Origin of the sequence: Citrifermentans bremense R1 (genome assembly GCF_000426865.1) — a bacterium.
In the GTDB taxonomy this organism is placed as follows: Bacteria; Desulfobacterota; Desulfuromonadia; order Geobacterales; family Geobacteraceae; genus Geomonas; species Geomonas bremensis.
Genome location: NZ_AUGE01000001.1, coordinates 169,917 through 537,155 on the forward strand (window position 1 = coordinate 169,917; position 367,239 = coordinate 537,155).

324 protein-coding genes, 4 tRNA genes, 1 pseudogene and 1 riboswitch (1 of these 330 cut by a window edge) are annotated in these 367,239 nt (G+C 61.6%); of the genes and pseudogenes, 72 read left to right on the top strand and 257 right to left on the bottom strand.

Annotated features, from left to right (window positions below):
- From K419_RS23400 to secA, 27 genes are all read right to left on the bottom strand, one after another.
- Positions 1-1,531, bottom strand: partial view of an Ig-like domain-containing protein gene (locus tag K419_RS23400; protein WP_156912162.1) — the 5' portion only. It extends 386 nt beyond the left edge of the window; 1,531 of the gene's 1,917 nt are visible here — the first part of the coding sequence; the start codon lies at positions 1,529-1,531; its stop codon lies beyond the left edge, outside the window.
- A 13-nt stretch (positions 1,532-1,544) separates the two neighbouring features.
- Positions 1,545-1,943, bottom strand: coding sequence for a hypothetical protein (locus K419_RS0100815; RefSeq protein WP_026839885.1), 399 nt, complete (start codon positions 1,941-1,943; stop codon positions 1,545-1,547).
- A gap of 10 nt (positions 1,944-1,953) precedes the next feature.
- Positions 1,954-4,767, bottom strand: a complete 2,814-nt coding sequence (gene pilQ / locus K419_RS0100820) for a type IV pilus secretin family protein (RefSeq protein WP_026839886.1) — start codon at positions 4,765-4,767, stop codon at positions 1,954-1,956.
- Positions 4,768-4,779: 12 nt separating this feature from the next.
- Entirely contained in the window at positions 4,780-5,334 is a 555-nt protein-coding gene (locus K419_RS0100825) for a pilus assembly protein PilP (protein ID WP_026839887.1), read from the bottom strand.
- A complete protein-coding gene (locus K419_RS0100830) occupies positions 5,318-5,914 on the bottom strand; it encodes a type IV pilus inner membrane component PilO (protein ID WP_026839888.1) in 597 nt (198 codons plus the stop codon). Before K419_RS0100830 ends, K419_RS0100825 begins: the two co-directional genes overlap by 17 nt.
- A gap of 15 nt (positions 5,915-5,929) precedes the next feature.
- Positions 5,930-6,538, bottom strand: a complete 609-nt coding sequence (locus K419_RS0100835) for a PilN domain-containing protein (protein WP_026839889.1) — start codon at positions 6,536-6,538, stop codon at positions 5,930-5,932.
- The gene (pilM, locus tag K419_RS0100840) at positions 6,535-7,587 is read right to left on the bottom strand and encodes a type IV pilus assembly protein PilM (protein WP_026839890.1); all 1,053 of its coding nucleotides are present in this window, start codon (positions 7,585-7,587) and stop codon (positions 6,535-6,537) included. The genes K419_RS0100835 and pilM (K419_RS0100840) overlap by 4 nt, the downstream gene beginning before the upstream one ends.
- An 18-nt stretch (positions 7,588-7,605) precedes the next feature.
- Positions 7,606-7,803 (bottom strand): helix-turn-helix transcriptional regulator, encoded by a 198-nt coding sequence (locus tag K419_RS0100845; protein ID WP_012529979.1) that lies wholly within the window; start codon positions 7,801-7,803, stop codon positions 7,606-7,608.
- Between the two features lie 271 nt (positions 7,804-8,074).
- On the bottom strand, positions 8,075-8,692 hold the full coding sequence (locus K419_RS0100850) for a hypothetical protein (RefSeq protein ID WP_026839891.1): 618 nt from the start codon (positions 8,690-8,692) through the stop codon (positions 8,075-8,077).
- A gap of 14 nt (positions 8,693-8,706) precedes the next feature.
- Positions 8,707-9,960 (bottom strand): PulJ/GspJ family protein, encoded by a 1,254-nt coding sequence (locus tag K419_RS0100855; RefSeq protein ID WP_026839892.1) that lies wholly within the window; start codon positions 9,958-9,960, stop codon positions 8,707-8,709.
- The gene (locus K419_RS0100860) at positions 9,953-10,375 is read right to left on the bottom strand and encodes a prepilin-type N-terminal cleavage/methylation domain-containing protein (RefSeq protein WP_026839893.1); all 423 of its coding nucleotides are present in this window, start codon (positions 10,373-10,375) and stop codon (positions 9,953-9,955) included. The genes K419_RS0100855 and K419_RS0100860 overlap by 8 nt, the downstream gene beginning before the upstream one ends.
- Positions 10,341-10,853, bottom strand: a complete 513-nt coding sequence (locus K419_RS0100865; RefSeq protein ID WP_226377603.1) for a pilus assembly FimT family protein — start codon at positions 10,851-10,853, stop codon at positions 10,341-10,343. Before K419_RS0100865 ends, K419_RS0100860 begins: the two co-directional genes overlap by 35 nt.
- Before the next feature lie 205 nt (positions 10,854-11,058).
- Entirely contained in the window at positions 11,059-11,679 is a 621-nt protein-coding gene (locus K419_RS0100870) for a pilus assembly PilX N-terminal domain-containing protein (RefSeq protein WP_026839895.1), read from the bottom strand.
- 14 nt (positions 11,680-11,693) lie between these two features.
- Positions 11,694-12,899: a PilW family protein gene (locus K419_RS0100875; RefSeq protein WP_226377604.1), complete on the bottom strand. Its 1,206-nt coding sequence runs from the start codon at positions 12,897-12,899 to the stop codon at positions 11,694-11,696.
- Positions 12,896-13,309, bottom strand: coding sequence for a type IV pilus modification PilV family protein (locus K419_RS0100880; protein WP_026839897.1), 414 nt, complete (start codon positions 13,307-13,309; stop codon positions 12,896-12,898). Before K419_RS0100880 ends, K419_RS0100875 begins: the two co-directional genes overlap by 4 nt.
- Positions 13,281-13,766: a pilus assembly FimT family protein gene (locus tag K419_RS0100885; RefSeq protein WP_026839898.1), complete on the bottom strand. Its 486-nt coding sequence runs from the start codon at positions 13,764-13,766 to the stop codon at positions 13,281-13,283. The genes K419_RS0100880 and K419_RS0100885 overlap by 29 nt, the downstream gene beginning before the upstream one ends.
- A complete protein-coding gene (locus K419_RS0100890; RefSeq protein WP_026839899.1) occupies positions 13,766-18,472 on the bottom strand; it encodes a pilus assembly protein in 4,707 nt (1,568 codons plus the stop codon). Before K419_RS0100890 ends, K419_RS0100885 begins: the two co-directional genes overlap by 1 nt.
- Before the next feature lie 68 nt (positions 18,473-18,540).
- Positions 18,541-19,335 (bottom strand): DsbC family protein, encoded by a 795-nt coding sequence (locus K419_RS0100895; protein ID WP_026839900.1) that lies wholly within the window; start codon positions 19,333-19,335, stop codon positions 18,541-18,543.
- A gap of 225 nt (positions 19,336-19,560) precedes the next feature.
- Positions 19,561-20,931: a sigma-54-dependent transcriptional regulator gene (locus K419_RS0100900; RefSeq protein ID WP_026839901.1), complete on the bottom strand. Its 1,371-nt coding sequence runs from the start codon at positions 20,929-20,931 to the stop codon at positions 19,561-19,563.
- Between the two features lie 70 nt (positions 20,932-21,001).
- Positions 21,002-22,468, bottom strand: a complete 1,467-nt coding sequence (locus tag K419_RS0100905) for a sensor histidine kinase (protein ID WP_026839902.1) — start codon at positions 22,466-22,468, stop codon at positions 21,002-21,004.
- Positions 22,469-22,478: 10 nt separating this feature from the next.
- Positions 22,479-23,303: a prepilin peptidase gene (locus tag K419_RS0100910; protein WP_026839903.1), complete on the bottom strand. Its 825-nt coding sequence runs from the start codon at positions 23,301-23,303 to the stop codon at positions 22,479-22,481.
- A gap of 154 nt (positions 23,304-23,457) precedes the next feature.
- Positions 23,458-26,124 (bottom strand): valine--tRNA ligase, encoded by a 2,667-nt coding sequence (locus K419_RS0100915; protein ID WP_026839904.1) that lies wholly within the window; start codon positions 26,122-26,124, stop codon positions 23,458-23,460.
- An 86-nt stretch (positions 26,125-26,210) separates the two neighbouring features.
- The gene (locus K419_RS0100920; protein ID WP_026839905.1) at positions 26,211-27,431 is read right to left on the bottom strand and encodes a response regulator; all 1,221 of its coding nucleotides are present in this window, start codon (positions 27,429-27,431) and stop codon (positions 26,211-26,213) included.
- A gap of 240 nt (positions 27,432-27,671) precedes the next feature.
- Positions 27,672-28,817 (bottom strand): serine hydrolase domain-containing protein, encoded by a 1,146-nt coding sequence (locus K419_RS0100925; protein WP_026839906.1) that lies wholly within the window; start codon positions 28,815-28,817, stop codon positions 27,672-27,674.
- A gap of 56 nt (positions 28,818-28,873) precedes the next feature.
- On the bottom strand, positions 28,874-29,281 hold the full coding sequence (locus tag K419_RS0100930; protein WP_026839907.1) for a DUF2914 domain-containing protein: 408 nt from the start codon (positions 29,279-29,281) through the stop codon (positions 28,874-28,876).
- Positions 29,282-29,364: 83 nt separating this feature from the next.
- Positions 29,365-30,540, bottom strand: a complete 1,176-nt coding sequence (gene argJ / locus K419_RS0100935; protein ID WP_026839908.1) for a bifunctional glutamate N-acetyltransferase/amino-acid acetyltransferase ArgJ — start codon at positions 30,538-30,540, stop codon at positions 29,365-29,367.
- Between the two features lie 47 nt (positions 30,541-30,587).
- Entirely contained in the window at positions 30,588-33,464 is a 2,877-nt protein-coding gene (gene secA, locus K419_RS0100940) for a preprotein translocase subunit SecA (protein WP_026839909.1), read from the bottom strand.
- A 303-nt stretch (positions 33,465-33,767) separates the two neighbouring features.
- On the opposite strand from secA, the gene mnmH reads away from it, so the two are divergent.
- Positions 33,768-34,808 carry a tRNA 2-selenouridine(34) synthase MnmH gene (mnmH, locus tag K419_RS0100950; protein ID WP_026839910.1) on the top strand — a complete coding sequence of 347 codons (1,041 nt, stop codon included), beginning with the start codon at positions 33,768-33,770 and terminating at the stop codon, positions 34,806-34,808.
- Here mnmH and K419_RS0100955 read toward each other — a convergent pair.
- Positions 34,783-35,676, bottom strand: coding sequence for a DUF2156 domain-containing protein (locus K419_RS0100955; RefSeq protein ID WP_026839911.1), 894 nt, complete (start codon positions 35,674-35,676; stop codon positions 34,783-34,785). The genes mnmH and K419_RS0100955 overlap by 26 nt on opposite strands.
- Before the next feature lie 180 nt (positions 35,677-35,856).
- Between K419_RS0100955 and K419_RS0100960 the strand changes: the two genes are divergently transcribed.
- The 12 genes from K419_RS0100960 to K419_RS0101015 all read left to right on the top strand — a co-directional run bounded on the left by K419_RS0100960 (position 35,857) and on the right by K419_RS0101015 (position 49,858).
- The gene (locus tag K419_RS0100960) at positions 35,857-37,827 is read left to right on the top strand and encodes a cache domain-containing protein (protein ID WP_026839912.1); all 1,971 of its coding nucleotides are present in this window, start codon (positions 35,857-35,859) and stop codon (positions 37,825-37,827) included.
- Positions 37,828-37,871: 44 nt separating this feature from the next.
- A complete protein-coding gene (locus tag K419_RS0100965) occupies positions 37,872-39,257 on the top strand; it encodes a sigma-54-dependent transcriptional regulator (protein WP_026839913.1) in 1,386 nt (461 codons plus the stop codon).
- A gap of 398 nt (positions 39,258-39,655) precedes the next feature.
- On the top strand, positions 39,656-39,853 hold the full coding sequence (locus tag K419_RS0100970) for a hypothetical protein (RefSeq protein ID WP_026839914.1): 198 nt from the start codon (positions 39,656-39,658) through the stop codon (positions 39,851-39,853).
- A gap of 79 nt (positions 39,854-39,932) precedes the next feature.
- The gene (locus tag K419_RS0100975) at positions 39,933-40,184 is read left to right on the top strand and encodes a hypothetical protein (RefSeq protein WP_012529954.1); all 252 of its coding nucleotides are present in this window, start codon (positions 39,933-39,935) and stop codon (positions 40,182-40,184) included.
- A 12-nt stretch (positions 40,185-40,196) separates the two neighbouring features.
- Entirely contained in the window at positions 40,197-41,246 is a 1,050-nt protein-coding gene (locus K419_RS0100980; RefSeq protein WP_026839915.1) for a hypothetical protein, read from the top strand.
- An 875-nt stretch (positions 41,247-42,121) separates the two neighbouring features.
- Positions 42,122-42,433 (top strand): DUF485 domain-containing protein, encoded by a 312-nt coding sequence (locus K419_RS0100985; protein WP_026839916.1) that lies wholly within the window; start codon positions 42,122-42,124, stop codon positions 42,431-42,433.
- Between the two features lie 22 nt (positions 42,434-42,455).
- Positions 42,456-44,444 (top strand): solute symporter family protein, encoded by a 1,989-nt coding sequence (locus tag K419_RS0100990; RefSeq protein ID WP_026839917.1) that lies wholly within the window; start codon positions 42,456-42,458, stop codon positions 44,442-44,444.
- A 203-nt stretch (positions 44,445-44,647) separates the two neighbouring features.
- The gene (locus K419_RS0100995) at positions 44,648-45,865 is read left to right on the top strand and encodes a putative nucleotidyltransferase substrate binding domain-containing protein (RefSeq protein ID WP_026839918.1); all 1,218 of its coding nucleotides are present in this window, start codon (positions 44,648-44,650) and stop codon (positions 45,863-45,865) included.
- Positions 45,866-45,919: 54 nt separating this feature from the next.
- Positions 45,920-46,243 carry a DUF4212 domain-containing protein gene (locus K419_RS0101000; RefSeq protein WP_026839919.1) on the top strand — a complete coding sequence of 108 codons (324 nt, stop codon included), beginning with the start codon at positions 45,920-45,922 and terminating at the stop codon, positions 46,241-46,243.
- Positions 46,236-47,756, top strand: a complete 1,521-nt coding sequence (locus K419_RS0101005; protein ID WP_026839920.1) for a VC_2705 family sodium/solute symporter — start codon at positions 46,236-46,238, stop codon at positions 47,754-47,756. The genes K419_RS0101000 and K419_RS0101005 overlap by 8 nt, the downstream gene beginning before the upstream one ends.
- A 26-nt stretch (positions 47,757-47,782) precedes the next feature.
- A complete protein-coding gene (locus tag K419_RS0101010; protein WP_026839921.1) occupies positions 47,783-49,057 on the top strand; it encodes a putative nucleotidyltransferase substrate binding domain-containing protein in 1,275 nt (424 codons plus the stop codon).
- 9 nt (positions 49,058-49,066) lie between these two features.
- A complete protein-coding gene (locus K419_RS0101015) occupies positions 49,067-49,858 on the top strand; it encodes a sugar phosphate isomerase/epimerase family protein (protein WP_012529945.1) in 792 nt (263 codons plus the stop codon).
- Here K419_RS0101015 and K419_RS0101020 read toward each other — a convergent pair.
- From K419_RS0101020 to K419_RS0101075, 12 genes are all read right to left on the bottom strand, one after another.
- The gene (locus tag K419_RS0101020; RefSeq protein ID WP_012529944.1) at positions 49,848-50,303 is read right to left on the bottom strand and encodes a universal stress protein; all 456 of its coding nucleotides are present in this window, start codon (positions 50,301-50,303) and stop codon (positions 49,848-49,850) included. The two genes, K419_RS0101015 and K419_RS0101020, sit on opposite strands and share 11 nt — an antisense overlap.
- Before the next feature lie 226 nt (positions 50,304-50,529).
- Entirely contained in the window at positions 50,530-51,330 is an 801-nt protein-coding gene (locus K419_RS0101025; protein WP_026839922.1) for an inositol monophosphatase family protein, read from the bottom strand.
- Positions 51,320-51,787 carry a ferritin family protein gene (locus tag K419_RS0101030; protein ID WP_026839923.1) on the bottom strand — a complete coding sequence of 156 codons (468 nt, stop codon included), beginning with the start codon at positions 51,785-51,787 and terminating at the stop codon, positions 51,320-51,322. Before K419_RS0101030 ends, K419_RS0101025 begins: the two co-directional genes overlap by 11 nt.
- 145 nt (positions 51,788-51,932) lie before the next feature.
- A complete protein-coding gene (locus K419_RS0101035) occupies positions 51,933-53,477 on the bottom strand; it encodes an ammonium transporter (RefSeq protein ID WP_026839924.1) in 1,545 nt (514 codons plus the stop codon).
- A gap of 40 nt (positions 53,478-53,517) precedes the next feature.
- Entirely contained in the window at positions 53,518-53,856 is a 339-nt protein-coding gene (locus tag K419_RS0101040; RefSeq protein ID WP_012529940.1) for a P-II family nitrogen regulator, read from the bottom strand.
- Between the two features lie 439 nt (positions 53,857-54,295).
- Positions 54,296-56,410 (bottom strand): putative bifunctional diguanylate cyclase/phosphodiesterase, encoded by a 2,115-nt coding sequence (locus tag K419_RS0101045; protein ID WP_026839925.1) that lies wholly within the window; start codon positions 56,408-56,410, stop codon positions 54,296-54,298.
- Complete coding sequence (locus K419_RS0101050) at positions 56,404-58,860, bottom strand: response regulator (RefSeq protein WP_026839926.1); 2,457 nt, start codon at positions 58,858-58,860, stop codon at positions 56,404-56,406. The genes K419_RS0101045 and K419_RS0101050 overlap by 7 nt, the downstream gene beginning before the upstream one ends.
- Positions 58,861-58,975: 115 nt before the next feature.
- On the bottom strand, positions 58,976-59,662 hold the full coding sequence (locus K419_RS0101055; protein ID WP_026839927.1) for a type 1 glutamine amidotransferase: 687 nt from the start codon (positions 59,660-59,662) through the stop codon (positions 58,976-58,978).
- 106 nt (positions 59,663-59,768) lie between these two features.
- Positions 59,769-60,734: a CapA family protein gene (locus K419_RS0101060; RefSeq protein WP_026839928.1), complete on the bottom strand. Its 966-nt coding sequence runs from the start codon at positions 60,732-60,734 to the stop codon at positions 59,769-59,771.
- 204 nt (positions 60,735-60,938) lie between these two features.
- Positions 60,939-62,933 carry a (Fe-S)-binding protein gene (locus K419_RS0101065; protein WP_026839929.1) on the bottom strand — a complete coding sequence of 665 codons (1,995 nt, stop codon included), beginning with the start codon at positions 62,931-62,933 and terminating at the stop codon, positions 60,939-60,941.
- A 52-nt stretch (positions 62,934-62,985) separates the two neighbouring features.
- Complete coding sequence (locus tag K419_RS0101070) at positions 62,986-64,314, bottom strand: electron transfer flavoprotein subunit alpha (protein ID WP_026839930.1); 1,329 nt, start codon at positions 64,312-64,314, stop codon at positions 62,986-62,988.
- A gap of 66 nt (positions 64,315-64,380) precedes the next feature.
- Positions 64,381-65,193 (bottom strand): electron transfer flavoprotein subunit beta/FixA family protein, encoded by an 813-nt coding sequence (locus tag K419_RS0101075; protein ID WP_026839931.1) that lies wholly within the window; start codon positions 65,191-65,193, stop codon positions 64,381-64,383.
- Positions 65,194-65,448: 255 nt separating this feature from the next.
- Here K419_RS0101075 and K419_RS0101080 point away from each other — a divergent pair, with 255 nt between their 5' ends.
- Positions 65,449-66,294, top strand: coding sequence for a TonB family protein (locus K419_RS0101080; RefSeq protein WP_026839932.1), 846 nt, complete (start codon positions 65,449-65,451; stop codon positions 66,292-66,294).
- Here K419_RS0101080 and galU read toward each other — a convergent pair.
- The 7 genes from galU to K419_RS0101115 form a co-directional block, all read right to left on the bottom strand.
- On the bottom strand, positions 66,291-67,157 hold the full coding sequence (gene galU, locus K419_RS0101085) for a UTP--glucose-1-phosphate uridylyltransferase GalU (RefSeq protein ID WP_012529931.1): 867 nt from the start codon (positions 67,155-67,157) through the stop codon (positions 66,291-66,293). The genes K419_RS0101080 and galU overlap by 4 nt on opposite strands.
- Before the next feature lie 103 nt (positions 67,158-67,260).
- On the bottom strand, positions 67,261-68,106 hold the full coding sequence (folD, locus tag K419_RS0101090; RefSeq protein WP_026839933.1) for a bifunctional methylenetetrahydrofolate dehydrogenase/methenyltetrahydrofolate cyclohydrolase FolD: 846 nt from the start codon (positions 68,104-68,106) through the stop codon (positions 67,261-67,263).
- A 173-nt stretch (positions 68,107-68,279) separates the two neighbouring features.
- Positions 68,280-68,519 carry an FmdB family zinc ribbon protein gene (locus tag K419_RS0101095; protein ID WP_026839934.1) on the bottom strand — a complete coding sequence of 80 codons (240 nt, stop codon included), beginning with the start codon at positions 68,517-68,519 and terminating at the stop codon, positions 68,280-68,282.
- Positions 68,520-68,603: 84 nt separating this feature from the next.
- Positions 68,604-69,065 (bottom strand): CBS domain-containing protein, encoded by a 462-nt coding sequence (locus K419_RS0101100; RefSeq protein ID WP_026839935.1) that lies wholly within the window; start codon positions 69,063-69,065, stop codon positions 68,604-68,606.
- A 9-nt stretch (positions 69,066-69,074) separates the two neighbouring features.
- Entirely contained in the window at positions 69,075-69,374 is a 300-nt protein-coding gene (locus tag K419_RS0101105; protein WP_026839936.1) for a DUF167 domain-containing protein, read from the bottom strand.
- Positions 69,371-69,817, bottom strand: a complete 447-nt coding sequence (locus K419_RS0101110; protein ID WP_026839937.1) for a DivIVA domain-containing protein — start codon at positions 69,815-69,817, stop codon at positions 69,371-69,373. Before K419_RS0101110 ends, K419_RS0101105 begins: the two co-directional genes overlap by 4 nt.
- Complete coding sequence (locus K419_RS0101115; protein WP_012529925.1) at positions 69,814-70,143, bottom strand: YggT family protein; 330 nt, start codon at positions 70,141-70,143, stop codon at positions 69,814-69,816. Before K419_RS0101115 ends, K419_RS0101110 begins: the two co-directional genes overlap by 4 nt.
- A gap of 299 nt (positions 70,144-70,442) precedes the next feature.
- On the opposite strand from K419_RS0101115, the gene K419_RS0101120 reads away from it, so the two are divergent.
- Positions 70,443-70,540: transfer RNA gene (locus K419_RS0101120), tRNA-Sec, on the top strand.
- Positions 70,541-70,833: 293 nt separating this feature from the next.
- Positions 70,834-71,601, top strand: a complete 768-nt coding sequence (locus K419_RS0101125) for a substrate-binding domain-containing protein (protein ID WP_084154076.1) — start codon at positions 70,834-70,836, stop codon at positions 71,599-71,601.
- A gap of 183 nt (positions 71,602-71,784) precedes the next feature.
- On the opposite strand, the gene K419_RS0101130 is transcribed toward K419_RS0101125, so the two are convergent.
- The gene (locus tag K419_RS0101130) at positions 71,785-72,249 is read right to left on the bottom strand and encodes an NADAR family protein (protein WP_026839939.1); all 465 of its coding nucleotides are present in this window, start codon (positions 72,247-72,249) and stop codon (positions 71,785-71,787) included.
- Between the two features lie 421 nt (positions 72,250-72,670).
- Here K419_RS0101130 and K419_RS0101135 point away from each other — a divergent pair, with 421 nt between their 5' ends.
- Complete coding sequence (locus K419_RS0101135; protein ID WP_012529916.1) at positions 72,671-72,928, top strand: hypothetical protein; 258 nt, start codon at positions 72,671-72,673, stop codon at positions 72,926-72,928.
- 727 nt (positions 72,929-73,655) lie between these two features.
- Here the strand turns inward: K419_RS0101135 and K419_RS0101140 are convergent.
- Both K419_RS0101140 and K419_RS0101145 read right to left on the bottom strand, forming a co-directional pair.
- Complete coding sequence (locus K419_RS0101140) at positions 73,656-74,054, bottom strand: DUF302 domain-containing protein (protein WP_026839940.1); 399 nt, start codon at positions 74,052-74,054, stop codon at positions 73,656-73,658.
- Between the two features lie 243 nt (positions 74,055-74,297).
- Positions 74,298-74,558, bottom strand: coding sequence for a GlsB/YeaQ/YmgE family stress response membrane protein (locus K419_RS0101145; protein ID WP_026839941.1), 261 nt, complete (start codon positions 74,556-74,558; stop codon positions 74,298-74,300).
- A 312-nt stretch (positions 74,559-74,870) separates the two neighbouring features.
- Here K419_RS0101145 and K419_RS23405 point away from each other — a divergent pair, with 312 nt between their 5' ends.
- Positions 74,871-75,287 carry a hypothetical protein gene (locus K419_RS23405; RefSeq protein WP_156912163.1) on the top strand — a complete coding sequence of 139 codons (417 nt, stop codon included), beginning with the start codon at positions 74,871-74,873 and terminating at the stop codon, positions 75,285-75,287.
- Between the two features lie 722 nt (positions 75,288-76,009).
- On the opposite strand, the gene K419_RS0101150 is transcribed toward K419_RS23405, so the two are convergent.
- Positions 76,010-76,666, bottom strand: a complete 657-nt coding sequence (locus K419_RS0101150; protein ID WP_026839942.1) for an RES family NAD+ phosphorylase — start codon at positions 76,664-76,666, stop codon at positions 76,010-76,012.
- A gap of 31 nt (positions 76,667-76,697) precedes the next feature.
- A complete protein-coding gene (locus tag K419_RS0101155) occupies positions 76,698-77,108 on the bottom strand; it encodes an antitoxin Xre/MbcA/ParS toxin-binding domain-containing protein (protein WP_026839943.1) in 411 nt (136 codons plus the stop codon).
- A 171-nt stretch (positions 77,109-77,279) separates the two neighbouring features.
- On the opposite strand from K419_RS0101155, the gene K419_RS0101160 reads away from it, so the two are divergent.
- Complete coding sequence (locus tag K419_RS0101160; protein WP_026839944.1) at positions 77,280-78,140, top strand: AraC family transcriptional regulator; 861 nt, start codon at positions 77,280-77,282, stop codon at positions 78,138-78,140.
- A 600-nt stretch (positions 78,141-78,740) separates the two neighbouring features.
- Here the strand turns inward: K419_RS0101160 and K419_RS0101165 are convergent.
- From K419_RS0101165 to K419_RS0101315, 31 genes are all read right to left on the bottom strand, one after another.
- Positions 78,741-79,151, bottom strand: coding sequence for a hypothetical protein (locus K419_RS0101165; RefSeq protein ID WP_026839945.1), 411 nt, complete (start codon positions 79,149-79,151; stop codon positions 78,741-78,743).
- A gap of 243 nt (positions 79,152-79,394) precedes the next feature.
- Entirely contained in the window at positions 79,395-79,619 is a 225-nt protein-coding gene (locus K419_RS0101170; protein WP_226377605.1) for a DUF6290 family protein, read from the bottom strand.
- A gap of 17 nt (positions 79,620-79,636) precedes the next feature.
- Positions 79,637-80,839 carry a bifunctional 3,4-dihydroxy-2-butanone-4-phosphate synthase/GTP cyclohydrolase II gene (locus K419_RS0101175; RefSeq protein WP_026839947.1) on the bottom strand — a complete coding sequence of 401 codons (1,203 nt, stop codon included), beginning with the start codon at positions 80,837-80,839 and terminating at the stop codon, positions 79,637-79,639.
- Positions 80,840-81,077: 238 nt separating this feature from the next.
- Positions 81,078-81,986, bottom strand: a complete 909-nt coding sequence (locus K419_RS0101180) for an electron transfer flavoprotein subunit alpha/FixB family protein (protein WP_026839948.1) — start codon at positions 81,984-81,986, stop codon at positions 81,078-81,080.
- Positions 81,987-81,996: 10 nt separating this feature from the next.
- Positions 81,997-82,773: an electron transfer flavoprotein subunit beta/FixA family protein gene (locus K419_RS0101185; RefSeq protein WP_026839949.1), complete on the bottom strand. Its 777-nt coding sequence runs from the start codon at positions 82,771-82,773 to the stop codon at positions 81,997-81,999.
- A 13-nt stretch (positions 82,774-82,786) separates the two neighbouring features.
- Positions 82,787-84,757: a (Fe-S)-binding protein gene (locus tag K419_RS0101190; RefSeq protein WP_026839950.1), complete on the bottom strand. Its 1,971-nt coding sequence runs from the start codon at positions 84,755-84,757 to the stop codon at positions 82,787-82,789.
- Positions 84,758-85,019: 262 nt separating this feature from the next.
- The gene (locus tag K419_RS0101195; protein ID WP_026839951.1) at positions 85,020-86,363 is read right to left on the bottom strand and encodes an FAD-binding protein; all 1,344 of its coding nucleotides are present in this window, start codon (positions 86,361-86,363) and stop codon (positions 85,020-85,022) included.
- An 18-nt stretch (positions 86,364-86,381) separates the two neighbouring features.
- The gene (locus tag K419_RS0101200; RefSeq protein ID WP_026839952.1) at positions 86,382-87,194 is read right to left on the bottom strand and encodes an electron transfer flavoprotein subunit beta/FixA family protein; all 813 of its coding nucleotides are present in this window, start codon (positions 87,192-87,194) and stop codon (positions 86,382-86,384) included.
- Between the two features lie 148 nt (positions 87,195-87,342).
- Positions 87,343-88,269 carry a succinate--CoA ligase subunit alpha gene (sucD, locus tag K419_RS0101205; protein WP_026839953.1) on the bottom strand — a complete coding sequence of 309 codons (927 nt, stop codon included), beginning with the start codon at positions 88,267-88,269 and terminating at the stop codon, positions 87,343-87,345.
- Entirely contained in the window at positions 88,266-89,444 is a 1,179-nt protein-coding gene (gene sucC / locus K419_RS0101210; RefSeq protein WP_026839954.1) for an ADP-forming succinate--CoA ligase subunit beta, read from the bottom strand. Before sucC ends, sucD begins: the two co-directional genes overlap by 4 nt.
- Before the next feature lie 351 nt (positions 89,445-89,795).
- On the bottom strand, positions 89,796-91,784 hold the full coding sequence (locus K419_RS0101215; protein WP_026839955.1) for a heterodisulfide reductase-related iron-sulfur binding cluster: 1,989 nt from the start codon (positions 91,782-91,784) through the stop codon (positions 89,796-89,798).
- 40 nt (positions 91,785-91,824) lie between these two features.
- Positions 91,825-92,604 (bottom strand): enoyl-CoA hydratase/isomerase family protein, encoded by a 780-nt coding sequence (locus tag K419_RS0101220; protein ID WP_026839956.1) that lies wholly within the window; start codon positions 92,602-92,604, stop codon positions 91,825-91,827.
- 12 nt (positions 92,605-92,616) lie between these two features.
- Positions 92,617-93,465 (bottom strand): 3-hydroxybutyryl-CoA dehydrogenase, encoded by an 849-nt coding sequence (locus tag K419_RS0101225; RefSeq protein ID WP_026839957.1) that lies wholly within the window; start codon positions 93,463-93,465, stop codon positions 92,617-92,619.
- An 8-nt stretch (positions 93,466-93,473) separates the two neighbouring features.
- The gene (locus K419_RS0101230; protein ID WP_026839958.1) at positions 93,474-94,649 is read right to left on the bottom strand and encodes a thiolase family protein; all 1,176 of its coding nucleotides are present in this window, start codon (positions 94,647-94,649) and stop codon (positions 93,474-93,476) included.
- 187 nt (positions 94,650-94,836) lie between these two features.
- Complete coding sequence (locus tag K419_RS0101235) at positions 94,837-95,745, bottom strand: amidohydrolase family protein (RefSeq protein WP_035496734.1); 909 nt, start codon at positions 95,743-95,745, stop codon at positions 94,837-94,839.
- Complete coding sequence (locus K419_RS0101240; RefSeq protein WP_455423166.1) at positions 95,742-96,548, bottom strand: enoyl-CoA hydratase-related protein; 807 nt, start codon at positions 96,546-96,548, stop codon at positions 95,742-95,744. Before K419_RS0101240 ends, K419_RS0101235 begins: the two co-directional genes overlap by 4 nt.
- A 316-nt stretch (positions 96,549-96,864) precedes the next feature.
- Positions 96,865-97,719: a class I SAM-dependent methyltransferase gene (locus tag K419_RS0101245; RefSeq protein ID WP_026839961.1), complete on the bottom strand. Its 855-nt coding sequence runs from the start codon at positions 97,717-97,719 to the stop codon at positions 96,865-96,867.
- Between the two features lie 10 nt (positions 97,720-97,729).
- Positions 97,730-100,069, bottom strand: a complete 2,340-nt coding sequence (locus K419_RS0101250; RefSeq protein WP_026839962.1) for an NADP-dependent malic enzyme — start codon at positions 100,067-100,069, stop codon at positions 97,730-97,732.
- Between the two features lie 121 nt (positions 100,070-100,190).
- A complete protein-coding gene (oadA, locus tag K419_RS0101255) occupies positions 100,191-102,266 on the bottom strand; it encodes a sodium-extruding oxaloacetate decarboxylase subunit alpha (protein ID WP_026839963.1) in 2,076 nt (691 codons plus the stop codon).
- Positions 102,267-102,432: 166 nt separating this feature from the next.
- Complete coding sequence (locus K419_RS0101260) at positions 102,433-104,190, bottom strand: acyl-CoA carboxylase subunit beta (RefSeq protein ID WP_026839964.1); 1,758 nt, start codon at positions 104,188-104,190, stop codon at positions 102,433-102,435.
- Positions 104,191-104,385: 195 nt separating this feature from the next.
- Entirely contained in the window at positions 104,386-105,543 is a 1,158-nt protein-coding gene (locus K419_RS0101265; protein ID WP_026839965.1) for an acyl-CoA dehydrogenase family protein, read from the bottom strand.
- Between the two features lie 328 nt (positions 105,544-105,871).
- Entirely contained in the window at positions 105,872-106,510 is a 639-nt protein-coding gene (locus tag K419_RS0101270; RefSeq protein ID WP_026839966.1) for a 2Fe-2S iron-sulfur cluster-binding protein, read from the bottom strand.
- 99 nt (positions 106,511-106,609) lie between these two features.
- The gene (nuoF, locus tag K419_RS0101275; RefSeq protein ID WP_026839967.1) at positions 106,610-108,520 is read right to left on the bottom strand and encodes an NADH-quinone oxidoreductase subunit NuoF; all 1,911 of its coding nucleotides are present in this window, start codon (positions 108,518-108,520) and stop codon (positions 106,610-106,612) included.
- A gap of 10 nt (positions 108,521-108,530) precedes the next feature.
- On the bottom strand, positions 108,531-108,989 hold the full coding sequence (locus K419_RS0101280; RefSeq protein WP_198013084.1) for a complex I 24 kDa subunit family protein: 459 nt from the start codon (positions 108,987-108,989) through the stop codon (positions 108,531-108,533).
- Between the two features lie 130 nt (positions 108,990-109,119).
- Positions 109,120-109,887, bottom strand: coding sequence for a hydrogenase iron-sulfur subunit (locus K419_RS0101285; RefSeq protein ID WP_084154080.1), 768 nt, complete (start codon positions 109,885-109,887; stop codon positions 109,120-109,122).
- Between the two features lie 37 nt (positions 109,888-109,924).
- A complete protein-coding gene (locus tag K419_RS0101290) occupies positions 109,925-112,963 on the bottom strand; it encodes a CoB--CoM heterodisulfide reductase iron-sulfur subunit A family protein (RefSeq protein WP_026839970.1) in 3,039 nt (1,012 codons plus the stop codon).
- Positions 112,964-113,009: 46 nt separating this feature from the next.
- Positions 113,010-114,161 carry a (Fe-S)-binding protein gene (locus K419_RS0101295; protein ID WP_026839971.1) on the bottom strand — a complete coding sequence of 384 codons (1,152 nt, stop codon included), beginning with the start codon at positions 114,159-114,161 and terminating at the stop codon, positions 113,010-113,012.
- 30 nt (positions 114,162-114,191) lie between these two features.
- Positions 114,192-114,725 carry a 4Fe-4S dicluster domain-containing protein gene (locus tag K419_RS0101300; protein ID WP_012529876.1) on the bottom strand — a complete coding sequence of 178 codons (534 nt, stop codon included), beginning with the start codon at positions 114,723-114,725 and terminating at the stop codon, positions 114,192-114,194.
- Positions 114,722-116,740, bottom strand: coding sequence for an aldehyde ferredoxin oxidoreductase family protein (locus K419_RS0101305; RefSeq protein WP_026839972.1), 2,019 nt, complete (start codon positions 116,738-116,740; stop codon positions 114,722-114,724). The genes K419_RS0101300 and K419_RS0101305 overlap by 4 nt, the downstream gene beginning before the upstream one ends.
- Positions 116,741-116,888: 148 nt before the next feature.
- Complete coding sequence (oah, locus tag K419_RS0101310; RefSeq protein WP_026839973.1) at positions 116,889-118,034, bottom strand: 6-oxocyclohex-1-ene-1-carbonyl-CoA hydratase; 1,146 nt, start codon at positions 118,032-118,034, stop codon at positions 116,889-116,891.
- Positions 118,035-118,142: 108 nt separating this feature from the next.
- Complete coding sequence (locus K419_RS0101315) at positions 118,143-118,601, bottom strand: acyl-CoA thioesterase (RefSeq protein ID WP_026839974.1); 459 nt, start codon at positions 118,599-118,601, stop codon at positions 118,143-118,145.
- Between the two features lie 292 nt (positions 118,602-118,893).
- Between K419_RS0101315 and K419_RS0101320 the strand changes: the two genes are divergently transcribed.
- Together K419_RS0101320 and K419_RS0101325 are read left to right on the top strand one after the other, a co-directional pair.
- Positions 118,894-119,334, top strand: a complete 441-nt coding sequence (locus tag K419_RS0101320; RefSeq protein ID WP_026839975.1) for a GNAT family N-acetyltransferase — start codon at positions 118,894-118,896, stop codon at positions 119,332-119,334.
- A gap of 36 nt (positions 119,335-119,370) precedes the next feature.
- The gene (locus K419_RS0101325; RefSeq protein WP_026839976.1) at positions 119,371-119,835 is read left to right on the top strand and encodes an Rrf2 family transcriptional regulator; all 465 of its coding nucleotides are present in this window, start codon (positions 119,371-119,373) and stop codon (positions 119,833-119,835) included.
- A gap of 203 nt (positions 119,836-120,038) precedes the next feature.
- On the opposite strand, the gene K419_RS0101330 is transcribed toward K419_RS0101325, so the two are convergent.
- The 10 genes from K419_RS0101330 to K419_RS0101375 all read right to left on the bottom strand — a co-directional run bounded on the left by K419_RS0101330 (position 120,039) and on the right by K419_RS0101375 (position 132,917).
- Complete coding sequence (locus K419_RS0101330; protein ID WP_026839977.1) at positions 120,039-121,352, bottom strand: acetyl-CoA hydrolase/transferase family protein; 1,314 nt, start codon at positions 121,350-121,352, stop codon at positions 120,039-120,041.
- A gap of 762 nt (positions 121,353-122,114) precedes the next feature.
- Positions 122,115-123,893 (bottom strand): sigma-54-dependent Fis family transcriptional regulator, encoded by a 1,779-nt coding sequence (locus tag K419_RS0101335; RefSeq protein WP_026839978.1) that lies wholly within the window; start codon positions 123,891-123,893, stop codon positions 122,115-122,117.
- A gap of 226 nt (positions 123,894-124,119) precedes the next feature.
- Positions 124,120-124,887 (bottom strand): formate dehydrogenase accessory sulfurtransferase FdhD, encoded by a 768-nt coding sequence (fdhD, locus tag K419_RS0101340; RefSeq protein WP_026839979.1) that lies wholly within the window; start codon positions 124,885-124,887, stop codon positions 124,120-124,122.
- A 1-nt stretch (position 124,888) separates the two neighbouring features.
- A complete protein-coding gene (gene moaA, locus K419_RS0101345) occupies positions 124,889-125,869 on the bottom strand; it encodes a GTP 3',8-cyclase MoaA (protein ID WP_026839980.1) in 981 nt (326 codons plus the stop codon).
- A 27-nt stretch (positions 125,870-125,896) separates the two neighbouring features.
- Complete coding sequence (locus K419_RS0101350) at positions 125,897-126,745, bottom strand: amidohydrolase family protein (protein WP_026839981.1); 849 nt, start codon at positions 126,743-126,745, stop codon at positions 125,897-125,899.
- Between the two features lie 23 nt (positions 126,746-126,768).
- Complete coding sequence (locus K419_RS0101355; RefSeq protein ID WP_026839982.1) at positions 126,769-127,965, bottom strand: thiolase family protein; 1,197 nt, start codon at positions 127,963-127,965, stop codon at positions 126,769-126,771.
- A 54-nt stretch (positions 127,966-128,019) separates the two neighbouring features.
- Positions 128,020-128,733, bottom strand: a complete 714-nt coding sequence (gene fabG, locus K419_RS0101360) for a 3-oxoacyl-ACP reductase FabG (protein ID WP_026839983.1) — start codon at positions 128,731-128,733, stop codon at positions 128,020-128,022.
- Between the two features lie 104 nt (positions 128,734-128,837).
- Positions 128,838-129,644 carry a cyclohexa-1,5-dienecarbonyl-CoA hydratase gene (locus tag K419_RS0101365; protein WP_051292817.1) on the bottom strand — a complete coding sequence of 269 codons (807 nt, stop codon included), beginning with the start codon at positions 129,642-129,644 and terminating at the stop codon, positions 128,838-128,840.
- Positions 129,645-129,653: 9 nt separating this feature from the next.
- Positions 129,654-130,727: a 6-hydroxycyclohex-1-ene-1-carbonyl-CoA dehydrogenase gene (gene had, locus K419_RS0101370; protein ID WP_026839985.1), complete on the bottom strand. Its 1,074-nt coding sequence runs from the start codon at positions 130,725-130,727 to the stop codon at positions 129,654-129,656.
- A gap of 339 nt (positions 130,728-131,066) precedes the next feature.
- Positions 131,067-132,917, bottom strand: coding sequence for a bifunctional acetyl-CoA hydrolase/transferase family protein/GNAT family N-acetyltransferase (locus K419_RS0101375; protein WP_026839986.1), 1,851 nt, complete (start codon positions 132,915-132,917; stop codon positions 131,067-131,069).
- 269 nt (positions 132,918-133,186) lie between these two features.
- Here K419_RS0101375 and K419_RS0101380 point away from each other — a divergent pair, with 269 nt between their 5' ends.
- The 3 genes from K419_RS0101380 (at position 133,187) to K419_RS0101390 (ending at position 137,487) form a co-directional block, all read left to right on the top strand.
- On the top strand, positions 133,187-134,746 hold the full coding sequence (locus K419_RS0101380; RefSeq protein WP_026839987.1) for a benzoate-CoA ligase family protein: 1,560 nt from the start codon (positions 133,187-133,189) through the stop codon (positions 134,744-134,746).
- Positions 134,747-134,790: 44 nt separating this feature from the next.
- A complete protein-coding gene (locus tag K419_RS0101385; protein ID WP_026839988.1) occupies positions 134,791-136,116 on the top strand; it encodes a DcaP family trimeric outer membrane transporter in 1,326 nt (441 codons plus the stop codon).
- Between the two features lie 84 nt (positions 136,117-136,200).
- Positions 136,201-137,487: a hypothetical protein gene (locus tag K419_RS0101390; protein WP_026839989.1), complete on the top strand. Its 1,287-nt coding sequence runs from the start codon at positions 136,201-136,203 to the stop codon at positions 137,485-137,487.
- An 83-nt stretch (positions 137,488-137,570) separates the two neighbouring features.
- Here K419_RS0101390 and K419_RS0101395 read toward each other — a convergent pair whose 3' ends face one another.
- The 28 genes from K419_RS0101395 to K419_RS0101530 all read right to left on the bottom strand — a co-directional run bounded on the left by K419_RS0101395 (position 137,571) and on the right by K419_RS0101530 (position 165,836).
- Positions 137,571-138,905 carry a sigma-54-dependent transcriptional regulator gene (locus tag K419_RS0101395; RefSeq protein WP_026839990.1) on the bottom strand — a complete coding sequence of 445 codons (1,335 nt, stop codon included), beginning with the start codon at positions 138,903-138,905 and terminating at the stop codon, positions 137,571-137,573.
- A complete protein-coding gene (locus tag K419_RS0101400) occupies positions 138,902-140,713 on the bottom strand; it encodes a sensor histidine kinase (protein WP_026839991.1) in 1,812 nt (603 codons plus the stop codon). The genes K419_RS0101395 and K419_RS0101400 overlap by 4 nt, the downstream gene beginning before the upstream one ends.
- Positions 140,714-140,960: 247 nt before the next feature.
- Positions 140,961-141,698, bottom strand: coding sequence for a sulfite exporter TauE/SafE family protein (locus K419_RS0101405; RefSeq protein ID WP_026839992.1), 738 nt, complete (start codon positions 141,696-141,698; stop codon positions 140,961-140,963).
- A complete protein-coding gene (gene mocA, locus K419_RS0101410; protein WP_026839993.1) occupies positions 141,695-142,348 on the bottom strand; it encodes a molybdenum cofactor cytidylyltransferase in 654 nt (217 codons plus the stop codon). Before mocA ends, K419_RS0101405 begins: the two co-directional genes overlap by 4 nt.
- Entirely contained in the window at positions 142,345-143,160 is an 816-nt protein-coding gene (gene yqeC / locus K419_RS0101415; protein WP_026839994.1) for a selenium cofactor biosynthesis protein YqeC, read from the bottom strand. Before yqeC ends, mocA begins: the two co-directional genes overlap by 4 nt.
- Positions 143,161-143,413: 253 nt before the next feature.
- Positions 143,414-144,241: a selenium-dependent molybdenum cofactor biosynthesis protein YqeB gene (yqeB, locus tag K419_RS0101420; protein WP_051292819.1), complete on the bottom strand. Its 828-nt coding sequence runs from the start codon at positions 144,239-144,241 to the stop codon at positions 143,414-143,416.
- Positions 144,228-144,989, bottom strand: coding sequence for an XdhC family protein (locus K419_RS0101425; protein WP_026839996.1), 762 nt, complete (start codon positions 144,987-144,989; stop codon positions 144,228-144,230). Before K419_RS0101425 ends, yqeB begins: the two co-directional genes overlap by 14 nt.
- A 13-nt stretch (positions 144,990-145,002) precedes the next feature.
- A complete protein-coding gene (gene hcrA / locus K419_RS0101430; protein WP_026839997.1) occupies positions 145,003-147,402 on the bottom strand; it encodes a 4-hydroxybenzoyl-CoA reductase subunit alpha in 2,400 nt (799 codons plus the stop codon).
- A gap of 10 nt (positions 147,403-147,412) precedes the next feature.
- Positions 147,413-147,928 (bottom strand): (2Fe-2S)-binding protein, encoded by a 516-nt coding sequence (locus K419_RS0101435; protein WP_035496740.1) that lies wholly within the window; start codon positions 147,926-147,928, stop codon positions 147,413-147,415.
- Positions 147,929-147,942: 14 nt separating this feature from the next.
- Positions 147,943-148,809, bottom strand: coding sequence for an FAD binding domain-containing protein (locus K419_RS0101440; RefSeq protein ID WP_026839999.1), 867 nt, complete (start codon positions 148,807-148,809; stop codon positions 147,943-147,945).
- Positions 148,810-149,033: 224 nt separating this feature from the next.
- Positions 149,034-149,456, bottom strand: coding sequence for a MarR family winged helix-turn-helix transcriptional regulator (locus tag K419_RS0101445; protein ID WP_026840000.1), 423 nt, complete (start codon positions 149,454-149,456; stop codon positions 149,034-149,036).
- Positions 149,449-149,646, bottom strand: a complete 198-nt coding sequence (locus K419_RS0101450) for a twin-arginine translocase TatA/TatE family subunit (RefSeq protein WP_026840001.1) — start codon at positions 149,644-149,646, stop codon at positions 149,449-149,451. The genes K419_RS0101445 and K419_RS0101450 overlap by 8 nt, the downstream gene beginning before the upstream one ends.
- A 30-nt stretch (positions 149,647-149,676) precedes the next feature.
- Complete coding sequence (locus K419_RS0101455; protein ID WP_026840002.1) at positions 149,677-150,573, bottom strand: bifunctional enoyl-CoA hydratase/phosphate acetyltransferase; 897 nt, start codon at positions 150,571-150,573, stop codon at positions 149,677-149,679.
- A gap of 150 nt (positions 150,574-150,723) precedes the next feature.
- Positions 150,724-150,951 carry a MoaD/ThiS family protein gene (locus K419_RS0101460; RefSeq protein WP_051292823.1) on the bottom strand — a complete coding sequence of 76 codons (228 nt, stop codon included), beginning with the start codon at positions 150,949-150,951 and terminating at the stop codon, positions 150,724-150,726.
- Positions 150,952-150,964: 13 nt separating this feature from the next.
- Positions 150,965-152,692 (bottom strand): aldehyde ferredoxin oxidoreductase C-terminal domain-containing protein, encoded by a 1,728-nt coding sequence (locus K419_RS0101465; RefSeq protein ID WP_026840004.1) that lies wholly within the window; start codon positions 152,690-152,692, stop codon positions 150,965-150,967.
- A 202-nt stretch (positions 152,693-152,894) separates the two neighbouring features.
- A complete protein-coding gene (locus tag K419_RS0101470; RefSeq protein ID WP_026840005.1) occupies positions 152,895-153,662 on the bottom strand; it encodes an SDR family NAD(P)-dependent oxidoreductase in 768 nt (255 codons plus the stop codon).
- A gap of 176 nt (positions 153,663-153,838) precedes the next feature.
- Positions 153,839-154,915 (bottom strand): butyrate kinase, encoded by a 1,077-nt coding sequence (gene buk / locus K419_RS0101475; RefSeq protein WP_026840006.1) that lies wholly within the window; start codon positions 154,913-154,915, stop codon positions 153,839-153,841.
- A 14-nt stretch (positions 154,916-154,929) separates the two neighbouring features.
- On the bottom strand, positions 154,930-155,850 hold the full coding sequence (locus K419_RS0101480) for a SphA family protein (RefSeq protein WP_026840007.1): 921 nt from the start codon (positions 155,848-155,850) through the stop codon (positions 154,930-154,932).
- Between the two features lie 31 nt (positions 155,851-155,881).
- Positions 155,882-157,438 carry an FAD-binding oxidoreductase gene (locus K419_RS0101485; RefSeq protein ID WP_026840008.1) on the bottom strand — a complete coding sequence of 519 codons (1,557 nt, stop codon included), beginning with the start codon at positions 157,436-157,438 and terminating at the stop codon, positions 155,882-155,884.
- Positions 157,439-157,488: 50 nt separating this feature from the next.
- Positions 157,489-159,072: an FAD-binding oxidoreductase gene (locus K419_RS0101490; protein ID WP_026840009.1), complete on the bottom strand. Its 1,584-nt coding sequence runs from the start codon at positions 159,070-159,072 to the stop codon at positions 157,489-157,491.
- Positions 159,073-159,099: 27 nt separating this feature from the next.
- Positions 159,100-159,519: a hypothetical protein gene (locus K419_RS0101495; protein ID WP_026840010.1), complete on the bottom strand. Its 420-nt coding sequence runs from the start codon at positions 159,517-159,519 to the stop codon at positions 159,100-159,102.
- The gene (locus K419_RS0101500) at positions 159,516-159,893 is read right to left on the bottom strand and encodes a c-type cytochrome (RefSeq protein ID WP_026840011.1); all 378 of its coding nucleotides are present in this window, start codon (positions 159,891-159,893) and stop codon (positions 159,516-159,518) included. The genes K419_RS0101495 and K419_RS0101500 overlap by 4 nt, the downstream gene beginning before the upstream one ends.
- A 22-nt stretch (positions 159,894-159,915) precedes the next feature.
- Entirely contained in the window at positions 159,916-160,854 is a 939-nt protein-coding gene (locus K419_RS0101505; RefSeq protein WP_026840012.1) for a c-type cytochrome, read from the bottom strand.
- Positions 160,855-160,866: 12 nt separating this feature from the next.
- On the bottom strand, positions 160,867-161,370 hold the full coding sequence (locus K419_RS0101510; protein ID WP_026840013.1) for a QcrA and Rieske domain-containing protein: 504 nt from the start codon (positions 161,368-161,370) through the stop codon (positions 160,867-160,869).
- Positions 161,371-161,427: 57 nt separating this feature from the next.
- Positions 161,428-161,949, bottom strand: a complete 522-nt coding sequence (locus K419_RS23780) for a cytochrome b family protein (RefSeq protein WP_026840014.1) — start codon at positions 161,947-161,949, stop codon at positions 161,428-161,430.
- Between the two features lie 81 nt (positions 161,950-162,030).
- Positions 162,031-162,774 (bottom strand): cytochrome b N-terminal domain-containing protein, encoded by a 744-nt coding sequence (locus K419_RS23785; RefSeq protein WP_026840015.1) that lies wholly within the window; start codon positions 162,772-162,774, stop codon positions 162,031-162,033.
- Positions 162,775-162,787: 13 nt separating this feature from the next.
- Positions 162,788-164,632, bottom strand: a complete 1,845-nt coding sequence (locus K419_RS0101525; RefSeq protein WP_026840016.1) for an FAD-dependent oxidoreductase — start codon at positions 164,630-164,632, stop codon at positions 162,788-162,790.
- Between the two features lie 61 nt (positions 164,633-164,693).
- Complete coding sequence (locus tag K419_RS0101530; RefSeq protein WP_026840017.1) at positions 164,694-165,836, bottom strand: hypothetical protein; 1,143 nt, start codon at positions 165,834-165,836, stop codon at positions 164,694-164,696.
- Positions 165,837-166,838: 1,002 nt separating this feature from the next.
- On the opposite strand from K419_RS0101530, the gene K419_RS0101535 reads away from it, so the two are divergent.
- Positions 166,839-168,587 carry a sigma-54-dependent Fis family transcriptional regulator gene (locus tag K419_RS0101535; RefSeq protein WP_026840018.1) on the top strand — a complete coding sequence of 583 codons (1,749 nt, stop codon included), beginning with the start codon at positions 166,839-166,841 and terminating at the stop codon, positions 168,585-168,587.
- A 184-nt stretch (positions 168,588-168,771) separates the two neighbouring features.
- On the opposite strand, the gene K419_RS0101540 is transcribed toward K419_RS0101535, so the two are convergent.
- The 18 genes from K419_RS0101540 to K419_RS0101630 form a co-directional block, all read right to left on the bottom strand.
- On the bottom strand, positions 168,772-170,745 hold the full coding sequence (locus tag K419_RS0101540) for a solute symporter family protein (protein WP_026840019.1): 1,974 nt from the start codon (positions 170,743-170,745) through the stop codon (positions 168,772-168,774).
- Positions 170,742-171,065, bottom strand: a complete 324-nt coding sequence (locus tag K419_RS0101545; protein WP_026840020.1) for a DUF485 domain-containing protein — start codon at positions 171,063-171,065, stop codon at positions 170,742-170,744. The genes K419_RS0101540 and K419_RS0101545 overlap by 4 nt, the downstream gene beginning before the upstream one ends.
- Positions 171,066-171,316: 251 nt before the next feature.
- Positions 171,317-172,285 carry a ketopantoate reductase family protein gene (locus tag K419_RS0101555; RefSeq protein WP_026840021.1) on the bottom strand — a complete coding sequence of 323 codons (969 nt, stop codon included), beginning with the start codon at positions 172,283-172,285 and terminating at the stop codon, positions 171,317-171,319.
- Between the two features lie 190 nt (positions 172,286-172,475).
- The gene (locus K419_RS0101560) at positions 172,476-172,931 is read right to left on the bottom strand and encodes an amino acid-binding protein (protein WP_026840022.1); all 456 of its coding nucleotides are present in this window, start codon (positions 172,929-172,931) and stop codon (positions 172,476-172,478) included.
- A 96-nt stretch (positions 172,932-173,027) separates the two neighbouring features.
- A complete protein-coding gene (locus K419_RS0101565; protein WP_026840023.1) occupies positions 173,028-173,603 on the bottom strand; it encodes an indolepyruvate oxidoreductase subunit beta in 576 nt (191 codons plus the stop codon).
- Complete coding sequence (gene iorA / locus K419_RS0101570; RefSeq protein WP_026840024.1) at positions 173,590-175,359, bottom strand: indolepyruvate ferredoxin oxidoreductase subunit alpha; 1,770 nt, start codon at positions 175,357-175,359, stop codon at positions 173,590-173,592. Before iorA ends, K419_RS0101565 begins: the two co-directional genes overlap by 14 nt.
- Positions 175,360-175,443: 84 nt before the next feature.
- Positions 175,444-176,781, bottom strand: coding sequence for an acetyl-CoA hydrolase/transferase family protein (locus K419_RS0101575; RefSeq protein WP_051292825.1), 1,338 nt, complete (start codon positions 176,779-176,781; stop codon positions 175,444-175,446).
- Between the two features lie 121 nt (positions 176,782-176,902).
- Positions 176,903-177,769: a 3-hydroxyacyl-CoA dehydrogenase family protein gene (locus tag K419_RS0101580; RefSeq protein ID WP_026840026.1), complete on the bottom strand. Its 867-nt coding sequence runs from the start codon at positions 177,767-177,769 to the stop codon at positions 176,903-176,905.
- 59 nt (positions 177,770-177,828) lie between these two features.
- Positions 177,829-178,611 (bottom strand): enoyl-CoA hydratase/isomerase family protein, encoded by a 783-nt coding sequence (locus K419_RS0101585; protein WP_026840027.1) that lies wholly within the window; start codon positions 178,609-178,611, stop codon positions 177,829-177,831.
- A 217-nt stretch (positions 178,612-178,828) separates the two neighbouring features.
- Positions 178,829-180,019 carry a thiolase family protein gene (locus K419_RS0101590; protein WP_026840028.1) on the bottom strand — a complete coding sequence of 397 codons (1,191 nt, stop codon included), beginning with the start codon at positions 180,017-180,019 and terminating at the stop codon, positions 178,829-178,831.
- Between the two features lie 42 nt (positions 180,020-180,061).
- Entirely contained in the window at positions 180,062-182,155 is a 2,094-nt protein-coding gene (locus K419_RS0101595; RefSeq protein WP_026840029.1) for an acetate--CoA ligase family protein, read from the bottom strand.
- Positions 182,152-183,399 carry a 2-hydroxyacyl-CoA dehydratase subunit D gene (locus K419_RS0101600; protein ID WP_026840030.1) on the bottom strand — a complete coding sequence of 416 codons (1,248 nt, stop codon included), beginning with the start codon at positions 183,397-183,399 and terminating at the stop codon, positions 182,152-182,154. The genes K419_RS0101595 and K419_RS0101600 overlap by 4 nt, the downstream gene beginning before the upstream one ends.
- Positions 183,396-184,214 carry an acyl-CoA dehydratase activase gene (locus K419_RS0101605; protein ID WP_026840031.1) on the bottom strand — a complete coding sequence of 273 codons (819 nt, stop codon included), beginning with the start codon at positions 184,212-184,214 and terminating at the stop codon, positions 183,396-183,398. Before K419_RS0101605 ends, K419_RS0101600 begins: the two co-directional genes overlap by 4 nt.
- Positions 184,215-184,622: 408 nt before the next feature.
- Positions 184,623-186,617, bottom strand: coding sequence for a sigma 54-interacting transcriptional regulator (locus K419_RS0101610; RefSeq protein WP_026840032.1), 1,995 nt, complete (start codon positions 186,615-186,617; stop codon positions 184,623-184,625).
- A gap of 133 nt (positions 186,618-186,750) precedes the next feature.
- Complete coding sequence (locus tag K419_RS0101615; protein ID WP_026840033.1) at positions 186,751-187,872, bottom strand: radical SAM protein; 1,122 nt, start codon at positions 187,870-187,872, stop codon at positions 186,751-186,753.
- Positions 187,873-187,894: 22 nt separating this feature from the next.
- Positions 187,895-189,073 carry a vWA domain-containing protein gene (locus K419_RS0101620; RefSeq protein ID WP_026840034.1) on the bottom strand — a complete coding sequence of 393 codons (1,179 nt, stop codon included), beginning with the start codon at positions 189,071-189,073 and terminating at the stop codon, positions 187,895-187,897.
- A 4-nt stretch (positions 189,074-189,077) separates the two neighbouring features.
- Positions 189,078-189,926, bottom strand: coding sequence for an AAA family ATPase (locus tag K419_RS0101625; protein ID WP_026840035.1), 849 nt, complete (start codon positions 189,924-189,926; stop codon positions 189,078-189,080).
- 78 nt (positions 189,927-190,004) lie between these two features.
- Positions 190,005-190,778, bottom strand: coding sequence for an IclR family transcriptional regulator (locus tag K419_RS0101630; RefSeq protein WP_026840036.1), 774 nt, complete (start codon positions 190,776-190,778; stop codon positions 190,005-190,007).
- Between the two features lie 678 nt (positions 190,779-191,456).
- Here K419_RS0101630 and K419_RS0101635 point away from each other — a divergent pair.
- A complete protein-coding gene (locus K419_RS0101635) occupies positions 191,457-191,891 on the top strand; it encodes a transcriptional regulator (RefSeq protein ID WP_026840037.1) in 435 nt (144 codons plus the stop codon).
- A gap of 728 nt (positions 191,892-192,619) precedes the next feature.
- On the opposite strand, the gene K419_RS0101640 is transcribed toward K419_RS0101635, so the two are convergent.
- From K419_RS0101640 to K419_RS0101660, 5 genes are all read right to left on the bottom strand, one after another.
- A complete protein-coding gene (locus tag K419_RS0101640; protein WP_026840038.1) occupies positions 192,620-194,701 on the bottom strand; it encodes a heavy metal translocating P-type ATPase in 2,082 nt (693 codons plus the stop codon).
- Positions 194,698-195,177: a heavy-metal-associated domain-containing protein gene (locus tag K419_RS22685; RefSeq protein ID WP_051292827.1), complete on the bottom strand. Its 480-nt coding sequence runs from the start codon at positions 195,175-195,177 to the stop codon at positions 194,698-194,700. The genes K419_RS0101640 and K419_RS22685 overlap by 4 nt, the downstream gene beginning before the upstream one ends.
- A 13-nt stretch (positions 195,178-195,190) precedes the next feature.
- Positions 195,191-195,415: a hypothetical protein gene (locus K419_RS0101650; protein WP_026840039.1), complete on the bottom strand. Its 225-nt coding sequence runs from the start codon at positions 195,413-195,415 to the stop codon at positions 195,191-195,193.
- Between the two features lies 1 nt (position 195,416).
- Positions 195,417-195,758 carry a hypothetical protein gene (locus K419_RS0101655; protein ID WP_226377606.1) on the bottom strand — a complete coding sequence of 114 codons (342 nt, stop codon included), beginning with the start codon at positions 195,756-195,758 and terminating at the stop codon, positions 195,417-195,419.
- 358 nt (positions 195,759-196,116) lie between these two features.
- Positions 196,117-196,503: an HMA2 domain-containing protein gene (locus K419_RS0101660; RefSeq protein WP_026840041.1), complete on the bottom strand. Its 387-nt coding sequence runs from the start codon at positions 196,501-196,503 to the stop codon at positions 196,117-196,119.
- A 263-nt stretch (positions 196,504-196,766) separates the two neighbouring features.
- Here K419_RS0101660 and K419_RS0101665 point away from each other — a divergent pair, with 263 nt between their 5' ends.
- From K419_RS0101665 to K419_RS0101680, 4 genes are all read left to right on the top strand, one after another.
- Positions 196,767-197,630: a hypothetical protein gene (locus tag K419_RS0101665; RefSeq protein WP_026840042.1), complete on the top strand. Its 864-nt coding sequence runs from the start codon at positions 196,767-196,769 to the stop codon at positions 197,628-197,630.
- Between the two features lie 107 nt (positions 197,631-197,737).
- A complete protein-coding gene (cmoA, locus tag K419_RS0101670; protein WP_026840043.1) occupies positions 197,738-198,472 on the top strand; it encodes a carboxy-S-adenosyl-L-methionine synthase CmoA in 735 nt (244 codons plus the stop codon).
- Positions 198,469-199,440 carry a tRNA 5-methoxyuridine(34)/uridine 5-oxyacetic acid(34) synthase CmoB gene (gene cmoB, locus K419_RS0101675; protein WP_026840044.1) on the top strand — a complete coding sequence of 324 codons (972 nt, stop codon included), beginning with the start codon at positions 198,469-198,471 and terminating at the stop codon, positions 199,438-199,440. The genes cmoA and cmoB overlap by 4 nt, the downstream gene beginning before the upstream one ends.
- A gap of 135 nt (positions 199,441-199,575) precedes the next feature.
- Positions 199,576-200,319 (top strand): DUF4197 domain-containing protein, encoded by a 744-nt coding sequence (locus K419_RS0101680; protein WP_026840045.1) that lies wholly within the window; start codon positions 199,576-199,578, stop codon positions 200,317-200,319.
- A 25-nt stretch (positions 200,320-200,344) separates the two neighbouring features.
- Here K419_RS0101680 and K419_RS0101685 read toward each other — a convergent pair whose 3' ends face one another.
- Positions 200,345-200,800 carry a DUF2318 domain-containing protein gene (locus K419_RS0101685; RefSeq protein ID WP_026840046.1) on the bottom strand — a complete coding sequence of 152 codons (456 nt, stop codon included), beginning with the start codon at positions 200,798-200,800 and terminating at the stop codon, positions 200,345-200,347.
- Between the two features lie 453 nt (positions 200,801-201,253).
- Between K419_RS0101685 and K419_RS0101690 the strand changes: the two genes are divergently transcribed.
- Positions 201,254-202,351, top strand: a complete 1,098-nt coding sequence (locus K419_RS0101690; protein WP_026840047.1) for a GTP pyrophosphokinase — start codon at positions 201,254-201,256, stop codon at positions 202,349-202,351.
- A gap of 21 nt (positions 202,352-202,372) precedes the next feature.
- On the opposite strand, the gene K419_RS0101695 is transcribed toward K419_RS0101690, so the two are convergent.
- From K419_RS0101695 to K419_RS0101730, 8 genes are all read right to left on the bottom strand, one after another.
- Entirely contained in the window at positions 202,373-203,566 is a 1,194-nt protein-coding gene (locus K419_RS0101695) for an ABC transporter permease (protein ID WP_026840048.1), read from the bottom strand.
- 1 nt (position 203,567) lies between these two features.
- Positions 203,568-205,052, bottom strand: a complete 1,485-nt coding sequence (locus K419_RS21455) for an efflux transporter outer membrane subunit (protein ID WP_035496743.1) — start codon at positions 205,050-205,052, stop codon at positions 203,568-203,570.
- Positions 205,013-205,945, bottom strand: coding sequence for an efflux RND transporter periplasmic adaptor subunit (locus K419_RS0101705; protein ID WP_026840049.1), 933 nt, complete (start codon positions 205,943-205,945; stop codon positions 205,013-205,015). The genes K419_RS21455 and K419_RS0101705 overlap by 40 nt, the downstream gene beginning before the upstream one ends.
- Positions 205,942-206,658 carry an ABC transporter ATP-binding protein gene (locus K419_RS0101710; RefSeq protein ID WP_026840050.1) on the bottom strand — a complete coding sequence of 239 codons (717 nt, stop codon included), beginning with the start codon at positions 206,656-206,658 and terminating at the stop codon, positions 205,942-205,944. The genes K419_RS0101705 and K419_RS0101710 overlap by 4 nt, the downstream gene beginning before the upstream one ends.
- A 185-nt stretch (positions 206,659-206,843) precedes the next feature.
- The gene (locus K419_RS0101715; RefSeq protein WP_012529825.1) at positions 206,844-206,978 is read right to left on the bottom strand and encodes an entericidin A/B family lipoprotein; all 135 of its coding nucleotides are present in this window, start codon (positions 206,976-206,978) and stop codon (positions 206,844-206,846) included.
- Positions 206,979-207,504: 526 nt separating this feature from the next.
- Entirely contained in the window at positions 207,505-208,119 is a 615-nt protein-coding gene (locus K419_RS0101720; RefSeq protein WP_026840051.1) for a hypothetical protein, read from the bottom strand.
- Between the two features lie 223 nt (positions 208,120-208,342).
- Positions 208,343-208,612, bottom strand: coding sequence for a DUF3553 domain-containing protein (locus tag K419_RS0101725; RefSeq protein ID WP_012529822.1), 270 nt, complete (start codon positions 208,610-208,612; stop codon positions 208,343-208,345).
- Between the two features lie 292 nt (positions 208,613-208,904).
- Positions 208,905-209,105: a cold-shock protein gene (locus K419_RS0101730; protein ID WP_012529821.1), complete on the bottom strand. Its 201-nt coding sequence runs from the start codon at positions 209,103-209,105 to the stop codon at positions 208,905-208,907.
- 327 nt (positions 209,106-209,432) lie between these two features.
- Between K419_RS0101730 and K419_RS0101735 the strand changes: the two genes are divergently transcribed.
- The 3 genes from K419_RS0101735 to K419_RS0101745 all read left to right on the top strand — a co-directional run bounded on the left by K419_RS0101735 (position 209,433) and on the right by K419_RS0101745 (position 210,909).
- Positions 209,433-209,612 (top strand): hypothetical protein, encoded by a 180-nt coding sequence (locus K419_RS0101735; RefSeq protein WP_026840052.1) that lies wholly within the window; start codon positions 209,433-209,435, stop codon positions 209,610-209,612.
- Positions 209,613-209,903: 291 nt separating this feature from the next.
- On the top strand, positions 209,904-210,614 hold the full coding sequence (locus K419_RS0101740; RefSeq protein WP_026840053.1) for an AzlC family ABC transporter permease: 711 nt from the start codon (positions 209,904-209,906) through the stop codon (positions 210,612-210,614).
- Entirely contained in the window at positions 210,598-210,909 is a 312-nt protein-coding gene (locus tag K419_RS0101745) for an AzlD family protein (protein WP_026840054.1), read from the top strand. The genes K419_RS0101740 and K419_RS0101745 overlap by 17 nt, the downstream gene beginning before the upstream one ends.
- A gap of 111 nt (positions 210,910-211,020) precedes the next feature.
- Here K419_RS0101745 and K419_RS0101750 read toward each other — a convergent pair whose 3' ends face one another.
- From K419_RS0101750 to K419_RS0101760, 3 genes are read right to left on the bottom strand one after another with little or no spacing between them, the layout of a single operon-like run.
- Complete coding sequence (locus K419_RS0101750; protein ID WP_026840055.1) at positions 211,021-211,293, bottom strand: YtxH domain-containing protein; 273 nt, start codon at positions 211,291-211,293, stop codon at positions 211,021-211,023.
- A 50-nt stretch (positions 211,294-211,343) separates the two neighbouring features.
- A complete protein-coding gene (locus tag K419_RS0101755; RefSeq protein ID WP_026840056.1) occupies positions 211,344-211,931 on the bottom strand; it encodes a hypothetical protein in 588 nt (195 codons plus the stop codon).
- The gene (locus tag K419_RS0101760) at positions 211,850-212,296 is read right to left on the bottom strand and encodes a phage holin family protein (RefSeq protein WP_026840057.1); all 447 of its coding nucleotides are present in this window, start codon (positions 212,294-212,296) and stop codon (positions 211,850-211,852) included. The genes K419_RS0101755 and K419_RS0101760 overlap by 82 nt, the downstream gene beginning before the upstream one ends.
- Positions 212,297-212,563: 267 nt before the next feature.
- Here K419_RS0101760 and K419_RS0101765 point away from each other — a divergent pair, with 267 nt between their 5' ends.
- The 3 genes from K419_RS0101765 to K419_RS0101780 all read left to right on the top strand — a co-directional run bounded on the left by K419_RS0101765 (position 212,564) and on the right by K419_RS0101780 (position 217,318).
- Positions 212,564-215,110, top strand: coding sequence for a hybrid sensor histidine kinase/response regulator (locus tag K419_RS0101765; protein ID WP_026840058.1), 2,547 nt, complete (start codon positions 212,564-212,566; stop codon positions 215,108-215,110).
- 50 nt (positions 215,111-215,160) lie between these two features.
- Positions 215,161-215,757: a chemotaxis protein CheD gene (locus K419_RS0101770; protein ID WP_026840059.1), complete on the top strand. Its 597-nt coding sequence runs from the start codon at positions 215,161-215,163 to the stop codon at positions 215,755-215,757.
- Positions 215,758-216,460: 703 nt separating this feature from the next.
- The gene (locus K419_RS0101780) at positions 216,461-217,318 is read left to right on the top strand and encodes a hypothetical protein (RefSeq protein WP_026840061.1); all 858 of its coding nucleotides are present in this window, start codon (positions 216,461-216,463) and stop codon (positions 217,316-217,318) included.
- A 14-nt stretch (positions 217,319-217,332) separates the two neighbouring features.
- Here the strand turns inward: K419_RS0101780 and K419_RS0101785 are convergent, their stop codons facing one another.
- The 6 genes from K419_RS0101785 to K419_RS0101810 form a co-directional block, all read right to left on the bottom strand.
- Positions 217,333-218,457, bottom strand: coding sequence for a transaldolase family protein (locus tag K419_RS0101785; protein ID WP_026840062.1), 1,125 nt, complete (start codon positions 218,455-218,457; stop codon positions 217,333-217,335).
- A 9-nt stretch (positions 218,458-218,466) separates the two neighbouring features.
- Entirely contained in the window at positions 218,467-220,602 is a 2,136-nt protein-coding gene (gene tkt, locus K419_RS0101790) for a transketolase (protein WP_026840063.1), read from the bottom strand.
- 114 nt (positions 220,603-220,716) lie between these two features.
- Positions 220,717-221,712, bottom strand: coding sequence for an aldo/keto reductase (locus tag K419_RS0101795; RefSeq protein ID WP_026840064.1), 996 nt, complete (start codon positions 221,710-221,712; stop codon positions 220,717-220,719).
- Between the two features lie 18 nt (positions 221,713-221,730).
- Positions 221,731-221,928, bottom strand: a complete 198-nt coding sequence (locus K419_RS0101800; protein WP_026840065.1) for a hypothetical protein — start codon at positions 221,926-221,928, stop codon at positions 221,731-221,733.
- A gap of 136 nt (positions 221,929-222,064) precedes the next feature.
- The gene (locus K419_RS0101805) at positions 222,065-223,471 is read right to left on the bottom strand and encodes an OmpA family protein (protein WP_026840066.1); all 1,407 of its coding nucleotides are present in this window, start codon (positions 223,469-223,471) and stop codon (positions 222,065-222,067) included.
- A gap of 239 nt (positions 223,472-223,710) precedes the next feature.
- Positions 223,711-224,079: a rhodanese-like domain-containing protein gene (locus K419_RS0101810; RefSeq protein ID WP_026840067.1), complete on the bottom strand. Its 369-nt coding sequence runs from the start codon at positions 224,077-224,079 to the stop codon at positions 223,711-223,713.
- Between the two features lie 719 nt (positions 224,080-224,798).
- Here K419_RS0101810 and flgM point away from each other — a divergent pair.
- The gene (gene flgM / locus K419_RS0101825) at positions 224,799-225,077 is read left to right on the top strand and encodes a flagellar biosynthesis anti-sigma factor FlgM (protein ID WP_026840070.1); all 279 of its coding nucleotides are present in this window, start codon (positions 224,799-224,801) and stop codon (positions 225,075-225,077) included.
- A gap of 116 nt (positions 225,078-225,193) precedes the next feature.
- On the opposite strand, the gene K419_RS0101830 is transcribed toward flgM, so the two are convergent.
- Positions 225,194-229,960 (bottom strand): MBG domain-containing protein, encoded by a 4,767-nt coding sequence (locus K419_RS0101830; RefSeq protein ID WP_026840071.1) that lies wholly within the window; start codon positions 229,958-229,960, stop codon positions 225,194-225,196.
- A gap of 23 nt (positions 229,961-229,983) precedes the next feature.
- Positions 229,984-234,423, bottom strand: coding sequence for a pilus assembly protein (locus tag K419_RS0101835; protein ID WP_026840072.1), 4,440 nt, complete (start codon positions 234,421-234,423; stop codon positions 229,984-229,986).
- Between the two features lie 263 nt (positions 234,424-234,686).
- Here K419_RS0101835 and K419_RS0101840 point away from each other — a divergent pair, with 263 nt between their 5' ends.
- The 4 genes from K419_RS0101840 to K419_RS0101855 are packed head-to-tail and all read left to right on the top strand — an operon-like array spanning position 234,687 to position 239,623.
- Positions 234,687-235,862, top strand: coding sequence for a hydrogenase small subunit (locus tag K419_RS0101840; RefSeq protein ID WP_026840073.1), 1,176 nt, complete (start codon positions 234,687-234,689; stop codon positions 235,860-235,862).
- Positions 235,863-235,890: 28 nt separating this feature from the next.
- A complete protein-coding gene (locus K419_RS0101845; RefSeq protein WP_026840074.1) occupies positions 235,891-237,606 on the top strand; it encodes a nickel-dependent hydrogenase large subunit in 1,716 nt (571 codons plus the stop codon).
- On the top strand, positions 237,603-238,775 hold the full coding sequence (locus K419_RS0101850) for a cytochrome b/b6 domain-containing protein (RefSeq protein WP_026840075.1): 1,173 nt from the start codon (positions 237,603-237,605) through the stop codon (positions 238,773-238,775). Before K419_RS0101845 ends, K419_RS0101850 begins: the two co-directional genes overlap by 4 nt.
- Before the next feature lie 2 nt (positions 238,776-238,777).
- On the top strand, positions 238,778-239,623 hold the full coding sequence (locus tag K419_RS0101855; RefSeq protein ID WP_026840076.1) for a L,D-transpeptidase: 846 nt from the start codon (positions 238,778-238,780) through the stop codon (positions 239,621-239,623).
- 127 nt (positions 239,624-239,750) lie between these two features.
- Here K419_RS0101855 and K419_RS0101860 read toward each other — a convergent pair whose 3' ends face one another.
- Positions 239,751-239,942: a ferredoxin gene (locus K419_RS0101860; RefSeq protein WP_012529795.1), complete on the bottom strand. Its 192-nt coding sequence runs from the start codon at positions 239,940-239,942 to the stop codon at positions 239,751-239,753.
- 41 nt (positions 239,943-239,983) lie between these two features.
- A complete protein-coding gene (locus K419_RS0101865; protein WP_026840077.1) occupies positions 239,984-240,328 on the bottom strand; it encodes a YtxH domain-containing protein in 345 nt (114 codons plus the stop codon).
- Between the two features lie 283 nt (positions 240,329-240,611).
- Here K419_RS0101865 and K419_RS0101870 point away from each other — a divergent pair, with 283 nt between their 5' ends.
- The 3 genes from K419_RS0101870 to K419_RS0101880 are packed head-to-tail and all read left to right on the top strand — an operon-like array spanning position 240,612 to position 243,260.
- Positions 240,612-241,673 (top strand): hypothetical protein, encoded by a 1,062-nt coding sequence (locus K419_RS0101870; RefSeq protein WP_026840078.1) that lies wholly within the window; start codon positions 240,612-240,614, stop codon positions 241,671-241,673.
- The gene (locus K419_RS0101875; protein ID WP_404813189.1) at positions 241,670-242,848 is read left to right on the top strand and encodes a vWA domain-containing protein; all 1,179 of its coding nucleotides are present in this window, start codon (positions 241,670-241,672) and stop codon (positions 242,846-242,848) included. Before K419_RS0101870 ends, K419_RS0101875 begins: the two co-directional genes overlap by 4 nt.
- A 4-nt stretch (positions 242,849-242,852) precedes the next feature.
- Positions 242,853-243,260 carry a hypothetical protein gene (locus K419_RS0101880; protein ID WP_026840080.1) on the top strand — a complete coding sequence of 136 codons (408 nt, stop codon included), beginning with the start codon at positions 242,853-242,855 and terminating at the stop codon, positions 243,258-243,260.
- 62 nt (positions 243,261-243,322) lie between these two features.
- Here K419_RS0101880 and K419_RS0101885 read toward each other — a convergent pair whose 3' ends face one another.
- The 7 genes from K419_RS0101885 to moaA (K419_RS0101915) all read right to left on the bottom strand — a co-directional run bounded on the left by K419_RS0101885 (position 243,323) and on the right by moaA (K419_RS0101915) (position 250,838).
- Entirely contained in the window at positions 243,323-244,660 is a 1,338-nt protein-coding gene (locus K419_RS0101885) for a radical SAM/SPASM family putative metalloenzyme maturase (protein WP_026840081.1), read from the bottom strand.
- 33 nt (positions 244,661-244,693) lie between these two features.
- Positions 244,694-246,670 (bottom strand): (Fe-S)-binding protein, encoded by a 1,977-nt coding sequence (locus tag K419_RS0101890; RefSeq protein ID WP_026840082.1) that lies wholly within the window; start codon positions 246,668-246,670, stop codon positions 244,694-244,696.
- 85 nt (positions 246,671-246,755) lie between these two features.
- A complete protein-coding gene (locus K419_RS0101895; RefSeq protein ID WP_026840083.1) occupies positions 246,756-248,114 on the bottom strand; it encodes an electron transfer flavoprotein subunit alpha in 1,359 nt (452 codons plus the stop codon).
- A 79-nt stretch (positions 248,115-248,193) separates the two neighbouring features.
- A complete protein-coding gene (locus K419_RS0101900) occupies positions 248,194-249,006 on the bottom strand; it encodes an electron transfer flavoprotein subunit beta/FixA family protein (RefSeq protein ID WP_026840084.1) in 813 nt (270 codons plus the stop codon).
- A gap of 107 nt (positions 249,007-249,113) precedes the next feature.
- Entirely contained in the window at positions 249,114-249,302 is a 189-nt protein-coding gene (locus K419_RS0101905) for a hypothetical protein (protein WP_026840085.1), read from the bottom strand.
- Between the two features lie 42 nt (positions 249,303-249,344).
- Positions 249,345-249,776 (bottom strand): MOSC domain-containing protein, encoded by a 432-nt coding sequence (locus K419_RS0101910; RefSeq protein WP_012529785.1) that lies wholly within the window; start codon positions 249,774-249,776, stop codon positions 249,345-249,347.
- Positions 249,777-249,857: 81 nt separating this feature from the next.
- The gene (gene moaA, locus K419_RS0101915) at positions 249,858-250,838 is read right to left on the bottom strand and encodes a GTP 3',8-cyclase MoaA (protein WP_026840086.1); all 981 of its coding nucleotides are present in this window, start codon (positions 250,836-250,838) and stop codon (positions 249,858-249,860) included.
- Between the two features lie 554 nt (positions 250,839-251,392).
- On the opposite strand from moaA (K419_RS0101915), the gene K419_RS0101920 reads away from it, so the two are divergent.
- The 6 genes from K419_RS0101920 (at position 251,393) to moaC (ending at position 257,443) form a co-directional block, all read left to right on the top strand.
- Positions 251,393-252,556 (top strand): iron-containing alcohol dehydrogenase, encoded by a 1,164-nt coding sequence (locus K419_RS0101920; protein WP_026840087.1) that lies wholly within the window; start codon positions 251,393-251,395, stop codon positions 252,554-252,556.
- Between the two features lie 48 nt (positions 252,557-252,604).
- Positions 252,605-252,726: riboswitch (molybdenum cofactor riboswitch) on the top strand.
- Positions 252,727-252,756: 30 nt separating this feature from the next.
- Complete coding sequence (locus K419_RS0101925; RefSeq protein ID WP_026840088.1) at positions 252,757-254,487, top strand: aldehyde ferredoxin oxidoreductase family protein; 1,731 nt, start codon at positions 252,757-252,759, stop codon at positions 254,485-254,487.
- Between the two features lie 76 nt (positions 254,488-254,563).
- Positions 254,564-254,788 carry a MoaD/ThiS family protein gene (locus K419_RS0101930; protein WP_012529781.1) on the top strand — a complete coding sequence of 75 codons (225 nt, stop codon included), beginning with the start codon at positions 254,564-254,566 and terminating at the stop codon, positions 254,786-254,788.
- A 1-nt stretch (position 254,789) separates the two neighbouring features.
- A complete protein-coding gene (locus K419_RS0101935) occupies positions 254,790-255,644 on the top strand; it encodes a HesA/MoeB/ThiF family protein (protein ID WP_026840089.1) in 855 nt (284 codons plus the stop codon).
- Between the two features lie 78 nt (positions 255,645-255,722).
- Positions 255,723-256,946, top strand: a complete 1,224-nt coding sequence (locus K419_RS0101940; RefSeq protein WP_026840090.1) for a molybdopterin molybdotransferase MoeA — start codon at positions 255,723-255,725, stop codon at positions 256,944-256,946.
- A 20-nt stretch (positions 256,947-256,966) separates the two neighbouring features.
- A complete protein-coding gene (gene moaC / locus K419_RS0101945) occupies positions 256,967-257,443 on the top strand; it encodes a cyclic pyranopterin monophosphate synthase MoaC (protein ID WP_026840091.1) in 477 nt (158 codons plus the stop codon).
- A 366-nt stretch (positions 257,444-257,809) separates the two neighbouring features.
- On the opposite strand, the gene ahcY is transcribed toward moaC, so the two are convergent.
- The 3 genes from ahcY to K419_RS0101965 all read right to left on the bottom strand — a co-directional run bounded on the left by ahcY (position 257,810) and on the right by K419_RS0101965 (position 261,608).
- Positions 257,810-259,207, bottom strand: a complete 1,398-nt coding sequence (gene ahcY / locus K419_RS0101955; RefSeq protein WP_026840092.1) for an adenosylhomocysteinase — start codon at positions 259,205-259,207, stop codon at positions 257,810-257,812.
- A 93-nt stretch (positions 259,208-259,300) separates the two neighbouring features.
- On the bottom strand, positions 259,301-260,218 hold the full coding sequence (locus K419_RS0101960; protein ID WP_026840093.1) for an ArsR/SmtB family transcription factor: 918 nt from the start codon (positions 260,216-260,218) through the stop codon (positions 259,301-259,303).
- 298 nt (positions 260,219-260,516) lie between these two features.
- Positions 260,517-261,608 (bottom strand): NAD(P)H-dependent flavin oxidoreductase, encoded by a 1,092-nt coding sequence (locus K419_RS0101965; protein WP_026840094.1) that lies wholly within the window; start codon positions 261,606-261,608, stop codon positions 260,517-260,519.
- Between the two features lie 144 nt (positions 261,609-261,752).
- On the opposite strand from K419_RS0101965, the gene K419_RS0101970 reads away from it, so the two are divergent.
- Entirely contained in the window at positions 261,753-262,709 is a 957-nt protein-coding gene (locus tag K419_RS0101970) for a sensor histidine kinase (RefSeq protein ID WP_026840095.1), read from the top strand.
- Between the two features lie 4 nt (positions 262,710-262,713).
- Positions 262,714-263,418, top strand: a complete 705-nt coding sequence (locus tag K419_RS0101975) for a response regulator transcription factor (RefSeq protein ID WP_012529773.1) — start codon at positions 262,714-262,716, stop codon at positions 263,416-263,418.
- 223 nt (positions 263,419-263,641) lie between these two features.
- On the opposite strand, the gene metK is transcribed toward K419_RS0101975, so the two are convergent.
- Complete coding sequence (gene metK / locus K419_RS0101980) at positions 263,642-264,811, bottom strand: methionine adenosyltransferase (RefSeq protein ID WP_026840096.1); 1,170 nt, start codon at positions 264,809-264,811, stop codon at positions 263,642-263,644.
- A gap of 295 nt (positions 264,812-265,106) precedes the next feature.
- On the opposite strand from metK, the gene K419_RS0101985 reads away from it, so the two are divergent.
- Complete coding sequence (locus K419_RS0101985) at positions 265,107-265,613, top strand: hypothetical protein (RefSeq protein ID WP_026840097.1); 507 nt, start codon at positions 265,107-265,109, stop codon at positions 265,611-265,613.
- A 62-nt stretch (positions 265,614-265,675) separates the two neighbouring features.
- Here the strand turns inward: K419_RS0101985 and K419_RS0101990 are convergent, their stop codons facing one another.
- Positions 265,676-266,194: a peptidylprolyl isomerase gene (locus K419_RS0101990; protein ID WP_012529770.1), complete on the bottom strand. Its 519-nt coding sequence runs from the start codon at positions 266,192-266,194 to the stop codon at positions 265,676-265,678.
- Positions 266,195-266,389: 195 nt separating this feature from the next.
- Between K419_RS0101990 and K419_RS0101995 the strand changes: the two genes are divergently transcribed.
- Positions 266,390-267,022 (top strand): peroxiredoxin, encoded by a 633-nt coding sequence (locus K419_RS0101995; RefSeq protein ID WP_026840098.1) that lies wholly within the window; start codon positions 266,390-266,392, stop codon positions 267,020-267,022.
- Between the two features lie 211 nt (positions 267,023-267,233).
- Here K419_RS0101995 and K419_RS0102000 read toward each other — a convergent pair whose 3' ends face one another.
- Complete coding sequence (locus K419_RS0102000; RefSeq protein ID WP_026840099.1) at positions 267,234-269,270, bottom strand: ATP-dependent helicase; 2,037 nt, start codon at positions 269,268-269,270, stop codon at positions 267,234-267,236.
- 290 nt (positions 269,271-269,560) lie between these two features.
- Between K419_RS0102000 and ligA the strand changes: the two genes are divergently transcribed.
- On the top strand, positions 269,561-271,567 hold the full coding sequence (gene ligA, locus K419_RS0102005; RefSeq protein WP_026840100.1) for an NAD-dependent DNA ligase LigA: 2,007 nt from the start codon (positions 269,561-269,563) through the stop codon (positions 271,565-271,567).
- 4 nt (positions 271,568-271,571) lie between these two features.
- Here the strand turns inward: ligA and K419_RS0102010 are convergent, their stop codons facing one another.
- The 5 genes from K419_RS0102010 to K419_RS0102030 form a co-directional block, all read right to left on the bottom strand.
- The gene (locus K419_RS0102010) at positions 271,572-272,237 is read right to left on the bottom strand and encodes a four helix bundle suffix domain-containing protein (protein ID WP_026840101.1); all 666 of its coding nucleotides are present in this window, start codon (positions 272,235-272,237) and stop codon (positions 271,572-271,574) included.
- 22 nt (positions 272,238-272,259) lie between these two features.
- Positions 272,260-273,177 carry an electron transfer flavoprotein subunit alpha/FixB family protein gene (locus K419_RS0102015; protein WP_026840102.1) on the bottom strand — a complete coding sequence of 306 codons (918 nt, stop codon included), beginning with the start codon at positions 273,175-273,177 and terminating at the stop codon, positions 272,260-272,262.
- A gap of 8 nt (positions 273,178-273,185) precedes the next feature.
- Positions 273,186-273,962 carry an electron transfer flavoprotein subunit beta/FixA family protein gene (locus tag K419_RS0102020; protein ID WP_026840103.1) on the bottom strand — a complete coding sequence of 259 codons (777 nt, stop codon included), beginning with the start codon at positions 273,960-273,962 and terminating at the stop codon, positions 273,186-273,188.
- Between the two features lie 469 nt (positions 273,963-274,431).
- Positions 274,432-274,707, bottom strand: coding sequence for a hypothetical protein (locus K419_RS0102025; RefSeq protein WP_026840104.1), 276 nt, complete (start codon positions 274,705-274,707; stop codon positions 274,432-274,434).
- Between the two features lie 57 nt (positions 274,708-274,764).
- Positions 274,765-275,646, bottom strand: a complete 882-nt coding sequence (locus K419_RS0102030) for a pseudouridine synthase (RefSeq protein WP_026840105.1) — start codon at positions 275,644-275,646, stop codon at positions 274,765-274,767.
- A 252-nt stretch (positions 275,647-275,898) separates the two neighbouring features.
- On the opposite strand from K419_RS0102030, the gene K419_RS23415 reads away from it, so the two are divergent.
- The 3 genes from K419_RS23415 to K419_RS0102040 all read left to right on the top strand — a co-directional run bounded on the left by K419_RS23415 (position 275,899) and on the right by K419_RS0102040 (position 278,067).
- Positions 275,899-276,249 carry a hypothetical protein gene (locus tag K419_RS23415; protein ID WP_156912164.1) on the top strand — a complete coding sequence of 117 codons (351 nt, stop codon included), beginning with the start codon at positions 275,899-275,901 and terminating at the stop codon, positions 276,247-276,249.
- A gap of 33 nt (positions 276,250-276,282) precedes the next feature.
- Positions 276,283-276,711 carry a MerR family transcriptional regulator gene (locus tag K419_RS0102035; RefSeq protein ID WP_012529759.1) on the top strand — a complete coding sequence of 143 codons (429 nt, stop codon included), beginning with the start codon at positions 276,283-276,285 and terminating at the stop codon, positions 276,709-276,711.
- A gap of 120 nt (positions 276,712-276,831) precedes the next feature.
- Complete coding sequence (locus K419_RS0102040) at positions 276,832-278,067, top strand: endonuclease Q family protein (protein ID WP_026840106.1); 1,236 nt, start codon at positions 276,832-276,834, stop codon at positions 278,065-278,067.
- Between the two features lie 6 nt (positions 278,068-278,073).
- Here K419_RS0102040 and K419_RS0102045 read toward each other — a convergent pair whose 3' ends face one another.
- The 3 genes from K419_RS0102045 to K419_RS0102055 form a co-directional block, all read right to left on the bottom strand.
- Positions 278,074-278,802, bottom strand: coding sequence for a DsbC family protein (locus K419_RS0102045; RefSeq protein WP_026840107.1), 729 nt, complete (start codon positions 278,800-278,802; stop codon positions 278,074-278,076).
- A 62-nt stretch (positions 278,803-278,864) separates the two neighbouring features.
- The gene (locus K419_RS0102050) at positions 278,865-279,785 is read right to left on the bottom strand and encodes an ROK family protein (RefSeq protein WP_026840108.1); all 921 of its coding nucleotides are present in this window, start codon (positions 279,783-279,785) and stop codon (positions 278,865-278,867) included.
- Entirely contained in the window at positions 279,785-280,267 is a 483-nt protein-coding gene (locus K419_RS0102055) for an HIT family protein (RefSeq protein ID WP_026840109.1), read from the bottom strand. Before K419_RS0102055 ends, K419_RS0102050 begins: the two co-directional genes overlap by 1 nt.
- Positions 280,268-280,589: 322 nt before the next feature.
- Here K419_RS0102055 and K419_RS0102060 point away from each other — a divergent pair, with 322 nt between their 5' ends.
- Positions 280,590-282,839, top strand: a complete 2,250-nt coding sequence (locus K419_RS0102060) for an NADP-dependent malic enzyme (protein ID WP_026840110.1) — start codon at positions 280,590-280,592, stop codon at positions 282,837-282,839.
- A gap of 318 nt (positions 282,840-283,157) precedes the next feature.
- Positions 283,158-283,895: an energy transducer TonB gene (locus tag K419_RS0102065; RefSeq protein WP_026840111.1), complete on the top strand. Its 738-nt coding sequence runs from the start codon at positions 283,158-283,160 to the stop codon at positions 283,893-283,895.
- A 6-nt stretch (positions 283,896-283,901) separates the two neighbouring features.
- Here the strand turns inward: K419_RS0102065 and K419_RS0102070 are convergent, their stop codons facing one another.
- The 22 genes from K419_RS0102070 to rimP all read right to left on the bottom strand — a co-directional run bounded on the left by K419_RS0102070 (position 283,902) and on the right by rimP (position 307,077).
- Complete coding sequence (locus K419_RS0102070; RefSeq protein WP_026840112.1) at positions 283,902-285,785, bottom strand: tetratricopeptide repeat protein; 1,884 nt, start codon at positions 285,783-285,785, stop codon at positions 283,902-283,904.
- Between the two features lie 61 nt (positions 285,786-285,846).
- The gene (locus K419_RS0102075; protein ID WP_026840113.1) at positions 285,847-287,745 is read right to left on the bottom strand and encodes a transglutaminase family protein; all 1,899 of its coding nucleotides are present in this window, start codon (positions 287,743-287,745) and stop codon (positions 285,847-285,849) included.
- Entirely contained in the window at positions 287,726-288,553 is an 828-nt protein-coding gene (locus tag K419_RS0102080) for a DUF58 domain-containing protein (RefSeq protein ID WP_084154083.1), read from the bottom strand. Before K419_RS0102080 ends, K419_RS0102075 begins: the two co-directional genes overlap by 20 nt.
- A 44-nt stretch (positions 288,554-288,597) precedes the next feature.
- Positions 288,598-289,515, bottom strand: a complete 918-nt coding sequence (locus tag K419_RS0102085; RefSeq protein ID WP_035496751.1) for an AAA family ATPase — start codon at positions 289,513-289,515, stop codon at positions 288,598-288,600.
- A 148-nt stretch (positions 289,516-289,663) separates the two neighbouring features.
- Positions 289,664-290,419: a 7-carboxy-7-deazaguanine synthase QueE gene (locus K419_RS0102090; RefSeq protein WP_026840116.1), complete on the bottom strand. Its 756-nt coding sequence runs from the start codon at positions 290,417-290,419 to the stop codon at positions 289,664-289,666.
- A complete protein-coding gene (queD, locus tag K419_RS0102095; RefSeq protein ID WP_012529747.1) occupies positions 290,412-290,780 on the bottom strand; it encodes a 6-carboxytetrahydropterin synthase QueD in 369 nt (122 codons plus the stop codon). Before queD ends, K419_RS0102090 begins: the two co-directional genes overlap by 8 nt.
- Positions 290,781-290,929: 149 nt before the next feature.
- Positions 290,930-291,283 (bottom strand): hypothetical protein, encoded by a 354-nt coding sequence (locus K419_RS0102100; RefSeq protein WP_026840117.1) that lies wholly within the window; start codon positions 291,281-291,283, stop codon positions 290,930-290,932.
- Positions 291,284-291,313: 30 nt separating this feature from the next.
- Positions 291,314-291,922 carry an L-threonylcarbamoyladenylate synthase gene (locus tag K419_RS0102105; RefSeq protein ID WP_012529745.1) on the bottom strand — a complete coding sequence of 203 codons (609 nt, stop codon included), beginning with the start codon at positions 291,920-291,922 and terminating at the stop codon, positions 291,314-291,316.
- Positions 291,923-292,207: 285 nt separating this feature from the next.
- Entirely contained in the window at positions 292,208-292,639 is a 432-nt protein-coding gene (gene rnk, locus K419_RS0102110; RefSeq protein WP_026840118.1) for a nucleoside diphosphate kinase regulator, read from the bottom strand.
- A 47-nt stretch (positions 292,640-292,686) separates the two neighbouring features.
- The gene (locus K419_RS0102115; protein WP_026840119.1) at positions 292,687-293,544 is read right to left on the bottom strand and encodes a rod shape-determining protein; all 858 of its coding nucleotides are present in this window, start codon (positions 293,542-293,544) and stop codon (positions 292,687-292,689) included.
- A 299-nt stretch (positions 293,545-293,843) separates the two neighbouring features.
- Positions 293,844-294,941, bottom strand: a complete 1,098-nt coding sequence (locus tag K419_RS0102125) for an aminopeptidase (protein WP_026840120.1) — start codon at positions 294,939-294,941, stop codon at positions 293,844-293,846.
- A gap of 182 nt (positions 294,942-295,123) precedes the next feature.
- On the bottom strand, positions 295,124-295,564 hold the full coding sequence (gene dut / locus K419_RS0102130) for a dUTP diphosphatase (protein WP_026840121.1): 441 nt from the start codon (positions 295,562-295,564) through the stop codon (positions 295,124-295,126).
- Between the two features lies 1 nt (position 295,565).
- The gene (locus K419_RS0102135) at positions 295,566-296,822 is read right to left on the bottom strand and encodes a M16 family metallopeptidase (protein WP_026840122.1); all 1,257 of its coding nucleotides are present in this window, start codon (positions 296,820-296,822) and stop codon (positions 295,566-295,568) included.
- A 53-nt stretch (positions 296,823-296,875) separates the two neighbouring features.
- Entirely contained in the window at positions 296,876-298,966 is a 2,091-nt protein-coding gene (gene pnp / locus K419_RS0102140) for a polyribonucleotide nucleotidyltransferase (protein ID WP_026840123.1), read from the bottom strand.
- Between the two features lie 186 nt (positions 298,967-299,152).
- Entirely contained in the window at positions 299,153-299,419 is a 267-nt protein-coding gene (gene rpsO, locus K419_RS0102145) for a 30S ribosomal protein S15 (RefSeq protein ID WP_035496754.1), read from the bottom strand.
- Between the two features lie 117 nt (positions 299,420-299,536).
- Positions 299,537-300,421 (bottom strand): tRNA pseudouridine(55) synthase TruB, encoded by an 885-nt coding sequence (gene truB, locus K419_RS0102150; RefSeq protein WP_226377610.1) that lies wholly within the window; start codon positions 300,419-300,421, stop codon positions 299,537-299,539.
- Positions 300,422-300,423: 2 nt separating this feature from the next.
- Positions 300,424-301,392, bottom strand: a complete 969-nt coding sequence (locus K419_RS0102155) for a DHH family phosphoesterase (RefSeq protein WP_026840126.1) — start codon at positions 301,390-301,392, stop codon at positions 300,424-300,426.
- Positions 301,373-301,732, bottom strand: coding sequence for a ribosome-binding factor A (locus K419_RS0102160; protein ID WP_012529734.1), 360 nt, complete (start codon positions 301,730-301,732; stop codon positions 301,373-301,375). The genes K419_RS0102155 and K419_RS0102160 overlap by 20 nt, the downstream gene beginning before the upstream one ends.
- A gap of 118 nt (positions 301,733-301,850) precedes the next feature.
- Positions 301,851-304,808 (bottom strand): translation initiation factor IF-2, encoded by a 2,958-nt coding sequence (infB, locus tag K419_RS0102165; RefSeq protein WP_026840127.1) that lies wholly within the window; start codon positions 304,806-304,808, stop codon positions 301,851-301,853.
- The gene (locus K419_RS0102170; RefSeq protein WP_012529732.1) at positions 304,809-305,402 is read right to left on the bottom strand and encodes a DUF448 domain-containing protein; all 594 of its coding nucleotides are present in this window, start codon (positions 305,400-305,402) and stop codon (positions 304,809-304,811) included.
- A 6-nt stretch (positions 305,403-305,408) separates the two neighbouring features.
- Positions 305,409-306,557 (bottom strand): transcription termination factor NusA, encoded by a 1,149-nt coding sequence (gene nusA / locus K419_RS0102175; RefSeq protein WP_026840128.1) that lies wholly within the window; start codon positions 306,555-306,557, stop codon positions 305,409-305,411.
- Between the two features lie 37 nt (positions 306,558-306,594).
- Positions 306,595-307,077, bottom strand: a complete 483-nt coding sequence (rimP, locus tag K419_RS0102180; RefSeq protein ID WP_026840129.1) for a ribosome maturation factor RimP — start codon at positions 307,075-307,077, stop codon at positions 306,595-306,597.
- Positions 307,078-307,535: 458 nt separating this feature from the next.
- Here rimP and thrC point away from each other — a divergent pair, with 458 nt between their 5' ends.
- Positions 307,536-308,912 carry a threonine synthase gene (gene thrC / locus K419_RS0102190; protein WP_026840130.1) on the top strand — a complete coding sequence of 459 codons (1,377 nt, stop codon included), beginning with the start codon at positions 307,536-307,538 and terminating at the stop codon, positions 308,910-308,912.
- A 56-nt stretch (positions 308,913-308,968) separates the two neighbouring features.
- Positions 308,969-309,661 (top strand): HAD family hydrolase, encoded by a 693-nt coding sequence (locus tag K419_RS0102195; RefSeq protein WP_084154085.1) that lies wholly within the window; start codon positions 308,969-308,971, stop codon positions 309,659-309,661.
- On the opposite strand, the gene K419_RS0102200 is transcribed toward K419_RS0102195, so the two are convergent.
- Positions 309,651-310,433 carry a helix-turn-helix domain-containing protein gene (locus K419_RS0102200; protein WP_026840132.1) on the bottom strand — a complete coding sequence of 261 codons (783 nt, stop codon included), beginning with the start codon at positions 310,431-310,433 and terminating at the stop codon, positions 309,651-309,653. The two genes, K419_RS0102195 and K419_RS0102200, sit on opposite strands and share 11 nt — an antisense overlap.
- Before the next feature lie 312 nt (positions 310,434-310,745).
- On the opposite strand from K419_RS0102200, the gene K419_RS0102205 reads away from it, so the two are divergent.
- Complete coding sequence (locus K419_RS0102205; RefSeq protein WP_026840133.1) at positions 310,746-312,512, top strand: M3 family oligoendopeptidase; 1,767 nt, start codon at positions 310,746-310,748, stop codon at positions 312,510-312,512.
- 93 nt (positions 312,513-312,605) lie between these two features.
- On the opposite strand, the gene acnB is transcribed toward K419_RS0102205, so the two are convergent.
- From acnB to xseA, 43 genes are all read right to left on the bottom strand, one after another.
- Positions 312,606-315,125, bottom strand: coding sequence for a bifunctional aconitate hydratase 2/2-methylisocitrate dehydratase (gene acnB / locus K419_RS21460; protein ID WP_035496796.1), 2,520 nt, complete (start codon positions 315,123-315,125; stop codon positions 312,606-312,608).
- 250 nt (positions 315,126-315,375) lie between these two features.
- Positions 315,376-316,143 carry a formate dehydrogenase accessory sulfurtransferase FdhD gene (fdhD, locus tag K419_RS0102215; protein WP_026840134.1) on the bottom strand — a complete coding sequence of 256 codons (768 nt, stop codon included), beginning with the start codon at positions 316,141-316,143 and terminating at the stop codon, positions 315,376-315,378.
- A gap of 103 nt (positions 316,144-316,246) precedes the next feature.
- Positions 316,247-317,704: an NADP-dependent succinate-semialdehyde dehydrogenase gene (gene gabD / locus K419_RS0102220; protein ID WP_026840135.1), complete on the bottom strand. Its 1,458-nt coding sequence runs from the start codon at positions 317,702-317,704 to the stop codon at positions 316,247-316,249.
- A 239-nt stretch (positions 317,705-317,943) separates the two neighbouring features.
- Complete coding sequence (locus K419_RS0102225) at positions 317,944-319,176, bottom strand: cohesin domain-containing protein (protein WP_026840136.1); 1,233 nt, start codon at positions 319,174-319,176, stop codon at positions 317,944-317,946.
- 166 nt (positions 319,177-319,342) lie between these two features.
- Complete coding sequence (locus K419_RS0102230) at positions 319,343-320,677, bottom strand: S41 family peptidase (protein WP_026840137.1); 1,335 nt, start codon at positions 320,675-320,677, stop codon at positions 319,343-319,345.
- Between the two features lie 34 nt (positions 320,678-320,711).
- Positions 320,712-321,905, bottom strand: coding sequence for a murein hydrolase activator EnvC family protein (locus K419_RS0102235; protein ID WP_026840138.1), 1,194 nt, complete (start codon positions 321,903-321,905; stop codon positions 320,712-320,714).
- Position 321,906: 1 nt separating this feature from the next.
- Positions 321,907-322,851, bottom strand: coding sequence for a permease-like cell division protein FtsX (gene ftsX, locus K419_RS0102240; RefSeq protein WP_026840139.1), 945 nt, complete (start codon positions 322,849-322,851; stop codon positions 321,907-321,909).
- A complete protein-coding gene (ftsE, locus tag K419_RS0102245) occupies positions 322,838-323,509 on the bottom strand; it encodes a cell division ATP-binding protein FtsE (protein ID WP_026840140.1) in 672 nt (223 codons plus the stop codon). The genes ftsX and ftsE overlap by 14 nt, the downstream gene beginning before the upstream one ends.
- 31 nt (positions 323,510-323,540) lie before the next feature.
- Complete coding sequence (locus K419_RS0102250) at positions 323,541-323,948, bottom strand: type IV pilin protein (RefSeq protein ID WP_012529717.1); 408 nt, start codon at positions 323,946-323,948, stop codon at positions 323,541-323,543.
- Positions 323,949-323,952: 4 nt separating this feature from the next.
- Positions 323,953-324,447 (bottom strand): type II secretion system protein, encoded by a 495-nt coding sequence (locus K419_RS0102255; RefSeq protein ID WP_026840141.1) that lies wholly within the window; start codon positions 324,445-324,447, stop codon positions 323,953-323,955.
- A gap of 20 nt (positions 324,448-324,467) precedes the next feature.
- Positions 324,468-327,062, bottom strand: a complete 2,595-nt coding sequence (locus tag K419_RS0102260) for a secretin N-terminal domain-containing protein (protein WP_026840142.1) — start codon at positions 327,060-327,062, stop codon at positions 324,468-324,470.
- A gap of 19 nt (positions 327,063-327,081) precedes the next feature.
- Positions 327,082-327,714, bottom strand: a complete 633-nt coding sequence (locus K419_RS0102265) for a hypothetical protein (RefSeq protein ID WP_026840143.1) — start codon at positions 327,712-327,714, stop codon at positions 327,082-327,084.
- The gene (pilO, locus tag K419_RS0102270) at positions 327,711-328,265 is read right to left on the bottom strand and encodes a type 4a pilus biogenesis protein PilO (RefSeq protein WP_026840144.1); all 555 of its coding nucleotides are present in this window, start codon (positions 328,263-328,265) and stop codon (positions 327,711-327,713) included. Before pilO ends, K419_RS0102265 begins: the two co-directional genes overlap by 4 nt.
- The gene (locus K419_RS0102275; RefSeq protein WP_026840145.1) at positions 328,262-328,798 is read right to left on the bottom strand and encodes a PilN domain-containing protein; all 537 of its coding nucleotides are present in this window, start codon (positions 328,796-328,798) and stop codon (positions 328,262-328,264) included. The genes pilO and K419_RS0102275 overlap by 4 nt, the downstream gene beginning before the upstream one ends.
- The gene (pilM, locus tag K419_RS0102280; protein WP_026840146.1) at positions 328,795-329,712 is read right to left on the bottom strand and encodes a type IV pilus biogenesis protein PilM; all 918 of its coding nucleotides are present in this window, start codon (positions 329,710-329,712) and stop codon (positions 328,795-328,797) included. The genes K419_RS0102275 and pilM (K419_RS0102280) overlap by 4 nt, the downstream gene beginning before the upstream one ends.
- 9 nt (positions 329,713-329,721) lie before the next feature.
- A complete protein-coding gene (locus K419_RS0102285; protein WP_026840147.1) occupies positions 329,722-331,443 on the bottom strand; it encodes a GspE/PulE family protein in 1,722 nt (573 codons plus the stop codon).
- 7 nt (positions 331,444-331,450) lie between these two features.
- A complete protein-coding gene (locus K419_RS0102290; protein ID WP_026840148.1) occupies positions 331,451-332,656 on the bottom strand; it encodes a type II secretion system F family protein in 1,206 nt (401 codons plus the stop codon).
- A 73-nt stretch (positions 332,657-332,729) separates the two neighbouring features.
- On the bottom strand, positions 332,730-332,915 hold the full coding sequence (locus tag K419_RS0102295) for a hypothetical protein (RefSeq protein WP_026840149.1): 186 nt from the start codon (positions 332,913-332,915) through the stop codon (positions 332,730-332,732).
- Positions 332,915-333,655 (bottom strand): polyprenol monophosphomannose synthase, encoded by a 741-nt coding sequence (locus K419_RS0102300; protein WP_156912165.1) that lies wholly within the window; start codon positions 333,653-333,655, stop codon positions 332,915-332,917. The genes K419_RS0102295 and K419_RS0102300 overlap by 1 nt, the downstream gene beginning before the upstream one ends.
- 258 nt (positions 333,656-333,913) lie before the next feature.
- Positions 333,914-333,990 (bottom strand) — tRNA-Asp (locus K419_RS0102305).
- Positions 333,991-334,090: 100 nt separating this feature from the next.
- Positions 334,091-334,166, bottom strand: a tRNA-Val gene (locus K419_RS0102310).
- A gap of 12 nt (positions 334,167-334,178) precedes the next feature.
- Positions 334,179-334,255: transfer RNA gene (locus K419_RS0102315), tRNA-Asp, on the bottom strand.
- A gap of 32 nt (positions 334,256-334,287) precedes the next feature.
- Positions 334,288-334,587 carry an HU family DNA-binding protein gene (locus K419_RS0102320; RefSeq protein ID WP_226373936.1) on the bottom strand — a complete coding sequence of 100 codons (300 nt, stop codon included), beginning with the start codon at positions 334,585-334,587 and terminating at the stop codon, positions 334,288-334,290.
- A 63-nt stretch (positions 334,588-334,650) separates the two neighbouring features.
- The gene (gene lon / locus K419_RS0102325) at positions 334,651-337,071 is read right to left on the bottom strand and encodes an endopeptidase La (RefSeq protein ID WP_026840151.1); all 2,421 of its coding nucleotides are present in this window, start codon (positions 337,069-337,071) and stop codon (positions 334,651-334,653) included.
- 14 nt (positions 337,072-337,085) lie between these two features.
- Positions 337,086-338,339: an ATP-dependent Clp protease ATP-binding subunit ClpX gene (gene clpX / locus K419_RS0102330; protein ID WP_012529704.1), complete on the bottom strand. Its 1,254-nt coding sequence runs from the start codon at positions 338,337-338,339 to the stop codon at positions 337,086-337,088.
- Positions 338,336-338,935 (bottom strand): ATP-dependent Clp endopeptidase proteolytic subunit ClpP, encoded by a 600-nt coding sequence (clpP, locus tag K419_RS0102335; RefSeq protein WP_012529703.1) that lies wholly within the window; start codon positions 338,933-338,935, stop codon positions 338,336-338,338. The genes clpX and clpP overlap by 4 nt, the downstream gene beginning before the upstream one ends.
- Before the next feature lie 8 nt (positions 338,936-338,943).
- Entirely contained in the window at positions 338,944-340,251 is a 1,308-nt protein-coding gene (gene tig, locus K419_RS0102340) for a trigger factor (RefSeq protein WP_026840152.1), read from the bottom strand.
- A gap of 338 nt (positions 340,252-340,589) precedes the next feature.
- The gene (cydB, locus tag K419_RS0102345; protein WP_026840153.1) at positions 340,590-341,618 is read right to left on the bottom strand and encodes a cytochrome d ubiquinol oxidase subunit II; all 1,029 of its coding nucleotides are present in this window, start codon (positions 341,616-341,618) and stop codon (positions 340,590-340,592) included.
- A 9-nt stretch (positions 341,619-341,627) separates the two neighbouring features.
- A complete protein-coding gene (locus K419_RS0102350; protein WP_026840154.1) occupies positions 341,628-342,971 on the bottom strand; it encodes a cytochrome ubiquinol oxidase subunit I in 1,344 nt (447 codons plus the stop codon).
- A gap of 146 nt (positions 342,972-343,117) precedes the next feature.
- Entirely contained in the window at positions 343,118-343,531 is a 414-nt protein-coding gene (locus K419_RS0102355; protein WP_012529699.1) for an RrF2 family transcriptional regulator, read from the bottom strand.
- 208 nt (positions 343,532-343,739) lie between these two features.
- Positions 343,740-343,895, bottom strand: a complete 156-nt coding sequence (locus K419_RS23420; RefSeq protein WP_012529698.1) for a hypothetical protein — start codon at positions 343,893-343,895, stop codon at positions 343,740-343,742.
- Between the two features lie 153 nt (positions 343,896-344,048).
- Positions 344,049-344,603 carry a ComEA family DNA-binding protein gene (locus K419_RS0102365; RefSeq protein ID WP_026840155.1) on the bottom strand — a complete coding sequence of 185 codons (555 nt, stop codon included), beginning with the start codon at positions 344,601-344,603 and terminating at the stop codon, positions 344,049-344,051.
- A complete protein-coding gene (cimA, locus tag K419_RS0102370; protein WP_026840156.1) occupies positions 344,603-346,189 on the bottom strand; it encodes a citramalate synthase in 1,587 nt (528 codons plus the stop codon). Before cimA ends, K419_RS0102365 begins: the two co-directional genes overlap by 1 nt.
- A 208-nt stretch (positions 346,190-346,397) precedes the next feature.
- Entirely contained in the window at positions 346,398-347,612 is a 1,215-nt protein-coding gene (locus tag K419_RS0102375) for an aspartate kinase (protein WP_026840157.1), read from the bottom strand.
- Between the two features lie 278 nt (positions 347,613-347,890).
- Positions 347,891-348,352, bottom strand: a complete 462-nt coding sequence (tsaE, locus tag K419_RS0102380) for a tRNA (adenosine(37)-N6)-threonylcarbamoyltransferase complex ATPase subunit type 1 TsaE (RefSeq protein ID WP_026840158.1) — start codon at positions 348,350-348,352, stop codon at positions 347,891-347,893.
- 3 nt (positions 348,353-348,355) lie between these two features.
- The gene (locus K419_RS0102385; protein WP_026840159.1) at positions 348,356-348,805 is read right to left on the bottom strand and encodes a CBS domain-containing protein; all 450 of its coding nucleotides are present in this window, start codon (positions 348,803-348,805) and stop codon (positions 348,356-348,358) included.
- 24 nt (positions 348,806-348,829) lie between these two features.
- Positions 348,830-350,401 carry an NAD(P)H-hydrate dehydratase gene (locus tag K419_RS0102390; protein WP_026840160.1) on the bottom strand — a complete coding sequence of 524 codons (1,572 nt, stop codon included), beginning with the start codon at positions 350,399-350,401 and terminating at the stop codon, positions 348,830-348,832.
- On the bottom strand, positions 350,402-350,779 hold the full coding sequence (locus K419_RS0102395) for a holo-[acyl-carrier-protein] synthase (protein ID WP_012529691.1): 378 nt from the start codon (positions 350,777-350,779) through the stop codon (positions 350,402-350,404).
- Positions 350,780-350,873: 94 nt separating this feature from the next.
- Positions 350,874-352,112 (bottom strand): peptidase MA family metallohydrolase, encoded by a 1,239-nt coding sequence (locus K419_RS0102400; protein ID WP_026840161.1) that lies wholly within the window; start codon positions 352,110-352,112, stop codon positions 350,874-350,876.
- Positions 352,109-354,049: a 1-deoxy-D-xylulose-5-phosphate synthase gene (gene dxs, locus K419_RS0102405; protein ID WP_026840162.1), complete on the bottom strand. Its 1,941-nt coding sequence runs from the start codon at positions 354,047-354,049 to the stop codon at positions 352,109-352,111. The genes K419_RS0102400 and dxs overlap by 4 nt, the downstream gene beginning before the upstream one ends.
- Positions 354,050-354,937: a polyprenyl synthetase family protein gene (locus K419_RS0102410; protein ID WP_026840163.1), complete on the bottom strand. Its 888-nt coding sequence runs from the start codon at positions 354,935-354,937 to the stop codon at positions 354,050-354,052. It abuts the gene before it with no gap.
- A gap of 191 nt (positions 354,938-355,128) precedes the next feature.
- Positions 355,129-355,356: an exodeoxyribonuclease VII small subunit gene (locus K419_RS0102415; protein WP_026840164.1), complete on the bottom strand. Its 228-nt coding sequence runs from the start codon at positions 355,354-355,356 to the stop codon at positions 355,129-355,131.
- Between the two features lie 83 nt (positions 355,357-355,439).
- Positions 355,440-356,816 carry an exodeoxyribonuclease VII large subunit gene (gene xseA, locus K419_RS0102420; protein WP_026840165.1) on the bottom strand — a complete coding sequence of 459 codons (1,377 nt, stop codon included), beginning with the start codon at positions 356,814-356,816 and terminating at the stop codon, positions 355,440-355,442.
- Between the two features lie 311 nt (positions 356,817-357,127).
- Here xseA and K419_RS0102425 point away from each other — a divergent pair, with 311 nt between their 5' ends.
- Entirely contained in the window at positions 357,128-358,501 is a 1,374-nt protein-coding gene (locus tag K419_RS0102425) for a ParA family protein (RefSeq protein ID WP_026840166.1), read from the top strand.
- A gap of 98 nt (positions 358,502-358,599) precedes the next feature.
- Here the strand turns inward: K419_RS0102425 and K419_RS0102430 are convergent, their stop codons facing one another.
- The gene (locus K419_RS0102430) at positions 358,600-359,490 is read right to left on the bottom strand and encodes a divergent polysaccharide deacetylase family protein (RefSeq protein ID WP_318842525.1); all 891 of its coding nucleotides are present in this window, start codon (positions 359,488-359,490) and stop codon (positions 358,600-358,602) included.
- A gap of 254 nt (positions 359,491-359,744) precedes the next feature.
- Between K419_RS0102430 and K419_RS0102435 the strand changes: the two genes are divergently transcribed.
- The 6 genes from K419_RS0102435 to K419_RS0102465 all read left to right on the top strand — a co-directional run bounded on the left by K419_RS0102435 (position 359,745) and on the right by K419_RS0102465 (position 364,379).
- Entirely contained in the window at positions 359,745-360,167 is a 423-nt protein-coding gene (locus tag K419_RS0102435) for a bacteriohemerythrin (RefSeq protein ID WP_026840168.1), read from the top strand.
- A gap of 303 nt (positions 360,168-360,470) precedes the next feature.
- Complete coding sequence (gene ric, locus K419_RS0102440) at positions 360,471-361,202, top strand: iron-sulfur cluster repair di-iron protein (RefSeq protein WP_026840169.1); 732 nt, start codon at positions 360,471-360,473, stop codon at positions 361,200-361,202.
- A 397-nt stretch (positions 361,203-361,599) separates the two neighbouring features.
- The gene (locus K419_RS0102450) at positions 361,600-362,316 is read left to right on the top strand and encodes a c-type cytochrome (protein WP_012529681.1); all 717 of its coding nucleotides are present in this window, start codon (positions 361,600-361,602) and stop codon (positions 362,314-362,316) included.
- The gene (locus K419_RS0102455) at positions 362,313-363,686 is read left to right on the top strand and encodes a cbb3-type cytochrome c oxidase subunit I (protein ID WP_026840170.1); all 1,374 of its coding nucleotides are present in this window, start codon (positions 362,313-362,315) and stop codon (positions 363,684-363,686) included. The genes K419_RS0102450 and K419_RS0102455 overlap by 4 nt, the downstream gene beginning before the upstream one ends.
- Before the next feature lie 125 nt (positions 363,687-363,811).
- Complete coding sequence (locus tag K419_RS0102460; protein ID WP_035496760.1) at positions 363,812-364,069, top strand: type II toxin-antitoxin system prevent-host-death family antitoxin; 258 nt, start codon at positions 363,812-363,814, stop codon at positions 364,067-364,069.
- Positions 364,056-364,379: a type II toxin-antitoxin system RelE family toxin gene (locus tag K419_RS0102465; protein ID WP_035496761.1), complete on the top strand. Its 324-nt coding sequence runs from the start codon at positions 364,056-364,058 to the stop codon at positions 364,377-364,379. Before K419_RS0102460 ends, K419_RS0102465 begins: the two co-directional genes overlap by 14 nt.
- A 78-nt stretch (positions 364,380-364,457) precedes the next feature.
- Here K419_RS0102465 and K419_RS21465 read toward each other — a convergent pair whose 3' ends face one another.
- From K419_RS21465 to K419_RS23425, 3 genes are all read right to left on the bottom strand, one after another.
- The gene (locus K419_RS21465) at positions 364,458-364,991 is read right to left on the bottom strand and encodes a GNAT family N-acetyltransferase (protein WP_084154086.1); all 534 of its coding nucleotides are present in this window, start codon (positions 364,989-364,991) and stop codon (positions 364,458-364,460) included.
- A gap of 172 nt (positions 364,992-365,163) precedes the next feature.
- Positions 365,164-365,931, bottom strand: a complete 768-nt coding sequence (locus tag K419_RS0102475) for a hypothetical protein (protein WP_026840173.1) — start codon at positions 365,929-365,931, stop codon at positions 365,164-365,166.
- A 689-nt stretch (positions 365,932-366,620) separates the two neighbouring features.
- Positions 366,621-366,851 carry a hypothetical protein gene (locus K419_RS23425; RefSeq protein WP_156912166.1) on the bottom strand — a complete coding sequence of 77 codons (231 nt, stop codon included), beginning with the start codon at positions 366,849-366,851 and terminating at the stop codon, positions 366,621-366,623.
- 195 nt (positions 366,852-367,046) lie between these two features.
- Here K419_RS23425 and K419_RS0102480 point away from each other — a divergent pair.
- Positions 367,047-367,239: pseudogene (locus K419_RS0102480) on the top strand (IS5/IS1182 family transposase); the annotation flags it as partial.

Here is a 367,239-nt window from a genome sequence, read left to right on the forward strand (position 1 = left end):
CGCCGTTGTATTTGCCGTCACCAGCGCTGTAAAGCCGGTCCCCATTAAAATCTATAAAGGTTTCAGTGGCGTCATGTACGCCGTTTTCGTTGTCATCACGGAAGGCCTCGGGATCGTCCTGTATAGTATCGACACCCACATCGGCCAAACCGTTGCCGTTAAGATCAAGGAAATATTCCTCACCTAGCGCATAGGCAAGAACTACTGCGCGTCCATTAGCCAAGGCGCCACCTGCTATGGTGGGACGTGGGTTTTGGCTGGTCCAGTTGACCGTACAGGTCCCCTTAACGGTGACGCAGGACGGGTCGATCATTCCGCCGGACGTGGTGAAAGAGACAGCAGTTCCGTCAGGAACCGGGTTGTGAAAATGATCGGATAAACGCGCGGTAACGCTGGAAGTAACGCCGTCGTAGTTGTATGCCTCAGGATTCATATTACCAAGCGATACGGAGAAACCATCTTGCGAAGGTACGCCAGTAGATACAGTAAGCTGATCAGATTGGGTGGTAAGCGTGGTGCTTCCGACCACAGTTGAGGCGGTGACTCGGACCGGCGTTGCTATAACACCGGATTGCACTCGGGTGCTGACCAAACCGTTCGAATCGGTGCTACCGGTCGCTGTGGACAGAGTCAATCCACCGACGTTGGTGTTTAGTGCGAACGTTACGGCTTGATTCGCCTTGGGATTACCGACGGTGTCGACAACCTTGAAGTTGACAAGAGAGCTGTCTTGAACCCCTACTCCCCCCATTCCTTTGAGACCGATAGTAACGGGAGATGCTGAAACGAATGAAATGGACGCTGCAGTCAGAGGGATAACAGTAAGGGTAATAGGTTTGGAAGAACCTGCGATTGAAGCTGTAATGGTGTCATCTCCGGATGCCGTGACCGCAGTGTAAGTGGTCGAAGCAGTGCCGTTGACTGTAGAGACCGGAGAGTTAATAGTAGCCTTACTTTGTCCTGACATAGTCGAAGTGAAAACTACGTCCACGGACTGAGCGATATAAAGATTGCCGTTCGCATCTAGGACATCAACGGCGACACCTTGACTGCTACCGTAATTTATACGGCCACTAGCATTATCAACAAGCCGCAGGTTCGAGAGCGTCAGTGGCGGCAGATTAACGCTGAAAAGTCCAGTGGAGGTAATTAGCCTGTTGTCGACAGTCGCAGAAGCAGTTAGCTGTCCCTGGCCTGAAGTGGAGCCGGCAGTCAAAGTGACTGTCGCGACACCGTTTCCGTCGGTACGGATACCACTTGCAGGAGTCAGAGTTCCCATAGTGGTGGAAAACGTTACAGCCACCCCGGCTGCGGGCGTGCCGTCTACTTTCCTAAAAGTCGCAGTGGCGGTTGTGGTCCCGGCGATGTTCAAGGAGGTATTGACGATGCTGAGGGCAACGTTCGATGAGCCGATAGTGATTGTAGGGCCTGCAGCGCCGGAATTGCCGCCACCAGAGCAACCGACAATGAACAGCATTAGGCAGGCTAAGGCAGCTGCAGAAAACATCTTAAACGGTTTGTATGTTCTCATTTATTTCTTTCCTTTAAAGAGCAGAAAGTTCGAGCTGTTTAGACTGCCTCAGACCACCTGTAGTAGCAGTTACAGTGACGAGAATTGCCTCGTTAATCTGTGTGTATTTAACGTCAACAGGAGGTGTCTTGCCGCTACTGTCAGTAAAAACCTCAGTAGAGAACGGGGTGCCGATGGTACCGGAGGCGGTACGGGCGGTGAAGCTGAGAACGATCGGCACGCCAGATACGGAGGATGCGGTGCCATTGGTATAAGTAGCGGTAGCAGTGACTACATGCTGCCCCGCGAGCAACTCCGAGGAGGCATTAAGGGTCAACACCCCGTTGGTATTACTGTCCCCACCGCTTCCGCACCCGGAAAGTGCTAGTAGGCCGAGTGCCAGTAGGAAAAGGCTTCTGAAACGACTGAACATAGTTATCTCCTTACAGAACAATTTTCGGCGTTATGAAAATCAGCAGTTCCGTCTTGGTCTTCTGCTTCGAGTTGGACTTGAAGAGCCAACCCAAAAGCGGGATGTCAGAGAGGAACGGGACGCCGGTGTCGGACTCGGTGTCGCTGTCGACGTAGATGCCGCCGATGACCGTGGTGTCGCCGTTGGAGACCACGAGCTCCGTGGTCGCCTCCTTCTTGTTGATGGGAGGGGGCGACCCGGTGCCGGGCGAGTTGTTGCTGGCCTTGATCTTCATGCTGACTGAGCCGTCTGCGGTTATGTGCGGGGTCACCTCAAGGGTCAAGGCGGCTTCCACGAACTCCGTCTTGGTACCTTCGGCGGAGGTCGTCTGGTACGGTATGGACTGCCCCTGGGAGATCTTCGCGGCCTTGTTGTTCAGAGTGACCACTTTCGGGGTGGAGATGATCTTCACCTGCCCGATGGTCGCGGCCGCGGCGAGCCTCATGTCGAGTTTGATGTTGCTGGTCAGCTTGCCAAAGGACATGCCGAGGCCCAGCCCCCCCGAACCGGAGGAGCCCGGCCCGGCCGCGGAGACCACGCCGCCGAAACCGGTGTCGACTGAGTTGATGCCTGCCACGGAAGCGGAGCCGTCTCGGTAGCTGAGCCCCCACTGCACGCCCAGATCGCGGGTGAAAGTCGAGGTGGCCTCGACGATGCGGGCCTCGATCATCACCTGCTTCTCGGGCGCGTCTAACGTTTTCAGGAGCGCCTTCATGTCGTTGAGAGCGGACTGGATGTCCTTTACGATCACGCGACTGGTGCGCTCGTCCTTGGTGATTACGCCGCGATCGCTCTTGAGCATGGCGAACTGGCTCGCCACGTCGTTCACCGAGGCGTAGTTCACCTCGTACACCATGGTCTTCAGTTCCATCAGGCGCTCGGCCGCTTTCTTCGCCGCGAGTTCCTCGTCGGCCTGGTTCTGCATCTTGGACCTGGGCTTGATCTGAACGATGTTCCCCTCGCGCACCATGGCAAGCCCCTTGGCATCGAGGATCACGTCGAGGGCCTGGTCCCAGGGTACGTTCACCAGCTTAATGCTGATGGTCCCGGTGACGTCATCGGCGATGAGGAAGTTCAGGTTGCTCACTTCGGCGATCAACTGGAAGATCTTCCTCACATCGGCGTCGGAGAATTCGAGGGTCACCCTCCTCCCCGTGTAGGCCTTTTTGGCCGGGCGATCACTGGGAAGCTGAACCGCCATGTCGTCGCTGGTACGTGCCGGCGCCGGGGTCAGTTCCTCGGCGACCTTGGGCTCGGCAGGAGCCTTGGCCCTGGCCTTGGAAACAGGCGGTGCGGCAGGGAGCTTGGGAGCTGCTACCGGACCCGGGTTCACAAAGTCCCAAAGGAGCAGATCGCCCTTGCGGCTGGTGCTGAATTCGGGGTTGCCGCGCAACTTGACCAGCACCTTGGTAACGGTGCTCCCCTTGACCTTCACCTGGTAAGGCGTTACCGAGAGCACCGGTGTGCCGAACTGGGTGGTGTCGAGTGCGCGCTGCAGTTGCTTGGGGACCTGGCAGTTGGCTATGCTGAGCGTTAAACCATGGGGCCCACGCGACGGCTGTCCGGGCTCGCAGGTCCCGAAGAGTTTCATGGAGACGCGGGAGACGCCGTCAACCACCTTGAACTCGATCCCTTCCAGCGCCCCCTTGGTCTGGCGGGAGTGGGGAACCTCGGATTTCAGCTTCGCTGCGGGAGGCGCCGGGACGGCGCGAGGCGCTGTCGGCGCAGGAGCCGGGGCAGGTGCCGCTGCCGGGGCCTCAACAGCCGGAGCCTTGGCGATGGCCGGGGCCTTTCCCTTGAGCCTGATCTTCACCCCGAGGTCGCTTTTGACCACCTCGTACGGAGGGAGGCTCTCCCCCGCTGCATCCAGCACCACGCGCACCTTGTCGGGGGTCGATCCCACCCGGGCGTTGGCGATACCAAAGGCGTTGATGGGCACCACGTTCTGGTGCAGCGAGTTCTTGACCTTGAAGAGGTCGAGGACGATACGGTCAGGTTTGGTCAACTTGAAGGAATTGAAGGTCTGTACCCCGCCCTGAATGGAGAGATCCACACCGTCCGCTCCGGTGATGACCGCGTTGAGACCGGTCCCACCCTCTGCACCGGCAGCCTTTCGGGGGGCGGCATCCGCTTTCGCTTCGGCGGCAGTTGCGGTAGTTGCCTTCGATTCCGCAGCAGGCATGGCGGGCGCTGCCGGCATGGCCTCTGCTTTTTTGGGAACAGCGCTGGCCTCGGCGGTGGGCGCCGCTGCGGCCGGCGATAGAGTCTTCTCGTCGATCCTGCTCTCGGCAAGCGCGGCTTCCTTGACTTCGGCCGGCTCGGCCTTCGCCTCGGGCTCCACTACCGGGAGATATATCTTGAGCCTGCTCTTGTCCGAGGGGTCGGTGGCGACCGCGAAGTCGACGTCCTTAGTCAGGACGAGCCTTAGATGCGTCAGCACGCTCCCGCCCAAAGGTTGGCGCTCGACCTCGATCCGCTTGATGTTGCCGCGGTTCACCTCGATGGGAGAAGTCACAGCCCCCGGCTCGGTTTGGGAGATGTCGATGATGATCTGGGTCGGATCGCCCCCCTTGTAGGAGGTATAGGTGATCGGCTTGTCGCTGACCAGCTCCACGCTGGTGGCGTCGGCCGACACCGTGACCGATTTGAGTGTCGCAAAGGCGGAGGCCTCTGCCTGGGCAGGCTCGTTCGCAGCCGTCATCCGTTTCACGCATCCGGCGGAAACGGTCAACAAAACGATGAGTGCCACGGCATGACATAGAATTCTGCACTGGTACCTTGTCATCTGAAACGCTCCTTACCTTTTCTTGGGCAGCGTGAGCACGATAGTCCTGCTCTTAGGGCGGCCACCGCCACCGCGGTAACGCTCCACCACCTCCACGCTTGAGGAGGTGATCCTGGAAATGCGGCCGTTGGCGTTGCCGATCTGCATGCCGGCCTTCACTACATAACCCTTGCCGTTGGGGTCGATGACCAGCGCCTGGTTCTCCCTGAGGCCGGCGATAATCCCTGCCACCTTGAACTTCGACACCTCGAAGCTCTGGATCGGGAGCAGGTCGGCAGCAGGGGTCGCCACGGCGCCGGCTCCGGCGCCACCCGGAGATCCCGGCGGCGGTTTCACCACGGGCGCCTGCGACTTGAAGGGATCCGTCTTCTTGCTGAAATCCAGTGAGACGCCGGTGCTGCTCACCGAGGAGCGCTGCGCCTGCACCGGTGCCGCGGGCTTGGGTGCGGCGGGCTTGGGTGCGGCGGGCGGAGGCGAAGGCGGAGGCGGGGCCTCTTCCTTCTTGCAACCTGCGCCGCAAAGAGCCAGCAGCAGCAACATGGGCACGATGTTATTTAGGCTTTTCATTTTTTTTCTCTTTGGGGTCGAGGAAGCGGAAGGTGGTGGCCAGGCAGCTGACCTTCAGAGTGGTCCGACCGTTGCTCTCCTTGATATCAGAGACGTTTACGTTGGTGATGTTGACGATGCGCGGCAGTTTTCCGACCGAGACGAAGAAATCGGCGACCTGGTAGTAGGTCCCCGCCACCGCGATGTCCACCGGCACTTCCGCGTAGAAGTCCTTGGGAACCTCCGGCTTGGGCCTGAAGAGCAGAAAGTCGAGCCCCGCCCCTTTCCCCTGGTTGGAGATGCTGGTCAGAAGCGACGGGATCTCCTTCTGGTTGGGAAGCTCGGTGAGCGCGTTGTCCAGGTCCTTCTTGAGCTGCTCGTACTCGGCCTTGAAGCGCGGCAGGTTGTTGGCGATGCTGCGGCTTTCCTGGATCTGCTTCTGGAGTTCTTCCTGCTTCGCCTTGAGCTCCGTCAGCTCGTTCATCTTCGGGCGGTGCAGCCCGTAGAAAAGGGCGGCTCCCTCCACTATCAGCACCAAAGCCAACAGGGCGACCTTCTCCTTGGTCGGGAGCTTGAGCAATTTTTCTATCTGTGGATCCATGGCAAGGCCTCTGCGTCAGGGAGTTGGTTTGGGTGGAGGATTCTTCCCGGCCGACGGGGAAGCCTCCGCTTCAGTTGCGGACAGCTGCTGCGCGATCTGGACCTGCAGTTCGAAACGTTTAGCCTTCACACCGGCGGTCTCGTTCTGTTCTGAAACCACCAGCTCGACGTTGCCGAAGGCGCCGGAGGCCTGCAGGCTCTTCATGAAAATTGCGATCAGCTCCTCGCTCGTGGCGACGCCGGCGATAGAGACGCTGTTGCCGTTCTCGGCATACTTGGTGAGCCACAGCTTCGGCGGCAGCGCATCGGAGAGGGCCGCAAGCCTTGAGGCTGGACCGGTCTTGGCACGGCGCAACTGGTTCAGGACGTCGAGCTTCTTCTTGACCTCCTGCTGCAGCTTTTTGATATTGTCGATGGTGCCGATCTTCGTCTTGAGCGATGCCAACTCGGATTCGGAGTTGGCGATCTCTGCCGTGGTCGCAGCGATCCTGCCACGCAGCACGCCGTAGAAGCTGAGCCCCACCACCAGGACGCCTACCACGCAGAAGATCAGTATCGAGACCTGCTGCCGGATGGTCTCTTTCTTCTTGGATGCCCGCAAGGGGAGGAGGTTTATCTTGATCATTTGTCCCCGACCCTCCTCGTCGCCAGCCCCACCGCTACCGTTATCAGCGGTGCGATCTCCTCAAGGTGCTCGCGGTCGAATTCCTTCTCGTTCACCGCGACCTTCAAGAGCGGGTTGAGGATCTCCACCGGCAACGCCAGCCTTTGCTGGACTGCCTCCATGAGAAATGCCGTCTTCGCGGCGCCGCCGGAGAGATACACCTTGGTGATCCTCCCCTCGCCCGCGGTGGAATTGTAGAAGTCCAGGGAGCGGCGCATCTCCAGGGCGATGGTCTCGTTCACCCGTTGCAGCGTCTCGGCCAGCCTCGGGTTTTCGTTACCGGCGACGGAGAGCTTCATTTGCTCCGCCTGCTCGCTGTTGATACCGAACTGCTTCTGGATCTCCTCTGTGTATAGGTTCCCCCCCATCTGCACGTCGCGGGTGAACAGCGAAACCCCGTCCCGTATGACGTTGAGGTTGAAGATGCTGGCGCCGATGTTGACCAGGGCCACCACCTCGTCCGGGTCCGCCGGGTAGTTTGCCTCGTAAGCGTTTTGGACGGCGAAGGAGTCGACGTCCACTACCACCAGCTTGAGCCCGGCCTCAGCGAACACCGAAAGGTAGTCGTTGATGATGTCCTTCTTGCTGGCGACCAGAAGGACGTTCATCTTCGAGGGGTCCTGCTCGTCGGGGGACAGTATCTGGAAATCCACGTTGACGTCGTTGATGTCGAAGGGGATGTACTGCTCAGCCTCCCAGTGAATCTGGTCCTCCAGCTCTTCCACCGGCATCACCGGGAGGGAGATCTTCCTGATGATCACCGAGTTGCCGGAGATGGAACACGCCACTTCCTTGGCCTTCACTCCCAGGCCGGAAACAAGCTGTTTCACCGTCTCCACGATCGAGGAGCTGTCCATGAGGGTGTTGTCGACGATGGCCTCGGCGGGAAGCGGCGAGATGCCGATCTTCACCAGCTGGTACCCCCCCTTCACCGAGCGCAGCTGCACGAGCTTCACCGCGCTGGATCCGATGTCGACCCCTACTATGTCCTTCTTCTTTGAGAAAAGCATCGCGTGGTCCTATTTCCGCTAATCCTGAAATACCTTCTGTTTGTCGGAGAGTGAAAAGCCAAGGGCAAGCAGGATCTTGCGCTTGGTTTCCATCCTGCAATCCTCTCCCCGCTCGATGCGGTCGATGGTGATAGGCGACACTCCGGCAAGGCGCGCCAGCTCTGCCTTGCTCATCAGTCGCTCTTCCCGCAGTTTTTTGACGCTATTCATGATCATGGTAGGCACCGGTTTAAAACAGACATAACAAAATTTGCTTAAGATCTACACTATACAAATCAAAAGTCAAGCAATTAGTGCAAATTACATGTAATTATATGGCAAAGTGGCCTAAAGACGGTCTGTCGAAGCCGGGATCCGCGCCTGGCTGCGCCGCACCTGCAGAAACAAGGGGTTTAGTAAAGAAGGGTTAGACAGAGATAGGAATGCAATCCGCAACGCCAAGAAGAGAAAGGGGACCCTGCCAAAAGTACGAACAAAAAGACGGCGATCAATAGGCGTAAAGCACAGACAGCCGCGCCTTTTCGCGGCTTCCTGCCTCTTCCCGGACCCCCTGCACGGAAAGGTTGTACATGGCGGGGACGTGTCGCGGACGAACCGTGTCGTCCCCGCTTGAGACCGCGCCGCCCGGATCGAGCAGGTCGTTGCCGCTGGCATCGGAGTTGCCGGGGATAGTATCGACTAACTTAGAGGTGACCAGAAAACCCTTCGCCGGTGGTTCCCCCGCAAGGCGGAAAGAAACGTCCGGGGCCTGCGCGGGGTCGACGGAGGTCTGGGCCGAGTTGCACTTGCTCCAGCCTGCTACCGGTTGCTCCAGCTTCTGCTTCAGGCAGGCCGGATCAGTCAGCTGCAGGTTGATCAGCGCATAGTCCTGCTCCAGTTTGTCAAGGTTCGCAGCCTGGAACAGCCTCGGCACGATCTCCGCTGCCAGAAGCTCCGCCCCTCCCTGGGCGGCCGCGAGAGAACTGCGGTAACGTTTTTGGCTGCCGGAAACCTTGGTGCCGGTGGTGATTATGGTCAGCAGGGTCAGCGCGATCACCAGCGTCAGCAGGGTCAGCATCAGTGCCGTTATCAGCGCCGCCCCACCTTCAGAGCGAAGGATTGCCATGCTCCCCTCCCCTGCTACAGGTTTTTGGGCTGCACCACGATGGTGTAGAGCCTCCAGCGGTAGTTGCGCCAGTTGCTGCCGAAGCTGTCGGCCATTTTGCTCGAACTCCAGATGCGTCCCAGGGCGCTTTCCTCCGGGCTGTCTTTCAGCGCCGGATCGCCGACGAGGATAGCCTGCTTCGGTTCCGCCACGGGGTAGCGGTAGGCATCGTCCCTTCTTCCCTGCTGAGCCAGGACGTAGACCCGGATTTCCTTTAGCTGTTTGCGCGTTTTCACTGCGTCCTGTGCGTCCAGTTCCTCGCTGTCCGGGTGATAATCGACCACGCCGTCCCCATTTGAGTCGGTGTAGAGCACCACCTGCATGTCGGCTACGCAGTCGAGGATGGGACATTCCTCTGGTTTCTTGCCGCTTTGGTTGATCACGGACTTATATAGGACGCCGGTCCCGGGAGCGCAGTTTCGGGATATGTCGCCGGGACGGTCGATGTAGTAGTCGGCCCTGTTGAAGGGAAAGCTAAGCTTCGCGCCCGAGGGATCAGCCTTGTCGACGCCGTAAACAAGAAAGTTGTCGCCAGGGACGGTTGGCCTGAATTCCTCTGGGAAGGAAGAGGCATAGGAGGCGGAGAAATCCTTGTGGGCGTCGCCATCCTTGTCGATGTTTTCCAGAACTAGCTCCCGAACCTCGCTCCCAGCAAAGATCCCGCTTCTCAGAACGATGGTCCGATCCTTGGCGCGGAGATTTTCGCCCGGTGCATCCCGGGGCGGGGTAACCACCCCTCCACCGCTGTAGTTCAAATAGCCCCAGGCACGTGACACCTTGTTCGTCCCAAGCGTGGTCCCTTTGAGCACCAGGTAGTCTGAGCCGTTGTAGCCGACGTTGTTGCCGACCCGATAGGCCCGCGGGATGTACCGGTCGGTGCCATAGGTACGGTCGTCGAATAACGACGGCTTGGCGTTGGGGCAGCCGTCGGGGCAGTTGTTCACCAGCACCAGGTCGTCACGGGCTTCCATGTAGCTGATGGCGGAGGTGCTGCCATTGGGACCGCTCCAGTAAAGTCCATAACCGGCGGACTCCATATCGCTGCGCATCAGTTCCAAGCCGATTAGTCCTCCGATGTCGGTTTCGGCGCTTTTAAGCAACTGCCCGGAACCGCGAACCATTCCGGAGAATGAGACGCTGATCAGGGTCATCACGACCGAGAAGATCAGCATCACCACCATCAACTCGATCATGGTGTAACCGTGCGCGGAATTGCGACTTTTACTCATCGGATCTCCTGGTCCTCACTGTGAAAATCTCGTGGTTAAAGCGCTCCCCGTGGACAGTCCACGAAACCGTCACCCTCAGCTTCTTGGCGGGGCGCGCCGTGGAACCGGTGGAACCGATATCATCTACCATTCCCGCCACCTCGAACGGCATCTCCCGACCTCCGATCTTTTTCGCGATATCCCGCTTGAAACCGACGATCTTTTCGAAAGTGTCCCTGCGCAGATCGTGCATCTGCTCCTCGGCGACCAGGACAGCCTCATTCCGTATCCGGTCGCGCAGGTTTTGCCGGTAGCCCAGCTGCAGCGACTGCAATAACCCAAGGAGCCCGACAGTGAGCACCAGCATCGCCATCAGCACCTCTGTCAAGGTGAAGCCGAGGCTATTTGACCGTGATATTGGCGCTCCTGCAGTCATTTCCCTGCCCCTTTTTACCTATGCTGATCCTGGTGGAGAAGATCTTGATGCTGTCCACGGCTGCCGAGGCGGCATTGTCGTCGATGCAAATGGAGCCCCCGGAACTTGCGGCGGTATCTATGATCCCCCGCGGTTCGAAATCGATCATGTAGCGTTCGCCGTTAGCGCTAGTAGCTTCCCAGACCACCGGGAAGGTGAGCGGATGGCTCTGCAGCGGCTTGACCCCGCTGGTGTCGTCTTGGTAGGTGGAGTAACGCTCGAAACGGTCGCGGTAGACCTTGATCCTGGCCCCCCTCCTCTGACAGATGGCGTCTGCGCGTGCCTGCTGTATCTCGGAGAAGAGCAATCTGGTCTGGGCCTCGGCCCGGTAGCGTTTCTGGTAGGTGTTAAAGCTCAGGGTCCCGATGGCGTACAGGATGGAGAGGATGCCCATTATCATGAGCAGCTCAATCAGTGAAAAGCCGCGTGACTGCATCATCCCTCCGCCTCTATGCTGCCCACGGCGCATGGCGCACCCGGCAGATCAAATTTGAACTTTCCAATAGTAGCAGCAAGGTAAAAAAAAAAAAGGTAGGCGGGGCAATTCTGGAAAGCGCAGGAGGCGACTGCGGCAAAAAAACCCTCCCGGCAAGGGGAGGGTTTCGTTGAAGGGGTGTGAGAAAAATGTAGGAGTCAGGCTGCCGTTAGTAGGCGTAGAGCACCGAAAGGAGTGCCTTCTCCTTCGGGTTGTTGGCGCGCTCGCCGCGCACCTCCAGAGTGTAGATCACGGGGTTGTGCTTTGGAGATATCCCCGCCCCAGTCCCCGCCACCCCTGCCCCGCTGTCCAGATAGTCGATCCCGGTGGTGTCGGAGTTCCCCGGGACGGTATCGACGATCTTGGCGTAGACCTTGAAGTTGCCGGCGGTGTCGAGCGACTTCAGGGTGAACTGAAGGTCTGGAGCGTCCTTGGCATCGAGGGTCTTGGAGAGAGTGCCCCAACCGTCGGTGGGGGTATTGAGTTTCACCTTTAGCGAACTGCTCGCCACCAAACCGATATCACCGATCCCGCTCGTGTTGTAAGCGGTAATCAGCGGCCCGATCCCGCTCGAATAGTTGCTGAACAGCTTGGGGATAAATTCGCGGGTGAGCAGTTCGGTGCCGCCATAGGAGGCCTCCAGGGCGTTGCGGTAGTTCTTCTGGCTCCCGGAGAGCTTGGTCTGGAGCAGCAGCATCTGCATCAGCGCCGCCACGATCCCCAGGCAGATGAGCGTGAACATCAGTGCCGTCACCAGCGCGATACCATCTTCGTTGCCTAACTTTTTCATAAAAGTACCCAGCTCTATTGTATGAGGTTCTGCGGTCGCACGACTATGGTGTACAGCTTCCAGCGGTAGTTCTGCCACCCGGTACCGATCACGTTCTGCAGGTCGAAGCTCCTTCCCACCACCCCTCCGCCGAAGTCCTCTCCCACCACGACCTGCCTGCTTGGATGGGTGTAGCCGCTGTCCTTCCTACCGGTATGCGCCAGGATGTAGAGCCGTATCTCCTTTACCTGTTCGCGGATGTCCTTGGCGGTGGCAGGTGGTGCCGCCTGGTGCAGGTTCACCTCGGTCGATCCCGCCGGGCCCAGTCCATAGACCACCTGCATATCCGCCACGCAATCGAGAAGCGGCAGTTCGGTGAACCCGCTCGTCTGGTTCAGGTACGCCTTGTACAGCACCCCGGTGTTGGGGGCGCAGGCCGGAGGGGGCGTGGTTGGGGTGCGCACGTAGTAGTCGGCGCGGTTGAAGGGCATCCTGAGCGAACTGGCCTTGGCAACTCCGTAGACCTCGAAGACGTCGCCGGAGCTGTGTGGCAGCGTCAAGGTGGTGTATGTGCTGAATGGGCTCGAGAAGACGCCGCTGCTGCTCACCTGCATCTGCTTGGTCGGTATCCCGTCCACGAAGACGTTCCTGATCACCATGACCCGCTCCGGCGGGGTGCCCGTGGTGGCGAAGGAACGGATGGGATCGTTCCAGTTCGACTCGTTCTTTGATGTATTGCTGTAGGTGACGGTGGTCCATTTCTTGGGCGTCGCCTCCGGCAGCAGGGTCAGCGATTTCAGCACCAGGTATTTGGAGCCCACGCTTCCCACCTTGTTGAAGGCGGTGTCCTCGCTCTGCACGGCGCGCGGCACCTTGTCGGGAGCATCGTTGTAGCTGCGCGGGCTTTTCACGCCTTCCCAGAAAGGTGCCGCGAACGGCATGGCGGAGGTGTCCTCGCTGGCGCTCACCTCGGTGTAATCGGCGACGGGCGTATTCTGGAAGGTCCAGGGGAGCCCGTAGCCTGCGCTCTGCAGGTCGGAGCGGAGCACCTCGAGCCCGACCACGTTGCCGATATCCGTCTCCAGGAGTTTGGACTGCGACCCCACCTGGGTCAGCACCGTCTTGAATCCGTTCGAGGTGACCACCAGCACGGCAACGAAGATCGCCATCACCACGATCAGTTCGACCAGCGAATAACCACGGCTGTTCCTCAGCATTTCGATTCCCCCGCGTCCGTTCATGGCCTGGCCACCACCGAGACCACGCGGTTTTGCGAAGTCATGTTTCTATAGGCCCATTTGACCGTCACGGTGAGCTGCTTACTCGATGCAGTCCCCGGGGTGCTTTCAGCCATGGTGGCCGCGGAGCGCTCGACGACATAGGTTTTCTTCGCTCCGCGGACGCTGGTGGTCACGTTTACGAAGGCGTAGGGACCGACGATGCTATCGAAGGGGGTTCCCCTGAACTGAGCCATGTATTTCTCACCCAGCTTCACCCCCTCGTTGCGCAGTTCGTTCTTGTTTGTTTGCTGCAGGGAGACGTTGATGGTCTCCAACACACCGAACATCCCGACCATGGCGATCAGCAGGGCGACCATCAGCTCGACCAGCGTGAACCCGCTGTTATTTGACAACGATTTGATCTGGGGCACAGGCTCCTCCCGAGTTTCTTTTTCCCATATAGGCCTTGGCCGCCGTCACCACGACACTGTCGATATTTCCCGGATTCTCCGCCACCCCGTCGGGTTCCACGCAGATGGCGCGGTCTGCCCCTGTCATCAGGCCGCTGGCCTCGAAGCTGACGCGGTCGTCGGCGCCCATGGTGGCTGCGAACGGAAATTGCTGCACCTGGATCGCAGGACCGCTGCCGTCGGAACTGGCGTAGACTGTCAGCTTCCGGTCTCCGAGCACCAAGGTCCGCGCCTGCTTGGTGTAGAGGGCCTCGACCCGCATCTCGGTCAACTTGGCGTAGGTGGTCCTGGTCTGCTGCTCAATGCTCGACTTTTTCTGCATGCGGCCGAACTGCATGCTCCCAATGCCGAGCAAGGTGCCGATGATGGCCAGCACCACCACCAGTTCGATCAGCGAAAAACCTCGCTCTCCCCTCATTACCGCTCCTGTATGTGCATGATCCGCTTGACCGGCTTATTGCCGCTCTTGGTCACAATGGGGAAGGCGTCAGCCGGAGGCTTCCCGGTCATCGGGATTCCCGTTACCCGCCCCAGTCGAGCTGAACCGGCGCCGAAGGCCTCGGCGAGATCCACCTCCTTGAACTCGCCGGTGGAGAGCTGGATCAGCGCCTTGCCGACCAGCGCCGCATCATCGGGTCTTCCGCCTGTGCCGTAATCAAGCCCCCAGAGGTACGAGTTCCCCCCGAAGCCGCAGGCGTCTGCCGTCGGCGCGAAGGAGGTGAAGAACACGGTCCCGTTGGTCAGCGCCACCGCGTCGGTCACCACCCGCTCGGCACCGTTGGCGGTCGTGGAGTTGGCCAGGTCGATCTTCCAGCCGCCGGCGCCAACGGCGGTTACAGAATCGGACTGGTTGGTAACCCCGCTGGTTATGGTCGCCGAGCAGTCTTTGTCGAGGTAGTTCCCCGGACGTGCGTTGGTGTTGTAGCAAGGCTCCTTGATGCCGTAGATGGCACGCCTGGAACTGAAATCATCGACGGTGCTGCCGTAGCGGTAGAAGTACCTGCCGGTGCCGAAGTAGAGCCAGAGGTTCTTGTTTTTGCGGTCCTGCAGCCTGGAAATGGCCGTGACAACCGGGCCGGTGTTTTCGATCACCGAGCTCCACCCCCACGTGGAGGGGGTGGAGCTCTCCTTGGTCATGATCCTGATCACGCCGCCGTTGGTCCAGGTGTCGGGGGTGCCGGAGACCTTCTTGGTGTACCCGACGTAGATGGCGTCGTCCTGATAATTGCCGGTGATGCCTTGATTCCACCGGTCTGCATCTATGGCCGACCCGATCATCGAGCCGGCAAAGGCGTCCGTTATACCGGTGTCGATGGTGTGTTCCAGATTCCCGGTCAAAAGGTCGACTATGAAGAACTTGAGGGTCTGGTTGGACCGCCCCATAAACTGGTTGTTCGCGGTGTCGACCGGGCCGGTGGGGCCGGAGCCGAAGACGGCATACCAGTGCCCATTGGTGTTGCTCGGTCCTACCCGGATGATTGCCGGGCCGGAGGTGGCAAACCCGAGATCGGCATGGTTGAACTCCCAAAGCAGCTTGGGAGAGGCCGGGGTGGTGACGTCCAAGGCGAAGTAGGACGAGTAGCCGAACCCGAGACTGACGTTGGCGGGATCTGTGATCGGTGTCTGTACGCAGTTGGACCCGCTGGCGCAGGTCTTGGTCGAGGCGCCGCCCAACCCCATCCCGCCGATCAGGATGCTTCTCCAGGTGTTGCCGCTGTTCAGGTTGTTGCTGCTGTCGACCACCGAGGAGAGCTTCGTGCACTCCCAGTAGTTGGCGGCTGTGCACCCGCCCGACGCGGCGGTACGTGTGCCTATGCTGGCGTCGAAAAGAAGGCTCGCCCCATCCACGTAGTAGAGGTGATGGTAGTTGGAGGCCGGGTAGTAGTTGAGATAGGGGAGCACGTTCTTCGGGATGTAGGCCCACATCTCCTTGCCGAGGTCCGGGTCGGGGTCGATGCTTGCCTTTTCGAAGCCGCTGGCGTTCACCCGCAAGACCCCCAGTTTGAAGGCGTGCATCATGCCGTCGTTGGCCCCCACGTAGACCATGCCGCGCCCTTTGTACTCGTTGGAGCCGATGTACGAGCTGTAAGAACTGTCGCTGTAGCCGCCGGGTGCGGGGAGGTTGTAGTTGTTCAGCTTGCTGACCGACTGGATGCGCGGGGTCGAGGAGATGATATCCCCCAGCTTCCACACGCCGAGCCCCCTCAACCTGGCGTCGTCGAGGTAGGTCGAGCTCCCCACCGTGCCTGCGGGAATACCCCACTTCTTGACGGTCCGGCTGCGCATGGTGGCGTTATCGAAACCCTGGACGTACTTCATGATGTCGCGGGCGTTGGCCGCGGAGCTCGCCTGCAGGTAAGGGGTCAAAAGCGTGGAGTGGTCCGGCCGCACCGGGTCCCCCTCGCCGTAGCTGAAACGCATCAGCCCGGTGCTGCCCAGCTCCGTCCCGCCGCTGATGAGCGGGGTGTAGAGGTTCCTGGGATCGCTGAGCACGTTGCGGGCGTGGAGGATCTTGCCGGCGCGCCAGAGGCTGTTGACGTCGTCCGCGTCCACCTTCGTCTCGGCCGTGTCCGCTATGCCGTCACCGTCTGTGTCCTGGGACAGGTAGCCGTAGGTGGTGTTGTCGGCGGTGCTGAAGCGGAAGCTCACCACCTTGTCGTGCTGGAGGTTGAGCTTCAGCAGGTCGCCCGGGGGGGTGTCTTCCCTGATGGTGCTATGGCTGATCTGGGGGTCGACGAAGTACCACAGGTTCTGTATCTCTCCGATCCAGTCGACGCTGGTCTGGCTCTCGAAAACCTTCTTCGGGAAGAACACCGCCTGCAGGATGTTGGCCCCGCTTCCCTCGCTGTTGCTGAGGATGGAGGCGGCAGTACCGGAGGAGGCGCCGGCGGCGACCTTCTCCAGGGCCGTTTTCAGTGCGGTGCGCAAGTCGGCCGGGTCGGCGGCGCTGTTCACGGTGGTGCCGCCGTTTAGCGCCGTCAACCTCATCTGGTTATAGGAGTCGCACACGTCGGTGGTGTTGCTACTGGGTGGGGCGTTGAAGACCACGTGCGTCTTGATGGTCTGCGCCGCCTCGCACAGATCGGTACCGACCGGATCGCAGACCTGGCTCGGGTTGAAGATGTTGCGGTGCTTGGCGAAGTAGCTCAGGTCGTGGAGGAAAGGACTGCCGGAGTAGCTCCCGCAAGTGGTCGCCTCAGCCGTGGTGCTGGGATCGCGGAAGACGCCGTCGGTCCCCCCCTCCAGCACCTTGCCCTTCACGGTGGCGTTCTGGTCTGCCGTCGAGGAGCCGTCGGTGATGATCAGGATGTTGTTCTGCTGGCAGCGAAACTGAATCGGGTTTCTGTTGGCGTCGAAGTCGGTGCTGTTGACCGGCGCCGCGATCGAAGCGGGCGCCGTGGTCCGCGCCGTGAACTTGGTGGAGCTAAGCGTCGGTGTGGTAGCGGTGGCGTCCTTGACGAAGTAGGCGATAGCGTTGTAGTACCCCTCGGCGAAGGGAGTCCAGGTCTTGGCCACAACGTCGTCTATGTCCTTGACGATTCCGGAGCTGTGGTCGCCGATGGACGAACCTATGTAGGAGTTCGTCATCATCATGCTGGCGTCCTTGTTGGTCACGCCGCTTGCGGGGCAAGGAAGCGCGGTGCTGCCGCACTCCGTGGTCGAGCCGAAGTCGTTGAACTTCATGGCGCCGAAGCGTATATCCTCGGAGAACTGCTGCACCAACCCGCTGGGCGCTGAAGTGACGGCGACCTTGGCATCGAACACCCCGACCGGCGCCCCGATGGCTCGCACGCCAGCGTCCATGATGACGGCGGGGATATTGCCGGTAGTGGGGATGATGCTGGTGGGGTCGGTTACCTCGGCGAAGTTCGTCCCCATGCAGTAGTGCAGGATCTCACGCTTGATGCAGGAGTCGGATCCGGCCCCCGAGCCGAATTTGTCGGCGGAGCCGTTCCAGCACTTCCCCACGAACCCCGTGGTGTCTGAGCCCGGACCTATGTAGCGTCCGGTGGGAATCCCGTGCACCGCCGCGCTGGTGCAGATGTAGTTGCCGTTCGATTCGTCGGTCAAGGCCGCGGGCGCGATGGGGTTCTTGCTGTCCATGTAGACGTTGTTGCAGGCAACCTTGACGTCGTTGAAGTTGAGCCCAGTGGTGGGCCAGCCGTCCGAGTCGTAGCTGGTGGTGGGATCGGCGAACTTCGCCTTCAGCACGTAACAGGTCTGCTGGGTATGGTTCAGGGTCGCCAGCGCGTTGTCCGAAGGCGTCGTCCCCAGGCAACTCTTGGTGTCCGTGGAGGCCTGCCCGTAACTGCCGTTGCTCCAGTTGTAGACGGCGCACTGGCAGGCGGTGGCGTTGTAGGTCCCCTCGAAGATCTCGATGGCGCTCTGCCCCCCCTGGGTGCGCGGGTCGAAGTTCGGCTCGACCGATGTGGGCCCCCTGACGGCAAAGGAGAGCTTGGGAATGGCCGGGAGCACCTTCACGAACCTCCTGCCCACGCATCCCCTCGACTCCCCCGTGAGCGTGCTCGTAGTCGGGTCGAACTTCCCGCCGGTGAGGATCTTCTTTTCGATGTCGAACTTGGAGGCGGAAAGCCAGTTGAGAAACTTGCCGCTGGCGACGAAGGTGGAGACGGTCCTGGTGGAGGGGGTGGCGCTGGCGTCGCCGGAAAGCCCCACGTAGACGTAGCTGGTCTTGAAGATGTTGACGTTGTCCGCCGCTGTGGCGGGAAGCCCTGCGACCACGGAGAATTTTCCGCCGGAGTACTGGTAGAACGGGTAGTTGCTGCTGTTGGCTATGGGGTCGAAGGTCGAGAAGTACCCTTCGTACTCCTTGGTGTCGTCGTAGGTGTTGTCGAAGCAGTAGGCCGAACTGACGAGGTTGCTGCCGCAGCTATAGGTAGGTACGGTCCCGTTGGATCCGGCGATGTACCCCATGTCATACATACTGGAGGAATTGTCGATAAGCATCAGCAGGTTCGGCTTGATTCCCCCGGAGATGAACGGCGGCGCCATGCAGTAAGGGTTGCCGGCATCCTCCGCGCAGGCCACGGCGGGAATGAGCATTGCGGCCAGCGCGATCAGGCAGGCGATCTTTATCAAGAGCTTCTCGATTCGGTTTCCCATGTGCATACCTCGTCCTTTTGAAAAACGCGCCTGCCTAGGTTCCACCCGAGCCGGTCGCGGCGGATGCCTCAGTTTGTCCCCGTGAGCAACTTTCGCATTGTGGCTGCATCCTTGAAGCCGGGAAGCACCCGGCCGTCCGGCAGTACCAAGGTCGGGGTGGAGTTGATCCCCGCCGCGGCGGCGAAACGGATGGTCTCGTCCACTGGTTTCTTCGGCGTCGCCTCGGTGGCGGCAGGAAGCGCCTTGCCTGCGAAGGAGTTCTCAAGCAGTTCGAGCGACTTCGCAGCCAGGATCACCCTTGACTTGTCGTAGGCGTTCGGGTGCATCTTCAGTGGAAAGAGTTTGATGTAGATGGCAAGATCCGGTTCCAGGGCCGCGAGCTTCTTCAACTCGCCATGCGCCTTGGCGCAGTAGGGGCACTCGGGGTCGGTGAAGACAAAGAGCTTCTTCTTCCCCTTTGGGTTTCCCATCACCAGCGCGTCGTTGCTGGAAAGTGTCTTGGGGTCGAGGCGTTCCTGCTGCTTGGCTGCTGGAGCATTCGCCCCCACCGGCTGTCTGGATGCGATGTCGAACGCCTGGCCGGCGATGATGTACTTCTTGCTGTAATCGACATAGGCGACTCCGGAGTTTCCTTGCTGCTCGAAGGTCACCTCGTACAACCCGCGCACTTCCGCTGGCTTCACATCCTTTACCACTCCGATCCCCTTCAGGAGCGAGCCGGCCTCCTGCAAGGTGATGCTGTGGCACGAGGCGCACTCTCCGCCGCACCCGCCGGACATGGCGAAGACGGGGACGACAAGCGCCAGGGGCGCGAGGGCAGAAGCTGCGGCGACCAGATATTTGAGACCTTTGAACCAAGACATGTATCTACCTCGTTTGACGTTTTGGGCTTTCAGAGTGCAGCAACTATCATGCCGCCAACCAACGGAGTGAGGAGGCCCAGCCATTGGCTGCAATTCTCAGGAGTTCGGGGTTCCACGCCGGGAGGTCCCGGCGAAAACTATGCAATTTTTTCATAGCAAAAGCAAGAGGTATGCAAAAAGTGCCTTCTCTTTCGCGTGAGCCTGGTCGGCGCGGCGTGGCATCGATCACCCCAGCTCGTACTCCTTCAGCTTGTACAAAAGCGCCCGGTGGCTTATTTCCAGGAGCTTGGCGGCGCGAGTCCTGTTGCCTGCGGTCTGTTCCAGGGCGCGCACGATAAGCGCGCGCTCCAGGGCCTCCCCCCCCTTTTTTATCGACAGCGACTCGGGGATGTCGGTCGCCCTTCTCTCGATCCCCACCCCGCGGCGCACGCTCTCCGGCAGGCACGACAGCCCAAGCGTGCCCGCTTCGCACAAAACAAGCCCTCGCTCGATGCAGTTTTCCAGCTCCCTCACGTTCCCCGGCCAGTGGTAGCGCACCAGGGCCTGCAGCGTTTCGGGGCTCGGGCGCACGCCGGTTATCCCCATCCTCTCACCATGCTTTTCCAGGAAGTGGTCCACCAGGAGAGGGACGTCCTCGATCCTGTCCCGCAGGGCCGGCAGCGAGATGGGAAAGACGTTGAGCCTGAAGTAGAGGTCCTCGCGAAACCTCCCTGCCGCTACTTCCTGCGCCAGGTCGCGCGAGGTGGCCGAGACAACGCGGACGTTAACGGCCTGGGAGGTTGCAGCACCGACCCGGCGGATCTCCTCCTCCTGCAGCACGCGCAAAAGCTTTACCTGAAGCGGCAAGGAGAGATCGGAGATCTCGTCGAGGAACAAAGTGCCGCCGTCGGCTTCCTCAAAGAGCCCCGTCTTGTCTTGGCTCGCGTCGGTGAAGGCGCCCTTCACGTGCCCGAAGAGTTCGCTTTCCAGCAGCGATTCCGGGATGGCGCCGCAGTTGACCGCCACAAAGGGGCCAGCCCGGCGCACCCCGCAGTAGTGCAGCGCCCGGGCGACGAGTTCCTTGCCGGTCCCCGACTCCCCCAGGATGAGCACCGAAGTCTTGTGCTCCGAGAGTTTCAGCACCAGCCGACCGATCTCGGCCATGCGTTCGCTTCTGCTGATGATGTCGCCCAATGGGCGGCGGCGCACCACTTCCTCGCGCAGCCTCCGGTTTTCATCCTTCAGCCTTTCGCGCTCCTCCGCCTTCTTCAGCACCAGCGAGATCTCGTCGCTGTTGAAGGGTTTGGAGATGTAGTCGTAGGCGCCGAGCTTCATGCAGCCCACGGCATCCTCAAGCGTGCCGTAGGCGGACATCATGATCACGGTGCTGTTTATGCCCGCCGTGGTGCAGGCGGCCAGGAAAGCCCTGCCGTCCAGGACCGGCATGCGGATGTCGCAGAGGATGAAGGCGTAGCTCCCCTGTCGCGCCTTCTCCAGGGCCTGCTCGCCGTTCGCCGCCTGCTCCACCTGGTATCCCTGCTTTTTCAGCATGACCTGGAGCATGTGGCGCAGGTTTTCCTCGTCATCCACCACCAGTATTTTCTTTTTCTCGGTCACACTTTCTCCTAAACGCCCAGCCTGTCTGACCTGTCTGACCTGTCTGACCTTGCGGCCGCGGCCCCAGCCCCTAGCCCCTGCCTCCCGCCGGCAGCGTCAGCCTGAACCTGCTCCCCTCTCCCAGCTCGCTTTGCACGGTGAGGGTCCCGCCGCACGACTCGGCTATCCTGGCCGCGATGGCTAGCCCCAGACCGGTTCCCTTACCGGGCTCCTTGGTGGTGAAGAAGGGGTCGAATACCAGCGGCAGGTGCTCGGGCGGCATACCTTCACCGGTGTCGGCAACCTCGATGGCGACGCCCCCTCCCACCTTCATCCCCTTTAGCTGCAGCTTGCCCCCCTTGGGCATGGCATCCTTGGCATTCATGATGAGGTTGATGAGCAGCTGCTCCAACTGGTGCGGGTCGGCATACAGTCGCGGCAGGGACGGTTCCGCCTCGACCGTGACCTCCAAGAGCTTCAACGCCCCCTGTGCCTCCAGAAGCTCCACCACCTTCTCCAACAGCTGCAGCACTTCTATTTCCTCACGCTGGCTACCCTTGGGCCGGGCATAGTCCAAGAGCCCCCTGACGATCCTGTCGATCCGCTTCGACTCTTCGGTGATCCTGCGCAGGTAATCTGACTTCTCCGGGTCGCCGGCAACCTCCTCGGAGAGAATCCCGCTGTACCCCATGATGGCCGCAAGCGGAGTCCCGATTTCGTGTGCCATCCCGGCCGCCAAAAGCCCAACGGACGCCATCTTCTCGGAACGTATCGTCTCGTTGCGCGCCTCGATGATCTCCCGGTTGGCGCGGTTCAAGGAGGCTACGTTTGCCTCGACCTCCTCCCTCTTCTCCCTGAGCGCCACCACCATCGTATTGAAGGCGTCGCCCAGTTCCGCCACTTCCTGGCTTCCGGGGATGTCCACGGTGCCGCTCAAATCCCCCGCCGCGATTCTGCGGGTCGCCGCCAACAGTCTTCTTATCGGCACAACTACGCTTGAGGAAAGAAGATATGAGCCGACCACCAGGAGCAGCAGGAAATCGAGGATGAAGTAGGAAAGAAAAAGGTTCCGGGAACCTCTGAGCTTTTCTCGCTCGGGAAGCAGCGACAGGGTGAGCCGAGCCGCCCCGATCGCCCTCCCCTGCTCCATGACCGGAAGGTAGCACCACGCAAGCCGGCCGTCCGGCGACACCTGGAAGGTCCCGCGCCCACTGCGCAATACACCGAGCAAAGCGGCATTGGCCCCGCCCGGATCGGAGAGGGTGTAGAGGTCTCGCCCCGCGGAATCGATCACCAGCAGCCCCACGAAGGCACGGTCCTTCCTAAGGTGCTCCAGGTACTTGGCCGCGGCCGAACCTGGTTCGGGCGGGGCCAAAGGACGCGGCAGCAGAAGGACGATGCTGGAAAGCAGCAGCTTTCCTTCTTCCCCCTTTTGGTTCAGCAGGTCTTTTTCGGCGGTGTTGAAGGAGATAACGGAAAGAAGCACCCAGGTGAGCACCAGCATGATGCTCAGGGCGGAGAGTGTATAGAAGGTGAGGCTGAACCGGGTAGGTTTCATACGGGGCGCTTTAGCTTCCCATGCTCAGGTACCAGTGAATGATCCTGCTGCCGTAGAAGATGTAGAGCACGGCGCCGCTTGCCAGGAAGGGGCCGAATGGGATGGCGAGGCTGGAATTCTCCTTACGGGCCAGCATCAGGCTCACCCCTATCACGGAGCCGATCAGGGAGGCCGTGAAGATGATGAAGAGGATTGCCTTCCAGCCGAGGAAAGCGCCCATCATGGCGAGAAGTTTGATGTCTCCTCCCCCCATGCCGTCCTTCTTGGCGATGGCCTGGTAGATATAGGCGACAAGAAAGAGGCTCCCGCCGCCTGCCAATATGCCGATCAGCGAGTTGAGCCACCCCAGTTGCGGAATGAAAAAAGACGCTGCAAGACCTGCGACGATGCCGGGGAGCGTGATGGCGTCGGGAATGATCTGGTGTTCCAGGTCTATGAAGGTGACCACGACGAGCGCGCTGCAGAATACGAACAGGATGCCGAAGATCAATCCCTGTCTCAGCACGATCTGCAACGGTGCCTCTTCGATGAGCCGCACAGGGAAAAGCCTGATGAAAAGCGCCAGGGTGAGGAAAGCGTTCAAAAGCTCCACCAGCGGGTACTGCGCCGAGATGGGAGCGCCGCAGCCGCGGCATTTCCCCTTCAACAGGAGATAGCTCAAAACCGGGATGTTGTCGTACCAGCGGATGCGGTAGTCGCACTTGGGGCAGTGCGAAGGGGGGGAGACCACCGATTCCCCTTGGGGCATGCGGCAGATGCAGACGTTGAGGAAGGAGCCGACCACGCCCCCCAGGATGAAGGCGAAGCAGGAATAGATGATGTAGGGGATGCTCAATGCGAACCTCGTACGCCCCTCATGAGCGGGCTGCAGAGCAGTATACTGGAAAGCACCGAAAAACTACAAGGAAAAGCGGGACTTGGAACTGCGGAGCTGGAAAAGGGGACAGGCTACTTTTTGATTTCAAAAAGTAGCCTGTCCCCCAATTTTTTTACCTGAGCCTCTGGATCTTCTCCAGGCTCTCTTCCAGGAGCTTCTTCTTGTTGGCGAACTCGCCTATCTTCTCGCGCTCCTTCTCGACCACGTCGGCCGGGGCGCGCTCGACAAAGCTCGGGTTCTCAAGCTTCTTGGAGAGGAACTCGATGTCCTTCTCGATCTTGGCGATCTCTTTGCCCAGACGCTTCTCCTCTTCCTCGACGTTAACGAGCCCCCGAAGCGGCACGATGATCTCGACGTCGCCCGCGACCTGCAGGCTCGCTTCCGCGGGACGCTCGATCCCCTGGCCGATGCCCAGGTCGGAGAGGCGCGCAAGGCTCATGACGTAGGCCTCGTTGCGCTTCAGAAGGGCCAGGCTTGCCTCGGACTTGCAGTCGAGGATGGCGGCGATCTGCTTGCTCGGGGCCACTTCCATCTCGCCGCGGATGTTCCTGATCCCCTTGATCACTTCCATGACCAGATCCATCTCGGTGGCGGCAGCGGCGTAACCTTCCCACTCTGCGCAAGGGGTCGGGAAGCTGGAGATCATGATCGACTCGGCGGCGCCATCCCTTTTCGGGAGCGCCTGCCAGATCTCCTCGGTGATGAACGGCATGAACGGGTGCAGAAGGCGCAAAAGGTTCTCCAGCACCAGCCAGAGCACGTACTTCGCCGAAGCCTGCCTGTCGGCGTCCCCCTTGTAGAGGTCGTCCTTGGCAAGCTCGATGTACCAGTCGCAGAACTCGCTCCAGGTGAAGCGGTACAAATCGTTGGCCGCCTCGTTGAAGCGGAAGGATGCCAGTGCTGCGTCGACCGAGACGGCGGTCTGGTTCAGCCGGTACAGGATCCAGCGGTCGGCGTTGGAGAGCTTGAGGGAAGCCGGCTCCACCACGTTCGGGTCGAAACCCTCCAGGTTCATCATGGCGAAGCGGGAGGCGTTCCAGATCTTGTTGGCGAAGTTGCGGTAGCCGGCGATCCTCTCCTCGGCGAGCTTGATGTCGCGCCCCTGCGCTGCGAAGGCGGCTAAAGTGAAGCGGAAGGCGTCGGTGCCGTAGGCGTCGATGACGGTCAGCGGATCGATCACGTTCCCCTTGGATTTGGACATCTTCTGCCCCTGCGCGTCGCGCACCAGGGCATGGATGTAGACGTCGGTGAAGGGGACCTCGTCCATGAAGTGAAGCCCCATCATCATCATGCGCGCCACCCAGAAGAAGAGGATGTCGAAGCCGGTGACGAGGCACGAGGTCGGGTAGAAGGAGGCGAGCTCGGGTGTCTTCTCCGGCCACCCCATGGTGGAGAAGGGCCAAAGCGCCGAGGAGAACCAGGTGTCGAGGACGTCGGTTTCCTGGCGGATCTCGTCGGAGCCGCACTCGTCGCAGCAAGACGGATCCTCCTTGGCGACCGTGATGTGGCCGCAGTGGTCGCAGTACCAGGCGGGAATGCGGTGCCCCCACCAGATCTGGCGCGAGATGCACCAGTCACGGATGTTCTCCATCCAGTCGTAGTAGGTGTTCTCCCACTGTTGCGGGACGATCTTCGTGCGCCCGTCCTTGACGGCGCCCAAGGCGCGCTCGGCCAGCGGTGCAACCTTCACGTACCACTGCAGCGACATGTACGGCTCGACCACGGTCTTGCAGCGGTAGCAACCGCCGACGGAAAGCGCGTGGTCCTGGATCTTATCCAGAAGCCCCGCGGCTTCGAGGTCGGCTACCACCTGCTTCCTGGCGGCGAAGCGCTCCATCCCCTCGTACTGCTTGCCGGCTGCGTTCACGACGCCCGACTCGTCGAAGACGTTGATGCGGTCCAGGTTGTGCCTCACCCCCATCTCGAAGTCGTTGAAGTCGTGGGCCGGGGTGATCTTCACCACGCCGGTGCCGAACTCGCGGTCGACGTAGTCGTCGGCGATGATCGGGATCTCGCGGTTGACCAGGGGGAGCAGCACCATCTTGCCGATCAGGTGCGCGTAGCGCTCGTCCTCGGGGTGCACCGCCACCGCGGTGTCCCCCAGCATGGTTTCCGGGCGGGTGGTGGCGACCACCAGGAAGTCATTCGTCCCGACCACCGGGTAGCGCAGGTGCCACAGGTGCCCCGCCTTCTCCTCGTGCTCGACCTCGATGTCGGAGAGCGCGGTATGGCAGCGCGGGCACCAGTTGATCAGGCGGTTGTCGCGGTAGATCAGCTTCTCCTGGTACAGGCGCACGAACACCTCGCGCACCGCCTTGGAGAGGCCCGCGTCCATGGTGAAGCGCTCGCGCTCCCAGTCGCAGGAGGCGCCCAGGCGCTTCAACTGGCCGATGATCTGCCCGCCGGATTCGCCCTTCCACTGCCAGACCCGCTCGATGAACGCCTCGCGTCCCAGCTCGAAACGGTCCTTCCCTTCGGCCGCCAGCTGGCGCTCAACCACGTTTTGCGTGGCGATGCCGGCATGGTCGGTCCCCGGCATCCAGAGGACGTTGTAGCCGGCCATACGTTTCCAGCGGCACAGGATATCCTGCAGCGTATTGTTGAGCGCGTGCCCCATGTGCAGCACGCCGGTGATGTTCGGGGGGGGGATCACGATGCTGTAGCCGGGCTTGTCGGAGGGGACATTCGCGTGGAAGTAACCCTTCTGCTCCCACTGCTGGTACCAACGCTCCTCAACGCTTTTCGGCTCGTAAACCTTTTCCAGCTCTTTGTTTGCCATCTAATCGACCTCTTCGGTATCTAAAGTATGAAAAAAGGGGATCGTGAAATCCCCTGATTCGTAAGCGGATGCCGGGACGGGCTGGATCAGCCGCGCTCGCCCGACCTCAATTTCCTGATCTCTTCCTTGATGAGCACCTCGGCCAGGTCGGGAACCACCTCCCAGACGATCCTCTCGATGACCTCTCTGGAAACCTTGGAGAGAGCGGCCACCAACTGCTCCTCGCTCAGTTCCACAGGAGCAGCCGGAGCGGCTGCAGCGGCAGCGGCGGGAGCTGCACTCTGCGGTACTTTGGCGGGCTCGGCTACCGGAGCGGCTACGGCCGGGGCTTCCCGCTCCAACACCGCCTCGGCCACGGTCGCAAAGGGATCGTACTCCGGGAACTGGAACGCCTCGGCCTCGGCTGCCGCGGCAGGAGCAGCTTCAGCTGCCGCAGCCGGCTCCTCGGCGAGGGCGAAGAACTCCTCCTCGCTGATGCCGACCGGCAATTCCTCTACCTGCGCTTCGGGCTCCAGGTCCAGGGCGGGGCCCGTTTCTTCGATGTCTTCGGCGTCCTCGTCGAAGCTGAAGACCTCCTCGGCCTCGAACTCTCCTTCCGGCTCCACTACCCCGAAAAGCTGGGCAGGAGGTGCTACCGGAGCGGCCTGAACCTCCTCCAGCTCGAAGGCCCCCCAGAGATCATCCTCCTGCGTCGCTTCCACCAGTTCCTCTTGCACCGCAGCGGCGACCACGGATACCGCGGGTGCTGCCGCGACGGGCTCCGGCCCGGCCTCTGCCGCCACGTTTCCCCAGACCGCCTCGGCATCGGGGAAAGATGCGGCCCCGGGAGCCTCCACGGGAGGCATGTTGTCGAAAGAGGAAAGGTCGCCCCAAAGCTCCTCGGCGGCGGCGTCGGCGGCAGGCGCCGCGGCGGGCATAGGCGCGCTTTTGCGGGACTTGCCCACGGCCAGCATCTCCTTCACCCGGTCGATCAACTGCTGGGACTCGAACGGCTTAGATATGGAAGCGTCGGCGCCGCAGTCGCGCGCCTTCTCCTCGTCCAGCGGCTCGAAAGCGCCGATCAGGAGCAGGATCGGTACGGAGTTGAGCTTGGGATCGCGGCGGATCTCGGCGCAGACCTCGTACCCGGTCTTGCCGGGCATCAGGGCGTCGACCAGCATCACGTCCGGGTTTACCTCCCGCGCCTTCTCAAGGGCAGCCGTGCCGTTGTCGACTACGGTTAGCTCGAACTCCTCGTTGGCAAAGATAATTGCCACAACCTTTTGGATGGTGATGCTGTCATCGGCGAGGAGCAGTCTATTGCCCATCTATCCCTCCGCTACTTTGAAAGCTTATTGTCAGGAGTTAATTTGGCACAGAAAAGTCGAATAGTCCGGCTAAGACAGGCAATGCAATCCAGATACTGATACAAAGGATTTGTCTTTTGACAGGACGGAAAGAAATGACAGTTCGCAACTGAGCGCAAAGTGATCCAGTTTCATGCAAAACGGTAGAAAAAACTAGCATAAAGGGTACAACGTGTCAAGGTATTTGCCCTTTTCTATTAATTACTCGTCATTGAATCTGGCCATCTCTCCAAGCTCGGGCGGAATGCCGAATAGCTGCGATGCGACGGTGGAAAGATCGCCTCTGAGCTTGCTGAACTCGTGGGTGTTCTTGTAGTCCAGCCGGGCGGTCAGAAGTATCACGAAGGTGTCTGACGCCGGGTCGATCCAGATCGAGGTTCCCGAATAGCCGGTGTGGCCGAAGGAGATCCTGGAAAAGCCGTTGCCGCGCGGAGAAGAAAACGGGGAGGAGATGTCCCACCCCAGCCCCCGCACCACGCCGCCGCCGCGCGAGAAGTAGGGGGCGGTCATCTGGTCCACGGTCCTCGCCGCCAGCACCCGCCTGCCGTCGAGGGTCCCTCCCCCCAACATCATGCGGCAAAGCCTTCCCAGGTCGCGCGCCGTGGAGAAGAGCCCTGCGTGCCCCGCCACTCCCCCCAACTGCCTGCAGAGCGGGTCCTGCACCTCTCCCATGAGGATGCGCCCCTCGGTCAGGGTAGCGCAAAAGCGCCCTTCCCTCTTGGGATTGAAGCAGGTATCGGTCATGCCGAGCGGGCGGTAGAAGGAGGCCTGGGTGTAGACGTCCAGGGGAGCGCCGGTCGCCCTGCGCACCAGTTCCGCCAGGAGGATGAAGTTCAAGTCGGCGTACCGGAAGCGGCTACCCACCTCCCCCTTGAGCTTCTGGGTGGCGGCGCCCTCTATGGCGGAGCGGATCGGGCTGTCCCCGTAAAGCTGCACGTCGTCGAGCCCTGAGGTGTGGGTGAGCAGGTGCAGCACCAGGATGGAATCCTTGCCATGGCCGGCCATCTCCGGAAACCATTTCACCACGGGATCGATCAGCGAGATCCTCCCCTCTTCGGCGAGTTTCAGTACCGACGGGGTGGTGGCTGCGACCTTGGTTAGGGAAGCGATGTCGAAGATGGTGTCTACCGCCATGAGGGGGGCGTCGGGGAGGGGTGAGGTCCGGCCATAGGCCTTCTCGAAGAGGATTCTGTCCCGGCTCCCGACCAGCACCACGCCGCCGGCGATGAGGTTGCGGCCGATGGCGTCGCCGATCAGCGCGTCGATCCTGGCGAGGTCGGCGGCATAGCCGCTGGTGGCGCAGAGGACGAGGAGGAGGCTGCAGATGATTTTTCTGAAAAAAGGCATGGCTCGCCGAGAAACGGGGTTGAAGGCTCTGATTGCGCGATAGCTCCCGCGGGGGGCTAGTTCATCCTGAAGTTGACCGATTTAAGCACCTTTCCCTCGCTGTCAACCGCGTCGCAGCGCCACTCCCCCGAAAGCCCCTTCTCCACCACCTTGCGGCTGTAGGTGCGCCAGTGCGCCCCTTTGACCGGGAGCTCGTACTCGGCCACCACCTCGTCGTTCAGGTACCAGAGCTGCTTGATCGTGGTATTGGTGTCCTCGGGGGCCGAAAAGCGGGTGAAGCAATAGAGCGCTTTCACCGAAGCAGAAGAGATGCGCCGCACCGAGTCGATGGGGTTTCCCTTGACGATCTTGGTGGTTACCGCCATTTCGGTTATCTTCAGGTCGGCGGCATGCGACTGGCTGAAGCCTGCGAGAAGCAGAAAAAGGATAGCGGCGACTGTGGTGAAAAGCGTGGTGCGATTCATGGTGCCTCCAGCAGCGATTCCCGAATTAAATGCCGGCAGTTGCGATCGGTGCCGGTACCCCCAAAAGGGGATTTTTCCAGCCTCTAGGTTCTGTAATCGGCGTTGATGCGCACGTAGTCGTAGGAGAGATCGCTGGTGTAGACCGCGGCTTCCCCGTTTCCCAGCTTCAGGTCGATGGTGACCTTGAACTCCTTTTGCTGCAGCACGCGGGTGCCGGCCGCCTCCGCGTCGCCGCCAGCAAAGATCCCGCCGGAAGCCATCACCACGTCGTCGAAGCGGATCTCCACCTGCTGCTGCTCCACGCGGGCGCCGGAGTAGCCGACCGCGGCGATGATTCTCCCCCAGTTGGCGTCCTGGCCGAAAAAGGCGGTCTTCACCAGCAGGGAGTTGGCGACGGCGAGTGCGGCGGTCTTCGCGTCGGCGTTGGTGGCCGCCCCCTTGACCCTGATCTCGACGAACTTGGTGGCACCCTCGCCGTCTTTTACGATCAGCTTGGCAAGCGACAAGAGGAGGTCGTGCAAAAGGGCGCGGAAGGCGTCCCCTTCCTTGGTCCCCCCCTTGATCACCGGGTTTGCCGCCGCGCCGTTGGCGATGACGAGCGCCGTGTCGTTGGTGGAGGTGTCGCCGTCCACCGTGATGGCGTTATAAGAGCCGTCCACCGCCTCGGCGAAGGCGCTCTTCAAGAAAGCGCCGTCAACGGCAGCGTCGGTCACCAGGAACGAGAGCATGGTGGCCATGTTGGGCTGGATCATCCCGGCACCCTTGGCTATGCCCCAGATGCTGTATGGCGTTCCACCCGCCTCCCCCTCGCGCCGCTCGATCTTCGCGAAGGTGTCGGTGGTCATGATGGCGCTCGCCACGTCCTCCAGGGTACCGTGGTCGAGCCTGTCGACCAGGGGCTGGATCCCCTTGCGGAAGCGGTCCATGGGGAGCTGCTGCCCGATCACCCCGGTCGAGGCGATCAGCAACTCCTCGTCCGGAAGCCCGAGGGCCTCCGCCGTTTTGCGTCCGCATTCCAGCGCGTCCAGCATCCCCTGCTCGCCGGTGCAGGCGTTGGCGTTGCCGGAATTGACCAAAAGAGCGCGGCAGGAGCCGTTTTCGGAGCGCTCGCGCGAAATGATGACCGGAGCCGCCTGCACCTTATTGGTAGTGTAGACCGCGGCGACCTTGGCCGGCAGGTCGGAGAATATAAGCGCCAGATCGAGGCGCCCCGGCTTCTTGATAGCCGCCTCAACGGCGGAAAAGCGAAAACCTTTCATGCGAACTCCTAAAAGCAGACCTCTCAATCTGCTTCATCTCTGTTTCATCATTTGCCGCAGCACTTCTTGTACTTCTGGCCGGAACCGCAGGGGCAGGGATCGTTTCTCCCCGCGCTCCTCTTGCTCTTGGACGGCATCTGCGCGGGCGCCGACGCGGCCTCCTCGTCCACCAGGTTGAAGACCATCCGCTGCTGGGGCTGCTCCAGCTCGAACTGCTCCATCTCCTCTTCGCTTCCCACCTGCACCCAGAAGATCTTCTCCACCACCTCTTCCCTGATGCGCAGCATCATGTCCATGAAGAGCTTGTAGGCTTCCCTCTTGTACTCCTGCTTCGGATCCTTCTGGCCGTAGCCGCGCAGCCCGATCCCTTCTTTCAGGTGGTCGATGGAAAGGAGGTGGTCCTTCCACTGTGCGTCGATGACCTGGAGCATGATCACCTTGATCAGGTGGTCCATCAGGTCGTCGCCGAACTCGGTAAGCCGCTGCTGGAAACGCTCGCGGGCAGTGGTCCTCAAGGTCTCCTCGAAGTTCACCGGCGTGATCCGGTCCATCAGGTCCGGGGTAAGGTCCAGGTGGAAACCGAACACCTTCTGCACGCTGTCGGCGATCCCCTGCCAATCCCACTCGCGGGCGGGGGTCCGGTCGATGACGTAGGCGGCCACGATGTCGCCGACGGTCTCCTCCATCATCCCGGTGAAGCTGTCGCGGATCTCGTTCCCAGCGAGGATCTCTTTCCTCTGGGTGTAGATCACCTCGCGCTGCTTGTTCATGACGTCGTCGTACTCGATCAGGTGCTTCCTGATCTCGAAGTTGTGCGCCTCGACCTTTTTCTGCGCGTTCTCGATGGCGCGGGTGATGAGGCCGTGGGTGATGGCCTCACCCTCCTCGATTCCCAGCTTGTCCATGATCATGGAGACGCGCTCGGAGCCGAAGATGCGCAAAAGGTCGTCCTGCAGCGAAAGGTAGAACCTGGAGGAACCGGGGTCACCCTGACGGCCGGAACGGCCGCGGAGCTGGTTGTCAATACGGCGCGATTCGTGGCGCTCGGTGCCGAGGATGTGCAGGCCGCCCAGGGCGACCACCTCGTCATGCTCGACGGCGCAGACCGGCTTGTTCTTTTCCACCAGGAGGTTGAACTGCTTCTGGTTTTCGGCGAGCACCTGCTGCTCCAGCTCCTCCAGGTCGATCTCGCCCTCCTGTTTCAGGCATGAGGCGACGACGGGCATGATCCCGGGGTACTCGCGCTCCAGGGACTGCAAGAGCTCCTTCTCCGGGAGATCCTTGGAGAGGGTCTCCATGAAGGCGGACATGAACTCTTCGGTCCTTGCCTCGGGCGTTCCCTTGAACTCCTGCCGGGCGAGGCCGTCGGGGTTCCCGCCCAAAAGGATGTCGGTACCGCGGCCTGCCATGTTGGTGGCGATGGTGACCATCCCCTTGCGGCCCGCCTGGGCTACGATCTCCGCCTCTTTCTCGTGCTGCTTCGCGTTCAGGACGAAGTGCGGGATATTCTGGCGCTTCAACAGCTCGGAGAGCTCCTCGCTCTTTTCGATGGAGATGGTGCCGACCAGGATCGGCTGCCCCTTCTCGTGCAGCTCCTTGATCTCGCTTATGACCGCGTTGAACTTCTCGCCCTCGGTCTTGTAGATCACGTCGGGGAAGTCCGGGCGCAAAAGCGGGCGGTTGGTCGGGATCACCACCACGTCCAGCTTGTAGATCTTGTGGAACTCCTCCGCCTCGGTGTCGGCGGTACCGGTCATGCCGGAGAGCCTTTCGTACATGCGGAAGTAGTTCTGGAAGGTGATGGTGGCGAGGGTCTGGTTCTCGTTCTCGATCTTCGCCCCTTCCTTCGCCTCGATCGCCTGGTGCAGCCCGTCGGACCAGCGGCGCCCCGGCATGAGGCGCCCGGTGAACTCGTCGACGATGATGACCTCGTTGTCCCGGACCACGTAGTCGACGTCCCTCTTGAATAGGGCGTGTGCCCTCAGGGCCTGCTGGGTGTGGTGCAGGATCTCCATGTTGCGGGGATCGTAGAGGTTCTCGATCTTGAGGAGCTTCTCCACCTTGAGCACGCCTTCCTCGGTGAGGGTGGCGCTTTTGGCCTTCTCGTCCACGGTGAAGTCGCCGGTGTAGGTCTTCCTCTTGCCGGAGAGGGTGTTCGCCTCGACCTCGATCACCTCACCCTTCTTAAGGAGCGGGATGATGCGGTCGATGATGTAGTACTTGTCGGTCGAGTCCTCGGTGGGGCCGGAGATGATGAGCGGGGTCCTCGCCTCGTCGATCAGGATAGAGTCCACCTCGTCGACGACAGCGAAGTTGAAGGGGCGCTGCACGTACTCGTCCAGGTCGAACTTCATGTTGTCCCTGAGGTAGTCGAAACCGAACTCGTTGTTGGTGCCGTAGGTGATGTCGGCGGCATAGGCCTCGCGCCGCTCGTGGTCTTCGAGCCCGTGCACGATGACGCCGACGGAAAGCCCCAGGAACTTATGGATGCGCCCCATCCAGTCGGAGTCGCGCTTGGCCAAGTAGTCGTTCACCGTGACCACGTGCACGCCCTTGCCGGAAATGCCGTTCAAGTAGGAGGGGAGCGTCGCCACCAGGGTCTTACCTTCGCCGGTCTTCATCTCGGCGATCTTGCCGGAGTGGAGCACCATGCCGCCGATCAGCTGCACGTCGAAGTGGCGCATGCCGAGGACCCGCTTTCCCGCTTCACGGCAGACGGCGAACGCCTCGGGGAGCATCGAGTCGAGGCTTTCGCCGCGGCTGTAGCGTTCCTTGAACTGGGCGGTTTTGCCGCGCAGCGCCTCGTCGGAGAGCTTGATCAATTCGGGCTCCAGCTGGTTTATCCGCTCGACGATGGGCCACATCCGCTTCAATTCCCGCTCGTTTTTGCTCCCGACTAACTTCTTTATCAGCGCTCCAAACATCTATCGATTCTCCTTGGCCGTAGAAACAGTGATGAAAAAACAAGGTACGCTACCATAAAAGTGAGAAAGCCTCAACTGAAAAGGCTTCAGCGGCGGGCACCTGACAGCACTGTTCCATTCAGCCCCCTTCGCGGCGCCGCAAGCCTCTCATCCCCCCTCCCGACCTCCCCCTCCGGCGGGAGGAGAGCCCGGGGACCGCGCCTGTGCCGCCGGTGCCGGTTCCCTTTCCCTTCCCCAAACCTCCTCCTTGCAATCCGCCGGGGCTCTCTTTATAATGAGCCCGCCAAAAAGGAGCCCTGCAACTTGGAAACAGCACCGTTTAACGAAGAACTCATCGACACCCATCTCGTAGTCGACGTACGCACCCCCCTGGAATACGAGGAGGATCACCTCCCCGGCGCCATCAACGTTCCGCTTCTCACCAACGAAGAGCGGGTGGAGATCGGCATCCTGCACAAAGAGATCGGCCCGCATGCCGCAAGGAGAAGGGGGCTCGAACTCACCGCGCACCGCTTCCCGCAGATGGTGGAGGAGATAGCGACAGCAGCGGCGGGAAGGCCGATCCTCGTCTACTGCTGGCGGGGGGGGCTCAGGAGCAAGACGGTCACCGTGATCCTGGATCTCGCCGGCTTCAAGGCGGTGCAGTTGCAGGGAGGGTACAAGAGCTTCCGCCACGAGGTGAGCGAGTACTTCACCCCCTTCACCCCGAAGGCACCGCTCGTCGTCTTGCACGGCATGACCGGCATCGGCAAGACCACGCTCTTGCAGCGCCTGAAAGAGCGCGGCAACTCGGTGCTCGACCTCGAAGGGCTCGCCTGCCACCGCGGTTCGGCCTTCGGCCAGCTGGGGCTGAACCAGACCCTCACCCAGAAGCGCTTCGAGACCCTTTTGTGGGACGAGATCAGGAAGGCCCCTTTGGACCGCCCGCTCATCCTGGAAGGGGAGAGCGAGCGCATCGGGCGGGTATCGCTTCCCGGGGACTTCTACCAGAAGATGGCGGCCGGCGTCAGGGTCTGGTGCTTTGCCTCGCTTGAGACCCGGGTGCAGCGGCTCATCGACGAGTACGGCCTTCCCGGCTACAAGGAAGAGATGGCGGTAGCGCTGCAGAGGATCAGGAAGAAGCTGGGCGGGAAAAGGTGCGAGGAGCTGGCGGAAAACCTGGAGAAATGGGAGCTGGAGCCCTTCATGGCGGGACTTGTGAACGACTACTACGACAAGGTCTACTACAAAAACCGCAGCTGGGAGGCGGACACGGAGCTTGGTATGGAGGATTTCGACCAGGCGGCCGTCGAGCTGGAGCGCTACCTCTCACTTCACTTCAAAACGGGTGGCGCGAGCGCCTGACCCTGTATTTCGCCAGCAGCTCCACCGGGTGGTAGGAGAGCTTCGCCTGCCTCAAGGCGGGCTCCCCCAGGTCCTGCTCCCGGTTCAGATAGCGGCACTCGGGGAAGAGGAGCCGGGAGAACTCTCGGTCCAGCAACTGGTACAGCCCCTCCAGGAACAGGTCCCCCTTCTCGAAATGGCAGACAGCCGTCTCCCGGTTCAGCCGCTCGCCTAGCGCGAACCCCCTCACCGCCCCATCGACCAGCACCACCACCCCCGACAACCCGAGCGCTTCCCTAAGCCTCAGCGCCTCGGTCGCCCCCTCCACCTCCTGGGCGAGCGACGACTCCTCACCGAATTCGGCGCGCACCCGGCGCCACTGCTCCAATAGTTCCAGCGCCCCCTCAAGGTGCCCCTCGTTGAAGAGCTCCACCTGGTGGCGGTGCCGCAGCTGGAAGTAATTCACCCGATTCTTTTTCTTGTGGTACTTTTTGCCGGGAAGCTCCGCCATCTCCTGTTTCAGATGCAGATAGTCGAAGTTGTCGCGGTCGGGGATTATTTCTAACCCGGAGCCGGGGAGGCAGCACGAGAGCAAGCTGTCGTCGGCGCCGTAGAGGGTGAGTCCTTCATCGAGAAGCCTGCGGGTCGCGGCGGCGATATCGCCGCAAAAAGGGGGAAGGAAATAGGGGGAGCCGTCGTAGCCGCGCCCAAGCGCCAGCACCGCGTCCCCCAACCGGGTAAGCCTGTAGTCGTGCGCCTTCCTGAATAGATAGAGGTTCGCGAAGGTGAGCTCGGAGACCCGCGGCTGCAGCGCATCGAAAAGCGGGTCCAGCTGGGACTTGTCGTCCAGGGCGATTCCCCTGGAGCTCGGATACTGCGGGATTTCCATGGCGGCTCCGGAAAAAAATTTTCCACAGTATACCGACATATTTGCAAAAATGCGAAAAAACGCTGGCAATTGCCGCGCCGTATACGATAGTATTGCGAACGTTGTTTTACACTGGCCGAAAAGTACCTATCCGGCCACAGCGAAAGGGCCTACGCCTAAACCGAGTCAGCCGGGGGAGCCGTGCAGAAGTACCTCTTCGCCTTCATAAACAAACTGAAACTGCGCTGGAAGATGGTGGTGCTGGTGTTGCCGCTGGTGATCATACCGATCTTCCTCGTGGGCGGGGTCATCGGCTACATCTCCACCAAGCAGGCCTATCTGGGGATCACCCAGACCAGCAAGGACGACCTGCAGCACATGGCCGGCTTCACCGTCGACCTTTTGAACTCCCACTACCAGCAGTTCCAGGTCTACAAGCAGGACAAGGAGAAGACCTTCCACGAAGAGTTGAGGACGGTGAGCGAGCTCGCCTTCAACGTGGTGAAGTCGCAGCAGAGCCTGCAGCAAAAAGGGCGCATGGACATGGCGGCGGCGCAGCGCGAGGCGCGTAACGCCCTGGCCAAGGTAAACGTGGGGAAGACCGGCTACATCTACGCCATGAACAGCCGCGGGGAACTGAAGGTCCACGTGGCGCAGGAAGGGGTCAACGTCTTTGACAGCCGTGACGAGACCGGGCGCTACTTCATCCGCGAGATGATAGAGAAGGCGCGCCGCTCGAAGCCCGGCGAAGTGCTCTACATCGTCTACCCCTGGCGCAACGCGGCCTTAGGCGACAAGTCGCTCAGGAAAAAGGTGGTGGCCTACCGCTACTTCAAGGAGTGGGACTGGATCATCGCGGCAGGGGGTTACCTGGAGGAGACCTACGAGGACGTGGCCTTCGAGCGCCGCTCCTTCCAGGAGTTGAAGGAAAAGATCAAGGGTAAGAAGGTGGGCAAGACCGGCTACATCTTCGCCATGGACACCTCGGGCAACTTCATGATCCATCCGACCGGGGAAGGGAAGAACTTCCTCAATGCGGTCGATTTCAGCGGGCAGCATTTCATCAAGGAGATGTGCGAGAGGAAAACCGGCTGGATCCGCTACCCCTGGAAGAACAAGGGGGACAGCGGCCCCCGGATGAAGATCGTCCGCTACGAGTACTTCCAGCCCTGGAACTGGATCGTCGCGGTAGGCTCCTACGAGGAGGAGTTCTACCAGGAGGCGAACGTGATCAAGGGGCGCATCATGGAGAGCATGGTGGTGCTCACCATCCTGGTGAGCGTGATGGCCGTGTTCCTGGTGCTCCTGGCCTCCCGGGTGATGACCGAGCCGATCTCCAGGATGATCGAGGTGATCAGGAGGGTGAAGCAGGGGCGCCTGGAAGAGACCATGAAGGTGGAGACCCAGGACGAATTGGGGGAACTCGCCACCGCCTTCAACCGGATGACCAAGATCATCAAGCACAACAAGGAGCTGGAGGCGAACCTGGCCCAGCAGGGGAAGATGGCCTCCTTAGGCGTCCTCTCCTCAGGCGTCGCCCACGAGATCAACAACCCGCTCGGGGTGATACTGGGGTACGCCGCATATATAGAGAAGAAGCTCTCCCCGGACGACCCCAACTACCGGTTCATCCACGAGATCAAGCGCGAGAGCAAGCGCTGCAAGAAGATCGTGCAGGACCTCCTCTCCTACGCCCGCACCCCGCAGCCGGTGCTGGAGCCGACCGACCTGAACGCGCTTTTGGAGCAGATCGTGGACTTCGCCGCGAACCACACCGACATGCACCACGTCTCGGTGGAAAAAAGCTTCGACCCTACGCTTCCGGAGATCATGGTGGACGGCGACCAGCTGCGCCAGGTGGCGATCAACCTGATCCTGAACGCCGGCGCCGCCATGCAGAAGGGGGGAAAGCTCGTGGTCAGCACCCAAAACGGGGAAGACAACTGCGTGAGCCTCAAGTTCTCCGACAACGGCGCGGGAATCGCGGCCGAGCACATGGAGCGGATCTTCGAGCCGTTTTTCACCACAAAGGTCAAGGGGACGGGGCTGGGGCTCGCCATCACCAGGCAGATCGTCGAGCAGCACCACGGCAAGATCGGCATCGAGAGCGAGATCGGCGCCGGGACCACGGTCGAGGTGCGGCTGCCGATCAACCGGGACGACTACTGTTAAGATAAGTGCCGCCCCGCTGCGGGGAGAGGTACGGAGGGCAAAGCGTGACTGGGAAGAAAAGGATCATGTTGGTGGACAACGAGGAGGGGCTTTGCCGCATGATGGAGGCGGTCCTCTCCGACAACGGCTATGCGGTCACCGCGCACACCAGGAGCTTCGAGGCCGCCGAGAGCTTCCAGGCGGGCCAATGGGACCTCCTGGTGACCGACATCAAGATGCCTGGGATGGACGGGCTGGAACTTTTGCAGAAGGTAAAGCAGAAGGACCCGGCGCTCCCGGTCATCATGGTCACCGCCTACGCCACCGTGGAGATGTCGATCCAGGCGCTCAGAAAGGGTGCCTACGACATGCTCACCAAGCCCTTCGAGCCAGAGGAGCTCCTGTACCGGGTGAAGAACGCCCTGCAGCACACCCGCCTCATGGAGGAGAACCGCGAACTCCGGGAGGAGCTCGTGGGGAGGTTCAACTTCGGCAACATCATCGGAGCCTCGACCGCGCTCAAGGAGGTCCTGGAGCGTGTGGAAAAGCTCGCCGTGCGCGACACCTCGGTCTTGATCACCGGCGAATCCGGCACCGGAAAGGAGCTGATCGCGCAGGCGATCCACTACAACTCCCCCAGAAAGGAAAAGAAGTTCGTCGCCATCAACTGCGGCGCCCTCCCCGCCTCCCTTTTGGAGAGCGAACTCTTCGGCTACCGCAAGGGGGCCTTCACCGGGGCTGCGGAGAACCGCCGCGGGCTTTTGGAGACCGCCGACGGCGGCACCCTCTTTCTCGACGAGGTGGGAAACCTCCCCATGACGGTGCAAAAGACGCTTTTGCGCTTTCTGCAGGAACAGGAGTTCAACCGGCTGGGGGACCCGACCCCCACCAAGGTGGACGTCCGGGTCCTTTCCGCCACCAACTCCGACATGAAGCAGGCGGTCAAGGCGGGGGATTTCCGCGAGGACCTCTATTACCGCCTGAACGTGGTCAACATCCACCTCCCCCCCCTAAGGGAGAGAAAGGACGACATAGCGCTTTTGGCGGCGCATTTCATCTCGCTTCAGAACTCCAAGTTCGGGACCCAGATCAAGGGGCTCGACCACGAGGCGCTGGAGGCGGCGGTGGAGTTTCCCTGGCCCGGCAACATCCGGCAGCTTAGAAACGTGATGGAGGCGTGCATCGCCATGGAGAACAACGACTACATCACCTTCCCGGTCCTGTCCCAGTTCATCGAGGTGGCCCCGCTGGAGGCGGGGGGCGAGGCGCCGGCCGAAGAAGGGGAATACGCCAAGGCGCTGATGCGTTTCGAAACGGAGTACCTGCGGGGGCTTTTGCGCAAAAACCAGGGGAACGTCGAGGCCGCAGCGAAAGAGGCCGGCACCAACATGGCGACCATCTACCGCAAGATCAAGAAGTACGGCATCAGGAAGGAAGAGTACAACATGTAATCCGCAGCTCCCCCGCAAGGCAGCGGAACTATTTGCAGCATTGCAAAAACAGCGTTTTTCGTAGTTGCAAGGCTGCAAATGTCCCCTCTTTGCGCCGCTCCAGGCGGCTAACCCGCCTGAAATGCAGCAGTTTCCCGCCCAACCTCTCCTTCCCCCGGCAAAACCGATAGAGAGACATCGCGAACCGCCCCTGTAATTTCAATTTGCGTTTGTGCAAAACCTCCCCCGGTGCGCAGTGCGCCGCCGCGTCTTCACCCCACGCTAAGGCCCCGGTATCACAGGAGTTAGCCTACACTACGGCCGTAAACCGCAAATTGGTACGGTGGTTGCTAACGGTGTAGACGTCACTCTTTCTTGCTTGAGTATCGTCTGCTTTGATTAAAAGGTATTGGGGTCTTATGCGGAAAGCTACGGTCTGCCCTTTCTACGGCAAAAACGATGATTACTGCGACGTCGGCTGCGGCTACATCTCGCCGCACGACGTGAAGCAGATCATAAGTTTCTGCAGCTGCCGTTACGGGGAATGCCTGAAGTACCAGGAGCTTTCCGACCGCGTCCCGCTAGGGGCACTCGATCACAAGCTTTGCCCGGCGTGAGCCGACGGGCCTCCGGGCGAAGCGACGGTATGAAAGGCAAGCAGCAAACCATGTTTTTGAATGCAAAAGGAGAACGGCGATGAGTGAGAAAGAACTTGAACTGCTCTCAAGACTCGAAGAATTGGAGCGGCACACCTGGCGCAACAGCGCCATCCTGCGCGCTGTCGCCATGGTAGCCTTCACCGCAATGATCGGCATAGTGATCGCCTCAGGGGTAGTCGGCGGCGGGCGCGGCAGCCACTGGTCGGGACCGGCCTGGAACACCATGTGGCTCTACGGCCTCTTCGCAGCCAACGCGGTCTCTATGTTCTGGACCACCCACAAGGAGTAGGAGGACGTCGTCATGCCCATGAAAATGTCCAACATCTTGCTGCTTTTGCTGGTAGTCGTGATCTGCGCGACCTTCTCGCTGCGCATCTTCCAGGGACTGGACGAGATGATGGGTGAGCAGTACTGGGTGGTCGACACGGCCCAGGGGGACCACGGCTGGTACGGCATGGGACTCCTCCCCCACGTCAAGAAGGTCCCCAAGGAAGTGGTCCAGGCGGCGAACACCGACGCGGACGACAAGAACAACTACATCATCTACGCCCAAAACGGCGACTTCGCCGGGAACTCCGTCTACGGCATCTGCCTCGGCATCCCTCTCATCATGTACCTGATCTGGTTTGCCTTCATCCTCGGCTTCCCGGACCGCATCGACCCGTACCTTTTGCCGCGGCGCATCTTCACCCTGACCGTGATCATCATGTGCTCCATCATCGTGAACCTGTTCCTGATGAGAATCGCCGCCGACTTCGCCCGCGACCCCATGTCCCGCATCGCCAACGTGGCGGGGAACCACGCCTCGCTTTTGTTCCATAACGCCGGCATCTGGTTCGCCATCTTCTTCTCGGCCTTGGGCACCCCGAACCACTCCGCCCGCGAGACCGCCGCCCCCGACAGCCGCAACTGGCAGACCCAGGCCAACGAGAAGTTCAACTGGATGTTCGTCCTCCTCTTCGCGGTGACGGTGCTGGAGGTGGCGCTGGTCAAGAACAAGCTCGCGCTTCCGGACGCAGCGGTGGACTATTCGGTCTGGATCATCCTGGTGGTCATCTTCATGCGCATGTTCGGCTTCTCCCCCAAGTACTGGGTGAAGCGCGGACGCGGCATCGGCATCATGATCGCGGGCACCCTGGTCACCCTCCCCATCTTCTACCTCCTGGAGCGCGCCACCGGCACCCTGGGGGCCGGGTTCGCCTCTCCCATCCTTTCCAAGGCGCTAGGACCCGAAAACGCTAACATAGGATTGTCGCTGATGGTGTCGATCTACCTTATCTTCTGGATGGAGTTCGCCGCAGCGATACGAATGAACGGACCCTCCAAATCATTGTCTCTGGGGAAACACTGACAGCATCTGTTTTTAAAACTAATTATTTTCAAAGGGAAAGCCGCCCTCGGCTTTCCCTTTTTAATTTTCAGCTCACGCATTCACACATCAGCAATAAAACATTGTAACTACTTTCGACCAACATCAAAGAATAAGGCTGAATGGCTCTTCTGTTGCTGCAAAAGCCCCTGATCTATCTTGTAGTCAGAGGCCGCTTCTCTCTCACAAGCTCATCCCCGGAGTTACCCTGCAGCGACTGTCGCCTTGCCGTTTCGCTCCCCGCCTTTGCCGTTAAGTCCTGAAGACCAGAAGCCTTTGCAGTACTCTTTTAGCGAAAGTCCTAAAGTTTTCTTCAGCTATGCCGACAACAAACAGTTGCAGCATTTTCCCACCACACAATGCGACAGCGTTTGAGTCAGCCACAAATCTCCGCCACAAAATCGCCAAGGCAACCCCTTCCGCGCCAGACCTCTCAGAATAATAAAAAATAATTTAGTCGCCCATTTCCATTTTTATCAGGTAATTTCAGACAGTTATAGCTTACCAGATCTGCAATTTCCGGTCTCGGCGATTATTTTTTGCTTTAGAACGCTGTTTATTTTTATTGTACATTTGCAAATCATGTGGTAAAACAATTTCACGTATACGCTGGAACGCTCCTATAAGCGGGAGGCGGCGCAAACAGGGGCGCAATGAACTTCTCTTAAAAAGCCCGGAAACAGAGCAAGTTACGGCCGCCGGAAAGGCCAGAGCCGTTTAACAAACCAAGTTTCAGAAGCTGCAGAATCCGCATCGAAAACTAAAGGAAATCGGAAAGGGGGATTTATCGGAACTTGACCACGGGGGCGGGACGCCGCCACCACAACAGAGCAGCTTACAAGAAAGGAGTGACTACCATGGCAGAAAGACAGTACGACTGGAAAGCAATCGCAAAAAATCCAAAATTCGTGGAACTGCACCACAAGAAGACGGCCTTCCTTTTCGGATGGTGGATCTTCTCCTGCGTGTACTACTTCCTGCTCCCCATCGGAGCGGCGTACACACCGGGGATCTTCAAGGTCAAGATGCTCGGCGTCATCAACTTCGGGTACATTTTCGCTCTCTCCCAGTTCTTCGTCTCCTGGGGGATCGCGCTTTACTACTCGCATGTCGCCAACAAGGACTTTGACCGGTTGACCAGGGAACTGATCGACGAACTGCATCTCTAGGAAAGGAGGAACGACAATGACGATGAAAAAGATCTTTATAGCAGCCACACTGGCCCTCTCCGTTGCCGCTGCCGCCTTTGCCGAAGAGCAAAAGGCCGCCCCTGCCGCAGCCCCCGCGGTGAGCGCACCCGCAGCACAGGGCGCGGCTCCCGCTGTCGCAGCCCCCGCAGCGCAACTGAACCAGTCCCAGGCGGTGGCAACGCCCGCCCCGGCCAAGCCCGCTCCGGCCAAAAGGGAGTTAAAAACCAACAGGACCATCACCATCGGCATGTTCATGGTGATCATCGCCATCACCATGGGTGTGGTAGTCTGGGCTGCCAAGCAGACCAAGACCGCTTCCGACTTCTACGCCGCAGGCGGCGGGATCACGGGGACCCAGAACGGCTGGGCCATCGCCGGCGACTACATGTCGGCAGCCTCCTTCCTGGGGATTTCCGGCCTCATCTCGCTCTACGGCTATGACGGGTTCATGTACTCGGTCGGCTGGCTGGTCGCCTACATCACGGTGCTCCTGATCGTCGCCGAGCCGTGCCGCAACGCGGGCAAGTACACCCTGGGGGACATCCTCTCCTTCCGTACCTCCCCGAAACCGGTGCGCGCCTTCGCCGCCCTCTCCACCGTCGCGGTCTCCACCTTTTACCTCACCGCCCAGATGGTCGGTGCAGGCAAGCTGATGGCCCTTCTGGTCGGCATCCCCTACAAGATGTCCATCATCGGCGTCGGCATCCTCATGGTCGGCTACGTCGTCTTCGGCGGCATGGTCGCCACCACCTGGGTACAGATCATCAAGGCGGGCCTCCTCATGTCGGGCGCCTTCCTGCTCTCCTTCCTGGTCATGATCAAGGCAGGCTTCAACCCGATCGGCTTCTTCTCCACCATCGTCAACAGCCCCGACATCCAGGACCACGTCTCCAAGCTGGTGCTTAAAGACGGCGTCATCCTTGCCGGCGCGGACGCAGGACAGCGCTTCCTCGAGCCTGGCCTCTACATGAAGAACCCGCTGGACCAGATCTCCCTGGGGATGGCCCTCGTGCTCGGCACCGCCGGCATGCCGCACATCCTGATGCGCTTTTTCACCGTCCCGACCGCACAGGCGGCGCGTAAATCGGTCATCATCGCGATGTTCATCATCGGCGGCTTCTACGTCCTGACCACCCTGCTCGGCTTCGGCGCAGCCATCCACCTCACCCCGCAGGGGATCACCCAGGTCGACCCGGGCGGCAACATGGCTACCCTGATGCTGGCTCAGCAGATGGGCGCCGACATCGCCCCCGTCTTCGGCGACCTCTTCCTCGCTTTCCTCTGCGCCGTCGCCTTCGCCACCATCCTCGCCGTCGTCTCCGGCCTGGTCTTGGCGGCCTCCGCGGCCATCGCACACGACATCTACGTCAACGTGATCAAGGACGGCCACGCCGACCAGCACGAGCAGGTCTTCGCGGCACGCGCCACCTCCTTCGTGGTAGGCGCCTGCGGCATCATGATCGGCCTCGCGGCCGAGAAGCAGAACGTCGCTCACCTGGTGGCACTCGCCTTCGCGGTCGCCGCTTCCGGCAACCTGCCGGTCGTCATCCTCTCGCTCTTCTGGAGGAAGTTCAACACCGCCGGCGTCATCTCCGGCCTTTTGGTCGGCACCATCGCCTCCATCGCGCTGGTGATGGTATCCCCGAACATGACCTACCCGAAAGTAGTGGCCGAAGGCGCCAAGAAGGTGGTCGTCGCCATGGAGAAGAAGCAGGCCGCTCTGCCGGCAGGCGAGACCCTCTCCGAGAAAGACGCCAAGGCGCTCGCCAAGGCGAAGGTGGACGCACAGCAGACCGGCACCTCCATGGTCGGCCTGGAGAAGCCGCTCTTCACTCTGAAGAACCCGGGCATCGTCTCCATCCCGCTGGGCTTCATGGCCGCCATCCTCGGTTGCCTCGCCTTCCCGAACAGGCGTTCCGAAGAGATGTTCGACGAAGTCTACGTACGCCAGAACACCGGTTTGGGTATGGCCAAGGCAGTCGAGCACTAGCAGCAAACGTATAGGGTTGAAACGACTGGGGGAGGGAAACCTTCCCCAGTTTTTTTGTTTCTGAGGCGGCAAAAAAGGACCGTAACGAGGCCCGAAACCCCTTTTTTTATACCTAGCCATCCGATCCGCTGCAAAACAGTTTTACATCATCTTTTTTTTCTGTAGAATCAACGCCACAACTCATTTGAAAGCAGGCGGAGAGCATGCCACACCGGGTCTACCTACCAGAGCCAAGCGATGCGGAACTCCTCAAGGAACTCCTGGGGGAGGTGCACGCCTATCTGCCGCTTTTGGACCGGGGGGAGATGCGCCGCTTTCTCAAGGGGCTTAAGCTCGAAGTCGAAGAGGAGTTGGGAGAGTTGCGCAACGCTTCCGGCGAGGAGGAGCAGCTTCTCGAGCGGGTGCGCCGCGAGTCCGACTACGGCCGGCTCTTCCAGATCCACGAGGAGCTGAACCGGATCGAGATGGAGCGTTTCCTCTCCTTCTATTCGGTCACCGCGCTGCACGAGAACTGTACCAGTTACCGCGATGCCCTGGCCGACCGCGCCCTTCAACTGGTAATGGAGGAGATGGGCACCCCCCCGCCGGTCCCCTTCGCCCTGATCAGCATGGGGAGCGACGGGCGGGAAGAGCAGACCCTCATCACCGACCAGGACTATCTCATCGTCTACGGCGACGATGGAGGGGAAGAGGCGGACGCCTGGTTCAGGCAATACTCCGAGATCCTCGTGGGGCGGCTGGCGGAGATTGGTTTCAAGAAATGCACCGGCGGCATCATGCCCTGCAACGACAATTGGCGCGGTTCACTGTCGCAGTGGCAGCGGCGGCTTCTGGGGATAGTCCGCTACGAGACCGAGGACTACGGCAAGAACCTGATGGACCTGATCGTTCTCTCCGACGCCCGCTTCGTCGCCGGAGACGGCGAACTCGCCGGCATCCTGGTAACCCGGATCCGCTCCCTTTTGCAGGACTACTTCATGGCGCTTTGGGGCATGGCCAAGGCGGCCACCGAGATGCGGCTGGCACTAGGGTTTTTGAAGCGCTTCTGGACCGAGGGAAGCGGCGAGCACAAGGGGTGCTTCAACCTGAAGCTACTCGCCTGGGCGCCGCTGGTGATGAACGTGAGGATTCTCGCCATCAACCAGGGGATCCCCGCCACCTCCACGGTGCGGCGCATAGAGCTTTTGGAGCGCGAGCACAGCTTTTCCGCGGAGAGTGCACGCGGGCTTATCGAGGCGTACCGGACCCTCACCAAGCACCGCATCCTGCTCCAGGTCAAGGTGATCAAGGGGATCCAGGACGACGCCTACTACCTGAACCCCTACTCGCTCCCGGCCGACGAGCGGGAGCGGATCAGGCAGGCGCTCCTGATGATAGAGGACCTGCAGAAGACCATCCACACCAACTTCTCCATAGTTTAAATCCTTGCCCCAGCCCTCCGCCCGGGGCGGCGCGCGGCAAGGAACGGAGGCGCCATGAGCCAGCCGGAAAAAAGCTACCAGGTCAACCTGTTGCGCCCGAAGAAAGGGCACATGCGGGACGAAGTGCTCATCATCCTCGCCATCCTCTTCGGCTGGGGGGTCTGCACCTTCGGCTTTCAGCTTTTGGTCTACCTCTGCCAGGGAACCGGGGCGGGGAGCCTTTTGACCCGGCTCACCCTGTTCAACCTGCCGCTGCATTTCTGGTTCACCGGCCAGTTCCTGCCGCTTTGGTTCATCGTCCTTTGCGTCGTCTTCAACCTGTACGTGGACCGCATCACCGAATACCACAGCCGCAGGCGGGACAAAAGCTATGAATGATTCCTCCTGGTCCATCTTCGTGGTGCTTTTGGTGCTGGCTTCCTTCATCGTGGTGGGGCTGAGGCAGAAGTCGCGCGAGAGCCAGGAGTACGGCTTCGGCGGCCGCTACACCGGGAGGATCGGGGGAGGCGCTGCCATCGCCAGCAACTGGATGAGTGCCGCAAGCCTCATGGGGCTTGCCGGGATCATCTACCTGCAGGGGTACCAGGGGCTCGCCTACGTTATCGGCTGGACCGGGGGGTACGTGCTGCTCCTCGTGCTCCTGGCGAGCCAGATCCGCCGCTTCGGCAAGTTCACCGCCCCCGAGTTCGTGGGGGAGCGCTACGGCTCCCAGGCCGCACGCGCCATAGCCGCCGCCATCTCCATCGCCATCTCCATCATCTACTGCGTGGCCCAGTTCAAGGGGATAGGGCTCATCTTCTCCTTCATGTTCGGCATCGATTACCAGCAGGGGGTGACCTACGGGGCCCTTGCCGTGGTCTCCTACCTGGTCATCTCGGGGATGCTGGGGGTCCCCAGAAACCAGCAGCTGCAATACCTGGTGATCAGCGTCTCCTTCATCGTGCCGCTCATGTGGCTCGCCCGAAAGCTCGGCTACTTCTGGCTCCTCCCCCAGTTCGGCTACGGCCGCGCTCTTACCGACCTGTCGCGCCAGTTCAACATCGACTTCACCCTCCCCTTCGCAGGCGGCTCCCTCTACCAGTGGTGCGCGCTCTGCTTCACGCTCATGGTCGGGACCGCCGGGCTTCCCCACGTGCTGTCGCGGTTCTACACGGTACCCAACGTGCGCGACGCGCGCTGGAGCGTGGTCTGGGGTCTCTTCTTCATCGCCCTCATCTACTGGTCCGCTCCCGCCTTCTCCGTCTTCGGAAGGCTTTTGGAGGCGAGAAGCGGCCTCATCCCCGACCCCGCCGCGGCCCGCGCCGCAGCCGACGTGATCGCGCTTAAGACCGCGGTCTGGGCGGGGCTTCCGGGGTGGCTGGTGGGGGTTCTCGCCGCAGGGGCCCTCTCGGCCGCCTTCTTCACCGTGGCGGGCCTTTTAATGACCGGCGCCGCCTCGATCTCCCACGACATCTACTATTCCATGGTCAACCGCAGCGCCAGCGAAACGGCGCGGATGCAGGTGGCCAAAGGGGGGACCCTGGTGCTCGCCGCCATCGTGCTCCTTTTGGCGCTCGACCCGCCGGGGCTGATCGCGGAGATCACCGCGGTCGCCTTCGCTTTAGCCGGCAACACCATCTTCCCGCTCTTTCTTCTGGGGATCTGGTGGGGGCGCGCCAACCGCTACGGCGCCATCGCGGGGATGCTGACCGGCATCGTCTGTACCGCCATCGCCCCTCTTTGCGGCGGTATCTTCCCGCAGCTGGCCCTCCTCTTCCCGGTCACCTCGTCGGCGCTTCTGGGAGCCCCCCTGGTGATAGCGGTGATGATTGCGGTTTCGCTTTTGACCCCCGCCCCACCGGAGGAGATGGGGCACTTTCTGGAAAAAGAGGTGCACGGACACCTCGACTGACAACGTCTTTGTACTGGGAGCCGTAAATGGCGATGCTGCTGGGAACCAAAGGAGACGACATCCTCAAGTGGCGCGAGAGCGCCCGGCTGGTGGAGGGGCTGAAGACGCGGCTTACCCGCAAGTGGGGGCGGAGCTCCGCGCAGCAGGCGCAGTCCTTCCTGGAAGGGATGACCGAGGCGCTGGAGGCGGAGCTCGACTACGAGTCGCAGCTGGACGCGGAGCTTGCGGCCTTGCACCAGGCACTCAGCGAAACCGTCGCCCCGGCCGGGCTCTGCGCGCTTGCCGCGCGCCACGGCGAACTTCTCTCCGCCCACTTCAGCAGGCGGGGTTCGGTCCTCGCGCTGACCGGCGCAGGCAACGCCTGGCACGACCTCCTGGTGGCGCGGACGACCCTCCTTGCGGAGGAGCGGATGCTCTCCCTGGGCCAGGGTCCCCCCCCCGTCTATGCACTGCTGGTGACCGGGGACCGGGGGCGCGAGGAGCAGACCCTCTACGGCAAAAACCGCTATCTCCTTTTGCATCAGCTCGATTCGGAACGCTTTTTCCTCTTCACCCGCCAGCTCGCCACTGCCCTCAAGGAGGCTGGGGTGATCGCGGAGGAGGAGGGGCTTTGGCACGGGTCGCTGGCAGACTGGCGGGCGCTTTTGAAAGGTGCGGGTGCTGCCCGCAAGAGGGACCCGCGCGAGGAGATGGAAAACCCCCTCCCCCCCTTCGCCGCTCCGATGAAGGGGGGAAGCCCGTCGATGCCCGAAGGGCAGTGGCGCCTGGAGGCGATGGCCGACCTTTGCTTCGTCACCGGGTACGAACCGTTGGCCGACGAGGTGATAAACGCCGCTGCGTCATCGCTCAAAGAGCAGAGAAGCCGCGAGGCGTTTTTCCAGCTGGCGCGCAAGGCCATCCACCTCCCGCTGGCCCTCGGGCACTTCGGGCGCTGGAGGATCGAGAAAAGCGGAGAGCACAAGGGGGAGATCGACGTGGAAGGGCTCGGCCTCACCCCGCTGGTGAGCGCGGTCCGCGTGCTGGCCATCCACATGGGGGTGCAGGGGGGAGGGACGCTGCACCGGGTGAGGGAGCTTCTCTACCGCGGCCTTTTCAGCGTGGAGCTGGCCGAGAGGGTGCTCGAGGCCCTGCAGTGCCTGATGCAGTTGCGGATACTGAGCGAGATACGCGGCGAGGCCGCAGGGGCGTACGCGAACCCCGAGGAGTTCACCCAGGAGCAGGACGAGAGGATCAGGGCAGCCTTCGAGGCGGTGCTCGACCTGCAGAAGATGGCCTACCAGCGCATGGTGGGACAGGGATAGGGCGGCTCTATGCGAATTTCCATCTCGGCAGGAACCCTCTTCACCTTCCCGCTCCCCAAGGCGTTCGCCATGGCGGCCGAAGCAGGGTTCGACGGCGTGGAGCTGGTGATAAACCAGGAGTTCCAGAAGGTAAGTTCGCGCCGGTTGATCAAGGAGCTCTCCCGGGATATCCCGATCCTCTCCATACACGCCCCCTTCATGCCGCTGGACGGCTGGGGGGGGCCGGTCGACGCGCTCAAGCGCTGCGTGGAGATCGCCACCGACTGCGGCATAGGCCTGGTGAACTTCCACCCTCCCTCATGGATCGGGCTCGAGTTCGCCTACTGGCGCTGGCTGTACCGGATGCAGGATTTCCAGAAGGAGATCGGGGGGGAGGTGGCTGTGACCCTGGAGAACATGCCCTGGACCGGCAAGTACCGGATCAACGGCTACATACTCTCAGACACGCAGAAGATGATCGAGTTCCTCCACGAGAAGAACCTCTTCCTCACCTTCGACTGCACCCACATGGGAAGCGGGCGGGCCAACTTCATCAACGATTTCTACCTTTGCTACAACTCCGGGCGGATTAGGAACATCCATTTCTCCGACTACGGGCACGGCCGTCAGCATCTTTTACCCGGCCACGGCATCCTGCCGCTCACCCGTTTTTTAAACCACCTGAGAAACACCGCCTACAACGACATCCTCACGCTCGAATTGTCGCCCCACGAGTTCCCCAAGGGGGAGCAGATCATCGTAGAGAGCCTGAAGGAGATCCTCGCCTACCTGCGGCGAGAGACCGAGAAGGCTACCCCCTGACCACGTAGACCGAGCACTTGGCGTCTTTCACCACCTTATGGGAGACGCTCCCCAGAAGCTTCCTTTTCAAAAACCCCTTCCCCGTCGAGCCGATCACGATGACGTCGATCTCCTCCTTCTGGGCAAATCTAAGCAGCTCCTCGGCCGGGTCGCCGTAGACCACAGCCGTCTCCAACTGCACGTCGAGCTCTCCCGCGTTTTTTTCCACCACGTAGAAGATCCGCTCCTTCAGTTCGGCCCACTGTGCCTGTTCCGTGATGGGGCGCGCCGGGACGAAGTCGGTGAAGGTGTTGCGCGGGGCGTTGGGAAGGACCAAAAGGCCGTAGACCTTGCTCTTGAACTGGCTGGGGTTCCCGGCGGCCATGCGCACCGCCTCTTCCGCCGCCTTGTCGGAGAGGGGCGAGCCGTCGATGGCCACCAGGATCTTCTTGCGCAGGTTGAGCATCAGCTTCCTCCGGTAGGTGGGATGAAACAAAAGGAAGCTGGATTATAAAACAATGTCACCTGTAATGAAACAACTTTGACGCGGGAGGCACCCGGGGCTAGCCGCTCAACGCTCCCCTCTCCCTTTGGGAGAGGGTCAGGGTGAGGGGATTTTCTGGTTGCAGCAGAACGAAAAAAAGGCGCCCCTAAGGACGCCCTTTTAAACCCTGCCTTCACCGACCATGCCTCTATCGCGCCGCCCCCCGCCCCAGTATCGAGAGCATCTCCTCGTGAATCGCACCGTTGGAGGCCAGGATGCGGTGGTCGTAGACCGAGTAGGGAGCGCCTGCGTGGTTCGTCACCTTCCCCCCCGCCTCCTGCACCAGCAGGGTCCCGGCAGCGACGTCCCAAGGTTTCAGCTTGCACTCCCAGTAGCCGTCGAGCCTCCCGGCCGCTACGCAGGCGAGGTCCAGCGCAGCAGCACCGGCGCGGCGCACACCGCGCGCGGCCAGCTGCAGTTCGATGAAATTCTCGAAATTGTTCTCGTTGTCGCGGGTGACGTCGTAGGGAAAACCGGTGGCGATCAGCGACTGCCGAAGCGGCGCACGCTGCGAAACAGAGATCCTGCGCCCGTTCAGAAACGCCCCCTCTCCCTTCGCCGCGCTGAAGAGCTCGTCCATCATGCAGTGGTAGATCACCCCCGCCAGGATCTCCCCACCTTTCTCGAAGGCGATGGAGACGCAAAACCAGGGGAAGCCGTGGGCGTAGTTGGTGGTGCCGTCCAAGGGATCGACGATCCAGCGCAGCCCCAGGTCCCCCTCCGGGTACTGGTTCTCCTCGGCTAAGAAGCTGTGGCCGGGGAACACCCCACTGATCCGGTTCACGATCAGTTCCTCGCAGGCGCGGTCCACCTCGGTCACCAGGTCCACCTCACCCTTATAGGAGAGGGTGTGCTCGCTCCAAAGCCGCTCCTTCTGCAGGGAGCCCGCCTCGCGAGCGGCTGCCATAGCGGTATCCAGCACCTTATTTAGGTCGAACTCAACCGGCATCGCACATGCCTCCGGGTTCCTCGCCGCATACCTGCAGCAGCTCGTGCATCTCCTCCAGCAGGGTGAAATGGATCTCGTCGTCAGCCGCTATTCTCAAAAAGAGTTCCCGCTCCCAGCCGCTGGCCTCTTCGGCCAGTTTGCCGCAGGCGCGTGCGCTCACCGCCTCGAACTGCATGGCGCTTTTGTAGCACCCCAGGTCCCCGGTGAAGGAGAGGTCGCCCTCCTGCACCGCGAGCCGGCGCAGTATCCTCCTCGCGCCGTCCAGGGTTGCGGACGCAGGCAGCTCTACCCGCGCGCCGTCTTGCAGCGCACGCAGGGCGTCGGCGTGCCTCGTCTCGTCCTCGGTGAACATCCTGAAGATAGAGGTGAAGCCGGCGATCCCGGCCTCGGCGCCGCAGCGCTCGTAATAACCCCTTGCGTCCCCATCCTTTCTGAGTGCCATGTCGCGCGAGTCCATATCACCCTCCCCCAAAGAGATCATTTACGGCTGGAAAACAGTAACAGGAAAAAACGGCATTTCAAAAGGTTGGGGTTTTTTTTGGCCCAAAAAAACGGGGGGACCAGTTGGTCCCCCCGCGGGTTTTCCGTTGGCAAAACGGGTTCTAGTTGTAGGCGCTTTCCGAATGCTGCGTCTGGTCGAGCCCCATGATCTCGTCTTCCTTCTCCACCCTGAAGCCGATGGTCTTGTCCAGCACGAAGGAGATGACGAAGGTGACCGCGACGGCATAGAGGGCGGCGGCCCCGACGGCGACCAACTGGGTCACGAACTGCTTCATGTTGCCGGAGCTAAGACCGGTGGCGCCGACGGTGGCGAACACGCCGGTCAGGATGGCGCCGGTAGTGCCGCCGATGCCGTGCACGCCGAAGGCGTCGAGGGAGTCGTCGTACTTAAGCTTCGCCTTCAAGAGCACGCCGCCGTAGCAGACCAGGCCTCCGGCAACACCCATCAGGAGGGCGGCACCCGGCTGCACGAAGCCGGCTGCTGGGGTGATCACGACGAGCCCCGCCACGACGCCGGAACCAAAGCCCAACGCCGAAGGCTTCCCTGCATGGATCCACTCGGCGATCATCCAGGTAAGGCCCGCCGCCGCAGGAGCGATGGTGGTGGTCATGAAGGCGAGGCCGGCCAGGCCGCCCGCGGCATCCGAGCAGTTGACGCCGACCACGGCGGAACCGGCGTTGAAGCCGAACCAGCCGAACCAGAGCACGCCGACGCCCAAAAGGGTCAGCGGCAGGCTGTGCGGAGCCATGCGCTCGGTCGGGAAGCCGTGGCGCTTGCCTAGGAAGTAGAGCACCACCAGGGACGAGATACCTGAGGAAAGGTGAACGACGGTGCCGCCTGCGAAGTCGAGCGCGCCGAGCTTGAAGAGCCAGCCATCCACCATCCAGACCCAGTGGGCCAGCGGGTCGTAAACCAGGGTGGTCCAAAGGAGCACGAAGAGGCAGTAGGCGGAGAACTTGATCCTCTCGGCCAGGGCACCCGAGATGAGGGCCACGGTGATCATGGCGAACATCCCCTGGAACATGGCGAAGACGTATTCGGGAATGGCGCCGGGCTCGGTGGCCACATTCTGGAACAGCGCGTAGACGGGGTTGCCGTCCTTAAAGCTGATGAGGCCGTTCAAAAGCGCCTTCGAGAAGTTGCCGATAAGACCGTGCCCCAGGTCGGGGCCGAAGGAAAGGGAGTAGCCGATCAGGGCCCACTGCACCCCGACGATCCCCATCGCCACCAGGGAATGCATCATGGTGGAGAGGACGTTCTTGGAGCGGACCATGCCGCCGTAAAAAAGGGCGAGGCCGGGGATCATGAAGAGAACCAGTGCGGCGGAGATCAGCATCCAGGCGGTATCGCCGGTGTTCAGCACCGGGTCGACGTTCTTGGGGGCGGGGGCGGCGGCTGCAGCGACAGGAGCCGCTGCCGTTGCTGCGGGTGCTGCGGCAGTGGCTGCCACCGGCGCGGCAACGCTCGCAGCAACTGCGGGGGAGGCCGCCTCACCGGCTTTTTCTTCGGCACCGGCCATTGCCGGGAGCAGCAGCAGGGAGGCCAGCAGCATGAGTTTGGTGAAATTAACGGTGAGGCAGCTGGAAACGACAGAGAAACCGGCGTTGCGAGCTGCGTTCTTAGCCTTCATATCGTCACGAATCATAACACTCTCCATTGGTCGGTATGGTTGTCGGTGCGGTGGCTTAGATGGCCTCGCCGCCCTTCTCTCCGGTCCTGATCCTGACCGCGTCTTCCAGCGGCAGGATAAAGATCTTGCCGTCGCCGATCCTTCCGGTCCTGGCGATCTCCTCGATGGTCCCCACAGCCTTGGCCACCAGTTCGTCGGCGACCGCGATCTCCAGCTTCACCTTCGGGATGAAATCCACCACGTACTCCGCACCACGGTATAGCTCCGTATGGCCCTTTTGACGGCCGTAACCTTTTACCTCGCTCACCGTGATCCCCTCGATGCCGATTTCATTCAGGGCATCCTTCACTTCATCGAGCTTGAACGGCTTGATGATTGCTTCGATAAGCTTCATCGCTTGCCTCCTTTTGTGACGGCGGTGATGTTCTGTTAACTCTTTAGAGACATTCGCACCCGGCCGGCCCATCCGGCCCGGCTGCTGTTTAGCATCCACTTCCTGTTTTCAGGCCCGTGAAGGCTTCAATGCCCTGGCTTTTTTTCCTCGTCGAAAGCACAGCTTTTGGTCCAGCCTTGAAATCAGTTCCCCCTTTCCCGATAGTTGGCGCCTTCCACCACGACCTGCGCCATTGCCTACGGGCGGGAAAGCTATCTGGGCACCTCGCTGTGCCGTTTGACAGCTGGATAGCACAGGCTGTGCCACGCTCTGCGCCCAAAGCCTAAGCGGTTGAAATAGCAAGATTAATATTCCAACGGGGTCCACGGCAAAGGGAGTTGCCGTCTCTAAAGCGGCAGGGCTGATTATTTTTTAAGCAAGATGGGAAAAGGAAGTGCGGCTACTGCCGGCAGTTGAAAAGGCGGGGAAGCTCCTTAGAGGGGACCGGTTTGCTGAAGAGATAACCCTGGTACATGTCGCAGCCGTTTTTTGTGAGGAAGTCCAGCTGGGGCTTGGTCTCGACTCCCTCCGCTATCACCTTCAGCTTCAGCGTGTGCGCCATCTCGATGGTGGCGAGGGTTATGGCGGCGTCGTCGGGGTCGGTGGTGATGTCGTTGATGAAGGTCCGGTCGATCTTGAGGACGTCAAGCGGGAAGCGCTTTAAATAGGAGAGCGAGGAGAAGCCGGTCCCGAAGTCGTCGATGGCGAGCCTCACCCCCATCCCTTTCAGGGCCTGCAGCGTCTTCACGGTCCTCTCGGTGTGCGCCATGAGCACCCCCTCGGTCAGTTCCAGCTCCAAAAGCCCCGGGTCGAGCCCGCTCTCTTTCAGGACCGAGGTCACCGTCTCCAAAAGCTCGTTTTTCACGAATTGCTGGCCTGAGATGTTGATGGCAAGCGTCACCGGCGGGAGTCCCGAGTCCAGCCAGAGCTTGTGCTGCCGGCAGGCTTCCCGCATCACCCACTGGTCGATCTGGATCACCAGCCCGTTCTCCTCGGCCAGCGGCAGGAAACGCCCAGGCTCGACGAGGCCCAGTTCCTTGGAGTTCCAGCGCACCAGCGCCTCGATCCCCACCACGCGTCCGCTTTGGTTTGAGACCTGCGGCTGGTAGTAGACGGTGAATTCCTCCTCCTTGAGCGCCTTGTGCAGCTGGCTTTCCAGTATGATCCGCTCCAGCGCCTTGGCGTTCATGGACTCGTCGTAGATCTGGTAGCCGTTTCTCCCCTGTTCCTTGGCCTGGTACATGGCGCCGTCCGCGTTCCGGATCAGGTCGCTCGCCGTAGTGGCGTCGAAGGGGTAGAGGCTGATGCCGATGCTGGTGGAGACGAAAACCTCCTGCCCTTCCAGCGAGTAGGGAACTGAAACTGCCTCAAGGATGCGGCGGGCGATCTTGGCCACGTCCTGGAAGTGCTCTATGTCGGAGAGCATGATGGTGAACTCGTCCCCTCCCAGGCGCGAGACCAGGGACGGCGGGCACTCCTCGTCGGCGCGGGCGAGACAGTCCCCTCTGCGGACGCAGCGCAGCAGCCGGTCGGCCACGTCCTGCAGCAGGCGGTCCCCTACCCCGTGCCCGAGGGTGTCGTTGACGAGCTTGAAGCGGTCGAGATCGAGGAAGAGGACCGCGAGCATCCGATCGTAGCGGTTGGCGAATACCAGGGCCTGCTCCAACTGCTGCAGGAAGAAGCGGCGGTTGGGAAGGCCGGTCAGCGCGTCGTAGTAAGCCAGGAGCCGGATCTGCTCCTCGGCGTGCTTTCTCTCGGTGATGTCCTGGATGGTACCGGTTAAGCAGACAGCCTCGCCCTGCTCGTCCAGCACCGTCACCAGTTCGGCGTGCAGGGTGCGCTCTCCCACCCCCAGCGTGACCCGGTAGTCGAAGGAGAGCGGTGCGCGCCTGCCGATCGCCTCCTCGATGGATCCCTGCACGAAACCGCGGTCCAGGGGGTGCACCGGGTCGAGGATGGGGTTTCCCCCTTTGGAAGAGCGGTCGATGCTGCAGATGCTGTAGACCTCCTCGGAGCACCGGATCTCGCCGGTGACTAGGTCCCACTCCCAACTCCCGATATGGGCGAGGCTCTGGGCGTGGGCTAAGCCCGCCCTGCTCTCCCTCAACTGCTCCAGGGCGCCGCTCGCCCTCAGCATGTAGCTCACCCGGTACCCGAGCACGTGCCAGTTGATCGGTTTGGTGATGAAATCGGTGGCCCCCGCCTCGTAGGCGCAGTCGATTGACTCCAGATCGTCCAGGCCGGTCATCATCAAAACCGGCGTGTCCCGCCCGGAGGCGGTGCGCCGAATGGCGCTGCAGACGGAGAAGCCGTCGATGCCCGGCATCATCACGTCCAGGAGCACGATGTCTGGCGCGTGCACATCGAACTCCTCCAGCGCCTGCTCGCCGTTTTCCACGTCGCGCACGGTGAAGCCGGAGTTCTCCAGGGTCTCCCGGGCCAGAAGGCGCACCGCCTGGTCGTCGTCCACGACCATGACGAGCGGTGTGCTGCGCTTTGCTTTCCTAGTCAGCATGAAGGTCCTCCCAAAAGGGCGTCCCTGACCAGCCGGTATTCCTCCTCAACCTGCACGAGCAGCGCCCCCGCCCCCTCGGTCGACCCCGCGCGCCCCAGGCTCTCCAGCTCCAGGCAGACCCCGGCGAGCCTTACGGCGCCTAGATTCGCGCTGCTCGACTTGAAGCTGTGCGCCGCCGCCTTAAGCTTCTCGGCGTCGCCGCCGGACTCAGCCTCGCGCAAGGTCTGCAAAAGCGTCGGCGTGCTGGCGAGGTAGAGGTCTACCACCTTGCGCAGGATCTCGACGCCGCGGTTGCCCGGCAGGGCGCGTATCAGCTCCAGCACGCCCCCCGCCCTTCCCGGGCAGATGGTCTCCGCCGGGATCCCAGCCGGCCGCGCTTGCGTGGCACTCGCCTCGCCGCAGCCAAGGTGCCTTTCGATCGACTTGGAGAGCTGCTCCCGGCTGAAGGGCTTGGAAAGGTAGTCATCGGCACCGGCGGCGAGACAGGCCTCGCGGTCCCCCTTCATGGCGTAGGCGGTGAGGGCGATGATGGGGACGCGCGCGGAGGAACCTTCTTCCCGCTGCCGGATGCGCCGGGTCGCCTCCAGGCCGTCCAGCACCGGCATCTGGCAGTCCATGAAGATGAGGTCGAATTCCCCCCGCTGCACCTCCCTAAGGGCCGCGAGCCCGTTCTCCGCCACATTCACCCGGCAACCCAGGCTCTCCAGCATCCCTCTCCCCACCTCCTGGTTCACCACGTTGTCCTCGACGAGGAGCACCTGGCGTTGCCGCCGCAGGCTGGGCGCTTCCTCCCCTCCCCCTTGCTCCTCTTCCATGCCGAGTGCGCAGACAAGTGCGGCATAGAGCCCTTCCTGGGTCAGGTTGCGTCTGGATAAAAGCGCTACCTCGATCTCGCGCACCCGCTCGGCCGGAGCCGCCTCAGGCTCCTCGGCCAGGAGCACCAGCCGCACTGAGTGCCCCACCGCGACGCTGCGGATGGTCGCCGCAAGCGCCAGACCGTCGGTCCCGGCCACGCAGTGGTCCATGAGGACCAGGTCGAAAGGGGCGGCCACCAGCCTGCAGAGCGCGCCAGGCGCGTCTCCGACGCTGTCAAGGTCCATCCCCAGCCCCCCCAGGAGTTCCAGGAGGGTCACCTGCAGCTCCGGGTCGTCTGTCGCGACGAGGGCACGCTTGCTGCGCAACGCGCTGTAGGAGCGCTCGGGGCGCGGGGCCTTCTGGTGCGGCTCCAAAGCCACGGTGAAGCTGAAGCTCGACCCTTTACACGGCTCGCTGGAAAGCTCCATCACCCCCCCCATGAGCTCGGTCAGCTGCTTCGCGATGGCGAGCCCCAAGCCGGTGCCGCCGTACTTGCGGGTCATCGACTCGTCCCCCTGAGCGAAGTGGTCGAAGATCCGCTCCTGGGCCTCGCTGGAGATGCCGATACCGGTGTCATCGACGGTCACCCGCACCAGGGCGGGCCTGCGCGCCAGGGAGACCGAAAGGGTGACGGCACCCTCGGGGGTGAACTTCACCGCGTTCCCCAAGAGGTTCACCATCACCTGGCGCAGGCGCCCCGGATCCCCCTGGAACATCCCGGGGAGCCCCGGCTCGATCCGGCAGCTCAAAGCTATACCCTTCCTGGCCGCGTCCTCGGCGAACATCGCCACCGCGTCCGCCGTCAACTGATGCAGGTCGAAGGGGATCATCTCCAGCTCCATCCGCCCCGCCTCGATCTTGGAGAAGTCGAGTATGTTGTTTATGATCCCCAAAAGCGCCTCGCCCGAGCGGCGCACCGACTCCACGAAGCGGGCCTGCTCCTTGGAGAGGACGGTGTTCAAGAGCAGCTCGGTCATCCCGAGGACGCCGTACATCGGAGTCCTGATCTCGTGGCTCATCTGCGCCAGAAAATGGGATTTGGCGCGGTTGGCGGACTGGGCCGACTCCATGGCCCGCCGCACCTCTTCCAGGCTCTCCTCCAACTGCCGGTTCACGCTGGAGAGTTCGGCGGTCCGCTCGGCCACCTCCAGCTTCAGTTCCTCCGAGTGAAGCGCGAGCCGCTCGTCGCGGATGGAGATCTCCTCCAGCATCTCGTTGAAGCAGTCGAAGAGAAGCCCCAATTCGTCGTTGCTGCCGTCCTCCACGCGAACCTGGTAGTCCTGGCTGTGGGAGACGATTTCCATTTTCTTGCTGAGCCGGTGGATGGGGTCCGAGATGAACCGTTTGATGCGCAGCGACAGGAGTTGGGCCAAGACGCCCAGCCCCAGCGAGGCGAGCGCCGCGGCGCCGGAGAGAAACAAGAAGAGCGAGCGGAAAGAGTCAGACGGCACCCCCTGCCAAAGGAGCGCCGGATAGCGGAGCTGGTAGCAGGCGAACGCGGCCACGAGCGCCAGCAGCAACAGCGCGTTGCACGCGACTAGCGGCGCCATGAGCTTTGCCTTCAGGCAGCTTTTTACGGTCCGATAGCCGTCCACGTCCCCCCCCGTCGTGCGCTCGGGAGGATTACACCGCCTCCCCCATGCGTGGAGGCGCCAACGCCGCCCCCCCGGAGCGCAAAACGTTAAAACTGTACAATAATGTTTTTTAATTTCAAGAAATTCGGGAGGCGGCGGCGAGGGAGATGAAATTTCCGATCAGCCGCTGCGAAACCTTGTTGAATGCGGCCTCGGCGGCGAGGAAGGAGCTCAGATGGTCGGTCTTGGGGAGGGGGAGGAGGTCCCAGGCGGCGACTATGGATGGGTCGACCTCCGGATGGAACTGCACGCCGTAGGCGGCTGGCCCCAGCCTGAAGGCCTGCGCCGGGCAGGCGGCCGAAGCGGCGAGGAGCGTGGCGCCAGGAGGGACGGTAAAGCTGTCGTTGTGCAGCTGGAAGGCGAGGAAGGGGTCGGGAAGCCCTCGGAACAGCGGGTCCAACTCTCCTTCGCGGGTGAGGTCCACCTGGCAGACACCGTGCTCGCCGTTGGGGGAACGGGAGATGACCTCGCCGCCGGCGGCAAAGGACAAGAGCTGCCCGCCGAGGCAGATCCCCAGAAGGGGCGTCCCGGCCTTAAGCGCCTCCCTCAGGAAGGAGAGCACCCGGGTCAGGTAGGGATGCTTCGCCGTATCGTGCACCCCCATCTCCCCTCCCAGCACCACGATGCCAGTGGCTTCAGCGGGGTCGGGAAGCACCTCGCCGCTGTAGGGGGTCACTGTGGTAACGGTCTCCCCCGCGGCGGCCAAGAGCCGGCTGCAGCTTCCGGCAGGGCACTGCGGGTCATTCTGCACGATCAGGAACATGTCGTCTCCATTACCAAAACCATTGGCAACGAGGAAATCTAAGGACTTCCGAGAAAAGCGAATCTTTAACGGTTAGACCCTCTCGAGTCTTTGTGCTCAGATTTCCTCAGAAGTTCTCCCTGTTAGAGGTTTTGAGTTCCCCCCGGCTGCCAAAGCTTAAGGGTGAGCCGGGGAAGTCCTCGGCGGAGAGCCTCCGCATCAGGGAAAGCGCGCGCCGCTTGGGATCGGGAGCGGGTGCCGTAAGATACGCCTGCCGGAAGGAGTCGAGGCTCCCCTCCAGGAAGGAGCCGTCTTTATCCAGGCGGACCGTGAGCAGCGGAGCATAGCCGCTTTCGCCGGCGACGCTCACCCCGCCGAAGGTGGCGAAGTTCCCGAGGCTGTAGGCGATCAGCCGGCCGCGGTAAAGCTCCAGCGCCCGCGGCACATGGGGGCCGTGAGCCAGCACCAGGTCCGCCCCCGCCGCCACCGCCTGGTGCGCAAAGGTGAGGAGGTCGCCGCGCGGCTCATCCAGGTAGCGCTCCATCCCCGGGGTCACATGCTGCGCGTCGCGCCCCTCCGCTCCGGCATGGATCGAGAGGATCAGGATGTCGTAGTTCGCCGCTTCCCGGGCGATCTCCTGCAGGGCCTGTGCCGGAAAGGTGATGGAACGAGGCGGTGGGCCGAAGGAGAGCGAGATGATGCCGACCCGGGTGCCGCGCACCGTGAACTCGGCGACCTCCCCCTTCTTGCTGGAATAGAGGACCCCGGCCTGGGACAGCGCCTTCTTCGTGGAGGCAAGCCCTTCCCTGCCGAAATCCTGGGCGTGGTTGTTGGCAAGCGACACCATGGAGATCCCGGCACCGCTTAAGTTCCTGGCGAAGGCGGGGGGGGTGCGGAACAGGTAGCGCCTGCCGGGAAGGGGTTCTTTGACGGGGTTTCCCCCCTCGCAGAGAGGGCCTTCGAGGTTGGCCATGGCGATGTCTGCGCGCTTTAAAAAGGGTGCGGCGGCGGCGAAGAGCGAGCGCCCGCCGTCTTTGGGGAGTCTGGCTGCGGGGAAGTCGCTCCCCATCATGACGTCGCCCACGGCTGCCACGGTGACGCCGCGTTCGGCAAAGGCCGCGAGGGGGGGACAGAGGAGGGTAAAAAAAGTCAGCAGCAGGAAAAACCGTGCCGTATCAAGGGTCGCTTTGATCAGATGGATCCTTTCCCGTGCCTTTTGAAAAAGCAGATCTCCCGCCGGCAGCCCATTTTTCAGGCAAGGCGCAGGCGGGAGATCGATGCATATATTATGTGCAGCTTAAGCCTTACGGTGCAAAAGCCCCTCAGCCACCACCTCGACCACGTCCTTCACCCGCACCTGTCCGGCCCCCTTGTCCTTCAGGCCGTCCTCGATCATGGTCATGCAGTAGGGGCAGGCGACGCAGATGGTGTCGGGGGAGCCTTCCAGCGCCTCGGCCACGCGGGCATGATTCACCCTCTCGCCGGTGAACTCCTCCATCCACATGCGCCCGCCGCCGGCGCCGCAGCAAAACGAGTTCCTGCCGTTTCTCTCCATCTCCTGCGGAGCGCTTCCGGTAGCCGCTTGAATCACGCCGCGCGGCGCGTCGAACACGCCGTTGTGGCGCCCGAGATAGCAGGGGTCGTGGTAGGTGATCTTGCCGAGGCTCTTCTCCGAGCCGTCCAGCTTGATGCGCCCGGACGCGAGAAGCTCCGCGATCAGCTGGGACTGGTGCAGTACCTCCAGCTCCAGCCCGTACTGGCGGTAGTCGTTTTTAAGCGTGGTCAGGCAGTGCGGGCAGAGGGTGATCACCTTGGTGACACCCTTCTCGCGGAAGAGCTCCACGTTCTCCAGTGCCATCTTCTCGAAGACGTACTCGTTGCCGAGCCTTCTCAGCGAATCGCCGCAGCACTTCTCCTCTTTCCCCAGGATGCCGTACGAAACCCCGGCCGCGTTCAGCACGCTGGCAAGCGCCACGGTCACCTGCTTCGCGCGCGAATCGAAGGAGCCGGCGCAGCCGACGTAAAGGAGATACTCGGTCTCCCCTGCCACAAACGGCTTCACCTCCAGGGTGGAAACCCACTTGCTCCGCTCGCTGGGGGCGATGCCCCAGGGGTTGGAGCGCTGCTCCATGTTCTCGAACAGGTTCAGGAGTTCCTCCGGGAAGCGGGACTCGTCCTGCACCAGGTGCCTTCTCATCTTGACGATCTTCGGCATCTGCTCGATCAGCACCGGGCAGGCCTCCATGCAGGCGCCGCAGGTGGTGCAGTCCCAGATCGCCTCCTCGGTGTTGGTCCCCTCCCCTTCGTTGCCTATGAGCGGGAGCGTCCCTTTCCTCCCCTCCCTGAGCGCAAGGCTGTTCTCCAGGAGGTTGGTCTTGATGGCGTGCACGATCTGGCGCGGGTTCAAGGCCTTGCCGGTGCTGGCGGCAGGGCAGGCGGCCTGGCAGCGGCCGCACTCGGTGCAGGAGAAGGAGTCGAAGAGGTCCTTCCAGGTGAAGCGCTCCACGCTCCCCGCCCCGTACTCGGCCCCCTTCTCGAACTTCTCGCGCGGCTGGGTAGCCGGCCAGTCGAGGCTCCCCAGGTAGCAGTTGGGGATGGCGGTCAAGATGTGCATGTGTTTGGAATGCGGCAAAAAGCAGATGAAGGCCAGCAGCACCAGGGCGTGCAGCCACCAGGAGACGACCTCTACCGTCCCCAGAAGCCCCGGATAAGGGGATAAAAACGACCCCACGAAGCTCGATACCGGCATGGCAGCAGAAGCGGCCTCCTTCCCCTGCGCGATCTGCGCCCCGTGCATGCCGAAGTAGGCGAGCATGAGGAGCGCGATGAAGGAGAGGATGACGAAGGCCTCGGGGCTTCTCCCCTTCACGTAGAGGGAGTCGAGATAGGGAGGCTTCACGATGAGGCGCCTCCCGAAGGAGAGCGCTATCGCTATCAGAGTCAGAAGCGAAACCAGGTCGAACAAGAGCAGCAGAGCGTGGTGCAACCCCTGCGGCAGCACGGCGAGGCTCGCCGACGGGAACACCCCGTTCAAAAGGAACTCCCCGTTGGCGATGGCCAGGATCAGGAAGGACCAGAAGATGACGAAGTGGTTCAGGCCGAACGGTTTTTTCACCACGCGCAGCTGGCCGAAGGCGTACAAAAGCATCTCCTGCAGGCGGCGCCCGGGGTGGTCGAGCCTTTCCTCGGGCTGCCCGAAGCAGACCAGTGAAAAGCGGCGGTACACGCTCCAGCAGAAAAAGGCGAGCGAGGCGACCAGTAGCGTCGTGAAGAGTGCGGTTTGCGGCATCATGAATGTTTCCTCTTTGAAAAATGCGGCCTTAAGCCGCGGGAAGTATGACGAATCAGGCCCCTGACCTTGCTCCCTTGAGCGCTTTGAGCTTCGCGGTCAGCGAAGGGATCACCTGGAACAGGTCGCCGACGATCCCGTAGCTTGCCACCTCGAAGATGGGGGCCTCCGGGTCGCGGTTGATGGCGATCACCACGTCGGAATCCTGCATTCCCACCAGGTGCTGGATGGCGCCGGAGATGCCGCAGGCGATGTAGACCTTGGGGCGCACCGTCTTCCCGGTCTGCCCCACCTGGCGGTCCTGGGGCATCCACCCCGCGTCGACCGCGCTTCTGGACGCGCCCACCACCCCGCCCAGGACCTCGGCCAGCTCCTCGAGCAGGCCGAAGTTTTCCTTGGCCATCATCCCCCTGCCGCCGGAGATGATGAACTCGGCTCCGGCGATGTCCACCTTGGAGCCCCCTTTGTCCATCAGGATGTCGAGCACCTTCACCTGGACTTCGTCCTCGGCTACCGGGACCGGCTCGCGCACGATCTCACCTTTGAGGCTCGGGTCGAATTCCGGCATCGGCATCACGTGCGGCCTTACCGTGGACATCTGGGGGCGGAACTTGTCGCAGACGATGGTGGCCATGATGTTGCCGCCGAAAGCGGGGCGGGTCTGCATCAGGTTCCCCTTGTCGATGGAAAGGCCGGTGCAGTCGGCGGTGAGACCCGTGGCGAGCACGGTGGCCACCACGCCAGCCAGGTCACGCCCAAGCCCGGTGGCGCCCATCAGGATCACCTCCGGCTTGTACTTCTCGACCAGCGCGCAAAGGCTCTTCTGGTACGCCTCGGTACGGTAGTGGCGCAAGACCGGAGCGTCCATGAGGTAGACCGTCTCGGCACCGTACCCCATCGCCTGGCGGCAGAGGTGCTCCACCTGATCCCCCATCACCACCGCACAGAGCGGGCAGTTGCGGGCGGCCGCGAGCTCCTTCCCCTTCCCCAGGAGTTCCCAGGAGACCTTGGCGGCCTCCCCCTCGGTCTGCTCGATGAAGACCCAGACGCCGCGATAGGCGGCGAGCTTCTCCTTTAAAGCGGCCTCCTCCGGGTCGAGTTCCTCCTCGACGGGGGCTCCGGCGGCAGCCGCCGCCAGCTCGTCCAGGATCCGCTTCTCCTCCGGGGTGAAGGCCATCTCTATGGCCTGCGCGGGGCAGACCTTGACACATTTGACGCAGCCGATGCACTTGGACGCGTCTATGATCGGCTCTCCCGCCTCGTTCATCTGGATGGCGTCGACCGGGCAGGCGCTCTGGCAGCGGGCGCCGCAGGCGATGCAGCGCCCTTCCAGCAACGCCGCTTTTCCGCGCGGCTTCTTCGGTTTCTTCACAGCTTCAGTCATGAACTTTTCCTGTTTGGGTATTTGTTCCACGGCGCGGCCTTTGAGGACCCCGACCGTGGTGTCAAGCTAGAGCGCGAGAAGGTCCTTCTCCATCATCTTGTCTATCAAAAGCTGCGCCGCGCCGTCCGGGTCGCGGGCGCCGTCGCCAAGCATCTCCCCCTTGGCGCGCTCCGGCGAGAAGATCCGGCTCACCCAGGTCGGGGAACCTTTAAGACCAATGGTGTTGACGTCGAGGCCGAGCACCGAGTTGTCCCAGAGCTCCACCTTGGCGTCGGCAGAATCGAGCCGCATGGCGACCGTCGGGTAGCGCGGGCGGTTCAGCTCTCTAACCACGGTGAGGAGCACCGGAAGCGGCGCCTCGACGTGCTCGTGCCTTCCTTCGAGCTTCCTTGAGACCTTGATCTTCTTCGCGGCAGGCTCCAGTTCGTCGACCCGATCCACCAGGGTGAGCTGGGCCAACTTAAGCCTCGTGGCGATGCCGGGGCCGACCTGGGCAGTATCGCCGTCGATGGTCTGCTTACCGCAGATGACCACCCCGACCTCTTCCTCCTCGCCAAGCTTCTCGATGGCAGCCGCCAAAACCTTGCTGGTCGCCAGCGTATCGGCGCCGCCAAAGACGCGATCGGAGAGGAGCACGGCGCGGTCGACGCCCAGCGCCAACGCCTTTCTCAGGGTCGCCTCGGCATTCGGAGGGCCCATGGATATGGCCACCACGTTGAAGCCGAAGCGGTCCTTGAAGCGCAGGCCCTCTTCTACGGCATGGGTATCGTAGGGATTTACGATGAAGGGAACACCCTCGCGGATCAGGGTGTTGGTGACGGGGTCGATCTGTACCTGCGTTGTATCGGGGACTTGCTTCACACAGACAACTACCAGCATGGACACCTCGGTTCTATTTGATGCTTCAGGCTACGATACTTCAGCCGAAAAAAAATTGATCCAGGTCAAGCGGGGGGGAAATGGTCAACGGTTCGAAGGCGTTAGACAGCGGAGAGTATGCCTGCAGCCTTGATTCCCCTTGCATTTTACCGGCCTATCTTCTACCATCACAAAGCCTGCGGGGGGGCTCCCCGCGTGAGGCCAGCCGGCCGACATCTGCACAAAAAATAAACACCCGGCCATGGGTGGAGCTACATGTCAGATAGATACGTCGAGAAAAATTTCCTCTATTTGCTGCTTTTTTCGGCACTACTCCACGTAGGTGCCTTTTTAATTATCACGACCCTGCCCCAAGAACAACCCAAAACAGCTCCGGAGCCAACTTTCGTCGACCTGACCGATCTCCCCGACCTGCAGCCCCAGCCAACCCTGCCGAAAAAAGCGGCACCCAAGCCGGAGATCAAGAGGTATGCGGAGACGCCGCAACGGGTGGCGAAGGAGATGGCGCCCAAAGCAAAGGGCGCGTTCGACAGGCTGACCCCGTCGCTGCCGCGCCTGCCCAACTTGCGCCCTGCCCCCCCGGGACCCGCCGTGCCTGCGCCGCAGCCGGAGGAGACGGCCAAAGCGCCGGTTTCGCGCGGCGAGGGGATACTGAAGCCGCGCGCCCAGCAGCTGCCCGACCGCTCCCGCCTCTTCCCCAGCGCCAACAGGCTCGCCCGGCTGGAGGAGAACTACCGGGAGAAGTACAGGAGCGAGGTCGAGGAGGGAGAGACCCGCTTCCTCAACACCGAGGACATCCAGTTCGGCTCCTTCCTGCGCCGCCTGGAGACCGCGGTCTACGGCGTCTGGCACTACCCGCAGGCGGCGCTTTTGCGCGGCATCGAGGGGACCACGCCGGTCAAGATCACCTTCAACAGGAAAGGAGAGATCGTCAACATCGACCTCCTGGAGAGTTCCGGGAGCAAGATCCTCGACGACGAGGTGTTCAGGGCCCTGAACGCGCTGGGCCCCATCGGCTCCTTCCCCAAGGGGTACCGCGGCGAAACCTTCAAGCTGATCGCCTTCTTCCACTACGGCAACGGCGGCGGCAGGCTCCGTTAGCAGCCAAGCCTCTTCCTGAGAAATGCAAGAAACTCCCCGTTGAACTCGTCCCTTTTCAGCGCCATATCCACAGTCGCCTTCAAAAAGCCCAGCTTGTCCCCGCAGTCGTGGCGTATGCCGTCGAAACGGCAACCGTAGATCGACTCCTCGCGCGAGAGCGTCTTGATGGCGTCGGTGAGCTGGATCTCCCCCCCCTTCCCAGGCTCCTGGTTCTCCAGGATCGGGAAGATCCCCGGGGTGAGTATGTAGCGGCCGATGATGGCGAGATCCGACGGGGCCTCGGCGACCGGCGGCTTCTCCACCAGGTCGAGCACCTCGAAGGCGCGGTTGGCCAGGTGGTTCGCGCGTACGCAGCCGTAGGAGGAGATGGTCTCGATGGGGACCTGCTCCAGGGCCAGTACGGGGGAGCGGTAGCTCTCGTAGGTCTCCAGGAGCTGGGACAGGCAGGGTTGTTGCGCGTCGATGATGTCGTCGCCCAATAGGACGGCGAAAGGCTCGTCGCCGATGAATTCCTTCGCGCAGAGGATGGCGTGGCCAAGTCCCAACGCCTCCTTCTGGCGCACGAAGAAGATGTTGGCCATCTCCGCGATCTTGCGCACCTGGTGCAGTTCCTGGTCCTTCCCCTTCTCGTAGAGAAGCGATTCCAGCTCGAAAGAGATATCGAAGTGATCCTCGATCGCCCTCTTGCCGCGCCCGGTGACGAAGAGGATCTGCTCGATGCCGGACGCGACCGCCTCCTCCACCACGTACTGGACCAGCGGCTTGTCTATGAGCGGCAGCATCTCCTTGGGAGTCGATTTGGTCGCGGGCAAAAACCTGGTGCCGAGACCGGCGACGGGAAAAACGGCCTTTTTAACGCGCATGGCCTACTCCTTTAACTAAATTGCATAGAAAGGAACGCTCCCCTTCTGAAGGCTTTTCCGGGATCCGGAAGTCCCCCCTCCCCTGGCGGGAGGGGGTTCCTCCTTAGAGACCCCTCTTGGCGGACTCAAGCGTGTTCTGCAGCAGCATGGTGATGGTCATGGGGCCGACGCCGCCGGGGACCGGCGTGATGGCCGAGGCGCGCTCGCTGGCCGCGGCGTATTCCACGTCCCCCACGAGCTTCTTCTCGCCCACCCGGTTCACGCCGACGTCGATCACCACGGCGCCCTCCTTGATCCAGGCCCCCTTGATCATCTCCGGCACCCCGACCGCGGCGATGACCACGTCGGCCTGGGACACCTTCGCGGCCAGGTCGCGGGTCTTCGAATGGCACAGGGTCACGGTGGCGTTTTGCTGCAGGCACATGAAGGCCACGGGCTTGCCGACGATGTTGGAGCGGCCGACCACGACCACTTCCTTCCCTGAAAGCTCGACCCCCGCCTCCTTCAGCATCACCATCACGCCGTAGGGGGTGCAGGGCTGGAAGAGCGGCTTGCCGATCACCAGGCGCCCGACGTTATAGGGGTGGAAGCCGTCGGCATCCTTGTCCGGGGAGATCGCCTCCAGCACGCGCTCGGTGTTGATCTGCTTGGGAAGCGGGAGCTGCACCAGGATGCCGTGGATCTTCGGGTCGTGGTTCAGCTTGTCGATCAGCGCCAGAAGCTCCGCCTCGCCGGTGTCGGCGGAAAGCTTATATTCGTCGGAAAAGATCCCCACGTCGGCGCATGCCTTTTCTTTCATGGAGACATAGACCTTGCTGGCGGGATCCTCCCCGACCAGCACCACGGCGAGACCGGGAACGATCCCCTTTTGTTTCAGCAGAGCCGCTTCCGCACTGATTTCAGCACGGATCTTCGCCGCGATGGCCTTGCCGTCGATGATTTTTGCCATTACATCCACCCCTTTTGTTTCATTAATAATATAAGGCGCACAGGTAATAGGGACCGGCGCCTGAGACAGTTTTTTAAAAGGGTGATAATAAGGAACCGGGAGGGTTTTGTAAAGCAGTTTGCAGGGATTCAGGGCAAAAAAAACCCCCGTGGAACGGGGGCGTTTCGGTTTTTTTAGGAAGCCGAAGGGCAACCGGCGCAGTTGCCACCGGAAGGACAAGCGGGGGCGGCTTTGGAACTGCCGTAGCCGTCGCCGTACCAGCCCCCCCCCTTGAGGGAGAACCCGGACTGTGAGATGAGTTTTTCCACCGAACCGCCGCAGGCGGGGCACTCGGAAGCGGGCGCGTCGGAGAACTTCTGGCGCAGCTCAAAGGTTTGATCGCAGCTTTTGCAGTGATACTCGTAAAGTGGCATCGCTTTTACTACCTCCTCTTTAACTAAACGCTACCGTAAGACGGCAACCGGCAGACCTAATATAAGTATCTGCATTCCCCTTTGTCAAGGGGCATCCGACTCAAGGCCCTTGGTCATGGCGAAGAGCAGGCGTGAGCGGTAGATGATTCCCACCACCTTTTTGCCGTCCACCACCGGGACCCTCTGGAAGCGGTGCGTGAGGAAAAGGTGCGCCACGTCACTCACCCGGGCGTCCTGGGTCACCGAGATCGGCTGGTGCTCCATGATGTCCGAGATGGGGAGGTCCTTGATCCTGTCGCACAGGGAGGCGAAGAAGGCGGGATCGGATTTGTCCTCCGAGGCGCCGTCCATGAGGGCGGTGATGATGCTGAGCGGGGTGAGGATGCCGGCAAGCCCGCCGCGGTCGTTCAGCACGATAAGCCCGGGCGCGGCGTTCATGAAGCTCTCGTCTCCGAAGTTGCTTTTCATGATCCGGACCGCCTCGCCCACCGTCGTCCTGACCGAAATCGACGGCACGTCCGTCACCATAATGTCTCTTGCCTTCATCGCTGCTCCTTACTGTATTTTAAGTAGTGAGAGGAGCGCGTCCTGGTCGACCCCTTCCACTTTGACCACCTTGTGCCTGGACTTCGCCCCGGACTTGATGCTCACCTTCGACTTCGCCACACCGAGGGTCTTGGCGATCAGCTCGACGCACTGCTTGTTGGCGGCGTCCTCGACGGGGGGGGAGGTGAGCCTGAGCCTCAGTTCCCCCTCCTTGGGGCCGCAGATCTCACTGCGCGAGGCCCTGGGCTGCACGTGCACGGTAAAAAGGAGCCCCTCCGGCGTCGCGGTTACCCTTAGCTCCTCGCTCATTGATCGAGTGCGAGGAGCTTGTAGTAGTTGTCCAAGAGGGCCTTGAAGCCGCTTTCGAACTGAACCTTCTCCCTTTTGAGTTCCTGGATCTGGTTGTTGAGCTGAAGCAGCCTGTTTTCCGCTTCCGCCACGATCCGCTCCCCCTTAAGCTCCGCCTCGGAAACGATCAGTTGCGCCTCCTTCTGGGCGTTCGCCTTCATCTCCTCGGTGATGCGCTGGGCGGCCAGCATGGTCTCGCGCAACTGCACCTCGCGCGCCTCCATCTCGGCCATGGCCTGGGCGTTGCGATTCAGGCGCTCCTTCAGGTCGTTGTTCTCCCTGATGAGCTCCTCCATTTCGCCGGCCACCGACTGCAGGAAGGCATCCACGTCCTCAGGGTCGAGCCCTCCCAGCATCTTTCCCTTGAACTGCTGCTGCTGGATGTCCATGGGCGATATTTTCATAGAGCCTGTCCCTTGAGTTGGTTGCTGAAGAGCATCAGGTAAGTGTAAGCGGTGTCGAAGACGATGATCTGCACCAGGTAGATGAGGACGAAGAGCACCAACGGCGACAGGTCGAGCATTCCGGTGTTGGGCATGTAGCGGCGAATCCGCTGCAAGGCCGGTTCCGTGACGCGGTAGATGAAGTTTACGATGGGGTTGTAGGGGTCCGCGTTGATCCAGGAGATGATGACGCTTGCCAGCAGTATGTATTTGTAGATGGTGAGAACACCGCTTGCCAGCTCTACTATCTTTGCAAGGGCCAAGAGAATGTTGGCTAGCAGTATCATTTATCCCCCTCAAAGCTTGGTTTTCGGCTTGCAAAGCTATACAGAAATTGGCTTTGTTTGTCAAGGGTGGCTGCCCGGCGCAGGCACTGCTATTGCGGCAAAATTACAGCGGTAGTTTGATGAATAAACCTCCCCTTTGACAAGGAGAACATCCGGGGCCTTCTGGTAATTTGTCTTTCTGAGACTTGCGCTGGGACTCCCTGCCAAAGGTTATGAGCTGCAACGGTGAGCAGTAACAGAGTCGGACATTATATATTGACATGCAACAGAAGATGATTTAGAAACTCTTAGGCAAACGAGGAAGCACCACCGTCGCTGGTGGGCGGCCCGGTCTTCAAAACCGGTGTGGGGGGTGAGAAACTTCCCAGGTGGGTTCGATTCCCATGTGCTTCCGCCAATTACCGTTTCAGGACACTTCAACGCTATCCTAAACCCGCTAATTCAGCGGGTTTTTTGTTTCCAGGGTTCCCACTCTCCCTTGGTGCCCCCCCTTATCCGTTAATAACGAATCTCCTTATTTACGTTTGCCCGGTTATCTGTCGACAGCAGACTGCCGAGCCCCTCCTCACATCCTATTTCTTTCAATAATTGCTTGATCAGGAGCACGCTTTAACTTAAAGTGCGCACGTTGTCGATCAGTCTCACACACGACGAACCCTGAACGTGGGGCTGTCGCGGAGGTCGCAGTACATGAAACACTCATTTCCATTCCGCATGATGATCATCGGTTTCTGCTTTCTCGCGGGATGCGCTACCGCTCAGAAGAACTCCAATGACACGGATACCATTCGCATCGGCGGCGACGCCGCATTGACCGAGGTGATCGCTCCGGTGGCGGAGACCTTCGAGGAGGAGAACCCGTCGCTGCGCCTGATTACGCTGCAGAGCAAGCCGGGAACGGAACTCGCCGCTTTGCAAAACGACTCCCTCGATGCCGTCGTGTCCACCGTCAGCCTGGAAAGACTGCTAAAGCGCGCAGCTGAAACCGGACCGGCGCCGGCGGGAGCACTCTTTCGGGAAGTTCCCATCGGCAGCAACCAGACCGTCGTCTTTCTCAACGACATCAAGATCAAGAAACTCACCAAGAAGCAGCTCAAGGCAATCTTCACCGGCAAGATCACCAACTGGAAGAAAGTGGGCGGCCCCAACCGGCGCATCGTCGTGGTCTGGTCGCCTGCAGCCGACGCGGAGAACGAGCTCTTCATCCGGGAGATTCTGCAGCGCGAGCGCGTCGTAGCCAACTATGTTCCGGTGGCCAACGCCGAGGAGATGCGAAAGATAGTGCTGGAGACACCCGGCGCCATCGGCATAGGTCCGGACGCGCTGGTTTCTTACGGGGTGCGCGTCCCCGGCAGCCCGAAGATCGCCTCCTCCGTGGTACTGATCACCAAAGGGGAGCCTGCACCCAAAGTGCAGAAGCTTCTCGATCTCATCAAGGACGTTGCATTTCTCCCCTGACCGATCCCCGCCTGGTTAAACTCGGAGAAGTCATCAGGAACATAAAGTGACCTCTATGTTGACCGCGGAAAACGCAGTCCGCCAACCTCCCCAGCTCGCGCATTCTGGAAATGACAAACGACCTGCGCTTATCGTTGCGCGACGCAACGGCCGTATTGCCAGCTTTCTCATGACAAGCAGTCGCTACGTCTCTCTTGCCTTTTTAGCTTTGGAGCGATTGGCCATGAGACGGCTGCAAAACTCTTCCTCGGTTAAAACTGTTTTCCTGGGGTCATGCTCCCCAATGCTGTGAGTCAGAACTTCCTCGCCGGTAGCTAAAAGATCGTCGGCGAAATCAGCTGACAACAAGGCAGCCTCATACAACCTGTCGAGTAGTTGCTGATATTCCGGCGAGAGACGATCATAAGACCTGCCTTGCCACCAAAGTGTTTGACTGCTCTGCCATGCTTCATTTCTGGTTTGCCCAATAGTCTTGGCTTCTTTGCCGGACATCATGCAGATCCGCTTTTGCATCTCCGGATCATCGAACTTAAATGCCTGAAGCGCTCCCTCCAGGCATGCACATTGAAAACCATCCAGGACAAACACACGTGGAATGAAATTCGACAGTCTTCCGGCAATGCCCGTCGTATAGCCACCGACATCCATAACTCACCTCATACTTGCTGGAATATGAAATTGACAGAAAACATGGAGCATCTGCCAGTTGGTCGATCCGGCGCATAACATGCCTTAGCAACAGCGCGCAGCAGTATTGCAAAAAACAGGCATTTTCTCAAATCGATTCCTTCAACAATCTGCCAAGCCATCTGCGTCTCCCACCTTTCCCCTCGTTACCCCCCTCACCTACCCACCTCCAATGCCCGCCATCTACACCCCCCTGAAGTATCTCCGCCTAAAGCCCGCTTAAATACAGCAAAACTCTTACCTGATCTCAGAGAACTCCTGCGTTTCACAAATGAAATCTTCGGTTAAATTAGATATAGCCAATATTTAACGTTTGTGGTGTTGCCTGGGAGTGAGAAAGGCAACAGTCCAGGGGGCGGGAAGTGATCGAGGGAGGAGACCTGTGAGCATAACCGATACCTTGCTTCTAGGTCCTGAAGAACTCGTTGAGCTTTGCAAACGTTACTCCACTTGCCAAGTGGAGAAGCTTACTACTTCAAAAAACCTGTTTCAGCAGTACCGGGTGCATATAGAAGGAGAAGACGAAGAAGGTTACTATAATTTCTTGCTTGATAAAGGCCTAGCGATGTCGTCTGATAGTTTCTATACCAAAATGAAAAGTGACAAGACCTTTGCTCGCCGGATTAAGCGAAGGACCTAACTATTCTGACCGCACAACCATCCCTCCCTCCCCCGCAGCGCCCGCCATTTGACATCCCGCCACGCTACGACGCTTCTCCCACGCGCTCCCCAGTTACAGAACCCGCCACAGTCTTAAGCGGACCACCAGCACTCGACAAAAATTAGCTTGATCGAAAAATCTCTTTAATTTAAATTGGCACAGCATCTGCGTTTACAGTAGATTGCTGCGGAACCGATGGATTCCCTCTTGGACACATTTTGACCCTTAATGGGAATTCGGTACGCTACTTTTTCCGAGGACAAAGTAAAGAAGCTCATATCGGATCTAACAAGTTCACCGCAGGTCCGGGTTTGGTACGATCCGAAGCACCCCGAATTCTCGGTCATTGTAGAACCCAAACTTGGTATTGAGTGGATGTGGTTAGGTTCACTAGTTCTTTTAGCTCTGCTCAGTTTTAAATATTTAGACAGAGCCGTTATCAGGATGCAAAGCCTAAATAAAGCAGCCGGTCAACCATGACGGTGCGAGTTGGAGCAACGTTTTACTCTTGCCTCTCAGTTGGGAAGTGCAACCAAAGAACGCGATAGGAATGCTAAGAAGCAAGACTTGCCCCCCAGGACCGGACCCTCAGGACCGAGACAAGTGAAGCTTTAACCAAATACTGCTTTTGCAATCAAAGAGGCCACATCCTTACCCGGTGTGGCCTCTTTCGTTTGGGAAAAGAGGGGGGCGTGGGTAGCTGCCATTACAGCGCGGCAAGCACCCGCTCGAGCTTTTGGGCGACGATTTTTGCGAATTCGGTGATCTCAGGGTTGCCGATCAGGGAAAGAGCCGAAACCGGGTCCATGACCATGACTGCGGTCTTCCCGTCATCCCTGGTATAGATCACGACGTTGCAAGGAAGCAGCGTACCGAGGTCGATTTCCCGGTTCAGGGCCTCGTAGGCAAGAGGCGGATTGCAGGCGCCGAGGATGATGTAGTCGCGGAATTCTTTCTGGAGCTTCTCGGAAAATTTCTTCCTGACGTTGATCTCGGTGAGTATGCCGAACCCTTCCTTGGCCAGTTCCTCCCGCACCTTCGTTTCTGCTTCGGCATAAGACAGATCGACTGTTTTTCCAAATGCATACGTTTTTTTCAGTTCCATTGTGCGCCCTCCTTATGTATGGAGCGGATGCGTCCGCAAAGAGCCCGCATATGCCCAACCCCGTCGCGTCCCAGGAGGGTGAGCAGCTTGTCGAGGATCTGGTTTATGTTCATCGTTAAAGTAAAATTAGATCTTACAAATTTAGTTTTTTATGTCAAAAGTCAAATTGAATAAAACAAAGCAGGCTACTTTACCCGCGTGGAACACAACTGGAAAAGTAGCCTGCATTTCAAGCCAGAGTTTTTAGCCGCGGTGCGGTCTCCTGATGACTCGATAGAGAACCAGGAGAATAATCGCGCCCACGATGGCCAACACGATGCTCAACATGTTGAACCCTGTTATCGATCCTATCCCGAGCGTAGTGCCTATCATCCCGCCCAGGAATGCCCCAGCGATACCAAGCAGGATCGTTATGAAGATCCCTCCCGGATCATCGCCGGGCATCAACAACTTCGCGAGTGCACCAACCACCAGACCTAATATTATCCAAGTTAAAATTCCCATTGTTAACCTCCCGCGCGCTTCGCGCTACCTGGGGAACCTCTCTTCTCCATCTCCTACTTTCGCCGCGATCATCTCTTCACGTCTCTATACGTGCATAAGGACATTGTAATACTCGCGCCGACAGAAAAGAAGAGCAAAGACAACTTCGCCTGGAAGGCGTGCGGGACGTAGATCTTTGCTGCCGATCTGGACCGTGTACCTCTTCCCCTCAAAAATTGATTTTGGTGCGGCTGGCGATATATTAATGCGGGCTTATTTTTGAGCAAGAACAGAAGCCGCAACATAGTCGGCACATCCATGGGAGGCATCATAATGAGAAAGAGGATAACGATTTTAGCTGGTCTGGTGGTTGCGACATCAATGATCAGCGGGGTACAACTCGTACATGCTGCAAATCCTAATGACCTGCTGATAGTTACCGGGGCTTACCGCTGTCCTGGGGACGTTCCAGGCTTTTATCATTCAATAACCTGCACTACGAGCGACCTGGGAGAGCTGAAAGTTGAAACGGAATTCGGCAATCTCGATAACGGTGACTGCACCCCAAGAGGCCAGAATGTCGTAGACCTGGCAACACGGTTAGGCTGTACGACCGGTCCGGTATATCAGTACAGGCGGGGCGGGGGAATTGGGGCGGCTTTCGGGTTCGTTTGCAAAGGACAAAGGGCAGATGTGCTTCAAGCAATAGGAGCGCTAAGCGAGGAGGTGCTCAGACCCACAGGGCATTAGCCACCTCAACTCAAGAAACGCAGATAATAGCGGTGCCTTTTCTTGCTTTGCCCACTTGCTTGCCGATTCACATATGCCGGTCGTTTTGAAAAGCGAAGCCCCTGCGCCACGTGCCGCAGGGGCTTATTTAGTTCGGTGAGGTTAGCGGGGTCAGGCTAGACATCCGGACATTTGAGATGACAGAACGGAGGCAGAAGGAGATAGGAGGTACAGTAGGAAGGTGTAAGTTGTTGCTGGGCCTAATGACCGTGCGTTGCACACTCTGACAAGAACTCGACTATCCAGGCATTGATCGGAGCCTGGGGGTTGAGTCTTGAATGTGACGATGCCGTGAATCAAACGGTAGTCGGAATTCAGGAAACATGTTTCAACTCAGCTTTTGCTTTATCCGCAACCCGGCGGACATCGGGAAGACATCACCGCCCTTCGGGGTGCTTTGCTGCGCACTGGCAAGCACCCTTCTGCTTCTCTGTGATTATTTCCTCTAGGATACGCGACCGTCCATTATTCTGCTGAACATCCTTCTCAATGTCAGCCTCTGAATAATTGAAACAATAGCAAATTAGCTTACTCATTTTCTCCCCCAATGGCACAGTACGGTTGGGACGTCCGGCTCCCCAAACCCGGGTGGCGCACCTCTCCAAGTTCCACTTCCACAGGCAATTCTCGCTCTACACGCGGATCGGGGCCTTCGCCTAGATTCGGCGGCTGCGGCTTCACATTCACGCCGATGCACAAGCCGCCGTCGCAAACGAGAAGGTTTCATCCCCCTGCCGCATCCAAATCGCCTCCTCACCCGACACTGCCAGCACCCAGGTTTGTGTTGCACTGTCCGGTTTCTTTGCGGCGAATGCTCGCGGGGTCAATACGGCGATGCAAAAGTGGGGCTCGGGGTCACGCACGGATCTATACAGTAATGCCCCGATTCCCGCTTCCCTGGCAACCTTGCCGACGGCTTGGGTTCCTGAATAATCGGCGGGATGGGTCCATACGGTGGAATGGGCGTCGAAGGGGGGCTGGCGCAAGTCTATGCAGGGGGTCTTCACCGGAATGCGAAAGGCGGTGAAGGTGCAGGGCTGGAGACGGGTTAAGCCGGAGGTGTCCTGCAGGAATTTCCAACGCCAGTAAGCAACCTCGGCTGCGGCAGTACGCACAGTCTCCGCACCGTAAAAGACGCCGGGGTCGTTGATGGCGCGGAATCTTGAACCTGATGGTGGGCGGGTGTCGTAACGGAACGGGCTGAACATGAGGTAGTCTAGTCCCTTCGCCTCAGGCGGGACAGGCGGCTTGTGCTCTTCGAGAATTTCTTCCAGCAGCTCCTGCTCGGCCCGGGTATCGACGAGCTTCAAGGTGGAGACGATGTGCTGGGCCTCGACCATGCGCCAAGCCTTGCAGGCGATATCAGCCGAACTAGACGACAGCTCGGCAGGCGTCCAGGTAGGTAACGACACGTACAATCCCCTCCGTGGTGTCAATCAGATCAGCAGGCTTCTTCCCGCCCAAAGCTGCATTCTCGCTTGCGAGCCACTTGCGCGCATCGTCCCTGGATCCGCCGACAATGGAGTCGAGGGAACGGAACAGCCGAACCAGAAGGACGGCGAAGTCCCACTCCTTCTTTTCCGGGGAAAGCCGGTAAGCGTCCGTGTAAAGCCGCGTGACAGTGGCTCCGGAGACGCCGAGAATCTGGGCCAGTTTGTTCTTGGGGATTTCGAGGCAGGTGGCGGTGTTGATGAGGGCCTTGGTGAGAACCTGCGACTTGCTTAAAGCCTCTTGTGCAGAGGCGGTAGGTGCAGAATGTGTTGGGCCTGCAGCACGTGGCATAACCCCTCCCCTCAACCTTTCCTGATGAAACCATACCACACATTATTTTCTGTGGGAAATAAAAATGACCTTATCATCGAGATAAAATTCGGCTATCATCTGAGCAATTTCGGTCAGGATTCTCTCTTTAAGTTCGGGTAGGATGGCCATCGGATAGAGAGGGGCGAGGACATGGACAAGGCACAGGCATACGCAGAAAGGTTCGACAGGGTGCTGCGCTACATCGAGCGGCATCTGGACGAACCGTTGACGGTGGAGCGGTTGAGCCGGGTGGCGCATTTCTCCAAGTTCCACTTCCACAGGCAATTCTCGCTCTACACCGGCATCGGGGTCTTCGCCTACATCCGAATGCTGCGGCTCAAGCACGCTTCCTACCGGCTTGCCTACCGCCGGGAGGAACGCATCATCGACATTGCCTTAGACGCCGGATTCGACAGCCCTGAAGCGTTTGCCCGCGCCTTCAAGCAGATGTTCGGTCATTCCCCCTCTCAATTCAGAAAATCACCCATATGGCAGCCCTGGAGGGAGCGCTTCCGGCTGCCGACCATCGAAAGGAGAGGAGACATGGACGTGAAAATTGTGGAGTTCGCCGAGACGCGGGTCGCGGTTCTGGAGCACCGGGGCGCGCCGGAAAAGGTGGACGATTCGGCGCTTAAGTTCATCGAGTGGCGCAAGCAAAGCGGGTTGTCGCCGGTGAAGCAGTCCCGCAGCTTCGGCATCGTCTACGATGACCCCGCGGCGGTGGAACCGGAAGAGTTCCGCTTCGACATCTGCGGCGAAGTGTCGCAGGAAGTGCCGCAAAACCCTCAGGGGGTGTTCAACAGCGTGATACAGGGCGGCCGGTGCGCGGTGGTGCGGCACCTAGGCTCACATGACCGGATCGGCGACAGCATTTACCCGCTCTACCGCGACTGGTTCCCGAAAAGCGGCGAAGAGCTGCGGGACTTCCCCCTCTTCTTCCACTACCTGAACCTGATGCCCGACGTGGCCGAGCACGAGCTCGTCACCGACATTTACCTACCGCTCAAGTAGTTACGCCCTTTTCGCAGGCCTCAAGTTGTCCGCCGCGATCTGTAACTTACACATCGCGGTATGTAAGTCATGCATCGCAACGAGTAACTCATGCACCGTGGTATGTAATTCACACATCGCGTTATGCTACTCGCACAGTGCAGTGTGATACCCACATACCGCGGTCTGTAATTCGTACACCGCAGCATGTAACGTTTGCATCGCTCTCTGTAAATTACTTGGCGCGATGTGTAATTCGCACATCGCAATATGTATTGCATACACCGTGGTATGTAACCAGCACATTGCAACAAGTAATTCATGCACCGCGGTATGTAACTCATGCACTGCTGTATGTAACTCATGCACTGCGGTATGTAAATTACACATCGCGGTATGTAATTCGCACATCGCGGTATGTAATTCGTATATTGCGGTGGGTAACAGGCATACAACAAGGGGATGAATTAGAAGGCAGGGAAAATGGAAGGTTACGCGCAGGCGTCTGCTTCAGAGACGTGTGGCTGCAAAGGGAGGCAGGTGTGGAGGTGAGGAGGTTGAGGGGGGGCCTGACGGCACCCCCAGTTCGACCTTCAAGTCCGGGTGTGGCTGTTGCGGGCATTAATCTTCTTTTTCGACCTGGGCTGCTTCAGGGGCAGTTGGAACTGTCTTGGCCCTCGGGTGCCCCCTTCTTTCTTTGCTGCAATCGAACCCGGAGGCGACGAGGATGCCGGGATTGCGGACAGCGGCCATCTCCATGACGAGCGCGACCTCATCCAATTTAATGACGAGTTGTGCCTGGAGTACCTCTCGTTCGTTAATCACCAGTTTGCTCCCCAACATCGACTCGTGATACACGGCATCGTGCTTCGCCGATGCGGCAAGGTACGATTCGAGCAACCCCGGGTTCCCAGCCCAGACGGAATCTGGAATCCTGGTTTTGTCAGCCAAAGCAGTTGCCACCCGCTGGTTGAACGCATGAAACGCCGTTGGCCCGATTTGCCGATAGTTCCGCAGTAATTGCTGACCCATCTCGTACCTCCCTTCCGCCGCCATGGCGAAGCGTAGGACTTCAATTGATTAGAATTTGTCAATCTCAAAACTCCGTTGAGCATACAACGCAGCGCTAGCAATGCAAGCTCAGTGGTGACAAAAACGAATCAACCTGAAGAGGCGGGAGGCCACGGAGGAAATCTGAGAGGTTCTACCCTCACCCCTCTCCCTCTCCCAGAGGGAGAGGGAGGATGGACGGAGGTTAGGCTGGGTTGCGGCTGATCAGGGCGCGCGCTGAGAGTGGCGGCGCCTCGTCGGCCTGACGCGGCGCAACAAGGCGGGCGAGCCTAGAGCATCCCGCATCAGCTCGGACATGGTGGTGTTGTGAAGCTCTAACAGACGGGTAAGATACTCCAGTTCCTCGTCGCTTACCCGGACCGAAATTATGTGCCGCCGCTGGCGGCCGTCATTGGTTTCCATGTAGTCCATCTGCTCTCCTACTGGCACGCTCTACCGTCCCGGCGTCAGATGAAACGCAACAAATGCCCCATCTTCTCCCGCTTGGTCTTTAAATACCTCGCGTTGTCACTCCCGGGGAGGAGCTCCAACGGCACCCGTTCTTCGATGCCGATCCCGTATCCTGCAAGCCCTACCAGCTTCTTCGGGTTGTTGGTCATGAGGCGGATCTTCTTTATACCCAGGTTCGAGAGGATCTGGGCGCCTATGCCGTAATCCCTCATGTCGGCCTTGAAACCCAGGGCGACGTTTGCCTCGACGGTGTCCTTTCCCTGATCCTGCAGCGCATAGGCTTTCAACTTGTTGGTCAGGCCTATGCCGCGCCCTTCCTGCCGCATGTAAAGGATTACCCCCCTACCCTCGGCCTGTACTTGCTGCATGGCCAGGTGCAGCTGGTCGGCGCAGTCGCACCTGACACTACCGAAGACGTCGCCGGTCAGGCACTCGGAGTGCACCCGCACCAGGACCGGTTCGTCTCCGCTTATGTCGCCCTTCACCAGGGCGATGTGCTCCAGTCCGTCGACGTCGTTTTCGAAGCCGACCGCGCGGAAGTCGCCGAACTGGGTGGGGAGATTCACCTCGACGCAGCGGCGGACCAACGACTCGTGCTGCATCCTGTAGGCGACGAGGTCGGCTATGGTGCAGATCTTGATCCTGTGGCGCAGGGCGAACTTCTTCAGATCAGGCATGCGGGACATGGTGCCGTCGTCGTTCATGATCTCGCAGATGACGCCGGCGGGCTCCAACCCGGCCAGGCGCGCCAGGTCGACGGAACCTTCGGTCTGCCCGGAGCGCACCAGGACGCCTCCTTCTCTTGCGCGCAGCGGGAATATGTGTCCCGACCGCGCCAGGTCCTCGGCGCAGGCATCGGGGGCTACGGCGGTGAGAATGGTGTGGGCGCGGTCGGCGGCGGAGATGCCGGTGGTGACTCCGCGGCGCGCCTCGATGGAGACGGTGAAGGCGGTGCCGAAGGAGGAGGTGTTGTCGCGCACCATGGAGGGGAGCGCCAGCCTGTCGCAGCGCTCTCCTGTCATGGTCAAGCAGATCAACCCCCGCCCGTGCATGGCCATGAAGTTGATTATCTCAGGGGTCACGCACTGGGCTGCGATGGTGAGATCGCCTTCGTTCTCGCGATCTTCGTCATCGACAAGGATGACCATCTTTCCGGCCCGGATGTCTTCGATTGCCTCGGCTATGCTGGCGACTGACATGGCTTTATCCCCCTTTTTTTAAATTCCTCGCACGCGGAGGACGCGGATTGAAAGCGATTACCGCGATCAAGCAAAGGCTTGTTGTTTCAAGATCGATCCGATTTCATCCGCGTCATCCGTTAAATCCGTGTGCGATGCAGTTGGTCTTTGTCTAAGCAAGCCGTGCGGCGGAGGGCTGAGCACTCGCTCCGCCGCACGGCGCTGGTCCCAGGCATTGTCCCGAGCCAATATCTTCCGGCTACGCCGCGCGCAGCTTCTCCATCAGTACCGGGGCCAGTTGCAGTACGTCGGCGACTACCATTACGTCTGCTGCCTCGCTGATGGGGGCATCCTTATCCTTATTGATGGCGACGATGAAGTCGGATTTCTTCATGCCGGCCAGATGCTGTATCGCGCCGGAGATGCCGCAGGCGACGTACAGCTTGGGGGACACGGTCTGGCCGGTGGTGCCGACCTGATGGCTGTGGGCAACCCAGCCGGCGTCGACGACGGGACGGCTCGCACCCAGCTCGCCGCCGAATGCCTTGGCCAGCTCGGCGATGATGGCGACGTTCTCTTTCTTGCCGACGCCGCGACCGGCGCTGACGATGATCTCGGCGCGACCCAGATCGACGTCTTTTTTCTCGGCGGGCTCGTAGCCTACGAACTGCAGCTGGGAGCTGCCGGCTACTTCAATTGCTTCGACCTGCGCGCTTCCCGATGCCTCGACGGCGTTGAAGGCGCCTGCCTGGACGGTGAGTACGGCGCGCGCCCCCTTGGGGGAAACGGTGCGACGCAGTTTCGCGTTGCAAAGCGCCAGCTCGAACTTGCCGTCGACGATGTTGACGACCTCGGAAACCTGCCCTACCTTGAGCGCGGCAGCTACCCTGGGAGCCAGGTCCCAACCGTAGGAGGAATGGACGAAGACGACGTAGTCGGGATTTTCCTTCTGGATCGCCTCCAGTACGACCTGCTTGTGCAGGTCCGGGTTGTACTCGCCGAACTTGTCGACGTCCGCAAGATATACCTTACCGTCGACCTTGGGCGCCTCTTTACCGACGAGAACCATTACCTTCTCGGCCCCCAGGCGATCGGCGAACGCCACCAGCTCATAACTGGTGTCGAGGATCTTTCCTTCCCTTTGTTCACAGACAAGCAGTGCTTTCATGGCTCACCTCCTATTTCACGACCGTAGTCTTTTCCTTGAGAATCCCCAGCAGACGATCGGCAACCTGCGCCAGATCCCCTTCCAGCACGACGGCGGAGCCGCTTTTCACCGGCGGGTAGAGCTTTTCGGTGGCGACCGCCGGCTGTTCGGTGAGGAGCTCGGCAGCCGGGACGGTCACGAACTCCTTCTTCTTCGCCTTCATGATGTTGGGAAGGGTCGGGTAGCGCGGCACGTTCAGGCCGAGCTGGCAGGTGACCAAGGCCGGAAGCGGAACCTTGACGACGCTCTTCAGCCCGCCTTCGAGTTCCCTCTTGGCGGTGATGACGCCGTCGGCGAAGCCGAAGCCGACCAGGGTGGTGGTGCAGTTGTGCCCCAAACGCTCAGCGACGGTGACCCCAACCTGGGCCGAGCCCCTGTCCTGGGACTGCATGCCGGTGAAGATGACGTCGAAGTCTTTCCCCTTGGCGAAGGAGGCGATGATGTCGGCGATCTGCCAGGGATCCTTGCGGCAGCTGTCCGGGTCCTGGACGTGGACGGCGCGGTCGCACCCCATGGCCAGCGCCTTCTTGAGCGCATCACCCACCCGATCCGGCCCGATGGAGAGGACGGTGACGTCGGGCGCGTCGCCCAACTGCTCTTTCAGCTGTACCGCCTGTTCCACCGCGTACTCGTCGTACTCGTTCATCCGGTAGGCGAGATCGGCTTCGTCATACCAATCTCCGCTCCCGTTGACCTTGAAACGGGATTCCATATCCGGTACCTGTTTGATGCAGACTAGAACTTTCATTTTTGCCTCCTATCTAGTTGATTGCCTCGGCCATTACCTCTGCGATGTCTTTTACCCTCACCTTTTCCGCGCCCTGGTCCTTGAGTCCGTCCTCCAGCATGGTCATGCAGTAGGGACAGCTGACGCAGATGGTGTCGGGCTGCTGCTTCAGGGCCTCGTTGACGCGGTCGTGGTTGATTCTCGTGCCGATCTGCTCTTCCATCCACATGCGCCCGCCGCCGGCACCGCAGCAGAACCCGTTCTCTTTCTGGCGCTCGAACTCACCGGGTGCGGCGCCGGTCGCGGCCTCGATCACCTGGCGGGGTGCGGCGAAGGTGTCGTTGTGGCGCCCCAGGTAGCAGGAGTCGTGGAATAGGGTCTTGCCCAAGTTGACTCCTTTCGCGGCGGGGAGTTTCCCCTCCTGCACGAGCCTTGCGATCAGCTCGCTGTGGTGCAGCACCTCCAGTTCCAGGCCGTACTGCCGGTAGTCGTTCTTGAGCGTGCTGAAGCAGTGCGGGCACTGGGTGACGATCTTGGTGACCCCTTTCTCCTTGAACTTGGCCACGTTCTCCCGCGCCATGCGGTCGAAGACGAATTCGTTACCCAGGCGCCTCACGCTGTCGCCGCAGCAGAGCTCTTCCCTCCCCAGGATGCCCCAGGTGACGCCGGCCTTGTCGAGGACGGTGGCGAGGGCCACGGTGGTCTGCTTGGCGCGGCTGTCGAACGAACCGGCGCACCCTACGAAGAAGAGATATTCAGTCTTGCCGGCCACGAACTCCTTATCCCCCAGGAGGTTCGCCCATTTGCCGCGCTCGGAGGGGGCGATGCCCCAGGGGTTGGAACGCTGCTCCATGTTCTCGAAGAGGTTCAAAAGCTCTTCGGGGAACCGGGCCTTTTCCTGGACCAGGTGGCGGCGCATCTTGACGATCTTGGGCATGTGCTCGATGAGGACCGGGCAGACCGACAGGCAGGCGCCGCAGGTGGTGCAGGACCAAAGGGCGTCCTCGCAACTGGTTCCCTCAGCCTTCTCGCCGATGAGCGGGAGCTGCTTCTTTCCGGCGTTGGCGACGCCGTTCTCCAAAAGGTTCACCTTGATGTCGTGGATGATCCGGCGCGGGTTCAGGGGCTTCCCGGTGTTGTGGGCCGGGCAGAGGTCCTGGCAGCGCCCGCATTCGGTGCAGGAGAAGGAATCCAGCAGGTCCTTCCAGGAGAACTGCGCCACCTCGCTCACCCCGAAGCGCTTGCCGAGCTCGAAGCTCTCGCGCGGCTGCACGTTGGGCTTCTCGAGGTTCCGGAAATAGCAGTTGGGGATGGCGGTGAGTATGTGCATGTGCTTGCTGCGGGGCAAAAGATTCATGAACAGAAGGAGCACCACGGCATGCACCCACCAGGAGGCGGAGGCTACAAGCTCAAGCGAGGCTTGCGGCATCCCCTGCAAAAGCGTCGCTAGCGCGCCGGAGACGGGCCTCAAGGTCTGCTCCGCGCCGAGAGCGATTTGCGCCGCGTTCAGCAGGAAGAAGGCGACCATCAGGGTGGCGATCAGGGCGAGGATCAGGAGCGCTTCGCCGCTGCAGGCCTTGGTGTAATCGTTACCGAGGTATGACGGCGCGAAGAAGAGCCGGCGCGCAAGCGCCACCGCGACGCTGACGAGTGCAACCACCGAGACCAGGTCGAAGGCAAGTCCCAGGACGTGGTGCAGAGGGGCCGGGAGCGCCGAGAGGGTGAAGCCCGAGAAGAGCCCTTCCGCCAGGAAGGAGACGTTCGCGACGAGGAGCAGCATGAAGGCCCAGAAGAGCGCGAAGTGGTTCAGGCCGTAGGGCCTGGCGAGGACCCTCTCTTGACCGAAGGCGTACCGAAACATGCCGGCCAGCCGCTCGCCGGGCCTGTCGAAGCGGTCCTCGGAGGTGCCGACGGCGACCAGTTGCAGGCGCTGATAGCAGCTGAAGCAAAAGGCCACGAGGGCGATGACGAAAAGCGGCAGAAAATAGATTTGAGTGCTTGGCATGACTACCTCGGAATCTCATGGTTCAAAAATAAGTATCCTGATTAGCTGTGACCTTCCGCTAACTGCGGGACTTCGTTAAATCCCCCCCGGCCCCCCTTCGCAAAGGGGGGAGAGTGAAAAGCTTCAAAGAGGGGGTTACAAGTCCCCCTTTGCGAAGGGGGATTTAGGGGGATTTGCTGTTGCTCGATCTTTCCCCGTGCCACCTGAGGCTAGGGGGACAGGCACCTGGCGGAGCCAGTCCCCCGGGAGAGTCCCCCTTCACCTAAACTGCGATGCGGTCGGGGACCGACCCGCCGCGCGCACCTTTCATTTCGCGGACCCCGCGCGTCAGCGCCGGGATCACCTGGAACAGGTCCCCTACTATCCCGTATGTGGCCACCTGGAAGATGGGGGCCTCGGCGTCCCTGTTGATGGCTATGACGACGTCGGAGTCCTGCATCCCGACCAGGTGCTGGATGGCGCCGGAGATGCCGCAGGCTATGTAGATCTTGGGACGGACGGTCTTGCCGGTCTGCCCTACCTGGCGGCTGTGCGGCATCCATCCTGCGTCGACGGCGCTTCTTGAGGCGCCGACCACTCCGCCCAGTTCGACTGCCAGTTCGTGCAGGAGGGCGAAGTTGTCCTTGTTCATCAGACCGCGGCCGCCGGAGACGATGATCTCGGCGCCGGCGATGTCGATGTCCGCGCCGCCTTTGTCGCTGATGGTCTCGATCACCTTGGCGAGGATGTCCTGCTCACGCAGGTAGAACTGCTCGAGGATCACTACGCCTTTGCTGCCGTCTTTGCGCTCCGGCATGGCCATGACGTGGGGCCTGACCGTCGCCATCTGGGGACGGAAACGGTCGCACATGATGGTGGCCATGATGTTGCCGCCGAAGGCGGGACGGGTCTGCATCAGGTTCCGCTTGTCGTCGATGCCGAGGCCGGTGCAGTCGGCGGTGAGGCCGGTCTTGACAATAGTGGCTACGGCGCCCGCCAGGTCGCGCCCCTGGCCGGTGGCCCCCATGAGGATCACCTCCGGCTTGTGCTTTTCGACCAGGTGGCAGACGGCGTCGGTGAAGGGTTTGGTGCGGTAGTCCTTGAAGACGCTCTCGTCCAGGACGACGGCCTGATCGGCGCCGTAGGCGAAGGCCTCGTCGCAGAGATGTGCTACCTCGTGGCCGATGATGAGGGCGGAGAGCTTCACTCCGAGCGTCGCGGCGAGTTCCTTGCCCGCGCCCAAAAGCTCCCAGGAAACCTTGGCGGCCTCGCCCTGGTACTGTTCGATGAAGACCCATACGCCACGGTACTGCGCGAGCTTGGCGCGAAGCTCCTTCTCGGCCGGGTCGAGTTCCTCCTCGACGGCGCCGTGCTGGGCTTCCCACTGTTTCAAGAGCTCCAGCTCCTCGGGGGTGTAGAACATCTCCAGGGCGCCGGCGGCACAGACCTTGACGCACTTGGCGCAGCCGATGCATTTCCCGTCGACGATAGAGGGCTCACCGGCCTCGCTCATCAGGATGCCGCTTACCGGGCAGGAACTTTCGCACCGGGCTCCGCAGGCTATGCACTTGCCGGCTACCAGCCGTGCTACGCCGCGTGGTTTCTTGATCTTCTTCTCGTTTTGCATCACGAACTCCTTGGCGAACTAGAGAGCTAAGAGGTCTTTGGCCAGCATCTTGTCAAGCAGCAGGTGCGCGGTTCCTTCCGGATCGTTCACGCCGTCCCCGATGATCTCCCCCTGGTCCCGCTCGGGTGAGAAGATCTTGCTGACCCAGGTGGCGGACCCCTTGAGGCCTACCGTCTCCACGTCGAGCTGCAGCACCTGGTTATCCCAGAGCGCGACGGGCGTTTCCTGGGCGGAAAGGCGCATCGGGACTGTTGGGTAGCGGGGGCGGTTCAGCTCGCGCACCGCGGTGATCACCACGGGAAGCGGCGCCTCCACGATCTCGTGCCTTCCTTCCAGCTTGCGCCTGACCCGTATACGCTTGTTGGGAACATCCAGCCACTCGATGCGGTCAACCAGGGTGAGCTGGGTGAAGCCAAGCCTGGTGGCGATGCCGGGGCCGACCTGGGCGGTGTCGCCGTCGATGGTCTGCTTGCCGCAAAAAACGATGCCGACCTCTTCCTCTTTCCCCAGGCGATCGATGGCCGAGGCCAGGACCTGGCTCGTGGCCAGCGTGTCGGCGCCGCCAAAGGCCCGGTCGGAGAGGAGTATGGCCTGGTCCACGCCCAGCGCGCACGCCTTTTTAAGCGTCGCCTCGGTGTTGGGGGGACCCATGGAGATGGCAATGGCCAGGAGGCCGTAGCGATCTTTGAGCGCCAGCCCCTCTTCGAGGGCGTGGGTGTCGTAGGGGTTGACGATGAAGGGGATCCCTTCCCTCACGAGGGTGTTGGTGACCGGGTCGATCTTCACCTGGGTGGTGTCCGGCACTTGTTTGATGCAGGAGATTACAAGCATGACCTTCTCCTTCAGTTGGACTTCGAATCTTCATCTGGCTAGGGGGGACAGGCACCTGGCGGAGCCAGTCCCCTTCTGCTTTTGCTCCTCAACCGTGGGGGCCAGGGGGACAGGCGCCTGCGGAGCCAGTCCCCCTTCCCGCTATCTCCTACGATGCCGCGGCTGCGGCGGGTGCATTGACGTAGTGGTGACTAACTTTCGAATCCGGGCGGTACACCTTCATCAGAGCCTGGGCCATCTCGGCGGGGGTGGCCGCTACGCTGATGCCGCAGGATTCCAAGATGGCTACTTTCTCGGCCGCGGTCCCCTTGCCGCCGGAGATGATGGCGCCGGCGTGGCCCATCCTTTTTCCCGGAGGGGCGGTGCGACCGGCGATGTAGCCTGCCACCGGCTTGGTCATGTGCTCTTTGACGAAGTAGGCGGCTTCTTCTTCGGCGCTGCCGCCGATCTCGCCGATCATGATGACGGCTTCGGTGTTGGGGTCTTCTTCGAACATCTTCAGGCAGTCGAGGTGGCTGGTGCCGTTGACGGGGTCGCCGCCGATGCCGACGCAGGTGGATTGCCCCAGGCCGTAGCCGGTCAGCTGCCAGACCGCTTCGTAGGTGAGGGTGCCGCTGCGGGAGACGACGCCGACCTTGCCCGGACGGTGGATGTAGCCGGGCATGATGCCTATCTTGCACTGGCCGGGGGTGATCACGCCGGGGCAGTTGGGGCCGATCAGGCGGGTCTTCTTGCCCTGCATGTATTGCTTCACCTTGACCATGTCGAGGACCGGAATCCCCTCGGTGATGCAGCAGACGAGATCGAGGCCGGCATCGATCGCCTCCATGATGGAGTCTGCGGCAAACGGCGGCGGCACGTAGATGACGGATGCGTTGGCGCCGGTCTGCTCTACCGCCTCGGCGACGGTGTTGAAGACGGGGAAGCCGTCGACGTTGGTCCCTCCCTTGCCGGGGGTGACCCCCCCTACCATCTGGGTGCCGTACTCGCGGGCGCCCTGCGCGTGGAAGAGACCGGTGGCCCCGGTGATGCCCTGGGTGATGACCTTGGTGTTCTTGTCGACTAAGATGCTCATGCTCTCCCCCCTTTGGCAGAAACGGCCATGACGATTTTCTGGGCGGCGTCGGCCATCCCGTCGGCGGCGACTATGTCGAGCCCGCTTTGGGCCAGAAGCTCTTTGCCTTTCTCCACGTTGGTCCCTTCCAGCCGGACCACCAGGGGTACCTTGAGGGCGACCTGTCTTGCCGCCTGGATGACGCCGGTGGCGATGACGTCGCACTTCATGATGCCGCCGAAGATGTTGACCAGGATCCCTTCCACGTTACGGTCGGAGAGGATGATCTTGAAGGCCTCGGTGACGCGCTCGATGGTGGCCCCGCCCCCGACATCCAGGAAGTTGGCGGGATCGCCGCCGTAGTGCTTGATGATGTCCATGGTTGCCATGGCGAGACCGGCGCCGTTAACCAGGCAGCCGATGTTGCCGGTAAGGGAGATGTAGGAGAGGTCGTGCTGCGACGCCTCGATCTCGTTGGGGTCTTCCTCGTCGAAGTCGCGCATGTCGCCTATCTGCAGGTGGCGGAAGAGCGCGTTGTCGTCGAAGCCGAACTTTGCGTCGAGCGCGAGGAGCTCCCCCTCAGCGGTGACTACCAGCGGGTTCACTTCCAGCATGGCGCAGTCGCAGGCGACGAAGGTGGTGTAGAGGTTCTCGAACATCTTGACCGCTTTGCCCACCTGCTTTCCTTCGAGCCCCAGGCTGAAGGCGATCTTGCGGCACTGGAACTGGGTCAGCCCGACCAGCGGATCGATGGTTTCGGTGAAGATCTTCTCCGGGGTCTTGGCAGCCACTTCCTCGATGTCCATCCCCCCTTCGGTGGATGCCATGACCGCGACTTTGGAGCTGTTGCGGTCGACGACGAGGCTTATGTAGAGCTCGCGGGCGATGTTGCAGCCGTTCTCGACCAGGACCCGGTGCACGACCTTTCCTTCCGGGCCGGTCTGGTGGGTCCTCAAGGTCATCCCCAGCATGTCGCGGGCAATGAGCTGCACTTCGCTGGCGCTCTTGGCGAGCTTCACGCCGCCGCCTTTGCCGCGGCCGCCGGCGTGGATCTGGGCCTTCACCACCCAGGGACCTTCGCCCAGCCTCTTCGCCCATTCGCGGGCGCTGGCGCCGTTATAGCAGACATGCCCGTCCGGGACCGGCACGCCGAATTTTCTCAATATCGCTTTTGCCTGATACTCGTGAATGTTCATCGGTATCCTCCAAGGCCAGGTGATCCTGCGGTGCGCTCTTTCTTACCGTTGCGCTAACATGCGGGATGGACCGGCCATTCTCTGAAGTGCATTAAAGTACTTTTTTACCATTATCAGGCCGACAAAAAAGGCGTCCGTCTTCTCATGGAGGATTAAGCAGATGGTTGTTTCTCCGGATACGCGTCGTCATCGGTACCATCCCTCCTTTCCCCGCAGAGGCGTCGCACGCGGATGACGCGGATCTAAAAAACGGATAACTTCGGATCAAACAAAAACCATCTTCTTTCAGGGATTTAATCTGATTTTATCCGTATTTTCCGCTACATCCGTGTGCAATGCCGTTAGCTTTTGCTACGAAACCACCTTTTCGATCAGGATCTCCGCGATGTCTCTGGGGACCAGCAGCCCTTCCAGCTCGGCTCCCTTGATGCCGTCCTCGAACATGGTGAGGCAGAAGGGGCAGTTGGAGACCAGCATGCCGGCGCCGGTTGCCGAGGCCATTTGGGAGCGCTTCACGCTGATGCGGCTTCCGAGCTTTTCCTCGGCCATGATGCGGCCGCCGCCGGCTCCGCAGCAGAAGCTTTCCGCCTGGCTTCTATCCATCTCGCGGATGGTGCCTCCGGCCGCCTGAACCAGCTCGCGGGGAGCCTCGTAGGTGTCGTTGTAGCGCCCCAGATAGCAGGAGTCGTGGTAGGTGCAGTCGAACGCGCCCGGGGCCACCTTGAGGCTTCCTTCCTTGAGGAGACGGTTCAAGAAGGTGGTGTAGTGCTCGGTCTCGACGTCGAAGCCCAGGTCACGGTAGTCCTTGGCTAGCGTGTTGAAGCAGTGCGGGCAGGCGGTGACGACCTTCTTCACGCCGTACTCCTTGATCATGGCGATGTTCTCGGCTGCGAGCGTCTGGTAGAGGTACTCGTTACCCATCTTGCGCATCGGCTCGCCGCAGCACTTCTCTTCCTTGCCCAGGATGCCGACCTTGATGCCTGCGGCGGCGCAGAGCTTGACGAAGGCAGTGGCAACCTTGATGTTCCTTTTGTCGAAGGAGGCATAGCAGCCGACGAAATAGAGTATGTCGACGTCGGCGCAGTCGGACATGAGCGTGACCGGCAGGTCCTTTGCCCAGTCGCCGCGGGAGGCGAAGGCGAGGCCTAAGGGATTGCCGTTGACCTCGACGTTGCCCATGGCAGTGGTCACCTCTTCACCGGGGAATTCACCTTCCATGAGGACCAGGTTGCGCCGGACGTCGACCACCTTGTTGACATGCTCCACCGCGGCCGGACAGATCTCCTGGCATGCGCGGCAGGTGGTGCAGGACCAGACGGCGTCTTTCCCGAGCGTCTCGACCAGGTTGTCCTCGGCTTGTCCGCGTGCGATCTCACCCACCTGGTCGATGACCTTCATCGGCGAGAGCGGCTTGTCGGTGCCGTGGGCGGGGCAGCGGTCCTGGCAGCGCTTGCATTTGGTGCAGGCGTCGGTGTCGAAGATGTCTTTCCAGGTGAGGTCCCCGAGCTTGGCGGCGCCGAAGCTCTCCGCGTCCCCTTCCATGTCCAGCGTCACCAGCGCACCCTTGGGGCCGAGCGGCGCCAGGAAGTAATTGGCCGAGGTGGTGAAGATGTGGCGGAACTTGGTAAAGGGGATGGAACAGATGAAGCCGGCGACGAGGGCGAAGTGCAGCCACCAAAGCCCCGCGTGCAGGGAGCGGAGCCCTTGATCGCCCAGCCCGGAAAGCAGGTTCGCAACCAACAGCCCCACCGGGGACCAGTAGGCGAGCTCGGGCTGGTGGACCAGCTCGGTTGCCGCCATACGCGCACCCTCGATGAGAAAGCCGGTGATCAGGATGGCGAAGAGGAGGCCGTGCATGATGGCGTCGTCACGGCTGCTCTCAAGGCCTGCGGGGCGTACCAGGTAGCGGCGCACCGCGAACCCGGCCAGCATCAAGGTGGCGGCAAGGCCGGCCAGGTCGAGCGCCAGCGAGAATATCTTGTAGAAGCTGCCGGTTAAGAAGCGGACGTGGAAGAGAAGATCGGTCCCGTCGGCCTGAAGCGCCACGAGTGCCGTCCCGACGAAGAGAATGGCGAAGGACCAGAAGAAGAAGCCGTGGGCGAAGCCGGGGGCCTTGACCTTGAGCACCCGGGACTGCAGCAGGACGTTTTGCAGGAGCATCTTCACGCGCTCTGCGCGGTTGTCGGTCCTGTTCACGGGCTTGCCCTGCCGGTAGATGGCGAGCCGCTGGTAGCCGTAGTAGGCGAGCAGCCCCAGGGCCGCGAAGGTGACCACGTACATCGGGACCAGCACCGTCGCCCCGTGGCCTATGTTCCAATAAAGTTCGCGCGTAGCTTCCATGATCTACTCCTTGAGTGTCTGGGCAAGGTCAGCCCCGGTGTCATGCTCCCACGAAGGCGGGTTTTCTCTTTTCGATGAAGGCGGTCATCCCTTCTTTCTGGTCTAAAGTGGCGAAGAGAGAGGCGAAGTGTAAAGCCTCGTACCCCATCCCCTCGGCGACGTTCATGTCGAGCCCGCTCTTCACCGCGTCCTTGGCATGAGCCACACCCAGGCGCGAGTTGCCGGCGATCTGGGCGGCGGTCGCCATGACCTCGGTCATGAGGTTTTCAGCCGGGAACACGGCGCAGAAAAGTCCCCAGTTCTTCGCTTCGGCGGCGGCGATCAACCTGCCGGAGAAGATCAGCTCGTTGGCCCGGCTGCGGCCTATCAGGCGCGCCATGCTTTGGGTGCCGCCGAAACCCGGGATGATACCCAGGGTGACCTCGGGGAGGCCGATCTTCGCTTTCTCCGAGGCGTAGGCGAAATCGCAGGCCATCGCCAGCTCAAGCCCCCCGCCGAGCGCGAAGCCGTTCACGGCGGCGATCACCGGCTTGGAGACCTTCCCGATCAGCTGCACCAGCTGCTGTCCCTTGCGGGAGAAGGCGAGAGCCTGCTCCACGTTGAGGCTCTTCATCTCGGCGATGTCGGCCCCGGCGACGAAGGCCTTCTCGCCCGCACCGGTCAAGACCACCACCCGCACCTCGCGGTCCAGGGCGAGCACCTCGAAGGCGTGCAGCAACTGGTCCAGCACGGCGTCGTTCAGGCTGTTCATCGCCTTGGGACGGTTGATCTGAAGCAGCGCGATTCCGTCCTTTTTCTCCAGCAGCAGATCTTCGTACATGGCACACCTCTTTTACGCGTAGTTGTAGAACCCTCTGCCGCTCTTTTTGCCCAGGTAGCCGGCCTCGACCATCTTGGCCAGCAGCGGGCAGGGACGGTACTTGGGATCCTTGAACCCCTGGTAGAGCACCTCCATGATGGCAAGGCAGGTGTCGAGGCCGATGAAGTCGGCCAGGGTGAGCGGCCCCATGGGCTGGTTGGTCCCGAGTTTCATGGCCTTGTCGATGTCTTCCGCGGTGGCGATCCCCTCGAAGAGGGCAAAGGCCGCCTCGTTGATCATCGGGATGAGGATGCGGTTGACGATGAAGCCGGGGTAGTCGGCGGAGACGGCCATCTCCTTGTCGAGCCGCGTCACAAGCTGCGAGATCGCCTGGAAGGTCTCCTCGCTGGTGGCGAGCCCCCGGATCACCTCGACCAGCTTCATCACCGGCACCGGGTTCATGAAGTGCATGCCGATGACTCGGTCCGGTCTCCCGGTCACCGCCGCTATGCGGGTGATGGGGATGGACGAGGTGTTGGAGGCTAGGATGGCCTCCGGCTTCAGCGTCTCGTCGAGCTTTTTGAAGATCTCCAGTTTGAGGGCTTCCTTCTCAGTGACCGCCTCGATGGCCAGATCGCAGCCGGCCAGGTCGTTCAGCGAGCGGGTGGTGCGGATCATTCCCATCACCTGGCTCACCGAGGCCGCGTCCAACTGCCCCTTCTGCACCTGGCGCTCCAGGTTCTTGGCGATACCGGCATGGGCCTTGGAAAGCTGGGCCTCCGCTATGTCGTAGAGGTAGACTTCCGTTTCGCGCTGGGCCAAAACCTGTGCGATACCGCTTCCCATCTGCCCCGCGCCGAGTACTCCGACCTTCTTGATCATGACCCCTCCTAAACCCGTTCCAGGATGACCGCGACCGCTTCGCCGCCGCCGATGCAGAGCGTGGCGAGACCGTAGCGTTGTTTGCGTTTGTGAAGTTCCCGCACCAAGGTGGCGGTGATGCGCGCGCCGCTTGCGCCTAGCGGGTGACCGAGCGCCACCGCGCCGCCGTTCACGTTGACGCGCTCCGGATCGAGGCGCAGCCTTTGGCAGGCGATGAGCGGGACCGCTGCGAAGGCCTCATTGATCTCGAAGAGGTCGATGTCGTCGGTAGTGAGCCCGGCCTTGGCGCAGACCTTGGCGATGGCGCCTACCGGGGCTTCGGTGAACTGGTCGGGATGGACGCTGTTGGTGGCGTAGGCGACCAGGCGGGCTTTGGGCTTCAGCCCGTATTTCGCCACGGCCTCGCCGCTCGCCAGAAGCGCTATGGCGGCGCCGTCGTTGATGGTAGAGGCGTTACCCGCGGTGATGGTGCCGTCCTTTTGGAACGCCGCACGGAGTTCCGGGAGTTTCTTGAAGTCGACTTTGTGGGGCTCTTCGTCCTCGCGGACGACCACCTCACCCTGGCGCGTCTTCTTCACTACCGGGACGATCTCGTCGTTGAAGATGCCGTCTTTCAGGGCGGTCTGCGCCTTCTGGTAGGAGGCGAGCGCGAAGTTGTCCTGGAGGGTGCGGTCCAGCTTGTTGTCGCTGGCGCTTTGCTCCGCTATCACCCCCATGTGCTTGCCGCTGTAGGGGTCGGTCAGGCCGTCGTGGACCAGCAGGTCCAGCATCTCGCCGTTCCCCATGCGGTAGCCGTAGCGACCTTTGCTGAGCGCGTAGGGGGCAAGCGACATGTTCTCCATGCCGCCCGCGAGCACCAGTTGGGCGTCGCCAAGCTTGATGGAACCGGCGCCGAGCATGATGGCTTTAAGGCCCGAGCCGCAGACCTTGTTGATGGTGAGGGCGGGGACCGTGTCGGGGAGCCCCGCAAAGCGCATGGCCTGACGCGCGGGAGCCTGCCCCGAGCCGCCGGAGAGAACTTGGCCGACAATCACCTCGTCTATGGCTTCAGCGGGAAGCCCGGTGCGTTCCATGATGCCGGTGATGACGGTGGCGGCAAGACGCGGCGCTTCTACGTCGCTCAGCGCTCCGCCGAAGGAGCCCAACGGGGTACGCAGTGATTCGATGACATAGACATCTGACATTTCGTTCTCCTCTTAATCCAGCCGCTTCGGCCGGGTCTGATCAGGCGCGGCGTCCACCTTTTGGTAAATAAGTACTACAATACCATTTTGCTGTCAACAGAAAAAAAACGGTTTTATATTTTGCGTCAAAAGTGGACATGGTGGAGTTCGCGAGGCTAGCGGGGTTGGTGGGACTGGATGGAACCGGTCAGAGGGTTGCTTGTGGCAGCGCTTTGCCCAGAAAGGCCCTGGGGTTGACGCTGCAGACCTTGTGCAGCACTTCTTCGGATAAGCCGAGCCCGCGCAGGGCTTCCAGGTACTGGAGAATGGCGCCCATGTCATACAGGAAGGTGTCGCTCCCAAGGCAGACTTGATCCTGGTAGTGGATGATGAAGTCCCGGTAGCTTTCCGGGTTCTTCTTCAGGTGGGGAAGCAGGTTCGCCATGTCGGTGTAGACCCCCGGGTGGTCGTCGAGGATCTTTGCGAACGGCTTTCGGCCGATGCCGAAATGCGGGAAGTTCACCCGCACCCGGGGGAAGTCTTGCACCATCGCGGCCATGGTGTCGGCATGCTCGCGGGCGTCCATGTGGTAGAGCAGCGGCAGGTCGTTTTCCTGCGCGTAGGAGAAGATCTCCCACTCGCGCCGCCGGTATTCCTTGAGCGTGATGCCGAAGGTGTTCGGGACCCCCTTCACCCCGATGTCGTTTACGTCGGTGAGCCAGATCCCCTTGATGCCGCGCACCCCCTGCTCGATATAGCCGCTGAGGGTGCCGGCAACGTCGCCCCAAAGGGCACGGGTGTCGACCAACGGAATGATGAAGCCGTCGGAGCGGCGGGCGTGCTCCAAAAGCTCGTCCAGCTCGTGGTACAGGGGGTTGCCCCGGTTTTCGACCCAGTCGGGAATCAGGTTCCTGATTTCCTCATGACTCAGGCGGGTGTTGACCATGCCGATGGCGACGATGTGGGAGAAGCCGCTCCGGCGCAGCTCTCCGCTTTGCTCCAGCACCTGCTGCGCCCAGGCGCTGCCGGTGAAGCAGTGCGTGTGCACGTCGATGAAACCGGCCGCCTGGGCCGGAGCGCTCCCTTGTTCGACTCCCGGTCTGGTCAACAAGATCATTCCCCCTTGTAGTGCGGATCTCTCTTGTCCAAAAAGGCGTTCACCGCCTCGATGTGGTCGTCGGTGTGGTGCGCAAGGGACTGGAAACAGGCGCAGAGGTCGAGGAAGTCGGGAAGGTCGCTTCTCTGGGCCAGCTTCATCATCCGCTTGGTGAGCCTCAGGGTAACCGGGGGCTTGGAGGCGATCTGGCGCGCAAGCTCCATGGTGCGCGGCATCAGCTCTTCCGGCTCCAAAACCTCCAGGAAGATGCCGAGAGCGAGCGCCTCGGCGGCCTCGACGACGCGGCCGGTGAAGGTGAGTTCCGCGGCCCTTTGGTACCCCATCAGCCGCTGCATGAACCAGGCGCCGCCGTCGCCGGGGGTGATGCCCAGGTTGATGAAGGTCTCCCCCACCTTGGCCCGGGTGGAGGCGAGGCGGATGTCGCACATGTTGGCGAGGTCGAATCCAGCGCCTATCGCCGGGCCGTTGACCGCGGCGATGACCGGGATCTCGGCCTTGTGCAGCACGAGGGGGATCTGCTGGATGCCACGGCGGTACTTGTCCTGGACCTGCACCGGCGACCCCTCGAAGGTGCCGCTTTGGGACTGCATCTCCTTGACGTTGCCGCCGGAGGAGAAGGCGGACCCAGCGCCGGTCAGGACCAGCACGGAGATGCGGTCCTCGCTGTTGACCCAGTTGACGGTGGTGATGATGTCTTCGGTGAGGGCGGTTCCGGTCAGGGCGTTGCGGACGTCGTCACGCTGGAAGGTGAGTACGGCGACCCTATCCTCAAGGGTCAGGGTGCAATCTTTGAGCTTTGGCATGACCGGACCCTCCTTGGGATTCGGTATCAACGACAGATTCCTCGCGCTACTTTTCATGGTGAACCTCCTGACCTGCGGTTGAACCTAAAAGGCATCGCACGCGGATGACGCGGATTAAAAACGATCTACGCGGATCAAGCAGAACCCATGCTATTTCAAGATTGATCCGACTTTATCCGCGTTATCCGTTAAATCCGTGTGCTATGCCGTTAGTCCTGGTTAGATCTCGTTCCCAAGGCCCACCTTGGGAACGCAATGCCTGCTGAGCGCTAAGGGGGACAGGCACCTGCGGAGCCAGTCCCCCGGCACTGTAATCTCAGTTATCCGGCGGCACTTGGAACACCGCCTCGACCAAGGTGATCCTACCTTCTTCCAGGTTGCGAAGCTGGTTCCCGGCCATTGCCGAAAATCCCTCGCCAAGTAGCAGGTGCAATCCTAAGGGGTTCGCCCCACCTTCCCTATTCTTCTGCTGCCTGCGGCGAAACCACTCCAACCCGTCTCTGGTCACGTCCTGCCAGAAGAGAGACTGGAACCCTTCCTCGGCGAGGAACCGCCGCAGCTCATCCTGGCTTGCCAGAAAACTCGCCGATGGGTCCCTTGCCCACGGCACCGGAAAATGTACTTCTCCTCCGGGCCCTGCGAGTATCTCGTAGAAGGCGAGCCTGCCGCCCGGTTTCAGTACCCGCCGGATCTCTCGGTAGAGCCCCGGCTTGTCCTCGATGTTCATGGACAGGTGCTGGATCCAGACCAGGTCGAAGGCGGCCTCGCCAAAGGGGAGCTCCAGCGCGTCGGCCTGGAGGTAGGCGACCCTGTCGCTCATCCCGAGCCGCTCGGAGAGCATCCTCGCCACGTGGCAGTAGTCGGAGTTTTGGTCGACTCCGATGACGTGGCAGTCCAATAGACGCGCGAGGTAGCGCGAAGCCCCTCCCAGCCCGCAGCCGACGTCCAAAACCAGCAGTCCCGGAGCGGGCTCCAGCGCCGCGGCGAGCTCCTGCGTGGCCGCCGCCCCGCGCACATGGAATTCATCGATCGCGGTGAGGTCTTCGGGCCTCAGCTGGTCGGGGTTCTTTCCCGCCGCGACCAGCGCCGCCAGCACCCGCTCTTCCAGATCCGGGGAGCGGTAGTGGCCGGCGACGGCGGCAGGTCTCATCGGCTCGTGCGCGGGCATCATGGACGCCTCCTCAGGCTCCGGCGTAGGCGCCCGTGAACTGCGCCGGGCGCGGCGCCTTCTTTTCCGGCGCGGCGGCTACGGTGGCCGACTTGCCGCAGTTCTGCGCGTCCACCACGGCGATGGCCGCCATGTTGACGATGTCCATGACGTCGTCCCCCTGCTGCAGGATGTGCACCGGCTTGTTCATCCCCATGAGGATGGGGCCGATGGCGTCGGCGCCGCCCAACTGCCGCAGGAGCTTATAGCAGATGTTCCCCGAGGTGAGGTCCGGAAAGACCAGGACATTAGCAGCTTTTTTCAGTGTCGTGAAGGGGAAATTCGCCTGCAGCATCTCGGTGACCACGGCGGTATCCGCCTGCATCTCTCCGTCGATGTCGAGCCCGGGCGCCCTCTTTTTCACCATCTCCACGGCGCTTCTCACCCGGTCGGCCTGCGGATGCCGCACGGAGCCGAAGTTGGACATGGAGAGCATGGCGACGCTCGGGTCGATGCCGAGCATGGCCGCCTTGTCCGCCGCGAGGATCGCGGTCTCGGCCAGCTCCGCAGCGTCGGGATCGATGCAGACCGTGGTGTCGGCCAAAAAGAAGATGTCCTTCTTGAAGACCATCATGTAGAGGCCGTGCACGCTGGAGAGCCCTTCCTGCTTGCCGATCACCTGCAGCGCGGGGCGGATGGTGTCGGCGTAGTTGGCGTCGACCCCGGCCAAAAGTGCGTCTGCGTCGCCGCGGCGCACCATCATGCAGCCGAAGTGGGTGCGGGACTTGCGGCTGATGAGCCTGCGGGCCTCGGAGAGGGTGAGCCCCTTTCTCTGTCTGAGCAGGAAGAGTTCGCTGGCGTAGGACTCGGAATGTTCCGAGTTTGCGGGGTCGATGATGGTGACGCCGCCGTTCAGGTCGATGTCGAGCGATTTCAGGGTGCAGCGGATCTTGTCTTCGTTCCCCAGGAGGATCGGCCGCGCGATCCCCTGCTCGACCAGCATCTGGGCTGCGCGCAGCACCTTGTCGTTCTCACCCTCGGGGAAGACCACTGTCTTCGGGTCGCACTTTGCCTTGTTGATGATCTGGCGCAGCGTCTCCTTGGATTTGCCCTGCAGCGACTCCAGGTGCTCCACGTACTTGTTCATGTCCGCGATGGGCTGGCGCGCCACGCCCGTCTCCATTGCCGCCTTGGCTATCGCCGGGGCGACCCGCAACAGCGCCCGGGGGTCGAAAGGTTTGGGGATGATGTAGTCGCGGCCGAAGCTGAACTTGACGTCGCCGTAGGCGCGGCAGACGGAGTCGGGGCATTCCTCGCGGGCGAGTTCCGCCAGGGCGAAGACCGCCGCCTTTTTCATCTCTTCGTTGATGGTGGTGGCCCGGACGTCCAGCGCGCCGCGGAAGATGAAGGGGAAGCCCAGGACGTTGTTGACCTGGTTCGGGTAGTCCGAGCGCCCGGTGGCGATGAGCACGTCGCCGCGGACCGCGTGCGCCTCTTCCGGGGTGATCTCCGGGTCGGGGTTCGCCATGGCGAAGATGATCGGGTTGGCCGCCATGGTGCGCACCATGTCCTGGGTGATGGCCCCTTTGGAGGATAGGCCGTACATGACGTCGGCGCCTACCGCCGCCTCTTCCAGGGTGCGCAGGGGGGTGTCAGCGGCGAAGCGCTCCTTGTACTTGTTCATCCCCTCCACTCTCCCCTTGTAGATGACCCCCTTGGTGTCGCACATGATGAGGTTTTCCAGCTTGATGCCCAGGGAGATGGCGAGGTTGGCGCAGGCGTTGGCCGAGGCGCCGGCACCGTTCACCACTATCTTCACGTCCTCTATCTTCTTGCCGACCAGTTCGAGCGCGTTGATGAGGCCGGCTGCCGAGATGATCGCCGTGCCGTGCTGGTCGTCGTGGAAGACCGGGATGTTCATGGTCTTCTTCAGTTCCTCTTCGATGTAGAAGCACTCCGGCGCCTTGATGTCCTCCAGGTTGATGCCGCCGAAGGTGGGCTCCAGGAGCTGGCACGCCTTGATGATCTCGTCCGGGTCCTCGCTGTTCAACTCGATGTCGAAGACGTCGACGTCGGCGAAGCGCTTGAAGAGAACCCCCTTCCCTTCCATGACCGGCTTGCCCGCGAGGGCGCCGATGTTGCCGAGGCCAAGGACGGCGGTGCCGTTGGATACCACGGCCACCAGGTTCCCCTTGGCGGTGTACTGGTAGGCGTCCTCAGGGTTCTGCTCGATGGCGAGGCAGGGCTCGGCGACTCCCGGCGAATAGGCCAGCGACAGGTCCTGCGCGGTCTGGCACGGCTTGGTGGCGATTACCTCGATCTTCCCCTTGCGGCCAGTGGCATGGTATTCCAATGCATCGGACATCTTCTTCATATCGGCGAACCCTCCAAAGGCAATTGACAATTGATAACCAACGGCAATTGACAATTGATAATTGACAATTGACAACGATCTCCGCTACTCCTCCCCCCGGAGGGGGAGGGAGCGGTAAGGATTACTCCACAGTCAGCAGCAGCTGGCCGATGTCTACGGCGTTTCCTTCCTGGATCGCGATCCGGCCAATTACTCCGTCCTTTTCGGCGAAGATCTCGTTCTCCATCTTCATCGCTTCGAGGATGAGAAGCAGATCGCCTGCCTGTACCGCCTGCCCCTGCTCTACCTCGATCTTCCAGACGTTGCCGGCCAAGGGCGCCATGACCCCGCCATTGACTGCGCCGGCAGCAGCGCCCGTAGCGGCCGGAGCGCAAGCGCAGGCAGCGGCATCGCCTTCGCCGGCGATGGTCACCAGCGCGGCGCCGATGTCGACGGCGGTCCCTTCTTCGATGTGGATGGCGCTCACCACGCCGTCACGGTCGGCGAAGATCTCGTTCTCCATCTTCATCGCTTCGAGGATGAGGAGCAGATCGCCTTCCTGCACCTGCTGACCCGGCTCGCACTCGATCTTCCAGACGTTGCCGGCCAAGGGAGAAACGATGGTCTTGCCGACTGCCGCTGCGGAAGCCTGCGCCGGTGCGCCGCCGCCGACTGCAGAGGCTGCGGCAGCCGCGGCTGCTGCGGCTCCGGTCGCCTTTGCCACCTGCACCACGAAGGTCTGGCCGCCGCCGGTGACGGTATAGGTGTCGCCGCCGGAAAGCTCCGGCGTCGCTGCCGCTTTCTTAGGCGCCACGTCTTCGGCGGTGGGTACCGGCTCGAACACATCGGGGTTGTCGCGGTGCTCCAGGAACTTGAGACCGACCTGCTGGAACAGCGCGTAGGTGAGGACGTCCTCCACTTCGTGGTCGCCGAACTTCAGGTGCTTCTCCTTGGAGATCTCGCGCAGCTCCGCGGTGAGCTTGTCCATCTCCGCGTTGAGGAGATCGGCCGGGCGGCAGGTGATCGGCTCCGCTCCCGCCAGGACCTTCTGCTGCAGCTCCTTGTTGACCGGGGCGGAGGTCGCGCCGTATTCCCCTTTGAGGACGGCGGCGGTCTCCTTGGTCATCGACTTGTAGCGCTCGCCGGTCAGGACGTTGATGACCGCCTGGGTGCCGACGATCTGCGAGGTCGGGGTGACCAGCGGGATCATCCCCAGGTCCTCGCGGACTTTCGGGATCTCGGCCAAGACCAGATCCATTTTGTGCCCGGCGTTTTGCTCCTTGAGCTGGCTCTCCATGTTGGTGAGCATGCCGCCGGGGACCTGCGCCGTGATGATGCGGGCGTCGACACCTTTGAGGGAGCCTTCGAATTTAGCGTATTTCTTGCGCACCTCGGTGAAGTAATCGGCGATCTCCTGCAAAAGAACCGTGTCGAGGCCGGTCGCCTTGTCGGTGTCCGCGAAGATGGCGGCGAGCGTCTCGGTGGGCGAATGGCCGTAGGTCATGCTCATGGAGGAGATGGAGGTGTCGACGTTCTCGACCCCCGCTTCGATCGCCTTGACGTAGGCAGCGGTGGACATGCCGGTGGTGGCGTGGCACTGCATGTGGATCGGGATGGAGATCCCTTTTTTCAGCGCCTTGACCAGGTCGTAGGCGGCGTAGGGGGCCATGAGACCCGCCATGTCCTTGATGCAGAGCGAGTGCGCCCCCATGTCCTCGATGCGCTTGGCGAGCGCCACCCATTTGGGGATGGTGTCGACCGGGCTCACCGTGTAGGAGAGCGTCCCCTGCGCGTGTTTCCCCTGCTTGATGACGGCCTTGATGGCGGTGTCCAGGTTGCGCGGGTCGTTCATGGCGTCGAAGACGCGGAAGACGTCTATGCCGTTCACCGCGGAGCGCTCCACGAACTTCTCGACCACGTCGTCCGCGTAGTGGCGGTAGCCTAAGATGTTCTGGCCACGGAAAAGCATCTGCTGCGGCGTGTTGGGCATCGCCTTCTTCAGCTCGCGCAGGCGCTCCCACGGGTCTTCGCCCAGGAAGCGGATGCAGGAGTCGAAGGTAGCCCCACCCCACATCTCGATGGACCAGTAGCCGACCTGGTCCAGCTTGGCGGCGATGGGAAGCATGTCGTCCAGGCGCAGGCGGGTCGCGAACAAGGACTGGTGGGCGTCCCTGAGGACGACTTCGGTGATGCCTAAAGGTTTGACGGTCTTGGCCATTTTTAAACCTCGCGATTGTGAGTATATTTGTGTTTTTGCTCCTCCCCCTGGAGGGGGGAGGTTGGGAGGGGGGAACATGTAGCCTGCCCCCTCCCTAACCCTCCCCCTCCGGGGGAGGGGACTTGTACGCTACTCTCTCCCGATGATCCTGGGAGGGACTGGGACGCTACCCCCTGATGATCCTCGGGAGGAGCATCTGGTGCACCGGGGTGATCGACTTCGGGTTCTGGTAGTTGGCGCCGGCGAAGGCCTGGACGTACTTGCGCAGGTCGAGAAGCGGGACGATCTCGTCCACGAATCCGCTCATGGCGCAGTAGGCCGGGCGCGACTTATCCTGGTAGTCCTGGATCATCTGGTTCATCTTGCCGATGACCGGCGCCAGGTCGTTGCCGGAATCCTGCTCTTTAACCAGGCGGCGGGCGTAGGAGGCCGCGGCCGCGGTCTCGCCGTGCATGACGTAGATCTCGGTGAGCGGGGTCCCCAGGGTGAAGGCGTTGTTGTTGTTCGCCTGCGGGCCGCACATGATGTAATGGGCCGCGGCGGTCCCCTTCCTGAGCACGACGCACATCATGGAGAGATCGGTCTGCTCGATGGAGTAGACGAGCGACTGACCCAGGGCAAGAAGTTCGGCTTCCTCGGCGAGGTCGCCGACGTCGATGCCGGTTGTGTCCTGCATCCAGACGATGGGGAGGTTGTCGCGACCGCAAAGCGTCACGAACTCGGCCTGCTTGATGAGCCCCTCGCGGTAGTGCTTGCCGCCGACCGCCGGGTAGGCGCCCTTGGCGTACTCCGGGTAACCGGGGAAGACACCCTGGCGGTTGCCGATGAAGGCGACCGGGAAGCCGTCGACCTTGGCGATGCCGGTGTAGACCTCGCGGCCGTAGTCGGGGCGGTATTCCATGAATTCGCTGTTGTCGGTGAGGCGCGCGAGGATCTGGATGGCGTCGTAGGGGCGCTTCTGGTTCGCCGGGAGGATCATGTTGAGATCCTCGACCGGGAAGCGCGGGGGAGCGGGGGTGGCGACGCGGAACATGGCAGGGTCGTAGGCGGGCATCATGCGCATGTAGTCCTTGATCCCGTCGAGAACGCCGGTCTCCGTGTCGTGAACCTCGCGGAAGTAGGCGGTCTGGTCGAAATGGGTCTCGACGCGGCCGGGGTCTTTCGCCTTGAAGTTGCGGGTGGCGTCGATGAGCGCCTGCGCGGCCTCGACGTCGATGTGCCCCTTGGGGTTCATGCCGCCTACGATGCCGGCTCCGCCTACCGCGATGTTGGCGCCGTCGTGGGCCAGGAGGATGGTCGGGCTGATCCCCTGGTAGCCGCCGCCGGCGGGGTTGGTGCCGTAGATGCCGTTCAGGATGGGGATGCCGAGATGGTTCAGGTCGGCGTGGCGGTAGAAGGGAGCGCCGCTGGAGCGGCGGCCGGCGTAGACGGTTTCCTGCTCCATGAGCTTCACGCCGGAACAGTTGGTGAGCCAGACCAGCGGGACGTTCAAGCGCTTGGCCATGTCGGTGACCATCAGGATGTTCTCCGACTGCCCGGCGATCCAGGCGCCCGCCATGACCTTGTTGTCGAAGCCGATGACGACCGCCCATCTACCCTCGATGCGCCCGATGCCGTTGACGACGCCGGTGCAACCTTCCTCGTTCTCCTTGGGGTTGTAGAGCGTGTGCAGGGGTGCCCAGGTCCCGGCGTCGACCAGGTAATCGAGGCGGTCGTAGATGGTCATCCCGCCGCGCTCGTGGACCTTCTTGGCGGGGATGCCGGCGTTTTTCACCCGCTCGGTCTCCTTTTCGATCAGCTGCACCTGCTCCTTGACGAGTTCGACGTTTTCCTGCGAGCGTTTCACTTCCGCATCGCTCAGCGCCTTGCCGATGTCCGCCATCTTCTCGAAATACGGGCGCAGCGGTGTTTGCTTTCGTGCCATGGTGGGTTCCTTTTCATTGAATGGGATTAGACACTCGACAGCCAAGGCTTCGCATATGGCTTCACACGCTGCACCAGGCAGTCACTTCGGTCACGGCTCCTCCCCAGGAGGGGGGAGGTTGGGAGGGGGGGATCTGGCTGGTATTCCCCCTCCCTACCCCTCCCCTTCCAGGGGAGGGGACTTTGCACTTCTTGTCTAGCGGTTCACCGCGTCGCCCAGGGCGAAGCCGGCGATGATGGTCTTCTGGATGTTGCTGGTCCCTTCGACGGTCCTAAGCGACATGGAGTCGCGCAGCCAACGCTCGGCCGGGTACTCGGTGGAGAAGCCGTAGCTCCCGAAGATCTTCATGGTTTCGGTGGCAGCGTGAACCGCCGCCTCGGAGGCGAACAGCTTCGCCATGGAGGTCTGGTACTGGTTGGGAAGCCCCTGGTCCTTGAGCCACGCCGCCTGGTAGACCAGAAGCCGCGCCGCTTCGTGCTCGGCCACCATCTCGGCGATGGATGCCTGGATCATCTGGTAGGAGCCGATCTTCTTGCCGAACTGGGTCCTCTCGTTGGCGTAGCCGATGGCGGCCTCGATGGCGCCGGCGCCGATGCCGAGGGCGCCCGCAGCACAGCTGATGCGGGTGTTGTTCAGCTGCCACATGCAGATCTGGAAGCCCTGCCCCACCTCGCCCAGGACCGAGTCCTTGGGGATCTTCGCCTGGTTGAAGGAGATCTCGCCGGTAGGTGCGCAGTGAAGCCCCACCTTGGACTCGATGGCGGCGGTGATGATCCCCTCGTTACCCTTCAGGTTGATGACGAAGCAGGTCATCCCCTTGTGCTTCGCGGCGCGGTCGGTGACGGCGTAGAGAAGGCCCCAGTCGCCTACGTGGGCGTTGGAGATCCACATCTTCTGGCCGTTGATCTCCCAGTGGTCGCCGCGGTCGGTGGCGGTGGTCCCCATGCTCACCACGTCGGAGCCGGAGTTGGGCTCGGTGATGGCGAAGAAGCCGAAGGATTCGGCGCTCACCCAGTCCGGGATGAAGCGCTCTTTCTGCTCCTTGCTGCCAAACTTGTTGACCGTGAGGGAGGGGCCTATGTTCTGCATGTTGAGCGGCAGCCTGGAGGAGCCGCTCACGGTGGCGAGCTGCTCGGCCAGGATGACCGACTCCAGGAAGCCGCAGCCGTTGCCGCCGTATTCCTCAGGAAGGGCGCAGCCGAAAAAGCCCAGACCGGCCATCTTCTTGACCAGTTCGGGGCGGAAGGTGTGGTTTATCTCATCTTCCTTGAGCGTGGGCAGGATCTCTTTCTGCGCGAAATCCCTCGCCATATCCTGCATCATCTTTTGTTCATCCGTCAGCCCGAACCTCATTGGTCACCTCCTGAGTAATAGTGTTTCGCAAATGCCGTTTTGTAATTTAGTACTAGAATACCAATTTGCTGTCAAGCACTAAATGGTAGCGGAGTACCGATTTATGGAACTTGGTTCTAATCGTGATGGAAATGGTGTCGACGACAGGAGAAAAGGCCCAGGGATAGCCCCCGGGCCTTTTACTGCAGGTCTAGCCGCCGCAGCACCCCCCTACCCCGCTTTTCTCGTTCCCTCCCCCTCCGGGGGGAGGAGAATGGACACAGGTTTGCGGAGCTAAGGGAGCTAAGGGGGACTGGCACCTGGCGGAGCCAGTCCCCGGCGAGCTTCTCTAGCCGCCGCAGCAGCCGGAGGCGGAGCAGGAGCATCCTCCCTCTTCTTCCGGCTGCGCGGGTAAGAGCGCCTCGGTCAGCACGTAGGCCGCCTGGAGCGCGGAGGTGGGGCAAAGCGGGAAACATTCCTTGCAGTCCCAGCACTCCTTGGCCGCTACCTCGGGGATGAAGCTGATCTCGCGCCTGGGGCCACGATCCATGTACCCTATGGCATGCTTTTGCTTCACCTCGGCGCAGTACCTGACGCAAAGCCCGCACAGGATGCAGAAGCTCGGGTCCTTGTCGAAACGGTCCTTGTCGGCACCGTACTCCTTGGCCAGCTCGATAAGCTGCGGGGCGTCGGGGGCGTGGGCCATCATCTGCTCCACCAGCACCTTGCGTATCGCGTAGAGTTTCTCGGTGCTGGTCTGTACCACCATGCCGTTTTCCACCGGGTACAGGCAGCCGGCCACGAGTGTTTTCCTGCCGTTGCTCTCCGCCTCGACGGTACAGATGCGGCAGGCGCCGTACGGCTCGAGCTTCTCGTGGTGGCATAGGGTGGGGATGTGGATCCCTACCGTGTTTGCCGCCTCAACTATGGTCATCCCCTCCTGGGCCTTGACCTCTTTTCCATCTATCTGCAGGACGATTTCGCTCATGGTCTGTTCCTTTTAGCGCTGCCACAGATTCCCTCACCCCGGCCCTCTCCCAGAGGGAGAGGGAGAGTCGGGAAAGAGTGAGAGACTCTATCGTTGTCGTTAAGCTATGGCCCTTGCCGATTGAGGGGGCGGTTCCGGCACCGGCACGCCGGAGAGCTTGCTTATCGCGTGGAACGCCGCCGGGCAGGCCTCGATGCAGGTGCCGCACTTGGTGCACTTCTCCTGGTCGATGACGTGGATGGTCTTCTTGCCACCCTCGATGGCGTTGGCGGGGCACTTCCTGAGACAGCTGCCGCACCCTTTGCACTTCTCCGGCTCGATGTGGAAGGCGATCAGTTCCTTGCAGGAAAGCGCCGGGCATCTCTTCTCCTTGATGTGGGCCTCGTACTCGTGACGGAAGTACTTGAGGGTGGAAAGGACCGGGTTGGGAGCGGTCTTGCCCAGGGCGCAAAGCGCCGCGCCCTGGGTCGCCATGGCCATGTTCTCCAGAAGTTCGATGTCCCCTTCCTTACCCTTCCCTTGCGTGATGGCGGTCATCACCTTGAGCATCTGGCGGATACCCTCACGGCAGGGTACGCACTTGCCGCAGGACTCGTCGCTCAAAAACTCCAGGAAGTACCGGGCGATGTCGACGAGACAGGTGTCCTCGTCCATGACGATCATGCCGCCGGAACCCATCATGGCGCCCATCTTCATCAGCTCGTCGAAGTCGACCTTGACGTCCAGGTATTCCTCGGGAATGCAGCCGCCGGAAGGGCCGCCGGTCTGCACCGCCTTGAACTTCTTGCCGTTGGGGACCCCGCCGCCGATCTTGAAGATGATGTCCCTGAGCGGCATCCCCATGGGGACCTCGACGAGGCCGGTGTTGTTGACCTTCCCTACCAGGGAGAAGATCTTGGTCCCCTTGCTGCTCTCGGTCCCGATGGAGCTGAAGTACTCGGCACCCTTGTTGATGATCACCGGGATGTTGGCCCAGGTCTCCACGTTGTTGATGTTGGTCGGCTTGCCCCAGAGGCCGCGGACTGCCGGGAAAGGGGGCCTCGGCTTGGGCTCGCCGGGCTTTCCTTCCAGCGACTGGAGAAGCGAGGTCTCCTCGCCGCAGATGAACGCCCCGGCGCCCCGGTGCACCTTGACGGTGAAGTCGAAACCGGAGCCGAGGATGTTTTTCCCCAGGAAGCCGTGCTCCTCCGCTTTTTTGATGGCGACGGTCAGGTTGTCTACGGCGAGCGGGTACTCCTGCCGGACGTAGATGTAACCTTCGCTGGCGCCGATGGCGTAGGCGCCGATCAGGAGCCCTTCCAGGACGGTGAAGGGGTTACCCTCCATGAGTGAGCGGTCCATGTAGGCCCCCGGGTCCCCCTCGTCGCAGTTGACCACGACGTACTTCTGGTCCCCCGGCGCGTTGCGGGCGAACTCCCACTTGGTCCCCGAGGGGAAGCCGGCACCGCCGCGCCCTCTGAGCTTCGCCCCCTTGACCTCGCCGATCACCTCTTCCGGGGTCATCTGCAGCAGCGCCTTGGCCATGGCCTGATAGCCGCCGACGGCCAGGTAATCCTCCAGGGACTTCGGGTCGATCTTGGTGTTGAGGCCGAGGATGAGGCGCTGCTGGTTCTTGTAGAAGGGGATGTCGTGCTCGTGGCTCGACTTGTCACCGGTGTTCGGATCCACGTAGAGCAGGCGCTCGACCAGCTTCTTCTCCTTGAAGGTATGTGAGACGATCTCGCATACGTCCTCCGGCTTGACCTTCAGGTAGCTGATCCCTTCCGGGTAGACCACCACGATGGGGCCCTGCTCGCAGAAGCCGTGGCAGCCGGTCCTCCTGATATCGACCTGATCCTTGAGTCCGTGGCTCTCCAACTCGGCGAGGATCGCGTCGGCGACCTTCTCGCTCCCCGTGGCATGACAGGCGCTGCCGGAGCAGAGCGTGATGCAGGGCTTCTTGTCATCCCGTTTGGCCAGGATGGCTTTCCTGAATGCTTCCAATTCTGCGGGCGATTTTATCCTTGGCATAAGAGATCCCTTACTCGTAGTTTTTCAGCACTTCCGCCGACTGCGCAGGCGCCACGTTGCCGTGATACTCGCCGTCGATCACCATGACCGGTCCCAGCGCGCAGCATCCCAGGCAGTTCACGGTTTCGAGGCTGAACTTGAGTTCCGCGTCGGTCTCGCCGGCCTTGATCCCGATCGCGTCGGAGATGGTGTCCAGGACCCTCTGCGCGCCACGGACGTGGCAGGCGGTGCCCATGCAGACATGGATCTGGTGGCGCCCCTTGGGGACCTGGCTGAAGGCCTTGTAGAAGGTGGTGATGTGCTGGATCCGGCTCATCGGCACGTCCAGCCTCTCGCCGACGCGGTCCAGGGCCTGCTTGGGGAGCCAGTTGTGCTCGCTCTGGATGTCCAAAAGGATCTGGATCAGCGAGCTCTGCTCGGCGTTATGCTTGTCTATGATGTTGTCTATCTTCGAGATATCCATGCACATGGTGGCCGTCCTTCTTATAGGGGTTAGCTTTTCCTCTACCAAAATCCTTCAGCTATCGGGGTTGGGTTGCAGGGAGGGGCAGGGAAGGGGACAGGCACCTTCGGAGCCAGTCCTCCTCCCCCTTTCTCGTTTAAGCCAGCGCGTACGCGTTCAACCCCTCGTCGTACTTGACCAGCCCTTTCCTGCTCGATGTCTTGATGTGCCTGTTGACGTCGGCCGCGGAGAGGTTCAGCGCCGAGGCGATCTCGGCTGTTGAAAGCGGCTTCTCCTTTAAAAGGAGCGTCATCTGGCTCACCGCCAGGTTGTCCGTCACCAGGTTGTCGAAGAGCGACTCCAGCTCCGCGCTTGCGAAATAGGCGTCGTACTCCTCCTCGGTCTTGAAGCGCTCCCTGATCCTCTCCCTCTCCACCAGCTTCACGAAGGGGACCAGGTTGTAGGCCGCTTCCATCCTGAGCTTCAGGGAGCGCTCGTCTATCCCCTCCCCCTTGCCCAGCGCGCCCAGCTCTTTCAGCCTCTTGCCGAACTCGTTCATCACCTCGGCGTAGCGCATCCCCTCGGAGGCCGAGATCCATTCAAGCCTCAGGCGGTCGGGGTTGATGCCGATTCTTTGCAGCATCTTCTTTGCGATATGCACGTTCTTCAGTACGTCGTAGTTACCCTCGGTGACGTAGTGGCATTCGCCGGGCCAGCATCCCCCGATGAACACCCCGTCGGCGCCTTGTTTGAATGCCCGGAGGATGAAAGCCAGGTCCACCCTGCCGGTGCACATTACCCTTATGATCTTCGTCTCTGTCGTATATTGCAGTCTGGAAACTCCAGCCAGGTCGGCAGCGCCGTACGCTCACCAAGTGCACAGGAAACCGACGACCCTGGGCTTATGTTCTATTCCGGTTGTCATTGTCTACCTCCTTTCCAGGCATCTCTCCTGGCTTTGTTTAGTGAAGCGCTGCGTCGATCTGGGCGAATATGGCGTCGTCGGTGTAGTGCTTCAGGTAGATCGCCTGGGTCGGGCACTTGGCGTTGCACAGGCCGTCCCCTTTGCAAAGGATCGGTTCCACATGGGCCTTTTTCCCCTTAGGGGTGTCCACGAAGCTGATCGCCCCGTACTTGCAGGCGGTGATGCAGGCCCCGCAGGATACGCAGTTATTCTCGTTCACGTCGCAGACCGAACCGGATGCGGTGACCGTCTCCCTTGAGAGGATCCCCACGGCGCGCCCGGCGGCCCCGTAGGCCTGGCTGATGGTCTCGGTCAGGTGCTTCGGGTAGTGGGCCGTGCCGCAGAGGAAGACGCCGTCCGCGCTGAAGTCCACCGGCCGCAGTTTCACGTGGGCCTCCTGGAAGAAGCCGTCCGGGTTGTTGGAGACCTTGAAGAGTTTCCCCGCCTCCTGGCTCGCCTCGGACGGTATCACCGCCGCGGCGAGCACCACGAGGTCCGCCTCAAGCTCCATCACCTGCCCCAGGACCGGGTCGGGCACGGTGACCTTGAAGCCCGCCCCTTGCGCCTCGACCACCGGCTTCTTGTCAGCCTCGTAGCGGATGAACTTCACGTTCTGGTTCGCCGCCTCCCGGTAGTAGACCTCTTTCAGGCCGTAGGTGCGCATGTCGCGGAAGATCACCTGGACCTCGATCTCGGGGTTGATTTTTTTCAGCTTCAGCGCGTTCTTGATGGCCTGGCTGCAGCAGACCCGGCTGCAGTAGTTTCGGTCGGTCTGCCGGCAACCCACGCACTGGATCATCACCACGCTCTGGGCCGCCTTCACCCTTTCACTCTCCGCGACGATCTCCCCTTCCAGCTCCAGCTGGGTCAGCACGTTCTCGTTTTCGCCGTAGAGGTACTCGGTCGGCTTGTACTCGGCGGCGCCGGTGGCGAGAAGCGATACCCCGTGCTTCACCTCGCGCACCCTCCCCTGGCTCTCGACCTGGGTGGTGAAGTTACCCACGTACCCGGAGACGTCCAGGATGGTGGAGTCGGTCCAGACGTGGATCGACGGGTGGCGGTACACCTTCTTGACCAGGTCCTCCAGGAAGGGCTGGATCTCGGTCCCCTCCAGGGTGTAGTGGAGCCTTCTCGCCAAACCGCCCAGGTCGTTGTCCTTCTCGACGAGGTAGATCTCGAAACCCTGCTCCGCCATGTTGAGCGCCGCGGTCATGCCGGCGACGCCCCCGCCCACGACGAGCGCGGTGTGGTCCACCGGTAGCTGGAATTCCTGCAGGGGCTCCAGGTGCGCGGCGCGGGCCACCGCCATCCTGACGATCTCCTTCGCCTTCTCGGTCGCGTTCTCCTTCTCGCGGGAGTGGACCCAGGAGCAGTGCTCGCGGATGTTGGCGAACTCGAAGAAGTACTGGTTCAACCCGGCCTCGCGGCAGGTGTCCCTGAAGAGCGGTTCGTGGGTCCTCGGTGTGCAGGCCGCCAGCACCACGCGGTTCAGGCCCTTTGCCACGATGGCGTCCGAGATCTGCTTCGCGTTTTCGGTGGAGCAGGCAAAGAGGTTCTCGCCGGCCCAGGAGACGTTCGGGAGCGTTGCCGCGTACTCGATCACCTCGGGGATGTTGACCACGCGGCCGATGTTGGCGCCGCAGTAGCAGACCACCACCCCGATCTTCAGCTCCTCCTTGGAGACGTCCTTCTCGTCGGGGTAGACCCTCTCCCGCTCCAGCTTGTGGCGGCGGTGGGAGAGAAGCTGCCCCACCAGGGCGTCGGCGCCGCTGGCGGTGAGGACCGATTCGGGGATGTCCAGCGGGCCCTGGAAGGCGCCGGAGACGAAGATCCCTTTCCTGGAGGTCTCGATCGGGTTGTAGGGGTTGTTCTTGCAGAACTTCTGGTCGGTCAGCTCGATGCCGAACTTGGAGGCCAGCGCCTCCACGTCCTTCGGGGGGTTGAGGCCCACCGAGAGGACCACCATGTCGAATTCCTCCTCCTTGACCCCCTGGTCGACGGTGGAGTAGCGGATGGTGACGTTCTTGGAGCTCTCGATCTCCCTACCCACCGTGACGTAGCTTCGGATGAAGCGGACGTCCGGGAGCTTCTCGGCTCTCTGGTGGAACCTCTCGAAGTCTTTGCCGTAGGCGCGGACGTCGTTGTGGAAGATGGTCGCCTCAAGGGTCGGGCTGTGGTCCTTGGCGAGGATCACCTGCTTTTGCGAATAGGCGCAGCAGACGGCCGAGCAGTAGTTGTTGCCGCCGGGGGTCACCTGGCGGGAGCCGACGCACTGGATCCAGGCGATCTTGTGCGGGTGCTTCTTGTCCGAGGGGCGGAGCACCTCACCCTCGTAGGGGCCGGTGGCGCAGAGGATGCGCTCGAAGTCGAGGCTCGTCACCACGTTCTGCATCTTGCCGTAGCCGAAATCGGTCCTGAGCTTCGGGTCGAAGGTGGAGTAGCCGGGGGAGAGGAGGATGGCGCCCACCTCGATCTGGAAGGTCTCCGGCTTCTGGTGCAGGTCTATCGCGTTGGTCTTGCAGGCGCCGACGCAGATCTGGCACTTCCCTTCCTTGAGATACAGGCAGGTCTCCGGGTCGACGTAGGTGACCAGCGGCACCGCCTGGGAGAAGTAGATGTGGACCGCCTTGTTCTCGGAGAGGTTCTGGTTGAACGGGTCCGGGATCTTGACCGGACAGTAGTCTACGCAGATGTTGCACCCGGTGCACTTCTCCTCCGAGATGTACCTCGGTTTCTTGGTGAGGGTCACCTTGAAGTCGCCGGCCTCCCCTTCCACCCGATCCACCTCGGTGTAGGTGATGATCTCGATGTTTGGGTTTCGGGAGCACTCGATGAACTTCGGGCTCTCGATGCACATGGAGCAGTCGTTGGTGGGGAAGGTCTTGTCCAGCTGGGACATCTTCCCTCCCAGGGCGGGAGACTTGTCCACCAGGAAGACCCTGAACCCGGAATTGGCGAGATCCAGCGCGGCCTGAATACCGCTGATCCCTCCACCGACAATGAGTACGTCACCAATATTTCTCTCTGCGGTATTCATAGAAGTTTTCCTTCGACTAGAGTTCGTTGCGTGCAAGTGACGGTGGTCAGATCACCTCGGCGATGATCTCGGTCAGGTCCTTCACCTCCACCTTCTCGTGATCGGCCAGGTCGAGGCTCGAGTCGGTGAAGTTGGTGATGCAGTAGGGGCAGGAGGTGGCCAGCACCTCGGCCCCGGCGTTTACCGCCTGCCTGAGCCTCAGGTCGGCGAAGCGCTCCTCCTTCGGGGTCTCCATCCAGATCCTGCCGCCGCCACCGCCGCAGCAAAGGGCAGATTCGCGGTTGTCGGCCATCTCGGTGAATTCGAGGCCGGGGACCTTCTTGAGCACGTTCCTCGGTTCGTCGTAGACGCCGTTGTGGCGCCCGAGATAGCAGGGGTCGTGATAGGTGACCTTCTTGGCGAACTCCCCCTTGATGGTGAGCCTCCCCTCGTCGATGAGTTGCTCGATCAGCTGGGAGATGAAGACCACCTCGAAGTTCACCATGAACTCGGGGTACTCGTTCTTGAAGGTGTGGTAGCAATGGGGCGAGGAGACGATCACCTTCTTCACGCCGTGGTCGATGAAGTTCCTGATGTTCTCCTTGGCGAGTTTCCTGAAGAGCTCCTCGTTGCCGGTTTTTCTGATGCTTTCCCCGCAGCAGGTTTCCTTGTTGCCGAGGATGCCGAACTTCACCCCCGCCTTGTTGAGGATGGTCGCGGTGGCCTGAGCCACCCTCCTCATCCTGGGGTCGTAGCTTAAGTAGCAGCCGGTGAAGTAGAGGGCTTCCATCCCCTCCTCGTACTGCTTCACCGGGAGCTCCTTGGCCCAGTCGCCCCTTTTGGCGCGCTCGCCGCCGATGGAGTTACCCTCGCTGGTCAGGCTCGCCACCACGTTCCTGATGGTGCTTACGTGGCCGGGGTAGACGTCGTATTCCGCCCCCATGGTCCTCAGGGCGATCCCCGCCTCTATCTGGTTCACACCCCTGGGGCAGCGGCTGGGACAGGTGCCGCAGGTGCTGCAGCGCCAGATCTCTTCCTGCTCGATCTCGGTGAGGCCGAAGACCCCCTGCCTGACCACCTTGCGCATGCTGAACTGACGTACCCGGTTCCAGGGGCAGACCGAGTCGCAAAGACCGCACTGGTAGCAGTATTTGAGCGAATCGCCCCCCTTTTCCTTGATGACATCGATTATCTCTTTGAATGGAGTCACGGTTTCCACGATAGCACCCGTCCTTTGTTGTTAGCGTCGTTAGCCTTTGGTGATCTGGCCCACCGTATCGAGGAGCTTCTCGGTCCCGAACCTCTTCATCAGGGACTGGAGACCGATCTCCAGCTCCTGGTTCTTCATGTCGTCGGCCGGCTCCTCGATCTCGCGCTCGGTAACCGACAGGGCTCCGACCAGGCACCACTTGACGCAGAGCGGTTCCGGCTCGCCGTCGCAGAGGTCGCACTTAAGCGGCAAGCCCGAGTCCGGCTCACGGAAGAGGTCGCGCGAGGGGCAGGAGGTGCGGCAGAAACCGCACTCGTCATACTCCTTGCCGTCGATGATGAACTTGTCGCGCCCCATGCACTCGCTTTCGGTGTAGTCGCCGGCGTAGAGCGGGATGTAGATGTCGCGAAGCGGGTCGCGCACCACGCGGACCCTGGAGCGGGCCGGGTTATTGCTGCTGTAGGGGGGCATGGCGTGGAAGGAGGAGCAGATGACCTCGCAGGCCCGGCAGCCGTTGCACTTGTCGGCGTCGATATTTATCGTTTTGATGGTTCTTTTCTTGGTTTCGCTCACGGCTGTACCCCTCCACTTAAAAGTGTCTCCTGCGTGGCCGCGGCGGTTACGGCCGGCTTGCCGTCATAGACGCCGGTCTTCTCGAACTCCCTCGCCACGTAGCCAAGCCCCAGCTCCTCCAGGGTCTCCTTGGTCGGGATGCCGTCGTCGTTCCACCCCTTCAACTTGTAGTAGGAATCCAGGAGATCCTTCTCCAGGTCCGGGAACCGGTTCTTCCAGTGGTTCGCCGGCGGCTGCTCGTCGACCCTTCTCATGCCGCGGCGGATGTTGATGGCCCGCACCAGGGTGCGGTAGCGCTTGGCGGCCTTCATGAGCTTGTCCTTGTCCATCTCGATGCCGGCGCCGGCGGAGATGAATTTCGGGTAGTTGTGGATGTGGTACGGCGGCTTCAGCGGGAAGGAGGAAAGCCCCGCGCACTGCCCCAGCGCGTCGTCGATGTAGTGCATCATCTCCTGCCAGTCCACGATGTCGCAGCACATGTCGACCGTCGGGAAGTTGGGCATCGACTTCTCGCCGCGCGGCTCCCACTGCAGGAAGATGTCCTTGAACTTGTCGTCGGGAACCTGGACCCAGTCCTTTACGAACTCCTCGCGCTGCTCCACCTTCGGGTACGGCGCCTGCGGGAACTGCCCCTCGATCTGGGTGATGTTGATCTTCTCCCCGGTGCAGTACATCAGGTAGTAGATGGGGTTCAGCATGGAGAGCTTCAAGGGGAGCTGCTCGTGCTTCTTGATGTTGTTGTGGGCGTACTCCTCGGCGCCGTTGCCGATCTTCTTCGCGGCCCAGTAGGTCCCCTCGGCGAGGATGTCGCCGATCCCCTGGCGGTTCACGATCAGGTCCAGGAGGTAGAAGAACTTCGCGTCGTTCTCCTCGGGCAAGCCGGGGAAGTCGCTTGGTTTCAGGATCCCCTTCTCCAAAAGCTCCATCGCGAAGGCCATCACCTGCGGGGTCGAGAAGCCGTCCAGGCCGTACTCGGTCGCCTTCTGCGCCATACGGAGGCCGAAGTCGAGGTCGGAGAAGGCCGCCATGGTGTAGGTGAGCTTGGTGAAGCACTTCATCATGTAGGTGGGGAGCCCCTCCATGGAGATGGTGGCGCCGCACTTCATGGGACAGTTGAAGCAGCTGATGAGGCGGGTCCTCGCCTTATCCATGGTCTCTTCCCAGGCGTGGCTCACCTCGTCGGTCCAGAAGTCCTTGCGGCGGGTGCGGGCGTTGCCCCAGTTGAAGTTCTCGGTGTGCCACTTCTCGTCGTGAACCTTCATCTCCTGCGGGCTGCCGAGCCCGGCCAGGATGGGCATCACGTCGGGGATGGGGTTGTCCTCGCGGTGCTTGATGTAGTCGAGCACCTCGCCGCAGAGGTTGTTGAACTCCTCGGGCTTGGCGACGCAGAGGTCCTTGGTGCCGCGCACGACCACCGCCTTCACACCCTTGTCCCCCATGACGGCGCCGATGCCGCCGCGGGAGGCGGAGGATCTCCCCTGCTCGATGGAGGCGTAGAAGACCCGGTTCTCGCCGGCAAGGCCGATGGCGGCCACCTGGGCTCTCGGCTCGTTCAGCTCCTTCTTGATGATCTCCGCGGTCTCGATGGCCCCCTTCCCTTTCAGGTGCGAGGCGTCGCGGATCTCGACCTTGTCGTTGTTGATGTAGAGATAGACGAGCTTCGGCGACTTGCCGCGCAGGACCACCTTGTCGTACCCCGCGTACTTCAGTTCCGGCGCCCAGAACCCCCCCATCATCGAGAAGGCCATGAGCTTCGTCTGCGGAGAGATGGTGGAGACTATGGTGCGGTTGCACCCGGTGGCCGGCGTTCCGCACAGAAGGCCGGCGGCGAAAATGAGAAGGTTTTCCGGAGAAAAGGCGTCGACGTCAGCCGGGACCCGGTCCCACAGAAGCTTGGCGTTGGTTCCCAGGCCGCCCAGGTAAAGCTCGGTCTCCTTGGGATCGGTCGCCACCCTCTCGATGTTCCCCTTGGTCAGGTCGACTTCCAGCACGTATCCTGTCTCTGCATACCTCATATAGTTACCCCTTGGTTGCTAACCTTGAGTTCCGGCTCCGACGATCGGGACCGATGCCAGTTCTGGCATAAAAGTACTTTTTTACCATTTTAAGGCATGCCGCGGAGTTGTCGGAGACCCCGCCGCGGCACATCTTGATCCGCCTACCCTACCCCTGCGCCCCCGGCATCAGGCTGTCCACGAGCTCCTCGGTCCAGGGTGTTCCGACGGCGAGCCCCTGGCGCAGCTTCACGAATTCGATCTCGCGGCCGGTCTCCTTGGTCCCCTCGTTGAAGGCCCTGAAGCCGGTGCGCGCCTCGTTCATCATGTTGAGCGCAAGCCATGCCCTGGAGTTTTCCTTGTTGGCGTTCCAGGCATCCAGCTTCGGCTTCCTCAGTTCCTCGAGGCTCTTGGTCATGCACTCGGGGAAGGTGTCGATCAGCTTCGCGCAGAGTTCATCCACCTTCTGGTCCAGCATGGAGAGGTCGATCTCCCCTTCCTTGATGAGGGCCTGCCCTTCCTTGAACTGGGCGCCGGTCCTGAACTCGCCGTGGATGACGCGGCCGTACTCGTCCAGGAACTTGTCGGTGACGACCGTCGGGTTGGGGACGAACTTCCCGTCGATTTTAAGCGCCGGAACCACGTCGGCGATGATGCCCAGACGCGCCGCCTTGTGCGCCGAGAAGGGCTCGCAAAGCGTGCCGGAGACCATGGCCTGCTCGCAGCCGATCATGACCGGGAGAAAGTCGGTGGCGCCGCCGATGGCCGCGGAGCCGTGCTTGGGGCCCGCCTGGCCGAAGTTGGCCAAGTCGTGCGCGACGCTGAAGTCGCAGGCCATGCCGATCTCCTGGCCGCCGCCGATCCTCATCCCGTTCACCCTGCAGACGACCGGCTTGTCGCAGCCGAGGATCGCGGAAACCATGTCGTTGAAGAGCCGCATGTACTGGCGGTACTCCTGCGGGTTCCCCGCGTAGTACTCCGCGTACTCCTTGGTGTTGCCGCCGGTGCAAAAAGCCTTCTCCCCCACGCCGGTGAAGACCACGGCGTTGACCTCGCGGTCGACGGAAGCGCGGCGGAAGGCCAGGATGGTCGCCTTCACCATGTCGGTGGTATAGGAGTTGAACTGCTTGGGGTTGTTGAAGACGATCCAGGCGTTGTACAGCCCCTGCACCACGCTGCCGTCCTTCCTCTTCGCGGGACGCTTCTCGTACTTCACCATCCCGTCGCAAAGGCTCTCCACCTCGCGGTCGATCAGGTTGTGATCGATCAGATGGGACGGTGCGGTTCTTTTGATGATCTCGTCGGTAGTTGCCACGGCTTCCCCCTTGACTTCTTTTTATGGTTTGAGTTGCAGGTCGAAATTTCTATTTGAGTAAATAAGTACCTTAATACCACTTTCATGTCAAGAAAAAAAACTGCTGTTTTAAGAAAATACAAAATCGTCCAGCTGCAGGTATCCCGCGTGGTCCACCACCGTACCGGGGCCGCCCTGCTCCAGGGCGCTGCGCAGCCCGGCCGGGATCTCCGTTTTTTGCAGGGTCTTGGCGTCGACCAGAACCCTTACCGTTTCGGCCGAGGCGATCACCGCCTCGTTTCCGGCGCGGCGGAAGTCGGTGACGATGGTGATGGAGCTCTTCCCCATCTCCTTCACCGCAACCGATATCTCCAGGACCTCGTCGAAACGCGCCGGTGCCCTCCATTCCATGTTCTGGCTCACCACCATGAAGTCGAGGTCCCCCTGCAAAAGGTCCGGCCCCGCGAGCGCCCTCAGGAATTCGATGGTAGCCACGCCTGCGTAGTTGGCGTAGTTGGCGTTGTAGACCACCTTCTGCATGTCGCACTCGTAGTAGCGAACCCTGAGATAGTATCGAAACCGTTCCATGACCACCCCGCCTTCCCCCGACCCTGGCTCAACCGGCAACCGCCCGGCTTTATATCAGAACAATGTTTCAATTATGCTAAATTAGTATCATTATGCCGAATTGGGGTCAAGGAATAAATAATGTATACGCGATATTTCCCAGCTAACGCTTGCCAACATCTTGCCTTCATGGTACTAGATTACCAATTTCCGTCCCCAACAGGTCGGACCAATCCCAAAAGGGGTCGAGCCGCCTCCCTTCCAGGGGAGGAGCGCCTTGCGGCGCGCGGCGAAACCGCGAGCGAGTCGAGACATGAGCAAGATAACCATCAGGGACGCCATCCCGAGCGACTTGGAAGCCATCATCGCCTTGGACCGGACGCCCAACGAGGACAAGACGGGGTACTGGCAGGGCATCTTCCAGCATTACGTGGTGACTGGACGTCCGGACCGGGTCTTTCTGGTCGCGCAGGAAGGGAAGTCCCTGCTCGGCTTCATCATCGGCGAGGTCCGCGCCTGGGAGTTCGGCTCCCCCCCCTGCGGCTGGGTATTCGCCCTCAGGGTGTCCCATACCACCCGTGAAGGGGGGATCGGCACCAGGATGTTCACCGAGATCTGCGAGCGCCTGAAAAAGGCCGGCGTCGACACGGTGCGCACCATGGTGGACATCGACAACAAGCTCACCCTTTCCTTCTTCCGCGGCATGGGGTTGCGGACCGGGCGCTACGTCGAGCTGGAAAAACGAATCGACTGACGGCGCCACGGGCGCCTTTATTGGAGCGAGACGATCATGAAGCTAAACAAGGCAAGCCTTTTCGCGCTTATCTCCGTCCTGGAACTGGCCAGAGACCCGGAGCGGCAGCTTTCCACCTCGGACATCGCCGACAAGTACGGCATTTCCTCGCACCACCTGGCCAAGGTGATGCGCAACCTCGTGCACCAGGGAGTAGTCCAGGCGATGCGCGGCGTAGGGGGCGGCTACCGCTTCGCCGGCAACGTCAACCGCACCACCTTGCTGGACATCATCCAGCTCTTCGAAACGCTGGAGAGCGAACTCGACCTCCCCCACTGGAACAAAGCGGCGGAGCCGGTGGTCTCTGAGCTGCACAGCGTGACCAGCGAGATCGACACCGTTACCCGCGCCATCCTCGACACCGTCACCCTGGCCACGGTGCTGAAGAACACCAGGGCCACAGGCGAAGGTGCGGCGGAGGAAAGTCCCCCCGGCAGGGCCGCAAAAACCGCTGCAGGTTGAGAGGGGGCTCTCTGCCCCCTCAACCGCTCTCATCTCCTCCTCAGTTCCCCCTCCCTTGACGGGAGGGGGCTAGGGGGTGGGTGACGCTGCCACGAAGAACCATCCAACCAAAAAGACGCCCTCCCCCACCCCCTGCCCCCCTCCCGCAGGTGGAGGGGGAACTGAAAGGCGCCTGCTTCCCTACAAAACCTCCCTTTCCCCAGCTAAATCCTATTCATCCTACGCGCGGCTTCCATCAGCTCGCCGCGGAAGTCGGGGTGCGCCACGTTGATCAGGTTCATGGCGCGCTGCTTCGCCGTCTGCCCCCTGAGCTTGGCCACGCCGAACTCGGTCACCACGTGGTCGACATCGTTCTTGCTGGTGGTGATCGACGCACCCGGGGTGAGCGTCGGCACGATGCAGGAGATGGTGCCGTTTTTCGCGGTGGAGGCGGTGGTGATGAAGGCCTTGCCGCCGCGCGACCTGTTGGCGCCTCGGGCGAAGTCCGCCTGCCCGCCGGTCCCGCTCCACTGCAGGTGCCCGAAGGATTCGGAACAGCACTGCCCCAAGAGGTCGACCTGGATGGTGGCGTTGATGGCGACCACGTTGTCGATGCTCCCGATGACGGCCGGATCGTTCACGTAGTCGACCGGGTGCATCTCGATCATCGGGTTCTCGTGCATGAAGTCGAAAAGGCGCTTGGTCCCGAGCGCAAAGGTCGCCAACGCCTTGCCGCGGTGGATGGTCTTCCTGGAGTTGTTGACGGCGCCGGACAGCATCAGGTCCACGATCCCGTCGGACATGAGTTCGGTGTGGACGCCGAGGTCCTTCTTCGTCATGAGCGCGCGGGTGACCGCGTTGGGGATGCCGCCCCAGCCAAGCTGCAGGCAGGAGCCGTCGGGAACCATCTCGGCCAGGTAAGCGCCGATGGCCTCCTCGATAGGGGAGATCTTGGGGATTTCCAGTTCCTTCAGCGGCTCATGGCATTCGATGATGTGGTCCACCTCGGAGATGTGGATGTGACAGTTGCCGTGGGTGCGCGGCGCGTGGGGATTGACCTGCACCACCACCTTCTCCGCCTTCTTCACCGCCTCCATGGTGTAGCCGACCGAAAGGCTGCAGGTGAAGTAGCCGTACTCGTCCATCGGGGAGACGACGGTCCCGGCGACGTCGACCGGCCAGTACTCGCGCAGCAACTTGGGCACTTCGTGGAAGTGGTTGGGGACGAAGTCCGCCCAACCCTTCTGCACCGCCTCGCGCGAGACGTGGCTTGTGAACCACGCGTTGACCTTGATGTGCGGGGTGGAGTCCTCGGTGAAGTAGTCGGGGCAGAGATGATGCTGCTGGTTCACCACCACGCCTTCGAGCTCACGCTTTCGTGCCGCGAGCGCCTTGACGAACAAGGTCGGCTCGCCTACGCCCAGTGGAAAGCAGAGGTGATCTCCCGATCTGACAATGGTGGCAGCTTCGGCAGCCGAGCAGAGTTTTTGCCGGTATTCCTGTTCGAAGTTGCTTTTTGCAAGGGCGATAGTATTCACGGGTGCTTCCTCCTGTTTGTGGTTGTTGTGCGCGGCCTGGCCTGCAGGCTGCTTCTGGGGGAGGTTAATAGCAACTTGGATACCAAATTCCCGTTTTCCCAAATTAAACAAAAATAAAACTGGCAAAGGCGCGTAAATTCAGCAAAACAATGTTCGACGAAACAACAAAACACCCGAGCCACAGGCGGCCCCTCCTGTAAACGATTGTTGACACCAACAGGCGACACCTGTTTTACCGTCACGTAATTTCGCATACTTGCAATTGTAAACAGCACCTTGCTCCTGTATTCGATTTGTTTACAGCGAAGAAAATGTGTTATTGCGAGTGGGAAATGGCGCTTCGCCAAAGGGGGGGATTAAATCGGAAGATCTGCAATATCTGCAAAGAGAAATAACGGGGTTTGTACAGCCACAGCATCCCTCTCCCCCCGTCCCCTCTCCCAAAGGGCGAGGGGAGACAAGCCCCACCCCCACAGCAACTTCCTAAGGGCAAGGGGAGGATTCGTCAAGGGTTACATGTGTTCGGGGACATGGGTTACAGTTTCAGTGAAATTGCTTCAAGTTCTGATGGCAGAAGGCTGCGTCCATGCCCCCTCTCCTTCGGGGAGAGGGTTGGGGTGAGGGCGCCGTTCTAGCTTGAGAGGGGAGCTTCAAGGGGACTGGCTCCGCCAGGTGCCTGTCCCCTTTGAGTGAGGCAGAGCCTGGGAGATGCCGCGAAGGTAAGTTCTGGGAGTGGAGCCATAAGGCGAATGAAGCCGGGACTCAGTGGCCGGAAGAGTCGTCGTTATGCTTCTTTTGCAGCTTCTTGTAGAGCCACTGACGGGAGATGCCGAGCAGATCGGCGGCCTGCAGCTTGTTGCCGTTGCAAAACTCGATGGCGGCCTGCACCAGCAGCTTTTCGAACTCCTCGACGATGGCCGGAAGGGACTTGCTCCCAAGCCTCGCGCGCAGGTAGGGGCCGATGTCATGCGGGATGCCGGAGCTGCCGTCACGGAGCATCCTGGAGAGTTGGTCCGGGAGGTGCTCCTTGAGGATGAGCGGACCGCTCACCACGTTGAAGGCGCTCTCGATCACGTTGCGCAGCTCCCTCACGTTCCCCGGCCAGTCGTAGTGCATGACCACGTCGCGGGCCTCCAGGCTCAGCCCCTGGACCTCCAGCCCGAACTCCTCGTTGAACTGCTGGATGAAATTTATGCTGAGGGCGCGGATGTCCTCCTTGCGCTCCCTGAGCGCAGGGATGCAGAGCGTCACCACCTTGAGGCGATAGTAGAGGTCCTGCCGGAACTTCCCCTCCCGCACCAGGGCCTCGAGGTTGCTGTTGGTGGCGGCGACCACCCTCACGTCGACCGTCTTGGGCGCGTTGCTCCCCAGAGGTGTCAGCTCCCTCTCCTGCAGAACCCGCAGCATCTTCGCCTGCATGTACAGCGGCATGTCGCCTATCTCGTCCAGGAAGATGGTCCCCAGATGCGCCTGCTCGAATTTCCCCAGCTGTCCCCCTTTCCTCGCACCGGTGAAGGCCCCCTCGGCATAGCCGAAGAGCTCGCTTTCCAGCAGATGTTCCGGAATGGCGGCGCAGTTGACCTTGACGAACTGGGCGTAGCGGCGGTTGCTGGCGGCGTGGATGGCGTGGGCGAAAAGCTCCTTCCCGGTCCCGCTCTCCCCCAGGAGGAGGATGTTCGAGTTCTTGGAAGCCACCCGCAGCAGGGACTCTTTCAGGTCCTGCATCTGCTTGCTCTGCCCGACGATGCTGTTCACGTCGTAGCGCGACATCGATTCCTTGCGCGCCACGTTTCCGGCCGCCGCGCGCGTCTCGGAGGCGCCCTGCAGCCGGTTGGCGATCAGCGTGATCTCGCGGATGTCCTTGAACAGGATCTTGCCTGCCCCCCCGATCACCTGGCCGTCCTTGATGATGGGATAGAGCGAGGCATAGACCTGCTTGCCGTTCAGATAGTGGGTGATGCCGATCTGGGGGGTGGCGGTTTCCATGACCGCCGGCAGCTTCGAGGACTGGGAATTGGGGTAGGCGTCGCTGACGTGCTTGCCGATGATGGCGTTGGGGGTGGTGTCGAGGATGTCGGCGAAGGCCTGATTCACCATGACCACCAGCCCTTCCCGGTCCACAATGACGATGCCGTCGTAGTTGAGATCGAGGGAGGCGCTTCCCGACTGCAACAGGGCTCTCAAATCGATGGAGGGATCGGGGAGTTGTTCCGGAAGGAGCCGCAGGACGGACAAAATCCCCCCCACCAGCTGGTCCGACTCCATGGTCGGGAGAAAGTCGCAGACCAGGCGCCTCTTCCCCACCTGCAGCACCTGGTTGTTGAAGACGGTGCCGCTTCTCATCAGGGTGCTGAGCTCGGAGAGATCCGCCACCTCGTCGAGCCCGCGCCCCAAAAGGCTCTCCGCAGGGATCCCTATCAGGTCAGCGGCGGCCGCGTCGAGGTAGGTGATGCCGAGATCGGCGTCCAGCCTCACGATGCCCGAAGCGTCACCGCAGCCGGTAGTCCCTTCCATCCCCGTTATGTCAGCGAACTGCACCATAAGCGCCTTCTCTTTCTTCCTTCCCTGACCCAGGGGACTGGCTCCGCAAGGTGCCTGTCCCCGTACACTCCCCTGCCCCTCACTCCTTCGCGGAACGAAGCGCTACGGCGCGCGGGCCCGTCGACGGAGGGGGAGCGCTGGAAACGATCTGACCTTGATGCCATTAAGAGCCTTTTGTATACACGAGTTCCACTGTTTCCGTCAACACGTTACGACACCGGCGGGGTCAGCTACCTGCGCCGGCAAGTTCGAGCCGTTCCGGATGGCTGTAGACATCGAAGCGGTCCGCCCGCACGTAGCCGATCATGGTGATCCCCGCTTCCTCGGCCATTTTCACGGCGGTCCCGGTGGGTGAAGTGCGCGAGGCTACCACCGCGATCCCCAAAAGAGCCGCCTTGGCGACCAGTTCGGTGGAGACGCGACCAGAGGTGACCAGCATCATCCCGGAGAGGTCGATCCCCTTTAAAAGCGCTTCTCCGGCGATGCGGTCGATGGTGTTGTGGCGCCCGAGATCCTCCGAATAGAGCAGGACGTCGCCATCGCCTACCGCGGCCGAGTGCATGCCGCCGTGGGTCTGGTACCCCTGCGCCTTCCGGGCCAGCCCGTCCATCATGGAGAAGACGGCGGCGGGGGTGTAGGTTTTACCGGATTCTGCGGCGCTCTGCGCGGCATCGACCCTGGGGATGGAGAAACTGATGCCGGTGCCGCAGCCGGAGGTAAGGACGGGCTTCAGCTTTTCCGGGAGCTCCTTCTTGACCTGGGCGCTGGCGATGCCGTGATCGTCGCAGACCGAGAGTGCGTTGAAATCCTCGACCCGGTCCACGAGCCCCTGCAGCCTGAGAAACCCGGCAACCAGGAAACGGAGCTCGTGGGGGGAGGCGATCAGGGTGGCAAGCTCCCTGCCGTTCACATGCAGGACCACGGGGACCTCGGCCACCACCTCCCGCTCGGCTGCGGTAACAGCCCCTTTTTCGTAGCGATAAACAGAAGCCATCCTATCCCCCTACCCCCGCCATGACGAAGGGCGCTACGGAGCCGGCTTCCTCGTCGAACCGGTGCCGGCCTGGCTTGTCGTGGACGATGCGGCGGATCCCGTCACGCAGCGAGGCGTCGTCGCCCGAGGCCAGAAGCGGTCTCAGATCCACCCCTTTCCCGGACAACAGGCACCCCTTGGCCACGCCGGTGGCGGTCACCCTGAGCCGGTTGCAGGCGTCGCAGAAGTGGCCGGTCATCGGGGTGATGACCCCGAGCGAGCCGACAGCACCCTGGACCCTGAAGTTCTTGGCCGGTCCCGAGCGCTCGTTTTGCTCCAGCTTCTCGATCAGGAAACGCTCCGCGATCCGCTCCAGCACCTCGCTCCCCGAAATGCAGAGAGAGCGCCAGTCGGCCGCCTGGCAGGTGGGCATGTACTCGATGAACCTCACCGCGTAGGGGCGCTCCAGGGTGAGCCGCACGAAATCGAGGATCTCGTGGTCGTTCACCCCGCGCATCAGCACCACGTTTATCTTGTGCGGCGGGAAACCGGCCCGCTCTGCCGCCTCAATCCCCCCGAGCGCCGCCTTCAGGTCGCCGCCGCGGGTGATCCGGGCGAAGGTCTCCGGATTGAGGGAGTCGAGGCTGATGTTCAGCCGCTGCACGCCGGCATTCTTCAGCTCCCGGGCCATTCCCTGCAGGAGCGTGCCGTTGGTGGTCAAAACCAGCTCTTCAAGCCCCGGTATCAGCGCCAGCCGCTTAAGGAAGGGGATGATCCCCTTTCTCACCAGGGGCTCGCCGCCGGTCACCCGGATCTTCTCGATCCCGACGGCGACCGCTTGCTTCGCGACCCGCAGGAGCTCCTCGTAGGAGAGCACTCGGCCCTGGGGAAGGAGCTTCACCCCCTGGGCCGGCATGCAGTAGCTGCAGCGGAGGTTGCAACGGTCGGTCACGGAGAGCCGGAGGTAATTGATGCGTCTGCCGTAAGCGTCGATGAGTGACACGATCTCCTCCTTTGCCGCGAGGCGGCGTCACCCCAGGTTCAAAAGCCTTGCCGCGTTGCCGCCCAGTATCGCCGCAACACCTTCCGGCGGCAGGGGCAGCCCTGCTATGGCGTCCATGTTTTGCCGGATGCGCGGCATGCCGGGCCAGTCGCTGCCGAAAATGGTTTTTTCCGTGTTGCGCGCCAGTTCGGGGAAGTAGGTCATGAGCTTCGCGGGGGGAAGCCCCGAAAGCTCCATGTAGACGTTTGGATGCAGCTTGGATAAGAAGAAGGCGCGGTCATACCAGAAACCGCGCCCCGAATGGGCCATGACCAGGTTCAACGAGGGGAAGTCGACGGCCACGTCATCCAGGTGCAGGGGGTTGGCGTATTTCAGCCTGGTTCCCTTGAAGACCGAGGAACCGGTATGGATCAGTACGGGGATGCCGAGTTCCTCAGCAGCCCGGTACAGGGGGTACATCCTCGGGTCGTTCAGGTAGTAGTGCTGGTAGCTTGGGTAGAGCTTTATGCCCCTGAACCCTTCGCTTTCGACCTTGCGGCGCAGCTCCGCGGCAAGGTCGGTATGCAGATAGGGGTTTATGTCGCAAAAAGGGATCAGACTCCTCCTGCCGCGGCAGAAATCGCGCACCGAGTCGTTGCTGCAGATGCCGGTGGTGACGGGGGTCAGCTCGGCGAGGATGCAGGCGTAGTCGACCCCTTCCTCTTGAAGCAGCGCCTCGAAGGCGCCCGGATCGCTGTAGCGGGCCACGTACTCCTCGTACCCCACGGGGTGGGCAATCCGCATCCAATCCACCACCCACGGGTGCAGGAAACCGTCGTACGTGGCGAGGTGCACGTGGAAATCGATCCTGAGGGGTTTCTCTTCGGTGGCCGGCATGGTTTCTCCCCCTTACATCCGTTTCAGACCCGTTCCACCACGGTGGCGATCCCCTGCCCAAGGCCTATGCAGAGCGAGATCACGCCGTAGCGGGCGTTGCGCCGCCGCATCTCGTGCACGAGCGTCGCGGTGATGCGTGCGCCGGTCGAGCCGAGAGGATGGCCGATGGCGATGGAGCCCCCGTTCACGTTCACCTTGGCCGGGTCGATCCCCAGCTCGCTCATGCAGGGTATGGCCTGCGCCGCGAAGGCCTCGTTCAGTTCGAAGAGGTCGATGTCGCCGATGGTCAGCCCCGCCCGTTCCAGGGCCTTCCTGATGGCCGGAACCGGGCCAAGCCCCATGAACGAGGGGTCGCAGCCGGCGACGGCGCTGGAGAGAACGCGCGCGAGCGGCCGGTAGCCGAGCTCTCTGGCAAGCTCCCCTTCCATGAGGAGCACGGCGGCGGCGCCGTCGTTGATGCCGCTGGAATTACCCGCGGTGACGCTGCCGTCCTTCTTGAAGGCGGGGGAAAGTTTGGCGAGCTGCTCCAGCGTCACGTCCGGGCGCGGGAACTCGTCCCGGTCCACGACCTTCGGGTCCCCCTTCTTCTGCGGGATGACGACCGGAACCAGCTCGTCCTCGAACTTCCCCGCGGCCTGGGCCTCGCCCCATTTCCTCTGGGTCGCCAGCGCGAACTCGTCCTGCTGCTCGCGGGTGATGCCGTAGCTGCGCGCCACGTTCTCGGCGGTGTCCCCCATCCCCTCCTTGGCGTAGGGCTCGGTCATCCGGGGGTTGGTGAAGCGCCACCCGATGGTGGAATCGAACACCTTGATGTCACGCGAGAAGGGGGAATCGGCCTTGGCGAAGACGAAGGGTGCACGGGTCATGGACTCGGTCCCCCCGGCGATGAAGATCTTTCCCTCCCCCACCTTGATGGCCTGGACCGCGCTGTTGATGGCGTTCAACCCCGAGCCGCAGAGGCGGTTGATGGTGTGCCCCGCCACCGAGTGCGGGAGTCCCGCCAGGAGCGCCGCCATGCGCGCCACGTTGCGGTTGTCCTCCCCTGCCTGGTTGGTGCAGCCAAGCACCACGTCCTCGATGAGCCCGGGGTCGAGCTTGTTCCGCTGCACCAGCTCCGTGATGCATAGTGCCGCCAGGTCGTCCGGGCGGACGTCCTTCAGCGCGCCTCCGAATTTCCCCACCGGCGTCCGCACCGCATCGACGATAACCGCTTCTCGCATTGCAACCTCCATATTTCGGCCGTGCCCCGTAAAGGGGGACAGGCTACTTTTTCGTCAGATGTACTGGCCGGAATCGACCCGGATCACCTCGCCGGTGATCTTCCCCGCCGCATCGGAGAGAAGGAAGGTGACCGCGTTGGCGATGTCCTCGGGTTTGGCGAGCTCCGGGAGCAGGCACTCGTTTCTGGCCCGGTCCAGGATCTCCTCTGGAAGCGCCAGCGCCATCTCGGTCAGGACCATACCCGGCGCCACCGCATTCACCGTTACCCCTTTGGGTCCCAGCTCGCGGGCGAGCGTCTTGGTGAGCCCGATCAACCCGGCCTTGGAGGCGGAGTAGTTGGCCTGGCCGAACTTGCCGCGGATGCCGTTTATCGAGGTGATGTTGACGATGCGACCGTAGCCTGCGTCCCTCATCCCGGGGGCGAGAGCCCGCGCCATGTTGAAGGCGCCGGTGAGGTTCACGCCCAAGACGGAGCTCCACTCGTCGTCGGACATCTTGAAGACGCTGCGGTCGCGGGTGATCCCCGCGTTGTTCACCAGGAGGGTCACCGGCTCAGGAATGGCGGCGACCGCGGCAGCCACGCTCGCCGGGTCGGTGATGTCCACCTTGTGGAACTGGTAGTCCTCCGCCCCCTCGCCCGGCGCCACGTCGAAGACGTGCACGCGGGCCCCGTGCCTTAAAAGCGCGCGGGTGATGGCAAGGCCCAGGCCGCGCGCGCCGCCGGTGACCACCGCGGTGCGTCCGTTGAAGTTGAGAAAGCTGCTCATGTGTCCCCCTGTTTAATCTAAAGGTTGGACTCTGGGGGGCTGCCGCGCAGGTGACAAAACGGCAGCCCCCCTTACTCCCGGGGTCGGGAGACGAGTTCGTGAGACTAGCGGTCCTGCCAGGTGGGCTGCCGCTTTTCGATGAAGGCGGTGAGACCTTCCACCGAGTCGTGAGTCTTCATCATCTCGTCGAGGTAGAGCTTCTCGACGAAGGAGATCTTGGCCCTGATACGAAGAGCCGTGTCCTGCCGGGCCGCGCGCACCGCGTAACGCAGGGTGCTGGCGGAGACCGGGGCGAGGTGCTTGTCGAAGTACTCCAGTGCCGCCTGGTCCGGGTCCTCGGCGATCACCGATACGAGCCCCATGAGATGCGCCTCCTCCGCGCTCACGCTGCGTCCCGAGAAGAGGAGGTCCTCCGCCTGGGCCTGTCCGATCCGCTCAGGTAAGAGGCACGAGGCGGCCGGGGCGAAGACGGCCAGCTTTATCTCAGGCTGCCCCAGCTGCGCGTTGGGTGCTGCGAAGATCAGGTTGCAGGCGGCAACGACCTCGAGGCCGCCACCGAGGCATTGGCCGCGCACCGCGACCAGCACCGGGACCGGGCTTTCGACGAGCTTCAGCACCAGCGCGTGCAGCGACTTCAGCATCTGGGCGCAGGAGTCGGGCATATGCTCGTCCACGCTGGCGCCGAAGCTGAAATGCGGCCCCTCCGCGGTGAGGAGCACCCCCCTCAGGTGGGGTTCTTTCAGGTGCTGGTCCAGCGCCTGCAGGAGCGCCCCGATCATGGCCGCGTCGACGATGTTGGCCTTGGGACGGGCCAGGGTCAGTTTCAAAAGGCGGCCGTCGCGCTCAAGCGACACCTTGAGCGGCGAATCAGCTGCGGCGGTTTGCTGGGCTTGGGTAGCTGCTTGGCTCATTGCGTCCTCCTAGGAAAGGCCCGGCACTAAGATGGCGCGCCTGGTGAGCTTGTGAGCATGTGCGGAGGCAAACACCTGGTTGATGCTGTCCAGGGGGTGCTTCTCGATGAACGGCGTCAGGGCGACCTTGCCGTCGAGCACTAGGTCGAGTGCCGCCGGATATAGTTCGGTCAGGCAGCCCCAGTTACCAAGGGCCCTGGCGTGGAACGCCATCAGGTTGGAGAGGCGCAGCTCGATCTTGTCCATGGTGAAGCCGACGACGGAGAGGGTGGCCCCGTAGGTAAGGAGGCTGAAGGCGGTCTCCTGGCCGGGGGTGCTGCCGGAGCACTCAAATATCTTCCAGCAGGTCTGCTTCAACCCCTTTGTCTTCACGAAATCGTTGATCGCCTTCTTCAGTTCCTTGCCGGCGATCTCGCGGGAGTTGAGGGTGAGGGCCGCGCCGTGCTTGCCGACGTTTTCAAGCTTCACCGGGTCCACGTCGATGGCGATGACGGTGGCGCCGAGAGCATTGGCCACCTGCACCGCGTAGCCGCCTACCCCGCCCACGCCGATCACGATGGCGACGTCGCCCGGCTGGACCTCGGCCTGTACCGCCGCCTGGTAAGGTGTGGTCACCGCGTCGGCCACGACCGAGATGTCGGCAAGCTCAAGCCCTGCCGCGGCGAGGCGCTTCTCGTCGACCGGGCAAAGGGTCTTAGCCGGAACGACGATGTGCGAGGCGAAGCCGCCATGGATGTCGTTGCCCGGCATCTGCTGCGCGCGGCAGATGGTGCCGTGGCTGGAAAGGCAGAGGTCGCACTCGCCGCAGGGGATGACCGCCGGAATCAGCACCGCCTTGCCGACCCACTGGCCGGCCCCCTCGCCTGCAGCGACTACGCGGCCGCTGATCTCGTGCCCGAGGGTGAGCGGGGCCGGGTGGTTGAAGCGGACGCCGCTGTAATAGAAACCAAGGTCGGTGTGGCAGACGCCGCAGCCGGCGACCTCGACGACGACTTCTCCCGCGCCCGGCGTAGGGGCGAATTCACCCTTTTGCATCGGTTCACCGACGGCGGTCATGGACCAGCGATACGCTGACTTGGACATAAAGCTTCCTCCTTGCTTAAAGTGGTTTTTTATCGAATCGTTTCCGGTGGCAAATCCTGTTATGGTAAATAAGTACCACAATGCTTATTTAGCTGTCAAGGGGATATCTTTTCAGGAAAGGAAAAATAAAACAGTTTTTGTGAGGAATGAAAACCGGGGGAGAGGAGGGGAAAAGCGTGGGCAAGCGGCCTGTGAGGGGGCCAGGAGGGGAAAAGCGAGGGGGTAAGCGGCGTGTGGAAGCGCCGACGCAGGATGAAGCGGGCAAATTCCTGGTTCCCAAGCTCCAGTTTGGGAACCCAATGCGTGCAAAGCTCCAGCTTTGCATCCTAAAAGGAAGCTTCAGAAACGATATTCCACATGATAGGTCTCGGTCTCCGGGGAATGCACCAGGGTGTGCCCAAGGCCTCTGTGGTAACGCAGCATCGCGGCGTTCTCGGGGAGGATCTCGGCGCAGAAACCCTCGATCCCCTGCTCTTTGGCGTGGCGCTCCATCTGGCGCAGCAGGTAGCCGGCGAGCCCTTTCCTGCGGTAATCCTGGTGCACCACCACCGCCGTCTCCGCCATGTTAGTGCGCGGGTTCACCTCGTAGCGCGCCACCGCCACCATGCATTCGGCCTGGTCCTCGTGCCGGAAGGCTGCCAGCGCCATGCGGCCGCTATAGTCGACGCAGACCTGCTTTGCCGCTTCCAGGTGCGCCATCTGGAGCTTCGGCCCAAAGAAGCGGTGGTAGACCGTCTCCGCGTCGAGGCTGTAGAAGAACTCCTGCAGCGTCCGCTCGTCGGTCGCCTTCAGGGGCCTCACCTGCATCGTCATTCCTCCGAAGGACCTATCCTCCTCCAGATTTCTCGGGTACTTGTCCAGCGCCTGCCGCCACACCTGCTCGTCCTCGTAGACGTAATGCTTCTTCTTGACGAAATCGAGCAACTCCCGGCGGTACTCCGGGTGGGCGATGGAGATAAGCGCCAAGGCGCGCTCCCTTATGGTCTTGCCGTGCAGGTAGGCGATGCCGTACTCGGAGACCACGTAATGGGCGTCGCCGCGGCTCGTGACCACGCCGGCGCCGTCGTCGATCCGGTGCACGATGCGGCTGATGCTCCCGTCCCGGGCCGTGCTGCGAACGGCGATGATCGGTTTTCCGCCCCGGCTCATGGCCGCGCCGCGCGCGAAGTCAACCTGGCCGCCGATGCCGCTGTAGAACTGGTATCCGATGCTGTCGGCGCAGATCTGCCCGGTAAGGTCGACCTGCAGCGCCGAGTTTATCGCCACCACCTTGTCGTTCATGGAGATGACCCTGGGGTCGTTGACGAAATCGGAGGGGTGGAACTCGACGCCGACGTTGCCGTCGACGAAGTCGTACAGCTTGCGGCTGCCGATGACGAAGCTCGCCACCGTCTTCCCCGGATGCACCCGCTTCAGCCGGTTGGTGACGTTCCCCCCCTCGATCAAAGGGATCAAGGCGTCGCTGAACATCTCGCTGTGGATCCCCAGATCGCGCTTGTCCGCTATGAATTGCAGCACGGTGCTCGGTATGGTGCCGATCCCCATCTGCAGGCAGCTCCCGTTTTCCACCAGCCGCGAGATGTGGTACCCGATCTGCTGCTCCACCTCGTCGGGGGCCTTCGCCTCGGAGACGAGAATCGGATGGTCCGTCTCCACCAGCAGATCCAGGCGGCTTAGGTGCACGTAGCTGTCACCGCAGGTGCGCGGCATCCGCGGGTTCACCTCGGCGATCACCAGCTTTGCCCGGTCGAGCGCCGCCCGCTGGATGTCCACGTTGACCCCCATGCTGCAGTAACCGTGTCGGTCCGGGGGCGACACCTGCAACAGCGCCGCCTGGTTCCCCCTCTGGCCCGACCGGATCAGTTCCGGGATCTCGCTCAGGAAGATGGGGGTGTAGTCGGCGCGGCCGTCGCACACCGCCTGGCGGATATTTTCACTGATGAAAAAGGAGTTGTGCCGCAGCCTTCCGGCATCCTTGCCGTCCAGGTACTGCCCGGTACCGAAGGTGAGGAGCTGGATCAGTTCCACGTCGTGGAACCGGTCGGCCTGCCGGGCCAGCGCGGCGACGAGCTCCCCCGGTACCGCGCACCCCGACCCGAGGAAGACGCGCCACCCCGACTGGAGATGACGTACCGCCTCGTCCGCGGTGGTCAGCCGGTCCCGATACAACTGCATAAGTTCTTCGTTCATCGCCTGCCCCCTCTCCCGCCGTTTCCAGCGTCCCGCCACACCTTCAGATTTTTACACGGCCCCTCAAAACGTTACACGAAGCTTCCCCAATAACATCAGATTTCAACGGTGTTACAAACTTCAGCCAAAACCATGATTACATATTTTCAGCAGCTTACAAGCTAAATTTCATTTTATTAAACCATTACACCTCTTTGGCCTGCGACATGCAAAACATTATTTTACTTTTTCAAAATAATTCCCACGCAGCCATAACAAGGAGGTTTCCCATGCCCTACAACCTGAATCTGCCCGAGACATTCAACGCCGCGGATTTCTTTGTGGACCGCAACATCCGCGAGGGGCGCGGCGAAAAGATCGCCGTCTTCTGCGAGGAGCGCTCCTTAACCTACAGCCAGATGCAGTCTGGGATGAACCGCATAGGGAACCTGCTCAAAGGGCTGGAGGTCCGGATGGAGGAGCGGGTAGCGCTCCTTTTGCACGACACAGAGGTGTACCCGCAGGCGTTCTTCGGCGCCATCAAGATCGGCGCGGTCCCGGTCTGCCTCAACACCATGAACCGCTCCCAGGACTTCCAGTTCTACCTGAACGATTCGCGCGCCCGGGTCTTGGTGGTCGAGTGGCCGCTCTTGGAGCAGATCATCCCCATCAGCGAGAACCTGCAGTTTCTAAAGCACATCGTGGTCGCCAACGGCCCCGCCGCCGGGAGCTGCCTGAGCCTCGCGGAGCTTATGGCAGCCCAAAGCGACCAGCTGGAGACCGCCCCCACCTGCCGCGACGACGCCTGCTTCTGGCTCTACAGCTCCGGCTCCACCGGCTCCCCCAAGGGGACCGTGCACCTGCAGCACGACATGGTGTACGCGGCGAAGACCTACGGGCAGAAGGTGCTCGACATCAAAGAGGACGACGTCTTCTTCTCGGCGGCGAAACTCTTCTTCGCCTACGGCCTCGGCAACGGGATCTACTTCCCCTTCTGCGTGGGCGCAACCGCCGTCTACCTCCCTTCGCGGCCGACCCCGGCGGACGTCTACGCCACGGTGCGCCGCCACCGCCCCACCCTCTTCTTCGGCGTGCCGACCCTCTACGGGCAGATGCTTGAAGAAGAAGGCGCCATGGGCGGAGTGCGACTCTGCGTCTCGGCCGGGGAAGCGCTTCCCCCCGCCTACCTGCACCGCTTCAAGGCGCGTTTCCAGCTGGACATCCTCGACGGCATCGGCTCCACGGAGATGGCGCACATCTTCATCTCCAACAGGCCGGGCGAAATCGCCCCCGGCAGTTCGGGAAAGGTGGTGCCGGGGTACGAGGCGCGCATCGTCGGCGAGGACATGCACGACCTCCCCGCCGGAGAGATCGGCACGCTGCTGGTCAAGGGGGACAGCGCCGCCGCCTTCTACTGGAACAAGCACGGCAAGAGCACCGAGACCATGATGGGGCAGTGGCTCAACACCGGCGACAAGTACGTCTGCGACGAGAAGGGCTTTTTCCACTGCGCCGGCCGCTCCGACGACATGCTGAAGGTGGGGGGCATCTGGGTCTCCCCCAACGAGGTCGAGGCCTGCCTGATCGAGCATCCCGCCGTACTGGAATGCGCGGTCATCGGGGCGCCCGACGAGGACAACCTGATCAAGCCGATGGCGTTCGTGGTACTGAACCAACCCCAACCCACGGAGTCCATGGAGGAGGAGCTGAAGCAATACGTGAAAAAATCCCTGGCGCTCTACAAGTACCCCCGCTGGATAAAGTTCATGGACGAGCTGCCCAAGACCGCCACCGGCAAGATCAAACGCTTCGAGCTGCGCAACATGCTTGTGCAGCAGCAGGCCGCCTGATTCCGGCTCCCACCCACTGCATTGCAATAAAAAGGAGGGTTTCAATGCTCAAAAAGGTATCTCTCATTCTCGCCGCCTCGCTGCTCGCAACCACCGCGTCGGCCCAGGAAGTCGCCCCCAACGCTCCCGAACCCTACAACTGCGACTTTGACCCGGCGTGCGAAGTGGCCCCTGGCCTCTACGGGAAGATGTCCTCGCCGGTCACCAGCAAGTTCAAGCTCTCCCTGGGCGGTTTCGTCAAGCTGGACTACGTCTACAACTCGGTGAACCTCGGCAGTAACGGCGCCCTCGCGACCCTGCAGCCGAACGGCATTCCCAAGAAAGGGTCTGTTGCGGACCAGCAGGACCAGTCTATCTTCACCGCGCGCCAGTCGCGCCTGTGGTTCAAGGTCGCCGGCCCCACCTTCAAGGGGGCTAAGACCGGCGCGGTGATCGAGACCGACTTTTACGGCTCCGGCGGCAGCAACGAGTCCGCCAACATGAGGATGCGCCATGCCTACGGCACCATGGACTGGGAGAACACACAACTCCTCTTCGGCCAGTACTGGGACAACTTCGGGATGGCCAACTCCTCGACGCTCGACTTCGGCCTGGGCGCCACGGCCGGGAATCCGCAACAGCCGCGCGTGGCCCAGATAAGGGTCACCCAGAAGGTGCCGCTGACAAAAGACGAGACCATGAAACTGAGCCTCTCGCTCCAGAACCCGGTTCAGGACACGAACCAGCAGAACGGCTCGGCCACCGACACCTGGGGGAGCGCGGTCAATGTCGCCGGGCAGGCGGTGCTGGTATCCAAGGCGCTGGGTGTCGCCCCCGGTTTGTGGGGACTGTCCATGAACTCGCTGCAGGCCGGCTTCTTCGGCCTGTACGGTACCGAAAGCGCGGGGCCGACCGGCAAGGAGCTCGCTTCCTGGGGCTACGGTTTCTACACCTTCGTTCCCGTCCTCGCCTCCAAGGACGGCAAGAGCCGCGCCATGACGGCGAGCTTCGAGGGGCAGGCCTATCAGGCCAGCAACATGTCCTTCAACTACGCGACCGCCACCTCCCTCGTCGGGCCGAGCAACGACCGGACCGGCGCCAAGGGGTACGGCCTCTTCGCCCAGGGGATGTTCTACCCGACCCAGAATCTGGGGCTCACCGCAGGCTACGGCAAGAGAGCCGCGTACGACCAGGCGAGCTACGCCGGGGTAGCGAATTACCAGCAGTCGAGCTCGCAGGTGTTCGCCAACGTAAGCTACGACATCAACGCCGCCATAAGACTCGCGGCCGAGTACCAGAAGCTTGAGACCAAGTACGGCAACAACACCCCCGGCAGCTCCGACCAGGGCGCGGCGGACGTGTACCGGTTCTCGGCTTTCTACTTCTTCTAGAAAAGTCCCCTCCCCCTCCGGGGGGAGGAGAGCTGGGAGAAGAAAATTTCTTATCCCCTTCATCCGAATAATAGGAGGTTCAACATGGAGCAGGAGACCACCAAGAGGTTGTTCAAAGGGCAGCTGGCTACCGGCTGCGCAGCCCTGGCTCTCAGTTTTGCCGTCGCCGCCGTCATCTGGCCCGCCTGGTCGCTGACCGTCAAGTCCCTCTATACGGCCCTGGCAGGCCCGGGTCTCGCCGCGGCGGATCCAAAATCCGCGGGCAACCTCGTCGGCGCGGTTGCCCGCGGGACCTTCTTCTGGATGGTCATCAACACATGGATCTGGTTCACCATCGTCCTTGGCAACTACGGCAAGACCGCCCTCACCACGAAGCAGCCCTGGGCCGGCATCTACTACACCCTGGTCGCCTGGTGCGTCGGCGCAGCCGCCTTCCTGGCACTCATCAGCTTCCTGGGGATCTGGTGGCGCCCCTTCAGCCTCGCCATCATGTTCACCCCGCAGTCCCTCGAGGAGGTGCATCTCGCCTTCGAGGCGTGGGAGGCGTCCAACTTCTATGCGCTCGCCGTGATCATCGCCCAGATACCCATGGTTTCGCTGCTGCAGAAATGGCCCTTCGCCGGCAAGGCCGAGAAGCCTGTGGACGGCTTCGGAGCGCTGGCCATGGGGACCGCGGTGACCTGGATCGTCTGGATGGCGCTGATCGTTCCCAGCTTCATGAAGCTTGCTATCGGCGAGCACCAGATCGTCACCGCACCCTTCGGCAGCTGGCCCGCCTTTGCAGCCTTCTGCCAGGCCTTCGTGATCTTCGCCATCATGCCGGTCGAAGGGGCCGAGCTGTACCCGATGCGGCTCTTCGCCAAGAAGCAACCGTTCATGGGGCTGATAGGTTTCGCCATCGCCCTTGCCGCCGGCTCTATCATGCCTGCCGCGATCAAGGCCGTCGTGGCCCCGCTCAACCTGCTGCCGGGTGCGCCCCTGGACGTGGTGGCGGCGGCGCTTGAGCTCTCGGTGATCGTCTTCATGCTGGCCTGGCATCACCTGTTCGACGATTACCCGAACGCGGCGCTGGTACCGAACACCGCCGCCAGGGTCTGCAGCCGCATCGCCATCTGGTTCGGCGGCGGCACCATCTACGGCGTTATCTGGATCAAGACCTTCAAGCTGATCCCCTACGGCGCCAACGACCTGGGGCTGGGGGTCCCGCCGCTGGGGGTTCTGGCCGGGCAGTTCGCGCTTTTGATGACGCTTCTTTTCCTGAACACCTTCTTCGACAAGTGGCCGCTCGTGCGCAAGGTGAGGGAGCCGGCGACCGCCGAGGCGGCGGCTCCCGCCGGCGCCTCACCTGGGCTTGAGGCGATGGCGAAGTAGCAATAGACTGAAAAGGTCCCCCCTCCAGTCGAGGGAGTGGAAACCAGGGGGACTGGCTCCGCAAGGTGCCTGTCCCCCTTCGTTTACTCCAGCCCGTACTCCTTGAGCCTCCTATCCAGCGTCGGCCGAGAGATGCCTAGAATCTCGGCGGCCCTCTTCTTCTCGTACCCCGTATAGATCAGCACGTTCTCGATATGCTCGCGCTCGACCTCGTGCAACGGCCTGATCGTCAGCGCCAGCCGCTCCTGCTCCTTCTCTCCTTCCAGGTGCAGGGATTCCGGAAGCAGGATGTTGCCGTGGGAGAGGAGCACGGCGCGCCGGATGGTGTTCTCCAGCTCGCGCACGTTCCCCGGCCAGGAGTGCTCCTGGAGCATGGTCAGCGTTTCCTGGGTGACGAGCTCCACGCTCTTGCCGGTCTCCTCGCGCATCTTCCCCAGGAAGAACTTGACCAGGAGCAGGATGTCGTCCCTGCGCTCGCGCAAAGGCGGAAGGAAAAGGGTCACCACGTTCAGGCGGTAATAGAGGTCCTTGCGGAACTCCCCCGCATTGGCGAGCGCGGAGAGTTCCTTGTTGCTCGCGGCGATGACCCGCACGTCCGCCTTCAGGGTTTCCACTCCCCCCACTCGTTCGAATTCCCTCTCCTGGAGAAAGCGCAGAAGCTTCACCTGGATCTCCGGGCTCGTCTCCGAGATCTCGTCGAGAAAGAGCGTCCCCCCCTGCGCCAGTTCGAACTTCCCCGGCTTGGTCCGGTGGGCTCCGGTGAAGGCGCCACGCTCGTGTCCGAAAAGCTCGCTCTCCAGAAGCGACGGCGCGAGCGAGGCGCAGGCAACCGCGATGAAGGGGCGGTTTCTGAAAGAGCTGTTGAAATGAAGCGCTCGCGCCACCATCTCCTTCCCCGTCCCGCTCTCCCCCTGGATCAGCACGGTGGCACGCGAGTCTGCCACGGCGCCGATGGTCTTGTAGACCTCCTTCATGCTGCGCGAGCGGCCGACCATGATGTTCTGCTCGAAAGGGGGATCAGCCGAGTCGCAGAAGGTGACCCCCTTGCGTGCCAGGGCGCTCATGTCGAAGATCTTGGCGATGACCTGGTCCAGGTGATCGAGGTCGACCGGCTTACCCAAATGATCGATGGCGCCCAGGCGTATCGCCTCGATGGCGGTCTGCATGTCGTCGTACGCCGTGATCATCACGACGGGAAGCTCGGGCCGGCGCTCCTTTACCTGCCCCAGCACCTCGAAACCGTCCATCCCCGAGAGCCTGAGATCGAGGAGCATCAGGTCGATTTCCTTCTCCAGCGCAACCTCGACCGCATTGGGACCGTTCGCGGCCGTCACCACCGAATAACCCTCTTCGGTCAGGTGCAGCTCCAGCGTGCGCCGGATAGCGATGTCGTCGTCAGCTATCAAAATGGTGTTCACGGTGTTTTTTCTCCAGTACCTGAAGGCCCCGCGAGGGGGAGTGTGACGGTAAAGGTGGCGCCGGTGCCGGTCCCTCCCGTAACGGAAACGGACCCGCCATGGGAAAGGACGATGGTCTGCAGGATGGACAACCCGAGCCCTCCCCCGGAGACCTTGGTCGTATAAAAGGGATCGAAAAGCTGCTCGCACTTGTCCGGGGCGATTCCCCTACCGGAATCGCTCACAAGTATGTAGGCCTGGCTCTCTTTGCGGTAGGCGATGACCTTGAGGGTCCTGTCACCGGCGACCCCATCCATCGCCTCCATCGCGTTCAGCACCAGGTTCAAGAGCACCTGGTGGATTTGCTCGGGGTCGCAGACAAGCTCAAGAGGCGACTCGATATCGGTGGTGGGGGTAACGCCGTACTGGGCCAGTCGCTGGTCGACCAGTTGCAGCAGGCGCCGCACGATTTCGGCCAGGTCGACCGTCTGCAGCCGCAGGGGGCGTGGGCGCGCGAAATCCAGAACGTCTTTCAACAGGCGGTTCAGGCGCTGGATTTCCCCGTCGGCAATGGAGAAGTTCTCGCAGAGGACCCCGGTGGGCTCGATCTTCTTGCGGATCATCTGCATGTTCATCTGGATGGCGGAAAGGGGGTTGCGGATCTCGTGGGCGAGCCCGAGCGCCAGATGCCCGACGGCGGCCACCTTCTTGGCGACCAGCAGTTCGTCGAAGGTCGCCTCCAGGCGCGAATGGGCCTCGCTCAAGGCGCGGGTGTGCAGGCCGACCTGTGCGGTAAGCGTGCGGTTCCAGTGATAAAGCAGCGCGATGAGGAATGCCGCCCCTCCGATTATGGTGACGAGGAGCGTGGTGGAAATGGCCTCCTGCCGCTGCAGGAACGAGGAAAGGAGCGCTTCCACCTCCCTTTCCGGCGTGGTCACCCCCACGGTCCAGAGCCGGTTTTCCAGGCGCACCGGGTGGTAACTGACCAGCTTTCTGACCTTCAGGCGCGGGTCGGCCGGATCCTCGAACTCGTACCAGCCGCTGCCGGGTTTGCCGTCCTCAGCCGAAAGGAGCAGCTCGTAAAGGCGCGGCCATCTGCGTCGCAGCGCCTCGTCGAAGGTCTGCCCCGCGATCCTGCCGTTCGGGTCGACCAGGATGGTCCTGGTGGTGCTGTCCATGAGCCAGGCCTGGCCGTGCTTGCCGATCTTGACGGAGAGGACGTGCTTTCGGGCCAGCTTGTCGAAATCGAGCGTGCAGGCGACCACGCCGTGGAACTCGCCGCGCGGACCGTAGATCCCTCTAGCTACGATCAACTCCTTTACCCCGCGTTTCCGCCCCCCCGCCAACGGCATGAAGGGCGAGATGTACATCCGCCCCGGCTGCCGCTGATCCCGCACCCAGCGGTAGTAGTCGCGCCAGGCATAGCTGCGCCCCAAGGTGAAATTGTCGTGCGGTTCTATGGCGACGGCGACCCCCTTGCTGTCGAAGACGACCAGGTCGATGACGGGGGTACCGAGCAGCGAGCCGTAGATCTTTTCCAGATGCACCTTGAGCCGTTGCGACTGTTCGCGGTCGACCTCTTTGCCGTCGAAGAGGCCGGCGACCAGTTCGAGGTTGCGGCTGAAGGTGGCGAACATTTCGTCGAGGGAGTGCGCCGTGAGTTCGGCGACGAGGTACTGCTGGCGGTTGTACTGTTCGAAGAAGCGGGCGCGCGCCTCGGCGCGGACCTCGTTGTTGGCGCGGCGGATGGTGATGAAGGCGCAGACGGTCAGGCCTACGATAAGCAAAAGGGCAAGCGGGAGTTTGAATGTGCGGAAAAAGGCGGTCATGTAACGATCCCTTTCCTGTTTGATCCGCGAGCCGATTGCATAGCTCCTCCCCCCAGCGGGGGGAGGCCGGGAGGGGGGATGCCGCAGGGGACTGGCTCCGTCAGGTGCCTGTCCCCCTTCCCCCTGTCCCCCTGAGTTAGAGTGGCCGGGCTAATTTGGTATAGCGGTACCATATTACACCAATTTGGTCAAGCTCAATCATGCCTGCCCCTCCAGGGGCCGCGCCGCGACGATTATTTCCCGTTTTTTACACCAGCAGCATCTTGAGCCCTGCCACCGTCAGCACCAACGAGAGCGCCTTTACGACCCTGCGCACAGGGAGGAAGCTGCTCCCCAGGAAGGAACCGACGCACCCTCCCAAGAGCGCCGCCACCGCCAGAAGCGGCGCGAAACCGGGGACCAGCTGCAGGCTGCTCGCATGCCCCAGGAGCCCCGCACAGGAGTTGACCAGGATGAAGAGAGCCGCCACGCCGGAAACCTCCCGCGCCCGCCCCCAACGCAAAAGCATCAATAGCGGACTCAAGAAGATCCCCCCGCCCACCCCGGTGAGCCCGGAGAGCAGCCCCAGCACGGCGCCCAAAAGGAGCGCTGCGGTAAGCGGCGGACGGCGCAGCGAGCCCACATCCGGTTCCTTGTGGACCAGGAGCCGGCACGCCGAGGCCAAGAGGACCATCCCCACCAGGGGACGGTAAAGATGCTGCGGCAGGCTCAGGTACCCCCCCAGGAAGCTGAACGGGATCGAGGTGGCGGCGAAGGGCCAGAAGAGCCCCCAGGAGAAATGGCCGGCGCGCCGGAAGGAATAGGCGGCCACCGACGCCACCATTATGTTCAGCAGCAAGGCGGTGGGCTTGAAAACCTCCGGCACCACGCTGAAAAGCGCCAGCACAGCGATGTAACCGGAGGCGCCTCCGTGGCCGACGCAGGAGTAGAGGACGGCAACGGTCAGGATGGCACTGAAGAGAACGAGGTAGGTCTCAATATTCATGACGGGATCCTTTCTCTGCTGCTGCTGTTGATGATTGCCTGGGCGCCCGCCTCGCCGGCCGCTTCTGTTTCAAGCAGCCGGCGGTAATCGGCGGCGGTGTCTATATCAAAGTGTATGGCTGCGTCTTCTACCGGGACCTGCAACAGGCGCCCCTGATACTGCTGGAAGAGCGGCCTCGCGCCGCAGTCCGCGTCGAGCCTCTCGATGGCGGGGAAGGTCTCGCGGTCGAAGAGCACCGGGTTGCCGCGCTTACCACGGTACATGGGCATCACGATCGGCGCCGGAGAGGCTTGGTAGGAGCGGACCAAGGTGTCTATCAGCGCCGGAGTGATCAGCGGCTGATCCCCCAGGAGAAACAGGGCGGCGTCGGTTTCAGCCCCCAGGAGCCGCAGCCCGCAGCTGAGGGAGGAGCTTTGCCCCTGCCGGTATTCCGGATTCAGCGCCAGTTCCACGCTGCGACCCTGCAAAAGGGGGACCATCCGCTCCGCCTGGTGCCCCACGACCACCACGACCCGATGCAGCGACGAGGCCAACGCGCTCTCCACCACCCATTCCAGGATGCTCTTCCCCCTGAAAGGCAGGAGTTGCTTGGTTCTACCCATGCGGCGCCCTTCCCCAGCGGCGAGGATTATTCCGGCGACCCGTTTCATGGCGCCTCCAGGGGATAGTGGGCGTGCAGGGTAACACCGTTCAAGGCCTGCCCCACGAGGAGCGCTTCGGCAACGCAAGATGCCTCATTTTTCACCACCGCCGCGACTTCCGCGGCACACGCCAGGCGCTGCGGGGTGTCCGCCTTGTTCAGGAAGAGGAAACGCCGGGCGCCGGGCGGAGTGCCGGTAAAGAGGCCGCGGGGATGGACGATGAGGCGGGTCATGGCGGCAGCATCGATGGTATCGCCGATGGCCAGCCCCATGAGGGGAGCGGCTAGTTCGTGGCGGAATACCCACTCCTCGGTAAGCGGCTGCCCCAGTACCTCCAACCCGGCCACCGCCACGACCACCGTGCTGCAGGAGGGGATTACCGGTTCGTGAGGGGCGTGCGCCTTTAGCGGGCGCCGGGCCGAGCCGTCGGCCTCGACGAGGATCCAGTCGAACTGGCCGCAACGCTCGAAGAAGGCAATCGCTTCCGGCGCGAACCCGATCAGCTTCCCCGAGGGGACTGGCTCCGCAAGGTGCCTGTCCCCCTTCTCCGGGTCGCGCCGCGACACCGCGGTGACCGGTTCGTTGCCGTAGCGCAAGGAGACCCGCCACGCGATGACCTCCGGGTCCGCATCAACCAGCACCTTGCCACACTGCCTGGCAGTGGGGGGGAGGATCTTGGTAGTGGTGGTGACCAGCACCCTTTTCCCAGCCTCAGACAGAACGCGGGCCAGATGAAACATGAGGCTCGTCTTCCCCCCCGCCCCGGTGAGGCTCAACACCCCGCCCGGTGCGGAGCAGACTATCTCTTCTATCCCTTGCATGCCTACTCCTTTACCTATGCCCGTTGCTGCCAGAAACTCCCTTGCACGCAAGATATCTGGTCGAAAACAACGTGAGGCAAATCCCCCCTGCCCCCCTTCGCAAAGGGGGGAACGTTATCTCGTTCCCAAGGTCCACCTTGGGAACGCAAGGCCCGTCCGAAGCTCCAGCCTCCCAGGATGCAAAGCTGGAGCTTTGCACCGCATTGGGTCCCCAAGCTGGAGCTTGGGAACCAGGGGGAGAATGATGAGCCCGCTACCGGTTGTAGCAGCCAAGCAGCGCCTCCAGGACCGCGCCCCCCAGCGCCCTCGCCTTCTCGGAGACGGTGGCGCAGTATTCCTTCTTAGAACGCGGGTCGACGTCCCCGATCTTGAGCCCCGACTTAACCAAAGCGCCGGGCCTGATCACCCCGCGCAAGACACCGTCGATGGCCGCCCGGACCTCGACCTCGCCGACCCGCCCGACCGGCTCTCCCGCGACTACCAGATCCCCTATCGCCCGGTCGCTCTCGAAACGCCCTGCAACCGGCGCGCGCAGGACCCGCTCGCTGGTGTAGCCCGCGATGTCACCGGGGATGCCGGTATTGGGCTCCGCGGGGCCGGTTCCGATCACCCTCCCCAGGTCGTGGCCGCGGTTGGTCTCGACCACCAGGTGGCAGTCGACTCCGGCGGTAAAGCCGGGCCCCAAGCCGATCACCAGGGGTGCGTCACTAACAGAGGTCCCCAGGTTCCGCTTGGCGAGCGTCGCGTCCACGAAAAGGTCCGGCTGCAGCTGCGTAAGGCTCGCAGCCTCCGGGTCGACGAGGACCGCGATGCACCCGGCGCTCCAGATCCCCGCCACCTCCTCCACCCGGTCGACCCTCACCGCCGTCACCCCTTCCACCGTCATCTCCCCCTCGTGCACCGCCTCGCAAAAAGAGACCAGCCGGCGCACCGCGAGGGGGGATGCTGTCTCCAGCATGAGGATGCGGCGGAAGTTGGCCCGATAGAGCCGGCAGGCGATGCCGCTTGCCTGCTCCCCCGCACCGCGGATCACCACCACCCGCTCCGACAGCGGCCTCTCCTTTACGCTATTCGCGGCCATGTCTGGTAGCGAAAAGCTGGCTGGCAATGCTCACCGCGATCTCCCGCGGGGAGTTGCCGCCGTTGTCGTGCCCCACCGGGCAGCGCACCCGGGAGAGGTCGTGCCCCAGGCCATCCAGGTTCTGCTGGATCTTGGCCCACTTGGACTTGCTCCCCACCATGCCGATGAAGCGCGCCGGCTTCGGCAGCACCTCGGCCAGCACCTGCTGGTCGACCGCCCCGTTGTAGGTAAGGATGGTCGCGTAGGTCCTCTCCTCGCACCAGTTGGCCTGCCGGATGAAGTCGCTGTAGTGGACCTGGTGCCGGATCACGCCGGCGGGGAGCGCCGGCGAGTTGATCCACTCGCTTCTTTCGTCGACGAGGTGGACCCGGAACTGGGTACCGTCCAGCACCTGGCACAGCGACTGGGCGATGTGCCCCGCGCCGAAGAGGTACAGGCGCGGGTTGTCGTTCACCAGTTCCAGGTAGAGCTCCATGGTCCCGCCGCAGGCGGGGAACTCGCCCCGCTGCTCCAAGGGGACGGTGGAGGTGGCCCCCTGCATCAGCTCGAAGCACTTCCTGGCGTCCTCCAGGGCGAAGTGCTCCGGCACCCCGCCCCCGACGGTGCCGAAGAAGGTCCCGTCGGGGAGGACGATCATCTTCGCCCCCTTCTTGCCGGGGGTCGATCCCGTGTTCTTGGTCACCGTGACCAGCACCGCCAGCTGGTCGCGGCGCCTCAACTCCTCAAGTTTTCCTACCCAGTCCCACATAAGGCCTCCTTCTTCAGCTCGGGTTTGCGTAAACGGGCTCCTCACTCTCAAGGGGGACAGTCTCAAGGGGGACAGGCACCTGCGGAGCCAGTCCCCTTTGGGCGTCTTCCCGCTTGGCAATCTCCTCACGCTCGCGCTTTTCCTTCAGGGCGCGCCACACCTTCTCGTAGCTGAGCGGCAGCGAATTCACCCGCACCCCCATGGCGTCGAAGATGGCGTTGGAGAACATCCCCAAGGTCGGGTTGGTTGCCCCTTCCCCCACCTCCTTCACCCCCCAGGGACCGCTCGGCTCGTAGCTGTCCACCACTTCGGAGGTGATGGGGGGCATGTCCACGGCGGTCAAGAGACGGTAGTTGGCGAGTTCGGCGTTCTTGATCCTCCCCTTGTCGTCGAAGAGAACCTCTTCCCAGACCGCCTCCCCCATACCCATGTAGAGGGCGCCGTGCACCTGGCCGTGCAAAAGGCGCGGGTTGATCACCTTGCCGCAGTCGTGCACGTCCCAGATACCGACTACGGTGATCTCTCCGGTCTCCTCGTCGATGGCCACCTCCCCCACCTGGGCGCCGAAGCTGTATGCGGGTGAAGTGCCGACGGCCGCTCCCTTGAAGCTCCCGCCGAGTTTGGGCGGGGTGTAGGAGCCGCGCCCCAGAAGCGGTCCGCGTAGCACGAAGTGCTTCCTGGCCACCTCCTCGAAGCTGAGGCTCTTCACGTTGCGGGACTTGGAGAAGATCTGCCCGTCGTCGCACTCCAGATCGTCCGCCGGAAGCCCCAGCATGACCGAGGCCATCTCCAGGATCTGGCGCTTCACTTCCTCGCCCGCCTGCTTCACCGCGGCTCCCGACATGTAGGTCTGGCGGCTCGCGTAGGCGCCGAAGTCGAGCGGGGTGATCTCGGTGTCGGCGGCGACGATCTTCATCTGCTCGTAGCGGTAACCCATCGCCTCGGCCGCCATCTGGCAGAGCACCGTGTCCGACCCCTGCCCTATGTCCACCGAGCCGGTGTAGAGGGTGGCGGCGGTGCCGTCCTCGCAGACCTTGATGAAGGCGGCGGCGTGCGGCAGGTCGGTGCGGTAGATGGGGTACCCCGCGCCGGTGACGAAGCTCCCGGTGGCGACGCCGATCCCCCTCCCCAGCGGGAGGTTTTTCTTCTTCTCGTCCCAGTCCGACATCACCCGCACCCGCTCCAGGCACTCCTTGATCTTGCAGGAGTTGACCCGGAAGTCGTTGGGGGTGACCGTGTTCGGGCGCCGGGCGTTGATGATCCTGATGTCCATCGGGTCGATCCCCAGATCCGCCGCCACGTTATCCAGGTGGCTCTCGAAGGCGTACTTGGGCTGCGGCGCCCCATGGCCGCGCTGGGCGCCGCAGGCGGGGAGGTTGGTGTAGACCCGGAACATGTCGAACTGGTAGTTGTCGAACTCGTAGGTGAGCGGCAGGAGCGCCCCGGCGTAGTAGGCGCTGGCGATGCCGAGGCTAGTGTAGGCGCCGCCGTCCATGAGGAAGTTGGCCTTTGCCGCGAGGATCTTGCCGTTTTTGTCCACGCCGGTGGTGATCTCCATGTACTGGGCGTGCCGGCCGCGGTTGTGGGCGAACATCTCGGCGCGGTCGTAGAAGGTCCGCACCGGCCGGCCGGTCAGCTTCGCCAGCACGGCGCCTGCGAACTCGAGCCCCGTCGGCTCCAGCTTGCCGCCGAAACCGCCGCCTAAGTAGGGCTTGATGATGCGCACATCCCCCATGGGCATGTCGAACTCGCGGGCGATGTAGTGCTGAAAGTAGTGCGGCGACTGGGTGCTGGAGTAGATGGTGAGCTTCTCGGCGTCCCACATGGAGATGGCGGAGTGCGGCTCGATGGGGGACTGGTAGGTCCTCTGCCCCACGAAGGTGTCCGTGCGCACGTGGTGCGCCTCGGCGAGCGCCTTCTCCACGTCCCCGAACTCCTGGTGGATCTCGGTGTTGATGTTCCGCGCGTACTCCTCGTGCACCTGCGGCTGCCCCTCGTCCATGGCGTGCAGGAAGTCGAGCGCGGCGGGGAGCACCTCGTACTCCACCTTGATCAGCTTAAGCGCCTTGTAGCAGGTGTCCTCGTCCAGGCAGGCGACGGCCGCCACCTTGTCCCCCACGAAGCGGACCTTGTCGCTGCAGAAGATGCTCTCGTCCCAGCGGGCCGGGCTCAGGCCGTACTTCAAGGTCGGCACGTCCTTGTGGGTGATCACCGCCTTCACCCCGGGAAGACGCTCCGCCTCGGAGGTGTCGATGGAGAGGATCCGGGCGTGGGCGTGGGGGCTCGTCAGGATCTTGCCGTAAAGCATGTTGGGGAACTTCAGGTCCCCGGTGTACTTGGCCGCCCCGGTAACCTTTTCCGGCCCGTCGATGCGGGGAACGCTGCGGCCTATTACGCTGTGGTTGTCGCTCATCTCTTTCTCCTTAGTGGTCGTCCGGCGTTACCCGCCCCTGGGCGGTGGCCAAGACGGCCTCCACGATGTGAACGTACCCGGTGCAGCGGCAGAGGTTGCCGCTGATCGCCTCGCGCACCTCCTGCTCGTTGGGGTGCGGGTTCCTGGTCAAAAGCGCCTTCGCCGAGAGTACCATCCCCGGGGTGCAGTAGCCGCACTGCACGGCGGCGTGGTTGATCATCGACTGCTGGATCGCGTCGAGCCTGCCGTTTTCCATCACCCCCTCGATGGTGGTGATCTGGCGCCCATCCGCCTCGACCGCCAGCACCAGACAGGAGTCGACCGGTTTGCCGTCCAAAAGGACGGTGCAGGAGCCGCAGTCCCCCAGCTCGCACCCCTTCTTGGTGCCGGTGAGGTCGAGCTGGTCGCGCAGCACGTTGGTCAATATCGCGTTTCCCTTCACCAGAATGGTGTGGGCGTCGCCGTTGACGTTGAGGGTGATCAGGTAGCGCTTCACCCCGTCCTTGTCGGTAATTGCCTGAGCCATTTATCCCCTCCTTTCTAGGCGTGACCTTCGTCTATCGCCTTTTTGAGCGCACGTTTCGTCAACACACCGACCAGGTTCTTTCTGTACTCGGCGCTGCCGCGGATGCTGTCCCTCGGGCGACTCGCCTGCGCCGCGAACTGCCCCGCCTCCGCCAGGAGCTCGTCGTCGATCCTGCGCCCGATAAGGCTTCTTTCGGCGTCGGCCACTCGCAGCACGGTTGGGGCGGCGGAGGCGAGCACGATGCGGACCGCGTGCAGGGTGTCTCCGGAGACCTGCACCGATACGGCGGCCGCGGCGACCGCGAGAGCGCCGGAGCGGCGCAGGCCGAACTTCAGGTAGGTGCTCCCCGTGGTCTGTTGGTCAGGAATCGAGATCTCGGTGAGAATCTCCCCCGGTTCCATGCGGGTCTGCGCCGACCCCCAGAAGAAATCCTCCAGCGGCATGGTCCGCTCACCCTTCGCGCTCGTGAGGCGGATCGAGGCGTCGAGGGCGATCAGGATCGGGGGGAGGTCCGCCGAGGGGACCCCGTTCACGATGTTCCCCCCCACCGTCCCCAGGTTGCAGATCTGGTTCGAGGCCATGGTGTGGGCGGCCATGGGAAGCGACAGGTAGCGCCTTTGCAAGAGCTGCGAGGTGTAGATCTGGTTGTGGCTCGCCAGGGCGCCGATCACCACGCGGCCCGGTTCCTCCCGGATCTCGCGCAGCTCGTCCAGGTTCTTCAGCGACACCAGGTGCTCCGGGGCGAGCTTTCCCACCTTCATCTTGTGTAGGACGTCGGTCCCCCCGGCGAGCACGGTCGCGCGGTCCCCCAGCTCCGCCAGGATGGCGCAGGCCTCCGCGACGGTATTCGGGGCGTGATACTCGAAATCGGGCACGTACATGGTTGGTCTCCTTGATGTTATTTTCTATATCTCTCCCTCTCCCACTGTGAGAGGGGTATTCGATCTCCCCCCTTTGCGAAGGGGGGTCGGGGGGGATTTGCTCTCCGGCGCATCAGTTTAAAATCCCCCTAAATCCCCCTTCGCAAAGGGGGACTTCACGTCTTACTACTCGATACCAATAATCTCTTGCATGCGAGGTATGCCGGCAAAAAGGGGGAAGCGGCTCACCCCTTGATGCAGCGCAGGAAACGCTTGCAAAGAAGCTTCTCCTCCAGCGAGAAATCGTGCAGCAGCTCGTCGTTGGTGCGGTGCACCGCGGCGCGCAACTGCGGGATCACGCCCCGTGCCTTCGGGGTCAGATAGACCCGCGCCACCCGCCCATCCGCCGGGTCGCTCTCCCGCAGCACCCATCCCGCGGTCACCAGCCGGTCCAAGATCCCCGCCAGAGTGGCGGTGTCCAGCGCGATGCGGCGCCCGATCTCTCCGACGCTCACCCCATCCTCCCCCCAGAGTGACTCCATGAAGAGGCACTGCATCGGGGTGATCCCGATGGTCTGGAGGTGCCCCTTGAGCACCCCCTGGGTCCGCTGGTGCGCCTTGGCGACCAGGAAGACGATGTTCTCGTGGAACGGGAGATGGTCAGACACGGCTATTTCCCTCCCTGCCGTCCGCCTGGGCGGCGTTCATCACCCCGGGCTCTTTTCCTTGCGCGCCCTTCCTGAAGCTCTTCAGGGCGCCCCCCAGTGCACCACCTAGCTGCGGCAGCTTGGCCGGACCCACGACTATCAGCAGGATGACCAGCAATATCAGCAGTTCCGGTACTCCGAATCCGAACATGGTAACTCTCCTCCCCCGGCGCCCGAGGCATCAGGAAACGTAGGTGGCGATGGCTATCGAATAAAGCTTGGTGTCGGTGGTGTCGGCCCGGGAGGTCATCACGATGGGGACCTTCGCTCCCACCACCGCGGCGGCCACCTTCTTCTGCGAGAGGTAGGTGAGCCCCTTGTGGATGGCGTTTCCCACCTGGAGGTTCGGGACCAGCACGATGTCGGCCTGGCCGGCCACCGGGCCGCCGATCTTCTTCTGCTTGGCCGCGGCGACCGAGATGGCGTTGTCGAGGGCGAAGGGTCCGTCCACCAGGGCGTTGCCGATCTGGCCGCGCTCCGCCATCTTGCTCAATACCGCGGCGTCCATGGTGTCCGGCATGGCCGGGTTCACCACCTCCACCGCGGAGAGCACCGCCACCTTGGGCTGCGCGTAGCCGAGGCTCATGGCGAGCCCCACCGCGTTCTCGATCAGCTGCTTCTTCTCCTCCAAGGTCGGCGTGATGTTCATGGCGCAGTCGGTGAACATGAGGAGCCCATCCCCTTCCGGCTTCTCGGTCACCGTGATCTGGCTGATCAGGTTGCCCCCCCGAAGCCCCTTCTCCTTGTCCAAGAGGGCCTTCAAAAAGAGCGCGGTCTGCAGCTCCCCCTTCATCACCAGGTGCGCCTGCCCCTGCACCACGAGGCTCACCGCCTTTTCCGCCGCCTCCTTGTGGCTTGGGCAGTTGTGGATCTCGAACTCGGAGGGGTCCAGCCCCTCGTGGCGCAGCAGCTCCTCGATGGCCTTTGCATCGCCGGTCAGAATGAAGCGGGCGATACCCTTCTGCACCGCCTGCTTCACCAGCTTGATGATCGCCTCGTCCTCGGCCACCGCGACGGCGATCGACTTGACCTCCTTCTCCTTCACCGCCGCGTAGAGGTCCTCCAGGCATCTGATCATGGTCTTTCTCCTTTAAAGTCCCCTTTGCGAAGGGAGATTTAGGGGGATTTGCTTTTGGTTGGGGAGAAGCAAATCCCCCCTGTCCCCCCTTCGCAAAGGGGGGAACGCGAGGTCTCGTGCAGCGCTTCGTGGACAACTCCATTTGGAGTCTCACCCCCCCGCGATCCAAGGGGCCAGGTGCAGCACGTCGCCGTGGCTTAGCGGGTGCGCCATGGGGGCGTGGCGCCCGTTCACGAGCGCCATCCCCACCTCCTTCTCCAAGATCCCGAGGGCGGAGACGAGACTTCCCACCGTGGTTCCCTCGCAGACCTGCTGCAGCTCATCTTTGAAGCGGTCGGTCCGAAATGTCGCCAATAGGTTCACGGTCACCTCGATCATGGCTGTCCCCCTTCTAGAAGTTCCAGAACTGGTCGATCTCCTCGCCGGTGAAGTCCCATACCGCGCCGTTCGGGGCCAAGGGCTCCCTGAAGAACTCGGGGAGACGGTCGTGCTCGTTGGTGAAGCCGGCAGCAAGGTTGAAGGCACGCTCGGCCTTCAGGGTGGTCACCCCTAGCCCCCCGAACCACTCAGGCGTCAGCTCCAGCCCGAAACGGGCGTTCAGCATGTCCACCACCGCCGGGACGCAGGTCGGATCGTCAGCGGAGGGGAAGCCTATGAAGAGGCAGAGCCCCACCGAATCGAGCATCACTGTGGCGATCTGCAGGTGCCGCGACAGCTCCACCTGCCCGTCCTTCTTGAGCGGGTCGACGATGCCGCCCCCCACCCCCATCAGGTTGGTGGCGACAGCGTAACCGGCCGTGTGGTCGGCGCCCATGGTGCTGGTGGCGTAGGTGATGCCGATACCCTTGATGGCCCTGGGATCGTAGGCGGGAATCGCCTGGTTCTTCACCACCGGGACCCGCGTCACCCCGTACAGCTTCCCGACATTCCCCGCGCCGCTGCCGATGGTGCGGCCGAGCGGAGTCCCGGCGCGTAAATCCTCGCGCAAAAGCCTCAAAACGCCTTGGCCGTCGCCGAAGGGGAGCACCCCTCCTTCCATGGCGACGCCGATGGCGACCGCGGTCTCGATGGAGTCGATGCCGATGTCGTCCATGAGGTGGTCCGCCTCGGCGATCACGTCCAAGTCGCCGATCATGGCGTTGGCGCCCAAAATCTCGATGGTTTCGTACTCAAGGCCGGAGGTGACGTACTTCCCCTTCTTGTCCAGGAAGACCTGGGAACACTTGATGATGCAGCCCGACTGGCAGCCGTGGCTCGGGTTGCCGCCGCGCTCGATGATGGTCTCCCTGAGGGTCTCGCCGGAGATCTTCTCGTTGTGCTCGTATCTGCCGTGCATGAAGTTCCGGGTGGGGAGCCCCCCCGCCGCGTTGACGATGTTCACCATCTCCGCGGTGCCGTAGGTGGGAAGCCCCTGTCCGGTACCCGGATGGTTCATGATCGCCTTGGCGAAGGTGCGCGCCGCGGCGGTGAATTTCGCCGGATCCGCCAGCGGCACCGCGGGGGCGTCGGCGCCGTCGAGAGCGATGTACTTGATCCTCTTGGACCCCATCACCGCCCCCAAGCCGCCGCGGCCGTGGCTTCTGAGCTTGCCGTCGGCGTCCCGCACCGAGATGTTGGCCGCGAGCATCTTCATCTCGCCGGCAGGGCCGATGGTGAGGACGCCGGTCTTGCCCAGGCGTTTTTCCAGCGCCTCGATCACAGCGAAGTTCCCCTTGCCGATCAGCTCCTTCTCCTCGACGATGCGCACCCCCATCTTGTTCACCACGAGGCCGTACCAGCCGTCCCCCTTGGGGATCCCCTCGATGATCAGCGCCTTCACCCCGAGGCGGGCCAGCACCTGCGCTGCGGTGCCGCCGGCGTTACTCTCCTTGATGGTCCCGGTGAGCGGGCTCTTGGCGCCGGCCGACAGGCGGCCGCTGTTCACCGCCGTGGTGCCGCTCAGCATCCCCGGGGCGAAGACCAGCTTGTTGTTCGCCCCAAGGGCATGGCAGGCGGGGGGAACCTCTTCGGCCACGATGGCCGAGGTAAGCGCGCGCCCCCCCAGCGCCGCCCAGGCGCTTGGAACCGGCTCGACTGAGCAGTTCAGGGCCGACATATCCACACGGAAAATTTTGTCCATAGTTATCCTCTCCTTTGCTGCGAATTTTCCCGGGGAGCGCTGCCCTTGGTCCCCCCTGCCCCCTCCCGTCAAGGGAGGGGGAGGACCCTTCCCGAAGAACCCATTTTGACGGTTCCTGCGGGAGTGCGGGAGGCCCAGGCGCCTTCCGTAGGGGGACAGGCACCTGACGGAGCCAGTCCCCTTCGCTCCCGCTGCCGGTCCCCTAGTGGAAGGAGAGCCCGCCGTCGTGGACGATCATCTGGCCGGTGATGAAGGCCGAGTCGTCGGTGGAGAGAAACAGCGCCAGGCCGATCAGGTCCTCCGGCACCGCCTCGCGCTTGAGGCAGCGGGCGTTCAGCTGCAGGGTCTCCAGCGGCGGGATGTCCATCGCCTTGTTCTTGTCGAAGTTGTTGCCCCCCTCGGAATGGGTGAAGCCCGGGGCGATGGTGTTCACGTTGATCTTGAAGTCCCCCATCTCGCGGGCCATGGAGCGGGTGAGCGCCATGATCGCCCCCTTGGAGGCGACGTAGTGCGGCATCCCCGGGACACCCTCGTTAATGGAGGAGGAGCCGATGTTGACGATCTTGCCCCCCTTGTCCTTCATGAACGGGAAGACCGCCTTCATGCAGTGGAACTGCCCGACCACGTTGATCTCCAGCACCTTCATGAACTCCTTGGTGGTGTACTCGGTGAAGGGCTTCATCACGATGCTGCCGAACACGGCGGCGTTGTTGACCAGGATGTCGACGCGTCCGAAGCGCTCCTTCGCGGCGGCGGCCATGGCGTCGCACTGCGCCTGGTCAGTGACGTCGGTTTTCACGTAGATCGCCTCGCCCCCAGCCTTTTTGATGTCCTCAACCGCCTTCTGTCCGTCGAGGACGTCGGCGATCACGATCTTCGCCCCCTCCTTGGCGAACCCCTGTGCGTAGGCGGCGCCGATCCCCTGTGCAGAACCCGTGATGATGGCAACTTTTCCGGTCAGTCTTCCCATGGTCGTATCTCCTTTAATTGTTGGTTTATTACTGCTGAGTCTTAACCCTCTCCTGTCCATCCTCTCTCCCCTTGGGAGAGGGTGGCCGAAGGCCGGGTGAGGGAGTTGCCTAAACTGAGATGGTTGCCATTTGCCGCGCCCTCACCCCGGCTCTCTCCCAACTCCGTCACCGTAAGCTACGAGTACACCGCCAGATCCTCCTCCTTGTTGAAATACCTGAGCACCGCGTCGGCCAGGGCCTCCATCTCGTTCTCGCCGGGGTTCAGATGCACCGGGGCGATGAAGCTGATCTTCTTGAGCAGGCTCTCCAGAAGCACCTTGGAATAAACGAGGCTCCCGGTGAGGGCGATGGCGTCCACCTTCCCTTCCAGGACCGCCGCCGCGGCGCCCACTTCCTTAGCCACCTGGAAGATCATCGCCTCGTAAACCTCGGCGGCTTGCCGGTCCCCCCCGGCTATGCGCCTCTCGATCTCGATGGCGTCGGTGGTCCCCAGGTAGGCGTAGAGCCCCCCCCTCCCGGTGAGAAGCTTCAGGATCTCGTCCTTTGAGTACTCTCCGCTGAAGCAGAGCTTCACCAGGTCCCCGGCAGGAAGCGTTCCCGCGCGCTCGGGCGAGAAGGCGCCGTCGCCGTCGAGGGCGTTGTTCACGTCGATGATCTTCCCCTCCTTGTGCGCCCCGACGGATATGCCCCCACCCAGGTGCACCACGATCAGGTTCAGCTCCTGGTAGCTTCTCCCCAGCTCAACCGAGACCTTGCGCGCCGTCGCCTTCTGGTTCAGGGCGTGGAAGCTGCTCTGCCTGGCTATCTGCGGGATGCCGGAGTAGCGCGCCGAGGCGCAGAGCTCGTCGGTCATGGGGGGGTCGGCGGTGAAGACCGGGATGTCGAACTCCCGCCCGAGGTCGTAGGCCACCAAGCCCCCCACGTTGATCGGGTGCGCGCCGTAGACGCCGCTCTTCATGTCCTCGATCATCCTGCTGCAGATCCGGTAGGTCCCGCCGGGAAGCGGCCTCACGTTGCCGCCGCGGCAGGCGATGGCGTTCATCTCCCGGACACAGAGCCCGTTGTCCGCAAGCACCCCGAGGATGGCGTCCTTTCTGTAGTCGTACTGGTGCCAGATGGTCGGGAACTTTTTCAGCTCCTCGTCCGCATGTTTCACCGATTGGTTCACCTTCATCTCGCCGTTCAGGTGCACCCCGATCTTGGTCGAGGTGGAACCGGGGTTGATGATCAGTATCTTGTTGGCGCTGTTCATGGTTGGCTCCGTTGTCAAAAGGAATAGACCAGGTCGATCCAGGTCTGGTTTGCCTCGATCCGGTTTTCCGCCGACACAGGGATCACGTACTTGCCCATGAGGGCGAACTTCCCGTCCTGGTAGCGCGCCGCAGGCCCCATGGAAAATTCCCGGTCCTTGGTGTCCGGACGTTTGGTCCCGCCGATCTTGTCGTCTTGCAGCCCCCGCCAGACCCAGCCGGTTACCCCCAGCTTGAACTTCGGCGTGACGGCGTAGTTCAGCATGTAGTCCATGTGGATCGCCTGCCCGGTCTGGTAACCCTTCAGGCCGCTCCCGGCCTCGATGTAGTCAGAGTTCTTGGTGTGGTAGGAGTACATCAGCTTGGCGCTCGCCTCGATCCCGTTGTCGAAAAGCCCGGTCACCGCGACGACCGGTTCGATGATGAAGGCGTTGTTGCCGGCGTTGATCGGCTTCTTGGCATCGAAGGCGCCGGTGGGGGTGATCACGTCCAGCACGGTGAGCCAGTGCCAGGTCTTGGTATGCCAGGCGAGGCCGGCCCCGAAGTAGATGTCCCCCAGGCCTCCGTCATGCCCCTCGACGTTCACGGGACCGCCCGGCGTCTGGGCGGTGACGTTCGCCTCCACGGAGAGGATCGGGATGATGGAGTGCAGCAGGAAGTTCCCCCCGAAGAGCCCCTTTTCGGAGACGAAGATGGGACGGAAGGCGACGGCGGTGAGAGAGCCGTCCCCGCCGGTTAATCCCTGACCCTTGTTCTCGACCTTCTTGATGTCCAAAAACACGTTGTAGTCGATCAGATGCAGCCCCGGCGGCGGCGCGGCCCCGGCGTAAAAGTCGGCGGTTCCGTTGAAGGAGCTGCTGTTGAAAGCGTGTGCCGGGCTGCTGAGAAAGAATGCTGCCAGAAACAGTGCGAAGATCGAGATTCGTGCGCGCTTCATTGATGCCTCCTGTCTTCATTGCATGTAAGGGTCAAGCCAGGGTGATGCCGGACTTGCCCGGGGCCACGATGTTGTTCGGGTCGAGGGCTTTTTTAACCGTCCTGTTGAAACGCCGCATGGCCGGGCCGTAGCTGTCGGCCACCTGGTTCATGAAGGCCGGCGTGGTGCGGTTGATCCCCCAGCCGCGCTTGCTGAAGGACCTGGTCAGTTCGTCGTAGCACTGGTGCGCCCGCCGGGCCTCGGCGGCGTCGGCGCGGTTGAAGCGCAGGTCGATTACGTGGCGGGCGTCGCGCCAGAAAAAGACCAGCTCGCTTAAGTAGTCGAATCCGTGCCGGTTCACGATCTCGGTGGCGAGCTTCACCTGCTGGGCAATCTCGCCGGGGCGCGCCGCGGCCGTCGGCTGGAAGCGCATGGATCCGCCGCCGGGACGCCAGGAGTCGAGCGGGTCGTTACTGGTGACCCCTCCCTTCATGAGCTGGGCGCGGTACTGGAAGGCCGGGTCCCCCTTGGCCTCCTTCTCGGTGATGATCTTGATCTTGTTGCCGAAGGCCTTGGTGAAGGTGCCGAAGACGTACTTCCAGTTGAGTTCCACCTGCTCCGGCGAGCCGTACACCGCGCCGTAGAGGTTCCAGGCCCCGACGCCGTAGCCGTCCATCACCTTGCGGGTGGCAAGCGTCCCCTTGCCGCTGTTGACATACCCCTTCTTCTTCCCCTGGGCCACCGCGGCCGCCTCCCACCCCGCGTTCACCAGGGCGCAGGCGTTGGGGACGATCTGGGTCTCGCGCAGGAACATGAGCGGCTTGACGATGTGCTGCACCATGTCGGTCGAGGGGAACCTGATGCAAAAAGGCTTGTAGCCGCCCGGCGGCGGAGGGGGCATGAGCCACGCCCCCACCTTGGTGACGATGCCGCTGTTTCCCTGCGAGAAGAGGCCGTCCACGTAGGGGCCGAAGCCCCATTTGAAGACCTGCCAGCTGGTGGTCCTGGGGATCCCCCCCATGCCGGTGCGGATCAGGCTCCCGTCGCCCAGCACCACCTCCATGCCGCAGGAGAAGAGGAAGGATTCGCTGTAGGGGGTGTAGCCGGTGCCGCGCTCCAGGATGTTGCCGGCGATGCTCACCCCCGCCGCCGGCGCCGGGGTGTCCAGCCAGAGGTCGATCTTGTTCTTGGCGAGGTAGCGCTGCAGTTCGTCGTAGGTGACGCCGGGCTCCACCAGGCAGTACCCAAGCTCCCGGTCCACTTCGATGACCTTCTTCATCCCCCTCATGTCGAGGACGATCTGCCCGTCGGTTGCCGGGGCCGCGGAGCCGTAGCCCCGGTTCTCCCCGCCGTAGTAGGTCCAAAGCGGGGTCTTGTAGGCGTTGGCGATCCTGACCACCCCCTGCACGTCGCTCTCGCTCCCCGGGTAGAGGACCGCCGAGGGGCGGTTCGGGGCGGCGCTCGGGGCCACCGTGTTGGCGAGATATTGCTGCAGGGCCGCCGCGTCGGTCCGGACCCGGTTCTCTCCCAAAAGGGAGCGGTACTCGCGGATCGCCTTGGCGAAGGTCTCTTCCTTTATCCCCTTGGGGAGTGCGATAAAGCTGCTCATCTAGATGCCTCCTCGACTGTTTGGTCTGTTGCCCGATTCCGGCGCCAGGCCTAAAGAGTGATCCCGGACTTGCCCGGCGCCAGGATGTTGTTGGGGTCAAGCGCCCGCTTCAGCTTGTGGTGGATGTCGCGCATCCCCTGTCCGTAGCTTTGGGATACCTTCTGCATGAACGCGGTGTTGGTGCGGTAGGTCCCGTAGCCGTTCTTGGTGAAGACGGTGAGGAGCTCGTCGAAGCACTTGTAGGCGCGCTTCATCTCCTCGGGCTGGGTGCGGTCGTAGAGCAGGTCGATGATGTGGTGCATGTCGCGCCACCCCACGATGAACTCGGAGACGTAGTCGAAGCCGTACTTGTTGAGAATCTCCGTCGCCACCTTCATCTGCTGGTCGCACTCGGAGGGGCGCGCCGCCGCAACGGGGGCGAACCACATCGATCCCCCGCCCCCGCGCCAGTTGTAGAGGCCGAACTCCTGCAGCGTCGAGCCCCCCATCATCAGCTGGCGGCGGTACTCGAAGATGGGGTCGTCCTTCGCCTCCCTCTCGGTGATGATGCGGACGTCTTTGCCGAACTTCTGCTTGAAGGCCCCGGAGACGTACTTCCAGTTGAGCGCCACCTGCTCGGGTGAGCCATAGAGCGCCGCGTAGAAGTTCCAGGCCCCGACGTCGTACTTGTCCATGATCTGCTGGAAGACCTTGGGGGGGAGCGAGTCCTTACCCTTGTAGAAGGTCTCCCGGTTGGTCCCCTTGCCGTTCTTGTCGTAGGTGAAGTACCCCGCAGCCTCCCAGCCGGCGTTCACCACGATGCAGGCGTTGGGGATGATCTGGTTCATGCGCAAGGGCATCAGGGTCTTGATGATGTCCGGGAGCATCTCCACCTTGGGGAACTTCATCAGGAACGGGAAGTACCCTCCCGGCGGGGGGCCCTTCATGAGCCAGACGCCGAGCTTGGTGATGATCCCCAGGTTCGACTGGGTGAACAGGCCGTCCACGTAGGGGCCGTTGCCCCACTTGTTGGTCTGCCATGAGGTCGAGTTCTGGAGGCCTCCGGTGCCGGTCCGGATCACGTCCCCGTTGGCGAGCACCACCTCCATGCCGCAGGAGAAGAGGAAGTGCTCGCCGTAGGGGGTGTACCCCACGCCGCGGTCAGCCGTGTTACCCACCGGGCTTGCCATGGCCGACGGCGCCGGGACGTCGACCCAGAGGTTCATCCGGTTCTTCTTGAAGTGCTGCTGCAGGTCGAAATAGGTGACGCCCGGCTCCACCAGGCAGTACCCCAGCTCCTCGTCCACGTGCACGATCCGGTTCATGGTCTTCAGGTCCAGGACGATCTGGCCCCGGGTCGCCGGTGCCGCCGTGCCGTACCCCATGTTCTTCCCTGTGGAGACGGTCCAAAGCGGCGTCTTGTACTTGTTGGCGATGGCGACGATCTTCTGGATCTCCTGCACCGACTTCGGGTAGATCGCCGCCGAGGGCTTATGCAGCTCCTCCGACTCCGGGATCATGATCTTCATATAGGACTGCAGGGAAGCGGGGTCGGTCCTCACCCTCCCCTCGCCCAGAAGGGCGCGGTACTCATTAATCGCCCTGGCGAAGGTTTCTTCCGATACTCCCTTGGGAAGCGCAACGAAACGGCTCATCTTGATACCTCCTGATGGTTTGGCGTCCTATACCTCTACGGAGAAGGCGACCCGGTCCCCCCCCTCGTTGGTCACGTAGTGGAAGCGTCCGCCGCGATCGACAATCGCCTCGTGCACGACGACGAAGCTCGCCTGGTCCAAGAGGCCGACCAAGGTGTTGGTCTTCCCTTTCCTCGCGTCCTCGAAAAGGAGCGCCGCCTGGAAATAGCAGTCGGTGAGCGAGCCTGCGAGCGGCTGCACGCTCCACGTGCCCGGCGCGCTCTTGCGCATGGTCTCCACGAACTGGCTGGCCGTCCCCAGGCCCGGGGCGTAGAGGCAGATGCCGTCGATGGCTCCCGCTTGCGCGGCTTGCGCGCTCCCTGCGAGAGTGCCGGTGCCGGAGACCGCCACGGCCGCGCCTGCTGCGAATATGGTCTTGAAAAAGGACCTTCTGTTCTGGCTGGTCATTTTTTTGCCCCTCCTTTTTGGGCCGGAGCCGGCCGGTATGTGGGGTTGATCTTTCTGTAGGCGGCGACCTCCTTCAGGTAGGTCACGAATCCGTCCAGCTCCTTTGGGGGCACCTCGGAGAGCCTGAAGGCGGGCATCGCCTTCATCCCGAAGCGGACGTTGTTGCGGATGTACTGCTCGTGCAAGGGATTGCCGCTTTTGGAGGTCATGTCGAAGATGCCGGTGGGACCGATCTGGACCCCCTGCTGGTGGCACATCACGCAGTACATCTCGAAGGCGTAGGGCATCTTCGGGGGGGCCGGCACTGCCGCGGCCGGCATGGTCGAAGCCCCCAGGGCGAGCGCCGCCGCTATGGCTAGGATGGTTCTTTTCATGTCTGGCTCCTGTGTCGCCCTTTTAAAGGCGCAGTTCCTTTTTCCCGTCCGGTTCCGCCTGCGTGCTGGTCAGCTCCTGCTCGGGCTGCACCGTGTCCACCCTGGGGGGGACGAAATCCGCACGCAGCTTCGGGGTGTACTTGCGGGTGAACTCCCTCTGGTTCAGGCTCAGCACGTAGCTCGCCAGCGCCTCGATCTGCCGGTCGCTCATGGCGTAGCCGCGCATCGAGGAGCCGGGGGAGACCCGCTGCGGGTCCTTGAAGTGCTCGATCACCCAGTTCTGCTTGGAGCGCCCCCCCTGGAGGTTCTCCATAGGGAAGTTGCTCGGGTCTTTGTCCGCGAAGCCGCTCAGGTCGGGGCCGACGGCGCCCCCCTGGCCGTTGATCTGGTGGCAGCCGGAGCAGTGCATCTCCTGGAAAAGGGCGCGCCCCTGGATCAGCTTGTCCGCGTGAATCGCCTCGAAGTCCTTGTGGCAGTAGCCGCAGCGCGACTGCATCAGCCCCTTGGAGACCAGCGTCACCGGCCAGTTGTGGATCGGCTCATGCGAGGAGCCGTAGTAGGTGGTGGCGAGCCCCTGTCCGCCGTGGCAGATGGTGCAGCCGAACTTCTCCACCGGGTGCTGCTTCAAAAGCTCCGGGTAGGGATGGGTCTTCAGCGGCTGGGCGGCCTTGGCGAAGAGCGGGTCCTCGATGGAGATGTGGCAGGTGACGCAGCGGTCCACCGTCTGCCATTCGCCGACCACCACCTGTTTGAGCTCCGGCTTCATCTGGGCGATGCGCTGGTAGACGGCCGGGTTCTTGTCCCGCCCGATCTTCCCCATCAATTTTTCCCGGTAATCCTCCTGGTAGTACTTCCATTCCCGGTTGGTATCCCGGAAACCCGCCACTCCCAGGAGGACCAGGCAGACGAGCCCACAGACGATGCAGAGTGTGGTGAGCCTACGTATGACTGCTTTTTCCATCTGCTTGCCTCCTTAGACGACGAGTTTGGTCCGCTCGCGGTTCACCTTGGAGGTGTCCACCACGATGGCGCCGGTATGGTCCATGTACATCTCGTACCAGGGGAGGTCCTTGGGGGCGGGTCCGCCCAGCACCTCGCCTTTGAGGGCGAAGGTGGAGCCGTGGCAGGGGCAGGCGTACCCCACGTCCGGGTTGTTCTCCACCGGCTTCACCAGGCACCCCAGATGGGTGCAGACCAGGGAAACGGCGTGCATCCCCTCGCGCTCCCTGACGATCTCGACGCCGCGCCCCTCGATGACGATGCGGCTGCCTATCGGGAAGCTGGCGAGCTCCCCCACCTTGAAGGCCCGGGCCGGCTCGTAAAGCACGTTGGGGTTCAGGAAGCGCCCGGTCTGCAGCGCGACTCCCCCCACCCCGAGGGCGAGCGTGGCAACCGTCACCTTCTTCACGAATTTCCTGCGACCCTCGTCCACATCGCCGGGCATGGTCGCCGCGCCCCCACAGTGATTCAGTTCCATGACGTATCCTCCTTTTGGGAAATCTTTTTCGGTCACCATCCCCACCTCATCTCCCGGTCACTTCCAGGGAAGGTAGAGCGTCCAGTTCGGCCCCCGCAGGAACTGCCCGATCACGATCAGGACCAGCATCGACACCACGAACACGGTGAAAAGGGTGGTGGCGACCCTGCGCTCCTTGGCGAACCAGACCCCGACACCGGCAGGGTTGCGGTCCAGGTAGGGGAGGAACAACAGCGACAGCACGATACCGGCAGGTGCCACGATCCCCCCGAGGAAGGCCGAGTAGCTCACCAGTTCCTGGATCCCCACGAAGTACCAGGGGGCCTTGGCCGGGTTGGTGGAGTGCAGGGCGTTTGCCGGCTCCTCCAGCGGCGCGTTGAACAGAAGCGACACCGCGACGACGGCGATCCCCACCACCAGGAAGAGGAGGAGTTCGCGCAGCACCAGGTTCGGCCAGCTGGAAACGGTGTCGCCCGGGTCCTTGTCCACCTGGAGCGAGTCCCCTTCCACGATCGCCATGAGCGAATAGGTCTTGTTGGGGTCTATGGGGAAAATCTCTTCTTTTTTCGCGACGTGCATGGCTGCACCTCCTTTAGATCTGTTGTCGGATACCGCTTCACCGGGGACTGGCTCCGCAGGTGCCTGTCCCCCTTTAGCGGCTTACTCCGCCGCCGGGCGCGAGAGGCCGCCGTCCTTGCGGATCCTCCAGAAATGGATCCCCATGAGGATGAGCGCGACCACCGGGAGCAGGGCCACATGCAGCACGTAGAACCTGATCAAGGCCATCTGCCCGACCTCGTTCCCGCCGAGAATCACGAAGCGGATCTTCTCCCCGATCCAGGGGGCGTAGGCGGCGATGTTGGAGCCGACGGTGATGGCCCAGAAGGCGAGCTGGTCCCAGGGGAGGAGGTATCCGGTGAAGCTCAGGAAAAGCGTCATCAGGAGCAGGCAGACCCCCACCACCCAGTTGAACTCCCGGGGAGCCTTGTAGGAGCCGGTATAGAAGACCCGGCACATGTGCAGGAAGACGCAGGCGACCATGGCGTGGGCCGACCAGCGGTGGATGTTGCGCAGGATCACCCCGAAGGAGACCACGTACTCCAGGTCCTTCATGTTGTGGTAGGCGAGCTGCGTGGACGGGGTGTAGTAGAACATGAGCAGCGTCCCCGAAACGGAGAGGATCAGGAACAGGTAGAAGGAGATCAGCCCAAGGCCCAGCGTGTAACTGAAGCGCAGGGAGTTCTCGTGCACCCGGGCCGGGTGGATGTGCAAAAAGACGTTGCCGAAGACCGCCGCCGCCCGCGCCTGCTCCTGTGTCCCCTCGACGGGGCGGACCACGGAGCTCCTGATGTTCTTGGGAAGGTTCTTGATGGAATCTCTGATTGTGTAGACTGTTGCGCTCATTGTTTTCTCCTCTTTATTCCCATTCCTCGTCCAGGTTGAACTCCGCCATGGTGATGGCCCCGCCGGGGCAGCGCCGCGCGCACATGCCGCAGGAGACGCACCTAGTCTCGTCCTTGATGATCGCGGTCCGGGCCTTCGCCCCGGGGGCCCCTTTCTTCAGTGCCGCCGTTAACTGCGAGAGCCTCTCGTCCCCCTCGATATCCTCCAGGCGCACCAGCTTCAGCGTCCCCTGCACGCAGGTGTCGACGCAGGTGCCGCACAAAAGGCAGCGGGAGCGGTCGAAGACGGTCTGGATGCTGCACTGCCGGCAGCGGGCCGCCTGCTCACGGGCCTCTTTTTCCTCGAAGCCGAGGGTGATCTCCTCCCGGGTCCTCACCCTCTCCTCCGCCTCCCTCTTGGGGATCTTGGCGGCGGCGATGGTGTCGCAGCGGGTGTTCTGGAACCCCTCCGGCAGCGCCCTCATGTACCCCGTCTGCCTGACCTTGAGCGACTCGCCCCGCAGGTAGCCGTGGATGGAGCGCGCAGCCTTCTGCCCGTCGGCGATGGCCTCAGTGGCGTTCCTGGCGAAGCGCCAGCGCACGTCCCCTCCGGCGAAGACCCCGGGGAGGCTGGTGGACATGTCGTCGCCAGCCTTGATCTGCCCGGCCGGGGTTACCTCCAGCCCCTCAAGCCCTTTGAGCGAGCAGAGGTTCGATGCCTGCCCCACCGCGAGGATTACCGAGTCCACCCGGAACACCTCCGCCGAGTCCGGTACGTAGCTCGGGTTGAACCTCCCCTCCCCGTCCAGGATCGACGCCACCTTCAGGAACCGGACCCCGGTGACCCTGCCGTTTTCTCCCAGGAAACACTGCGGCCCCATGGACGGGTAGAAGCGGATCCCCTCTTCCTGCGCGTCCTCGATCTCTACCCGGCTGGCCGGCATGGTCTCCCACGATTCCAGGCAGGCGATCATCACCTGCTCCGCCCCCTGGCGCACCGCGTGCTGGGCGCAGTCGATGGCGACCCCGCCCCCGCCGATAACGAGACAGCTCTTACCGAGGTCGATCTTTTCGTGATGGCGGACGTAGTCGATGCCGTTGTAGACCCCGTGCAGGTTGGTCCCCTCGATCTCGATCCGCATGGGGTCCTGCAGGCCGATGGTGAGAAAGACCGCCTGGTATCCCTCCCCGCGCAGCTGCTCCAGGGTGAGGTCGACGCCGACGGTGGTGTTCAGCTTAAGTTCCACCCCGAGATCGAGGATGGCGTCGATCTCCTTTTGCAGCACCTCCTTGGGGAGGCGGAAGGCCGGAATGCCCGACCGGAGTTGCCCGCCGGCATGGGGCGCTGCCTCGAAGATGGTCACGGCATAACCCAGAAGCGCCAGGTCGTGGGCCGCGGAGAGGCCGGTAGGCCCGGAACCGACGATGGCGACCCGCGCAGCCTGGGCGCCTGCCTTACCTTTCGATTTCGCCTTGCCTAAATGCCTGGAGAGGTTCAGCACGTGGTTGCCGGAGCGGTCGCTCACCCAGTCGGAGCGCCGCGACAGCTCGTCCAGGCGCTCTACCACGGACTTGGCGGAAGCGGCGCCGTGCCGGTCGCAGGCGAAACGCTTCAGCGCCCGGATGTCCACCGGGTTCCCGGTCGCCCCTTTGCGGCAGGACTTCTCGCAGGGTGCGGTGCAGACCCTGCTGCAGACCGAGACCAGCGGGTTGGTCTGCCTGGCGATCAGGTAGGCCTTCTCGTAATCTCCCTGGGAGATGGCGCTTACATAGCGCTTGGTGTCGGTCCCCACCGGGCAGGCGCTCTGGCACGCGGTCAGCGCCCGATATTCCTCGATACCCAGGATCTTCACCTGGTATTTGCCGGCTTGCTTTTCCATTTCCGACTCCTCTTGGGCAGGTGATGCGTTCTTTCCGTTTCCCTTTACTGGGCCTGCAGGGTTATTCCGGCGCGGGAGGAGGACCGCTCGGGGACAGCGGCGCCCTCAGGAAATAGAAGTTGTGGATCAGCGTCAAAAGGGCCACGAAGTGGAGCGTGAACAAGACGGAAACCACGTTCAGGTCGAAAGGGAGCCCTGCCGCCTGCACCTTGGCGAGGACGGGAGGCATGATCAGCCGCATCAGGGCGATCCAGCCAAACGCCAGGACCAGTTCGGTGGCGAAGTTGCAGATGCCGCGCTTGGGCTGCTTGTATTTGCCAAAGGGGTAGTAGCCGAAGATGGCGCCGTGGAAGTTCTGCATGCCGATGATGGAGCCCCCGACTGCCGCGAAGGAGAAGGTCGGCGACATGAACTTGAGGCTCACGGTCCAGCAGAGCCAGCCGAGCAGGATGCAGATGGCGGTGTTGACGATCTCGCCGACAGGCTGCGGGAGCTTGTAGTAGGGCCACTGCTGGAAGCTGAGCACGTTGGAGAAAGCCTGGATCCAGACGATGATCCAGACCAGCAACCCGAAGAACCACTCCGCCTGGAAGGGCCCCTTTGAATCGTAGGGGGCGCCGGCGAAAGGGGTGCCGGACAGGTTCACCAGCTGCCACAAGAGCGCGGTGATGCCGAGAATGACCGCCGCGCCGCCGATGCCGCGCAGAGCCGGCGAGCACTTCTGGTTCAGCGGCCAACCGTTCCAGGTGAAGGCATACCAAAGGGTCACGGTGAAGAGGATGATGCCCCACCAGAACCCGACCGGGAAGAGCGGGAAGCGGGGGTAGAGGTAGGTAGTGGCCAGGGGCCCGGCGACGGCGACCCCGGCAATGAGCGCCGTGGTCGACAGCCCCGGCTTCAAGGCGCCGTCGGCCGGTTTCCAGTTGCCCAAGGGGGGCGCAAACGGCCACCCCCCCGAAACCAGCGGGCAGAACACGACGATGCTGAAGAGCATGTAGAAGGAAGCCGGCAGCAGCACGGTGAAGAGGAACCCTGTAGGGACGAAGTACATCAGCGCCCAACTGAGCCCCATGAACAGCGCAAGGTAGACCACGAGCTGTCCGAAACCCGGGGCCGCGGCCGAGGGATTTTTCTCCGCCTCGACACAGGCTGCCTCCATTGCTTCCATGGTCACGCCGTCCTGCCCTTCCCCCGGTACACTCATGGCCCGTCCTCCTTTTTGGATCTATCAAACAAATGTTTTACTGAAAAAATAAACACGCCGAGCTTGATAAAACGGCGCCTACAGCAAAACCACAGCAACGACTAATCATATTGTTATTAAATTGTTACCTTATCAAACCGTACCAGCTGCATGCCGTCCGACGCTCCAACTCCGCACCTGAATCTTTCTGCCAGACACATCCCACCTATTAGCACGGGCAATGCCAAAACAATGTTTTCGGTTGTGTGCAAGATTTTAGATTATGAAGAAACCAAGTGATATCGCTGCATTGTCAAAATAGCGGGAGAGCAAATCTTGCCGCATGCGACTTATCCGCGGGCGGGAGGGGTGGATGCTCTTTTTATCAAATGATGAATTTCCGGAGAGGAAACGAGGGGCGTTTCATCATTTGATGATATCCGTGATGCAGCGCCTCATCCGGCAAATACCCTAGTCGTCAAAGTATCTATTTGTTTTTAAAGGTAAAAATATACATATTGCGAGATCCGGGACTAAGAACTCACGCTGCAAAGGGAGCGCATGCGGTTCATCATGTGCGGTTATCTATGATTGCGGGCGGGAGTAAAAAGGCGGTATCGGGGCGTATACGCGGCAGGCAAAGAAAAGCGGCTTGCAAATGGCTACGTTTCTATATAACATTGTTTTCCAGCATTACAGTATTAAATTACCATAATTAATCTCCTCGTCCCCGAGGTGGAACTTTCCTAGTTCCCAAGCTCCAGCTTGGGAACCCAATGCGGTGCAAAGCTCCAGTTTTGCATCTCAAGGGAAGCAGGAGCTTCGGCAGGCGGTTGCGTTCCCAAGGTGGACCTTGGGAACGAGCGCAAAGTCAAGAGGCGGGTCTCTAGTCTCCCCTCGCCCTCTGGGAGAGGGACGGGGGCGAGGGATTGTGGCACTTTTCCGCAGGTGGTAGAGGGGCAGAGGTGAGAGATCCGCGGAGCTTCTGTTTGATGAAAAGGAAGATCGGAGGGCAGTACCAAGATGAGCAAAACGCAGAAAAAGAAGAGCATCTCCGGCGAGGCGACGAAGAACAAAGTGCGCTCCCTGGTCCATTTCTGCTCCGACACCGGCAACATCTGGCTGCACGAGCACCGCATGCTGCTGATCCACGCGGAGGCGCAAGGGGCGATGCGCCGGGAGCTGATCGACACCCTGGGCATGGACCGGGCTCGGGCCCTGCTCATGCGCATGGGATTCGCCTCCGGCGCCCAGGACGCCGAGGTGTTCAAAAGACAGCTGGAGGGGGTCTCGGACCAGGAGGCCTTCCTGGTCGGGACACAGCTGCACACCCTGGAGGGAATCGCCAAGGTGACCACCCTGGAGTTGGACGTGGACCGCGCGGCCGGCAAATTTTCCGGCCAGTTCATGTGGGAGAACTCCTGGGAAGGGAACTGGCACAAGAAGCACTACGGAGTGCACACCGCGCCGACCTGCTGGAGCCAGCTGGGGTACGCCTGCGGCTACACCTCGACGCTCATGGGGCGCCCCATCCTCTACAAGGAGGTGGAGTGCATCGGCAAGGGGGACAGGTATTGCCGCACCGTCGGCAAACCGCTTGAGGAGTGGGAGGACGCAGCCGAATTCAGGAGGATATTCCATCCCGACCCGATCGTGGACGAGCTGATGGAACTGCAGACCCAGGTGGTGGAACTGCGCTCCGCTATTAACGAAAAGGAGAAGCTGCCGGCGGACGTGGTAGGCAAGTCTCAGGCCTTCACCACCGCCTTCGGCCTCCTCAAGCAGGCAGCGGGAAGCCAGATCACCGTCCTTTTGCAGGGAGAGACCGGGGTGGGCAAGGAGGTCTTCGCGCGCACCCTGCATGAGAAAAGCAGCAGGAGCAAGGAATCCTTCATCGCCGTGAACTGCGCCGCCATCCCTCACGACCTTGTGGAGTCGGAGCTCTTCGGCGTGGAGAAGGGAGCGTACACAGGCGCCCTCACCTCGCGCCCGGGACGCTTCGAGCGGGCCAGCGGCGGCACCTTGTTCCTGGACGAGATCGGCGATCTGCCGCTGCCGGCGCAGGCAAAACTGCTGCGCGTGTTGCAGGAAGGGGAAATCGAGCGGCTGGGGGACCACAAGGTCCGCAAGGTGGACGTAAGGCTCGTTGCTGCAACCAACATCGACCTGAAACAGCTGGTGCAAGAAGGAAAATTCCGCTCCGACCTCTACTACCGCCTGAACGCATTCCTGGTCAAGATCCCCTCTTTAAGGGAGCGCAAGGACGACATCATGCTCCTTGCGGAGCGCTTCGTCGAGAAGTACGCGGCGATACAGGGAAAGAAGCTGCGGGGGTTCACCGACAAGGCGAAGAAGGCCCTTTTGGCTTACCAGTGGCCGGGAAACATCCGGGAGCTGCAAAACATGGTGGAGCGGGGGGTGATCCTGGCCCAGCCCGGCGCCCGGATAGAGCTGGACCAGATGTTCTCCTCCACTGCGGAAGATGGAACAGTCGAATACGGGGTCAGCAGCACCGGGAGCCTCGACATCAACCGGGAATCGGCGGGAAAGGAGCTCTGCGAGGTGGTCCTCGAAGGGGGGCTGACCCTTGAGCAGGTGGAGGGGATGCTGATCAGGGCCGCGGTGGAGAAGGAGGGGGGAAACCTCGCCGCTTCAGCGAGGGTCTTGGGTCTCACCCGCCCGCAGCTTGCCTATCGCCTGGGGAGCCTGCAGCAAAAAGGGGATACCTCCTTCCGCCTCCAGGATCCTTTCGCCAGCCCCGACCTCTACTGAGTGCTAGCCTCAGATCCCCTTCCCTCCACCTACCCTGATCCCCTAACCAACCGTTGGCCGCTAAATTTTTTTGCACTATCAAGATCGAACTGTTTCCAACTCTCCCCCTCCCGCCAGGGGAGGGGGAGTTTCGTGCATCCGCTCGCCGCCACTTCCGAATTTGCGGCAGAGTCCCGCGCAGTCATCAATGCTTGACCGCCTTGGCCACGCCGTATCCCGTGGTCTGCCGGACGAACAGTTCTTCGAACATCTCTTCCTCGCGACGGTTGCGGAACAGCAGCGTGGCGGCGACGGTAACGAAAAACCCGATGGGGACGGAGAGTATCCCCGGGTTCTTGAGCGGGAACAGCGGCGCGTCGAGCCCCACCAGCGAGGTCCCGTCCTTGTTCAGCACGTAATCCGATTTCGCCTTTTCCAGCGTTTTCAACTCCGCGGCGGAAAGCCCACCAGCCTCGCTTTGCTTTTTCTCCAGGGCGAGCACGACCTTCTGGGCGTCGGCCGCCACCTTCTTGGGATAGGTCATGTTCGGCGAAACCATCAGGATCCCGATGGTCACCACGGTGCCGACCACCAGGCCGGCGATGATCCCGGCTGAATTGAACCGCTTCCAGAACAGCGCGAAGATCAGGACGGGGAAGTTCGCCGAAGCCACCACGGCAAGCGCAAGGCCGACCAACTGCGCGATGTTGAGATTTTCACAGGCAATGCCGAGCACGATGGCGATGGCGCCGACGAAAAACGATGCCACCCTGGCCACCTTTATCTGGGTCCCCTGATCCGCTTTCCCTTTTTTGAAGACGTTGACGTACAGGTCGTGGGCGATGGCCGCCGAGGAGGCGAGCACCAGACCAGAGACGACCGCAAGTATGGTGGCGAAAGCGACGGCACAGACAAAGGCCAGGAGCAGGTCTCCGGTAACGGTACCCGCCCCGCCGCCGATGTACTGCGCGATCATGAGCCCCGCCATGTTCCCCCCCTTATCGAGCGCCATGATCTTCTGCGGCGTGACGTAAAGGGCGGCGCCGAAGCCCAGGAAGGAAACCATGATCAGGAACAGGCCGATCAGGAACATGGAGGCAACCACGCTCTTTCTCGCTTCCTTGGCGTTGGGAACGGTGAAAAACCGCATCATGACGTGAGGCAGACCGGCGGCGCCGAGGATCCAGGCGAGTCCCAGCGATACCTGGTCCAGCGGGTTCTTGAAGAAAAGCCCCAACTCCAGGAAGCGCTGGCCGTAATCGAATCCCGGCTGCGCGACCGGGTGCTTCATGACGCCGCGCACGTGATCCTGGATCTCCGGGCTGGTCGCAACGCTGTCGAAGAAGGAAAAGAGGCTGAATCCGGATTTCCAGAGTATCCCGGCGGAGAGGACGACCCCGGTGAACATGAGGAGCGCGGCCTTGATGATCTGCACCCAGGTGGTCGCCTTCATCCCGCCCAGCGCCACGTAGACGATGATCAGTGCGCCGACCCCTATGATCGACACCTTGTAGGGAATCCCCAAAAGGAGCTGCATCAGTTTCCCCGCCCCCACCATCTGCCCGAGCAGGTAGAAAATGGAGACCACCACGGCGGAGAGAGCCGCGACCCCGCGCACTACGCGGGACGAGGAACGGAAGGCGAGGATGTCGCCCAGGGTGTACTTGCCGGCGTTGCGGCACGGCTCGGCGATGATGAGGAGGATGGTGAGAAAGCTGATGATGATACCTACCGAGTACATGAACCCGTCCGGGCCGAAAAGGGACATGAGTCCGGTGATCCCTAGGAAGGTCGCGGCGGAGAGGAAATCTCCGGCGATGGCCCAGCCGTTCTGTATCCCGGAAATGCCCCCGCCCGCCGCGTAATAATCGGATGCGGTGGTGGTGCTTTTCGAGGCCCAGACCACGATCCCGGCGGTCGCCGCGATGATCAGGAGGAACATGCTGATGGTGAACGTGCGGTTGGTCTGCATCTTCTTGCCGCCCGGCGCCGGGACCGGTGCCTTGGCAGCGGCGGCAGCCGGCGATTGCGGGGAAGCGGCGAGCCCCGGCGGGACCTTGGCAGCGGCGACTGCTACGGCATTGGGGCCGCCTGGGGCCGCCTGGGCAGACACATCGGCTGCAAGCGCGGAGGCGCCGAAGATCAGTACCATCAGCAAGGGAAGGAACATGTATCTCATTGGCATTCCTCCTTTACGATCATCTCGACGAGTTCAGTGGTGAGGGGATCGAATTCCCGGTTGGATTTGCGCGTGTAGATGATGGCGATGGCCCAGGCCAGCACGAATTGGAACAGGCAGAACAGGTAGCCGAAGTTGAGCCGCCCCAAGATTCGGGCGTTGAACAGATCGGGGAAGGATACGGCCCCGACCAGCAGCAGAAAATACGACGTCGCCCCAAAAACCCACAGCCCTACCAGAAACCTCATCTTCGCCTGGTGCAGCTCCACGAACTTCGGATGGCTGGCTATGGCCGCCCAATCGATTTCCTTATCCACCATTGATTCCTCTCCTTTTTAGGTGTCGCACCAAAAACCGCTTCAATTCATGTTCGTTTCTCCCAGTGTCCGGTCAGGTAGTTGCCCTATCAAAACCCGTATTTCCCTCCGCCGACGCACCTCCCCTCTTCCCCCACCCTGTCCCTCCCCCTCCAGGGGAGGGGACTTTCTGCCAAACTTTCTCCTGATTAATCTCGTTCCCAAGGTCCACCTTGGGAACCAGGAAAAAAGTTTGCTTCTGGCGCATTAACTCCTCACGCAGCTTTGGCCTCATCGAACGGCCTGCACTCCAGCGCCTTCACCAAACCGTGGATCATGGTGTTGTAGGGGGTGGGCATACCGGCCTGCGCGCCGTACTCGACGATCTTGCCGTTGATGTAGTCGACTTCGGTCCTACGTCCCGCCTCGATGTCCTGCAGCATGGAGGGCTTGTGGTTCCCCGCGTTCTTCAGGTAGTTGATGCAGTAGGGGTAGAAGTCGGACCCCAGCGTGAATTCGTTCGCCCTCGCTACCGCGACCCCCTCCTTGATCAACGAGTCCACCAGGTTCAACAGGATGGGGTCGAGTATGATCTGCACCATGGTCTTGCCGGTCACCGCACATATGGCGTTCATGCAGGAGTTCATCACGGACTTGCGCCACACCTTGTCCACGATCCGGTCGGTGTGCTGGGTCTCGAGCCCGGTCCCGCTCAAGGCTTCACAGATGCCGACGGCCGCCTCGCGCGACTCCGGGTCCAACTCCTGGAGAAAATGGGGGCGGTGATGGAAGGCAACCCGCACGTGTGCGGGGCTCAGCGGCACGCAGCCGTAATTGACCACGGCGCGCATCACGGCCTTGGTCCCCAGATGCTTGGCCAGTTCCAGTTCGGTATCGATGCCGTTTTGCCAGCTGACCACGTAGCGCCCGTCGGCGACGAACCCTTCCAGCGCCGAGGCTATCAAGGGGAGAGCGGTCGCCTTCACGGTGACGAAGATGACGTCGGGTGGGTCGCTTACGATATCGTCGAGGGTGGTGGTCACCTTGGCGACCTTCGCTTGGAGCGAATCGGCCCCCTCGATGATGATCCCCGGGTCGAGGGCCGGCACGAGCAGGGTGGGGACGACATCGCAGAGGGTTACTTCGAATCCTCCCCGGGTCAGGAAAGCGGCGAGCACGCACCCGACAGGGCCGGCGCCTATGACCGCGAACTTCTTTGGCGTATAACTGCTATTTCCCTTCATGGCGTCTCTCCTTGCTCTAAAGATTTACTTGATCGAGGATCTCTCGTTAAGCCTCAGCGGAAAGTCCCCCTTCTCAAAGGGGGGTGCCACACCCACAAATCCCCGCCCCCGGAGGGGGAGGGTCAGGGAGGGGGCCAGCCTGTTCTTCCCCCCTCCCGGCCTCCCCCCTCCGGGGGAAGGAGAGCTGGCACTAGGCCGGCTGGGCCTCGGCCATGCCGAAGGCCACGGCGTCCAGGATCTTGATGCCGTTTTGCAGCATCAGCTCTATGGCCCGGTCGTTGTCGTTGAAGCGCAGCACCATGACAGCCTTACCGGAGGAAGGCCCGGTGCCGGCAAGCGCGTACATGTACTCGACGTTGACCTGGTAATCCAGAAAGAGCTTGAGCACCCGGTTGGCGAGGCTACCCGGCCGGTCTTCGATCTCGATGGCGACGACGTCGTCGACACGTGCCGGAAGCTGTTGTTCCATGATCACGCGCCGCGCCTTGGCCACGTCCGACACCAGGATGCGCAGTACGCCGAAGCCCGCCGTGTCGCAGATGCTTAGGGATCGCAGGTTGAGGCCGGCATCTCCCAGCGCGCTGGCCGCCTGGTACAGGCGGCCGGGTGAATTTTCCAGAAAGACCGACAGCTGTTTCAGTTTCATAGATGCCTCCCTCTCTCTATGTTGGCGCCACGGGTGGGACTGGCTCCGTCAGGTGCCTGTCCCCCTCCCTATGTCCCTTCCCTACCGCGCACGGAATCACGCCGTAGCGGCTCCTCCGCGCAGCGCGGCCATATTGACTTCCTCCCCCTTGCCGCGGGATATCTCCCTGACCACACCCTCGACGACCTCCGCGTCGATGGGGAGCCCCTTCATGACCGAGCCGACCATGACCATGTTCACCGCCTTGGCGTTTCCGGCCTGCTGCGCCACCTGCAGCGCATCTATCGCCCGGGCGCCGGGGCAGGCCGCGGCTATCCGCTGCGGGACGTCGCCGGGATAGGTGGCAAGACCCGCCGCCACGGTGCTCGGGTTGATGCACGCCTTGTTGTAGACAAGTTTCCCGCCGGGTTTCAGGTAGTGCAGGTAGCGCAGCGCCTCCAAAGGCTCGAAGGAGATGAGGATGTCGGCAGTCCCCGGAAGCACCACCGGCGAGTGCACCTTGGCGCCGATGCGGACGAAGGAGATGACGCTCCCCCCCCGCTGGGCCATGCCGTGAACCTCGTTTTGCTTTACGTCCATGCGGCTTGCCAGGGCGCTTTCGGCCAGCACCTTGGAGGCCATCAGCACCCCCTGCCCCCCTACCCCGGCGATGACGATGTTAAATGCTTTCATGGCTTCCTCCGCTTGCGACGGTCATGGCGTCGAATTTACAGTGCTGGGTGCAGACCCCGCACCCGTTGCAGATGTTGGGGTCGATGGCGACCTTCGGCTTGTCTCCGGATCCCTGCAGACCGAGCGCGACGCAGGAGGCCTTGAGGCAGGCACGGCAGCCGGTGCATTTGTCGGCCGATACCTGGACCAGCGGCTTTTTCACCCGGTAGCGCAGTATGCAGGGGTTCTTGTCCACGAGGACGTAGGGACCCGGCGTCTCCAGCCCGCGCCTGATGGCGTCCTCGGTCTCCTTCAGGTTGTAGGAGTTGATCTCGTAGACGTTTTCGATTCCCAGCACCTTCACGAGCGACACCATGTCCACCTCTTTTGCCGGATTGCCCTGGATCAGTCTCCCGGAACCTGGGTTCTCCTGACCGCCGGTCATGCCGGTGGTGCGGTTGTCCATGATGATGACCAGGGCGTTCCCCGCGTTGTAGGACATGCTCAAAAGGCCGGTGATCCCGGAATGAAAGAAGGTGGAGTCGCCGATGACGGCAACCGGTTTCTCGGTCCTGCCGGCGATCTCGTTCACCTTGGCGATGCCGTGGGCTGCGCTGATGCTCGCCCCCATGCAGATGCAGGTATGCATGGCGCTTAGGGGAGGAAGCGCGCCCAGGGTGTAGCAGCCGATGTCCCCGGAGACGAAGACCTTCAGCTTGCTCAGGATGGAATAGAGGCCGCGGTGGGCGCAGCCGGGGCAGAAGGTCGGGGGGCGCAAGGGGAGATCGTTCGCCGGCTGCGTCTTCGCGGAGGTGGCCGGGGCGCCGGCAGCCTCGCGGACGATGTCGGCGCAGACCTCGCCGCAAAGCGAGATGCGGTCCTTGCCGATGTCGACCCGGATCCCCAGGGCGCGGATCTGCTCCTCGAAGATGGCGTCCATCTCCTCCACCACCATGAGCCGCCCCACCTTGGAGGCGAAGTCGCGGATCTTTTGCTCCGGCAGCGGGTGCACCAGCCCGAGCTTCAGGAAGGAGGCCTGCGGGAACGCTTCTTTGGCGTGCTGGTAGGAGATGCCGGAGGTGATGATCCCCAGTTCCGGGTCGTTCATCTCCACCCGGTTAAGCGGAGACTCCTCGGCGAAGGCCTGCAGCTTCAAAAGCCGCTCCTCGACAGCTATGTGCTTGATCTTCCCGAAGTTGGGAAGCATCACGTACTTGGGCACGTCTTTGGCGAGATCCCCCACCTTCGGCTCCACCTTCCCCTTTTGCTCCACGATCCCCTTGGCGTGGGAGATGCGGGTGGTGGTGCGCAGCATAACCGGGGTGTCGAAGCGCTCCGAGATCTCGAAACCGGCCCGGACGTAGTCGTAGGCCTCCTGGGAATCGGCGGGATCGAGCATCGGGATCTTGGCGAACTTCGCGTAGTTGCGGCTGTCCTGCTCGTTCTGGGACGAATGCATCCCCGGGTCGTCGGCCGCCATCAGGATGAGGCCCGCGTTCACCCCGGTATAGGTGAGGGTCATCAGCGCGTCGGCCGCGACGTTCACCCCCACGTGCTTCATGGTGGCGAGCGCCCTGCCGCCGGCAAGGGAGGCGCCGATGGCCGATTCCAGCCCGACCTTTTCGTTCGGGGCCCATTCGCAGTACACGTTTCCCAGGCGGGCGACTTCTTCCAGCGTTTCGGTGCTGGGCGTGCCGGGATAGCCGGAGGCAAAGACGCCGCCGGAATCTTCAAAGCTCAAGGCAATCGCTTCGTTGCCGGAGATTATCTTTTTCATGGTTGAGGTTCCTTTATCGCGTTGGCCGTATCGGCTGGCTGTGCGGCGGACGGGCAGGCGGCGTTGCGCCTGCCCGTCCGGTTTTTAGATGTACCTGAGCTCCTTCGCCTTCTCGGTCAGCTCGTCCCGGAACATGGGGTGGGCGACGCTTATCAGCGCCTGGGTGCGCTGGCGGACGCTCTTCGCGTAGAGGTCAGCAGCACCGTATTCGGTCACCAGGTAGCGCACGTGGTTGCGGCTCGTCACCACGCCGGCCCCGTGCTTCAAAAGCGGCGTGATCTTGCTGACCACGGATCCGTCCCTGAGGGTCGAGGTGCTCGGCATGGTGATCACCGCGACGCCTCCCTTGGAGCGGGACGCGCCGTAGACGAAATCCATCTGACCGCCGACCGCCGAGTACATCCTGGGGCCGATGCTGTCCGCGCAGATCTGCCCGGTGAAGTCGACCTCGATGGCGGCGTTCACCGAGACCATGCGCTCGTTTTGCGCCACCACGAAGGGGTCGTTCACGTACTCGGTGCGGCGCAGCTCGATCATCGGGTTGTTGTGCGCCCAGTCGTAGAGACGCTTGGTCCCAAGGAGGAAGCCGCAGACGATCTTGCCCGGGTGCAGGGTCTTCCTGGAGCAGTTGACGACGCCGGCCTCCACCAAATCGATGACGCCGTCGGATATCAGTTCGGAATGGATGCCCAGGTCCTTCTTGCTGAACAGGTGCTTCAAGACCGCGTCGGGAATGGCGCCTATGCCGAGCTGCATGGTGGCGCCGTCGGGGATGAGGCTGGAGATGTGCCCCGCTATCTGCTCGACGATCTCGGGGTCTCCCTCCTCCGCCATGTGCCTTTCGGTCAGGGGCGCATCCACCTCGACGATGTGGGTCATGCGCGAGACGTGGAAGAAGGTGTCCCCCAGCGTGCGCGGCATCTTCTTGTTCACCTGGGCGATGACGATCCGGGCCGACTCGGCCGCCGTCATGGTGAGGCCGGCCTCCCCCCCCAGCGAGCAAAAACCGTTTTCGTCGGGCAAGGAGACGTTCAAAAGCGCCACGTCCAGCGGGAGATGGCCGTTTTTGAAGAGCAGGGGGAACTCGGAGAGGAGCACCGGGGTGAAGTCGGCGCGCCCCTCGTTTACCGCCTGGCGGACGTTGGGGCTGATGAACATGGTGTTGACCCGCACGTGCCCCTGCATCTCGGGGGAGACGTAGTCCTGAGGGCAGATGGTGAGCACCTGGGAGACCTCGACGTCTCGCAGCTCCGGCGCCCGCTTCACCAGCGCTTCCAACAGTTGCATGGGGACGGAGGCGTTGCCGGTCAGGTAGAGACGGTCCCCGGAGTTGACCGATTTGAGCGCCTCGTCGGCAGTGGTGACGCGCGAGTTGTAGATCTCGCGCCAGTTCTTGATTTCCTTCCAGATCGTTGCAGCCATGCCTATCCCTCCTTTTTCGGTTACCGATTAGCCGCTGATCCCGCCTGCGGCGTTGTTTTGTCCATGAGAAAGCACACCTCCCCCTCCGGGGGCGGGAACGCCTGGGCTAAGTGATCCCCTTTCAGCTCGCCGGGTACTCGTAGAACCCTCGTCCCGCTTTTCGGCCCAGGTAGCCCGCCTTGATCATGTTGCGCAAGAGCCCCGGGGGGGCGAAGCGCTCCTGCTTCAGGTACTCGTGGAAGATGTTGGTGACGTGGTAGCCGATGTCGACCCCGGCGAAGTCCTGGAATTCGAGCGGCCCCATGGGCATGTTGCAGCCGAGCTTCATGGCGGTGTCGATGTCCTCGGCAGACGCCACCCCTTCTTCGAGCAGCCGGACCGCGTCGATGATGTAGGGGACGAAGAGGCGGTTCACCACGAAACCCGGCGTGTCCTTGCAGGTGATGGAGGTCTTGCCGAGCGCTTTGGACATGGCGAGGGCGAGGTTCTTGGTCGCCTCAGCCGTCTGCAGCGCGGGAATCACCTCGACCAGCTTCATCACCGGCACCGGGTTGAAGAAGTGCATTCCGACGAAATTCGCCGGATTTTTCACCAGGGCCGCCATCTCGGTGATGGAGATGGAAGAGGTGTTGGTGGCGTAGATGGTGTCGTCGCCGCAGACCGCGTCGAGTTTGGCGAAGAGTTCCTTCTTCACCCCGATGTCCTCGAACACCGCCTCGAAGATGAAGGGAATCCCTTTGAAGCTCGCCACATCGGTGGAGAAACTGATCCGCCCCAGGGTCTCCTCCATCTGGGCTTCCGTCATGCTCCCCTTCTTGACGATCCGCTCCAGGCTCTTGACGATGGTCTTTCTGGCGCGGTCGCACGCCCCCTCGCCGGTGTCCACCACCTGCACCTTGAGCCCCGCCATCGCCGCCACCTGGGCGATTCCCGCCCCCATGCTGCCGGCGCCCGCCATTCCCACTGTCCTGATATCCTCGAAGTTCATGCGTATCCTCCTTTTTGCAATCGTGGTGAGCTGTCTCGATATCGAAAGTCGCGTGGACGCTATCTGCTTAAAAAGTTTGGTTTTCTCTTCTCGCCGAAGGCGGTGAGCCCTTCCTTCGCGTCGTGGGTGAGCAGGTTCGCCAGGCCGTATTTGCGCTCAACCGCCAGCGCCTGCTCCATGGGGAGGTCCACCGCTTCGTTGACCGCCACCTTGATGAAGCCGAGCGCCTTGCCGGCGCCGGAGGCAAGGCGGTGGGCGAATTCCATCACCTCGTCGAGGAAGCTCTCAGCCGGGATCACCCGGTCCACGAGCCCAATGGCGAGCGCCTCATCGGGCCCCATCACCTTGCCCCACAAAAGGATGTCTTTCGCCTTGGCAAGCCCCACCAGGCGCGGCAGCCGCTGGGTCCCCCCCGCGCCCGGCACGATGCCGAGCCCCGCCTCCGGAAGGCCGATCAACGCCTTCCCTGCCGCCATGAAGCGGTAGTCGCACGCCATGGCGAGTTCGCACCCCCCTCCCAGGGCATGGCCGTTGATGGCGGCGATGACCACCTTCTTCATCCGGTCGAGGGTGTTGTTGGCGTCCTGCAAAAGCTTCGAGAAGGCCTCGGATTCGGCCTGCCCCATGGCGGACATCTCCTTGATGTCGGCGCCGGCGATGAAAGCCTTCTCCAGCGCGCTGGTGATGACCACCACGTTCACGTCGTCCATCCCCTCCGCCTCGGTGAAGGCCTTGAGCAGCTCCTCGCCGAAGCCGCGACTGAGCGGGTTGGTGGGGGGACGGTTCAAGCTGATGGTGAGGACCCGGTCTTCCCGGTTCATATTGAGGAACTGATAGCCCATGGTTTCGCTCCCTTTGAAAATGGTTGATGGCTTCGGGCGGGGGCGGAAGGGACTGGCTCCGTAGGTGCCTGTCCCTCTGGCGGAACGCTCCATTCCGCCCAGCCAGCTCACCCGCCCGCTGGATACCAGGATTATGTTGACCCTTGTGGCGTCTGTCTCCCCTCCCCCACAGGGGGAGGGGACGCGAGGCTCCCCGGAATTCCCTGAAGAACCTTTTCTAATTGACCTTCAAAACGAGTGACGCCGCGGTGTCGCCTGCCGCGCAGCCGGAGAAGAGGAGGTAGCCTCCCCCCTTCTGGGCAAGTTCCTCGATCCCCTCGACGATGAGCCTCGCTCCGGTGGCGGCCTGCGGATGGCCGAAGATGAGCGAGGAGCCGTAGTTGTTCATGTTGTCGAGATCGAGCCCCATCACCTTGGCCATGACGATGTCGTTCGCGGCGAAGGGGTTGTGGGTCTTCACCGCGCCCAGGTCGGATGCCTTGATCCCCGCCTCGGCGAGCGCCATCTGCGCCGACGGGGCCACGGCCGCGGCCATGTGCGCCTTCTTGGTCCGGGCGAATCCGAAGGAGAGCAACTGCACCTCGACGCCGGGGTCCGCGGAAAGCTCCCTCGCCTTCTCCCGCGTGGTGACGCAGATCCCCGCGTTGCCGTCGGCCGGGTGGGTCTGGGCGCCGAAGGTGTGCACGCCGCCGGGGAGGACCGGGTTCAGGGAGGCAAGCCCTTCCCTGGTGCTGGTGACCACCCCCTCGTCCGCCTCCAGGAGGATGGATTTCTTCTTGGAGAGCTGCACCTGGGCCGGGAACAGATACCTCTTCTGGAACTCGCGGTCGTTGGCGAGGGAATCGAGGTACTGCTCCTGGCGCCTTAGCGTGAGTGCGTCGCACTCCTCCCGGGTCACCCCGTACTCCTTGGCCACGTTTTCCGCGGTCTGGATCATGGCGTCGCCGGCCCAGGGGTCCCTGCCGAAGTTGTCCATGACCCAGTCCTCGGCGATCTGCTGGCCGCCGGGGCCCGCGGGGTTGGGCCAGGCGGCGTGGGGGCCGTTGGAGAGGCGGTCGGCCATGAGGCACCAGCTGTTCTCGAACATCCCGGTCTCCACCCCCATACCCGCCTGATAGATGGAAAAGGTGGAGGTGGAGCAGGCCTGGCTCACCAGGATGCCGGGGGTGGCTTCGGCCCCCATCAGCGCCGCGGCCCACGGCCCGCTGTAGAACCACTGCTTCTGGTACACGGTGCTCCCCACCAGCAGGTACTCGATGCTCTTGGGGTCCCACCCCTTGCTCTCGAAAAACCTCTTGGAAGTGGCGGCGCCAAAGACGATGGAGTGTTCGTTGGCGAGGGTCCCCTGCCACTTGGCGAAGGGGGTGCTGTAGTAACCGCGGTAGGGTATGTACGCTTTCTTAAGCATCGAAGTTCCTCCTGTTGGTTTATTGTTGGCCGTCGGTGCGGATCAGATCCTGATCCTGCCGTCGACGGCAAAGGCCCCTTTTTCAAACGCCATGACCGGGTTCAGGTCCATCTCGCGGATCATGGGGAGATCGCTCAAAAGCTGGGAGACGCGCTCGATCAACTCGGTGACCGCCTCCCGGTCGATACCCTTCTCGCCGCGCACGCCGTTAAGGAGCGCCGCGGTCTTGATGGAGGAAAGCATCTCCCCCGCCTCCACCCGGGTCACCGGGGAAATCTTGAAGGAGACGTCCTTCAGCACCTCCACGTAGATCCCCCCCAGGCCGAACATCACCAGGTGCCCGAGCCCGGGCTGTTCGGTGGCGCCGACGATCAGCTCGCGCCCCCCGGGGAGGAATTTCTGCACCAGGAACCTGAGTTTCCCGAAGCTCGAAAGCTGCTCCTGCATCGACTCGACCGCGGCGGCGACGGCGGCTCCGTCCTTCAGGTTGACGGCCACCCCCCCCATGTCGCTTTTGTGGTCGATCTCCTCGCAGTCGACCTTCACCACCACCGGGTAGCCGACCGCTTCCGCCGCGGCGGCCGCCTCGGCGGCGCTTCCCGCCATCCGCCACGGCGCCACCGGGATGCCGTAGGCCTCGAAGATGGAATAGACGTCGGTCGCGGAGAGTACCTGGCGCCCCTCCTTGCGCGCCTGGTCGACGACCGCCTGGGCCCGCGCCGCATCCACGCCGCCGCGCTTTTCCGGGCGGCCGATGTCGCGCCGGCGCAGGCGCCCGTACTGGGCCAGCGCCCCCAGGGCCTTGGCGGCGTCCGAGGGGTTCGCGTAGATCGGCACCCCACCTTCTTTGAGGATGTCCCTCGTTTTCCGGAAACGCTCCTGGCTCAGGTCGGTCATGAAGTTGCAGACGATCGGCTTTTTGGCCAGCCGGTTCACCTCCACTATCTGCCGGGCCACCTCGTCTGTGTCGGTGAAGGGGGCGGTGACGAAGTTGATGAAGATGCTGTCAATCCCCTCCTCGGAAAGGAACAGGTCGAGCGCGCCGCGAAACTGCGCCCCGCCTGCCGTCGCCACCACGTCGATCGGGTTCTCCAGGGCCGCCTCCGGGAGCTGGCTCGGCCTCAAGCGCTCGATGGACTCCGCGGAGAGTTTCGGTACGTCCAGCCCGCAGGAGACCAGGACGTCCGTGGCTATGACGGCCGGTCCGCCGGTGTTGGTGATGATCCCCACCCGGTTCCCCTTGGGTATCGGCTGGGTGGCGAAGGCCATGGCGGCTCTGGCCATCTCCCCCTCGTCGATGAAGGAGAGGATGCCGGTCTTCTCGAAGATGAACTCGGTGGCGATGTCGACCCCGGCCAGCGAACCGGTGTGCGAGGAGGCGGCCTTCGCCCCCTGTTCGGTGCGCCCGGCCTTCATGGCGAGGATCGGTTTCTTCGCCGCGACCTCGCGTGCTACCGCCAGGAATTCGCCCGGGTTCGGGAACCCTTCGGTGTAAAGGACCACCGCCTTGGTAGCCTCGTCCTCGCCGTAGTAGCTGAGGATCTCGGTCACGGAGATGTCGCAGGCGTTGCCGTTGGAGGCGTAGAAACGCTGCCCCACCCCGAGATCCGCGAGCGCCTGCATGATGAGCGCCCCTACGCCGCCGCTCAGCGCCACCACCGAGACGTGCCCCGGCTCGGGAAAGGTGAAGGTGAAGTTGCAGTACGCCTTCAGCGCCGGGTCGGAATTGATGATCCCCTGGCAGTTGGGGCCGAAGACCCGCACCCCGAACTCCTTGCCGCGGCGCAGGAAATCGTCCTGCAGCTGCGCCCCCTCCTCCCCCAGCTCGCAGAAACCGGCCGAGTTGATGATGACCGCCTTGATCCCCTTCCTGCCGCACTCCTCGATGGTCTGCGGCACGAACTGGCTGGGGATGATGACGTGGGCCAGATCGACTTGGTCGGGAATCTCGTCGAGCGTCTTGTAGGCCTTAAGGCCGCAGACCTCGGGCGCGTTGGGGTTCAGCGGATAGATCTTCCCGCGGTAGCCGTAGCGCTGCAGGTTGCGGATGATGACGTTCCCTATGGAGAGTTCCTTGGTGGAGGCGCCGACGATCGCGACGGCCTTGGGCTTGAAAAGTGAATCCAGCATGGTCATTTCCCCTCCTCGAGTTGTTCGATGAATGCTTCCACGTTGGTTTTGGTCTGTTCGTCGGAGACGCAGCGCATGTCGTTGAGATCGCCGGAGATGACGAGGTACGGCAGCCCCGTCTCCGCCTCCAGGCGCTGCGGCATGCCGTAGCGGCTGTTGGAGTTGTAGGGGCAGGTTTTGGCGTCGTGGTAGACGATCCCGTCGATACGGAATTTCTTCGTCATATCGGCCAGGTAGCGCTCCTTGTAGGCGTCGGAGCGGACGATAAAGAGCTCCAGGTACGCCTTGGCCATGCTGCGCAGCGGCTCTTCCGCGTCGAAGGAGGGGAAGATCCAGCTGGAGCAGTAGGTGGAGGCGACCACGTTGGCCCTAAGCCCCGCGAAGAGCTCGGAGTGCGGCCTGAGGCGCCCCCACACCGGCATGCCGTCCCAGTAGATGCGGAATTGCTCGCCGGCGACCGCCGCCTCCCGCGTAGCCTTTCTCTGCTCCAACTCGGCCAGGAGCACCCGGTAGTACTCGACCGCCTGCGGTGTCCCCCGGAGCACCACGGCCGGCCCCATGTGGATGGTCCCGTCGAAGAAGGTGAGCGGCGCGGGGACCGCTGTGGCCGTCTCCAGGACCTCTTTCCAGAGCTCGGTGCAGTCGCGCGAAAGAGCTACCACTTCCTTCAGCCGCGCGAGGTCGAGGGGCGCGCCGGTGATCTCCTCCAGCACCGGGACCAGCGCCTCCAGCTGCCTCGTCACGTCATCCACGTGGGCGTCGGTCACCTCGTTCACGTTCTTAGGCGAGGTGATGCCGATGCACGGTACCCCCAGCTCCCGGGCGTACCAGGCGAACCAGTCCTGCACGTCGCGGCACTGGTTGGTGTTGTAGACCAGCACGTCGGGCTTGGGGACCGCCGCTATGCCGGGGTAGGCCTTGGCGAGCGGGGTGAACCCTTTGAGATAGGCGCCGAGATCGGAGGTGAGGTAGGAGCAGATGTCGGGCGAGTACCCTATGGCGTTCGCCTCCGGGATCAGGTCGGTGGCAAGGCGCGTCGCTCCCAGCATGGCGGCGTGATTTTCCGGGAAGTGCACGGCAAAGCCCATGGCCCTCAGGAGTTCGGCGGGGCCTACGCTCGTGCACCAGGCGACCTTGCGGCTGCCGCTTGCGGACGCCTGGTTCAGGTCCAGGAAGTAATCGGCCATGATCCTGTTCATGAGGCTCGTGGCCTCTATCTTCTTCCTTGCCGGCTTGGCTTCTTCTTTCATTTCACCCTCCTTAGCAGCGGTTGCGATACGGCGGCGGCTTCTCCCGCCCTGGCGTAGAGCGCGGCGCCGACGGCGCCTGCCAGTTGCGGGAGTTTGGGGAGGAGCACCTCGCGCCCGATCAGCTCCTCCGTCATGCGGACCAGGTACGGGTTGTGCGCCACCACCCCACCCGTCATGACCACCCGGTCGGTGAGCGAATCCATCTCCAGGACCCTCTTGATGACCGAGTAGAAGATCCCCTTGACGATGTCGCTCACCTTTTTGCCGTGCCGGATGCTTTCCAGGACCTCGGTGCCGGAGAAGACCGTGCAGTAGCTTCCCAGTTTGACCATCTCCTCCGACTGCCGGGCCAGGTCGTTCATTTCCTCCAGGGGGATGTCGAGACGCCCGGCCATTTCCTCCAGGAAGGCGCCGGTGCCGGCCGCGCACTTGCGGTTCATCTTGAAGCTGCTCCGCCTGCCGGCAGCGTCCAGCTTGACGATCTTGTTGTCCTGCCCGCCGATGTCGATGATGGATAGCGCCCCGGGGAAGTAATGGCTGCATCCTCTGGCCAGGCACCCGATCTCCGTCTTGCTGGTCTTCGTGACGAAGGGGACGTTGGCCCTGCCGTACCCCGTCGCCACCGCCCGCTCCACGTGGGACCGCGTGGCCCCCGCCATCTTCAGCGAGATATCGAGGCACGCCGACGCGGTCCGGCCGAAATCGGTGCCCGATTTCTTCACCGCGTACCCGATCAGGGCGCCGTCTGCATCCATGACGGCGACCTTCGTCCTTGACGCACCTATGTCGAGTCCGACAAAAACAGGCTTGCTCATATCTCCCGGCTCCTTTTACCGGCCCCGAAACCGCCGAATTAGTAAACTGGTGTTATACATCAAACATGCCAAGGAATATTTTATTCGAGTCGACACGTGCAAGTTATCAATATAATTGATTAAAATTCATCACGCATCAGCTGACGCTGTTTTATTAAATTCGCGGACAGCGGCGATATTTCGTCGGGGGATTTCGAGGAAGGGCTTTGCAGTACCCCCGAAGGGGCGACAAGCGGCGTGAAAAGGGGAGGATTACCGGGGTTCTGATGCAGGCAAGCGAGGGGAGACGATATTTCGTACAGGAGACGATATTTCGTCGGGGTGAAGCAGCGTTCAAGGGAGGTTTGTCTCCCCTCGCCCTCTGGGAGAGGGGCGGGGGTGAGGGGGTGGGGGCAGGTGAAGAAGTGATCAGCGTGTTGGTTTCTCTGCAGCGGGGGGCGGTTCGAGCGTTCCGTTCTTTCTTTTGACGCCGAGCTTCTTGATCCGGGAATGCAGCGTGGTGGGTTTCATGTCGAGAATTTCGGCCGCGCCACCCTTGCCGCGGATGCGCCACCCCGTCTTTTCCAGTATGAAGCCTATATGCTTTCTTTCCGCGGCTTCCATCGTCATCGGCTCGTTTGCGGTCGCGCCGGATCCGTCCTGGATGGCGACCACAAGGGTGCCGCCGTTACTGAGGATCATGGCCCGTTCCACGAGGTTTCTCAGCTCCCTTATGTTTCCCGGCCACCGGTACCGCTCCATGATCTCCATGTTTTTCCTGGGAATGCGCTCGATGGTCTTGCCGAAAACCTTGGAGAACTCCTCCACCATCGCCCATACCAGCAGCGGTATGTCCTCCTGCCGGTCGCGCAGCGGGGGGACGAAAATAGGGAAGACGTTGAGCCTGTAATATAGGTCCTCCCGGAATTTTCCTTCCTTCACTGCCTGCGCCAGGCTCACGTTGGTCGCGGCGATCACCCTCACATCCGCCTTGACCGGCTTCGGGTTTCCCAGGCGCTCGAATTGCCCCTCCTGGATGACCCGCAGCAGCTTCGACTGCAGCTCCAGGGGGAGTTCCCCTATCTCGTCCAGGAAGATGGTGGAGCCGTTTGCCGCCTCGAAGCGCCCGATCTGGGAGGAGACGGCTCCGGTATAGGCCCCTTTTTCATGACCGAACAGCTCCGCCTCGATGAGGGCTGCCGGCAGTGCGGCGCAGTTCACCTTGATCATGGCGCGGGCCTTGCGCTGGCCGGCGTTGTGGATCGCCCTCGCTATCAGTTCCTTGCCGGTGCCGGTTTCGCCCAGGATGAGCACGGTGGAATCGGTGGCCGCCACCTGCTGTATCTGCTGCAGCACGTTGCGTATTGCTTCCGATTTGCCGATGATCTCCTCGTGCTTGTATTCCACGTCGATCTGATCGCGCAGATAGACGTTTTCCGCCTCCAAGCGGTCCTTCAGCTGCCGTATTTCCGCAAGGGCGTTCTGGATTTTCTGGTCGGCCCATTTGCGCTCGAGGGCGTTGGCGAAAACCTCCCATAAAAGGCGGAGCCTCTGAGTCAGTTCGTCGGGCCACTCTTTCTTGACGCTGTAGGAAACGAAGGTGATGGCGCCGACTATGGTGCCGCCGACGCTGGCGGGAATGAACATGATGGACTTGATGCCGCCCTGGTCCTTGCAATACTGCTTTTCCCTCCAGAACCTGTCCGACAGTTCCTCAACGTCGGAGACGCGGAAGATCTCCCCAAGCTGGATCATGTCCATCCATATCGGGATCAGGTTCACCAGTTCTGTCGGGGGTGGCTTGACGCCGGGAAGTGCGTAGGAATGGGTGATGCGCAGACGGCTGCGATCAGGGGTGAAGTACCAGATACTGCTTCTTTCGAAACCGAGAAAATTGACGACCTTTTGCAGACCTTTTTCTATCTTTCGATCCACCTCGCTCACCGGCACGTTGATGAAGGCGGAGGAGAGGTTGGAGAGGAAAGCCTCTACCTGCAGCCGCTCTGTCTGCAGGCTCTGCCTTAGCTTCACCTCGGTTATGTCCTGAACCACCAGGCCACAGCGGGTCACGGAACCGTCGCTCTCCTTTAGGGGATAAGAGCAGATCAACCAGGATCTCTCCTGGGGGTCGCCCGGTTTCGACAGCCGTATCTCAAGGTCGACGAAGGAATGATCCTCATGGATGGTCCGGTTCAGCAACGGCTCCACCACCAGAGCGACGAAGCGGTCGATCTCCCTTATGGTCTTCCCCAGATGCTCTTTTGGGGGCACGGCGTTGATCGCTGCCATCCGGTCGTTGACGTAGATGTAGCGCAGGTCGCAGTCTATGATGGAAACACCGAACTGGGCCTGACCGAACAGCTGTTCCAAATTGCTGAATTTACCTAGGAAAAACTCCGCAGCAGGATCGCTCGACAAGGCCATGGCGTCACCGTATTCATTAAAATGAAAATGTGTACAGGATAATAGCACATCGTTTTAAAATATGCATCAACGAACGACAGGAACATTAAGGGAATCCGGAGCGGCAAGCGCATCGCAACGCGCTTCGCCCGAGCTACCCGTAGATGCCCCTTCGCAGCCTGTCCTGCATCAACTCGTGCATCCGCTCATCGACGTTGGAGGCCGTGATTCCCGATTGCCTGCAGATCTTGCGCACCGGCTCGACCTGCTCCGGGCGCGTCAGATCGTCCAGGCGCTGCAGATGCCCCGTCCTCTTCCCGACCTGGAACAGCATCCGCTCTTCCGGCTCCAACTCCAGGAACCTCCTTGGGACCGCGACCAGGCGCTCCTTGCCTGAGGGCAAAGCGCCGTTTATCTCCTGAAACAGGTTGAAGGCATGGTCGCTTCTCACCGCGCTGGCGATACCGTCGAGGTTTTCCAGGAAGGTGCCGATCTCCCGGGCCAAAACCGCGTCCGGCGCGAAGCGGAAGCTCTTGTCCGAGCTTCCCGGGAAGAGGTCGATCCCTTCCCGGATGTGCAGGTTCCTGAAGCGGATGAAGTCGGGATTGATCCTGTTGATCACCTCGGCGCTCTCCTCGGCATGCTCGCGGGAAAGCTCGGTGCCGCCCAGCCCCGCGAGGAAGTATTCGGAGAGCTCGATTCCCGCCCCCTTCACATTGAGCCCGGCTTGAACCTGCCCCTCTTTGTCCACCCCTTTGCGCACAAGCCTTAGCAGCGTTTCCGAACCGGTCTCCATCCCCACGTGGATCCTGTTCAGCCCCGCCGCGGCCAACTCCCTCAGGGCTGCGTCAGGGGTACGGGCGAGGCTCTCGGAGCGGGCATAGCAGGTGATCCTCTTCACCCCGGGGAACCTCTCCTTAAGGTGGTTGAGAATCCGCGCCAGGTTTTCGGGACGGTAGGTGAAGCAGTCGGCATCCTGCAAAAAGACCGATTGCATCCCGGAGCAATACCAGCTCCAGGCCGCCAGCACCCCCTGGTGGTCCCCCCGCAGGTTCTGCGGCGGCACGCCTTGAGCGATGTTTGTGATCAAATGGTAAATGGTGTCGATGTCGCGGATGACGTCCTCGACCGGACGGATGGAGAACTTCTGTTTCTTGTAGATGGAGCAGAAGGTGCAGCGGTTCCAGGGGCAGTTCCGGTTCACCCGGATCAGGAGGCTGTCTGCTTCGCTGGGTGGGCGGATCGGGCCCTGCTCGAATCCGTTGTATGACGGCATGGGAAACTCCTCAAGGTGGCGTTTACCTGTTCAACAACTCGACCGCCTCCCCTACCCCGTCCAGGGTCAGGGGGAACATGCGCTCCCCCATCAACTGCCGGATGAGGCTCACCGACCGGGTCCATTCCCACTCCCGCTGCGGCGCCGGGTTCAGCCAGACCGCGCGCGGGTACTGGGTCAAAAGCCGGTTAAGCCAGGTCGATCCCGGCTCATCGTTGTCGTGCTCCACGCTTCCGCCGGGCCACTCGATCTCGTAGGGGCCCATGGTCGCGTCTCCTACGAGGATCAGCTTCCAGTCCGGGCCGAACTGGTGGATCAGGTCGAAGGTGGGGAGGTGATGCTGACGGCGGCGCAGGTTGTCGCGCCACACCTTTTCGTAGACGCAGTTGTGGAAGTAGAAATGCTCCAGGTGCTTGAATTCGCTGCGGGTCGCGCAAAAGAGCTGCTCGCACTGCTCCACGTGGGGGTCCATCGAGCCTCCCACGTCCAGAAGCAGGAGCACCTTCACCTTGTTGTGCCGCTCCGGGACCATGCGCAGATCGAGATAGCCGGCGTTGTTGGCGGTGGCGCGAATGGTTCCCGGGAGATCCAGCTCTTCCCTCGCCCCCTCGCGGGCAAAATCGCGCACCCGGCGCAGGGCCATCTTCATGTTGCGGGTCCCGAGCTCCACCGAGCCGTCGAGGTTTCTAAACTCCCGCTTGTCCCACACCTTCACCGCCCGCCGGTGGCGCGACTCCGCCTGGCCGATCCGTATCCCCTCCGGGTTGTAGCCGTAGGCGCCGAAGGGCGAGGTGCCGCCGGTGCCGACCCACTTGCTCCCCCCCTGGTGCCGCTCCTTCTGCTCGGCAAGCCTTTGCCTCAGGGTCTCCAGGAGCTTGTCCAGCCCGCCCAGAGCCTGGATCTGCCGCTTTTCCTCCTCCGAGAGGAACTTCTCCTTGATCTTTCTCAGCCACTCCTCGGGGATCTGCGCGAAGAGATCGTCCCCACCGAGCGTCGCCCCCGCGAAAAACTCCATGAAGACCCGGTCGAACTTGTCGAAGTGGGCCTCGCTCTTCACCAGGATCAGGCGCGCCAGGAAGTAGAACTCCTCGGCGCTGCCGAAGGCGAGCCTTTTTTTGAGCGCCTCCAAAAGGGTCAGGAACTCGTTCAGCGTCACCGGTACGCCCGCGCGCTTGAGCCCGAGGAAGAAGTCGATCAGCATCGCCTCAGGTCCTGAAGCCCAGCCCCGAGCGCCGGGGCTGCCCCTGGAAGAGCTGCAGGTCCTGCTCGTTTTTGAGAAGCGCCCCGTGCAAGGGGGGGATCTGCCTCTCACTTCCCGCTTTCTGCAGCGCCTGCGGCGAAACCCCTTCCGCGACCAGTATCTTCAGCCAGTCGAGGAGCTCCGAAGTCGATGGTTTCTTCTTCAGCCCCGGCATCTCCCTCACCCCGAGGAACACCTCCAGGGCCTCCTTCACCAGGGCCCGGTTCAGGCCGGGGTAGTGCACCGAGACGATGCTCTCCAGCGTCTCCCGGTCCGGGAAACGGATGTAATGAAAAAAGCAGCGGCGCAAGAACGCGTCCGGGAGCTCCTTTTCGTTGTTGCTGGTGATGATGATCGCAGGGCGATGCTTCGCCTGCACCAGCTCCTTGGTCTCGTAGACGTAGAACTCCATCCGGTCCAGCTCGCGCAAAAGGTCGTTCGGGAATTCGATATCCGCCTTGTCCACCTCGTCGATGAGAAGCACCGCCTGCCGTTCCGACTCGAACGCCTCCCAGAGCTTCCCCTTCACGATGTAGTTCCCTATCTCGTGCACCCGCGCATCGCCAAGCTGCGAGTCGCGCAGGCGCGAGACCGCGTCGTACTCGTAGAGCCCCTGCTGGGCCTTCGTGCTCGACTTGATGTGCCACTGGAAGAGCGGCTTGTCCAAAGCCCGCGCCACCTCCTCCGCCAGCATGGTCTTGCCGGTGCCCGGCTCCCCCTTCACCAGCAGCGGGCGCCCCAGCACCATGGCCGAATTGACCGCAAGCTTCAAGTCGTCCGTGGCTATATAGGATTCGGTTCCGTTGAATTTCATGTCGCTAATCCCCTGTAATTTCTTTCCGTTAGCCGCAAAGACGCCCCTAGCCCCCAGCCCCTAGTCCCCGGCATCGCTTTAATAGCCGAGTGCTGCGGAGATATCCGCTGCCCCCTGTTTCAAAAGCGGCACAAGCTCCTGCTCGATCCGTTCCCGATGAAAGCGCTGCGAGGGTCCGAGCATGCTCACCGCTCCGATGACGCGCGAGGTGTAATCGCGGATGGGGGCGCCGACGCTGGTCACACCAAGGTTCAATTCCTCCGACTCCACCGCGTACCCCTGCCGGGCGATCTCCCGCAGTTGGTCCTTCCAGCTCTCCGCGTCGGTGATGGTGTGCGGCGTGTGTTTTTCAAACTTGTTGTTCGAGGTGTACTTGGCGATCGCCTCATCGGCAAAATGCGCCATGAACGACTTCCCCGGCGCGGTGCAGTAGGCGGGAAGCTGCACGCCTAAGGCCGGCATGACCCGCAGGTTATGGTCGCACTCCACCGAGTCGAGGTTTATCACGCTGAAGTCCGACATGATGGAGACGCAGGTTGTCTCGTTGCACTCGCGCACCAACCGCTCCATAACTGTCCGAGCCCCCCCAAGTCCCCGCTGCCGGAGAGCTTTCTGGGCTAGTTCCACCGTCATGAAGCCCAATTGGTAGCGCTCCGTTACCGGGTCCTTGGAGACGTAGTTACGCAGCTGCAGTGTGGCCAGCAATCGGAAGATGTTGTTCTTAGGCAGCTTGAGGCGCCGGCTCAGCTCCGTCAGACCGATCTCGTGGTCCTCCAGGAGGAACTGCTCCAGAACGTCCAGCGCGCGGCTGACGCTTCGGTTGTAGTTCGTGCTTTTCTTACCGGTTTTCATGATCCGCTTCCTCCGGGCTTCCTCCCGGGCTCGCAGGAATTTCAGCTTCCCGCACTTCATTATAGTATTGGAGTACCTAATTACCATAAATAAAACAGCATGTCAAACCAGATAAGTTAAGGGCGTAACTCCGCGTGAAAAAAATGGTGTCGAGATCATTGTCCCCGAGCCGCGCGAAGAGCCATCTACTCTTCGCGCCCCCTGAGGTAGTAGCCCCTGGAGAAGTGTCCCGCTGCCTCGACAGCCCCGGCGACGTTCCCGAAATCGTTGAGGAGTGCGAGCTGAAGACAGGTTCGTACGTAGCGGAAAACAAGCTTGATCGGGGGGCGGCTTTAATTTAGAGTGCGTTAAGCATTTCTGAGAACAGCAGGAGACTGTGGAACCCCTTGGAGATCAGCTTGAAGCCTGCCGGTGCCAAGCGATACACGCTGACAACTGTAAGACGGTTTTCCCAGGGCCAGTTCGCGCTATGGAGATGTAGGAAAGCACGAGCTCGAAGTCCCGAACGCACTCAGCTATGTAGTACGTCCAGAAACAGAAGTTACTTATATAAGGAACCAGCCCCGGTATCCTATATAGGAAACTAGTTTCTTATATAGGATACCGGTTACCTATATAAGAAGCTTTTCTAACTGGTCAATAACATCGTTATACCCATCAAGATAAAGGGGGAATATCATGGGTTGGATTGCTGACTTGCTTAAAGAAATTCCGAGTGCTGCGCGATACAAAGCGGAGCTTGAAGAGATGGAAAAGGAGAATATCGCGCTTAAACAGAAGGTATCTACGCTTGAGACGACAGCAGAAAATCTGAGGCAAGAAGTACAAAGGCGAGACGACCTAATTCAAAAATATGAATCTCATAAAAATCTCCTTGACGACACGAAGTTAGAAGTATTGAAACTGCTATTTAAACAACCAAAACTTCAAACAGAACAAGTAGCTCAATCCCTCAACATGGAATCGCAACTAATAGAATTTCATCTTGCTGAACTGAAGAAAGCCAAAAAAGTCAAACAAGAAGCCTTACCCTCAAAAACCATATATACACCTATCGGATGGTCATTAGATCAAGAGGGTACGCGCTATCTCCTTGAAAATAAACTGGTATAACTCTCGGGTGGTGCCGTCAAGCGGCACACCCTCGTGCACGTTGAACGACAAGAACCGAATGAAGAAATCAAACATATTACAAATCATCCTTTCAGCCGCTGAATTCTTCTTCGTGGCTGTTTTTCTTGTGTCCTGCTGCGCAATCAGATAGGGCACTCGACAAATCCGGAATCGGCGACCCGGAAAAGTTTACTTACTGGGACAGGTACGCTGGTCTCAGCATCAAATATTTTGTACTGCTGTGGGTAGCTGCCGTTATTCTCGCGCTCGTGTTCAGGCGACAGAAGCATTACCCTACGGCAAAAGCATACTGGAGAGCGCTGCTTCCTGATGTTTTGCTGCCCCCATTGGTCCTTGTCCTTGGCTGGATCATCATCCTCATCTAACAAAACAAAGAGAAAACATGAAAAAAAGCTTAGGGGACGATTTTGCCCTTGACCGACAGCCTTTTAATGGGTGACCCCCAGGCCGGCCGTAGGCTTCGTTGAAGAAAGATCCTGCAAAACTCAAGGATGTTGCGAAACACCTCTCAGGAACGCAGCTAACGGAGTGCTAAGACTAACTTCACGATGAGTGTGGGAAGAGTAAACTTGGAAGAGAGGGTATTGAGGAATATTGCCCTGTGAGTATTTTGCCGGTGGTCACTGGCGATTCATACTCAAACGTCTGGAGCCTGAGGATCAAGCATGCGCCCCGGCCCTGGAAAGGCCGGGGGCCCGCAGGGCGCATCAGCCGCCATGATTTACAGCTTTGCGTAACGGCTTCAAGGACCTGAGCCCAACGACAATAGTGCTCATGTTGTGGATAGTGGCGGAAAAAACAGGGGGAGCGGCACCGGTTACCGCTAACAACAGCGCCGCTGAATTGACTGCGACTATGGTGCGGAAATTATGCTCGACAAGGCTCATCGCTTCCCTGCTGACGGCTTGAGCGGTCAGGATGTCCTCCAGGGTGCCGTCCATGAGCAGGACGTCGCAGGCCTCGCGGGCGATGTCGGCGCCATGGCGCATGGAGATCCCCACGTCGGCTTGCGAGAGCGCCGGCGAGTCGTTGATTCCGTCACCCACCATGGCCACGGTATAGCCTTGCGCCTGCAGCTCCTTGACTACCTCCACTTTACGGTCCGGCAGGGCCTGGGCGTGGTAGTCGTCTATGCCGATGCTCGCCGCGATGGTCCGCGCCGTGGCCTCGTTGTCTCCCGTCAGCATGACCACCTTCTTGATCCCGCTCTCCTTCAGGCTGGCGACGAACTTCGGAGCGTCCTGGCGCAAAGGATCGTGAATCGCGATCAAACCCGCCAACTCCCCCCCGACTGCCACGTACAGGACCGAATGCCCTTTCTGCGCAAAATCGAGGATGTATGGCTCTCCTGCCGAAACGTCGACCCCCTCGTCCTCGTGCACGAAGTGCCGGCTCCCGACGACGATCCTCTTCCCCTCCAGCCGGGAAGCTATGCCGTGGGCCAGGATGTACTCGGCCTCGGCATGCTCTTCCAGATGGGAGAGCCCTTCCTCCGCCGCGCGGCGCACCACGGCGCTCGCGACCGGGTGGGGGAAATGCTCCTCCACGCAGGCCGCCTGTTTCAGCACGTACTCCCTCTCGAAGCCGTTCAGGCTCACCACGTCGGCCACCTCCGGGGTTGCCTCGGTAAGGGTCCCGGTCTTGTCCAGCACGAACGCGTCTGCACGGGCAAGCTTCTCCAGGTACTTCCCCCCCTTGATGAGCACCCGGTGCCGCGCCGAGCGAGCAAGCGAGGTGAGGATGGCCAGGGGCGTGGAAAGCTTGATGGCGCAGGAATAGTCGACGAGCAGCACGGCCGCGGAGCGGGAAAGACTGCCGGTGACCAGGAAGGTAAGGCCGCTCAAAAGGAAAGAATACGGGACGATGCGATCCGCCATCTCCTCGCTCTTGCTCTGGCTTTCAGCCTTGGCCACCTCCGCCGCCTCGATGGTCTTCACCACGCGGGCGGCGCGGGTTTGATCGCCGACCTGCGTCGCCTGGATCCGGAGGCTCCCTTCCTCGATAGCGGTGCCTGCGTAGACGGTGACTCCTTTTCTCTTCGCGACCGGGAGCCCCTCGCCGGTAAGGCTCGACTGGTTCACCAGCGCTTCGCCGTCGAGCACCGTACCGTCGACCGGGATCAGTCCCCCCATCCGGACGATCACCGTGTCTCCCTCCACCACTTCCTCCAGCGAAACCAGGACCTCTCCCTCTTCCCTCACCACCCAGGCCCACTCGTCGCCGGTGTGGAACATGTCGGAGATAAGGCGCCTCGATTCCCCGCGGGTCCATTCCTCCAGATAATCGCCGACCTTGAGCAGGGTCACAATCACGGACGCGGTGAAGAACTCGCGGGTGACCACGGCGGCGCCGATGGCGGAGGCGTCCAGCAGATCGACGTTCATCTCTTTCCGCCGCAGGGCAAAGAGCCCCTTCTTGAGGTAGGGAAGTGCGCCGTAGACGGCCAGCACCGGCCGGATCGGGGGAGGTATCAGGGGGCGGGCAAGAAGCATGACTCCCGCGCGTAGCGCCGTCTTTTTCTTTTGTTCCAGCTCCGTCGGCGGCTTTGGTCCACGCGAGGAAGGGATGGGCGCGGCGGCCACCCGCTCCAGGATCGCGCTGCGGGTGGCCTTCTTGCGGTCGTAGCACACCAGCAAGGTGGCGGTCCTGGGAGAAAAGGAAGCCCGCTCGACTCCGGCTAGGTCCCTGAACTGGGCCTCCACCAGGCAGTGGTCCACTGGCGGGAACTTGGGGAGGACAAGGGCGACCCTGAGCCTTCCGGGTATGTCTTGTATTACGCTGTGATTCATGCGAACATCTGCCCTCGTCTCTGGTAGAGGTGGTCTCCGAAAAGGGCAAGGAACACGATCCCGGTCAGGACGTGCAGTTTTTTGAAATGGATGATGGCCGCGCCTACACTCAGGGCGAGTGCGGCGAGCATCCCGTAGTTGACCACCCTCCTGCGCAGCGCGGGGAGGATGGAAAGAGACATCCCCCGCGAAAAGGGAAAATGTCTCGATGTAGCTCCACCGGCTTCAGCTTCTGCGGAAGGTGGCGCCTCCTGCGGCGAATCGAGCAGCTCGGAGATGCGCTTGAGTATCTGCTCCGCCGCCGCCAGCGCCGCGTCGTAGAAAACCAGCAGGCTGCCCACCCGCGTGTTGGCTTCCGCGCTGGTCACACCCGGAGTTGCAATAAGCGCTTCCGTAACCCGCGACAGGAGCGGTTGCTTTTTCAGCCCTTCGTCCCTGACCCTCACCCGTCCATTTAGAAGACTTGCAACGACCATGGCTACCTCCGTTTCACGTCCTTCTCCGCTTCGCTACCCTCTTTTCCGGTTCATCGCTCGTGGCGAGCTCCGAGAGCATCTGCTCCAAACGCGAAAGGCTTGCCTCCGTGTCCTGCTTCTCTGAAACCCTGGAGACAAGGTAAGCCCCCCCCAGGGCAACCCCGGCGCCGAGCGTTACTTTCAGGGCGTTGCCGAGATAACCCATCCCCTTGCGCATTCCGTTGCTTTTGTTTTCCATGCTACCCCTCCCCCTGCTCAGTCTTCATCTTGGCAAGCTTTTCCTCAACCATCTTCTCTATCTTTTCCAGGACATCTTTCTCCCGGCGAACCGAGTCCGCTGTGGCCGCCACGTTGGAATGGTACTGATGCACCCCTTCGGCCACGATGTCTTCCACGTCCTCCTTCACCTTCTCAGCTTTGCCAGCCATCCACTCCTTGAAAGCGTACCCCTCGCGCACAGCCCCCACGGCCGCGGGGCGTACCTTGGAGGAGACTTTGCCAAGCCCCAGCGCGGCGAGAGCTCCAAGCGCCCCCCCTGCCACCAGCCAGAGGTCCCGTTTCTTCAAATGCAAGCCGTCCATGACACCCTCCACTTTTTCTTTACCAGATTCCATATTCTGCTCCTCCCTCTCTTCCTCGTGATTTTTGGACTCATCCTTAGTGCGCTTCTCTGTCTCATGGTGCTCTGGCTCATGGTGCTCTGACTCATGGTGCTTCTTGTGCTCTTTATGCTGCAAATGTTCCTTGTGCTCATTGCGTTCGCTGCTTGCCATCACGCACCTCCAATGGACTTAGCCACTGACAGTTCATCGCAAAATTCGCACAACTCTATCTCAGTGTTTTGCTGTGTCAAGGAGGAAATATGGAGTGATATGAGTATTTTGAGTTGCGAAGCGGGTTTTCTGCCGGTAGGAGGTTCGACTGATTCTCCGATCTGGTTTACTTGCGGAATGCAGTTGCTGCAGGAAGAAGAAAATCAAGCGGAGCGGGAAGAAACGCGTGAAGGGCCATCTCCATAACGAAGTGGCCTACTGAGGATTCATTGCGGTCAGAGGAAATACGCCGCAACTGAGCCAGATCACCGTTCTCTTTGTGCAGGGACACTGTTTGAAGAGAGCTCGTCAGATGCCCTTCTATCTCAGTTCGGGAGACAGCAGCCTCGTCGAACCGAACAAGCACTCGCCCGGTTCTGTGACTTGCCGACACCTCGCTCACGCCAGGCAGCGAACGCATGCTCTCTTCCAGCAGCTCGCATACCTTGCCGCGACCTGTGAGACAGTTTGCTTCGAAACGTAACCTTCCCGGCAAAACACTAAGCGGCGCCATCGGATTCCCTCCTGACAAGCAGATGCTTCTGATCCAGACCTGAAACAGAGATGTGTCAATTTGAAAGTGATTATTACAATCCAGCCTCTCTGATGTCAAGCAGTTTTGACAATCGGTTTCAAATTGTTTCCTTATGACCGCAGTGGGTCGCATCGAGCATAGAGAAACAACTTGATTGTTAGCAGAGGCTTAACTATAAAGTACCATCACTCAGCTTAAGCAGCCTTTCTTGAAGGCGACCGCCTAGCTGCCAGGAGTATGCAATGAAACCACTTCTTCACATCACAAGCGGAGACATCGCGGGGGCAGCTCTTGCCAAGTGCGGCCTCCCCGGGGAGGTCTTCGTCTGGCACGACATCCTCTATGACGGCCCACGCGAGCCGGGATGGCCGGATGACGCCGGGCTTGAGATCCGCGCCGGTTTCATCGAACAATTCACCGGCGGCGGGTTGAGCGGGGAGTATGTGCTTGAAACCCTGAACGCCCAGTACGGCAAACTCGAACGCGCGGCCGAGTTTGACATCATCCTCTGGTTCGACGCCTGTCTCTTCGACCAGTCGATGCTTTGCCACATCCTCGCCTGCCTGAAGTATCTAGGGCGCGAGGAGGCTTCCCTCCTCTGCGTCGACGCCTTTCCCGGCGTCGAACCGTTTCACGGCCTGGGACAGCTCTCTCCCGAGCAGCTTGCATCCTTGTTCGACCGGCGCAGCCCGGTGACGACGGACGAGTTTCTTTTCGCGGAGCGTGTGGACAGGGCTTTTGCGCTTCAGGATCAAGTCGAGCAGGGGGCGCTTGCGGAGTGCACAAATGCGCCGCTCCCCTGGGTTCCTGCTGCAGCGAAGCGATGGCTGAAGGAACTGCCAGACCCGGCGACGGGGCTTGGTCTGCTTCAACAACTGGCATTGGAGGCGATGGAAGCCGGTTGCTGCACCCCGGCGGAAATATTCAAATATGTCTCCGCGCACGATGAACCGCCGCAGTTCTGGGGGGACATTACGCTGTGGGGAAAGATCAATGAACTGGCAGATCGCGAGCCTCCACTGGTGAGGATCGAGGGGCCGTTGCCGAGGCTGCCGCAATGGGAGGGAGGGGCGGAGTTGAGGTTGTTCAAGCTGAGGAGGGAGTAAGATAAAGTCATGCCGCGTAACAAGGGGTTGATGTTCCGCGGCAAACCAGTTAATCTTCGACTTTCTTTTTTTGCCCAACACCCCAGCTTGAAAAGGACCAGAAGAAGGTGACCAGAAAAACCGACGATATCTTTGCTGCGCCCCTGCAGGAAATGATCGATTTTAAATTCGATGAACGCGTAGTCGCAGTCTTTCCCGACATGATACAACGCTCGGTCCCCGGTTACGGGATGATCATATCCAACATCGGCATCCTCGCCGCCGAGTACGCCCAGCCCGGAAGCCACTGCTACGATCTCGGCTGCTCCCTCGGGGCAGCTACCCTCTCCATGCGCCAGCGGATCAGCCAGCCCGGGTGCGACATCATCGCAGTCGACAACTCCCCGGCCATGATCGAGCGGGGCCGCGAGCTCCTGGCACGCGATTCCCAGCCGACCGTCCCGGTGACGCTGATCTGTGCCGATATCCAGGACGTCGTCATCGAGAACGCCTCGGTCGTCGTCCTAAACTTCACCCTGCAATTCATTCCCCAGGAGCAGCGCCTGGCACTGATCAAGCGGATCCGTGCCGGGCTCAGGCCGGGCGGCATCCTCATCCTCTCCGAAAAGATAGCTTTCAGCGAGCCGGCGCGACAGCATTTTCACGTAGAAATGCATCACGACTTCAAACGGGCCAACGGCTACAGCGACCTGGAGATCAGCCAGAAGCGGTCAGCGCTGGAAAACGTGATGATCCCCGAGACGGTCGCCTGCCACCAGGAGCGGCTGCAGGCAGCGGGCTTCTCCTCCTCCGAGCTTTGGTTCCAGTGCTTCAACTTCGCCTCCATGGTCGCGTTCAAATGAGCAACTACGACGCCCTCTATCGCCAGCTAGCCGCGATGGGTCAGGAGCGCTGGGCAGAACAGCTGCAAGCGATCCTGCCGGACAAACTGGCCCTCGAAAGTACCGCCAAAATGGCCGGCTGGCAAAGCGCGATGCAATCGCTGCCGGAAATACACCCTTCCCGAATCGAGCTGCTGGACAGCGTCAGCATCGGCAGCAGCGACGATCTCGGCCAACTCGACCGCCAAGAGCTGATGGCGCACCTCCAGGCCTTTCACCCCTGGCGCAAAGGTCCCTACAACTTCTTCGGCATCGAGATCGATACCGAGTGGCGCTCCGACTGGAAGTGGGAGCGCGTTTTGCCGCACATACAGCCCCTAACGGGACGCAAAGTCCTCGACGTCGGCTGCGGCAACGGCTATCACGGCTGGCGCATGCGCGGCGCCGGCGCCGACTTCGTCCTCGGCATCGAGCCCTTCCTGCTTTCGGTGCAGCAGTTCCAGGTGATGCAACGCTACCTTCGCGATCCGCAGCATCATGTCATCCCCATCGGCATCGAGGAAGTCCCCCCTAACCTCGCCTGCTTCGACAGCGTCTTCTCCATGGGGGTCCTTTACCATCGCCGTTCTCCGCTGGACCATCTTTTCGAGCTGAAAGGGTGTCTGCGCCCGGGTGGGGAATTGATTCTGGAGACGCTGATTGTGGAAGGGGATCGGGAGACCATCTTCATGCCGCCTGGACGTTACGCCAAGATGCGCAACGTCTGGTTCATACCGTCCATTGCAGCGATGACCTTGTGGCTTGAGCGCTGCGGGTTCACCGGTATTGCCTGCGTCGACACCAACCGTACCAGCCGCGAAGAGCAGCGCTCCACCGAGTGGATGCGCTTTGAGTCGCTGGCCGATTTTCTCGACCCGGACGATGCACAGAAGACGATTGAAGGGCACCCCGCGCCGCTGAGGGCGATCTTTACGGCGACGAAGCCTTAGCATAGGGGGCAATGAAACACCCGACAGTGCCCGGGGGCAGAGCTTGCCCCCTAACTTTGTTTGTCGAGGAAAATCAGGTTATACTTCGGGAGAAGATTAAACAGGTAGCCGCAAGATCTTAATCGGAGGCGCGTCATGAACCGTAAATTCTGTGCACTCTTCGCAGTTTTAGCCCTCGTTGCCATCGTTGCCCTCCCGGCATCCGGTTTTGCCGGCTTCATGGATACCCTGACGCAGGGGCTCGAGAAATTCCGCGGCACTGGGAGCAACTTGGACGATTCCACCATCGTCAAGGGGCTTAAGGAGGCGCTCGCCACCGGCACCACCAAGGCGGTCAAGTCCGCCTCCCAGCGCGACGGCTACTTCCGTAACGAAGCAATCAAGATTCTCGTCCCCGAGAAGCTCCGCACCGCCACGAACCTCTTGGGCAAGTTCGGATTTCAGCAGCAGGTGGACGATTTCGAGCTGCGGATGAACCGAGCCGCGGAAAAGGCGGCTCCCATGGCCACCGACTACTTCGTTTCGGCCCTGAAGCAGATGACTTTCGACGATGCCCGCAAGATCCTGAACGGCGGCGATACCGCCGCCACGGAGTACTTCCGGGGCAAGACCGGCGACAAGATCTTTACCGCCTTCAAGCCGGTGGTAACCTCCAGCATGCAGGATGTCGGCGCCGCCAATAGCTACGGGCAGCTCCTAAAAAAACTGCAGGCCGTCCCCTTCGGTTCCGCCGCAGTCGAATCGCTGGACCTCGACAACTACGTCACCGGGAAAGCAGTTGACGGTCTCTTTACCATGCTGGGCGAAGAGGAGAAGAAAATACGGACCGACCCGGCGGCCAGGGGAACCGAGTTGCTGCGCAAGGTGTTCGGGAAATAGTTCCGGCTGTGCAGATAGAGGCCTATTAAAAGTATTTCGCCCCTTCCTTCAGGGTGCTCTCCGAGATGGCAATCGCGTCGCCTTTGACCTCTATCGGGAGATAACCGGGGTTGCAGCCGCCAGTGGCGTTAGGCCCAAGACGGTCGATGGCGAACTTCTGGTTGCAGTTTATGCAGTTCATCACGCTACCTTGCTGTTCATACCCTTTCTTTTCGCGAAAGCAGGAGTCACAGGCGTTAAAGGCGGCTTTGTAACTTCCGTCCGGGGCTTTGGCCACGAAATAACTGATCTCTTTCCCGTTATCGACGTATTTGTAGAACTTCGCTTGCTCGGTCACCTTGGCAACCGGTATGGTGACCACACCGCCATCGATCTTCGCCGTCTCGACTTTGGAGCAGCCGAAGAAAGCCACAGATCCCACCAGCACTGCACCTGCAGCAACCGTCCCACGTACCAAACGCCCCATTCTTGTTCCTGACATGAAGGTCTCCTATATTCCCGTTATTTTTTCGCGGCCCCCAAAACCTTACATCAACCATGCCAGCACGAGTCGCTACCTCTAAGTATCCGAATTCAGGATTTAAGTCGGGAAAAGAAGCTTAACGGCGCAGACGGCACTGAAGAATATTCAAAAGAAGCAGGAGAATAATCTACAGAGATCCAACCTGATCCCCCTCTGCCCGTGACGGCTTTCTTTACACTCCACTCCCAACTTTACACCTCTATCACTTACCCTGTTTTCGCTCCCTTAAGCCAGCACGCCGAGGGACGCAGCTGCCTGTGTCAGAGCCCTCTACCGCTCTTTTTGCTAGGCGCCGGGTTTGCCGGGCATCTCTAAGCAAGTCATTATCACTCGCAATTGGCTTGATAACAGGGTAGAGTTATGCGGCCTTTGGCGTGGAAAGCGCAGGCTTGACGGATGAGGAATTGAAACATGGCATCACTGGATTTTGAGCAGGAAAAAGAACTATTCAGGAAGTACTACGAAACGAACCACAAGCAGTTCACTGCGGCCAAGGATGCCTACGTCGGCATTGTCAGGACATTGATCAGGCAAAGCGATGTGGGCGAGGCCACCAAAATAGAAGGGCGCGTCAAGGACAAAGATGAGTGCATCAAGAAGTTCCAGCGTAAGTACCAGGGCAAGTTGGAGGCCGACGAACAACCCTACCGCATCAGCGACTTCATATCCGACCTGATAGGCGTCAGGATCGTCTGTCTCTACGAGGATGAAGTTCCCGTGGTGTCGGAATTGCTGCAGCGACACTTCAATATACTGAACGTTACCGATAAAACCTCCGCAGTGGAAAGTACGGAAGATTCCTTCGGCTACAAAGGTCTGCACATGGACCTGACCCTGAATCCCGAGGCCGCTTACCCCTGCAAACACCTCCCGGCGGCGGAGATCTGTTTCGAGGTTCAGATCAGGTCCCTGATCCAGGACGCCTGGAGCATGCTGGACCACAAGATCAAGTACAAGAGATCGATCCCCGTAGATCTGAAGCGCAGGATCAATGTCCTCGCCGCCCTTTTCGAACTGGCGGACCGCGAATTCAGGGAGATCAGGAACGCCACTTTGGACCTGATGCAGCAGGCGACGGTCACTCAGATCGAGCCAGCCGACGGCACAGTGGAGGGGTCAGGGCAGGCGGTAGCTGCCGCCGCAAAAACGGTGAACGTCTTCAACTTCCTCCCCATAGCAGGGCATTTCTTCAGGGATTTCCCTTTCGATGACCAAAAGGTGGACGATTTTGTCCAGGACATACTGGAGCGGGACGGCACTTTGCAGAAGGCCGATCTGCACCGGTGCCTGAACGAGAATCTGAAGGTGGTCAGGGAGTACAGCGAGCATGTGATCGCGGAAAACCCCAACCGCACCTTCACTGCCTACACCTCGATCAGGCATTGTCTTTATCTCTATAACCAGGAGAAATTCGAGCGGATCTTGTCGAGAAGAAACAGGGAGCGCTTCGCGGCATGGCTGAAGGTAAACCCGACAACGCAGCAGCTTGTTAATCCGGCTTCAGTTTAATCGCGGGTCGCCTCCCGGCCCTTAGCGCGCGGCAAAGACCGAGGTCGCCCGCAGCTTTAATACCGGACGCGCGCTGAGCGCAGCGGCTACCACACTGACGACCAATACCATGGCAGAGCCGAACAGCGGTGTGTACCACATCATTCTGAACGGATAACCCGCCATGACAGCCGCTTCGCCGGCAATACCACACAAACCGATACCCAACCCGGTGCCGATCAAGGCGCATACCCCCGCCTGCGCAAACACCATCAGGAGCAGCACCCGCGGCGTAGTCCCCATCGCGGTCAGCACCGCATACTGCCGCAGGTTCTCCTGGGTGAAGATGTACAACATAATCCCTGTCACACCGAAACCCACCGACAACGCCAAAGAAAGCATGGCCGCAATGTCGCCTACGTCTTCCGAATTGACCAGGAGCCAGCGCACCGTATCCGCCTTGAAATCGGCCGAGGTGCGGGCCCGGAAACCTGTCGCCTCCTGAATGCGCCGGGCCAGTTCCTGGGCGGTTACTGCCTGAGCGGCGCTGGCAAGGACAAAGGTTAGTCTGCGCCGTTCAGGCGGCAAGATCCTTTCGGCGTTGCCGAGCGCAAGATAGATCAGCGGCCGCGGCGGAAAACGCGGCACCCCCTGCGACACTCCCACCACGACGACGCGATGGTCGTTGACCAGCAAATCATCGCCGGACCGCAATTCCCTGCTCGGCACTTCGAGATGCGGACCGTCGTGCGGCCACTGGTCGGCGGGGTTCGCAGGAGTAGCCAGCTTTCCACTGGTACCGCCGGGATCGACGACCACGGTATCGGGCTGGCGGAGCAGGCGTGAAGAAACGCCATTCCCTATGGGAGGCACGCCGGCGAGGGTAGCGTCATCGACTCCGATCACCTGGAAGGGCTGGAAGCGCCCGTTCGGAAAGCGCACCTCCGCCGTCCCCAAGGCGAGCGGCACCCCGGCTTTCACACCGGCGACGCTGCGCACGCGGTTCAGCGCGGACCACGGCATGTTGCATGCCTGGTCGACCGAACTCACCGCAGGGTCCATGACCCAGACGTCTGCGGTTCCGTTCTCCGTGAGTAGCGCGAATCCCCTCGTCATGAAACCGGCAAAATACGAGGCCGCGAAGGTGACTAGAAACGATGTGAAGGCGATACCGAAGACGAGTCCGGCGAATTTTCCCCGGTCGCCGAAGAGCATCTTGAGAGCGACGTAGATCATTTCACTCACCCTCCCCGTCTGGAACGCTCCACCCCCCGCCGAGCGCCTTGTACAAAGCAACCAGGGCGAGCAAAAGGTTTGTCTCGCTCTGCGCCAGCTCGCCTTGCGCCTGTAACAGGTTGCGCTCAGCCACGAGCACCTCACGGAAGTCCGTGAGCCCGCCCTGGTACCGCCCACGGGCGAAAACGACACTAAGCCTATCTGCGTCCACCGCCTTTATCAGGGCTGCGCGCCTGTCCGCTTCATCCCGGTAACCGGCGAGGGCATTCTCCATGTCCTCCAGGGCGTCCAGGATCACCCGCCGGTACGCGATCAAGGCCTGCTGCTCTTGGGCGTCGCGCACCTCGATCCTGGCCACGATCCTGCCGCGCTGGAAGATCGGCCAGATGATGGAGGGACCGATCGACCACAACACGCTGCCGCGGTCGAAGAAGTCGCCAAACTCCTCGCTAGCCAGGGCGAGAGAACCCGACACGACGAACCTCGGGTAGAGATCGGCTTTCGCAACGCCCACCCTGGCCGAAGCCGCGGCTAGCTGCCTCTCGGCCCTGCGCAAGTCGGGCCGCTGGCGCAGGATATCCGATGGCGCCCCGACAGGCGGCATGCCAGAGGGGACGGGGATGATGCTTTCCGGTTGCAGTTCGCCGGCAAATGCACCTGGGGCCTCGCCCAGGAGCACGCCCAGACGGTGCAGCGCTTTCCGGTAGGAAAGGTCCAGCGATGGTAGCAGCGAGGCTCTCCGCTCGACCTCTGCCTCTGCCCGCACGACATCGAGATCGGTTGCCATCCCGGCGGCAAATCGCGCGCGAAGCAAGGCGAGACTTTCCCTCTGAACGGCGACGCTAGTGGTTGCGATACGGCTTTGCCTTTGGATTCCCCGGAGTTCGAAGTAGTTTCTCGACACCTCCGCGATTAAAGTAAGAACGACGCCCCCGCGCTCGTAGAGCGCCGACTCGAGATCGGCCTGCACCGCCTCGACCGCCCGACGCTTGCCGCCGAAAAGGTCGAGTTCCCAGCTGGCATCGAAACCGGCCTGGAAGAGGTTCTCCGTCCCTGGAGGCTCCACCTCCCCGCCCGGTCGCACCAACACGGGGTTGGGCGCGTTCCTGCTCTCCCGTTCCCTGGTAAAGGAGCCCCTGGCATCAAACGAGGGGGCCAAGGAACCCGTTGCCGCTCCCCTGCGGGCCCGTGCTTCCAGGACCCGTGCTTCAGCCAGCCTCACATCCGGGTTCGCCCGCAGAGCGCGATCGATCAAAGCGTTGAGCAGGGGATCTCCGAATGCGCTCCACCAGGGGGTTTCCGCCGTCACGAGCGGGGCACCGGCTTCCTCCCCCGTGCTCCAGCGTGGCGGCAGGTCCGGCCTCGGGGGGCGGTAGTCGGCCGAAACCGCGCACCCCGCAAGGAGGAGGCAGAGTGCGGCGGCAAAGATGCGACCGCGCCGCGCCGTCACGGCTTCCCGACCCGTGGCGCCCGACTTCCTGCACATTCCGGCGCAACCTGTATCCACACGTCCATCTGCTGGCCGATATAGACTTCCGGCAACCGCTCTGGGTCGAAGCGGTAGATGACCTGCAGCACCCTGGTGTCGGCACGCTCGGTGCTGCTGCCGGTAAGCGAGGTCTTGCGCACCAGGGACGGTTCGATGCGCATGAAATGCAATGAGGTGCGGAGATTTGGATTGCCCGGGACCGAAGCAACCGCAGCAGCACCCGCTCGCACCCGCCAGGCGTCATGCTCGTCGACGTCCACGCGTAGGTGAAACTGCCGGTCGTCGCCCAATACCAATAACGGAGTTGAGGGAGCGCCGCTGGGCGCGAATTCACCCGGCCGCACCTCCACCCGCAGGATTCGCCCCGGTTCCGGCGCCCGGATGGTGCGGCGGCTGGTCTCCGCCTTGAGTTGATCGATCTCCGCTTGGGCTCCTTCCAAAGCCGCCAAGGCTATGGCGACGGCAGCACGACGTGTCTCTAGCTCCTCTAGGCTTATCGCCCGGCGGTCGGGCACGCTGTCCGCTATCCTTAGCTGAACCCTGGCCTGCTCGAACCGGGCTGCCGCCTCCTTTTTTCTGGCAAGAGCCGGCGGGAACCGGGCCCGCAGGTCGCGGTCGTCGATCTGCAAAAGAGGCTCCCCCGCCCTCACCCAGTCGCCCCATTTTACGAAAACCGTCTTTACAATGCCCGGCACCGGCGTCCCGACAGCGACATTCCCGCTGCTCGGCTCGATGATGCCGGCACCAGCGACGAAAGAGGTAAAGGGCCCGGCAACCGGCTGCACAGCAGGGCGGTCGGGCTGCGTAGGGCGATTTTCCCTGATGACCGCGACTACGCCGATAGCCAGACCGACGGCGGCTAGGATGGGAAGAAGATAGCGGCGGCTCACGGTGACGTCTCCCGCGTCCGTCCCGGGTGCGCCTCGACGAGCATGCCGTCTTCCAGATGAGCGATGCGGTCGGCAAACCGGAACAGGCGGATATCGTGTGTCACCACAACCACTGCCCGGTCCGGCGCGAGCGCCTCGCGACGCAGCATCTCCATCACGTGGTCCCCCGAGGCATGGTCGAGGTTGCTGGTAGGCTCGTCACAAAGAAGAATTTTAGGGCCATGCACCAACGCACGCGCTACCGCCACCCGCTGCTGCTCTCCACCGCTCAGTTGGTCCGGCAGCGCATCCGCTCTCCCGCCGAGGCCAATAGCATCCAACATGCGCCGGGCTTTCAAGGCAGCGTCCGTACGCGAAATCCCGTTGATCAGCATCGGCACCGCGACGTTTTCCGCGGCAGTAAGCGATGGCAGTAGATTGAAGGCTTGAAACACAAAGCCGATGGCCCTGCCCCGGAAACGGGCTCGTTCGGTCGCGCTGAAATCCCGGTACACGTGGTCGAGAACCGCACACTCCCCGTCATCCGGATCGAGGATTCCGGCTATCAGTGAAAGAAGAGTAGTCTTACCGCTGCCGGAAGGCCCGACCAGCATAAGCACTTCCCCGTAGCGAATTTCAAGATCCACGCCCCGCAATGCATGCACACGAGCAGCACCGGTACCGTAGGATTTTGTCACCCCTTTACAATTGACAACGGTACCATACGTATCCATGACGCCCTCGCATTCACTTGATTGTCAAACCGAACAAGTTTACAGCAAACCCCATTCAGCCGCAGACGGTAACCGCAAAGAAACGGCTGCGACGTCGGTTCACCTTTCGACTAAAAAGGGGGAGATCTGTCGGCAAAACCAGATCTCCCCCTTTATTCAATCTTCGACTTGACACCAGCTAGGGACTACTTCCCGGACGAATTCTCTATCGATCTTCCGCCGCTTTGCATGTCTTGGCCGACACCTTTCACGGTATGGCAGGCTGACATGGTCACCATATAGGCCAGGACAACGATTGCACCTGCAATTTTGCGTTTCATAGCTTTCTCCTTTTGACGTTCCGTGCTATCTCGCCGGTCACGTTATTAACTTCATCCCATTAGTCATTATATAATTTAAAAGGATCATGCCGCAACGCTTGCCGACTCCTCTCCCCGCTAGACAAAACTGTGAAATTGCAGGTGACATTTTCTGCACCCAAAAGACGCTTACTTTCGCCAGATGCTGCTTTCCTGCGCCAAGTGACGTTTTTCCCCTCTAAGTGACACTTTTTCGGTCCAAGTGATGTTTTTTTGCTCCAAGTGATGCTTTTGGGCTAAAAAGTGACGGTTTTTTCTTTCAAGTAACACTTTTTAAGAAAAAAGTGACGTTTGAACGAAAAAAATGACATTTTTTATTGAGAAAGTAACACTTGGCTCAAAAAAATGACATTTTTTTGGAGGAAGTGATACTTTCGGCGAAAAAACTATCTTTGGAAGAGGGAAGGAGAAGCACTGGCTGAGAAATTAAAAAAAACCGCCCTTTTGGATCTCGATCTCCAAAGGGACAGGGCGTGTAGGGAGAGCTTCAGGCAGGGTTGACGCTTTGAAAATAGGACCAAGGGCCGGTAGTATTGCCTCGGATGCCCCTGATCTTAAACCAGTTGACCTTGGTGCGGTTCAACCCGGTTATGGGTAGCCTTTTGCAGCTAAGTGAGAATAACGCAAGCCTCCAGTTCGACTCTACATTGGGATCGCCGTCACAGACCCAAAGCTCGTATCCCTTTGCGCCCTCAACCTTGCCAACGTTCGCGAACAGGTTCCCTTGCGGATCGAAAAACACCTTGAAGCCATGAGGAGAGTCGATGTTGTGTGAACTAGCGGCGGCCTTCTCCGGAGGTTTGCCGAAACCAAGTTTCTCCATCACGGTCGGATCTTTCACCGAAAGGATTTTGGCGATACCGTGGAGAATGGTGAGGTTCTGGTTCATCACCACACGTTCCGCCTCGCACGCCTTCACCTTTTCCGGATCCCCTTTCAGCGAGGCGGTGTAAGTCGCCTCGTACCGATTGTGGTCGGTGCCCAAGCTCTCGGGATTGGGACACAGCGACAGCATGTAGGCGAACTTTTCCTCGGTGAACACCTCTGTCAGCGCAGCGGATTTCGCAATCACTTCGGAATGGCTATCATGATTTCCAGGCATGCGAACCACCTCCTTGATTAAGTTGCTCCAATACTACAAACACCTTCCCCGATGGCAAGAAATTTTTTTCGCTCTTCCCTAATTTTAACTCCTCTCCAGGAAGAACGCTTTGCGGCTCCCCCCCTCTCTCGCCTGTCGTGGGCGAAAAAAAGGGGGCGACCAACTGACAGGACAAATTCGTCATGCCAGAGGCTGCCCCCTTGTCATCGTGTTTTAGGTCGGGTTATTTGGCGCCGGCCGCCTGCTTGGCGGTAACAGCCTTTTTGCGCGGAGCCTTGGCCTTGATCCCATCTTTTTCGACCACCGGATTGGCCGCAATATACGAACCGGGCTCGGCCGGCACAAGGCTGGCAAAATGGGTGCTGGCGATCTTGCGGGTGGTCCCGTCGTTGAAGTGGATAGATACGCGGTAATCGCTGACCTCGACCACTTTTCCGACCCCCCATTCAACTGCAGAGCAATGGCTGACTACGTCTCCTCTTCTGATGGACATCTCGATTCTCCCTTACCTGGTTAGCAACGTTTACTTCGAATGACCCGGATCGCAACCATACGCATGCCGGCGGCTTGCGAGGTCGAAAGCGGGTTCGAACGTTATCGTGACGGGAAATGGTTCCGTAGCTGCTAAGAGATGCTCGAAGTGGCCGTGACAGCAAGGCTAAAAGGTAGGAACGACTACGGGAACCGCTACAAAAGACGAGGCCCCTGTTTTATTGACAGGGGCCTCGTCCGTTAGTGAGCCGTATGACGGTGCAGGAACCGATGGTCCTGCCAGGTGGCTGAATCTAGACCCTGGTCACGTTGGCAGCCTGAAGACCTTTCGGCCCCCTGACTACGTCGAAGGTGACGCTGTCGCCTTCAACAAGGGATTTGAATCCTTCGCCGGTGATAGCGGAGAAGTGGCAGAAAACATCGTCGCCGTTTTCCTGCTCGAGAAAACCAAAACCCTTGCTGTCGTTAAACCATTTTACAGTTCCGTTTGCCATTACTTTATATCTCCAAAATTTCTGAATTTACCCGGAGTTGTTCCAGATTGAATCTCATCGTAACAGCTTCGAATCTACATAGCAAGCTATTTAAATATCGTTAAACCCTCCCTGGCGCGCTTTGAAAGCTGCACCGCCTTAGTTTCAAGTCACAGGAAGGGGCTTTACTAAGCTCATAGCGCATCTTATTTAACGATTGATAACAACCATTTAACCTGCAGAAACTGAATCGGTTTTTTCAAAAAAGATGAGGGAATTTCAAATCAACTTGCTATTGCATCATTTGTCATAGACAATAGCCCCGCTTCATACAATTGAGGAGATCATATGGCAAAGCCCAATTTCAAATTTCAAAAGCGCCAGAAAGAACTGGATAGAAAAAAGAAGCAGGACGAAAAGATGCAACGCAAGCAGGAAAGGGAGACTGCTTCGACCAAGGACGATTCCGATGCAGTCCCGGCACCTGAAGAAGATGCCCTTCCCCTTCCGATAACCACTTCACACTGACCCCCACGACTTGCCCCTGCCACTTCTTCGGTCAACCCGGACCGACACGGTAAGAGGCGCAGAAGCGACCAGCGCCGGGGTCGGTCTTTTTCACGTCTGCCAATCAGCTCTTGAATTCTGCCCCGCCCGATAGTATCTTTCACATCCCCTTGCCCACCTGGCAATCCTTCGGGATCTGCACTTGTAAAGCCGTTGCCGGGAGTTCCATGGGTCCGGCCCACGACGTCGAGGGGGGATCCCTGCCTTTCCATGACATGACAGGATCTGCTATTGCGAACAGGGAGATTTTAAATGAAGGCGGATTTTTACAGGGGCGCCAGCGCCAACATCCCGATAGCGGCTAGCGTCGCGGCTTACGGCAGCGTACTGGGGATGCTCGCCGCGCAAAAAGGACTTTCCTGGCTCGATCTCCTGTTGATGAACTCGGCGGTTTTCGCCGGTTCGGCGCAGTTCGTCATGGTGGACATGTGGTCTAAGCACCTGCCGGTGATCGAGATGGCTTTTGCCGTCCTGGTGATAAACCTGCGCTACCTGCTGGTGGGGGCTTCGCTGGGGCCGCTTTTTAGCGGGCGGAGCCTTCTGTGCAAGGTCTTTTTGATGCATCTTGTCGCCGACGAGAACTGGGCCGTCACCATGGCCGAACAGCGCAAGGGAACGGCAAGCGTCAGGTTTCTCTTCGGCGGCGGCGTGATGGTCTTTCTCTGCTGGTGCAGCGGAACGCTGGCGGGGCTTATGGGGGGAGGGCTCGTCTCCCATCCGGAATACTACGCGCTCGATTTTGCCTTTACCGCCATATTCACCGCGCTTGCAGTAGGCCTCTTCCAAGGGAAAAAGGACATCCCCCCCTGGCTCGCGGCCGGCGCCCTGGCGCTTATCGCGCACCATTTCCTGCCCGGGAAGTGGTATATCGTCATCGGAGGGGTGGGAGGCGCCATAACAGCGATGCTGGCAGCGCCTAAGACACCGGCCTCGAAGGAGGGCGAGCATGTTCCCGCAAGTTGACACCCAGGCGGTGCTGGCGATAACACTGGCCGCGCTGGTCACCTACTCCTTGCGCCTGGGTGGGCTGCTTCTTTCCGCGCGCTTTCCGCGGACCGGGCGCTTTCGCCAGGGGATGGACGCCTTGCCGGGGTCGCTTTTGTTCGCGCTGGTAATTCCCTCGATCGTGGCAGAAGGGGCATGGGGGGTAGTTGCCGCAGGGTTGACGGCTGTCGTCATGCTGCGGACACGCAACACGCTTTTGGCCATGGTGCTGGGAATGGCGGTGATCTTCGCCGCCCGCAGACTCACGGTGTGAAGAACGGGTGAAAGCTGAAGCGTGAAACAAAAAAGGGGGCTGCTTTTCTCGGCAGCCCCCCTTCCCTTTCGCGAACCGCTACCCTTGCGGTCAGCGTATGGCCTTTGACGGTTAGTGGTAGAGCTCCTCTTTGGCCTCTGAGAATTCGGCAGCTTTTTCCTCGGCGAACTCACGCCCTCTTTGCATTTTCTGGCTGAACTTCTCCTGTGCCTCGGCGGTCATCCCTTTCATCTTAGCGATGGCGTCACCGGTCACATCGGATACTTTCTCGCGCATTTCGTGCCCGGTTTTGGGGGCGTAAAGAAGTGCAAGCCCTGCTCCCACCAACGCCCCGGCTGAAAAGCTAACCACCTCGGCCGTCGTGCTCGTATGATGCCTTCTCATGGCTACCTCCCCGGCGACTTCTCTTCGCCGATTTGTCTGCTACCCGCTCGTTAAATCCTGTGCCCTCTGTGGCTGTACCAGCTTGTGCCCAAAGCCGCGCCTATGGCGTTGGCCAAGCTGCGCCACGCCTGCTTCCTGCCCGGGTGGGTCGTGCCGCTTTTCTTCGAGTCCCGGGCACCGCTTAAAAACGCCTTTGCCGCAGTGGCCGCCAGTGCGACCCCGCCTACCGGACGTGCCTGCTGCCGAATGATACCTCTTTTTGCCAGCGCCCTGCGCAACAGTATGCCGAGCGCGCTCATCCCCAGCGCCGTTGCGGCGCTGCCGGTGCTCTCAACGGCCAACTGCTTCGCCTGCTCTTTTTTGTGCCCCTTGCTGCTCCTTCTCATCATGACCACTGCTGCTGTCGCACCTAACAGCGACAGCTGAAGCGGCCTTTGCTGCACCACTTCCATCACCTTGGCCACGCCCCTCCAGGCGAGCCCTTTCGCCTTGCGTACCCCCTCCCGGCGCAGGTGACTTGGCGAGAGCCTCTGCTCTATGGTTTGCACGGTTTCGGTTATATCGCTTTCCGTATGTCTGATCTGCTCCCGAAGCTTGTCCGCCGATGACTGCTCGTTGATTTTAATGTTTTCGCCCATTGTGCCGTCTCCTTCACGCTTTCCGCCGTCTGTTCAGGCTTCACCTTCATGTGCGCCAGATCCTTTTGCCCCTGGAGCACCAGCGCTATCCCCGCCCCGATGCAGACAAAAGCGACCAGCAGCGCAGCGCCCCAGGCAGGCATTACCGTCGCCAGCCCCAGCACGATCGCCGCCAGCAACACCAGCAACCCCGAGTACAGTAAAACACCGCCTACGCCTATTGCGGCTGCGTCTTTTGCAGCATGGAGCGCTTTCCCCTTCATCTCCACGCTGAAAAGCTCCATCTCCTGCCTGAACAGCATGCGCACTTCCTGCGTCAACTCAGAAACCAGTTCGCCTATCGATTTCTCACCCTTTTCTGGCATGGCTGCCTCCTTTTGTCACCTAGAGCAGGCCAGCAACAACCGCGTTATTTCTTTGCACAGTTTAATGTTAGGAGTTTTCACCGGGCATTGCAAGGCTTGTATTGAGAGAGCGATCGATGCCGGCTTCGAGGCCGGTTTGTCCCAGCCGTATTTGATGCTACTATCACAGTTGTTCCTGCGAACCGGCATCTGTGCACATCCACTCAACTTTTTACGCCATCTGCCGATTAAGACAGCACTGCCTTGCAATTGCCACTGGAGGAAAGAGTGCCACAGAGAACTCCAGATCCAAAAACCGGCAGCGACTTCCGAAGCAAGTCGCGCTCGCTAGGCCTGTGGCTGAGCCCTTTATTGATGCTGGGTGCCTTGCTGCTGGTGTTCGCGGTCATCATCTGGTTCATCGAAGGGAACAACCGGAAGAGCAGGCAGAGCGACCTGAGTTCCAGGGCGAAAACCATTGGCGGAACGGTGCAACTCACCCTGGACGGGAACGAGAGCTACCTGGGCATGCTCGCCCTGGAGCAGGCCGCAGGGAAACTGGACCGGCCCCTGTTCCAACAGCGGGCCAGCCGCTACATCCACGAACACCCGGAACTGATCAACATCACCTGGGTGGACGCCGGCATGTTCATCCGCGACGTGGCGCCTTTGGCCCAGAACCGCCAGATACTGGGGCTGCATGTGGACTTGCCGGAGCCCAAGCGCGCCTCCCGCCTCGCCAGGGACCTGCGCCTGCCGGTCTACACCAGCCCCTTCCAGGCCATACAGGGAGTGACCTCCTTCGAAGTATGGGTTCCCGTCTACCGGGACGACACCTTTTTGGGCCTGTTCGCCGGGGTCTACTCCTGCGAAAAGCTGCTGCAACAGCTGGTCTTGCAGATCCGTCCGAACTTATACCACCTGAGCCTGGTCGACAGGTACGACTCGGTGCTTGCATCCTACCCCGCCCAAGGGGCCCTGGACAAAAACCTGTCCAAGGAGGTGCTCATTACCCCCGAGGACAGCGGCGTCATGCTGCGCATCGAGCGGTATGAGACCGGCTCCGAGTGGCGCCTCCTGATTTTGAAGTTACTCTCGCTGGCGCTGGTCCCAGGGCTGGGCTATACCCTGTGGAACTTGAAGCGCGAGATCGACGAGCGCAGGCGGGTCGAGGAGGCGCTCAAAGAGCAGGCGATGACGCTGGAGCAGGAGGTCAGGGAGCGCAAGGCCGCGCAGGAGCATCTGCAGGACCAGGCGGTCCTTCTGGAGGAGCAGATCGACGAACGCTGGCAGGCGGAAGAGGCGCTTAGGGCAAGCGAAGAAAGACTGCGCCTCTTGCTCGATTCAGCGGGAGAGGCGATCTACGGCATAGACCTGGATGGAAACTGCACCTTCTGCAACAAAGCCTGCCTCAGGATGCTGGGAGCCCACTCCCCGGAGCAGTACCTGGGACGCAACATGCACGAGATCATCCACCACTCCTACCCGGACGGCACCCCGATGCCCCGAAAGGAGTGCATGGTGCACCAGACCTTGCGGGAGGAGCAGGGATGCCACGTGAACGACGAGGTTTTCTGGCGCGGGGACGGCAGCAGCTTTCCGGTCGAGTATTGGTCCCATCCCCAGGTGAAGGGGGGGAAGGTGGTGGGCGCAGTCGTCGCCTTCATCGACATCACGGAGCGCAAGCGCCTGGAGGAACAGTATCGCCAGTCGCAGAAGATGGAATCGGTGGGGCGGCTGGCCGGGGGGGTGGCGCACGACTTCAACAACATGCTGAGCGTCATCCTGGGAGCCGCGGAATTGAGCAGACGCAAGCTGGAGGAAGGCGAGCCGATAGACGCCTACCTGGAGGTGATCACCAACGCCGCCAAGCGCTCCAGCGAAATCACCCGGCAGCTCCTCGCCTTCTCGCGCAAGGAAGTGGTCTCGCCCCGTCCGCTGGACCTGAACCAGCTGATCCGGGAGTCCAACAAGATCCTGGCCAGGCTGATCAGCGAAGACATAGAACTCTCTTTCAGTCCCGACCCGGCGCTTTGGACCGTATCCATCGACCCTTCCCAGGTGGACCAGATCCTGATGAACCTGGCGGTGAACGCCCGCGACGCCATGCCCAACGGCGGCAGGCTCAGCATAGAGACCAGGAACCTACTCCTGACCGGCGATTGCAGCCACGTCCACCCCGACGCGCATCCGGGCGATTACGTGCAGCTGACGGTGAGCGACACCGGGCAGGGGATGGACAAGGCGACCGTCGAGCACATCTTCGAGCCTTTTTTCACCACCAAGGAACTGGGCAAAGGGACGGGGCTCGGGCTTGCCACCGTCTACGGCATCGTCACCCAGAACAGGGGTTTCATCAACGTGTACAGCGAACCGGGCCAGGGAACCGTGTTCAGGATCAACCTGCCGCGACTGGCGGACCAGGCCGATGGGGCTTCCGGCCAGGAGCAGGCGGCGCCGGCGCTGTCGGGAACGGTACTGCTCGTCGAGGACGAGGAGATGCTGCTCTGGCTGGCGACGAAGCTTTTGGAGGAGCTGGGGTTCAGCGTGATCCAGGCGCCGGGCCCCCGTGAGGCGATCGCGATCTGCGAGGACCCGGGACTGAACCTCGACCTCATCCTGACCGACGTGGTGATGCCGGAGATGAACGGCAACGAGATGGTGGCCAAGATCAAGCAGACCCGCCCCGACCAGAAGGTGCTCTTCATGTCCGGTTACACTTCTGACGACGTGGTGCAGCGCGGCATCCTGGAACAGGGGATGCAGTACATCCAAAAACCGCTGGACCTTCGCAACCTGGGAGAGAAAATCGGACAGATACTGGCGGGAAACTGAGACGGGATGGCAGCTACGACTACAGGGACGGAAAGGGGCGGGTGCCGATCGTGAAGATTGAAGAGTATCAAAAAGGGGAGCGGGTGACCATCTCCCCTGGCGAGTATTACGTGACGGCAAAGCCGGGGGTGATCTCCACTTTGCTCGGCTCCTGCATCGCCGTCTGCCTCTACGACCGCGGGCGGCGCCTGATCGGGATGAACCACTTCATGCTGAGCAACCCCCGCTACTCCAGGGATCTGCCGTTGAACACCACGGAGGCGGGGCGCTATGGGATCCACGCCATGGACCTGCTGATCAACGCCATGATGAAGAAAGGCACCTGCCGCCACGAGCTACGGGCCAAGGTCTTCGGCGGCGCCACCATCATAAACCCGGATTCGCCCCACGACAACTTCTTCTGCGTGGGACAGGTGAACTGCAGGTTCATCCTGCAGTACCTGGAGAAGGAGGCGATACCGGTCGACGCCATGGACCTGGGGGGGAATTTCGGGCGGGTGATCCACTTCTCCAACGGGGATTTCGCGGTGCACCGCAGGAAGGTGGATTCGCTTCGCAGCGACAAGCTGGCCAAGCGCGACCGGTACTGCTGGCAAACGGCGATCGAGCAGCAGCAATCCGCCCTCACCGAGATCGACCTCTGGTAATGGTACGCTCCCCGGCAGCTGCGCTAGTTCAGATGCAGCAGCCGGCAGCGCTGCAGATCCTCCCGGCATCCGGGACCCTCAAGTCAGCACGTTGAATGCTCCGTCCTCCCCATCTCGCCGCAAGGCCTCAGCGCCTTGAGCGCCTCTTGCTAGCCGCCTTCCTGCACGGCCACCACAACATTTCACCCCATGGCTTCCTGCTACGGACGGCGCGGCAAAAAGATGTGCAATCTTGCTGCACGATTCCCTGCAGATGCAATTTGAGCGCGTTACGGCAAGATGCTGCCGACAGCTTGTTGGCAACGGCAAACCTGCACAATAAATAAGCAAAACGGTAAAAATCCATGACCCATGGTGAGATATGGCCGACCAGACAAAAGTTATCCACACCGTTATCCACCAAATTGTGTATAGCGAAGCCGCGGTGAGCTTGGCGCTAGGTTCCAGCCTGGAAACTTTATACACTTTCCTGCCGTTTTTTGACGTAACGCCATACCATTGACGATAATTAACTTTATCGCGCTAATGTGAATGACGAACAGCGCCGGGAAGATACCTTCAAGGGCGCCTTTGGACAAAAGTGCCAGCGGGAAAGCATAGTTGAGGGGGAGGGAAAGCATGGTAGCATTTCCGTCTATTAGGCCGAACCAATCATTTCTAATGGAGGCGTGCGCTTCAGTGCCGCGCGCGAGGGGATACGAGCATGAGCTGGGAACGGATGAGCATAGAGGAATATGCGGCCTTCAAGCGAAATGGCGGCGACCGCGTGGTGAAGATCAAGGATACCTGGTGGGTTGAGGCGCGCCCCTTCTTTTTCAGGCCGCTCTTCCCGCTGAGCCGGGTAATTCCCGGGGTGGCCAACTATCCGGTGCAGTCACTGGTGGGGGGGGTGCTGCATCTGGTCCCGGAGCAAGTGCCGTCGAACAGCAACATGAACCTCTTTCTCTACCAGGACATCGCCGGCTACGCACTGGAGGGGATGGACAAGAAGTCGAGGTGGGTGGTGCGCAAGTCGATGGAGTCCTTCCATGCCGAGCGCTTGACCGACGTCGAACTCTTCATCGCTCAGGCGTACCCGGTCTACCGCTCTTTCTATGAGCGGACCAAGTACTTCTACAAGAGCGAGCGGACCGCCGAGAGGTTTTTCGCGCAGTGGGCACGGACGATCTTCAGCAATCCGAAGGTAAAGGTGACCGGAGCGTACCGGCAGGAGAAGCTCAGCGCCGTGGACATCTCCTACCAGGTCGAGGATCTCATCATCGAGGACGTCTTCTTCTCCGATTCCCTGAGCCAGCAGTTGAGGGTCACCGATTTCATGCTGCACGTCCTGAGGGAGCAGGCAAGCCGCAGCGACGCCCGCATGCTCTTCAGGGGATTCCCCAGCGGCAAGGAGAGCCTGGACCGCTCGAAGCTGATGAGGGGATGCCGGATGATGGCGCTGCCGGCGCACTGCAGGATAAACCCGCTGGCACTCTACCTGGGAAAAACCTTGATGAACGGCAGCTACCGGAAACTGGCGGCCATGATCGCTGCGCCAGAGCAGGACGGGAAAGAGAATTAGCAGTACGCGGCGATTCAGCCGAGGACTGCGACCCGCTTGAGCTCGATGTTGCGCAAAAGGGAGTCGTAGGGGCGGGCAGAGCGCTCCACCCCCTCGGTCTCAAGGCGCCGGGCCAACTGGTTCAGATCGACCCCAAGGCCATGAAGCCTCTCCAGTGTGGTCAGAGCCTCCTGCACCCCCTCGTCCAGGCGCCCCGCCGGCCTTTTCCCGTGGTCCCGGTAGGCGGCGATGGCCTCCAGGGGCATGGCGTCGACGGTCCCTGGGCCCAACAGCCCTTCCGGCCTCCTCAGGCCGGCAGCGTCCCCCCCGGTCCCGGCACCGGCGAAAACCAGCCGCTGCTGCCTCGCCCCTTGCGCGGCAAGGGCCAGGTAGCGGCCGCCGGAATGGATCTCGCGGTTCACCTTGCGAAACACCTTCGCGCACGCTACTCCCACCTCACCCTTTAGCGCCGCAGCCATCCTCGCCTCGCCTCCATCCTTCTGCGCCAGCCTGGCAAGCAGCGGATCCACCATGGCATCGATGCGGCCGACGCTAAGGGTGGCCGCCGAGGCGACCCCAGCCAGGGGAAGCCCGCGGGCGGCGCGCTCCGAGAGCCCGTCCTGGTAGGCCTCAGCCGCGGCCAGATAGCGGGAGACGGCGAAAACCAGGGTCACGTTGACGTTGATCCCCTCCCGGACCAGCTGGCGCAAGGCGGCTACACCCTGGCAGGTGCCGGGGATCTCGACCAGGAGGTTAGGCCGGTCGACCAGCTCCCAAAGCCGCCTTGCCTGGGCGAGCATCGCGGCGCCGTCATGCGCCAGGTGCGGGGAAAGGGCAAGGCTTACAAAACCGTCCCTGCGGTCCAGCCGCAGGTACAGGGGATGCAGGAGGTCGGCGGCCAGCCGCACATCCTCGGTCAACAGCGTCTCGTAGATCCCTTGCGCATCCTGCCCCTGCCGCGCCAAGAGGGCGATGGCAGCGTCGTAGTCGCGGCTGGCGGCGATGCTCCGCTCAAGGTGGGCCGGGTTCGAGGTGACGCCGCTGACCCCGTCCTGGACCAGCGAGATCAGTGCCCCGGAGAGCAGCATGGGACGGCTGATGCCGTCGAGCCAGACGCTCTGTCCGCACTGCACCAGGTTGCTAAGCGGCGTTTCTCTCATGTCTCGCTCCTAAGGATTCGGAGAAGGTGCCTCCGGCGGTTTTTCGGGCGCCGCGCCCACGCCGGGGCCCGCGCCCCCTGTCAATTGCAGCGCCATGCCGCAAACATGGTCCACGGTGAAGCCGTACTCCCTCAAGACGACGTCTCCCGGGGCGGAGGCGCCGAAATCGTCGACTCCCAATACCATCCCCCCGGATCCCAGGTAGCGGTGCCATCCCTGGGTCGCCCCCGCCTCGATCGCCAGCCGCGCCGTCACCGCAGGCGGCAGCACGAAGTCCCGGTACTCCTGCGGCTGCTCGTCGAAGAGCTCCCAACTGGGAAGTGAGACGACCCGGACCGAGAGGCCGCGCTCCTCAAGCGAATGGCGCGCAGCCAGGGCCAGGGAGAGCTCGGATCCGGTGGCGATGAGGATCAGGCGCGGCGCCCCCTGCCGCGCCTCGGCGAGGACGTACCCTCCCCGGAGCACCCCCGCCGCCGCACCCAGCTCCTCACGGTCCAAAGTGGGCAGCGCCTGGCGCGAGAGCACGAGGGCCACCGGCCGCCCCTCCACCTGGAGCGCCGCGCGCCAGGCCTCAGCGCACTCGTTGGCGTCCCCGGGCCTAATTACCACCAGGCGCGGGATGGCGCGCAAGGAGGCCAGCTGTTCCACCGGCTGGTGGGTCGGCCCGTCCTCCCCCAGCGCTATGGAGTCGTGGGTGAAGATGTGGATCACCTTGAGCCGCGACAGCGCCGCCAGCCTGAGCACGGGGCGGAGGTAATCGGAGAAGATGAGGAAGGTGGCGCCGTAGGGAAGCGTGCCGCCGTGCGCCGCCATTCCGTTCAGCATGGCCCCCATGGCGTGCTCGCGGACGCCGAAGTGCAGGTTCGCCCCGGCGCGCCCCCATGCCCCCCCCACCGCCCCCTGCCTGTCCCGCGGGTCGAAGCTTTCGGGCTGGAAGTCGCCTTTGCCGGTGAGCGCGGTGAGCGTCGAGGGGTTCAAGTCGGCGGAGCCGCCGAAAAGCTGCGGCACCCTCTGGGCCAAGGCGTTCAGCACCTTTGCCGAGGCTACCCGCGTCGCCATCCCCTTGGCGTCGGCGGGGAATTCCGGCAGCGCCTCCTGCCACCCCTGCGTCAGCTCCCCAGCCAGAACCTGCTTCAGCTCGGCGCTCTCAGCCGGGTACGCCGCCTCGTAGCCGGCCATGACCGACTTCCAGGCCCGCTCTTCGGCGGCGCCTGTCACCAGCGCCTTGCGAAACCGCGCCAGCGCCTCGGGCGGGATGTGGAACTGCGGCTCCTGCGGCCATCCGAGCGCATACTTGGTGCGGCGCACCTCCTCCGCCCCAAGGGGCGCGCCGTGCGCCTCGAAGCTGTCCTGTTTCTGCGGCGAGCCGAAGCCGATCCGGGTGCGCACCATGATCAGGGAGGGGCGCTCTTTTTCCGCCCGCGCCTCATCCAAGGCTCGCCCGATCGCCTCAAGATCGTTGCCGTCGGCAACCTCGAGCACCTGCCAGCCGTAGGCCCTGAAGCGCGCGCCGCGGTCCTCGGTGAAGCTCAGATCGGTTGCGGCGGCGAGCGTGATGCGGTTGTCGTCGTATAGGCAGATGAGCTTTGCAAGGCGCAGGTGCCCGGCAAGCGAAGCCGCCTCGGCCGCCACCCCCTCCATCAGGTCGCCGTCCCCGACAAGGGCATAGGTGAAGTGGTCCACGAGCGTGAACCCCGGCCGGTTATAGCGGGCGGCAAGATGGGATTCTGCTATCGCCATGCCGACGGCGCCGGCGCCCCCCTGCCCCAAGGGCCCGGTGGTCAGCTCTACCCCCGGAGTAAGCCCCCGCTCCGGGTGTCCGGGGGTGCGGCTTCCCCACTGCCGGAAGCGTTTCAGCTCCGACAGGGGGAGGTCGTAGCCGGTCAGGTGCAGCAGGGAGTAAAGCAGCATGGAGCCATGCCCCGCGGAGAGGACGAAGCGGTCCCGGTCGAACCAATCCGGGGAGGCGGGATTGTGCCTCAGGAAACGGGTCCAGAGCAGGTATGCCATGGGGGCTGCCCCCATCGGCATGCCGGGATGGCCGCTGTTGGCTTCTTGGATGGCGTCCACCGCCAGGAAACGCAAGGTGTTGATGCAGAGCTGGTCCAGGTTCCCGGCGCTGGCCGGATCTGATTCGATGGTCATGGCGCTGCTCCTTCACATGAAGTTGTGGGGTTGCGGGGGGGGCCAAGGTATTTCCCTGGGTGCCGCCCCGAGCCACTATAGCAAGTGATGGAGCAAAGATGAAGACATGTTGAGCTACTCGGTGCTGTCGATGAAGCGCAGCGCCTCCTCCTGGTAGCGCTCTCCCGCCACCTTGAAACAGGCCACGGAGCGGTCCAGGTCGGCCCAGACCTCCTCGGAGAGTTTCAGCCCCACCGCCTGGGCGTTTTCCTCCAGGTAGCGCAGATGCTTGGTGCCGGGTATGGGGACCAGGTCGCCGCCGCGGCGCAGTATCCAGGCAAGCGCCACCTGGGCCGGGGTCGCGTCGTGGGCGCGGGCGATGTCGTTCACCATGGAAACCAGCCTGAAGTTGTGGCTCAGGTTCTCCGCCAGAAAGCGCGGGTTCTTGCGGCGCCAGTCGCAGGGCTCAAGGTCGTCCGGGGTCCTGATCTTGCCGGCCAGGAACCCGCGCCCCATCGGGCTGTAGGCGACGAACCCGATCCCCAGCTCCCGCAGCACCGGCAGGAGCTTGTCCTCCACCCCCCGCTCCCACAGGGAAAACTCGGACTGTACCGCGCTCAGCGGATGCACCGCATGCGCCCGGCGCACGATGCCCGGCCCCACTTCGGAAAGGCCTATATAGCGGACCTTTCCCTGCTGCACCAGTTCGGCCAGCGCGCCTACCGTCTCCTCGATCGGGACGGCGGGGTCGAGGCGATGCTGGTAGTAGAGGTCGATGTAGTCGGTACCGAGCCTCTTGAGTGAACCGTCAATAGCGCGGCGCACCTGGGCGGGGCTGCTGTCCAGACCGATCTCCCGGCCGTGGGGGCCGAACCTCCAGGCAAACTTGGTGGCCAGAACCAGCCGCTGGCGCGGCACCTCTTTCAGCACGCGCCCCAAAAGCTGCTCGTTGCAGAAGGGTCCGTAGACCTCGGCGGTATCCCAGAAGGTGATCCCCAGTTCCACCGCCCGGCGCAGGACGTTGATCGATGCAGCGTCGTCCCTGTGCCCGTAGACATAGGACATCCCCATGCAGCCAAGCCCCAGCGCCGAAACTTCCAGTCCCTGCTGCCCCAGTTTCCGTTTGTGCATATCCGCCTCCTGACCGTACTAGCACCTTTTGTCGAATACCAGTCTCATCAGCGGGATGGTGCTGGCGACTCCCGCCATGAACAGGCCCCACCCTGCCGCCCTGCGCCCCCTGGGGCTGAAGCGGTCGGCAAACAGCAGCCCAAGCCCCGCTCCGAGGACCACTCTCGTCACCGCTATTGCCGACAGCTGCGGCAGGGTCAACTTAGCTTTTTTCATCTCTCTACCTCCAGTTGCAGGGGCACGGCGCCAACAAAAATAGCCCATATCGTCTATGGGCTATTTTCGTGGCACCGTGGATACCGTTGCCAGAGGCCAGGGTGCTGCCGACTACCCGGTTGCACCTGGCCTGCGGCTACTTCGTGACGACGCAGTCGATGACGGCGTTGATCCTGCGGTTTTTCTGGCGCCCTTCTGGCGTGTTGTTGTAGCTGATGCGGCGGGTCGCGCCGTACCCCTTGGCGGAAAGGCGGGAGCGCTCGATGCCGAAGTTGTCCACCAGGTAGTTGACCACATTCTGGGCGCGCTGCTGCGAGAGCTTCATGTTCTTTTCGGGGGATCCGGTGTTGTCGGTATGCCCTTCGATCACGGCGGTGGTGGTGTTGTAGCGCTTCATGTAGTCGGCCACCTTGGCGATCTCATTGCGGTACTGCGGCTTCACGTCAGCCTTGCCGGGATCGAAATCCAGCACCAGCGCCATGCAGAGCCTGTCCGGAGGAGTAACCTGCTGCACGTCGAAGGCGCAGTCGATGATCGCCTCGATGCGGCGGTTTTTCTGTTTACCCTCGTCGGTCGCGTTGTCGGCGATGGGGCGGGTGAAACCGTACCCCTTGGCGGAGAGACGGGAACGCTCGATGCCGTACTGCTCGACCAGGTAGTTCACCACTGCCTCGGCGCGGCGCTGGGAGAGATCCTGGTTGTGATTGTAGGAGCCGACGTTATCGGTGTGCCCTTCGATGACGGCCGTGGTGGTCGGATACTTTTTCATGAAGTTGCCGACCTGGGCGATCTCTTCCTTGTATTCAGGGCGGATGACGGCCTTGTCGATGTCGAATTCACCCTGCAGGGTGATGCAGTACTTGTAGTGCTCGGGGGTCGGCTCGGCTGCCGGAACCTCGAGCGGGGGCTCGGGTGCAGGGGTAACCGCAGCGGGCTGCTCGACTGGAGCGGCAACGGCCTGGGCGGGAGCCGCAGCACGCTCACCGCCGCCGAACAGGAAGGTCAAGCCGAGGGAGTATTCCCAGTTACGGGCAAGGTCACGGCCGCGGCTCAGGTGGTTGGACATGAAGTCGACCAGATAGCGCCCGTCGGCCCTGAGGGCCACGTTGTCGGTCATGAAGAACTTGACGCCGCCGCCCGCTTCGGCGGTGCCGTCATGGGAGTTGCCCGCGTCTGTCCGGATGGTGCTCCCGCCGCCGCCGATTGCGAGGTAGGGAACGACCGGAGAGTCGGCGAGGATGTTGTAGACGAGGTCGAGGCGGTACGAGTAGACGCCGACGTTGTGTTTGTTTGCCTTGTATTCAGCCTTCATGTAAGTACCGACCAGTTCCGCCGCGAAGTGATCGGTGAAGTCGTAACCCAATCGCAAGCCGCCCAACGGGCGGTTCTGCTTGAAATAGGCTTGGCGGTCGTCATCGAACCCGTAGCCGCCGACAAAGGGGGAGATGGAAAACGCCCCCGCTCTTTCCCCGGCCTGCGCGATGCTGGCCAGCGCCATCACGGCCAGGGCCATTATGCAGATAATGCTGGTGAGTTTTTTCATCCTGTTTCCTCCTTGGTTTCGGAAAGAACTCCTGATCCTTCCGGTAAATTGGAGTTCCGCCATTATGGCGGACCCGGTTTCGGTTTCCAGCCTGCCGGACCGGCAGCTGGCAATTCCTTCAAGCAGTTCCGTGGGTAGCGGCGCGCTGCACCCCTTCCAAAAATTAACGGGTACCAATATATACTTAATCCATGAGGTGTCAACCCCACATGAGCGACAGCTAACATTTCTATTCATTACTAAAGGCCGCGCACCCGGGTCATCTCCCTCCCCTGCCCGACCTCCTCTACAGGCAATCCGGCACTGAGGTAGGCCTTAAGCCCCCCCGACAGGGCGTAGGCACGGAGACCGCGCTCCGTGAGGGCCCGCGCCAGTTCCAGCGCAGGTTCGTCCCCCGGCGCCGCGCAGCAGACCACCACGGTGCGCCCCTCAGGTATCTCCGGCAGGTGCCTGCGCGCCTCGTCGTCCGTCAACAGCAGGGCTCCGCGCACCTTTCGCAGGGTGAAATCGGCGTCGCCTGCATGCCGCAGTTCGATAAGAAACAGCGGTTCGTCCGCCTTGATCCGCTCGCGGACCCATTCCGTGCTGACCGCCAGATCGCGCTCCATCCGTCCCTCCTAGTCCTCTCCCTCATCCCCCGCCTTTTCGTCCACGTGCTTTGGCCCTCTTTTGCGCCTGATGCTGAGATAAACCACGCAGAAGATTGCCAGGACGATTAAGAATGTGAGGCTTAGGGCGAATGTTCCAAAAGAATGCGGTGTGACAACGTGCACGGGTGCCTGTGTCTGTGCCTCTGTTTGCGTCTGTGTTTGCATCTGCGGTTGTGTTTGCGGCTGCGTCTGCGGTTGTGCCTGGGTCTCTGGCATCGCGTGCCTCCTTGACAGATCCTGCCGCTCCACCTTGTCGCGGTAGCCTTTGGCGTCACAAGCGCCGTTGTCTCTGTGATAATGTGAAGGGAGCGATACAGTGTTGATAGAACGTGCTCTGACTCTAGCGTTATATTTTTTCCTGCCTCGTGCCGCAGCACCCAACAAAAGTATCTTAAAGAAATTTAATGTCAAGCCAAAGAGTCATATCTGCCGCGGCTGAATGGCAATTCATATCGTTCAGTCAGACAATCTCGATGCAGTGACAGGAGTTGTCGCAGCGGTAGTCGTGACGTGGAAGGGAACGATCTTGGGCGGCAGCGTGTTAGAAGACATTTGCAGGCAGGAGGCCTTGGCGGCAAGTGGCGGAAATATCATGAGACAAAAATCAGTGGGCTTTTAAGGCCAAAGGGCATATTATTCCCACAGTTTCACCTCAACATGAAAAAGCGAGTAAAACTATGAAAGTATCGGATATAGCACACCCGGCGCAGTTGCAGCAGGTAGAGGAAAAGGAAGCGAAGAGCACAGCGGCCAAGGAAAGGACGGCGGCAACGCCGCGCAAGAAAGGCGACGTGGTCGAGCTCTCCACGGCGCTGGACCAGCAGAGCACGGTGCCGCAGGAAGAGTTGCAGGCGCAGCGGGTCGCCTCGATCAAGTCCCAGGTAAAGGCGGGAACCTACCAGGTCGATGCGCGGCTGGTGGCGCAGAAAATGCTCTCCGGCGATTCCTGGATCTAGAAAAGGGAAGGTTCAACGAAAAAAGGGCGCGCCACTTAACAGGTGGCGCGCCCTTTTGTTTTATATAAGCGCGGTTCTGTTACGCTGCCGCCTGCCGAGTCGCGGGACCGCTGGAGCTAGAAATCGACCAGCCCGACGATCCTGCGCAGCAGCACCAGGACGTCGCCCACATCGACTGCGCCGTCTGGCTGCGGGATTCCGTTCACCAGCGGGGCCAGGTCGCCGTGTGCGAAAAGCTCCGCGCTCATGGGCTCTAGCCCCAGCGATCCCCTCAGCAGCCGGGCGGCGTCCTGCAGGTCGACGCTGCCGTTGCCGTCCAGGTCCCCCGGTATCAGCTCGACGCGGATCAGGTTCCTCTGCGCCACGCCCGATTCTCCCGCGCTGCCTCCCCCCCTGGCCCTGATACGGATCTCGCCGGTCCGCGAAAGCGTCACCTGCTGCTCGAACCCCCCCGCCGAGATCAGCGGGGTGAACGGCACCCCATCCACCTCGAGGGTGACGCTCCCCGGCTGCTGCAGGGTCGTGCTGCCGCGGATGGTGAGCGACTGCCGCTCGGTGCGCAGGTCCTGTGCCGGCTCGGTGATCGCTATGGCAGGTCCGCGCGGAGCCAGAATCACGCTCCGCTTCACCCGCGAACTCCGCCCGGAAAGCTCGGCCGCGAACTCGATGGTATTCACCCCCTCGGAAAGGTAGGCGCTGCCGGTGAAGCTCCCTTGCTCCACCCCCAGCAACTGCGGCGACGCCCCGTTCAACCAGAGGGTGACCGCGCTCCCCGGGGTGACGCTCCCTTTCACGGCACAGGAGGGGGTATCGGTGACGCTGTTGTCCGACGGGAAAGCCACCGAGATCACCGGCGCCAGGGGGTCAAGCGTGATGTTGAGGGTCCGGGTGGTCCGGTTCCCGGCGCGGTCGAGGGCGGAGACGCTGACCGAGTTGGACCCGGGGGCGAGAGCGACGGCGGAGCTGAAAGATGCCGCCTCGGCGGTCACTTCCTCCCCGTTCACCGTCAGGGTGGCGATGCCGGAGAGGTCGGATGCTTCCCCCATGAGGTTCAGCACCGGGTTTGAGGTCACGGCCCCGTCCGAGAGCGCGGAGAGGGAAAGCGCCGGCGCCACCCCCTCGCTGGCTACGGTCAGCGGCTGGGAAACCGGTAGAGCGGGCTCGAAGTCGTTGTTGCCTGTTTGCCGCGCGGTGATGACGCAGGTCCCCGCCCCGACGATGGTGACCATGTTCCCGGTCACTTCGGCGACCAGGGGATCGGAACTCGCGTAGCTCACGGGAAGGGCGCTAGTGGCGCTTGCCTGGAGGGGAAAGGGGGGATCCCCCACCACCTTCTGGGCCAGCGAGGAAAAGGCGACCCCCTGCCCGCTCTTGTGCACCACCAGGGGCTGCAACCTTTCGGGCGCCGGTTCCAAGCTCCCGGTCCCCGGCTGCGACACGGTGATCACCGCGCTTCCAGCGCCGGTTATGGTGACCGTCTGCCCGTTCACCTGCGCCACCTCAGGATTCGAGCTCGCGAAGCTCAAGGTGAGTCCGCTGCAGGCCGAGGCGACGATATTAAAGGGGGGGTCGCCGAAGGTCCGCTCCGGTATGGGGGGGAAGTAGATCTCCTGGCAGGACTTGAAGATGCGCAAGGTGCCGTCGACCGGCAGGAAACGGTAGTTTTGCGAAGAAAGCGTCCCAAGGGCGGCCGCGATGGCGTACTCCCCGACGCTGCTCACCAACAAGGCCGCGGTGGAGAGCGAGGGGCTCCCCGAAAGAACCGATACCCCTTCCCCCTTGACGAACCCAAGGTAGCTCGCGCTGAGCGCGGGGTTGGGCGTCAGGTAGGCGCGGACCTTGTCGTCGGCGGCGACGCGAAGCGGAGCCTTGGCGACGGTAAAGGAGACGGTGACATCCTCCGCGGGCTCAAAGCTGTCGTCCCCCCCCTGCGAAACCGTGATGGTGGCGGTCCCGGCACCGATGATCCGTATCTCCCCCCCGACCACAATGGCGACCCCGGGGTCGGAACTGGTGTAGGTCAGCGGCAGGCCGCTGGTTGAGCTCCCGCCCGGGTCGAAGTCGGGGTCGCCGTAGGTCTTGTCGGTGAAATCGCCGGGATCGATGGTCTGCTCCTGCTTGACCGGCTCCGGCTTGAGATAGAAAACCCGGATGGTTTCCATGATCGGGCCGGCCCCGCCCCTGTGGTTGGTCATGTACCCCCGGGCGCGCAGGAAACGGGTGGCAAGCATACCCGAAGCGCCAAGGTCGAAGCCGTTTCCGGAGAGCTCCCAGTTCGCCGTCCCGGCGACCCTCTCAGCCGGCCCCAGGGGGAGCCACTCCACGCCGTCCGGAGAATGATCGAAGGTCACCCGGGCGAATTCCGGCCCCGTCCCGCGTCGCTCCCAGCGCACCGCCTTGCCGTCGGGCTGTACCACCACCTCCTGCGGCGCCCACCCGTCGCTGAAGCGCTCCAAAACCCTCTTCTCGATATCGTCGCCGATGCTGCGGAAAGCGCCCGCCATCACGAGCTTGCCGTCGAGCTGCTTGCCGACTGCATTCACCATGTTGAGGTTGAAGTCCGCCCTCTTGCCGCCAAGAAAGCCGTAGTCGAAGTCCGGGTCGAGCCCCCCCTTCGGGGTCAGGCGGGCGATGTGCCATCTCGTAGCCGTGGTTTCCTTGCCGTCTCTGACCGTGTTGAAGTTCCCGGACACGATCATGTTGCCGTCGGCCTGCACGGCGATGGCGTAGAAGGAGCCGGTGAGCTCCCTCCCGTCGGGCCTTATGTATGTGGTCTCGACGTTGAAGGTGTTGTCTATGGCGCCGTTGTTATCGACCCTGAGGATGTGCCTTTTCCAGCTCTTGCCGTCGGGGCCGGTATAGGTGGAGGTGAAGGTGCCGGCGACCATCAGTTTACCGTCGGCGGTCTGCTGGATGCTGTTGATCATGCCGACGCCGAGCTGCAGTTCGTTAAAGCTTTCGTCCTTGGTTCCGTTTTCGTTCAGGCGCAGCACCCCCCCGTTGGTGGTCCCGACCACGATCTTCCGCCCCTGCACCGTCAAAGCGGTGATCTCCCCGCCGATCAGGGAGGGGGGCAGGGCGTACACGTTTGCCGCGAAAGTGGCGTTGACATCGCCCGCGTGGTCCACCTTCGCCAGGAAAAAACGGGGGTTCAGCTCGGCGCCGGATTCGTCATAGTAGGGGTCGGAGCTGGCGCCTGCGATGAAGATATCCATCTCCGGCGTTTGGTCGGGGAGCATTTTGCCCGTCGGCGTCATCCCGACTGCGCGGGCCATCTGCAGGCCGGGCATAACCTCTCCCGCGATCAACAGGTTCATCTTGTCATTGAAATCCGAATCGAGAGCGCCGTTCGATTTTAGGCGGAACACCTGATTTTGCGGCGCCCCGTTCATGACGCCGAATTGCCCTGCGACGAGAATGTCCCCGTTCAGATAGGGCGCTATCACCAGGACGCCGTTGTTCAGCTGCAGGTTTCCCGGCGGATCCAGGTCGAGGCTCCAGTCCTTTTCCAGCCTGGCGAAACGGTTTCTTGCTGCGCCTTCTACGTTGCTGAAGAGTCCGCCTATGTCCATTTTGCCGTCCGGGTGGGCGTAGAAGGTGAGGATGTTGGCGCCAATGTCGGTGCCATCCATGAGCGAGACTATCTTGGATCCGATCGCGACCGCACCCTCATCGAGATGCCCCTCGGGGTAGAACCGGGCCAGCTTGGTGCGGGGGGCGCCCGCCACATTATCGAAGTCGCCGGCGATGAGGATCTTGCCATCCAACTGCACCAGGGCGGCTGCCACCTTCAGGTCCGGGGCGGGGTCGAAACCGTCCAGGGTGCCGTCGATATTGAGGCGGGCCGCGTGGTTGCGGGAGGAAGCAGGGAGGGCAAGGCCGGGTTTGGTTATTTCGGTGAATTCCCCGCCGATGACGAACTTGCCGTCCGGCTGCAGCGCCACGGCGGCGACGCTGCCGTCGGGAGCGGGATCGAAATCGTCTATGGTCCCGTCGCCCGCGGTGCGCGCTAGGTGCTCGCGGGGGTGGAATACCCTACCCGCGCCGACATGGATACCGGTGAAGTCGCCTCCCAACACCAGCCGGCCGTCCACCTGCACCGCCAGCGCACGCACCGCCCCGTTGGGATAGGCGCGGAAGCTGGGATCGGGTAGACCGGCGCTGGTGAAACGGGCCAGGTACCCGGCGCTCCCTGTGAAGCTCCCGCCCGCCACCACGTTCCCGTTTTGCAGCGCGATGGCGAAGACCTCGCCGCCGCTTACCCCCCCCGAGAAGCTGGATTTAAGGGTCCCGTCGGCGAGCGAGATCCTGGCGATGTTGCTGCACGGGGCGGTGTGGGAGACCTGGCTGAAGCTCCCGCCGACGACGATGTCGCCGGAGCCTGGGGGGAGGACCAGCGCGTTCACTACGGCCGCGGCCGAGGTGATAGGGTCGAAGTTCTCCAGAAAGCCGTCGCCGCTTCTTATCCGCGCCAAGGCGTTGCGATCCACGTCCCCTTCGGGCGTGGCGATTTTGGCGAACGCCCCGCCGATGACGATGGAGCTCAAGGCGGAATCCGCCTGGTTCCACTGGATGGCGATGGCGTTCACGCTCCCTTGGGGGGTGTGATTGAGGGTGGTATCGAGGGTGCCGTCCGGGTTCAACCGGGCCAGGTTGACCCTGGTTGTCACGGGAGTGCCGCCGGTCAGGGTGAAGGAGCCGCCGATGATGACCTTGCCGTCCCAGGGCTGCACCGCGATGGAGCGAATCCCGGCGCCGCCTATCTTGACGCTGCTGTAGATGTCGAAGCCGTCGCGCAGGGACGAGACGGCGGCTTGGGCGCGGCCAGCCAAAAACGAGAGGAAAAGTGCGACCAGCAGAATCAAAAGCGGTCTTGGCTTCATCTTATCGTCTCCGGTTTGATAGGTCAGCGTTCCTGGATGTGGACGATCTTCTTAACCGGACGCAGCCCGCTGTTGGACACAAGCCTGATGCCGCCCGGCTTTCCGGCCACGCTGCCGGTGCGCCTGTTGTCCCTTTGTTCGAACCCACCCCCCAGATCCATCGACTGAAGGCTGCCGGTCGCCACCCGCACCAGCGCCCTCCCCTTGATCAGCCCCTCCGGCGCAAAGGCGCCGGTATTGTAATAGACACGCCAAAGCGAGGAGGTGCCGAACTGGCAGGGGTCGGTGCTGGGCTGGAAGGTAGTGAAAAAGACGGCCCCGCTGGTGCTGGCAGTCGCCGTGGTCAGCACCCTCTCGTCTCCCAGCGTACCGGAGGCGCGGTCAAGATCGATGCGCCATCCCTTCTTGTCCTTCATCTCTGCGGTTTCCCCGCTTTGATCCGCCAGATCGGAGGTGAGGACTTTGGTCTTCTCCCCAGGCTCGCGAAGACAGAGTTCGTCCAGCTTGTTCTCCTTCACGTAACATGGCTCCTTCACCCCGTACAGGGCAAGCCTCGGCTTGTCCGGGCCATTGAGGTCGTCCTCCTTGAAGAAGTACCTCCCCCCTCCGAAGAAGAGCCAGAGGTTCTTATCCTTGCGGTCCTGAAGCCGCGCCACCCCGCTCGTCACCGGGCCGATGCCGTCGATGAGCGGGTTCCAGACCCACTCCGCCGGGTTCTTGCTTTCCCTGGTGACGATCCTCCCCACCCCGCCGTCGCTCCAGGTGCCGGAGGTCTCGTGCTTTTTCGTGTAGCCGACATAGAGGGCGTCGTCTTGGTAGTTGCCCAAGGCGCTGCTATCCCACTTGTCCGCGTCGATCCCTCCTCCGCTCAAGGAACCGGCAAAGGCCTTCTCTACATTTGTTTCCATGGTCCGCAGGAGTTTTCCAGTGGCCAGGTCGAGGACGAAGAACCTGAGCGGCTGGCTGGAGCGTCCGAGAAACTGCTGCGAGCCGGTGTCGACCGGGCCGGTCGGCCCCGAGCCGAGGACGGCGAACCACTTGCCGCCGGAGCGCACGATGGCGCTGCCAGCCGTGGCGAAGCCAAGCTGCGGGTCGCTGAACTCCCAGAGGAGCTTCGGTTTTTCCGGGGCGGTGATGTCCAGGGCAAAATAAGAGGAATAGCCAACCTTGTCCGCAGCGGTGCCGGAAGGCAAGGGAACGCAGTCGGCGCCGCTAACGCAGGTTGCGCCGCCAAGCCCCATCCCCCCGATGAGGACGGTGCGCCAGCTGTCGCTCCCCTCCCCGCTCCCTATCTGGACGTCGGCGAGGGTGATGCCGCCGTCGACGTAGTAGAGGTGGCGGTAGTTGGGATGGGTCAGGTACTTGAGGTAGGGAAGAGCGTTCTTGGGGACGAAGGCCCATTCCTCCTTGCCCAGGCTCTCCCCTTTAAGACGCGCCAGCGTAGCCCCGGTGACGTCGGGGTCGAGCGTCCCCAGCCGGAAGGCGTGCAGCATCCCGTCGTTGGCGCCTACGTACACCATGCCGCGCGCCTTGTAGGAATCGGTGGCTGTGAATTCGCCGTAGCTGGTGTCGCCGTACCCCCTTGGCGCCGGCAGGTGATAGCTCCCCAGCGGCACCGCGGACTGCATCTGAGGCGAGGAGGAGATGATGTCGCCCAGTTTCCAAACCGAGGCATGGTCCTGATTCACCCCCGGCACGACCAGGCTGCGGCTTCTGTACCCGGAGATCTTGCGCCCCCTGATGTATTCAATTATGTCGTCTGCTTCCTGCGCCCCCACTGCCTGCAAAAGGCCCTGGATGCCGGTATTGTTCGCGGAGGTGTCGAGGGCGGCTGTGCTGAATTCGACCAGGTCGCCCGAGAGCTGCGTGTAAATGGTGCGCGTCGACGAACGCCTAAGCCACAGGCTCCGTCCCGCGCGCCAAAGGCTCCGCACGTCGTCCAGCGATACCTCCGCGGGCTGGTCCGTGATGAATCTGTCCTCGTGCGCCGGGGTGCTGTCGCCGCTGCCGTCGCCGTTTTTGTCTTTGAGCAGATAGGCATGGCTTTCGTTTCCGGAGCTGTCATAGACTACGTCCAGCACCAGGTTTTCCTTGAGCTTCAGCGTCTTTTGCTCCGGCGTATCCTCGCGGATGGTGTTCTTCTCCCCGCTCATGATCCCGACGAGAGGGTCGATGTAGTACCAGAGGGCCTGCACCTCCCCGATCCAGGCGGCGGAGGTCTTTCCCTGGTCGAAGCTCTTCAACGGGTGGAACTCGTCCTGCAGATAGAGCGCACCATTGCGCTCGCCGGTGGAGAGCATGGCAGGCGAAGTGCCGGAACCTCCGGCTATGTCCTGCATCATACCGCGCAACGCCTTTTCCAACTCAGCCATGTCCTGCGCGTTGGCAATCTTCCCCCCCCCGTTGGCAGCTGTCATCTGCATCATTTTTTCCGCGATCGCCTCCGTGCCAAGACATCCGCCTGCCGCGTCCCGCTCCGCACAGGGAGGGCCGGTATAGACCACGTAGGTGGAGATGTAATCCTTGTTGTTCACCAGCGGTTGCGAGAAGTCCGTGATGTTCTTATGCCGGGCGATCCAGGCCAGGTCGTCGAGGTTGTAGCTTCCCTGGAACGGTGGACGTTCTTTCCCGACGGTCGTCAACGAGGCAGGCATCCCCTTCCCACTTCCCCAGCGCACGACCGCGTCGGCTACCAGGTCATTGACCGCCTTATGCAGATCCGCGGACGAAGTGCCGTCGGTGAGGATGAGGACGTTGTTCTTTTGGCAGGTGTAGCGGGAAGGACTCGCCCCGAAATCGCCGCTTTGCAGGCGCAGATCGCTGCGGCCCGAGAAGTAACCCATGGCATTGTAGAAGGATTCGGCGAGAGGAGTCCAGGCATCGGCCCTGATCTGGTCGACCGTCGCTATCAAGCCGGAAAGGTGATTTCCCACCTCAGGGGCTACGGCGGCCACAACCTTTCCCCCGTCGCTTCCCACCGGGTGTTCAACGCAGCTGTACTGTTCTTCGCAATCGGCGGAGCTTTTGCATGACCGTCCCGAATCCACCCCGCCCTTCACGCAGTGCTTCACCATGCAGGGGATATCCCCGTAAGCGAGCTCCCCGGCCGCCTTGCAGTCGAAAGCTGCGCCGCTGTCGTTGAAGATCATGGCTCCGATGTTGATGGCCGGGGAGAATTCCTGGATCACCCCGGCCGGCGCCGACGGGAGCACTACCTGCGCCTGTAGCGTCCCCGTCACCGTCCCGAGGTTTAAAAGCCCCAGTTCCAGGAGGTAGGCCGGGACTTCCATGTTTCCCGACATGCCGGCGCTGTCCAGAGGATCGGTGGGGGGGGCCTCCTTTACCGCCTCCAGACAGAACTCCTTCGCCTTCATTTCCGTTTCACCTCCGTCCTCTATGCCGTGCCCGTCCCAGAACTCCCCCAGGTATGGATAAGTTTTGCCACTGCCGCAGATGCGGTCGTAGAACCCGGCCCTCTCGGGCTCCTGGTTGTGGATGTTAATTATTCTGAGCCTGCAGTCGTCCGCGACCATGGTGGTGAAAAACTTCTTGGGTTCGAGAAGGCGGCCGAAAAAGCAGCTGGCCATGGCGTCGTTGTAGGTCCTGTAGGCGCTTGGGATCTTCTTCCCCTCTTCATCTACACCCTGCCACCAGTTGTTCGCGCCGAGGCAGCTTAAGCCCCCGATGCGCAGGTGGTCCCTGATCTTCCCAGCCTGGAAATCCCTCACCGCCTGGGCGCAAGCCTTGGCGTTGTACGGTCTGTCGTAGATTTCGATCCGGGTCGCTCCGCCGGCACGCTCGGGGCCCTGGTAGTCCGTATCGGAGGCGGCAGGGCCGCGCACGGCGAAGGTGACCTGGGGGGCCTCGGTAGCGACCTTGATGTACTTCTCCCCCCGGCAGCCACGGCTTTCGGCCTGTAACCTACCGGTGTTTTCGACGTATTTGCCGCCGGTCAGCACCCGTTTTTGCAGGTCCAGTTTCGACATCGACAGCCAGTTGAGGAACCTGCCGCTGGCGAGGAAGCGGTCTAATGTGCGAGGTTTCGATTGATCGACGGCAGCCGCCATCCCGACGCAGAGATACCCCTTGTCCACCGTGTTGCAGCCGCCTGGAAGCTTTGCGCTCGAGGTCTTGAAGCCGCCGGCTGCAAAGTCGTAGCTGTAGACAACCCCTTGGTCGAAGTATCCGGAGTACGACTTTGAGTCGGAGTAGGTTTCGTCGATGCAATAGGCGTTGGGGTCGGTGTAGGCCAGGTCGTAGAGGCTAGCGGAGTTGTCCAGCATGAGCAGCAGGTTGGGTTTTACCCCGGCTCCTGCCGACGGGGGGACGCTGCAGTAGGGGAGTCCGGGAAATACATCGGCTGCGAAGAGCCTCCCCGGGGCAGCCAGCAGGCAGACGTTCAGTATGCAGAGCCAAAACAGGACACGGGGCAATGCGGTGCAGACCAATCTACCTTTTTTCATGGCTCCCTCTTCTCAAGACGTACCGGCGCAGCGATTTCCCATGAGAAGCAGAGCCGACGGCGCCTTAGATTATAATTTACTAAGCATAACAGGCCTAATCGGAAAAAAAAGTTACTGCGACTCTAATTTGACACTCCAGGCGAGCGGGTTAACATTCAACTGTCCGTAATATCGAGCCGGAAATCTTCTGCCTCGGAAGGACTCCCTCGGCAGAATCGTCTTCGTTTTGTGGCACCGGTCCAGGGCCGGATGGAGCATGGGACATGAAAGATCTTCAGCAGTGGGCAGAGGAAGACACCTTCGGGGATTTGCTGAAACGGCGGGGGGTAAGCAGGCGTGAATTCCTCTCCTTTTGTGGCAAGATGGCGGCGCTGATCGGCGCCGGCGGGGTCTTCGCGGGAAGCCGGACGGCATGGGCACAGGAACTTGCCGGGCGGCTGGAAGGGGCGCGGCGCCCGAGCGTGGTCTACCTGCAGTTGCAGGAGTGCACCGGCTGCCTGGAAAGCCTGCTCCGCTCCGCTAGCACCCCGGTGGAAGAGCTGATCCTGGAACAGATCTCCCTCGACTACAACGAGCTCCTGATGGCTCCCTCGGGAGAGGCGGCCGAACAGGCGCTCGCCACAGCACAAGGAAAGCCGCACCTCCTCTTGGTGAACGGTTCGGTGCCGCTCAAAGACGGCGGGGTCTACTGCACCATCGGCGGCCGCTCCGCGCGCGACGTGCTGGAGCGCGCCGCGGCCAACGCCACCGCCGTCGTTGCCATAGGTGCCTGCGCCGAGTACGGCTGCGTCCAGGCCGCAGCCCCCAACCCCACCGGCGCAGTAGGGGTAGCCGACGTGATCAGGGACCGCCCGGTGGTGAACGTGAGCGGCTGCCCCCCCATCGCCGAGACCATCAGCGCCACCCTCACCTACTACCTGGCCTACGGCCGCACGCCACCTCTGGACGGGCTGGGGCGCCCGCTCTTCGCCTACGGCCAGCGCATCCACGACAAGTGTCCGCGGCGCGCGAGCTTCGACGCCGGGCAGTTCGCGGAGCGCTTCGACGACCAGAACGCCCGCCTGGGGCACTGCCTGTACCGCTTGGGGTGCAAGGGGCCGGCCACCTTCGCCCCCTGCGCCACCATCGAATGGAACGACGGGTTGAGCTTCCCGATCAAGGCTGGGCATCCCTGCCTTGGCTGCACCGAGCGCCATTTCTACGACCGGATGACCCCGTTCTACCGGCGTCTCCCCGGCATCGTGGTTCCGGGGATCGGGGTGGAGGCGACCGCCAACACCATAGGCGTTGCCGCCGTCGCCGCCTCGGTCGCCGCGGTCGCGGTCCACTCCGCGGCGACGGTGATAGCGAAGCACCGAGCGCGCCGGGCCGAGCCGGAAAGCCTGCCGCTGGCGGTACTGGGAGACCGGAAGGAAGCTGACGAGAAGGATAAGGATTAGGCCTTCCCGAGCGGCAAGGAGAAACAAGATGGCAACGGAGCGCATCGTCATTGACCCGATCACCAGGATCGAGGGGCACCTGAGAATAGAGCTTGAGGCGGAGGGGGGCAGGATCGGCAATGCCTGGGCCTGCGCCACCCAGTTTCGGGGAATCGAAAAGATCCTCGAAGGACGGGACCCGCGCGACGCCTGGGCTTTCGCGCAGCGTATCTGCGGGGTCTGCACCGGCGTCCACGCCATCGCCTCGATACGGGCGGTAGAGGACGCCATCAAATGCCGTATCCCCGAGTCGGCCGAGCTGATCCGGAACCTGGTCTCCGGGATGGCGACCCTGCAGGACCACGTCATGCATTTCTACCACCTGCACGCCCTTGACTGGGTGGACGTGATGAGCGCGCTTGCCGCCGACCCCGCCGCCACCTCGCGCCTTGCCGCCTCCGTCTCCCCCTGGCCCAACAACTCCGCCTCCTGGTTCAAGGAGGTGCAGCAGCGGGTCGCGACCTCGGCCAAGGGAGGTCTCGGAATCTTCGCTTCCGGCTACTGGGGGCACCCCGCCTACCGCCTGCCGCCCGAGGCGAACCTGATGGCGGTCGCCCACTACCTGGAGGCGCTCAAGTGGCAGCGCGAGGTCATCAAGCTCCACACCATCTTCGCCGGGAAGAACCCACACCCCAACTACCTCGTGGGTGGCATGGCGACCTCCATCAACCTGGACAACCAGCTCACCATCAACAAGGTGCGTCTGGACCAGTTGGGGGAGCTGATCCGGGAAGCGCGCCGCTTTGTCGACGAGGTGTACTACCCCGACGTCATGGCCATCGCCGGCTTCTACCCAGAATACGCCTCCATCGGTGTCTCCTCCCCCACCCTCATGGCCGTAGGCGAGAGCGCCTTCTCCTGCTCCGGCACGCCGGCCGGGAAACCGGTCGCAGCAGGTCTCCTCATGGATGGCGACTACCGAACCTCGCACCCTTTCAACCCCAGGATGGTCGCCGAGTACGTCTCCTCCGCCTGGTACCTATACCCGGAGGGGGACCGGCAGGGGCTGCACCCGTGGCAGGGGAGGACGGATCCCAACTACACCGGTCCCAAGCCCCCCTACCGCCAGCTTTCCGACCAGGAGAAGTACACCTGGTGCAAGGCGCCGCGCTACGACGGCCGCCCGGTCCAGGTCGGCCCCAACGCGAGGATCATGCTGGCCTACGCCCAGGGGCACCCCGATACGGTGCAGCTCGCCAACCGGGACCTGGGAAAACTGAGAGCCGGGGTCGAGGCGCTCAATTCCACGCTCGGGCGCACCTACTGCCGCGCCCTGGAATCGGTCATCCTCGCCCGGCGCATGGAGGAATGGTTCGCGGCCTTGAACGAGCGGATCAGGTCCGGCGACGTCTCCACCTTCAACGCCGAACTCTGGGAGCCGGAAAGCTGGCCCAAACAAGCGCAGGGAATGGGTTACCTGGAGGCCGCGCGCGGGACGCTCTCGCACTGGGTGGAGATAGAAAACGGGCGCATCGCCCGCTACCAGTGCGTGGTTCCCAGCACCTGGAACAGCTCGGGGCGCGATCCCAACGGCCTGATGGGCCCCTACGAGCAGGCCCTAGCGGGGGACAAGAAGCATCCGCTGGCCGACCCCAAGCGCCCCGTCGAGGTGTTGCGCACCATACACTCCTTCGACCCGTGCCTATCCTGCGCCGTGCATCTGCTGGTGCCGGGGGGGCCGGCGTTTGAGGTGAAAGTGCGATGAAGATCTTCGACATCCCCGAGGACGAGATCCGCATCGAGCTGGGGGACCCTGCCCCCTTCGACGGCGGCAAACGGCGCGAGCTGATGCTGGCCGCGGCGCTCGGCGCCCCGGTCGGCACCCGGGACCCGGTCGACCTCGCCTTGTTGAGCGCGGCCTCGCGCAAAGAGGACCTGCGGCACTTTGAGCAGACGGCGTTCACGCCGCTGGAGCCGCGACTGGCGCGGAGCATCGCGCGGGTGCGCCGGGTGGGAACGGAGGAGGAAGAGTTGATCGCACGCGGCGAGGTCGACGCCATCCTGTACCTCTGCCGCGCCGACGAGGCGACCCGTTTCCGGGCGGAGTTGCAGGCCGAGATGAGGATGACCCGCGGCTACCGCGCGCTCGGGATCGCCAAGGCTAAGCCGGAGCCGAAGGGGAACGAGAGCTGGACTTTCATGGGGTACATCCCCATCCGCGCCACGCGGCATAAAAGCACGCACAGCGAAGAGCCCGCCGACTTCAACTACGTCACCGTCTGGGACTGGCAACTACGCGTACTGCACTGGCTTTCGGTCTTCCTGATACTGGTGCTGTCGCTCACCGGCCTATTGATGGGGAGCAGCCGTTTCATCTACGGCGTCACGCAAGGGTATTCCAACTACCTGAGCTGGCTGAGGCTCACCCACTTCGTCGCGGGGTGGTTCCTTCTTTGCGCCGCCATCCTGCGCATAGCCGGGCTCTTTCTCGCCTCCAACCGCTTCCAGCGCTGGTACGCCCTCTTCCCGGTGAAAAAGCGCGACCTGAACAACCTGGTACAGGTGGTGCAAAACTACCTCTTCTGCCGTTTCGAGCGCCCCCCCCACTACATCGGCCACAACCCGCTGCAGCAGATCGCCTATACCGCCATCTTCGGCGTCGGCCTCGCCGCACTTTTCACCGGGTTCGCGCTCTACGCGCTCTACGCACCGGACCATTGGCTTTTGCGCTACTTCGTCTGGTTCGACGATCTGTTCGGCGTGCAGTACCTGCGCCTTGCCCACCAACTGATCATGTGGATCTTCCTCGCCTTCATCCCGATCCACGTCTACCTCTCCATACGCGCCGATACCGTAGAGCGCGAGGGGGCTCTCTCCTCCATCGTCAGCGGCGGCCGCTGGTGCCGGAAAGGAACGAAATTCGAGGACGGTTAGCTATGGGAATCGGCGTGAGGTACCTGGGAAGAATCGCCTCGACGGCGGTAATAGCGCTGCTATTGTGCGCTGCGTCAGCCGGCGCCGCCAAGCTCCGCTCTCTTTGCGAGATCAGCTACCCCAGCGACTCGCGCATCCCCTGGAGCTGCGTGAAGCTCAAGTGGGGCGATACGCCGCAGGCGCTCTTCGGCGACTACTGGAAGGACGTGCTCCGCTTCAACCGGCTGGACCGGCGCCATTTCCTGGGCGGGGCGAAGGTCAAGGTGCCGAAGAACCTGGCGCAGGTCAGGGACTTCAACCCGATGCCGCTCACCTACCCGGATGCGGCTAAGGAGCCGAAGTTCATCATGGTGGACCAGGCCGAGATGTTCCTGGGGGCCTATGAGCACGGCAAGCTGGTGTACTCCTTCCCCATCGCGCTGGGCATCCAGGGGAAGATGGTTCCCAACGGCAACTTCCGCATAGACGCCGCGGACCGGCGCCACCAGTCGAACCTTTACCAGGTTGAGGAAATCGGCCGCCCCTACCCGATGCACTACGGGCTCAGGTTCTGGGTCGACAAGAGCAAAGAGGATTGGCCGACCTACTGGATCCACGGCAGGGACCTTCCCGGCCACCCCGCTTCCCACGGCTGCATCGGCCTTTACGACGAGGAGATGCAGTACGACTATTACCGCAGCTACGACCGCAAGGTGTACCGGGACAAGTACCGCCCGCTCACCCGCCCTTTCCTGGAGGACGCGAAGACGCTGTACCAGTGGGTGGTCCCTGCGGCCAGCGACCCGGGAGAGTTCCACAAGATAAAAAATGGCCAGCCGGTTCTCATCACCGGCAGGCCTCCTACCTGAAGTTCAGCGGGGCAAAAGAACAAATGAAAGGCAGGACATACGAAAAAGGCCGCATCCGACACCGGAAGCGGCCTTTTTTCAGTTTGAGCGATGGCAGGGACGGGGGCGCCCCTGCCGTTCACAATGGTCAACGCCAGTGGATGCAGGAGACCGGGCAGACGTCGATGGCGTCGTTTTGTATCTCCTCTTCCGACGCACCGGTCTGATCATAGCATTCGGCTTTGCCGTTGTCGGCGAACCTGAACACTTCCGGCACGTTGTCCGTGCAAAGACCGCAACTGATGCAGACATCCTGATCGACCCAAGGCTCTCGTGCCATGGTAATACCTCCGCGTTTTTGGATTGGTTTTGCTTCGACGCCTATATGCTCTTCTCGAGCTTCTTCCTCTGCTCTTCCAATTTTTCCAGCGCCATGTCGAGGGCGGACAGCAGCATCTTTTTGGAATCCTTGCTGAGGTTCGCCTTCTCCTCCACGAATTCGGTGGCGCGGTTGGTCGCGGTATCGACGAAATCCGAGACGGTTTCGGCGAAATCCGAAACAGCTTCATTAGCTCTGCCGCTCACCTCTTCGGCCAGCGAAGAGAGGTATTGCCTGGTCTTCTTTCCCGCCTGCGGGGCCATCAGGAGCGCCAGCCCGGCTCCGATCAAGCCGCCGACCAACAGAAAGACGGCATCCCCTCCTGTGCAGCTTTCTTTGTGTCCCATTAGTTTTCTCCTTGATCCGGGGTGGTTTTAATTACAGCGGTAATACTACCACAAAATTAAATTCGTCAAATGTAAAGCCTTTTCTTCTGCACCAGGATTTTTTCTTTCCTTTGCCTGCTTAAAGTTGGTTGCCAACGGTTTTGGCTTGAACTTTTGGCCGTTCCGGTTTCCTCAGTTTTTTCTCCGTGGCTAACGGTTTCACGGTTTTACCTCTTTTATGACACGCAGCTTATGTGTAAGATGTCGTCTCCCCTCTAATAAGGACACAGGAAGGAAAGCTGCCATGAACGTCGAACAGATGAAGATCGTCGTGAAGGAGATCCTCTCCAAGACCGACCTCACCCCCTGCATCGTGGGACACCGCGGCGTCGGGAAGAGCGCCGGCATCATCCAGAGCTGCCGCGAGCTGGAGCGGCGCTACGTTTCGCTACGCCTGGGGCAGATGGAGGTCGGCGACCTGGTCGGCATCCCCTTCCGTAGCGGCGAGGTGATGCAGTGGTCGCGCCCGTCCTGGATCCCCGGGGATGACGAGCCACCGACCGTGATCCACTGCGACGAGCTGAACCGCGCCCAGCAGGAAGACACCCTGCAGGCGATCTTCCAGTTCGTCGAGCCCCCCGCCGAGGGGATGCTTCGCGCCATCCATACCCACAAGCTCTCCCGCCGCCACAAGGTGGTGGTGAGCATCAACCCTCCCGACGGAAGCTACCAGGTGGCGACGCTCGATCGCGCCCTGGTGGACCGCATGGTGATGCTTTACGTCGAGACCGATTACCAGTGCTGGGCCCGTTACGCGCAAAGGCGCGACCTCGCCGGCGAGGTGCGGCAGTTCCTGGGGGGAAACCAGAACCTCCTGGCCAAGCAGGGGATGCCCATGGACTTGCAGGTGGAGCCGAGCGAGCGGGCCTGGGAGATGGTGAGTACCCTGAAGAAAAACTGCCGTTTTCCCGCCGAGCTGGAGATGGAGGTCTACGCCGGGGTGGTAGGGAGGGAAGCGGCCATCACCTTCATGCGCTGGCTCTCCGACCGCCAGGGGCGCCCCTTAACCGCCCCTGAAGTCCTGAGCGACTGGCCGGCCGTGGCAAAGCGGGCCGAAGCGCAGCGCGACGACGTGCAAGCGGCGACCATCAACGACCTCACCGCGACTCTGCAGGTTTTCCCGGAGTTGAGCGACGAGCAGGAGGAGAACCTGGTCGCCTACATCGCGCTGCTGCCGCGGGACCTCCGCTTCGGATTCGTGAAGACGCTCCTGAAGATTCCCGAAGTAGCCCTCCGCCTGGTCCGCGACAAGCACGACCACGTGATTTACGACGCGATCCGCGCCATCAACCAGCAGGCGGGGTGACCGGGGTGTCCGCAGGGCTGGAAAACGCCGTGGTCAGGCTGTTGCGCGAGCGCGCCTTTTATGGGCACTTCCTCCTGAACCTGCGCCGCGAGGAGCGGCCTATGGGCGGAAAGCCCGCGGGAGTCACCATCCGTAACGGCACCCCTATCCTGGCCGTGGATCCCGCCTGTTTCGGGGCCTTTTCGGCGACCGAGCAGCAGGCGATTTTGGAACACCTGGTAAAGCACCTTTTGCACCTGCACATGCTGCGCGGCAAAGGGCGCAACGCGCACGACTGGGACGTCGCCTGCGACCTCGCCATCAACCCCGGAAGCGTGGGGCTTCCAGCCGATGCGCTGTACCCCGCTCAGTACAAGATGCCCGACGGCCTCGCCGCCGAGGAGTACTACCAGCAGTTGGTCCCTCCCTTCGACATCGGCAACCTGGATGGAAGCGGGTTTGGCGACGCGGAAGAAGAACGGCAAGGTGCCGCGGGCACCGGAAAAGGCGAGCCCGCCGCCTCGACCCTCGACGACCACGCCCTCTGGAGCGATGCCGACAGCACGCCGCTTCCCTTGGCGCAGGAGATGCTGGCTACGCTCACCCGAGAAAGCCTGCGCGGCAGCGATGGCGAAGCTCCACCCGAGATCAGGGAGGTAGTTGAAGGGCTTTTGCGTCCCTCCCCCATCCCCTGGCGCCAGGTGCTGCGGCAGTTCGTCGCTACCGCCGGACGGCTGGGGAGGGAGGGGACCTGGATGAGGGAGCATCGCCGCTTCGCGCATGCCACCCCCGGAACCCGAAAGCGCCACCGCCTCAACCTGCTGGTCGGCATCGACGTGAGCGACTCAACCAATTCGGTGGAGCTGCGCGAGGCGTTCGCCAGGGAACTGGTCCAGATAGCGCGGGGCCGCGACGCCTCCATCACCGTCCTTTACGCCAACAGCAAAATACAGGAAGTGGAAGCCTTCAAGGGGAGTGCCTTCGCCCCCGAACGCTACGACGGCGGCGGTTTCACCGATTTAAGGCCGGTGTTCGCCTATGCGAGGGCCATGTACCCCGTTCCCGCAGCGGTGATCTACCTGACCGACGGCATCGGGCCCGTTCCCGAGCAGATGGAACTGCCGACCCTCTGGGTGCTGACCGCCGAGGGGGAGAAGCCGGCGCCCTGGGGCGTCGAACTGAGACTGGAGGTTTGAGCTAATGAAAGATACAGTGCAGCCGATGACAGCCGAATCGGTGGGGGAGCTTTTGAGGGAAGCCGGGGCCGAGGTGATGGTCAGGTCCGGCAGGAGTGACAGCTACAGCGCTCCGAGGGAATTTTCCTTCGAGGTAAAGGCGCTTTTTAAAAACGGGATGGGGCTTCACGTGGTGGCGCGCCAGTTCAACTATCGCGACCCGTGGGAAGCGGAGGGGCGGGTAAACGACCTGGTCGACGTCATGCTTTTGCGTGACGGAGCCCTGACCCCGCTCCCCAAAGGCTACCCCTACTTCCAGGGTATCGACGAGGAATGCGGCCTCGACGAGGAAAAGCTGCGCGAGGTGATCGACTGCGTGAAAAAGGTGAACGTGAAGCTTTATCTGCTGCAGGAGATGACGGGAGATCTTTAAAAAAGGGGGACAGGCTACTTTTTGATTTGAAAAAGTAGCCTGTCCCCCTTTCAGTAAAGAGGTCAATCCAGGCAGCGGAAGACCCCGGAGCTCCAGAGGCAGCTGCCGCACGGCTCTGTGTTAACGTAGCAGTCCTGCTCGAACCGCTCGGCCTGGACCAGGTCGCAGGGAGAAGTGTTGCATTCGGCGCAGGAAGGGTAGTCGTGGCGCAGCACGTTTTGCCGGTAACGTAGGAACTCCTCGGAATTCCAGATCTCCAGCACGCCGCGCTCGGCGACGTTACCGAAGACCCGTGGCTCCACGGCATGTTCCCAGCCGTTGGCGAAGGAACGGCAGGGGTGCCAGAGGTGATAGCAGGGATGCATGCCGCCGTCCCAGGAAACAAAGGCGCTCCCCTTTTCGACGAAACCGCAGCCTCTCTTCTCCCTGCGCGCTATCTCCGGGAGCCTCAGGTCGATCCCCGCTTTGCGCGCCACCTGGGCCGCCTCCTCGAAAATCCCCTGACTCTGCTCGATGCGGGCGGTGTTCATGGCGAAGAGCCTTTTCAGGTCAAGCGTGATGCCGCGCTGCTGCGCGTCCGCCTTCATGGCCGCCACGAAATCTACGATGCGCCGCTCCTCGGCGGACTTCTTGTAATTCCAGAGGATGTCGAAATAGCGCCCTATCTCCACCCCCTTAAGGTCCGCCTTGCTCTGCCAGCACTGGAACAGCGTGATCGCCTCGTCGCTGCAAAGGTCGTAGCTGCAGTTTTCCAGGTGCGGTTCGTCGAACGGGTGCAGATGGGAAACGATGGCGAAGGCTACGCCCCGTTCCGCGGCCCAGGAAAGCGCCGCCGGCAGCTGCGCCAGGTTGTCGCGCATCACCACGAATTCCACGCCGATCTCCATCTCGGGACGGCGGCAGGCTACCTTCGCGGACAAAAGCGCCTTGCAGGCGTGCTCCAGGTCGGCGAGTTCGCTTCCGGCGCGGATGGCGCTGAAGGTCGAGGCGTCGACCCCGTCCATGGAGAGGCAGATCTTGTCCACCCCCGCGTCGAGGAGCGATATGGCGCGCAGGTGCGAGAGGAGCAGGCCGTTGGATTGGAACCCGATCCAGCTCCCGTTGGGCATGCGGCTCTTGGCGTGGCTTATGTACTGCTCCAGCCGGGTGTTTATCAGCGGCTCACCGACGCCGTTCAGCACCAGGGCGTCAAGGTTCGCGAGCGCCGGTTCCAGCGCCTGGAAGATCTCCGGGGAGAGATCGCCGTCCCGCACGCTGCCGCCGGAATTCTGTTTCATGCACATGACGCAGTTCAGGTTGCAGCGGCTGGTCGCCTCCACGAAAAGCTTGGAGGGGTACTCCAGGAAGGCGGGCTCTGTTGCCTGGAATTGGGAAAGCGCGGCAGCGGTACATTGTCGCATGGTGATCTTCCTCTGATTCAATCCTTCGAGCGTCTAAGCCCTACCTTTCAATCCCTCTGCGACGATTTCCGCGATGTCCTTCACCTTGGTTTGCCCGCTGGCGCGGTCCTTGAGGCCGTCTTCCATCATGGTCATGCAGTACGGGCAGGTGACGCAGATGGTGCCGGGGGATCCGGCCAGCGCCTCGTTGACGCGGTTCAGGTTGATCCTCTCTCCCAGGTGCTCTTCAAGCCACATGCGGCCGCCGCCGGCGCCGCAGCAGAAGGAATTCTCGCGGTTTCTCGGCATCTCCGCGGGGGCGGTACCGGTCGCCTGGGCGATGACCTTGCGCGGCGCCTCGTAGACGCCGTTATGGCGCCCGAGGTAGCAGGAGTCGTGGAAGACGATGTTCCCGCCCGTCGCCTCGTGCATATCCAGCTGCAACTTCCCTTCCCCCAGCAACTGCTCGATCAGCTCGGCGTGCGGGATGACCTCCAGTTCCAGGCCGTACTGCCGGTAATCGTTTTTGAGGGTGCTGAAGCAGTGCGGACACTGGGTGATCACCTTGGTCACCTTCTTCTCCTGGAACATGGCCACGTTCTCGCGCGCCATCTTGTCGAAGACATATTCGTTACCCAGCCTGCGCACGCTGTCGCCGCAGCACTTCTCTTCCTTGCCGAGGATTCCCCAGGAAATGCCAGCGGCGTCGAGGATCCGCGCCATGGAAAGGGTCACCTGCTTGGCGCGGGAGTCGAAGGAGCCGGCGCAGCCGACGTAGAAGAGGTATTCGGTCTGGCCCGCCTCGAACGGTTTTACTTCGTGGCCGCCGACCCACTTGCCGCGGTCGCCGGGGGCGATCCCCCACGGGTTGGAGCGCTGTTCCATGTTCTCGAAGAGGTTCAAAAGCTCCTCGGGGAAATCCGCCTCCATCTGGACCAGGTGCCGGCGCATCTTGTTGATCTTGGGCATCTGCTCGATGAAGACCGGGCAGGCGTTAAGGCAGGCGCCGCAGGTGGTGCAGGACCAGAGGGCGTCGACTTCCACGCTCCCCTCCCCTTCCCCGATCACCGGAACCGTCGCCACGCCGCCGCGCTGCAGCTGCGCGCCGTTGGCCAGGAGGTTCACCTTGATGTCGTGCATTACAAGGCGCGGGTTGAGCGGTTTCCCTGTAGCGGCCGCGGGACAGGCGTTTTCGCAGCGCCCGCACTCGGTGCAGGAGAAGGAATCGAAGAGGTCCTTCCAGGTGAAGTTTTCGATGCTCCCTGCGCCGTAGACGTTCCCTTCGGCGAACTCCTCCCGCGCCTGGGTGTTGGGCGTACCGAGCCCCTTGAAGTAGCAGTTGGGGATGGCGGCGAGGATGTGCATGTGCTTGCTGTAGGGGAGGTAGTTGAGGAAGAAAAGAAGCACCCCGGCGTGGAGCCACCAGGAAGCTACCCCCACTGTGCCGAGGGTTTCCGGGCTCAGGCTGGAGAGAGCGGCGGCGAGCAACGAGGAAAGCGGCATGACGTGAGCCGCGGGCTCGTGGCCCAGAGCGATCTCCGCGGCATGAAAACTGAAGTAGGCCAGCATCAGCGTCCCGATCATGGAGAGGATGGCGAACGCCTCGCCGGTACGCGCGCCTTTGTACGGCGGAGCAACCGCCCTCCGAACCAGGGCGATTACGACGGCGGCCAGGGCGAAGAGCGAGACCAGGTCGAACGCAAACAGTAGCGGCTGGTAGAGCGCCGCCGGGAGCAGCAGGGAAAGCTTCGCCGCCGGAAAGACGCCGGAGATGAGGAATTCCGTATTGGCCACGGCCAGGATCAGGAAGGACCAGAAGATGAAGACGTGGTTGACGCCGAATGGGCGCTTTACCACCCTTTTTTGCAGAAAGGCGTAGACGAACATCGCCTGCAACCGGTCCCAGGTGTTGGAGAAGCGGTCCTCGGCGGCGCCGACGGTGACCAGGCTGAAACGGCGGTAGCAGCTCCAAAGGAAGATGGTGCAGGCCGCAGCCAGAAGCGGCGTAAAGATAACAGGATCAGGTTGCATAGTAATATCCCTTCTCGAAGTTAAGTCCCCTCTCCCTCCGGGAGAGGGTTAGGGTGAGGGCAGCGCCCCAACCGGGTTACCCCCCTTACGCCGCCTCGACGTCCCGGTCGGCGGGCTGGCCGCCCGGGTTCTTCGCGGCCTTCAGCTCGCGCAGTATGGCGGTGATAGCGGGGACGATCTCGAACAGGTCACCCACGATGCCGTAGCTCGCTACCTCGAAGATGGGGGCTTCCTTGTCACGGTTAATAGCGATGATGAGATCGGAGTCCTGCATCCCCACCAGGTGCTGAATGGCGCCGGAGATGCCGCAGGCGATGTATATCTTCGGGCGCACCGTCTTACCGGTCTGTCCCACCTGCCGGTCGCCCGGCATCCAACCCGCGTCTACTGCGCTGCGGGATGCACCGACCACGCCTCCGAGTTCATCGGCCAACTCCTGCAGGATGGCAAAGTTCTCCTTGGCCATCATGCCGCGTCCGCCGGAGACGATGAATTCAGCCCCGGCGATATCGACGTGTCCCGCCTTGCTGTCGCGGATCACCTGCAGCACCTTGGTGAAGACGTCGGACTCGCTTAAGGGGAAGGAAGCGTGGACGATCTTGCCGCTGCTGCCGACGGTTTGCGCGGGCATCGGCATCACGTGGGAGCGTACCGTCGCCATCTGGGGGCGGAAGCGGTCGCACATGATGGTCGCCATGATGTTGCCGCCAAAGGCAGGGCGGGTCTGCATCAGGTTCCGTTTGGGGTCGATATCGAGGCCGGTACAGTCGGCGGTGAGCCCTGTCTTGACTCGGGTCGCCACAGCGCCTGCCAGGTCGCGCCCCATGCCGGTCGCACCCATGAGGACGATCTCCGGTTTGTAGCGCTCGATCAGGTGGCAAAGTGCGTCGAGGTACGGGTAAGTGCGGTAGTACTCCAGCACGGGCTGGTCCAGTAGGTACGCCTTGTCGGCGCCGTAGGTGAAGGCCTCATGGCAGAGGTGCTCCACCTTGTGCCCCATGACCACGGCACAGAGTTCCACGCCTAGCTTAGCGGCGAGTTCCTTCCCCTTCCCCATCAGTTCCCAGGAGACGCGGGCCGCTTCGCCCTCCGTCTGCTCCACGAAGACCCAGACGCCTTGGTAACCGGCGACGTACTCGCGTCGCGCCAGCTCCTCCGGGTCCGCCTCGTCCTCGGCAAGGTCCTGCTGCCCGGCGAGAGCCGCCAGAATCTCCAGCTCTTCCTTGGTGTAGAAGATCTCCAGGGCGGAGCCCGGGCAGGCCTTCACGCACTTAAGGCAGCCGATGCACTTGGAGAGTTCTATTTGCGGCTCGCCCGCATCGCTCATCTGGATGCCGTCTACCGGACAGCTGCTCTGGCAGCGCGCGCCGCAGGCGATGCATTTGCCCTCTAAGAGCCGAACCTTCCCGCGCGGCTTCTTCAGTTTAGGTTTTGCCTCACTCATCATTCTCCCCACTTTCGGTCACGTCCATCACGTCCACCAAGTCCATGGCGTCCATTCAGTCCACAAGGTTTGTTAGTGACTACACCGCCAGCATGTCCCTGGCCAAAAGCCGCTCCACCAGGAGGCGCGCGGTCCCCTTCGGGTCGTTCAGGCCGTCGCCGAGCATCTCGCCCTTGCTCCGCTCGGGAGAGAAGATCCTGCTCACCCAGGTCGGCGACCCCTTGAGCCCGATGCTGTTGGGATCGAGCTTCAGCTCGCTGTTGTCCCAGACCCGGACCTCACCCTTGGCAGCCTTCAGGCGCATCGGCACCGTTGGGTAGCGGGGGCGGTTCAGCTCGCGCACCACGGTGATCATCGCGGGGAGTTTCGCTTCCACGATCTCGTAGCGCCCTTCCAGCTTGCGCCTGACCCTGATCTTCTTAGACAGGAAATCCAGGTGCTCGATGCGGTCCACAAGGGTAAGCTGCGAAAAACCGAGCCGTATCGCAATGCCCGGGCCGACCTGCGCGGTATCCCCGTCGATGGTCTGCTTGCCGCAGAACACGATCCCCACCTCATCGTCCTGCGCCAGCTTGCTGATGGCGGCAGCGAGGACGTTGCTGGTGGAAAGGGTATCGGCGCCGCCGAAGGCGCGGTCGGAAAGGAGGATGGCTTCGTCCACGCCGAGCGCGAGCGCCTTTCTGAGCGCCGCCTCCGCGTTGGGCGGGCCCATGGAGAGAGCCGCGGCCTTGAAGCCGTAGCGTCCCTTCATGCGCAGGCTCTCCTCCAGCGCGTGTGTATCGTAGGGGTTGATGATGAAGGGAATGCCGTCGCGCACCAGCGTGTTGGTCACCGGATCGATCTGCACCTGGGTCGTGTCCGGAACCTGTTTAATGCAAGCAACCACGTACATGGGTCAAAACCTCTCTCTTCAGTTAGCTTTTATCCGCTCTCAGCCACGTCCATCGGGTCCACCAGGTCCATAAAGTCCATGTGGTCCACCAAAGCTTTTAGTGGCCGTTACTGCTCCAGCGGCGCTTCCATGCGCTTGGAAAGCTCCCACTGCTCCTTGAACAGGGCGAATGCCTCGCGCATGATGGAAGAAGCTTTCTTCCCCTTGCTGTCCATCAGCTGCTGAATGGCGTCCCTCTCGTCGTCGCTCATGCGGATCGAGATGATGTTGGCTTTCTTCTGGCTCCGGTCCTTCATACACTCCCCCTTGCTTGCTGCTTCCTTTGTTATGCTGCCTGGTTACAGCAGCTCGATCTCGTCTGAGGGTCTTACCACTCCGCCGCTCACCACCGTGGCGAATACCCCTTCCTTGGGCATGACGCAATCGCCGGCCTGGTAGAAGATGGCGCAGCGGGTATGGCAGACCTTTCCGATCTGGGAAATCTCCAGCACCACCGGGCCTATGGCCAGCCGTGAGCCGATCGGGAGGTTGACCAGATCCACTCCGCGGGTGGTGATGTTCTCCGCGAAGTCGCCGGGCCCCACGGAGAGCCCAAGCGAGACCATCTTATCGATGCTCTCCTGGGCCAGGAGGCTCACCTGGCGGTGCCAGTCGCCGGCATGGGCGTCGCCGATGATGCCGAAATTTTCCCGGACATGCACCGACTCCATCGGCGTCTTTTTCTCCCCTTTGCTCTTGCTCACGCTTACCGCGACTATCGAACCGGACATATCTCTTTCCTCCGTAATCCCTGTCCCTGATCCTGGTGCTGAAGGCTACTGTTCGCTGCCCCCAGTCCCTAGCCCCTGCTTTTATCCGCCGATGCGGGACATGTTGACCGTTATCTTCTCCGCCTCCGGCTCGGCTATATGATGCCGTCCGGGCTTGTGCGTCACGATGCGCCGGATCTCTTCCTGCAGCCGGTAGGGATCGAGGCTTAACAGCAGCGGTTTGAGATCGACACTCTGGTCGGAGAAAAGGCAGCCGCGCATCCTGCCGGCGGCGGTGACCCGGATCCTGTTGCAGCTCTCGCAGAAGTGCCCGGAAACCGGGGTGATGATCCCGATGGCCCCGGCCGCGCCCTCTATCTTGAAGTTGCGGGCCGGTCCCGCCATCTCTGCACCCACCATGGGGAGGAGCGGATAGCGCTCGGCGATCCGCGCGAGAATCTCGCTCCCCGGCATGCTTTGCGCGTTCCACCCCTCGTCCTGCAGGGTCGGCATGTACTCTATGAAGCGCACCGTGTACGGTTTTTCGATGCTGAGGGCGGCGAAGTCCAGGATCTCTTCGTCGTTCACCCCGCGCATCACTACCATGTTTATCTTGAGGTTCGAGAAACCGGCCTTTTCTGCTGCCTCTATCCCGGAGAGCACCCGCTTCAGGTCCGCTCCTCGGGTAATGCGGGCGAAGACCTCGGGCCTGAGCGAGTCGAGGCTTATGTTGAGCCTCGCCACCCCGGCGCGCTTTAAGGGCTGGGCCATCTCTTCCAGTTGCAGGCCGTTCGTGGTCAGCACCAGCTCCTTCAAGCCGGGCACTCGCGACAGGCGCTCCAGGAAAGGTACGATCCCCTTCCTCACCAGTGGCTCCCCGCCGGTGACCCGGATCTTCTCTATACCCTGCGCTATGCAGGCGCCCGCCACGCGGTAGAGCTCTTCGTAGCTCAGCATCTCTTTATGCTCGAGCTTCTCCACGCCCTGCGCCGGCATGCAGTAGCTGCAGCGCATGTTGCAGCGGTCGGTGACCGAGAGTCTCAAGTAGTTTATGCGCCTGCCGTAGGTATCGATCAGTGCCATGCCGCCACTCCCATTTACTTGATCTCCCCCCTTTGCAAAGGGGGGTTGGGGGGATTTTATTGGAATGAAGGGGTCCGCCTCGTGTACTGCCTGTTTGTATACAAAGGCAATATCGGTACCAACTGCGACAAAACGTCACACAAAAGTGCGGCGTCATGGGGAGATGGGGCACTAACATAGTGAATACATGAGGAACAAAGGTTTTTCGCGCTGCGGCAGGGGAGCTTTCGAGGCAGCGATGAGATGATGTATCACTGACCAAAACAACCGTACCACAACGGAGCAATCGCTCCATTATGGAACACGGCATCTGTTACTTTTCAGAACGAGGGGTCAAAGAGGGGGTAAAAGTCGTGTAAACAGGGTGCGCGTTAAGTATACGGTATCCTGAAAAAAAATAACAGATGCCGAAAAAAATACGACTCTGGCAAATTCTGGTATGGGGTTTGCGATAACCTAGAAAACCGTTTTAGGACAGTGTATGCAACTAGGACCTACGCAATGGTTAAACAACCGGGCTTGAAATCCGGACACAACAACAGGGGGAAAGACAAATGGCATTAGGAGAGCAGACGTACGGTTTCTACATTCCGACAGTATCACTGATGGGTATTGGTTCCGCTAAAGAGACCGGTGGCCAGATCAAGGCGCTGGGCGCATCCAAGGCGCTGATCGTTACCGACAAGGGCCTCTCGGCCATGGGCGTTGCCGACAAGATCAAGTCCCAGGTGGAAGAGGCCGGTGTTTCCGCAGTCATCTTCGACGGCGCAGAGCCCAACCCGACCGACATCAACGTGCACGACGGCGTGAAGGTGTACCAGGACAACGGCTGTGACGCGATCATCTCCCTGGGCGGCGGTTCCTCCCATGACTGCGCGAAAGGCATCGGCATGGTCATCGGCAACGGCGGCCACATCCGCGATCTCGAAGGCGTGAACAAGACCACCAAGCCGATGCCGGCATTCGTGGCCATCAACACCACCGCAGGCACCGCGTCCGAAATGACCCGTTTCTGCATCATCACCAACACCGACACCCACGTGAAGATGGCGATCGTCGACTGGCGCTGCACCCCGAACGTCGCGATCAACGACCCGCTGCTCATGGTCGGCAAGCCGGCGGCACTCACCGCTGCAACCGGCATGGACGCACTGACCCACGCGGTCGAGGCGTACGTGTCCACCATCGCCACCCCGATCACCGACGCTTGCGCTATCAAGGCAATCGAGCTGATCGCCGAGTACCTCTCCAAGGCAGTTGCCAACGGCGAAGACCTCGAGGCGCGCGACAAGATGGCTTACGCCGAGTACCTGGCCGGCATGGCGTTCAACAACGCTTCTCTTGGCTACGTTCACTCCATGGCTCACCAGCTGGGCGGCTTCTACAACCTGCCGCACGGCGTCTGCAACGCCATCCTGCTCCCGGCCGTCAGCCAGTACAACCTGATCGCTTGCCCGAAACGCTTCGCCGACATCGCGAAAGCACTCGGCGAGAACGTCGACGGCCTCTCCGTGACCGAAGCAGGCCAGAAGGCAATCGACAGGATCCGCACCCTCTCCGCTTCCATCGGCATCCCGACCGGCCTCAAGGCCCTGAACGTCAAGGAAGAGGACCTCACCATCATGGCTGAGAACGCGAAGAAAGACGCTTGCCAGTTCACCAACCCGCGCAAGGCAACCCTTGAGCAGGTCGTCCAGATCTTCAAGGACGCAATGTAAGACGAGCAGCAGCATCGCAGCAAAGCTCCCCTCCCCCTGGCGGGGGAGGGGTTTTTGAATCTCCGAGCCATGCGCCGCCTAAAAGGGACCACCCTCACGGAGCCAGGCCAACGGGTTTCGCTGGAAACGGCGGAGCCTCCCTCTTGGAAAGGAGCGCCGGCACCGATGCCGGAAACTAATTAAAAGGGAGCTTGAAAAGCATGGATAAGATTTTTCGCGTCAACATGACCGACCTCACCACGAAGATCGAAGCAGTTCCGGCAGCCTGGGCGGGCCTGGGCGGCCGCGCCCTGACCTCCACCATCGTGGCAGCTGAAGTACCGCCGACCTGTCATGCGCTTTCCGCGCAGAACCTCCTCTGCTTCGCACCGGGCCTTCTGACCGGCACCGCCGCAGCCAACTCCGGCCGCCTCTCCGCAGGCGCCAAGAGCCCCCTTACCGGCGGCATCAAGGAGTCCAACGCCGGCGGCACCGCCGCGCAGATGCTGGCTAAACTCGGCATCAAGGCCCTCATCATCGAAGGCGCTCCCAAATCCGGCACTTGGTACAACCTCTCCGTAGGCATCAACGGCGTCACCATCAACGAAGAGAAAGAACTCTTAGGCGTTGGCAACTTCGCCGTCATCGACGCAGTCGAAAAGCGCCTGGGCAAGAAGACCGGCGTTCTCACCATCGGCATCGCCGGCGAACTGAAGATGACCGCAGCGAACATCTCCGTTAAAGACCCGGACAGCAAGATCCGCAGCCACGGCCGTGGCGGCCTGGGCGCAGTCATGGGCTCCAAGCAGATCAAATTCATCTCCATCGACGGTGAAGGCGCGAAACCCGTGACCATCGCAGATCCGGAGAAATTCAAGACCGCGGCAAGGGCGTTCTCCAAGGCACTTCTCGACCACCCGGTTTCCGGCGAAGGCCTGCCGACCTACGGCACCAACGTCCTCGTCAACATCCTCAACGAAGCAGGCGGCCTCCCGACCAGGAACTTCACCACCGGCCAGTTCGAAGGGCACGATAAGATCTCCGGCGAGACCATGCACGACACCATCGCGGCACGCGGCGGCAAGGTGAAGCACGGCTGCCATGCAGGGTGCATCATCCAGTGCTCGCAGGTCTACAACGACAAGGACGGCAAGTACGTCACCTCCGGCTTCGAGTACGAGACCATCTGGGGCCTGGGCGCTGACTGCTGCATCGACAACCTGGACGACATCGCGAAAGCCGACAACCTGATGGACGACATCGGGATCGACTCCATCGAGACCGCCGTCATGTTCGGCGTCGCCATGGAAGCCGGCATCCTCAACTGGGGCGATTCCAAAGAGATGCTCCGCCTTCTGACCGAAGAGATCGGCAAAGGGACTGCCCTCGGCCGCATCCTCGGCGGCGGCGCCGGCTCCGTCGGCCGCACCTACGGCGTCACCCGCGTCCCGGTGGTCAAGAACCAGGGGATCCCGGCCTACGACCCGCGCTCCGTCAAGGGTATCGGCATCACCTACGCGACCAGCACCATGGGCGCGGACCACACCTCCGGCTACACCATCGCCACCAACATCCTGAACGTCGGCGGCTACGTCGACCCGCTCAAGAAGGACGGCCAGGTCGAGCTCTCCCGCAACCTGCAGATCGCAACCGCTGCGGTCGACTCCACCGGCATGTGCATCTTCGTGGCCTTCCCGGCTCTCGACATCCCCGAGTGCCTCCCGGCCCTGATCGACATGATCAACGCCCGCTTCGGCATCGCCCTTACCGGCGACGATGTCACCAACCTGGGCAAGCATGTCCTGAAGCTTGAGCGCAAGTTCAACCAGGAAGCAGGGCTCACCAACGTGCACGACCGCCTCCCTGACTTCTTCAAGAACGAGCCGGTGGCGCCGCACAACGCGGTGTGGGACTTCACCGACGCAGAGATCGACGAGTTCTGGAACTTCTAATAACCGCTCCACTCCCCGGCGTGACGAAAGTCACGCCGGGCTTTTTCGTTTCTACACACGAATGCGCAGGTGCCACATGCTGATCACGCTCAAGCTTTTCGCGACATTTAGAAACGGCAGGTTCAAGGTGGCCGAGCAGGAACTCCCCGAAGGGACCGACGTGCGGGCGGTAGTGCTCAGCCTCGGGCTCACCGAGGAGGAGATCGGCATCGTCATGCTGAACGGCAGGCACGGGGAACTCGACTCCAAACTCTCCGACCACGACACCCTTTCACTGTTTCCATTGGTAGGAGGAGGCTAACATGCTCAAAGCTGTCACCTTTCTCAAGGAATCCACCCAGGGGGGAATGCTCTCCTGGAGCGCCCAGAGCCAAGCCGTGGTCCAGTTCGGCCTGAGGTGCCACGAGGTCGAGGCACTGGCCCTGGAAAACGGGATCTTCCCGGCACGCTACCAGCGCAACCGGAACATGATCTCGATCGAGGAGCAGCTCAAGCTGTTCCGCAGCCGCGTGGCGGTGATCGGCTGCGGGGGCCTCGGAGGGTACGTCATCGAGGAACTGGCCCGCATCGGCGTCGGCCACATCGTGGCCATTGACCCCGACATCTTCGAGGAGCACAACCTGAACCGCCAGATCCTCTCCACCCCGGCGACGCTCGGCAAGGCCAAGGTCGAGGCCGCCGTGGACCGTGTGGCTGAGATCAACCCCGCCGTCACGGTTACCCCCATCAAGGACTACTTCTGCCTCGCCAACGGCTCCGAGCAACTGGCCGGCGCAATGGTAGCGGTCGATGCGCTCGACAGCATCCCCTACCGGTTGGAACTGGCAGAATTTTGCACCGTGGCAGGGATACCGATGGTCCACGGCGCCATCGGCGGCTGGTACGGCCACGTGGCGACCCAGCTTCCCGGCGACACCACCGTGCAGAGCATCTACCGCCACTGGGTAGCGGGAAAAGGGATCGAGCAGCAATTGGGAAACCCCGCCTTCACCCCGGCCGTAGTGGCGAGCCTGGAGGTGGCCGAGGCCTGCAAGATCCTCCTCGGCAAAGGGGAGCTTTTGCGCGACCGCAAGTTGAGCATCGACCTGCTGGAGATGGAGGTTCACGAGATCTCCTACCCGAAGGTGCCCCCGGTCGAACTGGTCGTCGCGGCCTAACGTTGTACTGTGCAGGGCGGGCGTTCTTGCCGCGGTTGCAAGGCGCCAACTCTGCCACAGAGAAGTGCGAGGTGTGACATGCCAAGCTTTGAAGAAGCACGCGATATCATCCTGGCCAGCGTACACCCCCTGGGAGAGGAGATGGTCCCCCTCCTGGAGGCGGTGGGCCGGGTGGTGAAACGGGACGTCGTCGCCCCCTGGGACCTGCCTCAATTCGACAATTCCGCCATGGACGGCTTCGCCGTTCGCGCCGCTAATTGCAGCAAGGTTCCGGCGGAGCTTAGCGTCACAGGATTCCTGCCGGCCGGCGGTGACGGGCCGGCCGCGCTAGAGACAGGGTGCGCGGTACGCATCATGACCGGCGCCCCTATTCCCCCGGGGTGCAACGCGGTGGTCCCCGTTGAGGAAACCGAGGATATGGGCGACCGTGTGGTGATCCGGCACAAAGTGCTGCCGCGGCAGCACATCCGGCATCAAGGTTCCGACGTCGCGGCGGGAGCGCCGATAATGGAGGCCGGCACCACGGTACGCCCCGCCGAAATCGGCATGCTGGCGGCCATGGGGCAGGCGCTGGTCCCGGTCCACAGAAAGGTCCGCGTGGCGATACTTTCCACCGGCGACGAGCTGATTGAATTGGGCGAAGCCCCGTCCCCCGGGCGGGTGATAAACTCCAACGCCCTCTCGCTTGCCGCCGCCGTGCGCGAGGCGGGAGCCGAGCCGGTGCTGCTGGGGATCGCCAGGGACGACATCGAGAGCCACCGGGAGAAGATACATCAGGGGTTCCGGTTCGACGCCCTGATCACCTCGGCCGGAGTATCGGCTGGAGACCGCGACCTGGTCCGGGAAGTTCTGGCAGAGCTCGGGGCGCAGGAGCAGTTCTGGAAGATCGCCATGAAGCCCGGCGGCCCGACCGCATTCGCCCTAATGGATGGAAGGCCCGTCTTCTCGCTTCCCGGCAACCCCGTGTCCACCATGATCACCTTCGAACTGCTGGTCAAACCGGCGCTTTTGAAGATGATGGGCTACCGGAAGGTGGTGCGCCCGTTCGTGAAAGGGATACTCGCGGAGGATGCCCACAAGAAGGAAGGAAAGACCCACTTCATCCGGGTTACCGTCAAGAAGAGGCATGGCCGCTACGTCGCCTACTGCGCCGGGGACCAGCACACCGCCATACTGAGCACCATGACCAGGTGCGACGCTCTCGCCGCCCTCCCCTCCGAGGCCACCTTCGTTGCGGCAGGAAGCGAGGTCGACCTGGTCCTCTTGAGGGACGTGGAGCTGGTGCCGGAAACCACATCGTAGCCGCAGGCACAGGAGAAACCATGTTCAACCACTTCGACGAGCAGGGACAGGCCATCATGGTCGACGTGAGCGGCAAAACCTGCACGCTCAGGACCGCGACCGCACAGGCCCGGGTGCTGCTGAAACCGGCAACCCTGGCCGCCATCCTGGAAGGCTCGGTCGCCAAGGGGGATGTCCTGGGCGTCGCCCGCTTGGCCGGCATCGCCGCGGCCAAGAAGACCCCCGACCTGATCCCCCTCTCCCACCCGCTGGCGATTCATCACGCGGCCATAGAGTTCCGGCACGACCCGGCCACAGGCGAGCTGAAGATAGAGGCGACGGTACGGGCCTTCGAGCGGACCGGCGTCGAGATGGAGGCGATGACAGCCGCCTCGGTCGCGGCGCTCACCGTGTATGACATGTGCAAGGGGAGCGACAAGTCGATAGCGATAGCGGAGGTGGTGCTGATGTTCAAGGAAGGGGGCAAGAGCGGGACCTTCCGTCGCGGCGAGTCGTAGAGCCGGGGGAATCCATTCTCTTTTTGCTATATACCTTTTCCTGAATATGAGTTATAGTGCTCGCATCTCAGGAGGTGAACCCGAACATGAACGAACTATTGATGCTGGTCGGCTTCTTTGTTTTCTGGGTAGTGCTGCAGCGCTACATCCTCCCCAGGCTTGGGGTCCAGACTTGAATGTCGCCATCGTGCGCCCCCGGGGACCGGGGGGAAAAAGAGAAGAAAGAGCAGGAAAAATGAGAAGGGGCGCCGGTTGAAAACCAGGCGCCCTTTCCTTTTTGCGTGTGATGTTTAGCTTAAAGCTGAAGCTTGGGAAACAGGGAATGAAGTCCCACTCCCGTCAAGGGAGGGGGAGTCTATCTGCGTTTTAGTAGCGGTAGTGCTCCGACTTGTACGGCCCGTCCTTCTTCACGCCGATGTAGTCAGCCTGAGCGTCGGTGAGCTCGGTGAGCATGGCGCCCAGTGTCTTCAGCTGCAGGCGCGCCACCTTCTCGTCCAATTCCTTCGGAAGGGTGTAGACGCCGACCGGGTACTTGCCGGGGTTGCAGAAGATCTCCATCTGCGCCAGGGTCTGGTTGGCGAAAGAGGAGGACATGACGTAGGAGGGGTGCCCGGTGGCGCAACCGAGGTTGACCAGACGCCCTTCCGCCAGGAGGATGATGCGCTTGCCGTCCGGGAAGATGACGTGATCCACCTGCGGCTTGATGTTCTCCCACTGGTACTGCTTCAGCTTCGCGACCTCGATCTCGTTGTCGAAGTGGCCGATGTTGCAGACGATGGCGTTGTGCTTCATCGCCTTCATATGGTCATGGGTGATGACGTCGATGTTGCCGGTGGTGGTCACGAAGATGTCCGCCTTGTCAGCGGCCCATTCCATGGTCACGACCTTGTAGCCTTCCATCGCCGCCTGGAGCGCGCAGATCGGGTCGACCTCGGTCACCCAGACCTGGGCCTGCAGCCCGCGCATCGCCTGGGAGCACCCCTTGCCCACGTCGCCGTAGCCGCAGATGACCGCGACCTTGCCCGCCACCATCACGTCGGTGGCGCGCTTGATCCCGTCCATGAGGGACTCGCGGCAGCCGTAGATGTTGTCGAACTTGGACTTGGTCACCGAGTCGTTGACGTTGATGGCCGGGAACTTGAGCGTCCCTTTCTCGTGCATCTGGTAGAGGCGGTGCACGCCGGTGGTGGTTTCCTCGGTGACGCCCTTGATGCAGGCCGCGGTCTTCGAGTACCAACCGGGGTTGGTCTCCAGGCGCTTCTTGATGGCGGCGAAGAGGAACTGCTCCTCCTCGCAGGTGGGGTTGGCGATGACGCAGGGATTCTTCTCCGCGTCGCTTCCCAGGTGCAGCAGCAAGGTGGCGTCGCCGCCGTCGTCGAGGATCATGTTGGGGGCGCCGCCGTCGTGCCACTCAAAGATCTTGTGGGTGTAGTCCCAGTACTCGGCCAGCGTCTCGCCCTTGTGCGCGAAGACCGGGATCCCTGCAGCCGCGATGGCTGCAGCCGCGTGATCCTGGGTAGAGAAGATGTTGCAGGAAGCCCAGCGGACCTCGGCGCCCAGAGCGGTGAGGGTCTCGATCAGCATTGCTGTCTGGATGGTCATGTGCAGCGAGCCTGCGATGCGCGCCCCTTTGAGCGGCTGGCTCGCGGCGTACTCCTCGCGGATCGCCATGAGGCCCGGCATTTCGGTCTCGGCGATGATCATCTCTTTGCGGCCCCAGGCCGCCAGCGACATGTCCTTTACGATGTAATCGTTTTCTTTCATAGATGCTTCTCCTTTTGGTGGTGTTATCTGCAACAATCGTCTTTCAAGGGGGGACAGGCTACTTTTTCGTATAAAAAAGTAGCCCGTCCCCTTTTATTCCTTAACCGCCTTTACCAGCAGGACGACCTCTTGTCCGGCCCCGGCGGCGATCCGCTCTATCTCTACTGCGCCGAAACCGGCTGCGGCGATCCAACCTCTCAGTTCGTCTTCTTCGAACCCTAGCCACTGATCCGCCAACTGCTCGCGGGCCCATTCCCGCTCATGGCGCGCCAGGTCAGCCAAGACCAGCGCCCCGCCGGGCTGTAGCACACGCTGAATCTCGCCCAGTACAGTCATTGGATCGGCGGCATGGTGCAGCACCATGTTCGCTATCACACACCCAGCCCCGCCGTCGGCTATGGGAAGATGCGTCATCTCGCCCAACCGCAACTCGGCTCCCTGCTTTCCGCCGCTGCTGATGCGCCGGCGCGCCTCTTCGAGCATGGCCGGCGAATGATCCACGCCGATAACCTTGGCTGCACGCAAGCATAATTCGGGCAAGAGCGCGCCGGTGCCGACGCCGATCTCGAGCACGGTTTCCACGGCCGGAATCCGGCCCAGCAGACGGTCCAGGTAGGGCGGAACCGGCAGCAGCGTGCGCGACAGGACATCCCACTGCGCCGCGTGCTGGTCGAAAAACTCAAGGCTGCGCCTGCGCCTCGCTTCCAGGGCCAGCGCGACCGCGGCAAGATCTTCGTTTCGCTCCGGAAGCCGCTCCAACTCCTGCTCGAACTGGGGACGGATGGCGCAGAAAAAGGCGTTTCCCTCTCCCGCCCGGTAGTAGCTCCAGGTTCCCTGGCGCTTGACCGACAGGACCCCCGCCTCGGTGAGGATCTTCAGGTGCCGCGAGATGCGCGACTGCCCCATGCCGAGGATCTGGGTCAGCTCCTGCACCGTGAGTTCGGCGCGCAGAAGCGCGCCAACCAGACGGAGGCGGCAAGGATCAGCCAGAGCTTTTAGTAAATCGATCATATCCATCAACCCTGACGGTTCTATTAAATCAAGTTTTCTTGATATAGCATATGCAAGGAACGGCATCAAGCGCAAAGTTGAATTATTTAGCTCCAATCTTTGGCCTGAACCGGCCGCAACGCCCAATATGCTTCATGGCACCCCCCTCGCCCGGCCTTCGGCCACCCTCTCCCAGAGGGAGAGGGGCGGGGGTGAGGGAGGTTGATGATAAAAAATCCCCCTGCGGCTCAATGGCGACAGGGGGATCTTGTTGATGAACGATGATGGCGGCAGGAATGCCGCTGCTATTTGGCGCGCGTTACGCGGCTTCCTCGTGAGAGACGGCGCCGGTTTCCGCGAAGAGCTCGTCGAAAATCTCCTGCACGGTCTCGATGCGGGTTGCCTTGTAGGCGTTGGTGCCGCAGAAGATAAGGCCGCTGTCGACCTCGCCACGCTGCGCACGGTCCAGGGACCTGACGATGCAGAAACGCTCGCCGCTTTCCTTGTAGGAGCACTTCTTGAGACAGCCGTGGCTGCAGGAGGAACCCCGGTCCCGGTCGTAGCCGATGATCCCCTGCTGGTTGGTGAGAATGGCGCGCCCCGGAAGACCTGCAGGACTCATGATGAGACCGATGTCCTCCTTCTTGCAATCCAGGTAGGCCTGCTTGAAGGCGTCGTCAGCGTCGCACTCCACGGTGGTCACGAAGCGGCTCGCCATCTGTACCCCGTCTGCCCCTTCGGCGAGGGCGTGCAGCACATCGGCGCGGTCCCAGATTCCGCCGGCGGCGATGATGGGGATGTCGAGGTTGTATTCGGTACGGAAGAACTCCTTTACGCCGCGCATGGTCTCGTACTGGTCGTAGTCGCCGTTGCCGATGTTTTCTATCTTTTCACCCAGGTGGCCGCCGGCGGTGTCGGGATCCTCAACCACCACGGCATCCGGGAGGCGGTTGTAGGCCTTGTCCCATTTTTTGGCGATCAGCTGCGCGGCGCGCACGGAGGATACGATCGGCACCAGCGCCACGTCGGGTGCGTGCGCGGTCAGTCCCGGCAGGGTCAAGGGGAGTCCCGCCCCGCAGACGAGCACTTTGGCGCCGCCTTCGACGGCGGCAACGACCAATTCCTCGAAGTCGGTGAGGGCGACCATGACGTTCACGCCGACGATGCCGTCGGGCGCAATCTCATAGGCCTTGCGCAGTTCCTCTTTGAGAGCGAGGGAGCTGTTCTTGAGATAGTTCGAACCGTTGAAAAACTCGCTGTTCAAGACGATGCCGGGTGAAGCGACAAGGCCGACCCCTCCGCACTTGGCTACGTGCCCTGCGAGAGATCCTGCCGAAATGCGCACTCCCATGCCGCCCTGGATGAGCGGGTAGCGTGCCTCGTGTTTTCCTATGCGTAACGGTTTAAACATGTCTTCCCTCCTGAGCTGGACCTGCACGTTTACACATTATCAGAGAACAGTGTTTGCTTTTGTAATAGTAATGTAAAACGAAGCCCTTCCCCTCCAATGAGATACCCCTTGCAAAAACGGACCTGCGATGCTACAGGTGGGTGCATGAAGTCGCAAAGAAAACTCTCCAACCCGTTGATTGCACTGATAGGAATCCAGTTGATCTGGGTGGTCATGGTCATCTCCTGGGTTTACTGGTTCGTGGGCCGCAACAAGGAATTCCGCCAGCTGGCGCTGCGCTACAAGCCGGAGCTCGTAGCCCAAGGGGTGGAGTGGCTGGTACTGGTCGAGGGGCTTTTGATGCTGGTCGCCGTCTTAGTCGGCGTCTACGTCATCTTCCTGTACTGGCGGCGTCAGGCGAAGCTCTACCTGCAGCAGCGCAATTACATCTCGCAGCTCACCCACGAGCTAAAGTCACCGCTCACCTCGATCCAGCTCCATCTGGAGACGGTGAAGCTCAGGGACCTCCCCAAGGACAAGCTGGACGGGTTCATCGACACCATGCTCTCGGACACGGAACGGCTCAACGTGCTCACCAGCAACCTGCTGATGGCAACGAGGATCGAGTTCCGCCAGTTGGGAGAAAAGGCCAAGAAAATCGACTTCTCCGAGTTTGTGAAGGATTACCTGGAAGGAAAACGGGGCGAGCTGCCGGAAGGGGGACGCCTCACACTGGAGGTTGAGAAAGGGATCTCGGCGGTAATCGACGTCGAGGGGATGGAGATGGCGCTGCGTAACCTTTTGGAAAACGCCCTGCTCTATTCGCCGGTATCCCCGGAAATACGGGTTTCCCTGCGAAAAAGCGGCAAGCAGTGCCTGCTCGACTTCCAGGACAATGGCAAAGGGTTAAAGAAGAACGAGTTGAACAAGATCTTCGAGATGTTCTACCGGGTGCGCACCCCCGGTGAAAACATCCGGGGAACCGGCCTTGGCCTTTACATCGTAAAGTCGGTGGTGAACGCCCACGGCGGCAAGATCACCGTCAGCAGCGAGGGGCTCGGCAAGGGGTGCACCTTCCACATCGCGCTGCCGCTACCTGGCGGCCAGCAGCAAAGAGGTTAGCGGCATGGCGGGAGAAAAGCCACAGATACTCCTGGTCGAGGACGAGATGCACCTGGCGCGGGGCATTACCTTCAACCTGGAGCAGGAAGGCTACCTGGTAAGCCACGTGGAAAGCGGCGAGGAGGCGCTGGAGAAGGTGAAGGTCGAGAAGTTCGATCTCATCATCCTGGACGTCATGCTCCCCGGTATCGGCGGGTTCGAGGTATGCGAGAGGATAAGGACGCTGGACTCCAGGGTGCCGGTGCTGATGCTGACGGCGCGCTCTGCTGAGAGCGACCGCATCCATGGCCTGGCCGCCGGCGCCGACGATTACCTGATCAAGCCCTTCAACCTGAAGGAGTTCCTGCTGAGGGTATCGGGGATGTTGAGGCGCTCCGCCTGGTACCGTCCGGAACCGGTGGAGGAAGGGTACCGTTTCGGCGACAACGAGGTGTTCCTCCTCTCTTACCGGGCGCGGACCCGGCAAGGGGAGATCGACCTGACCGACCTGGAAGTGCGTATGCTCTCCCTGTTCTTTCACCGCGAGGGGGAGGCGATCCCGCGCGGGGTGATCCTGGAGAGCGTCTGGGGGTACTCAACAGACGCCGAAACGAGGACGCTCGACAACTTCATCGTACGGCTGCGGAAGTACTTCGAGCCGGAGCCCTCCCGCCCCATCTTCTTCCAGACCGTGCGCGGGGTCGGCTACAGGTTCAGCAGGAACCCATAACTGCCGTTCAACGTTCTACGTTCAACGTTCGCTGCCCCACCGCGGAGTCGGCAACGTCCTCCACACATCCAACAGTTGGTTCACAAGAAAAGGCCCTCTGGAAATTCCCAGAGGGCCTTTGTTTTTGAACGTCGAAACGTTGAACGGGTTATAAAGAAAGGCCCCCCGGAATTCCAGAGGGCCTTTTTTGTTTTACGTAGAACGTTGAACGTTGAACCGGTTCTTACAGTCCTGCTTTTTCCCTGATGATGGCAGCCTTGTCAGTGCGCTCCCAGGTGAACTCGGGAAGCTCGCGACCGAAGTGGCCGTAGGCAGCGGTCTTCCTGTAGATCGGACGCAGCAGGTCGAGCTGCTCGATGATGGCGCGGGGACGCATGTCGAACACCTCACGCACGATCTCGGAGATGCGCTTGGACGGGATCTTCCCGGTGCCGTTGCAGTCGACCATGACGGAGACCGGCTCGGCGACGCCGATGGCGTAAGCCACCTGAACTTCGCACCTTTCGCAGACGCCCGATGCCACCAGGTTCTTCGCTACGTAGCGCCCCATGTACGCGGCGGAACGGTCCACCTTGCTGGGGTCCTTGCCGGAGAACGCGCCGCCGCCGTGAGCGCCGTGCCCGCCGTAGCTGTCCACGATGATTTTACGGCCGGTAAGGCCGCAGTCGCCCATAGGGCCGCCGATGACGAAACGTCCGGTCGGGTTGATCAGGAACTTGGTCTTGGAGTCCATCAGGTTGGCCGGGATAATCTTCTTCACAACTTCCTCGATGATCCCTTCCTTGATCATCTCGTAGGAGACCTCAGGGGAGTGCTGCGAGGAAATGACCACGGTATCCACATGCACCGGCTTGTCGTCGATGTACTGGATGGAAACCTGGGACTTGGAGTCGGGACGCAGGAAGTCGAGCACGCCCGCCTTGCGAACGTCGGCCAGACGCGACACCAGCTTGTGAGCCAGCAGTATCGACATCGGCATCAGCTCAGGCGTCTCGTTGCAGGCGAAACCGAACATGAGGCCCTGGTCCCCCGCGCCCTGCTCCTTGAACATCCCCTCGCCCTCGGTAACACCCTGAGCGATGTCTGGGGACTGCTTGTCGATGGAGGTAAGAACAGCGCAAGTTTCCCAATCGAAACCCATGGCGGAGTCGTTGTAGCCGATCTCGCGGATGGTTTCGCGGACGATCTTGGGATAGTCGATGATGGCGTTGGTGGTGATCTCACCGGCGACGACCGCCATGCCTGTCGTTACCATCGTTTCACAGGCTACCCGCGACTTGGGGTCCTGGGTCAGGATGGCATCCAAAATGGCGTCTGATACTTGGTCCGCAACCTTATCCGGATGACCTTCAGAGACAGACTCGGAGGTAAAAATAAAATCCTTCATTTCCATACGGTAAAAACCCCCTTACGAAGTGTGCAGCAGGTAGCCTAAAGCTGGGGAATTGTATAGTTGCTAATTCTCTTTGTCAATAATTAAATGGGACCAATTTCAATGATTTTGGGCCGATAGAGACAGGCGCCAAAGGTTGGTTAATTGATTCCAATTTTTTATCGGATACAATCTGCTTTTGCTTAGCCCAATGCCACATCGACCTCAGTCTCAGCTATTGCAGCTACAGGCCGTGCTCCTGCTAAGAGTGGCGGCCAATCGTCTGATAGCGGGAGTCTTTTGGAAAGGAGGAATTATGAGAGTATTTTTTCTTTTGCTTCTCTGCTCAGTCATCACCGGTTGCGGTTCCTCAGGCTCTGCTGGAGGAAGCGGCACGGAAGGAAACGTCCTGGTACCGCAGCCGACTCCCGCGCCGGCGCAGATTGTCATCAGCACCAGCGGTCCCGCCCCCGATACGGTGCTATACGGCGCACAGTTCACGCTGGCCCTTCCCAAGGCGTTAACCGTTCCGGACGCAGCGGGGAACCTGCTGCCGGCCGGCGTGCTGCAACCAGCACCCAGCGGGAGTTTCGCCGGAGCAGCTTTCGTCGGCACCGGCTCGGAGCCGGGACAAGTGCTGCTGGTCAACATCTCCCACCCCGGGGGATTCACCGTCGGCCCCCTGGCCACCCTGAACTGCACCCTTGCTCCCGGGGCCAAAGTCGCCTCATCCGAAATCGTCCTCTCCGGCTTTTCCGCTCGCGACTCAGATGGCGCCACCATCGCCGGAGTAATCCCCCACCTTGCCCTCAAAACGCAATGAGCGGCTGACGGAATAACCGCCAGCCGCCCATCTTTCTTTCGCTCTGCAGGAAAAGACGAAGCTTACTCCTCCACGAGCCTGATGGAGTTGATGAACACCGGCTCGACCGGGACATCCTGGTGCCCCGCCTTGTTGCCGGTCTTCACCTCGCGAATGGCGTCGACCACGTCCATCCCTTCGATGACCTGCGCGAATACCGCGTAGCCGAAACGGTCCGGGGTCTTGCCTGAGTGGTCGAGGAAGGCGTTGTCCACGACGTTGATGAAGAACTGCGAGGTCGCGCTGTCCACAACCGAAGTCCTGGCCATGGCCAGGGTGCCGCGCAGGTTTTTAAGCCCGTTGGTGGCCTCGTTCTTGATGGCGAACTTGGTCTTCTTGGGCTGCATGTCGGTGTCCAACCCGCCGCCCTGCACCATGAAATTCTTGATGACGCGATGGAAGATCGTGCCGTCGTAGTAGGCGTCTTTGACATAGGAGAGGAAGTTGCGAACGGAAATCGGGGCCTTGTCCTTGAAGAGTTCGATCTTGACGTTGCCCATCGAGGTCTCCATGAGGACCACGGGATTCTTTTCTTCAGTCATTGCTATTACTCCTTTTAATTTGATATGGTCACCGGTCATTGCAGTTGCAGTCTTCAATACCATACAACCACGGCCGGTGGAAACTTTTTCCTCATTGTTGACGCGCTGAGGCCTGACGGTAATACTGTAGCGACGTCGTGTGTAACAGATGGAAACGAAACGGCAGGTTTCAGCCTATACCCACAGGAGAGATACATGAGATTAACCAGTTTCACACTGTTGGCGGCACTAGCTATCTCAATCATCACGACCCCTTTCCCCTTGGCTGCGGCGGAATTGCAGGCGCAACAGGTGGCGAAGGTCGGGGAACCCGCTCCGGATTTCACCCTGGATGCCTGGGTAGGGACCGCCCCCGGCAAGGAATTCAAGCAGATAAACCTGAAAGAGCTGCGCGGCAAGTGGGTGGTGCTCTTTTTCTATCCGATGGACTTCACCTTCGTCTGTCCCACCGAGATCAAGGGGTTCAACGACGCCCTGGCGCAGTTCGAGAAGCTGGACGCCGTGGTCCTGGGCGCCTCCACCGACAGCAAGTTCTCGCACCTGGCCTGGGTGAAGCGCGGCGACCTGGGGGCCCTCGCGTATCCGCTCCTTTCGGACATCAAGAAGGAGACGGCGCGGAAGTACGGCTGTCTGGACGAGAAGGACGGCGTTGCGCTGCGTGCGCTTTACATCATCGACCCGCAGGGAGTGCTGCAGTACCAGGTGGTGCACAACCTCGATGTGGGAAGGAGCGTGGATGAGACGCTACGCGTGCTAGAAGCGTTGCAGACCGGCTCGCTCTGCCCGCTCGGCTGGAAACCAGGCCAAAAAACCCTGGGAAAACCTTGAAATTCTTCAAACCAAAACCCTTGGCAAGGAGAACAACTGAGGACTTCTGAGAAACCGAAATCCGAGGAACCCAAACTCAAGAACAACTGAAATTCTCTTTCCCGACAACCACAGTTTTTTCGTGCCCCCCCTTTGAGATGTACGAGGCTATTGCGTCCCCCCCTTTGCGAAGGGGGGACAGGGGGGGGTCGCCTCCGACGGTTTTCCGCCCTTACCCCATCATCGCTTTCATCTTGGCGAAGAAGTCTTCCGCGCTCTTCTCGGCCTCTTCGGGGGTCACTTCCTTCACCACGCCGCTTTGCTGCACGTTGAGCACTCCCCCGGGTATCTCTTCGAGAAAACGCGACGGCACGCGCTCCTCAAGCTTTCCGTACTTCTTCCGGAAGAGCGTCCGGGTCATCACCAGCTGCTGCCGCGCCCGCGTGATACCCACGTAGCAAAGGCGCCGCTCCTCGTCGATGCTGTCGTCCTCGTAGATCGCGCGCTTGTGGGGCAGGATCTCGTCCTCCATGCCGACCAGGAACACGAAGGGGAACTCCAGCCCCTTGCTGGAATGCAGCGACATCAGCGTCACCGCGTCCTTGCCGTGGTCCTTCTTGTCTTTTCCGGAGAAGCGGTCCTCGTCCATCAACGACACCTTCTCGATGAACCCTCCCAGGGTCGCCTCGGGCACCCGCTCCTCGTACGCCGCCATCGAGTTGATGATCTGCTCCACGTTCTCCACCTTGCGGCGGGCGGCCTTCGCGTCGTCTATGGTGCGGAAGATCTCCTCTTCTATCTTCAGTTTCTCGAAAAGGGCCTTCCCTTTCTCGGCGAGCCCCCCCTCCGCCCGGAAAGCTTCGGCGGCGTCCAAAAGCGTGTGGTGGAAGGCGCGGACCTTGTCCTTGATGACATCGGAAATCCCCTCGATCTCCTCCACCCGGCTGAAGGCCTCGAAAAGAGGGATCTCCTTTTCCAGCGACCACTGGTTGATGCGGATCACGGTGCTGTCGCCGATGCCGCGCTTGGGGAAGTTGACGATGCGCAAAAGCGCCACCTCGTCCAGCGGGTTTGCGATCACCTTCAGGTAGGAGAGGGAGTCCTTCACTTCCTTGCGCTCGAAGAACTGGGTCCCCCCCACCAGGACGTACGGTATGTCCTCGAAGCGGAGCTGCTCCTCGAAGGCGCGACTTTGCGCGTTGGTGCGATAAAGGATGGCGAACTGGCTGTAGGGAGCGTCCTTTTTGTAACGCTCCAGCTGGATCCGCTCCACGACGCTCGTGGCCTCCTCCTCGTCGTCCTGCACGATGCAGAGATCGATGAGGGGCCCCTCCCCCGAGGCGGTCCAAAGCCTCTTCGCCTTGCGCACCTTGTTGTTGCCGATGACGCTGTTGGCCGCTTCCAGGATGTTGCCGGTGGAGCGGTAGTTCTGCTCCAACTTGATGGTCCGGCACCCCTTGAAATCCTTCTCGAAGTCGAGGATGTTGCCGACGTCCGCGCCGCGCCAGCCGTAGATGGACTGGTCGTCGTCCCCGACGACGCAGAGGTTGCCGCACCCGGCTGCCAGAAGGTTCACCAGGAGGTACTGGGAGGAGTTGGTGTCCTGATACTCGTCGACCATGATGTAGCGAAAGCGCTCCTGCCAGTGTTTGAGGACTGGGGGGTGCTGCTCGAGAAGTTCCGCCGTCAGCATGATGATGTCGTCGAAATCTATGGCGTTGAACGCCTTGAGAGCGGACTGGTAGCGCGGATAGACGAGCCCCGCCATCATGTCGATGTCGTCGGTCGGGTTGGGCGTGAACCTCCCCGGCGGGATCAGCTTGTTCTTCGCGCCGGATATGCGCCAGATGATGCTTTCGGCGTCGTACTTCTTGCTGTCGGTGTTCACCTCGCGGACGATCTGGCGCACGAGCCCCACCTGGTCCGCGGTGGAATAGATGGAGAAGTTTTTCTTGTAGCCCAGGCGCTCGATGTCCCGTTTCAGCACGCGCACGCCCAGTGAATGGAAGGTGGAAAGAACGATTCCCTTCGACTGCTTGCGCCCCACCAGGTGCTCCACCCGCTCCTTCATCTCCTTGGCGGCCTTATTGGTGAAGGTGACGGCGAGGACCTGGTCGGGCGGCACTTTCTTGTCCAGGATGAGGTGCGCGATGCGGTAGGTGATAACCCCGGTCTTGCCTGAGCCGGCGCCGGCGAGGACCAGCAGGGCCCCCTCCGTGTGCTTTACGGCGGCCAGCTGTTCGGGGTTCAATCGTGACAGGTCGAGCATGAAAACCTCATCAAAAGCGGGTATTTCCGCCGGCAAGGCGGCAGCTTTTGCCGCGGCGCGGACGAAAAAAGAGCCGCGACCAGGAAGGCGCGGCCCCACATAGTTACCAGAACGGCAGGTCCAATGCAAGCCGCTATTCCGTGGCGGTTTCAATCGCCGCCGCGGTATGCTATAAAGCTTGCTTCAGCGCAGGGGTCCCCCCCTCACCCGCCTTTCCAAGTGGCGGTAAAGCAGGCCCGGGGGCCCTGGTAGCCGACAAAGAAATTAAAGACCGAAAGAGGTTCACGGAAATGGATAAAACTGCCGCGGCTCAAAGGATCAAGTGGTTAAGCTCGGAGATCGAGCGCCACAACCGGCTCTACTACGAACAGGACATGCCGGAGATAACCGATGCCGAGTACGATGCGCTCTTCCGTGAGTTGAAGGAACTTGAGGCCTCCTCTCCCGACCTCGCCCTCCCCGATTCCCCCACCGGCAGGGTCGGCGGACGCCCGGTGGCGAAGTTCACCCAGGTGCGCCACACAACGCCCATGCTCTCGCTGGAAAACGCCTTCACCGAGCAGGACATCATCGACTTCGACGACCGGGTGAAGCGCTTCGTGGGGCTTTCAGGCGGAGCGGAGATCGGTTACGTCTGCGAGCCGAAGATGGACGGCGTCGCCGTGGAGTTGGTGTACCGTGATGGGCTCCTCGCCATCGGCTCCACCCGCGGCGACGGGTTGGTGGGCGAGGAGGTGACCCAGAACCTGAAGACCATCAAGGACATACCGCTGCGGCTGCAGACGGAGGAGCCGCCGGGACTCTTGACGGTGCGGGGCGAGGTGTACCTGCCGCTGGAACCTTTCCGCAGGTTCAACCAGGAGCGCGAGGAGGCCGGGGAGCCCCCCTTCGCCAACCCGAGGAACGCGGCTGCGGGGTCCCTGCGCCAGCTCGACTCGAAGATCACCGCGAAGCGGCCACTCAGCATCTTCTGCTACGCCCCGGGCGAGGTGGACGGAGTCGCCTTCCAATCGCAGAGTCATTTCCTAAGCACCATCCCCACCTGGCGCATCCCGGTGAACCCGCTGACCAAGCTCGTCTCAGGCGTGCAGGGGGTGCTCGACTACTACCGCGAGATGATGGAACAGCGCGACGATCTCCCCTACGAGATCGACGGCGTGGTGGTGAAGGTGGACCGGTTTTCCCTGCAGCGCGACCTGGGGGAGAAGAGCCGCTCGCCGCGCTGGGCCATCGCCTGGAAGTTCCCTCCGCGCCAGGCGACCACGGTGGTCAACGACATCGTGCCCCAGGTGGGTCGAACCGGCGTCATCACCCCGGTGGCGCACCTTGAGCCGGTGAACGTCTCGGGCGTCATGGTCTCCCGCGCCACGCTGCACAACTGGGAGGAGATGGAGCGCAAGGACATCCGCAGGGGCGATACCGTAGTGGTGGAGCGAGCCGGGGACGTCATTCCCGCTGTGGTGCAGGTTCTGACCGAGAAAAGGCAAGGGAGCGAGACGCTGCTCCCGGTGCCGGAGGCGTGTCCTGTTTGCGGAGGCGAAGTGGTGAGGATACCGGGCGAGGTCGCCGTGCGCTGCGTCGGCCTCAACTGTCCCGCGCAGGCATTGGAACGGGTGAAGCACTTTGCCGCCCGCCGCGCCATGGACATAGACGGGCTGGGGGAGAAGTTCATCGAGCAGCTTCTGAACCTCAAGCTGATACGGAACGTCGCCGACATCTACCGGCTGACTGAAGAGGACTTCATGCAGTTCGAGCGCATGGGGAAGAAGCTGGCGGAGAACCTTCTGAATTCCATCGCCGCCAGCAAGGAGCGGGAGCTTTCCCGCCTGATCTTCGCGCTCGGGATACGGCACGTGGGAGAGCACACCGCGAAGCTTTTGGCCAGCGCCTTCGGGAGCATCGAGAACCTGGCGGCGGCGAGCGAAGAGGAGTTGACCTCCATCCGCGAGGTCGGGCCGCAGGTGGCGGCGAGCATCGCGGATTTCTTCAAGAGCGAAGAGAACCTGGAAGTGCTCAGGGAGTTAAAGGAGCACGGGGTTAATCCCAAAGCAGAAGAGAAGCGGGTCGGCGGCAGGTTCACCGGCAAGACCTTCGTCTTCACCGGTGCCCTGGAGAAGTTCACGCGCGACGAGGCGAAGAAGATGGTGGAGCTGGAGGGGGGCCATGCAGCGGGCTCCGTGTCCAAGAAAACTGACTACGTCGTCGCCGGCGCCGATGCCGGGAGCAAGCTGGATAAGGCGCAGCAGCTGGGCGTGCGGGTGTTGAGCGAAGACGAGTTTCTGGAGTTGATGCAGTAGGGATTCAGCGGTGCTCTTTACGGTAGTGGTAGAGCCTTTCGGTGAAGCCGCCGTTTTCGGCGAAGTCACTCGCCAGCCGGTCCATCTGGCGCTTGAGCAGGTAGCTTGCCTGGTGCGTCAAGCAGAGCAGGATGTTGGCGCTCACTTCCGCGCTGGCGCTACGAAGCGCCTGCAGCGCAGACAGCAGCGGTTCGTCGAAAAACTCAGACCTGTCAGACCTGTCTGACCTGTCTGACCTGTCTGACCTGTCTGACCTGTCTGACCTGTCCGACCTGTCCGACTGGTCCGACAATGCCTTTCCCCTTTTCAGCTTCCCGGCGAGCCTGGCCCGCATGGTGCGCACGCGCGCCGAATCCTTGTCCCAAATCTCCAGCCGGTTCTGCCGCAGATAGTCTTCGTAGTCCCGGATCAGCTCGCCCAGACTGGCCCGGGCTACGCCGGTCAGCTTCAGCTCGGTCTTTTTGGAAGTCCCGGAGGCGAGCGACCCTTCGGCTATGTTCTGGACCCCGCTGCGCGCGGCCTGCACCATCTGGTCGTGGGTGCGCGAGCGCTTCTGCACAAACCGGTCGCAAAAAAGCACGGTGCCGTCATAAGCCGCCAGCGCAACGGCGAAGCTACGCAGCTTCCGGAAGCCTCCATGAGGCAGTATCAGTTCGCAAGCCTGGTCCATACCGGCTCCTCGTTGTTGCCCCTCACTTGGCCAGCTTTGCGGTGAGAGCCGGGACGAACTGCATCACGTCCGCAACTACCAGCACGTCGGCCACCTCTCCGATCGGGGCTTCTTTGTCCTTGTTGACGGCTACGATGAACCCTGACTTCTTCATCCCCGCCAGGTGCTGAATCGCCCCGCTGATGCCGCAGGCGACGTAGAGCTTCGGGCTCACAGTCTGCCCGGTGGTGCCGACCTGATGCCCGGCGTCGATCCAGCCGCTGTCTACCACGGGGCGACTCGCGCCGACCTCGCCTCCCAGGGCACGCGCCAGCGCGGCGATGACCTCGATATTCTCCTTCTTGCCGATACCGCGCCCGGCGCTCACGATCACCTCGGCCCGGCCCAGATCCACCCCTTTGGGCGGCGGGGGCTCATAGCCTAAAAACTCTACCTTCCCCTCCCCCTCCGCGTCCGCGTCGATCCGTTGCAGCGCCGGCGCGCCTCCCGGCTTCACTACCGGAAAAGCTCCCAACTGCAGGGTGAGCACCACGGGAGAGCCGACCGGCTTTGCCTTGCGCCGCATCTTCTGGCTGCAACAGGGAAGCTCGAAACCATCCTCGGCGACCGCCACCACCTCGGAAAGCTGCGCCACCTTGAGCCCCGCCGCCACCCGCGGCGCCAAATCCCACCCGTAGGAACTGTGCATCAACACCACGTAATCGGGCTTTTCCCGCTCGACTGCGGCGAGCACGACCCGCTTGTGCAGGTCAGGATTGCATTCGCCGTACTTGGCGACGTCAGCCAGGTACACGGTTCCCCCGCACTCAGGGAGCTCCCCCTCTTTCCCCACCAGCAATACGACGGCGTCCGCGGGAAGCTGCGCCGCGAAACCAAACAGCTCGTAGCTGTAGTCCAGAATTTTCCCGTCCCTGCACTCGGCTATCAGCAACGCTTTCATATCTCCCCCTAGCGTAAAAGCCCCGTTTTGTCCTTGAGTATCCCGATCAGCTTGTCCACCTGATCGGCGACGTCCCCTTCGAGGACGACGCCGGTCCCCTTCTTGGCAGGGGCGTAGAAGCCCGCCATCACCGTCCGCGGCTCCTCGTGCAACAGTTCGGACACCGGGATGGTCAGGATCTCCTTTTTCTTGGCCTTCATGATGTTGGGGAGCGTCGGGTAGCGCGGCTGGTTCAGGCCCAACTGGCAAGTCACCAGGGCCGGCGTCTTGAGCCGCACCACTGCTCTCAGTCCCCCTTCGAGCTCCCGCTTGACGGTAACGGACCCGTCAGCGTATTCGAAACCGATCGCGGTAGTGGCACAGGAGTACTCCAGCAGTTCGGCCACCATGGTTCCCACCTGGGCTGAGCCGCGGTCCTGGGACTGCAGCCCGGTGAAGATCAGGTCGTAGTTCTCCCCTCTGGCGCTGGCGGCTATCGCCGAGGCGATCTGCCAGGGATCTTTCAATTGGGAGGCGCTGTCCTGCACATGCATCCCCCGGTCGCACCCCATGGCGAGCGCCTTCTTGATTCCCTCCACCACCCGGTCTGGTCCCAGCGACAGCACGGTCAACTCCGGCTCGCCTCCCAGCTTTTCCTTGAGCCTGACCGCCTCTTCGATGGCGTATTCGTCGTACTCGTTGACGCGGAAGGCCATGTCTATCTCCGAGTACCAGACGCCTGAAGCATCGGGCCTGAATCTGGATTCCATGTCGGGGACCTGCTTTATGCACACCAGGATTTTCATGATGATCTCCTCCAGACCATTAATTGCCATTCCGCGATGCCGGCGCAAGGTCTGCGAAAGCAACATAGGAGAGGATATAGGACGACGTACCGCTGTCAAATGAACTAATGAAAGGTGCAGCGGTCGCCGGCTGCGGTTCGCGAAACTGACGAAGGATTTTAATAAGGGATGCCGTGTGGGATATCTAAGGGAAAGGGTGAGCAGGGATTAGAGCGACGGAATACAAATCGTCACTGTTTATGAAAGGGTTTAATAAAAATGTAGATTATCAGCAGGAAAGGAAAGGAAGAAAAAGCCGCTACGAGATTCCCGGCATATAGCTGCCAGGTACCAAATCCTACGACGGCCAGGGTGAAAAAGATGATAAAAAGTGCGGCAGCTTTATTCATAGCGGGGATACTAACCAATATGCGGCGGCCTTGTCCAGTATTTAATGTACGACAAAACCGCGGTGTGACGGGTCTCAGCGTTACGGGGTATTCCAGTCCCAGCAGAACTTCAGTTCATCCTCGGTGACGAACAGTTCGCAGCAGGTTTTTTTGAAGGAAGCTTGGTCGGCTGCGCCATCCACTTCCTCCTGAACCGCTTTCTCGATCTCGGAATCGGAAAGATCCATCTTTTTCTCAAAGGAGCCATCGATGAGCCCCTCCCGCCACCCGGCCTCCTTCAATTGCTTCTTGAACAGTCCGATATGGATCGCGTTGTTGACGCCGTAATCGACCAGCAAAAGCACGTTCTTGGCCATACCCGCCTCCGGTAACCGCTGTGATGCCACCAACTACCCCTTCCGGCCCGATTTAGATTACCACAAAAGCCTCCGCGCCGACTCGAACTCCAAAAGCCTCCCCGAGAGCGGGTCCCGAAACCGCACGCGCCTTGCCAGGAGTTGCAACGGCCGGTCGAAGTCGTCGGGCTGTTGGGGCTGAAGTTGCGGGTAAAGGCGGTCATGCAGAATTTGCAACCCGAGCCCGCTCATGTGGACCCGCAGTTGATGAGTCTTCCCCGTCACCGGTGTCAGTTGAAAACGAGCAGCGCCATCTCGTTGCTCCACCAACCGGATGAGCGAACGGGCGTTGGGGGGACCTTGCTCCGTTCGCATGGTGAACCACGGTTCCCCATGCACCAGCCTGTTTTCCACCAGCCATTCCGCCTGCCCCGGCTCGACCGGAGCTGCCGATATCGCCTCATAGCTCTTTTCGATGCTCCCCTCCCGGAACAACTCGCCGTAACGGCCGCGCGTTTTCGGGTTGGCGGAGAAAAGGACGATCCCGGCGGTTTCGCGGTCGATCCTGTGCAGCGGTACCAGGTCATGGATGCCGGTCGATTCCCTCAACCGGTGCAGGAGGCTTTGGCTGAGGTACTCTCCCCCCGGCGTCACCGGCAGAAAATGCGGTTTGCACGCCACCAGGAGTTCGTCGTTTTGGAACAAGATCTCCTCGGCAAAGGGAATCACCTTTTCATTCTCGATCTCCCTGAAGTAGAAGATCCTTTTTTGGGGAGCGTAGCTGCTGGCGCTGGTGATGGGAGTCCCATCCTCACCCAGGACCTTTCCCTGGGCTATGCGCCGCTCCCAGCAGCTGCGACTTACCTTCGGGAAACGCCCGACCAGAAAGTCCAGTACCGACGGGTACGGTTGCTCCATCCGGGGCATGGTGACTGTGGCGCGATACGGGGAGACCCCCATGCTGTCGTCTCCTTTTTGCTGTCGGTGCCGTATGCAGTGCCGCAATCGCCGGACTGCGAGGGAGGATGAACGGGCGCAGCATAGCACGTAAGAAAGGAAAAGGGGACAGGCTACTTTATTTTTCGAAAAAGTAGCCTGTCCCCTTTTGGGGCGCCGGCAAAAAAAGGGGGCAACCCGTCGGTTGCCCCAGTACTGGACGGCCCGGCAGAAAGGACCGATCACAAAGGTTGAATAGCAAGCACGGCTCACGCATTGATCCGGAAAAACCTGCCGGGGAGCCTTGGGCAGCGCAGCAATGAGCAATCGTTTTATTTATCCCAAGATCAGCAAAAACGACCTTCTACCCCCGCCCGTACAGCCTATGGCTCTGGCAAGCAAAACCCCAAAACTCTGCCGCTTTTGACAACCGCGCTTCTCATTGATATACTAAAAACATTGTTTTGTAAATGCCAGTTTTACACCTGGAACGACAGTTCTGTTTCAACTACCACTGAAGCGGCGGCAACCGCCACGACACCCGGCGAGTTACCATGGGGCGACAAGCGCCGCTTAGCTTCCCGCAGCAGGGCGAAAGAAATTGACAGCCGGAGCGCCATGCACTAGATTACGCTTAATTTTTTCCCCACGAGGACTCAAATGGACGACATCAAGGATGGCGAAGAAATAACCCCGATCGGGGATCTCGCCATAGCACTCGGACTTACCACCAGGACCATCCGTTACTGGGAGGAAGTCGGCATCATCGAAAGCGTGCAGAGAAACGACGGCGCGACGCGCGGCTTCACCCCGTACTACGTGCGCCGCATCAAGTTCATCATCAAGCTAAAGGAGCTCGGCCTCACCATCAAGGAGATGCAGGACCTATACGTAGCTTACGGCGAAGCGAAACAGACCGAGCGCATGGTTCCCCGGCTGGTGGAGATACTGGACGAGCACATCGAGAAGATAGACGAAAAGATGGCGAAGCTGGCGTCGCTTAGAAAAGACATCGTCTCTTATCGCCAGAAGATTTCCACCAAGTTCGGCGCCGGCCGTGACGGCGACGGCAACAAAAGTGACTCGTAATCACCGCTTTCCTTACGGGGCATCGTCCAGCGGCGACGCCCCTTTCCCTTCTTATCTACCCGACTCCCCCCTCGCCCCAGTTGTCATCCAAGCCGCCTCAGGCGCGAGCGCGAAACTGCCGTGACCTTCATCGCAGACCTGCACATCCATTCCCGCTTTTCCATCGCCACAAGCCGCGACCTCGACCTGGCCTCACTCTGGCGCTGGGGACAGTTGAAGGGGATCCGCGTGGTCGGTACCGGAGACTGCACCCACCCCGTGTGGCTTGGGGAGTTGGAGCGGGACCTGGTGGCAACCGAGTCCGGTCTGTTCCGGCTGCGCCACGCCCCGCCGCAGCACCTGGTTCCCGCCAGCTGCCGTGCGGAGGTACTCTTCATGCCGACCGCCGAGATCAGCTGCATTTACCGCAAGGGGGGGCGCACCAGGAAGGTGCACTGCCTGGTCCTGCTCCCGGACCTGCAGGCGGCGCGCCGGCTCAACCTGCTCCTTTCCCGCATAGGCAACCTCGGCTCCGACGGCCGGCCCATCCTGAAACTAGACGCGAAGGAGCTGTTGCAGATGGTGCTGGAAGCGGCTCCCGAGGCGCTGCTGATCCCGGCGCACGCCTGGACCCCGCACTTCTCGGTGTTCGGCTCCGGCTCCGGCTTCGACTCGCTTGCCGAGTGCTTCGAGGAACTCACCCCGCACGTGCACGCCATCGAGACCGGACTTTCCTCCGACCCCGCCATGAACTGGCGCATATCGGCCCTGGACGGCATCACGCTCATCTCCAACTCCGATGCGCACTCCGCGGCCAAGCTCGGGCGGGAGGCGACGGTGTTTCGGACCGACCCCTCCTGCCGCGGGATCCGGCAGGGGATAATTGAGGGAAACGGGGTGGCCTCGACCATCGAGTTCTTCCCGGAGCAGGGGAAGTACCACGCGGACGGGCACCGCTGTTGCGGGGTGCGCCTCACCCCCGCGCAGACCATTGCCAACGGTTACCGCTGCCCTGCCTGCGGCGCGAAGGTGACGGTCGGGGTGCTGCACAGGCTGGAGCTGCTGGCGGACCGGCCGGAAGGGGCAAGACCGGAAAACGCCCCCCCCTTCCAGTCGCTGATACCGCTTCTGGATCTGATCGGGGGGGCGCTTAAGGTGGGGACGGGGACGAAAAAGGCTCAGGCCCTTTACTTCCACCTGCTGGAGCGGATCGGCAACGAGTTCCACATATTAAGAGATGCGCCGGTGGGGTTGATAGAGGAGGCTGCCGGCGCCACGCTGGCGCGCGGCATCGGCAAGATGCGCCTGGGCGAGGTGGAGATCGATCCCGGCTACGACGGCAGGTTCGGGACCGTCTCCATCTCCCCTTTGGCGTGAAGAGGGTTACTTCAAAAGCTCATCCAGCTTCTTGGTGTCGGCGCCGATCACCTGCTCCCCCTTGACGAAGAAGGTCGGGGTCCCCTGTATCCCCACCTTCCTCGCCAGGGCCAGATGCTCCTGGGCCAGCTTCTTCACCTCGGCGCTCGCCGGCTTGGCGGAGGCCGGAATCTCCTCGCCCAGCATCATGGCGTCGTAGGCCTCAGCCTTATTCTCGGCGGAAAGGATGTACTCGATCTTCTTGATGGCCGCCGGGTGCGCCAGCGGTGCGAAGAAGACGTACCTGGTCACGTCGCTTCTCTTGGTGAAGTACTCGGAAGCCTTCCTGCAGTATGGGCAGTCGGGGTCGGTGAACTCGATGACCGTCTTCTTGCCGTCCCCCACCTTGACCGCCTTGTCGAGCGGCAGCTCCTTGACCGCTTCCATCGCCTTGGCCGCAACCTGCGAGCTAAGCGCCTGCTTCCGCTCCGCCGTACGGCTCTTGAGGTCCTTCCCCACGATCTCGCCGGTGAGGATGAGATCCTTCTCCGGGTAGTAGTAGAAGATGTTGGGCCCGGAAACGACCTCGTACACGCCCTTGATCTCTGTGGGGGTCATGCTGTCGAAGGGGACTTGGGGGAATGCGCTGCGAAAGGCGCTTTCAGGGGAGATCGGGGCGGCGAACGACACACCTGCCAGAAGAAGCAGCGCCGCCGCGGACAAACATGCTGCCAGGATTCTCCGAGTAAACCACATAAGGCCTCCATTCTAGTTAATTAAAATTGCTGGCCGAGCCAGCGGCAACTATAGCATATGTTTCAGGAAAGGTGGAAGCGCGAGGAAATTTTTCCGGCGCCGAAGGCGGCGTGGGCAGCACCCAGGACACCGGCGTCCGGGCCAAGGGCGCCCTTGACGACGCAGGCGGCCGCCCCGGGAAGCGCGAGGGTACGGGAGCGTATCTCCCGGCGCATCGCCGGGGCCAGTAGCTCGAAACTCTCTGACACACCTCCTCCCAGCACTACCGCTTCCAGGTTCAGCAGGTTGAGCACCCCGGCCGCGGCGATGCCCAAGTAGCGGCCGGCCTGCTCGAAACGGGCGACAGCCGCGGCGTCCCCGCCCACCGCGCGCCGGGCGACGGCAGCGGCGCTGTCGTTGCCCGCGGAGATGGCGGTGGCGAAGGTGTACTGCTCCAGGCATCCCCGGTTGCCGCAGCCGCAGGGGCGCCCGTCCGGCTCCACCGTCAGGTGCCCCAATTCGCCGGCCAACCCGTTCGCCCCGGTCCAGAGCCGGCCGTCAAGTATCAGCCCAGCTCCCACCCCCGTGCCGATGGTGAGCATGAGCCAGGAGCGGTACCCTTTTCCCGCGCCGAAGCGCTGCTCGCCGACGGCGCAGGCGTTGGCGTCGTTTAAGACCAGCACCGGCACCCCCAGGGCGCGCGAAAGCTCCGCGCCGAGGTTTACCCCCTGCAGCGCCGGGAGGTTGACGCTGGAAAGGACCGCACCTTCACCCGAGACGAGACCGGCGACACCGATGCCGACGCCGGCGACCCTGACTCCCCGGGCCAGCGCCTCCCTCTGCAGCTGTTGCACCCTCCCCTGCAGCCGGGCTACAAACGGCGCGGGAGCCGTCACCGTCTCCGTCGGTTCGCTCACCCTGCTAAGCACCGCGCCGCCTTGGTCCACCAGGGCGAAGCGAAGGTTGGTCCCCCCGACGTCCACCCCGATACAGACACTTTCCATCACCCCTCCACCGCCGCCTGGAAAAACGGTAGCAGCCGGTCGTAAGTCGCCAAAAGCGCCTCCGGGATCACCCTGACATCCGCTACCACAGTCATGAAGTTGCTGTCCCCGTACCAGCGCGGCACCACGTGCAGGTGCAGGTGGTCCTCGACGCCTGCGCCCGCGGCCTTGCCCAGGTTTATGCCGATGTTGAAACCTTGAGCGCCGCTGGAGTGGGCCAGTATGTCCCGGCAAAGAGCCACCTCGCGCATCAGCTCCAGCAGCTCGTCCGCCGTCAGTTCGCCCAGGTCGGCGCTGTGGCGGTTAAGCGAGATCAGCAGATGCCCGTTGGAATAGGGGTAGCGGTTCAGCATCACCCGCGAAAGCCGGGTGCGCCTCAAAATCAGCAGCTCCCTGTCGTTACCTTGCGCACAGAAGATGCATTCCGTCGCCGGCGGCTGAGTCAGATACTCTACCCGCCATGGTGCCCAAAGATTGTCCATCGCACCCCTCCGTTGCCCACTGACTGAGGGCTTGGTCGAAGAACGGCAGTCAATGCCGCAACAGAATCAATTTACAACGACCGCATGCCATTGACAATGGAATCGACAGTTTTGACAGCGACAAGAAGCTCTTTTCGAAGCTCAATGCCTTTAGCATTGCATTACGCGCCGCTCATTGTAGCGGTCCTGCGCCATGCTATACTTGTGGCCTTTCGGCCCTGCACCTCGTCTTAACAACCCGGACCGGAACAATGACAGATAGTACTTGTTTGGTCAATGAGCTGATAGCTCCAGGAGGGTAATTTATCTTGAGGAGGTAGCAATGACAAAGAAAATGGACGCTCTCGAATACCATGCAACCGGGCGCAAGGGGAAGATCGAGGTCATCTCCTCCAAGCCGTGTCTTACCTCCCGCGACCTCTCGCTTGCCTACACCCCGGGTGTCGCCGAACCGTGCCTTGCCATCGAGCAGGATCCCGAGCTCGCCTACCAGTACACGGCGAAGGGGAACCTGGTCGCGGTAGTTTCCAACGGCACGGCGGTCCTGGGGCTGGGCAACATCGGAGCCATCGCCGGCAAGCCGGTCATGGAGGGGAAAGGGGTCCTCTTCAAGCGCTTTGCCGACCTGGACGTCTTCGACCTGGAGGTGAAGTCGGAGAACCCGGACGACGTGATCAAGGTGGTGCAGTTGCTGGAGCCCACCTTCGGCGGCATCAATCTGGAGGACATCAAGGCGCCGGAGTGCTTCTACATCGAGGAGGAACTGAAGAAGACCATGAACATCCCGGTCTTCCACGACGACCAGCACGGAACGGCGATCATCTGTTCGGCGGCGCTCATCAACGCGTTGTCACTGGTCGGCAAGAAGATCGAGCAGGCAAGAATCGTGATCAACGGCGCCGGCGCCGCCGGGATCGCCTGCGCGAACCTCATCCTCTCCCTCGGGGCAAAACCGCAGAACCTCTACATGTGCGACACCAAGGGGGTGATCTACAAGGGAAGAGCGGAGGGGATGAACCCCTACAAGGAGCGCCTGGCAAACGACACGCCGCTGCGCACGCTCGAAGAGGCGATGCGCGGAGCCGACGTCTTCATCGGGGTCTCGGCCAAGGGCGCCGTCACCCAGCAGATGGTGCGCGAGATGGCCAAGGACCCGGTGATCATGGCCATGGCGAACCCGCACCCGGAGATCACCCCTGAGGAGGCGCTCTCGGTCCGCTCCGACGTCATCATGGCGACCGGGAGGTCGGACTACCCGAACCAGGTGAACAACGTGCTCGGTTTCCCCTTCATCTTCCGGGGCGCGCTCGACGTCAGGGCCAGCACCATCAACGAGGAGATGAAGAAAGCCGCGGTCTTAGCCCTGGCGGAACTGGCGCGGGAGGATTGCCCCGACTCGGTCTGCCGCGCCTACGGCAACGAGAGCTTCACCTTCGGGAGAAACTACATCATCCCCAAACCTTTCGACCCGCGCGCGCTTTTGCGGGTGGCCCCGGCGGTGGCCCAGGCGGCCATGGATTCGGGGGTCGCACGCATGCCGATCGAGGAGATGGCCAAGTACACCGAGTGGCTCGAAGCGCTGCAGGGGCGCGCCAAGGAGACCATGCGGCAGATCATCAACAAGGCTAAGTGCGACCCGAAGAAGATCGTCTTCCCGGAAGGGGACAACGAGAAGATCCTGAGGGCGGCCTACGCGCTGATAGAGGAAGGAATCGCCCATCCCATCCTGATCGGGAACAAGGCCAAGGTGCAGGAGAAGATAGCCGAGCTGGGGATGGAGCTCAACGCCACCATCGTCGATCCCGAGACCTCGGAACTGACTGAAGGGTACGCGGCGGAACTATACAGCAAACGCCAGCGCAAGGGGGTGACCCTCTCGGAGGCGCGCCGCATCATGCGCCGCAAGTCCAGGAACCATTTCGGATCCATGATGGTGCACATGGGGGACGCGGATACCCTCCTCTCCGGCATCGACTCGCACTACCCCGACACCATCAGGCCGGCGCTGGAGATCATCGGCAGGCAACCGCAGCTCTCCGGCGTTCACGGCATGTACATGATGGTCTTCAAAAAGGGGATCTATTTCCTCGCCGACACCACGGTGGAGATCGACCCGACAGCCGAGGAACTGGCCGAAACCGCGCTCCTCGCCGCGGAAAAGGTGAAGTTTCTCGACATCGTCCCCCGTATCGCCATGCTCTCCTTTGCGAACTTCGGCTCGGTGAACCACGACCTCACGGTAAAGGTGAAAAGGGCGGTGGAGATCGTCAAGCAGAAGGCGCCGGAGCTTGAGATCGACGGGGAGATGCAGGCGGACACGGCGGTGACCCCGGAGCTTCTGGAGAACTACACCTTCTCCACCCTGACCGGTCCCGCCAACATACTGATCTTCCCGGACCTCAACTCCGGGAACATCAGTTACAAGCTTTTGCACCGGCTGGGCGGGGCTGAAGCGATCGGGCCGCTTTTGATGGGAATGAGAAAGCCGGTCCACGTGCTGCAAAGAGGGGACGACGTCTCCACCATCGTGAACATGGCGGCGATAGCCGTGGTCGACGCCCAGAACCAGTAACGGGAACGCGGTACCGGCGCCCCTCCCCCACCCCAACCCTCCCCCGCTGGGGGAGGGAGGTGGACGGAAGATCATCGGGAACATTTTTAGAAGGAGAAACAATAAATCTTTGCCGTTTTGTTCCCGCCCCCGGAGGGGAAGGGTCAGGGAGGGGGCAGCTCGCTGGACATCCCATCACCAGAAAGGAAAGGGGCACCGTGAATACGGAGCCCCTTCTTCGTCGCGCAAGGCTTCTTTTCATTGCCTTGTCCCCGGCTTATTTGCTATACATAAACGCTGTGTCAGCAGGTAATCAGGTGAGAAGGACGGGCAGTACCCATGGATGAAGTATTAGCGCCGCTTGACGAAGCGGCCCAGCCGATAAAGCCCAACAAGCAGTTCATCACCGGACTTGCGGTGTCTTTGGCACTGCACCTTTTCTGCGCCGTCATCCTCATCGGCCTTCCCGGCGGGGGCGAACCGCCGCGGCCGCCGGTCACCTACGTCGACCTCAACTCCATTCCCACTCCTCGCCCCGCGGCTCCGGCTATACAGCCTGCCGCTTCCGAACCGGAACTTCCCGAGCCCGATCCCGCCAAGGCCGAGCCGATACCGGTCCCCGAGACCCCGCCCGCACCGCCGCAGCAGGTCGAAAAGCAGCAGACCGCGGCCCAGCCTGCCCCCCCGCAACCGGCGCCCGCCGAAGAGAGGTCCGCGACCACCTTCGGGATGGGGCTCACCAAGGGGTACTTCAAGAGCCTGAGCGACGGCGACACCCTCCGCCCCGATGTGAAGGCTTACTACCTGGAAATCTTGCAGGGAGTGAATAACAAGTGGTGGCTGGAGCAGAAGGACCAGAAGGTGAGAACCATCGTGGTCAACATAAGCGTGGCGAGAAACGGCGAAATCGTGGGGAGCTTCATCCTGCAGAGTTCGGGGAACATCGTCTACGACCGGATGGTGCAAAAGACCCTGGAGAGTTCGGGTCCCTTGCCGCCGCTTCCTGCCAGCTTCCAGGGCGACGTCTTCAACGCCCCCATCCGCTTGGTCCCACCGCTGAACCTGATGGCCTGGTAGCGGACGCTACCCTTCTTCCAGTTCCAGTTCGATAATGTCCAGTCGCTCCTCGCCGGAAAGAGCGGAGAGCCTCCGGGAGGCGTCATGGTACCCGGGGTTGGCGCGAACGACCTCCCGGTACAGCTCTATCGCCTCGTCCGGCGTGCCCGAATCCTCCAGCAGCACGGCCAGCTCATAGGCGATGCAGACCCGCTCCGGCTGGGAGATCACCTCCAGGGACAGGCCTCGGCGCAGCAGGTCCTCGGCCCGGTCCGCCTCCCCCTTCTCGCGGTAGCAGATGGCCTGCAGCGTGAGGCAGTCCAGCCGCCGGTGAGGGTTGCGCGCAGCGGTGTCGAACTCCTTGATGGCGCCGCCGTACATCCCCATCTCTTTATAGCCGATCCCCAGATCGTAGTGCGACTCCAACTCCTCGATGTCCAACTCCGTCTCGGGGGCATCCCCGCTCTCCGGATAGATCTCCTCCCACCCGCGCAACCGCTGCGAGCGGGCGGGCGCCGACGCGTCCATCCGAGCGGGCTCTTCGTCCTGCGGCGCCTCCGTCGGGGCCTCCCAATCCTGCACCTCCAAAAGCTCCGGCGCTTGCACTTGGGGCAGTTCCTCCGCTTCCGCAAGTTGCTCCGGTTCAGGGAGATCTTCCAGTTCCGGCAGGTCTTCCGCCGCGGAAAGCTCATCCGATTCCGGATGTTCTTCCCAGGGGAGGTCCGCGCCCGATTCCTGAGGCAGGCTCAGCTCCAACGCCGCAGCGTCGACATCCAGCTCGACAACTGGGGCCGCCTCCTGGTCCAGCGGCTCCTCTTCCAGCGACTGCACCACTTCGTCGAAGTCGAGTTCCAGGGAAAAATCGAGCTGCAGGTCGATCCCGTCCTGTGCCAGGGGCTGCAAGGGAGGCTGCGTCGCTTCAACAACGGGAACGGGTGGCACCGGGGATGCTGCCTGGGAAACGGAAGACGCCTCGGGGGCGCTCTCCAGCGGCAGGTCGTCGTCCAGGTCGAGTTCTATCTCCTCTTCCCATGAGGCAAGCGCAGGAGCTTCGTCGGGAGCGGCGGTGGCGACAGCCGGCTCCGGTTCCCAGGAGCCGACGGGGGGTGCCGGTTCCGCAGCTACTGCCGGCACGGGTGGATCTAGAGGATCGGGGAGTTCTTCGCCGGCATCCCCTTCCCCCTCGCTCTCCCAGGGCGCCGGGACGTCAGCGTCCACGCCGGGAATATCGTCGCAGGAATCGAACACTTCCAAGGCGCCCGGCGTCGCGGCATCCATTTGCAGTGGGGCAGCGTCGGAAGATTCCCTCGGCTTGTCGGGGAAAAGCTGCTGCAGGCGGAAGGCGACCACGTCCGCATCCGCTGAGTGACCGCGTGCGCGCAGCGATGCCGCCAGCTGCCCAAGGGCCGAATAGGAGTCGTCCTTGGCACCGGTAGCAAAGAGGAGTTCGGCATGTTTGAGGCGGGTGGCGCAGTGCTCGGCATCCACGCCCAGCATCTGTTCCACGACCTTGAGCGCCTCTTTGAGGGCGCCTTCTTTTTCGAACTGGGCCGCCACCCGGCCGTACTCGGCCAGCGCGTTGCCGGTCAGCCCCTGTTGGTGGTTCAGGGAAGCGACGGTGAGCGCTACCGCGGTGTTGCCCGGCGAAAGACGCTGTATCTGCTTATAGATGGCGATTGCCTTGAGGAAGTAGGAGTTTTCAGCGTAGTGCTTGCCGATAAACTCATACTCCTGAATCGCCTCTTCCTTGCGGCGGTCCCGCACCAGGAGTTCGGCCAGCCTTTGACGGTAACGGACGTCGGAGGGATCCAGGGCCACCACTTGCTGGTAATCCTTGATCGCCTTGTCGATCTGCCCTTTAAGGACGAAGCGTTGGGCGCTCTCCAGAATTTTTTCTTTTTTCGTAGCCACTTATAGCCTCATTAGACCAAAAAATCCGAGCTTCTAAAACTAAAGCAAACGGCGTCCGGTGTCAAGGACCATGCTGACGCAGTTCCCGGACTATTTCCTTCAATCTCGCCAGCTCTTCCTTTCGCAGCGGCCGGTCCCGGTAGACGGCGCCGCCGTACACGGCTGCGAACTCGCGGATCAGGGGGTCGTCCAGGCGCGCCGACAGCTCGAAGAGCCCTTGCTTCCCGCTTGCGTCCCCCGGGTAGCGCTTGCGAGCGGCCCGCAGCATCTTCCTCAGCACCCTCTCTTCCTGGCTTGCCGGCCTCTTCTTGAGCCACAAGCCAAGCGCCGCCAGCGGCAGCATGAGCAACAACAACGCCAGCGAGCCGCGCAGGAAGCCCGCGGGGAGACGCAGGTCGCGCGCCTTGCTCCCGGCCCGCCTCACCAGCGCGATCTGCTTGTCGAGGTCGTAACTTACCACCGCCTTGTCCCAGTAGAAGCTGACGGCATCGAAGTACATCGAGATTCCCCTGGCGGAGGCGGCGCGCCTTGCCGACCCGAGCGCCCAGGCGCTGGGATCCACCGTCTGCCACCCTACCCCCTCGAGGTACGCCTCGACCCAGACGTGCGCCATGTCCTCGGTCACCAGGTAGTACCCCCCCATGTCGTTGTAGGTGCCGCCGCGGTACCCCCCGACCAGCCTGGACGGGATGCCGGCCATTCTCAGCAGCGTGGCATAGGAGGAGGCGAAGTATTCGCAGTTGCCCCTCCTTTTGTCGAAGAGGAACGAGTCCAGCGGCTGGGGGCCGACCGGGAGCTCGGTGTTGGCGTAGGTGATCCTCTGGTTGCGGAAGAATGCTTCCAAAAGCCGCATCCGCTCCGGGGGACCGAGGCCGGCGCGGGCGAGTTCCCGCCCCTTGGCCAGGATGCGCTCGGGGAGCGTCGCGGGAAGCTGCAGGTAAAAATCGCGGTCTATCCCCCCCTTCACCTCCAGGGGTGTGCCGAGGACCGAGGTCGCTACGTACTTCACCTTCCTGTCCAGCGGCCGCCGGGAAGTGAAGACGGCGTCGTTGGCCTCGTCGTGGCGCAGCCCCGAGATGCTGCGGGGGGTATTCAGGGCGAGGAGGTAGGAGCTCTGCGAACGCTCCGGGTAGATCTCCTGGAGCACCGCGCCGCCTTTTTGGACCGGTGGCAGTTCCTCGGGGACCGGAAGCCTCACCCACGAATCGCCGCGGAACCCGTTCAGCACGACCCCGCGCCAGTAAAGCTTGTCTTCCGGGAGCCTGCCGGTTATGGCCCTGAGCACCGCCCCTTTCACCTCGGTGACGCTGGCCGCGTCCCCAGGCTGGACGCGGTCGGATAGCCCGGTCTTCTTCCCTGCCGTCGCATCCAGGAAATGCCACAGGGGGTACTGCGTCCTCGGCAGGAGCACGAAGAGCACGAGCAGGATGGGGAGCGAAGCCACGGGCATAAGCACCGAGACGGCAAGCACCTTCTTCCCCTGGTCAGGGGCAAGGACGATGGCGGGGTCGTGGGCATGGAAGGTGAGCAGCACCAGCGAAACTGCCATGAGGAGCAAAAGCAGCAGCAGGTAAAGCAGGAAGATCGCGGAAATCTCGTAAAGCGACGAGGCGGCCAGGCAAAAGAGCGACAGCGCGAAGGCCTGCAGGTAATGCCTGCCGCTTCTCTCGCCCAAGAGCCTCACCGCCAGAAAGAGCACCAGGAGGTCCCCGGTAACAGGTACCAGGCGGTTCAAGCTGAAGCCGACGGCGTAGTAGAGAAAGAGCGCGATGGAGAGGGGGGTGAGCAGGCGCGCCGGCAGGGCGCGGCCGGTACGCTGCAGGTAAAACGCCCCCAGGAGCGAGACCGGGAAGAAGTAGCGGGGGAGCGGGTCCAGGTACGGCTGCAGCGGGAGGTACCCGAGGAGCGCTATGCACCCGGCAAGAAGGTTCAGCAGCTTTTCAATCTTTAGCTTCGCCATAAAGGGCAAGTTCTCCCAGAAGTTTGAGCCGGTGCCCGCGGGTCGGCGCCGCCGGGGCGATCACCTTCTCGCCCAGCTTGAGCCCTACCTGGCGCCCCCCCTTCACCAGGCGGTTCACCAGAAAACAGCAGCCGCAAAGCCGCTGCTCCAGGTCACGGCCGGGGATGCGCTCCAGGTCCAGGGTAAGCGGCTCCCCCGCCGTCGACGAAAGCTCCTTCACCTTGAAGACAACGTGCTTGGCGGAGAGGCGCCAGTGGATCAGCTTGAGCGGCTCCCCTCCCCGGTAATCGGAGATCTTGGCGAGTTCCCCTTCGTAGCCGGGGGCGGCGGCCGCAACCGCCTCCCCGGTATCCGGCTTGCCACCCTGCAGCGCAAGCCCGAGAGGTCGCGGCGCGGGAAAGACGATGAAGGTCGCGGGAAGGTCGATCCGGCTGTAGCGGATGAAGAAATTCACGGGGAAACGGGAGCTGATCACCGCGCTGGGAAGGCTGCTGCTGCCGCGGGAGGAAAAGGTGAGGAAAAGCGATGCCGACTCAGGCCGGCGCGGCGGGAGCATGAGAAACCAGACGAAGCCGGACGAGACCCCGACGTCGATGAGAAAGGAGGGAAGGAGTTTCTTGCGGTTCTCCAGGTGCACAGCCAAAGGCGTCGTGGTGCCGGCGTAGACTTCGTCGGGAAGCTGGACCCGGGCGGAGAGCCCCCGGAGGTTCAGCCAACCAAGGACACCGGTCACCGCCATGAACCCCAGCATGGCGGCCACGATGAGAAAGAGCAGGTTGTTCCCGGTATTGACTGCGGAGACGCCCAAAAGCAGCGTGGCGGCGATGTACAGCCCTCCCCCTTTGGTGAGCTTTATGTGAGGGGGAGCGGTATCTCTTTTAGGATCGCGTTTAATATCTGCTCCTTGTCCACCCCTTCGTGCTCCGGGCGGAAAATGAGGCGGTGCGGGCAGACCGCGTGCGCCACATCCCGTACATCCTCCGGCGCTACGAAGTCCCGTCCGTTCAGGTACGCCGCGGCCTTGGCGGCGTCGACCATCCCGATGCCGCCGCGGGTGGAGAGCCCGGCCTGGATCAGGGGATGGTTACGGGTGGCCTTGATGATGGCGTAGACGTAGTCGGTCACCTTCTCCCCCACGTAGACATCTTTCTTCACCGACCCGATCGCCTCGACCAGCTCCTCGTGCGTCACCAGGGAAGGGATGTGGAGGATTTCGTCCCTGATGCTCCCCTGCCTCAGGATCCCCTTCTCGATCTCCTCGGGGGGGTAGCCTATGCCGGTCTTGATCAGGAAGCGGTCCATCTGCGATTCGGGAAGCGGATAGGTGCCGACCTGCTCCACCGGGTTCTGGGTGGCCAAGACCAGGAACGGTTCCGGGAGCCGGTAGGTGACACCTTCCACCGTCACCCGCCGCTCCTCCATCGCCTCCAAAAGCGCGCTCTGCGTCTTCGGCATGGCGCGGTTGATCTCGTCCACCAGCACTATGTTGTTGAAGACCGGGCCCTTGATGAAATTGAAACGGCCGGTTTCCCTGTCGAAGACGGAGAGCCCGGTGATGTCCGAGGGAAGGAGGTCGCTCGTGCACTGCACCCGGCCGAAGGAGAGCCCCAGCGCGCCGGCGAAGGCTAGCGCCATGGTGGTCTTCCCGAGCCCCGGGATATCCTCCAGAAGGACGTGCCCGCCGGTCAGAAGCGCCATGAGGCTCAGCCGCAAGGCCCGCACCTTCCCCTTCAGGTGCTGGCGGGAAAGCTCCTCCAGCACGTTGTTCATCTCGTCAACCCTTGGAAGTCGGCTCAATCCTTTACCTCCCCGGCCAGTTGCCAGCCCTCATTATACCGACAGCCCCGGAAAATAAACAGGGGCGCCAGACGACGCCCCCTTGACCTTACCCTGTTCTTTCGCCAGCCTCGATCCCCGGCTAGAGCTGCCCCATGAACTTGTGCGTCTGGGGGATGACCCGGACCTCGTTCAGGCCCGAGCAGAGTTCCTGGAGTTCCAGCATCCTCAGCGCGGGGAGCGCGACGGTGCCGCTTCCAAGCGTCATCGGCTGCAGGATGAGGGGGATGCCGGGGTTCACGGCCAGGATCATCTGGCAGGAACGTTCGATCTCCCAATCCTCGGTGCTCTGGTCGACGACGATCTTCACGAAGACGCTGGTCTTCGACGCCGTTTCCAGGAAGGCGCGGTGCGCGTCCCAAAGATTCGCGCAGCCTGAGGTGGAGGGGAGCTTGAAATCCATGCCGATGTAATCCAGGTGCGGCATGAGCGGTGCCAGCTGATCGGGAAGGGTCCCGTTGGTCTCCAGATAGACCGGAAGCAGCGTTCTCAGCACCGGGAGCCACTCTTTCAGCTCTTTCGCGTACAACAGCGGCTCTCCTCCGGTAACGCTGATGGAGTGGTGGATGCCGGGCCACCCCTCGGTCCAGCTCTCCAAAAGCGTGGCGATCCGCTCCAGGCCGACCGGGTTCGGCACCTTGAAGAAGTCCCGCCGCCCCGGGGTAAGTTCCAGCAGGCACTCCTTGGGCGTCTCGCTCATGCCGGGCGTATCGCAAAATGAGCAGTTCAGGTTGCAGCCGGCAAGCCTCAGGAATACCTGGCGCAGACCCACCAGGACCCCCTCGCCTTGGATCGAGGAAAAGCATTCCACCAAGGGGGCGCGAAGACCCTTACTCATAGTAGCTCGCGGCCGCGAAATCCGACTCCCACACGGTGACCATCTCCACCTTCACCTTGTCGCTGCCAAGGATCTTGGTCAGCTCATGATAAAGGTAGCGCGCGATGTTCTCGGAAGAGGGAGAGACCTCCAAGAAGGGGGGGAGTTCGTTCAGGTACTTGTGGTCCAGGGTCTTCAAGAGGGTGTTGGTCTCCCGCTTGAGGATCTTGAAGTCGATGCCGAGCCCGGCCTTGTCCAGTTCGTTGGTCGTTACCGATACCTCGACCTTCCAGTTGTGGCCGTGCAGGTTCTCGCAGTCCCCCTGGTAGTTGATCAGGTTGTGGGCTGCAGCGAAGGCAGTGTGAATGGTGAGACGAAACATGCCACCCTCCGGGGTTTTCATTATTAACAGCCGGCCCAATATAGCATAAAAGACAGGCTAAGGTTAAGGTTAAGGTTGGGGTGTAGCGGATTTAATTGGACATGCGGGGGCTCGGGAGAGATCAACGCGGAGCTGATGCCTGACCGGTTTCAGATGTTTATGCTCTCACCCGGCTCAAGCCTTGGGGGCGCGGGGGTGGTGAACGACGTGTAGGCGAGCACGAAGAAGAGGAAAACAAGGGAAAAAAGCAGCATGATGCCCGGCGCCAGGCGCGCCCTCGGGTGGGGGGCCTCGCTCTGCAAGAGCCCGATAGCGGCTACCAGCACTCCGAACCCGCCCAGGACGCCGGCGAGGAAAAAGCCGAAGAATACCAGCCGCGCCTCCCCGTCCAGCCCGAGCAGGAAAAATTGCCCCAGGCTGTCGTGGAAGAAGGTGGCGACCATGAGGGAGATGATGCTGGCGCAGATGGCCCTGATCCCGCTGCGGACGGTTTTTTTACGCATGGAGTGCTGACCTCGGTCCCGCTGGGCGCATCATTCGCACCAGCTCACGTCCCCGACCCCTTTCCTGAGGAGTTCGGGAGAGTCGCCGATGAGGCTTACCACGGAACTCACGTCGGCGGAGAGGTCGCCGCCGTCGACCACGAGATCAAGGAGTTTCCCGAGTTCGTGCTCGACCTGCCAGGGATTGCCGATGGGGTCTTCTCCGGATAGGTTGGCGCTGGTGGTGACGATGGGGTGGCCCAACTCCTTCACGATGGCAAGGCAGATGTTGTTGTCGGGCATGCGTATGCCGACCGTTCTCTGCTTGGTCGTGACCAGGTCCGGCACCACGCTGTTCGCCTCCAGGACGAAGGTGTACGGGCCAGGCAGCAGCCGGCGCAGCTGCTTGAAGGCGTAGTTGGAGACCCTGGCGTAGCGCGAGATCTCGGATATGTCCGAGCAGATGAAGGAAAAGGGTTTCTTGCGGTCGCGCTGTTTGACCTGGTAGATCCGCTCGATTCCCTTCTTGCTGAAGATGCTGCAGCCGATGCCGTAGGTGGTATCGGTGGGGTAGGCAACCACGCCTCCGTTTTTCAGGATCTCCACCACCTTGGCTACCAGCCGCGGCTGCGGATTGTCGGGATTTATTTCCAGGAGCATGTCTAGTCACCGGGTTTAATCTCAGAAGAAGCGCATGGACCAAGTGGGGCGTCTTCTGGATCAGGATGTCGTCCACCATAGTTCGCGTCGGCGCACCACAGTCTCAGGGCGGTGTTATATATAATATATAAACGTGGCCCCGTCCACCATTGATCTTAGCTGTTCGGCCTCGTTGCCGCTACATCCTTTCCTCGGACTCCCCTGATCCAGCCATGCCGCGCTGTCTGCAAGAACAGGCAAGAAGCTGTTCCTTCCCGCCTGCCGCGAAGAAGCCGCGCGAACTTCCTACAGATGGTAATCCCCTGCCGCTTCAGGCTGATAGAGAATCTTCTTCACCTTCAGATTCTTCATCCCTCCAGGTACGGGCCAGGTGATGCTGTCTCCGGTTCTAAAGCCGATCATCGCGGTACCGACCGGTGCCAGAATCGAGATCTTGCCGCTGGCCAGATCCGCCTCGTTGGGGAAGACGAGCGTGTAAACCAACTCTTCCTTGGAATCGAGATCCTGCAGGCAAACCTTCGAATTCATGGTGATCACGTCGGGAGGGATGCCCGCCGGATCAACCACTTCAGCCCGGACCAGTTCCTCCGCCAGTTCTTGCAGGTTCTTGCTGTCCCGCGTCTGGGTGGAGCGCGCCTTGTCGATCAAAGCCTCCAGACGCTCCATGTCGAAGTCGGTTACGACTACGTGCCGTTGCGCCTTCTGGGTATTTTTCATGGTGAAACCTCCTCGATGTAGTATTGCCGCCGTCAAGCAGCGGGGAATCAGTGCCAACGGTTCAGCATCAGCATGACCGGCAGTATCGCTCGCGCCCCCTCGACCACGGAGTGGCGCGGGTTGTCGGCAACGCAGATGCTGATGCCGATCCGCTCTTCAAGATAGCGTCGCACCCCGGGGATGAGAGCGCCGCCGCCGGTCAGGCAGATCCCGCTGTCGATGACGTCGCATCCCATTTCCGCAGGGAGATCCCGCACGAACAAGGAGAGCTTTGCGGCGATCTCTTCCAGCACCAGTTCGATCGATGCCGCGACCGCGACGCTCCCTGCGTCTTCCGGAGATCGGGCAAGGCCAAAGCGGCGCATCAGGTCGTCGGCGAGGTCGTCGCCGTACTCGCCGCCGATGTTCTTCACGATGGCCGAGCGCATCCGGGCGCACCCGATCCTGACCGCGCAGCAAGCGCGGATTTCGCTGGAGCTGATGATCGCGCAGTCGGTGACGCCTTCGCCTATATCCACCACCATCCTGGCGTAGGGCGAGGAAACGTCGATACCTGCGCCGATCGCGGCAGCAAGCGGTTCGGGGATCACAGCGGCCGATGCTGCCCCGGATCTCATGATGGAGTCGACCAGCAGCTGCCGTTCTTCATAACGCGCGTCGCTGGGAGCGCAGGCCAGGACGCAGGGCTTGACGATGCCGCAGACCCGGGCGCGATCCAGCAGCGGCTTCAGGATATGCCATGCCGTCTCCCCGTCTACCACCACCCCACCGCTAAGAGCCCTTTTCCTGCCGATCATCGACGGTTGTTCCATCAACCGGCTCCCTGCAGCTATGCGCGTAGTTGCGGTTCCGACATCCAAGGCGACGTGCGGCCTCCAGTTGGTAGGCTTTAACAAGGGAATCATGACAAAGCTCCATAAAAAAAGCCCCCCACTGACTGTGTCGGTGGGGGGCTTTGGGAAAACATGCTGTTTAAGCCTATACGATCCCCTCCGACACAGTGACAGACTGCGCGTCACGACGTACCGGAACGATTTCCAGAAGAGAGAGGATCTGCTTGAACTGTGCATGAATGGGTGCCATCTGTTTCTCCGTCGTTTTTTAACAGCCTTGAATCTATCAGAATAAGCGAATTGAGTCAATCCGCTGCACCTCTGTCTGCCGCGTGAGCGGCCGTTACTAAAAGAGCGTGCCTACTGCCAGCCTACGGGTTAAGACCGAGCAGGGGCTCGTGGACGAAGAGCCCGTCCTTCTGGATCAGGATGTCGTCGAACCACAGCTCGCCGTCGCCGGCCAGTATCTTCACCATGTCCCAGTGCACTGCGGATCGGTTGCCGTTGTCGCATTCGTCGTAGGCCTGCCCGGGCGTGAAGTGGATGGAGCCGAAGATCTTCTCGTCGAAAAGGATGTTGCGCATCGGCACCGTGATCTTCGGGTTGACGCCGATGGCGAATTCGCCGACGTAACGCGCCCCATCGTCGGTGTCGAGGATCCGGTTCAGCTCCTCGTCCATTCCCGGCGAGTTGGCGCGGACGATGCGGCCGTTCTCGAACTCGAGGCGGATGTTGTTGAACTCCTTCCCCTGGTACACGGTGGGGCAGTTGTAGGTGATGTACCCCTGCACCGAATCGCGCACCGGCGCGGTGAAAACCTCGCCGTCCGGGATGTTGAGGCGCCCGTCGCACTTGATGCCGGGAAGCCCCTTGATGCTGAAGGAGAGATCGGTGTCCGAGGCCTTGATGCGCACCCGGTCCGCCGCGTCCACGCATGCTTTCAGCGCATCCTGCTTCCTCGACTCCTCCTCCCAATCCATACAGCAGGCCGCGAAGAGGTAATCCTCGTACTCGTCAAGGCTCATGCGCGCTTCCTGGGCTGCCGACTGGGTCGGATAGCGGGTGATCACCCAGCGGGTGTGCTTCACGCGCTGGTCGATGATGGGGCGCACCACCTTGGACCAGGCGATCATGCTGGCCTGCTTCGCCTTGGCCATCACCATGGAGTTGTCCGACGCGGTGAGCCCGATGTAGACGTTCGCCTGCTTCATGAAGTCCAGCTTGTGCTGGGGGAAGTAGGAGAGCTGCTCGGCGCTGGCCAGGTTGTAGAAGTAGCGGTTGATGTCGGGGATGGTGAACTCGTACTCGACGTACTTGGCGCCCCGCTCCAGGCAGAGCGCGTAGAGCTCCTTGACCAAAGGCGCGCCTTCGGTGCCGGCGCAGGAGATGAGCACCACGTCGTCTTTCTGTACGCGTGCCGAGTAATCGACCAGGACTTCAGCGAATTGTCTTAAGCGAGGATCTTTCATGTGCCTGCCCCCGATGGTTGTTCAAGAATGGGTGACGCGGCTGCCCGGCAAGACCGCCGGCAGGATGTGGTTGTAGGAAGAAGGGATTATTGAGAGAGCAATATGAGACACAGAGTCTTAGTCTTAGTCTTAGTCTTAGTCTTAGTCTTAGTCTCAATCTTAATCTCTATCTGCTTTTTTCTCTATCTCCCCGTGTGCCCGAAGCCGCCGGCGCCGCGCGCGGTGTCGCCCAGTTCCTCGACCTCGACGAACTCGGCGCGCTCGCAGCGGGCAAAGACCATCTGGGCGATGCGCTCGCCGTCGCTCACCGTGAACGGCTCGCTCCCCAGGTTGATCAGGATCACCCCGATCTCGCCGCGGTAGTCGGCGTCGATGGTTCCCGGCGAATTGACGAGCGCGATGCCGTGGCGTAAAGCGAGCCCGCTTCTGGGCCTCACCTGCGCCTCGAACCCCGGCGGGAGTTCTATGGCAAGCCCGGTGGGTACCAGTGCCCTCTCGCCCGGCGCCAGCACGAAATCGGCGGAAAGCGACGCGCAGAGGTCGACGCCGGCAGCGTGCTCGGTCATGTAGACCGGCAGCGGAGTCGCTCTCAGCCTCTTTATTCGGACAGGGAGGTTCCCCATATCAGACGTTTATGTCCGAAGCTTTGAAAGAAGGCGTGCCGATCCGACCCAGCATGACCAGGGTCAGCGCGGAATTGTCGAGGATGTCTACGGCGAGGGACTGGATGCTCTCGGCGGTTACCCGGTCGAACCCCTCCATGATCTCGGAGAGCGGCAGCGGGGTGCCGAAGTAGATCTCGTTCTTGGCAAGGCGCGACATGCGGTTGTCGCTGGATTCCAGGGAGAGAAGGAGGTTTCCCTTGAGCTGCTCGCGGGCGCCGTCCAGCTGCTCGGCCGGGACCGGTTCTCTTTTGAAGCGCCCGATCTCGCGCAGCATGATCTCGAGGAGTTCAGCCTGGTTTTCGGGGCTCGCGCCGGCGTAGACCACCAGCGAACCGGCGTCGGCGTGGGAGGCGATGTAGGAATAGACGGAGTAGGCAAGGCCGCTTTTCTCGCGCACTTCCTGGAAGAGCCGGGAACTCATCGAGCCCCCCAGGATGGCGTTCATGATGAAGGCGTCGTAGCGCTGAGGGTGGCTTTGCTGCACCCCTTTGAGGCCGAGGCAGACGTGGATCTGCTCCAGGTCCTTCTCGACCAGCTCGATCCTCCGCTCGTATACCGGAGGCGCCGACTCGGTCCTGCCGTTGCCGGAGGGGACGCAGTGGAGGTACTCCTCCAGGAGAGCGGTCAGCTTATCGTGGGTAAGGTTGCCGGCGGCGGTCACGATGACGTCGTCGGAGCGGTACATCTGCTCTTTGTAGGCGATGATCGAGTCGCGGGAGAGGCCGGTGACGCTTTCGGCGTCGCCCAGGATGGACATCCCCAAGGGGTGCCCCTTCCAGAAATGCTGGTGAAACAGGTCGTGGATCAGGTCGTCGGGTGTGTCTTCCATCATGTTGATCTCTTGGAGCACCACGCGGCGCTCCTTTTCGATCTCTTCGGGGTCGAAGGTGGAATGGAGGAAGATGTCGGTGAGAAGGTCGACGGCCTTGGGGAGGAACTTGTCGAGGACCTTGGCGTAGTAGCAGACATACTCGCGGCTGGTGAAGGCGTTCAAGACGCCCCCCACCGAGTCGATCTCGCGGGCTATGTCGAGGGAGGAGCGCCGTTCGGTCCCCTTGAAGAGAAGGTGCTCGATGAAATGGGCGACGCCGTTGGACTCCCGCCGTTCATGGCGGGAGCCGTTGGCGACCCAGATACCGATCGATACCGAGCTGGCATACGGGATACGCTCGGTGATGACGCGTATCCCGTTATTTAGAATGGTCTTTTTAATCATGGCTAGAACTATACCCGGATTGCCATAAATTGCCAGCTTTCAAATGAGAAGGATTATTCGGTGAAAGTCAGTCCCAGAGCCTCTTTACGGGAGAGCTTGATCTTGCCCTGCTTGTCGATGCCGATGCACTTGACCAGGACCTTGTCGCCCTCTTTGAGGATGTCGCTCACGTTCTTGACGCGCTCGGTGTCGAGCTCGGAGACGTGGACCAGGCCGTCGGTTCCCGGGAAGATCTCCACGAAGGCGCCGAATTCCATGATCTTTTTGACGGTGCCCATATAGAGCTTCCCTTCCTCGGCCTCGGCGGTGAGGTTCCTGATCATCTTGATGGCGAGGTCGCAGGCTTCCTTGTTGGTGGAAGCGATGTTGATCTTGCCGGTGTCGTCGATGTCGATGGAGACGCCGGTCGCTTCGGTGACGCTCCTGATGTTCTTGCCGCCGCTTCCGATGACGTCGCGGATCTTGTCGACTTTGACCCAGATGGTGGTGATGCGGGGCGCGAAGGCGGAGAGGTCGCCGCGCGATGCCGCGATGGTCTTGGCCATCTCGCCCAGGATGTGGATCCTGCCTGCCTTGGCCTGAGCCAGCGCCGCGCTCATGATCTCGCGGGTGACGCCGCAGATCTTGATGTCCATCTGCAGCGCGGTGACGCCTTCGGCGGTACCGGCCACCTTGAAGTCCATGTCGCCCAGGTGGTCTTCGTCGCCGAGGATGTCGGAGAGGATGGCAAAATCGTCGCCTTCCTTGATGAGGCCCATAGCGATGCCGGCAACCGGCGCCTTGATCGGGATGCCTGCGTCCATCATGGACAGCGAGCCGCCGCAGACAGTCGCCATCGAGGAGGAGCCGTTGCTCTCGGTGATGTCGGAAACGATCCTGATGGTGTAGGGGAAGTCGTCATGCTTCGGGAGCACCTGCTGCAGGGCGCGCTCGGCGAGCATGCCGTGGCCGATCTCGCGGCGCCCCGGAGCGAGGCGGAAGCTGGTCTCGCCGACGGAGTACGGAGGGAAGTTGTAGTGCAGCATGAACTTCTTGCGGGAGTCGCCGTAGAGCGAGTCGATGCGCTGCTCGTCGACCGAGGTGCCGAGGGTCGCCGCCACGATGGACTGGGTCTCGCCGCGGGTGAAAAGGGCGGAGCCGTGCGCGCGCGGCAACAGGCCAACCTCGGTGGAGATGTTGCGGATGGTCTTGGTGTCGCGGCCGTCGATCCTCTGGCCGTCCTTGATGATGTGCTCACGCACGAGGTCGTACTCGAGGTCTTCGATGAACCCTTTGATTTCTTTCTCGGCCCCCTCGAACTCAGCGGCAAGAGCCGCCACGGTCTCGTCGGCGATGGCGTCGATGGCAACATGGCGCTCCACCTTGGTCTTGATGCGGACCGCCTGTTTCATCCCTTCTTTGGCGAGAGCGTCAACGCGGGCCTTCAGCTCCTGGTTCACCACCGGAGCCGGGATTTCGCGTTTCGGGGTGCCGACTTTCTTGGCGAGCTCGAGCTGGGCGGCGAGGACCGGCTGCACCGCTTTGTGGCCGAAGAAAATGGCTTCCAGCAGGTCGTCCTCGGAAACCTCGGAGGCGGAACCTTCCACCATCAGGATTGCGTCCTGGCTGGCGGCGATCACGATCTCGAGGTCGCTCTTTTCTTCCTGCTCCGCGGTCGGGTTGGCGATGAACTGGCCGTCCACGCGGCCGACCTTGACGCCGGCGATGGGGCCGGCGAAGGGTACGTCGGAGACCATCAGGGCCGCGGAGGCGCCGATCATGGAGAGGATGCCGGGGTCGTTGTCCTTGTCGGCCGAAACCACGGTCGCCATGATCTGGGTGTCGTTAAGGAAGTTCTCCGGGAACAGCGGACGGATCGGGCGGTCGATGAGACGGCAGGTCAGGGTCTCGTTGTCGGAGGGACGCCCCTCGCGCTTGAAGAAGGACCCGGGGATGCGGCCGCCCGCGTACGCCTTCTCCTGGTAGTTGACGGTGAGCGGGAAGAAGCCCTGCCCTTCCTTGGCGCTCTTCATGGCGACGGCGGTGACAAGCACCATGGTGTCGCCGCTTTTGATCATGACTGCGCCGCTTGCCTGCTTCGCGATCTTTCCCGTTTCGATTGTGATTGTCTTGCCACAGCATTCTGCCTGTACGGTGTGTACCATTCTTCGGCCTCCGATTTAAACTTTTTTACGGTTGGTGTTGGGGCCGCCGATAAAAGCGTCCTGCGAGCCGGGCAAGCCCACAAGGCGGTTTTATCCACGCCCCCAACAAGAAAAAGGGCACAAGGCCCTTAAGTGACTAATGTGAAAGGCAACATACCCGCAAAGGTATGTTGCCTTTTCCTTACTTTACCTTCTGATACCGAGTTTAGCGATGATGGCCTTGTATCTCTCCACATCTTTCTTTTTCAGGTAGTCGAGAAGACCCCTTCTCTGACCGACTATCTTCAGCAGACCGCGGCGGCTGTGATGGTCCTTTTTGTGGGTCTTGAAGTGCTCAGTCAGATAGGTGATACGCTCAGAGAGAAGCGCGATCTGCACTTCAGGAGAGCCCGTATCAGAGTCATGCAGCTTGTGAGCATTGACGATTTCCTGCTTCTTTTCAGTTACCAGCATTTAATTTTCCCCCTTCATACTTCCTTGTTATAGATTCTGCCAGCGCCGAGGTAAAGCCGCGGCAGGTGAAACATCCGAACTTTGTACCATAGAAAGTACTGGCTGTAAAGCATAATACTAGTTGAATACACGAGCCAATCGCAGTCCTTTGAGCATGTCGTACTCGGCTACTGCAGCAAAGCGCTCCCCCTGATAGAGTCGCACCTGTTCGCCCTGCTGGAACTCTCCAGTCGCCCCGGCGAAATCCGCAGCTGACGGCACCACGCCGTTTTGCACTTTCCTTCCCCCCGCCTCGGACAGCTCCAGCCTCCGCAGGTGGTCGAGCGCCCGGTCCAGCGGGAGAAGCAGGCCCTCCTGGTTGACCGCCTCGGCCAGCGCCTCGATGCTGATGGCGTCTTTTTCGCGAAAAAGGCCGCTCCTCGTGCGCCGCAGCTCCAACAGGTGCGCCCCGCAGCCAAGCGCCTCGCCGATGTCGCAGGCAAGGGTCCTGACATAGGTGCCGCGCGAGCAGGTAACGGTGAAGCATGCCTCGGGAAGCCGGATCCAGTCAAAGCTAAGCGAGTGGATTTCCACCTCGCGCGCCTCGCGCTCCACCTCGATTCCCTTACGCGCCAGTTTGTAAAGCGGAACGCCCCCCTGCTTTATGGCGGAGAACATGGGAGGCATCTGCTTTTGGAGCCCCAGGAACTGCGGCACCAGCCGCTTCAGGTCGGCTGCTTCCAACTGCGACCAGTCGCGCTCGGAGAGCACCTGGCCGGTCAGGTCCTGGGTATCGGTGGCGATACCGAGCCTCATTACGGCGCGGTACTCCTTCTCCGACTCGTCCAGGAACTGGATCGCCTTGGTCCCCTCGCCTACGGCAACTGGCAGGACGCCTGTGGCGAAGGGGTCGAGCGTTCCGGTGTGCCCCACTTTTTTCTGGTTGATGGCGCGACGCACCTTAAACACGATGTCATGGGAGGTGACACCGGCCGGCTTGTCTATCACGAAAAAGCCGTTCAGCATCAGCGCATCTGCTCCAGTCGGTCGAAGACCAGGGCCTTCACCTCGGCCAAGGTCCCCTTCACGGTGCAGCCGGCGGCGTTATGATGCCCGCCGCCGCCGAAGGAGGCGGATACGGCGGAGACGTCCACCTTCCCCTTGGACCTGAAGCCGACCTTGAAAAGCCCCTCCTCGATCTGGCGGAAAAAGAGCGCCACCTGCACTCCCCTGATGGAGCGGGGGTAGTTGATGAAGCGGTCGGTGTCCTGGGCGGTGGCGCCGGTCTTCTCGTACATGTCGAGAGTGACGGTGACCGAGGCGTACTCCCCGGAGGGGGAGACGGTGAGATCGGAAAGCGCCAGTGCGAGGAGCGCGATACGCTGCAGCGGCTCGCTCTCGTAGAGGTTCTCGTTCACGTCCCAGGCGTTGACCCCCTTGCCGATCATCTCGCCGGCGATGGCGAACGCCTCGGGGTCGGAGTTGGAGTAGTGGAAGCTCCCGGTGTCGGAAAGGATGGCGGTGTAGATGCAAAGCGCAGCGGGATAATCCACCTCGTCGCCGGCCGCCTTGATGATCCGGTGGATGAGGGCCGCGGTGGCGCTCGCCTGGGGATCGATCAGGTTGCAGACTCCGAAGTTCTCGCACCCCAAGTGGTGGTCGATGTTGATGAAGCGGCCGATCCTCTTGTTGCCGGTGACCGCCTTTCCCGCCCTGCGGAACTCCCCCACGTCGAGGACGAAGCAGACGTCGAAGTCCCGCTCCGGCATTTCCGCATAGACCTGGTCCGCCATGGGGAGGAAGGAGCAGTTGTCCGGGACCGGATCGCTCAGGTACACGGTGACGTCCTTGCCGCGCCCGGAGAGGTAATTGGCAAGGGCAAGCGACGAGCCGACCGCGTCCGGGTCGGGACTCTCGTGGCTGGTGATCAGGAAGCTGGAGCCGTTGTCGATCTCCGCCAGTATCCGGGTTATCTCAGCTTTGCTCGCCGTCATCCGTTGCCCCTATCTCCTTCAGAATCGATTCGATATGCTGGCCGTAATCCAGGGATGTGTCGTACTTGAACAGGACCTCGGGAACGAAGCGCATCTTGAGCGCCTGCCCGATCTCCTTGCGGATGTAACCTTTGGCGGAGTTGAGCCCCGCCTCGCTGTTCTTTTTGTCCTCGTCGCTGCCATGTACGGTGAAGTACACCGTCGCCTGCCTGAGGTCCGGGGTCATCTTGACGCCGGTGATGGTGAGAAACCCGATGCGCGGGTCCTTGAGCCCCTTGATGAGGAGTTCGGAGATGATCTTGTGGATCTGCTCTCCGACCTTGTCTGAACGCTTTACCATTTTCTTTTTCTCTCTGATCTGCCCGGGAAAAAACCAAGGCGCAAACGGTTAAGGGGAGAGGGCCTTCCGCGGCCGGATGCCGGACGCGGGACGCCGCTCTCCCCGTTTTGTCGTGGTGCTACAGCTTGCCGGCTACCTTCTCCATCTCGAAGCACTCGAAGATGTCGCCGATTTTGAGGTCGTTGTAGTTCTCCAGGGACATGCCGCACTCGTAGCCGGTGGCCACTTCCTTCACGTCGTCCTTGAAGCGGCGCAGGCTTCCCAGCTTCCCTTCGTAGACCACCATGTTGTCGCGCAGAAGGCGGACCTGGGCGTTTCTGACGATCTTGCCGTCGGTGACGTAGGAACCTGCGACCATGCCGGCCTTGGGTACCGAGAACACCTCGCGGATCTCGGCGCGCCCCAGGTACTTCTCTTTGAAGGTCGGCTCCAGGAGCCCTTCCATCGCCTTCTTGATGTCGTCCACCGCGTCGTAGATGATGTTGTAGAGCCTGACGTCGACCCCTTCCTTCTCGGCGAGCGCCGCCGCCTTGACCTCGGGACGGACGTTGAAGCCGAGGATGATGGCGTTGGAGGCGCTGGCCAGGTTGACGTCGGTCTCCGTGATGGCGCCGACCGAGGCGTGCAGCACGTTGAGGCGGATGGCATCGGTGGTGAGCTTTCTGAGCGACTCGGCCACGGCCTCGACCGAACCCTGCACGTCCCCCTTGACGATGGTGTTCAGGTCCTTCACCTCGCCCTTCTGGATCTTCTCGTAGAGCTGCTCCAGGGAGAGCTTGCTGTGCTTGGCGAGTTCGGACTCGCGCAGCTTCATCTGGCGGTGGTTGGCGATCTCTTTCGCCTGCTTCTCGTCGCCCATGGCCACGAAGATGTCGCCTGCGTCGGGAACCCCGTTGAAGCCGATGACCTCGACCGGCATGGCCGGGCCCGCGGCAAGCACCTTGTCCCCGCGGTCGTTTTGCATGGCACGGACGCGTCCGTAGTGGACCCCGGCCACGAAGTAGTCGCCGCTTTTCAGCGTCCCTTCCTGGACCAGGACGGTCGCGACCGGGCCGCGCCCCTTGTCCAGCTTCGCCTCGACGATGGTGCCGCGGGCGGCCTTGTCCGGGTTGGCCTTAAGTTCCAGAACGTCGGCCTGCAAGAGAACCATCTCCAGAAGCGACTCCAGGTTGATCCGTTTCTTGGCGGAGACCTCGACGAAGATGGTCTCGCCCCCCCACTCCTCTGACACAAGACCGAACTCCATCAGTTCCTGCTTCACCTTGCCGGGGCTCGCCTCCGGCTTGTCGATCTTGTTGATCGCCACGATGATGGGAACGCCGGCAGCTTTGGAGTGGTTCACCGCCTCGCGGGTCTGCGGCATGACGCCGTCGTCCGCCGCCACCACCAGGATGACGATGTCGGTGACCTTGGCCCCCCTGGCGCGCATGGCGGTGAACGCCTCGTGGCCCGGGGTATCGAGGAAGGTGATCTTCCTCCCCTTCAACTCGACGTCGTAGGCGCCGATATGCTGGGTGATGCCGCCGGCCTCGCCTGCTATGACGTTGGCTTCGCGGATGGCGTCCAGAAGCGAGGTTTTGCCGTGGTCGACGTGACCCATGATGGTGACGACCGGCGGACGCTTCAGCAGGGACTCAGGCGCATCGGGCTCCGCCTCCAGGATCTCGTCCACGTCGAGCGCCACGTTCTCGATCTCGTAGCCGAAGTCGGTGGCGAGAAGGGTTGCGGTATCGAAGTCGAGCGGGTGGTTGATGGTGGCCATGACCCCGAGCTTCATCAGCGCGCGGATCAGGTCGGTGGCCTTGATCCCCATCCTCTTGGCGAGTTCGCCCACGGTGATGGACTCGGAGATCTTGATGATCCTTTTGATAGCCTTCGGGACCGTGATCTCGGTCTTCTTGCCGATCTGGACCTTCTCGTATTTACCCTTTTTCCCCTTGGAACGGGGGCCTGGCTCGAAAACGCGCTCGCGCTTGTCGAGGATGTCCTTGAAACTGTCCTTCTTCCCCTTCCCTGCTGCGGCGGGTGCGCCCTTCTTGCCGTTTTTGGCGTAGTCGGTGCCGCCGGCAGGGGCCGGCTTTCTCCCTTTGCGGCGGTCGTCGCCCAGAAGCGGCGGCGCATCTATCGGAGCAAGCGGTGCGGGACGATCAGGACGCCCGCCGGTGGGTCCGCCGGGGCGGCCGGTGGTCGGACGCTCGCCGGGACGGCCAGGGGCGCCGGCGGGACGCGGCCCACCCGGTCGGGGCGCGGGGCGCTCGGTGCCGGGGCGCTCGACGCCGCGCGGCATGCCGGGGCGCGGCGCGGGGCGCTCGCCCGGGGCGGTGCGCTGGTATTCGCGGCGCTCGGCGGGGCGCTGCGCGGGAATCGGGATCTCGACCCGCCCCAAGATCCTTGCCCTGGTGGGGGTCGCCTTTTCGGGCTCCTGCTCTTCGGCCTTGGCGGGGGCCTGGGCCTCGGCGGAGGCTGCCGCTACCGGCGCCGCGGGTACTGCCGGGGCGGGCGCTTCCGGCTTCGCTGCCGGCTTAGCTACCGGGGCTTCTGCCGGTGCCGGGGCCGCGGGGGCGGCTTCCGCGGCGGGTGCCGCCGGAGCTTCCGCAGCCTTGGGTGCGGCGGCAACGGGTGCCGGCTCGGCCGGTTTTTCCTTCTCGGGCTTCGCTGCCTCGGCGGGTGCCGCTGCGGGCTTAGGCACGGGCGCAGCCTCTATGATGCGGGCGCGGACCGGTTCTGCCTGGCGCGGCTTGGGGGGCTCAGCCTTCTCGGCCTCGACCTTCTCGGGCTCGGCCTTTTGCGGGGCCTCTTCCTGAGCCGCGGGAGCGGATGCGGCTTCGGCGGAAGCGGCCTCAGGCTCGACGGCCTTGGCCCGGCGGCGGATCAGGGTCGGCTTGACCCGGACTTCCTCCTGGGAGACTTCTTTGTGGGGTGTCTGCGCAGGGGCGGACAGCGCCTTGATATCCGAATCCTCAAGGACCGCCATATGGTTCTTTACCGACACACCAGCGTCGGCCAGCCTTGCCATAAGCTCTTTATTGTCTATCCCCATCTGCTGCGCCAGCTCATATACGCGGGTTTTGCTCATCTACTCACGCTCCTCCTCAAAGAAGTTCCTGTACTTTTCAATTTCCAATTCAATAGACCCGACAAAGCCGCTCTCCGTCACCACGAGGACACTCCTAAGCTCTTTGCCCAAAAGCGCCCCGAGGCGTTCCTTGGTGAACAGGGAGACGCACGGTACCCCCCTAAGCTTCGCGACGGCGCGGAACTTCTCCCCGATGTCGGCGGAGATGTCTGTGGCCAGAAAGAGGATCCCGGCTCCGCTCTTTTTCAGCTTCTCCAGCGCCTGGTCCGAGCCCGAGACGATCTTCCCGGCCTTGTTGGCCAGGGAGAGGTAGGAGGCTATCCGCTCCTCGAGCTTTTCTACTACCTGCCGCGCCAGCCCTTCCGGGTCGACCTGGGCGACCTCGGTTTTGAAGCCGCGGCCGAACTGCCTTTTTTGCGCCGCCTGCTTGAGGCAGCTCCCCTTCATGCAGGTATAGGCACCGCGTCCGGGAAGTTTCTGCTGCAGGTCGGGGACTACCGTGCCGTCCGGGGCCAGCACCAGGCGAAGCAGGCTCCCCTTGTCCTTGGTCTCACGGCAGGCGAGGCAGCTTCTTTGCGGGTTGGCCTTGGGCATGCTGCGCTAGATCTCCTCTTCGGCCTCGACCTGCGGCTGGGCTTCCGTCGCCTCTTCGGCCGGCTCCTCTTCCACCTCGGTGCCGTCGTAGGAGGCAAACTGCTGCAGCTCGGCCTCGGCCATGCGGGTCTCGCTCTTGATGTCGATCTTCCAGCCGGTAAGCTTCGCCGCCAGGCGCACGTTCTGGCCGCGCTTGCCGATGGCAAGCGAAAGCTGGTCGTCCGCCACGATCACCTCCATGGCGTAATCCTCTTCGTCGACGTACACCTTGGTCACCACGGCGGGAGCCAGCGCGTTGCAGGCGAAGCGGGCGATATCCTCGCTCCAGGGGATGATGTCGATCTTCTCGCCGCGCAGCTCGGAGACCACGTTCTGCACGCGGGATCCCCTCATGCCGACGCAGGCGCCGACCGGGTCGACGTCGGAGTCATGCGAGTAGACGGCGATCTTCGCGCGCCCGCCCGGCTCGCGCACCACGCTCTTGATCTCGACGATCCCCTCCGCGATTTCCGGCACCTCCGCTTCGAAAAGCTTGGCGAGCATGGTGGGATGGGTGCGGGAGAGCATGATCTGCGGCCCCTTGGTGGTCATGCGGATCTCGGTGATGAGCGCCTTGACGCGGTCCCCCTGACGGTAGACCTCGCGCGGGGCCTGCTCCTTGTGCGGCAAAAGCGCCTCGGCGCGACCCAGGTCGACGATCAGGTCACCCTTCTCGAAGCGGCGCACCACGCCGTTGACGATCTCCCCCTGGCGCTCCATGAACTCGTTGAAGATGGTCTCGCGCTCGGCCTCGCGCACGCGCTGGATGATCACCTGCTTTGCGGTCTGGGCGGCGATCCTGGAGAAGCCGGAAGCGTCCATCTTCATGCCGATGGAGTCGCCGATCTCTACCTCAGGATCCTCCTCGCGCGCCTCGTCCAGCTCAATCTCGCGATAGGAATCCTGCACCTCTTCCACGACGGTAACGAATTCGAACAGCTCCACCTCGCCTTCCTCGGGATTGTAGTGCGCCTCAAGGTCGCGGGTATTGCGAAACTTCTTGTTGGCAGCGGTGAGGACAGCCTGCTCCAGCGCCTCCACTACAATGCTCTTATCGATCCCCTTCTCTTTTACGATCTGGTCGATCGTGTGCTTGAGGTTAAAGCTTGTTTCCACGTCACGGTCTCCTTCACTTGCTAGGTATAGTCAATTTTTAGAATTCGAATTCCAGGTTCGCCTTGGCCACCTTGTCCAAAGGGACGCGGGCGTGCTGCCCCTCGGTGAGATCGATGCCGATCACGCCGTCCGCTATGCCGGTGAGCTTCCCGGTAAAGGTCTTGCGCTTGTTGCCAGCTTCGTCGGCGAGCATCTCGAAGGTCTTCACCTTAATCAGGTGCCCGAGGAAACGCTCGTAATCCGCCACCTTCTTCAGCGGTCGGCATATGCCGGGGGAGGAAACCTCCAGCGTGTAACGCTCCGGCATGAAATCTTCCACGTCGAGGATGTCGGAGAGCTGCCGGCTCACGTCGGCGCAGTCGTCCAGGTTGATGCCCCCTTCCCGCTTCTCCAGGAAAACCCGCACCACCATATCGCGCCCCTCGCGCTTGTACTCCAGGTCGACCAGTTCGATGCCGAGCGGGGCGCCCACTTCCGCAATAATCTCAGTTACTCTTTCTACTACGTCGACCTTCGCCATCTCAAGGATTTCCCATAAAAAAAAGCGAGCCGGAGGAGCTCACTTTTGAGTGAACGTTAACATGTGCCCAATATTTAGCATGGAAGAGTTCTTTATGCAAGCGCTTTTTTTGGAAAACTCGGCCGTTTTCCAGCATTTCGAGCCGCGTCGACGGCTGATAGAGCGGTCATTTTGCCTGTGCAAGATAACCGGCGCCAAAGACGATGGCGCGAGGTCAATGAGGCATATTTAATATTGCATGGACTTATTTTACTTCTGTCGCTACCTTGCCTGCACCGATAGCTCTCTTTCGCTGTGCCTGCGACAGTCGTTGCAGTGTCAGTCCAGGAAAGGATGAGGGACTTCAGGGCTCGCCCAAATACTGCCCGGCCAGCAATCGCTTCACTTTTAAACTTTTAACTGCTATATATTGACGTTGCCGAAACGGCAAAACCACCTACAGCAGAAAGAGAATCCACATGAAATACATAAGCACCAGGGGAAAGATAGCGCCGGTCGGTTTCAAGGACGCGGTCATGATGGGACTTGCCACCGACGGCGGGCTGATTCTTCCGGAATCGATCCCGCAGCTCGACCGCAGCACCCTGGCCGCATGGTCCAAGCTCCCCTACCGCGAACTCGCCTTCAATGTCATCTCCCTTTTCGCCACCGACATACCGGCTTTCGACCTGAAGGCGCTCATCGACCGTTCCTACGGCAGCTTCGAGCACGAGGAGACCACCCCGCTGGTGCAAAAGGACGGCGTCTACATATTGGAGCTCTTCCACGGCCCCACCCTCGCCTTCAAGGACGTGGCGCTGCAGCTTCTGGGGAATCTCTTCGAATACCTTTTGAAGGAGCGCGGGGAGAAGATGAACATCCTCGGCGCCACCTCGGGCGACACCGGGAGCGCGGCCATCGCCGGGGTGCGCGGCAAGGAGAACATCAACATCTTCATCCTGCATCCGCACCTGAAGACCTCGCCGATCCAGGCGCTGCAGATGACCAGCGTGCTCGACGAGAACGTGCACAACGTCGCGGTGGAGGGGACCTTCGACGACTGCCAGAACATCGTGAAGACCCTCTTCAACGACCTGCAGTTCAAGAAGGAGTACGCGCTCGGCGCGGTGAACTCGATCAACTGGGCGCGCGTTTTGGCCCAGGTGGTCTACTACTTCTACGCCTGGGGTAGGCTCCCGGAGCAAAAAGAGGTGATCTTCTCCGTCCCCACCGGCAACTTCGGCGACATCTTCGCCGGCTACCTCGCGAAAAGGATGGGGCTCCCGGTGGAGAAGCTGCTTTTGGCCACCAACGAGAACAACATCCTCGCCCGCTTCGTGCAAACCGGCGACTATTCGCTCGGCAAGGTGGTGCAGACCGTCTCCCCCTCCATGGACATCCAGCTCGCCTCGAACCTTGAGCGCTACCTCTACTACCTCTGGGACGAGAACCCGGAGAAGGTCTGCAGCGCCTTCGCCGAACTGCAGTCGACCGGCAGGATCGCGTTCACCAAGGAGCAGGTGCTAAGGGTGCAGGCGGAGTTCATGAGCTGCACGGTGGACGAGCAGAAGACCCTGGATACCATCGCCTCCTTCAACCGCGAAACCGGCTACCTCCTCGACCCCCACACCGCGGTCGGCGTGCGCGGCGCCCTGGAATGCGCGCCGGGTCACCCGAGGGTCGTCTGCCTCGCCACGGCGCACCCCGCGAAATTCGGGGATGCCGTCGAGCGCGCCGTAGGCTCCCCTCCCCCGCTCCCCCCGGCGCTGGCGGCCCTGGTGGGGAAAGAGACCCGCTGCGAGCTGATGGCGCCCGACCAGGAGAAGATCAAGGCGTTCGTCAAGGCCAAGGCGTAAAGAGCAGCATCAGGCGGATCGGCTCCAGCCGATCCGCCTGCCGAGGAAGACCCCACATGCCCCTCCCCCTGAAAATCGACTGGACCCTCATCGACACCGTACTGCTGGACATGGACGGCACGCTCTTGGACCGGCACTTCGACGACCACTTCTGGGTGGAGCACGTCCCCAAGCGCTACGCCGAGAAACACGGAGGCACCGTTCAGGCGGCCAAAGAGAAGCTGTACCGCATGTTCCGCTCGCAGGAAAACACCCTCAACTGGACCGATCTCGACTACTGGTCCGAGCAGCTGGGGCTCGACATCCCGGTTCTAAAGGAAGAGCTGAACCACCTGATTGCGGTGCACCCTTTCGTCACCGAGTTCTTGCTCTTTTTGCGCCAGCACGGGAAGAAGACGTACCTGGTCACCAACGCCCACGGTAAGACGCTCAACTTGAAGCTGCACAGAACTAGGATTGGGAGCTACTTCGACGGGATAGTCTCGGCCCACGACCTGGGACTTCCCAAGGAGGATCCGGCCTTCTGGGGGAAACTGCAGCAGGTGATACCGTACATACCTACGCGGAGCATGCTCGGGGAGGACAGCGAGACCAACCTGGAGACGGCGCGGCTTTTCGGCATCGGCTACCTGATCCATGTCGGGCGCTTCAGCTCCACCTCCGTCCCTTCGCTTTCCGAGCGCTTCCACACCATCCACTACTTCAGCGAGCTGATCCCTCGCGACGGCGGCATGACCGTCAATATCTGACCGGCGGCTGCACCTTCTTGCCGAGGCCGTACTTCTTCATCAGGTCGTACAGGGCGGGGCGGCTCACCCCGAGGAGCTCGGAGGCCCGGGTCATGTTCCCGCCGCTGTTGCCTACCGCCTCCTCGACCATCAACCTCTCCACCTTGTCGCGCGCTTCCCGCAGGGTCATCTGCCCCACCAGGGCGCCCTCCTCCTCCCCCTCGCTCTCGCCCCCGCGACCCCGCCGCTCGGGCGGGACCCTCACCAGGCGCGCCCGGTAGGAGAGGCCGGTCTCCTGCAGCTGACCCGTTTGCCTGGGCGCGAAGAGCTGGCCTAGCGCCATGCACTGCCCGGCGATCCCCTCTATCCCCGCTGTGGTCCGCTCCAGCGTCTTCTTCAGTGCCAGATGCTGCTCCTCGACCTCGCTCAGATGAAAGGCACGCCGGACGATGACCTGCAACTCCGCCAGTCCGGCCGGCTTCCAGTGGAAGTCGTAGGCGCCTCGCTGCAAGGCCGAGTGCACCTCTTCCCGCTGCGCGGGCAAGGCGAGCAGCACGACCTTGGTACCAGGCCGCAGCTTCAGCATCCCGTCCATGAGCCCCACCACCCCTTCAGGGTCCCCCACAGGGTCCGGGCCGAGGCCAAGGAGCACCACCTTCGGGGAAAGCTGCAGGAAGAGCTTCATGGCATCGGAGCGCCCCTCTGCTTCAACGATTTCGTATTCCAGGGAAAGCACCGATTCCAATTGCAGGCACAGGGGCTTTTCCGCCTCAACCACCAGAAGTTTTTCCATGGACAACCTTCTCATTTGTTTTTTCGGGGATCAGCATCACCTGCGGAAACGGGGAATCTCAACTCCCTCCTCGCTTTGCAGCTGGAGGCGTCCCGATGAGGAACTGGAGGCATTTTCTTTTCATTGGCGTTTTTTAACAACGAGTATTCTTATCGCACCGCTAACTGTTGTCAAGAAAAAGGATTGTCCTCTTGACGATGGCTTCCACTTGGCGCGGCCCTGCCCTTTCTTGACACTGCTTAGCCCATGCATTACTATCGGTTGCATTTCCATGAAATCATTGACGATTCACCAAGCATCAAGGGAGAAACCATGCAAAGCGACCTCAATTGGGATACGACCCCGCTCTACCCCGCCCCTTCCGCACCGGAACTTGCCCGCGCCTTCGAAGAAGGGACCGGCCAGGTGGCCGCCTTTCGCGAGCGCTACCGCGGAAAGGTGGCGGAGCTCGACGCAGAGGGGCTCCTGGAAGCGCTGAAGCAATACGAGTCCCTGCAGGAGAAGCTGGCGACGCCTCAGCTCTACGCCCACCTTCTCTTCGCCGCGGACAGCGAGAACGACGAGCACAAGCGGCTGTCGCAGAAAGCCGAAGAGTTCGGCAACGCCATGGGGAGGGAGCTGATCTTCTTCGACCTGGAACTGATCCAGATGGAGGAGGAGCCCTTCGCGAAGCTTGCGGACGACCTGCTGCTGGAAAACTACCGCCACTACCTGCAGGTTTTGCGCAAGTTCAAGAAGCACACCCTGACCGAGCGGGAAGAAAGCCTTCTAGCGCAAAAGAGCCTGACCGGGGTGCAGGCGTTTTGCCGCCTCTTCGACGAGGTCTCCGCCTCGCTGCGCTACACCCTGGAGATGGAAGGAGAGACGCGGGAGATGACCGGCGAGGAGCTCCTGGCGCTCTTGCACCACCCGGACGCAGGGCTTAGGGAAAGGGCCTTCGGCACCTTCCTCAAACGCCACGAGGAAAACGGCATCATGTTTTCCGCCGTCTTCAACAACGTCGCCTTGGACCACTCCCAGGAGCTGGAGCTTAGAAACTACAGCCATCCCATGGAGCCTACGAACCTCGGTAACGAGATCCCCGACGAGGTGGTAGAAAGCCTGATGCGGGTCTCCGAGGAGAACTACCCGCTGGCGCAGGAGTATTTCCGTCTCAAGGCGCAGCTTCTGGGCATCCCGCGCCTGAAGAATACCGACGTCTACGCCCCCATCTCCGAGAGCGACCGCAAGTACAGCTTCGAGGAGGCGCGCGCCATGACGGTCGCTGCCTACCGCGGCTTCTCCGACGAGTTCGCCGAACTCGCCGATTCCTTCTTCACCGGCAAGAGGGTCGACGTCCTCCCTCGCCCCGGCAAGAGCGGAGGCGCCTTCTGCATGGGGATGATCCCGTCGCTCCCCCCGTACCTGCTTTTGAACTTCACCGGAAACCTGCGCGATGTATCCACCATGGCGCACGAGGTGGGGCACGGCATCCACTACCTTTTGGCGCAGCGCCAGAGCATGCTCAACTACCATCCCCCGCTGCCGCTGGCCGAGACCGCCTCGGTCTTCGGCGAGATGCTTTTGACCCGGCAGCTTTTGGAGCAGGAGACGGACGTGGAGGTGAAGAAATCGCTTCTCTGCGCGAAGATCGAGGACATCATCGCCACCACCTTCCGGCAGAACGTCCTTACCAGGTTCGAGGAACGGATGCACTTGGAGCGGGCGAATGGGCTTCTGACCGCCAGCGAGCTCTGCGACATGTGGTGGCAGGAGAACGCGAAGCTCTACGGCGACGCCGTCGAGATGATAGAGCCGTACCGCTACGGCTGGAGCTACATCTCCCACTTCATCCACGCCCGTTTCTACTGCTACTCCTACACCTGCGCCGAGCTGGTGGTGCTCTCCTTGTTCCAGCGCTACCTGAAGGAGCGCGAGAGCTTCGTGCCGGTCTACCGCGACATACTCGCCGACGGCGGTTCCAAGTCCCCCGGCGACACTCTCGCCCCGGGAGGGATCGTCTTCAGCGACCCGAGCTTCTGGCAGGGGGGGTACGACCTGCTGGGCGACCTGATCAAGGAGTTGAAGGCGCTGTTGTAACGCTTCTGCATGCAGGCCCGTAAAGAGAGAAAACGCAAAAAGGCCCGCCGGTTTCCAGGCGGGCCTTTTTCATTGCTGCTTTGTGCTTCTTTATTACATCTCGTCGAACTGGAGGTACTTGTAGACGTTCGCCTTGTTCGGCTCGACCTTCTCCTGGTACGCCGCCAGGTACTCGGCCGGGGTCGGGAGCTTGCCGAGGTTGACGGTGACGGCCCCCAGTTCCGCGGAGCCGAGGAACACCTTGGCGCCGTTGCCGATCCTGTCGTCGAAGTTACGGGTCGAGGTGGAGAACATGTTCACCCCGTCGGGCACGCGTGCCTGGTTCCCCATGCAGAGCGAGCAGCCGGCGATTTCCACGCGCGCGCCCATGGCGCTGTAGACGGAGAAGTAAGCCTCGTCCTTAAGCTTCGCCTGATCCATGCGGGTCGGCGGGCAGATCCAGGTACGGACGTTGGGGTTGAACTTGGTCCCCCTCCAGATCTCGCCGGCGGCGCGGAAGTGGCCGATGTTGGTCATGCAGGAACCGAGGAACACGTCCTGGATCGGGGTGCCGGCAACCTCGGAGAGGATCTTGACGTCGTCCGGGTCGTTCGGGCAGGCGAGGATCGGCTCGGTGATCTGGGCCAGGTCGATCTCGATCACCGCGGCGTATTCCGCGTTGGCGTCGGCTTCGAGAAGCTTCGGCGCCTTCAGCCACTCGTTGGCTGCGTCGATGCGGTTTTGCAGGGTCTGCGCGTCCTGGTAGCCGTCGGCGATCATCTGCTTCATCAGCGCCACGTTGGAACGGAGGTAAGTGGCAACGGATTTCTCGGAGAGTTTGATGCAGCCGGCTGCGGCGCTACGCTCGGCGGCGGCGTCGGTCAGCTCGAATGCCTGCTCGACGGAAAGCTCCGGAAGCCCTTCCATCTCCAGGATGCGGCCGTTGAAGATGTTGACCTTGTTCTTCTTGGGCACGGTGAGGAGCCCCTGCTTGATGGCCCAAAGCGGGATGGCGTTGACCGCGTCGCGCAGGGTGATGCCGGGGTTGAACTTGCCTTTGAAGCGGACCAGTACCGATTCCGGCATGTCGAGCGGCATGAAGCCCAGGGCGCCCGCGAAGGCAACGAGGCCGGAACCTGCCGGGAAGGAGATCCCGATCGGGAAACGGGTGTGCGAGTCGCCGCCGGTACCGACGGTGTCCGGCACGAGGAGACGGTTGAGCCAGGAGTGGATGACGCCGTCGCCGGGCTTCAGGGGTACGCCGCCGCGCTCGATGATGAACTGCGGCAGGGTCTTGTGCATCTTGACGTCGGCCGGTTTCGGGTAGGCGGCGGTGTGGCAGAAGGACTGCATGAACATCGGCGCCAGGAACTTGAGGCAAGCGAGTTCTTTCAGCTCGTCGGCGGTCATGGGACCGGTGGTGTCCTGGGAACCGACGGTGGTCATCTTCGGCTCGCAAGCGGTGCCCGGGAGGATGCCGGTGACGCCGCAGGCCTTGCCTACCATCTTCTGCGCCAGCGAGTAACCCTGGCCTGCCTTCGGCACCGGGTTGACCGGGAGGGTGAAGACGTCGGTCGGCGCGAGGCCGAGAGCCTTGCGGGCGCGGTCGGTGAGTGCGCGGCCGATGATCAGCGGGATCCTGCCGCCGGCGCGGAATTCGTCGGAAAGGGTGTTCGGCGCGATGGTGAAGGTGGAGAGGACTTCGCCCCCCTCGCTCCTGATCTCGCCCTTCTTGGAGTCGATCACGATGACGTCGCCGGTCTTCATCTTGGCCACGTCGGTCTTGATCGGGAACGCGCCGGAGTCCTGCGCGGTGTTGAAGAAGATCGGCGCGATGACGCCGCCGATGATGATGCCGTCGCGGCGCTTGTTCGGGACGCAGGGGATATCCTGGCCGATGTGCCACAAGACGCTGTTGCAGGCGGACTTGCGGGAAGAACCGGTACCCACGACGTCGCCCACGAAAGCAACCTGGAACCCATCGGCCCTGAACTTGGCGATGGTGGCGTTGCCGTCCGGGAAGCGGGTCTTGCCCATGGCGAGTGCGTGCAGCGGGATGTCCGGGCGGCTCCAGGCGTCGCCTGCCGGGGAGAAGTCGTCGGTGTTGATCTCGCCGTCGACCTTGTAGACCTTCACCTTCACGGTCTCCGGGAGGCCCTTCTTGGAGGTGAACCACTCGGCGTTGGCCCAGGACTCGATGACTTTTTTTGCGGAGGCGTTGGATTTGGAAAGCGCCAGCACCTCGTCGAACGCGTCGTAAACCAGGGTGGTGCCGCAGAGAGCCTTGACGGCCTCATCGGCAAGCTCGGCGTCCTTGAGCGCTGCGACCAGCGGGGCTACGTTGTAGCCGCCCAGCATGGTCCCGAGGATCTGGACTGCCTCTTTCTTGGAGATGAGCGGGGATTTCTTCGCGCCGGAAACGATACCGGCGAGGAAGGCGGCCTTCACTTCGGCTGCGGGGTCGACGCCCGGGGAAACCCTCTCCTTGAGGAGCTCGAGCAGGAACGCCTCTTTGCCGGCCGGCGGCGCCTCCAGCAGTTTGCAAAGTTCCGCGGTCTGCTCCGGGTCGAGCGGCTTGGCGGGGATACCGAGTGCTTTTCTTTCTGCCTCTTGCTTCAGATACGCTTCAATCATGGTCCCTCCTCAGATTTTGTGCAGCTATTTACGGCAGTTATGGAGACATAGTCTTGACAGACGAGCTTCATTTGAGTGGATACTGTATACAGTTTTTACCCCGCTTTGTCAATTGCTGAAAAAGGAAGATAAAACGCCGGTTCTGACATTTCCGGCGAGGTGCCGTTTTTTTCGAAGCTGGAGTTGGCTGAAGCGGAGAGCGACGGGGTGTTGATTGGAAAAATAAATGACAGGCGGCGAAGGATGAGGGTCAGGCGTGCGGGACCAGAAGTTGCTCGGGGTGGGCGTACACGGTGAATTTCCCCACTTTCAGATAGCCGATGAGCACGATGCCTGCCTTTTGGCAGATGGTGACGGCCATGTCGGTGGGGGAAGTACGGGAGGCGATGAGCCTCACGCCAAGGGTCGCCGCCTTCGCCGCCATCTCGGCGGAGACTCGCCCGGAACTCACCAGGAGGGTTCCCTCCAGCGGCACCCCCCGCAACAGCGCCTCCCCGGCCAGACGGTCGACGGTGTTGTGGCGGCCGATATCCTCGGCATGCAAGAGGAGCCTCCCCTCGCAGTCTCCGACAGCGGCGGAATGGACTCCGCCGTGCTTGCTGTATTTCTCAGAAAGAAGTGCCAAGCGCTTCATGAGCTCGAAGACGGCCGCGGCCGGGACCGGGGGGGAGTCGCTCCACCGGTCTTCCAAGGTCTCTGCTCCCGGGAGGCTGAAGGTGATGCCGGTGCCGCAGCCAGAGGTCAGCACAGGCTTCAGGTCGGCAGGGATTTCGCCGCGTATCCGGACGTTGGCGATGCCGTAGTCGTTGCAGACGCTCAAGATCAGGAAGTCTTCGGGGGCCGCAACGAAACCCTGGACCCGCAGGAATCCAGCCACCAGGAACCGGAGGTCATGGGGCGAGGCGATCAGGGTGACCAACTCCCGGTCGTTCACCCTGAGCACCAGCGGGAACTCCTGCACCAGGGGGGCCTCCCCCGGGATAAGCTCGCCGTCTGCGTATCTGTGAACTTGGTTCATAAGACTCTTTTCTTCCCACGCCGCTTAGGTGCCCCCGCGGTTCCGGGCACCGTGCTCTGGCAGCACCCCCCTCCCAGCCTCCCCCTCCGGGGGAGGAGCGCGGCTACTTCACCCCGCCGATGCAGAGGTACTTGACCTCGAGGAAGTCCTCGATGCCGTACTTGGATCCTTCGCGCCCGATGCCGGATTCCTTGACGCCGCCGAAGGGGGCGACGGTGGTGGAGATAAGGCCGGTGTTGATGCCGACGATGCCGTATTCGATGGCCTCGGCGACCCGCCAGACCCGGGAGACGTCCTGGCTGTAGAAGTAGGCGGCGAGGCCGAACTCGGTGTCGTTGGCCATGTGTATCGCCTCCTCTTCGGTCTTGAAGCGGAACAGGGGCGCCAAGGGCCCGAAGGTCTCCTCTTTCGCCACCAGCATCCCGGGCTTCACGTCGGCCAGGACGGTCGGCTCGAAGAAGCTCCCCCCCAGCGCGTGGCGCTTGCCGCCGGTCACCACGCGCGCGCCGCCGGCGAGCGCGTTCTGGATGTGTTCCTCTACCTTCTCCACCGCTTTCATGTCGATCAGCGGACCCTGCTGGGTCTCCCCTTTCAGGCCGTCGCCGACCTTCATCCTGGCGACGGCTTGCGCGAGTTTGTCCGCGAAGCGGTCGTAGACGCCGTCCTGGACCAGGAAGCGGTTGGTGCAGACGCAGGTCTGGCCGGTGTTGCGGTACTTGGAGATGAGCGCGCCCTCGACCGCGGCGTCGATGCCGGCGTCGTCGAAGACGATGAAGGGGGCGTTGCCGCCAAGCTCCATGGAGACCTTCTTCACGGTGCCGGCGCACTCTGCCATCAGCTTCTTCCCGATCTCGGTAGAACCGGTGAAGGTGAGCTTACGCACGATGGGGTTCGCCGTCATCTCCCCGCCTATGCCCGCGGCGGAGCCGGTGACAACCGAGAAGACGCCGTCGGGGACCCCGGCACGGCGGGCAAGTTCGGCAAGTGCCAGCGCCGAATACGGAGTGGCGGTCGCGGGCTTTACCACCATGGTGCACCCGGCGGCGAGCGCGGGCCCGGCCTTTCTGGTGATCATGGCGGAGGGGAAATTCCAAGGGGTTATGGCGGCGCAGACGCCGATCGGTTCCTTCAGGACCACGATCCTTTTATCGCTTTGATGCGGCGGGATCACGTCGCCGTAGATCCGTTTCGCCTCCTCGGCGAACCACTCCAGAAACGACGCGGCATAAACGGTTTCGCCCCGCGACTCGGCCAGCGGCTTCCCCTGTTCCGCGGTCATCAAGACGGCTAAGTCCTCCTGGTGTTCCAGGAGCAGTTCGGACCAGCGCCTGAGGATGGTGGAGCGCTCCTGCGCCGTCTTCGCGCGCCACTTGGGAAACGCGGCGTTGGCGGCTTCGATGGCGCGCCGGGTCTCGGCGCCCCCCATCTTGGGGATGGTTCCGAGCTTTTCGCCGGTGGCAGGGTTGGTGACATCGATGCTCTCGCCGCTGTCCGCGCCGGTCCATGCGCCGTTTATGTAGCAGAGCTGCTGGAAAAGATTGCTGTCCTTGAGAACTAACATCGGCTCCTCCCCCTGGAAACTCATATATGATGTCGACGGCTCGACAGGTTAACGCCGGCTGATGCCGGGGCAGATTGTGTATACCTCATCCGTAATCCGGCGGCAACAGGAAAAACCTGAGTGAATCCCGCGCCTCACGACGCAGATGCCCCCAAGGCTCTGGGGCAGGCCGAGGGGGCACCAGGGGGAGGGGACTGGCTCCGCAGGTGCCTGTCCCCCTTGGCTCTACCCCCGTCGGATCATTCCTTCTGCTGGGCCGGCTCCTGCGATTGGGCCAGGAAGTTGGCCGTGAAGATGTAGTCGTCGAGGTAGTCCACCCGGCCGTCGCCGTTCAGGTCGGCGCCCGCCGCCAGGAAGTTGCGGAAAGCCGCCTCCGGCGCCGCGGGAAGACGAACAGCCGGCGCCACGATGAGCGGGAATTCCTGGGAAAGCCCGTGGTAGAGCATGGTGATGCTGGCGTCGACCACACCGGCCTCCGGTCTCACCTCGACCTCCCATTCCCCTTCGTCACTCCGGCTGACCGAGACGTAGCGCACAGCTTTGAAAGCGAAAACCGGTGGCCGGTCTCCGGTTTCCATGGCGATGACCAGGGTCACCGTACTGCTGCCGTCCGCAATCGCTATGGCCGGGATCTGCAGCAGCGGGCGCTCCCCCGCCGCTTTGAAAAGGGAGGTCAGGTTGGCGAGGGTCCGCTCCCCCTTGAACTCCCGGAAACGATCCAAGACGCTCGGCAGGTGCACCGGCTGGGTCACGGCTTGCGGCGCAGCTTTCGGCTCGGGATCGCGCGGCTCTACCGGCGCGGGCTCTCTGCGATGCGGCTGGAGTTCGGCGACTTCCTGGCGCTCGGCCTCCTGGGGCGCGCGCTTTGGCTCCGCCGGCGCGACTTCCTCATGGGGGAGCGTCACGCTGCCACCCAGAACGACAGGAGCCGGGCGGCTGGGGTGCGAGGTGGCATCGATCACAAGCGGCTCGTCCTTATCCTTGGCGCCGTCTGCGGGAGGAGCCTCGGCGGAAGGCTCCGCGTGCGTCGGGGTTTGCGGATTGTCGATGGCGGCGGGGGCGATGGGAAGCTTGTTCCCTTTTTCATCGATCAGGGAGGCTGTCAGCGAAGTGATCGCGCCGGCGGACTCCCCGACGCGTTCAAAGGTGATGGTGGCGATGACGCCGCTTGCTGTCGCGATCCCTTTGGAGCCGACAATGGCAAGCCTGATCGGGTTGCTCGGGTTGCTGGAGTTCAGCATGTCCTTTACGAGGCTTCCCATGGCGATGTGCGGTGTGGAGAGCGTGTTTCTGTCGTAGCCGATGGTGATATCGAGCCCGGCGACGCCTGCCATCTGCTCCCCGCGCAGCACGAATACGCCGTCGGCCGAAGGCGAGGCGATGGACAGAAACGGCGCGGCGAGCAGGGGAGCGGGAACGATCAACAGCATGAACAGTATCAACGATCGGCGGCACGCACTTCTTATGGACATTGAAAACCTCTTAACTGTGTAGTCGGGAGCCGGATTGGACAAGGCTCCACTTTAGTCAGTGCCGCTTGAACTGTCAAGACACGTGTCATACAGCCCCAAGGCATAAAAAAAGGAAGGAATAGCAGTACTATCCCTTCCTTTCTCATGCTTCATTGTCTCCGGTCCATCAGGAGGGGAGTTTGCCCATCGTCTTCAGGATCTCCCACCCTTTCAGGAGGTCGAGCGCGCGCAGCACCTGCGAGTCGCTCTTGATCAGTTCGTCGGTCTTGTAGGGAGCCGGCTTGTCCTTCTTATCCTCGCCCCCCTCCTTTTTATCCCCTTCGAAATGGTTCTCGAGGTCCTTCTCCCTGATGTGCATCCCTTCACGCTTCTCGCTGGTGGCGGCAAGATCGACCTTCTCGGCGACGATATCGGGGGTGATCCCCTTAGCCTGGATGGAGCGGCCGCTGGGCGTGAAGTACCTGGCGGTGGTGAGCCTCAGGCCCGAGTTGTCGGCGAGCGGGATGATGGTCTGGACGCTCCCCTTGCCGAAACTCTGGGTCCCCATGACGACGGCGCGCTTGTGGTCTTGCAGGCACCCGGCGACGATCTCCGAGGCGCTCGCCGAACCGCTGTTGATCAGCACCACGATCGGGTAGTCCGGCTGCTTGTGCCCCTTACGGGAGGTGAAGCGCATCTGGGAATCCTTCTCGCGCCCCTCGGTATAAACGACCAGCTTCCCTTCGGGGATCCAGTGCTCGCTCACCCGGACCGCCTGGTCCAGGAGCCCGCCCGGATCGTTGCGCAGGTCGAGCACCAGCCCCTTGAGCTGTTTCTGCTCGCCCTGAAGGGCCTGCAGCGCCTTCTCCAGGTCGTCGTCGGTCTTCTCCTGGAACTGGGCAATCCTCACGTAGCCGTAGCCGTCGTCGAGCACCTTGTGCTTCACGCTCTTGACCTGGATGATGTCCCGCTCCAGCACGAATTCCTTCGTCTTGTCGAACCCCTCGCGCATGATGGTGAGGGTGACCTTGGTCCCCTTCACCCCCCTCATCCTCTTCACCGCATCGGTGATGGTGAGGTCCTTGGTGAACTTGTCGTCGATCTTCAGGATCTGGTCGCCTGCCTTGATGCCGGCCTTGAAGGCGGGGGTGTCCTCTATCGGGGAGATGACGGTGAGGATCCCTTCCTTGACCGTGATCTCTATGCCGAGACCGCCGAAGGAGCCCTTGGTGTCGATCTTCATTTCCTTGTAGGTTTCAGGGGGCATGAAGGAGCTGTGGGGGTCCAGGGAGGTGAGCATGCCGTTGATGGCACCGTACACGAGCTTCTTGGTGTCGACCTCTTCTACGTAGCTCTTCTTGACGATGGCCAGAACGTCGGTGAACAACTCGATGGACTGGTAATCGTTGCCGCCCCCCTGGGCGGCGCATCTGCGTTGCATGCCGAAGCCGATCACCAGCGTCAGCAGGCACACGGTTGTGACAAACAGCGTTGTCTTCTTCAATTTGCTGCCTTTGAACATTTTGCCTCCCTAGGATTTTGTTGCGGTACCCTGCTTATCTGAACCAGGGGGAGGGATCGACTGGTTTCCCCTGGTATCTGATCTCGAAATAAAGCATCGGCCCTTTGCTTGAATCAACGTCACCCACACTGGCCAGGACTTCGTTCTTTGATACCTTCGCCCCGACCCTTTTCGTCATCGATGAGGCATGGGCGTAAAGACTGAAGAAGCCGTCCCCGTGATCGACGATGATCATATTACCATAGCCTTTGAAATAGTTCGCAAAAATCACTTCGCCGTCATAGATCGCGTGAATGGCGGATCCGGCTGGCGCAGATACAGAAATGCCGTTGCTGACAGTGAAGGAATCGAACTCAGGATGCTTGTGCCTGCCGTAGCGGTCCACGATCGTCCCCTTCACCGGCAAGGAGAGCCTTCCCTTCTGCGCCCCGAGCCCCTGGTTCGGGACCGCGACGGACCTCGGAGAGACGACTTGCGCCTTATTGTCCCCCGCCTTACCGCGAGCCTTGGAACTATACGCTTTTCTACTTCTGGCTTCAAGCTTTTGGATCATGCTCTGCAGGCGCCCGGCATTGGCCTGCAATTCTTTGAGTGAGGCCTGGTACTGCTGCTTGTCCTGCCTCACTTTGACCAGGTAGTTCGCCTTCTTGCTCTTCTCCTGCTCTATCTCGCGCTTCTTCGCCTCTATGTTGCGCCGGATCCCTTCCTTGCGCGTCGCGTCCTGCTCAAGTTGCTGCTTCAACAGGTTCAGCCGCTGCAGGTTCTCGTTGTACTGCTGAAAGAGCTTCCGGTCGTTCTCCAGTATGCTCCGCATGTAGCGGAGGTTCTCAGTCATCTGCGGGAAAGACTCCGAGGAGAAGAACACCCTGAGGTTCCCGGTATCCCCTCCCTTGTAGAGGGCGGCGACGCGGCGGTTGATCTGAGCCCGCTTGCGCTCGGCCTCCTGGCGCTCGCTCTCTATGTCCACGAGCGTCTTGTCGATTCCCTTTTCCACGGAGGCCAAGTCGCGCCCCAAGGAAACCAGGCTCGACTGCTTCTCGGCCAGAGTCTTCTGGATCTGCACCAGCTCTCCCGAAACCTTGGTCTCCACCTTCTGGGTCTTCGAGATGAGCCGGTTCTTTTCCTTGATCTGTTTCTTTATGGTCTGCAGCTCTTCCTTGGCCCCCGCGCAGCAAAGGGAAGGGGCCAAAATCAGGGCCAGACAGCTTATCAGGAGAATGTGACGCATGCTAGATGTTTATGAACCTCTTCAGCGAGGTCGCGCTCCCGATGAAGCCGAGCAGCACGCCTCCCAGTACCACCCCAGCCAGGTGCGAGGGGGGAAGAAAGGAAAGCCCCGCCGAAGCCGGGTTGATGCCGAGGAAGTCGCCGGCGTTCTTCAGGAAGGCGAAGTAGCACCCCAGAAGCGCCAAAAGCGAGATCACCGCCCCTGCGGCCCCCTGCAGCACCCCCTCGATGAGGAAAGGAGCCTTGATGAAGAAGCGGGTTGCCCCCACAAGACCCAGGAGCTCCAGCTCGTCCTTCCTTGCGTAGATGGTGAGCTTGATGGTGTTGGAGACGATGAAGAGCACCGTAATGGTGAGGAAGCCCCCGAGGAGCGCCCCCATCAGGCGGAATAGGTTCATGAAAGAGTTGAAGCGCCTGACCCACTCCTCGCCGTACTGCACCTCGGTGATCCCCTGGATCTGCTTGAGCTTCGCCACGTAGGCCGCCACCGACTCGTTGTCGCGGTGGTCCCGGTCCAGGCGGATCTCGAGCGAGGCGGGGAGCACTTCGGCGGAGATCCCCTCAAGAAGGGACTCCTGCCCCTTGAGCCGGCTCCGCAGGCGCTTCTCCGCCTCGGCCTGGCTCACGAAGAGCACCTTGGCGGTGCCGGGTATGGCCTGCACCCTCCCCTTCAGCGCTGCCACCGCCAGCGGAGCCGGCTCCGCATCGAAGTACGCGGTCACCTGCACCTTGTCGCTCCACCCCTCAGCCATTCCGGAAAGGTTCACGTAGACCAGCAGAAAGAGCGAGGCGATGAGAAGCGCAAGCGCGATGGTCCCGACGGTGACCGCGCTCACGAAGACGTTTTGCCTGAGGTTCGCGACGGCGCGGCTGGAGTAATAGCTCAGACGCCCGAAGAAGCCCTCCTGCGCCAGCTTGGGACGGACCGCCTTGTTAGCCTTGGACATCGGGCACCTCCACCATGCGTCCCTTCTCCAGCCGAATCACCCTGCGGTGGGAGTTCTCGATCACGCGCCGGTCGTGGGTCGCCACCACCACGGTGGTGCCGCGGATGTTCGCCTCCTTGAAGATGGAGAGGATCTGTTCCTTGTTCTCGTCGTCCAGGTTCCCGGTCGGCTCGTCGGCAATGAGTATCTTGGGGTCGTTGACCAGCGCCCGGGCCAGCGCCACGCGCTGCTGCTCGCCGCCCGAAAGCCTCAGGGGGGTGGAGTTCACCTTGTCCTCCAGCCCCATCGATTTCAGGATGTGGTACACCTTCTTGCCGATATCGCGCTTGCCCCACCCCAAGACCTCCAGGGTGATGGCCACGTTCTCAAGGACGGTGCGGTTGGGCAAAAGCTTGTAGTCCTGGAACACCACCCCGATGGAGCGGCGCAGGTAAGGGATCTCCTTCCTGGAAAGCCTGGTGACGTTGGCGCCGTCGATTACCACCTGGCCGCGGGTGGGGGAGAGTTCGGCGTAGATGAGCTTCAAGAGGGTCGACTTCCCCGCTCCCGATTGCCCGGTCAAAAAAACAAAATCCCCTTTGGGGATTTTGAGGGTTACATCGGCCAGAGCCGCAGATTCGGCCTGGTACGACATCGATACGTTGTGCAGTTGGATCATTTTCCTTTAGGCCTCTTCTGTTTCGTGAGGGTCACCACTCGTTGTACGCCACGCCGTTGGACCCCATCAGGGTCGAACCGCTGTGCACGTCGTAGACTCCTGTGGCCGGCTCGCCGGAATCGGTGGCCGGAGGGGCGGCGGTGACCCAGGTTTCCCTGGACTTGGTGAACGGGTCCTTCGGTATCTCCCTCAGGTATTTGTTCTTGTTTTCCACGAGCTCCTGCAGCGTTTCCGGGTATTTACCCTGGTCGGCGTAGTACTGGTCTATGGTGGAGCGCAGGGTGTAGAGATCCTCGCGCAAAACCGATTCGCGCGCCCTGACAATACCCCACTGGTAGTTGGGCGCAGCGATGGCGGCCAGGATGCCGATGATGGACAGGACGATCATCAGTTCGATAAGCGTGAAGCCACGCTGTGTCTTTGCAATCCTCTTAAACATGAGGTCACCAGTCCTTGTATTTGGTGCCGTCGATCGCCGTCCCGTCGCTCAGGGAATAGACGTCGAAGACATCTTCCCCCCCCCAGGTGGTGCTGTCGGGTTCGTCGTTGTGGGAGCGCATGCCCCAGCCCGGTTCATCACCCTGAGGCTTGTAAAACGGGTCCGGCGGGATCCTACGCAGGAACTTCTTTTTGTACCCCAGGTACCCCTTTATGTCGTCCCCTTTTACCAGCACCTCGAGGGTTTCCGGGTACCCCTCCGGCTTGTTCAGCGAAGCGGTGATCTTCTTCTCGTCGACGCCGCGGTCATAGATCTTCTTGTACTCGTCGATGGCCCCCCTGATCTCGCGCAGGTTCCGCCTGAGCTCGATCTCCTTGCTCCGCTTGGAAGCCATCTGCGCGGAAGGGAGTATCAGCGAGGAGAGGATGATGAGTATGGACAGCGTCACCACCAGCTCGATCAGGCTCAACCCGCGCTTGTCGTCAAGGATTTTCCACATGATCTGAAAGCCCCGAAAGGCTACTGTACCTCCACTACGGACTTAAAGGCTGTGACCGGGATCTCCTCGCCTGTCTTTTTGCTGAAGTTGGTGTTGTTCACGGAGACAGCGGCCGATCCCGTCCCTATCGCCTTGAAGCTGATGTTGGCCAGGATGCCGTTGGCGGTTCCGGTCGGCTCCTCGCGCATGCCGGACATCCAGATCTCACCCTTTTTCTTGTCAGCAAAAGCCTGGAAGGTGGAAGGTTTCCCGGGTTGTTTCAAGAGGTTCCCCTCGGACTGCGAGATGGCGTCCAGGAGCTTGGGATCGTAAGAGAGCACGAAGACCGCCTTGTACAAATCCCTCATCCCGGACCCGTTCACCTGCACGTTGAACTGGTCGTTAAGTTTCACCTTGGCCGGGAGGCTCAGCGCGATCAGCGAATCGGTCAGAAGCGGCTGCTTCGCGGCTGCGGGTGCGGCGGGAGCGGGAGCTGGAACCGGAGCTGGAGCGGGAACCGGAACGGGAGCGGGCACAGGGACAGGGACAGGCGCGGGCACCGGGACGTCCCCTGCTGCCGGAACGGCGCCGGGGGCAGGTGCCGGAACTGCCGCGGCAGCTCCGCCTGGAGCGGTAGCGGCACCAGCAGGAGCAGGAGCCGGGGCCGGAACAGGAGCCGGCACGATCTTCTGGACCGGCACCAGGTTAGGCAGCGCCCTGGGGGCGGGCTTGGCTGCGGCAGGGGCCGCGGCACCCTCGGCAGCCTCGGGGTTGACGAAGTCCGGCTCCATGAAGGAGGAATACGGCTGGTGCGACGAGGGCTCGTCCTCGCGGCCGGACCAGAAGGCGGCTACGTCGTTGTCGGGAACGGTCACGCCGCGCACGATTCTGGGGGTGATGGCAAGCAGCAGCTCGGTCTTGTCCTTCTTGTCGCTGGTGTTGCTGAACAGAGGGCCAAGAAGCGGGATGTCTCCCAACAGGAAGACCTTGCTCTTGCTGTCGGTCTGGGTCTTCTGGATCAGCCCCCCGATGATGCTGGTCTCGCCGTCCTTGAGCGAGAGCACCGTGTCAAGATTCCTCGTTCCTATTGTCACGACCGTCGTCGCCGAATCGGCCCCCCCGACTGACTTCTCGCTAAGGATGGAGCTCACTTCCAGTCCAAGCTTGATGGCGACCTCGTTGTTCAACTGGATGGTCGGTTCGGCGTTCACCTTGACCCCGACGTCGACGTATTGGACGTTGACGCTCACGCCGCCGCCGGTAGGCGATGAGGTCGTGGTTATCGGCACCCTGGTGCCGACGTTGAACTTCGCCTTCTCCCGGTTTTTCACCCTGATCTTCGGGTTGGAGAGGGTCTCGCCGTTGGAGAGGGTCTTGCCGAAGTTGAAGGTGGCGTTGGGGACGGTGAGGTAGCCGTTATACCCCCTCAAGTTGAATACGTTCAACAGGTTGGTCGGCCCGGCGGAGGAAGTGGGCGTACCTGCCGCAGGCGTAGTGGTCGTTACAGCGCCGAGAGTATCGGCGAGGAATTGGGTATCGTTGCTTCTCGGCGTGGTAACCCCCAGGGAGGTGGCGTACCTGGAGAGGAGCAATCCGAAGGTCTCGGCGTTCTGCTTGGAGAGCTCGAACACCTCCACCTCGAGGAGCACCTCGGCGTCGGGTACGTCGTTGGCCTCCAGGATCTTGCGCGCCACCTCGATGACCTCGGGGGTGTCGCGGATGACCAGGGCGTTCGCCTCTTCGTTCACGTAGATCTTCTTCACCTGGAGCATGGTGCGCACCAGGTTGACCGCCTTCTTCGCGTCCAGCTTGTTCAGGTAGAAGGTCTGCAGGAAGAGTTCTTCGTACTGCTTGACCTTGTCCGGGGTCTTCGGATAGATGATGATGGTGCTCTCGTTCAGGATCTTCTTGTCCAGCTTCTGCATCCCGGTGATCAGTTCCATCGCCTGCTGGAACGAGCCGTTCTCCAGGTGCAGCGTGACGTTCACGTCTTTCACCGCTTCGTCGAAGACGAAGTTGATGCCGGAGAGCTGGGAAAGGATGGTGAAGATCTCCTTGATCTTGGCGTCGCGGAACTTGAGGGTGATCGGCTTGTTCGACTTCAGGTTCAGCTCGAAACCGTCCAGCTTCTGGCGCTTGTTGGCGATGATGCGATCCAGCCCTTCCTTCACCTCCTTGTTGCTCGGGTCGAATTCAAGGGCGTGCTTGAAGGCGATCATCGCCTCGCGCGGTTTGCGGTTTTTCTCGAAATCGAGCCCCTCCTGCAGGTAGGTCTGGGCGTTTCTCAGCTTCAGCACCTGGTCGGCCTGGTTCTTGGCCAAGACGTTCGTGGGGTCCATGGCGTAGGCGCTTTGAAACTCCCTGAGGGCTTCGTCGTAGTTCTTCTTGGCGAAGAACTCCTCCCCCTTCTTGAAATGCGCGCGAGCCGCCGTCTCGGTGACGTTCAAAAGCTTCACCCGGTACTCGCCGATATCGGGGTTAGCAGCGGCTACCTCGGCGTACTTCACCAGCGCGGCGTCCAGGTTCCCCTCTCGCTCCAGCTTCTCCGCCTTGCTGAAAGCGGTGCGGCCGGACGTGCAGCCCGAGAGAGCCAGTGCCACCAGCATCACGGTCAAGATCGGTCTTGGTCTATACATGCAGTTGCTCCTTAACCTATTACTTGGTGCGGCGCGCAAGCGACCTGTTCTCGACCAGGGGTATCACCATCTGCTGGTCGGTGGTCAGGGACTTAATGGTTAGAGCCTCTTCGGTCAGGTCGGTCACCTGGAACCTCGACCCGAGTTTGGAGCCCTTCTTCGCCAGGATGATCTCGTTGTTCGTGGAGAGAAACACGGTCTTCTCACCGTTCTTCTTCAGGTAGCCAAGGAAAACGAACTTCCCCATCTCCGCCTCGTCCAACTGCTCCTGCGTAGGCGGCGGAGGGGGCGGCGGCACAGGCTGCGCCACCGGCATCGGAGGCGGAAGAGGCGGCAGTTTGACCGGCGGGGGCGGAGGCGGCAGTTTGAGCGCCGGCGGCGCCTCACCCTTGAAGATGGGAGAAAAGATGTTGCGCCGAAAGCCGCTGAACGAAGAGAGCTCCTGGTCCAGTTGCGCCAGGTGCACGCTGCTGCTGTCAGCCACCCCCTTCCGGGCAGGCGCCTTTTTGCTCCTCGACACCGAAGCCGCCATCCCCGGGCGGTTCTTCAGCGTGGCCACCTCCTGCTGCCGGGGAGAGCGCAAGAACGAATAGCCGACGGAGCCCGCCAGAACCAGCAGCAAAAGGAATAGCACGAGCTTCTGGCGGTTCATGCCCCCTCCGTCTTCATATACACCGTGGTCTGAACCTTCAGCGTCACCGTCTCCTCGGTCGCACTCTGGCTACCCAGCGAGATGGAGTCGACCGTAACCAGTTCCTTGTAGCGCAGCAGGTCCGCGACGAATTTCTTCACCGAGGCATAGCGCCCGGAAACGGTGAAGGAAACGCCGTAGGTATCGATCTGCTTCTGCCCTTTGATCTTGGCCGGTTTGTAGGAGACCCCTTTCAGGGAAAGGGCATTGCTCTTGGCCGTGTCGAAGAGCTGGCTCATCAGCGCGGGGAACCGTTCCTTCGGCACCAGGCGTTTTTGGAACTCCCCCAGGTCGCGCATCCCGTTGTGATAGCGCGTGGCGTCGCCCACGGCCTCTCCCTTGGCAATGGCGTCCCTTTTGGCAAACCACTCCAGCTGCGCCTTTTCCAACGCCGGGCGCTGCCAATAGGAGAGGTAGAGCTGCATCGACACCGCGAGCAGCAGCAGAAAAGCCAGGAAAGCCAGCGATTTGCTCCTGGCGGCGATGATGTCGCGTACGATCTGATAATTCATCGGTAACCGACCTTGCAGGAGATGGCGAAGCCGATGCCTTGTTGGCTCTTGTCCACCTTGAGCTCGCTCTGCGACAGGAGGTACACCTCCGAGAAGTTGGGAGACTGTTCCATGTTCTCCAGCAGCGTGCGCAGGTTCGAGAAGCTGTAGGCTACCCCGGTAAGCTTCAGGGCTTGATCTTTCAAGACCGGCTCCACCTGGGTCAGCGCGACCCCGGCGGGGACCACCCCTTCAAGCTTGTCCAGGAGCGCGAGCCAGTTGAGGGTCTTTTTGTCGATGATCTCGTTGGCGAAGGCGACACTGCTCTCCAGGGACTTCAACTGCTCCGGGCTCACCGGAGCCGCGCCCGGACGCGCGCTGTTCGCCGCGGCGCTATCCCGTTTGACCGTATTGAACTCCACCTGGTTGTTGGCGATCTCGCGCACCTGGTAAACGAGGAGCGCAGCCAGCAAGAGCCCGGCGCCGAAAAGCGCCGCGTTCAGCCGGCGCATATTGAGGTAGCGCCGGGTAGCCAGGTTTATGGTCAGTTTCATGACAGGCTCCTAAGGGCAGCGCCAATCGATCCAGCCAACCCGTGCAGTGCCGGCCGGTCCAGCCCCAGGGCCGGGCCCTGCTGCACCATGCGCTCCATGTCGAGCAGCACCGGCTCAAGCCCAGAGGCCTCCGCCACCAGGGCGCGGAACGACTCGGCGTCAGCGGGGGCGGCCATGCAAAAGACTTCCCCCACCGCCTGACCCGGGAAACGATCGCCGTAGACCAGGAAGGAGCTGTTCACCTCGCGGTAGAGGTTCTGCACCTCGCCGACCCCTTCCTTGGTGCGGTAAAAGCTCAGCACGCCGGCGTGGAAGATCAGCACCGTCATCGCCCCCTGGTAGAAGGTGACGAACGCGCCGTCGTCGGAGATGTCCAGCCGCGGCGCGAAGAGGCGGTAGAAGTTGAAGGAGGTGAAGTCGATCTGTTTGGGCTCCAGCCCAGCCTGGATCAGGAGTTCCTCGTACTGAGTCACCACCGCCCGCGACACCAGCGATACCAGCAGGGAAACAGCGCCGCTCTCTTTCTCCTCGAGGGTCTGGTAGTCCAGGTGCACCGTGCCGATGTCGAAGGGAAGGCTCTTTTTGAGTTTCCAGCGGATTACCTCCAGTCCCTCCTCCCGGCTTCTGAAGCGTGCCTCCAGGTCGAGCAGCACCACGCGCCCCACCGCGTCCGGAAGCGAGACGCTGACCGAGCGCTCCCGGGTCAGTAGACGCAGATGCCCTTCCCGGAGCGCGGTGACGAACCCGTTGGGGTCGTTCACGTTCGGTTCCCGGCGCGACAGGGTCAGCATCCCGGGCGCAAAGGGGAGGGAAAGCCCCGTCTCCACCTTCGGCGTTTTGCCGCCGCTCACCATGGCGAAGCTGAGCCCGCCGGCGGAGATCTCGAGTCCCAGAGCCGTCCTGGTCATTAGCATGGCTGGCACCTACTCCACGAAAGTGACACGGTTGATCTCCTTTATCGTGGTCTCGCCCGCCAGCACCTTGGCTACCGCGCTCTCCCGCAGGAACATGGTCCCTGCTGCCTTGGCGGCCTTCTTGAGGGTGGCCACCGGTGACTTGGCGATGATCAGTTCCCTGATCTCGTCGTTCAGGTCCAAAAGCTCGACGATGGCGGAGCGGCCGCGGTAGCCGGTACCGTTGCACTCGTCGCATCCACGGGCCTCGTAGAGGGTCAGGCCGCGGGCGCTTTCCGGGTCGATCGCCGATTCGCGCAGTTCGTCGTCGGTAACCGTCACGGGCTTGCGGCAGGCGGGGCAGATCTTCCTGACCAGGCGCTGCGCCATGACGCAGTTAAGGCAGGCCACGAAGTTGTAGGGATCGATCCCCATGTGGGTGAAGCGGCCGATGACGTCGAATACGTTGTTGGCGTGCACCGTGGTGAACACCAGATGGCCGGTAAGCGCCGACTGCACCGCGATCTGCGCCGTCTCCGAGTCCCGGATCTCCCCGACCATGATCTTGTCCGGGTCGTGGCGCAGGACGGAGCGCAGGCCCCGGGCGAAGGTGAGCCCCTTCTTCTCGTTGACGGGGATTTGGGTGATGCCGGAGAGGACGTACTCGACCGGGTCCTCGATGGTGATGATCTTTTCCAGGCCGGTATGGATCTCGGTCAAGGCGCCGTAGAGGGTGGTGGTCTTGCCCGAACCGGTCGGCCCGGTTACCAGCACCATGCCGTAGGGCTCCTTGATCATCTTCCGGAAACGCTTGATCTCGCGGGGCGCCATCCCCAGCGTCTCCAGGGTGAGCCCCCGCAGGTCGCTGGCGATGCTCTCCTTGTCGAGGATACGGATGACCGCGTCCTCGCCGAAGGCGCTAGGCATGATGGAGACTCGGAAGTCGATGGACTTGGAGCCGATGCGGACCTTGAAGCGGCCGTCCTGCGGGATGCGGCGCTCCGAGATGTCCAGTTCGCTCATGACCTTGAGGCGGGAGATGAGAGGCCCCTGGAAATGGGAGTCGATGGGGTCGGTGGCCTTGTAGAGGACGCCGTCGATGCGGTACTTGATGAGGACGCCGTCCTGCGCGGTCTCGATATGGATATCGGAGGCGCGCCTGGTGAGGGCATCCAGTATGGTGGAGTTCACCAGCTTGATGATGGGGCTCGTGTCCGCTGTGACGTTCTCGACGGAGAGGATCTCCTCCCCTTTGTCGGTCTCGGTCACCAGCTGCAGCATGAAGTCCTCGGAGACCTCCTTCAGCACCCGGCTGGTCCCCTCGCCCCGTTTCAGATGGTAGGCGATCTCCGATTCGGCGGCCACCTTGAAAAGCAGAGGACGCTCGAGAAGGAGCGCCATCTCATCCAGCTGCAGCACCGCGGTGGGGTCTGAGATGGCCACCACCAGCAGATCTCCCTGCAAATCCAGCGGCACGAAGTGGAAGCGGAACATGACCTCGGGCGGGATGAAGTTGAACAGGGATTCGTCCGGGCGCACCCCCTTCAGGTCCACGTACTCGAGGCCGAACTGCTCGGCGAGCGCCATGGCCAGCACGATGTCGCTGATCAGCCCGTCGGCCAGGCAGATGATCCCCAGCCGTTCCTTGGTGCTATGCTGCTTGTCCAGCGCGTAGGCGAGCTGGTCCTGAGTCAGGTCCCCCCGCTCCAGCAGGATGTCGCCCAGTCTTTTCTTGCGGAAAGGTTTCAGCATGATCCCTCTAGCCGACAGTGCTGGCGATCTTGAAGATCGGCAGGTACATGGTGACGATGATGACCCCTATGACCACACCCATGGCCACCATGATCGCCGGCTCGATGGAGGTGGTGAGTACATGGAGGTCCCTTTCGATCTCCTCTTCGAAGTAATCGGAGATGTCGGACAGCATCTCCTCCAAAGAGCCTGTGGTCTCGCCGACGGTGAGCATGCGCAGCGCCAGGGGGGGCATCAGCTTCATGCCTTCAAGCGCGGTGGAAAGCTTGCTCCCCTCCTCTACGCGGTGCACTGCGAGGAGCAGGCCGCGCTCCAGTACCTTGTTGTTGAGCGTCCCCACCGACATCCGCATCGCCTCGACGATGGGGATACCGGAGCCCAGCACGGTGGCCAGGGTACGGGTAAAGCCGGCAAGGGCGTAACGGCTGGTGATGGCACCCAGAAGCGGGGTCTTGATCTTGAAGCCGTCCACCGTATAGCGTCCGGATTCGGTCTGGCTCCAGCGCTTGAAGAGGGTCATCGCCACGCCCCCCATAAGCAGAAGCAGAGGCAGGTAGTGCCGCAAGAGCCCGGTGAAATTGATCAGTATCTGGGTCGGCATCGGCAAAGCGGCGCCGGAATCCGCGTAGATGGTGCTGAAGGTCGGCACCACGTAGATGAGCAGCAAAGAGACCGCCACCGCCGCGACCGTGACCAGGATGGCGGGGTAGATAAGCGCGCCGATGACCTTGCCGCGGAACCCCTCGGTTCTCTTGAGAAAGGCGATGTAGCGGCGGATCGTCTGCGGCAGGTCCCCGGTCCTCTCCCCGGCACGGACCGACGCGATGTAGAGATGGGGAAACACCCTCGGAAACTTCTCGAAGGCGGCGGAGAGCGCCAGTCCACCTTTCACGTCCTCGCGGATCGCCGACAGTATCTCGTTGAGCTTGCCCCCTCCCGACTCCAGGATGGTGTCGAGCGCCTGCAGGATGGGGAGTCCGGCCTTGAGCAGCACCAGGAGTTCCTGGTTGAATAACAGCAGCTCCTTGTTGCCGATCTTCTTGCGCCCGATCCCCGATTCCAGCAGGAACTGGAACGGCTTCTTGCGCACCTCGAAGACGACGTACCCTTGCTCTTCCAGGCTCTGCCGGAGCAAGCCGGCGTTGACCGCGTCGAGGTCCTTGACCAGGATCTTGCCGTCGGAGGCGCCTATTTTACAGGTAAAGACGGGCATAAGGCACTATGAGTACCACAAATAGGCTTGAATTAAAACCTTAAAAGAAAACCAATTCTGCCTACAGAGGCGATCAGGCCTGAGTCATGCCAACGGCCCACGCGACGAAACAGACGAGCACGCCCGCACCCCATTTGAGGGCGGCGGAGCGGTCGAAGCTGTCCCGGGCAGGAAAGGCCTTGAGGATCAGCAAAATAGTGCAGGCGACGAAGCCCCAGAGCCCGGCGAGGCAGATTATGGACCAAAGCGTATCGGACATCACACCCTCTCCTTGGGCAAAAGGCACCGCAGCAGCGAGCCGAACTTCAGCTTCCATACCATGACCACCGCCTCGCGCACGATCCTCTTGGACATCTTCGAGGTGCCGGCATGCCGGTCGATGAAGATGATGGGGACCTCGCTGATTCGCAGCCCCTTTTCCTTGCAGCGGTAGTTCATTTCGATCTGGAAGGAATAGCCGTCCGAGCAGATCTTGGTGAGATCGACGGCCTTCAGCGTCTCGGCTCGGAAGCATTTGAAGCCGCTGGTGCAGTCTGAAATAGTAAGGCCGGTGATGACGCGCGTGTAGACGCTGGCGAAGTAGCTCAGCATGAGGCGGCGCAGCGGCCAGTTCACCACGCTTACCCCGTTCAGGTACCTGGAGCCGATGACCAGGTCGGACTGCTTCATCTCAGCGAAAAAATAGGGTATCACCGCGGGATCATGGGAGAAATCGGCATCCATCTGTACCACCACATCCGCCCCGAGCGCCAGAGCGCGGGCGAACCCTTCACGGTAGGCGGATCCAAGCCCCAGTTTTCCTTTCCGGTGCAGCACCGTCACCCGGCCGGTTTCCGCCGCCAGCGCCTCGGCCACGTCCCCTGTGCCGTCCGGGGAATTATCGTCCACGACCAGCAGTTGAAGGGCAGGGTCGAGGGAAAGTATCTGCCTGGCCAACATCTCCAGGTTGTCCCTTTCGTTGTAGGTGGGTATCACCACGATCGGTTTGATGGGTTTCAAGAGGGACTCGCTTTCTATTCCTAAAATAGACGGAAAAAGACCGGAAAGATCCCGCCACCGCGCGCTGCGCCTGGAAAGGACCTCGCAGAGGATAAACGATTTGCCTTTACCAAGTCAAGACAAAGGGGGGCAAGGCAACGGGGTGGCAAGACAGATGCTTTCCGAAGGAAGCGCACGGCACAGAAGGCAGGTGCGACTGGCACAACTGCCGATCGCAAAGAAAAAGGGAAGATCGCGTTAGGCGAACTTCCCTTTTAATGGCGGGGTTGACGGGGCTCGAACCCGCGACTTCCAGCGTGACAGGCTGGCACTCTAACCGACTGAGCTACAACCCCAAGACTCGAAGACGGTTCAACGTGCGAAGTTCGACGTTAACCGCCTTGTTCCTGGGTCCATGGTTCCAACGTTGAACGTTGAACCTTGAACGGATTCTTTTGGTGGGTGAAGAGGGGATCGAACCCCCGACATCCAGCTTGTAAGGCTGGCGCTCTCCCAGCTGAGCTATTCACCCATTGAATATGTATGGCGGGGTTGACGGGGCTCGAACCCGCGACTTCCAGCGTGACAGGCTGGCACTCTAACCAACTGAGCTACAACCCCGCATGTACAGCGTTTCCGGCAAAAAAACAGCGTTAGCTGTTTACCAGGTCCTTCAAGGTGTTGCCCGGCTTGAACTTCGGCGCAGACGAAGCGGCAATCTCGATCTTCTTGCCGGTTTGCGGATTCTGGCCGGTCCTGGCGGCGCGCTCGGCGACGCTGAAGGTACCGAAACCTACCAGGGTCACCTTATCGCCGGTGGCGAGGCAGTTGGTCAGTGCGTCCAAAATTCCCATGAGGGACTTCTCAGCATCAACCTTGGTTAACTGGGCTTCTTCTGCTATGGCGCTTACCAGCTCTGCCTTATTCATTGATCCTCCCGGTTTGCATCGCAAAGTGAAGACATCTTATACCAGAGCGCCGTCGCGACTGTCAACCTTTTTTCTGCGGCTTTTTTTCTAATGTGGCACAACTGAATTTTCGGTCGCGGCGACGGCAGCATCACCGTAGATCGCCGCCGGAGCAAGCCCTACCGGCGCGAGGAGCGCGTACCCCAGCACCTCGTCCATGTGGGCCACCGGGTGCACCGTGATGCCGGCGCGGATCTCCTTGGGGATCTCGGCCAGGTCCTTCTCGTTCTCCTTGGGGATCAGCACGGTGCGGATACCCCCCCGCCCTGCCGCCAGGAGCTTCTCCTTGAGGCCGCCGATGGGGAGCACCGTGCCGCGCAGGGTCACCTCGCCGGTCATGGCGATATCGCGTCTCACCGGCCTCCTGGTGAGCGCCGAGGCGAGCGCGCAGGCCATGGCTATCCCGGCCGAGGGACCGTCCTTCGGTATGGCCCCCTCCGGGACGTGGATGTGGATGTCCAGATGCTGGTAGAAGTCCTTGGCGAACCCCAGAAGCTCGCCGCGGGAACGGACGTAGGTCATGGCGGCCTGCGCCGATTCCTGCATCACCTCGCCGAGCTTGCCGGTCACGGTCAGCTTCCCCTTGCCCGGCAGCGACACCACCTCGATGTTCAGGAGTTCTCCCCCCACCTCGGTCCAGGCGAGACCGGTCACGAGCCCCACCGCGTCTTCCAGCCCCGCCTCTCCGTACTTGAAGCGCGGCGCACCCAGGAAGCCGGCTATCTGGCGCGGCTGCACGCTGCGACGCAGCTTGCCGCCACCGGCGACGGCGAAGGCGATCTTGCGGCAGACGGCGCCGATCTCACGCTCCAGGTTCCGGACGCCTGCCTCGCGGGTGTAGCGGCGGACCAGCTCCAGGACGGCCGCATCGGTGAAGCCGATCCCCTTCCCTGCGAGCCCGTTCCCCGCCGCCTGCTTGGGGACCAGGTACTCGCGCGCGATGGCGAGCTTTTCGTGCTCGGTGTAGCCGTCCAGCCGCACCACCTCCATGCGGTCCAGAAGCGGCCTCGGTATGGTGTGGCTCGAGTTGGCGGTGGTGATGAACATCACCTGCGAGAGGTCGTAGTCGAGGTCGAGAAAATGGTCGTTGAAGCAGTTGTTCTGCTCCGGGTCGAGCACTTCCAGAAGCGCCGAGGCGGGATCGCCGCGGAAGTCGGAGCTCATCTTGTCGATCTCGTCCAAAAGAAAGACCGGGTTAGAGGAGCCGCACTTCTTGAGCGACTGGATGATCCGGCCGGGCATGGCGCCTACGTAGGTGCGCCGGTGCCCCCTGATCTCCGCCTCGTCGCGCACCCCGCCCAGCGAGATCTTCACGAAGTCGCGGCCGGTGGCTTTCGCGACCGAGCGGGCGAGCGAGGTCTTGCCGACCCCGGGAGGGCCCACCAGGCAGAGGATGGGGCCCTTCATCCCCGGGGCGAGCGCGCTCACCGCCAGGAATTCGAGGATCCTGAGCTTCACCTTCTCCAGGCCGTAATGGTCGGCGTCCAGCCGCTCCCGGGCCACCTTCAACTCACGGTTTTCCTCGGCGTAGGCGCCCCAGGGAAGCGCGAGGAGCCACTCCACGTAGTTGCGCACCACCGAGGCCTCGGCCGACATGGGAGACATGAACTTAAGCTTCTTGATCTCGCTTTGCACCTTCTGCTTGGCCTCGGGCGACAGCGGCAGCTTGGCCGCCTTCGCCTCAAGGGCGCGCAGCTCCTGCTTGAACTCGTCTTTGCCCCCCAGCTCCTTCTGGATCGCCCTGATCTGCTCGTTCAGGTAGTAATCCTTCTGGGTCTTCTCCATCTGCTTCTTGACCCGGGCATGGATCTTCTTCTCGATCTGCAGGATCTCGATCTCCGCCCCCATGAGCGACAAGAGCCGCTCCATGCGGCGTGCGGGCTGCACCGCGGCCAGAAGCTCCTGCTTTTGCGCCACCTTAAGGTTCAGGTGCGGGGCGATGGAGTCGGCCAGGCGGGAGGGGTCCGCGATCGCCTGCACCGACTGCAGGATCTCGGACGGGACCGAGCTGTTCAGCTCGACGTAGCTTTCGAAGGAGGCGAGCACCCCGCGCTTGAGCGCCTCGTTCTCGCTGTCGTTGCCGTTTTGCTCCTCGAGCACCTCGACCTCGACCTCGAAGTATTCGCTGTTGTCGGAGAAGGAGGCGATGGAGCCGCGCCGCTTCCCTTCCACCAGCACCTTCACGGTCCCGTCGGGGAGCTTCAGTAGCTGGATCACCTGGCAAAGGGTCCCGACCGTGTAGATGTCGCCAGGCTCGGGGTCCTCGGTCTTGGCATTTTTCTGCGTGGCCAAAAGGATCAGCTTGTCGTTTTGCGCCATGGCCGCCTCCAGGGCGAGCACCGACTTCTCCCTCCCGACGAAGAGGGGAATCACCATGTGCGGGAAGATAACTATGTCCCTTAATGGAAAGAGAGGGAATCTTTCCGGATTCCCCCTCCTTTTACCTCTGGTTCTCGCTTTTTCAGTCATGTTTTCCTGTATGCTCAGGCGCTTTCCGCCACGTTCTCGTAGACGATGATCGGCTTTTCCTTGCTGTAGATCACCTCTTCGTTGATGACCACTTCCTTCACCATGCTCTGGGAAGGGATCTCGTACATGATGTCCAGCATGGCGTTTTCGAGGATGGAGCGCAGGCCGCGGGCGCCGGTCTTTCTCTTCAGCGCCTCGCGGGCTATGGCGACCAGGGAGCCGTCGGTGAACTTCAGCTTCACGTGCTCCATATCGAAGAGCTTCTGGTACTGCTTGATCAGCGCGTTCTTCGGCTCCTTGAGGATCTGCACCATCGCCTCCTCGTCGAGCTCGGAGAGCGAGGCGAGCATGGGAAGGCGCCCCACGAACTCGGGGATGAAGCCGAACTTGAGGAGATCCTCAGGGGTCACCCCGGCCAGCAGTTCGCCCGCCTTCTTCTCCACCTTCTTCTTGACGTCCGCGCCGAAGCCGAGCGTCTTGACCCCGATCCTCTGCTGGATGATGCTGTCCAACCCGGGGAAGGCCCCGCCGCAGATGAACAGGATGTTGGTGGTGTCCACCTTGAGGAACTCCTGCTGCGGGTGCTTGCGGCCACCCTTGGGGGGTACGCTCGCCACGGTCCCTTCGATGATCTTCAAAAGGGCCTGCTGCACCCCCTCGCCCGACACGTCGCGGGTGATGGAGGGGGAGTCGGACTTCCTGGCGATCTTGTCGATCTCGTCGATGTAGATGATCCCCTTCTGCGCCTTCTCCACGTCGTAGTCGGACGCCTGCAAAAGGGTCAGGATGATGTTTTCCACGTCCTCGCCGACGTAACCCGCCTCGGTCAAGTTGGTGGCGTCCGCCATGGCGAAAGGCACCTTGAGGATGCGGGCCAGGGTCTGCGCCAGGAGCGTTTTGCCGCTGCCGGTGGGGCCCAGAAGCAGGATGTTGCTCTTCTGCATCTCGACGTCGCCCGGCTTGACCGCGGCCTCGACCCTCTTGTAATGGTTGTACACGGCGACGGCCAGGACCTTCTTCGCCCTGGACTGGCCGATCACGTACTCATCGAGGACTTCCTTGATCTCCTGCGGCTTGGGAAGTTTCCTCACATCGGTTGCGGTGGCATCCTCCAGCTTGGACTCCTCCGCGATGATGTCGTTGCAAAGCTCGATGCACTCGTCGCAGATGTAGACCGTAGGCCCCGCAATCAACTTCTTTACCTCTTCCTGGCTCTTCCCGCAAAAGGAACAGATCAGCGTGTCGGAACGGTCATCTCTTCTGCTCAATTGGCACCTCCGGTGACGACGTTTCTAGTCACAATGGCATCTATGATGCCGTAATTCTTGGCCTCTTCGCCCGACATGAAGTAGTCGCGCTCGGTATCGGCCGCTACCTTTTCCACGCTCTGGCCGGTATGCTCGGCCAAAAGCGCGTTCAGTTGATCCTTCATGCGCAGGATCTCTTTGGCGTGGATATGGATGTCCGTCGCCTGCCCCTGGAAACCGCCCAGGGGCTGGTGGATCATGATGCGCGAGTTGACCAGCGAGTACCGTTTCCCCTTCTCGCCGCCGGACAGAAGGAACGCGCCCATGGAGGCGGCCTGCCCGACGCAGATGGTGGAGACCGGCGCCTTGATGTAGCGCATGGTGTCGTAGATGGCCATGCCGGCGGTAACCACGCCGCCGGGGGAGTTGATGTAGAGGTGGATATCCTTGTCCGGGTCCTCGGCCTCGAGGAAGAGGAGCTGCGCTATCACCAGGTTCGCGACGTTATCGTCGATGCCGCCGCCCAGGAAGATGATCCTGTCCTTCAGCAGGCGCGAGTAGATGTCGTACGACCTCTCGCCCCGGCCGGTCTGCTCCACTACTATCGGTACAAGCATGGACACTCCTATTTAATTTCCGCCTTGGGGACTTCGGTCACCTTGGCGCGGTCAAGGATGAACTGCACCGCCTTGTCTTCCCTCATCTGGGCCATCAGGTTGTCCTTGGCCCGCTCGTTGGTCTTGTACAGCTGCGTCACCTTCTCCAGGTCCTGCCTGGTCTGCTCGGCGATCACGGAGAGCTGCGCCTCGAACTCCTCTTCGGTCGGCTCGATCTTTTCCTTCTCGGCGACCGCGTCCAGAAGCAGCGAACCTTTCACCTGCTCACGGGCGTTATCGCGGAACTGCGCCTTGTAGCTGTCGTCGGTCATCCCCATCATCTCCAGGGAAAGCCTCTGGGAGGCGAGCCTCTGCTTGGTGCTCTCCAGCATCATCTGCGCCTGGCGGTCCACCAGCGCCTCGGGAACCTCGAGCTCGTTCTTCTCGATCAGGGCCTTGATGAGGCGGTCGCGCAGTTCGGCGTTGATGCGGCTGACTTCCTGGGCCTCGTTCATCTCGGCGAGCTTGGCCTTCAGGAGGTCCAGGGTCTCGAACTCCTCGCCGAACTCCCTGGCGAAGTCGTCGTTCAGCTCCGGAAGCTCCTTCACCTTGATCTCCTTGACGGAGACCTCGAAGTCGGCAGGCTTGCCGGCCAAGTCGGCGTTGCCGTACCCTTCCGGGAAGTTGACCTTGATGGTGCTGTTGGTCCCGACGGTCATGCCGACCATCTGCTCCTCGAAGCCGGGGATGAAACGCCCGGAGCCGAGTTCGAGCTGGAAGTCCTCGGCGGAGCCCCCCTCGAAATAGACGCCTTCCATGGAGCCTTTGAAGTCGAAGGTGACGAAGTCGCCCATGGCCGCTGCATGCCCTTCGGGTGCCGGACCAAGCTGGGACATGCGCTCCTGCATCTCCTTCAGGCGCGCGGCTACGACGGAATCGTCGATCTCAAGCTTCTCTTTGACCACTTCGAGGGCGGTGTAATCCTTCACCTCGACTTCCGGGAAGACCTCGACGGTGGCGGAATATTTGAACGCTTCGCCCTTTTTCAGCGGGTCGCTCTCGATCACCGGGTACCCGACCGGGTTCAGCTTCTGCTCGCTCACCGCGCTGAAGTAGGTTTCCTGGACCAGGTTTTTCACCACGTCGTCGGCCATCTTCTCGCCGTAGTGCTTCTCGATCAGGCTCATCGGGACCTTGCCCTTCCGGAACCCCTTTATGGCGGCATGCTTTCTTATTTCGGCATAAGCTTTGTCAACTTCAGCAGAAACTTTGTCTGCCGGGATTTCGAAGTTCAACTTCTTCTTGATGCTGTTGACCGATTCAACACTGATCTGCATGAAAATTCCTCTCTTTTGTTCACATTATAGGGCAGGCTCTCTGCCGTAATGCCTGATGGCACGGGGTCTGGGCGGGAATTCTGATGACGGGTCGTCGGGGCATCCGCTGGGGAAGCTGCCTCCCGTAAGAGGCCAGGAAGCGGCGCTCGTCGGTTTGGCGCACGCAACAAGAGCGTAAGGTACCAAAGGGGGAGGGAATTTGTCAACACAGAATTAGATTTGTTCTATCAACGATTTAACCTGCCGCACGGGGGGGAGAGCCCGTCGCAACTAGAAGGCGCGAAAGGCTTCGCCGCGCCCCCGGACAGAGCCGGAGGCGCGGCTGGCGCTTTTAAAAACTAGTAGGCCTCGTGGTCCCCGGCCAGGGTCTCGGCGCTGACCCGACCCCGGAAGAGCCGGTAGACCCAGACCTTGTAGGCGATCACGATCGGCACGAAGACGAAGGCGACCACGGTCATGATCCGCAGCGTGTAATCGGAGGAGGAGCTGTTGTATATAGTGAGGCTGTAAAGCGCGTCGAGGTTCGAGGGGATCAGGTTCGGAAAGAGCCCGATGACGCCGGTGAAAACCACGCCCAGGATGGTGGCGCAGGATGCCGCGAAAGCCGCCAGGGTGTTCCCCTTGGCAAGGAACAGCCGGACGGCTAAGAGCGCTGCCACGGCCAGGAGCGGCACCACGGCGAAGACGGGGGCGGCGAGGTAGTTGTCGTAAAGCCGCGTTGCGAAATTGCTGTAGCCCAGAAAGCCAACCGCCACCACCAGAAGCGGTATCCAGAGCGCCTTCGCCGTCTCTTCGGCGCGACGGCTCAGGGCGCCGGTGCTCTTCAGGGCCGCATAGAGCGCGCCGTGCTCCAGAAAGAGCAGTACGAAGAGAAGGCCGCTCACCACGCCATAAGGGTTCAACAAGTAGATGAGAGAGCCATGGTAGCCCGCCTCGTCCATGGGGAGACCGGCGAAGATGTTGCCGAAGGCCACCCCGAACAAAAGCGCCGGGATAAAGCTTGAGACGACGATGGCCCAGTCCCAGCACCCCTTCCAGAGGGCGCCGTCTTCCTTGCCGCGGAACTCGAAGGAGACCCCGCGCACGATGAGCGCGAAAAGAAGCAGCAATAACGGGGTGTACAGGTAGCTGAACATCAGCGCATAGGTGGTCGGGAAGGCGGCAAAGGTGGCGCCCCCGGCGGTCACCAGCCAGACCTCGTTACCGTCCCATACGGGGCCGTAGCTGTTGATGAGGACGCGCCGGTCGGTATCGTCTCTGCCGAGCACGCGGTGCAGCATGCCCCCTCCCAGCACGAAACCGTCCAGCATGAAATAGACCCCCCACAGAACACCCCAAAGCACAAACCAAACGATATGCAGATCCATTTGCTCCCCCTATTTTCCGAATGCGCCGGTGGCGCCAATGCTCGTTTCTTCCGGCCCCTTGCGGGCGAACTTCGCCAGAAGGTAGATATCGACAAAGCCCAAAAGCCCGTAAAGGAGGGTGAAGCCGAGCAGCGAACCGATCACCTGAGACAGGTCGATGCTCTTCGACACCGCGTCCGAGGTCCTCATGAGACCATAGACGATCCAGGGCTGCCTCCCCACCTCGGACACCACCCACCCCAGTTGGTTGGCGATGTAAGGGAGCGGGATGCAGAGGACCATCGCGCGCAGGAACCAGGGGTATTTCTCCAAAAGGTTCCTGCGGTGGAAAAAGATGGAGACGGCGGCGAGGACGATGAAGAGCGTCCCAAGCCCTACCATGGCGCGGAAGCTCAGAAAGACCGGGAGCACCGGCGGGCGGTCCGCCTTCGGGAAGGAATTCAGCCCCCGCACCTCGGCGTTCAGGTCATGATAGGCCAGAAGGCTCAGCATACCCGGAACCGGGAAGGCGGAGACGAGGTTGCACTGGTTCTTCTCGTCTGGAAACGCGATCAGGTGCATGGGGGCGTTGCGGCAGCTGTCCCAGATGGATTCCATGGCCGCGAACTTGGCGGGCTGGGTCTTGGCGACGTCGACCGCGTGGAAATCCCCGATGACGGCTACCATCAGCGTGGAGGCAAGGGCGAAGACGGCACCCATGCCGAAAGACGCCTTGAAGAAATCGCGGTTGCGCCCCCTGAGCAGGTGCCAGGCCGACACCCCCATCACGAAGAAGGCCCCCACCGTGTAGCCGGAAACGATCTGGTGCCCGAATTTCAAAAGGCCGAACGGGTTGGTGATGAGCGCCATGAAGTCGACCATCTCGGCGCGGCCGTTTCTGAGCACGTACCCCACCGGGTGCTGCATCCAGCCATTGGCCAGCAGGATCCAAAGCCCAGAGAGGTTGGTCGCCAGCGCGACGATCCAGATCGAGGCCGCATGCATCTTCTTTCCCACCTTGTTCCAGCCGAAGGCCCAGACGCCGATGAACACGGACTCCAGAAAGAAGGCAACCGTGGCCTCGATGGCGAGCGGGGCGCCGAAGATGTCACCCACGTAGCGGGAGTACTCGGCCCAGTTCATGCCGAACTGGAACTCCAGGGTGATGCCGGTCACCACCCCCAGCGCGAAGTTGATCAGGAAGAGCTTCCCCCAGAACTTCGTCATCCTCTTGTACATCTCGTTGCCGGTGACCACGTAGCGGGTTTCCATGGCGGCGACGAGAACCGACAGCCCCAGGGTCAACGGGACAAAAATGAAGTGGAACATGCTGGTGACGGCAAACTGCAGCCTGCTCAAGGTCAATACATCCATCTGTGCGCTCCTTTGAATAAAATGCACGTTTTGGGGCCGGGGGCCCGTACTTCTGTCATTAAGACCGGATCAAGCCTATGGCGTATACGGGATCAACAGGACCTTCTTTATCTGATTTGCGGACAAAAATTTTTTCGAGCGCGCCCCTATTGCTGCTCCGGGCTGCGCGCCAGGGAGTCGATGGTCACCCCGTCCAGGATGCGCACTACCTCGGTCTGCACCTGCTTCCAGACCCCGTGAACGCGGCAGGGGCCTCCCCTGTCACAGGCGCTTCCCAAAAGGCATCGGTTGGGAAGGATCGGTCCCTCCACCGCCTCTACCACTTCCCGCAGCGTGATCTGCGAGGCGGGGCGGGCGAGAACGAAGCCGCCGCCGGTGCCGCGCGAGGAGGTAACCAGCCCCAGCTTCGCGAAGCTCTGGAAGATCTTGGCCAGGAAGGTCTGAGGGACCTCGGCCGCTGCGGCGATCTCGCTGATCAGCGAAACACGGCCAGGCGGCTGCTGTGCCAGGTAGATGATGCCACGTATGGCGTATTCACCCTTTCGGGTCAGTTCCATCATAAGAACACCTTTAGGACCAAATTTATCCCTTTTATAGCGGAGCATCCGGAACCTGTCAAGCGGAAACTCCAGGAAAATTTCCGGCGGCTGTCAGGGGAGAAACGATGGCGAACCTGCAAGGTCATGGAGCACGGGCGGCGGGGGGACGACGAAAAAAGGGGACCGTTTGTGCGGTCCCCTTTCATGGGCGTGTGTGCATTCGGTTGTATCAGCCGAGCAGGCTGTTGAAGTTTCTCGCTCTGTTGGCCAGGATGGTCGGGTCCAGGACCTCTCCGCAGCAGGTGCATTTCCAGGCATCGAAAGATCTGACGAAGTCGTAATATTTTTCGGCAAACATTCTACCTTTGCATTTAGGACATTTCATAAACCTTACCTCCCAACAAAAAGTTGATTAAAAGACTTCATGTGCGGAGCTATATTTCACCATGCATGCCAAGATGAGGATTATAAATCGATTGTAATCTAATGAAAGCTTTGCCAAAGTGTAACCTTCGGAAAAAAAGGGATTTACGGACCACTAGAAATATTTTTTGATAACCTCCAGTTTTGCCGGCCCGATCCCCGGCACCCGTAACACCTCATCCAGGGAGCCAAAAGCGCCATTTTCGTGACGCTCCGCCACGATCCGTTTCGAGAGCACAGGCCCTATCCCCGGCAAGAGCGCCCATTCCTTCGCCGACATCCGGTCCGGGTCCAGCGGCACCTGCAGCAGCATCCTTTCCTGCGCTCCCATTTTTGTGATTGAAATCACGGCGTTTTTTCCGTCGGGAATGCTAAGGTTGAGGACGTCCCCGGTTTGCAGCAGCGCCGCGCCCCCTGCCGGGAGCGCTCCCAGAGGCTCCGGATCGGCAACCGTCATTTTTATGGCGCTACGCACCGAGGTACCGACGGGAAACCGATACACGCCGGCGCGGGGAAATCCTCCCGCCAGTCGCACCGTGACACTTTCGCCCCGCGCACGCAAAAAGGCCGCTTCCTCACCCCTCGGGGCGGGAAAGCGGCCTTTCACATAGAGCGTTACAGAGAGGAGCAGGGCGAGACACCAGATGGCGAGTCGGCTGCTCGTCGGCATCACTGCTTCGGCACTGCCGCCTCCTCATCCTTGTGGAGCTTGAATTCAATGGCATCGATCAGGGCCTGGTAGGAGGCCTCGATGACGTTGGAGGAAACGCCGACGGTGCCCCAGCGCCCTTCCTTATCGCCGGATTCGATCAGCACCCGGATGGAGGAGGCCGTCCCCTGCCCTGCCGGGAGCACCCTTACCTTGTAGTCGTGGAGCTTAACGTCCCGAAGCTTGGGATAGAACTTCTCCAGCGCCTTCCTGAGCGCGTTGTCGAGCGCGTTGACCGGGCCGGACCCTTCCGCCGCCGTGTGCTCGATCTTTCCCCCCACCTTCACCTTGATGGTAGCCTCGGAGATCGGCTGCTCGTCCTCGTGGCGCTTCTCGTCGATGACCCTGAAGCCGATCACGGAGAAGAACTTGCGGTGCGTGCCGAGCGCGCGCTTCATCAGGAGCTCGAAGGAAGCCTCCGCCCCCTCGAACTGATAGCCGCGGTTCTCCATCGCCTTGATGTCTTCCAGGATCTCCAGGGTCACCGGGTCCTTGCTGTCTAGGTTGATGTTGAACTCGGTCGCCTTGGCGAGGATGTTGGCGCGCCCGGAGAGGTCGGAAACCAGCACCCTGGTGGTGTTTCCCACCAGCTCCGGCCTCATGTGCTCGTAGGTCTCGGGGTGGCGCTGGATGGCGGAGACGTGCACGCCCCCCTTATGGGCGAAGGCGGAGTTGCCGACGTAGGCCTGGTGCTTGTCGGGCGCCAGGTTCGCCAGTTCGTAAACGTAGCGGGAGAGGTCGCGCAACTGGCGCATCTGCTGGTCGCTCACGCACTCCATCTTCATCTTCACCTTGAGGGCCGGGATGACGGAGCAAAGGTTTGCGTTGCCGCAGCGCTCGCCGAAGCCGTTGATGGTCCCCTGCACCTGGACGATGCCGCTTTGCACCGCGACTATCGAGTTGGCGACGGCGCACTCGCTGTCGTTGTGGGTATGGATGCCGAGCGGGGTGATGATCGCCTTTTGCACCTCGGCCACGATGCTGGCGACCTCGAAGGGCATGGTCCCGCCGTTGGTGTCGCAGAGGATAATGCAGTCGGCGCCCGCCTGCTGTGCCGCCAGCAGGGTCTTGATCGCGTACTCCGGATTCGCCTTGTAGCCGTCGAAGAAATGCTCGGCGTCGTAGAACACCTCGGGCATGCGCGCCTTCAGGTACTCCAGCGAGTCGAAGATCAGCTCCAGGTTCTCCTCAAGCGGGATCCTGAGCGCCTCGTGGACCTGGAAGTCCCAGCTCTTGCCGAAGATGGTGACCGCATCCGCCTCGGACTGCACCAGGGTGCGGATGTTCTGATCCTTGTCCGGGGTGATCTTGGCGCGCCTGGTGGAGCCGAAAGCGGCAATCTTCGCCTGGGAGAGCTTCTCTTTCTTGATGTCCTTGAAGAAGGCGACGTCCTTGGGGTTGCTCCCGGGCCACCCTCCTTCAATATAGGCGATCCCCGTCTCGTCCAGTTTATGGGCGATGCGGATCTTGTCCTCCACCAGGAAAGAGATGTCTTCTGCCTGCGTTCCGTCCCTAAGCGTCGTATCGTACAGTTTCACCAAGCTCATATCACCCCATCCTTCACAAAAAACCGTTCAACGTTCAACGTTCTACGTTCTACGTTCAACGTTTGATGTTCAGCATTTTAAAGGTCACCGCCATTCGTATGCCGCCCGACGTCCCAAGGCATCCCGCAGCAGGGGGACTGGCACCTTGCGGAGCCAGTCCCCTGCGCAGAAGGTTCCGGGACGTCGGACGTCGAACGTTGAACGGGTGTTATTTCGACAGGCCGAAGACGTCGTGCAGCACCCTAACGGCGAGTTCGGTGTATTTCGCGTCGACTACGACGGAGATCTTGATCTCCGAGGTGGAGATCATCTGGATGTTGATCCCTTCTGCGGCGAGCGCCTTGAACATGGTTGTCGCGACCCCTGCGTGGCTCCTCATGCCGAGGCCGACGATGGAGACCTTGCTCACGTTCTCGTCGGAGAGGACTTCCTTGGCATTGATCGCCTGGGCGGTCTCCTGGGTGATGGACAGCGCCTTCTTGAATTCTGCCTGGGGCACGGTGAAGGTGAAGTCGGTGGAACCGGCCTCGCTCACGTTCTGAACGATCATGTCCACGGAGATATTGGCATCGGAGAGCGGCGACAGGATCTGGGCGGCGATCCCCGGCTTGTCCGGAACCTGCATCACGGCTATTTTCACTTCATCCTTGGCATAGGCGATACCCGAGACGAGTACTGCTTCCATATCTTTATCCTCCTTGGTAACCATGGTTCCGAGATTTTCGTTAAAGCTTGAGCGGACATGGACGTCGACGTTGTACTTGCTGGCGAACTCGACGGAGCGGATCTGGAGCACCTTGGCGCCCAGGCTGGCCAACTCCAGCATCTCCTCGTAGGAGATGCGCTCGATCTTCTTCGCGTCCTTGCAGATGTTGGGATCGGTGGTGTAGACCCCGTCAACGTCGGTGAAAATTTCGCAAACGTCCGCTTTCAGAGCCGCCGCGAGAGCGACCGCCGAGGTGTCCGAGCCGCCGCGCCCAAGCGTGGTGACGCTGCCTGACTGGTCGACGCCCTGGAAGCCAGCGACGATGAGGATGGTCCCTTCCTTCAAATCGGTGCGCATCTTGGCGTCGTCGATCTTCTCGATGCGCGCCTTTGCGTAGGCGCTATCGGTCAGGATGGGGACCTGGAAGCCCAAGTAGGATTTCGCTTTGTACCCCATGGATTTAAGGCACATGGCCAGCAACGCGATGGAAACCTGCTCGCCTGCTGCAACCAGCACGTCGTATTCGCGGTTGTCCGGGAATTCGCAGACTTCGTTGGCAAGGGCCACCAGCTTGTTAGTTTCGCCGGACATGGCAGAGACTACCACCACCATGTCGTTGCCGGCATCGTAGGTTTTCGCCACCCTCTTAGCGACGTTACGAATCCGTTCGACGGAACCCATCGAGGTGCCGCCGTACTTTTGGACCACCAAAGCCATGTCAGTCCTCCTTATACTCAACTGTTAATCCCCGGAAAGCATCCCCCGGTGGTTTGGAGGTACCTTTATTAGCAAGAATAGAGTTCACGGTCAAAACATTTTTTTAAGTAAGAGCGGCCAAGGGACCGGAATGGGAAAATATTCCTCTCGCAGGTGGGATCGGTAAAAAATACAGCCCCGCATCATGAGACGAGCGGGGCTGCGGCTTGAAACAAGTTGCCCGGCCTTTGACGCGGCCGGGCAACCCGCTGTTTGAAGATGCTGTTTATAGCAAGAGGTCAGCAGGGGAAAAGTGCTTTCAAAACGGCATTCGGCCGTGCCCCTTCGGCGTGAAAGCAAACGCAGCGCCCCTCCCCGCGGTGGCTCAGCTCGACGGTGAGGAGCTCTTGGGGGACCTCGTCTTCCAGGCGCTCGGCCCACTCGACCACGCAGGCCCCGTCGCCGGAGAAGTACTCCTCGAAACCGAGGTCGGCCACCTCGTCCGCCCCCTGGAGGCGGTACAGGTCGAAGTGGTACAGCGGGATCCTCCCCTGGTAGACGTTCAAGATGGTGTAGGTGGGGCTTGTCACCGGCGTCTCCGGGTCCACCTCGAGCCCCAGGGCGATCCCCTTGGCAAACTGGGTCTTCCCCGCCCCGAGTTCCCCGACGAGGGCGACGAAATCCCCCGGCTCCAGGAGCCTGCCGAGCCTCGCCCCCAACGCCACCGTCTCTTCGGAGCTTTTGGTCTCCACGCTCGGCATCGGCTAGCCGATCATGGTCTTGACCATGTCGATGCGGCCGATGATGCCGACCACGCGCCGTCCCTCCACGACCGGCACCGCCTGAATCCGCTTGCTGGTCATGATGTCGGCGACCTCCGAGACCGGCGACTCGGGCCCCACGCTGAAGACCTCTTCGGCATAGATCTCCCCGACGGTCTGCCCCGTCATCTTCTGCAGTTCCTTCTCGAAACGCTTGTCGCTTTCCAGGTAGATGACCCAGTCGAAGATGGAGACCACGGTGGGGATGTGCAGGTTCTTGTCCTGCTCGATCAGGTCGCTTTCCGAGACGATGCCGACCAGGAGCCCTCCCTCATCGACCACCGGGACGGTGGAGATGCGGTGCTGGGCGAAAAGCTGGGCCAGGTCCCTGACGGTGGTGTCGCGGCGCACGGTGATGACCTCTTTGGTCATTATGTCTTTTGCTTTGAGCATGGTGGTTCTCCCTTTTATTGCAGTTCAGTGCATCGATGTTGCGGCCGCGCCGCCGTTTGCGGCGGTAAGCCGCTGCAGCGCCCTGGGGAGGGCCTCCTGCACGTCGGTTGCGACCATGCCGCGCGTACCCATCTTCTCAACCAGGAGGTCCGCCGCGTAGCCGTGGAGGAAAGTTCCTAAGCGGGCGGCGGCAAAGGGGTGGTACCCCTGGCCCAAAAGGGCGGCGATGACGCCGGTCAGGACGTCCCCCATCCCCCCGGTCGCCATGCCGGGGTTGCCGCTGCCGTTGATACTGACGCCGCCGTCGGGCGCAGCCACGATGCTGCGGGCCCCCTTGAGGACGAGGTAGACCTGGAAGCGTGCGGCGAAGTCGCGGGCGCAGCCGATGCGGTCCGCCTCGACCTGCGGGATCGAGAGCCCGGAAAGCCTTGCCATCTCCCCGGGATGCGGCGTCAAAAGCGTCACCCTCCCCCTCCGTTGCAAGAGAAGCTCAGGTGCCTCCGCCACCGCGTTCAGCCCGTCGGCGTCGATGACAAGCGGCGCCTCCAGGAGGGCGAGGAGCGAGTGCACCAGGTAAACCGTGGAGGGGGCGGTCCCAAGCCCAGGGCCGAGCGCCACCGCATCCTTCCCCTTGGCGACCGATAAGAGTTCATCGAGCGCCCCCGCCAGGAAGTACCCCTTGTTCTCCCGCCCGACGGGAATGGTCATCGCCTCGGTCGTCTTCGATTCCAGCACGGGGTTGAGCGCCGCGGGAACGGCAAGGCTCACCAACCCCGCCCCGCTCCTCAAGGCGCTTTGGGCGGCCATGGCCGCGGCACCGCTCTTCCCGGCGCTCCCGGCGATGATGAGGCAATGCCCGTTGCTCCCCTTGTGGGCGAGAAGGCTCCTTTTGCGGATCATCGACCGCGCGCTCACTTCGTCCACGAACTCGCACCCGGGCGCCTCGTCGATTACAGCCTGCGGCATGCCGATATCGACGACCGCCAGGCGCCCGCCGAACTCCGCTCCCGGGTAAAGCACGTTGCCAAGCTTCGCCAGGGCGAAGCTGACCGTCAGTTCGGCACACACCGCCCGCCCGAGCACCCGGCCGCTGCCCGCGTCGATCCCTGAGGGGATGTCGACCGCGATTACCGGAACGCCGCAGGCGTTGACGATGTCGATGGCCTCCCCGTGGATCCCCCCCACCTCGCTGTTGATGCCGGTGCCAAGGAGCGCGTCGACGACGACGGCGGCGCTTTTGAAAAGTTCCTCGTGCCCGGCGAGCCCATGGGGGAGCGTAGTAACCACGCCTGGGTCCAGGCGCTCCAGGTTGGCGGCGGCATCCCCGGTCACGGCTTCCGGCGCGGCCAAAAGCAGCACCGGCGCCTCCCACCCCCTCTGCGAGAGCAACCTGGAGATGACGAAACCGTCGCCGCCGTTGTTCCCTTTGCCGGCGACGATGACCGCCTTTTTCCCGACGCCGTCTCCGAAGCGCTCAGAGATGGCGTCGGCGCACGCGGTGCCGGCGCGCTCCATGAGCGCGAGCCCCGGGACCCCGAACTCCCCGATGGCCCTTTTGTCCATCGACTGCATCACCTGTCCCGTGACCACCTTCATCTAGCGCTCCAGTACCACCATGGCGACGGCGCATCCCGCGTCGTGCGACAGCGACAGGAAACAGGAGCAAAGCCCCGCCTGCCGGAAGAGTTCCTCGGCGCGCCGGTAAAGCCTGAGCTCCGGCTTGCCCAGCTGGTCGTTGACCACTTCCATATCCTTCCAGGAGATGCCGTCGCGCAGGCCGGTCCCCAGCGCCTTCAGGAAGGACTCCTTGGCCGCGAAGCGGAGCGCGTAGTGCTGGGCGCTATGTTTCTTAGCGGAACAGTACTCTATCTCGGAGGGTGTGAAGATCCTGTCGAAGAGGGCGTCGTTCCCCTGCTGCAGGAACTTCTCGAACCTCGCGATCTCAACTATGTCAACGCCCGTGCCGTAAATCACAAAAGCTCCTGTCTTCCGGGAGATCTGTCAGATCGAATCAATCTCGCGGTCCTGCTAACACTATAACCGCTCACGCTGATACTCACAACAACGCTCACTGAGCCTTGCCGGCCGACGCAGGCAGCGCTTGCTGCCACTCGCGCAGCAACCCCGGCAGGTCGAGCGACCAGTCGGAAAGGGCCTTGGCCACCGCCTTCTCCATGGTGGCCCGCTCCCCCAGGTTCTTGAGCACGTTCTGAACGGCGTACCACCCGTAGCGGTTCACCATGAACTGGACCATGGAGTAGCTCTGCTGGTAGGCGAGGCCCGCCTGCTGACCATCCATGGAGGTGAAGGGGCCGGAGAGGGTGACCAGAGGCAACTGATGCGAGGCGTCGACCAGATTCGGGTTGCGGCCGGGGTGGACGAACTCTTTGCGCCCCTCGATCTCCGCCAACCCCTCGTTGAGCCAGGTGGGGACGTTGCCGTGGGTGATCTCCGCGATCAGCACGTGGGTGAATTCGTGGAAGATGACGGCGCGCAGTTGCGGGGTGATCCTGATGATCCCCCCTATCGGGAGCCGGATCTTGCCGTCGTAGAGCCCCCCGGACCAGTCGGGGCCGGCGGTCACGCTGCTGTAGTCGCGCTTGGTGTAGAGGAGCACCGGGATGCGCGCGGTCGGGAAAAGCCCGAGATCGGCGCCCACCGAGTTGTAGGCGCTCTCCAGGGCGTCCAGCACCTCGGCCGAAAGCCCCGGGGGGAGCTCCGCGTCGTAGCTCAGGTCGAACATGGAGCTGAACCCCTTGTCCATGCGCGACTCCACCGGAAGCTCCCGCTCCGCCTTGGCGATGAGGGCGGCCAGCATCTTGTTGTCGGGCTCCCTCTCGCGCGCGCGGCGCCAATAGGAAAGCGCCCCCTGCAGGTCGCCGGTGTCGTAGCCGATCTTCCCCAGGTAGATGAGCGGATCGACGCCGTCGCCTGCTTCCTTGAATTCGCTTGCCGCCGTCAGGTAATCCTTGTCCAGGTAGAGCGCCACGCCGCGCATGAGCGTGAGCTCCCTTTTTTCCGGCAAGAGCTCCCGCGCCTCGGAAAGGCTACGGGCCGCCTTGGCGTAGCGCCCCGCGTTCATGTCGCGCTTGGCGATCTCGGTATAGGTCAGGGCCAGGTTGACCTTGAGCGACTGCTCGTAGGGAAAGAGCGAGGAGGCCCGCTTCAGCTCGTCCAGCGCCTGCTCGTATTCGCCGCGCTCGATCAGCTGCCGGGCCTTGTCGGCATAGGTGACGGGATCCCCGGCGGCCGCCGTGGCGGCGAACGCCAGCATGAGGATAAAGGCGAGAAAGGAAAGCTTCTTCATGGTGGGGACGACAGATCGGCGCCGTCGGGCCGGTCCGCCGGTTCCAGGACCAACTCCTGCGGCGACTGCCCCCTCGCCTTCCGGATGCTCCGGGCGATCCCGGCGGCGTCGAGGCCGTAGGCGGCCTTGAGCTCAGCCTGCTCCCCCTGCTCCACGAAGCTGTCGGGGTACCCCAGGCGAATAACCCGTACTCCGGTGACGCCGCACTCCTCCAAAAGTTCCAGGATGGAGGTGCCGAAACCGCCCTGCAGCACGTTCTCTTCGGCGGTGACCAGGAAGCGGGTAGCCGCGAGGGAGAGGATCAGGTCGCGGTCCAGGGGTTTCACGAAACGGACGTTCATGACGGCAAGGTCCAACCCTTCGAGGGCGAGCGCCGCTGCCGCCTGCTGGGCGGGGTGCACCATGGTGCCCACGGCCAGGATGGCGCCGTCTTCCCCCTCCCTGACCAGCTCACCCTTCCCTACCGGAAGCGGCTCCAGGATCTGGTCCATGGGGACGCCCAGGCCGCCGCCGCGCGGATAACGCACCGCCGAGGGGCCATCGAGCGAGAAGGCGGTGAAGAACATGTGCTGCAGTTCGTTCTCGTCCTTGGGCGCCATCACGGTGAGCCCGGGGAGCTGCCGCAGATAGGAGAGGTCGAACACGCCGTGGTGGGTCGGGCCGTCGTTGCCGACCACGCCGGCGCGGTCGATGGCGAAGACGACCGGGAGTTCCTGCAGGCAGACGTCGTGGCAGAGCTGGTCGAAGCCGCGCTGCAGGAAGGAGGAATAAAGCGCCACCACCGGACGGAACCCTTCCGCGGCAAGCCCCGCCGCGAAGGTGACGGCGTGCTGCTCGGCGATCCCCACGTCGAAGAACCGCTCAGGGAACTCCCTGGCGAACGGGGTGAGCCCGGTGCCGTCCGGCATGGCGGCGGTGATGGCGACGATCTTCTCGTTGTCCTGGGCCAGCCTTTTCAGGGTCTCGCCGAAGACCCCGGTGTACGAGGCGGGGCCGCCTTTGCCCTTGTGCACCTTCCCGGTATGGGCGTCGAAGGGTCCCACGCCGTGGAAAAGAGAAGGGTACGCCTCCGCGGGGGGGAACCCCTTTCCCTTCTTGGTGAGGACATGGATCAGCACCGCGTCGTCGAAACGCTTCACGTTCTCAAAAGTCTCCACGAGCTTGCCGATGTCGTGCCCGTCGATGGGACCGATGTACTCGAAGCCGAACGCCTCGAAGAGCATGCCGGGGGTGAAGAGGGTCTTAAGCGACTCCTCGGCCCTCTTGGCTATCTTCAGGACCGACTTGCCGAACATGGGGAGCCCCTCCAGGAAAGCCTCCAGGTCCTTCTTGGCCCGGTGCACGTATTCGCTGGTTATGGTGCGGGAGAGGAGATTGGAGAGGGCGCCTACGTTCTCCGAGATGGACATCTCGTTGTCGTTCAGGATCACCACCAGGTCCTTGTTCAGCTCGCCGGCGTGGTTCAGCCCCTCCAGCGCCAGGCCGCCGGTCATGGAGCCGTCCCCGATCACGGTCAGCACCTTGTTGTGCTCCCCCTTCAGGTCGCGCGCCACGGCGAAGCCCACCCCGGCCGAGATGGAGGTGGAGGAGTGCCCGACATCGAAGCAGTCGTGGGAGGACTCGGCCCGCTTGGGAAAGCCGCTGATCCCCCCGAGGGTCCGCAGCGTGCCGAAGCGCTCGTTCCTGCCGGTTAAAAGCTTGTGGGCGTAGGCCTGGTGGCCGACGTCCCAGACGATCTTGTCCTTGGGGGAATCGAAAACGCGGTGCAGGGCGATGGTAAGCTCGACCACGCCAAGGCTCGGCGCCAGGTGCCCGCCGTTTGCGGCGCAGGTCTCGATGATTCGCTCGCGGAGCTCGGCCGCGAGGGTTTCCAGCTCACTCAACGAGAGCGACTTCAACTGCCTCGGTTCTTTAATCCCTTCCAGGATGGACGGCATCTACGATTTCCTTTTCACTATGTACGAAGCTATGGCCCGCAAAGGTTCCGCCCGCTCGTCGAACGGTTCCAGGGCGGTCAAAGCGATCTGCACCAGTTCTTCGGCGCGCCGCTTGGACGCCTCCAGCCCGACGAGCGCCGGGTAGGTCGCCTTGCCGCGGGCCTGGTCGCTCCCGGCGTCCTTCCCCAACTCCTCGGTGGTCCCTTCCACGTCGAGAACGTCGTCCGCGATCTGGAATGCGAGGCCGATGGCGTCGGCGTAACGGGTGAGGGCGTCGAAGGCCTCCTCGTTCGCCCCGCCGAGGATGGCGCCGGCGCGCACCGAAGCCCGGATCAGGGCGCCGGTCTTGTGGGTATGGATGTAGGAGAGGGTAGCCATGTCGATGTCGTGCTTTCCCTCGCTCTCCATGTCGACCATCTGCCCGCCGACCATCCCGCGCGAGCCGGAAGCGTGCGCTATCTCGTGGATCACCCGAAGGCGCGCCGCAGGCTCCATCCCTTCGCCGTTGCAGGAGAGGAGGATGAAGGCCTCGGTTAAGAGCGCGTCGCCGGCGAGGATGGCGGTCGCCTCGCCGTACACCTTGTGGTTGGTGGGGTTCCCCCGGCGGAAGTCGTCGTTGTCCATGGCGGGGAGGTCGTCGTGGATGAGGGAGTAGGTATGGATCATCTCCATGGCGCAGGCAGCCGGCAGGGCGGATTCAAGCTCCCCCCCCACCGCCTCGCAGGCGGCAAGCAAGAGCACCGGGCGCACCCTTTTGCCTCCGGCGAACACCGAGTAGCGCATGGAACCGTGCAGGGATGCCGGGAGTTCCTTCCCGTGGGGTAGAAAGCGCTCCAGCGCCTGGTCGACCAACTCGCACTTCTGCTTCAAATATTGCTTCAAATCCATATCATGTCTCTCTTTCCGATGAGTTACGTTGGTCACGCCTCGCGACCATTTTAAAGGTGCTGCAGGCGCGTCGTCGGTTTCTGCCCGCTCTCCTCGCCATTCCAGGGGGGAGGCCGAGTCAATTCTCCTCCCCCTCCAGGGGAGGGGACTCAAAAGGAACGGTTCCCCCTCAACCTCAGTTTTTGAAACGGTTATTCCTCTCCCTCGAATGGTTTGGTAACGAAGCTGCCGTCGCGCTGCTTGACGAGGGTCTCCACCCGCCGCTCGGCCTCGTTCAGCTTTTTGCTGCAGAAGGCGGAAAACTTCACCCCATCCTCGAACGCCTTCAGGGACTCCTCCAGGGAGAGCTCGCCACCTTCTAGCTTCTTCACCACGTCCTCTAGCTTTTTCAGCGCGGTCTCGAACTTCTCCACTGCCATGAGTACCCTCTCGTAGCTCTAGCCCTGCCTCTACGGACATTAACGCCGCAGGCCGGCGAGAATTATTAAAAAGTGATCGCCTATTATACTGATCGTGGGGATGCCGTCAAGGAATCACTCTCCTTGTGCGCCTGTTCCACGGTGCAAAGCGCCGAACCAGCCGCGAAGCTCAGTTCGACGCGGTCGCCGGGGGCCAACTGGCGGCTGCTGGTGACTACCGAACGGGCGGGGAGTTTCCTGGTGATGCTGTAGCCGCGGGAAAGGGTGCCCAGCGGGGAAACGGCGTTCAGCGTGCCGGTGGCAAGACCTACGCTTTCCGCGGCCAAGGCGAGGCGCCGGGTCATGGCGTGGTCCAGGCGCAGCGAAAGCGTGGCAAGCCGCTCCTCCCAACGCTTTAGCGTGAGCGCCGGGGTTTGCCGCGACAGCCGCGCGGTGAGAGTCACTATCCTCTCGGAAGCGTCGTCCAGGATGAGCCCCGCCTCGCGCGTGAGCCGGGCGTCGAGCGAGTCGACCCGCTGCGCCAGGTGCCCGAGGACCCGGCTCGGGTCGGTGATGGCGCGGCTCAAGGCGGTGACCAGGGCGCGGGAGCGCTCCAGGCGGCGCTGCTGCGAGACATGGAGCCTGTGGGTGAGCGCCTCCACCTCCGCGGTCAGCTCCTTCTTGCTGGCGACGACGATCTCCGCAGCGGCGGAAGGCGTGGCGGCCCGAAGATCGGCTACGAAATCCGCGATGGTGAAGTCGATCTCGTGCCCCACCGCAGAGATCACCGGGACCTTGGAGCGGTGTATGGCGCGAGCCACTACCTCCTCGTTGAAGGCCCATAGGTCTTCAAGGGAGCCACCGCCACGGCCGACGATCATGACGTCGAGGTTCCCCACCCGGTTCAGGTCGTCGATGGCGTCGGCGATCTCACGGGCCGCCCCCTCCCCCTGCACCCGTACCGGCGAGATAAGCAGCTCCACGTTGGTGAAGCGGCGGTTTAAGACGGTGAGGATGTCCCTGATGGCGGCGCCGGTGGGCGAGGTGACCACCCCGATGCGGCGCGGCAGCTTCGGTATCTCCCTTTTGTGCAGCTCCGAGAAAAGCCCCTCCTTGGCGAGCTTCTCCTTAAGCTGGATGAAGGCCATCTGCAGCCCGCCGATCCCCTGCGGCTCCAGGTAATCGGCCACCAGCTGGTATTCGCCACGCGGCTCGAAGAGTGTGAGCCTGCCTCGGGTGAGGATGCGCATGCCGTCGCGGGGGGTGAACTTGAGGGAGCGGAAGGCGCCGCGGAACATGACGCAGCGGATCTGGGCGCCGGCATCCTTCAAGGTGAAGTAGCAGTGCCCCGACTGGGGGCAGGCGAGATTGGAGATCTCCCCCTCGACCCAGACCTGCTCGAAATTCTCCTCCAAAAGCCCGCGCACCAGCGCGGTGAGCGCGCTCACGGTGAGGACCCGCCGTTCCTTGAAAAGTTGCACTGAAACCTCCGGATTGCGGAAATGTTGCGACCTGTGCGCCGCAGCAGGTCCATCCCCTCGCCCTCTGGGATAGGGGCAGGGGTGAGGGGTGGCACCCTCTCCCAGAGGGAGAGGGTATGGACGGAGATCAGTTTAAATGGAAACACAGGGGAGCCGCATTTGTCAGAGGGAAGCACAGGCAAGTTCGTCTGATTGATAAAGCTAAATCCACACTGTCAAAGCCCTCTGATTGTGCCTGTCACGTCCGCCGTTCTACCATGGCCTTCTGACACTGTCAAACCGGTTGACCGTCGCGCCGTGTCGATGTTAGTATGCGCGCCATGAAAAATTACCCTTATGTAATAACCGTTTCCTCTGAAAAAGGTGGCGTGGGCAAGACCACTCTGGCGACCAACCTGGCGATCTTCCTGAAGGGGTTGGACGAGAATCTTCCCGTCTCCATCCTCTCCTTCGACAACCACTTCACCATCGACAAGATGTTCTCCATCAAGGGGCAGCAGTTGCGCGGCTCCGTCGCCGACCTGCTCCTGGAGACCAGGGGCGTCGACCTTCTGCACACAGGCCAGTACGGCGTGAACTACATACCTTCCTCCACCTCGCTCCCGAGCCTCAAGGCGTCGCTCAGGGGTCCGATGGTGCTGGCGCGGCTTTTGGCCCTGTCGGAGATCCCCGGCATCCTCATCGTCGACACCCGCCCTGACCTCGACGTCATGACCCAGAACGCGCTCTACGCCGCGGACCGGGTTCTGGTCCCGATCAAGGACATGGCGAGCATGGACAACTGCAGGAACATCTTCGAGCTGTTCGACAAGAGGGGACTGGACCGCAAGAGCCTGTCGCTCATCCCCTGCCTGATCGACGAGCGCATCAAGTTCGAGGGGCTCTTCAAGGACCAAAAGACGCTCCTCAAGGCCTTCGCCATCAACCGCGGCTTCCGCTGCCTCGATATCTTCATCTCCAAGAGCCCCAAGGTGGAAAGCCTCAACACGAACCCCGAAGGGAAGATTTACCCGATCCTCACCCACGGGCGCGGCACCGACGTCTACGGCCAGTTCACCGCGCTGGGACAGACCTGCCTCAACGAGTACTATCAGACCGAGGAGCCGAGAGCCCTTTTGTACGACAAGTGGCAAAACGAAGAGAACAAGCGCAAGAAGGAAGAGTACTTCGGGAGGCTTTCCGGGCTTAAGAGCCAATGCATGGTCTGCGGAAAGGAACTGAAGCAGGGGTCACAGGTTTCCTACTACTGCGAGAGCTCGGACGGAGCCGCGAGCGGCTTCATGGAGGCGGACTGCTTCACCGGCTTCCTGATCTCCACCATCTTCAAGATCGACAGGGAACTTCCCACCGACGACCCGACCCGGATGATGATTCACCAGACCGCGCTGGAGTCCGTGTTCGTGCTGAACCCCGGTGATGCCAACGAGCCGGGCAGCATCGACTTCCACCGTTTCGACCTCACCGGGAGCGAGCTGTTGAAGAAGAAATACCCGCTGGCGCGCTCGCCGCAGCGCGACGGCTTTTCGGGGATCCTGGACGGGACCCTGGTGGGATATCAAGGGGAGTTGCGCGACGCCTTCCTGATGGTTCACCCAGTGAACGGCGACAACCCCGCCTCCATCCTGGTGGACGAGAACTATCGCGAGATGGCGAAGCTGAAAAAGAGGATCTCGGAACAGCTTTAAAAACCGGAAGCTACTCACGCAAAGGCGCAAAGGACGCCAAGACCCCGCTAGAGGGTTTTGACGTTCTTTGCGCCTTTGCGGCTTTGCGTGATGGCTTTTCAGCTGGTCAAAGCGGAGGCGTAGACGAAGGTGATGCCGGTCTTGGCCAACTCCGGCAGGTAAGCCTTCAGGGCGCGCAGGGTCGCCGGGTGCGGGTGGCAGATGGCTATCGCCCCGCCCCTTTTCCTGGCGACTGCGGCGGCCTCGAAAAGCTGCTTTCCTATCGCCCCCTCATCCTGCACGTTGTCCAGGAACACCTGCCGGGTCCCCGCCTTAATTCCCAGGGCGCGGGCGGTCTGGTAGCCGACCGAGGCGGGCGAAGTCCTGCTATCGATGAAGAACACCCCCTTCTCCTTCAAGACCCCGAGCGCCGCCTCCATCTTGTCCGCATGCTGCGTGAAGCGCGACCCCATGTGGTTGTTGGCCCCCACGGCGTGCGGCACGCGGCTGAAGTAATCGCTCACCCGCTTCGCTATCTCGGCGTCGTCCATGGTCACCAAAAGCCCGATACTTTCCATCTTCTGCTTCGGATATCCCTCCGGCTCCATGGGCATGTGCACCATCACCTCCGCTCCTGCCGCGTGCGCGGAATCGGCCACCTGCCGCGCGCGGGGAAGGCTCGGGATGATGGAATAGGTGATGGGTAGGCCTATGGATTGCAGCGTCTGCAGTTCCTGCATGCTGCTCCCCATGTCGTCGATGATGATGGCGACGCGCCCGGCCCCATGCGCACGGGGGACAACGGCGGCATGGGGTTTGGGAGCCTGGGCCTGGGCGGTGGAGAGCTTTTGCTGCACCGGCTTCGCATGTTCGGGAATGGGGAGATGCGGAGAGGTTACCGCCGGCGCTTCGACCTTTGCCGGCGCGGCCGGTGCCGGCTCCTTGCGGCTCTTCTCCAAAAAGAACAGGGCAAGAGCGATGACGATGGCGACCGCGATCAACGCGACCAAAGGCCTGCGCCCCCCCCCCGGTGAAGGTTTACGTCTGTTTACCGACCTGCCCTTTTTTGCCAAAACCTACCTCCGCCACTGTCTCTTTATAAACAACGACAGGGAAATAGCATGATCGTCGCAGACAATGCAAATCATTTGAGCTGTGAGGCGCGTACTTCGGACCAGACCAGCACAACATTAAACCTTGATAAGCGACAAGATCATGCGCTATAAGAGTAGGGCTGTTTACTGGAACATTAGCAGGAGGCAATATGGCGGCAGAGTGGCAGGAAAACCTCAGCATCGGCGTCTTAGAGATAGACATTCAGCACAAGCTTCTCTTTGACAAATTCAACAGCTTCCTGAACACCTACGCGGCCAACGGCAATACCGACCAAACGCTGCAGATGTTCTGGTTTCTGGAAGCGTATGCCGTCACGCACTTCAAGGAAGAAGAGAAACTGATGCTGCAGGCAGGCTATCCTGCACTCCCGGCCCACCGGCAGAAGCACCAGGCTTTCATCGACCAGATCAACCAGTTGAAGGAGCGCCTAAAGGCGGAAGGCCTGAACCAGGCGCTGGTCACCGCTATGACCAGTTTCATAACCTCGTGGCTGATACAGCACATCTCCACCGAAGACCGCGCCATCGGCGACTTCATCAACAAAAGGCCGGCAGGATACGTCTCGGCATAGCTGGCGCCGCCGCGCGGCCCCAGACAAAGCAAAAGCCGGCATCTACCCGCGGCCACCTCCCGCTTCTTCAACCCCCTACCGTCCCCTTCTCATACCCAGGCTCGAACGTTGAACTGTCTTGCCTCCCCCCGTTATCTTCCCTTTCACATATCCAAGGTGTGGCGTTTCAACGTCGAACGTTGAACGTTGAACGTCCTTATGCCTTTTCTTGATCTGGATCATACATTCTTAACCCTGTCGGTGTTACTATCAGAGCTGCAAGAAGAAGCGCACCTATTTCCGGATGTGCAAAGGAGACCGACCATGGAGAAAACAGCAAAGATTCCTGTTGAAGCAACCGATTCGGAAACCGTTGGCGCCGTCGTGGCCAGGGATTACCGCGCCGCCGGCGTGTTGGAAAAATATGGTATCGACTTCTGCTGCGGAGGGAACGTCCCTCTGGACGCGGCCTGCCGCGACAAAGGGGTCGATCCGCAGGCCCTGCGGCGTGAACTGGAAGAAGCGGCGGCGCGCCCCCTGGACCGCAGCCAGAATTACGACGCGTGGGAACTCCCGTTTCTGGCTGACTACATCGTCAACACGCACCATGTCTACCTGAAGGAAAGCATCCCGACCATCACGGCCTACGCTCAGAAGATCGCCGAAGTGCATGGCGCCAACCATCCCGAAGTGGTGGAGATCGCCGCCATTTTTCGCAAGGTGGGGGCAGACATGGTGCTCCACCTGCAAAAGGAGGAGGAAAAACTCTTCCCGGCGATCAAGCGGCTTGCGGAGCTGAAGGCAAAAGGAACCAGCGCCGATGCGCAGGAAGTAGCCGGTCTGAAGGAAGTCCTGGCAGACCTGAGCCACGAGCATGACGAGGTAGGAGCCGCGGTGCACGAGATACGGCGGCTCGCCAACGACTACACCGTACCCGGGGACGTCTGCAATACCTTCATGGTGACCTATGAGAAGCTGAAGGAATTCGAAGACGACCTGCACAAGCACGTTCATTTGGAGAACAACATCCTCTTCCCCAAGGCGGCAAGGGTGTAAGTCAAGATGAAGCTCCACTTGCCCGCATCCCCAAGCCCGTAAAGGCCCCCTCCCCTGGCGGGAGGGGGTCAGGGGGTGGGGTAAGGTGCCATCATATCCTGGACAAAAAGGAGAAAATCATGTTTTTCGTAGTCGCTACCGTCGCCTCCCTCTGGCTGGTTCTCATCGCGGTTTCCCTCTGCCCCCTGAAGTGCCGTGCCCGTTCCCGTGACCGGGAATAATCTTCATCATTAGCCGCACCGACCCCGCGCCCCCTCTTCCGAGTCGCATGAAATACCACAATCGGCCTTTGCTTCCGCCACTTTAAGCCCTGATCCGGTTGACATCACACTCCCCATGTGTATCCTTCTGTTGCCGCAATCATTAGAGTTTGGCAACTACGAACCAAGGAGGACGCATGACCGGAAAAACGGCTCGTCTCATCTTCTGGCTGGGAACCCTCATCTCAGCCGCCATCTTCCTCTGGATGACCTACGATTTTCACCTGCAAACCCCGAAGTACACGCACACCGACAAACTTAGCGAAGAGGTAGTGGCCGGGAAAAAGGTCTGGCACAAGTACAACTGCAACGACTGCCACACCATCCTGGGCTTCGGCGGCTATTACGCCCCGGACATGACCAAGGCCTTCTACCGGCTGGGCGAAAACAACATCGCCTCCATCGTTCAGCACCCGGAGGTGATGTACAAGAACTCCTTCAGAAAGATGCCGCAGTTAGGGATAACAGAGCCCGAAACAAGGCAGCTTATCGCCTTCTTGCGCTGGACGGCTGAAATAGATAACCGAAAGTGGCCGCCGCAGGACGAGAAGTTCGTCGAGGCGTACAAGCTCAGGGAGTCCCAGCCGCAGAAGCTGGACAAGGTGCACCTGGTGCTGCAGGCATGCGGCGGCTGCCATACCTTCGAGCATCAGGGGCGCAACGTGGGAGGAGACCTCACCGAGATTGCCAACCGCATCACCTACGACCGGCAGACTCTCATCAATTACATGATCAATCCGCAATCGGTGCGGCCGGGTGTGACCATGCCGCCGCAGGATGTGAGCCTGCAGACTGCCGGCACCATCGCGGATTTCTTGCTGAGCCTTAAAAGCCACAAGGAGGTGAGCCAATGAAGACGATCGAATTCGAGAGCCAGCGCGTCTCGCTTTGGTACTTCCGTCTGGCCCTGGTGCTGTTCATCCTGCAGGTCATCATGGGGCTTTGGCTCTCCATCAACTACGCCTTCACGCTGCCGCAGGAGCTGGTCAACGTCTTTCCCTTCAGCACCGCCCGCGAAATCCACACCAACACCCTGGTGGCCTGGATGCTGCTCGGCTTCATGGGGGGGACCTACTACATACTCCCGCCCGAGTGCGACCGCGAGCTTTACAGCACGAAGATCGCCTACCTGCAGCTGATCATCTTCGTGGCAGCGGCGGTCACCGCCGTGATCGGCTTTTTATTCGGCTGGACCCGCGGGAAGCCGCTTTTGGAGATCCCCTTCCCGCTGAACGCCCTCATCGTGGTCGCGGCGCTCCTGTTCATAGCCAACGTCGCCATGACCATCATGAAGGCGAAGGTAAAGACCGCGCTGCAGTGGATGCTTTTGGGCGGGGTCACCTTCCTGGCGCTCATGTACCTCTTCGGCATGCCTTTTTACCGCAACCTCAACACGGATTATTACTATTGGTGGTGGGTGATCCATCTCTGGGTGGAGGGGGCTTGGGAAATAGTCACCGCATCGATCATGGCGTACATCATCATGCGGGTGACCGGGGTGGAGCGCCAGGTAGTGGAGAAATGGCTCTATGTCGAGACCGGGCTTTTCCTCTTCACCGGCATAGTGGGAACCGGCCATCACTACTACTGGATCGGGGCTCCGGACTACTGGCTTTGGTGGGGCGGCATCTTCAGCGCCCTGGAACCGCTTCCCATCGTGCTCATGGTGGTCGACACCTGGATGCACGTTCGGGAGCGCCGCAACCCCATCGTCAATCCGCTCACCTGGTACTACATCGTGGGGCTTGCCATCTACCACCTGGTCGGCGCCGGGCTCTGGGGATTCATGCACACCCTGCCACCCGTCAACCGCTATACCCATGGTAGCCAGATCACCGTCTCCCACGGGCATCTCGCCTTTTTCGGTGCTTATGCCCTGTTGAACCTGACCATCTTCTACTTCGCCATGCCGCGCCTGAAGGGGATCACGAAGTACCACGACACCGCCGGCCGGTGGGGGTTCTGGATCACCACCATCGCCATGTTCACGCTGGGGCTCGTCTTCGGCATAGCCGGGATATTGCAGACCTACCTGGAGCGATTCCTCGACATAGGCTACAGCACCGCCCAGCAGACCATGATGCTCTGGTTCAGGATCGCCTTCGGCGTCGGGTTGATCTTCCTGGGAGGCGTCCTCACCACCATCTGGCACCTGTTCACGCTGAAGCCGTCGGACAAGCAGCCCGCCGAGGAGGTAGTCGTCACCCCCGCCGCCAATATTTAGCTCCTAAAAAAGCGCCAGGTCGTGAGACCTGGCGCACCTTTCGATTGCGCAAAAACTACCCTTCATAAAGCCTTGATAAACTCTGAAATCGGCTCTATATTTAGAGCTAATCATAGGAGGTGGTTATGCGCGTCGATACTATCTATGCTGATCTTTCTGTTAGCATGTCGGAGTTCAAAAAAAATCCGGCACAGGTTCTGCGAACTGCCGGTGAAAAACCAGTGGCTATCCTTAACCACAACCGTCCGGCATTTTACATGGTAACCCCAAAGATCTTTGAGGCTCTTGTCGAAGCCCTTTCCGACAAAGAGCTGAGCGAGCTAGTCCGCCACCGGCTAGCACAAAAAGACCAGGCTGTAGAGGTTGACATTGACACCGTCTGAGCCAGGCAAGGGGGAGCCCAAGTATTCCCTCAAATTTGTGCCTGATGCTCTCAAGGAATGGCAAGCGCTTGACGGCAGCATCAAAGAACCTTTGCGCAAGGCACTGAAAAAACGTCTTGAGCACCCACACGTGCCAGGTGCGGAACTGCATGGCGACCTGAGGGGATGCTATAAGATAAAGTTACAAAAGCAGGGATACCGTTTGGTTTATACAGTTGAGGATGACGTTCTCGTCGTTCTCGTGTTAGCCGTCGATCGCAGGGAAGATTTGGCGGCATATCACGCTGCAATAGCCAGGCTTCTTAAATGAACATACTCCTGTAGCGACTCCAATAGCTTCCCCTCTTTCGGCAGTCGCAATGACACTACACCTTACTGAACCGGTGCACTAAGATCTGCCCGCCAAACCTCCCTCTGCCACCGGCTTTTTTACCTGTTTTTCGAAACAGAAGAAAACCCCTTTCCTGAATCGGACAGTGCCGGCTTTTTCATATCCCAGATGTCCATAAAGTGCCGTTGCACCGGGATTCTGCGTGAACGCATCAAATCGAATCGTTTCGTAGCCCTGTTTCTCCGCGGTCTTTTCAGCAAAATCCATCAAACGTGTGGCCATTCCTTGGCGTTGATGAGAAGGGTCGATGGTAAGACGGTGAATTACGAGTACTCTGCCGGAGTACTTCCATTTGACGTCTTGATATTCGGGCGACTGTGAATCATTGATCGAGATCATGCCGACGATTCGTCCATCAACCTCAATCACATGCATGTGTTGTGAATCAACGTCAGTCTGCAATATCGCTCTGTCCGGGTAGATGTCATCCCACTGATGAATCCCTTTGGCTTCCATGTGACGAGTTGCCGCTTGAACGATGTCGAGCAACGTGTCCAGCTCATCCATCTTTGCTGGTCTTATAAGTGTCATGTCATGGTTGTCCGAACTATGTAGTTGAGAGGTATTGGATGTTATTGAGTCAATGGTTCGGGAGTCGTAGCAAAAGCACCTTATATTTCAAGACCTGGCACCCACCTTCCTTCTCAAGCCGGCGCGCCTTTGAGCCAAAAAAAATCTTAAATCAAATACGCATTTCCTTGGTTCAAAACAATCTTGCGTTAGATTGCCTTGTACATGTTCCGTGTATCGAATATCTAGATTTGTCATTTTCAATAGAACCAGACACACGGCCGCTTGTTCTATCAATTATTATCCTAGTCTTATAGGACTCATTTTTTTCTAACTTCAAAAAATTTCCGTTCAGCTTGTACACCGAATCAAAATTGTCGTCTGTTAATACTTTATTGTTATCCTCGTCAATTCCGAGAATAATATCATCCAGTTTTGTTATGTTTCCATTTAAGCTGATCATATCTGAAGAACATGTGATGTATGTTATAGGATTAATCTTTTTCAGCTTATCTAAATCACTGTAGCTAACGCTTCCGTAAAATATCAATGGTTCCTTAGTTTCGGGTGTAGTTTTTGACATTACATCAAACTGTATGCGAGACTGTCCAATAGTCCACTGATATGTATCAAATGTTATATAGTACTCGGGATCAGTTCGCAATTTACTTTGTTTCCTAACAAATGAGTTGCCGTAAGCAGCAATCATGCTGTTTTTTAACGCATTAACGTTGTCTGGCTTGTTGTCAGAAAACAGTTCAATTCGTTCAAAAACAGTGTCATTCTTGCGAATACATGCTATTTGCAAGCTCAGCCCGTCAAGAGTTACATTTCCATAATAATTGTAAACCAAAGGGGAGTCTTTGTATGTTTCAACTTTAGAAGGTTTGCCCTTAAACCTTTTGTTATTTGACAACTTAATGTAATCAATTTTCCCCACATTGTCCTTAGTGAACAGCATGTTTTACACCGATGTTTCAAGAGCATGGGCGTTGATCGCAATGAATAATAATGGGAGCAGCAAGGATAATATTTTCATGGTACCCTCTTGAAAGATTTTTCAGCCAACTCGTAGTCGACCAGTTAGACACTGCATCTCATACAGGATGCTGGCATCTTATATGAGATACAAAATTGAGGATGCATTTACACCGAAGATCTTCTGGGCATCATCAAAAAATCCTGCACGGCCGTTCCGTGCCGCGAATGGAGCCGTAGCGAACCTTCCAAAGCCTGTCTTCCGTATCCCATCCCGCCTGCAACTTTCAGCCTGGCACCAAGGTCTGCTTCGAGTAGGCAACCACGACCTTTACATGTCCTCTTCGCTGAAGCGGGCACGGGGACGCCAGGGCTTTCCCTACACGACGATTTCCACGGTCTTCAGCCTGACGCCTGCGCTCCGGGTCGTAACCGTACCGCGGGTGTAGGAGGGGACGTCCATGCGTTGATGCGGTTCTTGGCGGTAGATAGATAGAAACGCATGAAGGCATGGACATCCCCTTGTTCCCTTGAAAGTAAATTAAAACTTATGCTCGAATTCTCTGCGAGCAAGCTTTTTTTCTAGTATCTCTTGGTGTTGGATTTCCTACCTCGACAGAGTCCACACGAGGGTTGGAACATCTTCATTTCATCTTGCCAAACCCTGGTGTACTACTGAAGCGATTGAAGCTTCCAACAAGAATTGTCAGCGGCAGCTGGTTTTTCGATCAGCTTTTTTATTAGCTTTCCTCCCGCAATAAATATCATCGGAACTGATACAAAGAGGCATATTCCGATAAACATGCCCACCATTTCCCTAAGTTCAGCTGGCACCCATGAAAGGAGAGAACTGACTAGGCTAAGCCATCCTTTGTGTTGCCCTTGCTTTCCATCTTCTGTCATGCGAACCCTCAGATTTATTCATTTTTGTCCAACGGGTTGCCGCTGAGCTGCGAGTGTCAGCGAGACAGCTCCAGTGGCGTGTTGGCTGTGTCTTTATATAGTTCTTCTAGCAGGTTGTTGAAAAACTAAGTACAGAAAAGAGCAGTTTTATGGTACACTACGGCGCGTAACACATTGCAATCACAAAGGAATGTTATGCGCGGCGAGGACAATAAGACAGAAGCTCTTTTCACATATGTGACCCCCGAATCCTTCGTTCCCAAGGATCATCCCCTCCGGTCCATCAGGAAGATGGCTGATGACGCCTTGGCTGGAATGGACAAGCTCTTTGACAGCATTTATGCCTCTGCTGGTAGGCCGTCCATCCCGCCGGAAAAGCTGCTCAAGG

Bases quoted from the DNA above. Each gene is read 5' to 3' on its own strand.
- acnB (WP_035496796.1), bottom strand. From the start codon at position 315,125: ATGATTGAAGCGTATCTGAAGCAAGAGGCAGAAAGAAAAGCACTCGGT.
- K419_RS0101425 (WP_026839996.1), bottom strand. From the start codon at position 144,989: ATGTGGGACTGGGTAGGAAAACTTGAGGAGTTGAGGCGCCGCGACCAG.
- K419_RS0102065 (WP_026840111.1), top strand. From the start codon at position 283,158: ATGGATGAAGTATTAGCGCCGCTTGACGAAGCGGCCCAGCCGATAAAG.
- K419_RS0102135 (WP_026840122.1), bottom strand. From the start codon at position 296,822: ATGATTAAAAAGACCATTCTAAATAACGGGATACGCGTCATCACCGAG.
- pilQ (WP_026839886.1), bottom strand. From the start codon at position 4,767: ATGACAAGGTACCAGTGCAGAATTCTATGTCATGCCGTGGCACTCATC.
- K419_RS0101495 (WP_026840010.1), bottom strand. From the start codon at position 159,519: ATGACCAGCCAGAACAGAAGGTCCTTTTTCAAGACCATATTCGCAGCA.
- K419_RS0101540 (WP_026840019.1), bottom strand. From the start codon at position 170,745: ATGAGATACATGTTCCTTCCCTTGCTGATGGTACTGATCTTCGGCGCC.
- metK (WP_026840096.1), bottom strand. From the start codon at position 264,811: ATGGAAATGAAGGATTTTATTTTTACCTCCGAGTCTGTCTCTGAAGGT.
- K419_RS0100990 (WP_026839917.1), top strand. From the start codon at position 42,456: ATGAAAAAGATCTTTATAGCAGCCACACTGGCCCTCTCCGTTGCCGCT.
- K419_RS0101680 (WP_026840045.1), top strand. From the start codon at position 199,576: ATGAACCGTAAATTCTGTGCACTCTTCGCAGTTTTAGCCCTCGTTGCC.
- K419_RS0102475 (WP_026840173.1), bottom strand. From the start codon at position 365,931: ATGCTGTTCACTAAGGACAATGTGGGGAAAATTGATTACATTAAGTTG.
- K419_RS0101600 (WP_026840030.1), bottom strand. From the start codon at position 183,399: ATGAAAGAAGAAGCCAAGCCGGCAAGGAAGAAGATAGAGGCCACGAGC.
- fdhD (WP_026839979.1), bottom strand. From the start codon at position 124,887: ATGGCTTCTGTTTATCGCTACGAAAAAGGGGCTGTTACCGCAGCCGAG.
- K419_RS0101375 (WP_026839986.1), bottom strand. From the start codon at position 132,917: ATGAACGAAGAACTTATGCAGTTGTATCGGGACCGGCTGACCACCGCG.
- K419_RS0101070 (WP_026839930.1), bottom strand. From the start codon at position 64,314: ATGACTGAAGCTGTGAAGAAACCGAAGAAGCCGCGCGGAAAAGCGGCG.
- K419_RS0101390 (WP_026839989.1), top strand. From the start codon at position 136,201: ATGGAGCAGGAGACCACCAAGAGGTTGTTCAAAGGGCAGCTGGCTACC.
- K419_RS0101585 (WP_026840027.1), bottom strand. From the start codon at position 178,611: ATGGGCTATCAGTTCCTCAATATGAACCGGGAAGACCGGGTCCTCACC.
- K419_RS0101365 (WP_051292817.1), bottom strand. From the start codon at position 129,644: ATGAGCCAAGCAGCTACCCAAGCCCAGCAAACCGCCGCAGCTGATTCG.
- K419_RS0102365 (WP_026840155.1), bottom strand. From the start codon at position 344,603: ATGCCGACGAGCAGCCGACTCGCCATCTGGTGTCTCGCCCTGCTCCTC.
- K419_RS0100870 (WP_026839895.1), bottom strand. From the start codon at position 11,679: ATGAAAAAGTTAGGCAACGAAGATGGTATCGCGCTGGTGACGGCACTG.
- K419_RS0101760 (WP_026840057.1), bottom strand. From the start codon at position 212,296: ATGCCAGAAAAGGGTGAGAAATCGATAGGCGAACTGGTTTCTGAGTTG.
- K419_RS0101510 (WP_026840013.1), bottom strand. From the start codon at position 161,370: ATGGAACTGAATCACTGTGGGGGCGCGGCGACCATGCCCGGCGATGTG.
- K419_RS0101890 (WP_026840082.1), bottom strand. From the start codon at position 246,670: ATGCAACCTGATCCTGTTATCTTTACGCCGCTTCTGGCTGCGGCCTGC.
- K419_RS0101080 (WP_026839932.1), top strand. From the start codon at position 65,449: ATGTCAGATAGATACGTCGAGAAAAATTTCCTCTATTTGCTGCTTTTT.
- K419_RS0101665 (WP_026840042.1), top strand. From the start codon at position 196,767: ATGAAACCACTTCTTCACATCACAAGCGGAGACATCGCGGGGGCAGCT.
- pilM (WP_026840146.1), bottom strand. From the start codon at position 329,712: ATGCTAATGACCAGGACGGCTCTGGGACTCGAGATCTCCGCCGGCGGG.
- K419_RS0101580 (WP_026840026.1), bottom strand. From the start codon at position 177,769: ATGAACTTCGAGGATATCAGGACAGTGGGAATGGCGGGCGCCGGCAGC.
- K419_RS0101620 (WP_026840034.1), bottom strand. From the start codon at position 189,073: ATGCTGATCGACTTCTTCCTCGGGCTCAAGCGCGCGGGCGTACCGGTG.
- K419_RS0101835 (WP_026840072.1), bottom strand. From the start codon at position 234,423: ATGAAAAAAGGTAGATTGGTCTGCACCGCATTGCCCCGTGTCCTGTTT.
- K419_RS0101640 (WP_026840038.1), bottom strand. From the start codon at position 194,701: ATGAATCACAGCGTAATACAAGACATACCCGGAAGGCTCAGGGTCGCC.
- K419_RS0101900 (WP_026840084.1), bottom strand. From the start codon at position 249,006: ATGTACGTGGTTGCTTGCATTAAACAGGTTCCGGACACGACCCAGGTG.
- K419_RS0101270 (WP_026839966.1), bottom strand. From the start codon at position 106,510: ATGAGCGAAATCGTCCTGCAGATAGATGGAAAAGAGGTCAAGGCCCAG.
- K419_RS0101735 (WP_026840052.1), top strand. From the start codon at position 209,433: ATGGCAAAGCCCAATTTCAAATTTCAAAAGCGCCAGAAAGAACTGGAT.
- ric (WP_026840169.1), top strand. From the start codon at position 360,471: ATGGAGAAAACAGCAAAGATTCCTGTTGAAGCAACCGATTCGGAAACC.
- buk (WP_026840006.1), bottom strand. From the start codon at position 154,915: ATGAACAGCGCCAACAAGATACTGATCATCAACCCCGGTTCCACCTCG.
- pilM (WP_026839890.1), bottom strand. From the start codon at position 7,587: ATGCTTTTCTCAAAGAAGAAGGACATAGTAGGGGTCGACATCGGATCC.
- K419_RS0101405 (WP_026839992.1), bottom strand. From the start codon at position 141,698: ATGAATATTGAGACCTACCTCGTTCTCTTCAGTGCCATCCTGACCGTT.
- K419_RS0101630 (WP_026840036.1), bottom strand. From the start codon at position 190,778: ATGAAAACCGGTAAGAAAAGCACGAACTACAACCGAAGCGTCAGCCGC.
- K419_RS0102195 (WP_084154085.1), top strand. From the start codon at position 308,969: ATGCCCCTCCCCCTGAAAATCGACTGGACCCTCATCGACACCGTACTG.
- K419_RS0101075 (WP_026839931.1), bottom strand. From the start codon at position 65,193: ATGCTGGTAGTTGTCTGTGTGAAGCAAGTCCCCGATACAACGCAGGTA.
- K419_RS0101045 (WP_026839925.1), bottom strand. From the start codon at position 56,410: ATGCTGACTAGGAAAGCAAAGCGCAGCACACCGCTCGTCATGGTCGTG.
- K419_RS0101230 (WP_026839958.1), bottom strand. From the start codon at position 94,649: ATGTCAGATGTCTATGTCATCGAATCACTGCGTACCCCGTTGGGCTCC.
- K419_RS0101565 (WP_026840023.1), bottom strand. From the start codon at position 173,603: ATGAAAGCATTTAACATCGTCATCGCCGGGGTAGGGGGGCAGGGGGTG.
- oadA (WP_026839963.1), bottom strand. From the start codon at position 102,266: ATGGCCAAGACCGTCAAACCTTTAGGCATCACCGAAGTCGTCCTCAGG.
- K419_RS0102000 (WP_026840099.1), bottom strand. From the start codon at position 269,270: ATGCTCGACCTGTCACGATTGAACCCCGAACAGCTGGCCGCCGTAAAG.
- had (WP_026839985.1), bottom strand. From the start codon at position 130,727: ATGTCCAAGTCAGCGTATCGCTGGTCCATGACCGCCGTCGGTGAACCG.
- K419_RS0102115 (WP_026840119.1), bottom strand. From the start codon at position 293,544: ATGATTCCCTTGTTAAAGCCTACCAACTGGAGGCCGCACGTCGCCTTG.
- K419_RS0100825 (WP_026839887.1), bottom strand. From the start codon at position 5,334: ATGAAAAGCCTAAATAACATCGTGCCCATGTTGCTGCTGCTGGCTCTT.
- K419_RS0101560 (WP_026840022.1), bottom strand. From the start codon at position 172,931: ATGAAACTGAAACAGCTGTCGGTCTTTCTGGAAAATTCACCCGGCCGC.
- K419_RS0101380 (WP_026839987.1), top strand. From the start codon at position 133,187: ATGCCCTACAACCTGAATCTGCCCGAGACATTCAACGCCGCGGATTTC.
- K419_RS0101590 (WP_026840028.1), bottom strand. From the start codon at position 180,019: ATGCTTAAGAAAGCGTACATACCCTACCGCGGTTACTACAGCACCCCC.
- K419_RS0101040 (WP_012529940.1), bottom strand. From the start codon at position 53,856: ATGAAGCTTATCGAAGCAATCATCAAGCCGTTCAAGCTCGATGAAGTG.
- K419_RS0101610 (WP_026840032.1), bottom strand. From the start codon at position 186,617: ATGGCCTTGTCGAGCGATCCTGCTGCGGAGTTTTTCCTAGGTAAATTC.
- K419_RS0101740 (WP_026840053.1), top strand. From the start codon at position 209,904: ATGAAGGCGGATTTTTACAGGGGCGCCAGCGCCAACATCCCGATAGCG.
- K419_RS0101460 (WP_051292823.1), bottom strand. From the start codon at position 150,951: ATGATCGAGGTGACCGTGAACCTATTGGCGACATTTCGGACCGACCGC.
- K419_RS0101855 (WP_026840076.1), top strand. From the start codon at position 238,778: ATGGGAATCGGCGTGAGGTACCTGGGAAGAATCGCCTCGACGGCGGTA.
- K419_RS0101750 (WP_026840055.1), bottom strand. From the start codon at position 211,293: ATGAGAAGGCATCATACGAGCACGACGGCCGAGGTGGTTAGCTTTTCA.
- K419_RS0102275 (WP_026840145.1), bottom strand. From the start codon at position 328,798: ATGAAACTGACCATAAACCTGGCTACCCGGCGCTACCTCAATATGCGC.
- ftsE (WP_026840140.1), bottom strand. From the start codon at position 323,509: ATGATCCAACTGCACAACGTATCGATGTCGTACCAGGCCGAATCTGCG.
- cydB (WP_026840153.1), bottom strand. From the start codon at position 341,618: ATGGATCTGCATATCGTTTGGTTTGTGCTTTGGGGTGTTCTGTGGGGG.
- ftsX (WP_026840139.1), bottom strand. From the start codon at position 322,851: ATGTCCAAGGCTAACAAGGCGGTCCGTCCCAAGCTGGCGCAGGAGGGC.
- K419_RS0101730 (WP_012529821.1), bottom strand. From the start codon at position 209,105: ATGGCAAACGGAACTGTAAAATGGTTTAACGACAGCAAGGGTTTTGGT.
- K419_RS0102045 (WP_026840107.1), bottom strand. From the start codon at position 278,802: ATGTGGTTTACTCGGAGAATCCTGGCAGCATGTTTGTCCGCGGCGGCG.
- ahcY (WP_026840092.1), bottom strand. From the start codon at position 259,207: ATGAAAGAAAACGATTACATCGTAAAGGACATGTCGCTGGCGGCCTGG.
- K419_RS0102400 (WP_026840161.1), bottom strand. From the start codon at position 352,112: ATGAAGAAGCTTTCCTTTCTCGCCTTTATCCTCATGCTGGCGTTCGCC.
- yqeC (WP_026839994.1), bottom strand. From the start codon at position 143,160: ATGCAAGGGATAGAAGAGATAGTCTGCTCCGCACCGGGCGGGGTGTTG.
- K419_RS0101020 (WP_012529944.1), bottom strand. From the start codon at position 50,303: ATGCTCAACCTGCGCAAGAAGATCCTGGTGGCCATCGACGGCTCGCCC.
- K419_RS0100985 (WP_026839916.1), top strand. From the start codon at position 42,122: ATGGCAGAAAGACAGTACGACTGGAAAGCAATCGCAAAAAATCCAAAA.
- K419_RS0101175 (WP_026839947.1), bottom strand. From the start codon at position 80,839: ATGTCAGTCGCCAGCATAGCCGAGGCAATCGAAGACATCCGGGCCGGA.
- K419_RS0100930 (WP_026839907.1), bottom strand. From the start codon at position 29,281: ATGAATCGCACCACGCTTTTCACCACAGTCGCCGCTATCCTTTTTCTG.
- K419_RS0102250 (WP_012529717.1), bottom strand. From the start codon at position 323,948: ATGTTTAAGAGGATTGCAAAGACACAGCGTGGCTTCACGCTTATCGAA.
- K419_RS23425 (WP_156912166.1), bottom strand. From the start codon at position 366,851: ATGACAGAAGATGGAAAGCAAGGGCAACACAAAGGATGGCTTAGCCTA.
- K419_RS0101965 (WP_026840094.1), bottom strand. From the start codon at position 261,608: ATGTTTAAACCGTTACGCATAGGAAAACACGAGGCACGCTACCCGCTC.
- K419_RS0102160 (WP_012529734.1), bottom strand. From the start codon at position 301,732: ATGGTAAAGCGTTCAGACAAGGTCGGAGAGCAGATCCACAAGATCATC.
- K419_RS0100830 (WP_026839888.1), bottom strand. From the start codon at position 5,914: ATGGATCCACAGATAGAAAAATTGCTCAAGCTCCCGACCAAGGAGAAG.
- K419_RS0101320 (WP_026839975.1), top strand. From the start codon at position 118,894: ATGAGCAAGATAACCATCAGGGACGCCATCCCGAGCGACTTGGAAGCC.
- K419_RS0101240 (WP_455423166.1), bottom strand. From the start codon at position 96,548: ATGCCAAAGCTCAAAGATTGCACCCTGACCCTTGAGGATAGGGTCGCC.
- K419_RS0101530 (WP_026840017.1), bottom strand. From the start codon at position 165,836: ATGAGTGTACCGGGGGAAGGGCAGGACGGCGTGACCATGGAAGCAATG.
- K419_RS0102085 (WP_035496751.1), bottom strand. From the start codon at position 289,515: ATGAACAACGTGCTGGAGGAGCTTTCCCGCCAGCACCTGAAGGGGAAG.
- galU (WP_012529931.1), bottom strand. From the start codon at position 67,157: ATGCGCGTTAAAAAGGCCGTTTTTCCCGTCGCCGGTCTCGGCACCAGG.
- K419_RS0100860 (WP_026839893.1), bottom strand. From the start codon at position 10,375: ATGACTGCAGGAGCGCCAATATCACGGTCAAATAGCCTCGGCTTCACC.
- K419_RS0101325 (WP_026839976.1), top strand. From the start codon at position 119,371: ATGAAGCTAAACAAGGCAAGCCTTTTCGCGCTTATCTCCGTCCTGGAA.
- K419_RS0101810 (WP_026840067.1), bottom strand. From the start codon at position 224,079: ATGGAGCGCGATCTGGCGGTCAGCACGGAATGGGTCCGCGAGCGGATC.
- K419_RS0102435 (WP_026840168.1), top strand. From the start codon at position 359,745: ATGGCGGCAGAGTGGCAGGAAAACCTCAGCATCGGCGTCTTAGAGATA.
- K419_RS0101355 (WP_026839982.1), bottom strand. From the start codon at position 127,965: ATGCGAGAAGCGGTTATCGTCGATGCGGTGCGGACGCCGGTGGGGAAA.
- K419_RS0101125 (WP_084154076.1), top strand. From the start codon at position 70,834: ATGAAACACTCATTTCCATTCCGCATGATGATCATCGGTTTCTGCTTT.
- K419_RS0101165 (WP_026839945.1), bottom strand. From the start codon at position 79,151: ATGGGTCAGCAATTACTGCGGAACTATCGGCAAATCGGGCCAACGGCG.
- K419_RS0100885 (WP_026839898.1), bottom strand. From the start codon at position 13,766: ATGAGGGGAGAGCGAGGTTTTTCGCTGATCGAACTGGTGGTGGTGCTG.
- dut (WP_026840121.1), bottom strand. From the start codon at position 295,564: ATGGGGAACCTCCCTGTCCGAATAAAGAGGCTGAGAGCGACTCCGCTG.
- K419_RS0101025 (WP_026839922.1), bottom strand. From the start codon at position 51,330: ATGCCGGTTGAGTTCGACCTAAATAAGGTGCTGGATACCGCTATGGCA.
- K419_RS0102025 (WP_026840104.1), bottom strand. From the start codon at position 274,707: ATGGCCAAGAACGTGCTTTTGCTGGTCGATTACGGCGTCAACAACGCG.
- K419_RS0101845 (WP_026840074.1), top strand. From the start codon at position 235,891: ATGGCAACGGAGCGCATCGTCATTGACCCGATCACCAGGATCGAGGGG.
- K419_RS0101985 (WP_026840097.1), top strand. From the start codon at position 265,107: ATGAGAGTATTTTTTCTTTTGCTTCTCTGCTCAGTCATCACCGGTTGC.
- K419_RS0101960 (WP_026840093.1), bottom strand. From the start codon at position 260,218: ATGATCGATTTACTAAAAGCTCTGGCTGATCCTTGCCGCCTCCGTCTG.
- K419_RS0100975 (WP_012529954.1), top strand. From the start codon at position 39,933: ATGAGTGAGAAAGAACTTGAACTGCTCTCAAGACTCGAAGAATTGGAG.
- K419_RS0102265 (WP_026840143.1), bottom strand. From the start codon at position 327,714: ATGAACCGCCAGAAGCTCGTGCTATTCCTTTTGCTGCTGGTTCTGGCG.
- K419_RS21465 (WP_084154086.1), bottom strand. From the start codon at position 364,991: ATGACACTTATAAGACCAGCAAAGATGGATGAGCTGGACACGTTGCTC.
- fabG (WP_026839983.1), bottom strand. From the start codon at position 128,733: ATGAGCAGCTTTCTCAACTTCAACGGACGCACCGCGGTGGTCACCGGC.
- K419_RS0101625 (WP_026840035.1), bottom strand. From the start codon at position 189,926: ATGAAATTCAACGGAACCGAATCCTATATAGCCACGGACGACTTGAAG.
- K419_RS0101435 (WP_035496740.1), bottom strand. From the start codon at position 147,928: ATGGCTCAGGCAATTACCGACAAGGACGGGGTGAAGCGCTACCTGATC.
- tkt (WP_026840063.1), bottom strand. From the start codon at position 220,602: ATGACCATCGAATCAGATCCGGCCAGCGCCGGGAACCTGGACCAGCTC.
- secA (WP_026839909.1), bottom strand. From the start codon at position 33,464: ATGTTTGGAGCGCTGATAAAGAAGTTAGTCGGGAGCAAAAACGAGCGG.
- K419_RS0102055 (WP_026840109.1), bottom strand. From the start codon at position 280,267: ATGGACAATCTTTGGGCACCATGGCGGGTAGAGTATCTGACTCAGCCG.
- K419_RS0102425 (WP_026840166.1), top strand. From the start codon at position 357,128: ATGCGCGCCATGAAAAATTACCCTTATGTAATAACCGTTTCCTCTGAA.
- K419_RS0101485 (WP_026840008.1), bottom strand. From the start codon at position 157,438: ATGAGCAGCTTTATCGCACTCCCCAAGGGGATAAAGGAAGAGACCTTC.
- K419_RS0101195 (WP_026839951.1), bottom strand. From the start codon at position 86,363: ATGCAAAACGAGAAGAAGATCAAGAAACCACGCGGCGTAGCACGGCTG.
- K419_RS0101280 (WP_198013084.1), bottom strand. From the start codon at position 108,989: ATGTGCATGGATATCTCGAAGATAGACAACATCATAGACAAGCATAAC.
- infB (WP_026840127.1), bottom strand. From the start codon at position 304,808: ATGAGCAAAACCCGCGTATATGAGCTGGCGCAGCAGATGGGGATAGAC.
- K419_RS0102170 (WP_012529732.1), bottom strand. From the start codon at position 305,402: ATGCCCAAGGCCAACCCGCAAAGAAGCTGCCTCGCCTGCCGTGAGACC.
- K419_RS0102355 (WP_012529699.1), bottom strand. From the start codon at position 343,531: ATGATGGAACTGACCCGAAAGGGTGAATACGCCATACGTGGCATCATC.
- K419_RS0101660 (WP_026840041.1), bottom strand. From the start codon at position 196,503: ATGGCGCCGCTTAGTGTTTTGCCGGGAAGGTTACGTTTCGAAGCAAAC.
- K419_RS0101615 (WP_026840033.1), bottom strand. From the start codon at position 187,872: ATGCCGTCATACAACGGATTCGAGCAGGGCCCGATCCGCCCACCCAGC.
- K419_RS0102030 (WP_026840105.1), bottom strand. From the start codon at position 275,646: ATGGGGGTCTCCCCGTATCGCGCCACAGTCACCATGCCCCGGATGGAG.
- K419_RS23780 (WP_026840014.1), bottom strand. From the start codon at position 161,949: ATGCACGTCGCGAAAAAAGAAGAGATTTTCCCCATAGACCCCAACAAG.
- K419_RS0101470 (WP_026840005.1), bottom strand. From the start codon at position 153,662: ATGGGAAGACTGACCGGAAAAGTTGCCATCATCACGGGTTCTGCACAG.
- K419_RS0101655 (WP_226377606.1), bottom strand. From the start codon at position 195,758: ATGGACGGCTTGCATTTGAAGAAACGGGACCTCTGGCTGGTGGCAGGG.
- K419_RS0102200 (WP_026840132.1), bottom strand. From the start codon at position 310,433: ATGGAAAAACTTCTGGTGGTTGAGGCGGAAAAGCCCCTGTGCCTGCAA.
- K419_RS0101575 (WP_051292825.1), bottom strand. From the start codon at position 176,781: ATGGCTGCAACGATCTGGAAGGAAATCAAGAACTGGCGCGAGATCTAC.
- gabD (WP_026840135.1), bottom strand. From the start codon at position 317,704: ATGTTAGTTCTCAAGGACAGCAATCTTTTCCAGCAGCTCTGCTACATA.
- K419_RS0102050 (WP_026840108.1), bottom strand. From the start codon at position 279,785: ATGGAAAGTGTCTGTATCGGGGTGGACGTCGGGGGGACCAACCTTCGC.
- yqeB (WP_051292819.1), bottom strand. From the start codon at position 144,241: ATGGCCGCGAATAGCGTAAAGGAGAGGCCGCTGTCGGAGCGGGTGGTG.
- K419_RS23405 (WP_156912163.1), top strand. From the start codon at position 74,871: ATGAGAAAGAGGATAACGATTTTAGCTGGTCTGGTGGTTGCGACATCA.
- K419_RS0101180 (WP_026839948.1), bottom strand. From the start codon at position 81,986: ATGAAAGCACTGCTTGTCTGTGAACAAAGGGAAGGAAAGATCCTCGAC.
- K419_RS0101975 (WP_012529773.1), top strand. From the start codon at position 262,714: ATGGCGGGAGAAAAGCCACAGATACTCCTGGTCGAGGACGAGATGCAC.
- lon (WP_026840151.1), bottom strand. From the start codon at position 337,071: ATGACTGAAAAAGCGAGAACCAGAGGTAAAAGGAGGGGGAATCCGGAA.
- K419_RS0102460 (WP_035496760.1), top strand. From the start codon at position 363,812: ATGCGCGTCGATACTATCTATGCTGATCTTTCTGTTAGCATGTCGGAG.
- K419_RS0102235 (WP_026840138.1), bottom strand. From the start codon at position 321,905: ATGCGTCACATTCTCCTGATAAGCTGTCTGGCCCTGATTTTGGCCCCT.
- tig (WP_026840152.1), bottom strand. From the start codon at position 340,251: ATGCAGATCAGTGTTGAATCGGTCAACAGCATCAAGAAGAAGTTGAAC.
- K419_RS0101190 (WP_026839950.1), bottom strand. From the start codon at position 84,757: ATGCCAAGCACTCAAATCTATTTTCTGCCGCTTTTCGTCATCGCCCTC.
- K419_RS0100970 (WP_026839914.1), top strand. From the start codon at position 39,656: ATGCGGAAAGCTACGGTCTGCCCTTTCTACGGCAAAAACGATGATTAC.
- K419_RS0101785 (WP_026840062.1), bottom strand. From the start codon at position 218,457: ATGAGAGAAACGCCGCTTAGCAACCTGGTGCAGTGCGGACAGAGCGTC.
- rpsO (WP_035496754.1), bottom strand. From the start codon at position 299,419: ATGCTGGTAACTGAAAAGAAGCAGGAAATCGTCAATGCTCACAAGCTG.
- flgM (WP_026840070.1), top strand. From the start codon at position 224,799: ATGAAAGTATCGGATATAGCACACCCGGCGCAGTTGCAGCAGGTAGAG.
- K419_RS0101865 (WP_026840077.1), bottom strand. From the start codon at position 240,328: ATGGGACACAAAGAAAGCTGCACAGGAGGGGATGCCGTCTTTCTGTTG.
- moaC (WP_026840091.1), top strand. From the start codon at position 256,967: ATGTTCAACCACTTCGACGAGCAGGGACAGGCCATCATGGTCGACGTG.
- K419_RS0101805 (WP_026840066.1), bottom strand. From the start codon at position 223,471: ATGAAAAAACTCACCAGCATTATCTGCATAATGGCCCTGGCCGTGATG.
- K419_RS0101400 (WP_026839991.1), bottom strand. From the start codon at position 140,713: ATGACCGCCTTTTTCCGCACATTCAAACTCCCGCTTGCCCTTTTGCTT.
- K419_RS0100850 (WP_026839891.1), bottom strand. From the start codon at position 8,692: ATGGCAATCCTTCGCTCTGAAGGTGGGGCGGCGCTGATAACGGCACTG.
- K419_RS0101795 (WP_026840064.1), bottom strand. From the start codon at position 221,712: ATGCACAAACGGAAACTGGGGCAGCAGGGACTGGAAGTTTCGGCGCTG.
- K419_RS0101505 (WP_026840012.1), bottom strand. From the start codon at position 160,854: ATGGAAAAAGCAGTCATACGTAGGCTCACCACACTCTGCATCGTCTGT.
- K419_RS0101830 (WP_026840071.1), bottom strand. From the start codon at position 229,960: ATGAAGCCAAGACCGCTTTTGATTCTGCTGGTCGCACTTTTCCTCTCG.
- K419_RS0101710 (WP_026840050.1), bottom strand. From the start codon at position 206,658: ATGGATACGTATGGTACCGTTGTCAATTGTAAAGGGGTGACAAAATCC.
- K419_RS0101935 (WP_026840089.1), top strand. From the start codon at position 254,790: ATGCTCAAAGCTGTCACCTTTCTCAAGGAATCCACCCAGGGGGGAATG.
- K419_RS0101150 (WP_026839942.1), bottom strand. From the start codon at position 76,666: ATGGTCGAGGCCCAGCACATCGTCTCCACCTTGAAGCTCGTCGATACC.
- K419_RS0101860 (WP_012529795.1), bottom strand. From the start codon at position 239,942: ATGGCACGAGAGCCTTGGGTCGATCAGGATGTCTGCATCAGTTGCGGT.
- K419_RS0101465 (WP_026840004.1), bottom strand. From the start codon at position 152,692: ATGGACAAAATTTTCCGTGTGGATATGTCGGCCCTGAACTGCTCAGTC.
- K419_RS0101725 (WP_012529822.1), bottom strand. From the start codon at position 208,612: ATGTCCATCAGAAGAGGAGACGTAGTCAGCCATTGCTCTGCAGTTGAA.
- nuoF (WP_026839967.1), bottom strand. From the start codon at position 108,520: ATGCCAAGGATAAAATCGCCCGCAGAATTGGAAGCATTCAGGAAAGCC.
- K419_RS0101490 (WP_026840009.1), bottom strand. From the start codon at position 159,072: ATGAGCCGTTTCGTTGCGCTTCCCAAGGGAGTATCGGAAGAAACCTTC.
- K419_RS0101990 (WP_012529770.1), bottom strand. From the start codon at position 266,194: ATGACTGAAGAAAAGAATCCCGTGGTCCTCATGGAGACCTCGATGGGC.
- K419_RS0101605 (WP_026840031.1), bottom strand. From the start codon at position 184,214: ATGAGCAAGCCTGTTTTTGTCGGACTCGACATAGGTGCGTCAAGGACG.
- K419_RS0101035 (WP_026839924.1), bottom strand. From the start codon at position 53,477: ATGATTCGTGACGATATGAAGGCTAAGAACGCAGCTCGCAACGCCGGT.
- K419_RS0101015 (WP_012529945.1), top strand. From the start codon at position 49,067: ATGCGAATTTCCATCTCGGCAGGAACCCTCTTCACCTTCCCGCTCCCC.
- K419_RS0101800 (WP_026840065.1), bottom strand. From the start codon at position 221,928: ATGAAAAAAGCTAAGTTGACCCTGCCGCAGCTGTCGGCAATAGCGGTG.
- K419_RS0100920 (WP_026839905.1), bottom strand. From the start codon at position 27,431: ATGGGCAATAGACTGCTCCTCGCCGATGACAGCATCACCATCCAAAAG.
- sucC (WP_026839954.1), bottom strand. From the start codon at position 89,444: ATGAACATTCACGAGTATCAGGCAAAAGCGATATTGAGAAAATTCGGC.
- K419_RS0102455 (WP_026840170.1), top strand. From the start codon at position 362,313: ATGAAGACGATCGAATTCGAGAGCCAGCGCGTCTCGCTTTGGTACTTC.
- K419_RS0100915 (WP_026839904.1), bottom strand. From the start codon at position 26,124: ATGGCAAACAAAGAGCTGGAAAAGGTTTACGAGCCGAAAAGCGTTGAG.
- K419_RS0102390 (WP_026840160.1), bottom strand. From the start codon at position 350,401: ATGAAGGTGGTCACGGGACAGGTGATGCAGTCGATGGACAAAAGGGCC.
- K419_RS0101005 (WP_026839920.1), top strand. From the start codon at position 46,236: ATGAATGATTCCTCCTGGTCCATCTTCGTGGTGCTTTTGGTGCTGGCT.
- K419_RS0100855 (WP_026839892.1), bottom strand. From the start codon at position 9,960: ATGAGTAAAAGTCGCAATTCCGCGCACGGTTACACCATGATCGAGTTG.
- K419_RS0101650 (WP_026840039.1), bottom strand. From the start codon at position 195,415: ATGGAAAACAAAAGCAACGGAATGCGCAAGGGGATGGGTTATCTCGGC.
- K419_RS0101185 (WP_026839949.1), bottom strand. From the start codon at position 82,773: ATGAAAGTTCTAGTCTGCATCAAACAGGTACCGGATATGGAATCCCGT.
- K419_RS0101895 (WP_026840083.1), bottom strand. From the start codon at position 248,114: ATGAGTGAGGCAAAACCTAAACTGAAGAAGCCGCGCGGGAAGGTTCGG.
- K419_RS0102020 (WP_026840103.1), bottom strand. From the start codon at position 273,962: ATGAAAATCCTGGTGTGCATAAAGCAGGTCCCCGACATGGAATCCAGA.
- K419_RS0102285 (WP_026840147.1), bottom strand. From the start codon at position 331,443: ATGCTGAAACCTTTCCGCAAGAAAAGACTGGGCGACATCCTGCTGGAG.
- K419_RS0102225 (WP_026840136.1), bottom strand. From the start codon at position 319,176: ATGTCCATAAGAAGTGCGTGCCGCCGATCGTTGATACTGTTCATGCTG.
- K419_RS0100895 (WP_026839900.1), bottom strand. From the start codon at position 19,335: ATGTCTTGGTTCAAAGGTCTCAAATATCTGGTCGCCGCAGCTTCTGCC.
- K419_RS0102015 (WP_026840102.1), bottom strand. From the start codon at position 273,177: ATGAAAGCGTTGCTGATAGCCGAGTGCAGGGACGGGAAAATTCTGGAC.
- K419_RS0102255 (WP_026840141.1), bottom strand. From the start codon at position 324,447: ATGTGGAAAATCCTTGACGACAAGCGCGGGTTGAGCCTGATCGAGCTG.
- K419_RS0101525 (WP_026840016.1), bottom strand. From the start codon at position 164,632: ATGGAAAAGCAAGCCGGCAAATACCAGGTGAAGATCCTGGGTATCGAG.
- K419_RS0101440 (WP_026839999.1), bottom strand. From the start codon at position 148,809: ATGTACGTGCCCGATTTCGAGTATCACGCCCCGAATACCGTCGCGGAG.
- K419_RS0101140 (WP_026839940.1), bottom strand. From the start codon at position 74,054: ATGGAACTGAAAAAAACGTATGCATTTGGAAAAACAGTCGATCTGTCT.
- K419_RS0101940 (WP_026840090.1), top strand. From the start codon at position 255,723: ATGCCAAGCTTTGAAGAAGCACGCGATATCATCCTGGCCAGCGTACAC.
- K419_RS0101545 (WP_026840020.1), bottom strand. From the start codon at position 171,065: ATGGTGGATAAGGAAATCGATTGGGCGGCCATAGCCAGCCATCCGAAG.
- K419_RS0102415 (WP_026840164.1), bottom strand. From the start codon at position 355,356: ATGGCAGTGGAGAAGTTCGAGACCGCGCTGAAAAAGCTAGAGGACGTG.
- K419_RS0101100 (WP_026839935.1), bottom strand. From the start codon at position 69,065: ATGAAGGCAAGAGACATTATGGTGACGGACGTGCCGTCGATTTCGGTC.
- K419_RS0101910 (WP_012529785.1), bottom strand. From the start codon at position 249,776: ATGTCCGGTTCGATAGTCGCGGTAAGCGTGAGCAAGAGCAAAGGGGAG.
- iorA (WP_026840024.1), bottom strand. From the start codon at position 175,359: ATGAAAAAGATAATCTCCGGCAACGAAGCGATTGCCTTGAGCTTTGAA.
- K419_RS0102350 (WP_026840154.1), bottom strand. From the start codon at position 342,971: ATGGATGTATTGACCTTGAGCAGGCTGCAGTTTGCCGTCACCAGCATG.
- K419_RS0101160 (WP_026839944.1), top strand. From the start codon at position 77,280: ATGGACAAGGCACAGGCATACGCAGAAAGGTTCGACAGGGTGCTGCGC.
- fdhD (WP_026840134.1), bottom strand. From the start codon at position 316,143: ATGAACCAAGTTCACAGATACGCAGACGGCGAGCTTATCCCGGGGGAG.
- K419_RS0102230 (WP_026840137.1), bottom strand. From the start codon at position 320,677: ATGTTCAAAGGCAGCAAATTGAAGAAGACAACGCTGTTTGTCACAACC.
- K419_RS0101220 (WP_026839956.1), bottom strand. From the start codon at position 92,604: ATGTACGAAGATCTGCTGCTGGAGAAAAAGGACGGAATCGCGCTGCTT.
- K419_RS0101225 (WP_026839957.1), bottom strand. From the start codon at position 93,465: ATGATCAAGAAGGTCGGAGTACTCGGCGCGGGGCAGATGGGAAGCGGT.
- K419_RS0102100 (WP_026840117.1), bottom strand. From the start codon at position 291,283: ATGCGTAAAAAAACCGTCCGCAGCGGGATCAGGGCCATCTGCGCCAGC.
- K419_RS0101105 (WP_026839936.1), bottom strand. From the start codon at position 69,374: ATGAGCGAGGAGCTAAGGGTAACCGCGACGCCGGAGGGGCTCCTTTTT.
- K419_RS0100995 (WP_026839918.1), top strand. From the start codon at position 44,648: ATGCCACACCGGGTCTACCTACCAGAGCCAAGCGATGCGGAACTCCTC.
- K419_RS0101290 (WP_026839970.1), bottom strand. From the start codon at position 112,963: ATGAATACCGCAGAGAGAAATATTGGTGACGTACTCATTGTCGGTGGA.
- K419_RS0101905 (WP_026840085.1), bottom strand. From the start codon at position 249,302: ATGAAGGACCGGAGCCAGAAGAAAGCCAACATCATCTCGATCCGCATG.
- K419_RS0100905 (WP_026839902.1), bottom strand. From the start codon at position 22,468: ATGAAACCTACCCGGTTCAGCCTCACCTTCTATACACTCTCCGCCCTG.
- K419_RS23420 (WP_012529698.1), bottom strand. From the start codon at position 343,895: ATGAAATGTCCTAAATGCAAAGGTAGAATGTTTGCCGAAAAATATTAC.
- K419_RS0101450 (WP_026840001.1), bottom strand. From the start codon at position 149,646: ATGTTCGGATTCGGAGTACCGGAACTGCTGATATTGCTGGTCATCCTG.
- K419_RS0101155 (WP_026839943.1), bottom strand. From the start codon at position 77,108: ATGCCACGTGCTGCAGGCCCAACACATTCTGCACCTACCGCCTCTGCA.
- K419_RS23785 (WP_026840015.1), bottom strand. From the start codon at position 162,774: ATGAGCGCAACAGTCTACACAATCAGAGATTCCATCAAGAACCTTCCC.
- K419_RS0101455 (WP_026840002.1), bottom strand. From the start codon at position 150,573: ATGATCAGATGCCTGGAGGACCTCTACGCGGCGGTGAAGGAGAAGGAG.
- K419_RS0101385 (WP_026839988.1), top strand. From the start codon at position 134,791: ATGCTCAAAAAGGTATCTCTCATTCTCGCCGCCTCGCTGCTCGCAACC.
- K419_RS0101720 (WP_026840051.1), bottom strand. From the start codon at position 208,119: ATGCCTGGAAATCATGATAGCCATTCCGAAGTGATTGCGAAATCCGCT.
- K419_RS0101055 (WP_026839927.1), bottom strand. From the start codon at position 59,662: ATGTTCCTGATCGTGCAGAATGACCCGCAGTGCCCTGCCGGAAGCTGC.
- pnp (WP_026840123.1), bottom strand. From the start codon at position 298,966: ATGGTACACACCGTACAGGCAGAATGCTGTGGCAAGACAATCACAATC.
- K419_RS0102260 (WP_026840142.1), bottom strand. From the start codon at position 327,062: ATGTATAGACCAAGACCGATCTTGACCGTGATGCTGGTGGCACTGGCT.
- K419_RS0101145 (WP_026839941.1), bottom strand. From the start codon at position 74,558: ATGGGAATTTTAACTTGGATAATATTAGGTCTGGTGGTTGGTGCACTC.
- K419_RS0102375 (WP_026840157.1), bottom strand. From the start codon at position 347,612: ATGGCTTTGGTGGTCCAAAAGTACGGCGGCACCTCGATGGGTTCCGTC.
- cimA (WP_026840156.1), bottom strand. From the start codon at position 346,189: ATGAGCTTGGTGAAACTGTACGATACGACGCTTAGGGACGGAACGCAG.
- K419_RS0101755 (WP_026840056.1), bottom strand. From the start codon at position 211,931: ATGGGCGAAAACATTAAAATCAACGAGCAGTCATCGGCGGACAAGCTT.
- K419_RS0102290 (WP_026840148.1), bottom strand. From the start codon at position 332,656: ATGCCCGTCTTTACCTGTAAAATAGGCGCCTCCGACGGCAAGATCCTG.
- K419_RS0101250 (WP_026839962.1), bottom strand. From the start codon at position 100,069: ATGAAGAAGATGTCCGATGCATTGGAATACCATGCCACTGGCCGCAAG.
- K419_RS0101970 (WP_026840095.1), top strand. From the start codon at position 261,753: ATGAAGTCGCAAAGAAAACTCTCCAACCCGTTGATTGCACTGATAGGA.
- K419_RS0101335 (WP_026839978.1), bottom strand. From the start codon at position 123,893: ATGGTGCAGTTCGCTGACATAACGGGGATGGAAGGGACTACCGGCTGC.
- K419_RS0101885 (WP_026840081.1), bottom strand. From the start codon at position 244,660: ATGCGACAATGTACCGCTGCCGCGCTTTCCCAATTCCAGGCAACAGAG.
- sucD (WP_026839953.1), bottom strand. From the start codon at position 88,269: ATGAGCATCTTAGTCGACAAGAACACCAAGGTCATCACCCAGGGCATC.
- K419_RS0101260 (WP_026839964.1), bottom strand. From the start codon at position 104,190: ATGGCACGAAAGCAAACACCGCTGCGCCCGTATTTCGAGAAGATGGCG.
- K419_RS0100955 (WP_026839911.1), bottom strand. From the start codon at position 35,676: ATGGAAATCCCGCAGTATCCGAGCTCCAGGGGAATCGCCCTGGACGAC.
- K419_RS0102090 (WP_026840116.1), bottom strand. From the start codon at position 290,419: ATGAGTAAGGGTCTTCGCGCCCCCTTGGTGGAATGCTTTTCCTCGATC.
- K419_RS0101920 (WP_026840087.1), top strand. From the start codon at position 251,393: ATGGCATTAGGAGAGCAGACGTACGGTTTCTACATTCCGACAGTATCA.
- K419_RS0101880 (WP_026840080.1), top strand. From the start codon at position 242,853: ATGAAAGATACAGTGCAGCCGATGACAGCCGAATCGGTGGGGGAGCTT.
- K419_RS0102205 (WP_026840133.1), top strand. From the start codon at position 310,746: ATGCAAAGCGACCTCAATTGGGATACGACCCCGCTCTACCCCGCCCCT.
- K419_RS0101305 (WP_026839972.1), bottom strand. From the start codon at position 116,740: ATGAGGTATGCAGAGACAGGATACGTGCTGGAAGTCGACCTGACCAAG.
- K419_RS0101690 (WP_026840047.1), top strand. From the start codon at position 201,254: ATGGCATCACTGGATTTTGAGCAGGAAAAAGAACTATTCAGGAAGTAC.
- K419_RS0101110 (WP_026839937.1), bottom strand. From the start codon at position 69,817: ATGAAAATATCGCCCATGGACATCCAGCAGCAGCAGTTCAAGGGAAAG.
- K419_RS0101130 (WP_026839939.1), bottom strand. From the start codon at position 72,249: ATGGATGTCGGTGGCTATACGACGGGCATTGCCGGAAGACTGTCGAAT.
- tsaE (WP_026840158.1), bottom strand. From the start codon at position 348,352: ATGCCGAGCGTGGAGACCAAAAGCTCCGAAGAGACGGTGGCGTTGGGG.
- queD (WP_012529747.1), bottom strand. From the start codon at position 290,780: ATGTTTCGTCTCACCATTCACACTGCCTTCGCTGCAGCCCACAACCTG.
- K419_RS0102385 (WP_026840159.1), bottom strand. From the start codon at position 348,805: ATGCTCAAAGCAAAAGACATAATGACCAAAGAGGTCATCACCGTGCGC.
- K419_RS0101635 (WP_026840037.1), top strand. From the start codon at position 191,457: ATGGGTTGGATTGCTGACTTGCTTAAAGAAATTCCGAGTGCTGCGCGA.
- K419_RS0101840 (WP_026840073.1), top strand. From the start codon at position 234,687: ATGAAAGATCTTCAGCAGTGGGCAGAGGAAGACACCTTCGGGGATTTG.
- K419_RS0101095 (WP_026839934.1), bottom strand. From the start codon at position 68,519: ATGCCACTTTACGAGTATCACTGCAAAAGCTGCGATCAAACCTTTGAG.
- K419_RS0102105 (WP_012529745.1), bottom strand. From the start codon at position 291,922: ATGCTCCTGGAAATAAATCCCGACAATCCGCAGCCGCGGCTGGTAGCC.
- clpP (WP_012529703.1), bottom strand. From the start codon at position 338,935: ATGCTTGTACCGATAGTAGTGGAGCAGACCGGCCGGGGCGAGAGGTCG.
- K419_RS0101200 (WP_026839952.1), bottom strand. From the start codon at position 87,194: ATGCTTGTAATCTCCTGCATCAAACAAGTGCCGGACACCACCCAGGTG.
- K419_RS0100925 (WP_026839906.1), bottom strand. From the start codon at position 28,817: ATGCCTTTTTTCAGAAAAATCATCTGCAGCCTCCTCCTCGTCCTCTGC.
- K419_RS0101030 (WP_026839923.1), bottom strand. From the start codon at position 51,787: ATGGACTCGCGCGACATGGCACTCAGAAAGGATGGGGACGCAAGGGGT.
- folD (WP_026839933.1), bottom strand. From the start codon at position 68,106: ATGGCAAAAATCATCGACGGCAAGGCCATCGCGGCGAAGATCCGTGCT.
- K419_RS0101595 (WP_026840029.1), bottom strand. From the start codon at position 182,155: ATGACCATGCTGGATTCACTTTTCAAGCCCAAGGCCGTCGCGATCGTC.
- K419_RS0100845 (WP_012529979.1), bottom strand. From the start codon at position 7,803: ATGATCATGAATAGCGTCAAAAAACTGCGGGAAGAGCGACTGATGAGC.
- K419_RS0102155 (WP_026840126.1), bottom strand. From the start codon at position 301,392: ATGACGGCGAGCAAAGCTGAGATAACCCGGATACTGGCGGAGATCGAC.
- K419_RS0100890 (WP_026839899.1), bottom strand. From the start codon at position 18,472: ATGGGAAACCGAATCGAGAAGCTCTTGATAAAGATCGCCTGCCTGATC.
- K419_RS0101745 (WP_026840054.1), top strand. From the start codon at position 210,598: ATGTTCCCGCAAGTTGACACCCAGGCGGTGCTGGCGATAACACTGGCC.
- K419_RS0102060 (WP_026840110.1), top strand. From the start codon at position 280,590: ATGACAAAGAAAATGGACGCTCTCGAATACCATGCAACCGGGCGCAAG.
- K419_RS0100875 (WP_226377604.1), bottom strand. From the start codon at position 12,899: ATGAACGGACGCGGGGGAATCGAAATGCTGAGGAACAGCCGTGGTTAT.
- K419_RS0100865 (WP_226377603.1), bottom strand. From the start codon at position 10,853: ATGATGCAGTCACGCGGCTTTTCACTGATTGAGCTGCTCATGATAATG.
- K419_RS0101780 (WP_026840061.1), top strand. From the start codon at position 216,461: ATGAGCTGGGAACGGATGAGCATAGAGGAATATGCGGCCTTCAAGCGA.
- K419_RS0101000 (WP_026839919.1), top strand. From the start codon at position 45,920: ATGAGCCAGCCGGAAAAAAGCTACCAGGTCAACCTGTTGCGCCCGAAG.
- K419_RS22685 (WP_051292827.1), bottom strand. From the start codon at position 195,177: ATGGTCGTTGCAAGTCTTCTAAATGGACGGGTGAGGGTCAGGGACGAA.
- K419_RS0101715 (WP_012529825.1), bottom strand. From the start codon at position 206,978: ATGAAACGCAAAATTGCAGGTGCAATCGTTGTCCTGGCCTATATGGTG.
- K419_RS0101500 (WP_026840011.1), bottom strand. From the start codon at position 159,893: ATGAAAAGAACCATCCTAGCCATAGCGGCGGCGCTCGCCCTGGGGGCT.
- mocA (WP_026839993.1), bottom strand. From the start codon at position 142,348: ATGAAACGGGTCGCCGGAATAATCCTCGCCGCTGGGGAAGGGCGCCGC.
- rnk (WP_026840118.1), bottom strand. From the start codon at position 292,639: ATGAAAAATACCCAGAAGGCGCAACGGCACGTAGTCGTAACCGACTTC.
- K419_RS0101235 (WP_035496734.1), bottom strand. From the start codon at position 95,745: ATGATCTTGTTGACCAGACCGGGAGTCGAACAAGGGAGCGCTCCGGCC.
- K419_RS0101350 (WP_026839981.1), bottom strand. From the start codon at position 126,745: ATGCCGGCCACCGAAGAGAAACCCCTCAGGATCGATTTCCACGTGCAC.
- K419_RS0102035 (WP_012529759.1), top strand. From the start codon at position 276,283: ATGGACGACATCAAGGATGGCGAAGAAATAACCCCGATCGGGGATCTC.
- K419_RS0102075 (WP_026840113.1), bottom strand. From the start codon at position 287,745: ATGGCGAAGCTAAAGATTGAAAAGCTGCTGAACCTTCTTGCCGGGTGC.
- K419_RS0101115 (WP_012529925.1), bottom strand. From the start codon at position 70,143: ATGATACTGCTAGCCAACATTCTCTTGGCCCTTGCAAAGATAGTAGAG.
- K419_RS0101850 (WP_026840075.1), top strand. From the start codon at position 237,603: ATGAAGATCTTCGACATCCCCGAGGACGAGATCCGCATCGAGCTGGGG.
- K419_RS0100815 (WP_026839885.1), bottom strand. From the start codon at position 1,943: ATGTTCAGTCGTTTCAGAAGCCTTTTCCTACTGGCACTCGGCCTACTA.
- hcrA (WP_026839997.1), bottom strand. From the start codon at position 147,402: ATGAGCGACAACCACAGCGTAATAGGCCGCAGCGTTCCCCGCATCGAC.
- K419_RS0101215 (WP_026839955.1), bottom strand. From the start codon at position 91,784: ATGGAAGCTACGCGCGAACTTTATTGGAACATAGGCCACGGGGCGACG.
- pilO (WP_026840144.1), bottom strand. From the start codon at position 328,265: ATGAATTATCAGATCGTACGCGACATCATCGCCGCCAGGAGCAAATCG.
- K419_RS0101065 (WP_026839929.1), bottom strand. From the start codon at position 62,933: ATGATGCCGCAAACCGCACTCTTCACGACGCTACTGGTCGCCTCGCTC.
- rimP (WP_026840129.1), bottom strand. From the start codon at position 307,077: ATGGCGAAGGTCGACGTAGTAGAAAGAGTAACTGAGATTATTGCGGAA.
- K419_RS0101245 (WP_026839961.1), bottom strand. From the start codon at position 97,719: ATGATGCCCGCGCACGAGCCGATGAGACCTGCCGCCGTCGCCGGCCAC.
- K419_RS0101010 (WP_026839921.1), top strand. From the start codon at position 47,783: ATGGCGATGCTGCTGGGAACCAAAGGAGACGACATCCTCAAGTGGCGC.
- K419_RS0101930 (WP_012529781.1), top strand. From the start codon at position 254,564: ATGCTGATCACGCTCAAGCTTTTCGCGACATTTAGAAACGGCAGGTTC.
- moaA (WP_026840086.1), bottom strand. From the start codon at position 250,838: ATGGCACTGATCGATACCTACGGCAGGCGCATAAACTACTTGAGACTC.
- K419_RS0101925 (WP_026840088.1), top strand. From the start codon at position 252,757: ATGGATAAGATTTTTCGCGTCAACATGACCGACCTCACCACGAAGATC.
- argJ (WP_026839908.1), bottom strand. From the start codon at position 30,540: ATGAAAGGTTTTCGCTTTTCCGCCGTTGAGGCGGCTATCAAGAAGCCG.
- K419_RS0101535 (WP_026840018.1), top strand. From the start codon at position 166,839: ATGAGCAAAACGCAGAAAAAGAAGAGCATCTCCGGCGAGGCGACGAAG.
- ligA (WP_026840100.1), top strand. From the start codon at position 269,561: ATGGATAAAACTGCCGCGGCTCAAAGGATCAAGTGGTTAAGCTCGGAG.
- K419_RS21455 (WP_035496743.1), bottom strand. From the start codon at position 205,052: ATGTGCAGGAAGTCGGGCGCCACGGGTCGGGAAGCCGTGACGGCGCGG.
- cmoB (WP_026840044.1), top strand. From the start codon at position 198,469: ATGAGCAACTACGACGCCCTCTATCGCCAGCTAGCCGCGATGGGTCAG.
- thrC (WP_026840130.1), top strand. From the start codon at position 307,536: ATGAAATACATAAGCACCAGGGGAAAGATAGCGCCGGTCGGTTTCAAG.
- K419_RS0102450 (WP_012529681.1), top strand. From the start codon at position 361,600: ATGACCGGAAAAACGGCTCGTCTCATCTTCTGGCTGGGAACCCTCATC.
- K419_RS0100980 (WP_026839915.1), top strand. From the start codon at position 40,197: ATGCCCATGAAAATGTCCAACATCTTGCTGCTTTTGCTGGTAGTCGTG.
- K419_RS0101555 (WP_026840021.1), bottom strand. From the start codon at position 172,285: ATGAAGGGAAATAGCAGTTATACGCCAAAGAAGTTCGCGGTCATAGGC.
- K419_RS0102125 (WP_026840120.1), bottom strand. From the start codon at position 294,941: ATGAAAGATCCTCGCTTAAGACAATTCGCTGAAGTCCTGGTCGATTAC.
- K419_RS0102410 (WP_026840163.1), bottom strand. From the start codon at position 354,937: ATGGATTTGAAGCAATATTTGAAGCAGAAGTGCGAGTTGGTCGACCAG.
- K419_RS0101480 (WP_026840007.1), bottom strand. From the start codon at position 155,850: ATGAAGCGCGCACGAATCTCGATCTTCGCACTGTTTCTGGCAGCATTC.
- K419_RS0101695 (WP_026840048.1), bottom strand. From the start codon at position 203,566: ATGATCTACGTCGCTCTCAAGATGCTCTTCGGCGACCGGGGAAAATTC.
- K419_RS0101265 (WP_026839965.1), bottom strand. From the start codon at position 105,543: ATGAGGTTCGGGCTGACGGATGAACAAAAGATGATGCAGGATATGGCG.
- dxs (WP_026840162.1), bottom strand. From the start codon at position 354,049: ATGCCGTCCATCCTGGAAGGGATTAAAGAACCGAGGCAGTTGAAGTCG.
- K419_RS0102295 (WP_026840149.1), bottom strand. From the start codon at position 332,915: ATGTCCGATACGCTTTGGTCCATAATCTGCCTCGCCGGGCTCTGGGGC.
- K419_RS0101315 (WP_026839974.1), bottom strand. From the start codon at position 118,601: ATGGAACGGTTTCGATACTATCTCAGGGTTCGCTACTACGAGTGCGAC.
- K419_RS0101995 (WP_026840098.1), top strand. From the start codon at position 266,390: ATGAGATTAACCAGTTTCACACTGTTGGCGGCACTAGCTATCTCAATC.
- K419_RS0101685 (WP_026840046.1), bottom strand. From the start codon at position 200,800: ATGTCAGGAACAAGAATGGGGCGTTTGGTACGTGGGACGGTTGCTGCA.
- K419_RS0100835 (WP_026839889.1), bottom strand. From the start codon at position 6,538: ATGATCAAGATAAACCTCCTCCCCTTGCGGGCATCCAAGAAGAAAGAG.
- K419_RS0101870 (WP_026840078.1), top strand. From the start codon at position 240,612: ATGAACGTCGAACAGATGAAGATCGTCGTGAAGGAGATCCTCTCCAAG.
- K419_RS0102010 (WP_026840101.1), bottom strand. From the start codon at position 272,237: ATGGACCAGGCTTGCGAACTGATACTGCCTCATGGAGGCTTCCGGAAG.